This is a genomic window from Rhizobium sp. 05L419 (genome assembly GCF_056397845.1).
Map to the genome: position 1 here is coordinate 1 of NZ_JBFTOF010000003.1, position 407,554 is coordinate 407,554.

The window sequence follows — 407,554 nt, forward strand, 5'->3', positions numbered from 1 at the left end:
CGCCAGGTATATGACGCTTGAGACCATGGCCCAAATGAGCGATGATCCGCAAATCAGTTTGCCCGCTGTGGCACGCTGATATCCCTCCGGCCCTATGTCGGAAAGCACGGCCACCAGCCGCGACCTACACCACTTCCAGGGACACGATCCCGAACTCAATTCGGTCTACAATCAGATCGCGCAGCGTCTGAGGGACGACGCGGAAACGACGAAAGTGCTGGTCGCCGCGCAGCGGAGCTGGGTTGCCTTCCGCGATGCCGAGTGCACTTTATCAAACTCGCGCGCGGCGGACGGCGGCGTCTACCCGATGAACTACTCGATGTGCCTGGACGGGTTGACGCAACTGCGCACCAAGGGTCTATCTGAATTGTGAGGAAGGCGACATGCGTTGCCCGGTTCCGGCCGCGACTGACACCTGCCAGCCGATCCGGCTTTCGTTGTCCAGACTGGGTATCGCGCCTGGACGCAAGGGTGAATGCTCCGTGGCGAATTTCGAAAGCGGCCAGTCGCCGTCTACGCCATTTCGCTTGGTTGACGATCTGCTAATGGATATGGTTAATTTTTAACTATTCTTCGGTACACGGAACTGAGGCGGCATTTCTGCCGTTATCAGGCTCACGAGGAGGAATAGTGCAATGCTCCTGAAAATTTTCACTGCAAAACGCGACATCGGCGATGCTGGAGATACCGGTACCTACGCGGATGGCTATCACATACCCGAGATGGAGATCGCCTCCTACAAACGCGATGACAGCCGGTCCTCCTACGAGCGCGACTATGGCCGCGGCCGCAAAATCGAGGAAGTTCCTCGGGGATTTGCTTAAGCAACGGTTTGACAAGCAAAATCGGATTGGCATATGCCGATATGAAAATGGGCGGCCTTGGGCCGCCCATTTCGTTGTTGTGATTGGCCCGCCGTCGGATCAGAACTCCGTCCAGTCTGCCTCCTGGTTTGCATTGGAAGACGCGCTGCCTCCGCTGCCGAAGGCGCTTGCGAGTTTCTGTCCAAGTGCACGGGCAGGTGACGTCGTGGCGCGCGACACGCCGGGGGTCGCGACCCGAACGGGGGCCTTGCGCGTGACGATAGGCTGTCCGGCCGGCCGCGACGAGACGGCCTGTGTGGAGCCGGTATGCATGGATGTTGCCGTGAACGCTGTGGCCATGCCGCCGGTCCCGGTTAGCTTGAACTGACTGAGCAGGTTGTTGAGGGCGGCGGCTTCTGTCGCGAGCGTGTGGCTGGCGGCGGTGCTTTCTTCGACCATGGCAGCATTCTTCTGCGTTCCCTGGTCCATCGTGTTGACGGCTGTGTTGATCTCCTGCAGGCCTGTGGATTGTTCGCGCGCAGCCTCCGCGATTGCATGGACGTGCTGGTTGATCTCCTGAACCTCCTGGACGATCGCATCGAGCGATTTTCCGGTTTCGCCGACAAGCGAGACACCGGCCTGCACGTGCCCGCCGGAGGTGGTGATCAGCGATTTGATCTCCTTGGCGGCATTGGCCGAGCGCTGTGCGAGTTCGCGCACTTCTTGGGCGACGACGGCAAAACCCTTGCCGGCGTCGCCGGCTCGTGCGGCTTCGACCCCGGCATTGAGAGCAAGAAGGTTGGTCTGGAACGCGATGTCGTCGATCACCCCGATGATGTTGCCGATCTCGACGGAAGACTGCTCGATCTGGTGCATCGCGCTCACGGCCTTGCGCACGACCTCGCCTGATTTCTCGGCGCCGGCACGGGTTCTCGCGACGAGCGATCTTGCTTCCTCGGCACGCTTGGCGGCGTCCTTGACCGTTGTGGTGATCTGTTCCAGAGCGGCAGCCGTTTCCTCGACGGAGGCAGCCTGCTGTTCGGTGCGCTTCGACAATTCGTCCGCCGAAGAGCGGATTTCGCTTGCGCCGGCGGTAATGGCCTGAGCGTTAGCGCCAACCGTCTGCATCGTCTCGTTGAGTTTGAAGACGGAGTTGTTGAAGTCCTGGCGCAAAGCGTCGAGATCGCCAACAAATGGCGCATTGATCTGCGAGGCAAGATCGCCCGCCGCCAGTTTGCGGAGGCCGTCGCCGAGTGCGCTGACCGCGCGCGAAAGGTCGGCAGCTTCCGTCGCGCGCTGCGCTTCGCGCTCGCGCCGTTCGCTGTCGCTGAGGTTGCGGTTTTTCTCCGCGTCGCTTTCAAGTCKGACGCGGTCGATGGCGTTGTCGCGGAAGGTTGCGACCGCACCCGCCATCTGGCCGATTTCGTCGCGGCGGTCCAGGCCGTCGATCGCACTTGCGGTCTCGCCCTGGGCAAGATGCAACATGCGCTCGCGCAGTCGTGCCATCGGCGCCGCGATGCCTGCCTGCGCTATCCAGATGCTGAGACCGATCGTGCCGAACAAGGCAATGCCGATCAGGGCGAATGAGAGATCGATCCGTGCGTTGACATTGGCAGAAAGGGCGTCGCCGCCATCGTTGAGCAGGTCCATCAACGTGTCGTTGTTGGCGATCATCTTCGCCGTGACGACGGTGAGCTTGGCGTTCAGCTCGTCGACTGCGAGGTGCATGCCGGCAGTGTCCTTGGCTTTGGCAAGGTCCATCACTTTCTTGGAGAGCACGTCCATTTCGTCGATGCCGGCGATGATCTCGCTGATCGCAGCGCTTCGGCTCGGCGCAAGTTCGGCGGCCTTTTCCAGCCGCTCGCGTGCTTGCGGCATCTTGCTCGGTTGAGACAGGGCCGCTGCGAAGGCAGGTGTATCGGGTGTCAGCTCGGCGATCACGGTTGCCTGCAGAACTGCGGCAGTGGCAGAGGCGCTGGCCCGGGACGAGAGCATCGCGGCGAGAGCTTCATGGTCGATGAAGTCGCTATAGGCGCTGTCGGCGCCACGGAATTCGTCAACGATGTAGATGAGGCCACCGATGGCGATCACCCCGAGAAGTGCCACGACGGATATGATCTTGGTCCGGATTTTTAAGTTTTTCAACATGGCTGTTTCCATCTGCGGCCTGGCATGTTGCCTGCCGGCTGCTCCTGCTTTTGAGAGACGGGCATGACGCGGTGTACGGCATGGGGAAGATGCCTGGACAGGCTCGACAGGCGCATCATGCATTCGGCGAAGGGGACCGACGTCGTCGAGCCCGAATAGAATCGATATTGCTTAATGCGGACCTAATGCCGACCCAGTACGGCCTGAATACCTGCCACTTATCACTGGAAAAATTCAACCTTTCATCCTGGGGACGAATGTCTCGTGGCGGGTGCAACTTCCCGGCGGAAGCGATGGGAAGATGAGGGGGCTTGTCCCAGAAAAACGGCTTGAACGGCAGTTGGAAGACGGCGCGCCAGCCTGCGATCGAAAAGCGGAATGGCGATCCAGCGCCAACCGATACTTCGTCTCTCATCACGGAGCATCGCCTCTTTGCCAAGCAGCAGAAAGAGGCCGTTCGCCGTTGACAATGAGTTCGCACTTGATAGTCGTTCCGTTGCGGCGGGCGACAAGGGCGGCGCCGGCGACGGTCGGCTTGGCTATGCCAAGCGCAAGCAGCACGGTGACATCGGCTTTCTAAGAGTCATTGGTCTTGCGCGCGGTCGCCGCCGCGGCACCGGACGATAGAGAATGTTCGGCAGACTGTTCCCGTGGCGCCCGGTCGCGGCCTTCGATCCCGCGCGGCGCATATTCCCCGATACGCATGACTCTGATACACCGTCGCTATAATGGCAGCGCATCGTAACCCCGAGGCAGATCATACTGATGCAATTCAAACTGGCATCCTTCAATCCGACGGCGTTTTGTAGCTTTTGGCTGTCTCTGGCTGTGTTGATATGCCCGCTCCCGCTGATGGCGCAGCAGTCCGCGCCGTCTTTGCCGTTGCTGTTCGATGCCAGAGAGCGGCTGGCCAAGCCGGACCTGTCGACGCTGGTGCGTCTTCGCTTCCTGACATCTGTCGATTTTCCGCCGTTCAATTTCATGGATCAGAACGGAAAACTCTCGGGCTTCAACGTCGATCTTGCCCGCGAAATCTGTGCCGAGCTGGAAATAGCCGACAAGTGCCAGATCCAGGCGCTGCCTTTCGTTGATCTCAAGGATGCGCTCGCAGCCTCGCAGGGAGACGCCGTGATCGCCGGCGTTGCCGTCGGGGAGGAGTTGCGCAGGCAGTTTGCCTTTTCGCGTCCCTATCTGATGCTTCCGGCACGCTTCGCCCGCAATCTCAAGACGCCGCGGCTTCAGGGAGACAGCGCCGCGAGCCTTGCGGACCGACCGGTTGGCGTCGTCAAGGCGACGGCGCACGAGGCAATGCTTGCCGCCTATTTTCCTAAGATCAAGGCCGTGCCATTCGACAGCAAGGAGGCGCTGCTTGCGGCGCTGAAGGAAGGCCAGGTCGATGCGGCCTTTGCGGACGCGCTGCAGCTTTCCTTCTGGGTGTCGTCGCAGGCATCTGAGAAATGCTGTGCGCTTCTCGATGGTCCCTATATGTCGGAGCGCTTCCTGGGCGAAGGCATGACGATCATGTTGCGTCAGAAGGACGACGTTCTCAGGTCTGCCTTCGATCACGCACTCGCCGCGCTGTCGCGAAGCGGTCGCCTGCAGGAAATCTACCTGCGCTATTTCCCATATGGCCTTTACTAGAAACAGGCTGTCCGAACGGGCGGCCAGCGTGCCCTAACCCTTGCGGAAACGGGCGATCGCGCTGCGCTCGATCGCAGCACAGGTAAGCTTGTCGAGGCTGAGGCGGTCACGCAGCAGGCTGAGCAGGCGCAGTTCCTCTGCCTTCACCGAAAGGTCGGCGGAAGCAACCTCCACCGCAAGTGCGTAAGCGGTGTCGTAGAGGCGCGGGGGCAAGGTATCCTTGACTGTCTCCAGGACGACGTCCAGCCCCTCGGGACCGGAAAGGAGCGCGGCGCAATCGCGCGCAACCGAGATCAGCTTGTCGTCGTCGAAGTCGCGGAAGACCGGTAGAAAGCTGATCAATTGACCGATGCGCTCCAATTCGCGGTCATTCATGGTGCTATCGACGGCGGATGCCATGACCATCACGTAAATCAGTGCGTCGTGGGCGGAAAGCGGCTTGTTCATATCGCGACGGTTCCTCTCAAATAAGCCCAGAGTTTAAGAATTGGGCGGGTGCATTACAAGGGATCGAGAGGGCCATCCTGCTGCGGTTCGTCGTCAATCACGAGCGGTGCGCCCTTGCGGGGGTCGCCGCCGTGCAGCCCTTTCTTCTCCTGCGTTGCCTTTGCGCCGGTATCCGTAAGGACCGACCCGTCCGCTGCTTCGGCCCAACCGTTTTCGACCAGCCATTGCGACACATCTTGCGTGCCGATCTTGCAGGAAGCCAAAATAGTGCCTTTCCAATCCGCGCTGTCGAGATCGCAGTTGACGGTCCGGAGCCGCAGAAAAAGCCGGAAGTTGGTCTTGGCCAGCATCCCGCACGGCCATTCCGTCGCATCCGCGTCAGTGCAGATCCTGTCCGCCGGCGTTGGGATGATGCCGGCAAGCTGCAGGCGTCTGTCACCGAAGGCCAGAACGCCTGCGCTCTCGGCGATGGGACGGGGAAGGTCGATCCCCTTCTTATCCTCTGCTTTCAGTTTCTCGGGCTCCGGCGCCGCAACCCGCTCCAGCGGCTTGCCATCCACGGCCGCTGGATAGAACTGGCTGGCGTCATCGACCGGCCGGGCATTCATGCTGGCCTCCGGATCTGCCGCCGGCAGTGCAGCCACGGCGGTCTCCGCAGTTCCCGTCTCCGGCATTGCAGCAGGCTCGGTTGCGTCCGTCGCGCCGCCGAGTCGCTGCCCGCCGGCCGCAATGAGACCGAAAAGGATCGCGATTCCTGCAAAAGCCGTGACAAGTGCCGCAGGACGCATGGAAGATTTTCCTATTGGCTGGCCCAGATGATACGGGCGACCCAGTCGACGTCGGACAGCTCGATGGTTCGGTTCGGGTGTTCCGGGTTCAGCGACATCAGCTCGATTGTGCGCGGGCTCTGGCGTAAAAGCACCTTGGCCATGACCTCGCCTTCGCGAGTCTTGACGACGACCCGGTCGTTGCGGCGGACCTGAGCGCCGGGCTCGACAATGAGAACATCGCCATCGCGATAAAGTGGCATCATGCTTTCGCCCTGCACTTCGAGCGCATAGACGCCAGCCTTCTGGGAGGGTGCCGCCGGGAATTCCACAACGTCCCAGCCTTGCCCGGCCGGAAACCCGCCGTCATCGAAGAAGCCACCGGCGCCGGCCTGCGCAAAGCCCAACAGCGGTATGGAACTGCCCTGTGGCGGAAAGGCGCCTTCGGGGAGGGCGGGGAAGCTGCTCGCTGGCGGCCTCATGAAGGCCAAGAATTCTTCCATACTGGACGTCGTCGCGTCCAGCACCTTGGCGATTGACTCTGTCGAGGGCCAGCGCAGCCGCCCGTCGGCCGACAGCCGCTTGGACTTGTTGAATGAAGTCGGGTCGAGGCCCGCACGCCGGGCAAGACCTGATGGCGTCAGCTCATGCCGCTGGGCAAGCCTGTCGATTGCTCCCCAGATCTGCTCGTGTGAAAGCATGTTGCCTGATTCCGTCCGCCCGCATGCGGGTTCTTCCAGTCGCCTAAAATATTAACGGCAAGCGACGCAGGAGTAAAGAGCGGAAAGGAATAAAATCCTTTCCGGCGGTGGCGGCCTCATGCAACCAGTGCCATGTTGATCTTTCCGAGCTGGATCACCGCCTGCGTCCGGCTGTCGACATCGAGCTTCAGCAGGATGGCGGAAACATGTGCCTTGATGGTTGCTTCCGATACGCTGAGTTCGTAGGCGATCTGTTTGTTGAGCAGCCCCTCTGCGAGCATCGTAAGGACCCGGCTTTGCTGCGGGGTCAGCGTATGCAACCGTTGGATCAGCCTGGCGACGTCGGGATCCTGCTCCTGGCCGTCGCGATAGTTCTCGGGCGTAGCGATATCGCCGGCAAGCACGGTCTGAATGCCGCGGCGGATGTCGTCAATGCCGGATGATTTCGAGATGAACCCGGAGGCGCCAAGCTCCAAGGCACGGCGGATCGTGGTTGCGTCATCGCTGGCGGACACGATGACGATCGGCAGGCCGACGAACTCGGATCGCAAGGCCATCAGTCCCGAAAAGCCGCTGACCCCCGGCATGGCGAGATCAAGCAGCATCAGGTCCGCTTCCGGGTGGTCGCCCACGGCCTTTCGCGCGGCGGCGAAGTCGCCTGCCTCGACGATTTCCGGGTGTCCGTCCATGCAGATCACGGCCTGGCGAAGCGCATCGCGAAACAGCGGATGATCGTCGGCAATGATGATTGTCTGTTCATGCATCGACAACTCCCTCCCAAGAGCTCGATCACCTCTTCACGCACCGCGATCGTCCGCAATACATGCTCCTCCAGCAGCGACTATATCAAATCACGTCTTTTGAGGAAGGGCGTTGCGCTGGTCCTCGCCCTGGAATTCCTTCACTATCCCCATGAAGCTCCGCATCCAGCGCTCCATGATCCCGATTGAGCGGTCGATTTCGGCGTCGGACGGCAGCGCCTTGTTGACGATGCTCTTGTTTTCAAGTGCCGTTACCCGGTCCGAGAGCCGGTCGAGTTCGTCTTCATAGGCGGCGCGTTCGTCCGCTGCCATCCGACAGACGAGGGCCCCCTCCTTCTCCTCGCAGAGCGACATAGCGCCGGTCTGTCTGTCGAGCCGCACGAAATGATCGCCGCTGCGCTCGAGCTGGAAGCGGGAGGCATCCAGTTCCGCGGCATGCGCGGCAAGCGGCAGGAGAATGGCGAGAACGCCGATTGCGATCGTTTTCATCTGTTCCTCCGGAAATAGCGATGGCCAGCACAATTTTCGCGTCAGGGCGTGGACATCGTCCTCTCTTTGCGGCAAAGCCCGGGAAAAGACCCGAATTCATGAGGCCATCATGACCCTGACACCCACGCTTTACAAGATCGTGACGGAAACGCTCTGGCAGGATGCCAGGCTGGCCGGCATCTTTCGAGGCGCTCCTATCGATCTGAAGGACGGCTTCATTCACTTCTCGACTGCGGCCCAGGCCCAGCAGACCGCCTTTCTTCACTTTGCAGGCCAGGCAGGCCTGCTCCTTGTCGCGGTCGATGCAGCAAAGCTCGGTGACAAGCTCGTCTTCGAACCGTCGCGCGGCGGCGATCTCTTTCCGCACCTCTATGCGGACATGGAGCTATCAGCCGTGCTTTGGGAAAAGCCGCTGCCGCTGGATGGCGCAGGCCAGCATATCTTTCCGGAACTTCAGCCATGATCGATCTCTTCAAGAATGCCGCCCGCAAGGGCCTTTTCCTCTTCGATCCCGAGACCGCTCACGGCATGTCGATCGCGGCGCTGAAGTCCGGCCTCGTACCCGCCTGCGGCGTTCAATCCGATCCGCGCTTGCGTCAGAGCATTGCCGGTCTCGACTTCGTCAATCCGCTCGGCATGGCGGCCGGCTACGACAAGAACGCCGAGGTGCCGGAGGCGCTGTTGAAGATCGGTTTCGGCTTTACCGAAATCGGCACGGTGACGCCGAAGCCGCAGTCGGGCAATCCGCGACCGCGCATCTTTCGCCTCGTCGAGGACGAAGGCGTCATCAATCGCCTAGGCTTCAACAACCACGGCCATGACGCGGCTTTTGCGCGCCTCTCCGGTATTCGTGGCAACGGCATCGTTGGCGTCAACATCGGCGCCAACAAGGACAGCGAAAACCGCATCGACGACTATGTGAAGGGCATTCGCCGCTTCTATTCCGTGGCGCGCTATTTCACGGCCAACATCTCGTCGCCGAACACGCCCGGTTTGCGCGATCTCCAGGCACGTGAAAGCCTATCGGCTCTTCTGTCCTCGGTTCTCGAGGCTCGCGACGAGGAAGCCGCCAGGGCGGGCAGGAAAATTCCGGTATTCCTGAAGATCGCCCCCGATCTCACCGAGGAGGGCATGGACGATATCGCCGCCGAGGCGCTTTCCCATGCGCTGGACGGCTTGATCGTCTCCAACACCACACTCTCCCGCGAGGGGCTGAAAGACCAGCGACAGGCGAAGGAAGCGGGCGGTCTCTCCGGCAAGCCGCTCTTCGAAAAGTCGACAGCGGTGCTGGCGAAAATCCGCAAACGCGTCGGCCCGGCATTGCCGATCATCGGCGTCGGCGGCGTGTCCTCGGCGGAAACGGCATTGGAGAAGATCAAGGCGGGCGCCGACCTAGTCCAGCTCTATTCCTGCATGGTCTACGAAGGTCCGAGCCTGCCGGGCGCGGTCGTCCGCGGCCTGTCGAAGCTGCTCGACCGCGAGAAGGTCGCTTCCATCCGCGACTTGCGCGACAGCCGGGCGGATTACTGGGCAGCCCGGAACGTCTGATCGGCGCGGGGCTTTACCAGCACCACCAAGAAGAAGCCGCGGAAGAGCAGGAAGCCGTTCATCGCCAGCCACAGGCCATGATTGCCGAACAGGGGCACACAGACGGCAAGAGCCGCGAGATAACCGGCAAACGACATCAGCATGCGGTTGCGCATGTCGGTCGACCAGGTCGCGCCGATGAAGACGCCGTCCATCAGGAAGGCCAGCGCACCGGTCAGCCCGGTGATGGCCGCCCAGGGAAGGTAGGTCTCAGCCGCCTGCTGCACCTCAGGCGATATGGTCAGCACCGAAATCAGCCAGGGGCCGGCCAACAGGAAGAACACCGCGATGATGCCGGCGAGCGCGAACGACCAGAACGTCGTCAATTTAAGTCCCCGGTCGAAGGCCGGCCGATAGCGCGCACCGATCGCCCGTCCCGTAATCTGCTCGGCGGCATTGGCAAGCCCGTCGAGATAATAGCCCGACAGCAGGAAGAAATTCATCAGGACGGCGTTGGCTGCCAGGGTAACGGCGCCGAAGCTCGTGCCGATCCGCGTCATCAGTGTGAAGGCGCCCAGCAGCACGAAGGTGCGGATCAGGATATCGCGGTTGAGCGCGAAGAGTTCGGCCAGGCGGTGGCGCGACAGGATCTCGGCACGTTTCGGCCGGTAGGCCCGGTCGAAGCCGCCCAGGACGATGAACAACCCCACCAGCGCACCGGCAGTCTCGCCGACCATCGTACCCCACGCAACGCCCGAAACGCCCCAGTCCAGCCAGAGGCCGAGGAAGATGGCGAGCACGATGTTGATGCCATTGATGATCGTTTGCAGCAGCAGACCTGTTGTACCCTGTCCGCGGCCGAGCACGAAGCCGAGAATGGCGTAGTTGGCGAGCGCTGCCGGCCCAGCGAGCATGCGGATCGAGAAATAGGTGCTGGTCGCCTCGGCAACGGCGGCTTCCGGGCCCATCAGCTTGAGACCCGCCGCCAATAGCAGCGGCGAAAGACAGAGAAGTGCCAGGCCACAGCCGACCGACGATATCAGCGCCCGCCAGAACGCGCCCTGCTGGGCGCGGTGGTCGTGCCGTCCATAGGCCTGCGCGGTCAGCCCCGTCGTTGAGGCGCGCAGGAAATTGAAGCTTCCGAGGATGAGGTCGAAGAGCATGGCGCCGATCGCCAGCCCCGCTAGGGCATCGGGCTGGCCCATGTGCCCGACGACGCCGGTGCCAACGAGACCGAGCAATGGCGTCGTTATGAAGCCGAGTGTCATGGGAACAGCGATCGAGAGCACCAGGCGGTGCGTCACATCGAATGCAAGTCTGTTTTCGCTGCCCCGTACGTCCATGTCTGCCCCGGAAAAAAGAGAGGCAGAATCGCCTCAGCTGGAAAGCACCATCGCCCAGTACGGCACGTTTTTGGAAGCAGGATTATGCGCCACGGCGACGCCGAGGCCGGTATAGCGGCCCAGCATATTCTCAAGGTGGTGCGGCGAGTTGATCCAGGCCGTCACCACAGCTGGAACCGACTGCTGGCCGGCAGCGATGTTCTCGGCGGCCGGGAGCTGCACGCCGCTCGCCTTGACGCGTGGGCCGAAGCCGTCGGCGATCCCCATCACATGCTTCATCTTGCCCGCGGACGCCATGCGCTTGGCCTGGAAGAGGGCTGCAGCCGTTGCCGCCAGATCGACGGAAAGCGGCGGCAGGCCGTTCTTGGCGCGAAGCTGGTTGACGAGCGGCAGGGCCGATGCCGTCTGGTCGTCGCCGTTGGAGGGGACAGAGGACTGCTTGGGCGCGGTGGTGCAGCTGGCGGCGCCGGCGACCAGAGCAAGACCGGAGAGGCGCAGAATGCTGCGGCGGGAAAGATCGATTGAGGTCATGTTACCGCCGATAGCTGAAGAGACGGATGAGCAGGAAGATCGGAATGACGACGGTCGCGCCGAGCAGAAGATAGTCGCCGACGCGGCCGAGCGCGGAGAAGCCGCGATGCCAGACTTCCAGAACGAAATTGCGGACGCCATAGACGAAATCGAGGGGCGCCCAGCCGAAGATGGCCATGATGAAGCCGACGATCAGCGATACGACCAAAAGCTTGATCAATGTGCGGCCGAGCGAATCGCCCAGAAACTTGTTCACCTGTTCGGACATGCGCCATCTCCTGTTTATCCCTGAAATACGGGCGCGAATCGTTGCTCGCAAGCCTTTTTCAGAGCTGGCGCCTCTGCCTCTGAAATAGGACTTGAGTTTTTTTGTGGCCGCCGCCAAATGCAGGCCGTCCAAACAGGTCCCCACCATGCAGCCCAGCCAGCTCACTTCAGGCGATGTCATCGCCGACCGCCGCGCCGATTATGCGAAGATGCTCGACGACGGCGGCGAGGCGGACGCGGCGGCAGAGCTGATGGAGCAGGCGCTGGATCTTGCGCCGCACTGGGCCGCCGGCTGGTACCGTCTGGCCACCTATCGCGAGAAGGCCGGCGACAGGGCAGGGGCCATCGAGGCCTACCGCCGGACGCTCGATCTCGGGCCGGACGACATCTTTGGCGCCGGGCTCAAGCTTGCGCTTCTGGGCGATATCGCGATCCCCGACCAGCCGCCGAGCAGCTACGTCGAGCGCCTCTTCGACGACTATGCCGATCGCTTCGAAACCTCGCTGGTCGAAAAGCTCGACTACAGCGTGCCCCAGAAACTGGCGAGCCTTGTTGCCTCGACGGGCCGCCGCTACCGATTCGGCGTCGATCTCGGCTGCGGCACCGGGCTGCTCGGACCGGAAATACGCGATCGGGTGGACCGCCTCGAAGGCTTCGATCTGTCGCAGAACATGCTGGCGAAGGCAGCTGACAAACACGTCTATGATCACCTGGCACAGGCGGACCTGTCGCTCGCGCCAAAGGCAACCGGTCTCTTCGCGGATGGGCCGGAGCACCGCGCCGATCTGGTCACGGCCGCCGATGTGCTGATGTATCTCGGCAATCTCGAAAGCGTTTTCGACGCCATTGTCGCTTTGTCTGCTCCTAGTGCCGATTTTGCGTTTTCCGTAGAGGATGCCGGCGAGGGAGAGGGATTCCACCTCGCGCCATCCCTGCGTTACGCGCACTCCGAACCCTACGTCCGCGGGCTTTGTGCCCGCCATGGCATCCAGGTCATGGACATGACACGGACCGCCATTCGCAAAGATGGCGCCAATGTCATATTAGGCATTCTGTTCCTTGCCCGCAAAAGGGCATGAGCGAACACTTCTTGCGAAGTTATAATAGGTCATGATTGCTTACATATTTTGCTTGAAAGACCGCAAAAGCGCATGATAATCAATGGTATATGCCGATGAACACGCCGCGCTCGAGAGAGCGCAACCAACGACCAGCACCATCCATCATTCGCATGCCGTCCCGCCCGGCTCATCCGGGCGTTCCTGAACTCGCCTGCCGTTGGAGATTGGCGACATGACACAGCTCATCAATGCCCTTGGTTTCTGGAATACGAGCGCGACCCGCCACACCCCTATCGAGGATGTGCAGGGCCTCTTCTCTGGCAGCCTCGTCGCAGCACTCGGCCTTTATGTGCTGGCAAGTGCCGGCTTGCTCACCGGCAGTACGGCGGGCGTCGCCTTTCTCCTGCACTATGCGTTCGGCGTGAACTTCGGTCTGGCCTTCTTCCTGCTCAACCTGCCGTTCTTCTACCTTTCGTGGAAGCGCCTCGGCATCTCTTTCACCCTGAAGACCTTCATTGCCATCGGCCTGACGTCGCTGCTCACCAGCCTGCAGCCGAAGGTCATGAACATTGCCACCATTCACCCGGCTTGGGCGGCTCTTCTCGGCGGACTTCTGCTTGGCTTTGGGCTGCTTGCTCTTTACCGCCACCGCGCCAGCCTGGGCGGCGTCGGCATTCTCGGCATCTACATGCAGGAGCGCTTCGGCATTCGCGCCGGTCTCGTGCAGATGGCGATCGATCTCTGCGTTCTTGCCGCCGCCTTCTTCGTCACCACGCCGCCTGTGGTATTCTACTCGGTCCTCGGCGCGGTCGTGCTGAACCTTTTCCTTGCCATCAACCACAGGGCTGATCGCTACGTCGCCCTTTGAAAGAAGAGGAGCCCTAGCCAGCCAAATTCCCGAACCTGACGGAGTAGATCCGGTCGCGACCCAGGAGGTGCGCGATCAACGACGCGTGGTCGAAAAGCCCCTTCATTGCCTTGTGGCGAAGGTCGAGGCCGCCGCTCATGACGCCGAATGCGGGCATCAGCAGGCGGGCACCGTCGGTGGCGAAACACGGCCGGCGGACGGATTTTTCGCGGCGGCGGACGGTGGCGGAGGGATGCAGGTGACCAGCGATCTCGCCGACCTGAAGGCCGCCCCTGGGCTCGTGGCGGAAGGTCAGGCCGCCGTAATGAATTTCGTCGGCGGATGAGCCTGGCAGGTCGACCGTTCCGTCAGGATCGTGATTGCCGTTGATCCAGATCCACTCACGGCCATGCGCCATGTCGGAAATCAGCGTCCGGAAGGTTTCCGGCAAATGCGCCGAGCCGACGCGGTCGTGGAAATTGTCGCCCAGCGAGACCACCAGCTTGGGATTATAACGGGTGATGACCGCCGATAAAACGGTCAGTGTCGCGAGCGTGTCGTAAGGCGGCAGCATCATGCCGCGACGGGCGAAGGCGGCACCCTTCTCAAGGTGCAGGTCGGAAGCGACCAGAATGCCGGCGTCGGGCAGATAGAGCGCGCCAAGCGGATCACAGACGGCCGCCACCCCGTGCACGGACGTTTCGACGCCCGGCATCGCGGCCACTCCGTTCATTTCACGCGCAAGCGCCAGGCGGTTCATCAACTTCGTCTATCCCAATCCCTAACTGAGCGCTTCGGCGATCAGATCGTCCGCGGCTTCGGCCAGAACGGCGTCATGCGCCTCGCCGTAAACGGGCTCCTTGCCGATCTCCAGCATCACCGGCACGGCGAGCGGCGAGATATGTTCCAGCGCGCGGTGGGTGATGTGCCCCTTGATTCGTCTCAGCATATCCCCAAGCCGTCCGATATCCAAAAGACCGCTTGCCGCATCCTGTCGCGTCGCCTGCAATAGAATATGGTCAGGCTCGTGGGTTCTAAGCACGTCGTAGATCAGGTCTGCCGATGCCGTGACCTGCCGTCCGCTCTTTTCCTTCCCCGGATGACGCCGCTCGATCAAGCCCGCGATCACGGCACAATTGCGGAAGGTGCGCTTCAACAGGAAGGATTCGTCGAGCCACGCCTCGAGATCGTCGCCGAGCATGTCCTCATCGAAGAGGTCGGCAAGGCTCAGGCGGCCGTTGCGGATCATCACGCTCATATCTTCGAAGCCCCAGATACCGAGCGAATAGTCGGTGGCCACGAAGCCAAGCGGCTTGGCGCCCGCCCGCTCCATCCGGCGCGTGAGCAGCATGCCGAGCGTCTGGTGGGCCAGCCGCCCCTCGAAGGGATAGGCCACCATGTAGCAGCGGCTGCCGCGCGGGAAGGTCTCGATCAGCAGTTCGTCGCGCTTCGGCAGCATCGACTTTTCTTTCTGAATTGCCAGCCAGTCGCGAACCTGATCCGGCAGTCGGTGCCAGCGGTCGGGATCGGCCAGCATGGAACGCACCTGATCGGCGAGATAGGTGGAGAGCGGAAATTTGCCGCCGGCATAGGAAGGGATTTTCGGATCCAGCGAATAGGCCTGGCTGACGAGGCATTCGCTCTCACGGATGCCTTCGAAGCGCAGTACCTTGCCTGAGAAAATGAAGGTATCGCTGGGAGAAAGCTGCTCGAGGAAATACTCTTCGACCTTGCCGAGCGTTGCACCGCCGCGGCCGATCCTGCCGGCCTCGCCGCGCTTGACCATGCGAATGTTCAGCATCGGGCTTTCGACGATGGTGCCGAGGTTCAGGCGGTATTGCTGGGCGACCTGCGGATTGGAGACACGCCAGCGCCCCTCCTTGGTCTTGCGGATGCGCGCGTAGCGTTCGTATGTGCGCAGCGCATAGCCGCCGGTCGCGACGAAATCGACGATCCGCTCGAAGGTCTCCCAGTCGAGATCCGCATAGGGCGACGCGCTGATGACTTCGTCGTAGAGCTCGAGCATGTCGAAGGGCTCGGCGCAGGCCATGCCGAGCACATGCTGTGCAAGTACGTCGAGTGCCCCTCTGCCGACGGGCGGCGTATCCTGCGCGCCGATGTAGTTCGCATCGAGCGCGGCCTGGCATTCCATCACCTCGAAGCGATTGGCGGGAACAAGGATGGCCTTCGAAGGCTCGTCCATCCGGTGATTGGCACGGCCGATGCGCTGGGCAAGCCGCGATGCGCCTTTCGGCGCGCCGACATGGATGACGAGGTCGACGTCGCCCCAGTCGATGCCAAGGTCGAGCGTCGAGGTGGCGACGACGGCGCGCAGGCGATTGGCCGCCATGGCCGCCTCGACCTTGCGGCGCTGGGCGACATCGAGCGAGCCGTGATGGAGAGCGATCGGCAGGTTTTCCTCATTCACGGTCCAGAGTTCCTGGAATAGCATTTCCGCCTGGCTTCGCGTGTTGACGAAAAGCAGCGTCGTCTGATGCTCTGTCAGCTGCCTGTAGACATCGGGGATCGCATACTTGGCCGAATGCCCGGACCACGGGATGCGCTCCTCCGTCGACAGGATCGAGATGTCGGGCTTGGCACCGCCGTCGACGATGACGAGCCCGGCATGGGGCCCGTCCCCCTCTTTCTGCGCCACCAGCCATTTCTGCAGGTCCATCGGCTGGGCGACCGTCGCGGAAAGGCCGATGGTCTGGAGGTTGGGAGCAAGACGGCGCAGGCGCGCCAGCCCGAGCGACAGCATATGGCCGCGCTTGGAGGTGACCAGCGAATGCAGCTCGTCGAGGACGATGTATTTCAGGTCCTTGAAGAAGCGCTCCGCCTCGCGGTTGGCGAGCAGCAGCGCCACCTGCTCGGGCGTCGTCAACAGGATATCGGGCGGGTTCAGCTTTTGCCGCTGGCGCTTTGCGTTCGGCGTATCGCCGGTCCGGTTCTCCACGGTCACCGGCAGACCCATCTCCTTGACGGGCTTCATCAGGTTGCGCTCGATATCGACGGCGAGTGCCTTCAGCGGCGAGACGTAGAGAGTGTGAATACCTGTAAACGCCGAGCTCGACGGGATCTTGTCGCGGCGCGTGAGATCGGTCAGCGACGGCAGGAAGCCGGCGAGCGTCTTGCCGGCGCCGGTGGGCGCGATCAGGAGCGTGCTTTCGCCAGCCTCGGCGCGGGCAAGCAGCTCCAACTGATGCGCGCGTGGGCGCCAGCCCTTGTCCGCAAACCAGCGCAGGAAAGGCGGGGGGAGAAGAAACGGGGTTTCTGCGCGGGTAGCGGAATCGATCTGGTTCACGCGAGCGAATCTAGCGCAAATCCGAGGGATTTGAAGCCCGGGGCGGGGGGGCTGGCCAACAAGTCCATCTGTCGACCATGCGCCAACGCGTGGTGAGGCCCCTTCGGGGGGAGCCGCATCGAGCCATAGCCGCTTTGCCATACATCGACGGGGGCACGCGACACGGCATCGCAGACTAGGCACCGCTCACAGCTGGCGTGAGGTGGGTCAGCACGCACCGCCACCTGTTGCCCTCCCGGCGATAGACGTCGGTGATCCATTCGTCCGCCGATATCGGTTCGCCACGGAACATGCCGGTGTTCTGCCCGCGACCGGTAACCGTGGCGACATCGCCGAGCAGATGGACGTGGTGCGTTGTCTTGGTCATCGTGTCGTGGCTCAGGACACCCGATCCGATCGCCGCAAGCATAGCCTTTGCAGGGACCGGGCCACGCTCCGGCGTCACCAGCACCCAGTCCTCCGTGATGCAGGCGGCGATCCGCGCGGGATCGTTGGAAACCATCGCCGCGTTGAAGGCTCGTTCAGCTTCCTCGAGCGTTTCAAGGGCCGCGGCACTCATGCGGACATGTCCTCGTTCCAGCGCCGCTGCATCTCCTCAGGCGCGACCTGTTCGATGGTCTGCGACAGCATCCAGCGATGACCGAAGGGATCAAGCACCTGTGCCACCCGCTCGCCAAAACTCTGGTCGGTCGCCGGGCGCAACATCGTCGCCCCGGCCGACAGCGCCTGCGCCAGTGCCGCATCGGTCGACAGCGTGTCCATGTGGAAGGTCACCGGCGAGCCTCCGACGGTATCGGGCGACAGGGCGCCGAAGTCCGGATATTCGTCCGCCAGCATCATCAGCGTTTCTCCGAAACGCAGCTCGGCATGACCGATCCGCCCGTGCGAAGGATCTGTCATGCGGAAGATTTCCGTGGCGCCGAAAGCCTCCTTATAGAAGTCGATGGCCCGTGCGGCATCCTTGACGATGAAGTAGCTCGTCACTTTCCGGGCAAAACTCGGCATGGACGCTCCTCCTTGACTAGGTCTGTGATTAACGTTACGTATCGTAAAGATATGAGTCAAGAGAGTAGTGCAATACCGAAGAAACGAGGGCGGCCGCCAAGCGTTGCGGCGCAGAGGCGTGCCTTGGAGGCCGCCCATGACATCCTGATGGTCGAAGGTTTCGGCCGCATGACGATCGAAGCCGTGGCCGCACGCTCCGGTGTCGGCAAGCCGACGATCTACCGCTCGTGGGCCAACGCGCAGGAACTGGCGATGGCCGCCCTTCTGGTCAACCCGCTACCGGAAACTGAGGTCGGAGGGGTCACGGCGCAGGCAGCTCTCGGCGCGCAGATGAGCGGACTGGTGACTGCCTTTGCGAGCACGCGCGGGCGGCAGATCACCATGGCATTGGCAGCCGCCGATCCCGAAAGCGAATTCACCAAGGCCTTCCGCAATCAGGTAATCCTGTCGAGCCGCAACGCGGGTCGCGCCATCTTGGAACAGGCGCTGGCCCGAGGGGAGATCGTCCCACCGCTGGATATGGAGGCGCTGCTCGACATGATCTACGGACCGGTCTTCTTCCGGCTGTTGGTCGGGCACCGCCCGGTCTCGACGGAGTTCGGCGATGCGATCGTCAGGACCGCGTTGCGGGCCGTTTCGCCGCCGCGGGCGTGACACCCTCGCGTCGCGACCGACGAAGCCGGGCGTGCAGAGCCGATGAAATAGAATGGGCTCTACAGGAAGCGCTGCGGGTGGAACGGCTCCGGATCGGCAAAGGGCGCAACTCCGCACATCTGTTCGGCCAGCAGTCGGCCGCAGGCCGGGCCGAGCGTCAGGCCGTGATGGGCATGGCCGAAGTTGAACCACAGGCCGCGATGGCGCGGAGCCCGACCGATCACCGGGCGCATGTCGGGCAGGCACGGGCGCAAGCCGAGCCACGGCGTCTGCTCGACCGGCTCCCCGAGCGGGAACAGTCGGCGTGCATGATCCTCGTTGCGGCGGATCTGGATCATGTTGGCGGGGGCCCTGGGATCTGCGAATTCGATGCCTGTCGTCAGCCTGACGCCGCGCGCCATCGGAGCCAGCACGTAGCCGGCCTCTTCGTCCACGACGGAATGGGAGAGAGCCTGGCCGTCGTTCTGCGTGTAATGGCGGTGGTAGCCCCGTTTGATCGCCAGCGGCAGCGGGTAGCCGAGCTTGCGGAAGATCAAGCCGGACTGCGGACCGAGCGCGACAACGACCTCGAGGGCATGGATCGTTTCGCCTGCCTGCGTCTTGAGCGACCAGCCGTCGTTCTCTTGTCGCAGTCCGCTTGCATCGGCGTTGCGCATTGTGCCTCCGTCGCGGACGAAGAGCTCGGCATAGGCCTTCGTCAGCGCCTGCGGATCGGTGACGGTCTTCGGATCGAGCCAGTGGATGCCACCGGCGATCTTCACGCTGCCGGTAGCGAAGGCAGGCTCGAGAGCCACGAATTCCTGCCCGGAGAGAATGCACATCGAAAGGCCGAAGCCAGACAGGTCCTCGGCTTCGGCGCGCGCAGCGGCGAAGCGACGCTCATCCTTGTAGAACGAGACCCATCCGCGCGACCGAATGAGATCAGACGCGCCGGCGCGGCCTATCAGCTTGTCGTGTTCGGAAATGCTCGCCTCGACCAGCGGTAGCAGGGCGCGGGTCGCCTTCTGCAGATTGGCGGGCGAAGAGTGCCACCAGTACCTTGCAAGCCACGGGGCGATGCGCGGCAGATAGGCGGGGTTGTAGCGGACATCCGACGAGCGGTTCATCGCATATTTCAGCAATGCGCCGAGTTGACGGGGAAAGGAATAGGGAATGACGGATGAGCGTTCGATCAGCCCGGCATTGCCATAGCTGGTGCCGCCGCCCGGCTCGCCGCGATCGGCGAGCACCACCGAGCGGCCGCGATCCTGCAGATGAAGGGCGGCACTGACGCCGACGATACCGGCGCCGAGAACGAGAATGTCAGTTTTCATGGGAGAGCTTGTGGTTAAAAAGGTGCGGAGGCTTGTGCCTCCGCACGATAGGATTGATAGGACGATCAGTAGATATCGAAGGGGAAATACTTCTTGGTAATCTTCTGGTAGGTGCCGTTGGCCACCAGCGCGTCGATCGCCTTGTTGAAGCGCTCCTTGAGTTCAGGTTCGCCCTGGCGGAGACCAATGCCGGCCTGGGTTTCCGTGCCGGGAACGTCGCCGAGCAGCTTGCAGCAATCCTTGCCGGCCTTGTTCAACCAGTCGACGACCACGAACTTGTCGGAGATCAGTGCGTCCATTCTGCCGTTCTGCAGATCGGCGACCGCTTCGTCCTGCGTCGGGTACATCTTGGCTTCCGCGCCCCCCTTGGCGTAGACGTCGTTGAGGTAATCGGCCTGCGTGGTGGACGCCTGGGCGCCGACGACCTTTCCCTTCATGTCGTCTACGCTGACGCCCTTGAGCGCGCTATCCTTCGGGACGGCAACCGCGAGAGGGGTCGTGTAGTACTTGTTGGAGAAGTCGATCTGCTTCTTGCGCTCTTCGGTGATGCTCATCGAGGCGATGATCGCGTCGTACTTCTTGGCGAGCAGGCCTGGAATGATGCCGTCCCAATCCTGAGCGACGATCGTGCACTTCGCCTTCATCTCGTCGCATAGCGCGTTGGCCATATCGAGGTCGAGGCCTTTCAGGCTGCCGTCCGATTCAACGTAATTGAAGGGAGGATAGGCGCCCTCCGTGGCTATCCGGATCGTATCCTCGGCCGACGCCAGATGCGTCGTGGCAAGCAGCGTAGCCGCTGCGAGGAAAATAGTCTTTTTCATTGCTGTTCCCTTTTTGGAATTTGTTTTCGCATTGCGTCTCGACTTTAGCAAAGTCGTTCTGCTTCACAACCCCCGCAGGGATCGTTCGAACGGCTAATAAAAGATGATGAAATGGTCCGTTCGCCGCCCAAATCGGAAAACGCTTGACAAGACTGACTATCGTGGATAATTTTTATCCACGAATCAAGGAGACGCATCCATGAAATTTGGCGACGGTGTCGAACAGGCCATTCACAGCGTTGCGATGCTTTCTGGCCTCTCCGGGGGTGGCGTGCTGTCGGCCGCGGCACTGGCCGAGTTTCACGGCGTGTCCACGAGCTATCTGCTGAAGCACCTTCAGGCGCTTTCGGGTGCTGGCATTCTTGCCACTGTGCCAGGCCCGAAAGGGGGCTATAGGTTGGCCAGGACGCCGGAGGAGATCACGTTGCTCGACATCGTGCTCGCCGTCGAAGGGCGGGCGCCGGCTTTTCGCTGCAACGAAATCCGGCAACGGGGACCGAACCCGGCGCCGGAGCGCTTCTTCGCCAAGCCCTGCAACATCGCGTCCGCCATGCATAGGGCCGAGGGCGTCTATCGCGCCGAGCTTGCCAAGACCACCATTGCCGATGTCGGCGCCGAACTCGCCACAATCGACGACGGGACGATCGCAGCACGAAGTTGCGCCTTCCTGGAAATTCACGAACGCAGAACGGCTCGCTGAGCCACAAAAAAGAGGAGACTACCCATGCAGCCGCGTTTCAACTTTGCCAAGGCATCGCCCGCTTCCTACAAGGCCGTGGCCGCCCTGGAGGAATTCGTCCAGACCTCGGGTCTCGAGCGGCGCTTCATCCACCTTATCAAGCTGCGCGCATCCCAGATCAATGGCTGCGCCTACTGCGTGGACATGCACGTCAAGGAATCCCGCCACGACGGTCTCTCCGAGCAATGGATCAACCTGATGTGCGTCTGGCGTGAATCGCCCGTCTACGATGCCCGCGAGCGTGCTCTGCTCGGCTGGGTCGATGCGGTGACGAAGATTGCCGAAACCGGTGCGCCCGATGCCGACTTCGAGACGCTCAAGGCCCACTTCAGCGAAGAAGAGATCACCAAGATCACCGTCGCGATCGGCGCCATCAACATCTGGAACCGGCTGGCCGTCGGCTTCCGCTCGCAGCATCCGATCGACAAGCCTGCGCAGGCCGCCTGAGCGCCACAGGCCGTATCTCGTCAGGTCGATCAAGCACCGAGACGCGAGCTGGCGGAAAGAACCGCCAGCTGCCGTGATAGAACGGATGGGGTTCAGTTGCAGCTTTGCAATTGCTGCTGATAGGACGCCGCCATGTTGGCGAACTTTTGCGCCGTCTTCTGCAACTGCGCGTTCGAGCGCCAGTCGCCGCGCATATAGCCCTTCGGACCGGAGTAGTAGGCGAGATAGAGGCTGTAGGCGTCGTTCAGCTGAATGCCAGTGATCTGGCCGTTTTGGTAGTGATACCAGCCGATGAAATCGATCGCGTCCGAAAAGTTGGTGCGCCGCGCGGCCCAGTTGCCGGTTGCGGATTGATAGTGGTCCCAAGTGCCGTCGAGTGCCTGCGAATACCCATAGGCAGTCGATTGACGCGTCCAGGGAATGAACCCGAAGAGCTTGGTCCGCGGCGGCCGCGCGTTAGGCTGGAAGCCTGACTCGGTGTACATCGTCGCCATCAGGATCGGCACGGGAACGCCGTATTTCTTTTCGCTACGCTCCGCTGCGCGCTCCCAGTTGGTGAACAAGCCGTCGCGCTGCTCGAAGACGGCGCAGATGTTGCGGGTCTGACGGGGCGCCGTGGCGCAGCCGGCAACCAGCGCCAGAAGACCAAGGACGAGGAGAGTACGGATACGCATTACAAGAAACCTCTCGTTTCCGAGAGATGACTAAACCGTAAATCTTAATGGGCGGTTTTTAGACAAAGGCGAACTTGTGTCTATGCTGCGGCAAGAGTCCGGCGGACCGCACGAGGGGTGCTGTCCGCTCGCCTCGTTGCCCTTGCCAGACCGTCTCCTTGACCGGCTCGTAGCGCAGGATCACCGCGCCCTTCTGGGTCACGGTCGAGTCGAGCGGCTTGAGCGGTTGGGCCGCCTTTGCAGGTTTGAAATGCGGATTTTCGCCGCCGAGGATGACGGGGACGAGGCAGAGGCGGATTTCATCGATCAGCCCCTCCTTGAGCAAGGATCCACGAGTTCGGCACTGCCGAAGATGAAGATCGGCCTGCCGTTTTCGGCCTTCAGTGTGTTGAATTCCGAGATGGGGTCGTTGACGATGCGGGTGTTGCAGCTGCCGCCCGGCACCCCGTCAGTGCTCCTGCGCCTGACGGAGGCCCATCTCGATGTTGTCGCCAGCAAGAAGAAATCGGCCTGATCAATCCTTGCGGAAGACCACGCTGGCCCCCCAGCCGGTCACGAGCGCCAGGAGCACGGAAAACATGCCATAGGCGATCGGCTGCTCATGCGCCGCATCGGTGATGGTCTGCTCGATCCCCGTCTTGATGACGCGCAGCGGCACCGATTTCTCGGCAACGAAGGTGCCGCTCTTGAAGAGATAGGCCCGGACGATATGAACGCCGTTCGGAATATTCGCCGGCAGTCGCAGGCTCGCCTTGAAGAGGTTGGAGCTGACGAACCGCACGCCGGTCGGATCCCGGTCGTAGAGACCGCCCCTTTCCTGCAGTCTGCGGAAAGCCTCCCGGAACTCGCCGAGATTACTGGCATTGCCGACGAAGCCGACGGGCGTCAGTGGAATGTGGTCGATGCCGATCCCCTGATCCGTGAGGTCGAGAGGCGTGGTCAGATCGTCGAGCATCCGCGAACTCGACATCGAATAGGAATGCGGCACGGCCTCGAAGGTCATCGATCGCGTGTTGATCCAGATTCCGAAGACGCGTTCCTTCTTGCGCACGGTCGCGTCCTCACGGGGGCCTTCCAGCACCACGATGACATCATATTGCCCGATGGCGAGGAGTAGGCTGTCGGTATTGGTCACCGCGCCGAAGACCGTCAGATCCGCACCGTGGAAATCGGAGGTGATGGCGATCTCGCTGGTTGACGTGCCGATCTCCAGCCCTTCGGCGACGGTCTGCGACGTTGGGCCCGGGAGCATCATCTGTGCGCCGGCGCTATCCGGCGACAGGAGGAGGGGCAGGAACAGGGCGAGCAGGACGGTGCGCATCAGTTGCCTCCCATGACCACGGAATAGATATCCGCAGGCGTCAYAACCAGCGCTACGGCCAGGCGAAGGCCGACTGCCAGCACCAAAAGCCCGAGCAGCGCACGCAGCTGTTCGCCGCGCAGCTTCTGCCCGACGCGCACGCCGTACTGGGCGCCGATCACGCCGGCGATCATCAGGATGAAGGCAAGCACGATGTCGACCGAAAAGTTGGTGGCAGCCTGGACGACCGTCGTATAGGCCGTCACGAAGATGATCTGGAACAGCGACGTTCCGACAACGACGTTCGTCGGAATGCGCAGAAGGTAGATCATCGCCGGCACCATGATGAAGCCGCCGCCGACGCCCATGACCGATGTCAGGATGCCGATCCCGAAGCCAAGCGCCACGATCGGAATGACGCTGAGGAAGATCTTCGATTTCTTGAACCGCATCTTCAGCGGCAGGCGATGGACCCAGTGGTGATGGCCAGGCTTGCGGGCTGCCGGCGGGACGTTCTTTGACGCKCGGCGCATCGCGTTCACGCTTTCGAGCAGCATCAGGCCGCCGACGGTGCCGAGGAACACGACGTATAGCAGCGAAATGAACAGATCGAGCTGGCCGAGGCGTCGCAGCAGCGAAAAGATCCAGATCCCCACCGTAGCGCCCGAAAGGCCGCCTACAAGCAGCACCGACCCCAGTTTCACGTCGAGCGTGCCACGCCGGAAATGGGTGATGGCGCCTGATATGGAGGATGCAACCACCTGGTTTGCGCCCGTGGCGACGGCAACAACCGGCGGAATGTTGTAAAAGATCAGCAGCGGTGTGATCAGAAAGCCCCCGCCCACGCCGAACATGCCGGACAGGAAGCCGACGGCCGCACCCATGCCGAGAATGATGAAAATGTTCACCGACAATTCTGCGATAGGCAGATAGATTGTCACAGCCGACCCCGATTTGCGAGCTGCCCGGCGGGCAGGCGCGTTCCCACGTCCCGTTCGAATAGGGCACGATACGGCGAAATCATTGCCATAGGCTTTCGATCAGCGACATGTCACCCTCTAAACATCCATGGATTATGAATAATCGGGCTTTTTTCAGGCTCTGTGACAATCGGGCGACGTTGGGCGCTGTTGTTTCACGGTGAGACAGGTCATAGCAGAAGCAGACAGGAGTTGCGCGCGATTGAAAGCTAAGCATCTGACGCCTAGACTGGAAGGCGACGACGTGTTTTGCGGGGGTTATGTGAGGTCAGGCGTTCGGGTTTTTCTGCTGGGGTTCTCGCTCGCGTCAGCGCCCGCCATGGCGTTCGCGCAGTGGCAGGCGATCGAGGAGGTACGGACCTATCCAGTCGCGGGCAGCTCGGGTTCCGAGCTCTATCGTTCGATCGGCGAAAACGGGCCACTGGTAGGCGGAGCGCAGGCCCGCGTCATTGCCCATACCACCTTCAAGCTGACCTGGACCCGGAAGTACGAGCCGCAGAACAACGCCTGCGTCCTCGTCTCCGCCAAGCCGAAGCTCGTGATCTTCTACACGCTGCCCAAGCCGTCCGCTCCTCTGGTCGCGCCGGTAAAGGACAGCTGGGACGCGTTCCTCGATGGTGTCCGAAAGCACGAGAAGGTTCACGGCGAGACCATAGTCGACATGGTGCGGCAAATCGAGGCCATGAGCGTCGGACTGTCCGCGCCCGACGATCCCGATTGCCGCAAGATCAGGGTGGATCTGACGAAACACCTCGGCGAGCTGTCCGCAAGGCAGCGCCAGCTCGGCCGCGATTTCGACCGAACCGAAATGAGTGACGGCGGAAACATCCGGGCGCTCATTCTGAAGCTTGTGAACGGCCCCTGACGGCAAATGCCGCGGCGCCGTCGCTCTAGTTGTCAGCCCATTGCCGCGACGACTGGCGCTACGTGGGGCCACACTTCTACCGCGCCGCGATAGATCATGTGGAGGGCGACATAAAGGATGATCGCGAGACCGACATAGGCAATCCAGTGGTAGCGGTTCAGCAATCGGGCGATGAAGTTGGCGGCGATACCCATCATGGCGATCGAAAGAACGAGGCCGATGACAAGGATGGTCGGATGCTCGCGGGCAGCACCCGCAACGGCAAGCACGTTGTCGAGCGACATGGAGACGTCGGCCACGACAATCTGGGTGGCCGCCTGCAGGAAGGTCTTTTTTGGCGCCTGGGAGCCGTTCGCATTCGCGCCTTCGGCATCGGCGGCTTGGCCGGCTCGAAGCTCGCGCCACATCTTCCAGCAGACCCAGAGCAACAGAATGCCGCCCGCAAGCAGCAGGCCGATGATCTCCAAAAGCTGCACCGTGACGGTTGCGAGCGCGATGCGCAGAACGGTGGCCGCAATAATGCCGACCAGAATGGCTTTCTTCCGCTGTTCCGGCGCTAGGCCCGCTGCCGCAAGGCCGATAACCACAGCATTGTCGCCGGCCAGAACCAGGTCGATGAGAATGACCTGCAAAAGCGCCACCAATCCGGCAGACGTGAAAATTTCCATCATGCGATAATGTCCTTACCCTACGCGAAGCGCCTCCCCGGCGTCACCAACGCTTAAAGGATGGTTCGCCAATGGATCAAGTGCCGGTGAGCAGCTTCCGACAAAGATCGGTGTCTGGTGCTTAGATTTCGGCCGGGCCGGAGTGTTCCGCATGAACATTGCATTTGTGTCCGGGCAGGCGACGGTCGAAATCCACGGCGATCTCGGCCACGGTCACCGAACGGAAGCGTTCGAGCAACAGCGCCTCCGCTGCGCGCAACGCGTCATCGAGTTTTGCATCGACGGCCTGTTCCACAAGACAGTCGGGCTGATCGGCCGACGGCCCGATGGCAAAGAGCGGCGGCTCGCCGATTGCCTGATAGATGTCGTACAGAGTGATTTCATCGAGGCCGCGGGCCAGCTCCCAGCCGCCGCCGTGGCCCTGCTCGGAGCGAACGTAGCCCTGCTGCCTAAGGCCAGCCATGGTTCGCCGAACGACGACCGCATTCGTGCCGAGCATCTTCGAAATCGTCTCCGAGGTTGCGCGCTTGTAGTGGCGATCCATGTGGATCAGCACATGCAGCATGCGTGATAGGCGACTGTCCCGTCTCATCGGCCTTGCTCCTTGTCTCTCGTCAATCTAGTCGCAGACGCGATCTGTAACAAGATAGGTTACGTGTATTGACGATTTCCTGATCTGTAACATATGAAGATGCGGAAACAGGAGCATGTCATGTCTTACGATGTTATTGTCATAGGCGGCAGTTTTGCCGGCCAATCTGCGGCCATGCAGTTGGCGCGCGCGCGTCGCAGGGTTCTGGTTGTCGACGGCGGCAAGCCGCGCAATCGCTTTGCGGAGACCTCGCACGGCTTTCTCTGCCAGGATGGAAAGGCGCCGGCGACGATCATCGACGAAGCGTCGCGCCAGCTTGCGGCCTATCCCACTGTCACCCAGATGCAGGGAGAGGCTGTTCAGGCACGCCGGGTCAAGAACCAATTCAGCATCAGCCTTGCCGACGGTCGGCAGACGCTTGCCGCCCGCGTTGTGCTTGCAATAGGCGTTCGCGACGAATTGCCTGACATCGCTGGAATTGAAAAGCGCTGGGGCAAGAGCGTCCTGCATTGCCCCTATTGCCATGGCTATGAAGTCGCCGATCGTCCGCTCGGCGTGCTGGCGCGCGGCCAGACGTCGGTCCACCAGGCGCAGATGATTCCGGACTGGGGGCCGACCTCCTATTTCACCCAGGGACGTTTCGAGCCCGATGCGGAGCAAGCGACGCAGCTGACGGCACGTGGGGTGACCATTGTCCGCAGCGCCATCGTCGAACTCCGCGGCAATACCCCCGACCTGGAAGCGGTTCTTCTGAAGGATGGGACGATCGTGCCGCTCGGTGCGCTATTTGTCGCGCCGAAGACACATATCGCGAGCCCGCTGGCCGAACAGCTCGGTTGCGCCCTTGATGATGGCCCGACCGGCCCGATCATTCGGGTCGATGCCCTACAGCAGACGACGGTCGCGGGCGTATTCGCCGCCGGTGATGCAGCCATGCCGATGGCAAATGCCACGCTCGCATCGGCAGCGGGTGTCATGGCAGGTGTGGCGGCGCACAGATCGCTGTTCATGCCGATTTAACGCCCGTGTTCGAAGCCAGGAGCGCCAAAGCCCCCGGCAGATGCGTGTCTGCCGGGGGTGCATCGTTCTCGTCAATCAGGCTTTCGTCGCCGGTACCTTGTTGCGCTCGAGGAGCGCCTTTACGGTGTCGTCGTTGATCTTGCCGCTGGGATCCTGGCCGATGGACTTCTGGAAGCTCTTGATGGCGGCAACCGTCTTTGCGCCCAACTCGCCGTCCGGCTGACCCGCGTCGAAGCCGTTGTTGTTCAGGATCGCCTGTATGTTGCGGATCGCCCGCTTCATGTCGACAGTCGATGTCTTCGTGGCGACGCCGGCCCATTCGTCGGGCACGTCGATCGCATTTGCCTTATTGTCCATCGGCGCGACCTTCCAGAGGTCGGCCTTGGCGCGTGCCTTTTCGAGCAGATCGGGTTTCATGGCGTTCGCAACTTCGTCACGCTTCTGGGAGGCATCCTTGTCACCACCCTTGGCCGCGATCGCGAACCACTTGTAGGATTCCGTCAGATCCTTCGCCACGCCGTTGCCGCGGGCGTAGAGGATCGCCAGGTTGAACTGGCTGTCGGTGATACCGAGGTTGGCCGCCTTGGTAAACCAGTTAGCAGCCGACGTGTAGTCCTGTTGGCCGAGCGCGCCGGAGGCGTAGAGGACCGCGAGGTTGTGCATGGCGCTGGCGTTGCCCTGATTGGCAGCCTGCTCGTAGTACTGCTTGGCCTTGTCGATGTCGCGCGGGACGCCGATGCCCTTCTCATAGATGCTGCCGACACGGTATTCGGCCGGCGCAAAGCCCTTGTCGGCTGAGAGTTGGTACCAGGTCGCAGCCTCCTTCGGGTCTGCGGACAGGCCGGCACGGCCATCACTGTAGCGCGCGCCAATTTCAAACAGCGCCACCGGATCGCCGCTCCTTGCCGCATCGGCAAGCGACTTCGGCTGAACTGCATCCGGAACCGCGATCGCAGGTGCAGCCGTCGGCGCTGCCATTGCGGCTGCTGTCGGGGCGCTGTCTTTCGAGACGAAACCGGAGGCATCCTGCGAAGCGCCGGCGGGGGCGAGCGACGTGGCATCTTCGCCGCCCAGCGGGGCTGGTTCGGTCAGGTGCTCGGCTGCGGCAGGTGGAGACGGCTGCGTCGAGGCGGCAGCCGGCGGTGGCGGCATGTCGGCAGCCGGAGCTTCGGGGGCAGTGGCGGCCGGAACCGGCGCCATGCTCGGCTCAGGCGCGGTCTCGCTGTCTGCAGGAAGCTGCTGGTTGCCCGTGTCGGTCAACGTCGCGACTTCCAGGGAAGGAGCCGGTGCGCCGCTCGTAAGGGTGCGAGCCAACGGGAAGGCCATGATCGCGAGAAGCACGGCGCCGACCGCGAGCAGGATCGGGCGGCGGAAGCGGGAGAACGCGCTGCCTTTCGCCGAATCCTTGATCTTCGCTTTCTTCTCGCCTTTTTGGGCGCCGGATTTTGCGCCCATGTCCACTTCCATGGCCGCGGCCTGTGCGGCGCGACGTGCGGCGGCGATGTAGTCGGCGCGGTCCGTATCGGTTGCGGGCTTCGGATTGGTCCGGGCGGCATTCTGGCTTGCACGGACGCGCTCAAGGATCTTCTTGACGTCGGGCGCGCCGGAACCGGGCTCCAGCGGTTCGTTTGCAGCTTCCGGCGGCATCACATCGATCGGGTCGATTGACGGCGCAGGATGGATGATCGTGCGTTCGCTCGCCTTGGCTCTCTTGCTCGGCAGCAGGCGCTTGCCGAGGCTGACGAGAAGGCTTCCCTTTGCCTGCGCCATGGCTGGTGCAGGCTTGGTCGCCGCCTCGATGGCCAGCGCGCTCGTCTCGGTCGCGGTCAATGCGGGCGCATCGTGGCCGACGTCGTGGTGGAGCATCGTCGGTGCCCCACGCGTGCCGAATACGGCGGGTTTGTCCGCCTCCTCGGTGCCTGCCGGGATCAGCGAATAGGGATCGACATTGAAATCGACATGAGCTGCGGGCATTCGTGGGGCCGGCCCGGCGCTACGATGTTCCATGTCGTCGAGCCTGTCGGCAATCTGGACAAGGGTTTCGTGCAGCGCCTGGAAGGTCTTGTGCGTGCGCTCCTCGCTGCTGCGGCTGAGATCTTCGAGGTGACGCAGATCGCCGGCGAGCGCATTGAGGGCAGAGATGTCGGCGGATGGGGCGCCGCCCCGCATGCTGCCGTGGCGCACATAGGCTTCCACGACAGCCTCGGCTGCCTGACGGGCCGCTTCGACGATATAGTCGTCGCTTGTCGCCAGATGGTCTTCGATCGCGCCCATGCGGCGGTCGAAATCGGCCGGAATTTCGGCACCCGGCCGCGGTTCGCTCATCAGCGCCGAAAGATGGGAGATCTGATCTTCGAGATTGCGCAGAGCCGCAGAATCCGTTGCCGGTGCGGCAGCGCTCTCGTCGAGGCGCGCGGCGATGTCGCTGAGCCGACCTTCTATCCGTCGAAAGGCCCCATCATCGATCGGCGCAGAAAGTGGCTGAAGTGGCTGGAACTCCATTTCGTCGATGCGGCGGGCAAGATAGTCCAGGCGCTGTGCGAGCACATCGTTGACCGCGCCGCTTTCGAGCGCATCGATCTTGCGGGAGATATCGGCAAGCGCGCCGGTCAGCTCAGGCTGCGGTGCCGCTCGCTGGCTCTTCTCGAGCATGAATGAGAGGTGTTCCAGTCGCTCGTCCAGCCGGGAGGTTGCCTCGACATTGGCGAGTTCCTCGACGCGTGCCGTGAGTGCTTCCAGACGATCGGCTAGATCGTCGGCGGGGGCGCTGCGGCTGGCCACGCTGTGACCCATCAGTTCTATCTGTTCCGCAAGGCCGTTCAACCGGCCTTCGAGACGGTGCATCAAGGCCGGGTCGCTGCCGGTGGCTGCGCGGCCGGTGGCGGCAATCGCCCGGCTGATCTCGTCCAGACGGCTGTCCACGGCGGCGAACTGCTCGGACATCGCCCGGTCATGCGGCTGGATCATGCTGCCGAACTGCTCCATCGCCGTCGCAATGGAGATCAGCTTGTCTTCGAGCGCACGCACGGCGGGGCTCTCGCCCATGCCGCCGATGTGGCGCTTGATATCGTCGAGACGGTAGGCAAGAGCCACCAGTTCTTCCTGCAGGCCAGCCGTGTCCAGCGCATGCAGCTGCGTTTCAAAGCCGTCCCAACGGTCTTCCATGTGACGCAGCGAATCCTCGCGCGCCAGCCCGTCCATCAGGGAACGCAGTTCCTCAAACTCGCCCCGCAGGCCGTGGGCGTCCACAGTATCCGAACGACCTGCGAGCTGATTGATGCTTTCAGCAAGCCGACCCATGTCGGCGTGGATGTCATTGGCGAAATGCCCGCCCGCAGCGCTTGTGGTAATCTCGCGCAACTCGCTGCGCAGCGCGTTCATTTCACGGGTGACGCCTTCGGAGATGTCGCGCTTCAGATCCTGCCGCAGGTTGACGAGCGCCTGCGCGATTTCGGTCATCGTATCTTCGGACGCGCGGTGGGCGGCGGCCGGCGCTGCCGGCTGCGGCATCGGGGCGCGGGGCGCGGGGAGATGGCGCTCGAGAGCGGGAGCCGGGGCGTGAACAGGTGTTGATTGCCGCTGAAACTCACTCCGCTCGCGGGTCGGATAAGGTGCTTGCTCACGTACTGGCGGATGTTCGCGGCCTGCATCGATCATGCGCTGGCGTTGACGAATTTCCGCCAGCGGATCGGGTCGTGGCTCGGCGGCGGCGTAAGGCGCGCGCAGGGCGTAAGGATCGGACAAAGCCTCGCGGTCGGGCGTTGCCGCGCGGGGCCGCTGGTCGCGGGCGCTATTGCCGATCAGGCCCTCGATTCGAGCCTCGAGCCCTTCGATCGTGCGGTTCAGCGCATCGAGCGAGGCTCTGTCGGAATGCCGTGGGGAATGTGATCGCGATCCGTTCATCTTCTTGCTCGCTTCGACTGTCCGAACCCTCGTCAGGGTCGATCATTGGGCTTTTCCGTCAGCGCCCGCACCGGAGTGCGAACCAGAGAGTGCCGTTCATGAGGAGGTATTCAATTAGACTTTCCTCAAACTGTACGACTTAGCGGCATCCATAAGACGCGAGACTTGAAACACAGAATGCAAGCCGCCATTGCTCAACAAGCACCTTTCACGAAACGTGGTAAACAACCCGTTAATTCGCGTGAGATTTTTCTAATTTTTGATGAATTTCGGCCGGTTTCTGCACCGAAATCGGCCGCAGAGAATCCGCGCGCGATCACAGCGCGCGCCGATGTCACGCGGGCAGGAATGTTGAGCAGCGATCAGAAGGATTCCGTCCACGACCGCAACTCTATCTCCTGCGACCAGGCGCTTCGGTGCTGCTGCAGAACGTCGATGTAGCTCTGCGCGATCGCCTCTGGATCGAGCATGCCGTCAGGCTTGTCCGGACTTTCCGGTCGTATCGAGGATCGGATTGCGCCGTCGATGACGAAGTGTGCGACGTGAATGCCTTTCGGTCCGAGCTCGCGGGCCGCGCTTTGGGCAAGGCCGCGAAGTGCGAATTTGCCCATCGCAAAGGCTGCGGATTGCGAAAATCCCTTGATGCTCGCCGTGGCGCCGGTAAACAGGATCGCACCCCGGCCGCGCCGGAGCATACGTCTCGCCGCCTGCTGGCCTACCAGGAACCCACCGAACGCGCTGACCGCGATTGCCCGTTGGACCTCCTCAGGATCGAGCTCGGTCAAGGGGCCGCGTACCCGACCGCTGGCGTTGTAGATGACGACTTCGGGATCGCCGATAACGTCGGCGACATTATCGAAGAGCGCGGCGATGGATGCCGGCTGTGCCGCGTCGGCGGCAAAGACCTTCGCGCCCGTCTCGTTCGCCACCCCCTTCAGCTTGTCGATGCTGCGTGCCGCCAGCGCGACCTTGACGCCACGCGCCGAGAGTTGCCGGGCGAGTGAAGTGCTGATGCCGGGGCCGGCCCCGACGATGAGTGCTGTGCCATAGGGAAAATCGGTCATGAACATCTCCTCCGGATCGATACATCTCAAAACTAGGGATTGGGAGGACGCGGAACCACCAGAGGCGCAAAAGAATTCGGAGGCGGAATCGATGGAGACGGCGGCCGAGCCCGCTGCGTTGCCCGCCGGACAAAGGACCGCAGGCTGAGCCGCGGTGGCTAGACCCGTCGCGCCTTGATCGAGTTCATCACGAAGCTGGTCTCGATCGTATCGACGCATTTGAGGCGGGCGATCTTCTCCTTGATGAAGCGCTCGTATTGCTCGAGACCGGCGCTCATGACCTTCAGCACGTAGTCGCGCGACCCGGTGACGAGATGGCACTCCAGAACCTCGTCCCATTCGCGCACCGCATTTTCGAACATCTGGATCTCGTCCTCATGCTGGCGGCTGAGACGGATGGAGGCGAGCGCTGTCATCGTCCAGCCTTCGATCGCCGGATCGATGACGGCGGTGTATCCCTGAATGATATCAGCCTCTTCCAGTCGCCGAAGCCGGCGGAGACAGGCCGAAGCCGACAATCCCACACGCTCGGCGAGCTCGTTGTTCGCGACGCGGGCGTCGCTCATCAGCACTTTCAGGATCTTTCTATCCATATCGTCTGCAATCTTCTGCGTCATAAACCTTCATTCTCCGCAATAAGTTGCTTCATAGGGCTTGGCCGCGTGGCAAATAGCAAGAACTGTTGTCGGATTTTGATATAATTTGCGGGCCTCATCCGTATCCATCCAGGCAGGAGACGACAATGACCGCGCCACATCCCTCCAAAACCCATATCGGCAACCACGCCTTGCATCCCGAAACGCTGATGCTGAACTACGGCTACGATCCCGAATTGTCGGAAGGCGCTGTCAAGCCGCCGGTGTTCCTGACCTCGACCTTCGTGTTCAAATCCGCCGAGGACGGGCGCGATTTCTTCGACTATGTCTCGGGGCGCAAGGAGCCGCCCGAAGGCAAGGGCGCGGGTCTCGTCTATTCCCGTTTCAATCATCCGAACAGTGAGATCGTCGAGGATCGCCTCGCCGTCTACGAGCGGACCGAAAGCTGCGTGCTCTTCTCCTCCGGCATGTCGGCAATTGCCACGACCCTGCTTGCCTTCGTCCGCCCCGGCGACGCCGTTCTGCACTCGCAGCCGCTTTACGGCGGCACCGAGACGCTGCTTGCGAAGACCTTTCTCAATCTCGGCGTCAAGGCTGTCGGCTTTGCCGATGGCGTGAGCGAGACATCGGTGCAGGCGGCTGCGGAAGAGGCCATGGCAAAGGGGCGCGTGTCGGTGATCCTCATCGAAACACCCGCCAACCCGACAAACAGCCTCGTCGATGTCGCGATGATCCGCCGGGTCGCCGATGCGATCGGCAGGAAGCAGGGACATACGCCGATCATTGCTTGCGACAACACGCTGCTTGGCCCGGTCTTCCAGCGGCCGATCGAGCACGGTGCCGACATTTCGCTGTATTCCTTGACAAAGTACGTGGGCGGTCATTCGGATCTGATTGCCGGCGCCGCAATGGGTCCCAAGGCTGTGATGAAGCAGGTAAAGGCGCTGCGCGGGGCGATCGGCACGCAGCTCGATCCGCATTCGTGCTGGATGCTCGGCCGCTCGTTGGAAACGCTGCAGATCCGCATGGAACGGGCAAACAGCAATGCGCTCGCCGTCGCGGATTTCCTGCGGGCTCATCCGAAAGTCGAGGCGATCCACTATCTGCCATACCATGATGCCGCTTCGCCGCTCGGGCGAACGTTCGCGACACAGTGCACGGGTGCCGGGTCGACCTTTTCCTTCGACATCAAGGGCGGGCAGCCGGCATCATTCAAATTCCTGAACGCGCTTCAGATCTTCAAGCTCGCAGTCAGCCTCGGCGGCACCGAATCGCTTGCGAGCCATCCCGCGACGATGACGCATTCCGGCGTGCCTTCGGACGTCCGCCAGCGCATCGGCGTGCTGGAATCGACCATCCGCCTGTCGATCGGCATCGAGCATCCGGATGATCTCATTGCCGATCTGACGCAGGCGCTCGACGCGGCGTGAAGTTTGCGGCGGCGGTTTAGGCCGCCGCCGTCTCCTGGACGTCGTCGAGCAGGAAATGCACCGTCACGTACTTCGTCGTGTAGTGACGCCCGCTGTCGGCGACATTGTCGACGCTGCCGCCATCGGCTGGATGCCAGCGGTGATAATGCGGGTTTGTGGTGATCAGGGTTATGGCCTTGCCCGCGAGCTTGCCGCCGAGCCGGTAACGCATCTCCGCGAGCGGCCAGATGCGTTCATAGTCCTCCATCGGCATGCTGACCTTCAGGGCCTTGCGGCTGACCGCTTCGGTGCGCGATCCGTCCTCATGCTCGATCGCCGGCAGGTCGAATGTGACCTCTTCTGCGCCGTTCAGGATGGAGTTGAACTCTTCAGGCCACGTCCGTCTCATGAAATCGCTCCTCCCAAGCTTTTTCGTCGGTTAGCCAGCAAAATCTAGCGTGTCTTGGTGCAGATGCAAACGGTCGTTGCGGAATTTTACGGTGAGAAATCGGTACAGCATTGGAATTGTTCGCCTTATCCACGCCTGCGCGGCGATACGTCATTGACCCGGGCGGTTGGTTGGATCAGCGCCGAGCCGATTGCGGCCGGCAAGGAAGGCACTTTGACGAGCCACCCCGATGTCATCTGGTGGACAACAGCTCATAGGCACTTTTCGTGCCCTCGGCGCGCCGCATCATCTTATGCCCGGAAGGCATCTGGGCCCGCCAGAACAGCGGCGCCTATTGCTGCCGGCGCACAGCGATGCTGCGCCTGAAGGTGTACCTTCGCGGCCGTAGGTTATCTCCGCCCCGAGGGTAGTTGCCATTGCGTCGATCAGGCGCGTTCCGAGGCCGGTTCCCCTCGGGCCGCCGGCGCGGTGGTATCCAATTCCGTCGTCCTTGATGGAGAGACTTGCGCTGCCCTCGGCCGTCGATTGCAGGACGATCTGCACCTCGCCGGTGCCTGCCGGATAGGCGTATTTCATCGCGATGGTGACAGCTCGATCAGTATGAGACCGAGTGCTACGGCACGGTCGGCCGAGGTTGCAATCCGACAAAGATCAGGCTTCAAAGATATGCCTTGGGCAGCCGCACTGGTGCTCTCGAGCTCGGCCAGCAACCGTCCGAGGTAGACGTTGAGCTGCACCTCGCCGACATTCTCCGACGTGTCGAGGCTTCGATGAACGCCTGCGATTGCGGCGATGCGGTTCAGGGTTTCATCGAGTGCCATCCTGGTCTCTTCGCTGCCCGCAATCTGCATCTGCATGCGGATCATGGCGGAAACCAGCGAAAGACTGTTGGCGATGCGATGGTTCATCTCCGAAAGCAGCAGTTCCGCCCGCACCTTGGCAACAACGAGCTGCCGATCCGCTTCGTCCTTCTCGCTGCGCAGGCGCATATTTTCCAACGCCTGGTTCAGCGCGCTGACGAGCAGGGGGAAGAAGTCGTCGGCCGCCGTTTTCACGACGTCGTCGGCAGCGCCGCCCTTGAGCGCCCTGATCGCAACGTCGGCATCGCTCGATCCGTGGCCGCCGAAAGCTGTCGTTCGACAAGCACGCGCAGGCGATCGTCGGTATGCTGCAAGAAATCGCCGAGGATCGTTCGGACCTTATCCATGAATTCCCGGCCCGGCATCGTCGCGGACAACAGCGAGTGTCTCCGGATACCTGCCGTCATTGGCCAGCCCAACGGTCGTCGACAGCTCTTTCATCTTGCCGTCGATCGCTGTCTTCAGCGCATCGAGATGCAATGCGTAGCTCGGACGCTCCGACACGGTGTCGATCAGAGCCTACCTGCGCGCCGGGAGGTTTTCCAGTGTTTTGGTATAGGGGGCGAGATAAGCCGGGTCGTTCACCAACGGGAGGCCACGCTGGCCCGTTTCGGCATCCTGGACCCTCATCAGGAGATTGACGATCGAACTGCGCACGCGGCGAAGCGCGGCGGTCTCATCGGACGCGGAACGCTTCGTCCGCACCAGCCAGAGCGAAGAGCCGACAATACCGCACAATATCAGGACGCCAACGACATAGTGTGCTATCTTAAGCTTTCCTTGCTGACGCGGGATCATGGCAAGAAGGCCTATACCGCTGCGGGCGACTTTCCCGTCTCAACCATAAGCTTCCCGGAGCTTGGCGATGTCGAGCTTGATCATGCCCAGCATGGCTTCGGTGACCCGCTTGGCGCGCTCGCGATCCGGATCGGAGATCATGTCGATGAGCACGCGCGGCACGATCTGCCAGCTAAGACCCCATCGATCCGTGAGCCAGCCGCACTGTTCCTCGATACCGCCGTTTTCCAGGAAAGCCTTCCAGATCCGGTCGATCTCCTCCTGCGTCTCGCATTGGACAGAGATCGAGAAGGAGTGGTTGAAGGCATCCAGAGGCCCCGCCTCCATAGCCGTGAATTCCTGGTCTGCAAGCTTGAATTCGATGATCTTGACGCTGCCCGCAGGGCCGCTAGGCGTCTCGGCTGGCAGTACCGTCAATCGCCCCATGGTCGAATTCGGAACGACGGAAACATAGAATTCGATGGCCTGGCGTGCTTCTTTCTCGAACCAGAGATTTGAACTGATCTTGGACATCGGGGTGCCTCCTCCTTAGTGTCCTGAAGACATGTGTGGCAGCCCCAGGACGTTCCCAGTCGATCGCTTCCGACAATCGGGTCGGAAAATCCGCTCACAAAACTGCGGCGACATAAAATTTGACGTTTACGCAAACGTCAATATTTTGTAAGAAACTTTCAAATGCCGGTGTCGTCCGGCGTGCCGAATTGGAGGAATTCGAACGATGCCAGTCTACAAGGCCCCGGTTAACGACACGCTCTTCGTCCTGAACGACGTGTTGGGTCTGGAACGTTACAACAATCTGCCCGGCTTTGCCGACGCAACGCCTGACATGATCGAGGCCATTCTCGGCGAGGCAGGCAAGGTAGCCGAGGAAGTGCTTTTCCCACTCAACTATTCCGGCGACCAGGAAGGTTGCGTTCGTCACGAGGACGGTTCGGTCTCGGCGCCGAAGGGCTTCAAGGAAGCCTATGACGGCTATTGCCAAGGTGGCTGGACCGGTCTTGCGGTTCCCGAGGAATTCGGCGGCCAGGGCCTTCCCTATACGCTGCATGCCGCTGTCGGCGAATATACCTCGGCCGCCAACATGTCGCTGATGATGTATCCGGGCCTGACGCAGGGCGCGATTGCCGCGATCATCGTGCATGGCTCTGCCGAGCAGAAGAAGACCTATCTGCCGAAGATGGTCTCAGGCGAATGGTCAGGCACCATGAACCTGACGGAGCCGCATTGCGGCACCGATCTCGGCCTCCTGCGCACCAAGGCGGTGCCGCAGGCCGATGGCAGCTATAAGATCTCGGGTCAGAAGATATTCATCTCCGCCGGCGAGCACGACATGACCGGCAATATCGTCCATCTGGTTCTCGCCCGCATCGAGGGTGCGCCCGAGGGGACCAAGGGCATTTCGCTCTTCATCGTGCCGAAATTCATGGTTGGCAAAGATGGAACGTCCTGCGCGCGCAACGCTGTTTCCTGCGGCGCGCTCGAGGGCAAGATGGGCATCCACGGCAACGCCACCTGCGTCATGAACTACGACGAGGCGACCGGCTTTCTCATCGGCGCGGAGAACCGGGGGCTCAACGCCATGTTCGTGATGATGAACGAGGCACGTCTCAGCGTCGGTCTGCAGGGCCTGGCAATCTCCGAAATCGCCTACCAGAATGCGGCGAACTATGCGCGCGAACGCATCCAGGGCCGTTCGCTCTCCGGCCCGAAGGCGCCGGACATGAAGGCCGATCCGATAATCGTCCATCCCGATATTCGCCGCGCGTTGATGACCATCCGCGCCTTCAACGAGGCCAGCCGCGCCTTCCTGCTGTGGACCGCGCTGAAATCCGACATCGCCCACCGCTCGGCGGACGAGAAGGAAAGGCAGACTGCCGACGATATCCTTGGCCTCGTCACGCCGATCCTCAAGGGCGTACTGACGGACAAGGGCTTTGACCATGCGGTTATGGCCCAACAGGTCTATGGCGGCCACGGCTATATCGAAGAGCACGGCATGAGCCAATATGTCCGCGATGCCCGCATCGCGATGATCTACGAAGGTGCCAACGGCATCCAGGCGCTCGATCTCGTCGGCCGCAAGCTCGGCCAGAACGGGGGCCGCGCCGTCATGGCGCTGTTCAAGGAGATCGGCGATTTCTGCGAGGAAAATCGCAACGACGAGCAGATGAGCTTCTTCACCAAGAACCTCAAGAAGGGCTTGAACGACGTGCAGGCGGCGACCATGTGGTTCATGCAGCATGCGATGGCCAAGCCTGACAATGCCGGCGCCGGCTCGACGGACTACATGCATCTCTTCGGTCTCGTCATTCTCGGCTACATGTGGGCGAAGATGGCGAAGGCTGCCGAGGATGGCCTGGCGAGCGGCGACGTGGAGCGGGAGAGCTATCTCCGCAACAAGTTGATAACCGCGCGGTTCTTCATGGAACGCATCATGCCGGAGACGACGTTGCGCAAGGTCCGCATCGAGACCGGCGCGGAAACGATGATGACGCTGGCCGCCGACGCGTTCTGATCAGAACTCTCTTCTCCCCGGCGGGGAGAAGAGAAGAGGCACAGAATTCACCGGCGTCACTGCCGATAGGGAGACGAGACAATGACCGAGGTTTTCATTTACGATCACGTCCGCACGCCGCGCGGCCGGGGAAAGAAGGACGGCTCGCTGCACGAGGTGCCGTCGGTGCGCCTCGCCGCCAAGACCCTCGAGGCGATCCGCGACCGCAATGGCCTCGACACGTCCACCGTCGATGACATCATCATGGGCTGCGTCGATCCCGTTATGGATGCCGGCGCCGTTATTCCGAAAGCCGCTGCGTTCGAAGCAGGCTATTCCACCAGGGCCCCCGGCATGCAGATCTCGCGCTTCTGCGCGTCCGGCCTCGACGCTGTGAATTTCGCGGCCGGCAAGATTGCCCAGGGGGCAGATGACATCGTGATCGCCGGCGGCGTCGAAAGCATGTCCCGTGTCGGTCTCGGCATGTCCGGCGGCGCCTGGTTCATGGACCCCTCGGTCAACTTCCCGGCCTATTTCATGCCGCAGGGCGTTTCAGCCGACCTCATCGCCACCAAGTATGGTTTCTCCCGCGACGACGTCGATGCCTATGCCGTCGAAAGCCAGAAGCGTGCTGCCAATGCCTGGGAAAAGGGTTACTTCAAGAACTCGGTTGTCCCGGTAAAGGACCAGAACGGCCTGACGATCCTTGCTCATGACGAGCACATGCGCCCCGGCACCGACATGCAGGCGCTGGCATCGCTCAACGCCTCCTTTCAGATGCCCGGCGAGATGGGCGGCTTCGAAGCCGTTGGCATCCAGGCCCATCCGGAGATCGAGCGCATCAACTATGTGCATCACGCCGGCAACTCCTCCGGCATCGTAGATGGCGCGGCGGCTGTCCTGCTCGGCTCCCGGGCTGGCGGTGAAAGCATGGGCCTGAAGCCCCGCGGCCGCATCAAGGCCTTCGCCAACATCGGCTCCGATCCGGCGCTGATGCTGACCGGACCGGTCGACGTCACCGAGAAGCTTTTGAAGCGCACGGGCATGACGCTTGACGACATCGACCTCTTCGAGCTCAACGAAGCCTTCGCGGCCGTGGTGTTGCGCTACATGCAGGCCTTCGGAATCCCGCACGACCAGATCAACGTCAACGGCGGCGCGATCGCCATGGGCCACCCGCTCGGCGCCACCGGCGCGATGATCCTCGGAACGGTGCTGGACGAACTGGAACGCCGGGACCTCAACACCGCGCTGGTCACCCTGTGCATCGGCGCCGGTATGGGCACGGCAACCGTTATCGAGAGAGCCTAGGCCGGAGTTCGCTTGCGGCGACGGTTCGCCCACCTTCGTCATACTCGGGCTTGACCCGAGGATCTACAGCCTAGGCAGTGGATGGTCGGGTCAGGCCCGACCATGACGTAGCAAGGGAATTGCCCGGCCACTAAGGTAAGTTAAAGAATTCAGGGAAGAGGAATCCCCTATGAGCACCTACACCAATTTTACCGTCAAAACCGACGCTGACGGCATCGCCCTCGTCACCTGGGACATGCCCGGCAAGTCCATGAACGTCTTCACGTCGGAAGTGATGGACGAGCTGAACGCGATCATCGATCAGATGGTTGCCGACAGCGCCGTCAAGGGCGTGGTCGTCACCTCGGGCAAGTCCACCTTCTCCGGTGGAGCCGATCTTTCGATGATCAAATCGATGTTCACCTTCTACAATGAAGAGAAGCTCAGGGATCCGGCCAACGCCGCCCAGAAGCTGTTCGATCTCGTCGGCCGCATGACCGGCCTTTTCCGCAAGCTGGAAACATCGGCCAAGCCGTGGGTTTCTGCCATTAACGGCACCTGCATGGGCGGCGCGCTGGAGATGTCGCTCGCCTGCCATGGCCGCGTCGCCTCGAATGCGAAGAGCGTCAAGATCGCGCTTCCCGAGGTCAAGGTCGGCATCTTCCCTGGTGCCGGCGGGACGCAGCGTGTCTCGCGCCTTGCAGACGCCCAGTCGGCCCTGCAGATGATGACGACCGGCCAGTCCCTGACGGCTGCACGCGCCAAGGCGATGAACCTCGTGCATCAGGTGGTCGAGCCGGATCAGTTGATCCCGGCCGCCAAGCAGATGATCAAGGATGGCCTGAAGCCCGTCGCCCCCTGGGACGAAAGAGGGTTCAAGGCGCCCGGCGGCGGCATCTGGACGCCGGCGTCGGCCCAACTCTGGCCGGCCGCCCCAGCCATCCTGCGCCGCGAGACGGCGGGCAATTATCCCGGCGCCCTGGCGATCCTGAAATGCGTCTACGAGGGCCTGCAGGTGCCCTTCGATACCGCCCTCAAGATCGAACAGCGCTATTTCACTGAGGTGCTGCAGACCACCGAAGCCTTTTCGATGATCCGATCGCTGTTCATCTCCCTGCAGGAGCTAGGTAAGGGCGCTCGCCGCCCGCCCGGCATTCCCAAGACGGAGTTCAAGAAAGTGGGGGTCGTCGGCGCCGGTTTCATGGGCGCTTCGATCGCCTATGTCACCGCTGCCGCCGGCATTCCCGTCACCCTCGTTGACCGCGACATCGAAGCGGCAACCAAGGGCAAATCCGTCTCCGAAGGTCTGGTGAAGGATTCTATCAGTAAGGGACGCCTTACGCAGGAGGAAGGCACCGCACTCCTGTCCCGCATCACCCCGTCGGCCGAGTACAAGGATCTCAAGGACGTCGGCCTGGTCATCGAAGCGGTGTTCGAGGATCGCGAAGTGAAGAAGGCCGTCATCGAAGCTGTCGAAGCGGTTCTGCCGGAGGGCGCGGTCTTTGCCTCCAATACCTCGACGCTGCCGATCTCCGGCCTTGCGAAGAATTCCAGGCGTCCGGTCGATTTCATCGGCGTGCACTTCTTCTCCCCGGTCGAAAAGATGATGCTGACGGAGGTTATCCTCGGCAAGGAGACCGGCGACAAGGCACTCGCTGTCGCGCTCGACTACGTCGCGGCCATCAAGAAGACGCCGATCGTCGTCAATGACACCCGCGGCTTCTTCGTCAACCGCTGCGTCTTCCGCTACATCCACGAAGCCTACGACATGCTGATCGAAGGCGTGCCAGCCGCGATGATAGAAAATGCCGCCAAGATGGCCGGGATGCCGGTCGGCCCGCTGTCGCTGAACGATGAGGTGGCGATCGATCTTAGCCAGAAGATCCTCAAGGCAACCGTCGCCGATCTCGGCGAAGCCGCCGTCGATCTAAAGCACCTTGCGCTGATCAACAGGATGGTCGATGACCTCGACCGTCGCGGCCGCAAGAACGGCAAGGGGTTCTACGACTACCCGGCGAAACCGGCGAAGAAGTCCCTTTGGCCCGAGCTCAAGACCTTCTATCCGCAGAAGAAGGCCGATGACATCGACGTCGCTGTCCTCAAACAGCGCTTCCTCGTCACGATCGCGCTGGAAGCCGCCCGTACCATCGAGGAAGGCATCGTCACCGACCCCCGAGAGGCCGACGTCGGCTCCATCCTCGGCTTCGGGTTCGCGCCCTACACCGGCGGCGTGCTCTCCTACATCGACGGCATGGGCGTAAATACCTTCGTCGCGCTTTGCGGAAAGCTGGCGGCCTCGTACGGGCAGCACTTCGAGGCGACGGCGCTCTTGAAGGATATGGCCGCGAAGGGTGAAACCTTCTACGGGCGGTTTGATCCGTATGCGGGGGCGAAGGAGGCAGCGTAGGCTGCCTTCGGGCCTTCGCGGGCGCAATTGACCTACAACAGCCCGCGCGGCCCCGGCGGTTGTTCCAAGCCGCGCCAGCAGAGCCGGCCGGCGACGCATGCGATGGGGGCCGTTCCGGGCTTTGCACGTCCTTTTTGGGATGAAGAAACGCAAGCGGCACGACTTGCCAAAAGCGCCTTGCGTTGGACACAATTTCCGAGTAAAAGCTCGCCATCGATCTTGCTAGATGGACTTTGTTTCGGCCACTCGTGCCGTTCCTGGCGAACTTCCTCCAAAATCGGTCTTCATCGCACTTCGGTTTTGGCCGGCGTGTATATTCTATGTACGATTTGAAAAGGATATCGTCATGAGCACAGGTACAGTTAAGTGGTTCAACGCAACCAAGGGCTTCGGCTTCATTCAGCCTGACGACGGCGCTGCCGACGTTTTTGTTCACATCTCTGCAGTTGAACGCGCTGGCATGCGCGACCTCACGGACGGCCAGAAGCTGTCCTACGAGCTCGTGGCTGACAAGCGTTCCGGCAAGATGTCGGCAGATCGCCTGCAGGCTATCTAAGCCCCAGAGGCTAGAGAATATCATCTCCGACCTGTGACCACGGATGTACTGGCACAGTTCGTTGAGATGGAAGGGAAGGTCGGGTTTGCCCGGCCTTTTTTCGTTTTTGTCGTGCGCGCTCCATCGCCGCCGTCATGAGACGCGCGTCATTCCGGCCGGATTGTGAGCCTCAGGCTGCCACGCGCGTTGCCTTCGCCCGCTCGGCCAGAAGGCCGAGCAAGCCGGCGCCCGTGACCAGAATGATCGCCGTTGCGTAGATGTCGGCGGTCAGCTGGTAGCCGAGCGATTTCGCCAGGAAGCCTGCAAGGATCGCTGGCAGGCTGAACGCGAGATAGCTCTGGATGTAGAAGGCGGAGAGCAGCTCGGCTCTTTCGTCGGCCTTGGCGAGCGGCATGATCGTTCCGATGGATCCGAGGAAATTGGTGCCGAAGCCGACGCCGGTCAGAACCGTTCCGGCTAGCAGCAGCGGCATGCTGGCGAGATGGACACCGGCAACGACCGTCAGGATGCCGAGCGTGGTCGCGAGCGTTCCAAAGCCAAGGTTTGCCGTCGCGGACTTGCTGCGCCTGAGATAGACGGCGGTGGCGCCTGCCACCATGAGCGCGGTGACCACGGATCCGCCCGTGAGTGGTGCATGGTTCCGCGTGGTGCTCACCACCAGGGAGGGCACCAGCGATAGATAGAAGCCGCCGAGCGTCCAGTTGGCAATGTTGATCGGCGTTACCAGCAGGAGTGAACGCCTGACCTGAGGCGGTATCGCAATGCGCGGCTTCAGCGATCCCCATACGCCGGGCCGCGTTCCGCCGGTCTCGCCGGTCGCCCAGATCGCTGCCGCCTGGATGATGAATGCAACCAGCAGGATTGCATAGACGAGATGCAGCGGAAATGGGCCGTACTGGATCAGCGCACTGGTGCCGAACGCGCCGATCGCCATGCCCGAAAGCGGTGCTATGGAGTTGACGAGCTGTCCCTTCGCACGGTCGACATCGACAAGCGCCGCCCCGATGGAAGCGCCGGCAATGCCGGTCGCCAACCCCTGCACGATCCGCGCCGCGATCAGCCAGCCCGGTCCGCTTGCAACCACGAATAGCGCCATGGCGATGATCTCCAGGACCAGCGCAGAGAAGATCACCGGCTTGCGTCCGAGATGGTCGGAGATCGAGCCTGCAACCAGCAGCGCACAGAGAAGCGCGAAGGCATAGACCGCGAAGATGACCGTGATCAGGACGGGAGAAACGGCAAAGTTCTCCTGATAGATCCGATAGAGCGGAGTCGGCGCGGCAGACGCGCCGAAGAATGTCGCGAGCGTCACTGCGTGGAAGTGTATGGGATTTGGCTTTGTCTCTATGGATTCGCGGGCACCGAACATATATAAGCCTCTTAAAGCTAAATCATTGCGTTAGCCTCATGTAGGCGGGATGCGGCATAAAAGCAAATAATTTGCGTTAACAGATGGGTCAATGATTTTGAACCATGACGCACCGGGAAGAAAAGGTCAGGTGTTTGCAATGGCGGCAAAAGAAAATCTTCGCCCCGGCGGGCGCAGCGCCAGGGTCCAGGCATCGGTGCATAAGGCCGTTCGGGCGTTGCTGAAGTCGACGGATCGCGCCGAGGTGACGATCCCGCTGATCGCGGCCGAAGCCGGCGTGACCCCGTCCACGATCTATCGCCGATGGGGCGATCTTCAGGAACTGCTTGCCGACGTCGCCGTCGAACGTCTGCGCCCCGACATGCAGCCGGTGGATACCGGCACCGGCAAGGACGACCTTGAAGCATGGGCCGAGCAGTATGCCGAGGAGATGTCGTCGGACATCGGCCGCGAGATGATCCGCGACGTGCTTGCCGCACAGGGCAATGCGAATGCCTGCAAATGCTATGCATTCACCCGACAGCAGATGGAACTGATCGGCGAGCGGGCGCAAAGCCGGGGTGAGGCCTTCCCGCCTGTCGACGCTGTGATCGATGGCGTGGTGGCGCCGATTCTATACCGCATCCTTTTCGGCGACGAGCCGACTGCAGACTACGTGCGCGATCTCGTGGCTGGTGTCATGCACGGAGAAAGCGTCGCTACTCCGCCGCAGCGCGCTTCTGCGCGGAAATCTGGATGATGTAGGCCCGAAGCGCGGCAGGCCGCACGGGTTTGTGTTGGATGCCGATCGCGTGACGCTCCGCCTCGGCGCGAACCTCCGGCGTGCGGTCCGCGGTGACGATCAGCCCGGGTACATATGATGCAAAATGCGCGCGTGCGGCAAGGATGGCGGCAACACCTGTGCCGTCGCCAAGATGGTAGTCGGCGATGATGAGATCGGGCGCTCGCTGGCGGCTGTCGAGCCGGGCTACTGCGGCAAGCGAATCCGCCAATTGAACATCGCAGCCCCARCCGCCGATCAGCAATTGCATCCCGTCGAGTATATGTGGTTCATTGTCGATGCAGAGGATTTTCAACCCCTTGAGATTTTGGCCAGACCGGTCGGCCGGTGCTGCGGGCGTTGCCACATCGGCCTGCCGCGAAGCGTCGCGCGGCATCACGATCCGGAAATCCGTGCCCTTGCCATGGGTCGAGTTGAGCTCGACGGGATGACTGAGCACGCGCGCTATGCGGTCGACGATCGAGAGCCCGAGCCCCAGGCCGGAAGCTGTTCTGGCGCCTTCGTCGAGCCGCGCGAACTCCTTGAACACGGTCTTGAACTTGGATGTTGGTATGCCGATGCCGGAATCCATGACCTGGATTACCACCTGATTGCCGCGACGGCGTGCGCCGATCAGCACCTTGCCGTTGATCGTATACTTGATGGCATTGGATACGAGGTTCTGGACGAGACGGCGCAGGAGGTTGGGGTCGGAGCGGACCCTGAGCGACGTCGGCATGACGACGAGCTTCAGGTTCTTTTCGCGAGCGATCGGCGCAAAATCCGTCTGGATGCGCTCCAAAAGATCGGCAAGCGGGACGGAGGCGAGGCGAGGGCGCATGGCGCCCGTGTCCAGTCGCGAGAGGTCGAGCACCGCGCCGAGAATGCTCTCGACAGACTCCAATGCGGAATCGATGTTGCGGACGATGGCACTGCTTTCCGACTGTCCCATCCGTTCAACCAGCGCTGAGGAATACAGCCGTGCCGCATTGAGCGGTTGCAGGATGTCGTGCCCGGCGGCGGCGAAGAAGCGCGTCTTGCCGACGTTGGCCTCATCGGCGACCGCGCGCGCCTCGCCGAGTTCATGGTTGACGCGGGTGAGCTCGGCCGTTCGCTCGGCCACGCGCTGTTCCAGTGTTTCGTTGGCTTGCTTCAGCGCCCGGTCGGCCGCGACGCGCTGGGTTATGTCGGTGAAAGTGGCGACGATCCCCTTGTCCGGCATCGCATTAGAGCGAACTTCGATGATGCGCTCGCCGCCACCGAGAACAAGTGCGAAGGGCTTGTCGAGAGTGAGAAAATGCCGGACGGTCTGACTGATGTCGCCGGCGGCAACATCGCCTCGCTGGCTGAGTATGGCAACGATCTCCGACAGCGGGAAGCCGACTTGGCCTGCGGTTTCGGGAAGATCGAGCAATTGCCGGAAGCGGCGGTTCCAGATCGTCAGGTGGTTCGAACTGTCGAAGACGGCGATCCCCTGATCCATCTGTGAAAGCGCGGTCTGCAGCATATCCTGGTTGTACTGGAGAGCCTCGCTCGCCTGGTCGAGCAGCCATGCGGTATCGGCGGAAGCATCCTCTACTTTCTGCAGGATCAGCGACAGAACGAGACGCGCCGATGACGAGCCGATGGCGCTGCCGAGCAACTGCTCGGTGAAATGGATAAGCGCCATATCTGCCGGCTGCTCGTCCTCCAGCTTTCGCCCGGAGGTCTGCTGGTAGGTCTGGAACGAGCGCTCCATCCGTTCCTCGCCGAGATAGCGCGAGATGGTCGCCTTCAAATCCCCGACGCTGATCCGGGTCTTCCAGCCTTTGGTCGCAAATTGCGATCTGGATTGCCGCTTGACGAAGATGCCCGCCTGGATGCGCTCGAGTGGCCGCGCGTTGCGGGTTACCGAGCCGATGATGAAGAAAGCGGTGTTGACGAGCATGCTCATCACCGTTGCATTGACAAGCGGGTCGGCATCGGGCGCGGTGAAAACGGTCGCGCCGGGAAAGACAAAGCCGAGCACGGCGCTCGCAACCGAGGAGTAGTCCGGGCCGCCGAGCGAGGGCAGGAACAGTAGGTAGATCCAGATCACGAAGCCCGAGGTAAGGCCGAGGATTGCGCCACGCGCATTCGCCTGCCGCCAGATCAGGCCGCCGAATAGCGATGGCGCCATCTGAGCGATGGCGGCGAAGGAGAGCAGACCGATCGAGGCGAGGCCGGTGGTGCTGTCGGTCGAGCGATAGTAGGCATAGCCGAGCAGCAGCACGGCGAAGATCGCACTGCGCCGGATATTGAGAAGTGTCTTTGCAAAGTCCTCCCGCTGTCCGGTCCGGCCCGCGAGCTTGCGGCGCAGGAAGATCGGCATGACGATATCGTTGGACACCATGATGGAGAGCGCCACAGAGGCGACGATCACCATAGCCGTCGCGGCGGAAAAGCCGCCGATGAACGTGATCAGCGAGACAACGGGCATCTGGCCAGCGATTGGAAGCGACAGCATGTAAAGGTCGGCATTGCCGTTGCCGCCGAAGGTGAGCAGTCCGGCGACCGCCATCGGCAGCACGAAGATATTGATGGCGATGAGGTAGAGCGGGAACAGGAAGCCGGCGAGCCGGAGTTCCTTTGAAGTCCTGTTTTCCACCACGGTGACATGGAATTGCCGCGGCAGCATGATGATCGCGAAGGCGGAGAGCAGTGTGAGGGTGATCCAGCGGCTGATCGGCGTCTGGTAGTTCAGTGCTGAAAGCACCGGCGCGTTGTTCGACGCCTTATGCCAAAGATCAGCGGGCCCGTCGAACAAAAACCAGACGACGCAGACGCCTGCCGTCAGAAATGCGATTAGCTTGACCACGGATTCCATGGCGACGGCGAGGATCAGGCCGTCCTGATGCTCGGTCGCATCCGTGTGCCGGGTGCCGAACATGATTGCGAAACAGGCAAGCACCAGTGTGACGAGGAGTGGAAGGTCGAGGAAGTAGAGATTGCCGCTGCCGATGCCGTAGTCCGATGGATTGAGCATCGCGGTCACCGTGCTCGACACGGATTTCAGCTGCAATGCGATGTAGGGAATGGCGCCGACAAGCGAAATCAGCGCAACGATCGTGCCGACCGCCGAATTCTTGCCGTAGCGCGCAGAGACGAAATCGGCGACGGAGGTGAGTTTCTCGGCCTTGGCAAGCTCGATGATCCGCCGAAGGACAGGCATGCCGAGCGTGAAGACAAGGATTGGGCCGATATAGATGCCGGTGAACTCGAGCCCGCGCTGTGAGGCGAGCCCGACGCCGCCAAAGTAGGTCCAGGATGTGCAATAGATGGCAAGGCTTAGCGCATAGACGGCCGGTCGGCCGTCTCTGGGCACGCCGCAGCGCCTGCGCCGCCTATCACCGTGGCTTGCCACGGCAAAAAGTAGCAGCAGGTAGCCGAACGCGGATGCGACTATGACCCAGCCTGGCAGCATTGACCCTCCTACGGTGCCTGCGCGGCGGCTATCCCGGACGGTTTGAAGACTACGGCAATTGCAGCGCTTTGGAAATTGGGCGGCATCTAGGCCTTAAGTCAAAGAGGCGCAGGATGGGCGAAATCTGTAATTTGTAATTGAATATTCGCATCGAAGATGTAGCTAATAAAAACAATGGCCTGTCAGCAAGATTGCACCAGAGGGAGACGGATCGGATGCTCAATGAGTTCAAAGCGTTTATTGCTCGCGGCAATGTCATGGACCTTGCCGTCGGTGTGATCATCGGCGGCGCCTTCGGCGGCATCGTCAGATCGCTGGTCGACGATATCATCATGCCGATTGTTGGTGCCATCTTCGGCGGCTTCGACTTTTCAAACTATTTCGTCGGTCTGTCGTCCAACGTCAACGCGCCGACCCTGGCTGCGGCCCGCCAACAGGGCGCTGTCCTCGCCTACGGTAGCTTCATCACCGTTCTGATCAATTTCATGATCCTCGCCTGGATCATCTTCTTGATGGTGAAGGGTGTAAACACGCTTCAGAAGCAGGTGGAGAGACAAAAGAAGGCTGCTTCGGAAGAGGTTGCGGCGCCCGCGGCAGATGTTGCCCTTCTCACGGAAATTCGTGATCTGCTGGCCAGGCGCCCGGCGGTCTGATCGAATTGATGAGCCCTGCCGGCCTGGCCGGGCTCATTCATCACGGAAATCGATATCGTATCACCGATTGTCATGGGATTTGGCCTCATATTTGATTTATGAAGGCGAAAACCGGAGTGATGCATGTCGATTGTGAATAGCCTCAGCCCGCGCGCCGTGTCTGCGCCTGAAAGCGGGATCGTCGAAGTCGTCAACTATGCCCGTGGCCGCGATGGCCTTGTGCCTCTTTGGGTCGGCGAGGGCGATCTGCCGAGCCCGGATTTCATCAACAGGGCAGCCATGGACGCACTGGCTGCAGGCGAAACCTTTTACACCTATCAGCGCGGCATTCCCGAGCTTCGCCAGGCGCTGTCGCACTACTACGCCCGACATTTCGGAGTAGGCCTGCCGGTCGAGCACTTCTTCGTCACCGGCTCAGGTATGCAGGCGATCCAGATCGCCGTGCAGGCGTTAACCTCGCCCGGCGACGAGCTTCTCTATCTGACGCCCGCATGGCCCAACATCGCCGCGGCACTCGAGATCGCAGGCGCCCGTTCGGTCGGCGTGCAGCTCGAATTCGAAGGCGGCAAGTGGGCGATCGATCTCGATCGTGTCGAAGCGGCGATCACGCCGAAGACCAAGGCTCTGTTCATCAACACGCCATCCAATCCCACGGGCTGGACCGCTACCAAACAGGACCTTGCCGCCATTCTCGCGCTGGCGAAGAAGCACGATCTCTGGATCATGGCGGACGAGATCTATGCCCGCTACTATTATCCCGGCGGCCGTGCGCCCTCGTTCCTCGATGTGATGGATGCCGACGACAAGGTGATGTTCGTCAATTCCTTCTCGAAGAACTGGTCGATGACCGGCTGGCGTGTGGGCTGGATCGTGGCGCCGCCCCAGACAGGCCAGGTGCTTGAAAACCTCATCCAGTATTCGACATCGGGTGTTGCTCAGTTCATGCAGAAGGGCGCGGTTGCGGCGCTGAACGAGGGCGACGCCTTCGTGCAGGCGAACATCGACAAGGCGCAGCGCTCCCGTGACATTCTCTGCGATGCGCTGATTGCAACCAACCGCGTCGAAACCCTCAAGCCGGATGGCGCGCTCTATGCGTTTCTCAAGATCGACGGCGTGACTGACAGCCGCAAGGCGGCGATCGACATCGTGGACAAGACAGGTGTCGGTCTTGCCCCCGGGACGGCATTCGGGCCCGGTGGCGAGCTGTTTCTGCGTGCCTGTTTCCTGCGCAATCCTGCGCAGATAGAGACCGCGGCAAACCGGCTCTGCGATTACATCCTCAAGCTCTAGAAGCTTGAGACGCCGCATGGGTCGGCGTTCGGGTGGAATTTTCTGCCCGAAATGACGCGTCGATAAAATTGTAGCGAAGTGCGAAAGCTGCATCTAACCACGTTTCCAAACATACAGGGCATGAAGCCTTCGGACGGGCCTCCAATAAGAAATTCAGAAAGGAAAACAGCTTCACATGTCCCCGTGAGATGACGCGGGGAATACGGGACATGGCAATTTTGGTCACCGGCGGAGCGGGCTATATCGGAAGCCACATGGTCTGGACGCTGCTCGACGCCGGCGAGGATGTCGTCGTTCTCGATCGCCTTTCCACTGGCTTTCGCTGGGCCGTCGCACCCGGCGCGCGGTTTTACCTTGGCGACGTCGCCGATGCGGATGTGCTGAAGACGATCTTCATCGAGAACGACATCGAGGCCATCATCCACTTCGCCGGCTCGGCCGTCGTGCCCGCCTCGGTCTCCGATCCGCTTTCTTACTACGACAACAATTCCGGAAAGACGCGCGCGCTGATGAGCGCGGCGATTGATGCCGGCGTTCGTCACTTCGTCTTCTCGTCGACGGCCGCCGTCTACGGCCCGCAGAAGACATCCGATCCGGTCAGGGAAGACGCCTCGCTCAATCCGGAAAACCCCTATGGCCAGTCGAAGCTGATGACCGAGTTCATGCTCCGCGATGCCGCTGCCGCCTATGACTTCAACTATGTGGCGCTTCGATACTTCAATGTGGCCGGGGCCGACCCAGAAGGCCGTGCCGGACAGTCGACCACGGGTGCCACGCATCTGATCAAGGTGGCCTGCGAGGCAGCGCTGGGCAGGCGCGACGGCGTCAATGTCTATGGCATAGACTATCCGACGCATGATGGTACGGGCGTGCGTGACTACATCCATGTCAGCGACCTTGCCGCGGCGCACCTGAAAGCCTTACAGCATCTGCGCCGGGGGCGCGGCTCGCTGGTTGCCAACTGCGGATATGGTGCCGGTTACTCCGTGCTCGATGTGCTCAACATGGTGACCCGCCTGCACGGGCATTCCTTCAAGATACACATGGCCCCGAGGCGCCCCGGCGACGCTGCGAGTGTCGTTGCCGATTCGACGCTGGCGCATCGCCTGCTCGATTGGGCACCGAAGCACGATTCACTTGAGACGATCGTTCGCAGCGCGCTCGATTGGGAGTTGTTCCTGATGGACCGGAATGTCGAGGATCTGCAGAGCATTCATCGAGTGTTGGCGGCCGCGTCGTTCTGAGCCCGTTGGCAATGCACGACGGTGCGAAAAGCCGGATTTGACCAACCTGAGGTATCTTCCGCCAGCGGTGGCCATCGGCTATACGGCCGAACGCGATAAGTTCCTGGGTAAGGAGTCGTCGCTGTCGACGGTGATCGCAACAAGGAGACGGGAATGCACGACAAAGTCGACGACGTGATACTGGAGCGTCGCGGCTCTGCCGGTATCATTCGCCTGAACCGACCACGGGCGTTGAACAGTCTGACGCTGGGAATGGTCCGGGCGATCGCCGAAGCGCTGGACCACTTTTCTGCAGATGCAGACGTAGCGACAGTCGTCATGGCAGGCGAGGGTGAGCGTGGCTTCTGCGCCGGCGGCGATATTCGTGCGCTGCATGAAAGCGGCCGCGACGGCACTCCGGCTGCGGAGAACTTCTGGCGCGAGGAATTCCGTCTCAACCACCGCATCGCCACCTATCCGAAACCTTATGTCGTGCTGATGGACGGCATCACGATGGGCGGCGGCGTCGGGCTGTCGTCCCACGGCCGCCATCGCGTCGTGACGGAACGCACCAGATTCGCCATGCCTGAAACCGGCATAGGCTATTTCCCGGACGTTGGCGCGACGTGGTTGTTACCGCGCGCCCCCGGCGAAATAGGTATCTGGATCGGACTGACCGGGCTGGAAGTGGGAGCCGCGGACGTCATTTACGCCGGCCTCGCCGATGTCCAGGTCTCGGCTTTTCAGCTGCCGGAGCTGGTGGATACGCTAGCCGGGCTTTCGCGCGCCGCCAGTCACCGTGATGTCGATGCCGTTATGAAAAACCTCTCTGATGATCCCGGCAAGGGGTCTCTCAGGGAAAACAGCGACATGATTCAGCGGACGTTCCGCTCCAGCAAAGTCAGCGAAATCCTGCTGGCTCTTCAAGGCGAAGCCTCGGATTTTGCAGTCGAGACGCAGCGTGCGCTGCAGACGCGCTCGCCAACCAGCCTGACGCTGGCATTGCGCCTTTTGCGCGAGGGAAAGCAGAGCAGAAACCTGGCGGAGTGCCTGCGCCGAGAGTTTGGCGTCTGCCTGCAGATACTGAGGGGTTCGGATTTTTACGAAGGCATTCGAGCCGCCGTCATCGACAAGGACCGCAATCCGAAATGGCTGCCTGCGACCCTCGACGCGGTCGAGCAGGGGTCGATTGATGCCTTTTTCCAACAGCCCGAGGTGCCGCTCGCCCTCTAGTGTCCCGTCACCGAGATTCTGACTCGTTGAGTACTGGTGTCGGATAAGACTTAGCCATCTTTTCGCGCGCTTGCTCGATTGAGAACATCCATCGGATTTGGGCACCGCTATCGGTTCGACGACGCGCCCATGCCTGAACCTCACTGGAACGTCTGATAAATAGCAGAGGCCGTGTGGGTCGAYAGGTTATCCATCACCACACGGACCCGGTCGGCGTCGGGATAATCGGCGTCGACGAGGTCGCGCATGCAGACGGCGAAGTCCTCGTTGGCGCGCCGATCTGTGACCTTGACCTTGCGCCACGACCTATTGGCATCGACCATAACGAAGAGGTTGGCCGTGCCATTGCGCTTGTATTCAGAATCGTAGCGGTATCGCTTTCCCGSTTTCTGGACGATAGGCACGCGCACTTCGCCGATGAGCTGGATCGGACTTTCATCGAAGCAGACGACGGGKCGCTTAGGATCATGCGGCTCAGCGTAGAGGTCGAGAAGATCCTCCATCCTGGCGATATATTCGCCATCGATTTTGGCGATGCACCACATTTTCCTCTGCCACGGCTTCAGGTCGTTGTCGTCCAGTCTGCGGCGGATGGTTTCGCGTGAGATACTTTCATGTTCGACCACTTCCAGCAGCGCGTTGGCCAGAAGCGTCAAAGTCCACCGGGTGCAGCCCTCGGGCGGATCCGAGCAAGCCAGAGCAACGAGTTGTACCTCGTCCTTGCCGCTCAGCTTTCGAGCAGCCCCGGGGCGTGGCTCTTCGCTGAGGGCCGCCTCCAGGCTGATTTCTACAAAGCGTTTTTTGGTGCGGTAGATGGTCGAGCCGCTGGTCTGCACCGATGCTTCGATCGCCTTGTCGCTGACGCCAGCGTCCGCTGCCAACAGGATCTGCATTCGCTTGAATGCCATTGGATCAAACTGATTGCTGCTGCTCATATCTATATCCCCTGCCAATCCTCTGCCCTTTCACTGCGCATGCTGTTCTTGGAATAGAATGATGATGGAGTGGGCTGCAATTCCAGAGAGGCGCCACCTCAGATTGGTTGCATATGACGGTTTTGCGACAGATTTTGCCCCTCTTGATGGAGGACTGCATGGCCAACAAAAAACTACGTCGAGTTTACAAGGCTCTTGTTGATGGCGCCTACGAAGGCAACACCGATGAAGCCCTTCATCGGTTTGTTCTGATGCGCGTACCAACCGCCAAGCGCAAGGCCATCGTTAGGGCATCGGTCCTAGCCATGGGCGATTCAGCGGTGAATGATCCACTGATACTGCAGACCATTTTTTCTCTGGCCATCAAGCAGCGCTTTATACGGTCAGATAGGAAGAAAAAGGCCACCGAAGAGCTTCTCAAAGAACCTCCCCTTCCAGCATCGGCGACGGAAGCGTCTCTCCATTAGCCGGCCATTGCCTCACTTGCGGCAGGCTACATCCGCACGACATTGCTTGTTGTTCGATGAGATAGCTGACCCCGCTAATGCATCCTGCGACGCCGCCCTCGCCGCCTCTGGAGTTTGGAAGCGGACAAATTGATATCCGCTCCCGTTAATCGCAGTTGCTGTGTGGCAGCCCGCTATCGCGCATGAAAACAAGGCAACGATCACGATCCGAAAGCTTGCGGAAATTCGCATTGTTCTTCTCCATGGTGTCGATACGTTCCAAGGCTACTTTGGCCGCCTCTGCCCGAACGGCTTCGCGTCCTTCGCTGCGACCAACGAGCTTGGCAGGATAGAAGGCGATGGCCGCGCCGAGGACGAGCCCGACGCCGCCCTTGATGAGATCGAGTAGACCGAGCCCGAACATCAGGCTTCCCGCCGCGTCTGGATGTAGTTCCAGAGGAGGACGCAGGCGGCCGCCACAAGGATGGTGCCGAGCGCATAGGCAATCGGGCCAGTGGTCGGCACGAACTGCAGGCTGCCGCCGGAGAGCGCTGCCGTGCCAACTGCAAGGGCATCCTTCGAGATCAGAGGAGCACCTTGCTTGAGGACTTGCGAGCCGCTGGACTGGATGAAGCCGCCCTTGGCCCAAAGTCCCGCCTCTGCCGCACGACGGTTGACGAGACCGTTGCTGACCACCTTCTTGCCGTCGATCGTGGTCTTGTTCCACTTCGGCAACTCGGCAGGAACTGCATTGTAGTTGCCATGGTTGAGCTTCTTGAGCAGCGTCGAGCCCTTGAAGGCTCCGATGCCGGCATTGAAGGCGAACATGACGAGAGCGCCGAACTGGTTGTCGGTGAGATCGACCTTCACCGAAGTTTCGACCGCACGCTCGCACGGATCGAGGTCACGACGAAGCCAGACGACGGCTTGCTCTTCGGTGATGTCCGGTGCCCCGGGGTAGACGTCCGGTCCAGTATGGCCGTAGCCTGCGTTGCCGTGCCGCGCACTTTCATGCCAGGGCGCAGCCGCGTCTTCTTCAGGCCCGGCTTGCCGTCTGCATCGTCGTAGACGAACGGGATGAACGATTCCCACTGCTTGAGCGCAGCTTCGCTAGTGGCATTGATGTTTCGCGCCATTGATACACTTCAGATTTTCAATGAATGGTTGACCCGCTTACGCCTATCGGACGACGTGCGAGAAATGGCCGGTTGTGCTTTTCTTGGACAAGGCCGAAAGCGGCCGTTTTCCTGTAGCGCTGGAAGCCCGCCATCACCCCGCGGCGGGCTTCCCTTTCGCCGGTCTCCCGCTCGACTCATGATTTACGATGTGCTGATATACGCCAGATTTGGGGTGGGGGAGATCATGACCTACGATTGGGATGGGCAGCGCACTAAGCGCCTGCGAGCGGCAAAGCTGTGTGTAGCCGTCACTTTTGCTTCAGCGATGATTTTCACGATGTCGCACGCGCTTCTCAGATCGGCAGGCTTTTGAAGCTGACTGCCCGCCATCGGTTCGATGATGACAGATTGGCTTGGACTTCAGCAGATGCCGGCCGGCATAGGGCCATGTGGTTCCAGTCTTGCCGCGGAGGCCCAAGAACCTTCTGCAGGCGAACTCCGCTAGGCATGAACGTTTCAGCCAAGGCCGACGCCCTGGAACTTGAAAGTCTGCGACTGCTCTCAATCAAGCGCGCCGCAGCCCGTCGGATAACGGGACTCAAAAGGCGGATCTCGCAATCACCGGATGATGCCGAACGTCTGCATTTGCTTTACAGGGGACTGGATGCTCTATCCGACATCGTCGGCGAGTTGGTCGAGTGCAGCGCAGACATCGCAAACACGTCCCTCCGGATTACGGGTCCGTCAGTAGCCCAGCGGTCGCAGGACGATATTGAAGCCGCCATCTACAAGAGCGGCTGGACGCCCAGCGATACGGAGACGGAAAGTGATGCGGAGTTAAGAGCGAGGCTCACGGCGGTACAGGCGTTGGTCGATCGCAGCAAAGAGCTCGCTCGCCCCGCCAACTACGTCGAAAACTGGAAAAAGCCCGCGCACTAGGCAAGCAGCTTGCGCAGGTATTGGAGGACGTTGGAGACAGCGAATTCGCCTATATCCGACCCCTCAGCACCCAGTTTGCGGTGATGTTTGGCGGAAGCCCCTACGAAGGCCCTGACCCGCTTCTGCTGGCAATTGTCGTGCGAGCATTGGAAGCCGAGATTGTTGCCTTCGTTCCCGCATCGCTTCAGGAAGCAGCGCGGAAGGCTGCGTGGATCGCATGGGCTCACGACGACGATTACTGCTACCTGGATGATACCGAGGAGGGGAACCGAGTTTTGGTCGAGGCTCTACAAGCCATCGGGCGGGCGACGGCATACCCCCTGACCAACTCGCATATCAACCCCCGAGCCCGCTTCTGGATGGAGCGGGCTTTTTCGCTTCTTGTTACCCCAGGCGTTACCCCGACGGGAGTGAGATGAAATTCTAACTACTTAAGCATCTGAAATGATTGGCGACCCCTGCAGGAATCGAACCTGCGACAACCTGCTTAGAAGGCAGGTGCTCTATCCAGCTGAGCTAAGGGGCCGCATGCCGATGCAAATTTGCACATCGGATAAGCCATCATGCCTGAACGCGGATCAGTGCGTCCAAGGCTGCGTCCGCGTATAGCGGAAATTATCAGGATAGGCCACCGTCTGGCGTTGCGGATCCTTCGGTGCGATCACCCGGTATTCGATACCGTTGCGCTTGGCATAGGCCTCGGCGAGTTCCTGCGTTTCGAAGGCCAGCTTCACCTGCTGGCGCATGTCCGACGACGAGGTGTAGCCCATGATTGGGTCGATCGTGCGCGGTGTCTCCTGATCGAACTCGAGCACCCAAACATGGGTCTTTGCCTTGCCGGACTGCATGGCGGTCTTGGCTGGACGGTAGATCTTGGCAGACATTGCTGCAACGCCTCCGAATTAGGGCTTTCGCATTCAAATTCATCTAGCCCCGTTGCCGGAGCCGTCTCCGGCGCATAGTCGCAACAAGAGACGAATTTTGCTTAGCGGCGATTCCCTCTCTTTTCAAGAAAAAAGCCGCGGCCATCATGCCTCTCGCATCACCGCTTCACGGTCGCCTGAGCGAGTGTGTCGCCTGTCCTCCGGCACCGCGAAAAGAGATCGAGTTTCGGATCGTAGACCGATGTCGCGATGTCCATGAGCCCGAGAACGCTATGGAAGAAGTTGTCGTGGGAGGCGGGCTCCGCCGAATTGGCAGCAAGGCAGGCCGTGTCGATGCCGGCGGCCGCGCTGAAATCGGGAGAAAGCCAGGCGATAATTGGAACGCGCGTCTGTTCGGCAGGGGCGATGATATAGGGCGCCCCGTGAAGATAGAGGCCGTTCTCGCCAAGCGATTCGCCATGATCCGATATGTAGAGCATGTTTGCCGAAATCGAAGTTTCGTGCTGCTTCAGCGCGTCGATAACCTTCGCGACGACGTGGTCGGTGAAGAGGATCGTATTGTCATAGGCATTGACGATCTCCTCCGGCTTGCAGGCGCCGAATTCCGCTGTCCGGCAATCCGGCGTGAAGCGACGGAAATCATCGGGATAGCGCCGATAGTATGCCGGTCCATGACTCCCTAGCTGATGCAGAACGAGCACGCTGTCGCTCTTCACGTTCGAAAGCCAGCCATCAAGCTTGTCGAGCAGCACCGTATCCAGGCACTCGCCGTCGGTGCAGAAGCGCGGATCGGCGGCATCGGGCAGGAAGCGATAGGCAATGCGGTTGGCAACACCGTAGCTCCCGGTATCGTTGTCCCACCACTCGACCTGCACCTTGGCGTGACCCAGAATATCGGTGAGATTATCCGTCTCCAGACCCTTGCGGTGGGTGTATTCACGCCTGGGATAGACGGAATACATGCACGGCAGCGATACGGCGGTCGCAGTGCCGCAACTCGTCGCATTCGAAAAATAGACGACGCCCCTCGCCTTCATTTCCGGATTGGTCTCGCGCGGATAGCCGCCGAGCGAAAAGTTCTGCGCCCGGCCCGTCTCGCCGGCAACGATGATCGTCACCCGCGGCTTTCCGCTGGCGCTTGCAGAGCGCTGGTGTGCATCGGTGCCAAGCGGCCGGCGCACGATGTCGCGATCCTCTTCGGACGCAAAGACAAAGCGGGCTACGCTGCCGATCGGAAGAAACGGATTGAGCGTCAGCATAATGTCCCTGTGCAATCGGCCAACCGACGCAAAGGTCTGCGAAAAGCCGAGCCCCGCGGCAACAAAAACGGCAAGACACGGGACGACGACAGCGGTGTTGTAGACGAACTTCCTGACCAGAGGCTTGTGAGCCACCCGCACCCATAGAACGAAAAGCGAAGGCAATATGCCCGCGAATAAGATATGAAGCAGGAACGTCGGCGTCAGGAGATGCGCCGACTCGGCCTGTGTCGTCACCGCCGCATTGCGGATCATCTCCTTGTCGATGATCACACCGAACTGATCGGTGAACCACGACGACACGACCGCAACCATGATAAACAAGATCAAGGCAGGCTTGATCACGTATTTTGCCGAGAATGTTACCATTGCAGCGATGGTGATTGCGGCGATGCCAACGACAAACGCAACAAAAGCGGCAGGCGTCGACGAGAGATATCCGTACGCCCGTGTCCAGAAGGTTTGGTTCGCAACAATCAGGATGTAAGCCGCGGTCAGTACCGACAGGGTAACACTACCTATGCGCGGCCGCAGGCTCCGACGAGGAGCCGGCACGACGATATCTTCCAATATGCTCTCCACTGTGAAAGCTGAGCGAGTCCACAGAGGACAACGACATTGATCCCGACGGCAATGTCATCCTTTCCTGACAGGAACCTGAAAGCGCCAGGCGGACGCCAATCGTGGAAAGACGATTTTTGTTATTGCGGCTCAGGAACGAACCGTGTATTGCCCTCATCCATCGGCCACGGAGTGTAGCGCAGTCTGGTAGCGCATCTGGTTTGGGACCAGAGGGTCGGGAGTTCGAATCTCTCCACTCCGACCACCGACAACTAGCTGACAACGTTCAGCATTTTCCCACAACAAACATACTGGACATACGCGCGTACGTGCGCGCTGTGGGAGTGGCTTGTACTTCCGCTCTCTGCGGGAGCAGCTTTCGCCGCGACGGAAAGATATCAGCGTCAATACGATCCATTGCTCGCCATGTTGGGCGCGCGGCACTCCGACGAAAGGAGAGCCTCAGGGTTGTGAGTATCCAGCATTCTCTATTTGTATTAGAATCCATGGATTAACTGTGCCCCGAAGATTTCGGATGCAGAAAATATCTTTCATATAGAAAACCCGCATATCGCGCCGTATGCCGGGGAATACCAAATGTTGACAAAGACAGATACTTCAGCGATTCGGAGCACTCATGCTGCCTTGTATCGTCCGGAAGTTGACGGTCTGCGGGCAATCGCTGTCCTTCCCGTTATCCTCTTTCATGCAGGCGTGCCGTTTTTCAGCGGTGGCTATATTGGCGTGGACATATTCTTCGTGATCAGCGGCTTTCTGATCACCTCCATCATTGCCCGTGATATCGACAATGACAGGTTCTCGATTGTCGACTTTTACGAGCGGCGGGCCCGGCGCATTCTTCCGGCGCTATTCGTGGTTATCCTTGCATGCCTGCCATTTGCGTGGCTTTGGATGCTGCCGAACGCCTACAAGGATTTTCGCAGAGCCTGATGGCGACAGTCGGGTATGCTTCAAATATTCTCTTCTATATCGAGACGGGATACTTCGATGTCATGTCGGCGCAAAAGCCGCTGCTGCACACCTGGAGCCTCTCGGTCGAGGAACAATTCTACGTCGTCTTTCCGCTGCTTCTGCTGTGCATCCTGAAATTTGGCCGACAACTGACGATCCCGCTGCTGACGGCGTTTGCGCTTGCAAGCATCGCTTGTTCGGAATGGCTGCAATCCATGGATCCCGAGGCAGGATTTTACATGCTCTTCTCGCGTGCCTGGGAGCTTCTTTTGGGCGCGATCGGGGCGCATCTGTTGCTGAGCCGCCGGACCGATTCTCTCCGCGGGCATGGCGACTGGCTGTCGCTGGCGGGCCTGGTGCTGATCGTCGGATCCCTGGCAGTCTTCCCCACCGGCGCGACAACCCCAAGCCTGCTCGTGCTGCCATGCGTCGTGGGGACCGTGCTCGTGCTGATGTTCGCCCGGTCCGGCTCGCTTTCGGGCCGTCTGTTGAGCCTCAAGCCGCTGGTCTCAATCGGGTTGATCAGCTACAGCCCCTACCTCTGGCACCAGCCTCTGCTCGCATTTCTGCGCATCAGGACGTTGGACGAGGTGTCAGTCTGGACAAGCGTTCCAGTGGCACTGATGTCCTTGCCGATCGCCTGGATCAGCTGGCGCTACGTCGAGCGTCCGTTCCGTGATCGAAGCCGGACGAACCGCAGGACGATCTTTGCAGGTGCGGTCGGCGCGGCAGGTCAGGTCAAGCACGGCTTCCCTGAACGGCTTTCGGATGAGGCCCTGGACATGGCGTCGGAATTCAACAAAGTGGTTGCGATCTCTGCGCCATGCCTGAGTACGGAAAGGCACTATATCGCGCCACAAGACACGTGCTTGCACAACAAGCCGCTCCCCGAAACCGTGATGATATATGGTGACAGCCATGGCGCTGCGATTTCGGCCGCTGCCTGTTGCAGAAGGATGGCCGCGTGCTCTATATCGATGATGATCACGTGAGCCAGCTCGGCGCCAGCATCATTGCCGATCAGCTCTCCAGGAAGCGTGAGGACGAGCTATCATCCGACCAATCGGAGCCGCAATCGACGGCGCCAGCAAAGACAGCATCGTGAGGACGGCCGGCCGCCAGGCTTCTGGCGTTTGATAAGCCACTCGCCTTCGCACAACGAGGAAACAATGACCGACGGTACCATCGTAAAAGACAGCAACGGTGCGCAGCTCAGCGACGGCGATTCCGTCACCCTGATCAAGGATCTGAAGGTCAAGGGCACCTCGGAAACGATCAAGCGGGGCACCATGGTGAAAAATATCCGGCTCACCGGAAATCCCGGCGAGATCGAATGCAACACCAAGCAGGTCAAGGGCCTCGTGCTGAAGACCGAGTTTCTGAAGAAGGCTTAGACGCGACACCACAAACTATTCAGCTCGGCGGACTTTGTCAGCTCGTCCAGCGCCGGACGGGCCATTTTTCCTTTCACGGATTTGGACGAGGCGCCGACCTCGTCGAAATTCCCGCGGGATTGGCTGCCCCGCGCCGCTTTTCTGCTGGACAGGCGTCTATGGTGGCTTGAGGGGCGGCATTGGCTTTGCCAATACCGACTTCAAAGTCCAGGGACTATATCGCCTCTGCGAGCTACGATGGCGGCCAAAATGGGAGCTTCCTGGGCGCCAACTACCAGATGGATGACATCGTCGTCGGTATAGAAGGTGACCTGTCCTACGATTGCAACGAGAAGGATTCCGATTTCCTCGGCGCCGGCGTCAAGGCCGGGACGGACGGGTCGGGATCAGTCCGCGGCCGCGTTGGTTGTGCATTGGACCGCGCGTTGCGCTTTGCGACCTCAGGCTGGACCGAAACGCGTGCATATACAGAAATCGCAGGCGGTGACAAGGATAGCGATACGATCAATGGGTGGACGGTCGGTCGGCGCGGGATTGGAATATGCGTTCACCGACACCGTCTTTGGTCGCGTTGAATACCGCTACAACGACTACGGTAGCAAAACCATCCGGGGAACGGACGTCGATCTCGACCAGCACGTCGTTTCTGCCGGCATCGGCGTCAAGTTCTGACACCCACGGCAGCAGACGACACCGCCTGGCTTTCGGATGGTATCTGACCGGAAGCTATCTCTTTTTCGTGGTCGTCGCGCTGATGACCCTGTCGCCGGGCTTGATGCCGAGTTTCGCAGTCGCGCCGGCATTGAGCTCAATGACGTATTTCACCTCGATCACCGAATCGATGATGTCCTCGGAAAAGGGCACGGCGTTCTCTTTGATACCGCGAATTGTCCCCGTCGAATCGACGAAAAGCATGTCGAGCGGCAGAATGGTGTTTTCCATCCACATCTGCACGCGTCGCGGAGGACCGAAATCGAAGATCATTCCGGCGTCTTGCGCCATCTCCTTGCGATACATCAGACCGCGCTGGCGCAGCTCGTTGGTATCGGCAATCTCGACCGTGAAATTCAGCCGCTTGCCGGACGCCGTCTGAATGATCAGCGGCTCCTTGTCGAACGTCATCGGCTGTTGCGCAAAAGCCGGAAGCGCAAGGATGAAAAAAAGCGCCGCGAGGGCGCTTATGATCTTGTGAAAAAACAACCCGCTCATCAGTGTGCACGACTGACCGGGCTAGGAACGTCCGGATGGATCTCCGCAGCCATCAGGCCCTTGTCGCCATCGCCGTACCGCACCAGAACCACTTGTCCCGGGCGCAGCTCGGTCAGGCCGAAGCGACGTAGCGTTTCCATGTGAACGAATATATCCTCGGTCCCCTCGCCGCGCGTCAGGAAACCGAAGCCCTTCGTGCGGTTAAACCACTTGACCAGCGCACGCTCCAGCCCGCTGGTCGCTGTGACCTGCACATGAGTGCGAACCGGCGGCAACTGCGAAGGATGTACCGCTGTTGACTGATCCATCGAAAGTATCTTGAACGCCTGGTAGCCACGGTCGCGCCGCTGGATGAGGGCCACGATGCGCGTCCCCTCCAAGATCGTCTGGTAACCGTCGCGACGGAGGCATGTCACATGGAGAAGAACATCCTGCATCCCGTTGTCGGGCACGATGAAGCCGAAGCCCTTGGCGACGTCGAACCACTTGACGACACCAGTGATTTCAATGAGTTCGACCGCTTCTCCCGCGAGTTGATCGAGGTCGGTGAATTCCTTTGATGAAATTCTGTCAGCCATGTCGTCAGCCCCTCAATACGCGTCACACTGTTACGGTTAACTGATTCTTGAGATCAAGATTAACATGTTGGTAACGGATTAGCGCAAGTCCTACTTTTCGATTATTTCCAAGTGCCAATCTTACCCCGGTGTCTTGCCCGAAGCTGACGTTCTGCCACATATCAACCGCCGCTGCATTTAGAGAGGAAACAGAATGCGTTATCTCCACACAATGGTCCGCGTGAAGGATCTGGATGCCTCCCTTCACTTTTACACAACGCTCTTCGGCCTGGAGGAAATCCGCCGCTCGGAGAACGAAAAAGGCCGCTTCACACTCGTCTTTCTCGCCGCCCCGGGCGACAAGGACGACGCCAGCGCCAAGGGTGCACCGTGCCTGGAGCTCACCTACAACTGGGACACTGAAGACTACACGGGCGGCCGCAACTTCGGCCACCTCGCCTATGAGGTCGACGATATCTACGCGATCTGCCGAAAACTGATGGACAACGGCGTCACAATCAATCGTCCGCCCCGCGACGGCCGCATGGCATTTGTCCGCTCGCCGGACGGAATCTCGATCGAGATTCTGCAGAAGGGCGCCGGCCTGGCGGCAGCCGAACCCTGGGCATCGATGGGCAACACCGGCGCCTGGTAGGCCGAGGCTTTTGCGAGGCTTGCGGCTTTTGCGATTTCGGGCACCTGCGCCCGGATCGGGCTTGCCGCATGCCGGAGCTGCGGGCAATCTCCACCCGACTCTAGACGAGTGGCGCTCACATCACGTCATTCGTCTTCACTTTTGGAGAATGCTCGCTTGCTCGCTGTTGAAAAGCGTACGCCTATCGGGGTCGCACTTCTGCTCGCCACATCGGCCCTGATGCTGAGCGGCTGCGTGTCGGATAGGAAGGCAGCAGATGCAGCTGCATTGGCAGGCGCGGTCGATCCGGCCCTGGGACAGCAAGCTGCGGCCCCCAATGCGACCGCAAAGCCCGGCTATCAGGATCCCATGGTCTCCAACGTCTCCGGCGCGCAGACTGCCGGAACGACCCAACCGTCGAGCGCACAACCGACGACCGCCGGTTCGGCAGCCTCGGGGCCGGCCAATATCGGCGGCCTGGCGATGCAATCGACGGGAATCAATGCGCAGGCGATGAGCATCTTCTCGGTCCGCACGATGCCGCAGAACAACTCGACATCGACCGTGCTCGGTTCCGGCGGCAATGCCTACGCGCCGGTCGGCGTGAGTCCTGCCCGATCCAGCGTCTATAGCAGCCAACTGCCGCCCGAACAGCCCCCGCAGGGCCAGGTCATTCTCCCGCAGCAATCCTCGCAGAATACCAGCACTCAGACAGCCCCCGTCCAGACGGCATCGCTGGCAACGGGTACGCTTCCCGGACAGACGATGAACGCGCTTTACAGCGCGCCGAAGCAAAACCTTCTCGGCAGCCTGTCCGGCCTGCTTCAGAAAGCATCGATGCCCGGCATGACGCGCGTCGCGCCGAACGGCTTGCACGTGCAGAACGACAAGGTCGAGGTCGGCTGCTTCAAGCCCAACCTGATGAACGTCATCAAGGCCGTCGAGGGGCACTTCGACAAGCCGGTCATCGTCACGTCGGGCTACCGCGATCCGGAGCACAATCGCATGGTCGGCGGCGCCGAAGAATCGATGCACAAGACCTGCGATGCAGCCGACATTCAGGTCGATGGCGTCTCCAAGTGGGACATCGCCAGCTATATCCGATCGCTGCCCGACCGAGGTGGCGTCGGCACCTACTGCCACACCGACAGCGTTCACCTCGACACAGGAAAGAACCGGGATTGGAACTGGGGATGCGGCGGCAGGGCATCCCCTGCCGCGACCGCGCGGGCGCTCTGACGTCCTCCGCTGCACCCAAGCAACGCAACGTCACCAACACCCACGATGTGCGAGCACTCACGCGTAGCCAATTGATTCATTGGCGATAATCGCGATCTCGCACGCAAGGAAAATTCCTGTCATTATTTTGCGAAAAATCGAAATTGCCGCTTGCGGGATAGGGCATGCCTGACTATAAGGGCGCCACCACGAAGGAAGCGCCCTTCGTCTATCGGTTAGGACACCAGATTTTCATTCTGGGAAGAGGGGTTCGACTCCCCTAGGGCGTGCCACTTCTTTTCTCCCGAAATTCCGGAAACACCATGGAACCTCGTGGCTTGCTTAACTGCAGGATCCTTCGCTGGATAGGTCGTGGCGATCTGTCCCAGGGGGATCAAGCAATCAGCGACACTTGAGGGCAAATCATATCAAGTGACGATTCGCTTGATAACCTCGTCGAACATGCGGCCAGCTTCAGACTTGGCGCAAAGGAAACGCAAAAACATCGACCGGCTCGCCAAGCCCTCGCAACGGAAACGATCCAAGGCTGTCCATCCCCGTTTTGCATTCCGCCATCTCCACGAAGGCCTTCGAGAAAAGCACCGGGCGTTTGATCTCCTTGGTCAGGCTCTCGAGACGCGATGCGACGTTGACGGCCGGTCCGATAACCGTGAAATCGAGCCGCCTGCGTGACCCGATATTGCCGTACATGACATCGCCGACATGCACGCCGATGCCGTAGCGAAGCACCTCGCGACCGTCCCGCTCATTCTGTTCATTCAGCACCTCCATCGCAACCGCGGCCTCCTGAATTGCCGCCAGCAGATTGCTGCAGGCCTTTGGATTGCTCAGCGGGAAGATCGCCAGCATTCCGTCGCCCATGAACTTCAGGATCTCGCCGCCATGCTTCTCGATCGGCTCCGACATCGCGTCGAAATAGTCGTTCAGAAGTTCGATCACGTTGTCACGCGGCCAGTGGTCCGATATTGTCGTGAAGTCCCTGAGATCGCAGATGAGGATAGCTGCGCCCACCGTCGCGCCGCTGCCGCGCGTCGTGGCTCCGGCAAGAATCTGTTCGCTGGCATGCGGGCCGACGTAGGTCTGAAGCAGCGTGCGCGCCAGAATGTTCTTCAGGCGAATCTCGGTAACGAGCGTCAGCGCCGGCAACAGGTCCTGGAGAAACGAGATGTGGTCCTCGGAAAAGCCACCCGGCCGGTCGCTGGAAAAGGTCACGATGTGACGCTTGCCGAGCGTGTGCTCCATCGGCCAGGCAACATACTCTGTCAGGCCCTCGTGCCGCAGCTCGTCGTAAAACTCGTAGTGGCCATCGCCCTCCCGCATCGTCTCCAGGTTCTGGCGAACTTCAGTCGCACCGCTGAAGATCTCGTTCACGGGGCTCTTGAGAAACTGCGGCGTACTTTCGATACCGTAGCCGAAGGTCGCGATCTTTGCCTCCGCCATCCCTGTGCTCCAGAGAATGCGTGCGCCCAGCCATTGGGGATGGTGCGTCCGGAAATGCATCGTCGCCCGCGCAACGGGAACACCGTCCTTCCGCAGCTTCGCGCACATCTGCACCAGAATGTTGTCTATGAAGCGCTCATTGCGCGTTTCATTTACGAGCCAGTCGAGGATGCTTCTCCTCTGTGTCGGCCAGACCCCCGCGCTTTGATCTGGTACGCTCAAGGCCGGCTTCGATAACGATTGCATGGGCATCACTCCACAAAGGTCATCGCGACCTTTAAACCAAAATGGAAAAGCATTCCTACTACAGCTAGATGGGGAGCCTTTGCGTGGAATGAAATGCCTGAGGCCGTTAGATTGCGACGATCGGCGAAATCAGCCAAGCAGCAGCCGGGTGGTCGCGATTGTTTCAGCGCTCCCTACGATGGGCCGATATTCCAACCCGACCGCCCCCGCATAACCGTTCGCAACGAGCCAATCGACGCGCTTCTTCAGGTCGATCGCACCGCTTCCCGGCTCGTTGCGGCCCGGGTGGTCCGCGATGTGAATATGGAACACCCGGTCGATATCCCTGCCGATCGCCGCCGCGGTGTCCTCGCCCATCACGGCCKAATGGTAGACATCGTAGATGATACCGATCTCGGCACGACCCGTCGCCCTGGCGATCTCGATACCCTCGGTAGTCGAAGGCAGGAAATAGCCGATGTGGTCTATCAGCGTATTCAACGGTTCGACGCCGAGACGAACGCCGCTGCCGTCCAGCACCTCGCCGGCCTTGGTCAGCGTCTCGATCAGCGCTGCCTTTTGTTCTTCGCGCGACTGGCCCGCAAGGTCGTCGCCGGCTTGCGCAATCAACGTGTGCGCTCCGAGGCGCCGCGCCACCTCGACCGAGCGTTTCAGCCCCTCGATGAAGGCCGTCCTGTTGGCAACATCGGTCAGGGCGATCATCGGTTCGGCGACAAAGCTCGTCAGCTCGACACCTGTCTCGTTCAGCGCCCACTCGATGCTCCCGATATCCTTGTCCGTCCATCTCCAGAATTCCACGGCTTCGACGCCGTGTCTGTGGGCCAGTCGGATACGATCGGCGAAATTCTCGGCTTCGGCTGCAAACAGCCATTCGATGCAGGCAGACAGTCTCATGGCACTCTCGTTTTGGACTTCACATGTGGCTCACGGCAATCGATCAGCAATCGCCACCAGATTGCAAGCGTTATCCTGAAGCCGCGCGCGGTATCTGCTGCTGAACGCACAAGTTCCTGGCGGAGGGATAGTGCCAGCACCGCAACCCCATACAAACCAGCGCGATAGCCCGCGCTGCCGCGAGATCAATTGTGTCGATTCAGGGTTGTGTGGGCACTATCGCGAACCTAGAACCTTATTTGCGCTCTCCTGCGCATCCATCCCCGGGGACCTTTCATGCAGCTTGCGCCGCAGCACCGAATCTACATCTGCTTTTTCCTGTTCGCCGTGTCGATGGGTGCGTTGCTGGCGCGCATGCCGGACCTGCAGATGGCGCTTGGGGTCGATCGATCCGAACTTGGACTGACGCTGATCGGTGCTGCGATCGGTGCCCTTACGTCGCTGACCTTCGCCTCCCCGATCATTGCCCACCTCGGTGCCCGCACGACGGCTTTCGTCACCGTACTTGGAACCTCTGCCCTTCTCGCGACCGTGCCATGGATGGCAAGCGCGCCGCTTGTATTCCTCATCCTGATCGGCGAAGGCCTCCTCGCAGGCGCGCTGGAAATCAATCTCAATGTCGAGATCGATCGGATCGAGGCGCAGCTGGGTCGCGGCGTGATGAACCGCGCCCACGGCTTCTGGAGCCTCGGTTTCTTCCTGACTGCCCTTGTCGCCTCGGCGATCCGGCAGGCGGGCATCTCCATGGAACTCCATCTTGCCATGACGTTCACCTTTGTCGCCGTCGTCGGCACCTGGGCAATTTCAGGCATGCGAAATGCGCCAAAGCGGACCGTGCAGGAAGAAGCAAAGGTGCCGCTGATCGCACTGCCGACCTGGGGCCTGTTGCCCCTCTGCGTGATCGGCATAGCCGCCTTCCTCGTCGAAGGCGCTGGCATTGATTGGTCGGCGATCTACATGCGCGACGTCTTTTCCTCCGAGCCCTTCGTTGGCGGCTTAGGCCTGACGCTCTTCACCTTCTGCATGGCGGGCGCACGTCTCTTCGTCGATCCGCAGGTAGATCGCTATGGAGCGCGCGTCGTCGCGACAGTGCTCCTCATTCTTGCCGCCGCCGGTGTCTGCGCCGTCTGGGCGGCCCCCTACCCCTATCTGGCGCTGTTCGGCTTTGCGCTGATGGGTGCGGGATGCAGTGCCGTATACCCGCTCGCGGTCTCCGCCGCCGCCCAGCGCACCGACAGGCCGGCGCATGTCAACGTCGCGGCGCTGGGTCAGATGTCGTTCGTCGTCTTCTTCCTTGCCCCGCCATTGCTCGGCTTCATCGCCGAACACGCCGGCATCAGAACGGCTTACCTCGTCTGTCTACCGCTGATCGTCTATGCGCTTTTCTCCATCAGGTCGCTTGCCGGCCGCAGGGAGACAGACGGATATCGGGTGGCGAACACGCAGGACGAAGCGGACGTGCCGCAACAGCAAATCTGACAAGGCGGGCGGTGCCCGGGACGCAAAAAGCCAGCGGCAGGCCCACAGGCGGGAAATCTAGCTCGCAACGCTCGCTACGCATTGTCAGTTCGAGCCTGTTGTCGGCCTCCGCCGAGAGCCGTCTTGTATCTCTGCGTACCCGGGATGTTTGGCCGCGCAACAGAGCGGAACCGTGCAGAAATGCACCGAAAATCGACTGCATCGCATGACGACGAAGGCGACAAAACGATCGCAAAGCGTGGAGGCGCTGTACAAGGCGCCATCCGCTTAATGTATTCATATCATTGAGAAAATGGTGGGTGATGTAGGGCTCGAACCTACGACCCGCTGATTAAGAGTCAGCTGCTCTACCAACTGAGCTAATCACCCGTAACCGCTTCGTCTCGCGGTGTGAGAGGGCGTATAAACAGGATCGCTGGGCTTGTCTAGCGCCCTTCCGAAAATTCTTCGATCAATCTCGATTTTTTTGTGCATGGCTGAAATGCAATGAAATCAAAGGTCCAGCATGCCGCTTGCGAGACGCACCGCCTGGCCGCCGATACGGGCGTTCGAGATCGCGCCTCCTTCGACGTCCATATGCAGATGGATGAAGGAAGGTCGCCCCATCTCCACGCCCTGTTCGATCATCATGCCGTGGTGGCCGTCCGTCAGGCGGTCGAAATGATGGATCGCGCCGGATAGTGCTGCCGCGGCCGAACCCGTTGCCGGGTCTTCCAGAATGCCCATGCCACTGCCGAACATGCGCGCATGGAACTTCGCCACATGGTTCACTCCGCCGCGGCAGTAGATGTACGCAGAGGCGAGCGCGCCGTCGACGAAGGGGACCATCGCTTCCCATAGCTGCGGATCGAAATCCAGACTCCGCGCTGCGCCGACATCGTGCACGGGCACCATGAGGAACGGCACCCCAGCGGTCCAGAGCGACGGCACATGGTTCTCAAATCCGATCTCCATCGTCTTCAGCGAAAGAGCCTTTGCGATGCCGGCTCTGTCGAGCGGCATATTGATCTGCTGGGATTTGCGCGGCAGGTCGAACTCGGCGAAGCTCGCCTCGCCAACGCTCAGCCGCACGGCACAGCGCACCGGCCCGACGTTCTCCTCGAGGACACACACGAGATCCATCGTGGTGTCGCCATGCTGCTTTTCGGCAAGAGCGATCGCGCCGCCGACGGTCGGATGCCCCGCGAACGGCAGTTCCCGGCCGGGCGTAAAGATGCGGATCCTGGCAGTATAGGCGGGATTGTCGGAGGCCTGAACAAAGACCGTTTCGGAAAGGTTCAATTCCTTGGCGATCGCCTGCATCGCCTCGTCGCTCAGACCGTCTCCATCGAATATCACAGCAAGCGGATTGCCCGCCAGCCTGCGGTCGGTGAACACGTCATAGACGCTGTAGCTGCGCGCCACATCGGCCTCCTTGTCTCGGGTCCTCGTGTCGCCAAACTGCCCGACCGCCGAACCGAGCGCAAGGCGTTACGTGAGCCCGTTCTGATGGAAGTACCAATCGATGACGGGAAGCATGGCGACGTTGTAGGGATAGGCTGCGGGATCCGACGAACGGATTGCCACGGCACCTGCAATCTCCTTGTCTTCGGCGACCAGCATGTGTGCATGGATCTTCGCGATCATATCGTCGGCGCTAAGATCGAAGCGGAAAAGCCGCAGCACGGTGACAGTGCGTCTGTTGTGGCTCGCGAAATACCGGTCACCCCCGCGCGCCTCCAAAAGGTCGAGCCCGGTCTCCTCCAACACTTCGCGGCGCATATTGCTCGCGATGTCGCAACACCCATCCGAGACGTCCTCGGGTTCCAGCGAACCGGCCGCGAAATAGACTTGCCCGGGGTTGGCGGTGTGTGGCCCCATGCGGATCGCCACGAGCGCGCCGTCGGATGTTTCCAGGACCGGATAGGCAAAAAGGTGAATGCCGCCCAGCCGCTTGGGCTGCCTGCGCCACCACATGAAGGTTGAGAACGGAATGACATGGCTCTCGCCAGCGATGCCGTCATCGCTGAGCGATAGCCGCTTCTGGAAGATCATGCGGCCATCGAAGAGCGCAGGGTTCGCAGCCGTTTCCCTCGCCCAGTTTTCCGCGACCGCGTCCCGTTCGGCGATAGCGAAGGGATGATCGCCGGGCAGCACCCTGAGGTCAAGGCCCGCGATCGGAAACACGGTCTGCTCCGGCGGCCAGCCGATGAAGTCTTCCGAGAAACACACGTTCATATCAGATCCAATGTCATGACGACGGGGCAATGATCCGAGGCCTTCGGCCGATCCCAGCCCGTTCGGGGATAGCGTTCGACCTCCTGCCCCGGTGGAAATACCGTGCGGTAGGGCTGGCCATACCGGATGATCTCCGGAAGCCGCCCCGCGTTCGTCTTCGCAAGCGCCGGAGACAGCCAGAGGTAATCGAGCTGGCACAGCCACTGCTCATCCGGGCCGCGCGCATGGTAGAGCGTCCAGCGGTCTAGGGGATCGCGGCGGCGAACCACGTTTTCGGCAAAGTCGTCCTGACTGAAAACGTCAAGCGCGCTCTCGCTTTCAATTTGATGCTGGAACGAGTAGCCGGTGCGGCGGCGGCCGATCACGTCGACGCGCTCCTGGTAGTCGTTCATGTCTCCGCAGATGACGAAGCGCTTGCTGGACGTCTGGTCGGCTCCGAAGCGATCTTCGATGATGCGGCGCACCGCCCTCGCCTCGGCGCGCCGGATGGGCATGGTGTAACGGCGACCGTCGAGCCCCTCGCGGGGACCTCCCATCGACTTGAAATGCACGACATACAGCGTCATCGGCACACCGCCGATCAAAAGGTCGAGCTCCAGGCAGTCACGCTTGAATATCTTGTCGTCGATATGATTCGTCGCGGCCAGCGCGTCGTCGAAGAGGCCGAGGCTGCGATAGGTCGTCATCGCGTGGCTCTTGATCTCCTTGAGTTCGATCTTCTGGCCGTCCCTCGTCTCCTCGCGCATCAAGACGGCGACATCGATGCCCCGGCTGTCGTTTCCCTCGACCAGATACTTCTGCCGATAGCCGGTTCCCACCATGCGGAACAGGTAGCCGTATTCGAAGGCCTGCAGCGCCTCCATGTTGTCGATTTCCTGCAGGCAGAGGATATCCGCATCCGCATCGGCGATCGCCAGTGCCGTCATCTGCCGGGTATCGTCCGTCGAGGCGATCACACGGGCCTGCTCGAGCTGCTGGTAGACACCTTCGCTGCGAACTTCGAAAAGCTTGATGACGCGGTCCTGGCGCAGCTGGTTGCGGAACCCGGTAAAGTCGAAACGCGTCATGAGGTTTTCGACGTTGAACGTAGCAATGCGTAGCGACATCAGGCATTTCCGGTTGGCATTGCGACATTAGTAGAGACGAACGCCCGGTTCGGAAAGACCCGGTCGACCATCACAATCGCCAGGCGCTGCGAATGACCACCCGCACCTCGTCGCCGATCCGCAGCGGCAAGCGGCTGAAGGCACGCAGTGTCTGGCCATCGAAGAGGCGCAGCCTGGCAGCGTAGCGCTCGCCCTCATAAAGGACGGACGCCACGGTCGCCGTTACGCCTTCTGCGTCGAGCACGACGTCCTCCTGCCGGACGAGAATATCCGCCTTGCGAGCATTGCACTCATCCGCGGCCATCAGCGGCGCAATCGTGTCCCAGCCGAGACGCCTGATATCACCGGCCGGAGACGGAAGCGAAAGGATCGCCCCGCGCCCGATCAAACCACCGACAATGCGGCCTTCCGGGCAGGCGTAGATCTCGGCCGGCGGCGCCACCTGCAGCAACTGCCCTTCCGACATCACGGCCACATCGGTGGCAAGCGCCATGGCCTCGCTCTGGTCATGCGTGACATAGATCATCGTCGCGCCGGACCGCTGGTGGAATTCGCGAAACGTCTCCTCCATCTCCTGCTTCAGATGCCGGTCGAGATTGGCGAGCGGCTCGTCGAGCAGCACAACGTCGGGCGATGTCACCAGGCAGCGCGCCAGAGCCACCCGCTGCCGCTGCCCGCCCGAAAGATTGGCGGGGCGCCGCTGCGCGCAGTCTGCTAGCCTGACCGTGGAAAGCGCCTCGCGCACCTTCTGCCGATACGCTTCGCCGGAGATGCCCCTCACCTTAAGGGGGTAGCCGACATTGTCGGCGACGCTCATGTGCGGCCACAGCGCGTAGGACTGGAACACCATTGCCATGTTGCGCCGTTCCGGCGGCAGCGATTGCGCGGCATCGGCAAGCAGGCGCTCGCCGAAATGGATCGATCCATCCGTCGGCGTCTCGAACCCGGCGATCATGCGCAGCACTGTCGTCTTGCCGCAGCCGGAAGGACCGAGCAGCGCCAGAAAGCCGCCTTCGCGCACATCGAGCGAAAGATCGCTGACGGCCGCGCGTCCGGTGCCGAAATCCTTGGTTAGCCGGTTGAGGATCAGCTTCGCCACGGCACCACTCCCCTCGGCAGACGCTTTGCCATGAGCTCAAGGAGCAGCATCATGAAAACGACCATGAGGACGACGAGCACCGAGAGGGCGGATGCCAGATCGGAGCTGCCGCTGTCATCGAGGTTGTAGATCGCGACACCGAGCGTCTGCGTCCCCGCCGACCAGAGAAGCGCCGAGATGGTGAGTTCGTTGCAGGCGATCAGGAAGACGAGGATGACCGACGCACCGGCCGCCGGCGCGATCAGCGGCACGATAACGTCCTTCAAGCGGCGGAAAAAGCCGGCGCCGGACAGCCGCGCCGCCTCCTCAAGCGCCGGATCGAGCTGATGGAAGGCGCTGACGACCGGCTTCAGGCTGACGGCGAAGAAGCTCGACAGGTAGGCAACGAGGATGATCCAGATCGTGCCGTAGAGCGTCACATGGAAGACGGGTATCGGCGCTGCAAAAACAAGGATGAACGACACCGCGACGACGATGCCGGGCAGCGAATACGGTATCTCGATCGCGCTGGAAACGACGCGGCTCAGCGCATCCCTCCGTCGGCTCAGGGCGTAGGCTGTCAGCACGGTCACCACCAGGAGACAAATGGCCGTGCCTGCGGCAAGCGAGATCGAATTGGCAAACGCCGTCCGCGTCACCGACTGTCGGAAGAGGATTTCATAAAAGGCATTGAACGACATCGTCTTGAACGTCAGCGGCACGCCGTAGGCGGGCACCAGGGCGCCGGCAAGCAGTGCGAAGAAAGGTGCCGCAAACATCAAGAACACCGTCAACCAGAGAAGCGGCGCAGCGAGAAACCTCCAAAGGCCGAGCTCGAAGGTCGCCGTCGCGCCGGATAGGCCAAGCGTACGATGGTCGCGGCCGCGCAGCGCCCGATCCTGAACGGCAAGCCCTGCGACGGAGATCATCGCAATGATCGCCGATAGCAGCGCCACCTCGCCAAAAGTCCGGCTTGTGAAGGCCGAAAACTTCGTAAAGATCAGCGTCGGCAGGGTGTAGATCGACGCCGGAATGCCGAGAATGGCAGGAATACCGAAATTTCCGGTGCAAGAAACGAAGGAGATCGCCGCGCCCGCTATGATCCCGGGCAGCGACAGCGGCATGATGATGTCGCGAAAGACACGCAGGCTCGAAGCGCCCGCAAGGCGCGCCGCCTCGACCCCGTCGCGCGGCAGAGCCATCAAGCCTGCGCGCAACGCCAGATAGACGAGCGGCGCGTGCTGGACGCCATAAAGCAGCGCAATTCCACCGACCGAGTAAAGCGGTTGCGGCGAGCCGAGCGGCGCAGCGATATGCAGAGCCTTCAGCAGAGGGCTCGATGGCCCCGACATCTGCACCCAGGCAAGAGCGGTGACTTGCGGCGGAATCATCATCGGCAACACGAAGAGGAAGCTGAGCACGCCCTTTCCGCCTATGTTCGTGAGGGTCAGAACGAAGGCGAAGGCGCAGCCGATGACGAGTGATATGATGGTGCCGAGAACGGCGGTGACAACCGTGTAGTACGTCGCCGACCAGAGTGCCGGATCCGTCAGCACGGCGATTGCACCGCCTCTGGCAAGTGCTGCAATGCCGGTCGCCGCCAGCCGCGCGAGCGGAAGCACGCTGAGGATCAGGACGACGATGACGACAAATGGAAACAGCCAGCCGGGCTGGCTGCTTCCGGGACGGTCATATCCGTACATCTCGTTTGCGGCAATCAGTTCGAGCTGTAGATGCCGGAGAAGGTCTTGAGGTCCTGATCGGTGCTCTTCAATGCTTCGGCAGCCTTGATCGGCAGCACCTTGATCGTCTCGCGCGCGGGGAAACCAGCCGGCACCGTCATGCCGTTGCGTGCCGGGATGTAGCCGAGCTTCAGGAAGCCTTCCTGGCCCTTTTCCGACAACACGTAATCCACGAACTTCTTCGCCGCATCCGCATCCTTCGTGCTCGAAAGGATGCCGACCGGCTCGGTCACGGCAGAAACGCCTTCGGCCGGGAAGACGAACTCGACTGGCGCCCCTTTCGCCTTTTCGCGGATAGGCATGTAGTCGACGATCATGCCGTAGGCCTTCTCGCCGGACGCGACAGCCTTCAAGATCGCGCCGTTGCCGCCGGCAGCCGTCGCGCCGTTGGCAGCGAGGTCCTTGTAGAAGTCCCAACCGAGGCCGTCGACGCCAGCAAGTGTCTGCGCATGGATGAGAGCGGCGCCGGAGGTAAGCGGGCTCGGCATGGTGACGAGGCCCTTCGCTTCCGGCTTCGTCAGGTCCTTCCAGCTCGTCGGCTTCAGTGAAGCTGCCGTGTTGTAGATGATGCCGGTGGTAATGAGCTTCGTGGAGTAGTAGTAGCCATCAACGTCATAAAGCGCAGCGTCGTAGTTCGCGGCTTCCGGAGACTTGTAGGCGAGCAGCTTGCCGGCATCTTTCAGGCGCTCGAGCGTCACCGTATCGGCGATCAGCAGCACGTCGGCAACCGGATTGCCGGCTTCGATCTCGGCCTGCAGCTTCGCCATGATCTTCGGCGTACCGTCGCGGACCCAGTCGACCTTGATATCGGGGTTCGCGGCCATGAAGCCATCGACGGTCGCCTGTGCGTCCTCGTTCGGCTGGCTGGTGTAGAGCACGAGGCTGGCGGCCGAAGCCGGAACGGCAAAGAGGCTTGCGGCGAGAAGTGCGGCAGCGGAAACGATGGTCTTCATGATATTGCCCTCGGGTGACGGAAGAGCGTTCCTTAGCCACGGCTGACAACATGATCGTGACAGTCGGCTTCGGCTGCGGCGGAATAGATCGGACACCCTTGACCGAACGGTGGCGCGCCTATCTTCTAGCGCGCGTTTCACGCTTTCATTTTGGAAATGGAGGAAGGTACATGGAATACCGCTTGCTCGGCCGTTCCGGCCTTAAGATTTCGACGCTGACCATGGGTACGATGACCTTTGGCGGAAAGGGCTGGGCCAAGACCGTAGGCGATCTGGATGTCGCCGAAGCACGAAGGCTGGTCGACATGTGCGTTGACGCAGGCGTCAATCTGCTGGACACGGCGGATGTCTATTCGCAAGGCGTTTCGGAGGAGATCCTTGGCGAGATCATCGGAGGGCCGCGCAAGAACGGCGTCCTCATTGCAACCAAAGCCCGTTTTCCCATAGGCAGCGGTCCGAACGACGCCGGATCGTCGCGGTATCATCTGGTTAGCGCCTGCGAAGCCAGCTTGAAGCGGCTAAAGACAGACGTTATCGACCTTTTTCAGCTGCATGAATGGGATGGCCAGACGCCACTCGAAGAGACCCTGGAGGCCCTCGACACCCTCGTCCGTCAGGGCAAGGTGCGCTACATCGGATGCTCGAACTTTTCCGGCTGGCATATCATGAAGGCACTTGGCGTCAGCGAAAGGGAGAAGCGCGAACGCTTCATCAGTCAGCAGATTCACTATACGCTCGAAGCACGCGACGCCGAATACGAGCTGCTGCCGATCAGCATCGACCAGGGGCTGGGCGTGCTCGTCTGGAGCCCGCTCGCCGGCGGCCTGCTTTCCGGCAAGCACCGCCGCAACCAGGCAGCCCCCGAAGGCACGCGCCAGTTCGCCGGCTGGACGGAACCCCCGATCCGCGACGAGAACCGCCTCTGGAACATCGTTGAGACGCTGTTATCGATCGCCGAGGAACGCAATGTTTCGGCAGCCCAGGTCGCACTCGCCTGGCTGCTCGGTCGCAGGGCCGTGACGTCGGTGATCATCGGCGGGCGCAACGAGGCCCAGTTCAGGGACAACCTTGCCGCCGGCGACATCAAGCTATCGCAGGAGGAACGCAAGCGGCTGGACGACATCAGCCTGCCGCCGCTGCTCTATCCCTACTGGCACCAGCGCAATACGGCAGCCGACAGGCTTGGTGAGGCCGACCTCGAATTGCTCGGCCCCCACTTGGCACAATAGAGCATTTCCGCTTTTCCCCGAATCGCGAAAACGCTCTAAGCTTTTGTTTTCACGCAATTGCGAACGCAAAACCGCTATGCACTTTTGCTGGAATTGCTCCTAGTGCTGCGAAATCGGCGGCCTACTTGCCGCCGATTTCGCCTGCGATCAATGCGCCGAGACGGGCGATGCCTTCTTCGATCTTGGCTTCATTGCTGGACGAGAAGCTGATGCGGAAAGTATTCTCACCCGAACCGTCTGCGAAGAACGCGCGACCGGGGACGAAGGCCACCTTCGCGGTCTCTATCGATTTCGCCAGGAGCCTTGCGCCGTCCATGCCCTTGGGAAGCGTCACCCAGATGAACATGCCGCCTTCCGGCTTGGTCCAGCTTATGCCTTCCGGCATGTATTTATCGAGCGCCGCCAGCATGCAGTCACGGCGCTTGCTGTAGGCAGCCTTGATCTTCCCAACCTGCGCGTCGAAGCCTTTCCGTGCCACCTCGGCGATCGCCATCTGGTTGATGGTCGAGGAATGCAGATCGGCAGCCTGCTTCATCAGCACGAGTTTGCGAATAACGGGTGCGTTGGCGACGACGAAGCCGACGCGTAGGCCTGGCGCCAGCGTCTTCGAGAAGCTTCCGCAATAGATCGTGCGGGTATCGTCGATATGGCCCTTCTGGGCGATCTCCAACGCCAGGATCGGCGGGACCGGCTCGCCGTCATAGCGCAGCGACTGGTATGCCGCGTCTTCGATGATCGCGATATCCATCTCGTTGGCGAGATCGATCAGCTTTTCGCGCCCGGCGAGATCGACGGTTTCGCCCGTCGGATTGGAGAAATCAGCGGACAGGTAGGCGAACTTCACCTTGCCGCCGGCTGCAGTTGCCTGCGCACGGTAGGAATCGGGCGTCCGATTGCCGTTCGGGGTCAGTTGGTCGTAGGCCGGCTCATAGGCATTGAAAGCCTGCAGCGCACCGAGATAGGTCGGCCACGTCACCAAGGCCGTATCGTTCGGCGACAGGAAAAGCTTGCCGAGATAGTCGAGACCCTGTTGCGACCCCGAGACGATGAAGACGTTGTCGAGTTCGCAGGGGATGCCGAGCGCGCCGAGCTGCGTGATCAGCCACTCCCGCAACGGCTTGTAACCCTCGCTCACCGAATACTGCAGCGCCGAGTTGACGGCAGCACTGTCGAAGATATCCGCGTAGGCCTGCTTGAACTCCCTGTCCGGAAACAGCGCCGGATCCGGAATGCCGCCCGCGAACGAAATAATGTCGGGGCGGTCGAGAAGCTTGAGAAGCTCGCGAATCTCGGAAGCGCGCATGCGCAACGAGCGGGTTGCAAAGATATTATCCCAATTCAACATGGGGCTTCCTCGTAATTTTTTGTCTTCAGGCGACAGAACCACGCAACAAATGATAAGTCAACATTACTGACCTATTTGTTTGCTACCGTGACAATTCTCAGGCCTTTTAATCCAAAAAACAGAGGACTGCGACCGGAAAAAATAGCGAGAAAAACCCTGCCGCCGAACGGAGGCAGGGCACTCTCCTCGATCGATGACAATAGGTCGAAGACCGCGTCAGGACCGAAACAAGGCAGCAATCTGATCCCGGCTCGGAAGCTGTCCCTGCGGCGTCAGTTTGTCCACCACGCCAGGCAGAACGGTCGAAAGCTGGTTTAGCAGTTCCTGCTCGCTGATCCCTGCCTGACGAGCCAGGTCGCTGATGGTCTGCGAGCCGAGTGCGCTTTCCAGGTTGCCGGGCGCGATGGGCTTGTTCTGGCCGGGCTTGACCCAGGAATCGACAGTGTCGCCTTGACCTGCCTCTGCCAGCTTGCCGAGCAGGCCGCCAAGCCCTCCCGCCAAGCCCCCAAGCCCGCCAAGTCCTCCCGCCAGACCCCCAAGACCGCCAGGCAGACCGCTGTCGCCGGCCTGCGGATTTGCCTGTTGCGCAGCCGGATCTTCCTGGGCTTTGCCACCGCCCAGAAGCTTGCCGACAAGCAAGGCGCCGAGCGCGATCATGATCGGTTTTGATATGCTGCCGCCGGGGACGGCGTCGTCAAAGATACCCACGCTATTCTCCTTTTCGGTTTTCTTGGCAAGAGGAGTGAAACAACAGCATAGGCTCCGGCTGAGCCTTGAATTTCTGATCCATCCATTTAGCTTAAATGTGGAGATGGTCGGAATATTCGACCAATCAAGGAGGGGAATGAGAGATGTCTGTTATCGGGTGGATTATTCTTGGCCTCATCGCCGGCTTTATTGGCAGCAAGATCGTCAACAAGAGCGGTTCCGGAATGCTCATGGACATCGCTCTCGGCATCGTCGGAGCGATAGTCGGCGGCGTCATCTTCACGTTTTTCGGGGCTGCCGGCGTAACGGGCTTCAATATCTATAGCCTCGTCGTCGCGGTCATCGGCGCTGTCGTTGTCCTCTGGCTCTATCACGCATTCAGCGGGCGGCGCTCCATATAAAGTCATCTTGCACCGCGTTGCGATAGACGAGCATCCTTGCCTCGTGCGTCAACGACGACAACGTCGTATCGTGGCAACAGCCATGACCGACGAAATAGAACAGCTATGCCAGAAGAGACGACGTCTTCCTTCTATAGAGATAACGCGGCAACCTATGCCACGCGGGAACGCACCTTGCCGGTCAGCCGCCTCGACGCTTTCCTGTCGATGCTGCCTCCAGGCGCGGCCGTGCTCGAACTCGGCTGCGGCGGTGGTCAGGACAGCGCCTACATGCTGTCCAGGGGTTTCGACGTCACGCCGACGGATGGTTCCGCGGAACTTGCAACTCAGGCGGAGGCGCTTCTTGGACGCCCTGTAAAGATCATGGCGTTCGAAGAACTCGACGCGGAAGACGCTTTCGACGGCGTGTGGGCCGAAGCAAGCCTGCTACATGTACCGCGCGCAACCTTGCCTGACGTCATCGAGCGCATCAGAAGAGCCCTGAGGCAGGGGGGCGCCTTACACGCCACCTTCAAGGCCGGTCACATCGAGGGGTACGATGGCTTTGGGCGCTACTACAATTACCCATCCGCCGACTTGCTCTCCGGCATGCTGAACCGCGGCGGTTGGCGCGACGTCATCGTCAGCGCGAGTGACGGCAGCGGCTACGACGGCAAGCCGACGTGCTGGCTCGCATTGCGGGCTCAAAAGTAAAAGGCCGGAGCTTTCGCCCCGGCCTCCATTCCTGCCAAAGCAGAAAAGTTCAGTTGACTGACTTGTCGACCAGCTTGTTCTTGCCGATCCAGGGCATCATGCCGCGCAGCTTGGCGCCGACTTCTTCGATCTGGTGGCTGTCGTTCATGCGGCGGATGCCCTTGAAGCGCGATCCGCCGGCCTTGTATTCCTGCATCCAATCGGAGGTGAACTTGCCGGTCTGGATGTCCTTGAGGACGCGCTTCATTTCAGCCTTGGTTTCAGCGGTGATGATGCGTGGGCCGGAGACGTATTCGCCCCATTCAGCCGTGTTCGAGATCGAGTAGTTCATGTTGGCGATACCGCCTTCATAGATCAGGTCGACGATGAGCTTCACTTCGTGCAGGCACTCGAAGTAGGCCATTTCAGGCGCGTAGCCCGCTTCAACCAGCGTCTCGAAGCCGGCGCGGATCAGCTCGACGAGACCGCCGCAGAGAACGACCTGTTCGCCGAAGAGATCGGTTTCGCACTCTTCGCGGAAGTTGGTTTCGATGATGCCCGAACGGCCGCCACCAACGCCACAAGCGTAGGAGAGAGCAAGTTCAAGCGCGTTGCCCGATGCGTTCTGGTGAACGGCAACGAGGCAGGGAACGCCGCCGCCCTTCTGGTATTCGCCGCGGACCGTGTGGCCCGGACCCTTCGGCGCAATCATGACGACGTCGAGCGAAGCCTTCGGCTCGATGAGGCCGAAGTGAACGTTGAGGCCGTGTGCGAAAGCGATCGCAGCGCCGTCGCGGATGTTGCCGGCGATATCTGCCTTGTAGATGTCTGCCTGAAGTTCGTCAGGCGTCGCCATCATCAGGAGGTCGCCCCACTTGGCAGCGTCGGCAACCGTCATGACCTTGAAGCCGTCGGCCTCTGCCTTCTTGATGGTCGGCGAGCCGGCCTTGAGAGCGATGACAACGTTCGCATGGCCGCTGTCCTTGAGGTTCAGCGCGTGCGCACGGCCCTGGGAGCCGTAGCCGACGATGACGACGTTCTTGGACTTGATGAGGTTGAGGTCAGCATCACGATCGTAATAGACGCGCATTTGAATTGTCCTTCCCTTTGCTTGTCTTGTTGACTGTCAGTAAAAAGCGAAATCAGCCGATAGCGGGCATGTCTGCCAATGCTTTTTCGGTGCCGTAGAGCCGGAGAAACGAGGTCACCGCCCTCTCCGCCTGACGAGCGGTATCCTTGACGCCGGAATCGCCAAGGAGCATACGCACGTGCAGATCGGAAACGATCAGGCCATAGAGCGTATGATACGCCTCGTCGGCGTCGGAAAAACGCAGTAGTCCGGCGCGCTTGCCGGAATCGATCAAACCCATCGCACGACGGTCGATCTGGCGTCGTCCGCGCTCAAGTAGAAGCTTGCCGAGCTTGGAGCCATCGCGCGGCGACTGGCCGATGGCGAGCCTGTTCAGCGCCAGCGAAACGTCGCCCGCCAGAACATCGAGCAGATCGCGCGAGAAAATGACGAGATGGTCATGCAGGCTGGTCGTCGTCAGCCGCTCACCATTGCGCTCGAAGGTCCTGACCTTGCTCGCCTGATAGGCGATCATCGCCGACAGCAGCCCGTCGCGGTCGCCGAACCATTTGTAGAGGCTTTCCTTGGAGCAGTTTGCAGCGCGCGCAACACCCGATGTCGTCAGCGCCTTTTCGCCGCCGTCGACGAGCAGCCGCAGCGCCTGCTCCAGAACGGCGTTCTGGCGCGGCGAAAATTCGCTGGGCTCCAAGTTTTCGACGGACACGACGCAAGCTCCCAATAAGTACCGTACGGTACGGTTCGTGCGCTTTATGCTGCAAAGTCCCTGTCCCGTCAAGCACGACCTGAAGAAATTTATCGCAATGGACCGCCGTCGAGATCGACGGCGAACGCATGGCAATCCGGCCGATCACGGCAATCGATCTCTTGCCATACGATGCGGCTCACGCGGCCGACCGCGCTACTCCGCAGCGATGGATTCCCGCAGCGTATCAAGGTCACGCAGCGGCGACAGGCCGTAGAGACGGCCGTATTCGCGACTGAATTGCGATGGGCTCTGGTAGCCCACGCGAAATCCCGCAGTCCCGACATCAAGTCGCTCTACAAACATCAGGCGCCGCGCCTCGTGCAGCCGAAGCTGCTTCTGGTATTGCACGGGCGTCATCGCGGTCACCGATTTGAAGTGATGGTGGAAGGACGAGACGCTCATGTTGACGCGTTCGGCGAGTTCCTCGATGCGAAGCGGCCGCGAGAAATTCTCGCGCAGCCAGCCGACGGCACGGGCGATCTTGTTTCCCTGGCTTTCCGCCATCGCGATGTTGAGAAGTCGCGGGCCGTCGGGACCTGTCAGGATGCGATAGAGAATTTCCTCCTCGATCAGCGGCGCCATCGCGGCAATGTCGTCGGGACGATCAAGCAGCCGCAGCAGCCTGACGGCAGCGTCAAGCAGCTCGGGCGGCGCGATATTGACGGCCATGCCGCGAAGCCCCGTCTTGTCGGTCGCCTGCCGCGGAACCTCGACGCGCCTGAGCAATGCCGACAGCTTTTCCGCATCGATCGCGAGCGCAAGGCAGAGATGCGGTAATTGCTCGCTCGCTTCCGTGACCCTTGACGCCACCGGCAGGTCAAGGGAAGTCAGCAGATAGTCGCCCGTCCCGTAGCTCAGCGTTTCCGTGCCAAGACGCAGGCTCTTTGCGCCCTGCAGCACCAGCGCAAAACACGGACGGTAGGCTGTATGCAGCGGCTCCGTCGGCCGCGTCCGGCGGCTCACGAAGAGATTGTCGACGGCCGTCGCAAACTCGCCGTCACCAGGGGCAAACCGCGCAGCAATGGAGGCTATTTCCCCATAGGAACCGAAAGGCAAAGTCATGCGAGAAAATCCGTGTTTTGAAGCAATCGGAGACGCTTTTATCTAAGGTAAATTTGCGCGCCTGCAAGCAGGCAGCAGGCTGACATTTGCAGGATTGTGCAAAAAGCTAGGAGGATCACTCTAACGCATCTGGCCGCGTTTGGCCCATAAGTCTCAGCATCCGAACCACCCCACCCAGATATATGGAGTTTTCCAATGGCTATCGCAAAAGGCTATGCCGCCACTGATGCCTCGAAGCCGCTGACGCCGTTCACGTTCGAGCGTCGCGAGCCCAATCCGGACGATGTCGTCATCGACATCAAGTTTGCTGGCATATGCCATTCCGACATCCATACCGTTCGCAACGAATGGAAGAATGCGGTCTACCCGATCGTTCCCGGCCACGAGATCGCCGGCATCGTTTCCGCCGTCGGCTCGGCCGTCACGAAGTTCAAGGTCGGCGACCGCGTCGGCGTCGGCTGCTTCGTCGATTCCTGCGTCGGTTGCGCTAACCGCGACCTCGACAACGAGCACTACATGCCGGGTCTGGTGCAGACCTATAATAGCGTCGAAGCCGATGGCAAGACGGCGACCCAGGGCGGCTACTCCGACTCGATCGTCGTCAAGGAAGGCTATGTCCTGTCGATCCCGGAGAACCTGCCGCTCGACGCGTCAGCGCCGCTGCTGTGCGCCGGCATCACGCTATATTCTCCGCTGCGCCACTGGAATGCCGGCCCCGGCAAGAAGGTCGCCATCGTCGGCATGGGCGGACTTGGCCATATGGGCGTGAAGCTTGGTGCGGCCATGGGCGCAGAGATCACCGTCCTCTCGCAGACTCTTTCGAAGAAGGAAGACGGTCTGAAGCTCGGCGCCAAGGAATACTACGCAACAAGCGACGCATCGACCTTCGAAAAACTTGCGGGCACCTTCGACCTGATCATCTGCACCGCCGGCGTTGCGATCGACTGGAACGCCTACCTCGGCCTTCTCAAGGTCAACGGCTCGATGGTCATCGTCGGCGCGCCGGAACATGCCATCCCGGTCCACGCCTTCTCGCTGATCCCGGGTCGCAAGAGCCTGTCCGGCTCGATGATCGGCTCGATCAAGGAAACGCAGGAAATGCTCGACTTCTGCGGCAAGCACAACATCGTGTCGGAGATCGAGAAGATCAACATCCAGCAGGTCAACGAGGCCTACGAGCGCGTGCTGAAGAGCGACGTGCGCTACCGCTTCGTCATCGACATCGCCTCRCTGGCGTAAGACATATGGCGGCTCTCCGGAGCCGCCTAACTCTCGTCCCGCATGGTTTCCTTCTGCGTGATCAGCCGAGCGCTATGCTGGCCGCTGAGGTAGATCCACAGCCAGCTCCAGGCGACGGCAAAGCGCGAGCGTGTGCCAATGAGGAAGTAGATGTGGGCGATGCCCCATATCCACCAGGCAATTCCCCCCTTCAGCTTGATCCTGCCGAAGTCGACGATCGCCGCACTCTGGCCGATCGTGGCCAGACTGCCTTGATGCCGATAGCGGAACGGCGCCGGTGCGGCCTTGCCCTCAACCCGCGCCCGGATGACCTTGGCCGCATAGGAGCCCTGCTGCTTCGCCGCCGGTGCGATGCCGGGCACCGGCGTTCCGTTGTCCTGCAGGACAGACGCCGTATCGCCGATGACGAAAACCTCGGGCAACCCGGGTGCCGTCAGATCTTTTCCGACAACGACGCGCCCTGCCCGGTCGGCACCGACTGCCAGCCACTTCGCCGCCGGCGACGCCTGTACGCCGGCCGCCCAGACGATCGTCCGGCTCGCAATGAACTGCTCGCCGATCTGCACGCCCTCGGCCGAGCAATTCGTCACCGGCTGCCCGAGACGGACCTCGACGCCCAGATCCTCGAGTACCTTCTGCGCATAGGCCGAGAGCTCCGGAGCGAAACTCGCAAGCACGCGTGGGCCGGCCTCTACCAGGACCACCTTCGTCTTGCGGGTATCGATGTTGCGGAACTCCCGCGGCAGCGTCTTGTGCGCCAGGTCGGCGATGATGCCCGCGAGCTCGACGCCGGTCGGACCTGCGCCGACGATGGTGAAGGTCAAGAGGGCATCGCGCATAGCCGGATCGGTCGCGGTCTCCGCACGCTCGAAAGCAAGCAGCAGGCGCCTGCGGATCGTCGTCGCATCTTCAAGGGTCTTCAGTCCGGGTGCAACAGGCTCCCACTCGTCACGCCCGAAATAGGCATGCGTCGCACCGGTGGCGAGAACAAGCGTATCGTACGGCAAGATCGTTCCGTCGCGCAACGTGACCTCTCGTGCGGCAGTGTCGACGCTGGAAACCTCGCCGAGTAGCGTCGTGACATCCGGTCGATCGCTATAAAGACGGCGGATGGGCCAGGCGATCTCCGACGTCGAAAGAATGGTCGTCGCGACCTGGTAGAGCAACGGCTGGAAGAGATGATGATTGCGCCGATCGACCAGCGTGATGCCTACACCTGCGCCTTTTAGATCATTCACCAATTGAAGGCCGCCGAAGCCGCCGCCAACGACGACGACGTGATGGTCGCTCATGATCTGCCCTTTCGCTCTATGGCATTCGCCGCGACCATGTCATTGATGGAGCACCGCTTTCAACAGTCGTTTGGGCATAGCTCGCCTGCACTGGCCGCTTGCGCATCGATCGCGCCGGTCTCTGCCGAAGGCGATCTGCCGCGCGGCCTCAGACAGCGTAACCGACCGGGATCGAGCTGCCGCCTTTCAGCAGTTCCATGGAGATCGACGCCGAAACGTCGAAGAGCTCGATCTTGCGGACGATCTGCTTGTAGATGACGTCATAATGCTCGACACGGGGCAGCACGATCTTGAGCACGTAGTCCTGATTGCCCGTCAGGCGATGGGCCTCCACGATCTCGGGAATATCGGCAATGACCCTGCGGAACTTGTCGATCCACTCGTCCGAATGATGCGCGGTCTTGATCAAAGCGAAGACGGTCGTCGGAACGCCCATTTTCTCGCGGTCGAGAACGACGATCCGCCGCGCGATGTGACCGCTCTCCTCAAGCCGCTGAATGCGGCGAGAGCAGGCGGAAACGGAAAGTGCCACGTGTGCGGCGAGATCCGTCACCGAAATGCCGGCATCCGCCTGCAGAAACTCCAGGATTCGTCTGTCGCGTTCATCCAGCATCGCATCTCCTGTCGAGCACGCTTGTTTTTTGCACAATATTCCAAAACGACGCGAATATCTACCGCCGTCCCGGCAATAGCGACAAACAACGCGAACCGTTTGCGTCAAATTCCATGCATCATTGCCAAACAAGATCACCACTACGGGAGGAATAGGGAAATGCGGACAATCGGCTTGATCGGCGGTATGAGCTTCGAGAGCTCCGCGGTCTACTATCGCTTGATCAACGAGATGGTGCGCGAACGCCTCGGCGGCCTCGCCTCTGCCGAACTGGTGATGCATTCCGTCAACTTCGAAGAAATCGTCGCCTTGCAGAAGGCCGGCAATTGGGATGGTGCGGCCGCGCGCCTCGGCGACGTCGCGCTGCGTCTGCAGATAGCTGGCGCACGCAGCGTTCTCATCTGCACCAACACGATGCACCTGATTGCCGATCAGGTCGCAGCGCGGATCTCCGTGCCGCTCATCCATATCATCGACGAAACGGCAACCTCGCTGATGGCCGCCGGCCGCAAGCGTCCGCTGCTTCTCGCGACGCGCTACACCATGGAGCACGGCTTTTATGCCGAACGCATGAAGGGCCTCGGCGTCGATATCATGGTGCCAGACGCAGCAGACCGCACGACCGTCCACGACATCATCTTCAACGAGCTCTGCGCCGGCAAGGTTGTCGACAGCTCGCGCCGGAAGCTGCTGGAGATAATCGAGCGCGAACGGGCAAAGGGTGCCGACAGCATCATTCTCGGCTGCACGGAAATCTGCCTGATCCTTGATCCGAACCGCCTCCCCCTGCCTGGCTTCGACACGACCGAGATTCACGCAAAGGCCGCAGTCGATTTCGCGCTCGCTCAGGGAGCGATGGCGGAAACCGTCGCGGCATAGCCAGAAGAATTTAGTTGACTCAGTCAACTATTTACAGGACAAAATCTCCCACAAGGAGATTTTGTCCATGTCCGATTCCGCGCTCGTCGAGGCCGCTCGCGATTTCAATCGCTTCTACACCAATTTCCTCGGCGTCTTGAACAAGGCCTATCTCGATACGCCCTACACGCTGACCGACGCGCGCGTTCTGTTCGAGATCGGCTCGCACGACGGCATCAGCGCGGTAACGCTTGCGCGCGATCTTCAGCTCGACCCTGCCTATCTCAGCCGCATCCTCAAGCGCTTCCGCGCTGAGATTCTGATCGAGACGAAGCCCGATCCCGCCGACCTGCGCAGCCAGATCATTTCTGTCACAGACAAGGGACGCACGCAGTTTCAGGAACTTGGCAGGCGCTCCAGCGCCCAGATTGCCGAACGATTTGACGGCCTCGCGCCTGGCGAGCCCCAGAGTATCGTCGCCGCCATGACGACGATCCGCACACTGCTGGCTCCGAAGGCGGCGCCGGCTCTCGCCACCATCCGCGCCCATCGCCCCGGTGACTTCGGCTGGATCATACAAAGCCAGGCAAAGGCTTACACCGAGGAGTATGGCTGGAATATGCGCTTCGAAGGCCTTGTTGCAGAGGTCGCGGGCAAATTCCTCAACAATTTCGATCCTGAGTTGGAATACTGCTGGATCGCCGAGCGCGGCGGCATAAACGTCGGCTCGATCGTGATCGCCAATGGCGGCGACGGCGTTGCCAAGCTGCGGCTTCTCTACGTCGACAAGGCAGCACGCGGGCTTGGGCTGGGCAGGACGCTGGTGGATGAGTGCATCCTCTTTGCCAAGGCCAAGAGGTATCGCCAGATATCGCTTTGGACCAACGACATCCTGCATGCGGCCCGAAGCATCTACGTCAAGACCGGCTTCCGCCTCGTCTCCGAGGAGAAACACCGCATGTTTGGCCCGCAGGAGAACGGCCAGACCTGGGTTCTGGATTTGTGAGCTTGCTGCATCGCAAAAGTTTCACTTGATTTGGAAACGATCATTTCCTAATTAGGTCGTTATGACCTCAGCGACGGCAGATGAAAAGTCAAAGACCCGCGGACGACCACGGGCGTTCGATATGGACGCGGCGCTCGACAAGGCTCTGCGCGTGTTCTCCGAACGCGGCTATCACGCCGCCTCCATCAGCGAACTGACCGACGCCATGGAGCTTGCATCCGGAAGCGTCTACAAGGCCTTCAAGGACAAGCGGGGCATCTTCCTGGCGGCCTTCGATCGCTACCGCTCGGTCCGTCGCAATCTGCTTGATGCACGAATGGCAAAGGCCGCGACAGGCCGTGAAAAGATCCGGGCAGTCCTGACGTCCTATGCCATTTCGTCTCACGGCGAATCCGGCAGGCGCGGCTGTCTGGTCGTCGGCAGCGCCAATGAACTGGCAATACTCGACGCGGAAGCCGCCGACCGCGTGGCAGCGGCGTTCCACGCCAACGAGAAGCTCATTCTCGATCTTCTTCGCCTCGGTCAAAGCGATGGCTCGATCTCCAAGAACATCGACATCGCGACGACCGCCCGGGCGCTGCTTTGCCTGACAAAAGGCATGCGCATCGTCGGAAAAACCGGACGCACAGGGGAGGAGATGGCCGCCGTCGCTGCGGCAGCCATGAAGCTTCTCGACTGACCTCATCCATCGGGAAGCGGCTGGCCGCTCCCGCAGACCGCAACGATCATCCGATCGCCCCACCGGAGCCCAGCATGAGCCTGTCTGCCGCAACGCGAGAAACCGTCGCCGCCCCGTCGATCTCGCCCCTGATGACCTTCTTTTTCGCCGCTGCCTGCGGGCTTGTGGCTGCCAATCTCTATTACGGCCAGCCGCTTGCCGGGCCGATCAGTGCATCACTGGGATTCAGCCCGGCGGCCACCGGCCTCATCGTGACACTGACCCAGATCGGCTATGGCCTTGGCCTGCTGCTGATCGTCCCGCTCGGCGATCTGCTCGAAAACCGCAAGCTCGTGCTGACGTTGATCGCCACCTCCGCCATCGCCCTTGTCGGCGCGGCCCTGTCGTCGACGCCGATGATGTTCCTGATCGCCTCGCTCTGCATCGGCCTGTCATCCGTCGCGGTGCAGGTGCTCGTTCCCTTTGCCGCGAACATGGCACCGGATGCCACACGCGGACGCGTCGTCGGCAATGTCATGAGCGGTCTGCTCTGCGGCATCATGCTCGCGCGTCCCTTCGCCAGCTTCCTGGCCGAAGCCACCTCCTGGCACATGGTCTACTTCGTGACTGCGGCGGTCATGATCCTGCTGGTCGTCATCCTGCGCGCAAACCTGCCGGTTCGTGTCCCGCACACGAAATTGAGCTATGGCCAACTGCTGGCGTCGATGGCGCATCTCGCCCTGCATTCGCGCGTGCTGCAGCGCCGGGCACTTTATCAGGCCGGCATGTTCGGCGCATTCAGCCTGTTCTGGACGACGACGCCGCTATTGCTTGCGGGACCGGAATTCGGCCTGACGCAGAACGGCATCGCACTCTTTGCGCTGGCGGGCGCAGCGGGCGCAATCGCTTCCCCGATCGCAGGGCGCCTGGCCGACCGCGGCCTGACGAAAATCGCTTCTGCGCTGGCAATGCTGTTTGGAATGGCGGCATTCCTCGTCGGCCACTTTGCAGCGGACGGCTCGACAACGGCCCTGCTGCTGCTGACTGCCGCTGCAATTCTTCTCGATTTCGGCGTGACGACCAATCTTGTCGTGGGCCAGCGCGCGATCTACGCGATCAGCGCGGAACACCGCAGCCGCCTCAACGGCCTCTACATGGCGACGTTCTTTGCCGGCGGCGCATTCGGCTCCGCCATTGGCGGCTGGGCCTTTGCAACGGGCGGTTGGGCGATGACGGCCTGGATCGGCCTCTGCTTCCCCGCCTTCGCTTTCCTGCTGTTCCTGACGGAAGGTCGGCGCCGCTGATCCTCAGATCGAGGTTTGATCGAAACGAACACGGGCGGCGCGAACAGCACCATGGTTCGCCTCCGCCCAGTTCAGCAGCAGAGCCAGCGTCGTGTAAAGCGAGCGCCCGAGTTCTGTCATCCGGTATTCGACACTCGGCGGCTTTGTCGGAAACACCTCGCGCTCGACATAGCCGTCACGCTGCAGATCCCGCAGCGTTTGCGTCAGCATGCGCTGCGAGATATCCGGAATCATCCGCCTCAGTTCACCGAAGCGATAGGGCCGCTGCGACAGCGCTTCGAGCATCAGCGTCGACCATTTGCCGCCGATCTGCTGCATCATGTCCCGAACAGGGCAATTGTTGAAATCGAGACTGCTGAGATCGACCTCACGCCGGATTGCGGCTGCAGCCTTGCTCTTCAGGTTGACGACGGCGCCGCTCATGCGTTGGTTCCCTTTTGGTAACGTACAGCCTAAAAACTGCCTCCTTTACAGCGCCTCGTCAATTCCTATTTTAGTGCTAGTCTCTTTTTGAGACCCGCAATCGAACCTAAAGGTAAAGACATGAGCGACACGATTCTCATCACCGGCGCGGCAGGCCAGCTCGGCCAGCGCGTCATTCATCACCTGCTAGAAACTTACAAGGTTCCGGCGGCCAACCTCATCGCCGCCACACGCGACCCCGTCAAGCTCGCCGGCCTCGCCGCCAAGGGCGTCACAATCCGCAAAGCCGACTTTGATGACGCGTCGTCGCTCACGGCCGCATTCGATGGCGTCGATCGCCTGCTCATCATCAGCACCGACGCGCTCGCCGTTGCCGGCCAGCGCCTCAAGCAGCACACGGCCGCCGTCCAAGCCGCGGTCAAGGCCGGCGTCAAGCACATCGCCTACACATCCATGCCCTCTCCCGACAAGTCGCTCGTCACCTTCGCGCCGGATCATCTCGGCACCGAAAACGCGGTTAAGGCAAGCGGCCTGCCATACACGATCCTGCGCAACGCCTGGTACATGGACAATTACCTCCACGGCATGCCGCACAATTTGCAGGCCGGCAGCTGGTATACGGCATCAGGCGACGGCAAGGTGGCCAATATCTCCCGCGAAGATTGCGCCTCGGCGATCGCCGCCGCCCTCGCGTCGGGCACGAGCGACAGTGCGACATACACGCTGACCGGAAGTGAATCGCTGACCGCGGATCAGATCGCCGCTGTTGTCGCGGACGCTGTCGGCAAGCCACTCGCCGCCGTGAAGGTGACCGATGAACAGCTGGGCAAGGGCCTGCGCGGCGCCGGCCTGCCAGACTTCGTCGCCGATATGCTGGTATCTGCCGACGCCAACATCCGCGCCGGCAATTTCGACCTGGTCACCGGCGACTTCACGAAGCTCACCGGCAAACAGCAGGAAAAGCTCAAGGACTTCTTCGTGGCGCACAGGGCGGCACTCACCGTCTGATGTCGTACAGGCTCGCCCTGCACTCTGCGGGGCGGGCTTTCTCGATGGAAGATTGCCTAGATCTTCTGTCCGCAAGCACGGCAGAACCGGCGAACGGTTTCGGCCATGCCGTATTCCAGAGCGTCCGCAGTCAGCCCGTGTCCGATGGAGACTTCCGCGAGCTTCGGGATGCGCTTCACCAGCAGCGGCAGGTTGGCGACCGTCAGATCATGGCCTGCATTGACACCAAGCCCGAGCGCCAGAGCAGCATCGGCCGTCTTGCCCAGCGCTTCGAGAATAGGCGCTGCCTTCTCCGGCGCATCATAGCAGCCGCCATAGGGACCTGTGTAAAGCTCGATCCGGTCGGAGCCCACCGCCTTAGCGATCGCCAAAGCTTCGGCATCGCCGTCGCCATCGGCAAACAGCGAGACGCGGGTGCCCGTTGCCTTCAGACGCGCAATAACGCCAGTCAGGAAATCCCGGTTCTTGCGAAAATCCCACCCGTGGTCCGACGTTGCCTGCGACGGATCGTCGGGCACCAGCGTGACCTGCTCCGGAGCAGCGCTCGCGCAGATGTCCAGAAACTCGTCCGTCGGATACCCCTCGATGTTGAACTCTGCATGCGGGAACTCGTCATCGATCAGATTGCGGATGACTGGAAGATCGGAAAAGCGAATGTGGCGCTGGTCCGGCCTCGGGTGAACGGTCAGTCCGCTCGCCCCCGCCTTAAGCGCTATTCGTCCCAGTTCTTCGACGCTCGGCCAGGGCAAATCACGGCGATTGCGTAGCATGGCGATGGCGTTGAGATTTACGGAAAGCTTGGTCGGCATGGCGAGATTCCATTGAAACGAAGGCTGCAACGCTTTTAAGCCAAGCACGCGATCAGGGCCAACGAGATTCGTGCATGAATGCATGTGAATTTCTGATGATCGGCACAACTTTCGCACGCAGAACGGAACAAAGTAAATTCCGTTCCGTTTCACCTGATGAAACGATTAGATCGCAAAATTCCAGCTATTTCTAACCAAAGAGACCGCCAGTAGGGCAATCTGTCGGCGACATTGCTCTATTATTTAAAAGTGATTATTTTTAACACTAACAAATCAGCTACTCCACGCATAACCTAACCACAATGCATCGCCACGGCGCACCGGCCGTTGCTACAAAAACCAAAGGACCGTCTAGAGGAAACCCCGTTCGACCGCGCCCACATCTCCGCACTGCGCAAGCTGCACGATGTGCACAACAGGAGGGTTCATGGCCGATAGATACAAGCACACGCTTTCTGCAGGCGTTTCCGCGCTGGCGCCGCCGGCACACAGATTCCTGCCGTCAGCCGCGTTGCCGCCGGATCTGCCACACGGAAAAGTGCCGATCGCCGACATGGCCAACGCGTTTGGGGTAACGCATAGGACATTGCATTTTTACGAGGAAAAAGGACTGATCGCATCGAGCAGGATCGGGCTCATGCGCGTGTATCATCCGACCGATGTCATGCGAATGGCAGTGATCAACGTCTGCCGCGAAGCGGGCATGGCAGTGGCCGTCATCCAGGAACTGATGAATGATCTTTGCCAATCGACGTCGCAGGAAGACGCCGATGCCGTGTTTCACTCCGCATTGACATCCCGCAAGCGTGAGCTCTGCGCCGAGATGTCCACTCTCCACCGTCAGCTCCAGCAGGTCAGCGAGCTCCTGGAAGACGGCAATGACAAGGACGATATGCCGCTCAACGACAACCTGTCGGAACACGCCTTGACCGACCAGGAGCGGCGGTGTCTGGTCCTGATGGCCGAGGGCCTGTCGACCCACCGTCTTGCACGTGCGCTTGGCCTGAAGGAGGACGAAGCAAAGTCCATCGAGACAGCAATCATCGGCAAACTCCGGGCCCACAACCGCTTTCAGGCGATCGCCAAGGCCGTGTTGCTCGGCGTCGTCCAGGTCTGAATCGACCAGCCCCTATACTGCCGCCACCGTATTGCAGGCCGCTCAGCGAACGATCGTCAGCGTTTCCGCAGCGCGCGTGATTGCCGTGTAGAGCCAGCGCTCTCGGGTATCGCGAAACGCCCAGCTTTCATCGAACAGCACCACGTTATTCCACTGCGAACCCTGCGCCTTGTGCACGGTCAGCGCATAGCCGAAATCGAATTCGTCGTAGCGCTTGCGCGTGTTCCATGGAATTTCACCCTCGACATCCTCGAAGGCTTGCTTGAGCAGCTTGATCTTGGCCGCACCACGGTCCATGTCGTCGTCCTCAGGACGGATCAACAGGTTGATCCCCGGCTTGGTCGTCTCTTTCGAAGACGTCATCACCTGCCAGAGCGAACCGTTGAGCAGCCCCTTGGCCGGATCGTTGCGCAGGCACACGAGCTTGTCGCCCGTCTGCGGATAATCGGTCGTGAATCCCTTCAGTTCCCGCAGTCGCTGATTGTAGCGCCGGCGCGTGCGATTGGTGCCGACAAGCACTTGGTCGGCATCCAGCACCAGCGATTGGTTCACCTCGCTCTTCGAGATCACCCGCGCGGTGCCATAGTCGCCATGCATGATTTCGTTGCCTTCGCGCACCTGCATCGCAAGCTTGATGATGGGATTGTCGCGCGCCTGGCGATGGATGTCGGTCAGCAGGTAGTCCGGCTCCTGATTGGTAAAGTAGCCGCCGCCCGAAACGGGAGGCAACTGGCCGGGATCGCCAAGGACGAGAATCGGCGTACCGAAGCTCATCAGATCCTTGCCCAGCGCCTCGTCCACCATCGAGCATTCATCGACGACGATGAGCGCGGCTTTAGCCACCGGGCTCTGCCGGTTGATGGAGAACATCGGCGCGATCGACGTCTTGCCCGTCTCCTCGTCCTCGACTGCCTCCTCGCCGCGCGGGCGATAGATCAACGAGTGAAGCGTCCTCGCATTGCTCGCACCACGCGAACGCAGAACCTGCGCCGCCTTGCCGGTGAAGGCTGCAAACAGCACGTCCCCATCGACATGCTCCGCGAAATGCCGCGCAAGCGTTGTCTTGCCCGTGCCGGCATAGCCGAACAGGCGAAAAATCGGGGTCCGTCCCTCCTTCAGCCATTTTGAAACGGCCTTCAGGGCTTCATCTTGTTGCGGAGCAAATTGCATGGTCGATCGACTTGGCAGGATTCGCATGGGATAGGCAACTGCAAAAAAATCTTCCGCTGCATCGGGAATAAAACCGCCGCCTGCCGTGTCTCATGTCAGCCAACGCAAAAAGCGTGCGCCCAACCCGAGGAGAGAACTGATGAAATCCGTGAAGTTCATGATCGCAATGGCCGTCGCATCGGTCGCAGCAACAGCCGCCTTCGCAGCACCGCCCGTCAAGACTGTCGAATCCGCCAAGGGCAAGGTGCTCGCGGGCGAAAACGGCATGTCCCTCTACACCTTCAAGAAAGACAAGACGGGCGTATCCAATTGCTATGACGATTGCGCCAAGGCCTGGCCGCCGCTGGTGGCGGATGGCAATGCCAAGGCTGAGGGAGCATACTCGGTCGTAGACCGCAAGGATGGCACGAAACAGTGGGCGAAGGACGGCATGCCACTGTATTTCTGGGTCAAGGACAAGAAGATGGGCGATATTTCAGGTGATGGCTTCAAGGATGTCTGGGATGTTGCAAAGCCGTAGGCGGCAGACGGGACAGCAGGCATGAAGCCGCCCGCACCCGAAACCTTCGAGGGCCAGATCCTGGCCCTTCTCCCCTCCCTGAGACGTTATTCGCGGAGCCTGACGCGCTCCGATGCCGACGGCGAGGACCTGCTTCAGGATTGCGTGGAAAAGGTACTGGCCCGCCGCACGCAATGGCGCGGCCTGAACCTGCGCGGCTGGATGCTGACCGTCATGACGAACCTCTATCGCAACCAAAGGCGCAGCGCCGTCCGCGGCGGCCTCGTCGACCTCGACGGCGCCGTCGACTTAGCCGCACCCGAGGCGCCGACCGACCCGCTGGAACGGTCTCGGCTTGAGACTGCGCTGAACAGCCTGTCCGAGGACCATCGCGCCGTTCTGATGCTTGTTGTCATCGAGGGCTATACCTACCAGGAGGTCGCGACTGCCCTCGACATCCCGATCGGCACCGTCATGTCGCGCTTGTCGCGCGCGCGCCAGCTGATCGGAGAACGCATGAAAGCCGACAACATCATTACGCTTCGGAGACCGAAATGAACGAGATTGACCCCACCGTGACCGAAGCGGACCTTCATGCCTATGCCGACGGGCATCTGCCGGAGGCGGATCTGGCGAGAATCGAGGCGTGGCTGAACGAGCACGCAGACGATGCCGCGCGGGTGGCCGAATGGCAGGCCCAGAACGCCGAAATCCGGACGCTTTTCGCCGGCCACGAGAAGAGCAGGGACACGGATAGCAACCTCTTCGGGCGGTCGCCTGCCGCCTCCGCATGGCCAAGGCGCTCCGTTGCTGCCGCAGCACTCGCCGCCGTTTTTGCCCTTGGTGCTTTGGCCGGGCACTATGGACCCCAGTTTTTCGCGAGACCCGAGCTGCAGTTGGCTGCGTCCGGGACGTTTCCCAAGGAAGCGCAGAACGCCTTCCTTGTCTACGCGGGCGAGGTTCGTCATCCGGTCGAGGTTTTCGCAAACGAGGAGGCTCACCTTGCCACGTGGCTCGGCAAGCGACTGGCCATCGCGAACCTCAAGGTTCCCGATCTACAGAACCTCGGCTTCCAGCTGGTAGGCGGCCGCCTCCTTCCGGTCGACGGCAAGCCGGGTGCTATGTTCATGTACGAGAACCAGGGCGGCGAACGCCTGACGGTACTGGTCGGCCGCAACGCCGACAATCGGACAACGAGCTTCCGCTTCGCCGCCGCCGACAAGGTTGAAACCTTCTACTGGATCGACGGAGAACTCGGCTACGCCGTCACCGGCGAGATATCACGCGACATGCTGAGAAAGGTCGCCGAGGAATGCTACCGCCAGTTCCCGTCATGACCATCAACGCTGGGGATCGTTCGCCAGGTCGATCGGCTTGCCATGCGGTGTCGCTTCCGCCGCTCGCTGCCAGCTTTCCTGCAAAGCCAAGATCGTGTCCGCATCCGCAACGCCGCGATTGACGAGTATTGCCCCAAGCGCCGCGACCCAGCAATCGAAGTAGTCGCTGCCGTCTTCAGCTCGGTCAGGCTTGTGCAGCTCGGCGGAGAGAATTTCAGCCCATTCGCCCCAGGTGAATAACCCTCGCTCGTGCAGATGCACGGTCATGGCAAAGGCCTCGGCTGCCCAGGGCTCCGGAAATACCGGATCGCCCTCGACAGACTTTGGCAATTGTGGCGACTGCGCCAGCGGCGATGTGGTCTCACACCGGCTCAAGATAACTCTCCCAGGTATCGATCGACACGGTCAACGACGGGTCAGCACCCTCGCCCCATATCTCGCCGCCCTCAAAGACGACGGTATAGACCCATTGCGGGTTCTCGCCCTTGCCATGCGCATTGTCGTCGGGGAAGACGAAGGAACCCTGCAGCGCCTCGACGACGCCGACCTTGGCGCGCGCATAGCGCGGCAGCCGTGTGTGGGTCGCCGGGTTGAAATTCTTCGTCCGCACCACGTCGCCGGCGCCAAAGCGCGCCAGCGCGTCGACCGGGCGGTCGCAAGGACTACCCTTTGCCAGCACGCCCGCCACCATGTCGGCCTTGAGGATGCGCTTGGGCGCGGCTCCGGCGGTCTGCTTTTGCCCCGCATCGATCTCGCCAGCGCTGACGAAACCATGTCGCTCAAGCAGCACCTCGAGCGCCCGTGTCCATATTTCGTAATAGCTCGCTGAAAGGTAGGCAGCGGGCGGAATGCTCTCGCGCGCATGCCGGCTTTCATCGATGTTCCACGCGCCGAATGCACCACTCGACAAGGTAAGCCCGAGCGCTCGTTTCTCCCATTCCGAATGGAAGTAAGGCTCATCCTTCTCCGGCGCGACCGGTCCAAATCCCATCTGCCCGCCGAGATCGTGCGGGCCGTTCATGCCGACGCTCCCGGCTCTGCCGCGACGCCCGTGCCGATCATCGCATCCCGGCTGACCAGTTCCGCAAGCCGTTCCTCGCTCCAACCATCGGTCCCTGCCGGCCGCTCCGGAATAACCAGATACCGCAACTCCGCCGTCGAATCCCAGACGCGGATTTTCTTGCCCTCCGGCAAGGACACACCGAACTCGGCAAGCACGCCGCGCGGATCGATGACCGCTCGCGAACGATAGGCCGGTGCCTTGTACCAGACAGGCGGCAGCCCGAGAACGGACCAGGGATAACAGGAGCAGAGGGTGCAGACGACGAGATTGTGGGTGTCGGCCGTGTTGAAGACGGCGCGCATGTGCTCGCCCTGCCTACCGGTATAGCCGACACCTGCAATCGCCCCCGTAGCGTCCCGTTTCAGCCACGTTGCGAATTCCGGATCGCTCCAGGCTTTGGCGACGACGCGCGCACCGTTTCGCGGACCGATCTTCGTTTCGTAGGTTTCGACAATGGCGTCGATCGCCGAAGGATCGATCAACCCCTTCTCCGTCAACACGGTTTCAAGCGCCTTCACCCGCGCCTGCATGTCGGAATAGCGGTTGTCGTGGTAGTGGTCGTGGTCGTCGTGATGGTGGTCGTGATCGTTGTGCAAGAGAGTCCCCTCCGCGGATACGATCCCACTTTTAAGCCCTGGAATGTACCTCGCCAAGCCCTTCTATGCGCATGCAACTTTTCGGCTAAGCTCAGAAACATGAACATCCTGATTCTCGGCGCCACAGGCTTCATCGGCTCAGCGATCGCGACCCGCATGCTGGCCGATGGCCATGCGGTCACCGGCCTTGGACGCAACCCCAGCCGTGCCCGGCTGCAGCAGCCGGGCATACGCTGGATCGGGGCCGACCTCTCGCGCATGACTTCGGCGGCGGACTGGATCGAAATCATCCAGGGCCAGGACGTGGTCATCAACTGCGCGGGCGCATTGCAGGACGGCCTGTCCGACGATCTCGCCGCGACCCAGACAAACGCGATGCTCGCCCTCTACGACGCGGCAAGACAGACGTCGCAACAACGCATTGTCCAGATATCGGCGCGCACCGCCGGTGCGGCGAGCAACCTGCCGTTTCTCGCCACCAAGCGCAGGGCGGACGAGGCCCTTGCCGCCAGCGGCCTGCCCCATGTCATCCTGCGTCCGGCCCTCGTGCTCGGCCGCAATGCGTATGGCGGCTCGGCGTTGCTGCGGGCGCTCGCCTCCTTCCCGTTCTGCCTGCCGCTGATCCATGTCGAAAGCCCTGCCGAGACCGTCGCACTCGACGATGTGGCGACAGCCGTCAGCGACGCGGCCTGCGGGCGGCTGCCCTCCGGCACCGACGTCGATCTGGCAAGTGGCCAGAGGTTGACGCTTGGAGATCTGGTTCTGCTGCACCGGCGATGGCTTGGTCTGCCGCCAGCGCCCGTCCTTGCCCTCCCCGCCAGTGTGGCAAGGCCGATCACATGGCTTGCCGATATCGCCGGCCGCCTTGGGTGGCGATCGCCGCTGCGCTCCACGGCGATTGCGGTCATGTCCGAAGGCGTGCACACCGTTGCCCCGAGCCGCCCGTCGCCAACCGCCCAATTGGCATCCGCAGCCGTGTTCTCCAGCCCCGCGGGCATCCAGGATCTGTGGTTCGCCCGGCTCTATTTCCTAAAACCCTTGATGATCGGCGGCCTGTCGCTCTTCTGGCTGCTCTCGGGTATCATCCCGCTCTTTGGGCTTGAGCGCGCCAGCGATCACTTCCTGCCCTTCATGCCACCCGGCGCGGCCGTCGCGCTGACCCTCATGACATGCCTCATCGACATGCTGCTGGGCGCAACTGTTCTCGTCAGGCCGTTTTCCCGTCAGGCCCTCGTCGGCATGCTGGCCGTCTCGCTCGTATACCTCTCGGGCGCCTGCCTTCTTGAACCCTCGCTCTGGCTCGATCCGTTGGGACCGCTCGTCAAGGTGCTGCCATCGGTCCTGCTGACTCTCGCCTGCCTCGCCATTCTGGACGAACGCTGATGCTCCAAGAGTTGCTCCTGCTCGCACACGTGGTCGGCGCGACGGTCCTGTTTGGAACCGGCGCCGGCATCGCTTTCTTTATGGTGATGGCACACAGGACGCGGGATCCGCAGCTGATTGCGCATGTCGCCGGAACCGTCGTCATCGCCGACACGATTTTCACCGCGACCGCGGCAATTCTCCAGCCGGTGACAGGCTTTCTCTTGGCGTGGCTCATCGGCTGGCCGCTCAGCGAAGGCTGGATCGCCCTGTCGCTGCTGCTCTACGTCTTCGTTGGGCTTTTCTGGCTACCGGTTGTGTGGATCCAGATCCGCCTTCGCGATCTCGCAAGCAGCGCGGCCATAGCGCAAGCCTCGCTTCCGACGGCCTATTTCCGCCTCTACCGAGTCTGGTTCGCCTTCGGAATCCCCGCCTTTTTCGCCGTTATCGCCCTTCTCTGGCTGATGCTGACAAAGCCCTCGATCGCACTACTTTAGCATCGGCCAGAGGCTGAGGACCAGCAGGACTGCCATCGTGATGTTGAACCATTTCAGCCGCACGGGGTCCGACAGCCACTCGCGCAGCGCCGAGCCGAAGCCGGCCCAGGTGGAAACGCTCGGCACGTTGACGGCGGCAAAGGCCAGCCCGACGATGAGCACGCTGACGAAATAGATGTCCTGGATCGTGTAGGTCGCCATCGCCGTCACCGCCATCACCCATGCCTTGGGATTGACCCACTGGAAGGCCGCCGCCGACAGGAACGACATCGGATTCACTGCGCCGTTGCCTTCGCTGAGCGAGCGCGACGTGGCGATCTTCCAGGCAATCCAGACGAGATAGGCGCCACCGGCGAACTTCAAGACGGTATAGACAATCGGCACCGTGTGCAGCAGCGCGCCAAGCCCAAGCCCGACGCCGAGCAACAGCGAGAAGAAACCCGCACCGATGCCGAGCATATGCGGGATCGTTCGCCGGAAGCCGAAATTTACGCCTGACGCAAACAGCATCATGTTGTTCGGACCCGGCGTGATCGATGTCGTGAAGGCAAACAGAACGAGTGCCAGAAATGTATCCAGCGGCATGAGACCTCCCGAACCCGCCATTGATGAACGCGGATCTTGCTAGTTTAGGTCAGCGTAGTTGACCTAAACTTGCGATTCCATGCCTTGATTGTCATGGTGACAGGATTACGGAATGGCGACCTCGAGCCCGAGTAGCCTGCCCACATAGCTGCGGACAAGTGTTGCAAACTCCAATGGAAGAGTCTCGATGTGCCGCAAAACCCGCATCTCGTGATCTAAGGTTCGTACGTGATCAGTCAGAACCATGCCACGGGTCTTGAAACCTGCAGGTATCAAGACTTTCGTGGGCCACGGCATCAGATTTCGCGTAATGGGGCAAACAACGATCCGCTTGGAGACCTCGTGCATCACGGCGCGCGAAATAACGATAGCTGGGCGCACTGCCGATTGCTGCGTACCGCGGGCGGGATCCAGATTGACGAGGACGATATCACCAGCCTCCAGCAACCGCTCAGTCATAGTCGTAAAAGCGCTCCGAGCCGACGTCTGGTCCCCAGTCGACGGTCTCCGGTTCATTCTCCGGACCGAGCCGCTTTATCTCGGCAACCATCTCCTCCAAGCTCGGCGCTTGTCTCTGCTTCGGCTTTTCGATCGTCGCCTTGCCATTGCTGACGTCGAGGTTGACGACATCGCCTGCACTGAGACGCAGCTCCTCCGTCACCGCCTTCGGCAGGCGTATGGCGATGCTGTTGCCCCACTTGGAAATCGTGACTTTTGTCATATCTCACCTTTGATATCCAATGTATATCACTTAGCCGAAAAGCCGACAACACGGGAGGAATCGATGCAGGACGACCCTATCCCCACCATCCGGTTCCCTGATGGCACCGAGGTGCCGGCACTCGGCCAGGGCACCTGGAACATGGGCGAAAATCCCTCCGAAGCGAAACGCGAAGCCGAGAGCCTCCGGGCCGGCCTCGACCTTGGCATGACGCTCATCGACACCGCGGAGATGTATGCCGAGGGCGGTGCCGAAAAGATCGTCGCAGAAGCGATCCGCGGCAGGCGCGACGACGTCTTCCTCGTCAGCAAGGTCTATCCGTGGAATGCCAGCCGCAAGCGCACGATCGAAGCCTGCGAACGTAGCCTCTCTCGCATGCGAACCGACCGCATCGATCTCTATCTCCTCCATTGGCGCGGCGATCATCCCCTCGCAGAGACCATCGCCGCATTCGAGGCCCTGAAAGCTGCCGGCAAGATCGGCACCTGGGGCGTCTCCAATTTCGACACCGAAGACATGGAGGAACTGCTGACAGTTCCCTCGGGCGAAAACGTCGCCGCCAATCAGGTGCTCTACAATCTTTCGCGCCGCGGCATCGAGTTCGATTTGCTGCCCTGGTGTCAGCACCGCAACATCCCCGTCATGGCCTATTCGCCGATTGAGCAGGGCCGCATCCTGCATCACCCCGAACTGATACGCATCGCCAAAGCCAATCAGGCGACGCCGGCCCAGATAGCCCTTGCATTCCTTTTGGAACGCGACGGCCTGATTGTCATCCCGAAGACCGCGAACGCTGCGCGCGCCGCCGAAAACCGCGATGCCGTCGCGCTCGACATCACCGACGAGGATTGGGCGGCGCTCGACGCCGCCTTCCCGCCGCCGGCACGAAAAAAGCCGCTGGAGATGCTCTGATCCCCAACGGCTTCGCAGCACCAGAAAAATGGAAGGCCTTTACATACCCTGCGAACCGCGGTTCATCGCCGCGATCCCCGTGCGGCAGACTTCGATCAGGCCGAGCGGCTTCATGATCGCCACGAACTGATCGATCTTGGAGGACTTGCCCGTCAGCTCGAGAATGAAGTGTCCGACGGCAGCATCGACCACCTTGGCATGAAAGGCATCGGCCAGACGCAACGTCTCGGCCCGGGTCTCGCCCTCGCCCACCACCTTGATCAGTGCCACTTCGCGTTCGATCGGCCGCTCCTGCCCAAGCTCGCGAGCGCGAACCGTCAGATCGACGACCCGGTGCACCGGTATGATGCGGTCGAGCTGCGCCTTGATCTGCTCCAGCACATGCGGCGTACCGCGCGTTACGACGGTGATGCGCGAGAGATGCGCCTGATGCTCGGTTTCCGAAACCGTCAGGCTCTCGATATTGTAGCCACGGCCTGAAAACAGGCCGATGACGCGGGCAAGGACGCCCGGCTCGTTGTCCACGAGAACCGAAAGCGTGTGGCTCTCGACGGTCGCAGTTTCAGGCGAAATGAAATAGGCAGAGCCCGTCGGCTGTAGGTGTGCATTCATGGTGTGGGTTCCTCTACCTTGTGATCAAACGAGCGCGCGGCCCTTGGCATCGATCGCGTTGGCGACCGCCTCATCCGTCGCTTCGTCGGGCAGCAGCATCTCGTTGTGTGCCTTGCCCGACGGGATCATCGGGAAGCAGTTGGCGAGATTGGCAACGCGGCAATCGAAGATGACGGGCTTCTTGACATCGATCATTTCCTGAATGGTCGCATCGAGATCGCCGGGCTTTTCGCAACGCAGACCGACGGCACCATAGGCTTCGGCCAGCTTGACGAAGTCGGGCATCGCCTCCGTATAGGAGTTCGACAGGCGGTTGCCGTGCAACAGCTGCTGCCACTGGCGCACCATACCCATGTACTGGTTGTTCATGATGAAGATCTTGATCGGCGCATCGTGCTGGATCGCTGCTGACATTTCCTGGATGCACATCTGGATAGATGCATCGCCGGCAATGTCGATGACGAGGCTTTCCGGATGGGCGATCTGGACGCCGAGCGCCGCCGGCAGGCCGTAACCCATGGTGCCAAGGCCGCCCGAGGTCATCCAGCGGTTCGGCTGCTCGAAGCCGAAGAACTGCGCAGCCCACATCTGATGCTGGCCGACCTCAGTCGTGATGTAGGTGTCGCGGTCCTTGGTCAGGGCGAACAGGCGCTCCAGAGCATATTGCGGCATGATGACGTCGTTGCTCTTGGTGTAGGCGAAGGAGTTGCGCGCACGCCAGCGGGCGATATCCGCCCACCACTCGTCGGTCTGGCTCTTCTCCTGCTTCTTCGGCAGGGCCCGCCACAGACGAACCATGTCTTCGAGAACATTGCCGACATCGCCACGGATCGGGATATCGACGCGAACGTTCTTGTTGATCGAGGACGGATCGATGTCGATATGGATCTTCTTGGAGTTGGGCGAAAACGCGTTGAGACGACCGGTAATGCGGTCGTCGAAACGCGCGCCGATGCAGACCATGACGTCGCAATCATGCATCGCCATGTTTGCTTCGTAGGACCCGTGCATGCCGAGCATCTTCAGCCAGTTCTTGCCGGACGCCGGATAGGCCCCGAGACCCATCAATGTCGAGGTGATCGGGAAGTTCGTCAGTTCGACCAGTTCGCGCAGCAGCTTGGAAGCCTCGGGACCGGAGTTGATGACGCCACCGCCGGAGTAGATGACCGGACGGCGCGCATTCGCCATCAGCTCGATTGCAGCGTGGATCTGGTTCAGGTCACCCTGAACCTTGGGCTGGTAGCTCTTCTGGATCGCATGTGCTGCGGGCGGCGTGTAGGTGCCGGTGGCAAACTGGATGTCCTTCGGAATGTCGACGACGACAGGTCCCGGACGACCCGACTGCGCAATGCGGAACGCTTCGTGAATGGTCGCGGCCAGCTCGTTGACGTCCTTGACCAGCCAATTGTGCTTGGTGCAGGGACGCGTGATGCCGACCGTATCGCATTCCTGGAATGCGTCGGAGCCGATCAGCGAGGTCGGGACCTGGCCGGTCAGGCAGACGAGCGGGATCGAATCCATCAACGCGTCCTGCAGCGGTGTGACGGCATTGGTCGCGCCCGGACCTGACGTGACGAGCATAACGCCGACCTTGCCGGTGGAACGGGCATAGCCTTCGGCCGCGTGGCCGGCACCCTGCTCGTGACGAACGAGGATGTGCTTGATGTCGTCCTGCTGGAAGATCTCGTCGTAGATCGGCAGCACCGCACCACCCGGATAGCCGAAGAGGTGCTCGACACCATTGTCCTTCAGCGCACGGAGAACGATCTCCGCCCCCGTCATACGATTATCGTCCGTCTGCTTGTCCGTGCCCGTCATGTTTTTGTTCCGTTTTGACTGCTGGATTTGAATTCTGTGTCCGGGAGCCCGAATTTCGGGCATAAAAAAAGGCCCCTTCGGGAGCCTGTTGTGTAGCGCATGGGTGGCTATCGCCGGATGGTTACACCATCCTGCCCATGCGCTGTCCCACCACGATAAGAGCTGCTGCTATCTTCATGGCCGGAAGTGATAGACAGAAACTTTCGCATCGTCAACGCTGACAGCAATAAAAATCCAGCGCTCGCCATAGCCGACCGAATGGAGCCGGCGACGGGTTGAAGGTTTTATTAAAGGTTCGCTCTTATCCTCTTTTGCTACCGCAGGGAGTAGCCCTTTGCTGAACAGCGACTCACAGACGTCAGGTGAAGCAGGCGAGAATGACCGCCGCGACAGCCAAGTACCGGGGAACAGGCTTCTCGGTCGCGTCGTCGCGTGCAGCGGTTCCAAGGCTACGATCGGCGCCACCGCCGAAGCAGGAGGTACCGATCTCACCGAACTCTGGTCCGTCGGCAGGCTGATTTCGATCAGCGTCGGCCGCAACCGCGTGGTGGCGCTGGTCTATTCCATGAATACCGGTAGCCATGCCTGGGGTGAAGGCGAAGACAACTATTTCAAGGTCGAGACGGAACTGCTGGGCGAAGTCCGGGTCGACGAGGACGGCACCGAAGAATTCTCGACCGGCATTTCGTGCTATCCCTATCTGGGCGCCGTCGCCCACCGTATCCGCACCACCGATCTGATGCGCATCTATGATGCGGGCAGCGGCACCACTGCAGTGATCGGCAAGCTGACGCAAGACGAAAGCATCGATGCGGCGATCCACGTTCCCTCGATGCTGTCCAAGCACTTTGCCATTGTCGGATCGACCGGCGTCGGCAAATCAACCGCCGTCTCGCTGTTGCTGCACAAGGCGATCGAGGCCGACCCCAAGCTGCGCGTCCTGATCCTCGATCCGCACAACGAATTCGCTGCCGCTTTCCCGAAACACTCGGTCGTCGTCGACACCGATACGCTCGATCTGCCTTTCTGGCTGATGCGGCTGGAGGAGTTTGCCGAAGTCGTCTTCCGCGGCAGACCGCCGGTGCCGGAAGAGCTGGACATGCTCCGCGATATCCTGCCGGAAGCAAAACGTGCGTTTCGCGGCAGTGACAATTCGTTGGTTCGGCGCGCCACGGAAAAAAGCTCGATCACCGCCGATACGCCGGTTCCCTACCGCATGGCGGACCTGCTTGCCCTGATCGACGAACGCATCGGGCGCCTGGAAGGCCGCAGCGAAAAGCCGTTGCTGCGTTCGCTGAAGATGCGCATCATCGCCGCGATCAACGACCCGCGCTACCATTTCATGTTCTCCAACAATACGATCAGCGACACGATCATGGAGACAGTGGCCGAAATCTTCCGCGTACCCGGCGACAACAGGCCGATCTGCACCTTCCAGCTCTCCGGCATCCCGTCCGAAGTCGTCAATTCGGTTGCATCGGTACTTTGCCGCATGGCTTTCGAAATCGCACTCTGGAGCGAGGGCGCCATTCATATGTTGGTCGTCTGCGAAGAAGCACACCGCTACATTCCGTCAGATCCGAACCTCGGCTTCTTCCCGACAAGGCAGGCAATTGCCCGCATTGCCAAGGAAGGCCGCAAATACGGCGTTTCGCTCGGTATCATCACGCAGCGTCCGGGAGAGCTGGACCAGACGATCCTGTCGCAATGCTCGACGCTTTTTGCCATGCGCCTTTCCAACGACCGCGACCAGGAGATCATCCGGTCGGCCATCCCGAACTCGTCCATCTCGACGACGAGCTTCATTTCCTCCATCGGCAACGGCGAGGCAATTGCATTCGGCGAGGCCATCAGCGTGCCGATGCGCATGCGCTTCTCGCGTGTCTCCGAAGAACTGATTCCAAAGGCGAACAGCGCCAGTGCCAGCGCCAAGGTCGTCGAGGAAGATCCGGACAACGTCGATCTGCGCAAGATCGTGACGCGCATGCGTGCTGTCAGCGGACCCGATATCTCCGCCTTCCAGCAGAGTTACAAGGCCGCCTCCGCTGGCATGCACGAGGAGAGCGACGCAGAGTACCCCCTGGATTTTGCTGACCGCAGTTACCCTCCGATCATCCCGGTCCAGACGACGACCCCTCCGCCGCTTGCGCCGATCGAACCGTACCGCCAGGACATGCTGCCGCGCGCGCCTGCACCGCGCGAACCGCTCGCCCCGCAACCCTCGCGCGACGGTTTCGGCGCAGCCGCCGACATGTCCATCGACAGTCGACTTGAGGCGCTCCGTCGCGAGATGCGGGCGGACCTGAGGCAACCGCAACGGCCACCCGAGCCACCGACAGCGCCGGTGAGCATTCGCCGCGAGCCCGGCGTCTCCTTGCGCGAAAGCATCCTGAAGAAGCCGCTCAGCAGTCTCTACGACAAGGATTGACGGCGGATCGTCACCGACGTTCCCAGCTCTCATCCATCTGGTTGCGAAACCATGTCATCTGCCGCTTGGCATATTGGCGGGTCGCCGCAGCGCCTTTTTCAAGAACCTCGCTGCGAGACATCGTACCGTCGAGCATGTCTGCGATCTGGGAAACGCCGATAGCCTTCATGGCAGGCATGTCAGGAGAGAGCGAAAGGGAGAGAAGCGCCTTGACCTCATCCTCGGCCCCCTCCTCCAGCATCTTTTCGAACCGGCCGTTGATCCGCGCATGCAGGATGGCCCGCTCCGGCAGCACGACGATCTTCTGTGCAGCCCCCGGATCCACGATCACCGGACCTGCCCGGCCTCGGAAGTCGGCAATCGACCGGCCGGTCGCCTCCAGCACCTCCAGCGCCCGGACGATCCGCTGCCCGTCCTGCGGGCTGAGCCCTGCGGCAACGGACGGATCGCCATCGGTCAGCTGCGAATGAAGACGCTCGGCGCCCTCCTCCTGCAGGCGGGCACGCAGGCGGGCGCGGACCTCATCGGGAATCGCCGGCATGTCCGACAGGCCGCCTGTCAGCGCCTTGAAATAAAGGCCGGTGCCGCCGACGAATATCGGTAGGCGACCTTCGGCCCGAAGACGGGGCAGTAGCTCCTCCACGTCGCGCAGCCAGGCGCCGGTCGAATAGGCGTTGCCGGCCGACACATGGCCGTAGAGACAATGTGGCACGCCCTGCATATCGTCGTCGGAGGGACGCGCGGTCAGCACTCGCAGCGTATCGTAAACCTGCATGCTGTCGGCGTTGACGACGACGCCGTTTCGGCGTTTCGCCAATTCAACCGCTAGCGCGGACTTGCCGCTGGCGGTCGGCCCGGTTATCAGGATCGCGTCCATTGCGCTCAGAAGGTTTTCCATCATGGCCCTCGTTGCCACGCTTGTTGCCAATCCGTCAAATCCCGTTCTTACGCCTGCTATCGCCGAGAAGGCTGCCGAGGCAGTGAAAGCGTCCGGTCTCTATTGGCTCGCCGACGGAATTGCCTGCGACATCGCCCTTCGCGACGGCACGGAGGCGAAGGCCGCACGAGCCGGCATTCTGGCAGCGATCGCCGGCGCGGCGATCGATCTCGTCATCCAAGAGACGGAAACGCGCCGCAAGCAGTTGTTGATCGCCGATATGGATTCGACCATGATCGGGCAGGAATGCATCGACGAGCTGGCGGCCGAGGTCGGACTCAAGGACAAGGTCGCGGCGATCACCGCCCGCGCGATGAATGGCGAAATCGCCTTCGAACCGGCCCTTCGCGAGCGCGTCGCCTTGCTGAAGGGTCTGCCGATCTCCGTGGTCGACGACGTCATTGCCAAGCGCATCACGCTCACGCCAGGTGGCCCGGAGCTGATCGCTACGATGAAATCGAAGGGGCACTATACGGCCCTCGTTTCCGGCGGCTTCACCGTCTTCACGAGACGGATCGCTGAGACGCTCGGCTTCGACGAAAACCGCGCCAACATCCTGCTCGAAGAAAGCGGCATCCTGACCGGCTTCGTCGCCGAGCCGATCCTCGGCAGGCAGGCCAAGGTCGACGCACTCAACGACATCTCGGAACAGCTTGGCATCTCGACGGAAGACGCGATCGCCGTCGGCGACGGTGCGAACGATCTCGGCATGCTGCATCTGGCCGGATCGGGCGTCGCGCTCCACGCCAAGCCGGCCGTGGCAGCTGAAGCGAAGATCGAGATCAACCACGGTGACCTCAGCGCCCTGCTTTACATCCAGGGCTACAGGAAGTCGGATTTCGTCAAGGCGTGATGGAGCGGGCCCGAAGGCCCGGTCCCGACACTCATTCCATCGGCACTGCGACGAAGCGCAGATCACCATTCGCCGATGCGATCATCATCTGGGCGTTGCGCCGGCCTTCCTGCTTCAGCGATTGCACCTTGGCAGCGACGGCCTCCGGAGAGCGCATGAACTCCTGCGCCACCTCGACGATCACGTCGCCTGCCTTCAATCCCTTTTCGGCGGCAAGCGATCCAGGCGCCACCTCGGCAACGAGAACGCCATCAACGCTTTCGGCAATACCGAAGGTCTTGCGGGTTTCGGCGCTCAACGCCGAGAGCGAGAGACCGAGAACATTCTTGGCCAACGACGCATCCGGCGCCGGCTGTGAGGGCTTGCCCTTTCCATCGGGAACCGGCTGGGTCTGGTCGCCGTCCGGCTCATCCATATCCTGGTTCTCATCCGGATCCGGATTGATGATGCCGCCCTGCGAGTTATCCGAACCGGCATCGTTGGAAGCTGCCTGATCGCTGTCTTCCAGGCGGCCGAGCTTCACCTTGACGGTCTGCTCCTTTCCATCGCGCAGCACCAGCACATCGACTTCCTTGCCAACCGGGCTTTCCGCCACCACGCGCGGAAGGTCGCGCATTTCGTTGACGGCCTTGCCGTCGAATTTCAAGATGACATCGCCGGCCTTGATCGAACCGTCGTCGACCGGCCCACCCTTGATGACGCCTGCGACAAGCGCACCCTTGGCGCTCGATAGCCCGAGACTGTCGGCGATGTCGTCGGTCACCGGCTGAATGCGCACACCAAGCCAGCCGCGCCGCGTCTCGCCGAATTCGCGCAGCTGCTCAACGACGCCTGCTGCAAGCTCCGAAGGAACGGAGAAGCCGATGCCGATCGAACCGCCGCTCGGCGAAATGATCGCCGTATTGATGCCGATCACCTCGCCCTTCATATTGAAGAGAGGTCCGCCGGAGTTGCCCTTGTTGATTGCCGCATCGGTCTGGATGAAGTTGTCGTAGGGGCCGGCATTGATATTGCGGCCACGGCCGGAAATGATGCCCACGGTCACCGATCCGCCGAATCCGAACGGATTGCCGATGGCCATCACCCAGTCGCCGATGCGCATACCGCTGGAATCGCCGAACTTGACGAACTTCAGCGGCGTCTTCGGCTCTACCTTCAGCACGGAGAGGTCCGTCTTCGTGTCGGTGCCGATCAGCTTGGCCTTGAGCTTGCTGCCGTCGGCGAAATTCACCTCGATGTCGTCAGCACCCTCGATCACGTGGTTGTTGGTGACGATGTAGCCCTGGGGATCGATGACGAAGCCCGAACCGAGCGAATTGACGTTGTGGTTGCCGCCCGGCTTGCCCTTCTGCTTGTTGAAGAAGTCGTTGAAGAACTCCTGGAAAGGCGAGCCGTCGGGCGCGCGCGGCGCTGGACCCGCCCCTTCGTCGTCCTTCACATTCTGTGACGTGGAGATGTTCACGACCGCATCGAGAAGCCCTTCGGCAAGGTCGGCGACGGACGCCGGACCGTTCGTCGGCGGTGTGCCCTGCGCATGGACCACCCCGGTGAAACCGACATTAGCCAGAAGTGCAGCGCCGGCCAGGAGAGCGAGCGATCGTCTGTAGGTCGGGCGTATCGTGGGGGCCATCAAGCATCCTCGTATGGGTCAAAAGCGCACTCTGACCATGAGCATAAGGCGGAATGATGGAGGGTGAAATCACCTTTTCGAGAAATCCCGGGCAATCTGCATGCGACACACCAGAAGCGTCGAGGCGAGCACGGCGCACTGCTAAAATGCGAGGGGCCGGCAAGATGCCGGCCCCTCGTTTACAAAGCGCGATCGAGCGCGATCAGTTCGCAGGCGCAGCCGGCGGCGTCGGAGCGGCTGGCGTCGTCACAGGCACCGGCGGAACGCCCCCCGGGAAGCCCGAAGCGCTGTTGAAGTAGCGGAAGAACTCCGAGTTCGGCGACAGCACCAGGGTCGTATCCTGCGAAGACATCGCCGTGGTGTAGGCCGCCATCGAACGGTAGAACTCGAAGAAGTTCGGGTTCTTGTTGAAGGCGTCGGCAAACAGACGGTTGCGTTCGGCATCACCCTGACCTCGCAGGATTTCGGAGTCGCGCTGCGCTTCGGCCGTGATCTCCACCACCTGCCTGTCGGCGATCGCGCGACGGCGCTGCCCTTCTTCGCCGCCCTGCGCGCGCAGCAGTTCGGCTTCCGCCAAACGTTCGGCGCGCATCCGGTCGTAGGTCTTCGGCGCAACTTCGCGCGTCAGGTCGGTACGACGGATACGGACGTCCTGGATATTGAGACCAAGTGCCTCGGCATCCCGGTGCAGGTCGTCACGAACTTCGAGCATCATCGCGACACGCTCTTCGGAAAGGGCGGCGTCGAAATCACGCAGACCGTAAACGCGGCGCAGGGATGAATCGAGCTGCGTGCGAAGACGTGCCTCGGCAGACTCGCGGTCGCCCGAAACCGTCTCGCGGAAGCGGCGAACGTCCTTGATATCGTAGATGACGAAGGCATCGACGTCGAAGGTCGCACCGCCGCGCACCTGGACGCGGATGTTGTCGAGATCAAAGCGCAGTGCCTGCTTTTCGACAATCTGGACGCGGTCCGCATCCATGAAGGTGAACGGCAGCTTGAAGTAGATGCCTGGCTCTGTCTTGACGGACTGGATCTGACCGAACCGGACCACGATCGCCTGCTCGCGCGCGTTGACCACGAAGACCGACGAATAGACGCCGAGCAGCAGCACCGCGAGAACGATGAGAATGACGGGAAGCTTGTTCGAAGTCATGTCTCAACCTCCCTGCTGTGCGGGTTTGCCAATCTCGTTGAGCGGCAGATAGGGTACGACCCCCTGCTTCTCGTCGATCACGACCTTCTTGGAATTCTTCAGCACCTGTTCCATCGTTTCGAGGAACAGCCGCTTGCGCGTCACTTCGGGAGCCTTGGTATATTCGTCGTTGATGGAGTTGAAGCGCTGCGCCTCGCCTTCCGCTTCCTTGACGACGCGATCCTTGTACGCGGCAGCCGCTTCCCGGATCTGCGCCGCGTCACCGCGGGCTTGGCCGAGCTTCTGGTTGGCGTACTGGTTCGCCTCTTCGACGAGACGCTGCTTGTCCTGGTCGGCGCGCTGCACTTCTTCGAAGGCATCGGCGACCTCACGGGGCGGCGCCACGTCCTGAATGGTGATCGCGTTGATCGAAATGCCGCTCTGATAGCGATCCATCGTACCCTGCACGATGGCGGCCACTTCGGCTTCGATCGGCTGGCGGTTATCGCGGAACGTATCCTGCGCAGGACGGCGGCCGACGACTTCGCGCATGGCGCTTTCGGCGACCTGCTGCAGCGTTTCCGCCGGGTTCTCGACGTTGAAGAGATAGGCCTTCGGATCGGTCACGGTGAAGAACACCGAGAACTGGACGTTGAGGATGTTCTGGTCGCCCGACAGCATCAGTCCGGTCGCCGACGAAGACGTCGTCCCGCCGATGTTCTGCTGCTGAACCGTCACCTTGACGATCTCGACCGTTTCCATCGGCCACAGGTGGAAGTGCAGGCCGGGCATCGAAATTTCCGGCTTCGGATTGCCGAAGCGCAATTCCACGCCACGCTCATCAGGCTGCACGATATAGACGCATTGGAAAAGCCAGAATGCTGCGACGACAGCCGCAACGATAAGCAGGACGCCGGTGTTGAACCCGCCGGGCACGATGCCGCGAAGCTGGTCCTGACCGCGTCGAATGATATCCTCAAGATCGGGCGGACCGCCCTTCCCGCCACCGCCGCGTGGGCGGTTCGGCCCCTGCCCCCATGGTCCCTGATTGTTACCGCCGCCGCCGCCCCAAGGGCCGCCGCCGCCATTCTGATTGCTCCAGGGCATCAAAACCTCGTTGTTCGTTAAAACTTGCGATCGCCGAACCCACGGGGGCGGCGGATATCTGCGATCGTGACCGTTATAGGTATCGCCGCATCGGCTTTCAACGCGACATGAGGAACTTGGCGATATTTATTGGAAAATAGTTGGTTTTCGGCGTTCAACGCCTGTCGTAGACGACGAAACGGGTGGGGTAGCTGTCTTTTTCACCGGCCGGCACATCGCCAGTTTCCCCAACACTCCAAACCGCCGGATCGATAGCCGGGAAAGATGTGTCGCCCTCCACGCCGGTCCACACATGAGTGACGCAGAGACGATCGGCAAGGCCGATGGCTTGCGAATAGATCTGTCCGCCGCCGATGATGCAGATTTCGCTGACGCCTTCGCGCCGCGCCAACTCCTCGGCAAGAGCGATTGCATCAGATAAAGAGGCGACCGTCCTCACTCCGGGATGATCGATGGCCGCATGCCGGGAAATCACCACGTTCGGACGTCCAGACAGCGGCTTGCCGATCGAATCATAGGTCTTGCGGCCCATGATGACGGGCTTGCCCAGGGTCAGTGCCTTGAAGCGCTTCAGATCGGTCGACAGCTTCCAGGGCATGTCGCCGTCGCGGCCGATGACGCCGTTCTCAGCGACGGCAACCACGATGGTCTTGCGAATATCGGACATGAATTTCCCCGGTCAGACGGCAATCGGCGCCTTGATGCTGGCGTCTGCCTCGTAGCCGATTAACTCGAAATCTTCGAACTTAAATCCGAAGATATCCTTCACATCGGGATTGATGCGCATGAAAGGCAGAGGCTTCGGATTGCGCGTCAGCTGCAGCTTCGCCTGCTCGAAATGATTGTGATAGAGATGCGCATCACCGAGCGTATGAACGAAATCGCCGAGCTTCAGCCCGGTCACCTGAGCCACCATCATCGTCAGCAAAGCGTAGGAAGCGATATTGAACGGCACGCCGAGGAATATGTCGGCGGACCGCTGGTAAAGCTGGCAGGAAAGCTTGCCGTCGGCGACATAGAACTGGAACAGGCAGTGGCATGGCGGCAGCGCCATGCTGTCCACCTCCGCCGGGTTCCAGGCCGACACGATATGGCGGCGCGAATTCGGGTTCTTGACGATACCCGCAACGAGATTTGCGATCTGGTCGATATGGCCGCCGTCCGGCGCCGGCCACGAGCGCCACTGCGCACCGTAGACAGGGCCGAGATCGCCGTCCTCGTCAGCCCATTCGTCCCAGATGGAGACACCGTTCTCCTTGAGGTAGCCGATATTGGTCTCGCCCTTCAGGAACCACAAAAGCTCGTGAATGATGGAGCGCAGATGCAGCTTCTTGGTCGTCAGAACCGGAAAGCCCTCTGCCAAGTCGAAGCGCATCTGATAACCGAACACCGAACGCGTGCCCGTACCCGTCCGATCGCCGCGATCGGTTCCGCTTTGCGTCACATGGTTCAAGAGATCGAGATACTGCTTCATCGCCCGCCGCCGATTCCATTTTCCATATATTTAGGCTGCTCGGCGGCCGAAACCAATCGTCAAGTCGGGCCTGTCCCAACAATTGTTGCCGCACACAATGCTTTTGTGACGATGGCTCTTCCCATCCGAAACGGAAAACACTATATCAACCTTGCCGGTCCTCGGGCCGGCTATGGTGATAAATGAGCGGTGTAATAAGCCTATTGGACCCGGGGGCGGTACCCGGCGCCTCCACCAAAAACCGGCGGCCTTGAAACGAGATGGCCGGCTTTTGATGGGGGCGAAACAGGATCGACAAGGGTGTAAAGATCGTCTTTTTGCTCGGCATTGTACCGCCGTTATCGGGCTAAAATTGTAGTTGCAAATGACAACTATGCGGAAGCTCGTCTCGCTGCTTAATCGCAGTGTGACACTTCAAATCAAGTCCTGAAGGTTCGCACCTTAAGGCGGGGTTCGGAGGCACCTGGCAACAGAAGCCTTCACCTTCTCCCTGACGCGCAAATCATGTATGGTTTGAGAAAGTATGACTCGGCTCCGGCCTTTTCCAAGGCACCCGAGCATGGCATATAGCCTTGGGAAAAGACGTACGGACCAACGAAAGACAGGAAAGCATGGGGCAGGATCACATCCGCTACGACATTCTGGCGCAGGACGCGCTGCGCGGCGTCATCCGCAAGGTTTTGTCCGAAGTCGCAGCAACCGGCCGCCTGCCGGGCGAACATCATTTCTTCATTACCTTTCTCACGGGCGCCCCCGGTGTGCGCATCTCGCAGCTTTTGAAGTCGAAGTATCCGGAGCAGATGACCATCGTCATCCAGCATCAGTTCTGGGAGATGAAGGTCACCGATTCGAGCTTCGAGATCGGCCTGTCGTTCTCGGATATTCCTGAAAAGCTGTTCATCCCGTTCAACGCCATTCGCGGATTTTACGATCCTTCGGTCAATTTCGAGCTGGAATTCGATGTGCCGCTCGCCGACGGCGAGGAACTGCCGGACGCCGAGATCACCGCCTATCCCGTCGCGTCGGAAAAGACCGAGGAGACGCCCGCGGCCAAGCCCGCCGACGGAGACGAGAAGAAACCGGGATCGGTCGTTTCGCTCGACGCCTTCCGCAAGAAACAATAGGGATCAAAGGGAAGCAGCCGCTTCCCTTTTTTACGTCGGAGATCATCCGTGAGCGCCGAAATCGTCAACCTCCGCCAGTTCAGGAAAAAGCAGGCCCGTTCCGACCAGGAAAAGCAGGCCGAGCAGAACCGTATCTCCTTCGGCCGGACGAAGGTCGAAAAGAAACTGACAAAGGCGCTGAACGAGAAGGCCGACCATGCTCACGAACAAGGCCATATCGACAGGAACGACGACGGCTGACGAAACCGGCCGACCGCCGGAACGAATCGCCGATCAATCACTTTGGCCGCATTTTCTCAATCACTGTCTCAACGCCTAGAATCAAAATCTGAACCGGCACGATGATCCGAAAGCACTCGACCACCCTGCACGGACATCGCACCAGCTTTTCGCTGGAAGACGAGTTCTGGAGCGAGTTGAATGCCATCGCCGCGGCCCGCGCCGTACCCCTCGCGGCACTCATTTCCGAAATCGACGATCAGCGAGACCCCGACAGCAACCTGTCTTCGGCACTGCGGGTATACGTTCTTTTCTCGCTGAAGTCCGGGCCGGCCCGTCTGGAGGGCACCGAGCTTTCGAACGATCGGAGTGGAGAGCCTGGTGATGGCAGAGCGGGTTGGGATCGTGGGTTACGATGAAGCATTCGATCGGCAACAGCCTGCACCGGCGTGCAGGACCGAGTGCGCCGGTGTCCTTACTGCGGCACCTGCACGCCCGGCAGCCCCGGCATCGTCTTGAAATTGAGGGAGTTCTGGGGCGGTAGCGAAAGCTCGTCCTGCGCACGGCGTGCGGCATCTGCCGCAGCCTTTGCGTCCGCATCCGCTTTCTCCCTGGCGCGCACCTCCGCCTCGGCCTTGGCGCGCGCCTCGGCTTCCGCCTTCTCGCGTTCGGCCTGCTGTGCGGCAAGGGTTCTCAGCCGTTCCTCCTCGGCGCGCCGCTGCGTCTCGATGGCGGCCGCCCTCTCGCGCTCGGCATCGTTGAACTTGTAGAGCGACACTTCGCGCCGCAGGCGCTGCTTCTCGAGGACATTCGACTGCAACCGCTCGACACGCCGCCGTTCGCGCTCGAAGGCGCGCAGCGAAAGGTAGCCCGTGATATCGGTCACATCCATCACGCGACCCGGCGAGCCGAGCACACCGGAAAAATCGAGACGCACGGCGGGTTCCGCACCGGCAAGCGCCTCGCCGCCTGGATTGAGGTTGATGTCGAGCGACGCTGTGATGCGCTCCTGCGGCAGGTCGATCTGTGCATTGCCCGTCACCTTGGCCTGGTCGGTCGCGACGGTGACGTTCTGAACGCGCAGGACGCCGTCAGTGACATTGAAGGGTATCGCCGTGGGCGGCAGCTTTGCCTCGCCGTTGTTGAGCAGCGTTTCAACGATCGGGTGCACCTTGCCGGCATTCAACTGGTCCTGCATCGGATCGGTTGCCGCAAGCAGCGGAGCCAGCATTCCCAGGTTGAGGCCGCGGACATTGGTATCGCCGAGGCGCAGTTCGCCCGAGCCATTGAGGGAGCTCGCAATCTCCTTCATCGACTTGCCGGAAGCCTCTATCGACAGCGACATCCCGAACCTGCCATTGGCAACAGGAGCCCCGTCACGCGGCCAAACGACGCCGCCGAGATCGGCATCGGCAAGCGCGAGCTTGGTCTGGAAGAAACCGGTACCGCCGGCATTGGTAAACTGTGCATTGCCATCCAGCGTGCCGCCGTCCCAGCCGCCCTTGATGGCATTCAGTTGCAATTCGTCGCCTTTGTAAATGACGTCAGACGTGAGGTCCGTGATCGGGCTCGACCAGCCAGGCCAGAACTGCTTGGCAAAGAGCTTCACGTTGACGTCCATATCCTTGAAAACAGGCAGGCCAAGAGGTGCAGGCGACAGGTTGCCGGTCGCCGCCTCCGTCATCGGCCCGTACACTGCCTCGCCGAGCCAGACGGCATCAGCCTTGGAAAGCGCAAGCTCGCCCGTTGCCGTCGTCTTTTCTGCCTTGCGGTCGAGCGTCATTGCCCCGCTGAATTCATTGTCCGCGGCATGTCCGGCGATGTTGGAGAACGCGATCTTGTCGCCGTCGACCGTCGCCGTCGTCGTCAGCTTGAACGGCAGGCCGGTCCCCATCTGCGGCACTCCGACACCGTTCATCACCAGGTAGGGATCGAGATCGGCACTCTCCAGCGAAACCGCCACTTGCCCGTTCATGAAGGTCTGCGGACGAACATCGACTTTCCCGCTCGCGGTAAACGAGGTGCGATCGGTCGCGAAAGTCAGCGCAGCGTCGGCCGGATCCGTCCCCTCGGCCTGAACCTTCAGCGTCAGGCGGCCGTTCGCATCGGCGTCCACCGGCAGCGGGTCCAGCCCGGCCTGACCGAACAGAATGGAGGTCACAGTGTTTTCCAGCGTCGCTTCCAGGCTCGTGGTCCCCTTGCCCGTCAACGCCAGCAGATCGGACATGCGGTAGTCGAGGTTCACGCGGCTTCCATTGGCGACGCCCGCCAGCGTAACGGCAAGACCGTCACCCTGGTCGCCGCCCAGGGTGACCGCGCCGCGCAGCGCCGTGTTGGTATACCAGGCCGCGTTGCGCACAAGCCGATCCATGACCGGATGCTGCGGCAGATGCTGCTTGAGCATCGTGAAGAAGGAGCCCGGATCGGCGGATTTGAAGGTGATCTCACCCGATCCCTTGTAGTCGAGCAGCGAGCCTTCCGCCCGGCCCGTCGCGGTCAGTTCCGCGCCTGCCAGGTTCTTCACCGAGAGCTTGTCGACGGCAAGCGCGCCATCGGCAATGGTGAAGCTCGTTTCGACGTCGCCTGCCTCGACACCGAAGGCGGTGAACGTGTCGGCCTTCAATACAGCCCTGATCTTGTGGTCGAGCACGTTGTCGCCGGCGTCCTGCCCGGTGAAGAGCCCGGTCAACGCCCTCAGCGCATCAAGATCGAGCGCATCGCCGGCAAGCGCTACATCCAGGGTCGGCGCCTGATTGGCGACGGCCTGTCTGTCCAGCTTGCCCTTCAGGGTCGCCGGCCCGATGGCGATTTCCAGATTATCGAACAGCTGCCGTTCGTGGGTGAGGCTGACATTTGCGGAGAAGCCCGCCTGCCGCAACTGACGGATAGCGGGATCAACGGAACCAGCAAGCCACGAAGCGAGCCCGCTCGGCTGGTTCGATGCCACCGTGATCTCGCCGTCGAAAGACGGTTGTCCCTGCAGATTGAGCCGTCCGCGGCCTTCCACCTGCGTGCGTCCGGGCAGCGTACCGACCGCGTTGTCGATCGTCCAGCCGGTGCCGGCCGGTTCGAGATCGAGCTGCACGTCCCTGATCGTCGTGTCGCCGGCGACGATCGCGGGCAACCGGACGCTCGCCTTGCCGGGCACCTGAGGCACCGGCACCTGCGAGACGATCTGGATCAGGGTGTTCAACCGCTGGCGGGCCGAAAGACCCGGATCCCGCGCGGTCTTCCCGCCTGCTCCCTGGTTTCCGATGCGGTTGACGTCGATTTGCTGGCCATCGGCCGTCAGCAGAAACTGCGGGTTGCCGCCGGTATCGAGCGTTGCCTCGCCGGTAATGACGTAAGGATCCTCCTGCGAGCCGATTTCCAGCCGGTATTCGGGTATGTGGATGCTCTCGTTGGTAAGCTCGAACTTCCCCTTCAGGCGTGGCGGAAGATACGTCTTGTCTGCGGCCTTTGCCGTACGCGGGCTCTCGATGGCCGCCGAAATCGTCCCCTGATAGTTTGGCCTGCTGTCGACCAGCTTCAGTTCCCCATCCAGATCGACGGTCACGGGATGCCTGTCGGGCTGCAGGCGAGTGCGCATGCGCAACACGCCATTATCGTCCGGCTGGTTGCTGGAGACGGAAAAACTGCCATGCTCGCCGTCGAGCGCCGCATCGCCGTCGATGCGCCAGGGACCGGCCAGCGACTTTGCAGACATCTCGGCGTTCAGCCCGGTCACATGGCGCGTCCGGCCAGACTGGTCGTCGATAAACCGGACGTCGCCGCCGCTGACATGGACATTCTCCAGAACGACGGTCCTGGCCGGAATCTCAGGCTGGCTGCCGCGCGTCCAATCAAGCGTGCCGTCCTTGAGAAGCCTCAGCTTCACCCTCGGATTGACGATCCGCATGTCGAAAATAAGCGCCTCGCCCGACAGGAAGGGAGCCAACTCTGCATCCATCGAGAACTGCTCGACCTGTACGATCGGCGAACCGTCCGTCTCCTGGCCGACGCGCACGTCATGCAATGTCACGGACGGGAAAGGCAGCAACCGCGCATCGACAGAACCATGCACCACGACCTTCTTGCCAATGATGCGGCTTGCCTGATCTTCAAAATTTTTCCTGAAGTCGGTCCAGTCGATGAATAGCGGCGCGAGCAGCGCCACGAATAGCGCTACGACAATCAGCCCACCCAGTACGACGAGGAACCGGCCCACCAAGTCAGTCATTCTCCATTCGGGAAACCATCGCGGACACTAGAACATGAAACCGAAAGGTGTGAAGCGGCTTTCAGGCAACATCATGCTCAATTTCCCTTGGTTCGGAAGGCGTGGTCTGGACGATTCGACATACGATCCCTCGTCTCTAGTGGCATTCATGCCGCAAGCAAGCCAAGACGAATAGAATGTTGATTTTCAGGCATAATGGAAAATCTTGCCGGGATTGAAGATATTATCCGGATCGAGCGCATGCTTGACCTGTCGCATCAGATCGACGGCGCCGCCGAGCTCCTGTTCGAGGAAGGCCATCTTGCCCTGCCCGATCCCGTGCTCGCCGGTGCAGGTTCCGTCCATCGCCAGCGCCCGCGCATTGAGCCTGCCCACGAAGTCTTCGGCAACGGCAGTCCCCTCTTCCGTCTTGTCGTCAAACAGCAGCAGGACGTGGAAATTGCCGTCGCCCGCATGCCCGACGATCATCGCCAGCAGTCCGTGCTCCTCGATGTCGGCCTGCGTTTCGCCGATGCAATCGGCAAGCCTTGAGATCGGAACGCACACGTCTGTCGAGAGCGCCGCCATCTCGGGCGCGAGCGCACGCGACGCCCAATAGGCATCGTGCCGCGCCTTCCACAGCTTCGTCCGCTCCTCGGCATTGACGGTCCAGTGAAATTCGCCTCCGCCGCACTCTGCGGCGATTTCCGCGAATTGCTCCGATTGCAGCACAACGGTTTCGTCCGTGCCGTGAAATTCCAAAAACAGCGTCGGCTTCTCGTCGTAGTTCAATTTCGAGTAGGCATTGCAGGCCTTGATCTGCAATGCGTCAAGAATTTCGATGCGGGCCACCGGAACGCCCATCTGGATCGTCATGATCACAGCATCGCAAGCGGCGCGCACGCTCGGAAACGCGCACACGCCGCCACCGATCTTCTGTGGGATGCCCTGCAGCCTGAGCGTTACCGAGGTCAGGATGCCAAGAGTGCCTTCGGCGCCGACGAAGAGCCGTGTGAGGTCGTAGCCGGCGGAGGATTTGCGGGCCCGGCGTGCAGTCCTGATTTCCTCGCCGTTCGCCGTCACGACCGTCACGGCCAGTACGTTGTCCTTCATCGTGCCGTAGCGAACGGCATTCGTTCCCGAGGCCCGCGTCGACGTCATGCCGCCGATCGAGGCGTTGGCACCCGGATCGATCGGAAAGAACAGACCGGTATCGCGCAGGTATGTATTGAGCTGCTCGCGGGTGACGCCTGGCTCGACGGTGCAGTCCAGGTCTTCAGTGTTCACCTCAAGAATGCGATTCATGCGGCTGAAATCGATGGAAATACCGCCGTTCGGCGCGTTCACCTGCCCCTCGAGCGACGAGCCGGTCCCGAAACCGATCACCGGCACCTTGTGCTCGGCGCAGATCTTGACGGCTGCGGTCACATCGTCGGTGCTCTCTGCAAAAAGCACGCCGTCCGGCAACTGCGGAGGAATATAAGTCGTCGTATGGGCGTGCTGGGCGCGAAAGGCCTCGCCGGTCTGAAAGCGCTCGCCGAAGCCCTGCTTCAGGATGCCGAGAGCAGCCGCGATGCCCGCCTCGTTTCGTTTGCCGGCCTTTGCGTCTTTGAGCGCCATCTCGTTGATCTCCCTTACCCAATCTGCCCGGAGGCAGGTTGGTATGAGACATGAGACGGCGCCTGTCTAGTGCAAGAATAGATGTTAAAGCCCTGCTGCGCAGCGCCTCAGACGAGAGGTGGATTGAGCCGGGCAAAGCCCTCCTGTCGCTGGTACGGAAAGTAGGGATAGGGCGCGGTGACAGCACTCGCCTTGTCAAGCGTTTCGACCTGCGCCTTCGACAACGACCAGCCGAGCGCGCCGAGGTTCTGCCGCAGCTGTTCCTCGTTGCGTGCACCGATGATCACGCTTGCGACTGTCGGGCGGCCGATCAGCCAGTTGAGCGCGATCTGCGGAACGGTCTTGCCGGTCTCCACCGCAACCTGGTCGAGCGCATCGACGATGTCATAGAGCTTGTCATCGTCGACCGGCGGCCCGTACTCGGCAGTCTGGTGCAGGCGGCTTCCTTCAGGCAGCGGCTGGCCGCGGCGAATCTTGCCGGTGAGGCGTCCCCAGGCAAGAGGGCTCCAGACCAGCGCGCCGACACCCTGATCGGCAGCAAGCGGCATCAGTTCCCACTCGTAGTCACGTCCGGCCAGCGAATAGTAGACCTGATGCGCGACGTAGCGCGGATAGCCGTAGCGTTCGGAAACGCCGAGCGACTTCATCAGTTGCCATCCCGCAAAATTCGATACGCCGACATAGCGGATCTTTCCGGCGGCAATCAGTCCATCCAACGTTGCAAGCACCTCTTCGACCGGCGTCGATGCATCGAAGGCATGAAGCTGCAGCAGATCGATGTAGTCCGTTCCGAGCCGCCTCAGCGCCTCGTCGGTCGAGCGGATCAGGCGCGCCCGCGACGTGCCCCAGTCCGCCGGGCCATCGCCCATCGGCAACGCCATCTTGGTCGAGATCAGCACCGCATCGCGCCGCCCCTTGATCGCCTGCCCGAGAACGGTCTCGGAGGCGCCGGCGGAGTACACATCCGCCGTGTCGAAGAGGTTTGCGCCGGCTTCAAGCGCGATATCGACCAGACGCCGCGCCTCTGCGGCATCGGTATTGCCCCAGGCGCCGAATAGCGGCCCGCAGCCGCCGAAGGTGCCTGCACCGAAACTCAAGACGGGCACTCTGAGGCCTGATGCACCGAGATTTCTGTAGTCCATGATCTGTCTCCTGTTGTCCAGGGATAGATAGACACTGCACCGACAGTGATATAGATTGCCAGAAAGAACACCATTGATGAATTGAATTCAACATGAGTCGTCAGGACGTCAACCGCTCGGGAGAGATGGAAGTCTTCGTGCGCGCCGTCGAGCTCGGTGGTTTCACGGCCGCCGCCCGTGCCTGCCGCATGACGCCATCCGCAGTCAGCAAGCTCGTAGGCAGGCTTGAATCGCGTCTCGGCGCCCGCCTCGTCCAACGCTCGACCCGCAAGCTTCAGCTGACTGCGGAAGGCTGCGCCTTCTACGAGCGCAGTCTATCGATCCTTGCCGATATTGCCGAGGCCGAGCGCTACGCCTCGGCGGGCGAGCGCGTGGCCGGCCCCGTCCGCATCAATACCAGCGGATCGTTCGGCAATCACGTTCTGGCGCCCCTCGTCCCGAATTTCCTGGCGCTCCATCCAGCCGTCACGCTCGATGTCTCGCACACCGACAGGGTCATCGACCTGCTGGAAGATCGGGCCGATGTCGCCATCCGCTCCGGGCCGTTGAAGAGTTCCACCCTGATTGCCCGCAAGCTGGGCGCCGCCCGCAGGATCATCGTTGCCTCGCCCGGCTATCTGCGGCAGCACGGCACGCCAAGGTCTGCCTCCGACCTGCATGGCCACTGCCGCATCGGCTTTTCCTATGCGCGGAGCGTTGTGGGTTGGCCCGTCAGGCAGAACGGCGAGACCGTGACACTACCGGTCACGCCGGGCGTTCAGGTCGGGGACGGCGAGGCCATGCGATATATGGCGCTTGCAGGCGCCGGTCTCGCACGGCTTACCGCTTTCGCCGTCCGCGCAGACATCGAAGCCGGGCGGCTGGTCCCGGTTCTCGAGGAGATCAACCCCGGCGAAACCGAGGAGTTTCACGCCGTCTACATCGGCCAGGGCGGTCCGCTGCCTGCACGCGTCCGCGCCTTGCTTGACTTTCTGGCAGAGCAGGTTCGTCTCTGAAGACGCTCGCCGGCAGATTTCGCAATCGACCCTCGGCATCGCCCAAGCCTATATCGCCTCAATCCACGCGGCCTTTCCAGCCGGTTCTTCGCTCAGCCAGTTGTGTTTCCCCTGCTCTCCGTCGCATCGACCGAGGCCCCGGCTGGCAAGACATTGACGGGATGATGTAGTTGAAAGACGCCAACCGCCTGCTTCGAAAGACCAGCCTGCCGCGCTGGGCGCTGCTGTTGTCCATTTCGACGGTGCTCGTCGTCTGCCTCGAAATGCTCGGCCTGCCTGCCTCTCTGCTCATCGGCCCGATGGTGGCCGCGATCATCCTTGCGCTGTCCGTCGGGCAGGGCTCGCTTCGCGTGCCACGCTGGCCGTTGCTGTTCGGGCAGGCGCTTGTCGGCATGCTCATGGCGCGCGCCATCACCGTCGATATCGTGCAGACAATGGCGACCGACGCGCCGCTTTTCCTGGCGATGATTTTCTCCGTCATCGTCGTTGCCGCCCTGCTCGGCTGGGTGCTGACCCTCTGGCAGGTTCTGCCGGGAACAACGGCCGTTTGGGGATCGTCACCCGGCGCGGCATCGGCGATGGTCATCATGTCCGAGGCCTATGGAGCCGATGCGCGGCTTGTCGCCTTCATGCAGTATCTGCGCGTCGTCTTCGTTGCGGTCGCGGCCTCCGTCGTCTCCCGCCTCTGGGTCGCTGCCGATGGCGGCGAACCGCCGGCGCTGATCCTCTTTCCCCCGATCAACTGGCAGGCCCTTGCCGCAACTGTCGCGCTGACCTGCCTAGCCGCCTACGCCGCCGTTCGCTTTCGCATTCAGGGCGGCACCATCATCGTCCCGCTGGCCCTGGGTTCGCTCCTGCAGGGCTTCGGCCTCCTGAAGATCGAACTGCCGATGTGGCTGCTGGCGATCAGCTACGCCCTGATCGGCTGGAACATCGGCCTACGCTTCACCCGGGGCATCATCATGCACGCGGCCCGTGCGCTGCCGCGCGTCGCCGGCTCCATCCTGCTTCTGATGTCGCTCTGTGGCTGCATGGCCTTTGCCCTGCACAGGTTCGCAGGCGTCGATCCGCTGACGGCCTACCTCGCCACCAGCCCCGGCGGCGCCGATTCCGTCGCGATCATCGCCGCCTCCAGCGATGTCGACGTGCCTTTCGTCATGGCCATGCAGACGGGCCGCTTTCTGGTGATCCTGTTTACCGGGCCAATGCTCGCCCGTTTCATCGCCCGGCGCTCAGGCCTGGCGGAAAATCCCGCCTGAGGCCCGCCCATTGGCCGGGCGTCACGCCGTAGGCCTTCTTGAAGTGGCGGTTGAGATGGCTCTGGTCAGCAAATCCGGTCGCCGCCGCAACGTCTGCCAGTCCTTCGCCCGTGCCGATCAGCGCCCGCGCCCGCTGCAGGCGACGCATCAGGAGATAGCGGTGCGGGCTGGTGGCAAAGGCGGCTCGGAAGTGTCGTGCCAGCGCAAAGCGGTCGAGACCCGTTACCGCCTCGAGTTCGCCGGAACGAACCGTCCTGGTAGCGTGCGCTTCAAGATAGTCCCGCGCCAGCCGCGCCCTGCGCCACGCGATATTGCCGAGCGGCTGCTCCGGCGTGTGGGCATGCCGCGCAAGGCCGCCGGCCACCCTCGATATGAAATCATCGACGAAGAGTTCATCGAGTTCACGATCCAGTTCGCCGAGCGCTGCCATTAGAGTGCCGGCCAAGTGCGAATCCCTGATGACCGGCTCATCGACGAAGGGCAGTCCGATCCGCTGTGCTTTGAGACACTCGACCACGAGCGAGGGCTCCAGATAGAGCATCCTATACTGCAGGCCGTCATCGGTTCCGGCACCGCCGTCGTGCTCCTCGTCGGGATGCAGCACGATAACCTGCCCCGGCATGCTGAATCGCCGTTCGCCGCGATAGGAAAAGGCCTGCACGCCCTTGATCGTCAAGCCGAGCGCGTAGGTGTCGTGCCGGTGCGGCTCGAATGCGTTGCCCGCGAATTGCGCTTCGATGCGCTCGATGCCGGGAAAGGCAGGCGCAGTCGTGATTCCGTCCGCGCCGCGCTCCGTGCACAAACGTTCAAGACCCTTAAGGGCATGGCTGTTTAGATCCTGGCTCAACGCGACTTTCGAACCCGCATGAAAGAGACTGGCATGTTTGATAACAAAATTGCGATCGTCCTGCGAAACAATCTTCAGTCCTGGCAGAAGCTGAATGTCACCGCCTTCCTGATGAGCGGCATCGTCGGGCAGAACCCGGAGATGATGGGAGAAGTCTACAGGGATCGCACCGGCAACCTCTACAATCCGCTCTCCGTCCAGCCGATCATCATCCTCTCCGCCGAAGACGAGACGATATCGACGATCCACCGCCGTTCGCTGGCGCGTGGCATCACCTCGTCCTTGTTTATCGAAGAGATGTTCGCGACCGGCCACGACGCCGCCAATCGGGCGGTTTTTGCCGAGTATGCGCCAGAAGACGCCAAGGTCGTCGGCATCGCCATCAGGGCGGATAGGAAGGTCGTCGACAAGATCACCAAGGGTGCGACCATGCACCGGTAACGGAAAACGGCCGGGAATGGCCCGGCCGTTTTCCTGTCGATGCGCGTGGGATCAGCTCTGCGTCACCGGAGCGATCTGGATTTCGACGCGGCGGTTCTGCGCGCGGCCGGCTTCCGTGGCGTTGGATGCAACGGGCTGCGAGGGGCCGAAGCCGACGGCAGAAACGCGACGCGGATCGACGCCCTGCGTGCCGAGATAATCGGCCACCGAGATGGCGCGGCGCTGCGACAGATCCTGATTGTGCTGCAGGCTGCCCGTGGAATCGGTGTGGCCGTTGACGTCGATCAGCGTGCGGTTGAACTTGCGCAGAACGATCGCGACCGAGTTCAGCGTCGGATAGAAACCTGACTTCACCGCATCCTGGTCGACGTCGAAGGTGATGTTCGACGGCATGTTGAGGATGATGTTGTCGCCATTTCGGGTAACGGAGATACCCGTGCCCTGAAGCTGCGCGCGCAGTTCGGATTCCTGCTGGTCCATGTAATTGCCGATCGCGCCGCCTGCAAGCGCGCCGACGCCGGCACCGATCAACGCCGCGTTGCGTCGTCCGACCGGCGAGCCGCCGACAGCAAGGCCGGCCAATGCGCCAACGCCGGCACCTAGCAGGGCGCCACCGGAGGTGTTCGACATCTTCTGCTGGCCCGTATAGGGGTCGGTGGTCGTGCAGGCGCTGAGGAATGTTGCGGCAACAGCCAAAAGTATGAATTTCTTGATCATGGACAGGCGTATCTCCAGTTCGAATGGTGATGCGAGCAGTATTAAGGAATGCGGCAACAAAATGAAGCGGTTGCCTTCGATACTGGAAATTAGACGAATTGCACAGCCGCCGAGGCTGGCGATCGCAAATATGTTACACACATCACAAGGCAACGGCGCCCGCGGCAATGGCGGGCGCGTTCGCAAGCGAACGAACGTCACTCAAAGATTCTGGAAAAGCTGCCGGACGGTATCGTAGGTGGCGTTGGCGATGTTCAGTGACTGGAGCGCAAGCTGCTGCTGGGTCTGCAGCGCCGTCAGGCGGCTCGACCTTTCCTCCATGTCGGCATCGATCAGCCGGCTGATGCCGCGCGAATACGAATCGTCGAGAGACTGCGCGAAATCGTTCTGGAGAGTGATCCGCTTCTCGAGCGCCCCGAAGGACGCCCCGACCGTAGTCATCTGGCCGAGCATCTTGTCGACCACGGCAATCATTTCGTTGACCTGGCTTGACGTCGTGCTTGCGGACACGCCGATCTCGACTTGCCCGGTGGTATTGCCCGCGCCCTTCAACATGACGTAATTCTGCGAGACACCTGCTTCCGTCGAGAAATACTGCGACGTGAGGACACCATATTCGCCCGATCCGGCCGTACGATCGTCGATCAGATATCGCGCGTCCTTCGACGACGTCGATCCCACAGGTGCCAGATCGACCTCGTAGCTCAGCGTTCCGACCGAGACGGTTCCGTCGGCATACCGGGTGAACGAGGCCGGGATCTGCCTGGGTTTTGACGGATCGTCGGCATCGTCGATCGCGACCCAATTGTCCGAATTGAATGTCGCCGATTGGGAAACCGAACGCAGCTGCGCCTTCAGCTGGGTGATATCGTCGTTGACCTTGTCCTTGTCGACGCCGGATTCGGTGGCGGCAACAAGCTTGGCCTTGATCTGGCTGACGATATCGATGGAGCTGTCGATCGCGGCGTTGGCGGTATCCATGGTCGCCGCAGCCAGGCCGAGCGCATCGCGGATCGCCGATTGAGCTGCCTTGTCGGACTTCAGCATGGAACTGATCGCCCAATAGGCGCCGTTGTCGGACGCCTTCTCGACCCTGAGACCGGTCGAAACCTGCCTTTGGGTCTGCGTCATACTACGACCGATGTCACGCAATACATAAAGCGCGGCATCCACTGAGGTGCGCCGATAAATACTCACGGATACTGAACTCCGAACACAACTATACGCAACTGATACAAATGAACCGGTACCGCGGACATTCATGTCCGGGAGCGCCAAACAACGGCGCCGACTGCCCTCCTACACGCTGGAGGTTCCTTTCGGTTTCTACAGCTTATGATTACCGCGCATGCTTAAAAAACAGCTAAGGTTCAGAGATTATTTATCGCATTTGCCGACCGGTCGGAAACCATGCGAATGGTGCCCGCACCCTCTTCCAACTTACTCGGCGGCCTCCAGGCGGCCCGACTTTGTGACGGCGCGCGGCCGGGATGCATGGGCCATCTCCTCGTGCAGGCGCGCCTCTTCGTGTGCATGAGGCTTGGCGAAGCGGGCAACCAGCAGATAGGCCACCGGCGTGATGAAGAGCGTAACCAGCGTCGCGAAACCGAGTCCGCCGACGATCACCCAGCCAAGTGCCACGCGGGCCTCGGCGCCGGCGCCGTGAGCGAAAACCAGCGGAACGCCCCCAAGAATGGTCGCGATCATGGTCATCATGACGGGGCGCAGGCGCAACTCGCAGGCTCTCTCGATCGAGGCGCGGACGTCCACGCCGCGATCGCGCAGCTGATTGGCGAACTCGACGATGAGGATGCCGTTCTTCGCCATGACGCCGACGAGGAGCACGAGCCCGATCTGGCTGTAGATGTTGAGACTGGATCCCGTGATGATCAGCGCGAAAATGGCGCAGGCAAGACCGAGCGGCACCGTCGACATGATGATCACCGAGGAGAGCACGCTTTCGAACTGCGCCGCCAGAACCAGGAAGATGATGACGATCGCGAAGCCGAAGGTGAGCGCCATGCCGCTCGAATTCTCTTCCAGCGTTGCGGCTTCAGCGAGCGGCAGCAGACGTGCTCCGGGGGGCATGAGTGGCTGCGCGAGCTGCGTCACCTCTTTCACGGCATTGCCCAGCGACATGCCGTTTCTGAGACCTGCGGTAATCGCCACCGATGCGAGCTGCTGTTCTCGATTGAGTTCCGGCGCGACCGAGCTCTCGACCAGCGAAGCGATCACCGACATCGGCACGATCTTGCCGTCGCCCGTCTTCAGGAAGACGTTCTCGAGATCGGTCGGATCGTCCAGCGGTCGGGTGCTTGACGTCAGGAGAACGGGATAGGCTTCGCCCTTCACGAACACATCGACGACCGAGCGGCCTTCGAGCAACGACTGCATGGCCATGGAAAGACCGGTTATGTCGATGCCGAGATCGGAGGCGCGTTCGCGATCGATCGTCACCGACACCTGCGCCTGCGAGGGTTCATTCGTCAGCCGCGGCGTATCGAAGTGCCCGGTGGCATCGAGTGCCTGCACCAGCTGCAATGCGGATGCGGTGAGGGCTTCGTGATTGTTGCCGATCATCGCCATCTGCACGCCGTTGCCCGCGCCGCGGATGCGCAGGCTGTTGGATTGGATCGCATTGCCGCGAAGCGCCGGCACCTTGCCGGCAGCCCGATTGATGTCCGCAACGATCTCGGATTGCGTGCGATGACGATCGCCCCACGGGGCGAGCGTCAGGACCATGAAACCGCTGTTGGCCTGTCCGCCCTGACCCGAGATCGAAAAGATGTTCCGGATATCTCCGCTGTCCATCAGAGGCTGCAGGTATTCCTCGACCAACTGCAGCTTGTCGCGGGTATATTCGAGGCTTGATCCCTGCGGCGTTGTCAGTCGCATCATCACCATCGCCCGGTCTTCCGCCGGGGTCAGCTCGCTCTTTACGGATGAGAACGCCAGGACGGCGGCTGCCGCAAAGATCAACGAGAACACGACCACGACGAGCGGCGCGTTCAGGCAGGCACGTAAACCCGACTTGTAGGCCCGGGCGAAGACATCCCCGAACCGCCCGAGGAGACCGTGGTCCTCGAGCATCTCCCGCGTCAGCATGCGCGACGCCAGCATGGGACAAAGCGTCAAAGCGACGATCGAAGACAGCCCGACGGAGAAGGCGAGAACGAAGCCGAACTCGCGGAACAATCCGCCCACCTGGCCCGGCAGGAATGAGAGCGGAATGAACACGGCGGCGAGCGTCGCGGTGGTGGCAACGACCGCAAAGAAGACTTCGCGCGTACCGAGAACTGCAGCCGCACGCGGCCCCATGCCCTCGCTGCGGCGGCGAACGATGTTTTCGAGAACGACAATTGCATCGTCGACGACCAGACCCGTCGCCAGCACAATGGCCAGCAGCGTCAGGATGTTGATCGAAAAACCGACCATGTAGATCGCCGCGAGTGTGCCGATCAGCGCCACCGGCATGCTGACCGCCGGAATGATCGTGGCGCGCCAGTCCCGCAGGAACAGATAGATGACCGCAGTGACGATGACGGCGGCGAGGATGAGCGCCAGCACGACCTCGTGGATCGCCCCCTGGATGAAAACGGCATCATCGCTGGTGATGGCAATCCGTGTGCCTTCCGGCAGCGTCTTGGAAAGCTGAGCAACGGCATCCTTGATGCCGTTGGAGATGTTGAGCGTGTTCGACTGCGCCTGTCGGATGATGCCAAGACCGATACCCGGAACGCCGTTGGAGCGCAGTGCGGTCTGCCCGTCGCGCGGTCCGAGCGTGACGTTGGCCACGTCACCAAGCCGTACCCGGTTCTGCAGGATGACATTGGCGAAATCCTCGGGCGTTTGAAGGCTCGCCATGGCGCGGACGACGATCGTCTGTGTCGGGCTCTTCAGCGATCCGGCCGGCACATCGAGTGCGGCACTTGATAGCGCCTTGGTGAGATCGCCGACCGTCAGGCCGCGGCTCGCGAGCTCGCTCTGATTGACGTCGACGCGGAAAACCTTTTCCTGGTCGCCATAGGTTTCGACGTCAGCAACGCCTTCGACGGACGCCAGCCGGTCGATCACTTCGTTCTCCACCAGGAGGGTAAGGTCGTCCATGTTGAGCTTGGTGGAGGTGACAGCGAGACGCATGATCGGTTGGGAATCAGAATCCGCCTTGACGATCTGCGGCGCGTCGGCGTCTTCCGGCAACCTGTCGGCTATGCGGCCGATCGCATCGCGCACGTCGTTTGCGGCAACGGCAAGATCAATCGAATCCGAGAACTCCAGCGTAACCCTGCTCTGGCCGAACTGTGAGCTCGAAGAGATCGACTTCAGGCCGCTCACGCGAGCGACGGCGCCCTCGATGACCTTCGTCAGCTCCTGGTCGATCGTCTGCGGCGACGCCCCGTCGAAGGTCGTCCGGACGGTGACGACGGGTCGATCGACATCCGGCAGCTCGCGAACCTCGATACCGACATAAGCGGCAAGTCCGGCCACGATCATCAACGTGTTGAAGACCAGGGCCAGAATTGGCCGGCGCACGAAGAGGGCGGTGAAGCTTTGTTTGCCCGAGGTCGGCTTCTCCACGTCGCCCACATTCATTGGGTCAGCTCCCCGCTTGACGCGACCTGATCGGCGACGCGCACCGCTCCGCCCGCGCGAACGCGCTGCAGCCCTTCGGTGACGACCGCATCGCCGTCCTTGAGATCGGCCGTGACGAGAATGAAGTCCGGATTGCGCTGGACAATACTGACGCGCACCTTGTTCGACCGTCCGTCATCGACGCGCCAGACAAAGGCGCCTTCCGAATCCCACTGCACCGAAAGCGGATAGACAGCCGGATACTGGTCACCGGCAAATTTCATCCCGACGTTGAAGGACATGCCCGCGCGCAATTCGTCCGATGCGTTGTCGATGCGCGCACGCACGCGCAGCGTCCGGCTTGCCGCATCGATGCGATTGTCGATCGCCTCGACCGCGCCGGAAAATACCCGGCCGGGCAGCGCCACAGAGGTTGCCTCGACCGGCTGCCCAACCGAAATCGTGTTGGCAAACCGCTCGGGCACCCAATAATCGACGAGGATTTCCGTCCGGTCGTCCAGCGTTGCGATGGGCGTGGTGATTGCAACATTGTCTCCTATATTCACCGGGATGATCCCGACGATGCCGTCGATCGCGGCCACGATGTTGCGGCGTTCGAGATTGAGTTCGGCAGCCTGCAACTGCAGCCTCGCCCCTTGCTCGGCGATCTCCGCGTCGAATACGTCCATGCGCGAAACGCTGGACTTGATGTTGTGATAGAGACTGGATTTCTCGACGGCACTCTTCAGCGTCACTTCCGCCTGCCCCTTTGCGATCACCTGCTCTTCGCTGTCGAGCTTCGCAAGGACCTGCCCCTTGGTGATTTTGTCGCCGGACTTGATCAGGATTTCCCGCACCGTTCCGCTCGCCTGCGGCGTCACGGCGACCGACCGAATGGCGTCGCCGGTGCCGATGGCACTCAGCTGGTCGTTGACGGTGCCTCGGACGACGGCTTGCGTTGCGATCAAGACAGCCCCATTGCCTCCCGCTCCGCGACGTTGCCCGGTCGCCTGCCCGGTTGAACCGGACGCCTTTTCGGATGGCGCGACGCTTGGGAGCAGACGGCTTGGAACGCCGGCGCTACGTAGCGTATCGCCGGCGCCAGGCACAAGGAAAACCCATCCGGCGAAACCGGCCACGACAACGGCGAGGCAAAGAGCAAACTGCTTCCAAAAAGGCATTGACGTCTCCAGAGGGACACGAGGTTGTCCAGGGTCGATCGAAAGAGGCGTATGCGAGGCAAATTGCCGCGCGACTGCGACAATATTGTCGCTTTGCGTCCCCCCGGCAAGCGAATTGGCCCCGTATTACAGAATCGCAATATCAATACTGAGTGACCAACCCGACCGTGGCGAAACGCACCAGCCCCGCCGTTTGGAAAATCTCGCGACCTACGTCAAATAACGCTTTTGTTTCCTGTTATTGCGATGTTCTCTGCCTCGGCTGCAACCGCGTCGAGCACAGCCAAACGGCTGCCATTCGTCAACACCGAAGAGGATGATACCCATGCCGAAGATAACGACCAAGGACGGAACCAAGATTTTCTACACGGATTGGGGCACCGGCCAACCGATCCTCTTCTCTCACGGCTGGCCGCTTTCGGGCGACGCCTGGGAAGCACAGATGCTGTTCTTCGGCCAAAACGGCTATCGCGTCATCGCCCATGACCGCCGCAGCCACGGCAAGTCCTCCCGGACCTGGGAAGGCAACCATATGGATCAGTACGCCGACGATCTGGCGGAGCTGATCGAAAAGCTTGACCTCAAGAACCTGATCTTGATCGGGCACTCCACCGGTGGCGGCGAAGTGGCTCACTATCTCGGCCGCCACGGCACCAAGCGCGTCGCCAAGGTCGTGTTGGTCGGCGCCGTCCCGCCGCTGATGCTGAAAACCGCCGCAAATCCCGAGGGCCTGCCGCTCGACGTCTTCGACGGCATCCGCAAGGGCACTGCACTCGACCGCTCGCAGTTCTTCCGCGACCTGACGATGCCCTTCTACGGCTTCAACCGAGACGGAGCCAAGATCAACGAAGGTTTGCGCGAGAGCTTCTGGCTGATGGGCATGGCCGGCGGCATCAAGGGCGAATACGACTGCATCCGCGAATTCTCCGAGGTCGACTACACCGAAGACCTGAAGAAGATCGACAAGCCGACCCTCTTCATCCACGGCTCCGACGACCAGATCGTGCCGATCGTCGCTGCAGCACACAAGAGTTCGAAGATCGTCAAGGGCGCCATCCTGAAGGTCTACGAGGGCAGCAGCCACGGCCTCGCCCAGGTAGAGCCGGAACGCTTCAACGCCGATGTCCTGGCCTTCATCAAAGGCTGATAGCGAGCTGGAGGCCTGGCCGAATGGCCGGGCCTTCGCCACCGCCTGCTCCGGAAAGTCAGACAACGATACCCTCGCCGGCGTCTGGTGCTTTGCGCTGCCGCCGCTACTTGCGCTCGCCTCTCTCAGCCTGACGCTTTCGGCGCCCGCATCGAAACCTGCCTGAGGACAGTGGCCTTCGTGGAATGAAAGCAGAACATCTTTTCTGGCCTTTCCATCCCGAATCACTACATTACGCGCCATGAGCAATAGTTTCGACGATATCCCCTTCTTCGACGAAGAGCCGGGCGAAGCGCCGCGCAAGCCGCAGGCCCCCGCAGCTCCTGCCACCGGAGGGCTCGCCGCCCGCGCCATGGCCGCCCGCAGCGGCGGCAACCGTCCGGATTATCTCTCCGGCCTCAACCCCGAGCAGACCGAGGCCGTCGAAACACTGGAAGGCCCCGTCCTCGTGCTCGCGGGTGCGGGCACCGGCAAGACGCGCGTGCTGACCACCCGCATCGCCCATATCCTCAACACCAGCCGCGCTTATCCCTCGCAGATCCTTGCCGTGACCTTCACCAACAAGGCCGCCCGCGAGATGAAGGAGCGCATCGCCGTGCTCGTCGGCGGCGCGGTCGAAGGCATGCCCTGGCTCGGCACCTTCCATTCGATCGGCGTCAAGCTGCTGCGTCGCCACGCCGAACTCGTCAACCTGCGCTCCGATTTCACCATCCTCGACACCGACGACGTCGTACGCCTCGTCAAGCAACTGATCCAGGCCGAGGGCCTCGACGACAAGCGCTGGCCGGCCAAGCAGTTCGCCGGCATGATCGACACCTGGAAGAACAAGGGCCTCGGTCCCGCCGATATCCCGGAAGGCGACGCCCGCGCATTCGCCAACGGCAAGGGCCGCGAACTCTACTTCGCCTACCAGCAACGCCTTTCGACGCTGAACGCCTGCGATTTCGGCGATCTCCTGATGCATCCGATCGCGATCTTTAGGAAGTACCCCGATCTCCTCAAGGAATATCACGGCCGCTTCCGCTACATCCTCGTCGACGAATACCAGGACACCAACACCGCCCAGTACATGTGGCTGAGGCTGCTCGCCCAGCGCCCCAAGGGCGAGCCGCAGAACGTTTGTTGCGTCGGCGACGACGACCAGTCGATCTACGGCTGGCGCGGCGCCGAGGTGGACAACATCCTGCGCTTCGAAAAGGATTTCCCCGGCGCCAAGGTGATCAAGCTCGAGCGCAACTACCGCTCCACCGAACATATCCTCGGTGCTGCTGCCCATCTCATCGCCCACAACGAGGGCCGCCTCGGCAAAACGCTGTTCACCGACCGCAGCAACCCCGAAGACGCCAAGGTGCAGGTCCACGCCTCCTGGGACAGCGAAGAGGAAGCCCGCGCCATCGGCGAGGAGATCGAACAGCTGCAGCGCGGCGGCGCCTCCGGCGAGCCCCATGCCCTGAACGACATGGCGATCCTGGTGCGCGCTTCATTCCAGATGCGCGAGTTCGAGGACCGCTTCGTCACGCTCGGCCTCAACTACCGCGTCATCGGCGGACCGCGCTTCTACGAACGCCTCGAGATCCGCGACGCCATGGCATATTTCCGCCTCGTGGCTCAGCCCGCCGACGACCTTGCCTTCGAACGCATCGTCAACACCCCCAAGCGCGGCCTCGGCGACACCACCGTCCGCGCGCTGCACGACTACGCCCGCGCCCGCGACATCCCCATGCTTTCGGCAGCCGCCGACATCATCGAGACCGACGAGCTGAAGCCGAAGGCGCGCAAAGCGCTGTTCGATGTGATTCAATCTTTCCGGCGATGGCAGGAAAGACTTGAAAACACTCCACATACCGAGCTCGCCGAGCAGATCCTCGAAGAGTCGGGCTACACCGACATGTGGAAGAACGACAAGTCGGCCGACGCCCCGACCCGCCTCGACAACCTGAAGGAACTGATCCGCTCGATGGAGAGCTTCGAGTCGATGCGCGGCTTTCTGGAGCATGTCTCGCTGGTCATGGATGCCGAGCAGAACGAGAACCTCGACGCAGTCTCCATTATGACGCTGCACTCCGCCAAGGGCTTGGAATTCGAAACCGTCTTCCTGCCCGGCTGGGAAGAAGGCCTCTTCCCGCACCAGCGCTCGCTGGATGAAACCGGCCGCGCAGGGCTGGAGGAAGAACGCCGCCTCGCCTATGTCGGCCTCACCMGCGCCAAGCGCCGCTGTCACATCTGGTTCGTCTCCAACCGCCGCATCCACGGCCTCTGGCAATCGACCATCCCCTCGCGCTTCCTCGACGAACTGCCGGAAACCCATGTCGAGGTCGCCGAAGTCGAGCAGAGCTACGGCGGCTACGGCCGCGGCGGCTACGGCCAGTCGCGCTTCGACAAGGCGGAGCCTTTCGCCAACTCCTATTCCACCCCCGGCTGGAAGCGCGCCCAGCAGAACAGGAACGACGCCACCCGCGACAACTGGGGCTCACGCTCCGGCCACTCGGTCGAGCGCATCGGCTACGGCGAAAGCGGCCCAAAGACCCGCACCATCGACGGCGAGCTGGTGGCCAAGTCCACAACGTCGGAACCGTCGAAATTCAAGACGGGAGACCGCGTGTTCCACCTCAAGTTCGGCAACGGCAACATCACTGGCATCGAAGGCAACAAGCTGACGATCGAATTCGACCGGGCCGGACAGAAGCGCGTGCTGGACGGGTTTGTGGAGCGGGTTTCCTGACGGAGCTCCCGCTTCCGGCCGCCGCCAATGCCGGCGACGCGCCTCACCCATTCGTGACTTCGCATCCCCTGCCGCCTCCCGCATACTGGCCTTCCCGCGCATGGCTGTCGCGGTGGGATAGGAGGATGCAGATGAAACGCTACTCACTATCGCTGATCGGCATGTCGCTGATGATTGCCATTCTGAGCAACCCGGGCATCGCCCTCGCCTGCAACAAGATTATCGGGACTTGATCTGTTCGATGAGGCAAGTGAGCGGGCACGATGCCCGCTCACTTCATCAAGACGTTTGAGTTTTTCATGGATTGGGTGGCATGGATCCGGGTTTTGCATGAATGTATTGAGCGAGGGGCGTTCTCGCTTGAATAAGCCCTCTCACCCCAAGATCGGCATCGACCCCAGCCCCAGGATGTCGTTAACCAACGCCAGCCCGATGCCAGCCGCAACGATCCCCAGCCCGATCAAAAACAGCCGCCGTGACCGGTCGTACTTCGCGGCAATCAGCGAGTCCCGCGCCAGAAGGTCGGCAAACACCTTCACCTGAATGGCGATGCCGATGGTGAGCAGCAGCATCGGCAGGATGTCGATGCGGCTCCAGTCGTTCGGGTTGGAGACCCAGCGGCTGATGAAACTCAGCGAAAAACCGAGGATGATGCCCGCCGCTGTCAGCGAGCCGTTGCGAAAGGTCGCGTCGATCTTCTCGTCTGGGTCCGGCTCCGGCATGGCTTCGATTTCCGGCTGATTTCCTCTTCGCGAGAAAGGCAGAAATCGCCGGCATGGGCAAGAGCGCCTGCGCGGCTAGATACAGGCCTCGGCCCTGAACTGCGCGCCTCTGTCGGAAAGCAGGCGGCGCAGGATGCTTCGGTGGCAGCGGCTCTCATCGTCGCAATAACAGCCGATCGAAAAGGCGCTGGCGTGCGAAAGGCTCGCCAGCAGGTCCAGCACATGGCTTGCGTCCGGCGCCTTCATTTCCTTCGAATAGGCGCCGGCAAAGCGGTTCCAGTCGGCGTCCGTGACGGCGGCTTTCGCCTCGGAGACAAGGCCGTGGCTCGGCGCCAGGATCGGCAGCCAGACATCGTAGTAGTTGCGGATGGTGAACTCTGCCTTGGGCACGCCGCGCGGCGGCCGGCGAACTGTGCCGATCCTGATACCTTCGTCCTCCAGTCGCGGCGACCCCAGCTGTACGACGCTGATTGACATCATGGCCTCCTTGCATTGCCGGGCGAGATCCAGGTGTCCGGCGGCTTCTCCACCAGCATTTCTGCAGAAACCCAGGCAAGCAGACAAGCATTACAAAACCTTCACTTAAAAATCATGTTTTATCCTTGCCAAGCCGACGGGGAGCCGTTAGTCACGAGCCATCTGCCGCGTCTTCTGCGCTGCACGTAGGCGTTAACGTCAATCAACGCGCTGATCGAACCTGGACACCGGGGTGCGAGCGGCGCGGCGTGCCTGCGTTACGCGTATCCCAGGTTCCGAACGAAGGACCTTTTGATGACGGCACACACCACCCCGAACACCGCTGAAAACCGCCACCTGATCGAACGCGTCCGCCACGAGCTCAAGCGACGCCTGCTGACGGTCAGCCGCGTCACGCAGCTGACGCCGCAGGTGCTGCGGGTAACGCTGACGGGATCCGACCTTCAGGGCTTCACCAGCCTCGGCCATGACGATCACGTCAAGATCCTCATTCCCCGCCCCGGCGAGGATCTCGCCTTTCCTGAGATCGGCCCCGACGGCAAGCCGATGATCGATCCGGCCAACCGGCCGGCGCTGCGCGACTATACGCCCCGGCGCTTCGATCCGGTCGCCGGCGAACTCGATCTCGACTTCGCTCTGCATGACGCCGGCCCCGCGACCGAATGGGCACTGCGCGCGCAACCGGGCGACAAGCTCGGGGTCGGCGGCCCGCGCGGCTCCTTCCTGGTCGCCACCGACTTCGACTGGTATCTGCTCGCCGGCGATGAAACCGCCCTGCCCGCGATCGCACGCCGCCTCGAGGAACTGCCGGCCGGCGCCCGCGCGCTGGTCGTCGCGGAAGTCGCAGGCCCCGAAGAGGAACAGGCGCTTGCCAGCAAGGCCGAGCTTTCCACCCTATGGCTGCACCGCGGCGCCGCCCCGGCCGGCACCACGGATCAGCTCGACCGGGCGCTGCGCGACATACCGCTGCCGACGGGCGACGGCTATGTCTGGATTGCCTGCGAAACCATGGTCGCCAAGCGCCTGCGCGCCGTGATGGTCGACGAGCGCTGGCATCCGAAAGCCTGGATCAAGGCCGCCGGCTACTGGAAGCGCGGCCAGGCCGATTTCCACGAAACGCACGGCGATTGAGCTGATCTCCGCTGAAGTCCCGCGCCAGCGCTGCACTCAAGACGAGAAATTAGGGCAGAATCCACCGCCGGCGCGATCCGACGGCACTTCGCCCCTGCCACATTGATTTTCTCCATGCTAGGTTGGCTACCTTCTCAATAGTCCGGGGTTATCATCGTATGTCAGGCCAGAATGGCAGTATTCTCGATTACGTAGGGATTCTCGCTGTCTTTCTTCTCGTCGCCGCAAATGGCTTTTTCGTCGCCGCCGAGTTCGCCTTGGTTTCAGTCAGACGCAGCCGCGTCACCGAACTGGTTGCCGCAGGGCGTATGAACGCCACGGCGCTTCAACGGGCGGTGGATAATCTCGACGCGAATCTTGCCGCCACGCAGCTCGGCATCACGATATCCTCGCTTGCGCTCGGCTGGGTCGGCGAGCCTGCCCTCGCCCACCTGATCGAGCCGCTACTGGCCTGGCTTCCCGGCCAATGGGCGACGGCCGGCTCTCACACCATCGCGGTCGTGATTGCATTCGTCATCATCACCTCGCTGCATATCGTCCTTGGGGAGCTCGCCCCCAAGAGCCTTGCGCTTCAGCGCAGCGAAGGAACCTCGCTGGCCGTCGTTCGACCGCTGGGCTTGTTCCTCATCCTCTTCAAGCCCGCGATTTCCGCACTCAACGGCATGGGCAACATGGTGCTTCGCGCCTTCGGCTTGCATGCCGGCACCGGCGAATCCTCGTTTCACTCCCCGCAGGAACTGAAGCTTCTGGTGGCGGAAAGCCAGGAGGCCGGCCTTCTCAATCAGGTGCAGCAGCAGCTCGTCGAACGCGTGTTCAATATCGGCGAAAGGCCGATTTCGGACATCATGACGCCCAGGCTCGATGTCGAATGGATCGATGCGGATGACAGCGAGGCCGATATTCTGAAGACGATCCGCGAGTGCAGCCACGAGCAGCTTCTCGTCGCCCACGGCTCGATCGACGAGCCCATCGGCATGGTGCTGAAAAAGGACCTGCTCGACCAGGTGCTGGACGGCGGCAAGGTCAAGCCGATGGAGGTGATCAGGCAACCGCTCGTGTTGCACGAGGGGACGTCGGTCGTCCGCGTGCTCGACAGCTTCAAGGCCTCGCCTGTCAGGCTCGCCATCGTTATCGACGAATATGGCAGCCTCGAAGGCATCGTCACCCAGACCGACCTGCTCGAGGCCATCGCCGGCGATCTGCCGGGATCCGGCGAAGACCCGGAAATCGTGATCAGGGAAGACGGCTCGCTGCTGATCGATGCCATGATGCCGGCGTTCGACGCATTCGAGAGGCTCGGCCTGCGCGACAGGCCGGATGCGGATTTTCACACGCTGGCGGGGTTCGCGCTGCACGTGCTTCAGCACATCCCGCAGGCCGGCGAGACGTTCGAGTTCGACGGCTGGAAGTTCGAAGTGCTGGACATGGACGGCATGCGGATCGACAAGATCCTGGCGACGCGCAATTCGTCCGATGCGATCGATATCTAAGGTCTGAATCGCCGAGTCTGAACAGGCGGCGACTCGCGCTGCCTGTCAATCTGGCGCGTGCGACCCGTACATCGGGCGCGTCGATGCAGTCGATATGTCGCAGGGCCGGTCAACGCCTCGAACGGCGTTCTACGCGGGCGAACGCCAAAAAAGAACCTGAAGCGCACGCGAAGCGTTGGGCCGACCGAATCGGCCGTGTAAAACCCCAAAGATTTCAATGGAATAAAAAGCGTAAACCAAAGGTTAATCCACCTCGGCCGTTTCAGTCAATCGGCTGAAATTCATCACGACTTTCCCCTTTTGACCACACCACCGAATTGTCCTAGCTCGTTTTGCGTCCGCCCATGAAAGGCGGATCTCACGATGAACTCGCAAAGGAGCTTCAAGTGACCAGTGTTTCCTCCCTCGGCAGCGCGTCCAGCCAGTACCAGACCTCGCTTTCCAGCCTCGACAAGAACGGCGACGGCATCATATCCGCCGACGAGCTCGCGGCCGCAAACACCACCTCGCCGAAGTCCTCGACATCAAGCAGCAGCGACGACRGCACCAAGATCGCCCAGAAGATCGCTGCCGACATTCTCTCGATCATGCTGCAGATGCAGCAGCAGTCGGGTGCCGGCGACGACAGCAGCGGCAGCGATGACGGCGACAGCGGTTCCAAGGGCATCCTCGCCTCGCTGGACGCAAACGGCGATGGCAAGCTGACCTCCGACGAAATCCTCTCCGCCGATCCGTCTGGTATCGCCGGCAGCGCATCCAGCGCCGACGATCCTGTCCTGACGCAGGTTCTGAACGACATGCAGACCGCGATCCGCGCCTACCAGACCACCTACGGCGCATCGCCCGTAGCCGCCACAGCAGACGACGTCCAGACCGCTTGATCGGCGATTGACAAGGCTCCGCCGGGGGAGCCGAAACAGCCGCCGAAGCCCGTGTTCCGGGACAGCGGGGGCATCGTCGCCAGAGCGCCAGCGAGCCTCATTCGGCGTCGCGCAGGGAGCTGTCCGCAAGCCACTTCGCCGTGAAGGCGATGCATCGCGGTTGCACCGACCGCCGAAAAGACGCAAAACCGAACCATCGACCAGAAGACGAAGGATCGGCAATTCATGGAAAGCATCAGCGTTTCGTTGCTCCTGCTCTTTGCGGTGGTCGTCAGCGGAACACTCACAAGGCTCTCCCCGATACCGGTGCCGCAGCCCATCGTGCAGATCGCGCTCGGCGCCGCGATCACCGCCGTCGCGGATCTCGGCGTCACGCTCGATCCGGACCTGTTCTTCCTCCTTTTCCTGCCGCCGCTGCTGTTTCTCGATGGCTGGCGCATCCCCAAGGAAGGGCTCTTCCGCGACAAGGGGGTCATCCTCGAGCTGGCGCTCGGCCTCGTGGTCTTCACCGTTCTCGGCGTCGGCCTGCTGGTTCACTGGTTGATACCGTCCATGCCGCTGGCCGTCGCCTTCGCCCTTGCCGCCATCGTGTCGCCGACGGATCCGATCGCGGTCTCGGCGATCGCCGCCCGCGTTCCCATTCCAAACCGGCTCATGCACATCCTCGAAGGCGAATCCCTCCTCAACGATGCGTCGGGGCTGGTCTGTATGCGCTTTGCCGTCGCCGCCGTGCTCACCGGCACCTTCTCGCTCGTCGAGGCGGTCGGAACCTTCGTCTGGGTCGCCGCCGGCGGCATCGTGATCGGCATCGTGCTCACATGGCTCATCATGCGGATAAAGGGATTTTTCACCCGCCGCCTCGGCGAGGAAACCGGCGCGCAGATCCTCATCAGCCTCCTCATGCCTTTCGCCGCCTATCTCGCCGCCGAGCATCTGGAATGCTCCGGCATCCTGGCGGCAGTCGCGGCCGGCATCACCATGAGCTACGGCGAGCAAAGCGGCCAGGCGCTGGCCGTCACCCGCGTGCGCCGCACCGCAGTGTGGGATACGGTGCAGTTCGCCATGAACGGCATCATCTTCGTCCTGCTCGGAGAGCAGCTGCCGCAGATCGCCTCCGGCGCTGCGCGCATCGTCCGCGAGACTGGCCATCACGACCCGATCTGGCTGATCGCCTACGTCGTCGCGATCAATCTGGCGCTCGGCATCCTCCGGTTCGCCTGGGTCTGGATCTCGCTGCGTTTCACTCTCTATCGTGCCGCGAAAAGCGGCAGGACCATGAGCAAGCCGAGCTGGCGCCTGGTTGCGGCCACCTCTGTTGCAGGCGCGCGCGGCGCCATCACGCTGGCAGGTGTCTTGACCCTGCCTCTGACCATGACGGACGGTTCGGCCTTCCCGGCACGCGACCTTGCGATTTTCCTTGCCGCCGGCGTCATCATCGTCTCGCTGGTCGTCGCAAGCGTCGGCCTGCCCATCCTGCTCAAGGGTCTTCATCTGCCGCCGGAGCCGTCGCACCAGCGCGAGGAAGACGAGGCACGCGTCAAGGGGGCGCAAGCAGCGATCCGCGCGATCGAAGCGCTGCAGCATGACATGGGCGAAGGCCGCCCAGATGCGGACATTTACGTGGACGCAAGCGCGCGGCTGATGGACGTTTACCGCCAGCGCATCGACGGCCGCTCGATGACCGGCGACGACGCAAAGCTCGCTCGTCGCATCGACGACATCGAGCGCAAGCTGCGGCTTGCCGGCGTCAAGGCGGAACGCGCGGAGTTCTTCCGTCTCGGCAAGTCGCGCAAGCTGTCCGACGACGTTCTGCGCAAGCTCGTGCGGGAAGCAGATCTCGCCGAAGCCAGGCTCGGAGCGCACTGACGACGCTTTCACTACCTCCACCTCCACCTCCACCACCTCCCTATTCCTGTGCTTGTCACAGGAATAAGGTGGGGATGTTGATGGCAACGTCAGCGACGCAGGGGAATGACGATGTTGGCGCAGATGAGCAAAGTCAGTGACTTAGCGGAAATCTGCGATTAAATTTCCCCCGCTCCCCAAACCCGCATCTACAACCTCCTCGTCCCGGCGTCGGCTACACCGCAAGGCGTTGCGGCGAGGCGGGATCGGCGCTGGGTGTGGGAGGACGACGCAGGCTCTCCCAGGTGGGGTCCGCAGAAAATGGGGCTCCCTCCGGAGACGGCGGCGTGCTTTGCCGAGTTGAGCTTCGGACGTGCCTGTGCGGCACACAAGGCCCCCAGGGGAAGCGCAAGATTCTCCCCGGGGGAAGCGCAAGATTCTCCCCAGTGGAAGTTGAGAGGGGATAAGGAGAGACCGGAGTGCGGACAAAACCGTCGAACGGGGCGCGCTGGAAAGCGCCATATATTTCTACTCAATCGCAGCAATTTCCAGCGCCCCGTCCGAGTATGCAGGCATGTCAAACCACGGGTCGTATCGGTCGCGTGAACGCGCTCCGATACCCGCCCGGCACCCTTGGCGGAAGACCACCACGCCTCCACAAACCGACAATCCTTCGCCGTCGCGAGATTTTTACCGCAATGCACAATAAAAATCGTTTGAATACTATCGAAATTCCCGGCGGCGGCTTATATCAGCCCTGTGGCTTGCTGCACGCTTCCTCCCAGCGCGCCCCGCCGAGCCGCCGCCGGCCCGTCCCCGAAGACGGCTTTCAACGGAAAATACCCGGCGCCAACAAGAAAAAGAGGTACAAAAAAGTGGCTGGTATCATCACCAACAACGCCGCGACGACACGCCCGGCTTCATCAGCATCTTCCCCCGCCGCGAACCATGGATTTGCCCTTGTAGCCCTGACGTCGCTGTTCTTCATGTGGGGCTTCATCACCTGCCTTAACGACATCCTTGTGCCGCACCTGAAGAATGTCTTCCAGTTGAACTACACGCAGTCGATGCTGATCCAGTTCTGCTTCTTCGGCGCTTATTTCATCGCCTCGCTTCCCGCCGGCGCGCTGGTCAAGCGCATCGGCTACAAGTGGGGCATCGTGCTCGGCCTCGTGATCGCCGCGATCGGTTGCGCGCTCTTCATTCCCGCGGCAGGCTACAGGGTCTACGCCCTCTTCCTCGCAGCGCTGTTCGTTCTCGCTTGCGGCATCACCCTCCTGCAGGTCGCGGCCAATCCCTATGTGACCGTGCTTGGCCCGCCGGATACGGCTGCCAGCCGCCTGACGCTGACCCAGGCCTTCAACTCGCTCGGCACGACGCTCGCTCCGATGTTCGGCGCCCTGCTGATCCTCTCCGCCACGACAGCTGCCGTTGTCGGCGCAACGCCTGAACAGCTCGATGCGATCCGGCTGGCAGAAGCGAACGCGGTCAAGTTTCCCTACATGCTGCTGGCGATCGCGTTCCTGTTGCTCGCTGCCCTCTTCGCGGCATTGAAGCTGCCGCAGGTCGAAGACGCCGGCGATATCCAGCCCATCACCGACGGCGGCTCCGCCTGGCAGTATCGCCATCTGGTGCTTGGCGCGGTCGGCATCTTCCTTTATGTCGGCGCGGAAGTCAGCATCGGCAGCTTCCTCGTGAACTTCATGAGCCAGCCCGACATCGCGGGCTTCTCGGAGGCGGAGGCAGCCCACCACGTCGCTTATTTCTGGGGCGGCGCAATGATCGGCCGCTTCATCGGCGCCGTCGTGATGCGCTACGTCGATGACGGCAAGGCGCTTGCCTTCAACGCCGTCGTCGTGATTGCGCTGCTGCTGCTCACCGTCTTCTCGGGCGGCCATGTCGCCATGTGGTCGGTGCTGTCGATCGGGCTCTTCAACTCGATCATGTTCCCGACGATCTTCAGCCTCGCGCTGTATGGCCTTGGGAAATACACCAGTCAGGGCTCGGGTATCCTTTGCCTGGCAATCGTCGGCGGCGCACTGCTCCCGCTGGTTCAGGGCGGCCTGGCCGACACGGTCGGCATTCATCTCGGCTTCCTGATGCCGATCGTCTGCTATGTCTACATCGCCTTCTACGGGTTGAAGGGCCATCGGCCCCGTTGATTTCGGCCCCGTTGATTTTGGAATGACGCTTCGCCGCTTCGCGGCGAGGCATTTTCACCCCTTGCGCCTTGCATTTCGCCTTGGCATCTTGCAGCGCAACAATAGGTGGAGACGTGCACCATGAAAGCGCTGCTGTTGGTCGATATTCAGAATGGCTTCTGCCCTGGCGGGAACCTGGCAGTGCCCGACGGCGACAAGGTGGTTCCAATCGCAAACCAGCTGATCGAAAGTGCCAGATACGATCTGGTCGTCGCTTCACAGGACTGGCACCCCGCAGGCCATGGCAGCTTTGCCTCCTCGCACCCCGGCCGCGACCCCTTTGAGCTCGGCATTCTAGCCGGCAAGCCGCAAATGATGTGGCCGGACCACTGCGTCCAGGGCACTGCCGACGCCGAACTGCATCCGGCACTCAAAGTGGACGACATCGACCTGATCATACAAAAAGGCGAAAACCGTGAGGTCGACAGCTATTCGGCCTTCCGCGACAACGAGCAGGACGCCGTAACGGGCCTTGCCGATTTCCTCGCGGGACAGGAGGTTACCGAACTCGACGTCTGCGGCCTGGCCACCGACTACTGCGTCAAATTCTCGGCGTTGGATGCGCTCGAAATGATGCCCGGCATCAGGGTTCGGTTCATCGAGGATGCCAGCCGCGGCATAACCCCGGAGGGAGTCGCCGCAGCGATCGAGGAAATGCGCGGGCACGGCATCGACATCGTCACCAGCAAACAGGCGCTTGCCGGCTGATCAGTCGGTGGCGTCTCGCTGCAGCTGGTAGACGTCCTCGGAAAAGTCATCGATGCGCCTGGCGAGCGCGATCTGTGCATCCTCGAGCCCTTGCTTGTAGTAGGCCGCTCCGACTTCCTTCGCGAAGAAGTCCAGGACGAGCTCGGCTTTCAGAAAGCCGATCGACTGATCGAGCTCCTGGTCGAAATAATGCTGGATGCGTGAAACCAGCGCCGCCTTCTCGTCCTTGGAAAATTCAATAGGCTTCATCGTCTCCCTCACAGGTAGCTCGGTTAGAATGGCACCGTTCAGCGAAATCGATCGATCGATCAAGGAAAATCGTTTGCAGCCAACAGACCGCCACCTTAGAGGGAACTCAAAATTCCAGAAGGATTGTCGCCGATGAGTCGCGCGTATTTTATCGAGGGCTTGCGTGGCGGTTTTCCCGTTGCGCTCGCCTCCGCGCCGTTCGGTGCACTGTTCGGCGCGCTTGCAGCCGACAACGGCATGTCGCTGGCCGAACTGACCTTTATGAGCGGCACCGTCTATGCCGGCGCCAGCCAGATGGTGGGCATCGCTATTCGGCCACAACGTCCAGGCATGGCTGATCGTGGCATCCATCCTCGCGGTGAACTTCCGCCACGTCCTGTACTCGGCGGCCATCGCGCCTTACATCAGGCACTTCTCCGCCATCCAGAAGTTCTTCACCTTTTTCCTGCTCGTCGATCCGCAGTTTGCCGAAACGGTCAAGCGCGGCGAAGCAGGCAAGCCCGTGACCTTCGCCTGGTATCTCGGCTTCGGCATCATCATCTACGTGCCGTGGGTGATCATCAGCCTGATCGGCGGACTTCTCGGCAGCTTCATCGGCGATCCGAAATCCATCGGCCTGGATATCCTGCTGCCCGCCTATTTTCTCGGGATTGTGCTGGACTTTCGCCACCGCAACAACTTCCTGCCGGTCGCCTCCGTCAGTGCCGTCGCCTCGATCATCGCCTATCGCTATGTCGGCTCGCCCTGGCACGTTAGCCTGGGGGCTGCAGCCGGCATCGTTCTCGCCGCCCTGCTACCGCCGCCGCCGCAGGAGCAGGAACTCGAAACCGATCTGCACGAGGTCTGAGCATGTCTTTCGATCTGCACATGGCACTGGTCATTCTGGCAGCAGCAGTCGCGACCTACGCCACACGCATCGGCGGCTATATCCTCATCACCACGATGAAACGCATCCCGCCGCGCATGGAAGCCGCACTCGCGGCCGTGCCCGCCGCCGTTCTGACGACGCTGGTAGCTCCCGCCTTCTACAACGGCGGCTGGGATATGAAGCTTGCGCTTGTCGCGGCCCTGCTGGTTGCGTTGCGGATTTCGCATCTATGGATGCTGGTGGCGGCCTGGTTGGTCGTGATGGTGTGGCGTCACACCATCGGGATGTGACGCCACACCATCAGCCGAGACGGTCGGCCGATACGGCCCCCGGATTTTCCGGTTCGATGCTTCTCAATATTCCAGCGGCAACGTTGCATTCTCCAGCCATGCCTTGACGTCGCGGTCGTGAATCAGCGGCATCAGCGCCTCGCGCGTCCGCTCATGGTAGTCGTTGAACCAGCGTAACTCGTCGTGCGTGAGAAGTACGGGCATGACAAGGCTGCGGTCGATCGGGCAGAACGTCAGCGTCTCGAAGCCAAGCATCGGCAAATCGCCGCCTTCGATCGCTTCCGGCTCGCTGACATAGATCAGGTTCTCGATGCGGATGCCGAAGGCGCCGGGCCGGTAGTAACCGGGCTCGTTGGAGAGGATCATGCCGGACAACAGCTCCTGCGTCGAGAGCCTCGAGATGCGCTGCGGCCCTTCATGCACCGACAGGTAGGAGCCGACGCCATGGCCGGTGCCATGCCCGAAGTCGACGCCGGCGCGCCAGAGCGCGATGCGCGCCAGCGGGTCGAGATCGCAACCGCGCGTCCCCTTCGGAAAGCGCGCCATGCTGATCTGGATCATGCCCTTGAGAACCAGCGTGAAGAACCGCTTCTGCTCTTCGGACACGGCTCCGATCCCGACTGTGCGGGTAATGTCGGTGGTGCCGTTGATGTACTGTGCGCCTGAATCGATCAGGAAGAGTTCGCCGGCTTCGAGCTTGCGGTTGCTTTCCGTCGTCACGCGATAGTGCATGATCGCCGCATGTTCGCCGGCGCCGGAGATCGTGTCGAAGGAAATGTCCTTGAGCGGATTCTGCATGCTCTGGCCAACCCGCGCACGGGCCGCCTCGAGCTTCTCCGCCACCTCGATTTCGGTGACGGTGCCGGGCTTCGTCTGCGCCAGCCAGCACAGAAATTCCACCATCGCCGCGCCGTCCTGCAGGTGTGCCGCAGCCGAACCGTTGATTTCCACGCTGTTCTTGACGGCGCGCGGAAGCTTCGCCGGATCGTTGCCTTCGACCACCTCGCCACCCGCCGTGCGAATGATCTCGGCAAGCCCGTAGGAGGTCAGATCGGGATCGACCAGCACCCGACCGCCGTCCTTCGACACGGCCGAAAGCCTTTCCTCCAACGCCGACGGCGCCAGCTGCATGCACATCTGCGCCAGATAGGCCTCGGCCTCGATACCCGTCTTCCGCTTGTCGAGGAACAGGTCCGCCTTACCGTCCGCATAGACGATGGCGCGCGCCAGCGGATGCGGCGTGTGCGGCACGTCGGCACCGCGGATGTTGAACGTCCACGCGACCGAGGAAGGGTCGGCGATCAGCACCCCCTTGAGGTTCTTGCCGGCGAGATCGGACGCAATGGTGGCAATTTTGTCGGTCGCCAACACGCCGGCCTGCCCGATGTTCTGGATTGCCACCGCCCCGAGCGGTTCTTTCGGACGGTCTGCCCAGAGCCTGTCGAGCGGATTGTGCGGCAGGATGACAAGCGAGCCGCCGATCCCGGCGAGCGCCATTTCAAGACGCCGTACCTCGGCGCCCGAGTGCAGCCACGGATCGATGCCGAGCCGAAAGCCTTTGCTTCCGTTCGTGCCGATCCAGACATGCGGTGGCTCGTTGACGAGATCGCCGCCGGTAAAAACGGAGCCGTCCACCTGCTCGGCAAGCTGTGTGACATATCGCCCGTCCACGAAAACGATGGCTTGCGAACGCGTTATCAGAGCCATCCCAGCAGATCCGGTGAAGCCAGTCAGCCAAGCCAGTCGCTCTGCGCATGCCGGCACATACTCGCCGTTGAACTCGTCGGCGCGCGGCACGAGGAAGGCGTCGATACCGAGTGCATCGAAACTTGTGCGCAAAGCCGAAACGCGATCGCGGCCGAATTGCGGCGTGGAGGTGACTTCAAAGGACTGGAACATGCTCAAAAACCTAGTGTTGGGTACGAAGCCGGCAGGCAGGATGGCGCTATATTATCGGAATTCCAGGTCGAAGGGAGAAAAACAGGCACCTAGCGCATGCCAGTAGGCCGCCCAATATTTTGGCGAAAATGAGGCGACCTTTCGCAAACTGGCACGCTTTATGCATTCCCTGCATGGCTCCCATGAGCGAAACCCTCTGCCTGAAGTTTCCGGAGTGACTATATAGGCCTCATCAAACGGTTCGAGACGAACCTCAAACGAAAAGGAATTTAGAAATGACTGCCTCTCTGTCGCGCTCCGCTTACAGCAGCCCGGTGCAGGCTGGCGAGCGCCAGACCGTGCGTCACGTTCTCGGCTCGCTCCGCCCGCTGAATGGGGACACCCTCACGATGCGTGGTGCCGGCCACAAGGTTACGCGCCACCAGGGCGCAACCAGCTACGCGTTCTGAGCAACTCGCCGCTTCGCTCTCCTCCTCCCTCACCGGACCGGCGATCAGAACAAGTAGAAGCCCGCTCGAGCATCCCTCCTCCTTCGAGCTCGCGGGTACAGACCGGGAAACCGGTCTCAAGGCGGTGCCATCGGCACCGCCTTTTCTTTTGGCTATCGCCTCAGGGGCGGTCCAGATGAATGGTCACCCAGCCGTTGCGCCAGATGGTGCGGACATGGCGCAGATGCGCACCGTTGTAGGCGGCCAGCACCTTCCAGCGCTGCGAAGCGAGAATGCCCGACAGGATCACCGACCCACCTGGCGCCAAGTGATTGACGAGTTGCGGCGCCATCTTGATCAGCGGTCGCGCCAGAATGTTGGCGATGATCAGATCGAATGGACCGTGCGCCGAGAATGCCGTCGAATGAAACCCGGGTGCCGTCTCGGTGGAAATGCCCGATGCAATGCCGTTGCGGCGAACATTTTCGGCGGCAACTCGTGTCGCGATCGGATCGATATCCGTCGCCAGCACCGGGATGTTCTTCAATTTGCGAACGGCAATCGCCAGGACGCCGCTTCCTGTACCGAGATCAAGCGCATTGCGCACACGCCGTGAACGGACCACCCGGTCGATCGTCTCCAGGCAACCCGCCGTCGTCCCGTGATGGCCGGTTCCGAACGCCTGGCCTGCATCGATCTCGATGGCGATATCGCCGGTACGAACCTTGTCGCGGTCGTGCGAGCCGTGCACGAGAAAGCGCCCTGCCCGAACGGGCTTCAGGCCCTCCAGCGACTTGGCGACCCAATCGATCACGGGAATGACTTCGCGCTCGACCTTTGCCTCGGGAAAGGAGTGCGTCAGCGCCTCTTCGACACGGGTGCGGACCTCTGCCTCGTCCGCGCGCATCATGTAGACCGACGCCTCCCAGATGTCCTTCTTCTCGTCGATCTCGTTGGTCGCGATCGCGAAATCTTCTTCGCCAAGCACTTCGGACAACAGATCGAGGATCTGCCCGGCCAGCACTTCGGTCGTCGTCACATAGAGGCGTATTTCACTCAAGGTCGGTCTTTCCAGTTATAGCGCGCCATCGATCCACGGCGGTGACGGCGTATCATATCCGGCAATGCCGCGAAGCAATTTTCGTGAAAACGCAGGTATTCTGAAAAGCACGGGCACCGCAAGATTGCGAATCGAGATTGCCATGGGATTGCTCATGGTGATCAGCGAGGTGAGCTGGCGCGTCTGCTTCAGCACTGTCTCCACCGCCGGCCTGCGAAGTCTTGCATATTCGCGTTCCCGTCCCTCCGAAACCAACCAGGCGAGCCAGCAGGCGTCCTCTATCCCAAGGTTCATGCCCCGGGCGCCCGCCGGCGAATGGATGTGGGCGGCATCGCCGGCGAGAAAGACATTTCCCTTTGCCATCGTATCGGCATGGCGGAAATGCACTCGAAAGTTGGATGCCCACACCCGTTCCGCAATCGGGGCAGGATGCTCGATGCTGCTTTCGAAATCCGGAAGTGTCGAAATGTAGCGCAGCACGTCGCGCTCAAGCGGCAACCTGCCGATCATGCCGGGATCAAACAGCCTGATCTCGGCGCAATGCGGATCGACCGGCTGCGCATAACGGAAGTCGGCCAGATAAAAGCTAGTCTCCAGCGCCTGCCCGGGAAAGCCGATCCCGACTGCCTTGCGCACGATGGAATGCGCGCCGTCAGCGCCGATCACCATGTCGAAGTCCGCGGTCTCCACCGACCCATCTGGCCTACGAAGCATCACTCGCGGCTTGCCCGGATCTGCGGAGACACCCTCGACAGCAGTCTGCCATTCCGGAACGACCTCGTAGTCGGAGAGCTTGCCAAGAAGCAGGCGCTCCGTGTGGCCCTGCGCCAGTGCGTGGAGGGCACTGTAAGGCCCCTCCACCGTGGTCGTATCGAGTTCTGCGAGCCGGCGCCCTTTCGAAACGATGCGGAAATGTGCGATTTGCAGCGCCTCCTGCAAGATCGCGTCGGTGACACGCGACGGTGAAAGCAGCGTCAGCGTTCGTGCATTGACGCCGAGCGCGCGGCTTTCGACGAGCGGAACTGGGCCGGAATCACTGTCGACGATCCGTGGCCGGAAGCCGCGTCGGGAAAGCTCAAGCGCAGCTGTCAACCCGGTCGCGCCGGCTCCGGCAATGAGAATGCTGCGGTGCCCCGGCGCCATGACGTCATCCCTTGTTGACGAGGTTCTCCAGCTTTTTTACCGCCGTATCGGGATTTTCGCCATAGGCAATGGTGCCGGAGAACCGCCCGGCCGAATCGAGCAGGAAAACGGAGGCCGTATGATCCATCGTGTAGTCGCCGTTCGGGTTGCTCTCGTCGACGGGCACCTTCTTGGCATACACGCGGTAGCCCTTGATCACGTCGGCAACCTTGTCGGGATCTCCGGAAATTCCGACGATTCGCTTGGAGACATTGGATACGTATTGGTTCATCACATCGGGCGTATCGCGCTCCGGATCGACGGTGACGAAGTAGGCTTGCAGCTTGTCGCCCTTCGGATCGATTTTCTCCAGCCACCCATTCAGCTCGAACAGCGTCGTCGGGCAGACTTCCGGGCAATGGGTAAATCCGAAAAACAGCGCCGTGGGCTTGCCACGGAACGCCTGCTCGGTAATCGGCTGTCCATTCTGCGCGACCAGCGTAAATGGCACCCCAAACGGCCCCTCGGACAGGGTCTGCTTGGTCTGGGTGACATTGAGCGTCAGCCAACCAAGGATACCTGCCATCACGAGCACCGCAACCCACACCGCTATGCGGACAGTCTTCATCGATCAAATTCCTTGCAGACGGGGATTGCCCCTCCCTCGCCTGATATCTCTTCGCACCCCGACGCGCAATTCAACAACGCGTTTTCTCGCCTGTGCTCAATTGCCCCGCCACGAATTTGAGACAAACACGCACGAGAGGGAAATATCGTTTGTTTCCAGTGAGATGATCCGCGTGACCAGAGTTTTTTAGGCAACATCAACATCATTAGGAAAGACTTAAAAAATCATATGTATATTTAGCTATGGATGGAACGCTCAACGTTCAATGACATGACGTCTCCTGGTGCCTGATATGGCCGGATGTCCGCATGCGCGCAAAAAACATGTCCGCGCCTATCGCGGAGGGGGACAGTCTTCACATGACACATACGACGGTGCGCAAGAGCCTTTCTGTCAGTCAGAGGCTGGGGACGCTGGGGGCGGCAGCATTCATCGGCTTTGGCTCGATGCTCGCATTTGCCTGGTACGAGAACAAGGTCGTCGGCGGCGCCTTGCGGCAGGCGAACGAAATTCAGGCAAGCGTTGATCATATCAACGAAATGCGCACGGCAAATCTGACGCTCATCCTTGCTGCCATGGATACCATCGTGGATCGGGGCGACAAGGCGGTCGCGCCGGAACGCCTGAAGCTCATGAACGATTCGGTCGACCAGCTTTCGAGTGGTTCGAAATACATGCACCTCCTGGCAGAAGAATTGAATGCCACAGCATTGCTATCCAGCTACGACGCAGATGTCGCCTCCCTGAAGCGGAGCATCGTCGGGGACCTCAAGGCTGCCGTTGAATCCGGCGCACCCGATAGCGAATTTGACAAGCTCGACGACGCCATCGACGAAGGCGGCGACAAGCTGACGTCTACGCTCGTCAAACTGGCCACGGATGGCGGTGCTGTCGCCAAGCAGAGGATCGACCACGCAAACGAAATTTCCCAGCACGCGGTCTACATCCAGGTCGCTCTCGCCCTCGTCGCCATCCTGTGCCTGGCCGCACTCCAGTATATCCACGGCGGATCGATCCGTCGCGGCGTCCAGTCCGTCCGCAACAGCATGCAGCGGATCGGGAACGGCGACCTAGACAGCGATGTCCCCGCAACGGATCGCGGCGACGAGATCGGAGACATGGCACGCGCCGCCGAGGGTTTCCGCCTCGCCGCGATCGAGAAGCTTTCGCTGGAGACCCGAGGCGAGAGCGAGCGCCAGCAGCGCGATGCCGAACGCCGCAGCCTCGAAGCCGCCAAGCTTGCCGATACAAAGGCGTTAAACAGCGTTGTCAACGCGCTTGGCCAGGGCTTGACCCGGCTCGCCGGCGGCGACGTCACCGCGACGATCGACGAGCCCTTCACGCCGGAGCTTGAACGCCTGCGCAGCGACTTCAACCTGGCGACGTCGACGCTCCGCAGGACAATGGTCGACATCGCCCGGAACGGCACCTCGATCCAGGCAAACAGCCAGCAGATGCGTTCAGCCGCCGACGACCTTGCCAAGCGCACTGAGCAGCAGGCCGCCTCGCTGGAAGAAACCTCCGCCGCGCTCGACCAGATCACCGCGACGGTCCGCAGCGCGACAAACCGCGCCGAGGAAGTCGGCAAGATGGTTGCACATACGCGCGAGAACACGACGAAGTCCGACATCGTCGTCACCGATGCCATGGCAGCCATGCAGCGAATTGAGGGCGCTTCCCGCGAGATCGGTACGATCCTGAGCGTCATTGACGAGATTGCCTTCCAGACCAACCTGTTGGCGCTAAACGCCGGCGTCGAGGCGGCGCGCGCAGGCGAAGCCGGCAAGGGCTTTGCGGTCGTCGCTCAGGAAGTGCGCGAACTTGCCGGTCGCGCCGCAGGCGCCGCCAAGGACATCAAGGCCCTGATCGGAAAATCGGGCGCCGAAGTGAAGATCGGCGGCGAACTCGTGACAGCAGCCGGCGAGGCGCTCCGCCAGATCGGCGAAGATGTTTCGCGCATCGACGAGCATGTTAAATCAATCGTAACCTCTGCACGCGAACAATCGGTCGGACTGAACGAAATCAACACGGCCATCAGTCAGATGGATCAGGTCACGCAAAAGAACGCGGCCATGGTGGAAGAGACGAACGCGGCAAGCCATACGCTCGCCACCGACGCCGACAACCTCATCCAGGTGATCCAGACGTTCAAGATCGGCGAGGGCATGAATGCCCGTTCAACGCCGCGGGAAGCAACCGCAGTCTCGCATCCGAAACCATCTCCCGCCCGGAGCCTCATCGGCAAGGTCGCGGGCGCATTCAGCGGCGGCGCTGCCGCCAGAGCCATGGCCGCTCCGGCCGGAGACACTTGGGAAGAATTCTGATCATGAACAACACCGTTTTCAACCAGACTGGCGCGCACCTCGAAATCGTCTCCTTCCACCTCGGTGAGCAGGAGTTCTGTATCGACATCATGGCGATCCGGGAAATTCGCGGTTGGGCACCGGTGACCCCGATGCCGCACACGCCGCCATATGTTCTCGGCCTGATCAACCTGCGGGGCGCGGTGATTCCGGTCATCGATATGGCCTGCCGCCTCGGGATGAAAATGACGGAGCCTTCCGAACGCTCCGCCATCATCGTCACAGACATCGCCGGCAAGCTGGTCGGCCTGCTGGTCGAGCAGGTGTCCGACATGATGACCATCAAGAGTGAAGACCTGCAGCCGGCCCCGGAAATCATCCCTGAAGCCCAGCGTGCCTTCTGCCGCGGCATCGTAGCGCTTGAGAAGACTATGGTTTGCTTCCTGAACCTCGACACGGTCATTGCCGACGAGCTGGCGCAGGCCGCCTGAGATCAACAAGCGACGGAACGCAAAACGCTCGCAGCGGATCGCTGCGAGCGTTTTTTATGCCTGAAATAGCGCGGCTGACCTGTTGCTGCGTGCCAGCTACTCGATGACCTCGACTGTAAATGCAAAACGGGCGGACGCTCCGGGCGCAAGGACCTGGCTGAACGGCCGCTTTGCAAGGTCGTTGGAGCCATTCTTCTCCGCCGCCGTCCCATGCCAGGGTTCGATACAGATAAAGGGAGCACCCGGCTTCTGCCACAGCGCCAGATTGGGCAGATTGTCGAAGGTGAATTGCATCGCCGGGCCGCCCTCTGCGCCGTAGCGCAGTCCGTTACCCGCGCCTTCCGGAAAGATCATCGCGTCGGCTTCGAACATGGCATGGTCAAGCACCAGTCGTCCGGCGCTGAACGGCGACGCAAGTCTCGCGGGGGAGATCAACCCTCCCTCCACGCGCACCAGGTCCGGCTCGCCCTGATTGTCGAGCGTGACGACATGGTCGCGTCCAGCCGCACCGGGCAGAGGCCAGACGAAGGCCGGATGAAAGCCGATGCCGAAGGGCATTGCCCGCTGGTCGAGATTGGTGACCTCGGCCGCGACGGTCAACGCCCGCCCCTCGACCCAATGCTCGACGGCAAGCAGGAAATCGAACGGATAGACCGGCCTCGTTGCCTCCGAGGCCGCAAGCTCATACCGGCACATCGTGGCGGTCGAGGCCGTGAGGGCAAACTCGGCCCGGCGCGCAAAACCGTGCTGGCTCATCGGATAGCTCTGTCCGTCGATTGCGATCGTATCGTCCGGCGCCCTGCCAACCATCGGAAACAGCACGGGCGACCTCCCTCCCCAGTAGGCCTGGTCGCCGTTCCAGAGCCACGACCGCCCGTCACTGGTCGTCAGCGCCTGCATCTCGGCACCGAGAGAGGAAATATCGACCGTCAGATATCGGTTAGCGATCCGGGCGGGGCTTGGCATCGAGCGTCCTTTTCGATTTGATCCGGCCTTTGACCATATCCGCACAGACTGTCGATTTCTATCCGACAGACGGCGGCCGACCCGTTGGTCACCAAGAGTTGCTTGATCTCACAAGCTCTATTGCGGTTTGCCGTTCTTCCACGTGACGGTCTGCCCGTAGAGCGACACCGTCGAGATCGCCATCTTCGCAGACCCATCGGTCAGCTCGCGGGAATGCGCGAGATAGATCAGCGTGTCATTCTGCTTGTCATAGATCCTGGTGACCACCAGTTTCTTCCAGATCAGCGAAATGCCCGACTTGAAAACCTCGTCCCCGCTCTTCGACAGGTCGATGTCGCCGATCTCGATCGGCCCCGTCTGGTGGCAGGAAATCGCGCTGTTCGATGGATCTTCGAACCAGTTGCCGTTCTTGACGCGGTCAATGACGCTGCGGTCGAAATAGGTGACGTGGCAGGTCACGCCCTTCACCGCCGGGTCTGCCACCGCGTCGACGATGATATCGTTGCCGATCCAATCGACGCCCACCTTCCCGACGACGTCGGCAGATGCCGAGCCGGCGCAGAGGCCGATGAGCGACGCTGCGGCAAGCGCGATGCTGCGTGTTCTGGACATGTTGGCTCCCTGTATGTTGCGCAATACTAGATAAGCGCGCGGGGCGCCTTTGCAAGAAAGGTTCAAGCTTTCCGGCAGGTACAGGGCTCGTAGCCGCTCGCCATCAGGCGCCCGGGCTTCATGCCGATCAAGGCCGGAACGGCATGAATGGCCGCCGCACCGATCGCCCTCGCCATCTCGATGGCCGCCTGCGCGCAGACGGCCGCATCCTCGGCCGCATTGTGGTGTACGAAGCGGAGACCGAGATGATCGGCAAGCATGTTCAGGCGATGCGAGAGGAAATGCGGCCATATGCGCTGCGACATCTTCAGGCTGCAGAGGTAGGTGAGCTCCGGATAGGATTGCCGGTAGAGATCGAGGCTCGAGCGCCAGACGCTGAAATCGAAGGCGGCGTTGTGCGCGATCATCGTCGCACCGCGAAAATCCTCAAGGAACTCGTCCATCACCTCGGGGAACTCCGGCGCATCCTCGACATGCTCCGGCCGGATGCCATGAATGGCGATGTTCATACCCGAGAAGCGCATGTCCTTCGGGCGGATCAGCCGTTCCTCGACGCGCGTGACCTTTCCCTCCTCGATCCAGGCAAGGCCGACCGAACAAGCGCTGCCGCGCTGCTCGTTGGCCGTTTCGAAGTCAATGGCAATGGTCTTCAAGGCGACGTCCGATTCGGTTTGCTCCATCAGGCATAGCGACACGCCGCCGCCGAGGCAAACTGCACGTTTCGGTTGACATCTCCAGACGAATATCGAAAATTGCGGTCATGATCGGTTCTATCGCCATGACGATGCTTCATATCACCACGACCCCTGAAGGGTGCGCGGGAGCGATGGTGCGTTAACAGCAATACCGATCATCCCGAGAACCCTGCCGAGGCGAGCAGGGTTTCGAAACCGGCTCTCCCGCATCAAATGGAGAGCAAGAAATGTCACCAGAGAAGCCAAAGCCTCAGAATATCCAATTGCCAAAAGGCCTCCACATCCGCGCAATACGTCCATCTGATGCCGACGCCTTGACGGCACTTGTCAATCTTCCGGGATTTCGGGCCGGAACGTTGCGTCCCCCCTATCAGAGCATCGAGGAAACGCGACGCCACATTGAGGGCGACAATCCCGACGCAATGCGCCTCGTCGCACTGATCGACGACGCTATCGTCGGAGATATCGGCATGACGCGCTATCGAGGCCGACGCAATCACGCGGCAAGCATCGGCATGGGCGTGCATGACGACTTCACGGGCAGAGGCATTGGTAGCGCGCTGCTGGCGGCCGTCATCGAGGCCGCCGACAACTGGCTCGACATCAGGCGGCTGGAACTGACCGTCTACACCGACAACGACATCGCCATCGGCCTCTACAAGAAATTCGGCTTCGAACAGGAGGGCATCCTCAAGGCCTTCGGCTTCCGGGCAGGGAGCTATGTCGATGCCTACGCAATGGGCCGGGTCAGAGGTTGAATGCGAGGGGATGATTGCCTGAAGACCGGCGGCCATCCCATCCGCACCTCAAGCGACGGCGAGTGCATAGAGCCCTGCACGATGCTTTGACGGCACGCCCCAGGCTTCCCTGCCGTAATCGGCATGCGTTCCGACGAGCTTCACGAGCAGTCGCCTGTAGGGATATGAGACGTGAACGATCAGGAGGTGCTTATTGCCGTCAATATCGAAAATCACCCTGCTGTCGCCGACGAAATCGACATTCGCGCCGAACATGGTCTTGATCTCCCTGGCCCCGACCAGTCGGCTTTGCTCAGGGCAGCGTGCCATACACCCAACGGCACTTTTGCCTATGGAGAGCGCTCCCAGACGACACGAAGCATCGACTTCGCATTGATTTGCATTGGTGCGCCGCATTCCCAAAACGGGAACACGTCAATGCCCGTGCATTACCCCCCGATCAGCGCCAGCCACTCGTCCTCGTCCATGGTCTGAACGCCGAGCTCTCGGGCCTTGTCGAGCTTCGAGCCGGCACCCGGGCCAGCGACCAGGATGTCGGTCTTCTTCGAAACGGAACCTGCCACCTTGGCGCCAAGGCTTTCCGCCCTCGCCTTTGCCTCGTCTCGCGTGAACTTTTCGAGCGAGCCTGTGAAGACGACTGTCTTGCCGGCGACGGGGCTGCCCGATGTTGTCGGTTGCTCAGCCACCCCAGGTGTCACCTCGGCGAGCAGGCGCGTGATGACCTCGACGTTGCGCGGCTCCTTGTAGAATTCGACGATGGCACGGGCGACAATCTCTCCTATGCCCTCGATTGCGTTGAGATCGTTCCACGCATCGCCAGACAGCGGCGCGGCTTCCCGCATGGCTGTTTCGAAAGCCTCGTAGGTGCCATATGAGCGTGCCAGAAGCTTGGCGGTCGTCTCGCCCACGTGGCGGATGCCGAGCGCGTAGATGAAGCGGTGGAGCGCGATGCTGCGACGCTCGTTGATCGCCGCATAGAGCTTGCCGACGCTGACCCTGCCGAAGCCATCGATGTTCTCCAACTTGGTAAGCGAACCGTCCTGACGCTTCTCCAGCGTGAAGATGTCGGGCGCGGTGCGAATCTGCAGCGACGGGTCCTCACTTTCGAAGAAGAAATCGACCTGCTTGGAGCCAAGCCCCTCGATATMGTAGGCGTTGCGTGAGACAAAGTGCTTCAGATGCTCCGTCGCCTGCGCGCGGCAGATGAAACCGCCGGTGCAGCGCGTGACCGCATCCACCTTGCCCGTCTTTTCGTTGACTTCGCGCACCGCATGCGAACCGCAAACCGGGCAGCTCTTCGGGAAGACATAAGGTTTTGCCCCCGCCTCGCGCTTTTCCATGACGACGTCGACGATCTGCGGGATCACATCCCCTGCCCGCTGCACGATCACCATGTCGCCGATGCGGATGTCGCGCCCTTCGCGCAATGCCTCTCCGTTGTTGCCGATACCCTTGATGTAGTCTTCGTTGTGCAGCGTCGCATTGGTGACGACGACCCCACCCACCGTGATCGGCTCGAGCCGCGCCACCGGCGTCAGCGCCCCGGTGCGTCCGACCTGGATGTCGATCGCCAGCAGCCGGGTGAAGGCCTGTTCCGCCGGGAACTTGTGCGCTGTCGCCCAGCGCGGGCTGCGCGAACGGAAGCCGAGACGAGCTTGCAGCTCGAGGCTGTCGACCTTGTAGACGACGCCGTCGATATCGTAATCCAGATCCGGCCGCTTCAGGCCGATGTCATCGTAATGGGCCAGGATATCGGCGACCGAGTTGAGACGCTTCATCATCGGATTGACGGGGAATCCCCAGCCGCCGAAGGTTTCGACCATGCCGAATTGCGTGTCGGATGGCATCTCCGACATCTCGCCCCAGGCATAGGCGAAGAACCTCAGCTTGCGGCTCGCCGTGATCTTCGCATCGAGCTGACGCAGCGAGCCGGATGCCGTATTGCGCGGGTTGACGTAGGTCTGCTTGCCCTCGGCTTCCATCTGCTTGTTGAGTGCCAGGAAGTCGCTCTTGGCCATATAGACCTCGCCACGCACCTCGACGACGGCGGGGGCGCCCTTCGGCAGCTCGTTCGGGATTTCCCTGATCGTGCGGATGTTGGCCGTGACGTTCTCGCCCGTCGTTCCGTCGCCGCGGGTCGCGGCGCTGACCATCTTGCCGTTCTCGTAGCGGATCGACATCGAAAGCCCGTCGATCTTCGGCTCTGCGGTAAATGCGATCGACTGGTCCGGCAGGCGCCCGAGGAAGCGGTAGACGCTGGCGACGAAGTCCTGCACGTCCTCCTGTGAAAACGTGTTGTCGAGCGACAGCATCGGCCGCGCATGGACGACGGGGGCAAATGTCACGGATGGGGCGGCGCCGACACGCCGCGAGGGACTATCCTCGCGGATCAACTCCGGAAAGCGTGCCTCTACCGCATCGTTGCGCCGCTTCAGCGCGTCATAATCCGCATCCGAAATCGCCGGCTGATCGCTACCGTGATAGAGCTCGTCGTTGCGGGCGATCTCCCGTGCCAGCCGCTCAAGCTCGGCAGCGGCATCTTCAATCGTCATATTTTCTACAGTTGTCGGCGCTACGGACATTGAGATCACTCCGGGGAATCTTCAGAGGTTTTAGCCGAAATGACGAAAACGCAAAACTGGAAAGGAGCAAGCGCGCGGTACTCAACGCCGCGGCATCACGCGACCGGAGAAAATTAGGGCGCCGTCAGCCTGAAACCATTGCAAACGCAACGTCGTCGGCCGAAAAGAACAACACTACCTCCGCGAATTCGGCGCCAATAAAGGAATGCCATGCCGGACATCACCTCTACGCTCAGAATCCTTGAACCATATCCGGGCATATTTGCCTACTACGACGGACGCATCGAAGGCAGGCGCCTGTATTCAAACGCTCCGAACTGGCTCGATGATGGTGCCTACTCGCTCGGAATCGCCTCATACGCCATCGTCGATGGGGTGCATGCGCTGGTTTATGACACCCACATGTCGCTGCAGCACGCAAGTGCGATCCGCGCCCACATCGAGAGCCTCGGCGTCACCTCGATCCAGGTCGTGCTCAGTCACTGGCATACGGACCATATTGCCGGCAATGAAGTCTTTGCCGATTGCGAGATCATAGCCCTCGGGCTGACCGCCGAAGCCCTCGTCCGGAATCGCAAGGAGCTCGAAACGGGGGATCCGCAGATCCTCCCCGTCGTGATGCCCAACCGGCTTTTTGAAGGGCGGCTGGATCTCATGGTCGGCAGTCGCCAGGTGGAGCTCCACCATTTCGACATTCACAGCGCGGATGGAAACGTCATCTGGTTTCCTAAGGAAAGGCTGCTTCTGGCCGGTGATACGCTCGAAGATACGGTGACCTACGTTTCTGAGCCGGCGCACCTGACGACGCATATCCGCGAGCTCGTCCGAATGCGGGAATGGCCGATCCACCGGATCCTGCCCAACCACGGCGATCCGGAGCGGATCGCTGCCGGCGGTTATGCCGCCACGCTCATCGACGCAAACCGAGACTACCTGCAGCGGCTGGTCGCTCCGAAAGAGCGAGAAAAAGCGGAGGCAATGTCGTTGAAGGATTTTATTGCCGACGATCTGGCCTCGGGCGCGGTTGTCTATTTCGAGCCTTACGAAGCCGTTCACCAGAAGAACACAAGCGAAATCAAATCCACGCAGACGGAGTAGCTCAGCCGTTGCCGGCGAGCAATCGGACCGCTGCCGCCCTCGCCTCTTCGGTCACAGATGCGCCGGCCAGCATACGGGCGATCTCTTCCGTCCGGTCCTTGGGTTCCATGGTGGCGACACGCGTCGCGATCTTCTCGGAGCCCACGGACGCCGGTCCTTTTGAGATCAGCAGATGCGTTGCCGCGCGGGCGGCAACCTGCGGCGCATGCGTCACCGACAACACCTGCACGCGGTCGGACAGCCGCTTCAACCGCTGGCCGATCGCATCCGCCACGGCCCCACCGACGCCGGTATCGATTTCATCAAAGACAAGCGTCGGCGCAGAACCGCGATCGGCAAGCGCGACCTTCAGCGCCAGCAGAAAGCGCGAAAGCTCGCCGCCGGACGCAACCTTCATGATAGGACCCGGCCGCGTGCCGGGATTGGTCTGGACGTGGAATTCGACCACGTCGAACCCTTCCGCCGTCGCCTCTTCAGCATTGGTGGTGATCTCCACCATGAAACGCGCGCGCTCCAGCTTCAGCGCCGGCAATTCGGACATGACGGCAGCCGCGAGCGCGTCACCTGCATGATGCCGCTTCTCCGATAGCGAACGCGCCGCCGCCTCATAATTTGCTCTGGTTACGCCGACCTCGCCCTCGAGCTTTGTCAGCTTCTCCTCGCCGGCATCAAGATCGGCAAGATCGCTGATCATGCGAACGGCAAGTGCGGGCAGTTCGGTTACCGGAACGGAATACTTCCGCGAGGCGGCACGCAGCGCAAACAGCCGCTCCTCGACGCGCTCCAGTTCCTTCGGATCGTATTCCGTCTTTCGCAGCGCCGCTTCCACTTCCATCTGTGCATTGGAAAGCTGGTCGAGAGCGGCATCAAGAAGCGCCACAGTGTCTTCGAGCAATCCCGGCGCCTCATGGCTCTTGCGCTCAAGGCGGCGCACCAGGGAAGCGATATGAGGCACTGGCGAGGCATTGCCATTCAGGAACTCGGACGCTTCGGCGATATCGCCCGCGATCCGCTCGGCCTTCATCATCTTCTGACGGCGGTCGGCAAGATCGTCCTCTTCGCCGTCCTGCGGCGACAGCTTCTCGAGTTCCTCGACGGAAGACCGAATATAGTCCGCTTCGCGCGCCGCATTCTCCACCTTTTCGCGATGCTTCTTCAGCGTACGTTCGGTATCGCGCCAGACGCGGTAGAGCTGGGAGGCGCCAGCGACATCATCGCCTATGCCGGCGAAAGCATCGAGCAGGATCCGGTGCGCATGGGTGTCGACAAGCGCTCGGTCGTCGTGCTGGCCGTGGATTTCGACAAGCATCTGACCGGCCTGACGCATCAATTGCACGCTGAGGGGCTGGTCGTTGACATAGGCTTTGGTGCGGCCGTCGGATGTCTGGACGCGCCGGAAGATGAGATCGCCGTCATCGTCTATGCCGTTTTCGCGAAGCAGCCTTCGGGCGCCGTGATCCATCCCCACGTCGAAGACGGCAGTCACCTGTCCCTTGTCTTCGCCATGGCGGACAAGATCGCCGTCGCCACGCCCGCCGAGCGCCAGCGACAGACTGTCGAGCAGGATGGACTTGCCTGCGCCCGTCTCGCCCGTCAACACTGAGAGGCCGGTCTCGAAGGCAAGATCCAGCCGCTCGATCAGGACGATATCGCGGATCGAAAGCTGGATCAGCATTGGCCTCAGGAACCGAGCAGGAGTTTCTTGCCGGCGGCCGAAATCCACGAGCCTTGATTTTCACGCGGCTCGGCGCCGTTGCTTTTCAGAAGCTTGTAGGAATCCGCATACCACTGACTATCAGGATAGTTGTGGCCGAGAACAGCAGCAGCCGTCTGCGCCTCTTCGACGATGCCCATCGCATAATAGGCTTCGACGAGGCGAGCGAGCGCTTCTTCGATCTGGTTCGTGCTTGGGTATTTCTCGACGACGGTGCGGAAGCGCGAGATGGCAGCAAGGTATTCCTTGCGCTCCATATAGTATCGACCGATCTGCATTTCCTTGCCGGCAAGCTGGTCGCGCGCAAAGCGGATCTTCGCCTGCGCGTCATCAACGTATTCGGAGTCCGGATAGTTGTCGATCACCGCCTGCATGGCCTCGACGGTCCTTACAGCAGCGCGCTGATCCTGCGTCACATCGACGATCTGCTTGGAATAGCTGAGACCGATCAGATACTGAACGTAGGCCGCGTCCTTGGACTTCGGATATTGCGCCATGTAGCGGTTGCCGGATGCGAGCGCATCATCGAGACGGCCCTGTCGATACTTGACGAAGGTGCTCATCACAAGCGCCTTCCGCGCCCATTCGGAGAACGGGTTCTCGCGGTCGATCGCGTCAAACTTGCGGGCGGCTTCCGCCATGTTGCCCGCCTTCATATTGGCGAGGCCCTGATTGTAGAGAACGTCCGGCGGATCGTTTTCGAGACCGAGCTTGGTGATGTCGATATCTGGGTCGGACTGGCATCCGGAAATTAAGGCGCCTGCACTCAACACCAAGAGCGATGCGAACATAGCGCGCGCTGTCTTCATCATACTTTCAGACCCTGCATAACCCATCGGAACATCCCAACGACCGCCATCCCTCAACAGCAGTCACGCCTCGCTGGCGTTTCTAGCCACAAATGCATGGCCAGAGCAACGCAATGATGATGCATTAACGCATTTTTGTGGCGGCTCAGGTCATAATCTCCTGTTTCGCCCTGATAAAGGCGCATCTGTTGCCGCTAAACGTCTGCTGCAAAAGATCTATCGGGAATCGCGGCGGAGTGCGCCACATAAAGAAACCGCCTCCCGAAGGAGGCGGCCCTGGCCTAAAGAAAGCGATGGAGGTCAAGCCGACCAGGGAGCAAATTCCGGAGCGTTCACACGAATGAAATCACGCGGCGCAACACGCGGACGCGGCGCTGATGTCTCGACGACTTCATAGGCCGTCGGATCGCTGAGCAAAGCTTTGAGTGCATTGGCATTCATCTTGTGACCGCCGCGGTAGGATCGGTAGCAGCCGATAAAGGGAACGCCGGCAAGTGCCAGGTCGCCGACGGCATCGAGCGTCTTGTGACGGACGAACTCATCCTTGGCGTAACGCAGGCCTTCGATATTGATAACGGTATTGTCGTCAGAGATGACAACGGAGTTCTCAAGCGAAGATCCGAGCGCATGACCCGAAGCCCAAAGGCGCTCCACGTCGCGCATGAAGCCGAAGGTCCGGGCACGCGACAATTCCGCTTTGAAGGTCGCAGCCGTCATGTCGCCTTCCCACTTCTGGCGGCCGATCAGCGGGCAATCGAAATCGATCTCCACTTCAAAACGCATGCCGTCATGGGGACGGAACTCGCTCCAGGAGCCGCCATGTTCGATGCGCACCGGCTTGGTAATGCGGATATAGCGACGCTTGACGCCGAGGGACACCAGGCCGACCTGTTCTATCGCCTCTATGAAGGGCATGGAACTGCCGTCCATGATCGGCATTTCGGCGCCGTGAACCTCAATCAGGACGTTGTCAAGGCCAAGCGCATAGACGGCCGCCATGACATGTTCGATCGTCGCGACGGAGCGCGCTGGAGAAAAACCGAGAACCGTGCAGAGATCGGTATTGCCGACCTGGGAAGAAACAGCGCGAAGTTCGGTAACCTCGCCGTTTTCGTGCATGCGATTGAATACAACACCAGTGTCGGCTTCAGCCGGGTTGAAGGTGATCGAAACATCGGCACCCGAATGAACGCCGGTCCCCGAAAGACCGACCGGACGTGATACCGTCGTCTGAAAACCCAACATGCCAATAACCATAAATCTTGCCTTTATTATCCTCGGCGATCGCAGCGACCTATATGTCGAAACCACCAGCCGAGGCATATTTCACTCCGTCCAAGTCCTGCCATGAAGCGCACCAAGACGGTTCCTTGAGCCAATACATACGTGCGCCCACGCTCCAATCCAAATCACTGTTTCTTTCGCTTTGTTACGAAATCATGACTTTGAAATCGCTGCGCAAATTGGCTCGAATTTGATGGCCTGAAACAACAATGCCCGGGAGCGAACTCCCGGGCTTCAACGTGGCGATTCTGTGCTTATCTCAGTTCGACTGGCGGCGAAGGAACGCCGGGATCTCGAGCTGGTCGTCTTCCTGCATCATCCGCGCTTGCGGCACGCTGCGGCCCTGATCGTCGAGGTTTCCGCGGCGTGGCGCATAGAGGCTTGCTTCCGGGGAAAGCGGACGGCGCTGCTGAGAGGCGGCAGCGGGAGCCGACGTCATCTCTGGAACGACCTCCTCTTCACGGCGACCGAGCGAATTGGTGATTCGCTTCAGGAGGCCCATCGGACCACGCTCTTCGTGGGCGTGCGATGTGGCTGTCGGCTGCGACCGATGGTCGATCTCAGCCTGGACAACCGGCGGGAAGTCTTCAACCTTCGGCATCCGAACCGGCTGCTGCGGCATGACCGGCGCAGTCTGCTGCATGACGGGTGCAGGAGCAGGCTGGCTGATGACAGGCGACTGCACGGGAGCATGCTGGACAGGAGCTTGACGAATGATCGGCGCTGCTTCCGGCGCTGCAAAGATCTTGCTCTGCGGGCGGAAGGTTTCCTGCTGGACCGGCTGCTGAACCGGTGCCGGCGCGCGAGGAGCGTGGATTTCGAGTTCGCGTTCCATCTCGGCCTCAGCCATGCGGATGGTCTGTGCGATCGCATCGACGGTCTTCGGTGCCTGCTGCATCATGGGTGCAGGCTGGACTGCGGCCGGCGCCGGAGCAACGGCCGCGGAAGGACGGATAATTGGCTTCTGAACCTGCTGGAAGTTCTTGCCGGCAGCTTCGTTCATCGCACGGTCGATACCGGTTGCGACGACAGAGACGCGGATGATGCCTTCCAGCGATTCGTCGAACGTCGCGCCGAGGATGATGTTCGCATCCGGATCGACTTCTTCGCGAATGCGGGTCGCCGCCTCGTCGACTTCGAACAGGGTGAGGTCGCGACCGCCGGTGATGGAGATCAGGAGGCCCTGTGCACCCTTCATCGAGGTTTCGTCGAGCAGCGGGTTGGCGATTGCAGCTTCTGCAGCCTGCATCGCGCGGCCCTGGCCGGATGCCTCGCCGGTGCCCATCATTGCGCGGCCCATTTCACGCATGACCGAGCGGACGTCGGCGAAGTCGAGGTTGATCAGACCTTCCTTCACCATCAGGTCAGTGATGCAAGCGACGCCCGAGTAGAGAACCTGGTCAGCCATCGCGAAAGCGTCGGCGAAGGTGGTCTTGTCGTTGGCAATGCGGAAAAGGTTCTGGTTCGGAATGACGATCAGTGTGTCGACCGACTTCTGCAGTTCCTGGATACCGGATTCGGCCAGGCGCATGCGGCGACCGCCTTCGAAGTGGAACGGCTTGGTCACGACGCCGACCGTCAGGATGCCCTTGTTGCGGGCAGCCTGGGCAACCACCGGCGCCGCACCCGTACCCGTGCCGCCGCCCATGCCGGCGGTGACGAAGCACATGTGGGTACCGTTCAGGTGATCGACGATCTCGTCGATGCATTCTTCGGCGGCTGCACGGCCGACTTCCGGCTGCGAACCCGCGCCCAGACCCTCAGTCACGCTTGCGCCGAGCTGGATGATGCGCTCCGCCTTCGTCATCGTCAGGGCCTGCGCATCCGTATTGGCGACAACGAAGTCGACGCCCTGGAGGCCAGCGGAGATCATGTTGTTGACAGCATTGCCACCGCCGCCGCCGACACCGAACACGGTGATCCGCGGCTTCAGCTCTGTGATGTCAGGCTTATGCAGCTTGATAGTCATTGTACCCGTTCCTTCTCTCTATGGCCGCATCGCCACGCCGGCCAATTCACTCAATTTCAGAAACTTTCCTTCAGCCACTGCCCCATGCGGGCGATGCGGCTGGTATTTCCCCCAAGCGACAGGAGCAGACCGCTCTGTGACGCATGTGTTTCCATGTCCGCAACCTGCGGATAAATCATCAGGCCGACAGCTGTCGAAAAGGCCGGGCCCTTTGCCGCCGTCGGCAGCCCCGAGACGCCCATCGGACGACCGATTCGAACGTTGCGGGCAAGAATGCGGCGCGCCACGTCGGCAAGACCGGTCAACTGGCTGGCGCCACCCGTCAGCACGACGCGCTTGCCAACGATCGGGCTGAAGCCCGAGCGTTGGATTCGGTCGCGAATCAATTCCATCGTCTCCTCGATGCGAGCACTCACGATGCGCGAAACCAGCGCACGCGGCACCTGCGTCGGCAGATCGCGGTCGTCTTCGCCGATCGGCGGGATCGAGATCAGCTCGCGCTCATCGGAAGAATTCGGCATTGCCGAAGCGTGAACGACCTTCAGCCGCTCTGCATCTTCGATGCGGGTCGAAAGGCCGCGCGCCAGATCGGTGGTGACATGATGACCGCCAAGGCTGACGGCATCCGTATGCACGAGCTTGCCTTCGGCAAACACGGAGATCGTCGTGGTGCCGCCGCCCATGTCGATCGCGGCGCAGCCAAGCTCGACTTCGTCGTCGACCAGAGCTGCAAGGCCGGACGCGTAAGGTGTCGCAACGATGCCTTCGACCGAAAGATGCGCACGGTTGACGCTGAGCTCTAGATTCTTTAGCGCGGTACGTTCGGCAGTAACGACATGCATGTCCACGCCAAGGACGTCGCCGTACATCGACAGCGGATCGCGGATGCCGCGCTCGCCGTCGAGCGAGAAGCCGGTCGCCAGCGAATGCAGCACTGCACGATCCTGGCGCAGGGACTGCTGGCAAGCGGCGGACAGAACCTTCTTGAGGTCGTTCAGCTCGACTTCCTGGCCGCCGAGATCGATCGTCGCGGTGTAGATGTCGCTGGCGAGACGTCCGGCCGTCAGGTTGACAATCAGGCTTTCGACCGTCAGCCCGGCCATGCGCTCGGCCGCATCGACGGCAAGACGGATGACGCTTTCCAGCGCATCAAGGTCCGAGATCGCACCGGTCTTGATGCCGCGTGAACGCTGATGGCCGATACCAATGATTTCGATGTTGTGCGTGCGGCCAGGCAAAACCTGACTTTCCTCGCGCGGGGTCAACCGGCCGATCATGCAGACCACCTTCGTCGATCCGATATCGAGCACGGAAACGACATGCGACCGCTTCGACGAAAGCGGCTTAAGGCGCGGCAATCCAAAATGGGACGAACCGAACAAGCTCATATATTCTGCCCCGCCTTCTTCAAATCCTTGGTACGCTGGTCAAGCGCGAGCTGGCGCCGCGCCATGGCTTCCGGCGTCAGCTGAATGGCCATGCGGTCGGAAAGCCTGAGATCGACGGCCGCGATATCGCGATCGAGAAGATCCTGCTCCTGGTTGAATTTCGAAAGCCGCGCCAGCGCCAGATCGACATCGTCTTCCGGCAGCTTGATAACGACGCCGTTATCCATATGCAGATCCCAGCGACGTCCGGAGATCCAGACGTAGGCCTTCACGCGCGCCTTGATCTCGGGCCACTTCGCAAACTCGCCTTCCAGCGAAGCCGCCGCCACCTCGGCACCACGGCCGACGACCAGCGGCAACTCCGAAAATTTGTTGTCACGAAGCGGCGCGATCACCGCCCCACCCTTCTCGACGAGCGAGAGCTCCTGTCCGTGCTGCCAGATCGCGTAGGCCTGACGCTCCTGTAGCTTAACTTCGATCGCCTTCGGGTAGACCTTGCGGACTTCGACGCTCTCGACCCATGGCAACTTCGCAATCTTTTGGCGCGCAGCATCCACATCGAGAGCAACAAGCGACGTCGTACCGTCCAGACCGATAAGCTGCAGAATATCAATTTCGGAAGTCTCGGAATTGCCCGAAACCTTCACGTCCTCGATCGCAAAACCGGCAGCCGCCGTCGTCGCCTGGGCAACGACTTCCGTATGACCGCCAAGCGACATGCCATAGAAACCGGTCGCAGCAAAAAATGCCAAAGCGGAAACCGTGCCGGTATGGGCCGGAATGTGAATTCGACCACTACCGAGACTGACAAGGAAGCGAACGAGGCGGCGCAGCGGGCGCGGCAACACCATCCGTCCGTCGCCTTCCGCATACGGAGGCTCGACACGATGGCTTGGGCGCCCCATCCTTTTGACCGTCACCGAGAACAAGAAGCGTCCTCCACCATCCAACGGAGAAATTCACCGAACGAGTAACCAGCATGGCCGGCCATTTCAGGCACAAGAGAGGTTGGTGTCATGCCCGGCTGTGTGTTGATTTCCAGCCAGATGATTTCACCATCTTCGGAGAAGCGATCGTCGTAGCGAAAGTCTGAGCGACTGACCCCACGGCAACCAATTGCTTGATGCGCCCTTAGCGACAATGATTGTATTTTTTGGTAAATATTCGGTGAAATTTTCGCCGGGATGACGTGTTTTGACCCGCCGGCGACATACTTGGAATCATAATCGTAGAAACTGTGGCCCAGCGGCACGATCTCGGTAACGCCAAGCACCCGATCGCCCATGACGCCGCACGTCAGCTCGCGACCATGAACATAGCGCTCGACGATAACCTCTTCGCCGTAGCGCCATTCCGGCGAACCGATGATCTGCGGCGGATGTGTCTGGTCGTCCTGAACGATGACCACGCCGAAGCTGGAACCCTCGCGCACAGGCTTCACGACATAGGGCGGCTTCATCGGATGATCAGCAGGGAATGCGAATCGATTGATCACCTGCGACTGCGCAACCGGAATGTCGGCAGCGGCGGCAACGCCCTTCGCCTTGCCTTTGTCCATGGCAAGCGCAGAGGCAAGAACGCCGGAATGCGTATAGGGGATTTCGAGATACTCGAGGATACCCTGAATGGTGCCATCCTCGCCAAACGGGCCATGCAAGGCATTGAAAGCCACATCGGGACGCAGAGCAGAAAGCTTTGCCGAGACGTCGCGATCGACATCGATTCGCGTTACCTGAAAGCCTTCAGCCTCAAGAGCATCCGCACATGCCGTCCCGGAGGAAAGGCTGACAGGCCTCTCTGAGGAAAACCCGCCCATAAGGACAGCGACATGCTTGCGACTCATAGATACCCCCAAAATAACTGGCAGCGTGAATTCCGATGCTTGCCTCAAGCTTGCTTCACACCGAATCCGGAGCCCTTGGCACAGGTGTATTAGAGCAGCATTATAGTTAACGAAGCGTTTACTTTCGTTAACTTCCAGCTCAGGAAGTCACAAAACCGAACACCGATGGGCGGCTACAAACGCAAAAACCCGCACCGTGGGCGGTACGGGGTTTTCCTCAAAACGCCGAAGCGAACCTCAGGATTCTTCGCCGACCGCCTTCCAGACAATGCCGCCAAGAACACCCCCGATCAGCGGCGCGACCCAGAACAGCCACAACTGCTGCAGAGCCCATCCGCCCACGAAAAGCGCCTGGCCCGTCGACCGGGCAGGATTGACGGACGTGTTGGTCACCGGGATCGAGATCAGATGGATCAGCGTCAGCGCCAACCCGATGGCAATCGGCGCAAATCCCGCCGGTACCCTGCTGCTCGTGGAACCGAGAATGATGAAGATGAAGAACAGCGTCAGCACGATTTCGATGACAAGCGCGGAGACGAGCGAATAGCCGCCAGGCGAATGCTCGCCATAACCATTGGAGGCAAACCCACCGAGTTCGAAGCCCGCCTTGCCGCTGGCGACGACATAGAGAACGCCCGCGGCGACGATCGCGCCGACGACCTGCGCAACGATGTATGGAACCACACGGCCCGCCGGAAACTTTCCGGCGACGGCAAGACCGACCGAAACTGCCGGGTTGAAGTGGCCGCCGGAAATGCCGCCGACAGCAAAAGCCATGGTAAGCACGGTAAGACCGAAAGCAAACGCGACGCCCATAAAGCCGATCCCCAGCTCAGGAAATGCCGCGGCAAGTACGGCGCTGCCGCATCCGCCGAACACGAGCCAGAAAGTACCAAGAAATTCTGCAATAAGACTTTTCTGCATAGTTCCCTCCTGCGCTCAACCAGAGCGTTACCGAAGATTCCGCTCATATTGATTCTGGTCAAGTAAGTAAGGTTGCCGACGCCGGATCGGAGCAAAAGGAAGCACCCTGATTTTTGTCTGTTTATTGCGCGTTTTGCATTTGCGCCGAATTAAGATTGCGTTAAGAGCCGAGTGCCTCCCAGGCACCCAATGAAATCCCGATTGGAATGAATATGTCAGACGCGATATCCAAAGTATCGCCGACCTCCGCTTCATCGAACAGTGCGCACGTGAATTCGCCGGCGCGTGTTCTGATCGCGAGCCTCGTCGGCACCACGATCGAATTCTTCGATTTCTATGTCTATGCAACCGCCGCCGTGCTGGTCTTCCCGACGCTGTTCTTCCCGAACAGTGATCCGACCACAGCACTGCTTGCCTCCTTCGCGACCTTCTCGATCGCCTTCTTCGCCCGCCCGCTCGGCGCCGTTGTTTTTGGCCATTTCGGCGACAGGATCGGCCGCAAGACGACACTGGTGGCAGCCCTTCTGACGATGGGCATCTCGACGGTCGTCATCGGCCTGCTACCCTCGTACAATTCCATCGGCGTCCTCGCTCCGCTGCTGCTCGCGCTATGCCGTTTCGGCCAGGGTTTCGGCCTCGGTGGCGAATGGGGCGGCGCGGTGCTGCTCGCAACCGAGAACGCGCCGGAAGGCAAGCGCAGCTGGTACGGCATGTTCCCGCAGCTCGGCGCCCCAGTCGGCCTCTTCCTGTCATCGGGCATCTTCTGGCTGCTGCTGCAGGTTATGTCTCAGGACGCGCTTTTGAGCTGGGGTTGGCGGGTCCCGTTTATTGCGTCGATCATCCTGATCGTCATTGGTCTGTGGGTTCGTCTGTCGATCACCGAAACGCCGGCCTTCCAGAAGGCAATCGACAAGCAGGAGCGCGTCGCAGTGCCGGTCGCGGAAATCTTCCGCAAGCACAAGCGCAGCCTCTTCCTCGGCACTTTCGTGGCACTCGCGACCTTCGTGCTGTTCTACATCGGCTCGGCCTATCTGCTGTCTTACAACGTCAAAGTCCTGAAGATCCCGTTCCTCGACGCGCTCGAAATCCAGATCGTCGGCTCGGTGGCCTTCGGCGTCTTCATCCCGATCGCAGGCAAGCTTGCAGAACGGTTCGGCCGCCGCGAGGTGCTGATCCTCACGACGGTCCTGATCGGTGTTTTCTCCTTCTTCCTGCCCGGCCTGATGACCGGCGGTGAAGGCAGCATCCTCGTCTTCGCAATGCTGGCGATGGCGCTGATGGGCATGACGTACGGCCTGATCGGCACCGCGCTGGCGGCACCCTTCCCGACCGCGGTCCGCTACACCGGTTCGTCGATCACCTTTAACCTGGCCGGCATCTTCGGCGCCTCGCTGGCGCCCTATATCGCCACCTGGCTGCAGGCAAATTACGGCATGACCTTCGTCGGTTACTATCTCGGCATCGCCGCCGTGATCACACTGGTGTGCATCCTGGCATCCGGTCGCGACGAAGTCTGAGCACAACAAGCAACCCAACCAAAGGGCCGCGACGAACAACCGTCGCGGCCCTTTTCGTTGTTGCCTGTTAGCGCACTGGCTCTATTTTTCCGCCACGAGGAATTGGAGGTCGGGATGCTCACCAGACGAACGTTGCTGGCACGTGGATTGGGGGCCGGTTTTTCCCTGGCATTGCCTTCGCTTGCCCGGGCAGCAAGCATTCCCGCCGTCGATGTAACCTTCCTTGTCGTCAACGACATACATGCGTGCCGCGTTGGCGACGGGCTCAGCCCCGGCTGCCAGGCAGAGGGAAAGACCGACGCGAACCTGTTGCGCCACATCCGTGCACTGAACAGCATCCATCACCGGATGTGGCCGGAGGAGGTCGGCGGCAAGCCGAGCGGTCTAAGCGTCGCCGGTCAGCCTGTCGCCAAACCGCAGGGCATCGTCGTATGCGGCGACGTGACCGACGATGGCGGCGGCCAGAGGGCGGAATTGGCAGAAGGCTCGCAATTGCTGCAGTTCTCACACCGCTACCAGCAGGGTCCGGGACCTGATCGCGTCCACTTCCCGGTCTATGTCGGTCTCGGCAATCACGATCTCGACCAGGACGGACGACCGCCGCAGGTGGACTGGTACCGCGACGAACTGCGCGACTATGTGCAGATGAATCATAAGCCCAGCGTCTTCTTCAAGCCGGTCGTCCCCGTCGACAACTACGACGAAGGGTCGGACAACTACTCCTGGAACTGGGGCGGGCTCCATCTCATCCAGGCCCAGCGCTATGGCGGCGATGACACCAAGGGAGCGGCGAGCGGCCTTGAATGGATGAAACGCGATCTTGCCAACTATGCCGCCGATGGCCGGCCGGTGGTTATCTTCCAGCACTACGGATGGGATAAATTTTCGCTGGAGCGTTGGGATCCGCAGACGAAAACCTTTACCGACGAAGGCAGCGGCGCGCCCCACTGGTGGGGTGATTCACAACGTCAGGAACTGCTCGCAACCTTCAGCGGCTACAACGTAATCGGCATCTTTCACGGCCACGAGCACGATACGCCTATGGCCTACAGCGTGGGCAACATCGACCTGTTCAAGGCGAGAGCCGCCTACATGGGGGGCTTCTGCCTTGTGCGCGTCACAAACGACCGGATGGACGTGGCGATCGGCGACGCGACCGACGACGGCGGCGTCATCTTCACGACCGCCTTCACCAAACAACTGCGCTAGAACGCTACTCCGTCGTCGCGCCTTGGAACGGGCGCACCTCGCGCCCCGGCATGAAGATGCCAAGTCGCTTGATCTCCCATTCGAGCTTGATACCGGAATTCTCGAAGACGAGGCCGCGAACCTGTTCGCCGAGATATTCCAGATCGTAGCCGGTCGCCTGTCCGGTATTGATCATGAAGTTGCAGTGCAGCGAGGACATCTGCGCGCCGCCGATCACCAGGCCACGGCCGCCTGCCTCGTCGATGAGCTTCCAGGCCGAATGTCCCTCGGGATTCTTGAAGGTCGAGCCCCCGGTCTTCTCACGGATCGGCTGCACAGTCTCGCGATGATTGCGCACGGCATCCATATCGGCGCGGATCTTCGCACGGTCTTCCGCATACCCCTCGAAAAGTACGGAGGTGAAGATCAGGTCGCTCGGAGCGGACGAATGGCGATAGGCATAACCCATATCGGCTTTCGAAAGCACATGCCTGTTGCCCTTGCGGTCGACCGCATTGACCTCGATGAGGCGCTCGCGCGTCTCGCCACCATTGGCGCCGGCATTCATCCGCGCCGCACCGCCGATGCTGCCGGGAATACCGTAGTAGAAATGAAAGCCGCCGATGCCGTGATCCATCGCCATCGCGGCGAGGTGTTTGTCCGGGCAGATCGCGCCGGCCCGAATGCGGTTTTCACCGGCAAGCTCGACCGAACCGAAGCCTTTCGCCGAAAGGCGCAGAACGACGCCCGGAATCCCCCCATCGCGGACCAGGATGTTCGAGCCCACACCAACGATGGTGAGGGGCACATCGTCCGGAAGCAACTTCAGGAAAGCTATGAGGTCATCTTCGTCGTGCGGCTGGAACATCAGCTCCGCAAGGCCGCCGGCATGGAACCACGTGACGCGATCCATCGGCGCATCCGGCGCGATCCTCCCGCGAATGTCCTTTACACCGTCGCCAAGCGACGCAAGAAGCTTTTCCCCATTCACCTGTTTCATGCAGATATTCCCGAAAGGCTTTCCAGTTGCTTGGGCAGTGCTGCCGCCCAGTATGTGATACTCCCAGCCCCCAACAGAACCACAAAATCGCCCGGCTTTGCAATCTCGGCGACCATTTCAGGCAAAAGGTCGGGAGACGGCAGGAAGCGCGCGTCACGGTGACCGCCCGATTTGATGCGGGAAACCAGCACCTCGGAGTCGATGCCCTCGATCGGATCCTCACCCGCGGCATAGACCGGCGCCAGGAAGATGCTGTCGGCATCGTTGAAGCAGGATGCGAATTCCTCGAACAAACTGGCAAGGCGCGAGTAGCGGTGCGGCTGGTGGACAGCTATAACACGGCCCTTGCAAGCCTCGCGCGCTGCACCCAGCACCGCCTTGATCTCGACGGGGTGATGCCCGTAGTCGTCGAAGATCTGCACGCCGTTCCATTCGCCGGTCAGCGTGAAGCGGCGCTTGACACCGCCGAACGAAGCCAACCCCTTGGCGATGTCCTCGCTCGACATGCCGAGACGATTGGCAACGGCGATCGCCGCGGTCGCGTTGGAAATATTGTGGCGACCGGGCATCGGGAGCACGAGGTTGTCGAGTTTGATGACCTGCCCGGTCCGGCGGCGGCGGATCTCGACGTCGAAGATCGAACGCGGACCGTCGATGCGGACATTCATGAAGCGGACGTCGGCCTGCGGGTTTTCACCGTAGGTAACGATCTTGCGGTCCTCGATGCGGCCGACCAGCGCCTGCACTTCCGGATGGTCGAGGCACAGGACGCCGAAACCATAAAACGGCACGTTCTCGACGAACTGGCGGAATGCGGCGCGGACGGCATCGAAGTTGCCATAGTGATCGAGGTGCTCGGGATCGATGTTCGTAATGACGGCGACATCGGCCGGAAGCTTGAGGAAGGTGCCGTCCGACTCGTCGGCTTCGACAACCATCCACTCACCCTCGCCCATCCGGGCATTGGTGCCGTAGGCATTGATGATGCCACCGTTGATGACGGTCGGATCCAGGCCACCGGCTTCCAGCAGCGTCGCGACGAGCGACGTGGTCGTCGTCTTGCCATGCGTGCCGCCGATTGCGATTGCGTTGCGGAAGCGCATCAACTCGGCCAGCATCTCCGCGCGACGCACAACCGGCAGCAGCTTTTCGCGCGCGGCGGCCAGTTCCGGATTGCTCTTCTTGATCGCTGTCGACACGACGACGACTTCGGCGTCACCGAGGTTTTCCGCCTTGTGCCCGACGAAGACTTCTATGCCCTTGTCGCGAAGCCGCTGAACGTTGGCGCTGTCGGCCTGATCCGATCCCTGGACTCGATGGCCGAGGTTGTGCAGCACCTCGGCAATGCCGCTCATGCCGATGCCGCCGATGCCGATGAAATGGACGAGGCCGATGGCCTTCGGCATTTTCATGCGCGTTTCCCCTTGAACTCTGCAATTGTACGTCGAGCCGCAATAGCCTCTACCATGTCGGCAAGCAAGTTCGCAGCGTCAGGTTTTCCCGCCTGCTTGGCGGCGGCAGCCATCCGGGCAAGCTTTTCCGGGTCGTTCATCACCTTGGTCAAAATGGCAGCGATCTTCTCGGAGGAGAGTTCGGCCTGGGCAATAACCTTGGCGCCACCGGTCGCCGCCAGGGCCTCGGCGTTCGCAGCCTGGTCGTGGTCCAGAGCATGCGGATAGGGCACGAGGATCGCCGGGCGCCCGATCACCGAGATTTCCGAAACGGTGGATGCGCCGGAGCGGCATATGACGAGATGCGCCTTGGCAAGCCGTTCTGCCATGTCGGTGAAGAATGGCGCGATATCGGCGCCCATGTCGAGCTTGGCGACACAATCGCCAACCAGCTCCATATCCTCCGGGCGCACCTGCTGCGTGATGCGCAGCCGGGAGCGCAGGGCATCGTCGAGCAGGCTGATCGCCGTCGGCATTGCCTTGGAGAAGTATTGCGCGCCCTGGCTGCCGCCGAAGACGACCAGATTGAACGGTTCACCGGGAAGCGAAGGCGCATAGGGCGTGTTCGCAGCCGCGATAATGGCAGGGCGAACCGGGTTGCCTGTGGTCACGGTCTTGTCGGGAAATGCACCGCCATTCTCCGGCAGGAAGCCGCCGGCGATCGCCTGCACGCGGCTCGCCAGCGCCTTGTTGGCACGCCCCATCACCGCGTTCTGTTCGTGGATCATCGCAGGTACGCCAAGTCGCGTTGCAGCAAGCAATGGCGGCACGGTCGGATAGCCGCCAAAGCCCACAACCACGACTGGATTGAGCCGCACAATCAGCTTCTTCGCAGCCCGCATCCCGCTCCAGAGCGTCCACATCGAGCGTGTCACCGCGACGGGGTTCTTCGAGGCGATTGTCGCGGAAGGCACGACATGGATCTCGTCGGCCGGAAATTTACCCGCATAGCGCTCCGCCCGGCTGTCGGTGACGAGGTGTACCGAATAGCCGCGCTCCTTCAGCTTGTAGGCCAGGGCTTCCGCCGGAAACACATGGCCGCCGGTTCCGCCGGCGGCAAGCAGGACGATGCCTTTGCTCATAAACTCTTACTCCGCCGGCATGCCGTGCGCGACGCGGAAGAGGCTCCGGTCCTGCGCACGCTTCTCCGGCCTGTGACGCGTCAAGGCGAGAATGAACCCGGCCGTGACGCAGATGGCAACCATCGACGAACCGCCGTAGGAAATCAGCGGCAGGGTCATTCCCTTGGCCGGCAGCAGTTCGAGGTTGACGCCCACGTTGATGATGGACTGTATGCCGATCTGCAGCACGAGGCCAGCAACGGCAAAGCGGTTGAAGTCGTTCCGCTCCTTGTAGGCATGCGAAAGCCCACGCAGCACGAGAACGGAGAAGAGCGCAACCAGCGCCATGCAGAAGACGATGCCGAACTCCTCGGCCGCGACAGAGAAGATGAAATCGGTATGTGCGTCCGGAATGATGCGCTTGACGATACCCTCGCCCGGCCCCTGGCCGAACCAGTCACCGCGAATGATCGCTTCACGCGCGGTATCGATCTGGAAGGTGTCGCCTTCCCCGGTCATGAACTTGTCGATGCGCAATGCGACGTGCGGGAAGACGTAGTAGGCGCTGACAAGGCCGCCCGCGCCGAGCGCGCCGAGAACGATGATCCACAGCCACGGCATCCCGGCCATGAAGAACATGCCGCCCCACACGGCCGTCGTCAGGATCGTCTGACCAAGGTCGGGCTGCGCCACGAGAAGCGCCGCGACAATGCCAAAGAGAATGATGGCGAAAAGATTGCCCGGGATTTCCGGTTGCCGCGCATGCTCGGCAAACAGCCAGGCGCAAACGACGACGAAGGCAGGCTTCATGAACTCCGACGGCTGGATTGAAATGCCGGCGAGCGTGACCCAGCGCCGCGATCCCTTGACCTCGATGCCGAAGAACAGCGCCAACAGCATCATCGCCAGGGCAACGATCAGCAGAAGGATCGCCGTTCGGCGCACCTGCCGCGGCGTTAGGAACGAAAGCCCGATCATGACGGAGATGGAAGGGATCATGAACGCCGCATGACGCTTGACGAAGTGGAACGGCTCCAGCCCGATACGCTCTGCAACCGCGGGCGACGCGGCGAACGAAAGCATGAAACCGATACCCATCAGGAAGATGAACATCGCCAGAAAAAAGCGGTCGATGGTCCAAAACCAATCGGCCAAAGGCCCACGTTCCGCGCGGCTTACCATGTCATTTATCTCCTGTTGCCGAACCGATCAGCATGGTGATCCCGTCGAGCGCTGCCACATGGCTGACAAATGCATCGCCCCTGACTTCAAAGTTCTTATACTGGTCGAAGCTTGCGCAAGCGGGGGACAGCAAAACGGCAGAAGGTACGCCTTCATCATTTTGCGCGTCCGCAGCCGCATGCGCGACGGCTCGTTCCAATGTCTCGGAAATCTCGTAGGTTACCGATTCGCCAAGCGTAGCAGCAAATTCGGCTGCCGCCTCGCCGATCAGATAGGCTTTTGCGACACGCGGGAAGAAAGGCGTCAGCGTCGAGATGCCGCCCGCCTTTGGCAAGCCGCCCGCAATCCAGTAGATCCGGTCATAACTCGACAGCGCAGGCGCTGCCGCGTCGGCATTGGTCGCCTTCGAATCGTTGACGAAGACCACGTTGCCGCGCCGGCCGACCGGCTGCATGCGGTGCTTGAGACCGGGGAAAGATGCAAGACCGGCGCGGATCTCGTCAACCGAGACGCCAACAGCAAGGCAGGCTGCGACGGCGGCAGCCGCGTTCTGCGCATTGTGGCTGCCGCGCAGCGTCTGGATGCCGTCGAGATCCGCGATCGGCAAGGCCGCTCCTGCGGATGCCTGAACGAGTTTCGTCCCTTCCGCATAGATGCCGCTGGCAAGCGGATGGCGTCTGGAAATGCGCGTGACTTTGCCGCCGGCCCGCTCGACGCGGTCGGCGATCATCTCGCAATGGCTGTCGTCGACGCCAATCACGGCGACGTCGCTGCCTGCAACCAGCCGCTCCTTGACGTCTGCATAATGCTGCATCGTCCCGTGCCGATCGAGATGATCCGGCGTCAGATTGAGGAGGATGCCCGCGGACGGGTTGAGCGTCGGCGCAAGATCGATCTGATAGGACGAACATTCGACGACATAAAATCGCCCTGCCTTCGGAGGCTCGAGCGTCAGCACCGCGGTGCCGATATTGCCGCCCAGCTGTGTGTCGCGCCCACTCGACTTCAGGATATGGGCAATCAACGCCGTCGTCGTCGATTTGCCGTTGGTGCCGGTGATTGCGATGAAGGCGCAATCAGGCGCATGCGCCCGGCGCTCGCGAACGAAGAGCTCGACATCGCCTACGATGTCGACGCCCGCGGCACGCGCCAGATCGACGGTCCAATGCGGCTTGGGATGCGTCAGCGGCACGCCCGGCGAAAGCACGAGGAGGGACTGGACACTCCAATCGATGGTCCTCAGATCGGCAGTGTGCACTCCCTCGGCCGCCGCCTTCATGACGCTATCAGGATTATCGTCCCAGGCCGTGACATCGGCGCCACCAAGGATCAGCGCGCGCGCTGTCGCAAAGCCGGAACCGCCGAGCCCGAAGAGCGCTACCTTCTTTCCTGCAAGCGTCGTGACCGCAATCATGACAGTCTCACCGCAGTTTCAGGGTCGAAAGGCCGAGCAGAGCCAGGCCGACGGCAATGATCCAGAACCGGATCACCACCTGGCTTTCCGTCCAACCTTTCTTTTCGAAATGGTGATGGATCGGCGCCATGAGGAAGACGCGGCGACCGGTCAGTTTGAAAAACCCGACCTGGATGATCACCGACAAGGTTTCCATGACGAACAGACCGCCGATGATGGCCATGACGATCTCATGCTTGGTGGCAACGGCAACCGTACCGATCGTACCGCCCAGCGCCAGCGAACCTGTGTCGCCCATGAAGATGGCGGCGGGCGGCGCATTGAACCACAAGAAGCCGAGACCCGCGCCGATGACGGCGCCAAGCACGACCGAGAGTTCGCCCGTACCCGGCACGAAGTTAATCTGCAGATAGTTTGCAAAAACCACATTGCCCGCGAGATAGGCGATCACACCGAACGAGGCGGCCGCGATCATCACAGGCACGATCGCCAGACCATCGAGGCCGTCCGTCAGGTTGACCGCATTGCCGGCGCTGACGATGACGAAGCCACCGAATACGACAAACATGACGCCGAGATTGAGCATGAAGTCCTTGACGAAGGGAAAGGCAACCGACGAACCGAACGTCGAACCGGCAGCTCCGGAGGCAAGTGCCGCGCGCATCATGAAAAAGACCGCGATGCCGGCGATCACGAACTCGATGCCGAGGCGGGCCTTGCCGGAGAAACCCTTGTGGCTCTGCTTGCTGACCTTCAGGTAGTCGTCATAAAAGCCGATCGCCCCGAAACCGAGGGTCACGAGCAGCGTCGCGACGACATAAACGTTGGAAAGATCGGCCCAGAGCAGCGACGAGCCAACGATGCCGGCCAGGATCATCAGCCCGCCCATGGTCGGCGTACCGGCCTTCTTGAAGTGCGTCTGCGGTCCATCGGCGCGGATCGGCTGCCCCCTTCCCTGACGAATGCGCAGCGAGTTGATGATCATCGGCCCGAACAGGAAAACGATCAGCGCGGAGGTGAACAGGGAGGCGCCCGTACGGAAAGTAATGTACCTGAACAGATTCAGGAACTTCAGGTGTTCCGACAGTTCGACTAGCCAAATCAGCATTCAGGGCCCCTTGTTTACCCGGTCAAAATTCGCGTTGCGTGTCGGCAAATAGTGGGAATTTGTCAAGAAGCGCAGCGACAATCTTGCCAAAACCGATGCCCAATGACGATTTTACCATCAGCACGTCGCCAACGGCCACCGAGTTCGATACGTATTCGATAAGGTCTTCCGTCTTTTCGCAGTGCACGACCTGCACGCTTTCGGGAAGCGATTCCTTGAGTGCAACCATTTCGGGGCCGGCAAGCCAGACGTGTTCGATGCCAGCCGCCAGAAGCGCCCCGGCGAGATCCGAATGGACCTTCTTCGAATAATCGCCCATCTCCAGCATGTCGCCGAGAACCGCGATACGGCGGCCGGATCCGGCAGGTACCGCGCTCGCCAAAACAGCGATCGCCGCCCGCATGGATGACGGATTGGCGTTGTAGCTCTCGTCGATGACCGTAAAAGTCCCGCGATCGATCGCCAGCCTGTGACGGCGGCCCCTGCCCTTTTCCGGCTGCAGTGTCGAAAGCGCTGCGATCGCCTGCTGCATGTCGGCGCCCACGATCTTCACGACGCCGAGCGCGGCAAGCGCATTCTCGGCGATGTGACGGCCGGGCGCACCGATGGCGACTTCCTTCGTCTCGCCGTCGATGGTGATCCACAGCGTCGAGCTTTGGTCCGATCCGTTGAACTCCGCGAGACGGTACTCCGCCTTCGCATGCTGGCCGAACGAGTGGATATGCTGGATTCCGAACGATTGCGCGGTGCGGTCCAGGAAATTGAACTGGTCGTTATCGCGGTTGAGTACGACATGCCCGCCGGGCACCACGCCTTCGAAAATCTCGGCCTTCGCCGTGGCGATTTCCTTGATGCTCTTGAAATTTCCAAGGTGTGCCGGCGCGACGGTGGTGATGACGGCGACATGCGGCTCGATCATCTTCACCAGCGGGCGAATTTCATCCGGATGGTTCATGCCCACTTCGAAGACACCGAAATACGTGTCGAGCGGCATGCGCGCGAGCGTCAGCGGCACACCCCAGTGATTGTTGAAGGACGCGACAGAGGCATGCACCTTGCCCGACGGCGACAGCATGCGCCTCAGCATTTCCTTGGTGGTGGTCTTTCCGACCGAACCTGTCACGGCAATGATCTGCGCGCGCGAACGTGCCCGCGCGGCCAAGCCAAGCCTGCCGAGCGCGGCCAGCACGTCGTCCACAACAATCATCGGAACCGTCAGTCGTCCCATAGCAGGAAGACGAGATTCGCTGACGATGAGAAGAGCTGCACCGTTGGCCATTGCCATCGACGCAAAGTCGTGGCCGTCGACACGGTCACCCTTGATTGCGAAGAAGGCTTCGCCCGGCCCGATGGAGCGGCTGTCGATGGAAATACCGGTGATGCCGTCAGGCAGCGTGCCGAACGGCCGGCCCGCCATGGCGGCGATCATGTCTTCCGTCGTCCAAAGCCAGCTCACGATTTCAGCTCCTCCAAAGCCTTGCGCAGTTCGGCGTGATCCGAAAACGGCAAGGTAACACTTCCGATCGTCTGCCCTTCCTCGTGCCCCTTGCCGGCAACGATCAGCGTATCGCCTGATGTCAGCATCCCGACCGCCTCGCGGATCGCCTTGGCGCGATCGCCGATTTCAGACGCGCAGCCCGCTGCCGCCATGATCTCGGCGCGGATCGATGCGGGCACTTCGGAGCGCGGATTGTCGTCCGTGACGATCACTACGTCCGCTAGCCGGCAGGCGATCTCGCCCATGATGGGACGCTTGCCGCGGTCGCGGTCGCCACCGCAACCGAATACCACGATTACCCGGCCGGTGGTGAAGGGTCGCACGGATTCAAGCACATTTGCGAGCGCATCCGGCTTGTGTGCATAGTCGACATAGGCCAGCGCGCCATCCTTGGTATGGCCGACGAGTTCGAGGCGACCGGACGCACCCTGCAGCTTCTCCAGCGCCGCCATGGCAACTTTTGCCGCAACGCCGGTCGACATCGCAAGCCCGGCGGCCACCAGCGCGTTGGCAACCTGGAAGTCGCCCGCAAGCGGGATATCGACCTCGAAGATTTCGCCCACGGCGTGGATTTCGGCAACCTGCTTGTGCCGGAAGTGCTCCACACGTTTCAAAGTCAGATAGTCACCCTTGCGCCCGACTGTTCGGACGTCATGGCCCGCAGCGCGCGCAGCCTTGATCGCCTGATCCGACCACGGATCATCTGCAAAGATCACGGCAGGCGAGCCCGTCGGCAGCAGCGTATCGAAAAGCCGCATCTTCGCAGCCATGTAGCTTTCGATGGTCGGATGATAGTCCATGTGGTCGCGGCCGAGATTGGTGAAGGCCGCCGCCGCGAGCTTGACGCCATCGAGCCGGCACTGGTCGAGGCCATGGCTGGAGGCCTCCATCGATGCGCGCGTGACGCCCTCGTCCGCAAGCTCCGCCAGAAGCGCATGCAGCGAAACGGGATCCGGCGTCGTCAGGGACCCATATTCGTTGCGCGTCGGCGAGACGACGCCGGTCGTGCCGATCATTGCCGCCGGATGACCGGCATGCGCCCAGATCTGCCGTGTAAAAGAGGCAACAGATGTCTTGCCGGCCGTACCGGTGACGGCCACCATCGTTTCCGGTTGCTTGCCGTAGAGCCGCGAAGCGCCGATCGACAGGAAACGGCGCGGCTCGCTCACCACAAGGACAGGAATGGAAGCATCCACGGCATGGGAGGCGACGGCAACGGCCGCACCCTTTGCCGCAGCGTCAGACACGAAACCGGCACCATCGACCTTGGTGCCGGCAACAGCCACAAACGCCATGCCCGGCGCAATCTTCCTGCTGTCGGAAGAAAGTCCGGAAATCTCCAGCCCGCCTACCGGCCCATCCATCTGTTCCTTGAGTTCCGGAAACGCATTTCCGGCGATGTCCCGCAATTTCATCGAACGCACATTTCTCTCTCGAGCCGCCGCGCCCCCATGGCGAATCGGCTTCGACATTCATTCAGACTCAATACGACACCAACATGGCCGATCCGTCGTCACCGAATTTAGGTTCCACACCGAGGATTGGCGCCGCGCGGGCGATGATGTTCTTGACCATCGGCGCTGCCGTGTAGGCTGCGATATTCTGGCCCTTCTCACCGTTGTGCGGCTCGTCGCAGAAAGTCAGCACGACATATTTCGGATCGTCAATCGGAAATGCAGCCAGGAAGGCGTTGAAGTTCAGGTTCGTTGCATAGCGTCCGTTGACGACCTTGTCGGCGGTGCCGGTCTTGCCTCCGACGTTGAACCCGGGCACATCGGCGTTGCGGCCGGAACCCTTGATACCGTTCAGCTTGAACAAATAGCGCACGTCATCGCTGGTGCTCTTCTTGACGACAAGCTCGGCGACATCGTCGGCTTGCTCGCGCGAACGCGGCAGGAAAGTCGGCTCGATGAGCTTGCCGCCGTTGACGAGTGCAGCACCCGCGACCGCCGTCTGCAGCGGCGTGGTGGAGACACCGTGGCCGAACGAGATCGTCACCGAGTTGATCTTCTTCCAGACTTTCGGCTGGCTTGGCATCTTCACTTCCGGAAGCTCTGTCCGCATCTTCGTCAGCAGGCCGAGCTTGGTCAGGTAGTCCTTCTGTGCCTCCATGCCAACGATATCGATGATGCGGGCCGTGCCGACATTCGAAGAATACTGGAACACTTCTGGCAGCGTCAGCCAGCGGCGCTGGCCGTGGAAATCGTGAATGGTGAAGCCGCCAATGCGGATCGGCTGGGTCGCGTCGAAGCTGTCGGTGAGCTTCACTTTGCCGGTATCGAGCGCCATCGCCAGCGAGAACGTCTTGAAGGTAGAACCCATCTCGAACGTACCGTTCGACATGCGATTCAGCCAGCCTTCCTTGGCGCCTTCCAGGGGATTGTTGGGGTCGAAATCAGGCGCCGATGCCATCGCCAGCACCTCGCCGGTATGGATATCCAGCACGACTGCGCCGGCACCCTTGGCTTCATAATTCGTCACCGCATTGGCCACGACGTCGCGAACGATGTTCTGGACGCGGATATCGACCGAAAGCCGCACCGGCTCCAGCGGCTGGTCGCTGGTCATTCCGACGGAGGCAAGATCGGCGAGCCCCTGGTCGTCGATATACTTCTCCATGCCGGCAACGCCGCGGTTGTCGATATTGACGTAGCCCAGGATGTGCGCGGCGGTCGCGCCGCCGGGATAGAAACGGCGCTTCTCGGGCCGGAAGCCGATGCCGGGTATGCCGAGCGCCAGGATCTGGCTCTGCTGCTTCGGCGTCAACTGGCGGCGCAGCCACGCAAAGTGGGAGGTCCGGTTCGCAAGCTTCTTGTAGGTGCCCTTCATGTCGAGATCGGGCAGAACCGTGGTCAGTTTTTCCACAGCCTCATCGGCATCGACAACCTTGTTCGGCTCGGCGAAGAGAGAAACGGTGCGGATGTCGGTTGCCAGCACTTCGCCGTTCCGATCAAGAATGTCGGGACGCGATGCCATCAGACGGTCAGGCGGCAAAATGCTCGAAACGACATCGGGATCGCGGACCGCATATTCCACGAGACGGCCGCCGATCACGCCATAAACGCAGACGAAGCCAACGATCAGAAGGCCAACGCGGCTCTTGGCCTGCCCCGCCCGCTTCTTTCGCGAGCCTTGTATGGTCGCATTGCCGGACGCTCCGCCGAAGCGATTGTACACGCCGGCAGAAAAATGCGCCTGGCTCTTCGACACCATGATGCGTGAAAGAAAGGACATCTCTACTCCACAGATCCGGTTGCCATATCGTCTTCGTCAGCGGCAGGCGCAGGCGGCGCGGCTTTCGGCTTGGCTTTCGCACCGTTCCCCGCTTTCGCCTCGGTAATATCGGGCACGGGAACCTGTGACCTCAGCATCGGCAATTCCTTGGCATGAACAAGAGAGGTCGACGGAGTCGGCTGCAATTGAAGCTCGCTGTTGTAGTTGGTGACGAGCCGCTCGAGCCGGTTCGGCTGCGACTGCAATGCCCAGTCCGCCTTCAGCAGGTCGATCGTATCTTTTTCCAACTTGATCTCGGCCTCAAGGCGATGAACCTCTTCCAGCTTAAGCTCGGCACGATGCTTGATCGTGTAGGTGACAGCCGCAGCGGCAGTCATGACACCTACAAGAACGAGGTCGAAGGTTCTCAGCATATCAGGCTCCGAGCTTTCCGAGACTTGCAAGATTGGGCAGCCCGAAGATCGATAGATCCGCAGGCTCGGCGGGAGCGTGAGTCCTCAGGCCGGCGCGCAGTTTCGCCGAACGTGCCCGCGGGTTTGCTTCGGCTTCAGCTTCGCTCGCGGAAACCATCGGCTTGCCGAGCCGTTCGAAGGTCGCGGCGCGTTCATGCGCAACCGGAAGGTGGCGCGAACCGACGGCCTTGCCCGCGCGGTCGGAAAAGAACGTCTTGACGATCCGGTCTTCCAACGAATGAAAGGTCACGACGACAAGCCGGCCGCCGGGCTTCAACGCGCGCTCGGCGGCAAACAACGCCTGCGCCAGCTCGCCGAGTTCGTCGTTGACGAAAATGCGCAACGCCTGGAACACCCGCGTTGCAGGATGGATCTTGTCCTTCATCTTGCGTGGCGTCACGATCTCGATCAGCCCGGCAAGGTCACGCGTTGTCTCGAACAGTTTTTCGGCGCGGCGCTTTTCGATCGCATGCGCGATGCGCGGCGCCTGGTTTTCTTCACCCAGATAATGAAAGATACGGATAAGCTCGGCGACCTTGGCGCGATTGACCACATCGGCGGCGGAAACGCCTGCGGCAGACATGCGCATGTCAAGCGGACCGTTCTTCTGAAAGGAAAACCCGCGATCGGCCTCATCGATCTGCATCGACGACACGCCGATATCGAGCACGACGCCATCAAGACCCCCGGCCGGTGCATGATCCGCCAGATTGGAAAACTGGGAATGCACAAGCGCAAGACGCCCCCCGTGGGCCGCAACCAGATCCTGGCCGGCTTCGATCGCCGTCGGATCGCGGTCGAGCGCAATCACGTCGGCACCGGCCGCAAGGATGGCAGAAGTGTAGCCGCCGGCGCCGAATGTACCATCAAGGACGATTTTGCCCGCAGACGGCTCAAGCGCCGCAAGAACCTCATTGAGAAGAACCGGAATGTGGCGAACCGGTCCGCCACCGGCATCAGTTGAACCTCCGCCAGGATTCACCACCATTCCGTTCCCTCGTTCTATTCGGAACGCCCGCCCGCCAGCCTGCGTTCCCCTCGTGCCTGCATCTGGGCAGCCTGAAATGCCTTCGGCTGCCACAGCTGAAAATGATCCGCCCGACCGACGAAGGTCACTTCGTCCGAGATTCCGGTGAAGTCGCGAATGAAATCCGTGACCATCAGCCGCCCCTCGGCGTCGAGCTTCATGAAGACCCCGCCCCCGTGAATGAGGAGCGACATCTCGTTCGCATCCGGCGAAAACGGATCTGCCGCAGCAATCTGCCGTTCGAACCTTTCGAGAAGATCCAAGCCGCCGATGCTGATCGCCGGAAACACAAAGTCCTGGAAGCAATAAAGCTCCTGGACATTGCGCTGCGCCAGCACGGAGCGAAATGCCGCCGGCACAGAAACCCGGCCCTTGGAATCGATCCTGTTGGTCGCATTTGAAAGGAAGCGGCTCATGACACGAAACATCCGTTCCCGAAAGAGCCCCGGCGAAAATCAAAAGCCCGGAACCCCGAAATTCAGACACAGCTTCGCAAGCCGAATGAAGCAAATTCCATTCGACGCTCCCGAGAAGGAGGGCGTTTTTACTTTGCGATGAGTGGGCACCTGATTGCCCTTGCGCAGTGCATGAATGGGATAACATGGGACCATATGGGCGTCAATGGGAAACGCCCGTCTCACGATGAGCGCAGTATCGAAAATTTATAAGCTGTTAAGTTTAACAAAGAGTTAGGATCGCCACGCCCGCCACGGGACATGTCCGCTACCGCCAGGATCGAAGATCCTCCCGCGTCCGGGATAAAACGACGTAAAAACATGAGATTAATACCAGTTTTCCACCAGATTTGCGACCCGCCCGCCCATCGAGAAACCTGATCCGAAACATTGGACCGGAATGAGAACGGGGTCATCCACGCTTGCCGAGCGTGGAAGCCTCATTTGCGCAATCCCGGAAAGCTCGTTTCCGTCGCGAAAATCGTCTGGAAAAACATTCTCCGTTTGGATGAGCCACGACGAACCCATTCGGATAGGGCGCACCGTCAAACAGTGTATTTTAGACAATTGAAATATAAAGAATCGAAACCATATCCCGCTCGAACACCAACGGGATATGGGGTCCACGATGTCGAATTTCACATTGAAGGGAATTCTATACGGCAGAAAAACTCAGGACAGCCGATTTCCAGTCGCTCCAGCAGGTCAAAAAGGGATGACCGCGGAAATACGGTGCCTCACCTGCGGAACGGTCTTCAAACGCTGGTCCGTTCTGTCGTCCAGCACCACGGTTTGCGACKAGTGCATGGCCGAACAACGCACCTCGCATTGAGACACAGGGCGTGCAGTGCAGCCTTGGCTGCACCGCTCGCATAGAAATAATCGCCAGTTGGCCTGTAAGCCGGGTTCTGTATGGCTCCGGCCGAAACCGGAACGTGGCAGCCATTCCTCTGGGACAGCGCTCGCGCGCTGCCTCACGCAACCCACCCGGATGACTGACCTGGAAACCGGCCGGACGACTTGCGCCATCCACGTCATCCCTATTCGGTCTTGCTCCCGGTGGGGTTTACCTTGCCATCGCCGTTGCCGGAGATGCGGTGGGCTCTTACCCCACCCTTTCACCCTTACCTGCCGAGGCAGGCGGTTTGCTTTCTGTGGCACTTTCCCTGAGGTCGCCCTCGCCGGACGTTATCCGGCACCGTGTTTCCGTGGAGCCCGGACTTTCCTCACCCTACCGCCTTTCGGCATTGGTAAAGCGCGGCTGCCCAGCCAACTGGCATGGCTCCCTTAACCGAGAGCGCTGACGAATACCACTGAAATATCCGACCGCTGCTAACGGAAATAAGGTTTGAAATCCGTCGCGTAGTCCTGCCCGTTGATTCGACCTGCGAGCATCGCCTCGGCACCAAGCCGCCCGATCTCGTCGGAACTTTTGGCAGCGGTACCGCAGCCGCCGGTGAGCACGGCAATGCGAGGAGAAGAGGTATAGCCGATCATAGGATAACCGCTCGGTGTGAACGAGACGACGCATGAGCCGCTCGACGTCGAAAGCGGCTGCAGCTCCGGGACCAGGCGCGAAATCAATCGTGTCAGGTGCTCTTGAGCCGACTGCCGTCCGTCGGTCCTGAACCAGGACCGCAATTCCGGCTCGCTGGCGAGCCTCACATCGTCTGGATCGCCACCGATCTTCATGTACAGCTTGCCGTCGGGATAGCGGATCGGAGGCAGCATGTAGATACCGTCGGCCCCGTTTGCTCCCTGGGCGATCAATGACGGCATCCCGGCAAAAGCCTCGGCCGTCTCTTCTGCGACCTCGTAGAAGGCGACCGTCCGGGCGTAAACCGCCATATCAACAGGCTGCGGCAACAGATTCTCCGCAATGGAAAAACCGCCCGCGGCAAGCAGCACCTTCTCGCCGCGATAGGTCCTGCCGCTCGCGGTCTCGACGGCAACGATGCCGCTTTCCTCCTTTATGGACACAGCCACATCGCCGATGATCGCGGCTCCGGCTTTCTCTGCTGCCGCTGACTGCGCCCGCACGAGATTGCGCGGACTGATGTAGCCGGCACCAGTCGCCTCGTGGACGCCTTCACTGCCCGCCGGAAAAGAAAAGTAAGGGAACCGGCGCTTCAAGTCCGCATCGTCGACAAGCGTCGTATCGGCTCCGAGTGACGCCGCGGCGTCGACGGTCCGCGCGATATAATCGTCCGCGCCTCCGCGCGCCGGCCCGACGACAAGGCACCCCGCTGACGTGTAGAATGAAATGCCGCTCTCTCGCTCGATCTCGCGATAGCGGGCAATCGATCGATTGGCAAGCAGCGCCCAGTCGCGATCGGGGTCGATCGTTCGCGTGATGCGACCCTCGTCGTAATGGCTGGCGAAAACGCCCGTATGGGTCTTCTTATCGAACGGCTCGTCGGGCCCGATCACCGCAACGCCGTCCGTCTCGCGCGCCAGATGCCTTGCAGCCGCAGCGCCCATAAGGCCTCGGCCGACGACGATATATTTGAAATCCTTGTTCACTGCTTGCCCCTCATCGGAAGACCGGCGTAAGTTCCCTGCCGAAATCCTCTTCGCCAAGCCAGCCCTGCGTCATTATGACGGCACCGAGACGGCCGAGTTCGTCGGAAGACTTCGCTGCGACGAAGTTGCCGCCGGTCAAGAGCGCGATGCGCGGCGAATCGGTAAAGCCCGCATAGGGATAGGCAGTCGGCGTGAAGGTCGCCACGCACGGCGCTGCGGTAACCGGACAACCCGAAAGAGCCGGCATCAGTCTGGAGGCAATGGCGACAAGCTGATCGCGCTCGGCCGGATCGCCATCCGACCTGAACCAGGCGCCGGCTTCTTCCAGCCTGTCGAAAACCTTGGCCTCGGTATCGCCACCAAGCTTCAGGTAAGCCTTTCCATCGGGATAGCGCACGGGCGGCAGGATGTAGATGTGATCCTCGTCCCGGTCGCCGAAGATGATGCTCGACGGCATGTCGCCGAAGAGCGCCATTTCGCGTTCACCGACCTCATAGAAAACCACCGTGCGGGCCGCCACGCGAATATCGGCAGGAGACGGAAGAAGCCGATTGAAGTTCGTGAAACCGCCTGCGGCGACCAGGACGCGCTCCGCGGTATAGACCCTGTCGGCGACGCTTACCTCGACATGATCACCCGCATCCCTCACCCCGGTCACGGTTGCATCGATCACCCGGGCGCCGCTGGTCTCGGCAAGCGCCACCTGGGCTCGCACCAAGGCGCGGGGGTTGACGTGGCCGGCACGGCGCTTCTCGAAAAAGCCCTTGAAGGACCCATTCAGGGAAAACTGCGGAAACCGTTCGCTCAACGCGGATGGCTCGAGCGTTTCAATTTCGAAATGGAGTGTGGCGGCTACATCGAGTGCGCGGCCGAGATAGCCTTGTCCGCGTTGCGGAGGCGGTCCGGCGAACAGGCATCCTGCCTCCGTGAAGAAGGAGATGCCGCTCTTCGCCTCGATCTCTGCGTATCGATCCAGCGAGCGGGCAGCCAGCGTAGCCCAGACCACGTTGTCGTCGAACGTTCGCGCAATGCGAGCCTCGTCATAGTGGCTCGCGAATACGCCGCCATGGTGGCTCTTGCGCTCGGCCGGCTCACGCGGACCGATAAGAGCCACACCTTCGATCATTGCGGAAAGGTGGCGGGCCGCAGCCGCGCCCATCATTCCGCGCCCGATCACGATCACCTTGAAATCGACTGCCATATCTCACCTCGCTTCGAAGCCAGATAGCATGGTCGCCAAGTTGAATCATATTGTTAAGTGCGCATCCCAAGACATTCGGGAACAAGCACTGAGTGGCAATCAGTCGAGCATCGCCAGCACCTTGCCGCAATAGGCCTTGGAGACCGGATTCATCCGGGTTGCCCCATGCCCTGCGTTGTATTTAAGGATGGTCCCGCAGGTTTCGCCACCGCCAAGTTCATGCGCCGCGGCAAGGTATTTCATGCCGTATTTGATGTTCGTCTCAGGATCGAACAGCCCCTTGCTGTTACCGGAATAGCCCATCATCCGGGCAGTTGCAGGCTTGATCTGCATAAGGCCGACTTCACCGGCGCTGCCACGCGCGTTGGGATTGAAGTTGCTTTCGACGCGAACGACCGCTTGAGCGAGCTCGATGGGAACATTGTATTCGTTGGCGTATTTTATGATGATGGCGGAGTACTTGGTGGTCGTGATCCCCGGCATTGCAAAGCCGCTAGTGCGATCAACCGTCTTCAGAGGAACGGTCTTTTGTGCCTGGTTGCCCCATTCGCCCGCAAAGGCGCAATTGAATCCCATCAGCAGCGTGCCCACGCACACCACAGCAGAAATAATCTTTCTCATGCAGTCTAATCACTCCGACCAAAAGAATTACTGGGTACCAATTTAAGAAAAACCCCAGCAAAAATCAGCGTGAATACACAAGTTCACGACAGATATTCTTTTTGTTTCAATTGACGCCGGTCCGTAACCCCAAACAAAGCAACTGGCGCCGTTCAGCGACCGGGGTTAGACCATCGCAATGAGGAGATAATAGGGAAATGATGTGGCAGCGCAGTAAAGTCCCAAAATCTGGGATACCCAGCGCACCGGAAGACCTGCCCTAAGAGGCGTATCGCGGAAGCGTCGCCAGCAGGCGATGAAGGGTATCGATCGTCGAAAAATCGGCGATCCCATCGACCCTTCCAGGACGGAAATGGCGCTGGAACGCCTCAAGCTCGCCTGCCATCTTATCGGAGAATTCTCCAGTAATTTCCGTTCCGTAACCATACAGCGAGAGCATCGACTGCAGCGCTTCGACCGGCTGGCCCTGATCGCCGCGTTGGAAAAATCTTCCACCCGTGATCGGCGTGGGCTCGACCCAATGCCCGATACCCCCCTGATAGAGGTCATTCCAGGGAAATTTTTCGCCCGGATCGAGCTTGCGGCGCGGCGCAACATCGGAGTGACCGAGCACGCGTTCCGGCGTGATTGACCAACGTTGGCCGCAATCGCGACACAATTCGATCACCGCTTCGATCTGTGCCTTCGGGTATTCCGGCAGCCCGCCGGGGTGGCCGGCATTGGCAATCTCGATACCGATCGAAAGCGAATTGATGTCGCTCTCGCCATGCCAGACGCTTTTGCCAGCGTGCCAGGCCCGACGCTGCTCGGCAACGAGCTGCACGATGTCGCCGTTCTCGTGCACGAAGTAGTGGCTTGAAACCTGGCTCTCGTCACAACAGAGCCATTCCAGGGCACCCTCGGGCGTCGGCATCCCCGTATAGTGAAGGAGGATCATATCGGGCTTGCGCCCGCCCGCGCGTTCGCCGTAGTTCGGCGACGATCGCACGATCGCTTTCCGGTAGTCGGCCTCAAACGAGGTCATGCCGCGCGGCGTTCCTTCTCGATCTCTTCGTAGGCGGCGTTGAGCGCCGCCATCCGCTCGTTGGCGATCGCATGGAATTCCGCAGGCACGCCGCGCGAGACCAGTCGATCGGGATGATGCTCGCTGACAAGACCGTGATAGCGGCGACGTATGGTCGTGAAGTCGTCCGAGGGCGAAACGCCGAGCACCTTATAGGGATCGCGGCCGACGGACACGTGGCGCGCTGCAATCCGCTCGAAGCGTTGCTCGCTCATGTGGAAGATCTCCGCCACGTGCGTCAGGAAGCCCATTTCCTTCTCGTGAATAAGCCCATCCGCCTTGGCAATATGGAAGAGCCCGTCCAGCACCTCTTCGAGCACCGGGCAATTGGCCGCGCATGTCACGCACAGCGTCGATAGCTTCTCCGCATAGGCTTCGTACCCAGCCACGTCCTGACGCGCAAGATTATAAAGGCGCGCAACGTTCCGCGCCTGATCCGGCGGAAACTCGAAGATTTCACGGAAGGCTTCGACTTCCTTCTCGCTGACGATGCCGTCTGCCTTCGCCATCTTGGCTGAAAGCGCGATGATCGCGACAGAAAAAGCCACCTTGCGGCGGGTCTCCGGATCGCCTTCGAAAACCGTGCGGATTGCCTCGACCACAGCGGAGAGAGCATTTCCCGCGGCGTTTCCAATGGCATTCAGCAGTTTTTCCCAGAAGGACATCAAGGTCTCTCGCGCGTCAAATGAAAAACACCTTGAACAAATAAAGTTTGCCTTTGCAAGATAACGATTGGTCGTAGCGTTGAAAACACCTTTCACATTTCGGTAATTGTCGCACCGGAATCGACGCATCCATCGCCTTTGCTTGGCATCGCATCAGGCGAATGAATTGGACAGCGCGACGCGGCGATGTCAGCGCTTCCGCCATTCATTTTGCGAGAGATTCCATGCCATTCGCCGACAGACCGCAGATCCTCGGGCTCGCTTTGGGCTTCATCGGGGTCCTCATATTCGGCGCGACACTGCCGATGACGCATATCGCGCTCCAGGGATTCTCGCCCTACTTCGTGACGCTATGTCGCGCCGCCATCGCCTCCGTCGTGGCAATGATTGCGCTGGCGGTGTTCCGTCGTCCGTTTCCGAAGAAGCATTTCCCTGCCCTCTTCGGAGCCGGCATCGGCGTGGTCTTCGGCTTTCCGGCCTTTTCGTCGATCGCCATGCAGACCATACCGGCCAGCCACGGCGGCGTCGTTCTCGGTGTGCTGCCGCTGCTGACGTCGATCTTCGCCGCGCTCATCGATGGCGATAGGCCGGGTCCGCTCTTCTGGGCATGCGGCGTTGCGGGCGCATTGCTCGTCATCACCTTCTCCGTTCGCGGTAGCGGCTTCCAGCTTGCAGCCGGCGACCTCTGGCTTCTTGCGGCAGCCGTGTCGGCGGCGCTGGGCTATGTCCTTCTTGCGCGCCTCTCCCGCCATCTGTCGGGGTGGGAATCGATATCCTGGGCTCTTGTCGTTACGTTCCCCTTGTCGCTCATCGGCACGATCATCGTCGCGCCATCGGGCATCCATGCGCCCGGCGCCGGGGAATATGGAGCGCTTGCCTACCTCAGCCTGATGTCGATGTTCGGCGGCTTCGTCTTCTGGAACGCTGGCCTCGCGATCGGCGGAATTGCACGCGTGGCGCAGGTTCAGTTGCTGCAGACGTTTGTCACGCTCGCGATTTCCACAACCCTCCTCAAGGAGCAACTCGGGCTTGAAACGATTATATTCGCGCTTCTCGTCGCCTTCGTGGTTTGGCTGGGACGAAAGGCGCGATTTTCATAGAAACAACACTTTACAGGCCTCCTTCTCTGCCGCATCCATGCGCTAGCTGGCATCACGCAAACAGCGCAGACACCATAGCGGAGGGGATCATGGCCAAACTGAAAGTCGCAATGCTCACGGCCGGGGGCCTGGCGCCCTGTCTCTCTTCGGCGGTCGGCGGCCTCATCGAGCGCTATAGCGACGTCGCGCCGGACATCGAGCTCATCGCCTACCGTTCGGGCTATCAGGGCGTCCTGCTCGGCGACAGCGTCAAGATCACGGCAGAGATGCGGGAAAAGGCTTCGCTGCTGCATCGTTACGGCGGCTCACCGATCGGCAACAGCCGCGTCAAGCTCACCAATGCTGCCGATTGCGTGAAGCGCGGCCTGGTCAAGGAAGGCGAGAACCCGCTGCGTGTTGCAGCCGAGCGCCTTGCCAGCGACGGCGTCACCATTCTGCACACGATCGGCGGCGACGACACCAATACGACGGCAGCAGACCTTGCGGCCTATCTCGCCGCGAACGGCTACAATCTCACCGTCGTCGGCCTGCCGAAGACGGTCGATAACGACGTCGTTCCGATCCGCCAGTCACTCGGCGCGTGGACGGCGGCCGAAGTCGGCGCGCACTTCTTCGACAATGTCAGCAACGAGCAGACGGCGGCTCCCCGTACACTCATCATTCATGAAGTGATGGGGCGCCATTGCGGCTGGCTGACGGCGGCAACCGCGCGCGCCTATTTGCAGCGCACGAAGAACAACGAATATGTCGACGGACTGATGACCAATGCGCAGATGAAGAGCATCGACGCCGTCTATCTGCCGGAAATCGCCTTCGACCTGGAGGCCGAGGCCGGACGTCTGAAGGAAGTCATGGATCGCACCGGGCACGCCACGGTCTTCGTCTCGGAAGGCGCATGCCTGGACGCAATCGTCGCCGAGCGTGAAGCAGCCGGCGAGACGGTCAAGCGCGATGCTTTCGGTCACGTCAAGATCGACACCATCAATGTCGGCGGCTGGTTCCAGAAACAGTTCGCCAACCTCCTCAACGCAGAACGCTCGCTCGTCCAGAAATCCGGCTACTTTGCCCGGTCCGCCGCCGCCAATGTTGACGACCTGCGGCTGATCCAAAGCATGACCGACCTTGCCGTCGAAAGCGCGCTCAACAAGGTTTCCGGCGTCACCGGGCACGACGAAGCCCAGAATGGCAAGCTGCGCACGATCGAATTCCCGCGGATCAAGGGCGGCAAGCCTTTCGACACCTCGGTGAAGTGGTTCGGCGAAGTGATGAATACGATTGGGCAGAAATACAAGGAAGCATGATTGACGCAAGGCCGATATGGTGTCTTTGCTTGCTTTCTAATAAGAGGAGGAGATCTCATGTCGCTCGAAGCTTGGCTCGCTTTCGCTGCTGCATCGGCCATTATGCTGGCCATTCCAGGGCCGACGATTCTCCTCGTTGTTTCCTATGCGCTCGGTCACGGACGCAAGACCGCCTTCGCGACAGTGACAGGCGTGGCACTCGGCGATTTCACGGCAATGACGGCTTCGCTGTTCGGGCTCGGTGCCGTTCTCGCGGCATCGGCGGCACTCTTCACCGTTCTCAAGTGGATCGGCGGCGCCTACCTCATCTGGCTTGGGATAAAGCTCTGGCGTGCGCCGATCGTTGCCGGACCTATGGCCGATAACGACAACCTGCCGGAAGAGAAGTCGCTGAAGATCTTCCTGCATGCTTATGTCGTGACCGCGCTCAATCCGAAGAGCATCATCTTCTTCGTGGCTTTCGTGCCGCAATTCCTCAATCCCGCCCTGCCCTTCTTCGGCCAGATGCTGGTCATGGAGGCGACGTTCCTCGTCCTGGCGACCATCAATGCCTCCACCTATGCGCTTGCGGCACATGCCGCGCGTGGTCTGATTCGCAAGGCGAGCGTACAGCGCGCAGTCAATCGCACGGGAGGCACCTTGTTGATCGCTGCAGGCGCCGTGACGGCCGGCTACCGCCGGATTGCCGCGTAAATATTCTCAGTGGGTTGCCGCAAAGCAACGAATAGGTTAATTGGCAAAACCGGGCTTAAGGTTCTTGTTAATATCTAACGCTGCCGGGGCGGCGCGTTTCACGAAAGTGAGAGTATGGTAGCGATTGGATTTTCCGGCCTTAAACGCAGTCTCATCGTGTCTACGATGCTGTGCGGCGTGGCCGCTGGATGCTCCAGCGTCGAGTACACCTCCCAGGCGGAACTGACTGCCGAACAGCGCGTCGTTCCGACACCGAGGCCTGGTGAAGACGCCGTGTTCGCAGCAATTCCGGCAGGCGAAGGCACGCCCGCGGCGGCCATGATTGCCGGCGCCGATCAGATGGCACCATCGGTGGCGACAGCAGCCATGCCGGCAACCGATGCATCGCAACCGACCGCCCGAATCCAGCCGACCGCCATGGGTCAGATCCCGCTGACGCCCGAAATGACGGCTATCCAATCCGTCGTTCCAACACCGCGCCCGGGAACTCCTTCTACGCAGCTCGCCTTTGCCGCCACCCCCCAGACCGGTGCTGTTGCCGCGCTCTCCGCGATCGACACAGCCCCTCGCCCGATGATGGACTACGGCTTCGATACGTCGGGGCCGATGGATCCCCCCGCCGCACCGCCAATGTTCGGCGACAATGACGACGACGGCGCACCGACGGTTGAGAAGAGCGCCATCACCAAGATCATCGACAAATATTCCGCGATCTACAAGGTTCCCGCGTCGCTGCTTCACCGCGTCGTGCATCGCGAAAGCCGCTACAATCCGAAGGCCTACAACAAGCGCGGCTACTTCGGGCTCATGCAGATCAAGTACAACACCGCGAAATCCATGGGCTACGACGGCCAGCCTGAGGGCCTATTCGACGCCGAAACCAATATCAAGTACGCCGCAAAGTACCTGCGCGGCGCCTGGCTGGTGTCTGACAACAGTGAAGACGACGCAGTGCGTCTCTATGCCCGTGGCTACTACTATGACGCCAAGCGCAAGGGCATGACCAACATCGCGCACGGCAATTACTGATCACGGCTGTTGATTGCCGGACGGCAGCGCCGCCAGAACGTCCCTCACGAGTGGCTGCGGCCTGTATTTGAGCCAGCTGGGCGTCAGCCCCAGCCTGACGACAACCAGCTTGGCTGACGGTACGATCGCCATGCTCTGACCGTCATGGCCCTCCAACCAGAAGGTATCTGCCGGAAGTGCGGCATCGCCGCTCGTGCTGCCTGGAGGTCTCACCCAGGCCTGCAAGCGCGTATAGGCTCCGTTCGATGTCAGTGTCGGCGTCCGCATCATGCCGACGAACCCTTCCGGCAACAGTCGCTGTCCGTTCCAGACGCCGTCCTGAAGCAGGAATTGCCCAAAGCGCGCCCAATCCCGGGCAGTCGCGTAAAGATAGGAACTGCCGGAAAAGGTACCGCGCGCGTCAACTTCCAGCACCGCGCTCGACATGCCGAGGGGGCCGAACAGAGCCCTTTGCGGATAGGCCAGCGCCGTCTGTTCGTCCCCGAGCCGGTCCATCCAGATCCTGGAGATCAGCACCGCGGTACCGCTGGAATAGTTGAAGTTTTTTCCGGGATCGGTCAGCATCGGCAAACTTGCCGGAAGCGCCGTCTGGTCTGGATCGAGATACAGCATGCGGGTGACGTCGGCGACGGTTCCATAGTCTTCGTTGAACGCCAGCCCGCTTTCCATCCCCAAGAGATCACTGAGTTTGATCTGCGCGCGCCTGTCGTTCCTCCACTGCGGCAAGAGGCCGGCATCGTCGAGTCCGATCTTGCCCTCCATCATCAGTCGCCCCAGGATCGCGGCGTTTACCGTTTTCGTCATCGACCAGCCGATCAACGGCGTTCCGGGACCGAATCCCTTCCCGTAGGCTTCTGCAATGATGTGGCCGTCGTGCACGACAACGGCCGCCCGCATGTTCTTGCCAATCAGATCCCTCCTCGCCAGGAGGGACGCAATCCGCTCGTCCTTCGCGTTCCCGACACCGTCCGCTGCCACCCCGATTGCGTTGTCTGGGGCAGCGGCTGCCGGCTCGTCCGGCACGGCCCGTCGCGCCGCTTCGAAATTGCCGTCGGGAACCGTCGTGCAACCGAGGCGGCCGCGATAGATCGCATGGTTGGCTGCAAACAGTCCCATGATCCGAGCCGTGACCCGTTTTTCCCCTCGATCGACATCGATCCGCACGAGCCGCAACAGCGGATTGCCCGGGGCCTGCACATCCTTGGAAAGCACCATGTCCGGATCGCGTCCCGCCAGGAAGACGTTGGAGCAGACGATCTTGGCTGCATAGCCATCGCCGACGAGCAGAAGTTCCGGCGGTTCGACATACAACCACCCTCCGCCAACGACGACAGCGACGCCAAGCAGAGCAGCCAGTGTCTTCAGGATACGTCGAACACGTCGCATATGCTCCTCCATCGAGGTGAAGAAAACAGGTTGCGGCACCAAAGTCTGCAACGCTCTGCAGCGGTCATCAAGGCGAATTCCGCAGAATGTGTTCCACAGGGGACGTCATCAAACTGTAGTGCCGTCGCGTTAAACGCGCTGAACGCTAAAAGGTTGAGAGACTCACTTATGACGGAATTTGCACCGGACGCCGGCTTCCGCAAGAACCGGAAACTTAAGGCGGCTCTTCTGCGCCACAAAGCCTTTTCGAAAGAAGGTTTCTCCGAGCGGCTGTTCGGGCTCCTTTTCTCCGGCCTCGTCTACCCGCAGATCTGGGAGGATCCCGATCTCGACATGCAGGCGATGGAGCTTGAACCTCACCACCGCATGGTGGCGATAGGCTCGGGCGGCTGCAACATGCTTGCATATCTGTCGCAGAGCCCCGCCTCCATCGACGTTGTTGATCTCAACCCGCACCACATCGCGCTCAACCACCTGAAGCTTGCCGCGTTCCGGCATCTGCCGGGTCGCGCCGACCTCCTTCGCTTCCTCGCAACGCCCGGCGAGCCATCCAACAGCAAGGCATTCGACCAGTTCTTGTCGGCCAATGTCGACGAGACGACACGCACCTACTGGAATGCGCGCAAGTTCGGTCGCCGGCGCGTCACGGTGTTTGACCGCAACATATACAAGACTGGACTTCTCGGACGCTTCATCGGCGCAGCGCATCTGCTGGCGCGCTTGCACGGCGTCGACCTCACGGAGATGACGCGGTCGCGCTCGCTGCGCGAGCAGCGGCAGTTCTTCGACGAAAAAATTGCCCCGTTGTTCGAAAAACCGATCGTGCGGTGGATCACCGGCCGCAAGAGTTCCCTCTTCGGCCTTGGCATTCCGCCCCAGCAGTATGACGAACTGGCAAGCCTTGCCGCCGATCACTCGATCGCCCCCGTACTCCGGCACCGCCTCGAAAAGCTCGCCTGTCACTTCCCGATGCGCGACAACTATTTCGCCTGGCAGGCCTTCGGCCGACGCTATGCACCCGAGGGCGAAGGTCCGCTTCCGACATACCTGAGGCCCGAGCACTACGAGACGATTCGCGCAAACGTCGATCGCGTCAGCGTCCACCACGCAAGCTTCACCGAACTGCTGGCACGCGAACCGGCCGCTTCGCGCGATCGCTACATCCTGCTCGACGCGCAGGACTGGATGACGGATCAGCAACTGAACGACCTCTGGTCGGAAATTACCCGGACGGCGCGCGACGGCGCCAGGGTGATTTTCCGCACGGCCGCCGAAAAGAGCATCGTCGAGGGCCGGCTGTCGCCCGCCATTCGCGATCAGTGGGTCTATCTGGCGGAACGCTCGCGCGCGCTGACGGCGCTCGATCGCTCCGCAATTTATGGCGGGTTCCACATCTACGGAAAGACAGCGTGAGCAAGATCGACGCAACCACCGACGCATCGGTCGAAAACCATGCCGACCTGATGGACGGCATGTATCGCTATCAGCGCCATATCTACGACCTCACCCGCAAATACTACCTCCTCGGTCGCGACCAAACGATAGGCAACCTCGATGTTCCGGCCGGCGGAACGCTCCTGGAAGTGGGCTGCGGAACAGGCCGCAATCTGGCGCTTGCCCACAAGAGCTATCCCTCGACACGGCTCTACGGCCTTGATATCTCGCAGGAAATGCTGATCTCGGCGCGAAAGACCTTCGCCACCAAAGGCACGAGCGCCGATTTTCGGGTTGCCGATGCAACCGCCTTCACGCCCCAAGAATTCGGCGTCGAAGGCTTCGACCGCATCCTGGTCTCCTACGCTCTCTCGATGATCCCAAATTGGGAACGCGCGATCGATGCTGCCATCGCCGCACTCAACCCCGGCGGGCAACTTCACATCGTCGATTTCGGCCAGCAGGAGGGACTCCCGGCCTGGTTTCGCGCCTTCCTGCGGTCGTGGCTGGCAAGGTTTCATGTGAACCCGCKGGCCAGCTTGCACGACGTCCTGGAGGCCCAGGCGAAACGGCAGAACGCGCGGCTGATGTTCCAGACGATTGGCGCTGGCTATGCCTGGCGCGCAACAATTATTACGGCACGCTAATATTTAGCTTGAAACTAACAGTTTTTTTACGTTGATATGTTGAATAGAGGGGCATCTCTCTGCTGGACGCGTCTATCACGAAGGTCAAGCTGTGGGGCAAAAAGATCATTCGGTTTACGACGGAACACCTATGCGCCGGCTTCTGCTTTGCGTCTTGCCGTTGGCCATCATCCTGGCCGGTTGCACGTCATCGGGTTATGACTTTCTCGAAACAGCGTCCATAAAACCCAAGACAAGGTTCAAGGACACCGATCCGCAGGACTTCGGGCCAAGGCACCCGCAGCAGAACGCCATTCACGGCATCGACATCTCCAAGTGGCAGGGCGATATCGATTGGCAGACGGTCCGCAATTCCGGCGTTGCATTTGCCTTCATCAAGGCGACCGAAGGCAAGGACCGCGTCGATCCACGCTTCAACGAATACTGGCAGCGCGCCCGCGCCGTCGGCATCCCGCACGCGCCCTACCATTTCTACTATTTCTGTTCGTCGGCTGACGAACAGGCCGATTGGTTCATCAGCAACGTGCCGAAGGACTCCATGCGTCTGCCGCCGGTCCTCGACGTCGAGTGGAACGGCGAATCAAAGACCTGCCGCACCCGCCCCGACCCGGAGACGGTACGTGCGCAGATCCAGCGCTTCATGGACCGCCTTGAGGCCTACTACGGCAAGCGCCCGATCATCTACACGTCGGTCGACTTCCATCGCGACAATCTCGCTGGCTATTTCCAGGACTATCATTTCTGGGTCCGGTCCGTCGCGAAGCACCCGCAGGTGACCTATGCCGACCGCCGTTGGGCGTTCTGGCAGTACACGTCGACCGGCGTCATTCCAGGCATCAAGGGGCCTACCGACATTAACGTGTTCGCCGGCTCGGCAAAGAACTGGACCAACTGGGTTGCGGCCGTATCAAAAGACACGAATTCTTAGTAACGTCCCGCCTTCTTTCTTGCTTCTGTCACAATCATTTGGGACATCGACAGCAATTTCAGCAATGACGAGGATAAAGACTATGCACCGCACGCCTGCAAGCCGTTCTGCGCTCGCTTTTCTGTTGGCCGCCGGCCTGGCAACTAGCGCCGCCGCGCAGACGGCTGCGCCAGCCGCGCCGGTCAGCGAGGCACCCGCGGCAGCGACACCGGCGCCTGCATGCGACGGCGACCTTGCAACATTCCTCGCAGGCGTAAAGGCCGAGGCGATTGCAGCGGGCGCATCCGCCGAAGCCGCCGACAGGGCGCTCGCCGGCGCTGAGATCGACCCGAAGGTACTGAGCCGCGACCGCGCCCAGGGCGTATTCAAGCAGACCTTCCTCGAATTCTCCCAGCGCACCGTCAGCCAGGCACGGCTCGACATCGGCCGCCAGAAGATGAAACAGTTTGCGGATGTCTTTGCCCGCGCCGAACAGGAATTTGGTGTTCCGCCGGGCGTCATCACCGCCTTCTGGGCTATGGAAACGGACTTCGGCGCTGTGCAGGGCGATTTCAACACTCGCAACGCGCTGGTCACCCTGGCCCACGATTGCCGCCGCCCCGAACTCTTCCGTCCGCAGCTGATCGCCCTCATCGAGATGGTCGAGCACGGCGACCTCGATCCGGCCACCAACACGGGCGCCTGGGCCGGCGAAATCGGCCAGGTTCAGATGCTGCCGCGCGATATCATCGCCTACGGCATGGATGGCGACGGCGACGGACACGTGCGCCTGAAGCAGAGCGGGGCGGATGCGATCCTGACGGCCGCAAAATTCATCCAGCACCTTGGCTTCCAGAAGGGACAGCCCTGGCTTCAGGAAGTCACCGTTCCTGACACGCTGCCGTTTGACAAATCGGGCCTCGGAGGTTCCATGACTGCCGGTGAATGGTTCGCGCTCGGTGTGAAGCCACGCGACGGCAACACCGGTTTCGGCAGCCTGCGCGGCGACCTCGTGCTTCCCCAGGGCCGCCTTGGACCCGCCTTCATCGCCTACCCGAATTTCCAGATTTATCTCGAGTGGAACAAATCGTTCATCTACACCACCTCGGCTGCCTATTTCGGCACGCGTCTTTCAGGCGCCGAGCCCTATCTGAAAGGCACTCCGGAACAGGGCCTTTCCAACGACCAGATGAAGCAACTGCAGACGAAGCTCGACACGCGCGGCCACGATGTGGGTGCGATCGACGGGATTCTCGGCTCCGGTACGCGCGTCGCAATCCAGAGGGAGCAACAGCGACTGGGGATGCCCGCAGACGGCTGGGCGACACCGGCGCTGCTGGGCGCGCTCTAAGACATCGTTGAACCGCTTTTTTCGAGCCGGGCCATTGGCCCGGCTTTTAGATTCGGGATTTCCCGGCACTGCAATGCGGTCGACGGACCTTGAACCCGCCACATCTGTAAACGCGGGGTCCCCCAATTTTACAGTTCGTTAAAAAGTGTGAGTAACTTTGCGGCGCAATTTGCATTTCTATTTCAGTGCTTTAGTGCGTCAAAACCCGCAAAAGCGTGACATTTCTGCCGCACCGCAGCATAAAATTCACTTTCAAGCGTCGTATTCCCGACATATTATCCAGCCGTTAACGCAAGGAGACAGACATGGGACTGACACGATCCTTGAATGTCCTTTTGATCGGTGCGGCGTTTCTATTTGTTTTGTCGATGCTTTTCATTTGACTTTTCTGCCGCCCGAAACGGACAATGCCGAAACTCCTGAATAGCGAACAGCTCAAAGAATTAAAAAAGCGCATGTCACGAGGACATGCGCTTTTTTACTGTTGGGTCGTCAGCGGCTTTTCGGTCGCTAGGCAGCAGCGCCAGCGCTCTTCGTTTCCCTGCGCTTCAAACCGAGATTGGCCAGCACGGCAGAGACCAGCGGAGCGCGGTTCATCGTGTAGAGATGAAAGTCGCTGATGCCACGGCGACCAAGATCTTCGATCTGCTCGGCCGCAACCTCGGCCGCGACCTTGGCGCGTTCCTCCGGCTTGTCGTCGAAGCCCGCAAAGCGTTCATCGAGGAAGCCAGGGATAATGGTTCCGCAGGCACCTGCGAAGCGCTTCAGCTGCGTCAGGTTCAGGATCGGCATGATCCCCGGCACGACAGGAATGTTGACACCAGCCGCGCGAACCTTTTCCAGGTAGCGCTCGAAATTATCGTTATCGAAGAAGAATTGCGTCAGCGCGCGATCGGCGCCGTTGTCCGCCTTGCGCTTTAGCATTTCGATGTCGGCGGCCGTATCGAGGCTTTCCGGATGCTTCTCGGGATAGGCCGAAACCGAAATCTCGAACTCGCCCATCTCGCGCAGTCCCGCAACGAGCTCCGCCGCGTTGGCATAACCACCAGGATGCGGCTGATAAGGCGCGCCAACGCCACCGGGGGCATCGCCCCGCAGCGCGACGAAATGCTTGACGCCGACATTGCGGAATGTGTCGATGACGCTGTGAGTTTCTTCCTTCGTCGCTCCGACGCAGGTCAGATGCGACGCGGTGGCAAGCGGCGTTCCTGCCAGGAACCGCGACACGGTCGCCAGCGTCGGCGCCTTCGTGGTGCCGCCGGCCCCATAGGTCACAGACACGAAGTCCGGATCCCAGTCCTGCAGCTCGCTGACCGTGTTCCACAGCTGGCCTTCCATCTCTTCCGACTTCGGCGGAAAGAACTCGAAGGAAATGCCGATCCTGCGGCGCGCGTCGCTGTTTGAAGCCATGTCACTCTCTCCCGGCAAATGTAGGTACGGCGCTTTCGCTCTCGACAGAGGCCATCAGACGCCTTGGGTCCCGTGCGAGCCAGATGGTGACCGTAAGTCCCTGCCCGCCCTGGTGACCCGGATGAAGATCGACGACCTGCTCGACATCGAGCCCGGCCTTGCGCAGCCAATCGGACATCGACTGGTGAGAAAAGCCGAGGCGCACGTGTGCGTGCTCGTCACGAAGGTATTCCAGCGCGTGTGGCGCCAGATCGATGATGACCAGCCGCCCGCCGGGGCGCAGCATGCGCGCCGCCTCGCCGATCGCGATATCAGGCTGATCGAAGAAATGCAGGACCTGGTGGATCGTCACCAGATCGAAATCCTGTGCCTCGAAAGGCAGGTTCAGGATGTCGGCGTGGCGGACTGAGGCCTTGGTAATGGCCGACTTGTCCAGATTGGCCCGTGCCACACTCAGCATGTCACGGCTGGCGTCAACGCCGATTGCACGGCGGTAGAGGCCGGAAAGCAGCTCAAGGATACGACCCGTCCCCGTGCCTAGGTCCAGAAGCGAATCGATCGGCTGGCTGCCGAGCAGCCGAATGACGGCCGCGTCGACTTCCTCGTCTGCAGCATGCAGGCGGCGAAGCTCGTCCCACTCAGCCGCATTGCGACTGAAATAGTCCTGCGCCCGCTCGGCGCGTTGGCGCTTGACCGCAGCGAGACGCTCGCCGTCACGCAGGATCACAGGATCGCTCTCGGAGGCATGCGTCAAAAGACTTCTGACAAAGGCCACCGCCTTGCCGTCCTGTCTTAACCGGAAGTAGGCCCAAGCCCCTTCCTGATAGCGATCGATCAGCTCCGCTTCTCCGAGCAGCTTGAGATGGCGGGAAATGCGAGGCTGGGATTGCCCAAGAATTTCTGTAAGATCGGTGACCGTCACGTCGCCGGCGGCAAGCAACGCGAGCAGACGCAGGCGCGTCGGCTCACCGGCTGCCCGCAGCACGTCCACCAACGCATCCAAACCAAGCCTGACGGGCTCACCCATATCCGATCCAATCAACATATAAAGATATCTTTATGTGAATTAGCCAGCTCTTGCAAGCAACAATTCCATCCAATCACGAACTTCGCTGCGCAATTAGCGACATGGCGCCGCGATAAAAAAAGCCGCCGGGTGACCCAGCGGCTTTACCAATTGCATGCGAAACGCCAGAAATCAGCGAGTTAGGCGCTTGTAGGCCTGGCTGCCTGGGTTGAGGGCGTCCGCACCGAGGCGGCGGACCTTGTCCTGCTCGTAGTCCTCGAAATTGCCCTCGAACCATTCCACATGGCCATCGCCTTCGAAGGCGAGGATGTGTGTCGCCAGACGGTCGAGGAACATGCGATCGTGGCTGATGATGATCGCGCAGCCCGCAAAGTTTTCGAGTGCCGTCTCCAGCGCGCCGAGCGTTTCCGTATCAAGGTCGTTGGTCGGTTCGTCAAGCAGCAGCACGTTGCCACCGGCTTTCAGCATCTTCGCCAGATGCACGCGGTTACGCTGACCACCGGAGAGATTGCCGACCTTCTGCTGCTGATCGCCACCCTTGAAGTTGAAGGCGCCGCAATAGGCACGAGAGTTCATATCGAACTTGCCGAGCTTGATGACTTCGGCGCCACCTGAGATTTCCTCCCAGACCGTCTTGCTGCCATCGAGCGCGTCGCGGCTCTGGTCGACATAACCGAGATGCACGGTGTCGCCGATGCGCACCGAACCGCTGTCCGGTTTTTCCTGGCCGGTGATCATCTTGAACAGCGTCGTCTTGCCGGCGCCGTTCGGCCCGATGATGCCGACGATACCGCCCGGCGGCAGCTTGATCGACAGGTCGTTGATCAGCGTGCGGCCCTCAAAACCCTTGGAGATAGCTTCCATCTCGATGACCACCTGGCCGAGACGCTCGCTGACCGGGATGATGATCTGCGCGTCGCCGGGACGCTGCTTCTCGGCGGCATCCACAAGCTGCTCGTAGGACTTGATACGCGCCTTCGACTTGGCCTGACGGGCCTTCGGGCTGGACGCGATCCATTCCTGTTCGCGCGAGATTGCCTTCTGACGGCCGGCTTCTTCGCGGTTTTCCTGCAGCATGCGCTTGGCCTTCGCCTGCAGATATGCGGAGTAGTTGCCTTCGTAAGGAATGCCGCGGCCGCGGTCGAGCTCGAGGATCCAGCCGGTCACGTTGTCGAGGAAGTAGCGATCGTGGGTGATCATCATCACGGCGCCGGGATAGGCACGCAGATGCTTTTCGAGCCACAAGATGGTCTCGGCGTCCAGGTGGTTGGTCGGTTCGTCGAGCAGCAGCAGATCTGGCTGCGACAGCAGCAGGCGGCAGAGCGCGATACGACGGCGCTCACCACCCGACAGCGTCGTGACGTCGGCCTCGCGCGGCGGGCAACGCAGCGCTTCCATCGCCATTTCGACCTGCTGCTCAAGGTCCCAGAGATTCTGGCTGTCGATGATGTCCTGAAGCTTGGCGCCCTCTTCCGCGGTTTCATCGGAATAGTTCATCATCAGCTCGTTGTAACGCTCGAGCACTGCCGTCTTGTCGGCAACGCCGACCATGACGTTTTCGAAAGCTGTCTTTTCAGGATCGAGATGCGGCTCCTGCTCCAGGTAGCCGACCGTCGCACCTTCAGCGAGCCAGGCTTCGCCGGTGAATTCCTTGTCCTGGCCGGCAATGATGCGCAGCACGGTCGACTTACCGGCGCCGTTCGGTCCGAGGATGCCGATCTTGGCATCCGGATAGAAAGACAGGTTGACGTTTTCCAGGATTTTCTTGGCGCCGTAGGACTTGTTGAGCCCCGACATATGGTAGATGAACTGACGTGCCATTGATGAAGTGCTCCGCGGGGGGGATTTTAAGTTTGCCGCTATGTAGGCGAATTGGCGCCCGGGAGCAACGCGCAGCGCCAAAAAACAAGACGCTTTCTGATACCTTCAATGGAATTCCACTCGGAAGGCGCTGGCGATTTCAGCTTTGAATGGTCGATCCGGAAAAGCGGGAGGGCAGTCGTCCTGGCGATCGTATGCTCTGAAGACCGGCCGTCGTCGTCGCCTGCAAGGGGCCATGGAGCGAGCCTTCTCTCGATCGGATCGAGGAGAACAGCCATCGTGCCTCGGCATCAAAATCCGGCCGCGTCAACGATCCCTTCATTGCAGCCGAACGATGTCCGACCGGCGCCTTGTATGAGGTCGCCAAGGCTGGCCCCATCGTCGGTTGTCGCCTCCTCCGAAAGCCCGATCGTCAATTCGCTGATGACGCGGTTTTGACCGGCGCGGCGGCAGCTCATCTTTATGCGGTCTCCGGCCCCCGCGCCAAAGCTCGTGTCGAAAGCCGTCTTGATCTCCTGCGACGTCACCGTCTTGCCGATCCTGGACGCGAAGAGATCGCGAACCGCAGAATCGTTCAATTCGCCCACCAGCCGAATCGCCGTGGAGAAATAATCATCGGCACTCATAGTGGTGCAGGTACCATGCTTGAGCCATTCGTGCCGCTCAAGTCCCGATTGCGTGCCTGGCATTGCCTTGTCGAGTGCGACCTTGGAGGCATCCGAGAGCGTCACGGCGGGCAGTTCGTTCCAGCTTCCGCCCTTGTCGGCCGCGCGCAGGTCGTCAGACACGCCGCAATAGTTCTCTCGCAGCGGCCAGAGACCGTGCAGTGAAAAATTGGTCGCGTCGAACCGCTCCTCCGTCTGGCTCGCGCACTCCGCCTTGCGATGATTGGTTTGGCAAAATGCCGGCTGCCAGCTCGCCGCAAGGATGAAACGCGTCCGTCCACCACCTGCCTCAGCACCGGCAGAACCGGCGGTGGCAACGACGATGATAACCACGGCCAAACGCAAGAACAGACTTCTCATCCTCACTCCACCTCACGGCTGCCAAAGAACAATGCATGAACAAATAAACACGCCAGACGTGTTTTCGCAAGCCGCAAGAACAGGGTGCTGAAATTCCCTCGGCACAAACATAAGGGCCTGTTGCATTTGGCAGCTGTTCTGGTCTTCTCGCGCGACGGAGGAAACAATGTTTGCAGAAACACAGCGCCTCGCGACGCCGGGGGCCAGGCTTGCCTTTCACCATCAGCCGGCCATCGGGCAAGCAAACGGGATCATTCTCGTCTGCCACGGGTTGGCCGAGCATTCGAAGCGCTATGCAGCCTTCGCGCAAAGCATGGCAGCCCGTGGCTATCACGTCTACGCCCACGACCATCGCGGCCACGGCGAGACAACGGCGCCAGACGCGCCGATCGGTCGCTTTGCGCGCCGCGAAGGTGCCCGGCGCGTGATTGATGACGTAGCAGCGTTTCGGGATCACGTCGCAGGACGGCATCGGGGGCTGCCGGTCGTGCTCTTCGGTCATTCGATGGGCGGCCTGATCGCGCTCAATGCGGCGGTCGCCTATCCCGACAAATTCGACGCGATCGCAGTCTGGAACTCCAACTTCAACCCTGGCATCGCCGGCCGCGTCGCGCAGGCGATCCTGCTTGCCGAGCGCGCCTTGAAAGGCTCGGACGTACCAAGCGGCATACTGCCGAAGCTGACCTTCGGCACGTGGGGCCAGTCGATCAGCGGCAGGCGCACGGACTTCGACTGGTTGTCTCATGATCCCGCTGAAGTGGACAAGTACATCTCCGACCCGCTGTGCGGCTTTGACGCTTCCGTGTCCCTGTGGCTCGACCTGTTCGAATTGACCTACCGCGCGCCGCAGAAGCATCATTTGGCACGGCTTTCCGTGCAAACACCCATCCATCTGGTCGGCGGTGGCGAGGATCCGGCAACGGAGGGAGGAAAAGCGATCGTCTGGCTTTCAAACCATTTGAAAGCCGCCGGTTTCTCTCGTATCACCACGCAGATATATCGGGACATGCGCCACGAGACTCTAAATGAAGTCGGCGCCGAGGCCGCCATTTCGGCATTCGCCGATTGGTGTGATGAAGCGCTCGCGACGTCCTGAAAGAAGGACGCACAATGAACAACGGCAGCTCCACCCTCCCCGCATCCGCCTCCTCGGAGGTCATGATGGGGCTCATGCTGATGTCCATCTCGGTTCTCGTGTCACCGATCATCGACATCTTCTCGAAGCTCGCCATCGCCACCATCCCGTCGGCAGAGATTACCGCCGCACGATTTGCGGTGCAGGCGCTCTGCATGCTGCCTATCGTGCTGTGGCGGAAGAACCTGGTCGATACGACGTGGAGGCAGAGCTTCTTTCACGCGATCCGCGGCGCCATCATCACCATCTCGATGATCTCCTTCGTCACCACCTTGAAGTACATGGCGGTTGCCGATGCCATTGCGATCTTCTTCGTCGAACCGATCATCCTCACCATCCTCAGCAGCATCTTCCTCAAGGAGGCGATCGGCTGGCGACGCTATACCGCCTGCGGTGTTGGCTTCTTCGGCGCGATCCTCATCATTCAGCCAAGCTTCGAAGAAGTGGGTTACATCGCCCTTCTGCCGGTCGTCAGCGCGGTCTGCATAGCAATCTCGGCGATGATGAACCGCGCGCTCGCCCAGCGCGAAGACCCGTGGGTGATGCAGTTTCACATGGGCTTGTGGGGTCTCCTCATCTGCATCGTCCTTCTGTATTTCGGCCACGGGACCGGCTCTGAGATCTTCGATCCTGTCATGCCGGATGGCCGCGCCTTTCTCTATCTGATCGGCGTCGGCATCACCGCGGCGATCGCCGGGATCCTTGGTGTCTATGCCTACCGATCGGCCCCTGCCTCGACGCTGGCTCCGCTGCAATATTTCGAGATCGTCTCGGCGACCATCTTCGCCTGGCTGGTGTTCGGAGACTTTCCGGATGCGCTCAAGTGGATCGGCATCCTCATCATCATGGGATCCGGCTTTTACATTATCTGGCGCGAGCGCCGCTTTGCATCGAAACCGGTATCCGATACATCTCAATCGACACGCGCACCCTGATCTGATCGCGGGAGGAACATGACGGACACCCAGCTTAGGAAGCCGCCGCTTCACGGCATCCGCGTCATCGAACTCGCCCGCGTGCTCGCCGGCCCGTGGGCCGGCCAGATGCTGGCCGATCTCGGCGCTGATGTTATCAAGGTCGAAAATCCCGACGGCGGCGACGATACCCGCCAGTGGGGACCGCCATTCGTTGAAAGCACAGACGGCGAAAACCTATCTGCTGCCTACTATCACTCGGCCAATCGTGGCAAGCGATCCATCACGGCAGACCTGAAGAGCGAGGAAGGCCAGACGCTGGTACGCCGCCTCGCTGCGAGCGCCGATGTCCTCATCGAGAACTTCAAGCTGGGCGGGCTGGCAAAATACGGCCTCGACTACGCGAGCCTGAAGAAGATCAATCCGAAACTCGTCTATTGCTCGATCACCGGCTTTGGCCAGACGGGGCCCTATGCCAGCCTCGCCGGCTATGACTACATTGTCCAGGGCATGTCGGGTTTCATGTCGATCACCGGCGAGCCGGAAGGGCAGCCGATGAAGGCAGGCGTTGCCATCGCCGACATCTTCACCGGTATCTACGCGGTTTCGGCGATAGAGGCCGCCCTCATCCACGCATTGAAAACCGGCGAAGGGCAATTGGTCGATATGGCGTTGCTCGACGTGCAATCTGCCGTTCTCGCCAACCAGAACATGAACTACCTGATCTCCGGCAGTCCGCCGACGAGGCTCGGAAACGCCCATCCGAATATCTCGCCTTACGAGGTCGTGCCGACGGCCGACGGCTATCTCATTCTGGCGATCGGCAACGACGGTCAGTTCGGTCGGCTGTGCTCCATCCTCGGCCTTGGCGCCACGCCCGACGACGAGCGCTTCTCGACCAACCGGGCCCGCGTCGCCAATCGCCATGAAGTACGCCGGCTGGTCTCGACCGAAACGCTGAAATGGCAAAAGGCCGACCTGCTGCGAGCCTGCGAGGAAACCGCGGTTCCGGCAGGCGCGATCAACACCATCGAGGAGATGTTCGCCGACCCGCAAATCGAGGCGCGCGGCCTGCGTATCGACCTCAAGGATGCGGCCGGCACCGTCATTCCCGGCGTGAGGACGCCGGTCGTGCTTTCGCAGACGCCCTTGCGCTACGAAAGGCCGAGCCCGAGACTGGGAGAGCATCAGGAGGAAGTTCTGGCGGAACTCGCCGAACTGGAGGGGAGGAGATCACCATGAAGAGAACTGGCGGGGAACTGATCGTCGAGGCATTGAAGGCGAACGGGGTAAAGCGCCTCTCCTGCGTGCCCGGCGAGAGTTTCCTCGCCGTTCTCGATGCGCTCTATGATAGTGACATCGACGTGGTCGTCTGCCGCCAGGAAGGCGGTGCGGCGATGATAGCCGACGCCTGGGGACGGCTCACGGGGGAGCCCGGAATCTGCATGGTCACCCGCGGCCCGGGCGCTACGAACGCCTCAGCCGGCCTTCACATCGCCCGACAGGATTCCATCCCGATGATCCTCTTCATCGGCCAGGTGCAGCGAGACGCCCGCGAGCGTGAGGCCTTTCAGGAGGTGGAATTTCGTCGCGCCTTCACCGAGTTCGCCAAGTGGGTCGGCGAGATCGACGACGCCGCACGCATCCCGGAGTTCGTGACCCGCGCCTTTGCGATCGCAACCTCGGGCCGGCCAGGCCCAGTCGTATTGTCACTGCCCGAAGACATGCTGCGCGATGAAGTCGAAGCGCCCCGCGCCAGGCGCTATGCGCGGGTCGACGCACATCCCGGAAGCGGCCAGATCGATGATTTCTACCTCCGCCTGCTGAAGGCTGAACGGCCGATGGTGATCCTCGGCGGCACCCGCTGGGATGCGGACGCGGTCGCCGATTTCCAGGCGTTCGCCGAACGTTTCAAGCTGCCGGTCGGCTGCTCTTTCCGCCGTCAGATGCTGTTCGATCATCTGCACCCGAGCTACGCCGGCGACGTTGGCATCGGCATCAATCCGTCGCTCGCCAAGGAGATCAAGGAGAGCGACCTCTTGATCCTGCTTGGCAGCCGCATGTCTGAAATGCCGTCCTCCGGCTATACGCTGATCGATATTCCATACCCGCAGCAGTCTCTCGTCCATATCTATCCGGATCCATCCGAGCTTGGCCGGATATACCGGCCGGATCTCGCGATCTCAGCGAGCCCGGAGGATTTCGTCGCCGCACTGGCCGATCTCGAAGCGCCGGCCGAACCGCACTGGGCGCAACGCACCGAGCGTATGCATCAGGCCTATCTCTCATGGTCGAAACCGCCGCAGACGGGCCCCGGCGACGTTCACATGGGGCCGATCATGGAATGGATCGAGGCCAATACGCGCGCCGACACGATCTTCACCAACGGTGCCGGCAACTATGCGACCTGGCTGCATCGCTTCCACCGGTTCCGGCAGTTCAACACGCAGGCTGCACCAACGTCCGGTTCCATGGGTTACGGCCTGCCCGCCGCGGTCGCAGCCAAGCGGCTGTTTCCAGACCGCGAAGTGATCTGCTTTGCCGGCGACGGCTGTTTCCTCATGCACGGCCAGGAATTCGCCACCGCCGTCCGCTACCGCCTGCCGATCATCGCCATCGTCATCAACAACGGCATCTACGGCACGATCCGCATGCATCAGGAGCGCGAGTATCCCGGCCGCGTCAGCGGCACCGATCTGACAAACCCGGATTTCGCGGCACTGGCCCGCGCCTTTGGCGGCCACGGAGAAACGGTGGAGAAAACCGAGGATTTCGCCTCCGCCTTCGAACGGGCCCGCGCCACCGGCAAGCCTTCGATCATCGAGGTGAAGCTCGATCCCGAAGCGATCACGCCGACCCGCACGCTGTCGGAGATCGCCCAAACAAAAAGCCAGTGAGCGAACCCACCGGCTTTCCACAATCGAGATGCGACGAGCTTAGATCGCAGCCGTAACGATGAACTCGACCTTGTACTTGGGCGCAGCAAGCTTTGCTTCGCTGGTCGCGCGAGCCGGCGTGTTTGCCGGATCGACCCAGGCTTCCCAGGCTGCATTCATTTCAGCGAAGTAAGCGATGTCGGAGAGGTAGATGATCGTCTGCAGAACCTTCGACTTGCTCGAGCCGGCAGCAGCGAGCAGGCGATCGACTTCACCGAGCGCCGACTTGCACTGCTCGGTTACACTTTCGCCTTCCCCGACCTGGCCTGCGAGGTAAACGGTGTTGCCGTGGATGACCGCGCCGCTCATGCGGGCGCCGACCTCGATGCGCTTGATGCTCATGATGTTCTCCTGGTTATGAAATGAAAGACGCCGCACAACGGGCGGCGCCTGCGATGCTCCGCGGCAAGAGACTAGGCGCGGATATGCTGCGTTTTTTGATAGATCGCCGTCGAGCGTGCGCCGGAACGGCAATAGCCGAGCATCGGGCGCGGGAATTCGTCGAGCGCATCGACCATGCCGACGACCGCCTCTTCCGTCACGCCCATCGGGCCGACCGGAACATGGGCGATATCGAGACCGAGCTCTTTTGCGCGCGCTTCGATAGCGGCAAACGGCGTCTGGTCCATGCTTTCCTGGTCCGGACGATGGCAGACGATGGACTTGAAGCCCATGGCCTTGACCTCGTCGAGGTCCTCGACCGTGATCTGGCCGGAAACCGAATATTCGTCATCGATCTGGCGAATGTCCATCGCTAATCCTCCTGAAATCATGGGCTGAATGACTACGCCGCCGGATGACCAGCGTCAACCGCGGATCATTCAAACAAAGGCGAAGCTGAGACCGTAGTTGCGGCTCTCGCCGGGCTTCAGCAAGACGAACTCCCCCGCGGCCTCCAGCTCGGATCGCGAGACCCACCGATGTGATACCGGCTCGATCCCAAGGACGTCGGCAGGCGCCTTCTGGTTTCGCCAGACCTGCAGATGCGGCAAGGTTTCAGCCTGTACACGCACTCTCAGCGTCTTGCCGCCGATCGCGGCGATCGGCCCCAAACGGACTTCGGCAAGGCCATCCACCGTTGCCGGCGCCTCGACGCAGAAGAGATCCCCGAGTTCGTCGCCGAACCGCCAGGGGAAGCCGCCGCCTTCCAGCATCGTCCCCTCAAGCCGCGTCGCGGCGTCGAACCATCTGCCGCCAACGTTCATATGGTACATCAGGAACGTCGGCACCGTCCGGTCGCTGGTATTTATGACCCGGTCGTTGAGATGCGTCTCACCGGTCTTGCCGTCAATGAACCAACGCCGTTCGATACGAGCCGGCAATCCCTCCACCGTGGTCAGGTCAATATCGGCCCGGCACTCCGCATTGCCGTTTTCGAATTTGGTCCAGAGGACGTTTGCGGCATGCCCGGCAGCAGACCCGTGCAAGGGGAAGACCTTGCCGTCGGTGCGGCCGGGTATGGGGTCACGGTGGCGGATGTGATCGGGCCCGCAGGTGAAGAGAAACCCCTGGACCGAATGCGATATGCGAGCGTCGCCATCATCCGGAACCGCGGTCTTCGGCGCGATATCGACATCTCCGAGGAGGCATCCGCCAATGTCCATCAGTGAGGTTTCGTCCAGCATCAGACGCGGCCCCGTGGCTGCGACAAACTCCATCATGATCTCATCTCCCCGGTTCTTCAGTCGGCGTAGGGTTAGGTTCTGCGCCATGTTTCGTCAATCGCGCAGGTGTTCTGGGCCAACCGACAATTTCAGTGGAACTGCCTGGCGGTCTCAAATGTTTATGAGTAAAGGGAAAATCACGAGTTTTTTATCTTTTGTTCAGTACGATTTCATAAATTCCACACTAGCGTCAAAATTCGCAGGTGTGTGTCGGCGCAGTCACTGAAGGATACGAAGACGTGAATCGCTTTCTTAAATCGGCTTTGTCTGGAATTGCAGTTGTGCTGGCCGTTGGGGCCTTGGCCCCGAACGCCGATGCGCAGTTCTATAGCAATCGCCAGAGCAGCGTCGTTTTCGTAGCACCGAACGGCGACATTCTCGACTATGTCCCTGCCGGTGCCGGCTATACCCGTGACCGTCGCGGCAATCGGGTCCTTGTCGATCGCTACGGCAACGTCATCGCCACGGAAGCGCGCGCGCGCGGCTATTATCCGCCGCCGCCCAGCCGCGAGGTCTACAACAACGATCCCTACTATGGAGACGACCAGTACGGCGATACACGCTATTCGGAACGCGGTGCCGTGACAGGGTCTATCCCGCGGGACGCCGCCATCGATCGCCAGCCGCTGGACAACCAGCCGTACCCACAGAACGACGGTGACTATGCCTCGATCGAGCCGGATCAACAGCAGCCTGACATGATGCAGCCGAAGCCGCCTTCGGAGCCTGTTATCACCCTCAAGAACAAGTCGAAGTCGGAGATCGTCGCACTTCAGGTCTTCCTCGACCGTGCAGGCATCTCTCCGGGTGCCATAGACGGCCACATGGGCACAAATGTCACCAAGGCGATTTACGCCTATCAGGAAATGACAGGCGAGACGCTGGATCCGAACAACACGGATGCCATTCTCGAGCAGCTCCGCATGTCCGGCGGCTTGCCGCTCGTGAGCTACACCATCACGCCCGCTGACGCAGCCGGTCCGTATGTCGCCGAAATCCCCGAGGATTACGCGCACAAGGCTGCGCTGTCGTCGCTTGGCTACACCTCCACGACGGAGATGCTGGCCGAGCGCTTTCACATGGATGAAGGCTTCCTGAAGGAAATCAATCCGGCTGCGGATTTCACGCTGCCCGGCACGATCGTCAAGGTGGTCAATCCGGGAGAGGTAAAGAGCGGCAGTGTCGCGCGTATCATCGCCGACAAGGGGAAGAAGCAGATTTTCGCCTACGATGCATCCGGAAGTCTGGTTGCCGCATACCCCGCCTCCATCGGCTCCACCGACACCCCCTCACCGTCAGGAACGGTGACAGTTGAGCGCGTCGCGTTCAATCCGGGTTACACCTACAATCCGAAGATCAACTTCCAGCAGGGCGCCAACGACAAGATCCTGAACATTCCGCCGGGCCCGAACGGCCCTGTCGGCACGGTCTGGATGGCTCTTTCGAAGCCGACCTACGGCATCCACGGAACCCCGGAGCCATCGAAGATTGGCCGAACGCAAAGCCACGGCTGCATTCGTCTCACAAACTGGGACGCGACCGAGCTGGCAAAGATGGTCAAACCCGGCGTTACCGTCGAATTCGTGGATTGACCGGACAGCATCACATTTTCACGGGTGGAAATTCGCTGAGATTGCCAAGCTGTCGCGATCAAATACGCAAGCAGGTGCAGCAACAAGAAATGCGCCCCCAGCGGATGGAGCGGGGCGGCGCATTATCTCAAAAACGTCGTTGGCTTTTACGCCGCGGAACGGACAAGCGGCCCCGTCATGCGAGCGGCAGCGGGAAGCCTGACCGGCAGCTTGCGCATCATCTCCTCGGCGAAACAGAGGGCATTCTCGCGGGCCTTGTCGAGGTTGCTGACGCGCGCCGGATCCATCGAATGCAGGGTCCCGCCGCAATCGAAGATGTCGCGGAAGGCGGAGCGCTCGATGATGGCCGTATCGAGGAGCGGTACCTGACGCTCGCTTAGCAGCGACTTGACGAGCGCCAGCGCTCGCGTGGTGACCATTGAGCTGACGCGGGTCAGCACAACCGAATGGCTGATCTTGATGCCCGCCTTTTCGTCGAGATATTGCAGCAGTTCCAGCACCTGCGCTCCACCACGCGCATCCATCGCGCAGCCCTGGATCGGGATAAGCACATGGTCGGAAAGGCCGATGGCGGTGGCAAGCAGCGGATTGCGCGCGCCCGGCAGATCGATAATGAAGTAGTCGGTGTTCTGCTTGTTCTCGGAAATATGTTGCGGCAGCGATGCCGAGGTCACGAAGTCGATCACGGCAACGTTGTGCACATGGCCGGAGACGTCATGCCAGCGTGAAATCCAATGCTGCGGATCGGCGTCGAGGATTGTCACCCGATAGCCCTTTTGGGCAAGCTCGGTCGCGAGAAGAAGGACGGCCGTCGTCTTGCCGGCCCCGCCCTTGGTGTTTGCAAATGTAATGACTGGCATGTCTAGTCCTCGAGGGGAAATTCACGAGCCCGATATCGCTCTGTTGCGCACTGTCGGAAGCATCGTGCGATCAACGCATCCTTTCCAATCATGGTTAACAATATCTAAAGATTGCAGCCGAAATTTCTGCGTGGATTTCTCGCATCCCTGATGCAGTTGCCCTAGGCGGCTTCTTCCGAAAAGCGAAAAAAGCCCGGAAAGCCAGTGCTTCCCGGGCCAAATATCAGGTCCGCTTTTTGCCTCAGAAGCAATCCTTGAACAGCGCCTTGGTGTTTTCCAGCGTCAATGCCACCGGGTTGCCGCCGGCGCTCGGATCCTCGATCGCCATAGCCGACAGCTCATCGATCCGATCCGGCGCAATTCCCATCGCTGACAAAGTCTGCGGGACGCCGAGTTCCGAGCGAAGCTTGAGGACGTAGTCGTAGAAGCCGTCGAAACCTCCCGAAATGCCGAGATAGGAGGCAGCGCGGGCGATCTTGTCCTCAATTGCCGAGCGATTGAAGCGAAGCACCGCTGGCATCACGACAGCGTTCGTCATGCCGTGGTGGGTGTTGTAGACGGCGCCGATCGGGTGCGACAGCGCGTGGATCGCCCCAAGCCCCTTCTGGAATGCGACAGCACCCATGGCGGCGGCCGACATCATGTTGGCGCGGGCTTCGAGATCTGTGCCTTCCTTGTAGGCACGCGGTAGGAACTCCTTGACCAGGCGCATGCCCTCCAGTGCAATGCCGGCAGACATCGGATGGTAGAAGGGCGAAGAATACGCTTCCAGGCAATGCGCGAAGGCGTCCATGCCTGTGCCGGCCGTAATGATCTTCGGCATTCCAACCGTCAGTTCCGGATCGGCGATGACGACGCCTGGCAGGAACTTCGGATGGAAGATGATCTTCTTCACATGCGTTTCGGAGTTTGTGATGACGCTGGCGCGGCCGACCTCGGAGCCGGTACCGGCCGTCGTCGGCACCGCCACGATCGGCGCAATGCCCTCGACACTCGCGCGCGTCCACCAGTCGCCGATGTCCTCGAAGTCCCATACGGGGCGCGTCTGGCCGGCCATGAAGGCTACGCACTTGCCGAGATCGAGGCCTGAGCCGCCGCCGAAGGCGACGACGCCGTCATGACCGCCATCCTTGAACGCCCTGACGCCGGCAGCAAGGTTCTTCTCGTTCGGGTTCGGATCGACGTCGGCGAAGATCGCGCGACCGAGACCGGCGTCGTCCAGGATGTCCAGCGCGTTTTTGGTGATCGCCATCGAAGCGAGGCCGCGATCGGTGATCAGCAACGGTTTCTTGATGCCGAGGCTCTTGCAGGCATCCGCCAGTTCCTTGATGCGGCCGCGGCCGAGCTTGAAGGCTGTCGGATAGCTCCAATTGGCTGTGATGTGCGCACTCATGCTGTAACTTTCTTCAGATGATAGGATTTCGGACGCGTCAAATTCTGGAAGCCGATGATGGAGAGCGAGCCACCACGGCCGGTTTCCTTGACGCCGGTCCAGCACAGGGCTGGATCGAGATAATCGGCTCGGTTCATGAAGACTGTGCCGGTTTCGATTTCGCGACCAAGCCGCCCCGCCCGTTCTGCATCCTTGGTCCAGAGCGAAGCCGTCAGCCCGTACTGGCTGTCGTTCATCAGTGCGATCGCTTCGTTGTCGCTCTTTACCTTCATGATGCCAACGGCCGGGCCGAAGGTCTCTTCGCGCATGAAGGCCATGGAGTGGTCGACGTCGACGAGCACCTGAGGTGCCAGATAGGCGCCGCCGTCATCGGCAGGAAAAAGCTTCGGATCGACCAGCGCCTTGGCACCCTTCGCAACGGCATCGGCGATCTGCTCGCGCACGACCTTTGCGAACCGCTTGTTGGCCATCGGGCCAAGCGATGTTTCCGGGTCGAGCGGGTTGCCGAGCTTGTAGTTCGACACCCAGGCGACTGACTTCTCGACGAAGCTGTCATAGAGCGACTCATGCACATAGACGCGCTCGATACCGCAGCAGCATTGCCCCGAATTGTAGGTCGCGCCATCCATCAGCGTATCGACGGCGGCATCGAGATCGGCGTCTTCCATCACGTAGCCCGGATCCTTGCCACCGAGCTCGAGGCCGAGACCGGTGAAAGTACCGGCAGCAGCCCGCTCCATCGACCGGCCGCCTTCGACCGAACCGGTGAAATTGACGAAATTGAAGCTGCCCGCTGCGATCAGCGCCGAGGTCGTCTCATGGTCCAGGAAGACATTCTGGAACACGTCCTCCGGAACGCCTGCTTCCACGAAAGCCTGTACCAGCCGCTCGCCGACGAGCAGCGTCTGCGACGCGTGCTTCAGCACGACCGTGTTGCCCGCCATCAGCGCCGGAGCAATCGTGTTGATCGCCGTCATGTAGGGGTAGTTCCAAGGGGCAACGACTAACACGACGCCATGCGCCTCGCGCTCGATGCGCCGCTCGAACTTGTCGCTCTCTTCCACGACGAGCGGCGCCAGCGCATCGGCCGCAATCGAGGCGACGTAGTTGGAACGCTCGTTGAAGCCCTTGTATTCGCCGCCGTAGCGGATCGGCCGGCCCATCTGCCAGGCAAGCTCCGGCACGACGACGTCCGACATCTCATTCAGCCGTGCAGCCCCCTTCAGCACGAGCTGAACACGCTCCTCGAGCGGTCGCTTTGCCCAGGATTTCTGCGCCTTGCGGGCACGCGCCACCACCTCTTTCGCCGCTTCCAGCGACAGCGCCGGACGCTCGGCGTAGACCGATCCATCGATCGGTGAAATGCATTGGATCATTGGCATGATCGTCTTCCTATGTTTTCGCGAGCCGAAGCGGGCCGACATCCCGCACAACCCACCAGTATCTGGAGATCGTATCGCGGGACGCCTTCCTGCTTTGCTATGCCTATTATGCTCTTTCGAAACCGCGCGCCACTTCCCAGTCGGTGATGCGGCGATCGTACTCTTCCTGCTCCCATTCGGCAGCGCGGGTGTAGTGGTCGATGACCTCGTCGCCGAAGGCTTTGCGCAGCATCTTGGACTTGGTCATCGTTGCCGTCGCGGCCCGCAACGTCCGCGGAATCTCCCGAACACGGCGAGCGCCATAGGCATCACCGACGAATGGATCCTCAAGCGTCAGCTTGTTCTCGATGCCGTCGATACCGGCGGCAAGCAGCGCCGCAAAGGCAAGATACGGATTGAGGTCGGAACCGCCGACGCGGCATTCGATACGGATTGCCTTGGTGTCGTCTCCGCACAGACGATAGCCGGCAGTACGGTTGTCCTTGCTCCAGACGGCCTTCGTCGGTGCGAAGGTGCCAGCCATGAAACGCTTGTAGGAATTGATGTAGGGCGCGAGGAAATAGGTGATTTCGCTTGCATGGCTGAGCAGGCCGGCCACGTAGTTCTCCATGAGCGGCGACATGCCGTACTTGCCCTTTTCGTCGAAGAACAACGGCGTCTTGCCGTCGGCGCTCCAAAGGGACTGGTGGATATGCGAAGAGCTGCCGGCCGCGTTGTAGTGCCACTTGGCGAGGAAAGTGATTGCCTTGCCCTTCGACCAGGCGATTTCCTTGCAGCCGTTTTTGATGATCGCATGACGATCCGCCATCGTCAGAGCGTCGGCATAACGAACGTTGATTTCTTCCTGGCCGGCGGAGGCCTCCCCCTTCGAATTTTCGACCGGAATTCCAGCTCCCTGCAGGCCTGTGCGGATCGCCCGCATCACCTCTTCCTCCTTGGTCGTCTGGAAGATGTGGTAGTCCTCGTTGTAGGCGCTCGCGAGCTTGAGGTTGCGGTAACCGGACGTGTGTGCGGACTCGTAGGTCTGGTCGAAAAGGAAAAATTCGAGCTCGGAGGCCATGAATGCCTTCATACCCATGTCCTCAAGCCGCTTGATCTGCTTCTTCAGGATGGCGCGTGGCGAATGCGGCACGTCTTCATGCGTGTGATGGTCGAGCAGGTCGCACAACACAAGCGCCGTTCCTTCGAGCCACGGGATGCGGCGCAGCGTCGAAAGGTCGGGCTTCATCGTATAGTCGCCGTACCCCTTTTCCCAGCTGGTTGCCTTGTAGCCGGAGACGGTTTCCATCTCCATGTCGGTCGCGACGAGATAGTTGCAGCTGTGTGTCTCCTTCCAGGCGCTTTCCAGGAAGAACTCCGCCTGAAAACGTTTGCCCATCAGGCGGCCCTGCATGTCTATCTGGCATGCCAGGACCGTATCGATGCGCCCGTCGGCAACATCCTGCTTGAGATCGTCGAGAGTGTAGATGCTCATGTCTAATCCGCCTGAACTTGGAATAGGGAAATCGGGGCAACGAAAAGGCATGCCGTGGCGCAAGCCTGGCCCGTCTGATGCATTTTCGTTGAGCCGGGAAACGGGGCCGCCAGAAGCAGCCCCGTCGTCGAAGAGGGAAGCCTCAGGCTCAGCTTTCGCCAACCGCCTTCTCGGCAGCGGCAATTTCGGCCTGGCGGCGAGCGACTTCCGCGCCGATCGGCGGCCCCTTGAAGCGGCGGCGTTCGAAGCCGAACCAGACGATGGCAGTCAGGACTAGGAAGCCGACCGTCACGTACAACGCCGGACCGTTCGGAGGCTGAACGCCGAGAACGAAGATCAGGATCATTGCAAGGATCGTCAGAACGGAGAACAGCTTGTACATGCCCTCGCCGATGTTCCACGGACCCATCTTGTCCCACTTGGACGTACCCCAGGCGAAGAGGCCGAGCGTGATCGGGATCGCGAAGGAGAAGAACAGGAAGATGACCGTGCAAGAGACGACGATCGTATAAACCGGCGTGTCGCCGATCGAGACGAGCGACGAGCCCCAGACGAACAGAACTGACAGGATCGAACCGGTCCAGATTGCGGCAACCGGCGTGCGGTGTTTCGGGCTGACCTTGGCAAGAGCCTTGGATGCCGGCAGGCCGCCGTCACGTGAGAACGCGAAGATCATGCGCGACACCGAGGTAACGGTCGCAAGGCCGCACAGCCACTGGCTGACGAGGATGGCGAAGTAAAGCACATCCTTGACGACAGGATTGACCTGGCTGTCCATGGCCCAGAAAAACACGTTCCAGCCCTGCTTGGCGGCATCGTCCATGCTCGGCAGCATCAGAACGAACGAGCAAAGCATGATGTAGCCGAAAAGCGCCGACCAAAGCACGGAGGCAACCATGCCGCGCGGAACGGAATGGGCTGCCTTGACCGTTTCTTCGGACGTATGCGCCGAGGCGTCATAACCGGTGATCGTGTAGATCGGCAGCAGCAGACCGAGCAGGAAGACCCAGGCCCCCGAAGTCGCCGGCCAGACGTTGCCGCCCGCTTCGCCGGAATAGTTGGCGAAGGTGAAGAGGCGCGCCACGTCGTAGGACGGTGCAGAAAGCAGGCACACCGCTGACAGAACGATTGCCGTTGCGAAGATCAGGTAGCCCGAGAAATCGGTGAGCTTCGCGGTTAACCCGATCCCCATGTGGTTCACGAGCGCCTGTGCACCAGTGATGATCACCAGGAAGACGATGCGGACCACCGTGGTATCCGTCAGGCCAAAGTAGCTCGTTCCGAAGGAGCCCATGAAGAAATAATAGGTCCCGACGTTGATGGCGCCAAGAACAGTGACAAGACCGAGCAGATTGAACCAAGCGGTCAGCCAGCCGGTAAAGCGATTGCCGAGGATCGAACCCCAGTGATAGAGGCCGCCGGCGGTTGGATAGGCCGAGCTGATCTGCGCCATCGCAACGGCAAAAACCAGCGAGACGAAGCAACCGACCGGCCAACCGATGCCGATCGCGGCGCCACCCGCACCGGCGGTCGCCTGCGCGAGTGAGTTGATACCGCCCGAAAGAATGCAAATGATGGAAAACGAGACGGCAAAATTCGAGAACGAGCTCATGCGTCGTTCAAGCTCCTGGGCATAGCCCATGGAGTGCAGGATGTGCACATCCTGCTTTTTGTCCAGTTCCGAGTAATCGGACATGACTTCCCCCTGTATAGCGATCAGCCGCGGGATTGCGGCCAATTATCCAGTGCCAAAGTGCCCGTGACGTTTTCGCCTACGGGCGGATCGCAGTTAGACTGCTCCCTGGGGTCTTGTTTTTTGTTGTCAGGCGTCCAGACTGTGCTGGAGCAGCCCCGTCAGATATCCGGCCATGACCCCTTGACCGGCTTCGTCTGAGATGAGGTCGTTGCGGACCTCGATCATTACATTGCGGAACCCGTTCGAAAGCCCGTGCAGGATCAGCGTGTGAGTCACGCCGTCCACGGGGCCATAGGGTTCGTTGCGTTCTACTTTGTAAAGCGGCTCACCGGCCGCGGCGATAGCAAGCATGTTGTCAGCAAGGCGGCTATCTTCGTCGTGCAAGATCCCGATTTCCACGGCGCGCGTCTTGCCGTGGTATACGGGAGTGAAGCTATGGACTGTTGCAATCACGGTCTCCTGCCCCCTCGCCTTGCGGTCGCGAATCAGCGCCCGGATGGCATCATGGAAAGGAATATACAACGCTTCGGTGCGCGCGTGGCGTTCTTCCGTGCTGAGACCAGAATTGCCGGGAATATCGTAGACCTCGCTCTTTTCCGGCATGGCGCCCGGAGAGTCTGGCGGCCTGTTGCAGTCGTAGATCAGCCGCGAAAAACGCTGGTACACAAGCGTTGCGTCAAGCGCTTCCGAAATGCCGCGCGCAACTGCCAGCGCGCCCGGGTCCCATGCAATATGACTGCTGAGCGCATCAGCTGAAAGGCCGAGCGCGCCATAGCGCTGGGGAAGCAGGCGGGAGGCGTGTTCGCAGACGACAAGCAATGGACTTCTGCCGTTCGGCCGTTCGACCGCTACGCTCTCGCCATCCGATTTGCTTAGGACCTCGAACTCAGGCACCACAGGCACACCATCCCAATCATTAATAAAATATTTATAAGAAAAGAATTCTTCAGGTTTGAGGCGCTGTCAAGCGCATACTGAAGAAATCTTTTCACAACAACAGTTGACATGGATTGTGACAGCGTTGTTAACTTTCAGTGGGAAAGTGGCTCAAGACCAATCCCGGGGAGCATGATCGCGTGACCGTTGCGTCGAAAACAGTTTCGGACGTAATCCACTCGCATTTTGGCATGCTCACGCGTGCCGAGAAGCAGTTGGCTGAAAGTCTGCTGGATAACTATCCTGTCTCCGGACTGGGCAGCATCACAACGATTGCCGAAAATGCCGGCGTATCGACGCCGACGGTCGTGCGCATGGTTCAGAAACTGGGTTTCAAGGGCTATCCCGACTTTCAGGCGCACMTGCATCTGGAAGTCGAAGCAACCATTTCCAATCCGATCGCAAAGCACGACCGCTGGGCTTCCAACGCCCCCGGCATGCACATCCTGAACCGCTTTGCCGACGCGATCATGGGCAATATGCGACAGACGCTGAACGGCCTCGACACGGCAACCTTCGACAGTGTCGCCTCGCTTCTGTCCGACCGCAAGCGTGGACTGTATTTCGTCGGCGGCCGCATCACCGGGGCGCTGGCCGAATATTTCTTTACGCATATGCAGGTCATTCGCCCCAGCACCACGCTGCTTTCGTCAAATTCCAGCAGCTGGCCGCAATATGTTCTGAACATGAGGCCGGGCGACCTGCTGATTATCTTCGATATTCGCCGCTACGAGCAGGAGATGGTGAGCCTCGCCACGGCAGCACGCAAGTGCGGCGCGGAGATCGTCGTTTTTACCGATCAATGGAGTTCTCCAGTCGCCAAACTGGCACGCCATACGTTTCGCGTGCAGATCGAGGCGCCATCGGCCTGGGATTCCTCCGTCGTCACCCTTTTCATCGTCGAGGCGCTGATCGAAGCGGTTCAGAACTCGACGTGGGATGAAACGAAGGAGCGTATGAAAACACTGGAGGGGCTGTTCGAGCAGACCAAGCTCTTCCGTAAACTTGGTTAGGAGGGAAAAGTAAGGCAGAAACATGACAGCGGGGCACAAGCGAAGAACGGTGTCGTAAATGAAACATCACCGCCAAATGCCTGCGATACAAAGAAAAATTAACGTCATTGAACTGTCATGAAAGCTTCACGTAACGTCAGTAACAGCATCGTCGGACACTGAAACCTGAAGGAGAACAACAGTGATCTCTAATATTTCTAGACTGCTCTCGCTTTCGACTGCAATTGTTGTGGCTTCTACTGCAATTGCCGCTGCAGAGCCAAGCGCCGAACTTATCGCTGCCGCCAAAAAGGAAGGCAGCCTAACGACGATCGCTCTCCCGCACGACTGGTGCGGCTACGGCGACGTCATCGCCGGTTTCAAGGCCAAGTACGGCCTGGAAGTCAACGAACTGAACCCGGACGCAGGTTCGGGCGATGAAATCGAAGCGGTCAAGGCCAACAAGGGCAACACCGGCCCGCAGGCTCCCGACGTGATCGACGTCGGTCTCTCCTTCGGCCCGTCCGCAAAGGCCGATGGCCTGATCCAGCCCTACAAGGTCTCGACGTGGGACTCCATTCCCGACAGCGCCAAGGATGCCGACGGCTTCTGGTACGGAGATTACTACGGCGTCCTCTCCTTCCTGGTGAACAAGGACCTCGTCAAGGAATCCCCGGCAGATTGGGCTGACCTGAAGAAGAGCGACTATGCCAACTCCGTAGCTCTTGCCGGTGACCCGCGCACTGCAAACCAGGCGGTTCAGGGCGTCTTTGCGTCCGGGCTCTCCGCCGCAGGCGGCGACATTGCCAAGGCTGGCGACGAGGGTCTGAAGTTCTTCGCCGAGCTCAACAAGAGCGGCAACTTTGTTCCCGTCGTCGGCAAGGCGGCACCTTTTGCTCAGGGCTCGACCCCGATCATCGTTGCCTGGGACTACAACGCGCTTTCATGGGGCGAAGGCCTGAAGGGCAACCCCCCGTTTGAAGTCGTCGTTCCGAAGACGGGCGTCGTCGCCGGCGTTTACGTTCAGGCGATCTCCGCTTTCGCTCCGCATCCAAATGCCGCAAAGCTCTGGATGGAATACCTTTATTCGGACGAAGGTCAGCTCGGCTGGCTGAAGGGCTATTGCCACCCGATCCGCTTCAACGATCTTGCCAAGAACAACAAGATCCCGAAGGACCTGCTCGACAAGCTTCCGCCGGCGGCTGCCTATGAAAAGGCAATCTTCCCGACGCTTGCGCAGCAGGCGGCAGCCAAGGAAACGATCACCAAGAACTGGGATTCCGTGGTCGGCGCCAACGTCAAGTAACTGAAATAATTGCCTCTCCGCTGCCTTTGTGGCGGAGAGGTCTCCCTATCTATTGCCCGATGAGGCTGTCGTATATGAGCAGTGTTACAACACCCGTGGCCAGCACCACGTCCCTGATAAATCGCGACAGGGTCATCGACTGGCTCGGCATTGCGCCATTCATGATTTTTGCGCTGATGTTTCTCATCGTTCCGACGGTCTATCTCGTAGCGGGCGCATTCCTGACGCCGGACGGTGATCTTACTCTCAAGAATATCGCCGACCTGTTCACGCCGTCGATCATGAGCGCCTACTGGATCAGCATCAAGGTGTCGGTTGCATCCGCTCTCGGCGGCGCGCTGATCGGCTTCCTGCTCGCTTGGGCAGTCGTGCTCGGCGGCCTTCCCCACTGGGTTCGTTCCGGCCTTCTGACCTTTTCCGGTGTTGCCTCGAACTTCGCTGGCGTACCGCTCGCCTTCGCTTTCCTGGCCACACTCGGACGAACCGGTCTTGTCACCGTTCTGATGCGCGATTGGTTTGGTTTCAATCTCTACTCGACCGGCTTCAACCTTCTAAGCTTCCTCGGCCTGACCCTCACCTACATGTACTTCCAGATACCGCTGATGGTGCTGATCCTGACGCCGGCGCTCGACGGCATGAAGAAGGAGTGGAAGGAAGCCGCGTCGATCCTCGGCGCTTCGAACGGCCAGTATTGGCGCATGATCGCCTTTCCAATCCTCTGGCCGAGCCTGATGGGCACCACCCTGCTCCTCTTCGCCAACGCCTTCGGCGCCATCGCGACGGCCTATGCCCTGACAGGAAGTGCGCTCAACATAGTGCCAATCCTGCTCTACGCACAGATCCGCGGCGATGTGCTGCACAACGCCAATCTTGGTTACGCGCTGGCGCTTGGCATGATTGTCATCACCGGCCTGTCAAACCTGTTCTATATCCTGTTGCGCATGCGCGCTGAACGGTGGCAAAAATGAAGACATCCCGCCTTGGCGCATGGATCGCCACAGCACTCGGCGCCATCTATTTCCTGTTGCCGCTGATCGCCACGATCGAGTTCTCGCTACGCATGCGGCGCGGCACGTATAGTTTCGACGCTTACGCCTCCGTCTTTTCCGATGCGCAGTTCCGGCAAACCTTCGGCTTTTCGATGCTGATGGCGCTGCTGACGATCGTTTTCGGCATGCTTCTCGTCGTGCCGACCGCCTACTGGGTTCGCCTGCGCCTGCCGCAGATCCGTCCCGTGGTCGAATTCATCACGCTGCTGCCCTTGGTCATCCCGGCCATCGTCATCGTCTTCGGCTATCTCAGGATGTACAACTCTTCATCGATGCTGCCGCTGACCGGCTCGACGACGGGCACGAACATCCTGCTCGTCTTCTCCTACGTGACGCTGTCCCTGCCCTACATGTATCGGGCGGTCGATACTGCAATGCGCGCGATCGACGTCCGCACGCTGACGGAGGCCGCCGAAAGCCTCGGCGCGAAGTGGACGACGATCATGTTCAAGTGCATTTTCCCGAATGTCATGAGCGGCGTGCTCTCCGGCGCCTTCATCACGCTCGCAATCGTCATGGGCGAATTCACCATGGCGGCCCTACTTAATCGTCCGGCTTTTGGCCCCTATTTGCAGCTGGTCGGCGCCAACCGCGCTTACGAGCCATCCGCATTGGCGGTCATCGCCTTCTCGATCACCTGGCTCAGCATGGGCCTGCTCCAACTCGTCTCCCGCTTCCACAGAGCCGCCCCGGCTAAGTCGTAAGGTATTTGGTTTTCATGGCTTTTCTCGAACTCGCAAACCTCAAGAAATCCTTCGGCAATGTACAGGTCGTGCATGACTTCAACATGCAGATCGAGAAGGGCGAATTCATCTCTTTCCTGGGCCCGTCCGGCTGCGGCAAGACAACGGTCTTGCGCATGATCGCTGGATTTGAAACGCCGACGGCCGGCCAGATCGCCATCGGCGGCAAGGAACAAGGCAATCTCAAGCCGAACAAGCGCAACATCGGCATGGTCTTCCAAGCCTACGCGCTGTTTCCGAACATGAGCGTCCACGACAACGTCGCCTTCGGCCTGAAGGTCGCAGGCGCTCCGCAGGCCGAGATCGACAGCCGGGTCAAGGAGATGCTGGGCCTCATCAAGCTCGACCATCTTGCCGATCGCTATCCCTATCAGCTGTCGGGCGGCCAGCAACAGCGTGTCGCGCTCGCACGCGCGCTTGCCGTGAAGCCTCAGGTCCTCCTGCTCGACGAACCGCTCTCTGCTCTCGACGCCAAGATCCGCGTGTCGCTGCGCGAGGAAATCCGCGCCATCCAGCAGAAGCTTGGAATCACCACGGTCTTCGTCACCCACGACCAGGAGGAGGCGCTGTCGATCTCCGATCGCATCGTCGTCATGAACGGCGGTCGCGCCGATCAGATCGGCACGCCGTTCGAGATCTACAACACACCGGCCACCCGCTTCGTCGCATCGTTCGTCGGTACGCTGAACATCATCGACGCCAAGGTGATCGATCCTGCGGTAAACCGCATCCAGATCGGGGATCAGGGCGTGACGCTGAAACAATCCATCGCCGCCTTCAAGGCGGGCGACACGGTATCGCTCGCCCTGCGTCCGGAGGCCGGCTCGCTGTCCGATACGATTGCCAGCGATACGGCACTAAGAGGTGAAGTCGTATCCGCACATTTTCTGGGGTCCGTCATTCGTACCCGCATGAACGTCGGCGGCAATGTCATTTCCTTCGACATGTTCAACAGCCCTGGCGTCAATCCGCCGGCAACAGGCGAAACCGTGACGCTGCGCTTCATGGCCGCCGACCTCCTCGTCATTCGGGATTGACAGGCTGAAGAGATACCACGAAGGGGCGCCGTCATTCACGGCGCCCCTTCGTGTTTGCGGCTTTGTCCAATGGCATACGCCGATCATCAACTGCCGCCTTGACATGCCTGCGCGGCTGGTCGTCACGTCATCAATGTCGACGTCGGCACCGAAGAATTGACCGGCCGGCTTGCGGCGCAGTCGCAAGCCATTCAATATCCGTCGACCGGGCGGGCGTTTCGCCCGCAAACCTCCCGCAAGAGATATTTCAATGATTACCTGCCATCTGCGCTACGTGCTCGACCCCTACAAGATTCCGGAATTTGAAGAATATGCCCGGCTCTGGATCCCGATCGTCAATCGGATGGGCGGCAACCACCACGGCTATTTTCTTCCATCGGAAGGCGCCAACAATATCGCCGTCGCGCTCTTCTCCTTCCCGAGCCTCGCCGCTTACGAGGACTATCGCATCCGCATGGCAGCCGACCCGGAATGCCAGGCAGCCTTCGAGCTCGACCGCCGCAACCGCAGCATCGTCAGCTATGAGCGCAGTTTCATGCGCCCCGTCCTCGGGTAAGCCGAGCCAACCGTCAGCCAAGGTGATTGAATCATGACGCCTGAACCTCGGATAAAAATCCTCGATGCCATCACCAACCCCGGCAATCCGGAAAAACCGAACGACGACCGTTTCGGCCACAACAATGCCTCCGCCTTCGTCATCGACGGCGCAACGGGTCTCGGCGACCGGCGATATATCGAGGAAGCAGCCAGCGACGCAGCATGGATCGTCGAGCGGTTTGCGCACGGATTTCAGGAGAATATCACCCGCGACAGCGAGATCCCGGACGTTGCGCGTGCTCTCTCCGTGGATGCGCTAGCAGCCTTTCAGGGCCGCAATGGCGACGTGCCGCGCTATGCCTGGCCGCTTGCGGCCTTCGCCATGGTGCACGCGACCCGCCGCGGTCTTTCGTTTATCGGCCTCGGAGACTCTTGCCTGTTCCTGCTGCAGGATAACGGCTCTGCGAGCCTGCATATGGCGATCCCCGATGCCTATGTGAACGAACAGATGCACGCCCAAAGCCACATCGCTCGCACCGGCGGCATCACCAAGGGCGGCGGCGCGCTCGGCAATCCGGAAACGCTTGCGGCACTGCGCCGACACCGGGAGAGCCAGAACACGGCCGATAGCGGTGTTTKGACGCTGGGTCTGGTGCCTGATGCAGCCGACCACCTCGTCTCGCAAGAGCTGCGGATCGAAGGCACGAGCCACGCCATTGTCTGTAGCGACGGTTTCTCTGATCTCGTCGTCCTCTATTCGGCCTATACGTCGGCAAGCCTGGTGCGGACCGCGCTCGACAAGGGGTTGGCGCCCATGGTCGACGAACTGAGGCGCTTCGAACGCGAGATCGATCCGGAAGGGCTTCGCTTTCCGCGCTTCAAGCAGAGCGACGACACCACAGCGCTGCTTGTCGAACTGACGGCCTGAACGACGCGATTTTCGATTCAGGATCAGCGAGTTAGCCGCCAGCCCTGAATCATTTTCTTCACGCCTTGAATCAAGGCATGAAGGCGCATCCGCTTAGGCAGCGTCCTCGATCTCCTCCTGCCGCTTGCGCGGCACATAGTTGAGCACCGGTCCGAGCCAGCGCTCGACTTCGGCGACATCCATGCCCTTGCGGCCGGCATAGTCCTCGACCTGATCGCGCTCGACCTTCGCCACCCCGAAATAGTAGGACTCGGGATGGCCGATGTAGATGCCCGAAACCGAGGAGCCGGGCCACATCGCATAGCTTTCCGTCAGCTTCACGCCAGCAGCGTTCTCGGCATCGAGGAGGCGGAACAGTGTTTCCTTCTCCGTATGGTCGGGCTGTGCCGGGTAGCCCGGCGCCGGGCGGATACCGGCGTATTCCTCGGTGATGAGCTGCTCGTTGCTGAGCGTCTCGTCTTTGGCATAGCCCCAATAGTCGCGCCGGACCCGCTCATGCATGCGCTCGGCGAAAGCCTCGGCAAAGCGGTCGGCAAGCGCCTTGACCAGGATCGACGAGTAGTCGTCGTTGGCGCGCTCGAAACGCTCCGCAATCGCGATTTCCTCGATACCGGCAGTGACGACGAAACCGCCGACATAGTCCTGCACACCGCTCGAAACCGGCGCCACGAAATCGGACAGCGCCACATTCGGGCGGCCGTCGCGCTTCGAAAGCTGCTGGCGGAGCGTGTAGAACGTCGCCAGTTCCTGGCTGCGCGCCTCGTCTTTGAACAGGTGAATGTCGTCGCCGACAGTCCCCGCCGGCCAGAAGCCGATGACGGCCCGCGGACGGAACCACTTCTCGTCGATGATCTTCTTCAGCATCGCCTGCGCATCGGCCCACAGCGCGCGCGCCGCCTCGCCCTGTTTCTCGTCTTCGAGAATGGCGGGGTAGCGGCCACGCAGTTCCCAGGTCTGGAAGAACGGCGTCCAGTCGATGTATTTCGCAAGCGTCTCCAGATCGTAATCCTCGAAGACCTTGGTGCCGAGGAAGCTCGGCTTCGTCGGCTTGTAGACGGTCCAATCGACTTTCTGCGCATTCTCGCGGGCGCGCGCGAGCGGCAGGCGAACCTTTTCGGCCTCGCTGCGTGCATGGGCAGCGGCGACCTTCGCGTACTCGGCGCGAATGTCTGTGATGTAGCCATCGCGCGCTTCGGGCGACAGCAGTGCCGAGACGACGCCCACGGCGCGGCTGGCGTCGGTCACGTAGACCGTCTGCCCCTTGTTGTAGCCCGGATGGATCTTGACGGCCGTATGGACACGACTGGTGGTGGCGCCGCCGATCAGCAACGGCAGATCAAGTCCCTGGCGTTCCATCTCGGCGGCAACATGCACCATCTCGTCGAGCGAAGGCGTGATCAGCCCCGAGAGGCCGATGATGTCGACACCCTCCGTCACAGCCGTTTCCAAGATCTTCGTCGCCGGCACCATGACGCCGAGGTCGATGATCTCGTAGTTGTTACAGGCAAGCACGACACCGACGATGTTCTTGCCGATATCGTGCACGTCGCCCTTGACGGTCGCCATGAGGATCTTGCCGGCCGATTTCCGCTGATCGCCGCCGGTGAGGCGTTTTTCCTCTTCCATGTAAGGCAGCAGCACCGCGACCGCCTGTTTCATCACGCGGGCCGACTTGACCACCTGCGGCAGGAACATCTTGCCTGAGCCGAAGAGATCGCCGACCACGTTCATGCCGGCCATCAGGGGACCCTCGATGACATGCAGCGGACGCGCCGCCTTCTGGCGTGCTTCCTCCGTATCTGCGTCGATGTATTCGGTAATGCCGTTGACCAGTGCATGCTCGAGCCGCTTCTCGACCGACCATTCGCGCCACGACAGGTCCTGAACGCGCGCTTCTCGCGTTCCCGCACCACGGAAACGCTCGGCAACCTCAAGCAACCGCTCGGTGCCGTCGGGCCGCCGGTTCAGCACCACGTCCTCGCAGGCTTCGCGCAGTTCCGGATCGATGTTGTCGTAGACGGCAAGCTGGCCGGCATTGACGATGCCCATATCCATGCCCGCCTGAATGGCGTGATAGAGGAACACCGCATGCATCGCCTCACGCACCGGCTCGTTGCCGCGGAAGGAGAAGGACAGGTTCGAAACGCCGCCGGAAATATGCACCAGTGGCATGCGCTGGCGGATTGTCCGCGTCGCCTCGATGAAATCGACCCCGTAATTGTTGTGTTCCTCGATACCCGTCGCCACCGCGAAGATGTTCGGATCGAAGATGATATCCTCAGGCGGGAAACCCGCCTTCTCGGTCAGGAGTTTGTAAGCGCGCGTGCAGATCTCGACCTTGCGGTCGTAGCTGTCCGCCTGCCCCGTCTCGTCGAAAGCCATCACGACCACAGCCGCGCCGTAAGCGTGCAGCAGGCGCGCCTGTGCGAGGAAATTCTCCTCGCCTTCCTTCAGCGAGATCGAATTGACGATCGGCTTGCCCTGAACGCGCTTCAGGCCGGACTCGATGATCGAGAACTTGGAGCTGTCGATCATCACGGGCACGCGAGCGATATCCGGCTCGGCGGCGATCAGGTTCAGGAACTCGATCATCGCCTTTTCGGAATCGATCAGGCCTTCGTCCATGTTGATGTCGATGACCTGCGCGCCGCTCTCGACCTGGTCGCGCGCGACGTCGAGCGCCGCCGTGTAGTCGGCGTTGGTGATCAGCTTGCGGAACTTCGCCGAACCGGTGACGTTGGTGCGCTCGCCGACGTTGACGAACGGAATGTCCTTGGTCAGCTCGAAGGGCTCCAGCCCCGACAGCGACATGAAGGGACGATGTTCCGGGATCTCGCGCGGCTTGTATTTGGCGACAACCTCGGCAATCGCGCGGATGTGCTCCGGCGTCGAGCCGCAGCAACCGCCGACGATGTTGACGAGACCCTCGCTCGCAAAGCTTTCGATCTGGGCGGCCATCAGCTCTGGCGTCTCGTCGTACTGGCCGAACTCATTCGGCAGGCCGGCATTCGGATAGGCGCAGACGAAGGTATCGGCAACGCCCGAAAGCTCCTGCAAATGCGGGCGCATGGCGTTGGCGCCGAGCGCGCAGTTGAGCCCGATCGTGAATGGATTGGCATGGCGCACCGAGTTCCAGAAGGCCGACGGCGTCTGGCCGGAAAGCGTGCGTCCGGAGAGATCGGTAATGGTGCCGGAGATCATGACAGGCAGACGGATGCCCTTGGCCGCAAAGCGTTCCTCGCAGGCGAAGATTGCCGCCTTGGCGTTCAGCGTGTCGAAGATCGTCTCGATCAGGATGATATCGGCGCCGCCGTCGATCAGGCCGTCAATCTGCTCGCCATAGGCAATGCGCAGATCGTCGAAGCTGACGGCACGGAAGCCCGGATTGTTGACGTCGGGCGAGATCGAAGCCGTTCGGTTCGTCGGGCCGATGGCGCCGGCAACGAACCGGCGCCGTCCGTCCTCGCGCTCGGCGCGAAGCGCAGCACGGCGAACGATTTCGGCACCTTCCTTGTTGAGGGCGTAAACCTCGCCCTCCATGGCGTAATCTGCCTGGGCGATGCGCGTCGAGGAGAAGGTGTTGGTCTCCAGAATGTCAGCGCCGGCCTTGGCGTACTTGTAGTGGATTTCCTCGATCGCATGCGGCTGCGACAGGATCAGGAGGTCGTTGTTACCCTTCTGATGGCAGGCGCAGCCGATGAACCGATCACCGCGAAAATGATCTTCGTCGAAGCCGAGCCCCTGGATCTGCGTGCCCATCGCGCCGTCAAGAACGAGGATGCGTTCGCTTGCCGCTTTCTTCAGGGCTGCGAACACGTCACCGCCGTCACGCGTTGCCCCCTGGGGACCAAAAAGATTGTCAAACACGGGCAGGCTCCTTGACGTCGTTAAAGACCAGCGCTTCAAATCACATAAAGATATCTTTATGTCAATATACGCTTGTCGAAACCGCACCGAACAAGGTTGCCGGGTGACAGACTCGAACCGCCCCTATATAGGCGCTTTAAAAGGCATTGTGCACGCAATCGGAGGAGTACCATGGCACCTGCAATCGGCGACGCCACGCTTGGAAACTGGACCACTCGCAGCTACCACCGCAACTGGCTGCTAGGACAGGCAAATGCCCTGTTCGATTTCTTCCAGCACGATTCCATCAATCCCAAGGGCGGGTTCTACGACCTGGACGATACCGGCAAGCCGCTCGACGCCGAGGGTCAGGTGCGCGGCGTCCATATCGCCGCACGTGCCGTCCATTGTTTCTCGATCGGCGCCTTGCTCGGCCGTCCCGGCGCTGCCGAAGTGGTGGACCACGGCATGCAGTATATCTGGAACCACCATCGCGACAAGAAGAACGGCGGTTACTTCTGGTCGCTCAACAATGATGGCCCGGTCGATTCCACGAAGCAGGGCTACGGCCACGCCTTCGTGCTGCTCGCCGGCTCGTCGGCCAAGACAATCGGCCACCCGCTGGCAGATGCCATGATCGCCGATGTCACCGAAGTGCTGAACAACAGATTCTGGGAACCGCGCCACGGCGCGATCGCCGAAGAGTTCAATGCTGATTGGTCGCTCATCGACGGCGGCAGCTATCGCGGCCAGAATTCCAACATGCACCTGACCGAAGCGCTGATGGCGGCCTTCGAAGCCACCGGCGACACGGCCTATCTCGACAAGGCGCAAAGCATTGCCGATCTGGTCATCCGCCGTGCCGCGGGCTCCGTTGACTGGCGCGTCGCCGAGCACTTCTCATCCGAATGGGTCCTCGACAAGACCTATCGTGGCAACGAGATGTTCCGCCCCTCGGGCACCACACCCGGCCACTGGCTGGAATGGGCCCGCCTGCTGCTGCAACTCTGGTCGCTCGGCGGCAAAAAGCATGAGTGGATGCCGGATGCCGCCAAGGCTCTCTTCGCGCAATCGATGCTGCTCGGCTGGGACGTCGACAAGGGCGGCTTCTTCTACACGCTCGATTGGCAAGACGCGCCCGCCAAGCGCAACAAGCTGTGGTGGCCGGCCTCGGAAGGCGCGGCTGCGGCCCACTACCTCAACGAGCACCTGCCGAGCGATTACCACGAGGAAAGCTATCGCAAGATCTGGAGCGTGATCGAGCGCTGCTTCATCGACCACAACAACGGCGGCTGGCACGAGGAACTGACGGAAGATCTCGTCCCCGCCCACACCATCTTCCCGGGCAAGGGCGACATCTATCACGCGCTGCAAGCCTGCCTGATCCCGCTATTGCCGGCTACCGGCAGCCTGACGAGGGTGATCGCCGAGGCAGGCGGCAAGATCTAGTTCGATACAGCAGGCGGCGCCGTTTTATTCCGGCGCCGTTTCCATTCAGGCCAGGCGCAGCGCGTCCAGATCTTTTGCCAGTATCAGCGCCAGCGCTTCGACCGCCAGGTTGTGGTCGTCGCGCTGCGGCAAGCCCGACACCGTTACCGCGCCGATGCAGCCCGATCCCTTGACGTTGATCGGAAAACTGCCGCCATGCGGCGCATAGTCCGCGTCCGACAGGCCGTTGTCGGCGACCGTCTTTCCCTTTTCCTTGAGTTCGAGGCCGATCGCGTAGCTGCTCCTGAAATAGCGCAGCACCAGATTGCGCTTGCGACGTACCCATTGAACATTGTCGGGCGTCACGCCCGGAAGCGCCGCGTAGAATACCGGCATCGAATGCAGCGTGATGTCGATGGCGATGCCAAGGCCGCGTTCGCTGCCGAGTTCCTGCAGCAGCTTGCCGAGTTGCCAGGCCGTGCCCAGATCGAAGGCGTCGAAGCTCAACGCATTTTCCTGTTCCGCGATCCGCTTGAGGTCCTCGTCGGCCGTCATCATGTCTGTTTCTCTCCGCTATGCTTTTGGCTGAACATTCGTAACCCAAGCGGAAAAGTAAAGCAAAATCGTGGTGATATGGCTCGCGTCAGATCTTCGGCGTGAGCATCTCGAAGCGGTCGCGGATCGTGCAGCAGGTGTCGCCTCCAAGGCGCGCAATGGCATCAAGCGCTGCCGGATCGACACGCAGACGTGCCGGATCGACGACACCGTCGCGATAGTGGGCATAGGCGATCTTGCCCATGATGATCTGCCGCGACTTGCCGAGCTCCAGCGTCACATGCCGCTTGCACTCGAAAGCCGCCGGCGCCTGCGCGATCCACGGCGACACGACCTTGGTTCCGGGCATGGCCGTCAATCCCGCTTCCTTCAGTTCATCGACGCCGCGCGTGCTCAGCCTGCAGCGCGCATCGGCGAAAAGCCGCTCATCGCCCCGATGAAGGGCTTGACCAGCGGCGAGGCATAGGAGCCGCGCTTGCTGGTCGTCAATCCAAGCGACACCAGCGTCTCGGCTTGCTTGACGGCGGCGGCAACGCCGTCCACCACGGGCACGCCATAGGTCGCCTGCAGTTCGCGCGCCAGATCGGTCATGCCGGCGCAGCCGAGCACGATCGCCTCTGCCCCGTCTTCGCGGAGTGCCCGCTCGATCTCCGCGCGCAACTTCCCGATCGCACCGGACGCTGCATTCTCCAGTTCGAGCACCGGAATATCGGACGCCCGAACCTTCGCACGCTCCCCCATGCCGTAGCGCCGGACAAGATTCTCGATCAGCACCCGCGACCGCTCCAGCGTCGTCACGACGGTGAACCGCTGGGCAAGAAAGCCCGCAGTCGCGACAGCGGATTCGCAAAGCCCGAGAACGGGCACGTCGGCAAAGCTGCGCGCCGCATCAAGCCCGGTGTCGTCGAAGCAGGCGATAACGGCTGCGTCGTAGCCGCCAGCCTGCTGCTCCTTTAGTTCGCTGAGAAGCCCCGGAATGGCGAATGCGCCATCATAGTGCCCCTCGATCGAGACCGGGCCCATGCGTGACGTAGCCGAGATGATGTCCGTCCCCGCAGCAGCAACCGCCTGGGCCGCAAGCGCGGCCTTCTCGGTCATCGAGGCTGTCGTGTTCGGATTGACGAGGAGAATGCGCATAATGTCAGCTTATCTTTGCCTGGCGTCGGCCCAGCATGAGCATGATGCCGAGCGCGACGAGAATGATGGTGAAGGAGAAGAGCGTCGTGACGGTACCGAGCGCGTAGAGCACAGGCGTCGTGACGTTTGTCGTCATGCCATAGATTTCGAGCGGCAGCGTGTTGTAGCTGCCCGATGTCATCAGCGTGCGCGCGAATTCGTCATAGGAGAGCGTGAAGCCGAATAGGCCGACGCCGATCAGGCTGGGCGCAATCATCGGCAGCACGACGTGGCGGAAGGTCTGCCAGGAATTCGCGCCGAGATCGCGCGCCGCTTCCTCATAGGCCGGGGAGAAACGGTTGAAGACGGCGAACATGATCAACACGCCGAAGGGCAACGTCCAGGTCAGATGCGCGCCGAATGCCGAGGAGTACCAGGCAGGCCGCAAACCGCCCTGCTGGAACACCACGCCAATGCCGAGCGAGATGATGATCGACGGAACGACGAGGCTCGCGACCGTCGCGTAAAAAAGCACGGTGGAGCCGCGAAACCGCCGGCGGAAAGCCAACCCGGCGAGCAGTGACACCGCGACCGTCACAACCATGACCATGAAGCCGAGCGTGAACGACCGGCGGAACGATGCACCGAAATCCCCGACCGCCTGCTTTTCGAAAAGGTTGAAGAACCAGTGAACGGAAACGCCGTTCAGCGGGAACGTCAAACCACCCTCCGGCCCCTGGAAGGACAGGATCAGGATCGCCGACAGCGGCCCGTAGAGGAACAGCACGAAGACGACAAAGAAAGCCGCCAGCACATAGAATTCGAAGGTGCGCGTTTCGTGGCTCATCTCAAAGCTCCTTGCGGATGTCGACGACGCGCAGGATCGCCGCGACCATCATCAGGACGACGATCAGGAGCACCACGGCGTTGGCGGCCGCTGCCGGATATTGCAGCAGCGACATTTGGTTCTTCATCATGAGCGCCACCGATGCGCTCTGGCCGCCGGACATGACCTGCACCGTCGAGAAGTCGGCCATGACAAGCGTCACGACGAAGATCGAGCCGATCGCAATGCCGGGCTTTGCAAGCGGCACCACGACATTCCAGAGGATCTGCCAGCCGCTGGCGCCGGCATCGCGCGCCGCCTCGAACAGCGAGCGATCGATGCGCATCAGCGTATTGAAGATCGGCGTCACCATGAACAGTGTGTAGAGGTGCACCATGGCAAGCACGACCGCGAAATCGGAATAGAGCAGCCACTCGATCGGCTGCGGCACAATCCCCATGTTGACCAGCGCCGTATTGACCAGGCCGTTACGGCCAAGCACCGGGATCCACGAGATCATGCGGATGATGTTCGACGTCATGAACGGCACGGTGCAGACGAGGAAAAGGATCATCTGCGTCGTCGTGCGGCGGATGTGGAATGCGAGGAAATAGGCGACCCAGAAACCGATGAAAAGGGTCAGCACCCAGACGATTGCCGTGAATTTCAGCGTATTGAGATAGGTCTTCCACGTGACCCACGAGCCGAGCGTATCGGTGTAGTTCATCGTCAGAAAGGCCGGATAGAGGCCCGCGAAGTCGTAGTCCCAGAAGCTGACGACTGCGATCGTCAGGATCGGCAGGACGAAGAAGAAACCGAGGATGACAACAAGCGGCGTTGCCTGGATATAGGAGGCGGCCCATGGCGCAAGCCGAAAGCCGCCCATGCGAACCCGCACGGCCTTCTCATTTGTGTGCTCTGAAGCGATCGTCGCCATCCCCAATCCTTTCGGAACTCAAGCCTTCGTCCTTGCCGATATAAAGGGAGGCGCCGATGAAACCCCTCCCCAACCCTCCCCACAAGGGGAGGGAGTTTTGGCCGCGACGCCTCCGGGCGCCCTCCCCTTGTGGGGAGGACTGTGTGGGAAGCGGCAATCGCCCTAGGCAGCGATGAACTCGTTCCAGCGGCGGACCATGTAGCGGTCTTCATCCATGACGGAGTTCCAGCACGCAACATGTCCCATGCGCTCTTCGAACGAACCACCGTCACGAACGGCGCCGGCCTTCTCCATGATCTTGCCTTCCGGAGACAGGATATCGCCCTGCGCCGGCTTGCCTTCGATCCAGTAGCCCCATTCGTCGGCAGACATGAATTCCTTGGCGGTATCCATGGCAGCAGAATAGTAGCCTTGACGGTTGAGATAGCCGCCGACCCAGCCGGACGTGTACCAGTTGATGTATTCATAGGCTGCGTCGAGCTCGGCACCCTTGAGGTGTGCCGCCAGGCCGAGACCGCCGCCCCATGCGCGGTAGCCTTCCTTGAGCGGCTGATACTTGCAGGCGATCCCCTTGGAGCGGACCGCGGCAACAGCCGGCGACCACATGGACTGGATGACGACTTCGCCGGAAGCCATCAGGTTGACCGACTCGTCGAACGACTTCCAGAAGGCGCGGAACTGGCCGTCGCCCTTTGCCTTGATCAGGAATTCGATCGTCTTGTCGATCTCCTCCTTGGTCATGTTGCCCTTGTCGGCATACTTGATGTTGCCCATGGCTTCCATGATCATCGCGGCGTCCATGATGCCGATCGACGGAATGTTCAAAATGGAGGCCTTGCCCTTGAACTTCGGGTCCATGATATCGGCCCAGGTGGTGATTTCGCGGCCGACGAGATCAGGACGGATGCCGAGCGTGTCGGCGTTGTAGATGGTCGGAACCATTGTCATCCACTGAGTCGGCTCCTTGGCGAACGTCTTTGACCCCTGGCCTTCGACGAAGCCGACCGTGTGTGGCGCCGTACCCTGGGCGATGACGCTGTCGGCCTTCAGCTTGCCATTGATGAACAGCGGCACGATCTTGTCGTAGTATTTGAGCTTCTTGACGTCCATCGGCTGCAGCACGCCGGTCGGGTAGACCTTCTTGGCGATCCAGTATTCGATGTCGGCGATATCGTAGCTGTCGGGCTGCGTGACGGCGCGCTGTGCGGCGGCGTCGGAATCGGTCGCCGTCATCTCGAGCGTGATGCCAAGGTCGGCCTTGCACTTCTCGGCGATCGCATTGATGTTCGAAACACCGGTGCCGAACTGGCGCAGCGTGATGTTGGTCTTGGCCCAGATGGTGGGGAAGCCGGTGATGAGGCCAGAGCCGGCAATCGCGCCGGCCGCAGCAGCACCCGTCTTCAAGAGCGTGCGGCGGGACAGCCCATTGCCCGTCTTGGTGGATTTCGTTTCATCAGTCATGTCAAGTTCCCTCTTTTTGTGATGATGATGTTTCATGCAGAAACGCGACCGAGGAGGACGGCGTCCTCCAGGGCCCAACTCAGAGACACCGCATCGCCGACCGATACGGGTTTGGCGAAATAATCGCCGTCGCTCGCGATGACCGTGAAGTCGTCACTGCCCGCGCCGATGACGGTGATCTTCACCGAAGCGCCGCGATATTCGATGTTGGATACGACGCCGTTGAAACCGAGCGTACTGTCGGAGGCGCTATCGAGACGCACGCGGTCGGTGCGGATGCCGATATCGACGGCCTCATTGATCCGCCTGCCCTCGCCGCGCACGGAAAACGTCTGGCCTTCCGGCACCTCCAGCGTCACGACACCGTCCGTCGCCGATATGACGCGGCCCGAGAGAACGTTGTGATCGCCCATGAAGCGGGCGACGAAGGCAGTCGCCGGGCGCTCGAACACGTCGCGGGGGGCAGCGGCCTGCTCGATCTTGCCATCGTTCATGATCACGATGACGTCTGCCAGCGCCATCGCCTCTTCCTGGCTATGCGTCACATGCACAAAAGTGATTCCGAGCGTCTTCTGCAGCTTCTTCAGTTCGGCGCGCATGCGGATCTTCAAGAACGGATCCAGCGCCGACAGCGGCTCGTCGAGCAGCAGCGCTTCAGGATCGGTGATCAGCGCGCGGGCAAGTGCCACGCGCTGCTGCTGGCCGCCTGAAAGCTGCGCCGGGCGGCGCGGCGCATAGGCTTCCATCTGCATCAGCTTCAGCATGTCCATCGCCTTGGCGCGGCGCTCGTCCTTTTCGACGCCCTTCATCTTCAGGCTGAAGGCGACGTTGTCGACGAGATCGAGGTGCGGAAACAACGCATAGGACTGGAACATCATCGCCGTGCCGCGCTTGGCCGGGGGAAAGTCGGTCACGACAGTGTTGCCGAGACGGATGTCGCCCGACGAAATGCTCTCGTGCCCGGCAATCATCCGCAGCGTCGATGTCTTGCCGCAGCCGGACGGCCCCAGGAAGCAGCAATAGGAGCCCGCCGGGATCTTCAGGCTGATCGCGTGCACGGCCGTGGTGGTGCCATACACCTTCGAAACGGATGCTATATCGATCTCTGCCGCTTTCGACATCGTGTCTTCCCCTGTTCGAGAAGAACAATGCATCTGCCGTGCCAATCTCTATTGCACTGCATCAAACACTTGGGAAAGCTGGCATTTCCTGCAGCAACGAGCTTTGCTTCAATATTCAGCGCCCCTGCGCGCCTGCACATGAAATAGGCTATCGTCTGCAATTCATGCAAAAAATCGTATACAATTTAGTCGCCTCTTTGATCGCAAATTCCGGTTACCTTTTGCCCCAAAGACAGATATCATTTGCGCATAGAGAAGGTATTCCATTTCATGAAGTCCGCCGCAAACGCGCTCCAGACAACGGATGATTCCGCCGAAACCGGCGCCCAGCAGATCCGCGACGCCATCCGCGACGCGATCGTGGAGCGTCGGCTCTCGCCAGGAACCAAGCTGTCGGAAAATGACGTCGGCAATCTGTTCAATGTCAGCCGGACGCTGGCCAGGGCGGCTCTCCAGGCGCTTTCCTACGAAGGCCTTGTCAATGTCGAGAAGAACCGCGGCGCGTTTGTCGCATACCCCTCACCCGACGAGGCCCGCCAGATTTTTGCCGCCCGGCGCCTGATCGAACCCGGCATCCTGCGCGAAGCGGCAGCCAGGATAACGCCGTCCGAAATCCAGCACCTGAAGCAGCTTTTGCTGGAAGAAACCCGGTTGATGGGTGAACGCGGACAGACGGCCCGGCGTGCCGAAATCAAGGCCTCGGGCGACTTTCACCTGACGCTTGCCGCCATCTCGGGTAATGCGATCATGCAGCGCTTCATGGACGAACTTGTCGCGCGCTCATCCCTGGTGATCGCGCTTTACGGCCAGTCGACCGTCTCGAGCTGCGGCCACTCCGAACATGGCGACATCGTCACAGCGATTGAAGGCAAGGATCTCGACCGCGCCTGCCGTCTCATGCTGCACCACATCGCCCATATCGAGGCCGACCTCGATCTGCGAGAACGCAAGACACAGGGATTGAAGGAGGCCTTCGAGCCCTGAGGGTCATAGGACGCGCAGGCCAAATTGGAAACCCGCGGCCACCGATCGGCGGCCGCGAGAATTGAGCTCAACCGCGCGAGCGGCGCTCGGCCGGGACCGATGCAACGGCCACGATGTCAGGCGTACCAGTTGTATGAAGGCGTTTGCGCACAAGCACACCCATGACACGAGCGGCCGTCGAGAAAGTCATCTGATCGAGCGGCCCCTCGCCTTCCCATGGCTTCGTCAGCCGTTCGGTGACGGCGCCGACGATATTCATGGGAACGATGTCGTTGCACTGGCGCATGGCTTCGAAGACGCAACTGATGGGAACAACCCGGCCCTCGAAGGTCACGATCGGCTCCGTAAGTTCCGTGTCCCACTCTTCAAAGGCATAGAGCGCTTCGCGGAAGAGTTCCTGAAGGGTGAACGGGGCGTGTCCGTTGTGAAGTGGCGGCAAGGCATTCGTCATGTCTGTCTCCTCTTGTGGGGATAGTGCCAATTCCTCCTCATCGGCCGGCATGAAAGCGGGAACAGAACTCATGTTCCCGACCGGACCGAATAACACGATCAATGTTATAGTGTAATATACGTGTGATAAAGGCTTTTATCGACTCCGGGTCTCGCATCGCCGAGTCCAAAAGCATAAGCCGTTGATATCAAATATGATATCAACGGCCCAAGTTGAATCAACTTACGTTACCGAACGCCGAAACGACCTATTGGGCGATGGCAAAAGTCACGCTGACGGTGATGTTGTAGCTTGTTTCACCACCCTGGATCGGCACCGACGAGTCGGCTGCCTCCTTCATCATCGCCGCCCGGTAGACCGGCACGGGCTGCGGGCGCGGGCCGCTTTCGTTGATCTCGATAACGTTGCCGAGCTTGACGCCGGCCGCCCCTGCAAGCGTCTTCGCCCGGCTGATCGCATCCGCGACGGCATCCTTGCGCGCCGCCTCTATCGCGCTCTCTGGCTTGTCGTTGGTGAACTGGATATCGCCGCCTTGATTGACGCCGAGCGTCACCGACTGGTCTATGATGGCGCCGAGCTCAGACAGATCGCGGACGCGCACGGTCAGCGAATTCGACACCTGATAGCCGATCAGTTCCGGTGGCTGCTGCTGACCGTCGTTGTTTTGCGGAAACCGATATTGCGGCTGAACGGAGAAACCCGATGTCTGCAGATCTCGCTCTGCAATTCCCGCCTTCTTCAGCGCGGCGAGAACATCGCTCATCGCCTTGTTGTTCCCGTCAAGCGCCTCGCGGGCGGTCTTTTCCTGCCTGACGACGGACAGGTTGAGCACCGCCATGTCGGGCGCCATCGTGGATCGACCTTCGCCGATCACCGAAATCACTGACTGACGCGGCTGCGAATCAGCAGCCACGGCCGGCAGACTGGCCGCGGCCACCGCTGGCAGGCCGATCAGCAGACTAAAGACGAACCCCTTGGTGTTGCGCAATGGCATGTTTCACTCCCCGATTGTGATCTACGGCTATTCTCTTGCCGCTGGATTGTGAAGCTATTGCGGCAATGGCTTGTGACCGCTCAAGAATTGCGTTAGAGCGAAACCGCCCCGGCGAACCATTGCGCCGGACGCACGGCAGCCACTGCGGCCGCCCGGGCCTGTAGCTCAATGGTTAGAGCCGGCGGCTCATAACCGCTTGGTTGGGGGTTCGAGTCCCTCCGGGCCCACCATCTATTCCAGAGACTGCCGCCGCCTAGCCCGTTGTACCGGCACTCCCTGGGCAGCGGCCAGAGGTAATCTGTCCGCCACATTGCTCGTGCAGAATAGCACATTATTCCGTAAAAACAAAAAGTTGGTCGACACTTGATGGGCAGCGGCGCGTGTAGATCAGGCTGATAAGTCTGGCCACCGGTTCGGTAGCGTAGATGGGCGGGTTCGAGTCCTAGACTGATCGTCAGAACTAGAACGGGATATTGACCTACCAATTTTCAGCAATCGAATTTTGGGCAGCGCTCTGGGCAGCAATCAGGTGCGGTGAGTCGTAAAGCGAGTACAAGGCGGGCTGATTTGGGAGTTCGAGCTTTCAGACAAGCAGCAATGACTGTAGCCTCCAACTTTGGCAAAATCATAACTTTAATCAATGCCGCGCTGCGCAAAAGTTGCGGTAGCCGATCCCCGCGAACGCCGATCCCGTTTTCTCGTTCGACGAATATATCTCCTGTTCCACCGCTCCATGCTGCCGCAACCCAAGGGGGGTATATTCGGCCAATACCCGCACCCAAGGATCGCGCAACGGAACTGCGATCAGCGCCACCTTCCACGGCTGATCCCGACGGTCTGACAAGCGCGAGTAACTCGGTTGGTCCGCTTCGACCCCAAAGCAGCTTCAACTGTCCGTTTTGAAGCCGCGACGAAGCCGCACACCCGCCCCTAATTCGGTTTCTTCGTGGAGAAAAATGACCCCTCTTTCATAAAGGACCTCTCGTAATCGACTAGCCGACTGCTCATTGATCCTTCTAAGTTGGGCGCTCTCCAGACGAGCGATGACGTACCTGCCGACCCCAGAAGCCTCTGAAAGCTCATCCAGAGTGTAGTCCAGCATCGCCCGGGCTGGTCGCAGGCAGTCCACCCAGCCCTTTCCACTTGGCGTAGCCCATCTGACCCCCTCGCCTTCAGTCGCGGTAACATCAACCAACACTAAGCCGTACCGGAGAAGGGCGACCCGTACTTGAATAAGCGCAAATCGATCTGGGAGCTTTCGTCCGGGTTGCTCAAGGCCAAGTAAGACGCTCCGGGTGATCATAGCTTCGCGAGCAAGGTCGCTCTGTGTGAGCCCCAGCATCGAGCGTGCCGCTCTGATTTGACTGTGAGTTGGAAGCTCCGCCATGCCCCGGAAAAAATGCGAAAGCACAAAAATGTCAACATATCTGCACTGATCGCTCTTTCGCGACTTTATATGTATTTTTCCTACATTTGTTGCGCGAATCGGTTTGCATGTTGATGCAAGGAAATCAAAAATCGAATCGAACGAGGTTTCGCATGCACGACAGATGGCTTGGCGGTCCGCCTACCGTGATAATCCCGCGACTGCAGTCGCTTCTTGCTGACATACAGAGTCTTGCCTCACCCGGCGGCTTCGATGGGCCTGTTGATCCGGTCGTCATCCGCAACTGCATGCTCATCCAGCGTTCAGTGCCGTGCCTGGTTGGGGAGATGTCAGGTCACCCGCATATCAAAGAAGGTAGCCCAGGCATCACGAGCGAGCTTTTCTACCTCGATCAACAACGCAAAATCGGCAGAACCCTCAGCAGGTGGTATTATTTTGACCACGGGCTGATTGGTTAGCGACAATGTGGAGCGAACCAATGGACAAAGCCCTGACCGACAGCTTAGACCGATATATAGGCAAACTCCAGGAAGTCGCTGACCAGCTAAAAGGCGTGCGAACAAATGAGTTTCTGTTCACCAAGCGGTATCTTCCGCCAATTGCCCTCAAGTCAGCAACTGACTTTTTGGCCTACTGCGCTCTGGTAGCACTCTTCCGCAGAAACGTGGGCCGCCTGTCAGAACCGTCTTGCGTAGCCGTCATTGCCGTCCCATCGCATTGGCAACTGAACGACGTTTATGACGCAGCTAAGATTATCCTAAAGGATCGCAAGGGCGTCAAAATTTGCCTGCATCCCACATTTAAGAACCGACGCGCATGGGAAACTGACGCCGTTGAATTCCTTGAGTCGGGGGAGAAGTTGATCATCTTCAACCAGGAGGGCACCGTCCTTCATGAGGACTTCGAGCTTGCAGCCACCTTCTTCGACAGGCTTGTCTTATGTGATGTCCGGCACTTGCGAGCCCTCAGCATACTTCGCAGATGTGGCAAACTCACTGACGAGCAAGCAGCGGTGATTGCAGAACAACCATCGGAGCGAATGGAAGCGATCTTCCGCCGAGATCAACCGGCGAGCCGGGCCGCGATGAAGCTGTTAAAGACCGTACCAGTGGTTTCAGGAGCTGAACGTCTTCTCGATGTCAGTAAGGGGTTCGGCGAAGCCAGTCTGTGGGCTGAAACACTTAAGAGGGACCTTGAAGAATGGCGAAAAGGCAAACTTCCGTGGGCCGAAGTAAACAAAGGTTGCCTCTTATATGGGCCACCGGGAACCGGGAAAACGCGGTTTGCAGCCGCTCTTGCGGCCTATTGCGACCTGCATTTGGAGGCGACCTCAATACCCAAGTGGCAGGCTTTCAAAGACGGCGACCTGGGTGACATGTTGAAAGCCATGTATCAGGCGTTCACTGCTGCCAAGGAAAATGCACCGTGCCTTTTATTCCTTGATGAATTCGACGCCATTGGCGACCGGGCCAAATTTCCTAGCCGCCATGAAACTTATTCAACCACCGTCGTAAACGCTCTCCTGGAGTGCTTGGACGGAACGCACGGTCGTGAGGGCGTCATCGTCCTTGGCGCGTGCAACTATCCGGAGAGGATAGACCCGGCTCTTTTGCGAAGCGGTAGACTGGAAAAACACGTCAAGTTTCCTTTGCCTGATGCCGCAGCGCGAGGAGAAATCCTTGAGTTTCATCTGCCCACTTTGGCTGGCAACGCGGCACTCAAGGAAATTGGCGCACGACTGCCGGGCAAAAGCGGCGCTGATCTGGAACGATTAGCCCGCGAAGCGCGAAGGATTGCTCGCAAAGAAGCCAGGGATGTCAACATTTCGGACGTTAGGTCCCAAGTCCAAGTTCCACCGCCACTCGACGCCAAGACCTTATATCGCGTGGCAATCCACGAAGCAGGTCACGCGCTTGTAACCCGCGCCTTGCTATTGGGTAAAATCGTGCGCGTCGAAATCTACGACAACTTCGAGAACTTCGCGACCACATTCGACGCCAATGGTAGCATCCTGATAGAAACTCCTCACCGCGAGTTTCTGACCCGCTGGGACGCCATGAAAATGATCACGTCGGACCTAGCAGGAGCAGCAGCCGAGGACCTGATTTTCGGACATCGGTCCAACTGGTCGACAGGCAATGATGGCAGCGACTTCGCGAAGGCGACCACGCTGGCGATCCGGATGGTGACGGAATACGCTTTCGGAAATTCGTTGTATTATCTTCCTGGATCAGTCGACATGACTTCGCCTCCCAAATTATGGGAGGACCTCGCGCTGCGTGATGACGTCACGGAAATCCTTCAAGAGCAGTACCAACGAGCGAGAGATATGCTCGATGGCCTCAAGCCTACGCTGCTCAAGCTGGCCGACGCGCTCGTCAAGCACAAGCGCCTCGACGCTTCACAGTTGGAACCATACTGGCCAGGAGCGCGGAAAGTCCCTCCATCGACACCCCAAAGCCGAAGCCGCTGCCAACATTAGCATCCGATTACGCAAAGTCGAACTTATCGACCAACACGCGCCGTATCTCAATACGGCCGATGGAGGCCCCGTGAAAGCTTGGATCATCAGCGACATCCATGAAAGCCGCCTCAGCAGGCTGATTCGCGACCCGCCACAGGTTCCGAACGCAGACATCTGCGTGTGCGCGGGCGACGTCACGAACTTCGTCGATGACAGCATCGCTTATATCCGCCGGGTCGTCGAGCCAAAGATGCCGGTAGTCCTCGTGCTTGGAAACCACGATTACTATGGCAGCAGCATCAGTAGGGCACTGGAGCGTGCCAGGCGGCTCGTTGAAGGAAGCCGCATTCATCTCCTCGAAAACGAGACCATCACAGTCGGTGACTGCCGGTTCATCGGCGCGACCTTATGGACTGATTTCGCGGTGTCCGTTGGCGACGATGATCACATCCCGCCGGAAGAGCGGCGCGTCAAAGCTTTTAAGCTGGTCCTATCGCGCATGATGGATTTCCAATGCATTTTTCGCTCGGACCCTAGAAAAAATGGCGAAAACGGCATGGTGACGGCCTGGGAAATCCTCGAACGCCACAGAGAAAGTCGCAAATTTATCGACACGGCGTTGTCGGTCGATTTCCAAGGACGAACCGTTGTTGTTTCCCATCACGCGCCTTCAATGCGAAGCTTCGATCCCGCTTTCTTTGGAAACGTCACGAACGCTGCCTTCGCCTCTGATTTATCTGACCTCATCTGGCGGAGAAACCCGAGCCTATGGATTCACGGACATATCCATAAGTTTCGCGACTATATGGCCGACAAAACCCGGATTATCTGCAATCCGTTTGGCTACAGGGGCGAGCTATACACCTCTGGATTCCGCCCGAACTTCATAGTTGACCTGTAGACTGTGCGCTGTTGGTGGTAGGGAGTCCTCACGCATCGCCGTCTGAGTTCTGCGGTCACGGTACTCGATGAGGTAATGCGCAATCTCAACGATAGCTTCGGGGTCCATATCATCAAAATTCGAAGGCAAACTTTGAAGATGAGATGTCAGACGAGCCGCGACCTAATGAGCGTCCGGGCCGACGGCCTGCGGTGAGTCGACGCGAGGCTTCGCATCGTTTTCACAAGTGACCGAATGAACCGTCTCCTAATCTCCCGAAGCGACAAGGAAATCGTCTGAGAAAAGTGCCCGTCAAAGCAATCCCAGATAATTTCCTAAGACGCCCCCTCAGAAGGATAGGCAAGACGATGAATGACGATCTCTTCACCGCTTCTTTGGTCGTCGTGTTGGCCTTTGCCGCCTACCCTCTCTTCCTGTGCATCTGGAACATAATGGGAGCCTACACTTACCACTTTGCCCGTAGCGAATGGAAGCTTGACCCTGGCAAACCATTAAGCCTTGGCAGCTTTAAAACCCCAGTGCTGTCGGTCCTCATGCTCTTTGGCTTCGTTGCGTTCGCAGTGGTCCTCGCAAAGACACTTGTCATGCTTGGGCTTCGCCCCCCGTCCGCCTGAATTTTATCCGGCTTTCAACCCCGGTCGGAGGGCTCGAAAAGAAATTTAGGAGCTACTATTGCGGCTGTTAGCCCCACTATTCTTTCGTCAGCGTACCGTAGGCGGCCAGAAATCGCTGCTTCCAATCGTCTCCCCACACATCAATTCGTGCCTCATGTTGATCGGCACCTGCTAGGGCCGCGTGCCAACTCGACGATGCTGCAACGAACACCGGCGTATCAAAGTCCGCGAACTGGTCCGCCGTAATATCAATGATGACCTCTCCATCGGTCAACCAGACATGCGACGCATCGCCGTGTCGGCCACAGACATATCTATATGGCCCATAGCCATGGCGCGACAGGTGATGAGCGAGAAGTATCGATGCGTCTCCGCAGGCACCATTCGGGAACGATTGAAGCGTAAGACCGTGATCTTGATCATATTGCTCTAAACGAGCGCGGAAATCCCTGACTAGGCCGACGAGTTTTTTCACCTCGCTATCCTTCTATTTCTATCCTTGCCTGTGCGGGACTCACGGACAAGCGACGCGCAAGCAATAAAACTTCTAAAGCCCCCATCAAATCTCAATAGCAACCATCGTTGTCAGCCAACCGAACTTTCTCCTTCAATTATATAAAACCACTGGATGAGCATATATTTGATTGCGCCCCACTGCCATTTTGCGTTGCATCGCCTATCACTTAGAAAAGGAAATCCCAGAGGCTTAGGATGAGCACGCTTCCCACACCTTCCGAAATGATGCGCCTCAAGCGTCCAAACCTGTATTCCGACAGCCAGTTCGTTGACGCCTACAAGCTCTCTGAGTCTGAGTTCGGCCACCACTTGGAGACATTGACCGAACGGAATCAACACAAGGATTTCGAAATCTTCTGCCGCAAGCTCTGTGAGCGGGAGATATCGCCGAATCTGCGTCCTGCCACTGGTCCGGAGGGTGGCGGTGACGGAAAGATTGATAGCGACACCTACGCCGTTTCAGAAGCCGTTTCAGAGCGATGGTATATCGGTGATGGAGCGAGCGGAGACGAGCACTGGGCGTTTGCTTTTAGCACAAAGGCGGATTGGCTGCCGAAAATACGGTCTGATGTCAAAGCGATCATCGAGACTGGGAGGGGCTATGATCGTATCATTTGCATGACGGCCCGCGCCGCCAGACAGCGTGATCGTCTGAATTTGGAAGAGGACCTGAAAAAGACATACGGAGTACCGGTAACGATTTTTGATCGAGAATGGATCATTGATCGTGTTTTTTCACATTCTCATAAAGACTTGGCTTTCACCGAACTGCACGCAGGCTCTCATGAGCCGAGAGAGTTGCAGATCGGTCCAGAAGATTTTCGACGCCAGCAGGCTTTGGATGTTCTCGAAAACCGCATAGCAAAAATCGGAAGCAAGCCCCAAGACCAAACACAGATTGTCACGGATAGTTTTGAGGCAGCTCAATTATCCCGAGAATTGGAAAGACCGCGCTACGAAACCGAAGGCCGTTTCCGGCGAGCGATAAAGCTGGCAAAAAAATACGGAAGCACCAGCCAATTGCTGCGGGCCACCTACGAGGACGCCTGGACGCAGTTTTGGTGGTTCGACGACGCTGATGAGATGCAGCAACGGTACGAAGATGTGGAAGATATCGCATTTCCGACTGACCTTGCGGAACACGTTAGCAAGGTTTGCAATCTCCATCAGTTGCTTGTCGGTAGGGTACTCAATGGCTTCGAAACCGCCGAAGAGCTGTCACTGGTCGAGAGAACCACTCGACTCCGGTCGAAATTGTCCGAACTCACCGAGATTGCCCTGCGGCCGAGCAATGCTCTCCATGCGAAAACGCTGCTTATTTTTCTTGGGCTAAGCGAGCGCATGGCTCGCCGGGAAGCCGACTTCGACGACGTCTGGATTGACCTTGCTGTAATCATCGAAAGCGCCGCAGGCCTTGGAGAGTATCCGGTCGAAATGCTGGATATGATGATCGCGGCCATCTCAGATTTTGCGCCGGAAAGCGGCGCTTTCGACGCCCTGGTTGAAAAACTTGCGGAATTCATGTCTGAGCGACAAAAGGAGCTAACGGCTGGCGATCTCTACGTTCAGCAGGGCGAGCGTAAGCTAAAGGCCGAAAAGCCAATCGACGGGATTAAGTGGCTCGGTCGAGCAGCAGTCAATTATGCCAAGGACGAGAGCCGCGAAAAGCAGGCGGAAGCCCTTTATCTTCTGGCAATTGCCTATCAAGGTGCCAGCTTATTTTGGGCTGCTAGATCGACAGCGTTCGCTGCGCTAATGCAATATTTTGCACTTTCCGAAAGAGAGGGCGAGTTGCGGGTTGAGGCTATTCCGACCCTCGCGCTCATTGCAAGTGTTTCACTCCGAATAGGGCAAGTTGCGGATTTTCTAGACACTATCCAGTTTCTGAGATCACTGAAAGACGTACTGCCGCTTGATGAAGCAAGCACGCAACATCTTGAAGAGCAGCTAAGAGAGTTTGACGAGTTACTGGCTTGTTCTTTTGTTTCCAAATCTGATGATGAGATAGCCCGCCTATCGGGGCTTCCTGATATTCTCGAAAACCTTCTGCTCTTTAGTTCGCGGCTCGTGCTGCTCTATCGCCTTGGACAATCTCAAATCTTGTACAAGGACGGTTCCATTCCTGCCGACACTTCCGCGAAGGAAGTCGCAGAGATCATGACAGCGATAGCTGCCCAACCTGCGACGCACAGTCTTCAGCGTAATGTGATCATCGTAGACGACGGTTTCACTGGTATTTCGACCCGAGTGCTTGGCGTTCACATCGACATTCTGTCGGGTAGTGATCAGAATGGTTTCCTGGCCGCCGAGACGTACGCTGCGGCTCTAGAGGCATTCGCGGCGACCTTACTGAATGCTCGGATTTATCCTCATATCGAAAAGCTGACGATTAATTTAGCTTCGGAAGTCAGTGCTACCCTGCCGACGATCAAAGTCCCCAATGATCGGCCAGTCGTGGAGATTACGATCCCTGAAGCGTGGAACCTGACAGAGGTCGCGTCGACTCCTGACTTTAACGAACATCTGGTCGAAGCGATTGTCACGATTGTGGCGAGGATCGCGGTCATGCCAGACCCGGGACCGATCATGGAAATTTTCGGCACCGAACGCGTCTTTGATCGAGCCACCGTCCTCTCCCGCACCAGCCTATACAGACAGCGAGCATTCGGTGGTCCGGTCGGACTAATTGCCAACCTTCGACATCTTCAAAGGCGATCCTACTTCCCGACGGATGATCGGCCCCCTGTGCCATCTGCAGAGCAGCTTCCGTTTGACGATGAAAGCGAGGGGAATGAGGCTAACGCCTTCCGGGATTTGGATCGACACGATGAACTCGTAATCCGGTCAGTGATCGACAGCAATCTTTGGGATAAGGCCAAGTGGAAAGGACTAATGTTCGGGCAATCCCCAGGCATGCCCCCGATCCTAGCGCTAATGTTCTCCGATGCCGCGTATGGAGAGGCCATATTCCGCCAGTGGCATGAGCGATTTGGAAAAGACGATAGCGAGGACACCCTCAGGATTACCATCATTCGTGGAATTGATCGGAAACACCCGCACCATTACCGCGCACACATCAGCCACGAGCTTGACACGGCGTTGGCGGGCCTTGGTAAGCCAATAATGAACGTGGCCCGGATGACAACGATGATGCCGTCAGATTCGCGTAACCTTGAGCGATTTTTGGACCTCTATCGGCTGATGGGCATATATTTCTTAACCGCAGCCATTATCGGAAACGATGGCGCACCGGAGTTTCGTCTCGATCTCGCAATCACAAAACGCAAACTCTCCGTTAAAGATGCCTGGACGATTGGCGAGCACGATTTCGACGTCTCGGGAATTAGGTCTGAGGACGATCCAATCATACCAGATGGCGAAATCGACCCTCCAATTAGAAAGGTGATGGAACTGCGCTCAAAGTTCAAAGCGTCTTAAGCCCGGCCACGGCGCTGCGTCACCTTGCCGAGGCTCCCATCGCTCGTCCGTTGTTACGGTCACAGACTAGGGCGGCGAGCACAACGTGCGTGTGGAACACGGGTTGCGCACTAAGGGTAACGGACTGGGTGACCTTGCAGTTGGCGTCGGAATGGCGTGCAATACCTACGACGGATGGCATGAAAGGCATCTCGCCAAAAGTTACCGACTATTAAAGCCAAAAGACGAAATGAACCGAAAACTGAACGAGGAGGTGACGTTTGTTTGGCGCGTCCTAACCTTTCAGTTTCTGCAAGAACTTACCGTCTCAGCATATTACGGTGAAACAGTAGCTGTGAGGGCTCATGAAGCTCTCCAGATTGCCGTACTTGCATCGACAATAGGCTGCCCTCCGAGTTTTCCTAGCGCCTCGGTATATGATCGAAATGCCATTTTGCTGAAATTAAACGCATCTCTATAGTTGTCGAAATTGAGGGGTCTGCTGCATAGCTCAACGGTGAGAAAGAAAACTTGATCGAAGTATTCATGGGCACTAATGATCAAGTTCTCCGTGAGTTGATCTTTTTGTGCGCTATGAACAATAGAGTTTCTGGCTCGATAAATTCGATGAAGCTGCTGTTCGGCTTTCACCAAGTGGTTCTTGATCTGAAGCTCCGCGTTCTTTCCGTCTTTAAACCTGCGGTTCAGATCGAAGATGCGGTACCGCAGCAGTGGAAAGTCGTCCATCGACTTCAACAGCGATGAACAAAGGTCGCCATGCTCGGGACTGGTAATCAGTAAGAATGTCTTCTCAACGATCTCGTTCCCATCGTCGACCGATGCCAGGGCATCTTTAAATCGCTTATTATTCCAACGCTTGATGTCTTTCGCAGCATTTAGGAAAAGCCGCTCGATGTACTGCAGCCCAAGAAACGGAAGCACCCCGTCACAAACGCTGCCGATGATACTTTTTCCCTTCACAGCTGGAGCGATTGTCTCCAAGGAAGTCCATAGGTTTATGAGTTGATTTTCGGGGATAGTGGAACTCAAGCTCATGCCATGGAAGTCGACGACCCGGAAGAATTTTTCGCGGTCGGCTCCTTGAGGAAGTCTCAACGACTTTATCATCGTTTCAAGCTTGCGAGCAGCGAGGGTCTTGTGGTTATCCGAAATCAGTTGCATCAGATTTCTATCTGCTTTTACAACCATCGAATTGCTAGGCTCTGACACCTGTATAATTAAGATGTTCTGTCCTAGCTCATTGGAGCCTTTATGGTAAAAGAGCCCAAGTAGATCATGAAGTCTAACAATACCACGTTTGACATTTTTCGCTGCAGTTAGGTGATCTGGAGCTTTGATATCCCTCATCAGAAGGAATGCGCTTCCCGCGTTATCGGCCGCAAATTCCTCGGGTATTATGAAATCTTCGGGAAGGCGCTTAACGTATTCGCTTCCAAAAATCTTGAGAATTTCAGAATTAATGACACCAAGACTGGTTCCGACCGGAACGACCGCTGAGAATGTTGGAGCCCCCCCCGACTTCAACCGCACTGCGCTGAAGAAATGATTCAGCATGTCGTCGCATGACGCATTTCGGTCATCAGGAAAGAAAATGCCGCAAATCTTCTGGTATATATATTCTTGGCTGACACCTACATTCACGAGGCAGCAAACGAGTTCGGTAGCTAAGAAATCAATTTTCGACTTCTCATTTGGAGCGCAACTTTGAAGTTGGGTGATTGCTTGGTCGATATATCGCAAAGGCCTGACCTCCATCTTGAATACTCGCATCGAGTCTTCCAGTTTGTGCAGATCATCCACGCCGCTCTCAAAGTAGGATTCCAACGGTACGCCGATTAACTCCTTGACGATGGAGTTATGAAAGCTCCTTCTTTTCAGCTCTTCCAGAACACGTTCGATACCGGCTGGGTTGAGGCCAAACTTATTGTGGTCTTCGATTACCGTTAGGAGTTCTCTTGCTAGGAAAGGTACAGTAGTTGTTGAAACTCGATAGCTTTCTTTGGTGTACTGAAACGTTAGTTCCGCGACCCGTTGGGCAAAAAACAGCTGCCCTTGCTTCGAGGAATCCAACAGGCTATCCGGGACAGGCAGTTTAAGCACGCGACATCTCTCCCCAAAAACTATCGAGGGAATATCAACAACCTGCGGTGTTAACAATGCATTTAATTAGTTGAGTGCGTCAACTTTTCATCGGCATTCCGCCGCCGGTACAAAGCAGGGGCCGGCAGTCTCCAAACTCGTCGATTTCGTTGCCTCAGCGAAGTACCCGCCAGTCTACGTTTCGATCTCTGGAATGCCGAAGGGCAGCACCAGCTTCCTGCGTGCTGACGTACCTTCGAGGTGCTGGATGCGCTCTCGAAGCTCTGAGATCACAAGACTTGCCGCGCCATGCGCCAATGGACCATGCAAGCGTCAAGTTTCGAACGCACCAAGCTGTCCAGGCTCATCGGGCGCGACAAGATATACCATTTGCTTCTCCTGCATCCTGGTGCCGGATCGTGAGCTGGCAGTTACAAGGTCCTGAAGGTGTTTCTTCGATGACTCAAAGAACTCTTCGATTTTACTCAAATGTGGCAGCTTCACCCTGACAATGCTGTGCGCGAGGTCAGATTTTTTCCTGTCGCGCTCATGAGGTTTCAAGCCGTCCCAAGTGGCCAAGAACGCGCAATCGATATCTATTGGCGCGGGATCAAAGGAGATTTCCCACGACGAAAGGCAGCTGTGGGCGAACACAAAATCGCTTGGATGCTTCAGAAAACCGGCCCATCGACGGATCACTCGATCAGCTTCGGTCTCCATGTAGATTGCGCCCTCTTGCCTTCTGATCGCAGCAACCATGTACTCACGCAATACATCTAAACGGAGCAGCAGAACCTCGGTCATTTCCTCGCAGGCTACATTCGACCGTGGCAGGCAAAGAATACGCTCAATTGATTTGATCACGCTTGCGATATTGCACGCCTCTGCGACATGTAGAGGCAGGTGTTCTCCGTCCGGCATGACGAGCGTCAGCAAACCATGAGAATTGTCCGCCTCATGCAGCCTGCATGATATCGGCTCCCCGTTTGCCACAAGGCTATCTCGAAACACCTCGCGAAGTCGCAGAAAGTCAGCTTTGTTGTAGGCCATCGATCATCCCGTGTGCAGACAGTTTCGGCGTAGGTAAGAGCCTCATTTTCATCAGAGCACTTACAGACCGAGCCAATCTGTCAAGCGCTTCCAAATCTTGGCAAAGAACCCAAGTTCTGCGGCCTGACGCCGAGCATGTACCTCGGCTGAAACGCGCAGATCGTGTTCCCGATTGGACTGAATCTGAGCCACCGAAAATGCTCGCTCCCATCTGACCTGATTTCGCGAGATGATATAGTGCGACTGACAGGCCGAACTCCAGTTTCCGATTGACGGATGAAGAGAGACGAATCCGCTGTCGTTTCTCATCGTCCATTTCCCAGGTTTCAGAGGCGTGATGATCTTGGTACCGCAGCCGCAGCAGCAGTTATGTGCCGCAGTGCCGAACTCCTCCGAAATGTAGAGGACACCCTCATCCATCGTCTTCGGGATTCGTTTGACGAACTCGGGCCTAATCGACACGATCTTTGTCATAGATGTCATCTTTGCTGAGAAGGCTGTTTCCAATGGTGTAGGAGATGAACCGCTCGTGACCAAGGTCGAAGTAAAAACCCTTTGACTTCTTCCAGGCAATTACGGCCAGGCAGGCATTTAGCGCGTTTAGGTCCGCAACCTGGATGTTCCGGTCGTACTCGTTATGAGCGTCATCGGACGCGAAGGATATTCGCGAGCGAGCTTCGGACCGCCGATCAGTGAGGCTGAGGACTGAGCGCAATATCCCACCAATGCTGTTGCGCTTCGAATAGAGACCCATGCCCACGTCGACAAATGGGATTTCAAGCGCCTCAAGCTTCTCGATAATAGCCCGCTTCTCCGGTCCGCTTTCCATGCAGAGAAAGACAAACGACATACCCTGCAACTGATCGACGTTATCGCTCGTCAGCCTCTCTGGATGCGACACTATTCCGCGATGCATCCTGGAATAGATTCCAGCAAGGTATTCGACCTTCTTATATCGACTGCGAAGGTCTTCGAGTGAAGCCGCACCTGGCGCTCGAAAAGCGTTGTGCGTCAGAAAATCATCGGCGTCAAAAAGGTGGATTTTCTTTGCGATTGTCTTGGCAACGAGATCAAGGACGTAAGACCCGGTTCCACCCAAACCTACTATCGCGATTGCCTCTTCAGCAAGCTTCGCGGCCGCCTCGTTTATCTCCGCCCTGGAGGACGCGGTGTCGAGGTAATTATGGGGCGACACATCTGGGTCGCCTTCAACGATACGATAGGTTCGCGCTGTTGCGTGCGGGTCGATGAGAGCGACCTCTTTTGCCAACAACGCAATGTATGTCGTCATCTTCTCGTAATAGTCCTCGTAATACCCGCACGGCGGCTTACGCGAAAACGAATGGTCGGCCTTCAACCGGCTTCCGAGAGCGAATTCCTGTGTCTGGTGCTGCAGGATCAGCAGCGGACTGCCGTTCCTGTCGCAAGGGTAGTCGCCAGCGAACTTGGCCGTGTGATCCTGCGGGCGCACTGTCTGATCACCTGCAAGGTCCAGGTTCGAGGCGAAAGCCCCGATCCCTATTGTGCGGTCGCTCCTGACGTAAGGAACATCTTTCACGACGAGGAAATTAGCGTCCGTAATCTGGATATTGTATCCCTCGTCACGGAGGCGCTGCAGGTCGGGGCTACGAGCGATTAGTGTGTGCGACATCGAAAATCGTCCCATGCTTCTTAACGGTTACGGTACCACCTTCCGGGAGATCGCCGTGGTGCGGCTTGCTCTTCGCGTGCTCGAAGCTGACGGTGAAGGCGGGGTCCAGGCCGGTCGGCGGCTCGGGATAAGCAAGCTTGACAAGCTCGTCGAAGGTCAGCTCGTCGTGATCGACCACGAAAGGGTCGGTGTTGACGATGATGACGAAGTGCTTCTGCGGGGCTTCCGCACTGTGGAAGTGCTCGTCCTCCTTGAGATGGATCGTCGGTCGGTCAATACGGATCAGCTTGTCCTCGCTGTCACCTGTGACCTCTCGGTAGAGCACGAAACCTTCGCGCACCCGCCCAAGTTCATAAAGGTCAACCCCGCTGGTGGGGTTAGGCGATTGATAGGGCTTCTGATCGATATGAACACGAATCTTACCCTTGCTTTCTTCGCTCATTTTTCTTCCCTGTAAGCACATGCCCCGGTTTCCAAGGCGTTCTTACCCTTGAACGGCAAGGGCACCGTCGCCAATTGCGACTCTGGAAAAAAATTGCTAGAGTGCAATTACTCGCTATATTGTGAGAAAGGAATTAAATTGCAAGAGTGCAATCAGCCATGACCCCGAAAAAGTTCGATGGTGAAGGATTCTTCGCTGCGTTGGATGCTGAAAGGCTTGCCCGAACGGCCACATGGAAAAAAGTAGCGGAGGAAGCAGGCGTTCCCGCCTCAACTTTAACAAGGATGTCGCAAGGTCGTCGTCCCGACGTCGATACCTTAGCAGCACTGTGCCAATGGTCCGGTCTTGAGCCCGCAAAGTTCACTGGGCAGGCCGACACAATGCCCGGAGGAGCGTCAACACTTTCCGAGATCACGACTTTGCTTCGAGGAGACAAGCACCTTTCAAAGGAAGGCGTCCAAGCCCTGGAAGCAATTCTGAAGACTGCATATGCGCAATTCGCAAAAGATTAAGTAGTGGGTTAGAGGTCGATGGCCAAAACGCAGCTTCGTCGCGGTTTCAAGGCAGAAGCCAGCTGGTATTCCAAGTCGGTTCGCGCTGAACTCGGCTTGAGACCTCATGACCCGATTTGCCCCTGGACCCTCGCTGGGCATCTCGACCTGCCGGTGATCAAGGTGTCGGAGTTCGCCACCGTCGAACCAGAAGCCGTCGCCTATCTCCAATCCGCGTCCGGTCAGGAAGAGTTTTCCGCAATCACTGCTGACCTTGGCGGCGGTCGTGTCATCATTCACAACGATGCGCACGATCTAAAAAGACAGGCCGCAGACATCGCGCACGAGATCGCGCATGGCCTGCTGCTTCATGTGCTTGCGCCGCTCACCGGCGCAGGTGGGAAGAGAAACTATCACCGCGACATCGAGGACGAGGCAAGTTGGCTCGGCCCTACCCTCCTCGTTCCGGACGAAGCTGCTTTGGTTGTAGCTCGCCGCCTGCATCAAGGAGAGACGACCATCCGGGAAGCCACTGATGACTACGGCGTCAGCGAGGCTTTGCTGCGAATGAGGCTCAATGTCTCCGGGGCGTACATTCGCGTGGCTAGGCGCAGGGCAGCTTGATCCGACCGCGCCCCACACATTCGATAGCAAGGAAATGACTTTGTCGCCGAAAGGAAAAGGTCCGAGTTCGGTCTTATCGGAGGCCGAGCTTTTCAGTTCGCTCGTAAAAAGCGCGTTCGAATTCCTGTCGAAAGCGATTTCCGAGTTTGAACAATCCGCGAAGTTCTCGACAGTCCACTTCGCCATCGCAATCGAGCTTTTCCTCAAGGCACGGCTCATGAGCGAGCATTGGTCTCTATTGCTGGACAAGCCCGACCAGGGTGACAAAGCAGGGTTCTTTCGCGGGGAAGCCAAAACGGTCACACCCGACCAAACAATCGAAAGGCTACGCAAGATCGCTGGCGTGGCGATCCCTCAGCATTCTCGTGACGTGTTCATCAAGATTGCCCAGCATCGGAACAAGATGGTGCATTTCGTCCATTCTGATGATCGCGCCGACACTCCCCAGGCCGCTGCACAGATAGTTGCGGAGCAGTGCGAAGGATGGCTCTCCCTTCGAGTATTGCTGGAAAGCTGGTCGGAGTTTGATGAGTTCCGGAACGAAATTTTCAACGTCGGCCGCCAGATGGAACGTCATCGCGCGTTTCTCCAGGCGAAGTTCAAGTCAAAGGCTGAAGCTCTCCAAAAGCACCTTGATGACGGTAAGCGTATAGTGATCTGCCCAAGCTGCGGCTTCGACGCTGTTCGGCTTGATGATGCCCATGGCCTCATCTCTCCAGGATCGTGCGTGGTTTGCCGGTATAACGGCTCTCACATCGTACTTACCTGCCCCAACGATGATTGCGGCGCAGAGATCGAGTGCAATTCGTATGAGGGACCGCCAGGTCAGTGCCCTACTTGCGAAACGTCGATTGATGAGGACTTCCTGACGGAAACTCTGAACACAGGCGATGCCGTCACCTATGACAATTACTACGACCACACGGACATCAACTGCCCGCAGTGCACCGGATATCAAAAGGGTGTGCAGCACACCGATCTCTTCGTCTGTGTGCAATGCTTAGATTCATCAGACGTCATGGAAATTTGCGAGTGGTGCAACGAGGGCCAGATCGGTGGGGTGCCGGAGAATAGCTACGTGGTCGGCTGCGAGTTCTGCGACGGCAGCGCTGGGCGATACCGCGACGATTGAAATTCTGCCCGTTGAAAAGATCATTAGAGCAATCGTCTCAACCGGCCGGTGTCAGTCGTCACCTCTGTCGGTTTGATCCCTTCCATCTGCCGACGGCAACTTCAATCCCATTTTCTTGGCAATCGCGATTACGTCTTTTACGTCGATGCCAAGGCTGAGGGCGACAGTGGCCATTGTAATCAGGCCAGCCGACCAGCTCTCTACAATCGCTCGTTCGTAAGGATTCCGTCGACATCAGCCCTCCTCGATCTCAACCCGTTTACGAGTTCACGCGCCTGTCGCAAAACGCCCTTTCTGGCCAACGGCTGCATTCGCGCATCGAGATCGACATATTTCGATGCCAAAAGCTTTTCAGACGGAGGGCTGACTCCCCTCTCCTTCGCGAGCGCGAAGACCTCCTCGTGGGTCATTTTCGTAATCCAGGCGGCCTGCCCGACGGCTAGGTCGGCGGCGCTCCAGAGGTACAGGATTTCTGTCCTGCCCGGCGCGGTGGGTGATGTCAATGTTGTATGGGTACTGAGCTGGCATCAAGGCCCTCAAAATATGGGATGATCGACGCGTTCGGGTACCGAACAATGTGCCAAAATTTGCGTCCCCTTGGCGCATTGTCATCTGGCTCGTTCACAGGCCCAGTGTGCACAAATTGTAGCGAAAGTGAAATAAAAGTCGCGCTATCGCACATCTGTTTCCGTTAGGTTGACCACGCTTTCAAACAGTATCCAATATCGCTTTTCGGTGCCGAGAAGCCAGAAGTCTCGGCTGGAGGGTCGTCGGACGGCGATTCAGTGCCACAGAGCGGGGGAAACGAAATGTCTTACGATGGGTTCTATACACTGCATCAAGTGATTGAAATGAGCACCATGTCGGAGTCGACTATACGGCGGATGACCGAGGAAAAGCGCTTTCCGCCACTGGTTCCTATTTCAAAAGGTAGGGTCGGCGTCCACAAACGCGATTTTCACCGGTGGGAGGCTGATCCCTCCGGTTACCGGCCGTCGGACGAACGGGAAAACGAAGATCACAAAGGCTAGGGCAAAGGCCGTAGCCGTTCCCGGACCCTACTCAAGAAAAATAACGTCCTTCCTTTCGCAACCTCGTCACGAGGTCCAGAGCGCCCAACCTCAGCGCGTTCACGATTTCTTCAAACCTGCTGTCGAGGAGGTCCTTAGTTGTTTCAGTCCAACTGCGGGACCAAGGAACCCCGTGGAATGGACTATAGCCGACGAGCCTCAATCGGCCGGACGGCAGGTCCTTTTTCGATGACCAGGTTGGTCCAACATGCTCCGATTTGCGGTACTCGCTTTTCCGTATAAAACGTCCATCACCGACATACTGCATTTCTACGCGTTCGCTTGTTTCAACAATCGACAGCCCTATCGGTACTCCATAGATGTACGCCACGGTAGAACGACGAGGTGAATATGTAAAAACGTGTTCCCTTCCTCCGACTTGACCCTCCAGCACATCAACGGGTAATCGGATCAGCTCTTCGGAGGCTGAAGCGATCATGACGCGATGCCCCGCCTGTTCCATTCTCAAAAACAACTCGTTGGCGAAGCGTAGGGATTTAAGAAGGGTCTTCCGGGATGACCCTATGTCGACAAAGAGCTTGCTGCGCAGCTTGAGATAGCCATCAACTCTAGTTTCCGCAGTTTCAAAATCTTTTTGGGCGTCGTCGATCAGCCGATGTGTGCCTGTCGGCCTTCTCTGTCGCTTCTTAGGGGGGCCGAAGTCCCCCTCCGGTCGCAGAGCTGGTGTAGCAATAATTGGTCGGTGAGGTTGCCTTCCCGCCTTTCCCTTCGACCACACTTGGTCGTTTCCGGGTTCCCATTGTGGGAGGGGCGGCGTAGGAGGCGCGGCACCGACCGCACGCTTCCGCCAGTAGCCGCGCGGCGGGCGGGGAACGCCTAGCTTCCGACAGACTCTAGCGATGTAAACATCCGAAACGCCGATCCGCTTCGCAAGTTGTGCCCCGGGTATTGACCAAACCAATTCGTACAACTCTTCTCGGGTGATCACCCAAGTCGTCCTCCTTCAATCGTCGATTTCCTCTTCGGCCGGATCATCGACCCAATCGAGTGCGAAACCATCAACAATTGCAAGCAACCTTTCCGAAAATAGCCTCAGCGCCAGCCGCGACTGTGGTAGAAAGTCGTCTACATTGTAGATCGCATCCATACCCTTTTGCTTATGCCCAATAATGTATTCCGCGACTGAATCTGTGACCCCCATCGCGGAAAGGGCGGAACGAACTACCCGGCGGGTGTCGTGCAGCACGAACGCTCTCATGTGATTTTGTGGTTCAAGTTTCTGTAGTTCTGCCTCGGCTTTCGCGCGGAAGTTATTCATCGCATGCCCAAAGTGCGCCGAAATCGGCATTTGTCCATTCGTCGTGCTGAAGATGTAGTCTCCATGCCCTTCGCACTGATTGTAACGCAACTCATCCAACAACCTTCGGGCTTGCAAGGTCAGCGGGATCGTAAGATCGCCCAGCGAATCGCCTAACTTCCTTCGGTCTGCAGGAATGGTCCACACGCGCCTAGTTAAGTCCATTTCGGACCAGCGTGCCCCGACCACCTCGGACTTACGCCTTCCTCCGAATAGGAGGACGGATTTGAAGTAGGGCCCGTAAGGATAAGGCATGGCGTCTGCAGCAAGCCAGTATGCCCTGACTTCAAGAGCGTTGAGCTTATGACGGCGCTTACCCTTTTGTAACCCGAGTCCCCTCGCTGTGACGTTGGACATCGGATTGCTCACCATTCCGTAATCTAGGCGCAAGTCTGGTGACGTTGCCCACGAGAAAAATGTACGAAGATGGCACAGAACTGCCATGGCCTTTGCCCGGGCGGGCCGGTCGCGGATCGCCTTTATGAACCTATGCAAATCGCCGTCGGTGACCTCGCCAATCGGCCTGTCAAGAAGCTCATCGTTGGAGGGGTCGAGGATGTCGTGGCGAATTGCAGCAGCGTCTGCGGCGGCATGTCGGTTCCTTATTCTAGATGGAAGATGGGCGAGGTAGTCATTAATCGCCGACCGGAAAGTCCGCCGCGTCTTGAGCCTTTCCAGCCTCTCTTCACTCTCTTTTTCTTTCTTTGGGTTTAGGCCGCGACCGACCTGACGGTTCCACTCCTCAGCGATCACTCGTGCAGCGTCGAGTGTCATTCCCGGAAAAATGCCGATACTCAGGCGTGTGGTATTCTTCGCTCCCCCAAACCGAGCCGACATTACGAAGACCTTCCTCCGCCTGCCTACCCGTACAAACAGGTTAGCTGTTAATCCGTCGGGGACGTCATATCGGTCGCAATCATTCGGGGCGGGAAGCGCCGCGATCCTCTCATCAGTCAGTTTATGCGGTCTCTTCGTTGTCATAGTCGCGCTCCAATTCGGGCGGCGATTTGGGCAGCATATCGCGGTAAAACGACGCTTGTTCTAATGCTAAAGAAACACCGGGGATGCACTAAATCAATGATTTCGCTGTGTTCGAGTGCTCCTGACTGTTCTTGACGGCCTGTCAAAGACACAACGCCTGCGGCTCATAACCGCTTGGTTGGGGGTTCAAGTCCCTCCGGGCCCACCATCTTGCTCTCGTTCGTCAGACTCATGGTTTTTTTCGTCCTATCGTTGGTTCGGAATGGCGGGCGGCTTGGTTACCGCTTGGAGGTCCTTCGGGCAGTTTCGGATGCCTCATCTTGTGATCGTCTGGTCCGCCTGATGACTGAAGTGACGTTAAGTGCGGAATCGATCAAAAATCAACTGACGTATAAAGGTTGAAGAAAAGCGTTATCTGCGGCGAAGCTTGTGGTTGACATCGAAAATATATCCATTATTCTGGATATATGGAATCTAAGAACGCTATAGCGGCGCTGGCCGCCCTCGCCCAAACGACAAGGCTCGAAACGTTCCGCCTGCTTGTGAGAGCGGAGCCGGATGGCATTCCGGCGGGCGAGCTCGCTCGTATCATGGACGTGCCCCAGAATACGATGTCGGCACATCTGGCAACCCTGTCGCGCGCTGGCATCGTGAAAAGCGAACGCCAAAGCCGCTCAATCATCTATCGGGCGGACCTCGAAGGCTTCCGGGCGCTCACGTTATTCCTGCTTATGGACTGCTGCGGTGGAAACGCCGAGCTTTGCGCTCCTCTCATCGCCGATCTGACTCCATGTTGCTCTCCGGAGTCCGGGCCATGTGTGAACTGACGCTCGCCCCCATATCGGCCGCCGAGGAGTTGAAGACGGCGCTTGCCGCCGCCGGGCTCCCGATAGACGATCTCGATGAACCTGACAGAACGTACTTCCGGCTCGTCGACGACGAAAACCGGGTCGTTGGCTATTCAGGTATCGAAGCGGCCTCGGATGACGCCGTCCTCCTGCGATCCATGGTGATCGTGCCGGCCTTCAGGTCACAGGGGTATGGGCGGCATCTCACGGAAATGACACTTGCCCGAATACCTGTGGCATCTGAGGTCTATCTCGCCACCACGAGCGCCTCGTCGTTCTTCGAGAGCGTCGGCTTCCAGGTTATTCAACGAAACCATGTGCCGCAGACAATTCTTTCCACCCGCCAGCTTTCGGGCATCTGTCCCGCGTCGGCGACGATCATGAAACTCAACAGGCCTCCGACCTAACCACGGAACACGACCATGACCGACAAGACCTATAACGTGCTCTTCCTGTGCACGGGCAATTCCGCACGCTCTATTCTCGCCGAGTCCATTCTGAACAAGGAGGGCGGCGGCCGGTTCAAGGCATACTCTGCCGGCAGCCAGCCCAAGGGCGAAGTCAATCCGCACGCGATCAAGGAACTGGAGGCCTTGGGCTATCCCTCGACTGGCTTCTCGTCCAAGAGCTGGGACGTGTTCGCCAAAGAAGGCGCACCGGAGATGGATTTCATCTTCACCGTCTGCGACAGCGCCGCCGGCGAAGCCTGCCCCGTATGGATCGGCCATCCGATGACCGTCCATTGGGGTGTCGAAGACCCCGCCGCCGTCGTCGGGACCGAGGTCGAAATCCAGCGCGCCTTCGCGCAGGCGGCGCGTTTCCTCAAGAACCGCATATCCGCCTTCATCAATCTTCCACTCGCGTCCATCGACCGCCTGGCGCTCCAGCAGCATGTTCGCCAGATCGGGTCGCTCGAAGGCGCTTCAGTCAAATCCGCAAAGGCCGAATGAGATGTCCACCTTCGAACGATATCTGACCGTCTGGGTCCTCCTCTGCATCGTTGTCGGTATCGCGCTCGGGCATGTAGTGCCCGGCGTCTTCCATGCCATCGGCTCGGCCGAAGTTGCCAAGGTGAACATTCCCGTGGCCGTGCTTATCTGGCTGATGGTCATCCCGATGCTGCTGAAGATCGACTTCGGCTCGCTGGCGAAGGTCGGCGGCTATTGGCGAGGGATCGGGGTCACCCTCTTCGTCAACTGGGCGGTCAAGCCGTTCTCGATGGCGCTGCTCGGCTGGCTGTTCGTCGGCTGGATTTTCCGTCCCCTTCTCCCGGCCGATCAAATCGATTCCTATATCGCTGGCCTGATCATCTTGGCGGCCGCCCCCTGCACTGCGATGGTGTTCGTGTGGTCGAACCTCACGAGAGGCGAGCCGCACTTCACCCTGTCTCAGGTGGCGCTCAACGACGCGATCATGATAGTGGCCTTCGCGCCGATCGTAGGGCTACTGCTGGGTCTGTCGGCGATTACCGTTCCGTGGGATACCCTGACGATATCCGTCATCCTCTATATCCTGATCCCGGTAGCGATATCGCAGGTCGTCCGCAAGCTGCTCACCGCCGCCGGCACAACTCGTTCGCTCGACGCCCTTTTGGCGAAGCTGCAGCCGCTCTCGCTCGTCGCGCTGCTCGCGACGCTGATCCTTCTCTTCGGCTTCCAAGGCGAACAGGTTATCGCACAGCCGACGATCATCGGCCTGCTGGCGGTACCGATCCTCATCCAGGTCTACTTCAATTCGGGGCTTGCCTACCTGTTGAACAGGATGTCAGGCGAACAACATTGCGTCGCCGGGCCATCGGCCCTCATTGGGGCCAGCAATTTCTTCGAACTCGCGGTGGCGGCCGCCATCAGCCTGTTTGGTTTCCAGTCGGGCGCGGCCCTCGCCACCGTCGTCGGCGTCCTGATCGAAGTCCCGGTCATGCTGTCGGTCGTCTGGATCGTGAACCGCAGTAAGGGCTGGTACGAGGCAGCACCAGCCGTCGCTCGAAACACCGTAATCGAAAGGACATGACCATGGACGTCACGATCTACCACAATCCCGAATGCGGGACCTCGCGAAACACTCTGGAGATGATCCGCAACGCCGGCATCGAGCCGACCGTGATCGAATACCTCAAGACGCCGCCCTCGCGAGATGAGTTGACGAAGATGATCCGCGATGCAGGCCTGACGGTTAGGCAGGCGATCCGCGAGAAGGGAACACCCTACGATGAGCTTGGTCTTGCAGACCCAGCACTCACCGACGACCAGTTGCTCGATGCAATACTGAAGGACCCTATCCTCATCAACCGGCCGTTCGTCGTTACGCCACTCGGCACCCGCTTGAGCCGGCCGTCCGAACTCGTGCTCGACATCCTGCCTGACACTCACAAGGGTGCCTTCACCAAGGAAGACGGAGAGAAGGTCCTCGACGAGGAAGGAAAGCGCATTGTCTGACACATTTCCCGCTCTCGAAGAGCGGCATCTACGCCAGCCTGACCTAGAAGCGCTCCGCCCGCAGTTCTCGAGCCACAAGCCGCGTATCCTGATCCTCTACGGATCGCTCCGCGAGGTTTCCTACAGCAGATTTCTCGCCCACGAGGCGCGTCGTCTTCTCGAGCGCATGGGCTGCGAAGTCAGGGTCTTCGATCCCAAGGGCCTTCCCCTGCCCGATGAATCTCCTGCTAGCCATCCCAAGGTTCAGGAATTGCGGGAGCTTTCCGAATGGTCTGAGGGTCAGGTGTGGGTTAGCCCCGAGCGCCATGGCGCGATGACCGGCGTCATGAAGTCTCAGATAGACTGGATTCCGCTCGCCGTCGGCTCGGTGCGGCCTACCCAGGGAAAGACGCTCGCCGTGATGCAGGTGTCGGGCGGCTCGCAGTCGTTCAATGCCATCGGCCAGCTCCGCATCCTCGGCCGCTGGATGCGTATGATCACCATCCCCAACCAGTCGTCGGTCGCCAAGGCCTATCAGGAGTTCGACGCCGATGGACGGATGAAGCCGTCCTCCTATTACGACAGGGTCGTGGACGTCTGCGAGGAGCTGGTGAAGTTCACCTTGCTGACCCGTGACGCCTCGCCCTACCTGACCGACCGCTACAGCGAGCGGAAGGAAGACGCGGACAAGCTCGAACAGCGAGTGCAGTTGAAGTCGATCTGATCAGCCAGCGGCGACGAGGCTCCGCCTTGTCGCCATCGCGACGCTGACGAATGCGGCCATGCCGACCGTCCCAAGCGCGGCCGTGGCGAACAGCGATAGACCGATGCCGAGCTGTTCCATCGCCATTGCGAAGACAAAGGGCGCGGCGGCTCCCAACGCAAGCCTCGCCGCCGCCATCTTGCCGGTTATCGCGCCGTAGCCATCGCTGCCGAACAGATACAGCGGCAGGCTGCCCTGCGCGATCGAATTGATCCCCGACCCCAGGCCAAGGCAGATCGCGAACGCGACGGCACCCGGCAGCCAGCTGCCGCTCAGGCCGAGGATCACGATGCCAACGACCATGAGCGCAGCCGAGATTACCGCAAGCATAGGCGGCGACAGGCGTGTCCCGAAGATCATGTTGATCAGGCGGCTCAAAACCTGGGCGGGTCCGAACAACGAACCGATGACCAACGCGGCGGTTCCGAGACCGAGACTGCCGAGCATCGGAACCATGTGCGCGAGGATCGATGCCAGTGTAAACCCGAGGATCGCAAAGGCGGCGGAGACGACAACCATGGCACCCCGGCGTGCTTCCGGCGGGATCGCGCCGAACACCCGCTCGCGTTCGCGGATGGCTCCGTTGGCGCTCGCCGCCCTTCCCTTCCGCATCATCCAGAAATGCAGGGGCATGCAGACGACCAGATTGAGGGCCGCGAACACCAGATAGATTTCCCGCCACGACAGGTATCCCATCAGAGCGGCCGAGATCGGCCAGAAGATCGTGGAGGCAAAGCCGCCGATAAGAGTGAGGTATGTGATGCTCCGGGAGGCCGTCTTGGGATCGCTTTCGACGAGGGCCGCGAAGGCTGCCTGGTACTGGACCATCCCGGAGGATATCTCGAGCAGGACGATAGCGAGCGCGAAGACGGCGACGGACGGTGACCAGGCGCAGAGGGCGAGCGTCAGCGCCGAGAAAAGCGAGCCGACGGTCAAGACGGTCGCCGCACCGATCCTGTCTATTTGCTTCCCAATGACCGGAGCGGAAAGCCCGCCAACGAACAACGAAGCCGAGAAGACCCCGAACACCTGCTCGAGCGTGATGCCGAGGTCCTTCGCCATGCCCGGCGCTAGGATCGAGAAGGAATAGTAGAGCGTCCCGTAGCCGATGATCTGGGTCAGGCCGAGGGCGGAGATCGTCGCGAGCGAAATCGCGTTCCAGGCGTCACGCATGCTGGTTCGCTTCCGGCGTTTCGGCGGAGCAGCAATCCCCGTCGGTTTGGGGAACTCCGAGAATCCGCGGATGGCCGGCGCAGCAGTCGTGCATCAGAAAAGTCACCAGACCCGAAAGCGCGTCGTAGTTGGCGCTATAGAGGATCGAGCGGGACTCCCGCCTCTGGGCGATCAACCCCGAGCGCTCGAGTTCCTTGAGATGGAAGGATATGTTCGACGGAGAGACGCCCATCTTCTCGGCAATAGCGCCAGCCGCCATTCCTTCCGGACCAGCGACGACCAAAGTGCGGACGACCGCGAGGCGCGTTTCCTGCGAAAGAGCCGTGAAGGACATGAGGGCTTGACGATCATCCATATTTCAATAATCCTTGAAGTATTGAAATAGAGGGATAGCGCAGATGAACATGATCGACAATAGCCTTCCCGCTCCGACCGACATCACGCTCGGACAGCTGCTAGGCCGGATCGCTTCCAAACCCGGTCTCGGTCTCGCATTCGAGTATGATGGCAACACCATCAAGCCTGGCTATCACGTGACCGAGGTGAAAGCGGGACACTTCTCGGCTCTTGACTGCGGTGCAAACCCGGAAGCCTGGTCGGAAATTTTCGTCCAGCTATGGGATGTCGATGAAGGTGGTCGCACCCATATGGCAGCTGGGAAATTCGCATCCATAATCCGAAAGGTTTCAGAACACGTCGGGCTGGACGGCTCGGCCAAGCTGACCTTCGAGGTGAGCGACGGAGTTCGCCCAATGCAACTGTTTTGCGCTGGCGATCCTGTCGAGACGGAAGGTGTCCTTCGCGTTGCCCTCGCGCCCCGGCCGGCAAGCTGTAAACCCCGAGATCGATGGTTGGCCGAGCAGAACGCCAGGGAATCGTCCTGCTGCGGTCCATCAGTCAATACAAAGTGCTGCAGCTAATTTAGCGAGAATCGCGCGAAGTCGTGAGCGGCGACTTTTGCGGGTATTGGATCGCGAATTGCGATAATGCCGATTTCCTCTGACGGCGTTGCCGCGGTGGGTTTTGTGTTGGTCCAATCGGGTGTCAACTGAACGATGCTGGACGTCGAGGATGGCAAAGCGTGCGACGAAGCCATCACGTTCCGCTCCTCTCCCACATGCGGACGAAGGCTCACTCTTCTTGACGCGCCAACGACGAGAGCCAGCGAATTCCCGGGCGCCGGACGACTGTGATCCTTGCACCAGATACTTCTGGTGGACAGCGGATCCGGCACATCCCGGGCTTCTGCCCCTAGCCCTTACTGCCTCTGGGAAAATGCCTCGCCTATTGGGTCGGATCTCGTCCGCCACGGCATCAATTGATAGCCTGCTCGCTCTCGCGCGCCCCCCTACGTTACAGTCGTGGACGTGGATCAATTTGTGCAGTAGGTTACAGTAGATACAACTAATAAAATCTGAGGTAGACGCATCCCTCGAGAGCGGGTGAGGAAGAAGCCATGCAAGATGCCTTGGAAACCGAGCGCGATGCTGCGCCAGCATTTTCGCGCCCTCCCCCCAGCCAGGACGACATTGCAGCTCAGCTTAAACGCATCCTGACCAGCCCGGAATTTCCTCATATCGGCCGGAGCGCTGCATTCCTGACCTACGTGACGGAGGAAGCGCTTGCAGGTCGCAGCGACCGGATAAAGGGCTATTCCATCGCCATCGAGGTGTTCAAGCGCGATGAAGGATTTACTCAGGACGACCCGGTCGTGCGCATCGAGGCGGGCCGCTTGCGGCGGACGCTTGAGCGCTATTACCTTGTTGCCGGGCAGAACGACGCGGTCCGAATAGACATCCCCAAAGGCGGCTACGTGCCGGCGTTTAGCTGGAACAAGCTGATTTCGGACGCGCCGCCCGACATGCCTGGTCCGCTCGCGCCTTCAGAGGCTTTGCGGCCGTCGAACCCTCTGCGCCGGCGCGGACTGTCGATGATCGCGGTCGGGCTGGTCGCCGTGGTCAGCGCTGTGGGATTGACCGTCCTTGCCGCTCGGCACTTTGCGGCGTCATCCAGACCCAGCGTCAACCTATCGGAGTCGGAGGGTCCTTCGCTTGTCATCGCCCCGTTCGCCAACCTTGGCGAGGGTCAGAATGCCGAACTCTACACGGACGGGCTGACGGAGGAGTTGTTGACCGCCCTTCCCCGCTTCAAGGAAATCAGGGTGTTCGGCCGCGAGACGTCGAAGTCGTTGCCGCCGGAGGTCGGAACCTCGCAAATTCGCGGCGAGCTCGGCGCACGCTTCCTTCTTGCCGGCGCTGTCCGCATCTCCGGTCCACGCGTGCGCGTGACGGCACGTCTCCTCGATACGGAGACAGACGAAATACTCTGGTCCCAAACCTATGATGACGACTTGCGCACCCGCGATCTCTTTGCCATCCAGTCAGACGTTGCCAATAAGGTCGCGACTGCCGTGGCACAACCCTACGGCATAATGGCGCAGGCGGATGCCGCCAATCCGCCGCCCGACGACCTGGGTATCTATGGCTGCACCTTGGGCTTCTATGCCTATCGCGCAGAGTTGAGCACAAAGCGCCATGCGGACGTGCGAGATTGCCTCGAGAGCGCCGTTGCCCGCTATCCGGCTTTTGCGACCGCCTGGGCGATGCTCTCAATCACCTACCTCGACGAGGATCGCTTCAAGTTCAATCCGAAGCCCAATTCGCCGGCACCGATAGAGCGCAGCCTTCAGGCTGCCCGTCGCGCCGTTCAGCTGGACCCCGGCAATACCCGCGCCCTTCAGGCGCTGATGACTGCCCTGTTCTTCAGCCAGCAGGTTCCAGAAGCACTCCATGTCGGCGAACAGGCCCTGGCCACCAACCCCAACGACACCGAGCTCCTGGGAGAGCTTGGAACCCGCCTGGCGATGAGTGGGGAGTGGCGGCGCGGCGCCGCGCTGCTGGACCGAGCGCTCGCCCTCAACCCTGGCGGCGCCGGCTACTATCACGGGACGCGTGCGCTCGCCGCCTACATGCTGGACGACGACAGGACGGCTGTCATCGAGATCAAGCAGGCAGACCTGCAGAAGTTCCCGCTTTTCCATGCGGTCGCGGCAGTCGTCTATGTCGACGCGGGATTGATCCAGGATGCCCGTCTGGAAGCGTCGCGTTTCAACGAGATGAGACCCGATTTCATTCCCAACATTGTAGCCGAGCTCAAGGCGCGCAATTTCCAGTCAGCGGATCGGGCACGCCTGATTGCCGATCTCCGAAAGGCGGGGTTGCCGGTACTCGATGAAGTGGAGTCGACGATGCTGCTGCCGATAGATCGCACACCGGGTCTTCAACCGCGTTAGCGCAAAGCCGCTAGACAGCAATTACAACGCGATGGGCACAGAGCATACCCGATGTTACGGGCGTTCGTCGCCCTCTGGATGTAAACGTCAATGGCTGGCAGATGCTCGTTCGCGCTCGCGACACCTGGAGCAAATCGTGCCGGTTCAATCGGATCAATCCAGGGAGGGCACGCCCGATGACCAAACGACCTCAACGAGCCTTCTGCCGTATTGCCGGCGCGCTCGCGTCCGTGGCGCTTGCCCTTGTCATTTCGGGTTCCCTATTGCCTGCGAATGCCGACGAAGCCGACGCCAAGAGGCTGGTGAAGGCGATGTCGGACTATCTCGCCGCCCAGAAGGCGATCTCATTTACCTATGACACCAATCTCGAGGTCGTCACCCCCGAACATCAGAAGWTYCTGCTRGCAAGTTCCGGCAAGATTGAAWTGGGCAGACCGGACAAGATCCGGGTGACCCGATCCGGTGGGTTCGCGAATGTCGAATTGACGTTCGACGGCAAAACGGTAACGCTGCTGGGCAAGGACGCCAATCTCTATGCACAAGCCGAAGTCCCCGGCACGATCGATCACCTGATCGACGAACTGAGGGATAAACTGCATAGACCTGTTCCGGGCGCAGATCTGCTGTTGCCGGATGCCGACAGCGAACTGATGCGCGACGTCGTCGATATCAAGGACCTTGGAAGCGGCGTGATCGGCGGCGTTGAATGCGACCACCTGGCGTTTCGCGCCAAGGAAGTGGACTGGCAGATATGGATCGCACAAGGCGACCAGCCCTATCCGTGCCGATACATGATCACCGCCAAAGAGGTCGATCAGGGACCGCAATACAGTATCCAGATCAGCGACTGGAAGACCGGCACCGGCGTTGTCGCAGAGGATTACGGCTTCAAGAACACCACCAACGCCAAGAAGGTCGATCTGACGAAGCTTAAAGACATCGACGAGCTTCCGGATAATCTCGCCAAGGGAGCGAAGAAATGACCATGTTCCGACGATGCAAAATTCTTCTGGTCGCCGCAGCGATCGGGCTTTCCGGCGTTGAGGTGGCAGAGCGACTTTCGATTCCGCTGACGGATGGGATCGTCACGCCAGCCGAAGCCAGGATCGGCCGGCCGCTCACGCCCTACAGCGTGGCGGGGGTCGCACGTCGCACAGTCCGACGTTGCGCGGTTGGCGTCTACTACTGCTAGTTCAGGCCTCTATGGAGGCGCTCAGGCACCGGCTGCACGCCGGTGTCGGCGGGCGCGTGGGAATGCAACCGAAGGAAAGAGCCATGAAGCTACCTAGCGTCAAATCCTTCTCCCTTGCCGTCGCGTTGGCAAGCAGCATGTTCGTGCCTGCCCAAGCCGCTGACAAACCAAATATCGTCGTCATCATGGGCGACGACATCGGCATCTGGAACATCGGCGCCTACAACAGGGGCATGATGGCGGGACGAACCCCCAATCTCGACAAGCTCGCCGCCGAGGGGATGCTCTTCACCGATTATTATGCCGAGGCTAGCTGCACGGCAGGACGGGCGAACTTTATAACCGGCGAGCTGCCGGTGCGCACGGGCATGACCACCGTCGGCCAGGCGGGCTCTCCCATCGGCATACCGGCAGCTGCGCCGACCATTGCCACGGCACTCAAAGCCGAGGGCTACGCCACCGGCCAGTTCGGCAAGAACCACCTTGGCGACCTCAACGAGTTCCTGCCGACAGTCCACGGCTTCGACGAGTTCTTCGGATATCTTTATCATCTCGATGCGATGGAAGACCCGGCTCATCCCGGCTATCCGCAAGACATGCTCAACGTGGTCGGCCCGCGCAACATGGTCCATTCCTGGGCCACCGACGTGGATGATGCCACGGTGATGCCGCGCTGGGGCAAGGTCGGCAAACAGAGGATCGAGGACGCCGGCACGCTCTTCCCGAAGCGGATGGAAACCGTCGACGACGAAATCCAGGCCCTTTCCTTCAAGTTCATCGACAAGGCCAAGGCCGAGGGCAAGCCCTTCTTCCTTTGGCTCAATCCGACGCGCATGCACATCGTGACCCATCTCTCGGAAAAATACGAGAAGATGCGCAACTCCGAGAATGGCTGGACCATTCATGAAGCAGGTATGGCGCAACTAGATGACATTGTCGGCGCAACCATGCAGAAGCTGAAGGACATGGGTGTCGACGACAACACCATCGTCATGTTCACCACCGACAACGGCACCGAGAACTTCACATGGCCCGATGGCGGACAGACGCCGTTCTACGGTGGCAAGGGCACGACGTTCGAAGGCGGCTTCCGTGCTCCGGCGATGATCCGCTGGCCCGGCCACGTGCCGGCAGGAGCGATTGGCAATGGCCTGATTTCCGGCCTCGACTGGTTTCCGACCTTCCTGGCCGCTGCCGGCGACCCGAATATCATCGTCGAACTGAAGGCCGGCAAGGAACTAAACGGTCAGAAGTACAAGGTGCATCTGGACGGTAGTGACCAGACAAGCATGATCACCGGAACCGGACCATCGAGCCGGCATGAGATATGGTACTTTGCCGAAAGCACACTCGGTGCGGCCCGTGTCGACGACTACAAATACACTTTCAAGGTTCAACCAGCCGGCTGGCTTGGCGACACCATCACTCTGGGTGCACCGACCGTAGTCAACCTGCGTCTCGACCCCTTCGAGCGAACCACGTTCCAGGACGGAAACAACGGCTCTCTCGAATATTTCGAATGGTACAAGTATGAATTCTGGCGGTTTGTCCTCGTTCAGCAGAAGGTCGAAGAACTGGCCAAGTCAGCGATCGATTTCCCACCGATGCAGGCGGGCGCAAGCTTTGGCCTGAGCGCGGTCAAGGCACAGATCGCCGAGTCCATGAGGAAACATGCCGGCGACTAAGGCTGGGCAAAGCGGAGGCGGCGCGGCTGATCCCGTGTCGCCTTCGTCTTTTGACCGTTCGTCATGGCTAACGTCCCGCGGCGTTTAAGGTCCTCGCGCTATGCGCAATGGACAGCCCCAACTGCCAATGAATCTTGGCGAGCTATTCAAGCCAGTTCGCGACCTCGTGCGGAACATCCGCGCCGCCGAAGGAGCAATGGCATTGCTTCACCCTTTGCAAGCCCAGCGCAAGCTCATTTTACAGCAGGCATTGATTATGCGCCGGATAGGGACACTTAACCCATAGAGGGAGCTTGGCCATGCATCCAGCCGCAGAGACAATACTCAAGAAGCCGTCGGCACTGTCGGTCACCGAAAGACGTGCGCTCATCGACCATCTCGCGACGACAATTGTAAAGCTGACGCACGGCTTGGCGGAGGCTGGCCAGCTGGAGCTCTTGCCCGCGATGCTGGAAACGAAAGAAACGCTCCGCAAATTGACCGACGACGTCGCAGTTGCGAATACGGATTATTCCGACAAGATCATCGCTGGCGCCGTCCAGCTTGTCGCGACAACAGAGGCGCTGCTCGAAGACAAATACGTCTCCTACACCATCCATTGAATGCCGAACGGACTGCCATATAGGCGATACTCAGCGACAGATGAACTCTGTTGTTGTTAAACGCCCAGCAAAGGCGCAGTAATATACCGGAGACGGAAAAGTCGCCTTAGATGTCGCGTTGGACCCAATGCCGAACCGACCGATCGATTGACGAACGCGCGCCGTTCGAGATCGCGATCCACTGAATGAGGATCGTTTCCACGCCTCAAATAATCGCGCACGGCATTGGCGCTTCGCCACCAAAGGATTGGACTGCAATGGCGCTTATCTTCCCCAATAGAAGCCGCAGTTTTGACGAAACGAGACAAGGTGTGCGCTTTCTCGGATACGACGGCATGTTCGAGGTGAGGTTTTTGGTCGAAGCGGAGGTGTTGAGAAGCGCCACCGAAGCGGCATGCCTGAATGCCTTCGATGCAACACGACCTTCAATCCAAGAGGCTGCGTCCAGGGCCTACGCGCGTCGGCGGGGAAACAATTTCACCCTTACGGCTCAGGATTTTCGCTGATCGGATCCGCAGCCCCTCGCTGCACGTGATCGCACTCCGACAAAAGCAAATAGCTGGCGGTCTCGGCCGTCAAGTGATGAACGCTGTCGGCGTTCGCAAGAAATGAGCGACCTTGTGGCGCCGGTGCCAACTCCCCATATTTATGGTGGTGGCAGCATGTGAACGGGCGCTGCTTTCAAGGGTGGCGAGACGTCCCCAGCCCCAACCAAAGGAGGACGTGATGTCTTCCGCAGCAAGCATCCATTCCTGGAAGAAGACGGCACTGTATATCGGCCAGTTCCGGTATGTTGAGTTCTTGATCAAATCGACGCCGGCGATCAGTCTGGCGTTCATCGTCTATATCACGCTCAAAGGCGTTCTTTGGTAGACCTTCGGCGATGGTCATTGGCAGCGAAACAGCATGAGCCCGGCGCAATCGATTTCGTCGCCCTGCCCTGACGAAATCGCGATACACGGCTGTGTGGTAGGTATAGGGTATCCGTCGGCAACCACCGAAACGGGCGTTGCCGCTTGAGAGCGAGGGTTCTCGCCCCAGTAAGGGGAGTTAGGCCATGTCCCTTCCATTTGATCACAAAGGAACGCTTTCGCCCTACGATCTGGGTGGTCTGCGAGCCGAGTTCGATGCATGGTGTGGAAGGGACCGAGGCGTCTGCACCGGGCCGGTTGCCCGGCCCATCGACGACGAAGTTCGCGTCAGAAATACACCGTCGACGCTTCAGTATATGCTTCGTTCGTTCAGAACAGACACGGTAGCCGACGCCGTGCGGCCTTGAGGTTCCCTCATTTCCTGCGATCACTCTCGGTCGAGATCCCAAAACGCGGCCAGTCTGCCGGCAGATGTCTGCCGAGCCACAAAGATCGGCCAAATGTCGCAAAGGAGTTCACTGTGTATAACGCTAAACGTGACGGTTTCGGAAACGGAGCGAGCCTCGCCATTCCGTCGATGGGTGAAATAGAGGGCCGCATAACTGTTCTGGAAGTCGTCGCGATGACCTCCTTGGGCCTTCTCGTAAAAGCCGGCGACAAACACGACGCCCGGCAGGCCCTTTCCGCCATTCGCCGCGCGATGCGGTCGAAATGCGAGGACATCAAGCTCTCGCCTTCGGATGCGAATTCGGCAATTGCTTACGCGCAGGAGCTCTTCGAGGCGACACTCGAAAACATCAACCGCAACCCAGGGGAGATAGTCGTTCCGCGCTTGGCCAAGCACCGAATACCGCGACGCTCCATCCCAGTGGACCACAGCGACGGGGATGGCACCCATGGGCGTTAGAGACATGACGGAACGCGAATGCAGGGAACTCCTGGCACGGGGAAACGTCGGACACCTTGCCTGCGTTCATGACCACCGACCTTACGTTGTGCCCATTCACTATGCCTTCGATGCGGAGAAGGTCTATGTCTTCTCGCTGCCGGGTCAGAAAATAGATTGGATGCGCACCAATCCAAACGCCTGCATTCAAGTGGAGGAAACCGGCGAACATCACCTATGGAAGAGCGTCGTCGTGGTGGGCACCTTCCAGGAACTGCCCGACACGCCGCATCAGCACAATGAGCGTATTTACGCCTGGCAGTTGTTGCAGAAACGTTCGCTGTGGTGGGAGCCTGGCTCCTCCAAGCCGGGCACGGGCTCCGCGGAGACGGAGATCCCAATCTTCTTCGCTATTTCGGTGGATCAGATATCGGGACGGGAGTTGTTGGCGCCGGCAGCAGACGTCTAAGACGCTCGACCGTCACAAGATCCTTTGTGAGATGGAACCAAACCGCCTCTCCCTTCGTTATGCGAAATCGCCGCATTGTGGCTTTGGGAGATGGCGCGAAGAGCGTCAGGGGACAAATGGCGCGTCAAACCTATTGGAAGGGCTATCTCAAGCTCTCGCTCGTCACCGCGTCAGTATCGTTGACGCCTGCGACCACGGATAGCAACCAGATTCGCTTCCACGTCCTGAACCGAAAGACAAAAAATCGGGTCGAAAGCCGCTATGTCGACAGCGTCACCCACAAGCCGATCGCGGACAAGGATCAGGTCAAGGGCTACCCGCGCGGCGAAGACGATTATGTCATTCTGGAAGACGAAGAGATCGACGAAGTCGGGCTGGAAAGCACCCGCACGATCGATATCGACACCTTCGTTCCGCGTGGCTCGATCKACTGGATCTGGTACGACAAACCGCATTTTCTCGCCCCGGAAGACAAGGTGGGCGTCGAGGCCTTCTGCGTCATACGCGAGGCGATGAAGGCGAACGACGTCGTTGGCATCGCGCGCCTTGTCCTCTATCGGCGCGAGCGGGCGGTTCTGCTCGAACCACAGGGAAAAGGCATCATCCTCTGGACGCTCCACTTCGGCGACGAAGTCCGTCAGCCTGCGGCAACGATCGACAGGCAAAGCGACGTGGATACGACGATCCTTGCGATGATGAACAAGCTCATCAAGGACAGAACCGGCGATTGGAAGCCGTCCATGGTTCAAGATCCCATTCAGAAGCGGATCAGGGCGATGATCCGGGCGAAACAGAAGAACCTCGTGAAATCCTCACCGGCCGCTGCCAAGCGATCCGCGGCCAAGCCGACGGGCAACGTCGTCAACATAAGGGAGGCACTTAAGAAAAGCCTCGCCAAGGATAGCGAAGGGCCGAAGTCTATCTGACTTTCCCAGCAATGCCGATCACTTCGGTTTCTGCAGCGGCACCGCTGCGGAAAAGAACTCCGCCCAGGGATCCTGAGACAGGGCCTCCATGCGCGCGGGTACATTGTCGACGGTGAAATACGCCGGACCGATCTCGTCTGTCAGTTCGTGCCAGTCGAGCGGCATCGAGACCGCAGCGCCCGGCCGAGCACGCGTCGAATACGCCGCAACCGCGGTGTTGCCGCGTCCGTTGCGCAAGTAGTCAATAAAGATCTTGCCGCTCCGTTTCGCCTTCGTGGCGGTCGCCAGATATTTGTCCGGCTGGTCTTTCGACATTGAGGCCGCCAGCGCCTTGGCGAAGGTCTTCACCTGAACCCAGCTTGCCCTTGGCTGCAGCGGCGTCACCACATGGAGACCCTTGCCGCCCGACGTTTTCACGAAGGCCGCCAGCCCGGCGCCTTCAAGGCGTTGCTTCAGCTCCAGCGCTGCGCCGATCACCTCGCCCCACGTCACATCCTCGGCCGGATCGAGATCCATCGTGATCATGTCCGGCTTTTCCCAGCTATCGGTGGTTGCGCCCCAGGGGTGGATTTCCAGCACTGCGGACTGGACGAGCGCGACCATGCCGTCGAAGTCGGCAATCCGCAGCAGCTTCTCGCCGCCCCGGTCCTTCGGATCGGCGATCTGCTCGATGTGCAGGTTCATGCCTTTCCACGCATGCTTCTGGAAGAACCGCTGATGCCCGCTGATACCGTCCGGGCACCTTAGCAACGCCAGTGGCCGTTTGACCACATAGGGCTCCATGAAGCGCCAGACCTGCGCATAGTAGCTCACCAGTCCCTGCTTGGTGACACCCTCGTCCGGCCAGTAGATCCGGTCCGGATGCGTGAGCGTGACGCTGGACTGCGGCAGCTCCCGAGCAGTCGTCTTCTCTGTTTCACGCATCACGTCCCCTGCCGCCTTGTCCTCGCGAAGCCCCCGAAAAGCCGCGTGCCGCAATTTCCCGTCGCTCGACCATGCCTGAAACTCCACCTCCGCGACAAGCCGCGGCTGAACGTAGACGAGACCGCGCCGTTCTTCCGTTGTCAACGCATCATCGAAAGTGCTCTTCTTCTGCTCGATCGCAGACAACCGATTGTAGAGCATCTGCGCCGTCGAGACCGAATAGCCGGTTCCGACCCTGCCTGCATGCTTCAGCTTGCCGTCCTTATAGTATCCCATCGCGAGCGAACCGATCGCGCCCCTCGTCGCAGTCGACGGCACATATCCTCCGATCACGAACTCCTGGCGCTCCGAGCATTTCGACTTGACCCAGTCGCCTGTACGCCCGGAGGTATAAGTGCTGCCACCACGTTTGGAAATAACTCCCTCAAGACCGAGCCGCCGGGCGTGATCGAGCACGCGTGCGCCGTTCTCGGTAAAATGGGTGCTGTAGCGCAGTGTCTCGCCATCTCCCGACAGCAGGTTTTCCAGCAGGTTCTTGCGATCCGTGAGCGCCGCCTCCCTGAGGTCATTGCCGTCGAGATAGAGAAGATCGAAGGCATAGAACACGAACCGGTCGCTGCGACCCTTGCTGAGCTCGTTCTGCAGCGCAGAAAAATCGGACACGCCGTTGTCGCGCTCCACGACCACCTCTCCATCGATGATCGCCGTGTCGACAGGCAGTGCCGAGAACGCATCGGCGAGGCCCTTGCCGAACCGATCGGTCCAATCGAGGCCGCTGCGGGTGAGCATGGTCACCTTGCCTTTGGCCAGCCTGATCTGCAGCCTGTACCCGTCGAATTTGATCTCGTGGATCCAGCCATCGCCCGCCGGAGGCTTCGGCTTGAGCTTGGCAAGCTCCGGCTCGATAAAATCGGGCAGCTTTGCCTTCAGGGCGCCATTTGGCGTGGCGTGTGACAGCGCCTTTGCACGGCTTGCCTTCGATTTGGCGGCAACGGCCTTTCCGTTGCCCTTCGGTTTCGACTGCCAGGTCGCGTCCGGCTTCTTCGCAACCTCCTCGATCTTCCGGCCGGTTTTTGCCGATTCCGGGCGCAGTTTCAGGATATCGCCCTTGTGGCGCGCCTCCTCGTCCTGTGCCTTGATCAGCAGCCAGTTCTCATGCTTCTCGTCCGGCTTGCCGTGGATCCGCACCAGGTGCCAGCGCCCCTTGAGCTTCTCGCCGTCGAGGTCGAACTCCATGTGACCTTTCTTGTAGCCCTTGTGCGGATCGCCATGCGGCGTCCACGTCCCGCGGTCCCAGACGATGACCGTACCGCCGCCGTACTGCCCCTTCGGGATGATCCCTTCGAAATCTCCATAGGCAAGAGGATGGTCTTCCACATGCACGGCGAGGCGCTTGTCCTCCGGATTGAGGCTTGGGCCGCGCGTCACTGCCCAGCTCTTCAGCACGCCGTCCAGCTCGAGCCTGAAATCGTAATGAAGTCTTGTCGCATCGTGCTTCTGGATAACGAAGCTGAGCGCATTGCCGCCGCGCGCTGTCTCGCCCTGCCCCCGGCCTCGGGGCTCGGACGTAACCTTGAAATCGCGCTTCGCCTGATAAGTCTCGAGAGCCATGGTCAGCCCGCTTTTTCCGACCGGCTAACAGTACGGGCCTTGCCGGCAGGCTTTGCGCTGGCCTTGGCGCTTTGGCGAAGCGCCTCCATGAGGTCGATGACCTTGCCTTGGGTCTGTGGCTTCCTCTTTGGTGGGGCCTTGCCCTCGATCTTCGCTTGCACCAGTTCGGCAAGCGCCGTCTCATAACGGTCCTCATACTCCTGCGGCTTGAAGGCGCCTTTCTTGGTGGTGATGATATGGCCGGCCAGCTCGAGCATTTCCTTGTCGAACTTCATCTCCGGAATATCCTTGAAGACGGTTTCCGCATTGCGCACTTCGTAGTCGTAGCTCAGCGTGGTCGCGATGACCGCATCATTCTGCGGCCGGATCAATACGGTCCGCTGCTTGCGAAAGAGCACGGCCTCGCCGATCGCTGCCACCTTCTGGTCGCGCATCGAGCGGGCAATCAGGGCAAGAGCTTCTTCGTCGTCGTCACTCACAGGTGCCAGATAGTAAGGGCGGTCGAAATAGAGCTTGTTGATTTCGTCGTCGGGAACGAAGCTCTGCACATTGAGAATCTTGTCGCTTTCCGGCACGAACTCCGCAAGCTCTTCGCCCTCGATCACGATATATTCGCCGTTGTCCAGCCGATACCCCTTGACCTGATCGTCACGCTCCACCGGCTTGCCGGTTTCACCGTCGATGAATTGGCGCTCGACACGATGGCCGGTCTTTCGATTGACGATGTTGAACGAGATCCGGTCGGACACCGAGACCGCCGTGTAAAGGCCGACGGCACACACCAGGTCCCCCACTTTCAGATGGCCTTTCCAGCTTGCCCGTGCTGCCATTGCACTCTCCCCTCTAGGTGTCGTCCCGCGCTCTGCGTCGCCGCCGCTCGTCCAAGGCAATGATCTTCTCGACGGATGCGATATCCTCGCCTGTCACCACCGGCACTGGATCAGCCGCGATCGCCCCCAGCACTTCCTTTGAAAGCGCGCCATTGCGGATGACCCATTCCAGCGTCTCACGCGTCTGCCGCTCGGCCTTGAGCTGCGCATAGAGCGAAACGATCAGCCGATCGCGTCCGTCCATCCGGCTGTTTTTTTGATCGAACCTGCGGATGTGCGGCATCGAGCCCGCCCTTCTGGTGATGAAAGGCCTTAACCGCTCAGATGGCGAAAAGTTCCCGAGCTTGCGAAGGCGTCATCTTAAAAGCGGGTACACCGCCGCGGCGATCGATAGCCATCGTGAGGTGTCGCAATCCTGAGACAGTTTCGGCACCGCAGCACCTATACATGACGGTGCCCTTCGGCAGGCGCGAGTTGCCAACAGCTGGGGTTTCCGCCACACTGAACGGACAGTTGGTGGGAGGAGCCAATGCACGAGCAATCGGCTCATGCGGAGCACGTCTACACGTGCACACAGAGAGATTCGGCCGCGGCAAGTTCTTCGGTCGTCGCTTCATGGCGCCGCTGCATCGCCATGCACCAGCTTGCTCCCGAAGACCGGCGCACGCCACTGCGCCTGACGGATCACGAATTCAGACGTGCCATAGAAGAATCCGAGCAGCTGATCGCCAGTGCTTCCGACGAACTCGACAGGCTGTTCACGACCACCGGCAAGGCCGGCTGCTGCCTTCTGCTGACCGATCGCAACGGCATCGCGCTCGAGCGGCGCGGCGCGGCAGGTGACGACAAGCAGTTTCACGATCTCGGTCTCTGGATCGGCTCGGTCTGGACCGAAGCCAGCATCGGGACGAACGGCATAGGAACGGCGATTGCCGACGAACGCGCGATCTCGATCTTTCGCGACCAGCACTTCTTCTGCTCGAACATCAACCTGAGCTGCACGACTGCGCCGATCCGCGATCACCGCGGGCAATTGGCGGCCGCGCTCGACATCTCAACCTGCCGCGAGGATGTCAACGAGATGACGCTCGCCATAATCGCCCAGATGGTGCGCGATGCCGCGATGCGCATCGAGATCAATCTCTTTCGCAGTGCCTTTGCCGGCGCCCGGTTCCTGATGGTGGCGGCGGGCACGAACCCGGCTGCGGCCCTGCTTGCCGTCGACCGGCACGACCTGGTGCTCGGTGCAACGCGGGCCGCCCGTCTTGCCCTCAAACTGGATGACAGGCGCATAGCAGCGGGCATCCCTGCAGCCGATGCCCTGCATGAAACCCGCCTTTCCGACGACGAGGACCTCCTCGATGCAGAACGCGCCGCCCTGCTGCGGGCGCTGTCGCGCTCGGGCGGCAACGTCTCGCAGGCCGCAATTGCGCTCGGCATCAGCCGCGCAACGCTGCACAGGAAGATAAAGAAGCTCAACCTTCACTGACCGGTTTGCAGCCGCCCGGCCTGTCGCAAGGCTGCGACACTGTGCGGTGCGGTATCAATTTGCAGACCTGTTTACCGACGCAAAAGGCGCGCAGGTTTCCTCCCATGGGTCCGCTTCCGGGCCCGGCTCATTCAAGGGAGGATGACATGCTGCATCAGAAAATCGTCGAATCGCCGTTCAAGCTGAAATACGGCAACTTCATCGGCGGCGAGTGGCGCGAGCCGATCGAAGGCAAGTATTTCGACAACATCACGCCCGTCACCGGCGGCAAGCTTTGCGAAATTCCGCGCTCCGGCGAAAAGGACATCAACGCCGCCCTCGACGCCGCGCACGCTGCCAAGGACAAGTGGGCGCGCACCTCGGCCGCCGACCGCTCCAACATCCTCATGAAGATCGCGAGCCGCATGGAGGACAAGCTGGAACTCCTGGCGCAGGCCGAGACCTGGGACAACGGCAAGCCGATCCGCGAAACCCTGGCCGCCGACATTCCGCTGGCGATCGACCACTTCCGCTACTTCGCCTCCTGCATTCGCGCCCAGGAGGGCTCGATCGGCGAGATTGATCACGACACCGTCGCCTATCACTTCCACGAGCCGCTCGGCGTCGTCGGCCAGATCATTCCCTGGAATTTCCCGATCCTCATGGCCGCCTGGAAGCTTGCGCCGGCCCTTGCCGCAGGCAACTGCGTCGTCATCAAGCCGGCTGAACAGACCCCTGCCTCGCTTCTTGTCTGGGCCGAACTGATCGGCGACCTTCTGCCGCCGGGCGTGCTCAACATCGTCAACGGCTTCGGTCTCGAGGCGGGCAAGCCGCTCGCCACCAGCCCCCGTATCGCCAAGATCGCCTTCACCGGCGAAACGACGACCGGTCGCCTCATCATGCAGTATGCCAGCCAGAACCTCATTCCGGTGACGCTGGAACTCGGAGGAAAATCCCCGAACATCTTCTTTGCCGACGTGATGGCAGAGGACGACGATTTCCTCGATAAGGCGCTCGAAGGTTTCGCGATGTTCGCGCTGAACCAGGGCGAGGTCTGCACCTGCCCAAGCCGTGCCCTCATCCAGGAATCGATCTACGACCGCTTCATGGAGCGCGCGGTAAAACGGGTTGAAGCCATCAAGCAGGGCAATCCCCTCGATAGCGCAACGATGATCGGCGCGCAGGCTTCGAACGAGCAACTGGAGAAGATCCTCGCCTATCTGGACATCGGCAGGCAGGAAGGGGCCGAGGTTCTCACCGGCGGCGCGCGCAACGATCTCGGCGGCGACCTCGCCAACGGCTACTACGTCAAGCCGACGGTCTTCAAGGGTCACAACAAGATGCGCATATTCCAGGAAGAGATCTTTGGCCCCGTGGTCTCCGTCACGACCTTCAAGGACGAGAAGGAAGCCCTGGAGATCGCCAATGACACCCTCTACGGCCTGGGTGCCGGCGTATGGAGTCGCGACGCAAACCGCTGCTATCGCTTCGGCCGCGAAATCCAGGCCGGCCGCGTCTGGACCAATTGCTACCATGCCTATCCCGCCCACGCGGCCTTCGGCGGCTACAAGCAGTCCGGCATCGGCCGCGAGACTCACAAGATGATGCTTGACCACTACCAGCAGACGAAGAACATGCTGGTGAGCTATAGCCCGAAGGCACTCGGTTTCTTCTGAGAAAAAGCGGTGACGCATAGGCCAACGACCCGCTCCTGAAGGGGAGCGGGTTCTCGCCCGGGGAGGAAAAGAATCATGGAAACCACCGTCAACGGACAACCCCGCGTCCTTGCCACGGATGACGCCATCGGGCTTATCGATGACATAAGGCTAGACCACCCGGACATCCTGTTTCACCAGTCGGGCGGATGCTGCGACGGCTCGTCGCCGATGTGCTATCCCGCCGATGAATTCCTCATCGGCAAAAGCGATGTGAAACTGGGGGAGATCGCAGGCGTGCCCGTGTACATCAGCGCGAGCCAGTTCGAAGCATGGAAGCACACGCAGTTGATCATCGACGTGGTTCCCGGCCGCGGCGGCATGTTCTCACTGGACAATGGACGCGAGAAACGGTTTCTCACCCGCTCCCGCCTTTTCGGAGGCGGCGAGGCCTGTGCCGTTCCAGACGGGAGGAGCCGCCGCTAGAGTGTTTCCGGACCTTGCCAGTCGGAATGGTCGACGCCGTGATCAATACCGGATCGCTTGCCGCAAACCAATCCCCAGCCCCGGTTGCTGATGGAGGAATGGGCACCTGCCCGCGAAGGCTCCGGCGCGCAGTTTCGCGACGGTCAAAAAAAAGCCACCGCGTGAACGGTGGCTCAAATCGTGAAGGTCAAAACCTCCAGAGGGGAACGGTTGTCTCGCCGACCGGGAGGAATGGCCGACATGCATGAAACAACTGTAACTAATATGGAGCGCCCTGCGCCCCCCTTCAATCAATCGTCGCCTGAAATAACATCCGCAATGAAATCTTCTTTCCAGAGTTTGTCGGAATGGCGCGATATTCTACCGGACGGCGTTCAGCGACCGCCCGGCGAGCTGCACGCGCTCAAAGTTGAAGCTGTCGGAATGGCTCTGTCGATTCGCGCAAAATGAGCTCGACTGGCCACAACTCGTGGATTTCAAGCGGCGATCGGCCCGACAGAAGCTGGAGGACGAGGTCGGCGCAGCGCGTCCCGGCCGCGCGCATCGACGAACGTGTGGCAGACAGGGACGGCACCATGTTGTCGGCGGTCAGATAGGGAAACACATCGTCGTGGGCGATCACCGACACGTCCCGTCCGATCTGCAACCCGAGCGATCGTGCCGCGCGGTAGACGCCCAGCGCCGTCATCATGGACCCTGCGACAATGGCCGTCGGCGGGTTTGACTGTTCGAGAAACGAACGGGCAAATCGAAAGCCGAGCTCGTCGGTGAAGTTGCCGCTCGCCATCAGCTGTGGATCGGGCTCGATCCCATGGCTTTGCAGGGCACTGCGGAACCCGCTGTCGCGATGAAGCGCGTAGGTCGCCCCAGGGCGGCCGTTGATCATCGCTATCCGCCGATGGCCGAGATCGATCAGATGCGACGTCGCCCGCCGGATCGCCCCTTCATTGTCGATGTCGAGCCAAGCATGCGGCACATCGATATCAGAGCGGCCGTGAACGAGAAACGGCATGCCGAGTTCGTGCAGTAGCGCAATGCGTTCGTCGCTGGGCCTCGGCGAATGCACGATGATTGCGTCCACGCGTCGGCTCTCGACGAGGCGCCGATAGTGCTGCATCTCGTCGCTCTGGTCTGGATCGGCCATCGGAATGACGAGGATATCGGTGTCCTCGGTCACCAGCCGCTCCGCCATGCCGGCCATGAATTCCGCGAAATGAAACTCGCCGGCACGGCCCATGACCACGCCGATCGCACCGGCGCGCCCGGTCTTCAGGCGTACTGCATTGACGTTCGGCCGGTACCCCAGCCTGATCGCCTCTTCGGCGACGCGGGCCCGGGTCGTTTCGCTGACTTCGGGATAGCCGCTGAGCGCCCGGCTGACGGTCGTCGGAGACAGCCCGACTTGTTTGGCGAACTCTTTAAGTTTCATGCTCCGACGCGTCTTTCGTGATCAGCACTTCAATCATTTGTACACCGTAAACCACTGATCCTCTTATGTCGGAACAGCGGAAAGCTGCAATCAACCAAATCGATTTCAATTTTATTTATTGCTCGTACTGAACCAACGGCAGGCCGTCCACAGGCAGAAACAAGACCATCTACATGTTTTTGTTTCGATTAACATGGGTTCTCGATGCATTCCATCGCTGTTTTCGTTGCCCACTTGACACCATATCGCCCTTCTGACAATTTTTTCCAGCCAAACCGATTTCAATTCTCAAGTCATTTGGTTCTTTTTGGGAGGAAGATATGAAGTTTCGTTTCACTGCGGTCGCCGTTGCGGCCGCTCTTTTCGGCATTGCGCAGCCATCCTTCGCAGCCGACATCAGCATTTCGGCAAGCTCGACCGGCAAGAACCTGGACCTCTTGCGCAAACAGCTTGACGCCTTCGAGAAGGAGACCGGCAACAAGGTCAGCATCGTGACCATGCCGTCGTCGTCCACCGAACAGTTCTCGCAATATCGCCTGTGGCTTGCAGCCGGAAACCAGGATGTCGACGTCTACCAGACCGACGTCATCTGGGCGCCGCAGCTGGCCGAACAGTTCCTCGATCTGAAGGATGCCGCCAAGGATGTCGTGGGCAATTTCTTCCCCTCGATCATCGCCTCGCAGACGGTCAACGACCGTCTGGTCGCATTGCCGCTCTACACCGACGCTCCGGCCTTCTTCTATCGTAAGGATCTGCTCGATAAATACGGCAAGCAGCCGCCCAAGACCTGGGACGAAATGGCGGTAACCGCCAAGGAGATTCAGGAGAAGGAACGCGCAGCCGGCCAGAAGGATCTCTGGGGTTACGTCTTCCAGGGCAATGCCTATGAAGGCCTCACCTGCGATGCGCTGGAATGGATCAAGTCCTCTGGCGGCGGCCAGATCGTTGAGACCGACGGCTCGATATCCATCAACAACGAAAAGGCCGCAGCCGCCATCGAGCGCGCCAAGAGCTGGGTCGGAACCATTTCTCCGTCCGGCGTACTCGCCTATCAGGAAGAAGAGTCCCGCGGCGTCTGGCAGACCGGGAACGCCATCTTCATGCGCAACTGGCCTTACGCCTATGCACTGGGCAATGGCGCCGACAGCGCCGTCAAGGGCAAGTTCGACGTGACCACGCTGCCGGTTGCCGCTGAAGGCGACCAGCCCTCCTCGACGCTCGGCGGCTGGAACCTCGCCGTCTCCAAATATTCCAAGAGCCCTGATGCCGCCGTTGCCCTGGTGAAATTCCTTACCTCCAAGGAAAGCCAGAAGCAGCGCGCCATCGAGCTTTCCAACCTGCCGACCCTGCAGGCTCTCTACGACGACAAGGACGTTGCTGCAGCCCAGCCGTTCATGCCGAACTGGAAGCCGATCTTCCAAAACGCCGTGCCGCGCCCCTCGGCGACGACCAAGGTCAAGTACAACGAGGTCTCCTCCAAGTTCTGGACTGCGGTACACAACACCCTCTCGGGCAGCGGAACGGCGAGCGAAAACCTCGAGCTTCTGGAAGCAGAACTGACAACGCTCAAGGGCGACAGCTGGTGACAGATCGAACCGGCAGCGGCGGCCTCCGCCGCTGCCGTCGCCGACATGCCACTACCCCACATCGCCTCCAGAAGCGGGTATCTCACTCATGACTGAAGCCGCAGTCTCTCAACCCCTCGGGTCGCAGGTCCGCGCCACCAGACGATTTTCGCAATTGCGCTCGGAGCGCGTCCGGTCGGCCTGGATATTCCTGGCGCCGACGCTGTTCATTCTGGCCGTCGTTGCCGGATGGCCGCTCTTCAGAACCATCTATTTCAGCTTCACCAATGCATCGCTGACCAGCCTCGGCGACGCTCAATTCGTAGGCTTCAAGAACTACCTTTCCTGGGTCACGCTGAAGAGCGGCCGCACCGTCTACAGCGGCCTTCTCGCCGACCCCGCATGGTGGGGCGCCGTCTCGAACACGCTCAAGTTCACCGTCTTCTCGGTCGCTATCGAAACCACCCTCGGCCTGATCGTGGCTCTGGTGCTGAACGCCCAGTTCCCGGGGCGCGGGATCGTCCGCGCCGCGATCCTCATTCCCTGGGCTATCCCGACCATCGTTTCCGCCAAGATGTGGGCGTGGATGCTCAACGACCAGTTCGGCATCCTGAACGACATCCTGCTGGGCCTTGGCCTGATCAGCCAGAAGATCGCCTGGACGGCCAATCCGGACACGGCCATGATTGCAGTGCTGATCGTCGACATTTGGAAGACGACGCCGTTCATGGCGCTGCTCATTCTCGCCGGCCTCCAGATGGTTCCGGCCGATATTTATGAGGCGGCCAAGATCGATGGCGTCAATCCCATCAAGGTCTTCTGGCGCCTGACCCTGCCGCTGGTCCGYCCGGCCATCATGGTCGCCGTCATTTTCCGCATGCTCGACGCCATGCGCATCTTCGACCTGATCTACGTGCTGACGCCCAACAATGCCAAGACCAAGACGATGTCTGTCATGGCGCGCGAAAACCTGTTTGATTTCGACAAGTTCGCCTATGGCGCAACCGCCTCAACTGTCCTCTTCCTGATCATCGCGACCGTGACCGTGCTCTATATCTGGCTTGGCCGTGTCAATCTTGGCGGAGGCGAACGCTGATGCTCCTCACTGCCACAAAGAACACGTTGTTCTACCTCCTCGTCGGCGCCATCGTGATCATCGCCATCTTCCCCTTCTACTACGCGATCCTGACGAGCTTCAAAGCCGGCACCGAGCTGTTTACCGTCAACTACTGGCCGACATCGATCTCGTTCACCAACTATGCGAGCGTGCTGACGACGGGCAGCTTTATCCGCAGCCTCGGCAATTCGCTGCTGATCGCCTGCGTCGTGGTCGCAGCGTCGCTGCTTCTTGCCGTCACCGCATCCTTTGCGCTGGCTCGCGTGCATTTCCGCGGCCGGGCTCTGCTGATGCTGACGATCCTCTCGGTGTCGATGTTCCCGCAAATCGCCGTGCTGGCAGGCCTCTTCGAGCTCATTCGCTGGATCGGCATCTTCAACACGCCGTTTGCGCTGATCTTCTCCTACATGATCTTCACCCTGCCTTTCACCGTCTGGGTGCTGACCACCTTCATGCGGGATCTGCCCATCGAAATCGAAGAAGCGGCGATCGTAGACGGCGCGTCCCCCTGGGTCATTATCACGCAGGTCTTCATGCCCTTGATGTGGCCCGCTTTGGTCACGACGGGCCTGCTGGCCTTCATTACGGCCTGGAATGAATTCCTTTTCGCCCTAACATTCACCTCTTCGGATGCGCAGCGAACGGTGCCGGTCGCGATCGCCCTGCTGTCGGGCGGGAGCCAGTTTGAAATCCCCTGGGGCAACATCATGGCGGCATCCGTCATCGTCACGGTGCCTGTCGTTGTCCTGGTCCTGATATTCCAGCGTCGCATCATTTCCGGGCTGACAGCCGGTGGCGTCAAAGGTTGAAGAAAGCAAGATATGGCACAGATTCGACTCGATAATATCCGCAAGAGCTTCGGCGCGTTCGAAGTGATCAAGGGCGTGACCATGGACATTCGCAAGGGAGAGTTCATGGTCTTCGTCGGCCCCTCCGGCTGCGGCAAGTCAACGCTCCTGCGCCTGATCTCAGGGTTGGAGGACATAAGCTCCGGCACGCTCTCCTTCGACGGCGAAGCGGTCAATCACACCGCTCCCTCCAAGCGCGGCATCGCTATGGTCTTCCAGTCCTATGCGCTCTACCCGCATATGAGCGTCTTCGAGAACATGGCCTTCGGCATGAAGCTCGCAGGGCAAACGAAAGACGAGCGCAAGATCCGTGTCGAGCAGGCAGCCAACATGTTGCAGCTCTCGCCCTATCTCGCGCGCCTGCCCCGCCAGCTCTCGGGCGGGCAGCGCCAACGCGTCGCCATCGGCCGCGCCATCGTGCGCGACCCCAAGGTCTTCCTGTTCGACGAACCGCTGTCGAACCTCGACGCAGCGCTGCGTGTCGCGACACGCCTGGAAATCGCCAAGCTCCATCGCAGCATGCACGGCACGACGATGATCTATGTCACCCACGATCAGGTCGAAGCGATGACGCTGGCCGACCGGATTTGCGTGTTGCGCGACGGTGTCGTCGAACAGATCGGCACGCCGCTCGAACTCTACGAGACGCCGAATTCGGTGTTCGTCGCTGGCTTCATCGGCTCGCCGAAGATGAATTTCCTCGCCGGCTCGTTCTCTGCTCCCTACGACGCGCACACGATCGGCGTGCGCGCCGAGCACATCGAGGTCGTCCAGCGCACGCCTGCATGGAGCGGAACGGTTATCCACTCCGAAATCCTCGGCTCGGACAGTTTCGTCTATATCGATATCGGCTCCGGCGAACCACTTGTCGTCCGGCAAATCGGGGTGTCCAGCCATCAACCCGGCCAGACGCTGGGGGTAGCACCCATCGACAGCCGCATTCACCGTTTCGATCAATCCGGCCGCGCGCTTGAAAGGACGCACCTTAAAGGCGCTGCCTGACACCCACCCAATCCACCGATCGGCCAGCTTCCCACCGGCTGATCAAACATCCGCATGAAGGAGTAACGACTTGTCCATTCGCACCATCGTCTGGGGTGAGAACATCCACGAAACCACCAATGCCATCGTTCGGGGCATCTATCCCGACGGCATGCACACAACCATCGCCAACGCGCTGAACACCGATCCGGCGATCAAGGCGACGACCGCGACGCTTCAGGAGCCCGAGCACGGCCTGACCGAGATCCGCCTGGCCGAGACCGACGTCCTGACCTGGTGGGGTCACAAGGACCACGGCGCCGTTTCCGACGACGTTGTCGAACGCGTCGCCAAGCGCGTCTGGGAAGGCATGGGGCTTCTCGTGCTGCATTCCGGCCATTTCTCGAAGGTCTTCAAGCGCCTGATGGGCACTCCGTGCGCGCTCAAGTGGCGCGAGGCCGGAGAGCGAGAGCGCCTGTGGACCATCAACCCGCGCCACCCGATTGCAGCAGGCATCGACGAGAACTTCGTGCTGGAAAACGAGGAAATGTACGGCGAGCAGTTCTCAGTACCGGAGCCGCTCGAAACGGTGTTCATCTCCTGGTTCCAGGGTGGCGAGGTCTTCCGTTCGGGGCTGACCTGGCGCCGTGGCGCCGGCAACATTTTCTACTTCCGGCCTGGCCATGAGACCTATCCGACCTATCATGATGCGAACGTCCAGAAGGTGCTCATCAACGCCGTGAAATGGGCCTATAACCCGCAAGGCGATCTGAAGAGCATCACCGATGCCCCGAACGTTCCGGTCGAGAAGGCACATGAGCCGATCGTCGAACGCGGCCCGAGACTGCATCAGGCCGGCGAAGCCGGTTACCGCTGAGGAGCATGAGCAAATGCGTCTACTCGTTCTTGGAACAGGCGTTATGGCCAACAACCAGGTTGCCAACTTCCTCGCCATCGATGGCGTGGAAGTGGTCGGCGCCGTCGACACGGATCAGGCTCGCCTCAATGAATTTGCCGATCACTTTCACATCGAAAAGCGTTTCCGCACGCTTGAGGAAGCGATCGCCTGGGGCGAATTCGATGCCGCGACCAACGTCACGCCCGACCGCATCCATCATGCGACCAGCCTGGCTCTGATCGCTGCCGGCAAGCATGTGTTCTGTGAAAAGCCGCTTGCGGAAAACTACGCGGAGGCACTGGAGATGACGGAAGCGGCGGAGACCGCCGGCGTCATCAACATGGTCAACCTCACCTACCGCAACGTCGCACCGCTGCAGCGTGCCCGTGAAATGGTACTGGCCGGCGAACTCGGCACGATCCGCCACGTCGAAGCGTCCTACCTGCAAAGCTGGCTGGTTTCGCGCGCCTGGGGCGACTGGCGTACGGAATCGCGCTGGCTGTGGCGCCTGTCGACCGGTCACGGCTCGAACGGCGTGCTCGGCGACGTCGGTATCCACATCCTCGACTTCGCAGCTTATGGCGCCGCGACCGATATCGACCATGTCTTTGCCCGGCTCAAGACATTCAACAAGGCACCGGGCGGCCAGATCGGCGAATATCTGCTCGACGCCAACGACAGCTTCACCATGTCGGTCGACTTCACCAACGGGGCACTCGGCGTCATCCACGCCACCCGTTGGGCGACCGGCCACCTCAACGAACTGAAGCTGCGCATCTATGGCGAAAAGGGCAGCCTGGAAGTCGTGCATCGCCCCGATGGCTCGGATCTGCGCGGCTGCTTCGGCGAGGACATCGAAACGGCCACCTGGCGCGACATCGACGTTCCCGCCGTGCTGACCAACTACCAGCGTTTCGCCGAGGCGGTCAGAACCGGAAAGCAGGACGACCCGACCTTCCGCCACGCCGCGAACCTGCAAAAGGTCATCGACCTCGCGATCGTATCGGAGAAGGAACGGCGGGAACTCAATCTGCTGGCTGCTCAGGAACAGGAAAGCCCACAGGACAAGCGCATACCGCCGCTGACGATCGTGGTTTAGAGCACGAGGGACTGCCAAGGCTTTTCAAAACCCTGCTACGGCGATGGTCTGCTTTGGCGCCCTCGTCTCTGTCCTCGCCACAGAGATACAGCGCGTTCAAGTCCTTGAACGCCAAAGACTCTTCCCACGGCGCAAACGCGCCGTGGCTGGATTCCTGTCACAAGGACTGCAACGAGGAAAGGCCCGGAGACCTCATTTGTCAGATCGGACATTGCATCACCGCAGGCCATGTCTTCTCCGGAGCGAATCTATCAAAACCAGCAGATCTTGAGACGGGTCACCCCAGCCGCTCGGCCAGCCGCCCGATCGAGGCCGCGTCGGCATTCGCGAATGCGAGCCGAAGATAGCGGTCTTGCCCTTCCCCGAAGTAGCTTCCGGGCAGGCAGACGACGCCGGCCTCCTTCGCAAGCCTTTCTGCCACAGCCGATGAACTCAGCGCTTCGAATGGATGGCGGATGAAGGCAAAATAGGCGCCAATGGCACCGATCTCCCAGCCAGCCAATCCAGCCATGACCGATGTCAGCGCATCCGCGCGCCGTGCGATCTCCAGCCGGTTGCTGGCGCGCCAGTCCGCCAGAATGGGCATCGCTTCGGCAACGGCAACCTGTGCCGCCCGCGGCGCGCAGATCTGCATATTGTCCATGACCTTGGTAATCTCGGCGATGACGTTTACGCCGGCCGTGATCGCGCCGAGCCGGTGGCCGGGAATGCAGAAGGACTTCGAGAAACTGTAAAGCAGGATGAGCGTGTCTGCCCAGCCTGGGATCGCCAGCAGCGCGTGCGGCGCGCCGTAGCCATCCGGCAGAAAGTCGCGATAGGTCTCGTCGACGATCAGCCAGGCGCCATGGTTCCGGCAAAGGACAAACAGCTCATGGAGCAGCGCCGGTGGATAGATCGCTCCGGTCGGATTGTTTGGCGTCACGATCGCAAGCGCCTTCGCGCCGCCTGCCAGGGCCCTTTCGGCGGAACGAACATCCGGCAGGAAGCCGTTCTCGGCGTCGCACTCGATCAGCACGCGCTTGATGCCAAGCATCGACAGCGTTGTTTCCTGGTTGAAATAGAAGGGATTTGTCAGCGCAACGGTATCGCCCGAACCCGCAAGCGCAATCGCCGCCGACATGAAGGCCTGATTGCAACCGGCCGTGATGTGGACATTTTCCGCCGACACCGGCGCGTCATAAAGCGCCGACATGTGCTGCGCATAAGCCCCGCGCAGCACGCCCTCACCCTCGATCGGTCCGTAGCCCGTGTTTTTTGGCGACGCCGCCGCGGCTCCGAGCAGTCGCAGCATCTCGGGATGCGCGGGATAACCGGGCACAGCCTGCGAAAGATCGACCAGCGGCCCCTTGCCTCCCCCGTATTCGCGCGCCCACGCGAGAACGGAAGGAATCGGCGGGGGAGACAGTCGGGAAACGAGCTGGTTGGCTTGCGCAGCGGGCATGAACGATCTCTTCTGGAGTAGTGGAAGCAAGATGGAAGCCAGCACTCCTGCACAAAATGGGTGGCCTCGGCAACACGCATTCGATCGGCGTCCCGCGCATCCCGTCAGGATCCGCAGCAAGCCCTGAGCTTTGAAAGCCGCGGCACCTCGATATGCCTGTTGGCAACAATTGAGACGATCCCGTCGGTCTTGAGCCTGGATAGCTGGCGCGACACCGTCTCAATCGTCAACCCCAGAAAGTCGGCAATATCGGCGCGCGATAGAGGCAAGTCGAAACGGCGGCTATCGCCTTGCGCCTCGGGGTCGAGGTGAGTTGCGATGAGCAACAGGAAGCTTGCGACTTTTTCGGCTGCCGTCTTTCGTCCGAGCGTGACCATCCACTCTCGCGCCTCGTCGAGCTCGCGCAACGTCTGCGCCATCAGCCGCTCAGCGAGAGCCGGATTGCTCTTCACCATCCGCTCGAGAGCTGCCTTCGGAACGCGACAGAGGTTCACATGTGACGCCGCCTCGGCCGAGACCGCATTTTCTTCGGCATTGAGCCGCCCGAGAAAGTCCGGAGCGAATTGCAGGCCGACGATCTGCTGGCGGCCGTCTTCGAGCGTCTTCGTCAGCTTCACCACGCCGCGAATGACTGTGGCGTAGGATTCGGCCGGCGTCTTCTCGCCCGCCAGTTCCTCGCCGGCATCGTGATTGACGAGCCGCGTGTGCGCCGACAGTGCCAAAAGCTCGTCTGCGTTGAGCGCGCCGCACATACCCTTGTGGCGAACCTCGCAGCTTACGCAACGTACTGGTATGTTTGAGTTATGTATGTCTTTGCGCATCAAATCAGCTCCTCGCAAAGCATAGACTACCGCTGCTGCCGGAGAACAGCGTTTTCTTGATCAAGATCAAAGTGCGTGCGTTCGCGCTTGGCTATTCCTCACCCAAAAGGCCCCCGCCATGAACGCCGAGATCATCGCCCACTACGCCGCTCCAGTGCCCCCGCTACCGCAACGCCACATTGCCGCAGCCAACACTTGCCGATTGTCCTCAGCACAGACGCAGCTATAGTAATTTCAGAAATTTCTGAAATTACAGACATAACGGAAAACACAATGAACCTCCCGCCGCTTGTTCAATCCTTTGTCCTGCATTTCGGCGAAATGGGTTCGCGGTGGGGCATCAACCGCACCGTCGGGCAGATCTACGCCCTGCTCTACGTCTCGCCGTCCCCGCTTTGCGCGGAAGAGATCGCCGATTCGCTGGGCATCTCGCGTTCCAACGTGTCGATGAGCCTGCGCGAACTGCAGACGTGGAACCTCGTGCTTCTGAAGCACAGGCCGGACGACCGTCGCGATTTCTTCACCACGCCTGACGACGTCTGGCTGATTCTGCGGACGCTGGCAGAGGAACGCAAGAAGCGGGAGGTCGATCCTACCCTTTCTGTTCTTCGCGAGATCCTCATGCAACGACCGGTAAGCGAGGCCGAACGCCATGCGCAGGAGCGCATGAGTGAGATGCATGCCCTGATTGAACAGCTAACGCACTGGTATGAAGACGTAAAACAGCTTGAAACTGAACGGCTTGCGACGTTACTCTCGCTGGGAGCGAAAGTGACGAAGCTGTTGGAGGCCAAGGACCGCGTCGTTTCGCTCGGCCGCAGCCGCCGGCCCAATCCTGCGAACAAGAGTTAGCGCCATGACGCGTGCTTACTTCGACGCAAATGGAAAGCAGGCTTCTGGCGAGCCGGGCAGATCCGTGCGCAAGCCTTCCGGCTTAAGAAAGGCCGCAGCTGTCCAGACGCTTGCCGCGCTATTATGGATTCCGCAGGCAGCATGTCTTTCCATTGCCGTCGGGCGCCTGGCAAACGGCGGCACGGTCGGTAGCGTTCTCTGGCCGGCCGCCTTCATTGCCCTCCTCGGCATCGCAAAAAGCTGTCTCGATGCGGCTGGCGGCCGCATCGCCTTTCGGGCGGCCCGCACCGAACTCACCATCCGCCGGGCAGCAGCCGTCGCAGCGTTGGCGCGGCGCTCGCCGGTGGACGCCACGCGCGCTGCCTCCGGGCAGGCGGCCAGCATACTGGGCGAGCAGGCCGAACTGATCGTCCCCTATCTGTCCCGCTTTCAGCCCGGCCGTCTCAAGGCGAGCGCGGTGCCGCTGGTGATCCTGGCCTGCATCCTCCCCTTTTCATGGGTCGCCGCATCGGTGCTCCTGATCGCGATGCCGCTCATTCCCGTCTTCATGGCACTCATCGGATGGAGCGCCCAGACCGCCAGCGAGAAGCAGCTCGCGGCAACCGGCAGCCTCAACGGCTTTCTGCTCGATCGCCTGCGCGGGCTCGCGACCATCCGCTCACTCGACGCCGTCGATGCCACGGCTATCAAACTGAGAGCCGATGCTCAGTTGCTCAAGACCCGGACGATGGCAGTCTTGAGGATCGCCTTCCTGTCGTCGGCCGTTCTCGAACTCTTTGCGGCGCTCGGCGTCGCGATGGTCGCGGTCTATGTCGGCTTTTCGCTGCTTGGCGAGATCCGCTTCGGCGCGTGGGCAACCGGCCTCGATCTGACGAGCGGCCTCTTCGTCCTGCTGCTTGCACCTGCCTTCTTCGAGCCGCTGCGCGAACTGTCCGCCATCTGGCACGACCGCGCCGCCGGCGAGGCCGCCCTCAACGCCCTCGACGCCCTGAGCGAGGAGGGCATGATGCTCGCCGCGATGCCCCATCCCCCGGTCACAGGAGCCGGCGCCAGCGACCTGAGGCTCGAAAACGTGAGCTTCCGCTATGGCGGGCAAGCCCCGCTCGCCATCGACGCTTTCGATCTTCATATCGGCGCCGGCGAACACGTTGCGCTTCTCGGCGCCAGCGGTTCCGGCAAGTCGACGTTGCTCGCCCTGATGGCCGGCCTTGCACCCTGCGAAAGCGGCAGTATCACGCTCGGCAGCGAGGCCGCCACGACAACCGCGCGACAGACGATTGCCTGGATCGGCCAAAAACCGCACATCTTCGCAGGGACGATCGCGCAGAACGTGGCGCTCGGCCGGCCGGAGGTTTCGCTGCGCAAGGCTGCTGAGGCCCTCGACTTTGCCAGACTTGGCACGGTCGCGTCCGCCTACGGCCACCGGCCCCTTGGGGAAAGCGGCATTGGACTGTCCGGCGGAGAAGCGCTGCGCCTCGCCATTGCCCGCGCGGCAGCCAACCCCGACATCGGCATCATCCTCGCCGACGAGCCGACAGCCCACCTCGACGCAAGGACGGCCAGCGAAATCACCGAACGCCTGCTTGCCCTTGCAAGCGGCCGGACACTTGTCGTGGCAACCCACGATCCGCGCCTTGCCGCGCGTATGAGCCGGACCGTAAACCTGGACGCGGAAACAGCGCGGGAGGCTGCGGAATGAGTATATCGCCTTCCCATCTGAAGCCCGTAATCAACCTGTTTTTCTCCAACCAGCGGCGCGGCCTTCTCATCGGCGCGGCCCTTGCGGCGACCACGGTTGCCTCGGGCATAGCGCTGCTCGGCCTCTCCGGCTGGTTCATCACCGCGAGCGCGATCGCCGGAATATCCACAACAACAGCCGTCACCTTCGATGTCTTCGCGCCCTCGGCCGGCATCCGTCTCCTCGCCCTCGGGCGCACAGCTGCACGATATGGCGAGCGTCTGACGACGCATGACGCGACGCTCGGCGTGCTTGCGAGCTTGCGCGAACGACTTTTCCGCGGCTGGGCTCAGGCCGGTGCGGCAACAGACCTGATGCGCCGTCCGGCGCGCCTGCTCTTCCGCCTCACCAGCGACATTGATGCGCTGGACTCTCTCTATCTCAGGGTCCTCGTGCCGGCTGGTGTCGCCGTTGTTGCGGCATTGGGGACGAGCATCGCCCTTGGCCTCATGCATCCCCTGTTCGGACTGCTGGCCGGTCTTTGGCTGCTGGCCGCCGGCCTCGGTATCCCGCTGTTGGCTGGCCGTCGGGCTGCCAAGCATGCCCGCCGCCGAACCCACGGCATCGAGGCGTTGCGCGCGCGGATGATCGATCTCGTCGCCGGCCAGACAGATCTGCTGATGGCCGGACGATTGCACGCCCAGCGTTGCGCCATCGCCGCGGCCGATCGATACGCAGCCGATGCAGACGATCACCTCAATCGCATCGAATCCGGCGTCACCATCGGTTTCGGCTTCGCCTCTACGGCGCTACTGACGGGTTCGTTGCTCGCCGTCGCAGCACTTTGCGGATCCGGCGCGATCACTCCGCCGGTTGCAGCACTCGGCGTCCTGATTGCATTTGCCGCCGTCGAGCCCTTCGGTGCGCTGCGCCGCGGCGCCATGGAGCTCGGCCGCACGCTTCTGGCGGCCAGCCGCATCGCGCCACGCCTCTCGATCGATGCGGCGACCTATCGAAACGCTATGCCGGGCTCTGGCTTTGCAGCGCAGCTTGCTAGCGTCAGCGCGCGGTATGAAGCCTCTGGCAGACTGGCCGCCGGAGAGGTCACGCTGGACCTCGCAGACGGTGAACGGCTGGCATTGGTTGGAGACAGCGGCGCCGGCAAATCAACGCTGCTTGCCCTTCTTGCGGCCGAAATGCAGCCGGTCGAGGGGACCGTTTCAAGCCTGCCGACCACGCTGCTGACGCAACGCACGGAACTCTTCCAGGATACGCTTCGCGGCAACCTCCAGCTGGCAAAGCCTGACGCCACCGATGACGAGCTTTACGCCGCGCTAGATGCAGCCGGTCTGGCCTGCGATGTAGCGCCCCTGCCGCTCGGCCTCGACACGCCGCTTGGCGAAGGCGGCATGGGCCTGTCCGGCGGCCAGGCGCGCCGCCTCGCGCTCGCCAGACTGTTCCTGCGCGACACGCCGCTATGGCTGCTGGATGAACCGACAGAAGGCCTCGATGGCGCCGTTGCGCGCGATGTGATGAACCGACTTGCAGGCAAGGCAGATGGCCGCTCGCTCGTGATCGCCACACATATCCGCCGGGAGGCAGCGATCGCCGACCTGATTGCCGTCCTCGAAGGCGGCCAGATCAAGGAAGTTTCACGCCGTGGAGAGGCGGCGTTCGAAAGGGCTCTGAACCGGCTGAGACCGGACTGAGCCACAACAGCACAACCGCCACGCAATCCGGCATGGCGGAAAACTCTTCGTACCCGTGGGGCCGTGGGAGAAAGACAATGGAACTAGACATAGTCGCGCTATCGCGCTTCCAATTCGCGTTGACTGCGCTTTATCACTTTTTGTTCGTGCCGCTGACGCTCGGCCTGTCCGTGCTGCTTGCGATCATGGAAACGGTCTACGTCATGACGGGTCGTCACATCTGGCGGCAGATGACGAAATTCTGGGGCATACTGTTCGGCATCAACTTTGCAATCGGGGTCGCCACCGGCATCGTCATGGAGTTCCAGTTCGGCATGAACTGGAGTTACTACAGCTATTATGTCGGCGATATCTTCGGTGCGCCGCTGGCGATAGAAGGGCTGATGGCCTTTTTCCTCGAGGCGACGTTCGTCGGCCTGTTCTTCTTCGGTTGGGACAAGCTGTCCAAGGTCGGCCATCTCGTTGCGACCTGGTGCGTAGCGATCGGCTCCAACTTCTCGGCGCTCTGGATCCTGATCGCCAACGGCTGGATGCAGAACCCCGTCGGTTCGGCGCTCAATCCGCAAACCATGCGCATGGAGATCACCAGCTTCTTCGACGTGGTCTTCAACCCCGTCGCCCAGGCGAAGTTCGTCCACACCGTGTCGGCGGGCTATGTCTGCGCATCGATCTTCGTTCTCGGCGTCTCGGCCTGGTACCTGTTGAAGGGACGGCATATCGAAATCGCCAAGCGGTCGATGACAGTTGCCGCATCCTTCGGCCTCGCCTCCGCACTCTCGGTCGTCGTGCTCGGGGATGAAAGCGGTTACCTCGCAACAGAGAACCAGAAGATGAAGCTCGCTGCGATCGAGGCGATGTGGAAGACGGAACCGGCGCCGGCAGCGTTCACGGCCTTCGGCTTCCCGGATCAGCAAGCGCGAGAAACGCATTTCGCAGTCCACATTCCGTGGGTCATGGGCTTGATTGGTACACGTTCGCTGACGACCGAAATTCCGGGCATCGACAAGCTTGAACAACAGGCCGAAGCGCGCATCCGCGACGGCATCAAAGCCTACGATGCGCTGATGCAGATCCGCTCCGCGCCTGCCCAGGATCAGGTCGCCCAGCAAGTCCGCAGCTCCTTCGAGGAACTCGGCCATGAGCTTGGCTATGCACTCCTTTTGAAGCGCTACGTCGATGACCCGCGCCAGGCGACGGACGAACAGATCGTCCAGGCGGCACGTGACACGATCCCGCATGTGCCGACCCTCTTCTGGTCGTTCCGCATCATGGTCGGCCTCGGCATGTTCTTCATATTGCTGACGGCGACTTTTTTCTGGCTTTCCGCGCGGCGGCATCTCGACAAGTATCCGCTGCTCCTGAAAATCGCCGTTCTCGCGATCCCGCTTCCATGGATTGCCATCGAGGCAGGCTGGATCGTTGCCGAGATCGGCCGCCAGCCCTGGGTCATCGAAGGGGTGCTGCCTACCGCATTGGCGGTCTCCAGCCTCGGCGCCAGCACGGTTCTGCTGACCATCGTCGGCTTTGCCGCCCTCTACACGGTGCTGATCGTGATCGAGATGACCCTGATGATCCGCGCCATCAAGAAGGGACCGGCACCAGACGACGAGCCGGAAGCCGAGCGCATTTCTGAAACCCTTGTTCCGGCTGCGGAGTAATCGCTATGATCCTGCACGAACTCATAGACTACGAAACACTGCGCGTGATCTGGTGGCTGCTTGTGGGCGTGCTGCTGATCGCCTTTGCCGCCACCGACGGTTTCGATCTCGGCGTCGGCACGCTGCTCCCCTTCGTCGCCAAGACGGACACGGAGCGGCGCGTCGCCATCAACACGATCGGCCCCGTCTGGGAAGGAAACCAGGTCTGGCTCATCCTCGGCGGCGGCGCCATCTTCGCCGCCTGGCCGCCGCTTTATGCCGTCTCGTTCTCCGGCTTCTACCTCGCAATGTTCGCGATCCTTTTCGCGCTCATCCTGCGGCCGGTCGGCTTCAAGTACCGCTCGAAGCGCGAGAGCCCCCGCTGGCGCAACAACTGGGACTGGGCGTTGTTCATCGGCGGCTTCGTGCCGTCGCTGATCTTCGGCGTCGCCGTCGGCAACGTCCTGCAGGGCGTGCCCTTCCGCTTCGATCCAGCCGACATGCGGATCTTCTACGAAGGGACGTTCTTCGGCCTGCTCAATCCCTATGCCCTGCTCTGCGGCCTGCTGTCGGTCGCCATGCTGATCATGCATGGCGCCTCGTGGCTGGTTCTCAAGGCAAGCGGCCCGGTTGCCGAGCGTGCAAGGAGCTACGGCAGCATCGCAGCGCTTGCCGTCATCGCACTGTTCGCTGTCGGCGGCATCTTCCTGGCGCTTGGTGTCCACGGCTATAGCATCACCAGCGACGTCAACCCGGCCGGACCCTCCAATCCGCTGCTGAAGACAGCGTCGCACGACGGCTCGTGGCTGGCGAACTACGCAACCTATCCCTGGATGATGATCGCACCGATCCTCGGTTTCCTCGGTGCAGCAGCAGCGTTCATATGCATGCGGGCCAAGCTGGAAGTCACGACAATGCTCTTCAGCAAGCTGTCGATCTTCGGGATCATCTCGACCGTGGGCCTTTCGATGTTCCCGTTCATCCTCCCCTCCTCGCTCGATCCCAACTCGAGCCTGACGGTGTGGGATGCATCTTCAAGCCACCTGACCCTGTTCATCATGCTGGTGGTATCGGCGATCTTCCTGCCGATCATCTTTGCCTACACCGCCTGGGTCTACAAGGTGCTCTGGGGCAAAGTCGACGAGCAGACCGTCAACGACAAAAGCGGCCACGCTTACTGAAGGAGAACGACGATGTGGTATTTCGCATGGATCCTCGGGCTGCCTCTGGCCGCCGCCTTCGCCGTCCTCAACGCCATGTGGTACGAGCTGATGGACGATGAAGCCAAGAAAAAGAAGCGATAGTCGCTGCTTCTCTTCTGTCGAGAATTGTTGGGATGCGCTCGATGCAGAGCGTATCCCTTTTTCTTAGGCGGACCGTGTCCGTCCCTGTGGCTCGGCGCAGCCGCCAATTTACGCGCCATCTGGAATGGCACGTGTGTTATAAGGATGACGCAACTCTCGGAGGGGGGCGCATATGTCCGGTTTATTGCTGAGGGAGCTTTCTGCAGCTGGATTCCACTGCCCGGTGATCACGTCAGGTCATCGAGATTATGATCGCAATCGCAGAGTGTGGAACGGGGTCGCCGATCGCAGGCCGGCTGCAATTGTCCGCCCTGGAAGTCTGGAGGATGTTCGAAGGGCTGTAACGGTTGCGGCTACGGCCAAGGCCTTGCTCGCGGTACGCGGCGGTGGTCACAGCCTGCCAGGCCTGTCGACATGCGATGACGGGCTCGTGCTCGACCTGTCGCAACTCAATGCCATTGCAATCGACCGCGACGCGCAAACAGTCGAGGTGGGAGGAGGAGCATTGCTTGGCGACCTCGATCGCGCAACGGTTCCCCATGGCTATGTCACGCCAGCAGGCGTGATTTCCCACACGGGTGTGGGCGGGTTGACACTTGGCGGCGGAATGGGTTGGGCCAGCAGGAAATACGGGCTGACCATCGACAGCCTGCTGGGTGCGGAGATCGTCACCGCCGATGGCAGCGTCCTCTGGGTGGATAAAGCGTCCGATCCCGAGCTCTTTTGGGGCATTCGTGGCGGAGGCGGAAACTTCGGCGTCGTAACCCGCTTCAAGTTCAGGATACATCGGCTCGGCCCCGTCACCGTCGGCCGGTGGGACTATCCTGTGTCAAAAGCGGGACAGGCCCTTCCGAAACTGCGTGATCTTGCGCGCGACCAACCGCGTGAATTTACGGTCTCCTTCACGGCGTCGGCGCCCTGTCTCAGCGTAACGGCCGTTTGGCTGGGCGACGACAGACTTGCCCAGTCGGCATTGGCTCCATTCGGAGAACTGGCGGGACCAGGCTCTGGCAGCATGGGACGCATGCCGTATCTCCAGCTGCAAAGCCGGCACGACGAGGATTTCGCCTGGTCGCGCCGCTACTACGCAAAAGGAGGCTTCTGGCGCGAAGTGAGCGACGATGCGATCGAGCATATCGGCAAAGCGATTGCCGACGCGCCCACGCGGGACTGCGAGATTTACGTGTTGCAGCTCGGCGGAGCCATCTCAGACATCGCAGATGCGACGACGGCTTACACCGGAAGAGGCGCCGGCTATTATTGGCTTTCCGAGCCGATCTGGGACAATGCCGCCGATGATGACGTCTGTATCGGCTGGGGCCGGACGGCCGCCAAGTGGCTGTCCGATCCGTCGATAGAAGGAAATTACGTCAACGAGCAGGCCGATGCGGGCGAGAGTGTAGCCCTTGACGCCTACGGATCGGTCAAATACCGGCGGCTGGCCAGCCTCAAATCGCGCCTCGACCCGCACAATCTGTTCCGCCTCAATCAGAATATCGGACCGTCGGCGTGACCTCCCGGTCCGTGCGGCGCGTCACGTCACAGCGGCCCCGTCCCGGCCGAGAAGCGGAATTTTGAGTGTAGTATTCCTTTAGTACCCGCGCATGCCGGCACCTTGCTAAGGTCACGGGGTTGTTCTGGGAGGAAAACATATGCCGGCTTCGAAAATTCTCATGATTACAGGTGATTTCACGGAAGACTACGAGACGATGGTGCCGTTCCAGACATTGCTTGCCTGCGGTCACACCGTGCATGCCGTCTGTCCGGGCAAAAACGCCGGCGAAACCATCGCAACTGCCATCCACGATTTCGAAGGCGACCAGACCTATTCGGAAAAGCGAGGCCATAACTTCGCGTTGAACGCCACCTTTTCGAGCATCCGCGCCGAAGACTACGATGCGCTGGTGATCCCGGGCGGTCGGGCGCCGGAATACCTCCGCCTCAATCCTGATGTCATCAAGGCCGTGCGCCATTTCTTCGAGACAGGAAAGCCGGTGGCGGCGATATGCCATGGGGCACAGCTGCTGGCTGCTGCTGGCGTTCTCAAGGGACGTACCTGCTCGGCCTATCCGGCATGCCGGCCCGAAGTCGAGCTTGCCGGCGGCATCTATGCCGACATCGCCATCAGCGACGCCGTCTCAGATGGCAACCTTGTCACGGCTCCGGCCTGGCCCGCCCATCCCTCGTGGCTGCGGCAGTTCATGACTGTGCTTGACGCAGCGTCCCTGCTAGAAACGAACGCCGCCTGAGGAGACGGGCAAAGGGAGGGAAGAGATGTGCGAGCTGTTCATCAAGGCGGACGCAAAGCTCTGGGAGAGCACGACGCGTTCGCTGCGCATCGACGGCATGGTCACGAGCGTTCGTCTGGAGAACTTCTTCTGGTCGAAGCTTGAGGAAATCGCCCGCCGCGACCGCATGAACGTGACGCAACTGATCACCCGGCTGCATCACGAATCGATCGACGCGGGCCACGATCTCGGAAACTTCACCTCGTTTTTGAGAGTGTGCTGCGCCCGCTATCTCGCCCTCCAGCTGTCCGGAGACATCCCATCTGATGTCACCCAGCCGATCGCCGGCCTAAACGCTCCGGCGATCCTCGTGCGGGAGCGGCAAAAGTATCACTGAACGCACACGAGCTTAGTAGCTGGCCTCGATGAAAATCCTGGCCAGCGCCTCGATCCCGGCCTGATCGTCTGTATCGAAACGCGAGACGATCGGGCTGTCGAGGTCGATCACTCCCAGGATCTTGTCGTCATGGCGGAGTGGCACGACCAGCTCGGAACGGGAGGCGGCATCGCAGGCGATATGCCCTGGAAACGCGTGAACATCGTCGACGAGAATGGAAATTCCCTTCTCGACGGCGGTCCCGCAGACGCCGCGACCGACGGCGATGCGCACACAGGCGGTTCGCCCCTGGAACGGCCCCAAGACGAGTTCGTCCTTCGACTTCAGAAAGTAAAAACCCGCCCAGTTCAAATCGGGCATCATCTCGAAAATCAGTGCCGAGGTGTTTGCAGCATTGGCGATCACATCGCTTTCGCCATGAAGCAGGCCCTTCAATTGCTGGCTCAGTTCCCGGTAGAATTCCACCTTGTCGGCCTGATCAATCTTCGCCGTTTGAAACATGTGGGGCGCTGCTCGTTTTCGTTTCTGAGTGGCTCTCATATAGTGAGGCCTGCATGTCTTGCCAATCGGGCCAGCATGCCGAAATCATCGCCGATTGCAGCTATCGCGATCTTGTCGGACTGCGATCGAACCATATTTACCCTAGCGGCAACTTTTCGATCGTAGGGCCTGTAAAGACGGTGGGCGGATACTCGCCGCACGTTTGCAGACAGTGGGCGGCAAGCGAAGCCAAGTCCGCTCGGCAGCGCCGGACGTGTCTGTCGATTGACGCGTCAATGGCGCCCGACCTCGTCTCAACGGTTAACCGACCACCGGCCGCTGCTTCCTGTGAGAGGCTAGAATAGAAACATTGATTTTCAGACCGAGGTAAGGACAATGACACCGGAAGATAGACAGGCGGTCTTCAGCCACCGTCAGATTGCAGCAATCATCAAGGGCATCACGCTGGAGGACGGCACAGACGCGCCGATCACGGGAAAATCGCTCGGCGAGGCGATCCTTTTTGTCTCCGAGGAAGCCGCGACCAATGCGGCGAGCGCCCATATCGTTTACGGCGCCAACGAGTCGTTGAGCTATACCGACTGCCTCAGCATATATCGCGACTACGGAGCAGCACTCCGCCGTGGCTCGAACTGAAGGTTCAGACGAGGATCGACATGGCGAAACGAAGTGCTGGTCTGCTGATCTACCGGCGCCGCGAAACCGACGATGAAGTACTGCTCGTGCACCCAGGCGGGCCTTACTGGGCGAAAAAGGACGACGGTTGCTGGTCGATCCCCAAGGGGCTTGTCAACGAGCACGAGCATGAGCTGGCTGCTGCCATACGCGAAACCAAAGAAGAGATCGGCGTCGACATCGATGGGGCCTTCGCCGCTCTTGGCTCGTACAGGCAACCCGGCGGCAAGACCGTTGTCGCCTGGGCAGTCGAGGCCGACGTCGACGTAAGTGCGATCACCAGCAACAGCTTTAGCATCGAATGGCCACCCCATTCGGGCATGATGCAGGTGTTTCCCGAGGTCGATCGTGCGAAATGGTTCGGGGTGATAGACGCCGAAGCCAAAATTCTGGCCGGTCAGCGTCCCATTCTGCTGGACTTCACAAGGCATATCGCCTCACAGACCGGGGCGGACCGGAGGTGACGCTGCTCAATTCTGGGCAGTGTGTCCGACGCCCGCGATTGTGCATGGCAGCTATTCGCATTGCGCGCTCGCTTTGCCGGGCTCGCTGAGCCACTTTGCCGAAGCGATCCTCCAAATGATTCTGGCCTCATGACAGTTATTAACTCGCCGGTACGCGGTGTTATCATTGCGTTTTCCGCCTACGCCGTGTTTGCGTTCAGCGACGCGTCGATCAAGGTTTTGCACGGCGGCGTGCCTGCCTACCAGATTGCCTTCATCGGCGCCCTGTTCGGTACCGCAGCCCTTCCCTTCATCAAGGCCAAGGATGATTCCTGGTTTGACGTTGTTCGCTCGTCGAACCGTTGGCTCTGGCTGCTACGCTTCGTTTGCGGCGCGGTGGGAGCGATCGCCTCGATCATCACCTTCACCCTGCTGCCGATGGCGGAAGCCTTCTGTCTGCTGTTTCTCCTGCCGTCCTTCGTCACGATTCTGTCGGTTATTTTCCTGAAGGAAGACGTCCGGTGGCAACGATGGGCCGCTGTTATCGTCGGCTTTGCGGGCGTTCTGGTCGTCCTGCGTCCCGGCTTCCGGGAATTGTCGGTCGGTCATCTCGCAGCCGCGATCGGCGGCCTGACTGCGGCAATTTCAATCGTCGTCCTCAGAAAGATGGGACCCGCAGAAAAGCGCCTGTCACTCTATGGAGCCGCACTTCTCGGCACATTGATCGTCAGCGGTCTTCTGATGCTTTCGCAGGTTGTCGTTCCAACGCCGCACCAATGGCTTTTCCTTGCCAGCTACGGCCTGCTCGGCGCCGCCGGAAACGTCCTGCTGATGACTGCGGCGCGCTTGGCACCTGCAAATCTCGTTGCGCCGCCGCAATATAGCCAGATGCTCTGGGCGATCGCCTTCGGCTATCTGATCTTCGACGACACGATCGATCTGCCAATGGCAGGCGGCATCATCCTGATCATCTGCTCGGGCCTGTTGACGCTGGCGCGCGAACGCAAGCGCGGCACCCCGCTGCCAAGAGCCGTCGTTTCCACCGACAACCAGGCACCACTCGCGACGTCGGTCGAACCTGACGGGGATTAGGTCGAACCGGCGCAGAGCCACTTTCCGTTCCGCCCCATACTCTCCGTCCAAACGAAATCACCCCGCCTGCGGACACGCAGGCGGGGTGATTCTATCTCAGCCGGTAGATCAGCACCTATCGGCGAAGGACCGGGCAGCCGCGAACGTTGCCGAAGCTGATTTCGTCGGCACCGCGACGCGACCAGCCCTGAACGATGACGCGGCGTGGCGTAACGTCAACCACGCGGGCACGGCGGAAGCCGTAGTCGCGGGCAATATCTTCCGCAAGACGCGGATCACAGCCGCGCGGACGGCCATAGCCCGGACCCGGCGGTGGTGGGCGCCCGTAGCCCGGAGGTGGCGGTGGCGGACGGCCGTACCAAGGAGGCGGTGGCGGGCGGCCATCGCCGATGTAGATATCCACCTGAGCGGATGCTGGTGCCACGGCACTGGCGAGCGTGCCGGCCGCAAGCACCAAGGCAAAACCCGCCTTGGCCAGAAATTGCATCATCGAAATCTCCATATGCGCGCGACAAGGGGGTCGCACTGCTTTCGATTCATTATCACCGGTCAGAGAGCCTTTCCGGAGCTGCACAGTCATATGCGATTCGCACAAAGCAGACCGAAAATGGCGTGGCTAAGGCGAACCGGTCTCACGCTCCACGCATGCTCAGTGACGTATCAGCGGGCATCCGCGAACGTTTGCGAACGTCATTTGTTGCCAGCCGCGATATCGCCGACCGGAAACAATCGCGCGGCGCGGTGTGATGCTGGTCAGCCGTGCGTTGCGCAAACCGGCCCAGCGCGCCTTCTGGACAGCCTGCACCGGCGAGCAGCCGCTGGTCGGCCGATACTGGACATCCACCACGGCTGGCCGATCAGACGTGGCCGCCGCCGCGATCGGGGCGGTTGTGGAAATGGAAGCCAGCGCGATAAGCGTGACACGCGAAGCCTTGGCGAGGAAATGATGCATGGCAAACTCTCGATTGTCGTTTCGTCGATCTCCCTTCCGGGATTATCGAGACGATAACCGCCTGAAAATGAACAATGTTCGAACCATCTATTCAGTTTTTGTTCAGCCGCCGAGATGCAGCACGACTTCGCGCCGGTGTGGCCGGTCGCGATGCTCGAACAGATAGATTCCCTGCCATGTGCCGAGCGCCAGCCGTCCGTTGCTGACGGGGATACCGATCGAAACCTGCGTCAGAGCCGCCTTGATGTGTGCCGGCATGTCGTCTGGTCCCTCCGTCGTATGCACGATCCATCGCATCGACGGATCCGACGATGGTGGCACGAGGCGGCGAAAGAAGGCGTCGAGGTCGGTGCGAACAGCGGGATCGGCATTCTCCTGGATGAGTAGCGAACAGGAGGTATGCCGAACGAAAACGGTCAAGAGCCCCTCGCCCGCGCCAGAGAACCGAGCGAAGGCCGAAGCCTCTTCCGTGAATTCGTAGAGGCCCTGCCCGCGCGTCGTCAGGCTGATGATCTTTTGCGGCATGACGGTTCTCCGGAAGCATTGTCTCCGGCAGACGTGGCGCGCCCTCGCCGTTGATGTCAATCCCGCTCGCCCCTTGCTTTAGAGCCGCAAAAACGGCTTGAACCCTCCGAAGATCATCCGCTTTCCGTCAAAAATCGCCTTCCAATCGTCACCCTGCAGGCGTGGATCCGACATCACTTTCGACATGATGTCGTCGCGCTGCTCGCGCGAATCGTAGACAATCCAGGAGAAGACGACAATTTCATCATCCGTCGCCTGAACCGCACGGGGAAATGATGTCATCTCCCCATAAGGCACGTCGTCGGCTATGCATTCGACATATTCCTTGGCGCCGTGCGCTTTCCATACGGCGCCTGCCATTGCCGAAAACAGCTTGTAAGCCTCGATGTTCTGCTTGGGCACCGCAACGACGAATCCGTCGACATAGGACATGTTCTTCTCTCCTTTGGCTTGTTGCACCGGTTCAAGGACGAACAGGATTGCTCCGAACCGACACCTCAGTAAGAATAGGCGCATTGCGGGAGGGGCAAGATCGCAGAGGGTCGAAAAAAACGAACGCGCATGTCGGAATATCTCCCCTTTGCGCGTCCTCGACACATGCAACTGTCAGGAGGAAAAGCCGATGCAGAAAATCACCCCGTGCCTTTGGTTCGACAACCAGCTCGACGAAGCGATCACCTTCTATTCAGGAATATTCAAGAACGCCGGGGAAGCGCAGATCAAGCGCGGGCCGGATGGAAAAGCCTTCGCTGCCACCTTCGAATTGGAGGGACAGCAGTTCATGGGCCTGAACGGCGGCCCGCAATTCAAGTTCACCGAAGCGATATCGTTCTTCGTGCACTGCAGGGACCAGCCGGAAGTTGATTACTACTGGGAGCGGCTGCTCGACGGCGGCAAACCGCAGCAATGCGGCTGGCTAAAGGATCGGTTCGGGGTTGCCTGGCAGATCATCCCGGATGCGCTGATGCGCTATCTCAACGATTCCGACGCGCAAAAAGCGATACGCGTACAGGCTGCCATGATGCAGATGGTCAAGATTGACGTTGCAGCCCTTGACGACGCCTATGCGGGCTGACGTCGGCGACCGGCCATACGCAATGCCGGGCGGCGTCTATGCTTCGGTTGCCGGGGTCGTCGCCCGAAAATTCCGGAACTGCTCGACAAGGAAATCGACCAGTGCCCGCACCGCGGTGGGCAAGCCCCGTGACGCCGTGAACACCAAATAGATGGTGGCCTGGGACATCTGATAGTCGGGAAGCAGATGTACCAGGCTCCCCGCCCGTAGGCCCTCGGCGCAAACGTGGTCGGGAAGCAGACCCACGCCGACCCCCGCATGGACCGCCTCGAGAATAGCCGGAACGCTGCGGCAGCTCATGCGAGGTCTGTGCTCGTGTCTGTAAGGCGTTCCGTCGGGCCCTTTGAACTCCCAGACATCCGTCTCCCTCCACTCGGCCATGGCACCGGTGAAGGACACCGTCGGCACGTCGGCAAGGCACTCGATGCCACAGCGGCGCGGCAACGTCTTTGCGAGATCCCTGTTCGCGACCAGGATCAGATCCACTTTGCTCAGAACCCGCATCGTCAGCTCGGAATCGGTCTCTTCCGCCAACTGCGCACGCACAGCAAGGTCGAGTCGATCATTGATGATGTCGACGCGCTGATCGGTTGCCAGGATCTGAAGCTGGACCTTGGGATATCGTATCAGAAATTCCGGAAGCATGCCTCCCAACGCCCCTTCAAGAAGCCCGGTCGGCACGCTTATTCTGATCGCACCCTGCGGTTCTCCGTTGGCCTCACTCACGGCCTTGGCAGCACGGTCAACTTCGCGCAGCATGTTTTCGCAGTATACATACAATGACTGGCCGATCTCCGTCACCCGAAAGCGGTGTACCGTCCGCTCGATCAGCCTCACCCCCAGCCGCTCCTCGAGCGTCGATATATGACGGCTGAGCTTCGATTTCGGCAACCCCAGCACGCGCCCGGCAGCAGAAAACCCGCCATGGCGCACCACGGCAGCGAAATAGGCGAAATCGTTCATATCAGGAAATGCAACGTCTGCGGAAGCCACCGAACACCTCGTCTTTGCAAATGCGTATTCATGCTCCCCCTGCACGTCGCTTACGCCTCTTGATCGGCGATGCCAACGACAGGAACGAAACTTTCGTTCCGAATTTGGAACATTGCGTTCCAAACAACGACCTTCAAATGCCGGTCGCGCGCTATTATCTCCCGCCTGCAATTCCTCTCGATGTCGTTTCGACGACCCCGCCGCAGCGCTCCCATGAGCCTTCGTAACAGACTTGCTTCTTGGTGCGCCGCCACACCGCGGCGCAGCGATGAACTTTGCCTAAGTATTTGATAACGTTGCATAAAAACAACAGATAAAACCAATTCATGCCGCAGAATACGATTTCGATCACGGGAGAATTGATAGATTTACTTAAGGATGAAAGAGAAGAGTCAGCGGTTCGCTGATCCGCGCGCCGAAAGGCAATTACCGGAACAGCCGCCATTCGCCTTTTACAGCCGTGGCGGCAGTCCCTTCGAAAAGGAAATGGATTTCAAATGAACATACGGATGGTTTTGTTGACCTCGGCCGCAGCGCTTGCGGCTGCGTCTTCCCCGGTATTCGCTGCTGACGCGATCGTTGCAGCCGAGCCGGAAGCGGTAGAATACGTCCGCGTCTGCGACGCGTACGGCACGGGGTATTTTTACATTCCCGGTACAGAAACCTGCCTGAAGATAAACGGTTACATCCGTTTCCAGGTCGACGGGGCTCCGGACGCAAAGGGCACCAGCGACTGGAACGCAAAAACACGTGCACAGGTTCAGCTGACTGCCAAGAGCGACACCGAATATGGTCCGCTCACCGGCGTGATTGTTTTCCGCGACAACGGCGACAACTCTTCGACCGGGACCATTCTGGATTCGGCATACATCGACGTCGCCGGTTTCCGCGCTGGTCTGTTCTACAGCTGGTGGGATGACGACCTGAGCGGCGAAACGGACGTCCTGTCCAGCCACGCGACGCTGCACAACTCGATCCGCTATCAGTACGAAAGCGGCGACTTCTATGCTGGCGTCAGCGTCGACGAGCTGGAAGACGGTTACTACAAGCCCGGCGAAGGCCCGAACAACGTCGGCGTCGCTGTCGCCGTTGGCGGCAAGTCTGGTATCTTCTCCTACCAGGTCATCGGTGCTTACGACACCGACAACGAAGAAGGCGCGATCCGCGGTATCGGCTACGTTGACGTTGGACCTGGTACGATCGGCCTCGCAGGCGCCTGGGCGAGCGGCCGCAACAGCTACTACGATCAGTCCGAATGGACGGTTGCTGCGGAATACGCCATCAAGGCAACCGACAAGCTGACGATCACACCTGCGGCGCAGTACTTCGGCAAGTACGTGACGGATACCGACTCGGCCACCCCTGACTCCTTCGATGGTCTGGGCGACGCTTGGGCTGTTGGCGTGACGGTCGACTACCAGATCGTCGATAACTTCTACGCCAAGGCAACCGTCAACTACACGGATCCGGATGACGCCGACGACGTGACGACTGGTTTCTTCCGTCTGCAGCGCGCATTCTAATCTGAAATCCCGGTGCCCCGGCTTTGCCCGGGGCCCCATCGGTATCGCGTTTTCTGATCCGATTGACCTCCGATCAGTTACGGGGATGGGCCGGTTTCCCTGCCGGACCATCCTTGTATGCCTTCAAGTCGACCCGGCCCCCCGGTCCTCTCGCTCGCCGAAGTGCTTCCTCCGCAAAATCAGAACGTTTTCGGCCGCGACTTTTTAGGCGGGCAGGTCTTCGATCGAGTCAACGCGATCCGGATAGAAGGCGAAATACGCTTTGATCTCGCTGACGGCAGCATGGGGGTTTTCGTAGGTCCAGATCGCGTTTCCGGAACGCTCCCCGCCCGCCGGAATGCTGTAGTACGACGCCTCGCCTTTGTAGGGACAATAACTGTGATCGTGGGTCCGCTCGACAAGCGCCAGGTCCACGTCTGCCCGCGGTATGTAGTAGACCGGCGGATATGTGGCTTCCTTCAACGCCAGCGCATTGTGACTGTCGGCAACCACGTGTCCGCCGACTTTGACGACGATGCGCGACGAGCTGTGCGTGATCGTGATCGGATGGTCGGGTCCGGGTATCTTCATCGGCTGGAGTGACATCGGGGTCTCCTTTTGATCCTATCAGATATAGGAGCCCGCTGGCCGGATTGCAGGAGCAGGTGGCAGCTCCTGCAAATTTATCGGTCACCAGCGGTCAAGACCGAGCAGTTTGCACCCCAGCGGCGAGAGTTCTGCGGTGGTGGCGTTGTGCTTTTCCCATTCACGCGGATCCCCCGGAAACGCATCGCGCGCTCCTCGCGTTCGGCAGCGTTGTCGTCTTCGGCCGGATGCATCGAGACGTATTGCGCCATTTGCACTCGGTTGTCGGAGTGATTGGGACGGGCGCCGTGAGCCAGCAACGAGTATCAGGTCACCTGCCTCCATGTCGATGTTGACGATGGACAGGCCTGTGATATCGGGGTGCATCGGATCGCGATCCTCAGGCTGTGTGCTAACCCACTCTATGCCCGTCCGGTTCCCCTGCCCGCATTGGCGGAAATCGCAGCACTTAGTCCCTCCGGTCTGCACCGGCTGTTCATCCGCCACGCGCCGTGAAGGGCATGACGCCGCGCGACTATCGCAATCTCTTCAACGCTCGATAGATGCCGCCCGCAGGCGACGCTTGCTCGGGGGCAATCGGCGTCCTTCGGCGTGCCAGCCCGAGCCCCAGAACTGCCGCAAGCACGCATCCGACGCCGGCGAGCTGATTGAGCGAGAGCGGCTCCCCGAGCAGTACAAAGGCCATCAACACGGCGGATGCGGGCGCGATCGCCGTAAACAGTGATGCTTCGACGCCAGAGACGCGCGCTGCACCTGCATACCAGAGGATAAAGCCCGCGACAGTCGGCACCAGCGCGTAGTAAGCCACCGCCGCGATCGCATCATGGGAAAGGCCGACGGGAGACGCACCCTCGCACAAGGCCGGAATGGTCGCGACGACCAAACCGATGCCGGTCATCAGGGCGGACTGGGTCAGTGGCGGGATTGGCGTATCGAGTGTCTTGTTCAACAGAATGAAGAGGCTCTCACACATCACCGCGCCAAAAACCAGCCCGTTCCCGAGCATCGATCCGCTCCCGGCCTCCGGCGAGAATGCAATAGACAATAAACCGACCGCCGACATTGCGATCACCAGCACCATCGAACGATGCGGTCTCTCGCCCAGAACCACGATGGAAAGAGCGGCAGAAACGATTGGCAGCGTGCCGATGATCACGCCCGCGTCGGCCGCCGTCGTCAGCTTCAAGCCCGATATCAACAACGTCGTATAGCCGACGCTGCCTGCCCCCGCCTGGACGGTGAGGATGACCCATTGCCGCGGCCCCAACCTCGGGAGCCGCGCTCCGCGCCACCACATCAAGAGCGCGAACACGGGAAACGCTATTGCAAAACGCAGAGCGGTTGCTGTGAACGGCGGCATGCCCGCCGCGATGACCCTGCTGGCAGTGACCGTGCTCCCAACCGTCAGCATCGCAAGTGTCAGATAGAGGTAGCCTTGAAAAGGTCCGCGCATCGTCGTTCTCCTGTTGGCTTGCAGGAGACCCGAAGGCTATCGCGAGATCTTGAACGAAATTGCAGATGGCTCAAGCCATCGCGTTGGCATAGCTCCCTGGCGATACCCCATATTTGCTGACGAACACGCGCGTCATATGGCTCTGGTCGGCGAAACCGGCGGCAAGGGCCGCTTCGGCAAGGGGGGTACCCGCCGCCATCAGCCGTCGGGCAAGATCGATGCGGCGCTGAACCAGATAGGCATGTGGCGTCATGCCGGTTGCCTTGAAAAATGCCCGTAGCACCTGAAACCGGCTGAGCGCGCTCGCCCTTGCCAGATCTGAAAGCGACATCGCTGCGGCTGGATCGTCGTCCATCATCTCCCGCGCGATCCGGATCGAGCTCGGTATGACGGGGCGGACGGTTGCCGGACGCGCGCGCATGATCCCCGCGACGAGCGTCAGCAAGCCTTCCTCGCATGACAAATGATCTGCATTGGAGCCACCTGCGGTCCGGCCATCTGCATTCGCAAAGGTTGCTGCGGCAAACAGCGCCCGGAATTGTCCGGCGATCCGTGGATCGCGAAAGACCGGATGCGGAAGCTCCGCCGTCGCCAACTCCCCGTCCGTTATGTCGGAAAGGCAATTGCCGATCACGTCAGGCGAAAAATAGAGAATGCTCCATGAACGCCCCTCACCGATCGGCGTCCCGTCATGCACCTCATTCGGGTTTACCGAAATGAGATCGCCCGCACCGGCTTCCACCATGCCGCGCCCGCTGAGCGATTTCTGTGCGCCGGAAGATATGAGACCGATACCGAACTGCTCGTGCGTGTGCTTGGCAAAGCTATGGCTCGTTTCCGCCACGACGGCTTCGACACCGGGGATTGCGGATTTCAGCATTCTAAACTGGTTCTTCGCCATCTCGCCTCGCACTCCGTCCAGTGGGCAATGTGGCCGCGGGGCCGATCGACTGCAGCCGCCTGCTCGCGCTCAGTCGCTGGTTTCGACAGTCATGCCGTATTGGCACGTTTCGTTGCGCCGCGCGGCGTCCCTGGAACGGTGATCAATGAACCCTCGTCATTCATCGACGCGGGACTTGAGCAAAGCGAGCCGAAACCGCGTTCCTACGGCTCAGTGCACTGTCTCCGGCTGTATTTCCCCAGCGAGAATCGACAATGTCTCTTCGAGAGCGGTGACCAGAATGTCGGTCAGTTCATCTCCGCGATTCTCGATAAAAGCCACCTTGGTGGCCTCGTCCTGCATTTCGAAAAAGCGCTCGATCTCGATCGACATGTCATTGTCCTTTCATGCGCCGCAACCATCCGGCGATGGGACAAGGCTAGGCGGTCTGACTTGTGCCGAACTGGAGCGATCATGGATCGCAGCCTGTCGCCCGACGACACAACCAACCTAGCGCACCCGTCGGCGGGTTCCAGTGCCCCAATTGCGGTATTCGATACGACTTCCGAATTGCCCCAGGCAAAACGCCGCCTCAGATGCCCTCGCAGCACGGCCGGATTGTCTGCAACCTGTGTCCCTCTATTGCGGGAATCCGCGGCTTTTCCATTGGCTTCTAGGGACCTGATCGCCCACGTCGAAAGCAAAGGACAGGACCTTTGTGGCGTCTGCATCCACCTCGCACCGGAAGCTCATGTCGTACCAGCGGGCGCTGGCGCGGAAGGCGCCACGTCTCACTTCGAGCACTGTGCCATTCGACAGCCGGTAGGACGGCAGCAATTCGGGGCGATAGCCCGAAGGCGAGTGCCTTAGCTGCTCGCGCAATTCGGTGGTGCAGAGCTGAGCGACCCGCAAGCCTCGCGGCAGATTGTCCATGGCGGTCTTGGCGACAGGATCATCCGTCGCGTTGCGTGAGAACAGCGTCTTGGCCTCGGTGAGCGCAACCGGTGCAGGCTTGGCGGGCTCTTTCGCCTCGGCCTTTGCCATTTCAGACGGCTCTGCCTGCTCGAAGTCAGTCTTCGCCTCGCCGATGGCCCCCGCGGGCGGCCCGTTCTTTTCCTGATGGGTGTCACCCGCCTCGACTTGCGGCAGCTCGATATCGTCCGGCACCGGGTTTGCCGGCGGCTTGTCATCGGCCGGCGGCTTCGTCGCCGACGCTGTTTCGACCGGTTCGGGCTTGCCGTTCGGCGGCGTCACGTCAGGCTCGGCACCGGCAGCGGACGCATCTCCGGCCTCGGATTTTTGCGGCCCGGTGTTCTTGTCGCCGAATTCGAAGACCGGCCTTAGCGGTTGAATAGGCTGCGGCTTGCCCTGCTGGTCGGAAGCTTGCGCGCTCTGCTCCTCCGCCTTCGGTTGTTCTGCTTTCGGCTGCTCCTCCTCAGGCGGCTTCTCCTCAGGCGGCTTCGCTTCAGGTGGCTTTTCCTCGGGCGCCTTCGGTTGCTCCAGCGGCGGGGGCGGAGGGGGTGGTGGTGGCGCGGGTTCTTCCGCCTTTGCTTCCGCTTTCGGCGGCTCCGCCGGCTTTTCGGCAGGCTTCTCCTCCGCCTTCTTTTCTTCAGGTTTCGGCTCTTCCGGCACCTTCAATTCGGGCTTCTTCTCCTCCGGGTTTTTCTCCTCCGGTTTCTTCTCTTCCGGCGGCGGCACGAGGTCGACGTTGACGGTCTCTTCCTCGGGCGGCTGCGGCGGCTGCTCCGGCAGTTTCACGAAAAAGAAGGCAGCGACCGTCAGATGCAGCAACACCGAGGCAAACACGCCCCAGCCAAATACCCCCCAGCGATTTTCCAGAATCTTCGGCATGCCCACGCACGGTGCCCTACAATAAGCTGTCGATGTGGCCTTTTAAGAAGGCAGCATCAAGCCTCAAAAGCAAAAAAGACGGTATTCGCCAGTGCGTCAATCCGCGACGGACTGCAAACGATTGACGCGGGCTCCTTCCCCATAGCCATGCCAAGGCGGGGTCTTTTGCGGGCTACGGCCATATTGCCGCGGTGAACACCCCATGATCCTCTTGAACGCCGTGCTGAAGGCGGCTTCCGACTCATACCCCAGCGATGGAGCGATGATCGAAATGGGATCTCTGGAGTTCTCCAGCCTGTCGCCTGCCAGAGCCATGCGCCAATGCGCCAGGTATTCCATAGGTGTCGTGCCAACGGTCTCCTTGAACTTCAGCGCGAAGGTCGATCTCGACATGCCTGCACGCGCCGCCAGTTCCTGCAATGTCCAGCGCCGCGCCGGATCGCCGTGCATCGCGTTCATTGCCGTGCTCATCTGTTTGTCCGCGAGCGCGAAGAGCCACCCGACGCCGGTTTTCGCGCCTTCCGCCAGATGCATCCGCAGTGCCTGAACCAGCATCATGTGGGCAAGATGCTGCACGATCAGGAAGCCGCCCGGCTGCGGTTCGCGCAATTCCTGCATCATCCGCTCCACAGACCAGCGCAGCGTCGCCTGGTCGGTCTCATCCCGGATATGGACGATGGGCGGCAGCACCCGCAACAGGATACCGGCATGACTGCCCGCAATCGCGAAGCGGCTGCTGACAAGTAGAAAGTCTCCGCCACCATTGTATGAAGCGATACTCCCCTCTCTCGGCGCCGCAAAAATTGGGCCGGCATCGACCGGCGTCAAAGCCATGTCGCTTGCGAGGCGAAAAGGCCGTCCGCTCGGCAGCAGGAAGCAATCTCCCGTCCGCAGGTACACCGCATCGGTAACGCCCTCTACCGACAGCCAGCACTGACCCGAAACCACGGCGCCGGTTTTAATGCCTGCTTGCTGGTCAGGGAACTGGATTGACCAATCGCCACCCGCCTCCAAGCCAGCGGACAGATAATTCAGCGGTTTCAGCAACGAAAGCACGTTGGAGAGCGGATCCATCATTCACTCCGGACGATCGCAAAGATATTGCGGACGTCACAGCATAGACCGTATGTCGTCAGTTTCCTAACTGATAACGACATGGCCGCGGACGCGGCCAGGCAAGAACACAAACAAGGAGAAATGATAATGCGGGTCTTTGTAACCGGTGCTACGGGCTTTATCGGTTCTGCCGTCGTCAAGGAACTCATCGAGGCGGGCCATCAGGTCCTCGGGCTCGCCCGCTCGGATGCGGCTGCCGCATCTCTTGCCGCTGCAGGCGCCGAGGTGCATCGCGGCGATCTTGAGGACACGGAGAGCCTGCGGAGCGGAGGAGCGGCCGCCGACGGCGTTGTTCACACGGGCTTCAACCACGACTTCTCCCGGTTCAAGGAGAACTGCGAGACGGATCGGCGCGCCATCGAGGCGCTCGGTTCCGCGCTCCTCGGCACCGACCGCCCGCTGATCGTTACATCAGGAACCGGCCTGCTGACCCCGGGCCGCGTCGCGACCGAACACGATGTGCCCGCCTCAACCTCATCAAATCCTCGCGTTGCATCGGAAGAGGCGGCAGCGGCGCTGGCGGCCCGCGGGGTTCGGGTGTCGCTGTTGCGCCTTCCTCCGTCTGTCCACGGCGATGGCGATCACGGGTTCGTTCCGATCATCATCGGAATCGCGCGTCAGAAGGGCGTCTCTGCCTGCATCGGCGAAGGTCTCAACCACTGGCCCGCGGTGCACCGTCTCGATGCCGCACATCTCTACAGGCTCGCGCTCGAGAAAGGCGCAGCGGGCGCCCGATACCATGGCGTAGCCGAAGAGGGCGTGCCGTTCCGCGAGATCGCCAGAGTGGTCGGATCCCGGCTCAACGTGCCAATCGTCAGCAGGTCTCCCGAGGAGGCGGCCGAGCACTTCGGCTGGTTCGCCCATTTCGCAGCACTCGACTGCCCGACATCAAGCGAGCAGACCCGTCGGCTCCTGGGGTGGGCGCCGAAGCAGCCTGCGCTCATTCCCGATCTCGACCGACCACGCTACTTCGAAACCTGAATAGATCGCGCGGGCGGCACGGCATATGCAAGCCATCGGCGCGTCTGCCGCCCGACCGTCGCAACTAACCGAGCGACCCTATGATCTCGCGATAGGCAGCTTCCGGAAACGCCTTCAGCGTCCGCGTGCGCACGTTGCCGCCCATCCCAAGGGACAGGCCAAAGCGGGCCATCACCGCATCATCGGGCGCCTCGCAGACAGCCACCAGATCATGCTCTCCGAGAGTCAGATAGAATTGCTGGAAAGAGCCGCCCATATCACCGAGCAGCTTCTTTGCCGCATCCAGCCGTTTTGTCGAATCGCGCACGTTGCGAATGCCCTGATCCGTCCAATTGATAAGCACGATGTAAGTGGTCATATCACACCTCCCGACGGAGGGTCTTGGTCCACGCAGGCGTATTGGCGACCTTTGCACAAGCGCTGCGGTCGGTCCCTTCCCCCGTGGCAAGGATTGTACTCCACTCCCCATGCAGCGACAAGAAAAGCGCTCATTGTGAAAGCGGGCTAGATCCAGAAAAAAGCCGGGCGCGAGGCCCGGCTTTCAGTGCAATGTCCGTGATCGGCTGATTGCCGAAAATGACCGCCTTAGCTGTCGAGGAAGCTGCGGAGCTTTCTCGAACGGCTCGGGTGCTTCAGCTTGCGCAGCGCCTTTGCTTCGATCTGACGGATACGTTCGCGGGTAACCGAGAACTGCTGGCCGACTTCCTCAAGCGTGTGGTCGGTGTTCATGCCGATGCCGAAGCGCATGCGCAGGACGCGTTCTTCGCGTGGCGTCAGCGACGCCAGAACGCGGGTCGTCGTTTCGCGCAAGTTCGCCTGGATGGCGGCGTCGATCGGCAGCAGCGCGTTCTTGTCCTCGATGAAATCGCCGAGGTGGCTGTCTTCTTCGTCACCCACGGGGGTTTCGAGCGAGATCGGCTCCTTGGCGATCTTCAGGACCTTGCGGACCTTTTCGAGCGGCATGGCTAGCTTTTCAGCCAGTTCTTCCGGCGTCGGCTCGCGACCGATCTCGTGCAGCATCTGGCGCGATGTGCGGACGATCTTGTTGATCGTCTCGATCATGTGCACCGGAATACGGATGGTACGGGCCTGGTCGGCGATCGAGCGGGTAATCGCCTGGCGGATCCACCAAGTAGCATAGGTCGAGAACTTGTAGCCCCGACGGTATTCGAACTTGTCGACGGCCTTCATCAGGCCGATGTTGCCTTCCTGAATGAGGTCGAGGAACTGCAGGCCGCGGTTGGTGTACTTCTTGGCGATGGAGATGACCAGGCGAAGGTTCGCTTCGACCATTTCCTTCTTGGCGATACGCGCTTCCCGCTCGCCCTTTTGGACCATCGACACGATACGGCGGAATTCAGCGATCGAGATGCCGGTTTCCGTCGCCAGATTCTGAATCTCCTGGCGGATGTCGCGGATCGTCGTGTTTTCCGACTTCGCGAATTCCTTCCAGCCGCGTGCGGCCAGATTGCCAATCGACTTCATCCAGTTCGGATCGAGCTCGGCGCCCTGATACTGCTCGAGGAACGAGTCGCGCTTGACGCCGTAGGATTCCGCCAGACGCAGCAGACGGCCCTCGTTCTGCATCAGCCGCTTGGAAATGTCATAGAGCTGCTCCACGAGGGCGTCGACGCGGTTCTGGTTCAGCGACAGAGACTTGACGGCCTTGATGAGCTCATCTTTGAGTTCCTTGTAGCGACGCTCCTGGGCGGACGACAGCGTGCCGGTTGCCGCAAGGCGCTGCTCGACCTGCTGGTCCTGCAGCTTGCGCAACTTCTTGTAGGTCTCGGCGATGACGTCGAGCGTTTCCATGACCTGCGGACGAAGCTCGGCTTCCATCGCGGCGAGCGAGAGGTTGGACTCGTCTTCGTCTTCTTCCTCTTCTTCACCGGGAAGTCCCTCGCCGCCGACATTGGTGATGTCGTCGTCGCCGGTACGGACGCGGCGCGTCTTTTCCTTTTCCTCGGCAGCCTTGCGGTCTGCCTCGATCTTTTCAGGGCTCTGGAACTGCGGAGCAGCCTTCGCCTCGGGACCGGAGTAGGTCGTTTCAAGGTCGATGATCTCGCGAAGCAGCGTCGTGCCTTCGTTCAGCTCGTCGCGCCAGATGATGATCGCCTGGAACGTCAGCGGGCTCTCGCACAGACCGCCGATCATCGTTTCGCGGCCGGCCTCGATGCGCTTGGCAATCGCGATTTCGCCTTCGCGCGACAGAAGCTCCACCGAACCCATTTCGCGCAGGTACATGCGAACCGGGTCGTCGGTGCGGTCCGTAGGCTCTTTCTTCTTGGCGGTCGCAAGGGCGGTGCCGCCGGAAGGAGCAAGTTCGCCGCCTTCGCTTTCCTCGTCGGAACTGGAATCGTCGTCGTCGCCGCCGCTGGCGCCGGCCTCTTCGGCTTCCTCGTCCTCGATGACGTTGATGCCCATATCGGACAGCATCGACATCGTGTCTTCGATCTGTTCGGACGTCACTTCCTCTGACGGCAGGACGGCATTCAGCTCATCCATCGTCACATAGCCGCGCTTCTTCGCGGCCTTGATCATTTTCTTGACCGCGTCATCGGAAAGATCGAGAAGAGGGCCGTCGGTGCCGCCGTCGCGTTCGACTTCCGCTTCTTCGTTCTCTTTGACTTTGGTTGCCATTTATATCGTCGCCTTCCTGACGCTATTCAAACTCGCTGCGGTGACGGCCAAACCAAGCCTGCACGCCGCAAACGGTCGTCTCGAATCACCTGATCCCCACCTAACGGGATGAGATTTAATGCCTGATTAACCACGATTGCCGGCGCCAGACGACAGAGCTTTATTGTCATCAAATGTCCGGCCATGGTTGTGCGATCCGCCCTTGACCTAGTTCACCGCTTTCCAAGTCGAACGGTGATTCCCACAATTTTTGTTCTCGTCAAGCTTTTCCAGAAAAAAAGCCGCAGAAAACCCGGAAAAAGCCTTATCCACAGGCTTGGAACCGCTCAAGCGATTGCCAACCATAAATAGGATGTCACCGCCGGAAGACAAGAGCACCAGAGATTCTTGGCGCAACCGCAAGACACCTCGTGGTATCATGTTGCCGCCAACGGCACATATCACATGAGCGGCAGGATAGAAACCTATCGCGACTGACCGTCGTACGGCACGATATCAAGCGCGCCAAGATCGATCGCCGGAATGCAGCGCAGATTGATCGACGCCATGGCATCGCCGTTCGGCAAAACACCTTCGCCGAAGGGCGCTACACCACAGGTGCCGCAAAAGCGATGCGTGATGATATGGCTGTTGAAAGTATAGGTCGACAGGCTTTCCTGTGGCGTCGTCAGCTTGAACTTGTCGCGGGCAACGAAAGCCAGCAAGCCGCCACGCCGACGGCAGAGCGAGCAATTGCAATCGACGCCCTGCCTGAAATCCCCCTCCACCTCAAAAGCGATGTTGCCGCAATGGCAGCTTCCCTCGTAGATCATGTGTCCCTCCCTCACGACCAGTCCATCACCACCTTACCCGAATTGCCCGAGCGCATTGCCTCAAAGCCTTCGCGGAAATCGTCGATGCTGATGCGATGGGTAATAACCGGCGCCAGATCGAGGCCGCCCTGAACGAAGGCGATCATCTTGTACCAGGTCTCGAACATCTCGCGGCCGTAGATGCCCTTCAGATTGAGCATCTTGAAGATCACCTTGTTCCAGTCGATCTCGAAACCGGCTGGCGCGATGCCGAGAATTGCGATCTTGCCGCCATTGTTCATCTTGTCGATCATGTCGCGGAAGGCAGGCGCAGCACCGGACATTTCGAGCCCGACATCGAAGCCCTCGGTCATGCCGATCGACTTCATCACATCGGCGAGGTTCTCCTTTGCCGCGTCGACGACATAGTCTATGCTGAGCTTGCGGGCGAGCGCGAGCCGGTGCGGGTTGATGTCGGTGATCACGACCTTGCGGGCACCGGAGCGTTTGGCAACCAGAGCAGCCATGATGCCGATCGGCCCGGCGCCCGTCACCAGCACGTCCTCGCCGACGAGATCGAACGAAAGCGCCGTATGAACGGCATTGCCGAACGGATCGAAGATGGCAGCGATCTCGTCCGGAATGTCATCGGGGATCGGCACGACGTTCGCCTCGGGAATGCACACGAACTCGCCGAAGGAGCCCGGGCGATTGACGCCGACGCCGAGCGTGTTGCGGCAGAGATGCCCCCTGCCCGCGCGGCAGTTTCGGCACTTGCCGCAGACGATATGACCTTCGCCGGATACACGCTCTCCCACATGATACTTGGTCACGGCCGAGCCGACCTCGGCAATGACGCCGCAGAACTCGTGACCGACCACCATCGGCACCGGAATCGTCTTCTGCGCCCACTGGTCCCAATTCCAGATATGGACATCGGTGCCGCAGATGGCCGACTTCTTAACCTTGATCAGGACATCGTTCGGGCCGACCTCCGGCACGGGCACCTGCTCCATCCAGAGCCCGACCTCGGACTTTGCCTTGACCAGCGCCTTCATCATGTTCGACATCGTTTCTTCCTCTGGCTTGCGCCGGAGCCGCCTCCCCTTCTCCCCTCGGGGAGAAGGTGCCCGTCAGGGCGGATGAGGGGCTGCACGGCACGCGATCAATTGCTCTTCATTTCATTCCGACATCTTCTCCCCGCCGGGGAGAAGAGGGAGATTGACTTCAAATCACCCCCAGCTCGCGGCCAGCCTCGGCAAAGGCCGCAATCGTCCGCTCGACGTCGGAGCGCGAATGCGCCGCCGACATCTGCGTACGGATACGGGCCTGTCCCTTGGGCACGACGGGAAAGGAGAAACCGACGACGTAGACACCCTTCTTCAGCATCAGTGCCGCCATGTCCTGCGCGAGTTTCGCATCGCCCAGCATGACAGGAATGATCGGATGTCCCTCGCCCGCCAGCGTGAAACCGAGCTTGGTCATCTCGGCGCGGAAAAGCTCCGCATTGGCCGAAAGCCGCTCACGCAGCGCGTCGCCGTTCTCGATCAGGTCGAAGACCTTCAGAGACGCGGCGGCGATTACCGGCGCCAGCGTGTTGGAAAAAAGATAGGGACGCGAACGCTGGCGCAGCCAGTCGACGACCTCTGCCTTGCCCGACGTATAGCCCCCGGAAGCGCCGCCCAGCGCCTTGCCCAGCGTGCCGGTAATGATGTCGATCCGCCCCTCGACGCCGCAATATTCCGGTGATCCGCGTCCATTCTTGCCGACGAAGCCGACCGCGTGGCTGTCGTCCACCATCACCATCGCGCCGTATGCCTCGGCGAGGTCGCAGACGCCCTGCAGATTGGCGATGATGCCATCCATCGAGAACACGCCGTCCGTGGCGATCAGCTTGAAGCGGCTGCCTTCGGCTTTCTTCAACTCTTCCTCGAGAGCCTTCATGTCGTTGTTGGCATACCGGAAGCGCTTGGCCTTCGAGAGGCGCACGCCGTCGATGATCGAGGCGTGGTTGAGCGCGTCAGAGATGATCGCATCCTCCTCGCCCAGCAGCGTTTCGAACAGACCGCCATTGGCATCGAAGCAGGAGGAGTAGAGGATCGTATCCTCCATGCCGAGGAACGACGAAATGCGGGTCTCGAGCTGCTTGTGCTCCTCCTGCGTCCCGCAGATGAAACGCACGGACGCCATGCCGTAGCCGTAGCGGTCAAGCGCCTTCTTGCCGGCCTCGGCAAGCTCCTCGTTGTCGGCAAGGCCAAGATAGTTGTTGGCGCAGAAATTCAACACGCGCTCGCCGGAAGCAACGGCGATCTCACCGCCCTGCTTCGATGTAATGACGCGCTCGGACTTGTAGAGCCCAGCATCTTTCAGCCCGGCCAGTTCAGTGCGAAGATGAGAGAGGAATTGCGAGGTCATCGACGGCCCTTTTCTTGGTGCTTTCCTGTATCGCCGGCGTCGGACTAGCACATCGACGCACGCTTGTCTTGCGCAGGCTCAGCGCTGCGCCGCGATCAAAAGGAACATCGGCCGATCCATCTCTTCTGCCAATTCTGGATGATCGACAAGCTGTTCGGTACTCGGTCGCCACTCCTCGACATGGCGAATGGCCAAGCCCGCTCCGATCAGCGTGTTCAGCGTCGTGGCGAGCATCCGGTGATACTTGACCACGCCCTTGGCGAGCCAGTCCGTCGTTCGCTGCCCCTCGCAGGAATAGCCATCGAGTGGCCAGATCCGGCGACCTTCGCCATTCCTGGTCCACATCGGCACGCCAGGTGCGATGTAGATCGGATGCTCGATGGTGAAGACGAAATCAGCACCTGGGACCAGTGCGCTGTGGATCGTCGCGACAAGCCGCGCGAAGTCTTCGATGTAATGAAACGCGAGCGAACTGTAGGCGAGGTCAAACGATGAGCCAGGCAGCTCCAGATGCTCCAGATCGGCGATCTCGTAGCGGATCGCCGCATCCGCCGTTTCCTGTCGTGCGCGAGCAATCATTCTCTCGGAGAGATCGAGCCCGAGAACGCTCTTCGCACCCTGATCGGAAGCATAGCGCGCAAACCAGCCAAAACCGCAGCCGAGATCGACAATCCGCTTGCCCGAGAGGTCCGGCAGAACCGCGCGGATCGACGCCCATTCGGCAGCCCAGTCCAATCCGTGCACCGACCGGTTGAGCTGGCTGTATCCCTCGAAGAACTCGGGCTTGTCGTAAATATTCTGGGCCATGTCTGTTTCCTCTCGGTCGGCCTTTATAGACCGCCCACGATCTCAACAGCGTTTCGATCATCCTTCGATCAGGCCAAATTGCGCCTGGATGGACAGGATCTTCTCCGGCGTGTCGGCGCCGCTGCGCTCGAGCTCCAAGAAGAATAGCTCGAAACCACCCGGCGTCACCACGCCCATCATGTGCCCCGGGATGTCGCTGACATTTCGCCAATGGTGCGGGATATGCGGCGGCAGGACAACCGTCGTGCCCGGCGGTGCCTCGACGACATCGCCGCCGCACCAGAAGCGATAGGTCCCGACAATGACGCGGAACATTTCAGTCTCGCGCGTGTGCGTATGCCGGGTCGGCCCCGTGCCGGGCGCGGAAAAGGTTTCCCACGCGCCGAAGGCACCGGCCGTTTCCTCGCCGGTGGCATGAATGAAAATCCGCCCGCCATGTGGATGTCGAGCGACCCGCTCCCGCCCGGGCAGAGACACAACCGGCTTGTCGAATGTCGCCATGATAGATCCCCGAAAACGAGGGGCGATGATATCAGCATAACGAAACACGCGCCAGCCTGAGATTGCAAAAACAGACAGGCGCAACCGAACTCCTGGAAAACGCAAGGCATGCAGACTAGTCGTCGTACCCCAGGACCACGTCCAAGAACGCATCGCCGTAGCGCTCCAGCTTCGACTGACCGACACCCGATATACCCAGCAGCTCTTTGTGTGTACGCGGCCGCTCCGTGGCGAAGGCGATCAGCGTCGTATCCGGGAAAACGACATAGGGTGGCACTCCGAGCGATTTGGCGATTGCCGTGCGTTCGGCGCGCAGCGCCTCGAACAGCACCCCGTCGGCACCGGAGAGGACAGATCGACGCTCGGCTTGCGCCGTCTTCTTGGTCCGACGTTCGGAAGCCGGACGATCCTTGCGGAAAAACACCTCGCGTTCGCGCTTGAAGACCGCCCGGGCTTCCGGTTCTAGCTTCAGGGCACCGAATGCGCCGTGATCGACGCGGATAAGCCCCATGGCGAGCAGCTGGCGGAAGACCGATTGCCATGTCCGCGACGGAATGTCTTTTCCGGCGCCAAAGACCGGCATCGTTGCGTGACCAAACCGCTCGGTCTTTTCGTTGACGTTGCCGAGCAGGACGTCGACCACATGTCCCGTTCCGAAGCGCTCGCCTGTGCGATAGATGGCGGCAAGCGCCTTGATCGCCGTATCCGTGCCGTTCCAGGTCTCGACCGGCTTCAGGCAGGTATCGCAGCCGTTGCAATTGCCCGCAGAGGTCTCTCCGAAATGCGCAAGGATCGCCTGGCGGCGGCAGGAGGCGGTCTCGCAGATGGCCAGCAGCGCATTGAGCTTGGAGCGCTCCACGCGCTTGATCTCGTCGGCAGCGTTGCCTTCGTCGATCATGCGGCCCCGCTGGATCACGTCGGCCATGCCGTAGGCCATCCAGACCTCGGACGGCAACCCGTCGCGCCCGGCGCGGCCGGTTTCCTGATAGTAGGCCTCGACGGATCCCGGCAGATCGAGATGCGCGACATAGCGCACGTTCGGCTTGTCGATACCCATGCCGAAGGCAACGGTCGCAACAAGGCAAAGATCTTCCTCTTTCAGGAAGGCATCCTGATTGGCATCGCGAAGCGCGCGGTCCATCCCGGCATGATAGGCCAACGCCCGGATGCCCTGCGTGTTCAACCATTCCGCCGTGTCCTCGACCTTGGCGCGCGACAGGCAGTAGACGATGCCGCTGTTTCTCTTGTGTCCCGAGAGGAACCGCAGCAACTGCTGGCGCGGCTGATCGCGCTCGACGATTTCGTAGCTGATGTTCGGCCGGTCGAAGCTGGTGGTGAAAACTCTGGCACTATGCAGACCCAGGCGCTCCACGATGTCGTCGCGCGTGTGCGGATCGGCGGTTGCCGTCAGCGCGATGCGCGGCACGCCGGGATAGTGTTCCGCAAGTTTGCCGAGTTCGCGATATTCCGGCCGGAAATCGTGTCCCCACTGGGAAACGCAATGCGCCTCGTCGATGGCAAACAGCGCGATCTTCGAATTGCCGATCGTTTCACGGAAGCCATCCATCAGAATGCGCTCCGGCGTCACATAGAGAAGGTCGAGCTTGCCGGCTGAAATCGCCCGGCGAACGTCTATGAACTCCTCTCGCGACAGGGAAGAGTTCAGCGCCGCTGCGCGAACGCCAAGCTGCTTCATCGCCTCCACCTGATCGCGCATCAGCGCAATCAGCGGCGAGACGACAATGCCGAGACCCTCACGGCACAGTGCCGGAATCTGGAAGCAAACCGACTTGCCCGCTCCGGTTGGAAACAGCACCACGGCATCGCCGCCGGAAACGACATGCTCGACCACCTGCTGCTGCTTGCCGCGAAAGGCCGGGTAGCCATAGACGCGATTGAGGATGTCGATCGGCGAACGCTCCGCGCCGAACAGCGCATCCCCGGCTGAAAATGCCGTTTCCATTCCTTGCATCAGTGGTTCGCTGCCTTTTTGACCCGGCCGGAAAGCACGCCGAAGCCGTCGACGATGGCTTCCTGGTTCTCAAGCCTCAGTCCTTCGAAATGGACTTCTTGCAGCGCCCGCATCAACTGGTCGATTACCTCGCCGTTTCCAGCTTCCGTCGCCTCGGCGATCTCGCGCTCGAGTTCGATCTTGTGCCAGCGCAGCGCCTTGGCGCGCTTGTGGAAGGCAAGCGCCTGGCGATATCCCTCACGGGCATCCTCCATCGCCGCCTCCTCGGTGGCGATCCACAGGCGTGCATTGCGGATCTGTTGCTCCAGGCTCTGGATCAGCTCGGCAAAGCCAAGTTCCTCCAGGCGTTCGATCAGGTATTCCCGTGTCAGATGCGGCGCGGCAACGGCAGCAGCGGCGCCCAGCATGCCGGACCACAGCCTCTGGAGCTCCCGGCTATCATAGTCGATGGAGGCAATCTCGTCGTACTCGTCCTGCATCAGCGCCGGATGATTGACGACGGTGAGCGCGAGCACGCTCTCCCGCAACGCCGGTACGTCCTGATGGCCGCGGACAAGCCCGGAACGTGCCAGGCGCTCGGAGATGCCGCCGGTGACGCGCGCACCGCGCGGACCGTCGTTCCCCCGCCCTTTGTTCTGGCCGCCACCGCGCTCGAAATTGCGTCGTTCATTGCTGCGATTTTGGAATTGCGGCTGGAAGAAACCGTTCAACCGGTCGCGCATGTCCTGCTGGTAATGCCGGCGGACGTTTTCGTCGGCGATCACAGCCACCAGTTGCTTCAGCCGAGCCTCAAGCTCCGCCTTCGCCTCCGGCGTTTCGAATTTGCCGGTGTTGATCTCGCGGCCCCAGATCATCTCAGCCAGCGGCTTCGCCTGGCTCATCACCTTGTCGAATGGCGCACGCCCCTCGTTGCGCACGAGATCATCGGGATCCTTGCCGTCCGGCAGCAAGGCGAAGCGGACGGTGCGACCCGGCTTGATATGAGGCAATGCAAGGTCCGCCGCACGATTTGCCGCGCGAATGCCGGCGCCGTCGCCGTCGAAGCACAGCACCGGCTGCGGCGTCATTCTCCACAGCAGCTCGAGCTGGTTTTCGGTAAGCGCGGTGCCGAGCGGCGCAACGACGTTTTCAATGCCTGCCTGGTGCAGTGCGATCACGTCCATGTAGCCTTCGACGGCGATGATCGTGCCATCGCCGTTCGCGCCCTGCGCTGAACGCCGGGCACGCGTGAAATTATAAAGCACATTACCCTTGTGGAAGAGTTCGGTCTCGTTCGAATTCAGATACTTGGCGGGCGCATCCGGCGACATGGCGCGGCCGCCGAAGGCGATGACCTTCTCTCGAGACGACAGGATCGGGAACATGATGCGGTCGCGGAAACGGTCGTAGGACACCGGCACCTCGGGCCCGTGAACGACCAGCCCGCACGCCTCGATCTGCTCCTTGGGAACACCCTTGCCGGCCAGAAACTCCTTCAATGCGTTACGGCTGTCCTGGGCAAAGCCAAGTCGGAAGGTTTCGATCGTCCGCCCGGTCAGCCCGCGGTCGCGCAGATAGGCCCGCGCCCGCGCGCCATTCGCGGTCTGCAACTGATCCTGGAAGAACTGCGTTGCGAGCTCCATCACGTCGAGAAGCGAGGTGCGCTCCTTCTCGCGCTTTTCCATGACGGGATCGGCAATCGGCATCGCGACGCCCGCCATGTCGGCGATCTGTTGCACGGCCTCCGGGAAACTCAACCCCTCCAGCTCGGTCAAGAACCTGAAGTGATCGCCTGTCACCCCACAGCCGAAGCAGTGATATCGACCCTTGCGGTCCTCGCAATGGAAGCTCGGTGATTTCTCGCCGTGGAACGGACAGCATGCCCAGTAGTCGGCGCGCGATACGTTGGTCTTGCGCTTATCCCAGCTCACACGGCGGCCGATCACGTCCGAAATCGGCACGCGGTCGCGTATCTCGTCGAGAAAGGAATTTGAAAAGCGCATCTAAACCTCTTGGCTAATCTCCATATAGGCAAGTTCGCCGGCGCACGCCACGACCTTTGCCTCAAAGGCCCGCTATTCACAGGTTAGCCGGCATATCGCGGTTTCGCGTGCGCCAGTCACTCTTCAACAATGCGTGACCGGCAGCTGCGACATGGGTGCGACAACAACGTTTCCTGCGACGTCTTGGACCACAACTCAGCCATCGAGGCTACTCAGTCAGTATAGCCACAAAATGCTCAAACGGATTTATAAACAACACCTTGACCGTCGTCTTTGGAATGCGCCGCAGTCCCTGCAACAAACGGGAACCGCGAGCGCCGCCACACTTAAGGCAACCACTGCGGCCAATTATTATTTTTTTGTAATTTGAATCGCATGCCGCATCGCAATAACTTCCAATTCGACAAAGCGATCCCCGAGCGAGGCACCATCCCTACCCCCGGCGCCGCCTCGCGAGGGTGCCTTTGCGAATATCCCGTTGGCTTGGGTTTTAACCCTGCGTAGCCAATCGGAAGCAAAGAGCAAGAAGGCAGGAGCTCCCCCAGCTCCTGCCTTCTCTAATTTCAGCTTATGGTTTCACCTTTTGGCTGCCTGGCGGCCATTTGTGCAAATATCACTCATGTTTTGCCGAAGAAAGCAATTGACAGCCGCTATGGCCATGTCCGATGAAGGCGGCCCACTGGTATGGTTGCATGCCCCACAAAGTCGAAGATTTCCTGAAAAGTGACGCATTCTTTGCAGCAGTGCTTCACTGTGCGCAAGAAATGCTGGCGATCTATCGCGAAAGTCCGAGAATCGCCTCTATCTTCGCGGCGCAACAGCGCTGGCTGATGGCGCATAGCGGCTTTGCACTTCACTACGGCTATCCCGGTGAGCCCAGGGTTGCTCTCTATTCAGGCCGTTTCATCAGCTTTGTGGTCAGCCACAAGATTGCAAGTCGCAACACGGCCGCAGCGTTCATCCAGGAAATGCTCGCCTATCGCTTTCTGCGATCGATCGAAAGCGCTTTCGACAAGCGCACGCGACTGCTGGAGCCGACGGAAACCGCCGAGGAGCATTTTTTCAAGTGGCTCGCCACTCATCTTGCCATTCTCGACCATCTGGATGGCGGCAACCGCCTGGAGCAGACGATGGCGGACCCCCTGGCCTTTCCGCGGATCCAGCCGCTGATCGCCAAGGCCATCATCGACAGCGACGCGGTGCGCGACCCCGGTGCGACATACAATCTTTTCAATTGGGCCAGCTCCGGTGGTCTCGTGATGGACTATTTGATGAGCCGGATCTCATCGTTCGACCGCACGTCCGAGCGCGTCGAGATCGGCACGCTATCGCTAAAGGACATCCGCGACCAGTTCATGATCTCGAACACACATCTCAAGCGCCTGCTGACGCAGGCTGCCGAGATGGGGAGCATCGGGTGGGAGCTGCCGCACTATAAAGGCAAGGTCTGGCTGTCCCGCGCCTTCGTCATGGAATACTGGGGCTACCAGGCGGCGAAATTCGCCGTTGTCGATACCGCCGCCGAAGCGGTGCTCGGGCCCACGATCACGAGGGCCGCGAGACTAGGCTGATCAGTTCAGCAATTCCTTGACGGCACCCGAGGCCCTGGAGAAATCCATCTGGCCGGCATAGCGCTCTTTCAGAACCGCCATAACCTTGCCCATGTCCTTCGGACCGGCAGCACCCGTCTCGGCTATGATCGCCGCGATGTTGGCACGCATGTCGGCCTCGGAAAGCTGCTTCGGCATGAAGTCCTGGACGACGGTGATTTCGGCGCGTTCCTTGGCCGCCAGTTCCGGGCGCGCATTCTCTTCGTAGATCTTCGCCGATTCGTCGCGCTGCTTCACCATCTTGGCAAGGATCTGCAGGATTTCGTCGTCGCTTGCCTGTTCCTTGCCGGCGCCGCGATTGGCGATATCCCGGTCCTTGACGGCAGCCTGAATCAGGCGAACGGTCGAAAGCCGCTCGGCATTCTTGGACTTCATCGCATCCTTGAGGGCGGCGGCGAGTTGATCGCGCAACATCATAATCACTCCTGTTTGAATGCCGCTTCATAAACCAGACGAATGCGTGGGATCAAATAAATTGCAAGAATCCCGACAGAAAGCGGGAGAAAACAGGCTTTATCTGCGGTACTAAGATTGACCTCTGGAAATAGCGTGGCTATTTACCGCCACCTGCACCAAAATTCGTGATCAGGCCTGACAGCGCGTGCCTTGCCGCGCGCCTATGCTTGCAAACCAAATGGCCGGCCAGCGTTGCCCAAGGACGTGTGGCTGCCGGAAACGGATGAAGATGACCGCGACAGCACCCTGGACAACCGAAAAGCCCACCGCCCTGCTCGTTCTGGCCGACGGCACCGTCATCGAAGGTAAGGGCATCGGCGCGACCGGTAAGGTCCAGGCCGAAGTGGTCTTCAACACCGCGCTCACGGGCTATGAGGAGATCATGACCGATCCCTCCTACCTCGGTCAGATCGTCACCTTCACCTTCCCGCATATCGGCAACATCGGCACCAATGACGAAGACATCGAAGACCTGACGCCGGCAGCACGCCACGGCGCGGTCGGCGTCATCTTCAAGGCCGACATGACCGATCCGTCCAACTTCCGCGCCGTCAAGCATCTCGACACCTGGCTGAAGGCACGCGGTGTCATCGGGCTCTGCGGCGTCGACACCCGCGCGCTCACCGCCTGGATCCGCGAGAACGGCGCACCGAACGCGGTGATCGCCCACGACCCGAACGGCGTCTTCGACATCGAGACGCTGAAGGCCGAGGCCAAGGCATGGAGCGGCCTGGAAGGCCTCGACCTCGCCAAGATCGCTTCATCAGGTCAATCCTCGCAGTGGTCGCAGACCCCGTGGATCTGGAACGAAGGTTACGGCGAACTCAAGGCCGAAGATGCCAAATACCACGTCGTCTGCCTCGACTATGGCGTCAAGCGCAACATCCTGCGCCTCTTTGCCGGCCTCGACTGCAAGGTGACCGTGATGCCCGCGACGGCAAGCGCCGAAGATGTGCTCGCGATGCAGCCGGACGGCATCTTCCTGTCCAACGGCCCGGGCGACCCGGCCGCAACCGGCGAATATGCCGTGCCCGTCATCCAGAAGCTGATTAAGACCGACATCCCGGTCTTCGGCATCTGCCTCGGTCACCAGATGCTGGGTCTGGCGCTGGGCGCAAAGACGGAAAAGATGCATCAGGGCCACCACGGCGCCAACCATCCGGTGAAGGACCACACGACGGGCAAGGTCGAGATTGTTTCGATGAACCACGGCTTCGCTGTCGACACGAAGTCTCTGCCTGATGGCGTTGAAGAGACTCACGTTTCGCTGTTCGACGGCACCAATTGCGGCCTACGCGTCGCCGGCAAGTCGATCTTCTCCGTGCAGCACCACCCCGAAGCATCCCCCGGCCCGCAGGACAGCCACTATCTCTTCCGCCGCTTCGTCAACTTGGTCCGCGAGAAAAAGGGCGAAACGGCCCTGGCGGAGCGTTGAGCCTCCCCTCGCTGGATGCGGGCGCAGCTTTGAACTGAGAATACGGAAAAACCGCTTGCAGCAGATCGTTGCAAGCGGTTTTCTTTTTGACGGGTGCCTGCCTGACACCCTGGAAAGAGGTCGCATCGAGGAAAAAACGATGGAGCAGACCGCGAAGGTCCACAGAGGAGGCTGCCTGTGCGGCGAAATCCGCTACGCTATCGCCGGCACTCCCCTGCTGAGTAGCATCTGTCACTGCCGGACGTGCCGCAAGATTGCCTCGTCCCTGGCTCTTCCGTTCGTGGGTTTTCCGGCGCGAACGTTCGTGTTCGAAAGCGGCGAACCAAGGCGGTTCTCCTCGTCACCTGAGGTCATCAGGACTTTCTGCGGAACATGTGGCTCGCCGCTGACCTACGAGAACAACACGGATCCGGATACCATCGACGTCATGACGATAAGTCTCGACCAAGCGGAGTCCTACAGGCCCACGGATCACATCTGGGTGTCGGAAAGGATCGGTTGGGACATCATCAGCGACGACCTGCCGCGCCATTGGAAGAGCCGTACGGGCGACGGCGCGCCGCGATAAGGCCGCGCTGCACTCGCTCCGGATCTTGGATCGGCTCGATGGTTTCGAGCCGACGGTTTTCACGTCGCGGGGGCCAGCCTATGCATTTCGGCGCATAAGAAGATAAAAACGCCCGCACAGCATCACGGCCGCTGTGAATAGCCCGATCAAAAAGCCCATCCAAATGCCGATGCCGCCAAAACCAAGCGGAAAGGCGAGAGCCCAGGCGAGGAAGAAGCCGATCGGCCAATAGGCAACCAATGCCATGATCATCGGCACCCGTGCGTCCTTGAGCCCGCGCAACAGACCGTTGGCAATCGCCTGAAGGCCGTCGACCAACTGGAAAAGCCCTGCGATGACGATGAGAGGACCGGCATAGGCAAGCACCTGCGGTGCCTGCGCCGAATGCGTATCGAGGAACCAGCTGGCAAAAAACGTCGGCATGACCGCAAACAGCAGGCCGCCGACAGCCGAGATGGCGCCCGAGATGGCAAACACGGCAACGGCTGCCCGCACCAGGGCGACGTGATCGCCCTGACCGTGCGCGACGCCCACCCGAACCGTTGCAGCCTGCGACAGGCCAAGAGGAATCATGAAGGCGATGGACGCCCATTGCAGCGCAATCCCGTGCGCAGCGAGTTCGATCGTGCCGATCCGGCCCATCAGGAGCGACGCCATCGTGAACAGGCTCACCTCGGCAAGAATGGTGACGCTGATCGGCATACCGAGACGCACGACCTCCCAGAAGGCTTTCCAGTCCGGACGCCAGAACCGCACGAAAAGCTCGTAGCGTCGTGTTTCCGGCCTGCTTTGCACATAGGCAAGAATGAAGAAGAAACCCGCCGTTTGCACCACCACAGAAACGATCGCAGCGCCCCTGAGCCCCATTGCCGGCAGGCCGAAGTGGCCGAGCACGAGCATGTAGGCAAAGATGGCGTTCAGCACCAGCATCGCGATCGTCACGTTCAGGATCACCGCAGCTTTGCCAATGGCGCTGACGAGTGCCCGCATGACGTTGTAGAGAAGCCCCGGCAGCACGGCGAACTGCCCGATCACGATATAGCTGTGCGCAAGTGCCGCGACCTCGGGCTTCTGGCCGGCAGCAAGGAGGATTCTCTCGGAGTTGAAGAAGGCCGGCAACATCAGGACCCAGAAAGCCAGAACGACCCAAAGCCCCATGCGCAGCGACCGGCGCACGCTAACGACATCGCCGCGCCCGTAGGCCTGCGCCACCATCGGAATGACGGCAATCGAAAAGCCGGACCCGAAGACGAGAATGGTAAAGAGAAACTGCCCGGCAAGGACCATCGCCGCCAGATGCTCGGCGCCGAGCCGTCCGACGATCATCACATCCGTCGTGTTGATGCCGAGCTGGGCAAGTTGTGCACCGATCAGCGGAATCCCGAGCGCCAGCGTTGCGCGGATGTGCGCGCCCCAACGGTTGTCAGTTTTCGGCGCCCGCCTTCCCGCGTCGATCGGCGTGTCCATGTCCAAATTCCTGTGATTTCAATCGCTGACGGCCATGATGCAGCGTCAGGCATCGCGACGATGTAGACGAAAATGGCGCAAATAAATACTCAAAAACATGCAAATGATGAAAAATTCATCATCACATCATGAATTCTGATGGTTCACCGCGCCAGCTGGTCCAGCACTTGCGKACTTCACGGTACGCACCCTCAAAAGAAACAGGATGGCGGCGACGAGAATGAAGAGAGCGGCCATCAGATAAGGCGCACCGGCGAAGCTGACGGGCGCATCCGGACCGGTGAAATGGCCAAACATCTGCGTGAAGATAAGAGGTCCGATGATCGTCGTGATACTGCTGAGGCTCGTCAACGCCCCCTGCAGTTCACCCTGCGCCGAAGGCGGCACCTTGCCGGCGGCAATGCTGCGAAGCGGCGGATCGGCCACATTTTCCATGACGGTGAGCACGATCACCGCATAGACCATCCAGCCCTGCCAGGCAAAAGCATAGCCTGTCAGACCGACGACCGAGAAGCACAAGCCCATCACGGCGGTTTTCCGTTCACCGAGAACAGGCACGATCTTCGGCAGCACGACGCCCATGACGAACGCCGCGCCGATGCCATAGATGCCGAGCGAAAGCCCGATCTGGCCCTCGCTCCAGCCGTAGCGATAGGTCGAGACGAAAGACCAGACGGCGGGATAGACCGCATGCGCCAGCCAGAAAAGGAACATGACCGCGCCGACCCAACCGATGCCGGCATAATTGCGCATCTGCTTCAGCGCACCCAGCGGGTTGGCACGCTTCCACTCGAAGACACGCCGGTTCTTCTCGTCCAGCGTTTCCGGCAAGAGGAAGCAGGCGGCGACGAAATTGGCGAAGGAAACCGCAGCAGCCCCGTAGAACGGCACGCGCGGGCCGAATTCGCCGAGAAAGCCGCCGATCACCGGGCCGATCGTAAAACCGACGCCGAATGCGATACCGATCAAGCCAAAATTCTTGGCGCGATTCTCGTCATTGCTGATGTCGGCGATGTAGGCGGAGCAGGTCGCAAAGCTGCCACCGCTCAAACCGGCAAGCATGCGGCCGACGAACAGCATCCAGAAGCTGGTGGCGACCGCGCAGATGAGATTGTCGATCGCAAACGTCAGCACTGACAGAAGCAGAATGGGGCGCCGGCCGAAACGATCGCTGAGGTTGCCGAGAAAGGGTGCAAACAGAAACTGCATCCCGGCATAGACGACGAGCAACCAGCCGCCATCGAGCGCTGCATCGCTGACGGAGCCACCCGTCAACTGCTCTAGATAGACGGGCAGCACCGGCATGATGATCGCGATGCCGATCACATCCAGAAACAGAATCATGAAGACGAGGAAGAGGCCGCGACGAACGAATTTCGGATCGAGCATGAGATATCTCTACAGCGTGTTGTTTCTGGAAAGACGATCTCGTCGCCGGGAATGTTACATATCCCAAGCCATTAAACGAAACAATACGTGAACATTTCAAATCTTTTGATAGGGCTACGAGTTATGTTGATCGAATAACGGAACAAAAGGCGCACCTAACCGGTATTCCGGTGCTCGGCCTGGACGAAATCCACAAAGGCACGCAGCGAGGACGGCATGTGCCTGCGGCTTGTATAATACGGAAGCGGACCCGAAAACGCGTCAGCCAACCCTCGAGAATGGGTACGAGCACACCAGCTTGCGGCGCCGCAGCATATCGCTAAGCGACGCAGCGGAAACCCCGCGCTTGCGCGCTGCCGTTCGAAGGCTGCGCTTCCTTGCCACGGCGGTGAAAGCATCCAGATCATTCAGAGGCAGATCGTCCATTGTCCATTTTCCCGCACAGGCTGTTCGAAATATATCGGATTGTCGCACAACGCGGCACGCATCAAACCGAACTCGAGACGCAACGCAGCGTCCGTCAAGGAGAGCGAAATGCAGATCTATCGTTTGGGGCAGACCGGCCCTCAAGTCTCGGCCCTCGGTCTCGGTTGCATGGGTATGTCCGGCATGTACGGTCCGTCGGACCGCGCCGAGAGCATCGCGACGATCCATGCCGCCCTCGACGCCGGGATCAATCTGCTCGATACCGGCGATTTTTACGGCATGGGCCACAATGAGATGTTGATCGGCGAGGCCCTCAAGGGCCGCCGCCGCGACGACGCTGTCATCAGCGTCAAGTTCGGTGCCCTACGCGACCCGGAGGGCGGCTGGGGCGGCTACGATTCCCGCCCTGTGGCGATCAAGAACTTTCTCGCCTACACGCTGAAGCGCCTCGACGTCGACTACATCGATATCTACCGCCCTGCCCGGCTGGATCCTGACGTGCCGATCGAGGAAACCGTCGGCGCAATCGGCGACATGATCAAAGCCGGATATATCAGGCACGTCGGCCTGTCCGAAGTCGGCGCCGAGACGATCCGGCGGGCGGCTGCCGTCCATTCGATCTGCGATCTGCAGATCGAGTACTCGCTGATCTCCCGTGGCATCGAGGACAAGATCCTGCCGGCCTGTCGTGACCTCGGCATATCCGTTACCGCCTACGGCGTTTTGTCTCGCGGGTTGATCAGCGGTCATTGGCAGAAAGGCCAGGGCAACAGCGTTGGCGATTTCCGCGGCATCAGCCCTCGTTTCCAGGAGGGTAACGTCGACCAAAACCTCGCCCTCGTAGAGGAACTTCGCAAGATTGCCGATGCCAAACGCGTTTCCGTCGCCCAGGTTGCGATAGCCTGGGTCGCAGCCCAGGGAAAAGACATCGTGCCCCTCGTCGGCGCCCGCAGTCGCGATCGTCTGACCGAGGCATTGGGATCGCGCGCAGTCGAACTGTCAGCCAGCGACATGACAGCGATTGATCGTGCCGTACCCAGAGATTCGGCCGCAGGCAGCCGCTACCCCGCCGCGATACTCAAGCACATGGACAGTGAAAATTGAAATGCAGTCCGGCCTCGTCAGATCGAGGCCGGTTATCGCGGTCAAACTGGCCCGGAGAAGGTGTCGCATGCCGACAGCTGGCCGCTGTCGAAGCCCCGCTTGAACCATTTGGCACGCTGCGCCGATGTGCCGTGATTGAAGCTCTCAGGGACGACGTAGCCCTGACTTCGCTTCTGCAGCGTGTCGTCGCCGATCTTTTGGGCGGCATTCAGCGCCTCTTCCAGGTCACCGGCCTCGAGAATACCCTTCTGCTGGGTAAACTTGCCCCAGATACCGGCAAAGCAATCCGCTTGAAGCTCGACGCGAACGGACATCTTGTTGGCATCGGCCTCGCTCATCCGCTGACGGGCTTCGTTGAACTTCGGCAGGATGCCAAGCAGGTTCTGCACGTGATGGCCGACCTCGTGGGCAACGACGTAGGCTTCGGCGAAGTCGCCGGAAGCGCCGAACTGGCGGCTCAACTGTTGGAAGAAGGCCGTGTCGAGGTACACCTTGTGGTCACTGGGGCAATAGAACGGCCCGGTTGCCGCGGAGGCAAAGCCGCAGGCCGACTGCGTCTGTCCGGAGAACAGCACCATCCGCGGCTCTTCGTAGTCGCGCCCCATGGATTTGAATATGCCCTGCCACGTATCCTCCGTCTCGGCCAGGACCGTTCGCATGAACGCCGTCATCTCGTCGTTGGCAGGCGGCTGATCTCTGGACTGGCTTTGTTCGTAGCCTGGACCGCTGACAGATCCTCCATCCAGGACCTGCATCAGGTCTATGCCCATCGCCTTGAGAATAAAGTAGATGACCACCAGAAATATGATCGTGCCGATGCTAAGGCCGCCGCCGCGCCGTCCCATACCGCCGCCGGATGGAAAGTTGAAGCCTCCGCCTTGGCCCAATCCACCCATGGAAGGATCATTGCGACGATCCTCGACGTTGTCGGACTGACGCCGGCCTTTCCATTCCATGATGCTCTCCCCGGCGATGCCCACGCATGCTCTTCGCAGGGTTAATATATCCGTCGACGAGACGAATTCCAGCCGTTTCATGCAAGGCGTTTCCTGCGCATGGAGTGGAAGACGATCAAAGCGAGAACGAGCAGAATGAACAGCGCGACGGGAGCGCCCCGCCACACGCTGCCGCTGAAGGCGACAGCGTACATGATACGACCCGGCACGAACGTGAAGAGGCCGGCAACGACGATGCCGCCGAAATAGAGGCTTCTGACGATGCGTCGATGCGTGCGGATATCGCGCCGCCTGGCCGCAGCAATTGCCTGCCAGCTGCCGAAAAGCGTTGCGATGGAAAGAAGGTGAATGGGGCTGAAGCCGTAGAACAGATCAAGCTGATGGATGAAGAAGCTCGATAGCGCCGTCACCACCATAAGTGCCAACCACACCCTGCCGAGGAATCGATGAAACAGCGTGCCTTTCGGTCGCAGAAGAATATAGGCGCCGAGCAGCGCTGCCGGCGTCACGGCAGCAAGATGGATTTGAATGGCAAGCGGTGCATCGAAAAGCGGCTCGAGGGTCATGATTGGGTATTCCGGTTGAACTTGCTCGCTCTTTCCGCCATGAATTTTCCGCTCTCAATTCGAATGGCGCAAACGGCAGGAAAACTTCGTGGATCACACCTTCATGCAATCCACGCTTCGCCAATTGCAGGTCTTTATCCGCTCGCCGCGCTTCTGGGCGACCTTCGCGGCCGTTGTTCTGATTTTCACGGTTACCGGTGCGTATGGCACATCCACCCGCATGAATGCCGGGGAGCGGCTGAGCTATTGGCTGATCGTGCATACCGTCGCCTGGGCAATTGCGATCCTTTGCTCGGTCATCGCCGACGTGTTGTTGCGAGGCACGATCGAAAGCTTGCTCGGGCGCATGATGATCGGATCGATCGCTTCCGCCCTTCCGATCGGCTTTGCCCTCGGCGGCATCGATTTTGCCTTTGTCGGCGTATGGAGCGAGATGGACAACGGTCTTCACCGCGCGCTCTTCGCCATACCGCTTTGTGCGCTGTTCTGCCTGCTGACCTACATGGCGATGCATCAGCGGATTGCCGAAGCTGCCACCCCGGCATCCACTCCATCCGAATCGGCACCCGCGGCATCGATTGTCGATCGCCTCAAACCGCCGAACCGCGGCGCACTGCTGCGGCTTTCCGTTCAGGATCACTACACCGAGGTCGTGACCAGCCGCGGTCGCGAACTGGTGTTGCTCCGGTTTGCTGATGCCCTTCGGGAAGCAGCAGGAACGCCCGGATTGCGGGTGCACCGGTCTCACTGGATTGCCGATGCCCATGTCCAGAGCATCAGACGCGGCAACGGCAGGCTTGTCATCCTGACGCACGACGGCAGCGAAATCCCCGTCAGCCGAAGCTATGCCGAAGACGCGCGCCGCCGTTTCGGTTGAAGAAATTCAAGCAAGCGCTTGACGAGACTCCTCCTTTCGCTCTTCTTGAAAGCCGGGGAGACTGCGGAGGAGCAACGCCGATGAAAGCTGTGCGTCTGGAAGCGACGGGGCAGCTGTTCCTGCGTGATGTCGAAAAGCCGGTTCCAGGGCCGGACGAACTGCTGGTGCGGATCGAGGCTTGCGGCATATGCGGAACGGACCGCCATCTCTTTCTCGGCGAGTTTCCATCCAAACCTCCGGTGACGCTCGGCCACGAATTCGCAGGCCTCGTCGAGGCAGTCGGATCGGGCGTCACGGATTTCCGACCCGGGATGCGCATAACAGGCGACCCGAACATCGCCTGCGGCCGCTGCCCCGAATGCCAGTCCGGGCGCGTCAATCTTTGCCGGAATCTCCAGGCCATCGGCATCCATCGCAATGGCGGTTTTGCCGAATATGTGATCGTCCCACAGAAGCAGGCCTTCGAGCTGCCGGCAGACATTGATCCCTTGCATGGCGCCTTCTGCGAGCCCCTCGCCTGCTGCCTGCACGGCGTCGATCTTGCCGATATCAAACCCGGATCTTCGGTCATTATTCTTGGCGGCGGCGTCATCGGGCTGCTCGTCGTCCAGCTCGCTCGCCTTGCCGGGGCCACCCGCGTCATCCTCGTGACGCGCAACGCGGAGAAGCGTCGCCTCGCCGAGAGCCTGGGCGCGACGGCAACGGCCGACCCGACCTCCGGCGACATCATCGAACAGCTCACCGGCGCGAACGGCTGGCTGCCCGCAGGCGCCGATGCGGTGATCGAATGTGCCGGCGTCGCGGAAACGATCGAACAGGCGCCTTCCCTTGCGCGGCGCGGCGGCACAGTGGTCATCCTTGGCGTCATGCCGCAGGGCGTGAAAATCACAATCGAGCCCTTCGACCTGCTCTTTCGAGAGATCAAGCTCGTCAATTCGTTTCTCAACCCCTTCACCCACGGACGTGCAGCCGACCTGATCGCGTCCGGAACGATCAGAATCGCCCCCCTTATTTCCCGATGCATCGGCCTCGGCGAGGCCACCGAAGCCGTCGGCAACCCGGCGCCTCCGGGAGAGATTCGCGCACTTGTGGTGCCGCATCTCGCATAGGCCGGAAAGAACCCTGCGATTCCTGTCGATTCCGCAAATTATGGGGTTCCGTTTGCAAAAACATTTGCCTATAAGCCGCTTCTAGCCTGAAAAGACCATCATATGCGCGACCCGGCCGGTGCTTCCCACCCTGGCCGGCTTTCTGCGCAGCTAGAAAGTGGAAAACGCCCATGCCGAAGCGCCAAGACATCAAATCGATCCTCATCATCGGCGCAGGACCGATCGTCATTGGCCAGGCTTGCGAATTCGACTACTCCGGCACCCAGGCCTGCAAAGCGCTGAAGGAGGAAGGCTACCGCGTCATCCTCGTCAACTCCAACCCGGCAACGATCATGACCGATCCGGGCCTCGCCGACGCGACCTATGTCGAGCCGATCACGCCCGAAGTCGTCGCCAAGATCATTGCCAAGGAACGCCCGGATGCGCTTCTACCCACCATGGGTGGCCAGACCGCGCTGAACACGGCGCTGTCGCTGAAGCGCATGGGCGTGCTCGACCGCTACAATGTCGAGATGATCGGCGCCAAGCCCGCCGCCATCGACATGGCTGAGGACCGCGCCCTGTTCCGCGAAGCCATGTTCCGCATCGGCCTCGAAACGCCGCGCTCGATGCTGGCCAACGCCACCGATATCAAGGATCTGGACCGCAAGACGCACGAGGCCGAGCGCAACAAGCTGAAGGAAAGCCTCTCGGGCGCGGATCTGGACAAAGCGCTGGATGCGCTCGAGAACGAATGGAACCTCGGCGAAACCGACCGCAAGCAGCGCTATATCAGCCATGCCATGGCGATTGCCGCCCAGGCGATCGACGTCGTCGGCCTGCCGGCAATCATTCGCCCCTCCTTCACCATGGGCGGCACCGGCGGCGGGATTGCCTACAACCGCTCGGAATTCTTCGAAATCATCGGAGGCGGTCTCGACGCCTCCCCGACCACCGAAGTGCTGATCGAAGAATCGGTTCTCGGCTGGAAGGAATATGAAATGGAGGTCGTCCGCGACAAGGCGGACAACTGCATCATCATCTGCTCGATCGAAAATATCGATCCGATGGGTGTCCACACCGGCGACTCGATCACCGTGGCGCCGGCGCTGACCCTGACCGACAAAGAATACCAGATGATGCGCAATGCCTCGATCGCCGTCCTGCGCGAGATCGGCGTTGAAACAGGCGGCTCGAACGTGCAGTTCGCCGTCAACCCGAAGGACGGCCGCCTCGTCGTCATCGAAATGAACCCGCGCGTTTCGCGTTCGTCCGCTCTGGCATCCAAGGCGACCGGCTTCCCGATCGCCAAGGTCGCAGCCAAGCTCGCCATCGGCTACACGCTCGACGAACTCGACAACGACATCACCGGGGGCGCGACGCCCGCCTCCTTCGAGCCGTCGATCGACTACGTCGTCACCAAGATTCCGCGCTTTGCCTTCGAAAAGTTCCCGGGCGCCTCGCCTGTTCTCACGACCGCGATGAAGTCCGTCGGCGAAGTCATGGCGATCGGCCGCACCTTCGCCGAATCGCTGCAGAAGGCGCTACGCGGCCTCGAAACCGGCCTGACAGGCCTCGACGAGATCGAAATTCCCGGCGTCGAAGAAGGCGAAGGCAGCCAGAACGCCATCCGCGCCGCCATCGGAACGCCGACGCCGGATCGTCTGCGCATGGTCGCCCAGGCGCTGCGCATGGGCATGAGCCCGGAAGAAGTGCATGAAGGCTGCAAGATCGATCCGTGGTTCATCGCCCAGTTGAAGGCGATCGTCGACATGGAAGCGCGCATCCGCGAGCACGGGCTGCCGGCCGATGCAACCAACCTGCGCACCCTGAAGTCCATGGGCTTCTCCGACGCCCGCCTTGCGACACTGTCAGGCAAGCGCCCGAAGGAAGTGGCGGAACTGCGCAACAGCCTGAACGTCCGCCCGGTGTTCAAGCGCATCGACACCTGCGCCGCCGAATTCGCCTCGCCGACCGCCTACATGTATTCGACATACGAGACGCCATTCGTGGGCAGCGCGCGCTCGGAAGCCGACGTTTCCGACCGCAAGAAGGTCGTCATCCTCGGCGGCGGCCCGAACCGCATCGGCCAGGGCATCGAGTTCGACTATTGCTGCTGCCACGCCGCCTTCGCCTTGAGGGATGCGGGCTATGAAGCGATCATGATCAACTGCAACCCGGAAACGGTCTCGACCGATTACGATACCTCCGATCGCCTCTACTTCGAGCCTCTGACGGCCGAAGACGTGATCGAGATCCTGCGTGCTGAGCAGGAAAAGGGTGAAGTCGTCGGCGTCATCGTGCAGTTCGGCGGCCAGACGCCGCTGAAGCTTGCCGAAGCGCTCGAGAAGAACGGTATCCCGATCCTCGGCACAGCACCCGATATGATCGATCTCGCCGAAGACCGCGACCGCTTCCAGAAGCTTCTGATGAAGCTCGACCTGAATCAGCCGAATAACGGCATTGCCTATTCCGTCGAGCAGGCCCGCCTTGTCGCGACCGAAATCGGCTTCCCGCTGGTCGTTCGCCCGTCCTACGTGCTTGGCGGCCGCGCCATGCAGATCATCCATTCGGAGAGCATGCTGCAGACCTATCTGCTCGACACTGTTCCGGAACTCGTTCCCGAGGACATCAAGCAGCGCTACCCGAACGATAAGACCGGCCAGATTAACACCCTCCTCGGCAAGAACCCGCTGCTGTTCGACAGCTACCTCAGCAATGCCATCGAAGTCGACGTCGATTGCCTGTCCGACGGCACCGACGCCTATGTCGCGGGGATCATGGAGCACATCGAAGAGGCGGGCATCCACTCGGGCGACAGCGCCTGCTCGCTGCCCCCGCGCACGCTCTCTTCGGAGATGATCGACGAACTGGAGCGCCAGGCAAGGGCTATGGCCAAGGCGCTCAACGTCGTCGGCCTGATGAACGTGCAGTTCGCGATCAAGGATGGCATCGTCTACGTTCTCGAAGTGAACCCGCGCGCCTCGCGTACGGTACCGTTCGTTGCCAAAACCATCGGTGCACCGATTGCAAAGATCGCGGCTCGCGCGATGGCCGGCGAAAGGCTCGACGCGGCGTTTGCCGCCTATGGCGAAAAGCCGGATCCGCGCAACCTCAGGCACATAGCAGTCAAGGAAGCCGTCTTCCCGTTCGCCCGCTTCCCCGGCGTCGACATCCTGCTCGGCCCGGAAATGCGCTCGACCGGCGAAGTCATCGGCCTCGACACGGATTTCGCGCTAGCCTTCGCCAAGGCGCAGCTCGGCGCCGGCGTCGAACTGCCGCGTGACGGAACGGTCTTCGTGTCTGTGCGCGACGAGGACAAGCCACGCGTCCTGCCGGCGATCCGCCTCCTTGTCGAACAGGGTTTCAAGGTTCTTGCGACCGGCGGTACGGCACGTTTCCTCGCTGAAAACGGCATCAGCGCCACCAAGATCAACAAGGTGCTCGAAGGTCGCCCGCACATCGAGGACGCGATCCGCAACCGCCAGGTCCAGCTGGTCATCAACACCACCGACAGCAACAAGGCGATCTCCGACAGCAAGTCGCTTCGCCGCGCCACTCTGATGCAGAAGGTGCCCTACTACACGACGATGGCCGGCGCCGAAGCCGCCGCTCAGGCGATCAAGGCGCTCAAGGCCGGCAACCTGGAAGTGCGGCCGCTGCAAAGCTATTTTGCCTGAGGATAGATGAGCAAGCCGCTCCGCTACTCGCATCATGCAGAAACGGTGATGCGAGAGCGCCGCCTCTCCAGGCAGTGGGTCGAAACACCTGTCGTTCAGCCAGAATGGATCGAGAGCGATCCGAGCGGAAACGGTCCGGAACGCCGCTTCAGCAAGACTGCAGGGCGGGAAAATCGATAGCTTCGCGTGTTTGCGTGCAAACGGACGACGAAATTCGTATAATATCGGCATTTCTCTTCCGTGGTGCCCGGAGGTCATGAAACCTGCCGTAGAATATGACGCGAGAGGCCGGCGCGGCTTACATTCGGTTTTCGATCGAAGAGGTCTCTGACAGCGCCGGAGTATCCTCCGCAATCATCCTCGATTATGACGGCGATGGCCGAATCGTTGGCATGGAAGTGCTGGGCGCCCGCGCGCATCTGCCATCAACCCGATTAAGCGAGGCCGCCTGAACCAGCGGAATCGCTTTCTCCAAGCATGCTCATAAGCCGCTGAATCTCCATCATATCCTGCCTGAACCGAACCATCTCCTCCGCCTTCAGCCGCTCGTCAGGGATACGCAGCAGATAGGACGGATGTATCGTCACGAACAGCATCCGCCCTGCCGATGCGGGATTGCCTGGCCGCGGATATCGGAGAACCGATGCTTCGTATCCGTCAGCGACGCCAGCGCGGTCGCGCCCATGGCGACGACCAGTTTCGGTTCGATGAGGGCGATTTCAAGGTTCAGCCACCATCGACAATGCGCCACCTCGCCCATGTTGGGCCTCTGGTGGATGCGCCGCTTGCCGCGCGGCTCGTATTTGAAGTGCTTGATCGCATTGGTGACGTAGACCATCTGCCGGTCGATGCCAGCCTCCTTGACCGCCTGATCGAAAACCTTGCCGGCAGGCCCGACGAACGGGCGTCCGGCAAGATCCTCCTGGTCGCCGGGCTGCTCGCCGACGAACATTGTCTGTGCATCCCTCGGCCCCTCGCCGAACACCGTCTGCGTCGCCTTTGCGTGGAGAGGGCAGCGTTGATGCCCGAGGATAAAAACAGACCCTCGATATAGTTCCGGCGATAGAACTCGAGCGTCAGCCAAACCACCTCCTCGGCGGTGAAGCGCACCCTTTCCACATTGCTGGAAGAACGATTGATGCAATAGGCGCAGTCGTAGATGCAGAAATTCGTGAGCAGGATCTTGAGCAGAGAAATGCACCGGCCGTCCGGCGCATAGGCATGGCAGATGCCCGCCCCTTCCGTCGATCCCAGACCGCCGCTCTTCGACGAATCGCGTTTGGTCATGCCGCTGGAAGCGCAGAATGCGTCGTACTTGGCCGCATCCGAAAGGATAGCCAATCGCTCGTCGAGGGACTTCTTCATCCGTATGTTCACTATATGTTCCATCACTAAAGGTCAATCCTGTGCGCTGCCGGCGCACGTTTTTCAAGTTTGGCGCGAAAAGTCGCAGCAGGTTACGGACCCGCTCATTCGAATTTTCTGGAAATCAGCAGCACCGATCTGCTATAAGCTGAGCAGTTAGGTTTGTTGCACGGTTCCGAGGTTCCCCCTCGGGACCTGTTTTCTTTTGTGTCGTCGGCTAAGCGGACACAGGGAGTTAAGGACAGAGAAATGGTTGATAAGGTACCGATGACGCAGGGTGGTTTCGTCAAGCTGCACGAAGAATTGCGCTGGCGTCAGCAGGAAGAACGTCCTCGGATCATCGAGGCGATTTCCGAAGCACGTGCGCATGGTGACCTTTCGGAAAATGCCGAATACCATGCGGCCAAGGAAGCCCAGAGCCACAACGAAGGGCGCATCGGCGAGCTGGAAGACCTGACAGCGCGCGCCGAGGTCATCGACCTCTCCAAGATGTCCGGCGACAAGATCAAGTTCGGCGCCAAGGTGAAGCTCGTTGACGAGGACACCGACGAAGAAAAGACCTATCAGATCGTTGGCGACCAGGAAGCGGACGTGAAGGCTGGTCGCATCTCGATTTCCTCTCCCATCGCGCGCGCGCTGATCGGCAAGGAAGTCGGCGACTCGATCGAGGTCAACGCACCCGGCGGCGCCAAGGCCTATGGAGTGCTCGCCATCAGCTGGGGCTGATGGCGCGTGGCAGATCGCGGACAATCCGCTGTTGTCGATATCAGTGACGTCGAGATCATAGCGCCGAACTTCAAGAAGCGCCTCTCCGGCGTCACATCGACGATCATTCAGCTGATCCCGGTACAGCGGGCGCTCGGTCAACGCATTGCCGCGCTCGGACCGGGATTGCCGTCGGATCTTCCGCATATCCGCTTCCCCGATCTGCTGAAGCTGTGGAGCGCGCCTTCCGGAAGGCAATTCCGCATCTGGCATGCGCGCCGCAATATCGAAATGCTTCCTGCGATCGTCATGCGTGACATTCTACGGATGAAGCTCAAGATCGTCTTCACCTCCGCCTCGCAGCGAAAGCATTCCGGCTGGACGAAGCGTCTGGTCTCAAAGATGGACGCCGTCATTGCCACCAGCGGCAAGACGGCAGCCTACCTCGAAGTGCCGAACACGGTGATACTGCACGGTATCGATACGAACCGCTTTTCGCCGCCCGCCGACAAGGCGCAGGCCAAACGGGATAGAGGCTTTGATGCCGGCAGGAAGATCGTCGGCTGCTTCGGCCGCGTTCGCCATCAGAAGGGCACGGACGTCTTCGTCGACAGCATGATCAGCCTTCTTCCGGATCGCCCCGACTGGATTGCGATCATCGCCGGCAGAGCAACGGCTCAACATCTTGAGTTCGAAACCGGACTGAAGGCACGGGTGGCGGCTGCCGGCTTGTCGGACCGTATTCTGTTCGTCGGCGAACATACCAACATCAACGAATGGTATCGCGCACTCGACCTGTTTGTCGCCCCGCAGCGATGGGAGGGATTTGGCCTGACGCCGCTGGAGGCGATGGCGACCGGCGTACCGGTGGTTGCGACTGACGTCGGCGCATTTGCGGAACTCATCGCGGCCGGAGACGGTGCGACCGGAGTGCTGATCGGGCGCGACGACGTGAGTGCGATGACAGGCGCAGCCGCTTCACTCATGGATCAGGAATCGCGTCTGGCCCGCTACGCCGCCAACGCAAGACTGCACGCAACAGCGAATTTCAGCATAGAGGGTGAGGCAACGAAATTGCGGGACGTCTACGACAGGCTCACTTGAAAAGTCCGCGAGGCAACGGGCACGGGGCAATTCGGCATCTGGCGATACACTCCATGCCCGGTCCCCTCACACCTCGACCAGACCCAGCTTCTTCACTTGCCGGATCGTCAGCATGGTACGTACCGTATCGACATGCTCGTTCGCCGTAAGCACCTCGATCACGAAATCCTGAAAGCGCGTCAGGTTTTCCGCAACGCAATGCAGCAGGAAGTCGCTGTCGCCTGAGACCATCCAGGCCTGTCGCACCAGAGGCCACTGGCCGGTTGCCGCCGCAAAAGCCTTGAGATTCGCCTCCGACTGATGCTTGAGGCCGACCATGCAGAAGGCCACCAGGTCGAAGCCCAGCTTCGGGCTGTTCAACATCGCGTGATAGCCCTCGATGATGCCGGACTCTTCGAGCTTGCGGACGCGGCGCAGGCAAGGCGGCGCTGATATCCCTACCCTGTCGGCGAGCTCCACATTCGTCATGCGACCGTCTGCCTGCAGCTCACGCAGTATCTTTATATCGATGGCGTCAAGTTCGGCGCGGACCAAGCGGGTGCCTTTCTTTAAATTGCTCAAGCCAGCTTCTATATAATGCAGCGCAATTCGCAAGAATGTTTCGCCACAATGACGGAATCTTGCACACCCGGCTGGAATGCCTTGTTGGTAACGCAAGGCTGCCCTTGAATAAAAGCATTGGTCGTTCATAAATGGCGAATGGATCGCCAGACGGCCGCATTCGTCTCTTGGCCGCCGCGTCCTGATAGTTGAAAGGAAATACCATGTCCGCCCGCCACACAAAGGTGCTCATCGTCGGCTCCGGCCCCGCCGGCTACACGGCTGCAGTCTATGCGGCCCGTGCAATGCTGAAGCCGGTGCTCATTGCCGGGATGGAGCAAGGTGGACAGCTGATGATCACGACTGATGTCGAGAACTATCCGGGCTTTGCCGATCCGATCCAGGGTCCGTGGCTGATGGATCAGATGCTGCAGCAGGCCAAGCACGTTGGTGCCGAGATCGTCAACGACATCGTGACCGAGGTCGAAATGAACCAGCGGCCGTTCGTGGCGCGCACCGACAGCGGCCAGGTCTGGACGGCTGATACGCTAGTCATCGCGACCGGCGCCAAAGCCAAGTGGCTCGGCATCGAGAGCGAGCAGCATTTCCAGGGCTTCGGCGTATCCGCTTGCGCCACCTGCGACGGTTTCTTCTATCGCAACAAGGACGTGATCGTGGTCGGCGGCGGCAACAGCGCGGTCGAAGAAGCGCTTTACCTGTCGAACATAGCAAAGTCGGTAACAGTCGTGCATCGCCGCGATAGTTTCCGTTCCGAGAAGATCCTACAGGAACGCCTGTTCTCCAAGGAGAACATCAAGGTTCTGTGGAACACCGAAGTCGCCGAAATCACGGGTACGCCGGCAAAGCCGCCGATGCCGCCTTCCGTGACCGGCGCGCGCCTTCGCGATACCCGCACCGGTGCGGTCAGAGACCTGCCGGTCCACGGGGTCTTCGTGGCAATTGGCCATGCCCCGGCGACTGAGCTTTTCAAAGGCAAGCTGAAATTGAAAGACAATGGCTATATCTGGACGGCCCCCGATTCGACCGCGACCAGCGTCGAGGGCGTCTACGCCGCAGGCGACGTGACGGACGACACGTTCCGACAGGCGATCACAGCAGCTGGTCTGGGATGCATGGCAGCCCTTGAAGCCGAACGATATCTGACGGGCCACATGCCCGTCGCCGTGGCCGCGGAGTAAGATCGGCTATGAGGGGTGGGGGAATGCCATTGGATTGGGACAAGCTGCGTATTTTTCACGCAGCTGCCGAAGCGGGATCGTTCACGCATGCGGCGGACAAGCTGCATCTGTCCCAATCCGCGATCAGCCGGCAGGTCAGCGCGCTGGAGCAGGATGTCGGCACCAAGCTCTTCCACCGCCACGCGCGTGGCCTGATCCTCACCGAACAGGGCGAACTGCTGTATCGCACCGCCCATGACGTGCTGCTGAAGCTCGAAACGGTGAAGATGCAGCTCACCGAAACGACGGAAACGCCGACGGGCAAGCTGCGCGTCACGACGACCGTTGGCCTCGGCCAAGGCTGGCTCACCGACAAGATCCAGGAGTTCATGCAGCTCTACCCCGATGTTCAGATCCAGCTCATCCTCGACAACGAGGAAGTGGATGTGAACATGCGCTATGCCGACTGCGCCATCCGCCTGCGCCAGCCGGTGCAATCCGATCTCATCCAGCGCAAGCTGTTCACCGTGCACATGCACGTCTATGCGGCGCCCTCCTATATCAATCGCCACGGCGAGCCGCAGGCGGTCGAGGATCTGGACAATCACCGGATCATCACCTTCGGCGAACCTGCGCCGAACTACCTGCTTGACGTAAACTGGCTCGAGGTTGCGGGCCGCTCGTCAGACAACAAGCGCATTCCGCATCTGCAGATCAACAGCCAGACCTCGATCAAGCGCGCATGCCTGCTCGGGATGGGTGTCGCATGCCTGCCCGACTACATCGTGGGCCGAGATCCAGGCCTCATCCAGTTGCCTATCAATGCCGACGTGCCGTCGTTCGACACCTATTTCTGCTATCCCGATGAAATGAAGAACGCTGCGAAGCTCAAAGCTTTCCGGGATTTCATCGTAAGCAAGGCGAGAAACTGGAACTTCTAGTTGTTTTTCATCGAAAAATGCAAGCTGTGCAACTGACGCATGTCAGGCATGCACAAAAATTGGTTGCCGTTTGCCCATTTAAGCACCATATCAAACTCAGCTGATGCACATGGTGGCTTTTCCTCCCAGTTCCACCGCATTGGCTGTTCCCCTCTGGAGGTTTAGACCTTCACACCTATAAGGGCCCCGGCTTTCCGGTGGCCCTCTTTTTTTGCCTTGTTTTTTCGCACCGCAGAAAAAATTGCTGCAATGCATAGCAGGCATGCGCAAACAGCCATTGAAATACGCCTCTCAAAGCATCATATCGCACTCAGCTGATGCACATGGTGGTTCTCTCCCAGTGCCACCGCGTTAGCTGTTCCCCTCTGGAGGTTTATTGACCTTCACACCTTAAAGGGCCCCGACATTTCGGTGGCCCTCTTTTTTTGCTTAAAATTTAACCAGACAGAATGCGAGCGCATCACCATCTCGTGACTTGAATATCGAATACCATCAATCCATATATCGGCTATAAACGATTTATAGTTCGGCTGGTAACGATGGATAAAGACGAAATCCTCAAGGCGCTGTCCCATCCCACGCGGTTGGAGATCCTGAATTGGCTGAAGAATCCGGAGGCGCACTTCAGCTCTCAGGAGCATCCGCTTGAGATGGGCGTATGTGCCAGCCAGTTCGAGCGATGCGGCCTATCGCAATCAACCGTCTCCGCACATTTGGGGACATTGAGCCGCGCCGGTCTCGTCAACACCAGGCGCGTCGGCCAGTGGATTTTCTACAAGCGCAACGAAGAAACCATTGCTGCCTTTTTGAAACAGCTCGCTCAGGATCTGTAAAATGCCCTTAGCCCTTGTTGTCCTGGCCTTGAGCTCTTTTGCGATAGGTACCACGGAATTCGTCATCATGGGCCTCCTGCCCGAAGTCGCTTCCGACCTTTCCGTCACCATTCCGCAGGCAGGCTGGCTGGTTACAGGCTACGCGCTGGCCGTCGCCGTCGGCGCGCCGATCATGGCCGTCTCCACCGCCCATCTGAAACGCCGCACCGCATTGATTGCACTGATGGCGCTCTTTATCGCCGGCAACCTGCTATGCGCCCTGTCGCCCGACTACTGGGTTCTGATGGTCGCCCGCGTCGTCACCGCGCTCTGCCACGGCGCATTCTTCGGCATCGGCTCGGTCGTCGCTGCAAACCTCGTAGCGCCTGATCGCAGGGCACGGGCAGTCGCCCTGATGTTCACCGGCCTGACACTCGCCAATGTCCTGGGCGTGCCGCTCGGCACCGCGATCGGCCAGGCCTATGGCTGGCGCTCGACATTCGCCGTCGTCACCGGTATCGGCATCCTCACCATCATCGGCCTGATCGCCATCCTGCCGAAGGATAGCAATGAGGAGCAGGGCAACATCTTCCGCGAAATCGCTGCCCTGAAGAACGGCCACCTTTGGCTGGCGCTGTCGACAACCGTCTTCTTTTCGGCTTCGATGTTCGCGCTCTTCACCTACATCGCGCCGCTTCTGCGCGACGTCACCGGCCTGTCGCCAGAAGGCGTCACCTGGACGCTGTTCCTGATCGGCCTCGGCCTGACGATCGGCAACCTGCTCGGCGGGAAGTTTGCCGACTGGAAGCTTGGTGCAACGCTCGCCGGCATCTTCGCGCTGATCGCGATCACATCGGTCGCCTTCAGCTTCACCAGCCGTTTCCTCATTCCGGCTGAAATCACCCTCTTCCTCTGGGCGATGGCGAGCTTCGCGGCGGTTCCCGCCTTGCAGGTTGGCGTCGTTCGCTTCGGCAAGGATGCGCCCAATCTCGTTTCGACGATCAACATCGGCGCCTTCAACACCGGCAACGCGCTCGGCGCATGGGCAGGCGGCATGGTGATCCAGGCCGGCTTCGACATGACCCGCGTTCCACTTGCCGCCGCGCTGATGGCCTTGATCGGCCTCGGCGCCACCGCCCTCACCTATCTCTCCGCCAAGGGCCAGGCCGCGCCTGTCCCCGCCGAGTGATCTTTCCGCAGACCAAGAAAGGATTCCCATGACCAAGCTTTTCCAGCCAACCGAGGTCGGCGACATCGCCCTCAAGAACCACATCGTCATGGCGCCGTTGACGCGCAATCGCTCCCCAGGTGCGATCCCGAATGACCTCAACGTCGAATACTATCGCCAGCGGGCCACCGCGGGCCTCATCATCACCGAGGCAACGGCCATCACCCAGCAGGGCCAGGGCTATGCCGACGTGCCGGGCCTCTACAGCAAGGAAGCGCTGGATGGCTGGAAGCGGGTGACAGACGCCGTCCACGCAGAAGGCGGCAAGATCGTCGTTCAGATGTGGCATGTCGGCCGTATCTCGCACACCACCCTGCAGCCGAACGGCGGCAAGCCCGTTTCCTCGACAAACACCGTTGCCAAGTCGAAGACCTATCTCGTCAACGAGGACGGCACCGGCAGCTTCGCTCCGACGTCGGAACCCCGCGCACTAGAAGCTTCCGAAATCCCAGGCATCGTCGAGGACTACCGCAAGGCCGCACGCGCAGCGATCGACGCCGGCTTCGATGGCGTTGAGATCCATGCTGCCAACGGCTACCTGATCGACCAGTTCCTTCGCTCTGGCATCAATGACCGTACCGACCAGTATGGCGGCTCGATCGAAAACCGCGCCCGCTTCTTGTTCGAAGTGGTCGATGTGATCACCAAGGAAATCGGCGCGCGCCGCACAGGTATTCGCATCTCGCCGGTGACGCCTGCCAACGACGCGTCCGATCCGGACGCGCAGCCGATCTTCACCTACGTGGTAGAGGGACTGGCAAAGTACGATCTCTCGTTCATCCACATCATCGAGGGTGCGACAGGCGGCGACCGCAACTACCAGCAGGGCGACAAGCCCTTCGACTATGCAGTATTGCGCGCGGCCTATGAAAAGGCCGGTGGCAGGGCGAGCTGGATKGTCAACAACGGCTATGATCGCAAGCTGGCGATCGAAACCGTCGAGAGCGGCCGCGCCGATCTCGTCGCATTCGGAAAGCCGTTCATCTCCAATCCGGACCTGGTCGAACGCCTGAAGGACGACGCTCCTCTGAACGACCTGGATCAGGCCACGCTCTACGGCGGCGGCCCGAAGGGATACGTGGACTACCCGGCACTCGATACCGCCGCGTAACGCCTGCAACGCACATGCCGAAATCCCGCCCTCCGGCGGGATTTCTTTTTTGTCCCGCGCCGCTAGGATGCAGCCATGTTCGAATCTCATATCGACCGGTGGCGACTGACCCTAGACGGTGATGCAATCACCACCCACTCAAGCCACCTCCTGCCCGTCCTTTGGAACGGCAGGCCGGCGATGCTGAAGATCGCCAATGACGAGGCCGAAAGAGCTGGCGGCGCGGTGATGCAATGGTGGGACGGCACCGGCGCTGCCAAGGTCTATGCCTGCGACGCAGATGCTGTGTTGCTCGAACGAGCCGCGGGCAGCCGCTCTTTGCTCGCAATGGCGATGAACGGTGAAGACGAAGCGGCAAGTCGCATCATCTGCCACACGGTCGCCAAATTGCACGCTCCGCGCAACAAGCTTCTGCCGAACCTCATTCCGCTCAGCAGCTGGTTCCGCGAGCTCGCGCCGGCGGCGCGCGCCTATGGCGAAACGCTCGCCGTTTGCTCCGGCATAGCCGAGGCTCTCCTTGCCGATCCCCGCGATCCGGTCGTTCTGCACGGTGACATCCATCACAGCAACATCCTGGATTTTCAGGAGCACGGCTGGCTGGCGATCGATCCGAAAGGGCTCTACGGCGAGCGCGGCTTCGACTACGCCAACACCTTCGCAAACGAGGATCTCCCGACAATCACGGAACCCGGACGTCTGCAACGGCAGTTGCGGATCGTAACTGCGGAAGCCGGCATCGAGCCAAGGCGCCTTCTGCAGTGGATCGCCGCCTATTCCGGCCTGTCGGCTGCCTGGTTCCTCGGCGACGGATCGCTCAAGGCCGCGCAGAGCCCGCTCGCCGTCGCGCGCATCGCGCTCGCAGAACTCGAGCAGGCCTAGTTGGCTCGCTGCGTCGGGGGCGGAGGCGCCGTTTCGCGACGCGGCTGCGGCAGGCAACCGAATGCAACAAGCGTCGCCCGAACCGCTTCGTCGATCGGCGTGTGGGGCTCGCTGCCAAGCTCGGCGACCAGACGCCCATTCGTCATGCGCAGCGGCTTGCGCCAGAGATAGCGCATTTCCTTCAGCTCGCGCAGGAAAGTCACGAAGGGTGCGGCGAGCGGCACCATCCACCAGGCAAACGCCCGGACCCTGTTGTTGCCGCCGACGACCCGATTGATCGCCGCAGCCATCTGGCTGCCATCGGCATCCCAGAAGCCGTCCATGTGATAGACGGCAAAGGGCGGAAGCCGATCGCCGCGCTCGACAAGGCGAACCATGGTCTCCGCCACATCGGGCAGATAGGCCCATTGGTGTCCGACGCCGCGGCTTGCCGGGTTTCTGATTGTCTTGACAGGCTTGCCGGGGACGATCATGCCCTGCGAAAACCAGCTGTTGGCGGCAATCGGACCGAAAAAATCCCCGGCGCGGACGATGATGACCGATACGCCTGCGCGGGAAGCCTGCTCGAGGCGCCTTTCCATTTCGACACGGATCGCCCCCTTCTTCGTCACCGGGTTCTGCGGGCTGTCCTCGCGAAGCGTGGGAAACGAATCCGGCCCGAAATTGTAGAGGGTACCCGGCAGCACGATACGGGCGCCGACGGCGCCGGCAGCGGCGATCGTGTTGTCGAGCATCGGCAGCACCAGCTTTTCCCAGTCCCGATATCCCGGAGGATTGACCGCATGGACAATGATGCTGACGCCCTCGGCCGCCTTCATCACATCGCCGGCGCTCATGGCGTCGCCCTGCATCCATTCGAAGCGCGGCTCGCTCGCCCTCCCCTTGGCTGCATTGCGATTGAGCGCCCGTATCCGCCAGCCGCACGCCATCAGCTTGCGGGCGACTTCGCCGCCGATGCCGCCGGTTGCGCCGAGGATGAGTGCAAACTTCTGTATCTGCTCAGTCATGATGGCCTCCGTCAATTCGATGGCCAGACTATGCGCCGGTCCGCACATAAACAAAATTGACGAAATTCGTGCAACAGCTATACATATTTCCATGAGCGAAGAACCGAACTGGGATTTCTACCGAACCATGCTGGCCGTGCTCCAGCACGGGTCGCTTTCCGCTGCCGCGCGCGAGCTGGGGCTGACCCAGCCCACCATCGGCCGCCATGTCGGCGCCCTCGAAGAACGGATCGGTTCGAAGCTTTTCGTCCGCTCCTCGAACGGCCTGCTGCCGACCGATGCCGCGCTGGAACTTCGGCCCTACGCGGAGACGTTGGCGGCGACATCGGCCGCCCTCCTGCGCGTGGCATCCGGTCACCGGCAGCGAGTTGCAGGGACAGTCCGCATCAGCGCCAGCGAGATCATCGGCGTGGAGGTGCTGCCTCCAATCCTCTCACCGCTGATGGACACCTATCCGGAGCTGCGCATCGAACTGTCGGCATCCGACGCGATCGAGGACCTTTCCAACCGCGAGGCGGATGTCGCCGTGCGGATGGCCGAGCCGACACAAGATGCTCTGATCGCGCGCCGCATCGGCGACATTCCGCTCGGCATGCATGCACACCGTCGCTATCTCGAACGCAATGGCATACCGCAGACACTGGACGACCTTGCGAACCATCGGCTGATCGGCTTCGATCGCCAGACGGCTTATATCAGGACGATGATGAAGCGCTTTCCCATGCCAGAGGAAATCGACTTCGCGTTCAAGGCCGACAAGCCGCTTGCGCAACTTTCGGCAATTCGCGCCGGCCTCGGCATCGGCATCTGCCAGATAGGCATTGCAGCACGCGATCCGGATCTCGTGCATCTGCTGCCGGTGACCTTCGAAATACCGCTCGGTACCTGGGTCGTGATGCACGAGGGCATCAAGACGGCGTCGCGTTACCGCGTCGTCTTCGATGCGTTGGTTGCGGGCCTTATGAGCTATGTGAGGGAAAAACCGCGCAACCGCGCAGTCTGATCGATCGTCAACCGATAGATGGTACGATCAGGCGCGCGGCGAAGCGTCAGCGGAACGGATGATCCTGTGGCCATCGACCACTTCGGTCTCCGGCCGATCGCCGCCTTCGGCATATTCCTCATGCCATTTACCCCTGTCGTCCTGCCAGCTGATCTCGGCGGAATCGCCGCCGACCTGCTGTTCGGCCGCAACGATGCGGGCTGCCTCAAGCGCTTCGGAATGCGTCGGGAATGCTTCGGAATAGACAGCTCCCAGCCGGTAGGCCCAGCCCCCGTCATGCGGGACGACTTCGTAGACCACCTTGACCATGCATATCACTCCTCTTCTTCTTGTTCCGCACCCGAATGCCGACCGGATTGGATCCGGTTTCGCCGCGGGGCCGCTTGGCAAGAAACGAGAGGCGCCGCGATATGCTTCCGGCTGACCGAGACGTCAGTATTCCATTAAATGCCCAAGACTGCAAACATCGCCGGGTGGTCGCTCACTTGATATGTAAAATCATCGCCTTAGACTTCAGATATGAATCAAAGTGGGAGCCGCACCTTGGGGATCGCATCACGCCTGAGAGACGAAAAATACATGGCGGCGGCGCTCATCGTCGGCGTAATCGCCTTCGCGGCCGAGCATGATGTCATGCAAATGGGCCAGGGCGCGGCGCTCATTGCAGCCATAGCCCTCGTCGCCACCATCGTCCTGGCGTCGATGCGCGTCGCACATCATGCGGAAATCCTCGCCATCAAGGTTGGCGATCCCTACGGCACGATGATCCTGACGCTCTCGGCGGTCGCCGTCGAAGTCATCATCCTCGCGATCATGATAACCGGAGAAAGCTCGCCGACGCTGGTGCGCGACACGATCTACGCGGCACTGATGCTGGACATCAACGGGATCCTTGGTCTCGCCGCCCTGCTCGGCGGGCTCAGGCACGGAGAACAGCCCTATAACGACAATTCGGGAAAGACCTATGGCGTGATGATCCTGACGGCCATCGGCATTTCCATGATCGTTCCCGAGTTCGTGCCGGATGACAAGTGGCACTACTACTCGGCGTTCACGATCGTTGCGATGATTGCTCTTTATGCACTCTTCCTGCGCATGCAGGTCGGCCAGCACAGCTATTTCTTCAGCTACAGCTATCCGCGCCACGAGCACACAAAGGACGCGTCGGACGAGCATGATGTCGGAGACTCCACGATGGTATCCATCGTTGCCATCCTCGTCGGCGTCGTGATTATCGGCGCGCTGGCCGAGGTCATGTCCTCTTTGATGGCCGCGGGCCTGAAGGGCACCGGCGCGCCCGTGGCCGTGACCGCTATCGTGGTCGCCGCGATCTCGGCCGCGCCTGAAATCATGACCGCGCTGCGTGCCGCGCTGCGCAACCGGATGCAGGCAACAGTCAACATTGCCATGGGCGCGTCGCTTTCGACGGTCATCCTGACCGTTCCCGTCATGGAGGGGATAGCGCTTTACACCGGGCAACCCTTCATCATGGCGATGTCACCGGTTCAGACTGTGATGGTCGCCATCACCCTCATTGCAGCGGCAATCAACCTGAATGACGGCGAAACCAACGCCATCGAAGGGATGACGCATTTCATCCTCTTCGCGACGTTCATCATGCTGACGGCATTGGGCCTCTGACGCTCCGCAACTAGCAGAAACGGCATCGCCAAAACGTCAATGGGATTTCGCAATCAACAGCTTGGAGCGGAAGATTGGTTCACTTTCCGAGCGAGTTGCAGTGCGTCAGATGAGGCGGCCGACTCACGCATCTGCTCGGAAAGAACCGCCCGGTCGCGCCCGGCGTCCTTGGCGGCATAGAGCGCAGCATCCGCCATGTTCATCAGGCTGCTCCATGAGCTATATCTGCTGCGGCTTGTCGCCACGCCGATACTCACGGTCAACGGCACCCGCTTGCTACCACTCTCCACTACGAGTTCCCGGACCACATCCAGCAAACGCTCGGCAGTTGCCATCGCCTCGATTGCGCCGGTCTTGGGCAGGTAGATGCCGAACTCTTCGCCGCCCAGCCGGGCAAAGCTACAGCCAGCGCGCAGATTGCGGCCGATCGCTTCGGCAAACCTCACGAGAACCAGATCCCCCGTGTCATGGCCGAACCGATCATTGACCTGCTTGAAGAAGTCCAGGTCCATCAGCAGAAGGGCATTGCCTTCCAGCATCACCGTGGGCAACTGCGCCATGAACCAGCGCCTGTTGCCTATGCCGGTGAGCATGTCGGTGTCGGCGGCATGGCGCAACTCGGCCTCCGCTCGTTCCTTGACGAGAATGATGACGAACAGCGCAATTGCGAAATGGCAGATGATCCGAAGGAAGAACGCCCACCTTGGCGTCATTGGCGCAATATCCGGCATCAGCAGGCCGGCGACGACCAGAAGCGCCAACAGCGAGGCAAGGGTGATCGCGGCAGCGAGCACGATCCTGGCAGGAAGCGGCTCCCGCACGCGATCAACAACGATGCTGACGGCAGACGCTGCCAGAAGCATGCAAGCCAAGGCATTGGAAACGCTCCCACGCGCCTCATTGGCCATATGGAAACCGGTCGCGGACGCGATCAACATAAAGAGAGCCGGGACGGCAAGCGCCCACCAGTCCGTCCGTCGTTGTTTACAGCTGCTTAACCTGCGCACGCCGATCCAGAAGAGCGCATAGCCGACAAGGCCGCCGGTGAAGCTGGCGAACGTCCAGACAGAACGAGGCAAAAGCTCACGTTCGCCCAGGCCGGCCAGCGTCGACGCCAAGGCCAAAGAGAAGAAACCGGATGCGAGGATACCGAGCCCCTCGCCACCCCGCGATTGCCAGCGAGCATAGAGAAAGCACACTGCGCCCACCAGAAAGGAACATTGATGGAGCAGAAGAACCGTCGCAAGGTCGAGTTTGATGGCCATGATACCGGAAGCGGAAGAGGTGCAGGAAGGGAGATGGACTTATAATCGACGCTCATTGCGGATCATTTAAGCCGGAACGACATCACGCCCATCCGACGAAAAACCCGCCGTCTCCGGCGGGTTTTCTAGTACGATAGCAGGTAGAAGGTTACTTGCAGGCGCCGCAGAAGCGCTGGATGCGCTTGCAGGCTTCCTCAAGCAAGGTTTCCGACGTTGCGTAGGAAATTCGGAAATTCGGGCCGAGGCCGAATGCCGAGCCGTGGACGACGGCAACGCCTTCGCTTTCGAGCAGCTCCGAAACGAAGTCCTCGTCCGTCTCGATGACCTTGCCTGACGGCGCAGTCTTGCCGATCAGACCGGCGCAGGACGGATAGACGTAGAAGGCGCCTTCCGGCGACGGGCACGAGATACCCTTGGCCTGGTTCAGCATCGAGACCACCAGATCGCGGCGCCCTTCGAAGATCTTCTTGTTCTCCGGAATGAAATCCTGCGTGCCGTTCAGCGCCTCAACGGCAGCCCACTGGGCAATCGAGGTCGCACCTGACGTCTGCTGGCCCTGGATCATGTCCATCGCCTTGATGAGCGGCAAGGGCCCGGCTGCGTAGCCGATACGCCAGCCGGTCATCGCGTAGGCTTTTGACACGCCGTTCATCGTCAGCGTACGGTCATAGAGCTTCGGCTCGACTTCGACGGGTGTGACGAACTTGAAGTCGCCATAGGTCAGATGCTCGTACATGTCGTCCGTAAGGATCCAGACATGCGGATGCTTGAGCAGCACATCGGTCAGCGCCTTGAGCTCGGCATGCGTATAGGCAGCGCCCGACGGGTTTGACGGCGAGTTGAAGATGAACCACTTCGTCTTCGGCGTGATCGCCTTGTCGAGATCGGCGGGCTGGAGCTTGAAGTTGTTTTCCTGCGTTGCCGAAACGACGACGGGCGTGCCGCCGCAAAGGGCAACCATTTCCGGGTAGGAGACCCAGTACGGTGCCGGAATGACGACTTCATCGCCAGGATTCAACGTCGCCATGAACGCGTTGAAGAGAATCTGCTTTCCGCCGGTGCCGACGATCGTCTGTTCCCACGAATAGTCGAGACCGTTTTCGCGCTTGAACTTTGCGGCGATCGCCTTGCGCAGTTCAGGGATGCCGGAGACCGGCGTGTACTTCGTCTCACCGCGATTGATCGCGTCGATGGCGGCCTTCTTGATATTGTCAGGCGTATCGAAATCAGGCTCGCCGGCGCCAAGGCCGATTACATCGCGCCCTTTGGCTTTCAGCTCGCGCGCTTTCTGGGAAACGGCGATGGTGGCTGAAGGCTTCACACGGGAAAGAGCATCGGCAATAAAGGCCATGATATCGGTCCTATACGGTTGAACTGGGCAGAAAGCCGGGACCGGATCTCTGCGCTAAGCTCTATGTCCAATGTGAGCAGGCATTTCAAGCGCAAACGCGCGATGGAGCCAATGATTCTTCGTGATCGATTCGCCGCCGCTGTCGGCGATTGGCGCCACACTCGCTTCGACGCAACGGCTCGGTTTGCGAAGAGCGTGAATCAACGTCTGAACACAGGTCGATTTATGCCTTGAAATCAAAAACTTCGCCAATTTCCGCCTTTGCCACGAATTCGCCGCAACAAATACCGCGGCACGCCGCAATTCAGTCGTGAGCCCGCCGAGATCGAAGCCGCATCTTGGTGCATCCGAAATTGGTTATTGAGGGCATACCATGTTTCTGGAAGACGAATTTGCTGTAAGGCGCCTACGGGTCAATCGCCGTTGCCTGTCATTGCTGGTTGTGTTTGTAGCCTTTGCCGCCTCTGTTCTCATGACGTTCGGGCTGGTAACGGCTGCTTGCGCTGACGAAAGCCGGCCAAAGAGCGAACAGCTCGCCGGCCTCGTGCGACCAAACGACGTCAACAGCGGCTCGCTGCTTTTCCCCGCCAAGGAGCCCGGCTTCTTCGTCGAGGCACCGCGCCTGAAGACCGATGTCCAAATGGACGTGTCCGGTCCCGTTGCGCGCATCAAGGTTACACAGCGCTTCCAGAACCCCAGCAAGGGTTGGGTCGAAGGCACCTACGTCTTTCCGCTCCCGGAGAATTCCGCTGTCGACGTCCTGAAGATGCAGATCGGCGAACGCTTCATCGAGGGCCAAATCAAGCCCCGCCAGGAAGCCCGCGAGATCTACGAGCAGGCCAAGGCCGAAGGTAAAAAGGCCGCCCTCCTCGAGCAGCAGCGCCCGAATATCTTCACCAATCAGGTCGCCAACATCGGCCCCGGCGAAACCATCGTCGTCCAGATCGAGTATCAGCAGGCTGTTCACCAGTCAGGCGGCGAGTTTTCACTGCGGTTCCCGATGGTCGTCGCACCCCGCTACAATCCGGCACCGATCGTTCAGACGGTGGAATTCAACAACGGCGCCGGCTTCGCGGTGCCCGCCGATCCCGTCGAAAATCGCGAGAAGATCGAGGCGCCTGTCCTCGATCCCCGCGAGAACGCCAAGATCAATCCGGTCGCTCTCACCGTAAACCTCAAGGCCGGCTTCCCGCTCGGCGACGTCAAATCCTCCTTCCACGACATCGACGTCCGGCAGGATGGGGACCAGAACAGAACGATTGCGCTGAAGGCGGAAAGCGTTCCGGCCGACAAGGACTTCGAGCTGACATGGAGGGCCGCACCAGGCAAGACGCCGAGTGCCGGTCTCTTCCGGGAAGTCGTGAACGGCAAGACCTACCTGCTTGCCTTCATCAGCCCGCCGGCAACGCCGGACGCGTCGGCCGCCCCCGTCAAACGCGAGGTCGTCTTCGTCATCGACAACTCCGGCTCCATGTCCGGTCAGTCGATCGAGCAGGCTAAGGAGAGCCTGGCACTCGCCATCTCCAGGCTCAATCCCGACGACCGTTTCAACGTCATCCGGTTCGACGACACCATGACGGACTACTTCAGCGGCCTTGTCGCCGCCTCCCCCGACAATCGCGAAAAGGCAATCGCCTATGTTCGCAGCCTGACGGCGGACGGCGGTACCGAAATGCTGCCGGCCCTGCAGGACGCCCTGCGCAACCAGGGCCCGGTCGCAAACGGCGCGCTTCGCCAGGTGGTATTCCTGACCGATGGCGCGATCGGCAACGAACAGCAGCTGTTCATGGAGATCACCCAGAACCGCGGCGATGCCCGTGTGTTTACGGTCGGCATCGGCTCCGCGCCCAACTCCTACTTCATGACGAAGGCGGCAGAGATGGGCCGCGGCACCTTCACCCAGATCGGCTCGGCGGACCAGGTTGCGAGCCGCATGGCAGAGCTCTTCGGCAAGCTGCAAAACCCTGCAATGACCGATATCGCCGCAACCTTCAACGGCGTCAAGGCGGAAGACATCACGCCCAACCCGATGCCTGACCTCTATGCCGGCGAACCGGTCGTGCTGACGGCCGAACTGCCGGAGGCAAAGCCGGCCGGCAAGCTGCAAATCATCGGCAGGACGGGCGCCCAGCCCTGGCGCGTCGACATGGACATTGCCAATGCGGCCGATGGCCAGGGCATCTCGAAGCTCTGGGCGCGCCGCAAGATCGACGATCTCGAGGCCCGCGCCTACGAACGTCAGGATCCGGCCGCCCTCGACAAGGAGGTCGAGACCGTCGCGCTCGCCCATCACCTCGTTTCACGCGCGACCAGCCTCGTCGCCGTCGACGTCAGCCCCTCACGCCCCGCCGACGCACCGCTGGGCTCGGCCAAGATACCGCTCAACCTGCCGGAAGGTTGGGATTTCGAGAAGGTTCTTGGCGACGGCGCACCGTCTCGTGCCGCGCCGGGCGGCAACGCGCCCGATCATGCCATGGCCGCTCCGCAACAGGAGTTCGCCGAATTGGCCGCAACCCGGATGGCCGCCGCGCCGACACCGAAAGCTGCAAGCCTCATTGCGCAGAAATCGGCCTCCGTGAAGCTGCCGCAAACGGCAACCCGCGCCGACGAGCAGATCATGCGCGGATTGACCGCCCTGTTGTTGGCAATCGCAGCGGCGAGCGGATTGGCTGTCTGGCGACGCCGGGTGCGCGGCGTGTTTGCGGGGGCCCAGCGCAATGACCGCTAGACGGGGAAAGGCCATGGGGTTTGGCGAGGTGGACGACTTCGGCCCGCTGCCGACCTATCTCGAACTCGCCATGGCGACGGCTGCCGCGACGGCCTATGACCTCCCCGAGGCCAAGCAGGGCGGCTCCATCCTCCCCCGCTTCTCCGCAGTCGAAAAAGCGATCGCCATCAGCATCGCGATCCTGGCGCTTTACGGAGCCCTCCTGATCAGCGACGGGCTCTACATCAAGGCGAAGGCCGAGCTATCACAGCTCCTGCTCAAAAGAGCCTTCGCTGCTGAGTTGCGCGGCGAAGATGYCAAGCCGTGGCCCTGGGCCGACTTCACCACCGAGGCGGAGGTCAGCGCTCCCCGCCTCGGAAAGCATGCAATCGTCCTGTCCGGCGCCTCGGGCGAAGCACTCGCCTTCGGCCCGGCATGGCTCACCAATACCGCGCAGCCGGGCGACGAAGGCACATCCGTCATCGCCGCGCATCGCGACACGCACTTTCGCTGGTTGAAAGACGTGCGGGCTGGCGACGAGATCGAAGTCACGCGGCGTGACGGAAAGGTTTTGACCTTCAAGGCCGGCGAAGGCCGCGTGGTAGCGTGGGACCAGAGCGGCATCGATCCCGCAGCGCAGGGCCGCCACCTCGTTCTCGCGACCTGCTGGCCCTTCGGTGCAACGGAACGCGGACCGCTTCGCTATATCGTGGAGGCCGAACTGGTCGACGCCGCTCCGACCGGCGCGCTTCCTTCGACAAACACAAACCCGTTATCCAAGGCCGAATAGGGTTGAAGCCTATACCCCGCCGCGCCACCTTCTTCCAGACAAGAGACGGGATGGACGATGAAGAGACTTCGGGAAATTGAGTTCGCCGCAATGGTCGCAATGGCAGCAGCTGCCATCTCCGTTCAGGCCTTCGCCGCAGATGTTGTCCAGACCAAGAAAGTGGAAGTTCAGGTCGAGACGATTGCCGAGGGCCTTGAACATCCCTGGGCCCTCGCAATCCTCCCGGACGGCGCCTATCTCGTGACCGAGCGGCCCGGCCGGATGCGCATCATCCGTGACGGCAAGCTTTCCGCACCCATTTCCCGCGTTCCGGAGGTCAGGAACCGGGGTCAGGGCGGACTTCTGGATGTCGAGCTCGCTCCGGACTTCGCAACCAGCCGAACAATCTACTTCACCGCCGCGACAACCAACAAAAATGGCTCCGGCACGGAGGCTTTCCGCGCATCGCTTTCGGCGGACGAAAAGACGCTTGAGAACGTCAAGTCGATCTTTGCGATGAGGCGCTTCACCAGCGGCAACATTCAATACGGCTCGCGCATCGCCGTTGCCGCGGATGGCTCTGTCTTTATCAGCATCGGCGACCGCGGCGATCGCGACCGGTCCCAGGACTGGAAGGACGACGCCGGCGCAATCGTTCATATCAACGCCGATGGCAGTATACCGAATGACAATCCTTTCAAGGACGGCAGCAAGACGCTTCCGGAGATCTGGTCTAAAGGCCATCGAAATCCTCAAGGCATCGCATTCGATACCGCTGACGGCAAACTCTATACCGTCGAGCACGGCGCTCGGGGCGGTGACGAGATCAACCATGTAGAACCCGGCAAGAACTACGGCTGGCCCGTGATCACCTACGGCCGCGACTATTCCGGCGCGGAAATCGGTGAAGGCACTGCCAAGGAAGGGCTCGAACAGCCCCTCTACTATTGGGATCCCTCGATCGCCCCTGGCGCGCTCGCCATCTATCACGGCAAGATGTTTCCCGAGTGGGACGGCGATTTCCTGGTTGCCGCGTTGAAATTCCAGCTGCTCTCGCGCATGCAGCGCGACGGCACGGGTGCCTTCGTGGCAGAGGAACGCATGTTCGACGGTTCCTACGGCCGCATGCGCGATGTCGTGGTGGCCCCGGATGGAGCTCTGTTGATTGTGACCGATGAGGACAACGGGGCAATTCTGCGCGTCTCGCGCGCTCCGGGCGGCAACGGCTGAATGCCGGCCGCCGTACCTCTCTGGGGGTCGCGTCGGTGCATCGGTTCACCACATCGAATGAGGCGCGCAAATCGACCCGCGCGCCCTTTTTGCTTCCAGCGACGATCGAAACCGATGTCCGCGGCACTTCGCTCTGCGGTCGAAAACGCGACATTTTTCGCCCTTGCCCAACTGAAAGGCAACTGTTAACGCTCGCGGCACAATACCGCCCACTCCCCACATCGAGGACGAAATGACGCGCGTTCAGGCGAATCTCCTTCTGTTGCTTGCTGCTGCCATTTGGGGCGGTGGCTTCGTCGCCCAGTCGACGGCGATGAAGGCGATCGGGCCGTTCTGGTTCATTGGCCTGCGCTTCGCCGTCGCAACCGTTGCTGTGTTGCCCTTCATGCTGCTCGAAGCCCGCAAGGCAACCGCAAAGACGACGCCTCGCCACTTCAAACTCTACCTGTTGACGGGCCTTGCGCTGTTTGGCGGCGCCGCGACGCAGCAGCTCGGCCTGCAGACGACGACGGTCACGAACTCTAGCTTCATCACTGGGCTCTACGTCGTCTTCGTCCCGCTGATTGCCGTCGTGTTCCTGCGCCGGTCTCCGCACCGGATCATCTGGCCCGGAGCACTGATGGCGGTCTCGGGCATCTTTCTGCTGTCCGGAGGTCAACTGTCGGCCCTTTCGCAGGGCGATCTCCTGACGGTCGTCTGCGCCATCTTCTGGGCGGGACAGATCACGCTGGCAGGCATCGCCGTATCGGAAAACGGCCGGGCTCTTTCTCTCGCCACCGCGCAGTTCGCCGTCACCGCCGTCTGCGCGCTCGCCGTTGCCATCGTGACCGAACCGATCACCTGGACAGCCGTCCGGACGGCCGCGCCCGAGATCCTCTATGTGGGGCTCTTCTCCTCGGGCGTCGCCTTCTCGCTTCAGATCATCGGCCAGCGCTACACGACGCCGTCGCAGGCGGCGATCTTCCTGTCGTCGGAAGCGCTCTTTGGCGCTTCGCTTGGCGCCCTGCTTCTCAACGAGACGATTCCGCCAATCGGCTATGCCGGCTGCGCGCTGATGTTCCTAGCCATGCTTCTGGTTGAAATCGTACCCGAGATAACGCGGCGCCGCGCCTCGAACAGGCTGGAAACGAGCCAAAATCTGGGGTGACAGCGAAAAGATGAAAAATTCTTTAACGTTCAACTGGTCGCGCTAGCGTTGCACTTTTGGGAAAATCTGCCCCTAAACTATATTGCAGACGATGCAAAACGTTAATCAGCGCTTGCTTATGAGCGATTTTTTTCGCGAGAGGCAAATTGAGCCGCCGGTACGCGTTCGCCAGGGCCGCTCCACAAGAAAACTTTTGCTTGCCAAAATTTAATAATCGCAGCACTCTCATGGCGTTCGGGCATTTTGCGAGCATGGGAAGTCCTTAATAATATGCGCGCCGGAGACGCTAATATTCCGGTCTGCTGGTTCCGATAACTCGGGCAAAAGTCCCGTGGCGAACCGGCAGAGTAAGAGGGGACCTTTTTCTCACATTTCAATAATTGCCTGCTAGCGCCTCCGCGAGGGGGCATTATCAGTGATGCTGCCCGTGTGGATGGCGGGCAGAGACAAAAGGACCTGACGCATGGCCGAGACTGGCACTGTAAAATTCTTCAATACCGACAAAGGCTTCGGCTTCATCAAGCCGGACCGTGGCGGCGCGGATATCTTCGTTCACATTTCAGCCGTTCAGGCTTCGGGTCTTGCCGGACTGACGGAAAACCAGAAGGTAAGCTTCGACACGGAGCCGGATCGCCGCGGCAAGGGCCCGAAGGCCGTCAACCTTCAGATTTCGGGCTGACACCCTTAGCCCGTTGACACCTTAGCCAACGTTGTCAATTCGAGTTGAAGCCCGGCAGGAATGCCGGGTTTTGTCGTTCAGCCTGTATTCACGTGCCGGCCCTTACCCTGACATCATCAAGGTGCAAGACCGGTGATCAGTTGAACAGGACAGGACATGATGAATAGCCTCGCCAAAACCCTCTTTCTGACGGCAACCGCTGCTGCCATCACATTCTCGTCGATCGGTGTGGCATCGGCTGACGATTGGCGCTATCGCCATCATCACAACAACAACGATGCGCTCGTAGGCGGTGCAGTCGGTCTTGCGACCGGCCTGATCGTTGGCTCGGCTATCGCCAACGCTCCGCGTTACGACGAACCACGCTACATCGACCCACCTTATGAGTATGACGATGCGCCGGTCTATCGCGCTCCACCGCCCCGCTACTATCGCCCGGTGCCTGTCCGTGCTTCGGTCGAGCCATGGACCCCGCAGTGGGAACGTTATTGCTCCTATCGCTATCGCTCGTTCGACCCGCAGAGCGGAACCTTCATCGGCAACGACGGCCGCGACCACTTCTGCGTAGCGAACTGATCGCAACGTCCGCCGAGCAGACCAGGCGCCGCTTTCCAGCGGCGCTTTTGTTTTGAGCGGGTCAGATGCCCCGCAGGTAGGGATTGTTGCGTCGCTCGTCGCCAATTCGACTGCCGGGACCATGACCGCAAATGAAGCCGACGTCGTCGCCCAAAGGCAGCACTTTCTCTCGAATGGAATCCAGCAGTTGCTGGTGGTTGCCGCCGGGCAGATCGGTGCGGCCGATCGAGCCGTTGAAGAGCACGTCGCCCAGGTGCGCAAAGTTCTGCGCGCGGTTGAAGTAGATGACATGGCCGGGAGCATGCCCCGGCGTATGGTACACCTCGAATGTATGTTCGCCGAAGGATACCGTGTCGCCGTCCTTCAGCCAGCGATCGGGCACGACGTTCTGCATGCCCGCCGGCAAGCCGTATTTCTGCGACTGCGTCTCGATGCGCGCCAGCAGCGGAAGATCGTCCTCATGCGGCCCGACGATATCGATGCCCAATGCTTCCTTCAGCTCCTTGGCGCCGCCGGCATGATCGAGATGTCCGTGCGTCAGCCAGATCTCCTTGATCACCAGGTCGTTCTCGCTGACTGCCTGCAGAATGATCGGCACATCGCCGCCAGGATCCACCACGACACCTTCCTTGGTCTCGGGATCGAATAGGATCGTGCAGTTTTGCTGGAACGCCGTTACCGGAATAATCCCGGCCTGGAGCATGCTCATGAGGGCCTCGCTTCTCTTTCTGCGCGACAGGTATAGTCCGGAATCGGAGCCTGCACAGCCGCCATTTTTGTAAACACTGCGTCATTTCCCCGCGGCAAGAGGTTGGCGGATCACGAAAAATCACAACGGTGAAACCCATAGTGATACTGATTGGCAATGGAGATCTATTTTATATTTCAAACGCTTAGAACGGGACAAAACCGTTACCCTCCTCCCATGGCGGGAAATCTGGGAACCTCGCGTCAGGCCGGACGTTACCAACCCATTGGAAGAAGGAGAACCAAGATGACCTTGAAGCGAGAACTTTTCCTGGCTGGCGCAATCGTCGCGGCAAGCGCCGGATTGGCCCAGGCGGAAATGGCGGCGACGGCCATCGACGATCTTACGATCCATGCCGGCCCCGGCACGCAGTACCCGTCAGTTGGCGTGGCCACCCGCGGATCGGAAACCATCCTCGACGGATGTATTCAGGATAGTCGCTGGTGCCGTGTCGATGTCAATGGTGTTCGTGGCTGGGTCTACGCACAATATTTGCAGATGGACCAGGGTGGTGATACCGTGATCGTCCAGGGCCACCGCGACGACCTTGGCGTTCCCATCGTCACCTATGAGACGACGGCCAGCGTCGCTCCGGCCGAACCGGCCCCGGGTGACGAGTTGCTCGGCCCGGTCGGCTCGGTGGAGGCGATCGATCCTCCCGACACAGTCACGACCTATATCGAGACCAATCCCGGTCGAACAGTCGAGGTCGGCGGCGATGTCGTTGTCGGCGCCGAAGTTCCCGGAGACGTGACTTTCCAGGAGATTCCCGACTACCAGTATCGCTATGCGCGCATCAATGACCGACCGGTTCTGGTCGATCCAGCCAGCCGACGCATTGTCTATGTCTATCAATAGCAGCGATAATGAGCGGGCGGCCCCAGAGGGCCGCCTTTTGCATTGGAATGCAGGACAGAAAATTTTCACGTATGGGTTGCCATCCATTTCGCTTCCGTGATTCATATGCTAAAATACTGATATTCAGACGATATCCCTGTTCCCATCGGACGCCGGATCGACTGTATGACTGGTCATCACATTGGAGATGGCGCAGTCGGCGATGCGTTTGAGGAAACGCGAAGGAGGGAAATCATGGAAGCCTTACTACCACTCATCACACAAGTGATCGCGGGCGCGGTCGGCGGCAATGTCGCAAGCGGCGCCCTGAAGCAGGTTGCGATCAGCACAGTTGCCAGGACGATCGCCGGCGCGATCGGCGGGATCGGCGGCGGCATTCTTTTGACCATGTTCGGCGGCGAAGCCCAGTTGACCGGGTTGATCGCCGACGGCATCGGCGGCCTGATCGGCGGCGGCATCCTGTCGACGATCGTCGGTGCCGTTGTCGCCAAGGCAAGATAGGACGCACACAAGATAAACGGCCGGCTGCCTTCAATGGAAACCGGCCGCAGCTCTCAAGCCATGTTATCCGGCCGCAGCAGCCGGGTTAACTTCCCTGACGTAGTCGTTCATCAGCGTCTCGGAGATTGTCGAGGGCGTGAACCTGTAAGGTCCGATTTCAGAGACGGGGGTCACTTCAGCGGCAGATCCGGTCAGGAAGCACTCGCTGAAGCTTGAAAGCTCTTCAGGCATGATGACGCGTTCGACGACGTCAATCCCGCGACGCTTGGCAAGCTCGATGACGGTTTGCCGGGTGATGCCGTTGAGGAAGCAATCCGGCGTCGGCGTATGGATGACACCATCCTTGACGAAGAAGATGTTTGCGCCTGTCGCCTCTGCGACCTGGCCGCGGTAGTCGAGCATCATTGCATCGGCATAGCCCTTGGCTTCGGCAGCGTGCTTCGAAATGGTGCAAATCATGTAGAGCCCGGCTGCCTTGGATGAGCACGGCGCCGTTTTTGGGTCCGGGCGTCGATACTCGGCAATATCGAGACGGATTCCCTTGAGCTTTTCGGCCGGATTGAAGTAGCTGCCCCACTGCCAGATGGCGATCGCGACGTTGATACGGTTCGACTGCGCCGAAACGCCCATCATTTCGCTGCCGCGCCATGCGATCGGTCGGACATAGGCCTCGGAAAAGCCCTGGCGCTCCAACAGCTCGACCGTCGCCGCATCCAGTTCTGCAACGGAATACGGAACCTTGAAACCCAGGATTTCCGCCGACCTGTGCAGACGTTCGTTGTGCTGCGTGAGTTTGAAGACCTTGCCGCCATAGGCGCGTTCGCCTTCAAACACGGCACTTGCATAGTGGAGGCCATGCGTCAGCACATGGATCTTCGCATCCTTCCACGGAACGAACTCACCGTTGAACCAGATTTCGCCATCCAGCTGATCGAAAGGAACTGAAGCCATCCTGCCCTCCTCGGCGCGCCTACGCCATGCCTGTTGATTGTTGTCCCAAATACGTTCTATCCACTGAAGTAGGGGAAATTGCGCGTCGTAATGGGAGTTTTGCGAAGACGGGTCGGGTTTCCGGTGGAAACAGCGATCTCTTCGGCTTCGCAAAGCCCGGGGAAGCTAGCAATGACGTAAAATTATGTCAATAAAGCTGACATATTTTTTCAGATCGTTCCCGAAAGACGCCGGATAAGAAAGGAAACGCCAAATTGGCACGACAGACTAGCCCGAAAGCCGGCAAGCCAGAGCCGCTGAAGATGCCGATGGAAAACACCGATTCCATCGACTTCGACATCATCGAGCTGCTGTTTTTCTCCTATCGCGACTTCGTTTCCGACCCTGATGCCATTCTGTCGGAAAGCGGCTTCGGGCGGGCGCACCACCGCGTGGTGCATTTCGTTAACCGAAACCCCGGCATGACCGTTGCCGATCTTCTGGATACGTTGAAGATTACCAAGCAGAGTCTCGCACGGGTACTCAAACAACTCATCGATTCGGGGTATATCAGACAGCTTGCGGGGCCTGAGGACAGACGGCAGCGTAAACTCTACCCGACAAAGACAGGGCGCGAACTTGCCTTTGCACTGGCAGAGCCGCAATCGCGCCGTATTGAGAGAGCATTCGACGGAGCTTCTCCGGAAATACGGGAAGGCGTGAAGGCCTTTCTGAGGGGCATGCGGAACAGACAAAACTCGAAAGCGGACTGAATGGCGGCGAAGACAGTTATTTCGGACGATGCGGCGCATTTGCTTGTTGTGGACGATGACACGCGCATTCGCGCCCTGCTGAACCGTTACCTGACCGAGAACGGTTTCCGGGTAACGGCGGCGGCCGACGGCGCCGAGGCCCGACGCAAGCTTGCGGGCCTCGACTTCGATTTGATCATCATGGACGTGATGATGCCGGGCGAATCCGGGATCGACGTCACGAAGGGCCTGCGCACGATCAAGAGCGTGCCGATCATCATGCTCACAGCGCTCGCGGAATCGGGCAGCCGCATTGCCGGTCTGGAGGCTGGCGCCGACGATTACCTTCCCAAGCCTTTCGACCCGCGCGAACTCGTTCTGCGCATCAACAACATTCTGCGCCGCAATGCCTCGAACGACGCACCGAAGATCGAACAGGTGATGTTCGGCCCCTACACCTTTTCGCTGACCCGCAAGGAACTGAAAAAGGCTTCCGAAGTCGTACGTCTAACCGACCGGGAGCAGGAAATCATGCTTCTGTTCGCCAAACGCGCGGGCGATACCATTCCGCGTCACGAGCTGATCGGAAGCGACGTGGACGTCGGCGAGCGAACGATCGACGTGCAGATCAACCGCTTGCGCCGCAAAATCGAGGACGACCCCGCAAATCCGGTCTGGCTCCAGACGGTTCGTGGTATAGGATATCGGCTGAGCATCGATTGAGGACCCAACGTCAGGACCGGCGATCTAGATGGTGACATTCGATTCCCTGCGGCGCGAGGACCGCTCGCCTGTCCACGGATGGCGATGGCTCGGCCGCTGGCTGCGCCGCCAGCTGCCCAAGGGCCTCTATGTCCGCTCGCTTCTCATCATCATCATACCGATGGTGCTGCTGCAATCCGTCGTCGCCGCACTCTTCATGGAGCGGCACTGGCAGATGGTCACACAGCGGCTCTCGATGGCCGTGACCCGCGATATTGCAGCGATCATTCAAATGATCGAGACCTATCCCCAGGATACCGATTATAGCGAAGCAACGCGCATCGCCCGCGACCAGCTCGGCCTGCAGATATCGATCGAACAGGATGGCGAACTCCCTCCACCGCGCATCAAGCCGTTCTTCTCGATCCTGGACGGCATTTTGAGCGATGAGATCAGCGATCAGATCAAGCGCCCGTTCTGGATTGATACGGTAGGCGACTCCAACCTTGTGGAGATCCGGGTAAAGCTCAAGGACAAGATACTGCGCGTACTTGCCAGGCGCAGCCAGACCTACGCCTCCAATACCCATATTTTCATCGTGTGGATGGTTGGCGCGTCGCTCGTGCTGATCACCATCTCCATTCTCTTCCTCCGGGGCCAGATCCGCCCGATCCAGACGCTGGCTGCCGCCGCCGAAAGCTTCGGCAAGGGTCAGAAGGCCGAAAACTTCTATCCGCGCGGCGCAGACGAAGTCCGCCGCGCCGGACTGGCCTTCATTCTCATGCGCGAACGTATCGAGCGCCAGATGGAGCAGCGCACCGCCATGCTGACCGGTGTCAGTCACGACCTGCGCACTATCCTCACCCGCTTCAAGCTACAGCTTGCGCTCGCGGGCGATCATCCGGATTTGCATGGATTGAACGACGACATCAATGACATGCAATCGATGCTGGAAGCCTACATGGCCTTTGCCCGTAGCGAAGTCGAAGAGGATGTCGGCGAACTGAAGCTCAGCGAGCTCTTTGAAAAACTCGAACCTGACTTCGCCCTGCATGGCAAGACGCTCACCTATGCGATCGAAGGCGACGACAGCATTTCGGTCCGTCCGACCGCCTTCACCCGCCTGGTAACCAACCTCGCCTCCAACGCCCGTCGCTATGCCAACACGCTCAACATAGACGCCAAGCACAGTGCGAAATGGCTGACCATCACCTTCGACGACGACGGCCCGGGAATTCCGGAGAAGAATCGCGAAGACGTCTTCAAACCCTTCTTCCGGCTCGACGAAGCGCGAAACCTCGACGCATCKGGCACCGGTCTTGGCCTTGCTATCGCCCGTGATATCGCCCGCAGCCATGGCGGCAACGTCACGCTCGGCGACAGTCCGCTGGGTGGTTTGCGTGCAACCATCCGCCTGCCTGCGTGAGACATCAGTTGACCATCGCTGCAAATGAGATGAGGTGGCTCAATCCACCGCCTTTCGCCGAAGAGCGCGACGGCGCGCTGCATGTTCGCTCGGGCGAAAAGACCGATTTCTGGCAGGGGACCTACTACGGCTTTCATCGCGACGACGGGCATTTCCTGCATCAGCCCCGACGTGGCGATTTCACCGCTGAACTCTGCTTCTCGGGGCGCTACGAGGCATTGTACGATCAAGCCGGCATCATGCTGCGCGCCGACGCCAAGCATTGGATGAAATGCGGAATCGAATATACGGACGGAGCCAGATATTTCAGCGTCGTAGTGACCAACGGCAATTCCGATTGGTCGGCCTTCCGGATCGATCATGATTTTGAACGGATGTCCGTGCGGGTCACACGCAATCGCGATGCCCTCTTCATCCAGTACAAGACGGATCGCAAGGCAGAATGGCAAATGGCCCGCCTCGCCTGGTTCGACTCGGCCTTCGAGGAATTGGCGGTCGGCCCGGCTTTTTGCTCACCGCAGCGGGCGGGCTTCGAAGCCGTATTCCACGACTACATCCTCACAGACCCGCTTTCCCGAGATATCCATTGATCAAATCAGTCTTCGCTGATCCCATCAGTATCCACTGATCACATCAGCTTCCTGCCGTTCGGCACCGGCTTGTCGGTCGCGGCAAGCACGATAGCGCCCGCCTCGTCCTCGAAGCCGAGCGTCAACACTTCGGACCGGAACGGGCCGATCTGGCGCGGCGGAAAATTGACGACACCGAGAACCTGACGCCCGACAAGGCTCTCCAGCGTGTAGTGGACGGTAATTTGCGCCGACGATTTCTTGACGCCGATCTCGGGACCGAAGTCGATGAGCAGCTTGATCGCGGGCTTGCGTGCCTGCGGAAAGGGAGACGCTTCTATGATCGTGCCAACCCGAATGTCGACGCGCTCGAAATCCGCATATGTAATGTCTTCGGTCATGACGGCGCCTCAGCCGGCAAGTTCTTCGGCGCGCTTGCGCGCAGCCGCGAGCGCCTTGTCGAACAACGGCTGCATCGCGTCTTCGGCCATCAGCACAGAAAGGGCTGCCGCGGTCGTGCCGCCCGGAGACGTTACGTTCTGTCGAAGGCGCGAAGCGTCGTCGGGGGACTGATGCAAGAGTTCACCAGCCCCCGCGACTGTTTCCCGTGCGAGGCGCATGGCAAGGTCCGCCTGCAGGCCGAGTTTGCGGCCTGCTTCTGCCATGCACTCGACGAGATAAAACACATAGGCCGGACCGCTCCCGGACAGCGCCGTGACCGCATCGATATCGGCTTCATCAGGCACCCACTCGACAGGACCGGATACGCGCAAAAGCGCGTGGACGTGGTCGCGCTGCGCCTGCGTGACGCGGGCGTTGGCAAAGGCACCCGTTACGCCGCGCCCCACCATGGCAGGCGTGTTCGGCATGGCGCGGACCATCGCGGCCTCGCCGAGATGCTTTTCGAGAAAACCGAGCGTCTTTCCGGCCGCAACCGAGACGACCACCGTCGCGGCGCCGACCGCGTTCTTGACCAGGGGCAGAACCGCTTCCATCACCTGCGGCTTGACGGCAAGAAACAGCACGCCCGCGGTCATCCCGGAAGGGGCAGCCGTCACATGCGTCGCGCCAGCGGCCTTGATGATCTCCATCATCTGGGCCGAAGGACCCGGATCCACAACGACCACCGAAGCTCCCGGGACACCATTCTTCAGCCAGCCGGAAAGCATCGCGCCTCCCATGTTGCCGGCACCGACGAGAACGATTGCGCCCGAAGACGAAAGCTCTGACGACATTTTACGCTTCACCTACCGTTTCAAACAGAACAGCTTCCATCGCGCGGTTGGCTTCCATGCCCGACCAGATCACGAACTGGAAAGCCTGATAATAGGCTTCGCAGGTATCGAGCGCGCTGGCGAGCAGCACCTCGACCTGTCGGTTCGTCGGTTCGGCACCGCCGGCAAGCAGGAGAGACTGCCGGAAGATGATAACATCCTCCTGGCGCCAGACATCGAAGTGTCCCATCAGCACCTGGCCGTTGATCGCAGCCAGAAGCCGGGTGACCTCGTTCATCCGCTGCTCCGGCACCTTGATATCGAAGGCGCAGCCGAGATGCAGTGCTTCAAATTCTTCCATCCACGAAAAGGAGACGTGGTAGTCCGTCCACTTGCCTTCGACCGTCATTGCGATCTCATCATCGCCGGACCGCTCGAAAGCCCAGTCGTTGTTGGCGGCGACGTACTCGATCATATCGACCGGATTCGACTGACGCTCGACTTCCAATTCCATGAGGCTCATGCAGCACCTTCTTGACCGGAGTGAATGCGTAACGACTTTGTCCAACGACGCAGAAGAACACACACAGCTACCCGGAAACCACCAACCCAGATGATCGTTGAACCGCTTACCAGACTTACGCAGTGAACCTGCCCGGAGCTTACCAACCGCTTCGAATCATCATTTAAAATCAGTGTATAACGCACCCGGTGGCATGCCAGCCCCCAAAGGCCCGTTTTCGGAAACGCCACTGTGGAAAGGTGATTGGATTTGCTTTCAGAAGGGGGATTAAGCGACTCTGCGAATTGGCTTTTTTGGCAGTGTCCACAGGTGGATAACCGCACCGGCTTTTTTGGCCGTAGCCGCGGCGTGTCTCATAAAGGCCACACCGCAGCCTGTCTCAAAACGAGATTACTTGCCTTTCGCGGCCAGTTTTGCTTCCAGCGCTGCAATACGCGCCAAGAGGGCGTCGTTTTCGTCGCGCGCCTTGATCGCCATTTCGCGGACGGCCTCGAACTCCTCGCGCTTGACGATGTCCATGCCGTTCAGCCAGCGCTCGGCCTGCGCGCTGAACGCAGTCTCGATCTCCTTGCGCACGCCCTGGGCAGCGCCGGCGGCATCGGTCATCAGCTTGGCGAACTCGTCCATGATGCGGTTTGCTCCAGTCGTCATGGCGGTCTTCTCCCTTGTAAGTGAACGGGTTCGGCCTGTACGGCCCCTGACGATGAGGTAGGGCTTCGCCAATAAGGATGCAAGCGCTTTGCTCTGGATAAGCACCCTCGCGCAATACGGATCGCCAACAATCGACTTGACCGTCTGCGGGCGTAGCGCCATGTTCCGCCGACATTAACGGATGGGAACACCTTGCCGATAGCTGCCAACCTCCTGGCCATCATGCCTTTCCCGGATATCGATCCGATCGCCTTTTCGATCGGCCCCCTCGCCATTCACTGGTACGGTCTCGCCTATGTCACCGGCATCATGCTCGGCTGGTATTATGCGCGGTTGATCGCAGCCAACGACCAGCTCTGGCCCGGCAACATCTCGCCGATCTCAAGGACACAGCTCGACGACTTCATCGTCTGGGTGGCGCTGGGGATCGTGCTTGGCGGACGCATCGGCTACATCCTGTTCTACGACCTGCCCTCGGTGATCGACAGCCCGATCCGCGCGATCCAGATCTGGAACGGCGGCATGTCCTTTCACGGCGGACTGGCAGGCACGACGATCGCGATGATCGTCTTCGCGCGGCGCAACGCTATTGCGATGTGGAGCCTTTTCGACATCGTCTCGGCCGTCGTTCCTATCGGGCTGTTCTGCGGCCGCATTGCCAACTTCATCAACGGCGAGCTCTGGGGCCGGCTGACAGATGTGCCATGGTCGGTCGTGTTCCCGACGGGTGGCCCCTTTGCCCGCCACCCCAGCCAGCTCTACGAAGCCGGCCTAGAGGGCATTGTGCTGCTCCTTGTGCTCGCCCTGTTGATCTATGCGTTGCGTGCGCTGAAGACGCCCGGGTTTGTCACCGGCGTGTTTGTGTGCGGATACGCGCTTTCGCGTATTTTCGTTGAATTCTTCCGTGAACCGGATGCCCAGCTTGGCTATCTTCTCGGCACCGGCTGGCTGACGATGGGTATGGTCCTGTCGTCTCCCATGCTTCTACTTGGCGTCTGGGCCATGATCCGTGCCCGCCGGCAGGCTGCCCTGCAGCACTGATCTCGGCTGTTGGAGGAGGAGAACCATGACCACCGCACTCGGTGAGAAGATCAAGGCGATCATCCAGACGAATGGACCGATCAGCGTGACCGATTTCTTTTCGCTCTGCCTTGCTGATCCCGAATACGGCTACTACCGGACCCGCGAACCCTTTGGCAGTTCTGGCGATTTCGTGACCGCGCCAGAAGTCAGCCAGTTGTTCGGCGAAATGATCGGTGTCTTCATCGTTCACGCCTGGCAGCGCCACGGCACGCCGGCTGACGTCAGGCTCATCGAGATTGGACCCGGCCGCGGCACGATGATGGCCGACATGCTGCGCGTGATCTCTCGCCTCGCGCCGCCTCTCTTCGAAAATATGACGGCGCACCTCGTCGAGACCAGCGAGCGCCTGCGTGACATCCAGCAGCAAACCCTGGTGGACCACGCTGGCAAGATCGAGTGGCACACGGATTTCGACGACGTGCCACCGGGCTTCACGCTGATTGCTGCCAACGAGCTCTTCGACGCCATCCCCATCCGACAGTTCGTGAAGACCGCGACCGGTTTCCGGGAGCGCATGGTCGGCCTCGACGCCGATGACGAGCTGGCATTCGGCGCCGGGGTCGCAGGCATCGACCCTGCCCTGCTGCCGCAAGGGGCTCAGTCCATGCCTGCAGGTGCCCTGTTTGAGATTTCCCCTGCCCGGCAATCCGTGATGCTTGCAATCGCAGAGCGGCTCAAGCGTTTCGACGGAACGGCGCTGGCCATCGACTACGGTCATCTGGTCACCGGCTTCGGCGACACGCTGCAGGCCGTTCGCATGCATGAGTTCGATCCGGCGCTGGCCCATCCGGGCGAAGCCGATCTGACGAGCCACGTCGATTTTCAGGCGCTCGCCGAAACAGCCGCTGCGGCAGGGCTACATATCAACGGGGCGCTTCACCAGGGAGACTTCCTGGTCGGGTTGGGCATTCTGGAACGTGCGGCCGCGCTCGGCCGCGATCGTGAGCCGCGCATGCAGCAGATCATCCAGGCCGCCGTCGATCGGCTTGCCGGCGCTGGCGAAGGAAAAATGGGGGAACTCTTCAAGGTGATGGCGGTTTCTCATCCCGCAATCGGACTCATGCCCTTTCGCCCTGTGGATTGACAGAGCGCGCGCGGCTGGGCCAACATCCAGCGCAACGAAAACGCTGCGCCGAACAAGACGGCATAACAGTGCGAAAACCAATCTCGGAATTGCTGATGACACATGCGCCATCCCCGGCACCGATCCAAAGCGAGCTGCTGAACCAGGCGACATGCGGCGCAATCCTTCATGGCTATTTCACCCGGCAAGGAGGCGTGTCCGATGGCATCTATCGCGGCCTGAATGTTGGCCTCGGTTCGAATGACGACCGCGAGAGGGTAGAGGAAAACCGCCGACGCGTCGCAAGCTGGTTCGCGCTGCCGCTCGAACGCCTGGCGACCGTGCATCAGGTTCACTCGCCGGACGTGGTCGTCGTCGATGCCGCCTACAACGGTTCCCGTCCCGCAGCCGATGCGTTGGTAACCGCAACGCCGGGCATCGCGCTCGGTGTACTGGCCGCCGATTGCGGGCCGATCCTGTTCGCCGATCCGCAACAGCGCGTCATCGGTGCGGCCCATGCCGGCTGGAAGGGCACGTTGACCGGCGTCCTGGAGAACACAATCGATGCGATGGAGACGCTTGGCGCCAGGCGGGAGGCGATCGTCGCCTGCCTTGGACCGTCTATCAGCCGTCAGAGCTACGAGGTCGGCCCCGAATTCGTCGACCGCTTCGTCAGCCAGAGCAAGGCATACGAGCAGTACTTCACAGTATCGCCGAAAGCCGGGCATGCAATGTTCGACCTTCCCGCGCTCACCGTCGACCGGCTGCTCGCCGCAGGCGTCCGGGCCGAAAGCCTGGGGCTCTGCACCTACCCCGATAGCGAGCGTTTCTTTTCCTATCGGCGCACGACGCATAAACAAGAACCGGACTATGGCCGGCAGATTTCTGCGATTGCCATTAGGGAGATTTGAGCGCTATGGCCTTGCACTTCGAAAAGCCCGAATTCGCCAGCCGCCTCGCGCGCCTGACGGAAAAGATGCAGGAAGAAAAGCTCGACGCTGTCCTGCTCTTCGCCCAGGAGAGCATGTACTGGCTGACCGGCTACGATACCTTCGGCTACTGCTTCTTCCAGACCCTGGTGGTCAAATCCGACGGCACGATGGCCCTGATCACACGCTCTGCCGATCTGCGTCAGGCCAGGCAGACATCGATCCTGGAGAACATTCACATTTGGGTCGACCGAGTGAACGCCGATCCGACAGTCGACCTCAAGAACCTGCTGGTCGAAATGGACTTGCTGGGCGCCCGTATCGGCATCGAATACGACACGCACGGCATGACCGGCCGTGTCGCCCGCCTGCTCGACGCGCAGCTCGCGGCCTTCGGCCAGGTCGTCGATGCCTCCTACCTCGTCAGCCGCCTGCGCCTGATCAAGAGCCCGGCTGAAATGGAATATGTAGAACGCGCGGCAGCACTGGCCGATGATGCGCTCGATGCAGCGATCGCGCTCACGAAGCCCGGCGCGGACGAGGCCGATATTCTCGCCGCCATGCAAGGGGCGGTGTTTGCCGGTGGTGGCGACTATCCCGCCAACGAGTTCATCATCGGCTCGGCGCAGGATGCTCTCCTCTGCCGCTACAAGGCCGGACGGCGGAAGCTCGATTCCAACGACCAGCTGACGCTCGAATGGGCGGGTGCCTATGCGCACTACCACGCGGCGATGATGCGCACGATCGTCGTCGGCGAACCGGCCTATCGTCATCGCGAGCTCTACAATGCCTGCCTCGAAACCATCCAGGCGATCGAAACCGTCCTGAAGCCGGGCCATACGTTTGGTGACGTCTTCGACATGCATTCCAAGATCATGGACGAGCGAGGGCTTGCCCGCCATCGCCTCAATGCCTGTGGTTATTCGCTCGGCGCACGTTTCTCGCCGTCATGGATGGAGCACCAGATGTTCCACGTCGGGAACCCGCAGCCGATCGAGGCGGATATGTCGCTCTTCGTCCACATGATCATCATGGACTCCGATACGGGAACGGCAATGACGCTTGGTCAGACCTATCGGACGACCGAGGGAACGCCAAAAGCGCTTTCCCGTCATCCGTTGGACTTCCTCAATGCATGACGTAAAGCGTCCCGGCCAAGAATCCGCAATTGACACGGGCCAGCGCCGACCGTCATAAAGTTGGCAGGGGCTGGCACGCGCATGAGGGAAGGACGAACCGAGGGATGACGCGAGTTGCGACGGCGCCCACGCTCATGGCCTGCCTAACCCTGCTATCTGCCTGCAACACCACCGATGCCCTGACCCCGCTGGTCGACATCGGCGACACGTCAGGCAGCGTCCGCTCGTCTCCCGTGAGCCAGCGCGACGTCGAACGAATGGCGGGAACGGCGCCGCGCAGGCAGGCATTCGCAGCCGAGCCCCAGCAAGGCGGATACCATCCGGCCTATGTCCAGCAGACATACAGGCAGGGCACCGGCGCGCCTCCCACGACGATGGATGCGCAGGTACTGGCTCTCGATGGCGACGCCCGCTCGCCTGCAGCATCCGCCCCGATCCAGAGCAAGACGCTTTCGGAACCGGTCTCGAACGCCGAAGCAGAAGAACAGGACATGGTGGAGCAGCCGGCGCGGCAGCCGCCGGCACAGCAACACCAGACCGCGATGCTGAGTGCGGGCACAAGCCATGGCACGACCGTGCGTTTCCTGCCCATCATCGGCGCTCCGGTCCAGGCCGTAACCCCGTTGTCGCGGCAACTCGGCACCGAGGCGCGTTCGCACGGCCTTTCGATCAAGAGCTCCAATGACAACAGCAGCTCCTACATTCTGAAAGGCTATCTCTCAGCCTTCTCAGACAGCGGCAAGGTAACGGTCGTCTACGTCTGGGACGTGCTGGACAACGGCGGCGCCCGCCTGCACCGCATACAGGGACAGGAGAGCGTGCCGTCGGCGGCGCAGGATCCATGGGCCGCCGTCCCCGCCTCCGTCATGCAGCAGATTGCGTCGAAGACGATCACCGAGTTCTCCTCTTGGCGTGAAGCTCGCGGTGGCTAAGCCACAGGCTTTTTAGAAATAAGGACGCTTGTGGCGCCTTTGCGCTTGCATTCGGGAACAAGCTGGCTAAAAAGCGCGGCTATCAGCAGGTAACAGGCGGACCAAGATGAAGGTTTTCGCAGGCAATTCGAACCGGCATCTCGCCGAAGCGATCTGCAACTATCTCAATGTGCCTTTAGGCAAAGCCACCGTCAGAAGATTTGCCGATCAGGAAATCTTTGTGGAAATCCAGGAAAACGTGCGCGGCGAGGACGTCTTCCTTGTGCAGTCTACCTCGTTTCCTGCCAACGACCACCTGATGGAACTGCTGATTATGATCGACGCGATGCGCCGATCTTCGGCACGCCGCATCACGGCAGTTCTCCCCTACTTCGGCTACGCTCGTCAGGACCGCAAGCCCGGACCGCGCACGCCGATCTCTGCCAAGCTCGTYGCGAACCTGATCACCGAGGCCGGTGCCGATCGCGTCCTGACGCTCGACCTGCATGCCGGCCAGATCCAGGGCTTCTTCGACATTCCGACGGACAACCTCTATGCCGTGCCGATCCTGTCGCGCGACATAAAGGCAAACTACGACATCAGCAACGTCACGGTCGTATCGCCGGACGTTGGCGGCGTCGTCCGCGCCCGTTCGCTTGCCAAGCGGCTCGACTGTCTGCTGGCGATCGTGGACAAGCGCCGCGACCGCCCCGGTGAATCCGAAGTCATGAATGTCATCGGCGACGTCACCGGCAAGGATTGTATCCTGATCGACGATATCGTCGATTCCGGCGGCACCCTGGTCAACGCCGCAGAGGCGCTGCTGAAGAATGGCGCGACCAGCGTCACCGCCTATATCACGCACGGCGTGCTGTCGGGCGGTGCCGTGACCCGCGTCACCTCCTCCAAGCTTCGGGAGCTGGTGATCACCGACTCCATTCAGCCGACGACCGCAGTGCTGTCTGCCCACAACATCCGTGTGGTCAGCACCGGTAGCCTCATCGGTGAAGCGATCAACCGCACGAGCCAGGAAGAATCGGTTTCCAGCCTCTTTGACTGAGCCATCGCAGATCTACGAATAATTGCAGCGCTTTGCGCTTTCTCCTGATCAAACCTTCGGCTAGGAATGAGACGAAATCCAGCAGCAAGGGGGAAACGATAATGCTTGTCGGTTTCACAACGCCGAAAAAGCTCGCGCTGCTTTTTCTGATGCCCGTGCTCTCAGCATGCACCGCCGATATCGACCCCGGCTATTCGCGGCCGCCGCCGCGCCCTCGCCCGCCTCAGGCGCAAATGTGCACCATGGAGTATGCGCCGGTCTGCGGCCAGCGTGGCCCGCGCACACAGACGTTCGGCAATGCCTGTCAGGCCCGTAGCGAAGGGTTCCAGATCATCGGCCACGGCGAATGCCGCAGACAGCCGCCGATCACGCCGCCGCCCCGCCCAGAACCGCCTCGGCCCGACCGCCCCGCAGGCGTCTGCACCCGCGAATACAGGCCGGTCTGCGGCCAGCGCGGACGGCAGACGCGAACCTTCCCGAATGCCTGCGAAGCGGACAACAGCGGGTTCCGCATTGTCGGTCAGGGCCAATGCCGCCCGTGAGGCAGAACGGTCAGTGCTTCCGTTGAGACACACTCCGGTGGTGACGCTGGCGACCGTTTCCGTCATCGCGCCTGCATGAGACGAGCGGCTATGCGGCAATATGCGATGCCGCGGACATGACCTCTTGGGGAGCCGGAACGCCGAACAGGCGGCGCCCGTCGTCGACGACCTCCGTGAAACACCAACGGACGACACCGTCCCGGTCGAGCAGGAATTCGCCGATGAGCTGCCCCTCGCCGGTGGCGATCATGCTGCGGTCCTCATCCGTAAATTCGTAGCCGTCCGCCGTATCGAGATATTCGGTGGCTGCCATCACACCCATCGGCTCCGGCAGTTCGGGCATCTCGAGACGCATGGCACTGAGCGCATCGAGACTGACCTTGTAGGGCCAAGCCGTCTCGGACTCCGTAAATTCGATATTCGGAAGGCCGAAGGCGCGGTGCGATATCCGGTCGGGATCCGACGCCGCGAGCAGATTGGGAACAGGATGATAGCGGAAATAGAGGCGCGCGCGCTCAATCGGCGTGTTGACGATCGTCAGGCTTTCCACGCCCTTCTCGTGCAGGTCTCCCGCCAGACTTGCCATGGCGGCGATCTGCCGTCGGCAGAACGGGCAGTGCAAACCGCGAAACAGCCCGACCAGGACCGGCTTCTGCCCACGAAAATCGTCTATCGATATTTTGCCCTGGCGCGTGATCGCGTCGAGAATGACGTTGGGGGCGCGATCGCCCGGCTGCAAGGGTCTGTCGCTCTGGATCTCCGGCATGTTATCTTCCTTCGATGTTCGCCAGGCGCACTGTGCGTCGGTGGGGATAGGTTTCTAGGCGCCGCCCGCCGGCGCGCATCGAACTGCCAGCGGCGTTCGTTCAGTCAAGAAAGGGCAACACCACCAAAGCATCCGGATCCAGACCGTGTTTGGCGCAGACATCCTGAGCCAGCGTAAAGAACCGCTCGGCCTCGGCCATATCGTCGTTTTCCAGGTTCAGCGTCGCAAGCCCATCATAGCATGGAAACAGCAGTTGCGGCTCGCCAATTTCGGATGCTACCTTCAGCGCTTCCTCGTAATAGTCGCGCGCCAGTTTCGGCTGGCCATGACATTGATGGATCTGCCCAAGCACGATCAGCGGCACCGCCAGATGATCCCGCTGGTCGAGCGCCCGGTCGATCTCGATCGCCCTCTCGGCGGCCGGCACGCCCTCCTTGGCACAATTATCCGTGAACGTGCAGCAGGCGACCGCAAGGTTGGCATAGAGGCGCGCCTGGAAGGCGAGATCGGCGATATGCGTGGCTACTTCAAGGCCTTGCCGGCAGACCTTTATCGCACGCGCCGGATCGACGATCGTGTAGAGCACCCCGAGATTGGCGTAGGCACGACAGGCCGCACTCAGCAATTCCGCCTTCTCGGCAACCTCAAGACTTCGCTCGACCTCGCGCACGGCGTCGCGGTGATGTCCGAGGCGGGCGAGTGCTACCCCCTTGGTGTTCAGCGCCTCCGCGCGCACCTGCGCCGCCTCCGCGGTCGCGCAATCGGATGCATCGAGGCAGGCAAGCGCTTCATCGGCGCAGCGTGCGGCTGCGCGTTGATCGCCCATGCGAAAGGCAAGATGCCCACGCTCCTGCAAGAGATGCGCAAGCTCGATCGGCGCGTCGCACCGGCTCAGCAGCAAGGCGGCCTCGGCGAAATCGGCATCGGCGAGATCCCTCCTGCCCGCGTCCAGACGGAGGCGCCCAAGCTTGCGCAGGATTCTCGCAGCCGCGGGCAGGTTGGCGGCATCACGGAAGATCGCCAGCGCCAGCCCATAGTGATTGCGTGCATTGTCCCGGTCTCCGGCGGGACCGTAGAGGTCGGCAAGCCGCTCAAGCAGGTCAAGCCTCTGCGGCAGGATCGCGGCATTGTCGGCGATAGCCGCAAGCGCTTCGCGGTAGAGGCGAATGGCGTCATCGTTCGCATAGGTCTTGCGGGCCAGATCGCCCGCCGCCGTCAGGTAACGGGCGCCGCTGTCTATCTCACCGGCGAGACACAGGTGCCGGCCGAGCAACGCAATATCCTCGAGCCGCAACGGCGCCCCCTGATGCAGGGTCTCCATGGCGTGCCCTATGCGGGCATGCAACTCCCTGCGCCGTTGCAGCAGGAGGTTTCCGTAGATGACGTCATGCAACATCGCCTGGGTAAACCGATAGGAGCCGGCGGTTTTCGCAGGATCGCGACCGACGTCTTCCAGAATTTCCGCCTCGCACAAAAAATCGAGGCAGGGTTCGACGCGGGCGGGTTCGCACGTGACCGCCCGCAGCAGCGCGTCCTCGAAACGTGGTCCGATCACAGCGGCCTCCTGTGCAAGTCGCTTCACGTCCGAAGGTAGGCGGTCCACACGCGCCAGGAGCATCGCCTGCAGGCTCATGGGAATCTCCGTCCCCATTTCAGCACCCACAACGCTCCATCCCTCGCCGTCGAGCCTGACGATGCCGGTCTCGATCAAGCCCCGGACGATCTCTTCGATGAACAATGGATTGCCGCCTGCACGCATCAGGATGCGTGACCGCATGGTGGCGGGAACTGCACTCCCGGCGCCGAAGAATTGCGTGAGCAGCTTTTGACTGTCTTCCGGCGACAGTGGCCCGAGCCGCAAGACCGTGCGGCTGGTTCGGCTGGACGCCAGACCTTCGCTCTCTTCAGACGAACGGCCCGTTGTCAACATCATCAGACGTGCCCGCTCGAGCCTGTCGAGTACGAAGCGCAGCGTCTCGATGGAGGCGGCGTCGGCCCAGTGCAGGTCTTCCACGACGAGCAGAAGCGGGCTGAGTGACAGGCGCCGTTCGATGATCGTGCGCGTGGCATAGAGGATCTGACGCCGCAGCTTTTCCGGCTCCAAATGGCGAAGCGCCTCGCCCGGATCGCCGAAGCCGAAGACGCAGAAGAGCAGAGGCGTCAAACCGGCGACATCCTCATCGGGAAAATGTAGATCTCGCAGTCCCGATGTGAGCAGCTCCACCGTTCTCTGAGGGTTCTCGCGGTCGGCAATCCCATAGGCACTGCGCAGCACGGACGCCAACATGCCATAGGACTGCTCCCCGAGCGGCGAGCAGACGGCACGCCTGACAACGACATGCTGAAACCGAGTCTCGCCGGGAAGCCGCTCCAGGAAATCCTTGACCAGCCGCGATTTTCCGATCCCCGCCTCCCCGACGAGTTGGACAAGCTGCGCGCCCCCGCCGCAGGCAAGCTCCAGGCAATCGGTCATCCGCAGGAGTTCGGCATCTCGCCCGACGAGGTCGGCGTGCAGCCCGAGGCTTTCCAATCCGCGCACGGAGTACGGTGTCTCCAACGGTCCGACCAGCCGATGCACCTCGACATCGCCGCTCTTGCCGCGAAGCGCCTGCGCGCCAAGGCTCTCGAAGGCGAACGCATGTCGCGTCATCCGATGGGTCATCGGCCCCACCAGGATTGCCCCTGCATGCGCCATCGATTGGAGACGTTGGGCGGTATTCACGGTATCGCCGGTCACGGAATAGGAGCGCGACGACGACGCGCCGAAGCCGCCCGTGACGACCGGCCCGGTATTGATGCCGATATGCAATTGCAGGGGAACACCCTCCAGCGCCGGCCACCGGCGACCGACGCGCTCGGCGCCTGCCATCATTTCGAGCGCTGAGCGCAAGGCACGGTCGGGATCGTCCTCATGCGCCGTCGGCGCTCCAAAGAGCGCCAGCAAGGCGTCGCCCACGAACTTGTCGACGAAACCGCCATAGGCCTCGACTGCGTGCGTCAGTTCTTCGAAGACGTCGTTCTGCAGGGCCCGCATGACCTCTGGATCGGTCTTCTCGCTGAGTGTGGTAAAGCCGCACAGATCAGCGAAGAGCACGGTCAACGGCCGGCGATCGGCGCCTTCGTCGAGCGCCGGCGGAACCGGTTGACCTGGCGGGATGGCGTCTCCGCCGCGCGCGCGCACGGACGAACCGCCGATTGCGGTCCCGCATTTCGGGCAGAAGGCGAAATCAGGCTGGCAAGCTTCGCCGCACACGGCACATGTGGTCGCTTGCCGTGCGCCGCATTTCGGGCAGAACGCAAAGCCGCTCTCGATCGCAAAACCGCAGGCGGTACACTTCATGCAACCGACCTTGAGACGCCACGCGCCGTTCAGTCTCGACGTTCATGCTGGGCGGACGCCAGCGGTGTACAATGAACCTGCCGCGCCGCCCCCGCAAGGGACAAGGCTGCGCCCATTGCGAGCGCCGCACCTGCCCGTTTACTCAGCGCCTTTGACCACCTGTCCATTGATCGTAATGGCGCCGCTACGCGCGATGTCGATATCCCACCGCTGGCGCCCGTCAGCGTCCGCCTTGGCAAAGCCCTTGGCCATCATCAGCCCGAAGGAGACCTGGTTGAGATCTGGATTGGTCCTGGCCAACTCCTGGACGGCTGCGATGGTCTTGTCGAAGTCACGCGCCAGGATCGACGCCTTCATGGAGTATTCCTTCTGCGTCTTCGGATCGCCGCGAATCTCGCCTGAGATATCGGCATCGTAGACGCTCGAGACGACTGCAATCTTCGGAAACGCGACGACGAAATCGTGCCCTTCGATGAGCTTCTCGAACGCCTTCTCGCTGTCCCGGTCGGATGTGGGCTTGGAGAAATCGACCTTCAGAAGCTCGTCGCCGAAGGCCGCGAGGTCTATGTCAGGTAGAGCCAGCTGCACCTGAAGCGAATTGGGAACAAAGGCCGAATAGGCTGCCGGCACCAGCGAACTGTCGACGCTGATCTGCTGTGCCGCCATGCCGATATCGAAGCGCGTGGCATTGCTCGGCCCGCTCATTGCGACCGTATAGTCCAACGTCTTTGCGCCACCGTTCCCGGCAACGTTCGATACTGTCAGATTGTTGAGACTGATCGTTTCATTGAGGCTGGTCATCAATGGGAAAGCCTTTCGAAGCAGGCTCTTCAGCGCTTCACTATCGGCTCGGCGAAGCTTCTTTTCGTCAGCGTGATCAAGCACGAAGACGACGATATCGCGGATTTCCTTGGCAGCCACACCATTCACCGCAGCCGCAAAATCGACCGTGTCGGCGCGGATTTCGACTGGTGGAACGTTCCGGCCACTGACCGTCTCGACAAAAGCCTGGAATGTTCCGCTGCCTGCGAAGTTCGTTCGCCCGGCGGATGCGCTATCCGAGGAGGTAAGCTTGTAGTTCGAACTGTCAGCAGCGACGCTGACCTCCTCAGCATCCGTCGTCGACGAAAACCGCACCGCCTTGGACGAGAAATCGCCGGAGCGCAGATAACTGATCGCCGGATCGAACAGGCCGCTGAAGATCAGCGAATCCACCGTGTATGTGAAGTCGGTCTTTGGCTGGCCGGCTGCCGAAAAATGACCTGTGGCATTGAGGGAATTGTCGCCCTCGATCTTCCAGAGGCCGCCATCCTGCGGCGTTGCGAAGATCGACCACGGGGCGAGGCCGCTGATGGCAAAATCGGCGGGATTAATGTTCTTCAGCAGCTTTTCGAGATCGTAGATGATCTCGTAGCGGCTGCCGGCGGGATTGACGGTGACAAAACCATCCCTGCTCAATTGCTTCGGCAGCAGCTTCGTCAGATTTCTCTCGATGTCGCTTGCGCCCTGCTGATTGATCTCGGCCGCCTGCCCTGTCGACAGCAACCCGAGAACGATGGCACCCGTGACTGTTATGGCATTGAGCTTCATGCCGGATTCCCCCTTGGCGTTCATCGCACATGTGAAGTCGCTGAAGTTCGATGTCAACCCGTCAGCCCGGGCCCGATGCTCAGGCTGCGGCGTCCCGTGGCCCGTTGTCGGCTGCCACGGACCGCCCGTTCACAATCGCCTCGATGTCCTGACGCGGGGCCGGCTTGCCAAACAGGAAACCTTGTACCTGCAGGCAGCCCTCCCGGCGCAGGAACTCGATGTGCTCCTCCCTCTCCACACCCTCGGCGAGAACCGGAATGTCGAGGCTCTGTGCAAGAATGAGGGTGGAGCGCACGATGGCCGCCGACTGCTTGTTGGTAACGACACCATCGACGAAGGCGCGGTCGATCTTGATCTTGTCGAACGGGAAGCTTTGCAGGGTCGAGAGCGATGAATAGCCGGTACCGTAGTCGTCCATTGCCACTCTGACACCGAACGCCTTCAGGCGACGGATCGCGTTCAGCGCATGCGCATGGTCAGCAACGATGCCGGTTTCGGTGATCTCCAGTTCCAGGCGCGATGGCGCAAGTCCGGTTTCCATGAGTATCTGGTGAACGATCTGCGGCAGGCGGCTGTCGGCCAGCTGCTGCGCCGCGACGTTCACGGCAATGCGCAGCGGGTTCCTCCAGGTCGCGGCTTCAGCACAGGCCGTGCGCAGAACCCATTCGCCGAGCTCCATGATGAAACCCGTCTTTTCCGCGATCGGAATGAATTCGCTCGGAGAAACATATCCGCGCGTCGGATGGCGCCACCGCAACAGCACCTCCAGTCCCACCACCTCGCGGCTGACAGTGTCGTTCTGCTGCTGGTAAAACAGCAGGAACTCGTTGCGCTTCAGGCCCTCGCGCATCTCGATCGCCAAGGCGCTGCGCGCGCGCGCAGCTTCGTCCATTGAGGGATCATAGAAGCAGATGCTGCCGCCGACCGTCGTCTTTGCCCGGTACATGGCGACATCCGCCTGCGAAAGCAGATCGTCGATCGTCTGGGCCCGGTCCGGAAAGCTGGAGATGCCGATACTGGATCCGACGCAAAGAGACTGACCCTGCCACTCCACCGGCCGCTCGATTTCATCGAGCAAGCGCTGCGCCAACGCCGGAGCTTCGGACCGTGCAATGTGGTCGCGCATGACGACAACGAACTCGTCGCCGCCGACGCGAGCCGCAAATTGCCCCTTCCCGTTCACGGCGGTCAATCGCTCTCCTATCGCGCGCAGCACCGCATCGCCGGCTGCGTGGCCGTGCACATCGTTGATCTCCTTGAACCGATCGAGATCGAAGCAAAGGACTGCGATACTGTCCGCCAGGCCGCCAAGGCTTTTGGTCAGCGCCGGGAGATGTTCGTTCAATGCTGCCCGGTTCGCCAGATGGGTCAGCGGATCGTGAAGCGACAGATGCCGGTAGCGCGCAACCGCGGCCACGGTCGACTGCATGTCGATGATGTAGGTCGAGGCGCCGAGCAGAAGGATGATGATCATCACCGCCCCCACGAGGCTGGTCATGATCCCGACGGAGAGGATTTCAGCAGGAACGGAAACAGCCGCATCGGGCACGACCGTCATGCCGGCCATGCCGACGAAATGCGTGGACACGATGGCGAGGATCAGCGGAAGCGCTGCGCCGCATTTGCTGAAGCGTGTGGTGGGCCGGGCGACGCGGTTCGTCACCAGCGCGCCGAAAACGGCGGCGGTGATCAGGGAGCCAAGGACATAAGACCTGCTCCACTCGATATCCCCCGCAACCTTGAAACCGGCGATCCCGACATAATGCATCGCCGCGACGCCAAGGCCGACAATCACGCCGCCGGCCTCGATCAGTGCAGTTCTCTCGCGGCGCACGGAGGCAATACTGAACCCGATCATTGCAGAGCTGATCCCGATGAAGAGCGACAGCAGCGTCATTCCCGGCTCATAACCGGTCAGCGTTGGCGCATGATAGCCGAGCATGGCGATGAAATGCGTGGTCCAGATCGTCGCTCCACCGACAAACCCGGACAGAAACAGCCAGTTGACCCTCTGCAGGCCCTGGGTTCGTCTTACCTTGGAAAAGAGCCGGACCGTCAGCAGCGAACCGAGGACGCAAATGGCCGTTGCGAAAAGCAGATGCGGCAGGCTGTGTTCGACGGCGATACAGGAAATGATGCGGAGCATGCTGAAGGACCGTGTTGATGTCGGCTCTTCATAGCGTTGCGGACAGTAGCATTCCTTAACTGCGCATGAATTCCGTTCATATGGTTAAACGTTGACAACGCTATGCAACTCTGGATTCTCTGACACAACGACCGCTCGCCAACGGCTTGCCGGGATGTGGATACACTCGAAGGCCGGCCATCGCTTGCCTTTGCAGCACAACTATACTATAGCGCACGCGTCCGCGCAGACACCCTTGGAGGCAACGCGGATGAGGATGGGGAAACCCGCCTCCAGTTCCGCGACAGGCTTTTGCCGCCGCGGGGCTCTCCAAATAACCTCGGAAGGAAAAGTCATGAGCCACGAAAGCTACGAGCTCAAGGCCGAGGCGCGCGAACGGGTTGGTAAGGGGTCCGCCCGTGAACTTCGCCGCAACGGTTTAATTCCCGCTGTCATTTATGGTGACAAGCAGGCCCCCATTTCTATCGCTCTCAGCACCAATGAGGTGACGAAGCGCATCCACGCCGGCGGTTTCATGACCACCGTTGCAACGATCGAGGTCGACGGCAAGAAGTTCAAGGTTCTGCCGAAGGACTACCAGCTCGATCCGGTTCGCGACTTCACGATGCACGTAGACTTCCTGCGCGTTTCGGCAAACACCCAGGTCACCGTCGAGATCCCGGTTCACTTCATCAATGAAGAAAAGTCCCAGGGCCTCAAGATCGGTGGCGTTTTGAACATCGTTCGCCACGAGATCGAAGTTCATTGCCCGGCTGATGCGATTCCCGAATTCTTCAACATTGACCTCAGCGGCAAGAAGATCGGCGACAGCATCCACATTTCCGATGTCACCCTGCCAAAGGGCGTGACCACGGTTATCGACCGCGACTTCACGATTGCGACGATCATTGCTCCGGCAGCGGGCGTCGAAAGCACAGAAGAAGCTGGCGAAGCTGAAGCCTGATAGCTTCCAACAATTTGTAAAGCATAAGGCCCGCTTTCTCCTGAAGGCGGGCCTTTTCATTTGGGCAAAAGGGGCCGTTTCAGCAACATTTAATACATTTCGTGGAAGCATTTGGAACCGTTTGCGAGGAATGCTGTGGCGGCAGCGAGCGGCAAAGAATGCGGCAGGGAGAAAACGGAACACATGCACAATTCCGTTCAGAATAGATTTCTAGCAATCGTTTGCGGGGCACTGCTTCTCTTCGTCGCGCCTCTATTTGTTCTGTTTCTCTTTCTGTCCTCCGAACGCGCAGAGAAAGAGATCCGCGATCACATCTCCGTTCTTCTCGTTGCCAATGCTCAGGCACTGGCAAAGCCTCTCTGGGATCTCGATGAGGACAGCGTTGCGCAGATCAGCGCGACCGTCGTTTCGCAAGGCGCAATCGTCAAGGTCCAGGTCCGGGATCAGTCCGGCCAGCTCGACGTCACGCAATCGACCATACCGAAATCGTTCCGTGGCGAGCTGGTGCAGGTTTCGCGCGCCATCATCTACAACACGATCGACGGCCCGAAAAACCTCGGCAGCATCTCTGTTTTCTATCCCGCCCTCGGCCTCTTCTCAGGCCTGAAGAGTGAAGAGATCGTCTTCATGTCGATCTTCGTCTTCGCCGTTCTCACCGTTTTCAGTGCGGCACTCATCGGCAACCGCATTTTCATCATCAGGCCGCTGATGCGCCTGATCGCAGCCATCGAAGCGACGGGCCAACTGGGCTCGCGCCATCACGTCGACTGGCATTCCAACGACGAGATGGGCCGGCTCGCCAATAGCTTCAACGAAATGCAGTCCAAGCTGGAAAGCGAGGAGAGAGAACTGAAGCTCGCTCATCGCCGCGCAATCGATATCTACGGCCTCACCCCGGCCATGCTCTTCTCGCTGGATGAGGACGATCGCATCACCGCCGTGAGCGACTACTGGCTCGTTGCCACCGGCTACCAACGGTCGGACGTCATCGGCCGCAGGTTCATCGATCTGGTCACAGCCAGCACGCGTGAGAGCTTTCAAAATCGCAAGGATGAGATTGAAAACGCTGCGGCCTTCGACGTTACGGTCAAATTCCTCTGCGCCGACGGTCGTGTCATGGACGTGCTGATCCTGGAATCCAAGGCGGCCACGGGCGGTCACGACCTGCTGTCGCTTTCGGTGATGACCGACGTCACGGAACTCAAGGCATCCGAAGCAAGAAACCACAGTCAGGCCATCAGCGACCACCTGACCGGCCTCCTCAACCGGCAGGGCTTCGAGCATGCCCTCGATGGAAAGATCCGCGAAGCCGACACCGCCGGCCAGGAACTCGCCTGCCTCTTCGTCGACCTCGACCGGTTCAAGTGGATCAACGACAATCTCGGCCATGCCGAAGGCGACAAGGCACTGCGCGAATTCGTCGACCGGCTGAAAGCCCATCTCGCGCCGTCCGACGAGGCAGCTCGCCTGGGTGGCGACGAATTCGCCATCCTGCTGCCGGCAAAGGACGCCGCCCGGCGTGCAAATGCCATGGCCGAGCAGATCGCCTCGATATTCCGCGACCCCTTCGGCCCCGACCTGCACCTGAGCGCCAGCGTTGGTATCGCGATCTATCCGCGTCATGCCGCCAACGCCGCCGAACTGCTGCAGAAATCCGACATGGCCATGTATGCAAAGAAGCGTGATGGCAAGAATGGCGCGCAGCTGTTCGACAACAGCATGCTCGATCATGCCCGCGCTCGCGCGGAGATCGAAAACTGCATCGAGACCGGCCTAACTGAGGATTGGTTCGAGGCCTATCTGCAGCCGATCGTAAACCTCAACGGCCGTGGGATCGCAGGATTTGAAGCGCTGATGCGCCTCAACCATCCCCAGAAGGGACTGATGGCGCCGGCAGCGATCGTCAACGTCGCCGAGGAGACGTCGAAGATCGTCCGCGTCGGCAACGTCATCATGGAAAAGGCAATCGCCCACCTGGCCAGGATCTCGAAGCTGTCCGGCATGCAGGAGAGCTATCTCGCCATCAATTTCTCGCCACTGCAGTTTGAGCCCGCCCTGCCCGCGCGCCTCGCCTCCCTGCTGGGTCGCCATGGCATCCGCCCCGAGCGCATTGTCGTCGAAATCACGGAAGCCGTATTGATGCACAATAACCCGGCGATCCGCACGATCGTCGGCGAAATGCGCCGCTTCGGCTGCCGCATCGCGTTGGATGACTTCGGAACAGGCTATTCGTCGCTGAGCTATCTCAACCGCTTTCCAGTCGATATCATCAAGATCGACCAGTCGTTCACACGTTCGATCAACGATGCCAACGCGGAGGTGCGCCACAAGAGCCGCATGCTGGTGGAGAGCATCACAACCCTGTCCCACAAAATGGACTGCACGGTCATCGCCGAAGGCATCGAAAGCGAAGAGGAATGCCGGACGCTCTGCGAAATGGGCCTGGACTACGGCCAAGGGTATCTCTTCCACCGCCCTCAGAATGCCGAGCAGCTGATCGACCAGTTGACCGTCGTAAAACTTGCGGTCGCCCGCGCTTCGTAAACGCAACCAGGAAGGCAACATGATGAAACGCCTGCTGCTCCTTGCCCTTCTGTGCCTCCCTTCCTTTACCTCGGCCGGTGCTGCGACCGTCAGCCTGCTGACGGAAGAATACCCACCCTTCAGCTATCGCGACGGCAAGGCGATGAAGGGCGCATCGATCGACCAGATCGACACGATGATGGCCGCCGCCGGCATTGGTTACACGGTCGAGATGATGCCCTGGGCACGCGCCTACAGCCTCGCCCAGACCACGCCGATGACCTGCGTCTTCACCACAGCGCACAACGCCAAGCGCGATCCGATGTTCAAATGGGTCGAGCCGTTGCTGATCGACAACAACATCCTGATCACAAAGTCCGGCTCCGGCATATCCACCATGGATCTTGAGGAGGCCAAGAAATACACGATCGGAACCCAGCGTGAGGACTATACCGAGACGGTTCTGAAAGAGAAGGGCTTCGCCAAACTGGACGTCGCGACCGACTTCAACGCGACGCTTCGCAAGCTTCTCAACGGCCGTATCGACATGATGCCGATATCCGAGATCTATTTCGACAGGCTGAAGACGGAACAACCCCTGGAAAAGGTCGCGGTGCTGTCCTCCCAACTGATGGGAATTGCTTGCGAGAAGGGTTTTCCGGGCGATCTGCTTTCGAAGATGCAGGCGGCTCTCGACAAGCTGATTGCCGATGGCACCCAGAAGGCCATCTTCGCGAATTACGGTCTGCACCCTTCGGACTGATTTTCCTGCCGACCTGCCTGCTTCTTGTGCTTGACTTTGCCGTCGTTTCGCGGTGGTGAACGCCTAGAGCATTTTGCAAGGAACAAACGAGCCATGCTGATCATTGCGGGCCTCGGCAATCCCGGCGGAAAATACGCCGGCAACCGCCACAATATCGGCTTCATGGCCGTCGACGCCATCCATCGCCGGCACAGCTTTTCGCCGTGGTCGAAGAAGTTCAAGGCGGAAATCGCCGAGGGCGAGATCGCCGGGGAGAAAGTGCTTCTGATCAAGCCGCAGACCTACATGAACCTCTCGGGCGAATCCGTCGGCGAGGCTATGCGTTTCTACAAGCTGGAGGCCACCGATCTGGTCGCCGTCTACGACGAACTCGACCTGCTGCCGGGCAAGGCTCGCGTCAAGACCGGCGGCGGCCATGGCGGCCACAACGGCATCAAATCGCTCGACGCCCATTGCGGCAAGGAATACCGCCGCCTGCGGCTCGGCATCGGTCACCCCGGCGTCAAGGAAATGGTGCAGCATCACGTGCTTGGCGATTTCGCCAAGGGCGATCGGGAATGGCTCGAACCGCTCCTCGATGCCCTCGCAGACAATGCCGACATGCTGGTGCGAAAGGAAGATTCGCAGCTCATGAACAAGCTGGCGCTTGCAGTCGGCGGCAAGACCGAAGAAGAAAAGCCGAAGGCCGAGAAGAAGCCGGCCGGAAAGTCGCACATCCGCCAGGCGCGCAACAACGGCCAGCCGAAGCTGCCCGCGAGCGGCCCCATGGCCGACATGCTGAAGAGGATGTTCGGCAAGAAGGAAGAGTGACCGGTGGCCGAACCGACGTTTTCGATCCGCGCGGCCGTGGCGGATGACCTTAGAGACCTGCTCGAACTCTATCGGCATCTCAATCCCGACGATCCTGCGCTCGAACGCTCCAAGGCCAACGACCGCTTCGCCGCCATCCTGGCTCAGCCGGGCATGACCGTCTTCCTCGGCCATCTCGATGAGGCGCCGACAAGCACGGTGACGCTGATCGTCGTCCCGAACCTGACGCGAAACGGTGCGTCCTATGCCCTGATCGAAAACGTCGTCACGCATCGCGACCATCGAAAGCTCGGCCATGGTGGCGCGCTCATCCGGCACGCCGTCAATGCGGCCTGGGATGCCGGCTGTTACAAGGCCATGCTGCTGACGGGATCAGACGAGCCCGAAACGCTGCGCTTTTAGGAGAGTTGCGGCTTCGTCCAGGATAAGACTGGTTTCCAGATCCGCCGCTCCTGAGGAGCCTATTCCTCCGGCTCTGTGGTGAACATCAGCGGGAACCCGGCCTCCTTGCCGAAATCCACCGCCTCCTTCGCCTTGGTCTCGGCAATATCCCTGGCGCACACGACGACAACGGAGGTGCCCAGTTTGTGCGCCGTCAGCATCACCCGGTATCCCGTCTCCTCGCTCATGCGGAACACCACCTTCAGTACCGCGATGACGAATTCCCGCGGCGTAAAATCGTCATTGACGAGAATGACCTTGTAGAGCTTGGGGCGTTCCAGCTTCGGCTCGGCTTTGATTTTCGGCTTCAGGGCAACATCGTTGTCACTCATCGGAAGTCCACCCGTTGATGACATGGGAAAGGCGAGCGCACGCTCAGCCCGTCAACTATATTGTGCTGCAAGAGCAGCTTTCAAGCGAAACCCGCTTTGATCACGACAGATGTGCTCGAAAAGCTTGACCCGGAGGCGGCTTTTACCCCATACGCACGGCCAAGGAATTCAAGAACAGCAGGTTTCAGGCCATGGGCTTCAAATGCGGTATCGTCGGTCTGCCGAATGTCGGCAAGTCGACTCTCTTCAACGCGCTGACAAAGACAGCGCAGGCGCAGGCGGCGAATTATCCCTTCTGCACGATCGAACCGAACACGGGCGAAGTCGCCGTTCCCGATCCGCGAATGCAGAAGCTCGCCACCATCGCGGGCTCCAAGGAAATCATCCCGACCCGCATCTCCTTCGTCGACATCGCCGGTCTTGTGCGTGGTGCGTCGAAAGGTGAAGGCCTCGGCAATAAGTTTCTCGCCAACATCCGCGAAGTCGATGCGGTCGTACATGTGCTGCGCTGCTTCGAGGACGACGACATCACCCATGTCGAAGGCCGCATCAATCCGGTCGGCGATGCCGACACGATCGAGACGGAGCTGATGCTCGCCGACCTCGAGAGCCTCGAGCGCCGTGTCGAGCAGACCCGCAAGCGCGCTGCCAGCAAGGACAAGGAATCGCTGGCGCAGCTGCCGGTCATGGAAGCCGTCATCAAGCTGCTCAACGAGGGCAAGCCTGCACGCCTGCTCCTGAAGACGCTCGCACCCGAAGACATCGAGATCCTCAAGAGCCTCAACCTGCTGACCTCGCACCCGGTACTCTATGTCTGCAATGTCGCCGAAACCGATGCGTCCACGGGCAACGAGCACACCAAAGCCGTGGCCGTCATGGCCAAGGAACAGGGCGCTGAATGCGTGATCATCTCGGCCGCGATCGAATCCGAAGTGGCGCAGCTTCCCGAAGAGGAAGCAGTGGAGTTCCTGTCGGCCCTCGGCCTGGAAGAAGCCGGCCTAGACCGGTTGATCCGCGCCGGCTACCACCTCCTCGACTTGATCACCTATTTCACCGTCGGCCCCAAGGAAACACGCGCCTGGACGATCGTGCGTGGTACCAAGGCGCCGGCCGCCGCAGGCGTGATCCACACCGACTTCGAACGCGGCTTCATCCGCGCCTTCACCATCGCCTATGACGACTATATCAATTTCAAGGGTGAAGTCGGCGCCAAGGAAGCCGGCAAGGGTCGTGACGAAGGCAAGGAATACATTGTACAGGACGGCGACGTGATCCACTTCCGCTTTAACACCTGAAGCGGAAAAGAGGCGACTGCCGCCTGGAGCAAGCCCAACAAGAGACCGCGGTTTCGCGTCCCAGTTAGGCCGGCGGCAGTCTATCGCGTATCGCGGCCGGTAGCCGGCGCATGACAAAGCGCCGCAGCGGCATCCATCCGGTGCCGATGACGAGCACGATGACACCCACAGTCAGAAGCGTGACGAAGATATAGGTATCGACGCGCGCATTGCCCTGGCGGAAGATGCCGTAGAGCGCAAACCCGAGCGACACGAGCCCGGATGTCACGAAAGCGCGACGGTCGATGATCAGCCCCACGAGCATCAGTGCGGCCACGGTTGCAACCACCACCGGCGTGCGGGAGGACACCGTCTGCACCGTGTCAACCAGGCTGTCGTTCAGGCCCGTCAGCGAGACGATGCTGTAAAGCAAGGCCGGCGCCGCACCGAGATGCAGCCAGAAAGCAACGTCGGCGTTGACGGTAAGGCGAAGCGGATCGCGCAGGTCGAACCGCATGGCAAGCGAAAAAAGTCCGACTGCGCACACAACGGCTGTGATCGACAGCACGCCGGCATGATTGACGGCAAACAGCGGATCGCCGCTCAGCCAGCCGAGGGCACGCAAAACGAGCTGCAGCAAGACGACAACCACCCCCATGATCGACAGCGCGAGAGCAAGCGGAACCCGGTAAAGCAGATAGAAGAGGCCGAGGACAGCCGGGAATGTGAGCGTGAACGCCAGCGCCTCGTTGTCGCCTAACCCGACAATCGTAAGGGGGCCCTCCAGCCAGTTTGCCGACATCACGACGGTCCAGATTGCAAGCGCGATCGTCAGCGCAACGGCAGGCAAGGCCAGCCTCTGCCTGCGAACGAGAACCTCCGCCAACAAAATGATTGCCGGCAACACCGCGTAGACGGAAGCCAGGCCCCAAAGCCCCGAAAGCGCCACGACGATGCCGATGGTGATCAGTACATCGTGGAAGCCGCGCACGAAGCTCGGCGTCTCCGTGTCCGAAAACGCCGCGTCCTCTCCTGTAGTCACAACCGGCTCACCGTCAACCCGTACACCTCGCTCGAGCAGAAACGGCAAAAGCCGGTCGACGGTCTGCACGGGGATCAGCCCGTCCCGCTCGGCATCATCCAGGATCGACTTTAGTCCACTCATGCTTGAAATCTCGCCGGAATCATTGTGCCTCCCCGGAGGCTATTGTAATCCTTGTAAACTTCCTATGAAGCGGAGACGAATTTGTCCGATCAGAAGCTCACGTTCGAAGATTTCGAGCCGGGGCGCACATTCGCCCTCGGTCCGAAGACGGTTACTGCGGCCGAAATAATCGAATTTGCCCGTGAGTTCGATCCCCAGCCGATGCACCTGGACGAAGCCGCCGGGCGCGCCAGCATCCTCGGGGGATTGGCGGCTTCCGGCTGGCACACCTCGGCCATGTTCATGCGCATGATGACTGATAGCTTCATCCTCAATTCTCTGTCGCAGGGTGCGCCCGGCATCGATGTCATGGAATGGCGAAAGCCGGTGCTGGCTGGCGATACGCTGGCGGGCCATTCGACGGTCACGGAGGCGCGGGCCCTGAAATCGAGGCCAGGCGTCGGCATCGTCAAGTTCCGGCATGAACTTGCCAATCAGAGGGGCGACCTCGTCTGTGCGTCTGAGGGGTCTATCATGTTCGCGATGCGCAAGGTGCCGGAGGTCGGCACATGATCATGGCGGAACGCTATGTCTTCGGGGAGAAGACCGATATCGGGAGCTACGTCTTCACGGCGGAAAGAATCGTCGCCTTCGCCACGCGCTTCGACCCCCAGCCCTTCCATCTTGACAGCGATGCGGCGCGGGAGAGCCTGTTCGGCAGCCTCTGTGCCTCCGGCTGGCATACCTGCGCAGCCTGGATGCGGGTTTTCATGGCGTACTGGGAAGAAGAATGCACGCGGCTGATGCGCGAGGGATCGTCCCCGCCCAGGCTCGGGCCCTCCCCCGGCTTCCGCAACATGCAATGGCTGCGGCCGGTTTTCTCAGGCGAGGAGGTCCACTACTCCAACACATTGCTGAAGAGCCGCCCGCTGGCCTCGCGCCCCGGAATGCGGCTGAACACCATCCTTTCGCAGGGCGTCATCGCGGACGGGACGCCTGTCATCCGTTTCGAAGGCAGCGTCCTGGAATTCGAATGACCGGGCCTCAGTGGCCCGAGAATTCGACCAGCGTGCGAACCTCGACGCCAAGCGCCTCAAGCTTCGCGCGTCCGCCCAGATCGGGAAGATCGATGACGAAACACGCAGACACGACTTCCGCGCCGATCTGACGAAGAAGCTGCGTCGCACCGACCGCGGTACCGCCCGTGGCGATCAGATCGTCAACCAGGATCACCTTCTCTCCCGGCTGCACGGCATCGCGATGCATCTCCATTTCGTCGACGCCATATTCCAGGCTGTAGGCGATCCGCACGGTGTCATGCGGCAGCTTGCCCTTCTTGCGGATCGGCACAAAGCCGGCAGACAGCTGATGCGCAACCGCACCGCCGAGAATGAAGCCGCGCGCTTCCATGCCGGCTATCTTGTCGATCTTCAGGCCGGCATAAGGCTGAACGAGCTCATCGATCGCCCGCCGGAAAGCACGTGGATTGCCGAGAAGCGTCGTGATGTCGCGAAAGACGATGCCGGGCTTTGGATAGTCCGGAATGGAGCGGATGCTGGCAGCAAGCTCCGAAGTCGTATCGTTCATGGAAGTTCCATATCTGCAGAGGCTATGAGGTCGGCGCACCCTATCAATTGCGATCGAAGGAACCAACAAAAAAGGCGGCCCGAAGACCGCCTTTTCCTCACACGGGAGCAATGCTCTCAGTGTTCCTTGTTTGCATAAACCGACCGCTTCGTCAGGTAGATCAGGCCCGAAAAGATCAGCAGGAAGACCATGACCATGAAACCCGTATGCTTGCGCGCAACCAGATGCGGTTCGGCTGCCCACATGAGGAACGCGGAAACGTCCTTGGCATACTGAGCGACCGTCGCCGGCGAACCGTCGTCGTAGGTAACCTGACCGTCCGACAGCGGCTTCGGCATCGCCAGGACGGCAGCGGCATGGAAATACGGGTTGTAATGCCCGCCCTCGGGAACCTGGAAGCCAGCCGGAGGTTCTTCGTAGCCTGTCAGCAGCGAGTAGATGTAGTCCGGCCCGCCTTCCTGGTATTGCGTGAAGATATCGAAGACGAACTGCGGGAAACCACGCTCGACTTCGCGTGCCTTGGCGATCAGCGAAAAGTCGGGCGGAGCCGCGCCGTTGTTGGAAGCGGCGGCCGCTTCGGCGTTGGGGAACGGCGACGGGAAATAGTCGGATGGAACAGCCTTGCGGCTGTA

The 407,554-nt window shown here is 60.6% G+C and carries 385 protein-coding genes, 5 tRNA genes, 2 other RNA genes and 10 pseudogenes; 194 read left to right on the top strand and 208 right to left on the bottom strand.

Annotation, left to right across the window (positions count from 1 at the left end):
* The first annotated feature begins 94 nt into the window (after positions 1-94).
* Together AC1DMK_RS04020 and AC1DMK_RS04025 are read left to right on the top strand one after the other, a co-directional pair.
* The gene (locus AC1DMK_RS04020) at positions 95-373 is read left to right on the top strand and encodes a lysozyme inhibitor LprI family protein (protein WP_477857269.1); all 279 of its coding nucleotides are present in this window, start codon (positions 95-97) and stop codon (positions 371-373) included.
* A gap of 262 nt (positions 374-635) precedes the next feature.
* Entirely contained in the window at positions 636-824 is a 189-nt protein-coding gene (locus AC1DMK_RS04025) for a hypothetical protein (RefSeq protein ID WP_037060717.1), read from the top strand.
* 99 nt (positions 825-923) lie between these two features.
* Here AC1DMK_RS04025 and AC1DMK_RS04030 read toward each other — a convergent pair whose 3' ends face one another.
* A complete protein-coding gene (locus tag AC1DMK_RS04030) occupies positions 924-2,951 on the bottom strand; it encodes a methyl-accepting chemotaxis protein (RefSeq protein WP_037060718.1) in 2,028 nt (675 codons plus the stop codon).
* Between the two features lie 432 nt (positions 2,952-3,383).
* Between AC1DMK_RS04030 and AC1DMK_RS04035 the strand changes: the two genes are divergently transcribed.
* Both AC1DMK_RS04035 and AC1DMK_RS04040 read left to right on the top strand, forming a co-directional pair.
* Positions 3,384-3,578 carry a hypothetical protein gene (locus tag AC1DMK_RS04035; RefSeq protein ID WP_477857272.1) on the top strand — a complete coding sequence of 65 codons (195 nt, stop codon included), beginning with the start codon at positions 3,384-3,386 and terminating at the stop codon, positions 3,576-3,578.
* Positions 3,579-3,713: 135 nt separating this feature from the next.
* On the top strand, positions 3,714-4,592 hold the full coding sequence (locus AC1DMK_RS04040; RefSeq protein WP_477857696.1) for a transporter substrate-binding domain-containing protein: 879 nt from the start codon (positions 3,714-3,716) through the stop codon (positions 4,590-4,592).
* 33 nt (positions 4,593-4,625) lie between these two features.
* On the opposite strand, the gene AC1DMK_RS04045 is transcribed toward AC1DMK_RS04040, so the two are convergent.
* The 5 genes from AC1DMK_RS04045 to AC1DMK_RS04065 form a co-directional block, all read right to left on the bottom strand.
* Positions 4,626-5,039, bottom strand: coding sequence for a tellurite resistance TerB family protein (locus tag AC1DMK_RS04045; RefSeq protein ID WP_037060722.1), 414 nt, complete (start codon positions 5,037-5,039; stop codon positions 4,626-4,628).
* A gap of 53 nt (positions 5,040-5,092) precedes the next feature.
* On the bottom strand, positions 5,093-5,827 hold the full coding sequence (locus AC1DMK_RS04050; protein WP_477857274.1) for a thermonuclease family protein: 735 nt from the start codon (positions 5,825-5,827) through the stop codon (positions 5,093-5,095).
* Positions 5,828-5,838: 11 nt separating this feature from the next.
* Entirely contained in the window at positions 5,839-6,507 is a 669-nt protein-coding gene (locus AC1DMK_RS04055) for a S24 family peptidase (RefSeq protein ID WP_037060723.1), read from the bottom strand.
* Between the two features lie 116 nt (positions 6,508-6,623).
* Positions 6,624-7,271, bottom strand: a complete 648-nt coding sequence (locus tag AC1DMK_RS04060; RefSeq protein WP_477857277.1) for a response regulator — start codon at positions 7,269-7,271, stop codon at positions 6,624-6,626.
* 87 nt (positions 7,272-7,358) lie between these two features.
* Positions 7,359-7,757 (bottom strand): hypothetical protein, encoded by a 399-nt coding sequence (locus tag AC1DMK_RS04065; RefSeq protein WP_037060726.1) that lies wholly within the window; start codon positions 7,755-7,757, stop codon positions 7,359-7,361.
* 109 nt (positions 7,758-7,866) lie between these two features.
* Here AC1DMK_RS04065 and AC1DMK_RS04070 point away from each other — a divergent pair, with 109 nt between their 5' ends.
* A complete protein-coding gene (locus tag AC1DMK_RS04070) occupies positions 7,867-8,220 on the top strand; it encodes a DUF952 domain-containing protein (protein ID WP_477857279.1) in 354 nt (117 codons plus the stop codon).
* The gene (locus AC1DMK_RS04075) at positions 8,217-9,305 is read left to right on the top strand and encodes a quinone-dependent dihydroorotate dehydrogenase (protein ID WP_477857281.1); all 1,089 of its coding nucleotides are present in this window, start codon (positions 8,217-8,219) and stop codon (positions 9,303-9,305) included. Before AC1DMK_RS04070 ends, AC1DMK_RS04075 begins: the two co-directional genes overlap by 4 nt.
* Here the strand turns inward: AC1DMK_RS04075 and AC1DMK_RS04080 are convergent.
* Genes AC1DMK_RS04080 through AC1DMK_RS04090 form a run of 3 tightly spaced genes read right to left on the bottom strand, consistent with a single transcriptional unit; the run spans position 9,281 to position 11,426 of the window.
* A complete protein-coding gene (locus AC1DMK_RS04080; RefSeq protein ID WP_477857283.1) occupies positions 9,281-10,627 on the bottom strand; it encodes an MATE family efflux transporter in 1,347 nt (448 codons plus the stop codon). The genes AC1DMK_RS04075 and AC1DMK_RS04080 overlap by 25 nt on opposite strands.
* A 33-nt stretch (positions 10,628-10,660) precedes the next feature.
* Positions 10,661-11,158, bottom strand: coding sequence for a CAP domain-containing protein (locus tag AC1DMK_RS04085; RefSeq protein ID WP_037060733.1), 498 nt, complete (start codon positions 11,156-11,158; stop codon positions 10,661-10,663).
* Position 11,159: 1 nt separating this feature from the next.
* Positions 11,160-11,426 (bottom strand): DUF6460 domain-containing protein, encoded by a 267-nt coding sequence (locus AC1DMK_RS04090; protein WP_037060735.1) that lies wholly within the window; start codon positions 11,424-11,426, stop codon positions 11,160-11,162.
* 145 nt (positions 11,427-11,571) lie between these two features.
* On the opposite strand from AC1DMK_RS04090, the gene AC1DMK_RS04095 reads away from it, so the two are divergent.
* On the top strand, positions 11,572-12,504 hold the full coding sequence (locus AC1DMK_RS04095) for a class I SAM-dependent methyltransferase (protein ID WP_477857286.1): 933 nt from the start codon (positions 11,572-11,574) through the stop codon (positions 12,502-12,504).
* 214 nt (positions 12,505-12,718) lie between these two features.
* On the top strand, positions 12,719-13,354 hold the full coding sequence (locus AC1DMK_RS04100) for a YitT family protein (protein WP_037060737.1): 636 nt from the start codon (positions 12,719-12,721) through the stop codon (positions 13,352-13,354).
* 13 nt (positions 13,355-13,367) lie between these two features.
* Here the strand turns inward: AC1DMK_RS04100 and pdeM are convergent, their stop codons facing one another.
* The 4 genes from pdeM to AC1DMK_RS04120 all read right to left on the bottom strand — a co-directional run bounded on the left by pdeM (position 13,368) and on the right by AC1DMK_RS04120 (position 17,642).
* Positions 13,368-14,093: a ligase-associated DNA damage response endonuclease PdeM gene (gene pdeM, locus AC1DMK_RS04105; RefSeq protein WP_477857289.1), complete on the bottom strand. Its 726-nt coding sequence runs from the start codon at positions 14,091-14,093 to the stop codon at positions 13,368-13,370.
* 21 nt (positions 14,094-14,114) lie between these two features.
* Positions 14,115-16,637: a ligase-associated DNA damage response DEXH box helicase gene (locus AC1DMK_RS04110; protein WP_477857291.1), complete on the bottom strand. Its 2,523-nt coding sequence runs from the start codon at positions 16,635-16,637 to the stop codon at positions 14,115-14,117.
* 175 nt (positions 16,638-16,812) lie between these two features.
* Positions 16,813-17,196 carry a nuclear transport factor 2 family protein gene (locus AC1DMK_RS04115; RefSeq protein WP_477857293.1) on the bottom strand — a complete coding sequence of 128 codons (384 nt, stop codon included), beginning with the start codon at positions 17,194-17,196 and terminating at the stop codon, positions 16,813-16,815.
* Positions 17,193-17,642, bottom strand: a complete 450-nt coding sequence (locus AC1DMK_RS04120; RefSeq protein ID WP_477857295.1) for a VOC family protein — start codon at positions 17,640-17,642, stop codon at positions 17,193-17,195. The genes AC1DMK_RS04115 and AC1DMK_RS04120 overlap by 4 nt, the downstream gene beginning before the upstream one ends.
* Before the next feature lie 51 nt (positions 17,643-17,693).
* Here AC1DMK_RS04120 and AC1DMK_RS04125 point away from each other — a divergent pair, with 51 nt between their 5' ends.
* A complete protein-coding gene (locus tag AC1DMK_RS04125) occupies positions 17,694-18,296 on the top strand; it encodes a TetR/AcrR family transcriptional regulator (protein WP_477857296.1) in 603 nt (200 codons plus the stop codon).
* A gap of 59 nt (positions 18,297-18,355) precedes the next feature.
* Here the strand turns inward: AC1DMK_RS04125 and AC1DMK_RS04130 are convergent, their stop codons facing one another.
* Positions 18,356-19,609, bottom strand: coding sequence for an NAD(P)/FAD-dependent oxidoreductase (locus AC1DMK_RS04130; RefSeq protein ID WP_477857298.1), 1,254 nt, complete (start codon positions 19,607-19,609; stop codon positions 18,356-18,358).
* A gap of 65 nt (positions 19,610-19,674) precedes the next feature.
* On the bottom strand, positions 19,675-20,430 hold the full coding sequence (locus AC1DMK_RS04135; protein WP_477857300.1) for an ABC transporter substrate-binding protein: 756 nt from the start codon (positions 20,428-20,430) through the stop codon (positions 19,675-19,677).
* 199 nt (positions 20,431-20,629) lie between these two features.
* Between AC1DMK_RS04135 and AC1DMK_RS04140 the strand changes: the two genes are divergently transcribed.
* The gene (locus AC1DMK_RS04140; RefSeq protein WP_477857301.1) at positions 20,630-21,130 is read left to right on the top strand and encodes an RrF2 family transcriptional regulator; all 501 of its coding nucleotides are present in this window, start codon (positions 20,630-20,632) and stop codon (positions 21,128-21,130) included.
* Between the two features lie 24 nt (positions 21,131-21,154).
* Positions 21,155-21,616, top strand: a complete 462-nt coding sequence (locus tag AC1DMK_RS04145; RefSeq protein ID WP_477857303.1) for a carboxymuconolactone decarboxylase family protein — start codon at positions 21,155-21,157, stop codon at positions 21,614-21,616.
* A gap of 92 nt (positions 21,617-21,708) precedes the next feature.
* On the opposite strand, the gene AC1DMK_RS04150 is transcribed toward AC1DMK_RS04145, so the two are convergent.
* The 4 genes and pseudogenes from AC1DMK_RS04150 to AC1DMK_RS04165 form a co-directional block, all read right to left on the bottom strand.
* Entirely contained in the window at positions 21,709-22,290 is a 582-nt protein-coding gene (locus AC1DMK_RS04150; RefSeq protein WP_037060755.1) for a transglycosylase SLT domain-containing protein, read from the bottom strand.
* 58 nt (positions 22,291-22,348) lie between these two features.
* Positions 22,349-22,764 (bottom strand): annotated as a pseudogene (locus tag AC1DMK_RS04155) (dihydrofolate reductase family protein); the annotation flags it as partial.
* A gap of 40 nt (positions 22,765-22,804) precedes the next feature.
* Entirely contained in the window at positions 22,805-23,611 is an 807-nt protein-coding gene (locus tag AC1DMK_RS04160) for a TIGR02186 family protein (protein ID WP_037060756.1), read from the bottom strand.
* Positions 23,611-24,531, bottom strand: a complete 921-nt coding sequence (locus tag AC1DMK_RS04165; protein ID WP_477857305.1) for a sulfite exporter TauE/SafE family protein — start codon at positions 24,529-24,531, stop codon at positions 23,611-23,613. The genes AC1DMK_RS04160 and AC1DMK_RS04165 overlap by 1 nt, the downstream gene beginning before the upstream one ends.
* Before the next feature lie 358 nt (positions 24,532-24,889).
* Here AC1DMK_RS04165 and AC1DMK_RS04170 point away from each other — a divergent pair, with 358 nt between their 5' ends.
* A complete protein-coding gene (locus AC1DMK_RS04170) occupies positions 24,890-25,435 on the top strand; it encodes a DUF922 domain-containing Zn-dependent protease (RefSeq protein WP_477857698.1) in 546 nt (181 codons plus the stop codon).
* Between the two features lie 32 nt (positions 25,436-25,467).
* Here the strand turns inward: AC1DMK_RS04170 and AC1DMK_RS04175 are convergent, their stop codons facing one another.
* Positions 25,468-26,103: a TerC family protein gene (locus AC1DMK_RS04175; RefSeq protein ID WP_037060967.1), complete on the bottom strand. Its 636-nt coding sequence runs from the start codon at positions 26,101-26,103 to the stop codon at positions 25,468-25,470.
* A gap of 121 nt (positions 26,104-26,224) precedes the next feature.
* A complete protein-coding gene (locus AC1DMK_RS04180; protein ID WP_037060760.1) occupies positions 26,225-26,695 on the bottom strand; it encodes an Rrf2 family transcriptional regulator in 471 nt (156 codons plus the stop codon).
* A 120-nt stretch (positions 26,696-26,815) separates the two neighbouring features.
* Here AC1DMK_RS04180 and AC1DMK_RS04185 point away from each other — a divergent pair, with 120 nt between their 5' ends.
* Entirely contained in the window at positions 26,816-27,715 is a 900-nt protein-coding gene (locus AC1DMK_RS04185) for an NAD(P)/FAD-dependent oxidoreductase (protein ID WP_477857307.1), read from the top strand.
* A 75-nt stretch (positions 27,716-27,790) separates the two neighbouring features.
* Here the strand turns inward: AC1DMK_RS04185 and AC1DMK_RS04190 are convergent, their stop codons facing one another.
* The 3 genes from AC1DMK_RS04190 to AC1DMK_RS04200 all read right to left on the bottom strand — a co-directional run bounded on the left by AC1DMK_RS04190 (position 27,791) and on the right by AC1DMK_RS04200 (position 33,299).
* Entirely contained in the window at positions 27,791-31,618 is a 3,828-nt protein-coding gene (locus tag AC1DMK_RS04190) for a peptidoglycan-binding protein (protein ID WP_477857308.1), read from the bottom strand.
* A 362-nt stretch (positions 31,619-31,980) separates the two neighbouring features.
* Positions 31,981-32,682: an SDR family NAD(P)-dependent oxidoreductase gene (locus AC1DMK_RS04195; RefSeq protein ID WP_477857310.1), complete on the bottom strand. Its 702-nt coding sequence runs from the start codon at positions 32,680-32,682 to the stop codon at positions 31,981-31,983.
* Between the two features lie 158 nt (positions 32,683-32,840).
* A complete protein-coding gene (locus tag AC1DMK_RS04200) occupies positions 32,841-33,299 on the bottom strand; it encodes an Lrp/AsnC family transcriptional regulator (RefSeq protein ID WP_477857312.1) in 459 nt (152 codons plus the stop codon).
* 125 nt (positions 33,300-33,424) lie between these two features.
* On the opposite strand from AC1DMK_RS04200, the gene AC1DMK_RS04205 reads away from it, so the two are divergent.
* Complete coding sequence (locus AC1DMK_RS04205; protein ID WP_477857314.1) at positions 33,425-34,708, top strand: cystathionine gamma-synthase family protein; 1,284 nt, start codon at positions 33,425-33,427, stop codon at positions 34,706-34,708.
* 16 nt (positions 34,709-34,724) lie between these two features.
* Here the strand turns inward: AC1DMK_RS04205 and AC1DMK_RS04210 are convergent, their stop codons facing one another.
* The 6 genes from AC1DMK_RS04210 to AC1DMK_RS04235 form a co-directional block, all read right to left on the bottom strand.
* On the bottom strand, positions 34,725-35,096 hold the full coding sequence (locus AC1DMK_RS04210; protein WP_037060769.1) for a hypothetical protein: 372 nt from the start codon (positions 35,094-35,096) through the stop codon (positions 34,725-34,727).
* Positions 35,097-35,668: 572 nt separating this feature from the next.
* Positions 35,669-36,151: a histidine kinase dimerization/phosphoacceptor domain -containing protein gene (locus AC1DMK_RS04215; RefSeq protein ID WP_477857316.1), complete on the bottom strand. Its 483-nt coding sequence runs from the start codon at positions 36,149-36,151 to the stop codon at positions 35,669-35,671.
* Positions 36,148-36,303 (bottom strand): hypothetical protein, encoded by a 156-nt coding sequence (locus tag AC1DMK_RS04220; RefSeq protein ID WP_477857318.1) that lies wholly within the window; start codon positions 36,301-36,303, stop codon positions 36,148-36,150. The genes AC1DMK_RS04215 and AC1DMK_RS04220 overlap by 4 nt, the downstream gene beginning before the upstream one ends.
* On the bottom strand, positions 36,296-36,460 hold the full coding sequence (locus tag AC1DMK_RS04225; RefSeq protein WP_477857320.1) for a hypothetical protein: 165 nt from the start codon (positions 36,458-36,460) through the stop codon (positions 36,296-36,298). The genes AC1DMK_RS04220 and AC1DMK_RS04225 overlap by 8 nt, the downstream gene beginning before the upstream one ends.
* 15 nt (positions 36,461-36,475) lie before the next feature.
* A complete protein-coding gene (locus AC1DMK_RS04230) occupies positions 36,476-36,754 on the bottom strand; it encodes a CHASE3 domain-containing protein (RefSeq protein ID WP_477857321.1) in 279 nt (92 codons plus the stop codon).
* 39 nt (positions 36,755-36,793) lie between these two features.
* Positions 36,794-37,267: a VOC family protein gene (locus AC1DMK_RS04235; RefSeq protein ID WP_477857323.1), complete on the bottom strand. Its 474-nt coding sequence runs from the start codon at positions 37,265-37,267 to the stop codon at positions 36,794-36,796.
* A gap of 205 nt (positions 37,268-37,472) precedes the next feature.
* On the opposite strand from AC1DMK_RS04235, the gene AC1DMK_RS04240 reads away from it, so the two are divergent.
* The 4 genes from AC1DMK_RS04240 to AC1DMK_RS04255 all read left to right on the top strand — a co-directional run bounded on the left by AC1DMK_RS04240 (position 37,473) and on the right by AC1DMK_RS04255 (position 43,501).
* The gene (locus tag AC1DMK_RS04240; RefSeq protein ID WP_477857325.1) at positions 37,473-39,269 is read left to right on the top strand and encodes an acyl-CoA dehydrogenase C-terminal domain-containing protein; all 1,797 of its coding nucleotides are present in this window, start codon (positions 37,473-37,475) and stop codon (positions 39,267-39,269) included.
* A gap of 81 nt (positions 39,270-39,350) precedes the next feature.
* The gene (locus tag AC1DMK_RS04245) at positions 39,351-40,559 is read left to right on the top strand and encodes an acetyl-CoA C-acetyltransferase (RefSeq protein ID WP_037060778.1); all 1,209 of its coding nucleotides are present in this window, start codon (positions 39,351-39,353) and stop codon (positions 40,557-40,559) included.
* 169 nt (positions 40,560-40,728) lie between these two features.
* Positions 40,729-42,945 carry a 3-hydroxyacyl-CoA dehydrogenase NAD-binding domain-containing protein gene (locus tag AC1DMK_RS04250; RefSeq protein ID WP_477857327.1) on the top strand — a complete coding sequence of 739 codons (2,217 nt, stop codon included), beginning with the start codon at positions 40,729-40,731 and terminating at the stop codon, positions 42,943-42,945.
* Positions 42,946-43,291: 346 nt separating this feature from the next.
* Positions 43,292-43,501, top strand: coding sequence for a cold-shock protein (locus AC1DMK_RS04255; protein ID WP_037060969.1), 210 nt, complete (start codon positions 43,292-43,294; stop codon positions 43,499-43,501).
* Positions 43,502-43,670: 169 nt separating this feature from the next.
* Here the strand turns inward: AC1DMK_RS04255 and AC1DMK_RS04260 are convergent, their stop codons facing one another.
* Positions 43,671-44,870, bottom strand: a complete 1,200-nt coding sequence (locus AC1DMK_RS04260; protein ID WP_477857330.1) for an MFS transporter — start codon at positions 44,868-44,870, stop codon at positions 43,671-43,673.
* Between the two features lie 139 nt (positions 44,871-45,009).
* On the opposite strand from AC1DMK_RS04260, the gene AC1DMK_RS04265 reads away from it, so the two are divergent.
* Complete coding sequence (locus AC1DMK_RS04265) at positions 45,010-45,609, top strand: TetR/AcrR family transcriptional regulator (RefSeq protein WP_477857332.1); 600 nt, start codon at positions 45,010-45,012, stop codon at positions 45,607-45,609.
* On the opposite strand, the gene AC1DMK_RS04270 is transcribed toward AC1DMK_RS04265, so the two are convergent.
* The gene (locus AC1DMK_RS04270) at positions 45,569-49,072 is read right to left on the bottom strand and encodes a PAS domain-containing hybrid sensor histidine kinase/response regulator (RefSeq protein WP_477857334.1); all 3,504 of its coding nucleotides are present in this window, start codon (positions 49,070-49,072) and stop codon (positions 45,569-45,571) included. The two genes, AC1DMK_RS04265 and AC1DMK_RS04270, sit on opposite strands and share 41 nt — an antisense overlap.
* A gap of 215 nt (positions 49,073-49,287) precedes the next feature.
* On the opposite strand from AC1DMK_RS04270, the gene mscL reads away from it, so the two are divergent.
* The 4 genes from mscL to AC1DMK_RS04290 all read left to right on the top strand — a co-directional run bounded on the left by mscL (position 49,288) and on the right by AC1DMK_RS04290 (position 53,471).
* On the top strand, positions 49,288-49,725 hold the full coding sequence (mscL, locus tag AC1DMK_RS04275) for a large conductance mechanosensitive channel protein MscL (RefSeq protein WP_037060792.1): 438 nt from the start codon (positions 49,288-49,290) through the stop codon (positions 49,723-49,725).
* Between the two features lie 123 nt (positions 49,726-49,848).
* Entirely contained in the window at positions 49,849-51,015 is a 1,167-nt protein-coding gene (locus AC1DMK_RS04280) for a pyridoxal phosphate-dependent aminotransferase (protein WP_037060794.1), read from the top strand.
* A 209-nt stretch (positions 51,016-51,224) separates the two neighbouring features.
* Positions 51,225-52,259 (top strand): UDP-glucose 4-epimerase GalE, encoded by a 1,035-nt coding sequence (gene galE / locus AC1DMK_RS04285; protein WP_477857337.1) that lies wholly within the window; start codon positions 51,225-51,227, stop codon positions 52,257-52,259.
* A gap of 153 nt (positions 52,260-52,412) precedes the next feature.
* Positions 52,413-53,471 carry an enoyl-CoA hydratase/isomerase family protein gene (locus AC1DMK_RS04290; RefSeq protein ID WP_477857339.1) on the top strand — a complete coding sequence of 353 codons (1,059 nt, stop codon included), beginning with the start codon at positions 52,413-52,415 and terminating at the stop codon, positions 53,469-53,471.
* Positions 53,472-53,478: 7 nt separating this feature from the next.
* Here the strand turns inward: AC1DMK_RS04290 and AC1DMK_RS04295 are convergent.
* Positions 53,479-54,370, bottom strand: a pseudogene (locus tag AC1DMK_RS04295) (IS630 family transposase); the annotation flags it as partial.
* Positions 54,371-54,564: 194 nt separating this feature from the next.
* On the opposite strand from AC1DMK_RS04295, the gene AC1DMK_RS04300 reads away from it, so the two are divergent.
* Complete coding sequence (locus tag AC1DMK_RS04300; protein WP_477857341.1) at positions 54,565-54,873, top strand: hypothetical protein; 309 nt, start codon at positions 54,565-54,567, stop codon at positions 54,871-54,873.
* 145 nt (positions 54,874-55,018) lie between these two features.
* Here AC1DMK_RS04300 and AC1DMK_RS04305 read toward each other — a convergent pair whose 3' ends face one another.
* Positions 55,019-55,276 carry a hypothetical protein gene (locus AC1DMK_RS04305; RefSeq protein ID WP_477857343.1) on the bottom strand — a complete coding sequence of 86 codons (258 nt, stop codon included), beginning with the start codon at positions 55,274-55,276 and terminating at the stop codon, positions 55,019-55,021.
* Positions 55,276-55,944: a lysozyme gene (locus AC1DMK_RS04310; RefSeq protein ID WP_477857345.1), complete on the bottom strand. Its 669-nt coding sequence runs from the start codon at positions 55,942-55,944 to the stop codon at positions 55,276-55,278. Before AC1DMK_RS04310 ends, AC1DMK_RS04305 begins: the two co-directional genes overlap by 1 nt.
* A gap of 533 nt (positions 55,945-56,477) precedes the next feature.
* On the opposite strand from AC1DMK_RS04310, the gene AC1DMK_RS04315 reads away from it, so the two are divergent.
* A complete protein-coding gene (locus AC1DMK_RS04315) occupies positions 56,478-56,909 on the top strand; it encodes a hypothetical protein (protein WP_477857347.1) in 432 nt (143 codons plus the stop codon).
* Positions 56,910-57,358: 449 nt separating this feature from the next.
* Here AC1DMK_RS04315 and AC1DMK_RS04320 read toward each other — a convergent pair.
* The 3 genes from AC1DMK_RS04320 to AC1DMK_RS04330 form a co-directional block, all read right to left on the bottom strand.
* Positions 57,359-57,435, bottom strand: a tRNA-Arg gene (locus AC1DMK_RS04320).
* Positions 57,436-57,487: 52 nt separating this feature from the next.
* Positions 57,488-57,793 (bottom strand): ETC complex I subunit, encoded by a 306-nt coding sequence (locus AC1DMK_RS04325; RefSeq protein WP_037066152.1) that lies wholly within the window; start codon positions 57,791-57,793, stop codon positions 57,488-57,490.
* 158 nt (positions 57,794-57,951) lie between these two features.
* Complete coding sequence (locus AC1DMK_RS04330; protein WP_158447623.1) at positions 57,952-59,622, bottom strand: phosphoethanolamine transferase; 1,671 nt, start codon at positions 59,620-59,622, stop codon at positions 57,952-57,954.
* Between the two features lie 179 nt (positions 59,623-59,801).
* Between AC1DMK_RS04330 and AC1DMK_RS04335 the strand changes: the two genes are divergently transcribed.
* The 5 genes from AC1DMK_RS04335 (at position 59,802) to AC1DMK_RS04355 (ending at position 62,651) form a co-directional block, all read left to right on the top strand.
* Positions 59,802-59,878 (top strand) — tRNA-Pro (locus AC1DMK_RS04335).
* 332 nt (positions 59,879-60,210) lie between these two features.
* Positions 60,211-60,564: an acyltransferase family protein gene (locus AC1DMK_RS04340; protein WP_080725608.1), complete on the top strand. Its 354-nt coding sequence runs from the start codon at positions 60,211-60,213 to the stop codon at positions 60,562-60,564.
* Positions 60,564-61,577, top strand: coding sequence for an acyltransferase family protein (locus tag AC1DMK_RS04345; RefSeq protein ID WP_477857350.1), 1,014 nt, complete (start codon positions 60,564-60,566; stop codon positions 61,575-61,577). Before AC1DMK_RS04340 ends, AC1DMK_RS04345 begins: the two co-directional genes overlap by 1 nt.
* Positions 61,578-61,754: 177 nt before the next feature.
* Positions 61,755-61,979, top strand: coding sequence for an alkylphosphonate utilization protein (locus AC1DMK_RS04350; protein WP_037066155.1), 225 nt, complete (start codon positions 61,755-61,757; stop codon positions 61,977-61,979).
* A 507-nt stretch (positions 61,980-62,486) separates the two neighbouring features.
* On the top strand, positions 62,487-62,651 hold the full coding sequence (locus AC1DMK_RS04355; RefSeq protein ID WP_477857353.1) for an outer membrane protein: 165 nt from the start codon (positions 62,487-62,489) through the stop codon (positions 62,649-62,651).
* A 54-nt stretch (positions 62,652-62,705) separates the two neighbouring features.
* Here AC1DMK_RS04355 and AC1DMK_RS04360 read toward each other — a convergent pair whose 3' ends face one another.
* Together AC1DMK_RS04360 and AC1DMK_RS04365 are read right to left on the bottom strand one after the other, a co-directional pair.
* Positions 62,706-63,188: a DUF192 domain-containing protein gene (locus AC1DMK_RS04360; protein ID WP_037066157.1), complete on the bottom strand. Its 483-nt coding sequence runs from the start codon at positions 63,186-63,188 to the stop codon at positions 62,706-62,708.
* The gene (locus AC1DMK_RS04365) at positions 63,188-63,766 is read right to left on the bottom strand and encodes a cold-shock protein (protein WP_037066159.1); all 579 of its coding nucleotides are present in this window, start codon (positions 63,764-63,766) and stop codon (positions 63,188-63,190) included. Before AC1DMK_RS04365 ends, AC1DMK_RS04360 begins: the two co-directional genes overlap by 1 nt.
* A gap of 193 nt (positions 63,767-63,959) precedes the next feature.
* Here AC1DMK_RS04365 and gloA point away from each other — a divergent pair, with 193 nt between their 5' ends.
* The 3 genes from gloA to AC1DMK_RS04380 all read left to right on the top strand — a co-directional run bounded on the left by gloA (position 63,960) and on the right by AC1DMK_RS04380 (position 65,890).
* Positions 63,960-64,400 (top strand): lactoylglutathione lyase, encoded by a 441-nt coding sequence (gloA, locus tag AC1DMK_RS04370; RefSeq protein WP_477857355.1) that lies wholly within the window; start codon positions 63,960-63,962, stop codon positions 64,398-64,400.
* A gap of 156 nt (positions 64,401-64,556) precedes the next feature.
* A complete protein-coding gene (locus AC1DMK_RS04375; protein WP_477857356.1) occupies positions 64,557-65,618 on the top strand; it encodes a YcbK family protein in 1,062 nt (353 codons plus the stop codon).
* 197 nt (positions 65,619-65,815) lie between these two features.
* Positions 65,816-65,890: transfer RNA gene (locus AC1DMK_RS04380), tRNA-Glu, on the top strand.
* 181 nt (positions 65,891-66,071) lie between these two features.
* Here the strand turns inward: AC1DMK_RS04380 and AC1DMK_RS04385 are convergent.
* A complete protein-coding gene (locus tag AC1DMK_RS04385) occupies positions 66,072-67,304 on the bottom strand; it encodes an adenylate/guanylate cyclase domain-containing protein (protein ID WP_037066162.1) in 1,233 nt (410 codons plus the stop codon).
* A 129-nt stretch (positions 67,305-67,433) separates the two neighbouring features.
* A complete protein-coding gene (locus AC1DMK_RS04390) occupies positions 67,434-68,198 on the bottom strand; it encodes a TIM barrel protein (RefSeq protein WP_477857358.1) in 765 nt (254 codons plus the stop codon).
* A gap of 276 nt (positions 68,199-68,474) precedes the next feature.
* Between AC1DMK_RS04390 and AC1DMK_RS04395 the strand changes: the two genes are divergently transcribed.
* Positions 68,475-69,677: an MFS transporter gene (locus AC1DMK_RS04395; protein WP_477857360.1), complete on the top strand. Its 1,203-nt coding sequence runs from the start codon at positions 68,475-68,477 to the stop codon at positions 69,675-69,677.
* 293 nt (positions 69,678-69,970) lie between these two features.
* Here AC1DMK_RS04395 and AC1DMK_RS04400 read toward each other — a convergent pair.
* The 7 genes from AC1DMK_RS04400 to AC1DMK_RS04430 form a co-directional block, all read right to left on the bottom strand.
* Positions 69,971-70,046: transfer RNA gene (locus AC1DMK_RS04400), tRNA-Lys, on the bottom strand.
* 123 nt (positions 70,047-70,169) lie between these two features.
* On the bottom strand, positions 70,170-71,081 hold the full coding sequence (locus tag AC1DMK_RS04405; protein ID WP_037066164.1) for a PhzF family phenazine biosynthesis protein: 912 nt from the start codon (positions 71,079-71,081) through the stop codon (positions 70,170-70,172).
* A gap of 66 nt (positions 71,082-71,147) precedes the next feature.
* Entirely contained in the window at positions 71,148-71,894 is a 747-nt protein-coding gene (locus AC1DMK_RS04410) for an NUDIX hydrolase (RefSeq protein WP_037066165.1), read from the bottom strand.
* Complete coding sequence (locus AC1DMK_RS04415; protein WP_477857363.1) at positions 71,891-73,000, bottom strand: endonuclease/exonuclease/phosphatase family protein; 1,110 nt, start codon at positions 72,998-73,000, stop codon at positions 71,891-71,893. The genes AC1DMK_RS04410 and AC1DMK_RS04415 overlap by 4 nt, the downstream gene beginning before the upstream one ends.
* Positions 73,001-73,070: 70 nt before the next feature.
* Positions 73,071-74,099, bottom strand: coding sequence for an ABC transporter ATP-binding protein (locus AC1DMK_RS04420; protein WP_037066167.1), 1,029 nt, complete (start codon positions 74,097-74,099; stop codon positions 73,071-73,073).
* Positions 74,087-75,781 carry an ABC transporter permease gene (locus AC1DMK_RS04425; protein WP_477857365.1) on the bottom strand — a complete coding sequence of 565 codons (1,695 nt, stop codon included), beginning with the start codon at positions 75,779-75,781 and terminating at the stop codon, positions 74,087-74,089. The genes AC1DMK_RS04420 and AC1DMK_RS04425 overlap by 13 nt, the downstream gene beginning before the upstream one ends.
* Positions 75,782-75,795: 14 nt before the next feature.
* A complete protein-coding gene (locus AC1DMK_RS04430) occupies positions 75,796-76,773 on the bottom strand; it encodes an ABC transporter substrate-binding protein (RefSeq protein ID WP_477857367.1) in 978 nt (325 codons plus the stop codon).
* 170 nt (positions 76,774-76,943) lie between these two features.
* On the opposite strand from AC1DMK_RS04430, the gene AC1DMK_RS04435 reads away from it, so the two are divergent.
* On the top strand, positions 76,944-78,002 hold the full coding sequence (locus AC1DMK_RS04435) for an aldo/keto reductase (RefSeq protein ID WP_477857369.1): 1,059 nt from the start codon (positions 76,944-76,946) through the stop codon (positions 78,000-78,002).
* Positions 78,003-78,123: 121 nt separating this feature from the next.
* Here the strand turns inward: AC1DMK_RS04435 and AC1DMK_RS04440 are convergent, their stop codons facing one another.
* The gene (locus tag AC1DMK_RS04440) at positions 78,124-79,347 is read right to left on the bottom strand and encodes an aminotransferase-like domain-containing protein (RefSeq protein ID WP_037066171.1); all 1,224 of its coding nucleotides are present in this window, start codon (positions 79,345-79,347) and stop codon (positions 78,124-78,126) included.
* Between the two features lie 216 nt (positions 79,348-79,563).
* On the bottom strand, positions 79,564-80,055 hold the full coding sequence (locus AC1DMK_RS04445; protein ID WP_477857370.1) for a YidB family protein: 492 nt from the start codon (positions 80,053-80,055) through the stop codon (positions 79,564-79,566).
* A 143-nt stretch (positions 80,056-80,198) separates the two neighbouring features.
* On the opposite strand from AC1DMK_RS04445, the gene AC1DMK_RS04450 reads away from it, so the two are divergent.
* Complete coding sequence (locus AC1DMK_RS04450; protein WP_037066173.1) at positions 80,199-80,456, top strand: GlsB/YeaQ/YmgE family stress response membrane protein; 258 nt, start codon at positions 80,199-80,201, stop codon at positions 80,454-80,456.
* A gap of 105 nt (positions 80,457-80,561) precedes the next feature.
* Positions 80,562-81,149, top strand: a complete 588-nt coding sequence (locus AC1DMK_RS04455; protein ID WP_477857372.1) for a class I SAM-dependent methyltransferase — start codon at positions 80,562-80,564, stop codon at positions 81,147-81,149.
* A 49-nt stretch (positions 81,150-81,198) separates the two neighbouring features.
* Here the strand turns inward: AC1DMK_RS04455 and ilvC are convergent, their stop codons facing one another.
* The 3 genes from ilvC to AC1DMK_RS04470 form a co-directional block, all read right to left on the bottom strand.
* Entirely contained in the window at positions 81,199-82,218 is a 1,020-nt protein-coding gene (gene ilvC, locus AC1DMK_RS04460) for a ketol-acid reductoisomerase (protein WP_037066175.1), read from the bottom strand.
* Positions 82,219-82,270: 52 nt separating this feature from the next.
* Entirely contained in the window at positions 82,271-82,936 is a 666-nt protein-coding gene (locus AC1DMK_RS04465; protein WP_477857374.1) for a TetR/AcrR family transcriptional regulator C-terminal domain-containing protein, read from the bottom strand.
* 180 nt (positions 82,937-83,116) lie between these two features.
* On the bottom strand, positions 83,117-84,025 hold the full coding sequence (locus AC1DMK_RS04470) for an AraC family transcriptional regulator (RefSeq protein ID WP_037066177.1): 909 nt from the start codon (positions 84,023-84,025) through the stop codon (positions 83,117-83,119).
* A 195-nt stretch (positions 84,026-84,220) separates the two neighbouring features.
* Between AC1DMK_RS04470 and AC1DMK_RS04475 the strand changes: the two genes are divergently transcribed.
* Positions 84,221-85,264 (top strand): NAD(P)-dependent alcohol dehydrogenase, encoded by a 1,044-nt coding sequence (locus tag AC1DMK_RS04475; RefSeq protein ID WP_477857376.1) that lies wholly within the window; start codon positions 84,221-84,223, stop codon positions 85,262-85,264.
* A gap of 26 nt (positions 85,265-85,290) precedes the next feature.
* Here the strand turns inward: AC1DMK_RS04475 and AC1DMK_RS04480 are convergent, their stop codons facing one another.
* On the bottom strand, positions 85,291-86,556 hold the full coding sequence (locus AC1DMK_RS04480; protein ID WP_477857378.1) for an NAD(P)/FAD-dependent oxidoreductase: 1,266 nt from the start codon (positions 86,554-86,556) through the stop codon (positions 85,291-85,293).
* 148 nt (positions 86,557-86,704) lie between these two features.
* Positions 86,705-87,169, bottom strand: a complete 465-nt coding sequence (locus AC1DMK_RS04485) for an Lrp/AsnC family transcriptional regulator (RefSeq protein WP_037066180.1) — start codon at positions 87,167-87,169, stop codon at positions 86,705-86,707.
* A gap of 159 nt (positions 87,170-87,328) precedes the next feature.
* Between AC1DMK_RS04485 and AC1DMK_RS04490 the strand changes: the two genes are divergently transcribed.
* The 4 genes from AC1DMK_RS04490 to AC1DMK_RS04505 all read left to right on the top strand — a co-directional run bounded on the left by AC1DMK_RS04490 (position 87,329) and on the right by AC1DMK_RS04505 (position 90,995).
* The gene (locus AC1DMK_RS04490) at positions 87,329-88,048 is read left to right on the top strand and encodes an aspartate/glutamate racemase family protein (protein ID WP_477857380.1); all 720 of its coding nucleotides are present in this window, start codon (positions 87,329-87,331) and stop codon (positions 88,046-88,048) included.
* 67 nt (positions 88,049-88,115) lie between these two features.
* The gene (locus tag AC1DMK_RS04495) at positions 88,116-89,033 is read left to right on the top strand and encodes a bifunctional helix-turn-helix transcriptional regulator/GNAT family N-acetyltransferase (protein ID WP_477857382.1); all 918 of its coding nucleotides are present in this window, start codon (positions 88,116-88,118) and stop codon (positions 89,031-89,033) included.
* A 61-nt stretch (positions 89,034-89,094) separates the two neighbouring features.
* Positions 89,095-89,712 (top strand): TetR/AcrR family transcriptional regulator, encoded by a 618-nt coding sequence (locus AC1DMK_RS04500; protein ID WP_477857384.1) that lies wholly within the window; start codon positions 89,095-89,097, stop codon positions 89,710-89,712.
* A 74-nt stretch (positions 89,713-89,786) separates the two neighbouring features.
* Positions 89,787-90,995, top strand: coding sequence for an MFS transporter (locus AC1DMK_RS04505; RefSeq protein ID WP_477857386.1), 1,209 nt, complete (start codon positions 89,787-89,789; stop codon positions 90,993-90,995).
* A gap of 3 nt (positions 90,996-90,998) precedes the next feature.
* Here AC1DMK_RS04505 and AC1DMK_RS04510 read toward each other — a convergent pair whose 3' ends face one another.
* The gene (locus tag AC1DMK_RS04510) at positions 90,999-91,418 is read right to left on the bottom strand and encodes a winged helix-turn-helix transcriptional regulator (RefSeq protein WP_037066190.1); all 420 of its coding nucleotides are present in this window, start codon (positions 91,416-91,418) and stop codon (positions 90,999-91,001) included.
* A 120-nt stretch (positions 91,419-91,538) separates the two neighbouring features.
* Between AC1DMK_RS04510 and AC1DMK_RS04515 the strand changes: the two genes are divergently transcribed.
* Entirely contained in the window at positions 91,539-92,426 is an 888-nt protein-coding gene (locus AC1DMK_RS04515) for an SDR family oxidoreductase (RefSeq protein WP_477857388.1), read from the top strand.
* A gap of 56 nt (positions 92,427-92,482) precedes the next feature.
* Here AC1DMK_RS04515 and AC1DMK_RS04520 read toward each other — a convergent pair whose 3' ends face one another.
* Positions 92,483-93,235, bottom strand: coding sequence for a pyridoxine 5'-phosphate synthase (locus AC1DMK_RS04520; RefSeq protein WP_477857390.1), 753 nt, complete (start codon positions 93,233-93,235; stop codon positions 92,483-92,485).
* 427 nt (positions 93,236-93,662) lie between these two features.
* Here AC1DMK_RS04520 and AC1DMK_RS04525 point away from each other — a divergent pair, with 427 nt between their 5' ends.
* On the top strand, positions 93,663-94,352 hold the full coding sequence (locus AC1DMK_RS04525; protein WP_477857392.1) for a MerR family transcriptional regulator: 690 nt from the start codon (positions 93,663-93,665) through the stop codon (positions 94,350-94,352).
* Positions 94,353-94,394: 42 nt separating this feature from the next.
* On the opposite strand, the gene AC1DMK_RS04530 is transcribed toward AC1DMK_RS04525, so the two are convergent.
* Positions 94,395-95,522, bottom strand: coding sequence for an ATP-dependent DNA helicase (locus AC1DMK_RS04530; protein ID WP_037066268.1), 1,128 nt, complete (start codon positions 95,520-95,522; stop codon positions 94,395-94,397).
* A 139-nt stretch (positions 95,523-95,661) separates the two neighbouring features.
* Between AC1DMK_RS04530 and AC1DMK_RS04535 the strand changes: the two genes are divergently transcribed.
* The 3 genes from AC1DMK_RS04535 to AC1DMK_RS04545 are packed head-to-tail and all read left to right on the top strand — an operon-like array spanning position 95,662 to position 97,358.
* Entirely contained in the window at positions 95,662-96,042 is a 381-nt protein-coding gene (locus tag AC1DMK_RS04535) for a COG4315 family predicted lipoprotein (RefSeq protein WP_477857394.1), read from the top strand.
* A gap of 21 nt (positions 96,043-96,063) precedes the next feature.
* A complete protein-coding gene (locus AC1DMK_RS04540) occupies positions 96,064-96,579 on the top strand; it encodes an RNA polymerase sigma factor (protein WP_477857396.1) in 516 nt (171 codons plus the stop codon).
* Positions 96,576-97,358, top strand: coding sequence for an anti-sigma factor family protein (locus AC1DMK_RS04545; RefSeq protein WP_477857398.1), 783 nt, complete (start codon positions 96,576-96,578; stop codon positions 97,356-97,358). The genes AC1DMK_RS04540 and AC1DMK_RS04545 overlap by 4 nt, the downstream gene beginning before the upstream one ends.
* A 3-nt stretch (positions 97,359-97,361) precedes the next feature.
* Here AC1DMK_RS04545 and AC1DMK_RS04550 read toward each other — a convergent pair whose 3' ends face one another.
* The 3 genes from AC1DMK_RS04550 to nthA are packed head-to-tail and all read right to left on the bottom strand — an operon-like array spanning position 97,362 to position 99,017.
* Complete coding sequence (locus AC1DMK_RS04550; protein WP_477857400.1) at positions 97,362-97,733, bottom strand: nitrile hydratase accessory protein; 372 nt, start codon at positions 97,731-97,733, stop codon at positions 97,362-97,364.
* Positions 97,720-98,379, bottom strand: a complete 660-nt coding sequence (gene nthB / locus AC1DMK_RS04555) for a nitrile hydratase subunit beta (protein WP_477857402.1) — start codon at positions 98,377-98,379, stop codon at positions 97,720-97,722. The genes AC1DMK_RS04550 and nthB overlap by 14 nt, the downstream gene beginning before the upstream one ends.
* Entirely contained in the window at positions 98,376-99,017 is a 642-nt protein-coding gene (gene nthA, locus AC1DMK_RS04560) for a nitrile hydratase subunit alpha (protein ID WP_477857403.1), read from the bottom strand. Before nthA ends, nthB begins: the two co-directional genes overlap by 4 nt.
* A 99-nt stretch (positions 99,018-99,116) precedes the next feature.
* On the opposite strand from nthA, the gene AC1DMK_RS04565 reads away from it, so the two are divergent.
* Both AC1DMK_RS04565 and AC1DMK_RS04570 read left to right on the top strand, forming a co-directional pair.
* On the top strand, positions 99,117-100,400 hold the full coding sequence (locus tag AC1DMK_RS04565) for an SDR family oxidoreductase (RefSeq protein ID WP_477857405.1): 1,284 nt from the start codon (positions 99,117-99,119) through the stop codon (positions 100,398-100,400).
* Entirely contained in the window at positions 100,400-100,876 is a 477-nt protein-coding gene (locus AC1DMK_RS04570; RefSeq protein WP_477857407.1) for a DUF2269 family protein, read from the top strand. The genes AC1DMK_RS04565 and AC1DMK_RS04570 overlap by 1 nt, the downstream gene beginning before the upstream one ends.
* On the opposite strand, the gene AC1DMK_RS04575 is transcribed toward AC1DMK_RS04570, so the two are convergent.
* From AC1DMK_RS04575 to AC1DMK_RS04585, 3 genes are all read right to left on the bottom strand, one after another.
* Positions 100,868-101,461 carry a LysE family translocator gene (locus tag AC1DMK_RS04575; RefSeq protein ID WP_477857409.1) on the bottom strand — a complete coding sequence of 198 codons (594 nt, stop codon included), beginning with the start codon at positions 101,459-101,461 and terminating at the stop codon, positions 100,868-100,870. The two genes, AC1DMK_RS04570 and AC1DMK_RS04575, sit on opposite strands and share 9 nt — an antisense overlap.
* A 105-nt stretch (positions 101,462-101,566) precedes the next feature.
* Complete coding sequence (locus tag AC1DMK_RS04580; protein ID WP_477857410.1) at positions 101,567-101,920, bottom strand: type II toxin-antitoxin system PemK/MazF family toxin; 354 nt, start codon at positions 101,918-101,920, stop codon at positions 101,567-101,569.
* Positions 101,913-102,182 carry an AbrB/MazE/SpoVT family DNA-binding domain-containing protein gene (locus tag AC1DMK_RS04585; protein ID WP_037066221.1) on the bottom strand — a complete coding sequence of 90 codons (270 nt, stop codon included), beginning with the start codon at positions 102,180-102,182 and terminating at the stop codon, positions 101,913-101,915. Before AC1DMK_RS04585 ends, AC1DMK_RS04580 begins: the two co-directional genes overlap by 8 nt.
* A gap of 63 nt (positions 102,183-102,245) precedes the next feature.
* Here AC1DMK_RS04585 and AC1DMK_RS04590 point away from each other — a divergent pair, with 63 nt between their 5' ends.
* Positions 102,246-103,094 (top strand): aldo/keto reductase, encoded by an 849-nt coding sequence (locus AC1DMK_RS04590; protein WP_477857412.1) that lies wholly within the window; start codon positions 102,246-102,248, stop codon positions 103,092-103,094.
* A 39-nt stretch (positions 103,095-103,133) separates the two neighbouring features.
* Here AC1DMK_RS04590 and ilvN read toward each other — a convergent pair whose 3' ends face one another.
* Complete coding sequence (gene ilvN / locus AC1DMK_RS04595; RefSeq protein WP_037066226.1) at positions 103,134-103,706, bottom strand: acetolactate synthase small subunit; 573 nt, start codon at positions 103,704-103,706, stop codon at positions 103,134-103,136.
* Positions 103,707-103,730: 24 nt separating this feature from the next.
* Positions 103,731-105,524, bottom strand: coding sequence for an acetolactate synthase 3 large subunit (locus AC1DMK_RS04600; RefSeq protein ID WP_477857413.1), 1,794 nt, complete (start codon positions 105,522-105,524; stop codon positions 103,731-103,733).
* A gap of 334 nt (positions 105,525-105,858) precedes the next feature.
* Between AC1DMK_RS04600 and AC1DMK_RS04605 the strand changes: the two genes are divergently transcribed.
* The gene (locus tag AC1DMK_RS04605) at positions 105,859-107,952 is read left to right on the top strand and encodes a helicase HerA domain-containing protein (RefSeq protein WP_037066231.1); all 2,094 of its coding nucleotides are present in this window, start codon (positions 105,859-105,861) and stop codon (positions 107,950-107,952) included.
* Between the two features lie 10 nt (positions 107,953-107,962).
* On the opposite strand, the gene miaA is transcribed toward AC1DMK_RS04605, so the two are convergent.
* Positions 107,963-108,853, bottom strand: coding sequence for a tRNA (adenosine(37)-N6)-dimethylallyltransferase MiaA (gene miaA / locus AC1DMK_RS04610; RefSeq protein WP_080725610.1), 891 nt, complete (start codon positions 108,851-108,853; stop codon positions 107,963-107,965).
* Between miaA and serB the strand changes: the two genes are divergently transcribed.
* Positions 108,852-109,742, top strand: a complete 891-nt coding sequence (gene serB / locus AC1DMK_RS04615) for a phosphoserine phosphatase SerB (protein WP_477857415.1) — start codon at positions 108,852-108,854, stop codon at positions 109,740-109,742. The two genes, miaA and serB, sit on opposite strands and share 2 nt — an antisense overlap.
* Positions 109,743-109,773: 31 nt before the next feature.
* Here serB and AC1DMK_RS04620 read toward each other — a convergent pair whose 3' ends face one another.
* The 5 genes from AC1DMK_RS04620 to AC1DMK_RS04640 all read right to left on the bottom strand — a co-directional run bounded on the left by AC1DMK_RS04620 (position 109,774) and on the right by AC1DMK_RS04640 (position 115,088).
* A complete protein-coding gene (locus AC1DMK_RS04620; RefSeq protein ID WP_037066236.1) occupies positions 109,774-111,372 on the bottom strand; it encodes a DegQ family serine endoprotease in 1,599 nt (532 codons plus the stop codon).
* Positions 111,373-111,574: 202 nt separating this feature from the next.
* Positions 111,575-112,528 carry a protease modulator HflC gene (gene hflC / locus AC1DMK_RS04625; protein ID WP_037066239.1) on the bottom strand — a complete coding sequence of 318 codons (954 nt, stop codon included), beginning with the start codon at positions 112,526-112,528 and terminating at the stop codon, positions 111,575-111,577.
* Between the two features lie 3 nt (positions 112,529-112,531).
* Positions 112,532-113,614: an FtsH protease activity modulator HflK gene (hflK, locus tag AC1DMK_RS04630; RefSeq protein WP_037066241.1), complete on the bottom strand. Its 1,083-nt coding sequence runs from the start codon at positions 113,612-113,614 to the stop codon at positions 112,532-112,534.
* A gap of 154 nt (positions 113,615-113,768) precedes the next feature.
* Positions 113,769-114,281: a dihydrofolate reductase gene (locus AC1DMK_RS04635; RefSeq protein WP_477857418.1), complete on the bottom strand. Its 513-nt coding sequence runs from the start codon at positions 114,279-114,281 to the stop codon at positions 113,769-113,771.
* Positions 114,282-114,293: 12 nt separating this feature from the next.
* Entirely contained in the window at positions 114,294-115,088 is a 795-nt protein-coding gene (locus AC1DMK_RS04640) for a thymidylate synthase (RefSeq protein WP_477857420.1), read from the bottom strand.
* 114 nt (positions 115,089-115,202) lie between these two features.
* Here AC1DMK_RS04640 and ssrA point away from each other — a divergent pair.
* From ssrA to AC1DMK_RS04660, 4 genes and pseudogenes are all read left to right on the top strand, one after another.
* Positions 115,203-115,572: a transfer-messenger RNA gene (gene ssrA, locus AC1DMK_RS04645) on the top strand.
* Positions 115,573-115,699: 127 nt separating this feature from the next.
* A complete protein-coding gene (locus AC1DMK_RS04650; RefSeq protein WP_037066248.1) occupies positions 115,700-116,212 on the top strand; it encodes an SspB family protein in 513 nt (170 codons plus the stop codon).
* 48 nt (positions 116,213-116,260) lie between these two features.
* A complete protein-coding gene (locus tag AC1DMK_RS04655; RefSeq protein WP_037066251.1) occupies positions 116,261-116,452 on the top strand; it encodes a DUF4169 family protein in 192 nt (63 codons plus the stop codon).
* 101 nt (positions 116,453-116,553) lie between these two features.
* Positions 116,554-116,760, top strand: a pseudogene (locus AC1DMK_RS04660) (ribbon-helix-helix domain-containing protein); the annotation flags it as partial.
* A 146-nt stretch (positions 116,761-116,906) separates the two neighbouring features.
* Here the strand turns inward: AC1DMK_RS04660 and AC1DMK_RS04665 are convergent.
* The 3 genes from AC1DMK_RS04665 to AC1DMK_RS04675 form a co-directional block, all read right to left on the bottom strand.
* Positions 116,907-120,641 carry an AsmA family protein gene (locus AC1DMK_RS04665; protein WP_477857700.1) on the bottom strand — a complete coding sequence of 1,245 codons (3,735 nt, stop codon included), beginning with the start codon at positions 120,639-120,641 and terminating at the stop codon, positions 116,907-116,909.
* A 195-nt stretch (positions 120,642-120,836) separates the two neighbouring features.
* On the bottom strand, positions 120,837-122,249 hold the full coding sequence (locus tag AC1DMK_RS04670; protein WP_477857422.1) for an FAD-binding oxidoreductase: 1,413 nt from the start codon (positions 122,247-122,249) through the stop codon (positions 120,837-120,839).
* 107 nt (positions 122,250-122,356) lie between these two features.
* Positions 122,357-123,391 carry an aldo/keto reductase gene (locus AC1DMK_RS04675; RefSeq protein ID WP_477857423.1) on the bottom strand — a complete coding sequence of 345 codons (1,035 nt, stop codon included), beginning with the start codon at positions 123,389-123,391 and terminating at the stop codon, positions 122,357-122,359.
* Between the two features lie 92 nt (positions 123,392-123,483).
* Between AC1DMK_RS04675 and AC1DMK_RS04680 the strand changes: the two genes are divergently transcribed.
* Entirely contained in the window at positions 123,484-124,386 is a 903-nt protein-coding gene (locus AC1DMK_RS04680) for a LysR family transcriptional regulator (protein WP_477857425.1), read from the top strand.
* 170 nt (positions 124,387-124,556) lie between these two features.
* Positions 124,557-125,645 carry an AbrB family transcriptional regulator gene (locus AC1DMK_RS04685; protein ID WP_477857427.1) on the top strand — a complete coding sequence of 363 codons (1,089 nt, stop codon included), beginning with the start codon at positions 124,557-124,559 and terminating at the stop codon, positions 125,643-125,645.
* Here AC1DMK_RS04685 and AC1DMK_RS04690 read toward each other — a convergent pair.
* Complete coding sequence (locus AC1DMK_RS04690; RefSeq protein WP_477857429.1) at positions 125,605-126,492, bottom strand: AraC family transcriptional regulator; 888 nt, start codon at positions 126,490-126,492, stop codon at positions 125,605-125,607. The two genes, AC1DMK_RS04685 and AC1DMK_RS04690, sit on opposite strands and share 41 nt — an antisense overlap.
* A 33-nt stretch (positions 126,493-126,525) precedes the next feature.
* Between AC1DMK_RS04690 and AC1DMK_RS04695 the strand changes: the two genes are divergently transcribed.
* Positions 126,526-126,933: a DUF2000 family protein gene (locus tag AC1DMK_RS04695; RefSeq protein WP_037064225.1), complete on the top strand. Its 408-nt coding sequence runs from the start codon at positions 126,526-126,528 to the stop codon at positions 126,931-126,933.
* Positions 126,934-126,984: 51 nt separating this feature from the next.
* Here the strand turns inward: AC1DMK_RS04695 and AC1DMK_RS04700 are convergent, their stop codons facing one another.
* The 4 genes from AC1DMK_RS04700 to AC1DMK_RS04715 all read right to left on the bottom strand — a co-directional run bounded on the left by AC1DMK_RS04700 (position 126,985) and on the right by AC1DMK_RS04715 (position 133,403).
* The gene (locus tag AC1DMK_RS04700) at positions 126,985-127,650 is read right to left on the bottom strand and encodes a YiaD family glycine zipper/OmpA-like lipoprotein (protein WP_037064227.1); all 666 of its coding nucleotides are present in this window, start codon (positions 127,648-127,650) and stop codon (positions 126,985-126,987) included.
* 201 nt (positions 127,651-127,851) lie between these two features.
* On the bottom strand, positions 127,852-128,847 hold the full coding sequence (locus AC1DMK_RS04705) for a flagellin N-terminal helical domain-containing protein (RefSeq protein WP_477857431.1): 996 nt from the start codon (positions 128,845-128,847) through the stop codon (positions 127,852-127,854).
* Between the two features lie 243 nt (positions 128,848-129,090).
* On the bottom strand, positions 129,091-132,243 hold the full coding sequence (locus tag AC1DMK_RS04710) for an efflux RND transporter permease subunit (RefSeq protein WP_477857432.1): 3,153 nt from the start codon (positions 132,241-132,243) through the stop codon (positions 129,091-129,093).
* Positions 132,240-133,403, bottom strand: a complete 1,164-nt coding sequence (locus tag AC1DMK_RS04715) for an efflux RND transporter periplasmic adaptor subunit (protein ID WP_037064232.1) — start codon at positions 133,401-133,403, stop codon at positions 132,240-132,242. The genes AC1DMK_RS04710 and AC1DMK_RS04715 overlap by 4 nt, the downstream gene beginning before the upstream one ends.
* A gap of 325 nt (positions 133,404-133,728) precedes the next feature.
* Here AC1DMK_RS04715 and AC1DMK_RS04720 point away from each other — a divergent pair, with 325 nt between their 5' ends.
* Complete coding sequence (locus AC1DMK_RS04720) at positions 133,729-134,550, top strand: alpha/beta fold hydrolase (RefSeq protein ID WP_037064233.1); 822 nt, start codon at positions 133,729-133,731, stop codon at positions 134,548-134,550.
* A 241-nt stretch (positions 134,551-134,791) separates the two neighbouring features.
* On the top strand, positions 134,792-137,272 hold the full coding sequence (locus AC1DMK_RS04725; protein ID WP_477857434.1) for an ATP-dependent helicase: 2,481 nt from the start codon (positions 134,792-134,794) through the stop codon (positions 137,270-137,272).
* 374 nt (positions 137,273-137,646) lie between these two features.
* On the opposite strand, the gene AC1DMK_RS04730 is transcribed toward AC1DMK_RS04725, so the two are convergent.
* Together AC1DMK_RS04730 and AC1DMK_RS04735 are read right to left on the bottom strand one after the other, a co-directional pair.
* Entirely contained in the window at positions 137,647-137,994 is a 348-nt protein-coding gene (locus AC1DMK_RS04730; RefSeq protein WP_037064238.1) for a hypothetical protein, read from the bottom strand.
* A 75-nt stretch (positions 137,995-138,069) separates the two neighbouring features.
* Positions 138,070-138,471 (bottom strand): DUF488 family protein, N3 subclade, encoded by a 402-nt coding sequence (locus tag AC1DMK_RS04735; RefSeq protein ID WP_037064240.1) that lies wholly within the window; start codon positions 138,469-138,471, stop codon positions 138,070-138,072.
* A gap of 294 nt (positions 138,472-138,765) precedes the next feature.
* Between AC1DMK_RS04735 and AC1DMK_RS04740 the strand changes: the two genes are divergently transcribed.
* From AC1DMK_RS04740 to pncA, 6 genes are all read left to right on the top strand, one after another.
* Positions 138,766-139,602: a siderophore-interacting protein gene (locus AC1DMK_RS04740; protein ID WP_477857436.1), complete on the top strand. Its 837-nt coding sequence runs from the start codon at positions 138,766-138,768 to the stop codon at positions 139,600-139,602.
* A gap of 158 nt (positions 139,603-139,760) precedes the next feature.
* Positions 139,761-141,092 (top strand): hemolysin family protein, encoded by a 1,332-nt coding sequence (locus tag AC1DMK_RS04745; protein WP_037064243.1) that lies wholly within the window; start codon positions 139,761-139,763, stop codon positions 141,090-141,092.
* Between the two features lie 386 nt (positions 141,093-141,478).
* Positions 141,479-141,973 (top strand): hypothetical protein, encoded by a 495-nt coding sequence (locus tag AC1DMK_RS04750; RefSeq protein ID WP_477857438.1) that lies wholly within the window; start codon positions 141,479-141,481, stop codon positions 141,971-141,973.
* Positions 141,974-142,198: 225 nt separating this feature from the next.
* The gene (locus AC1DMK_RS04755; RefSeq protein ID WP_477857440.1) at positions 142,199-143,839 is read left to right on the top strand and encodes a Na+/H+ antiporter; all 1,641 of its coding nucleotides are present in this window, start codon (positions 142,199-142,201) and stop codon (positions 143,837-143,839) included.
* An 866-nt stretch (positions 143,840-144,705) separates the two neighbouring features.
* Positions 144,706-145,980, top strand: coding sequence for a sugar MFS transporter (locus tag AC1DMK_RS04760; protein WP_477857702.1), 1,275 nt, complete (start codon positions 144,706-144,708; stop codon positions 145,978-145,980).
* A gap of 120 nt (positions 145,981-146,100) precedes the next feature.
* Positions 146,101-146,727: a bifunctional nicotinamidase/pyrazinamidase gene (gene pncA, locus AC1DMK_RS04765; RefSeq protein ID WP_477857441.1), complete on the top strand. Its 627-nt coding sequence runs from the start codon at positions 146,101-146,103 to the stop codon at positions 146,725-146,727.
* Here the strand turns inward: pncA and AC1DMK_RS04770 are convergent, their stop codons facing one another.
* Entirely contained in the window at positions 146,728-146,976 is a 249-nt protein-coding gene (locus tag AC1DMK_RS04770) for a DUF2164 domain-containing protein (protein ID WP_037064248.1), read from the bottom strand.
* Positions 146,977-147,108: 132 nt separating this feature from the next.
* Here AC1DMK_RS04770 and AC1DMK_RS04775 point away from each other — a divergent pair.
* Both AC1DMK_RS04775 and AC1DMK_RS04780 read left to right on the top strand, forming a co-directional pair.
* Positions 147,109-147,823: pseudogene (locus tag AC1DMK_RS04775) on the top strand (AzlC family ABC transporter permease).
* A 2-nt stretch (positions 147,824-147,825) separates the two neighbouring features.
* Entirely contained in the window at positions 147,826-148,134 is a 309-nt protein-coding gene (locus tag AC1DMK_RS04780; protein WP_037064251.1) for an AzlD family protein, read from the top strand.
* Between the two features lie 63 nt (positions 148,135-148,197).
* On the opposite strand, the gene AC1DMK_RS04785 is transcribed toward AC1DMK_RS04780, so the two are convergent.
* Entirely contained in the window at positions 148,198-150,033 is a 1,836-nt protein-coding gene (locus AC1DMK_RS04785; RefSeq protein WP_477857443.1) for an aminopeptidase P family protein, read from the bottom strand.
* 275 nt (positions 150,034-150,308) lie between these two features.
* Here AC1DMK_RS04785 and AC1DMK_RS04790 point away from each other — a divergent pair, with 275 nt between their 5' ends.
* Positions 150,309-150,482: a hypothetical protein gene (locus tag AC1DMK_RS04790; RefSeq protein ID WP_196246779.1), complete on the top strand. Its 174-nt coding sequence runs from the start codon at positions 150,309-150,311 to the stop codon at positions 150,480-150,482.
* A 160-nt stretch (positions 150,483-150,642) separates the two neighbouring features.
* On the opposite strand, the gene AC1DMK_RS04795 is transcribed toward AC1DMK_RS04790, so the two are convergent.
* The 3 genes from AC1DMK_RS04795 to AC1DMK_RS04805 are packed head-to-tail and all read right to left on the bottom strand — an operon-like array spanning position 150,643 to position 153,271.
* Positions 150,643-151,521 (bottom strand): 50S ribosomal protein L11 methyltransferase, encoded by an 879-nt coding sequence (locus AC1DMK_RS04795; RefSeq protein WP_037064255.1) that lies wholly within the window; start codon positions 151,519-151,521, stop codon positions 150,643-150,645.
* 15 nt (positions 151,522-151,536) lie between these two features.
* Positions 151,537-152,664 (bottom strand): FAD-dependent oxidoreductase, encoded by a 1,128-nt coding sequence (locus AC1DMK_RS04800; protein WP_477857446.1) that lies wholly within the window; start codon positions 152,662-152,664, stop codon positions 151,537-151,539.
* A 4-nt stretch (positions 152,665-152,668) separates the two neighbouring features.
* Positions 152,669-153,271, bottom strand: coding sequence for an SCO family protein (locus AC1DMK_RS04805; RefSeq protein ID WP_037064258.1), 603 nt, complete (start codon positions 153,269-153,271; stop codon positions 152,669-152,671).
* A gap of 359 nt (positions 153,272-153,630) precedes the next feature.
* On the opposite strand from AC1DMK_RS04805, the gene AC1DMK_RS04810 reads away from it, so the two are divergent.
* Both AC1DMK_RS04810 and AC1DMK_RS04815 read left to right on the top strand, forming a co-directional pair.
* Positions 153,631-155,595, top strand: a complete 1,965-nt coding sequence (locus AC1DMK_RS04810; RefSeq protein ID WP_477857449.1) for a methyl-accepting chemotaxis protein — start codon at positions 153,631-153,633, stop codon at positions 155,593-155,595.
* A 2-nt stretch (positions 155,596-155,597) separates the two neighbouring features.
* Positions 155,598-156,065, top strand: coding sequence for a chemotaxis protein CheW (locus AC1DMK_RS04815; RefSeq protein ID WP_037064260.1), 468 nt, complete (start codon positions 155,598-155,600; stop codon positions 156,063-156,065).
* Positions 156,066-156,161: 96 nt separating this feature from the next.
* On the opposite strand, the gene AC1DMK_RS04820 is transcribed toward AC1DMK_RS04815, so the two are convergent.
* The 3 genes from AC1DMK_RS04820 to AC1DMK_RS04830 form a co-directional block, all read right to left on the bottom strand.
* The gene (locus tag AC1DMK_RS04820) at positions 156,162-157,031 is read right to left on the bottom strand and encodes an aldose 1-epimerase family protein (RefSeq protein ID WP_477857451.1); all 870 of its coding nucleotides are present in this window, start codon (positions 157,029-157,031) and stop codon (positions 156,162-156,164) included.
* A gap of 117 nt (positions 157,032-157,148) precedes the next feature.
* Positions 157,149-157,643, bottom strand: a complete 495-nt coding sequence (locus AC1DMK_RS04825; protein ID WP_477857453.1) for a CreA family protein — start codon at positions 157,641-157,643, stop codon at positions 157,149-157,151.
* A gap of 62 nt (positions 157,644-157,705) precedes the next feature.
* Positions 157,706-158,296 (bottom strand): 3'-5' exonuclease, encoded by a 591-nt coding sequence (locus tag AC1DMK_RS04830; protein ID WP_037064465.1) that lies wholly within the window; start codon positions 158,294-158,296, stop codon positions 157,706-157,708.
* 269 nt (positions 158,297-158,565) lie between these two features.
* Between AC1DMK_RS04830 and AC1DMK_RS04835 the strand changes: the two genes are divergently transcribed.
* A complete protein-coding gene (locus AC1DMK_RS04835) occupies positions 158,566-159,096 on the top strand; it encodes a GNAT family N-acetyltransferase (protein ID WP_037064266.1) in 531 nt (176 codons plus the stop codon).
* 48 nt (positions 159,097-159,144) lie between these two features.
* On the opposite strand, the pseudogene AC1DMK_RS04840 reads toward AC1DMK_RS04835, so the two are convergent.
* Together AC1DMK_RS04840 and ligA are read right to left on the bottom strand one after the other, a co-directional pair.
* A pseudogene (locus tag AC1DMK_RS04840) lies at positions 159,145-159,419 on the bottom strand (type II toxin-antitoxin system HigB family toxin).
* 105 nt (positions 159,420-159,524) lie between these two features.
* Positions 159,525-161,678 carry an NAD-dependent DNA ligase LigA gene (gene ligA / locus AC1DMK_RS04845; RefSeq protein ID WP_477857456.1) on the bottom strand — a complete coding sequence of 718 codons (2,154 nt, stop codon included), beginning with the start codon at positions 161,676-161,678 and terminating at the stop codon, positions 159,525-159,527.
* Between the two features lie 210 nt (positions 161,679-161,888).
* Between ligA and AC1DMK_RS04850 the strand changes: the two genes are divergently transcribed.
* A complete protein-coding gene (locus tag AC1DMK_RS04850; protein ID WP_477857458.1) occupies positions 161,889-162,776 on the top strand; it encodes an MBL fold metallo-hydrolase in 888 nt (295 codons plus the stop codon).
* 1 nt (position 162,777) lies between these two features.
* Here the strand turns inward: AC1DMK_RS04850 and recN are convergent, their stop codons facing one another.
* The 8 genes from recN to aqpZ form a co-directional block, all read right to left on the bottom strand.
* On the bottom strand, positions 162,778-164,451 hold the full coding sequence (gene recN, locus AC1DMK_RS04855; RefSeq protein ID WP_037064272.1) for a DNA repair protein RecN: 1,674 nt from the start codon (positions 164,449-164,451) through the stop codon (positions 162,778-162,780).
* A gap of 5 nt (positions 164,452-164,456) precedes the next feature.
* Positions 164,457-165,326: an outer membrane protein assembly factor BamD gene (locus AC1DMK_RS04860; protein ID WP_196246780.1), complete on the bottom strand. Its 870-nt coding sequence runs from the start codon at positions 165,324-165,326 to the stop codon at positions 164,457-164,459.
* 273 nt (positions 165,327-165,599) lie between these two features.
* Positions 165,600-166,556, bottom strand: coding sequence for a UDP-3-O-acyl-N-acetylglucosamine deacetylase (lpxC, locus tag AC1DMK_RS04865; protein ID WP_037064276.1), 957 nt, complete (start codon positions 166,554-166,556; stop codon positions 165,600-165,602).
* A gap of 286 nt (positions 166,557-166,842) precedes the next feature.
* Positions 166,843-168,552 carry a cell division protein FtsZ gene (ftsZ, locus tag AC1DMK_RS04870; protein ID WP_477857462.1) on the bottom strand — a complete coding sequence of 570 codons (1,710 nt, stop codon included), beginning with the start codon at positions 168,550-168,552 and terminating at the stop codon, positions 166,843-166,845.
* Positions 168,553-168,608: 56 nt separating this feature from the next.
* On the bottom strand, positions 168,609-169,940 hold the full coding sequence (gene ftsA, locus AC1DMK_RS04875; protein ID WP_037064280.1) for a cell division protein FtsA: 1,332 nt from the start codon (positions 169,938-169,940) through the stop codon (positions 168,609-168,611).
* Complete coding sequence (locus AC1DMK_RS04880) at positions 169,937-170,869, bottom strand: cell division protein FtsQ/DivIB (protein WP_037064282.1); 933 nt, start codon at positions 170,867-170,869, stop codon at positions 169,937-169,939. The genes ftsA and AC1DMK_RS04880 overlap by 4 nt, the downstream gene beginning before the upstream one ends.
* On the bottom strand, positions 170,857-171,783 hold the full coding sequence (locus tag AC1DMK_RS04885; protein ID WP_037064284.1) for a D-alanine--D-alanine ligase: 927 nt from the start codon (positions 171,781-171,783) through the stop codon (positions 170,857-170,859). The genes AC1DMK_RS04880 and AC1DMK_RS04885 overlap by 13 nt, the downstream gene beginning before the upstream one ends.
* A gap of 237 nt (positions 171,784-172,020) precedes the next feature.
* Positions 172,021-172,707 (bottom strand): aquaporin Z, encoded by a 687-nt coding sequence (aqpZ, locus tag AC1DMK_RS04890; RefSeq protein WP_037064285.1) that lies wholly within the window; start codon positions 172,705-172,707, stop codon positions 172,021-172,023.
* 212 nt (positions 172,708-172,919) lie between these two features.
* On the opposite strand from aqpZ, the gene AC1DMK_RS04895 reads away from it, so the two are divergent.
* Positions 172,920-174,224: an MFS transporter gene (locus tag AC1DMK_RS04895; protein WP_477857466.1), complete on the top strand. Its 1,305-nt coding sequence runs from the start codon at positions 172,920-172,922 to the stop codon at positions 174,222-174,224.
* Positions 174,225-174,338: 114 nt separating this feature from the next.
* Entirely contained in the window at positions 174,339-175,433 is a 1,095-nt protein-coding gene (locus tag AC1DMK_RS04900; protein ID WP_477857468.1) for a metallophosphoesterase, read from the top strand.
* A gap of 4 nt (positions 175,434-175,437) precedes the next feature.
* On the opposite strand, the gene murB is transcribed toward AC1DMK_RS04900, so the two are convergent.
* The 18 genes from murB to AC1DMK_RS04990 form a co-directional block, all read right to left on the bottom strand.
* Positions 175,438-176,412, bottom strand: a complete 975-nt coding sequence (gene murB, locus AC1DMK_RS04905; protein ID WP_037064288.1) for a UDP-N-acetylmuramate dehydrogenase — start codon at positions 176,410-176,412, stop codon at positions 175,438-175,440.
* A complete protein-coding gene (gene murC, locus AC1DMK_RS04910; protein ID WP_477857469.1) occupies positions 176,409-177,824 on the bottom strand; it encodes a UDP-N-acetylmuramate--L-alanine ligase in 1,416 nt (471 codons plus the stop codon). Before murC ends, murB begins: the two co-directional genes overlap by 4 nt.
* Entirely contained in the window at positions 177,821-178,945 is a 1,125-nt protein-coding gene (murG, locus tag AC1DMK_RS04915; protein ID WP_037064293.1) for an undecaprenyldiphospho-muramoylpentapeptide beta-N-acetylglucosaminyltransferase, read from the bottom strand. The genes murC and murG overlap by 4 nt, the downstream gene beginning before the upstream one ends.
* A 6-nt stretch (positions 178,946-178,951) precedes the next feature.
* A complete protein-coding gene (gene ftsW, locus AC1DMK_RS04920; RefSeq protein WP_037064294.1) occupies positions 178,952-180,106 on the bottom strand; it encodes a putative lipid II flippase FtsW in 1,155 nt (384 codons plus the stop codon).
* A gap of 1 nt (position 180,107) precedes the next feature.
* Complete coding sequence (gene murD, locus AC1DMK_RS04925; RefSeq protein WP_477857472.1) at positions 180,108-181,520, bottom strand: UDP-N-acetylmuramoyl-L-alanine--D-glutamate ligase; 1,413 nt, start codon at positions 181,518-181,520, stop codon at positions 180,108-180,110.
* A 7-nt stretch (positions 181,521-181,527) separates the two neighbouring features.
* Positions 181,528-182,628 carry a phospho-N-acetylmuramoyl-pentapeptide-transferase gene (gene mraY / locus AC1DMK_RS04930; RefSeq protein WP_037064298.1) on the bottom strand — a complete coding sequence of 367 codons (1,101 nt, stop codon included), beginning with the start codon at positions 182,626-182,628 and terminating at the stop codon, positions 181,528-181,530.
* Between the two features lie 22 nt (positions 182,629-182,650).
* Positions 182,651-184,084, bottom strand: a complete 1,434-nt coding sequence (locus AC1DMK_RS04935; protein ID WP_037064300.1) for a UDP-N-acetylmuramoylalanyl-D-glutamyl-2,6-diaminopimelate--D-alanyl-D-alanine ligase — start codon at positions 184,082-184,084, stop codon at positions 182,651-182,653.
* Positions 184,081-185,541, bottom strand: coding sequence for a UDP-N-acetylmuramoyl-L-alanyl-D-glutamate--2,6-diaminopimelate ligase (locus AC1DMK_RS04940; protein WP_477857475.1), 1,461 nt, complete (start codon positions 185,539-185,541; stop codon positions 184,081-184,083). The genes AC1DMK_RS04935 and AC1DMK_RS04940 overlap by 4 nt, the downstream gene beginning before the upstream one ends.
* A gap of 67 nt (positions 185,542-185,608) precedes the next feature.
* Positions 185,609-187,360 carry a peptidoglycan D,D-transpeptidase FtsI family protein gene (locus AC1DMK_RS04945; RefSeq protein WP_037064306.1) on the bottom strand — a complete coding sequence of 584 codons (1,752 nt, stop codon included), beginning with the start codon at positions 187,358-187,360 and terminating at the stop codon, positions 185,609-185,611.
* Between the two features lie 2 nt (positions 187,361-187,362).
* On the bottom strand, positions 187,363-187,773 hold the full coding sequence (gene ftsL / locus AC1DMK_RS04950; protein ID WP_037064308.1) for a cell division protein FtsL: 411 nt from the start codon (positions 187,771-187,773) through the stop codon (positions 187,363-187,365).
* Between the two features lies 1 nt (position 187,774).
* Positions 187,775-188,800: a 16S rRNA (cytosine(1402)-N(4))-methyltransferase RsmH gene (rsmH, locus tag AC1DMK_RS04955; RefSeq protein WP_477857477.1), complete on the bottom strand. Its 1,026-nt coding sequence runs from the start codon at positions 188,798-188,800 to the stop codon at positions 187,775-187,777.
* Between the two features lie 14 nt (positions 188,801-188,814).
* Complete coding sequence (mraZ, locus tag AC1DMK_RS04960; protein WP_477857479.1) at positions 188,815-189,255, bottom strand: division/cell wall cluster transcriptional repressor MraZ; 441 nt, start codon at positions 189,253-189,255, stop codon at positions 188,815-188,817.
* Between the two features lie 920 nt (positions 189,256-190,175).
* Positions 190,176-190,571, bottom strand: an RNA gene (rnpB, locus tag AC1DMK_RS04965) — RNase P RNA component class A.
* A 55-nt stretch (positions 190,572-190,626) separates the two neighbouring features.
* Positions 190,627-191,817, bottom strand: coding sequence for an NAD(P)/FAD-dependent oxidoreductase (locus AC1DMK_RS04970; RefSeq protein ID WP_477857481.1), 1,191 nt, complete (start codon positions 191,815-191,817; stop codon positions 190,627-190,629).
* Positions 191,818-191,827: 10 nt separating this feature from the next.
* The gene (locus tag AC1DMK_RS04975) at positions 191,828-193,018 is read right to left on the bottom strand and encodes an NAD(P)/FAD-dependent oxidoreductase (RefSeq protein ID WP_477857483.1); all 1,191 of its coding nucleotides are present in this window, start codon (positions 193,016-193,018) and stop codon (positions 191,828-191,830) included.
* A 99-nt stretch (positions 193,019-193,117) separates the two neighbouring features.
* Positions 193,118-193,639 (bottom strand): lytic transglycosylase domain-containing protein, encoded by a 522-nt coding sequence (locus tag AC1DMK_RS04980; protein WP_037064317.1) that lies wholly within the window; start codon positions 193,637-193,639, stop codon positions 193,118-193,120.
* Positions 193,640-193,898: 259 nt separating this feature from the next.
* The gene (locus tag AC1DMK_RS04985) at positions 193,899-194,663 is read right to left on the bottom strand and encodes an N-acetylmuramoyl-L-alanine amidase (protein WP_477857485.1); all 765 of its coding nucleotides are present in this window, start codon (positions 194,661-194,663) and stop codon (positions 193,899-193,901) included.
* Complete coding sequence (locus AC1DMK_RS04990; RefSeq protein ID WP_477857487.1) at positions 194,660-195,367, bottom strand: TerB family tellurite resistance protein; 708 nt, start codon at positions 195,365-195,367, stop codon at positions 194,660-194,662. The genes AC1DMK_RS04985 and AC1DMK_RS04990 overlap by 4 nt, the downstream gene beginning before the upstream one ends.
* Before the next feature lie 224 nt (positions 195,368-195,591).
* On the opposite strand from AC1DMK_RS04990, the gene AC1DMK_RS04995 reads away from it, so the two are divergent.
* The 4 genes from AC1DMK_RS04995 to AC1DMK_RS05010 all read left to right on the top strand — a co-directional run bounded on the left by AC1DMK_RS04995 (position 195,592) and on the right by AC1DMK_RS05010 (position 199,490).
* Entirely contained in the window at positions 195,592-196,467 is an 876-nt protein-coding gene (locus AC1DMK_RS04995; RefSeq protein WP_477857489.1) for a DMT family transporter, read from the top strand.
* Between the two features lie 89 nt (positions 196,468-196,556).
* Positions 196,557-197,768, top strand: coding sequence for a pyrophosphate--fructose-6-phosphate 1-phosphotransferase (locus AC1DMK_RS05000; protein WP_037064326.1), 1,212 nt, complete (start codon positions 196,557-196,559; stop codon positions 197,766-197,768).
* Positions 197,769-197,825: 57 nt separating this feature from the next.
* Complete coding sequence (locus AC1DMK_RS05005) at positions 197,826-198,461, top strand: LysE family translocator (protein ID WP_037064327.1); 636 nt, start codon at positions 197,826-197,828, stop codon at positions 198,459-198,461.
* A 114-nt stretch (positions 198,462-198,575) separates the two neighbouring features.
* Positions 198,576-199,490 (top strand): transglycosylase SLT domain-containing protein, encoded by a 915-nt coding sequence (locus AC1DMK_RS05010; RefSeq protein WP_037064329.1) that lies wholly within the window; start codon positions 198,576-198,578, stop codon positions 199,488-199,490.
* On the opposite strand, the gene AC1DMK_RS05015 is transcribed toward AC1DMK_RS05010, so the two are convergent.
* Positions 199,491-200,876: a serine hydrolase domain-containing protein gene (locus AC1DMK_RS05015; protein WP_037064331.1), complete on the bottom strand. Its 1,386-nt coding sequence runs from the start codon at positions 200,874-200,876 to the stop codon at positions 199,491-199,493.
* Positions 200,877-201,044: 168 nt separating this feature from the next.
* Here AC1DMK_RS05015 and AC1DMK_RS05020 point away from each other — a divergent pair, with 168 nt between their 5' ends.
* The 4 genes from AC1DMK_RS05020 to AC1DMK_RS05035 all read left to right on the top strand — a co-directional run bounded on the left by AC1DMK_RS05020 (position 201,045) and on the right by AC1DMK_RS05035 (position 205,215).
* On the top strand, positions 201,045-202,289 hold the full coding sequence (locus tag AC1DMK_RS05020) for a BtaA family protein (RefSeq protein WP_477857492.1): 1,245 nt from the start codon (positions 201,045-201,047) through the stop codon (positions 202,287-202,289).
* A gap of 50 nt (positions 202,290-202,339) precedes the next feature.
* Positions 202,340-202,957 (top strand): class I SAM-dependent methyltransferase, encoded by a 618-nt coding sequence (locus tag AC1DMK_RS05025; RefSeq protein WP_477857704.1) that lies wholly within the window; start codon positions 202,340-202,342, stop codon positions 202,955-202,957.
* Positions 202,958-203,087: 130 nt separating this feature from the next.
* Positions 203,088-203,885 (top strand): glycoside hydrolase family 25 protein, encoded by a 798-nt coding sequence (locus tag AC1DMK_RS05030; protein WP_037064335.1) that lies wholly within the window; start codon positions 203,088-203,090, stop codon positions 203,883-203,885.
* An 82-nt stretch (positions 203,886-203,967) separates the two neighbouring features.
* Positions 203,968-205,215, top strand: coding sequence for a lytic murein transglycosylase (locus AC1DMK_RS05035; RefSeq protein ID WP_477857494.1), 1,248 nt, complete (start codon positions 203,968-203,970; stop codon positions 205,213-205,215).
* 510 nt (positions 205,216-205,725) lie between these two features.
* On the opposite strand, the gene metF is transcribed toward AC1DMK_RS05035, so the two are convergent.
* The 4 genes from metF to AC1DMK_RS05055 form a co-directional block, all read right to left on the bottom strand.
* Positions 205,726-206,625 (bottom strand): methylenetetrahydrofolate reductase [NAD(P)H], encoded by a 900-nt coding sequence (gene metF / locus AC1DMK_RS05040; protein ID WP_477857495.1) that lies wholly within the window; start codon positions 206,623-206,625, stop codon positions 205,726-205,728.
* Position 206,626: 1 nt separating this feature from the next.
* Positions 206,627-207,652 (bottom strand): metalloregulator ArsR/SmtB family transcription factor, encoded by a 1,026-nt coding sequence (locus AC1DMK_RS05045; protein ID WP_037064471.1) that lies wholly within the window; start codon positions 207,650-207,652, stop codon positions 206,627-206,629.
* 171 nt (positions 207,653-207,823) lie between these two features.
* Positions 207,824-209,473, bottom strand: a complete 1,650-nt coding sequence (ettA, locus tag AC1DMK_RS05050; RefSeq protein WP_037064341.1) for an energy-dependent translational throttle protein EttA — start codon at positions 209,471-209,473, stop codon at positions 207,824-207,826.
* A 290-nt stretch (positions 209,474-209,763) separates the two neighbouring features.
* The gene (locus tag AC1DMK_RS05055; protein WP_477857497.1) at positions 209,764-210,498 is read right to left on the bottom strand and encodes a ribonuclease T2 family protein; all 735 of its coding nucleotides are present in this window, start codon (positions 210,496-210,498) and stop codon (positions 209,764-209,766) included.
* Positions 210,499-210,664: 166 nt separating this feature from the next.
* Here AC1DMK_RS05055 and AC1DMK_RS05060 point away from each other — a divergent pair, with 166 nt between their 5' ends.
* The 4 genes from AC1DMK_RS05060 to AC1DMK_RS05075 are packed head-to-tail and all read left to right on the top strand — an operon-like array spanning position 210,665 to position 215,444.
* Entirely contained in the window at positions 210,665-211,594 is a 930-nt protein-coding gene (locus AC1DMK_RS05060) for an alpha/beta hydrolase (protein ID WP_037064346.1), read from the top strand.
* 14 nt (positions 211,595-211,608) lie between these two features.
* Positions 211,609-212,568 carry a DMT family transporter gene (locus tag AC1DMK_RS05065; protein ID WP_037064348.1) on the top strand — a complete coding sequence of 320 codons (960 nt, stop codon included), beginning with the start codon at positions 211,609-211,611 and terminating at the stop codon, positions 212,566-212,568.
* Between the two features lie 18 nt (positions 212,569-212,586).
* A complete protein-coding gene (caiB, locus tag AC1DMK_RS05070) occupies positions 212,587-213,789 on the top strand; it encodes a succinate--glutarate CoA-transferase (protein ID WP_477857499.1) in 1,203 nt (400 codons plus the stop codon).
* Entirely contained in the window at positions 213,786-215,444 is a 1,659-nt protein-coding gene (locus tag AC1DMK_RS05075) for a thiamine pyrophosphate-binding protein (RefSeq protein ID WP_477857501.1), read from the top strand. The genes caiB and AC1DMK_RS05075 overlap by 4 nt, the downstream gene beginning before the upstream one ends.
* 39 nt (positions 215,445-215,483) lie before the next feature.
* Here the strand turns inward: AC1DMK_RS05075 and AC1DMK_RS05080 are convergent, their stop codons facing one another.
* From AC1DMK_RS05080 to AC1DMK_RS05090, 3 genes are all read right to left on the bottom strand, one after another.
* Complete coding sequence (locus AC1DMK_RS05080; RefSeq protein WP_037064354.1) at positions 215,484-215,825, bottom strand: RidA family protein; 342 nt, start codon at positions 215,823-215,825, stop codon at positions 215,484-215,486.
* 71 nt (positions 215,826-215,896) lie between these two features.
* Complete coding sequence (locus AC1DMK_RS05085; protein WP_037064356.1) at positions 215,897-216,235, bottom strand: TIGR01244 family sulfur transferase; 339 nt, start codon at positions 216,233-216,235, stop codon at positions 215,897-215,899.
* Positions 216,236-216,304: 69 nt separating this feature from the next.
* Complete coding sequence (locus AC1DMK_RS05090; RefSeq protein ID WP_037064358.1) at positions 216,305-217,144, bottom strand: DUF4432 family protein; 840 nt, start codon at positions 217,142-217,144, stop codon at positions 216,305-216,307.
* A 242-nt stretch (positions 217,145-217,386) separates the two neighbouring features.
* Between AC1DMK_RS05090 and AC1DMK_RS05095 the strand changes: the two genes are divergently transcribed.
* Positions 217,387-218,739 carry a L,D-transpeptidase family protein gene (locus AC1DMK_RS05095; protein WP_477857504.1) on the top strand — a complete coding sequence of 451 codons (1,353 nt, stop codon included), beginning with the start codon at positions 217,387-217,389 and terminating at the stop codon, positions 218,737-218,739.
* Between the two features lie 146 nt (positions 218,740-218,885).
* Here AC1DMK_RS05095 and AC1DMK_RS05100 read toward each other — a convergent pair whose 3' ends face one another.
* The 6 genes from AC1DMK_RS05100 to AC1DMK_RS05125 all read right to left on the bottom strand — a co-directional run bounded on the left by AC1DMK_RS05100 (position 218,886) and on the right by AC1DMK_RS05125 (position 226,441).
* A complete protein-coding gene (locus tag AC1DMK_RS05100; RefSeq protein ID WP_477857506.1) occupies positions 218,886-219,599 on the bottom strand; it encodes an AAA family ATPase in 714 nt (237 codons plus the stop codon).
* Positions 219,600-219,840: 241 nt separating this feature from the next.
* Positions 219,841-220,992 (bottom strand): iron-containing alcohol dehydrogenase, encoded by a 1,152-nt coding sequence (locus AC1DMK_RS05105; protein WP_037064362.1) that lies wholly within the window; start codon positions 220,990-220,992, stop codon positions 219,841-219,843.
* The gene (locus tag AC1DMK_RS05110; RefSeq protein ID WP_477857507.1) at positions 220,989-222,374 is read right to left on the bottom strand and encodes an aldehyde dehydrogenase family protein; all 1,386 of its coding nucleotides are present in this window, start codon (positions 222,372-222,374) and stop codon (positions 220,989-220,991) included. The genes AC1DMK_RS05105 and AC1DMK_RS05110 overlap by 4 nt, the downstream gene beginning before the upstream one ends.
* Positions 222,375-222,480: 106 nt before the next feature.
* Positions 222,481-223,848 carry a glutamine synthetase family protein gene (locus tag AC1DMK_RS05115; RefSeq protein WP_477857509.1) on the bottom strand — a complete coding sequence of 456 codons (1,368 nt, stop codon included), beginning with the start codon at positions 223,846-223,848 and terminating at the stop codon, positions 222,481-222,483.
* A gap of 148 nt (positions 223,849-223,996) precedes the next feature.
* Positions 223,997-225,544: an amino acid permease gene (locus tag AC1DMK_RS05120; RefSeq protein ID WP_037064369.1), complete on the bottom strand. Its 1,548-nt coding sequence runs from the start codon at positions 225,542-225,544 to the stop codon at positions 223,997-223,999.
* Positions 225,545-225,670: 126 nt separating this feature from the next.
* A complete protein-coding gene (locus tag AC1DMK_RS05125; protein ID WP_037064371.1) occupies positions 225,671-226,441 on the bottom strand; it encodes an N-formylglutamate amidohydrolase in 771 nt (256 codons plus the stop codon).
* Between the two features lie 179 nt (positions 226,442-226,620).
* Here AC1DMK_RS05125 and AC1DMK_RS05130 point away from each other — a divergent pair, with 179 nt between their 5' ends.
* From AC1DMK_RS05130 to AC1DMK_RS05160, 7 genes are all read left to right on the top strand, one after another.
* Positions 226,621-227,493, top strand: coding sequence for a MurR/RpiR family transcriptional regulator (locus AC1DMK_RS05130; protein WP_477857512.1), 873 nt, complete (start codon positions 226,621-226,623; stop codon positions 227,491-227,493).
* Between the two features lie 181 nt (positions 227,494-227,674).
* On the top strand, positions 227,675-228,778 hold the full coding sequence (locus tag AC1DMK_RS05135; protein ID WP_477857513.1) for an ABC transporter substrate-binding protein: 1,104 nt from the start codon (positions 227,675-227,677) through the stop codon (positions 228,776-228,778).
* A gap of 74 nt (positions 228,779-228,852) precedes the next feature.
* Complete coding sequence (locus AC1DMK_RS05140) at positions 228,853-229,746, top strand: ABC transporter permease (protein ID WP_037064477.1); 894 nt, start codon at positions 228,853-228,855, stop codon at positions 229,744-229,746.
* Positions 229,743-230,531, top strand: a complete 789-nt coding sequence (locus tag AC1DMK_RS05145; RefSeq protein ID WP_037064376.1) for an ABC transporter permease — start codon at positions 229,743-229,745, stop codon at positions 230,529-230,531. The genes AC1DMK_RS05140 and AC1DMK_RS05145 overlap by 4 nt, the downstream gene beginning before the upstream one ends.
* 14 nt (positions 230,532-230,545) lie before the next feature.
* Positions 230,546-231,607 carry an ABC transporter ATP-binding protein gene (locus AC1DMK_RS05150; protein ID WP_037064379.1) on the top strand — a complete coding sequence of 354 codons (1,062 nt, stop codon included), beginning with the start codon at positions 230,546-230,548 and terminating at the stop codon, positions 231,605-231,607.
* A gap of 250 nt (positions 231,608-231,857) precedes the next feature.
* Positions 231,858-232,163 carry an NIPSNAP family protein gene (locus AC1DMK_RS05155; RefSeq protein ID WP_477857517.1) on the top strand — a complete coding sequence of 102 codons (306 nt, stop codon included), beginning with the start codon at positions 231,858-231,860 and terminating at the stop codon, positions 232,161-232,163.
* Between the two features lie 33 nt (positions 232,164-232,196).
* Entirely contained in the window at positions 232,197-233,072 is an 876-nt protein-coding gene (locus AC1DMK_RS05160) for a hypothetical protein (RefSeq protein ID WP_477857519.1), read from the top strand.
* Positions 233,073-233,165: 93 nt separating this feature from the next.
* Here the strand turns inward: AC1DMK_RS05160 and metH are convergent, their stop codons facing one another.
* Positions 233,166-236,939, bottom strand: coding sequence for a methionine synthase (gene metH / locus AC1DMK_RS05165; RefSeq protein WP_477857520.1), 3,774 nt, complete (start codon positions 236,937-236,939; stop codon positions 233,166-233,168).
* A 171-nt stretch (positions 236,940-237,110) separates the two neighbouring features.
* Here metH and AC1DMK_RS05170 point away from each other — a divergent pair, with 171 nt between their 5' ends.
* The gene (locus AC1DMK_RS05170; protein ID WP_037064386.1) at positions 237,111-238,367 is read left to right on the top strand and encodes an AGE family epimerase/isomerase; all 1,257 of its coding nucleotides are present in this window, start codon (positions 237,111-237,113) and stop codon (positions 238,365-238,367) included.
* A gap of 45 nt (positions 238,368-238,412) precedes the next feature.
* Here the strand turns inward: AC1DMK_RS05170 and AC1DMK_RS05175 are convergent, their stop codons facing one another.
* The 7 genes and pseudogenes from AC1DMK_RS05175 to AC1DMK_RS05205 all read right to left on the bottom strand — a co-directional run bounded on the left by AC1DMK_RS05175 (position 238,413) and on the right by AC1DMK_RS05205 (position 244,362).
* Entirely contained in the window at positions 238,413-238,901 is a 489-nt protein-coding gene (locus AC1DMK_RS05175) for a heme-degrading domain-containing protein (protein WP_477857706.1), read from the bottom strand.
* Positions 238,902-238,989: 88 nt separating this feature from the next.
* Positions 238,990-239,289, bottom strand: a pseudogene (locus tag AC1DMK_RS05180) (flavin reductase family protein); the annotation flags it as partial.
* A 5-nt stretch (positions 239,290-239,294) separates the two neighbouring features.
* Positions 239,295-240,038: an aspartate/glutamate racemase family protein gene (locus AC1DMK_RS05185; protein WP_477857522.1), complete on the bottom strand. Its 744-nt coding sequence runs from the start codon at positions 240,036-240,038 to the stop codon at positions 239,295-239,297.
* A gap of 4 nt (positions 240,039-240,042) precedes the next feature.
* Positions 240,043-240,864 carry an ABC transporter permease gene (locus AC1DMK_RS05190; RefSeq protein ID WP_477857524.1) on the bottom strand — a complete coding sequence of 274 codons (822 nt, stop codon included), beginning with the start codon at positions 240,862-240,864 and terminating at the stop codon, positions 240,043-240,045.
* A gap of 1 nt (position 240,865) precedes the next feature.
* The gene (locus tag AC1DMK_RS05195) at positions 240,866-241,780 is read right to left on the bottom strand and encodes an ABC transporter permease (RefSeq protein WP_477857526.1); all 915 of its coding nucleotides are present in this window, start codon (positions 241,778-241,780) and stop codon (positions 240,866-240,868) included.
* A 162-nt stretch (positions 241,781-241,942) separates the two neighbouring features.
* Entirely contained in the window at positions 241,943-243,241 is a 1,299-nt protein-coding gene (locus tag AC1DMK_RS05200) for an ABC transporter substrate-binding protein (protein ID WP_037064397.1), read from the bottom strand.
* A gap of 32 nt (positions 243,242-243,273) precedes the next feature.
* Complete coding sequence (locus tag AC1DMK_RS05205) at positions 243,274-244,362, bottom strand: ABC transporter ATP-binding protein (RefSeq protein ID WP_477857528.1); 1,089 nt, start codon at positions 244,360-244,362, stop codon at positions 243,274-243,276.
* A 270-nt stretch (positions 244,363-244,632) separates the two neighbouring features.
* Between AC1DMK_RS05205 and AC1DMK_RS05210 the strand changes: the two genes are divergently transcribed.
* On the top strand, positions 244,633-245,346 hold the full coding sequence (locus AC1DMK_RS05210) for a GntR family transcriptional regulator (RefSeq protein ID WP_037064412.1): 714 nt from the start codon (positions 244,633-244,635) through the stop codon (positions 245,344-245,346).
* 67 nt (positions 245,347-245,413) lie between these two features.
* Here AC1DMK_RS05210 and AC1DMK_RS05215 read toward each other — a convergent pair whose 3' ends face one another.
* Together AC1DMK_RS05215 and AC1DMK_RS05220 are read right to left on the bottom strand one after the other, a co-directional pair.
* Positions 245,414-245,797 carry a BRA0787 family protein gene (locus tag AC1DMK_RS05215; RefSeq protein ID WP_477857529.1) on the bottom strand — a complete coding sequence of 128 codons (384 nt, stop codon included), beginning with the start codon at positions 245,795-245,797 and terminating at the stop codon, positions 245,414-245,416.
* A 247-nt stretch (positions 245,798-246,044) separates the two neighbouring features.
* Positions 246,045-246,791 carry an SIMPL domain-containing protein gene (locus AC1DMK_RS05220; RefSeq protein WP_477857531.1) on the bottom strand — a complete coding sequence of 249 codons (747 nt, stop codon included), beginning with the start codon at positions 246,789-246,791 and terminating at the stop codon, positions 246,045-246,047.
* A gap of 154 nt (positions 246,792-246,945) precedes the next feature.
* On the opposite strand from AC1DMK_RS05220, the gene AC1DMK_RS05225 reads away from it, so the two are divergent.
* From AC1DMK_RS05225 to AC1DMK_RS05240, 4 genes are all read left to right on the top strand, one after another.
* Positions 246,946-247,021, top strand: a tRNA-Ile gene (locus tag AC1DMK_RS05225).
* A 1,635-nt stretch (positions 247,022-248,656) separates the two neighbouring features.
* Positions 248,657-250,660: an AAA family ATPase gene (locus tag AC1DMK_RS05230; protein WP_477857533.1), complete on the top strand. Its 2,004-nt coding sequence runs from the start codon at positions 248,657-248,659 to the stop codon at positions 250,658-250,660.
* A 70-nt stretch (positions 250,661-250,730) separates the two neighbouring features.
* Positions 250,731-251,543: a metallophosphoesterase gene (locus AC1DMK_RS05235; protein ID WP_477857535.1), complete on the top strand. Its 813-nt coding sequence runs from the start codon at positions 250,731-250,733 to the stop codon at positions 251,541-251,543.
* A 347-nt stretch (positions 251,544-251,890) separates the two neighbouring features.
* The gene (locus AC1DMK_RS05240; protein WP_477857537.1) at positions 251,891-252,157 is read left to right on the top strand and encodes a hypothetical protein; all 267 of its coding nucleotides are present in this window, start codon (positions 251,891-251,893) and stop codon (positions 252,155-252,157) included.
* A gap of 76 nt (positions 252,158-252,233) precedes the next feature.
* Here the strand turns inward: AC1DMK_RS05240 and AC1DMK_RS05245 are convergent, their stop codons facing one another.
* Positions 252,234-252,632 (bottom strand): hypothetical protein, encoded by a 399-nt coding sequence (locus AC1DMK_RS05245; RefSeq protein WP_477857539.1) that lies wholly within the window; start codon positions 252,630-252,632, stop codon positions 252,234-252,236.
* Positions 252,633-252,868: 236 nt separating this feature from the next.
* On the opposite strand from AC1DMK_RS05245, the gene AC1DMK_RS05250 reads away from it, so the two are divergent.
* Positions 252,869-256,111, top strand: a complete 3,243-nt coding sequence (locus AC1DMK_RS05250) for a hypothetical protein (RefSeq protein WP_477857541.1) — start codon at positions 252,869-252,871, stop codon at positions 256,109-256,111.
* 342 nt (positions 256,112-256,453) lie between these two features.
* Here AC1DMK_RS05250 and AC1DMK_RS05255 read toward each other — a convergent pair whose 3' ends face one another.
* From AC1DMK_RS05255 to AC1DMK_RS05275, 5 genes are all read right to left on the bottom strand, one after another.
* Entirely contained in the window at positions 256,454-258,211 is a 1,758-nt protein-coding gene (locus AC1DMK_RS05255) for a hypothetical protein (RefSeq protein WP_477857542.1), read from the bottom strand.
* A 312-nt stretch (positions 258,212-258,523) separates the two neighbouring features.
* On the bottom strand, positions 258,524-259,240 hold the full coding sequence (locus AC1DMK_RS05260; protein ID WP_477857544.1) for a hypothetical protein: 717 nt from the start codon (positions 259,238-259,240) through the stop codon (positions 258,524-258,526).
* Positions 259,241-259,300: 60 nt separating this feature from the next.
* Entirely contained in the window at positions 259,301-259,714 is a 414-nt protein-coding gene (locus AC1DMK_RS05265) for a ubiquitination-like system serine protease family protein (RefSeq protein ID WP_477857546.1), read from the bottom strand.
* The gene (locus tag AC1DMK_RS05270; RefSeq protein ID WP_477857548.1) at positions 259,692-260,906 is read right to left on the bottom strand and encodes a ThiF family adenylyltransferase; all 1,215 of its coding nucleotides are present in this window, start codon (positions 260,904-260,906) and stop codon (positions 259,692-259,694) included. Before AC1DMK_RS05270 ends, AC1DMK_RS05265 begins: the two co-directional genes overlap by 23 nt.
* A complete protein-coding gene (locus AC1DMK_RS05275; protein WP_477857549.1) occupies positions 260,866-261,333 on the bottom strand; it encodes a multiubiquitin domain-containing protein in 468 nt (155 codons plus the stop codon). Before AC1DMK_RS05275 ends, AC1DMK_RS05270 begins: the two co-directional genes overlap by 41 nt.
* A gap of 158 nt (positions 261,334-261,491) precedes the next feature.
* Here AC1DMK_RS05275 and AC1DMK_RS05280 point away from each other — a divergent pair, with 158 nt between their 5' ends.
* From AC1DMK_RS05280 to AC1DMK_RS05295, 4 genes are all read left to right on the top strand, one after another.
* Positions 261,492-261,845: a helix-turn-helix domain-containing protein gene (locus tag AC1DMK_RS05280; protein WP_112943066.1), complete on the top strand. Its 354-nt coding sequence runs from the start codon at positions 261,492-261,494 to the stop codon at positions 261,843-261,845.
* 18 nt (positions 261,846-261,863) lie between these two features.
* Positions 261,864-262,448 carry an ImmA/IrrE family metallo-endopeptidase gene (locus tag AC1DMK_RS05285; RefSeq protein WP_477857550.1) on the top strand — a complete coding sequence of 195 codons (585 nt, stop codon included), beginning with the start codon at positions 261,864-261,866 and terminating at the stop codon, positions 262,446-262,448.
* Between the two features lie 40 nt (positions 262,449-262,488).
* Positions 262,489-263,580 carry a hypothetical protein gene (locus AC1DMK_RS05290; protein WP_477857552.1) on the top strand — a complete coding sequence of 364 codons (1,092 nt, stop codon included), beginning with the start codon at positions 262,489-262,491 and terminating at the stop codon, positions 263,578-263,580.
* Between the two features lie 809 nt (positions 263,581-264,389).
* Entirely contained in the window at positions 264,390-264,611 is a 222-nt protein-coding gene (locus AC1DMK_RS05295; protein ID WP_442079930.1) for a helix-turn-helix transcriptional regulator, read from the top strand.
* 31 nt (positions 264,612-264,642) lie between these two features.
* Here the strand turns inward: AC1DMK_RS05295 and AC1DMK_RS05300 are convergent, their stop codons facing one another.
* Together AC1DMK_RS05300 and AC1DMK_RS05305 are read right to left on the bottom strand one after the other, a co-directional pair.
* Positions 264,643-265,389 (bottom strand): hypothetical protein, encoded by a 747-nt coding sequence (locus AC1DMK_RS05300; protein ID WP_442079931.1) that lies wholly within the window; start codon positions 265,387-265,389, stop codon positions 264,643-264,645.
* Positions 265,390-265,614: 225 nt separating this feature from the next.
* Entirely contained in the window at positions 265,615-266,949 is a 1,335-nt protein-coding gene (locus AC1DMK_RS05305) for a tyrosine-type recombinase/integrase (RefSeq protein WP_477857555.1), read from the bottom strand.
* 467 nt (positions 266,950-267,416) lie between these two features.
* Between AC1DMK_RS05305 and AC1DMK_RS05310 the strand changes: the two genes are divergently transcribed.
* Genes AC1DMK_RS05310 through arsH form a run of 6 tightly spaced genes read left to right on the top strand, consistent with a single transcriptional unit; the run spans position 267,417 to position 270,935 of the window.
* The gene (locus tag AC1DMK_RS05310) at positions 267,417-267,776 is read left to right on the top strand and encodes an ArsR/SmtB family transcription factor (RefSeq protein WP_477857557.1); all 360 of its coding nucleotides are present in this window, start codon (positions 267,417-267,419) and stop codon (positions 267,774-267,776) included.
* Positions 267,764-268,204 (top strand): arsenic resistance N-acetyltransferase ArsN2, encoded by a 441-nt coding sequence (gene arsN2 / locus AC1DMK_RS05315; protein WP_037058455.1) that lies wholly within the window; start codon positions 267,764-267,766, stop codon positions 268,202-268,204. Before AC1DMK_RS05310 ends, arsN2 begins: the two co-directional genes overlap by 13 nt.
* A gap of 15 nt (positions 268,205-268,219) precedes the next feature.
* Positions 268,220-268,747: an arsenate reductase ArsC gene (locus AC1DMK_RS05320; protein WP_477857559.1), complete on the top strand. Its 528-nt coding sequence runs from the start codon at positions 268,220-268,222 to the stop codon at positions 268,745-268,747.
* A gap of 1 nt (position 268,748) precedes the next feature.
* Complete coding sequence (arsB, locus tag AC1DMK_RS05325) at positions 268,749-269,807, top strand: ACR3 family arsenite efflux transporter (RefSeq protein WP_477857561.1); 1,059 nt, start codon at positions 268,749-268,751, stop codon at positions 269,805-269,807.
* Positions 269,804-270,232 carry an arsenate reductase (glutaredoxin) gene (gene arsC, locus AC1DMK_RS05330; protein ID WP_037058457.1) on the top strand — a complete coding sequence of 143 codons (429 nt, stop codon included), beginning with the start codon at positions 269,804-269,806 and terminating at the stop codon, positions 270,230-270,232. The genes arsB and arsC overlap by 4 nt, the downstream gene beginning before the upstream one ends.
* Positions 270,225-270,935 (top strand): arsenical resistance protein ArsH, encoded by a 711-nt coding sequence (arsH, locus tag AC1DMK_RS05335; RefSeq protein ID WP_477857562.1) that lies wholly within the window; start codon positions 270,225-270,227, stop codon positions 270,933-270,935. The genes arsC and arsH overlap by 8 nt, the downstream gene beginning before the upstream one ends.
* On the opposite strand, the gene arsK is transcribed toward arsH, so the two are convergent.
* The gene (arsK, locus tag AC1DMK_RS05340) at positions 270,936-272,147 is read right to left on the bottom strand and encodes an arsenite efflux MFS transporter ArsK (RefSeq protein ID WP_477857564.1); all 1,212 of its coding nucleotides are present in this window, start codon (positions 272,145-272,147) and stop codon (positions 270,936-270,938) included.
* The gene (locus AC1DMK_RS05345; protein WP_477857566.1) at positions 272,140-272,502 is read right to left on the bottom strand and encodes an ArsR/SmtB family transcription factor; all 363 of its coding nucleotides are present in this window, start codon (positions 272,500-272,502) and stop codon (positions 272,140-272,142) included. The genes arsK and AC1DMK_RS05345 overlap by 8 nt, the downstream gene beginning before the upstream one ends.
* 43 nt (positions 272,503-272,545) lie before the next feature.
* Here AC1DMK_RS05345 and AC1DMK_RS05350 point away from each other — a divergent pair, with 43 nt between their 5' ends.
* The 11 genes from AC1DMK_RS05350 (at position 272,546) to ku (AC1DMK_RS05400) (ending at position 282,071) form a co-directional block, all read left to right on the top strand.
* A complete protein-coding gene (locus tag AC1DMK_RS05350) occupies positions 272,546-273,067 on the top strand; it encodes a DUF6428 family protein (RefSeq protein ID WP_477857568.1) in 522 nt (173 codons plus the stop codon).
* Between the two features lie 536 nt (positions 273,068-273,603).
* Positions 273,604-275,439: an adenylate cyclase gene (locus AC1DMK_RS05355; RefSeq protein WP_477857570.1), complete on the top strand. Its 1,836-nt coding sequence runs from the start codon at positions 273,604-273,606 to the stop codon at positions 275,437-275,439.
* A gap of 176 nt (positions 275,440-275,615) precedes the next feature.
* A complete protein-coding gene (locus AC1DMK_RS05360; protein ID WP_477857571.1) occupies positions 275,616-276,422 on the top strand; it encodes a DUF2092 domain-containing protein in 807 nt (268 codons plus the stop codon).
* Entirely contained in the window at positions 276,419-276,631 is a 213-nt protein-coding gene (locus AC1DMK_RS05365; RefSeq protein ID WP_037058467.1) for a hypothetical protein, read from the top strand. Before AC1DMK_RS05360 ends, AC1DMK_RS05365 begins: the two co-directional genes overlap by 4 nt.
* Positions 276,632-276,768: 137 nt before the next feature.
* Entirely contained in the window at positions 276,769-278,316 is a 1,548-nt protein-coding gene (locus AC1DMK_RS05370; RefSeq protein ID WP_477857708.1) for an arylsulfatase, read from the top strand.
* A gap of 299 nt (positions 278,317-278,615) precedes the next feature.
* Positions 278,616-278,918 carry a hypothetical protein gene (locus tag AC1DMK_RS05375; RefSeq protein WP_037058471.1) on the top strand — a complete coding sequence of 101 codons (303 nt, stop codon included), beginning with the start codon at positions 278,616-278,618 and terminating at the stop codon, positions 278,916-278,918.
* Positions 278,919-279,175: 257 nt separating this feature from the next.
* The gene (locus AC1DMK_RS05380) at positions 279,176-279,424 is read left to right on the top strand and encodes a DUF1488 family protein (protein ID WP_037058890.1); all 249 of its coding nucleotides are present in this window, start codon (positions 279,176-279,178) and stop codon (positions 279,422-279,424) included.
* A 220-nt stretch (positions 279,425-279,644) separates the two neighbouring features.
* Positions 279,645-279,791: a hypothetical protein gene (locus tag AC1DMK_RS05385; RefSeq protein ID WP_196246718.1), complete on the top strand. Its 147-nt coding sequence runs from the start codon at positions 279,645-279,647 to the stop codon at positions 279,789-279,791.
* A gap of 519 nt (positions 279,792-280,310) precedes the next feature.
* Entirely contained in the window at positions 280,311-280,697 is a 387-nt protein-coding gene (locus AC1DMK_RS05390) for a hypothetical protein (protein WP_477857573.1), read from the top strand.
* On the top strand, positions 280,687-281,145 hold the full coding sequence (locus AC1DMK_RS05395; protein WP_037058473.1) for a pyridoxamine 5'-phosphate oxidase family protein: 459 nt from the start codon (positions 280,687-280,689) through the stop codon (positions 281,143-281,145). The genes AC1DMK_RS05390 and AC1DMK_RS05395 overlap by 11 nt, the downstream gene beginning before the upstream one ends.
* 116 nt (positions 281,146-281,261) lie before the next feature.
* On the top strand, positions 281,262-282,071 hold the full coding sequence (gene ku / locus AC1DMK_RS05400; protein WP_477857575.1) for a non-homologous end joining protein Ku: 810 nt from the start codon (positions 281,262-281,264) through the stop codon (positions 282,069-282,071).
* 18 nt (positions 282,072-282,089) lie between these two features.
* Here the strand turns inward: ku (AC1DMK_RS05400) and ligD are convergent, their stop codons facing one another.
* Genes ligD through AC1DMK_RS05415 form a run of 3 tightly spaced genes read right to left on the bottom strand, consistent with a single transcriptional unit; the run spans position 282,090 to position 285,719 of the window.
* Positions 282,090-284,606, bottom strand: coding sequence for a DNA ligase D (gene ligD / locus AC1DMK_RS05405; protein WP_477857577.1), 2,517 nt, complete (start codon positions 284,604-284,606; stop codon positions 282,090-282,092).
* 2 nt (positions 284,607-284,608) lie between these two features.
* Positions 284,609-285,436, bottom strand: a complete 828-nt coding sequence (gene ku, locus AC1DMK_RS05410; protein WP_037058480.1) for a non-homologous end joining protein Ku — start codon at positions 285,434-285,436, stop codon at positions 284,609-284,611.
* Positions 285,437-285,449: 13 nt separating this feature from the next.
* Positions 285,450-285,719 carry a hypothetical protein gene (locus tag AC1DMK_RS05415; RefSeq protein WP_037058482.1) on the bottom strand — a complete coding sequence of 90 codons (270 nt, stop codon included), beginning with the start codon at positions 285,717-285,719 and terminating at the stop codon, positions 285,450-285,452.
* A 246-nt stretch (positions 285,720-285,965) separates the two neighbouring features.
* Between AC1DMK_RS05415 and AC1DMK_RS05420 the strand changes: the two genes are divergently transcribed.
* The 3 genes from AC1DMK_RS05420 to AC1DMK_RS05430 all read left to right on the top strand — a co-directional run bounded on the left by AC1DMK_RS05420 (position 285,966) and on the right by AC1DMK_RS05430 (position 289,045).
* Positions 285,966-286,925: a helix-turn-helix domain-containing protein gene (locus tag AC1DMK_RS05420; protein ID WP_037058484.1), complete on the top strand. Its 960-nt coding sequence runs from the start codon at positions 285,966-285,968 to the stop codon at positions 286,923-286,925.
* Between the two features lie 146 nt (positions 286,926-287,071).
* The gene (gene adh, locus AC1DMK_RS05425) at positions 287,072-288,580 is read left to right on the top strand and encodes an aldehyde dehydrogenase (RefSeq protein ID WP_037058486.1); all 1,509 of its coding nucleotides are present in this window, start codon (positions 287,072-287,074) and stop codon (positions 288,578-288,580) included.
* 75 nt (positions 288,581-288,655) lie between these two features.
* The gene (locus AC1DMK_RS05430) at positions 288,656-289,045 is read left to right on the top strand and encodes a DUF779 domain-containing protein (RefSeq protein WP_477857581.1); all 390 of its coding nucleotides are present in this window, start codon (positions 288,656-288,658) and stop codon (positions 289,043-289,045) included.
* A 403-nt stretch (positions 289,046-289,448) separates the two neighbouring features.
* Here the strand turns inward: AC1DMK_RS05430 and AC1DMK_RS05435 are convergent, their stop codons facing one another.
* A complete protein-coding gene (locus tag AC1DMK_RS05435; RefSeq protein WP_037058490.1) occupies positions 289,449-290,474 on the bottom strand; it encodes a substrate-binding domain-containing protein in 1,026 nt (341 codons plus the stop codon).
* Between the two features lie 320 nt (positions 290,475-290,794).
* Here AC1DMK_RS05435 and AC1DMK_RS05440 point away from each other — a divergent pair, with 320 nt between their 5' ends.
* From AC1DMK_RS05440 to AC1DMK_RS05465, 6 genes are all read left to right on the top strand, one after another.
* The gene (locus AC1DMK_RS05440; protein ID WP_477857583.1) at positions 290,795-292,060 is read left to right on the top strand and encodes an ABC transporter substrate-binding protein; all 1,266 of its coding nucleotides are present in this window, start codon (positions 290,795-290,797) and stop codon (positions 292,058-292,060) included.
* A gap of 88 nt (positions 292,061-292,148) precedes the next feature.
* Positions 292,149-293,135, top strand: coding sequence for a carbohydrate ABC transporter permease (locus AC1DMK_RS05445; RefSeq protein WP_477857585.1), 987 nt, complete (start codon positions 292,149-292,151; stop codon positions 293,133-293,135).
* Positions 293,135-293,965, top strand: coding sequence for a carbohydrate ABC transporter permease (locus tag AC1DMK_RS05450; RefSeq protein ID WP_037058493.1), 831 nt, complete (start codon positions 293,135-293,137; stop codon positions 293,963-293,965). The genes AC1DMK_RS05445 and AC1DMK_RS05450 overlap by 1 nt, the downstream gene beginning before the upstream one ends.
* Positions 293,966-293,977: 12 nt before the next feature.
* Positions 293,978-295,006 (top strand): ABC transporter ATP-binding protein, encoded by a 1,029-nt coding sequence (locus AC1DMK_RS05455; protein WP_477857587.1) that lies wholly within the window; start codon positions 293,978-293,980, stop codon positions 295,004-295,006.
* 70 nt (positions 295,007-295,076) lie between these two features.
* Positions 295,077-295,862 carry a ThuA domain-containing protein gene (locus AC1DMK_RS05460; protein WP_037058495.1) on the top strand — a complete coding sequence of 262 codons (786 nt, stop codon included), beginning with the start codon at positions 295,077-295,079 and terminating at the stop codon, positions 295,860-295,862.
* A 13-nt stretch (positions 295,863-295,875) separates the two neighbouring features.
* The gene (locus AC1DMK_RS05465; protein WP_477857589.1) at positions 295,876-296,982 is read left to right on the top strand and encodes a Gfo/Idh/MocA family protein; all 1,107 of its coding nucleotides are present in this window, start codon (positions 295,876-295,878) and stop codon (positions 296,980-296,982) included.
* A gap of 277 nt (positions 296,983-297,259) precedes the next feature.
* Here the strand turns inward: AC1DMK_RS05465 and AC1DMK_RS05470 are convergent, their stop codons facing one another.
* Complete coding sequence (locus AC1DMK_RS05470; protein ID WP_477857590.1) at positions 297,260-298,423, bottom strand: aminotransferase; 1,164 nt, start codon at positions 298,421-298,423, stop codon at positions 297,260-297,262.
* A gap of 104 nt (positions 298,424-298,527) precedes the next feature.
* Positions 298,528-299,175, bottom strand: coding sequence for a Crp/Fnr family transcriptional regulator (locus tag AC1DMK_RS05475; protein ID WP_477857710.1), 648 nt, complete (start codon positions 299,173-299,175; stop codon positions 298,528-298,530).
* 342 nt (positions 299,176-299,517) lie between these two features.
* On the opposite strand from AC1DMK_RS05475, the gene AC1DMK_RS05480 reads away from it, so the two are divergent.
* The 9 genes from AC1DMK_RS05480 (at position 299,518) to AC1DMK_RS05520 (ending at position 309,049) form a co-directional block, all read left to right on the top strand.
* On the top strand, positions 299,518-300,096 hold the full coding sequence (locus tag AC1DMK_RS05480; protein WP_037058499.1) for a GbsR/MarR family transcriptional regulator: 579 nt from the start codon (positions 299,518-299,520) through the stop codon (positions 300,094-300,096).
* A gap of 4 nt (positions 300,097-300,100) precedes the next feature.
* Complete coding sequence (gene cydD / locus AC1DMK_RS05485; RefSeq protein WP_477857592.1) at positions 300,101-301,795, top strand: thiol reductant ABC exporter subunit CydD; 1,695 nt, start codon at positions 300,101-300,103, stop codon at positions 301,793-301,795.
* Positions 301,792-303,483 carry a thiol reductant ABC exporter subunit CydC gene (cydC, locus tag AC1DMK_RS05490; protein ID WP_477857594.1) on the top strand — a complete coding sequence of 564 codons (1,692 nt, stop codon included), beginning with the start codon at positions 301,792-301,794 and terminating at the stop codon, positions 303,481-303,483. The genes cydD and cydC overlap by 4 nt, the downstream gene beginning before the upstream one ends.
* 77 nt (positions 303,484-303,560) lie before the next feature.
* Positions 303,561-305,141: a cytochrome ubiquinol oxidase subunit I gene (locus AC1DMK_RS05495; protein ID WP_037058502.1), complete on the top strand. Its 1,581-nt coding sequence runs from the start codon at positions 303,561-303,563 to the stop codon at positions 305,139-305,141.
* Positions 305,142-305,146: 5 nt separating this feature from the next.
* Positions 305,147-306,301: a cytochrome d ubiquinol oxidase subunit II gene (gene cydB, locus AC1DMK_RS05500; protein WP_477857596.1), complete on the top strand. Its 1,155-nt coding sequence runs from the start codon at positions 305,147-305,149 to the stop codon at positions 306,299-306,301.
* Between the two features lie 12 nt (positions 306,302-306,313).
* Complete coding sequence (gene cydX / locus AC1DMK_RS05505; protein ID WP_037058505.1) at positions 306,314-306,424, top strand: cytochrome bd-I oxidase subunit CydX; 111 nt, start codon at positions 306,314-306,316, stop codon at positions 306,422-306,424.
* Between the two features lie 172 nt (positions 306,425-306,596).
* Entirely contained in the window at positions 306,597-307,937 is a 1,341-nt protein-coding gene (locus tag AC1DMK_RS05510; protein ID WP_477857599.1) for an FAD-binding oxidoreductase, read from the top strand.
* Positions 307,938-308,076: 139 nt separating this feature from the next.
* The gene (locus tag AC1DMK_RS05515; protein WP_037058508.1) at positions 308,077-308,673 is read left to right on the top strand and encodes a DJ-1/PfpI family protein; all 597 of its coding nucleotides are present in this window, start codon (positions 308,077-308,079) and stop codon (positions 308,671-308,673) included.
* Between the two features lie 25 nt (positions 308,674-308,698).
* On the top strand, positions 308,699-309,049 hold the full coding sequence (locus tag AC1DMK_RS05520) for a ribbon-helix-helix domain-containing protein (RefSeq protein WP_037058510.1): 351 nt from the start codon (positions 308,699-308,701) through the stop codon (positions 309,047-309,049).
* A 12-nt stretch (positions 309,050-309,061) separates the two neighbouring features.
* On the opposite strand, the gene AC1DMK_RS05525 is transcribed toward AC1DMK_RS05520, so the two are convergent.
* Positions 309,062-309,550: a GAF domain-containing protein gene (locus AC1DMK_RS05525; protein ID WP_477857600.1), complete on the bottom strand. Its 489-nt coding sequence runs from the start codon at positions 309,548-309,550 to the stop codon at positions 309,062-309,064.
* Positions 309,551-309,925: 375 nt separating this feature from the next.
* Between AC1DMK_RS05525 and AC1DMK_RS05530 the strand changes: the two genes are divergently transcribed.
* From AC1DMK_RS05530 to AC1DMK_RS05540, 3 genes are all read left to right on the top strand, one after another.
* A complete protein-coding gene (locus tag AC1DMK_RS05530) occupies positions 309,926-310,186 on the top strand; it encodes an RNA-binding protein (protein WP_037058514.1) in 261 nt (86 codons plus the stop codon).
* A gap of 20 nt (positions 310,187-310,206) precedes the next feature.
* Positions 310,207-310,689 carry an NUDIX hydrolase gene (locus AC1DMK_RS05535; protein ID WP_477857602.1) on the top strand — a complete coding sequence of 161 codons (483 nt, stop codon included), beginning with the start codon at positions 310,207-310,209 and terminating at the stop codon, positions 310,687-310,689.
* Between the two features lie 129 nt (positions 310,690-310,818).
* Positions 310,819-311,760, top strand: a complete 942-nt coding sequence (locus AC1DMK_RS05540; protein WP_477857603.1) for a DMT family transporter — start codon at positions 310,819-310,821, stop codon at positions 311,758-311,760.
* Between the two features lie 115 nt (positions 311,761-311,875).
* Here the strand turns inward: AC1DMK_RS05540 and AC1DMK_RS05545 are convergent, their stop codons facing one another.
* From AC1DMK_RS05545 to AC1DMK_RS05560, 4 genes are all read right to left on the bottom strand, one after another.
* The gene (locus AC1DMK_RS05545; RefSeq protein ID WP_037058892.1) at positions 311,876-312,250 is read right to left on the bottom strand and encodes a hypothetical protein; all 375 of its coding nucleotides are present in this window, start codon (positions 312,248-312,250) and stop codon (positions 311,876-311,878) included.
* Positions 312,251-312,409: 159 nt separating this feature from the next.
* Positions 312,410-312,712 (bottom strand): hypothetical protein, encoded by a 303-nt coding sequence (locus AC1DMK_RS05550; RefSeq protein WP_037058520.1) that lies wholly within the window; start codon positions 312,710-312,712, stop codon positions 312,410-312,412.
* 102 nt (positions 312,713-312,814) lie between these two features.
* A complete protein-coding gene (locus AC1DMK_RS05555; protein WP_477857605.1) occupies positions 312,815-313,237 on the bottom strand; it encodes a secondary thiamine-phosphate synthase enzyme YjbQ in 423 nt (140 codons plus the stop codon).
* Positions 313,238-313,315: 78 nt separating this feature from the next.
* The gene (locus tag AC1DMK_RS05560; RefSeq protein WP_037058523.1) at positions 313,316-313,669 is read right to left on the bottom strand and encodes a DUF1428 family protein; all 354 of its coding nucleotides are present in this window, start codon (positions 313,667-313,669) and stop codon (positions 313,316-313,318) included.
* 190 nt (positions 313,670-313,859) lie between these two features.
* Here AC1DMK_RS05560 and AC1DMK_RS05565 point away from each other — a divergent pair, with 190 nt between their 5' ends.
* On the top strand, positions 313,860-314,312 hold the full coding sequence (locus tag AC1DMK_RS05565; RefSeq protein ID WP_477857606.1) for a VOC family protein: 453 nt from the start codon (positions 313,860-313,862) through the stop codon (positions 314,310-314,312).
* Between the two features lie 36 nt (positions 314,313-314,348).
* On the opposite strand, the gene AC1DMK_RS05570 is transcribed toward AC1DMK_RS05565, so the two are convergent.
* On the bottom strand, positions 314,349-315,275 hold the full coding sequence (locus AC1DMK_RS05570; RefSeq protein ID WP_037058893.1) for a LysR substrate-binding domain-containing protein: 927 nt from the start codon (positions 315,273-315,275) through the stop codon (positions 314,349-314,351).
* A 527-nt stretch (positions 315,276-315,802) separates the two neighbouring features.
* On the opposite strand from AC1DMK_RS05570, the gene AC1DMK_RS05575 reads away from it, so the two are divergent.
* Complete coding sequence (locus tag AC1DMK_RS05575; RefSeq protein ID WP_477857608.1) at positions 315,803-316,828, top strand: porin; 1,026 nt, start codon at positions 315,803-315,805, stop codon at positions 316,826-316,828.
* Positions 316,829-317,032: 204 nt separating this feature from the next.
* On the opposite strand, the gene AC1DMK_RS05580 is transcribed toward AC1DMK_RS05575, so the two are convergent.
* The 7 genes and pseudogenes from AC1DMK_RS05580 to AC1DMK_RS05610 form a co-directional block, all read right to left on the bottom strand.
* Complete coding sequence (locus AC1DMK_RS05580) at positions 317,033-317,413, bottom strand: DUF427 domain-containing protein (RefSeq protein ID WP_037058531.1); 381 nt, start codon at positions 317,411-317,413, stop codon at positions 317,033-317,035.
* An 84-nt stretch (positions 317,414-317,497) separates the two neighbouring features.
* Positions 317,498-317,815: pseudogene (locus tag AC1DMK_RS05585) on the bottom strand (phytanoyl-CoA dioxygenase family protein); the annotation flags it as partial.
* Positions 317,816-317,927: 112 nt separating this feature from the next.
* Positions 317,928-318,866, bottom strand: coding sequence for a DMT family transporter (locus tag AC1DMK_RS05590; protein ID WP_477857610.1), 939 nt, complete (start codon positions 318,864-318,866; stop codon positions 317,928-317,930).
* Between the two features lie 70 nt (positions 318,867-318,936).
* Complete coding sequence (locus AC1DMK_RS05595; protein ID WP_037058533.1) at positions 318,937-319,767, bottom strand: AraC family transcriptional regulator; 831 nt, start codon at positions 319,765-319,767, stop codon at positions 318,937-318,939.
* 210 nt (positions 319,768-319,977) lie between these two features.
* Complete coding sequence (locus AC1DMK_RS05600) at positions 319,978-320,139, bottom strand: hypothetical protein (protein ID WP_477857612.1); 162 nt, start codon at positions 320,137-320,139, stop codon at positions 319,978-319,980.
* A 246-nt stretch (positions 320,140-320,385) separates the two neighbouring features.
* Positions 320,386-321,597 (bottom strand): DUF930 domain-containing protein, encoded by a 1,212-nt coding sequence (locus AC1DMK_RS05605; RefSeq protein WP_477857614.1) that lies wholly within the window; start codon positions 321,595-321,597, stop codon positions 320,386-320,388.
* A 96-nt stretch (positions 321,598-321,693) separates the two neighbouring features.
* Positions 321,694-322,671, bottom strand: coding sequence for an AraC family transcriptional regulator (locus tag AC1DMK_RS05610; protein ID WP_477857616.1), 978 nt, complete (start codon positions 322,669-322,671; stop codon positions 321,694-321,696).
* A 129-nt stretch (positions 322,672-322,800) separates the two neighbouring features.
* Here AC1DMK_RS05610 and AC1DMK_RS05615 point away from each other — a divergent pair, with 129 nt between their 5' ends.
* Complete coding sequence (locus AC1DMK_RS05615; protein WP_477857618.1) at positions 322,801-323,694, top strand: SDR family oxidoreductase; 894 nt, start codon at positions 322,801-322,803, stop codon at positions 323,692-323,694.
* A gap of 64 nt (positions 323,695-323,758) precedes the next feature.
* On the opposite strand, the gene AC1DMK_RS05620 is transcribed toward AC1DMK_RS05615, so the two are convergent.
* The 9 genes from AC1DMK_RS05620 to dnaG all read right to left on the bottom strand — a co-directional run bounded on the left by AC1DMK_RS05620 (position 323,759) and on the right by dnaG (position 334,802).
* Positions 323,759-324,052 carry a GYD domain-containing protein gene (locus tag AC1DMK_RS05620; RefSeq protein WP_037058542.1) on the bottom strand — a complete coding sequence of 98 codons (294 nt, stop codon included), beginning with the start codon at positions 324,050-324,052 and terminating at the stop codon, positions 323,759-323,761.
* Between the two features lie 227 nt (positions 324,053-324,279).
* Positions 324,280-326,334, bottom strand: a complete 2,055-nt coding sequence (rpoD, locus tag AC1DMK_RS05625; protein WP_477857620.1) for an RNA polymerase sigma factor RpoD — start codon at positions 326,332-326,334, stop codon at positions 324,280-324,282.
* A gap of 464 nt (positions 326,335-326,798) precedes the next feature.
* Positions 326,799-327,146 (bottom strand): GFA family protein, encoded by a 348-nt coding sequence (locus AC1DMK_RS05630; RefSeq protein WP_037058546.1) that lies wholly within the window; start codon positions 327,144-327,146, stop codon positions 326,799-326,801.
* Positions 327,147-327,157: 11 nt separating this feature from the next.
* Entirely contained in the window at positions 327,158-328,195 is a 1,038-nt protein-coding gene (tdh, locus tag AC1DMK_RS05635; protein WP_477857622.1) for an L-threonine 3-dehydrogenase, read from the bottom strand.
* Between the two features lie 157 nt (positions 328,196-328,352).
* Positions 328,353-329,540, bottom strand: a complete 1,188-nt coding sequence (locus AC1DMK_RS05640) for a glycine C-acetyltransferase (RefSeq protein ID WP_477857624.1) — start codon at positions 329,538-329,540, stop codon at positions 328,353-328,355.
* Between the two features lie 78 nt (positions 329,541-329,618).
* Positions 329,619-330,347 carry a class I SAM-dependent methyltransferase gene (locus AC1DMK_RS05645; RefSeq protein ID WP_477857625.1) on the bottom strand — a complete coding sequence of 243 codons (729 nt, stop codon included), beginning with the start codon at positions 330,345-330,347 and terminating at the stop codon, positions 329,619-329,621.
* A 57-nt stretch (positions 330,348-330,404) separates the two neighbouring features.
* The gene (locus AC1DMK_RS05650) at positions 330,405-330,848 is read right to left on the bottom strand and encodes a cupin domain-containing protein (protein WP_477857627.1); all 444 of its coding nucleotides are present in this window, start codon (positions 330,846-330,848) and stop codon (positions 330,405-330,407) included.
* A gap of 115 nt (positions 330,849-330,963) precedes the next feature.
* Positions 330,964-332,820: a DNA helicase RecQ gene (recQ, locus tag AC1DMK_RS05655; protein ID WP_477857629.1), complete on the bottom strand. Its 1,857-nt coding sequence runs from the start codon at positions 332,818-332,820 to the stop codon at positions 330,964-330,966.
* Complete coding sequence (dnaG, locus tag AC1DMK_RS05660; RefSeq protein WP_037058551.1) at positions 332,820-334,802, bottom strand: DNA primase; 1,983 nt, start codon at positions 334,800-334,802, stop codon at positions 332,820-332,822. The genes recQ and dnaG overlap by 1 nt, the downstream gene beginning before the upstream one ends.
* Positions 334,803-335,494: 692 nt before the next feature.
* On the opposite strand from dnaG, the gene AC1DMK_RS05665 reads away from it, so the two are divergent.
* Positions 335,495-336,373 carry a hypothetical protein gene (locus AC1DMK_RS05665; protein WP_477857631.1) on the top strand — a complete coding sequence of 293 codons (879 nt, stop codon included), beginning with the start codon at positions 335,495-335,497 and terminating at the stop codon, positions 336,371-336,373.
* On the opposite strand, the gene AC1DMK_RS05670 is transcribed toward AC1DMK_RS05665, so the two are convergent.
* Entirely contained in the window at positions 336,374-336,826 is a 453-nt protein-coding gene (locus AC1DMK_RS05670) for a GatB/YqeY domain-containing protein (RefSeq protein ID WP_037058896.1), read from the bottom strand. It abuts the gene before it with no gap.
* Between the two features lie 271 nt (positions 336,827-337,097).
* Between AC1DMK_RS05670 and carA the strand changes: the two genes are divergently transcribed.
* Together carA and AC1DMK_RS05680 are read left to right on the top strand one after the other, a co-directional pair.
* Positions 337,098-338,303 carry a glutamine-hydrolyzing carbamoyl-phosphate synthase small subunit gene (carA, locus tag AC1DMK_RS05675; protein ID WP_037058897.1) on the top strand — a complete coding sequence of 402 codons (1,206 nt, stop codon included), beginning with the start codon at positions 337,098-337,100 and terminating at the stop codon, positions 338,301-338,303.
* Positions 338,304-338,442: 139 nt separating this feature from the next.
* A complete protein-coding gene (locus AC1DMK_RS05680; RefSeq protein WP_477857634.1) occupies positions 338,443-338,871 on the top strand; it encodes a GFA family protein in 429 nt (142 codons plus the stop codon).
* A 78-nt stretch (positions 338,872-338,949) separates the two neighbouring features.
* On the opposite strand, the gene AC1DMK_RS05685 is transcribed toward AC1DMK_RS05680, so the two are convergent.
* From AC1DMK_RS05685 to AC1DMK_RS05695, 3 genes and pseudogenes are all read right to left on the bottom strand, one after another.
* Complete coding sequence (locus AC1DMK_RS05685; RefSeq protein WP_037058553.1) at positions 338,950-340,338, bottom strand: MATE family efflux transporter; 1,389 nt, start codon at positions 340,336-340,338, stop codon at positions 338,950-338,952.
* A 126-nt stretch (positions 340,339-340,464) separates the two neighbouring features.
* Positions 340,465-341,727, bottom strand: coding sequence for a TCR/Tet family MFS transporter (locus tag AC1DMK_RS05690; RefSeq protein WP_477857636.1), 1,263 nt, complete (start codon positions 341,725-341,727; stop codon positions 340,465-340,467).
* Positions 341,728-342,030: 303 nt separating this feature from the next.
* A pseudogene (locus AC1DMK_RS05695) lies at positions 342,031-342,153 on the bottom strand (helix-turn-helix domain-containing protein); the annotation flags it as partial.
* Between the two features lie 108 nt (positions 342,154-342,261).
* Between AC1DMK_RS05695 and AC1DMK_RS05700 the strand changes: the two are divergent.
* On the top strand, positions 342,262-343,257 hold the full coding sequence (locus AC1DMK_RS05700) for an aldo/keto reductase (RefSeq protein WP_477857637.1): 996 nt from the start codon (positions 342,262-342,264) through the stop codon (positions 343,255-343,257).
* A gap of 41 nt (positions 343,258-343,298) precedes the next feature.
* On the opposite strand, the gene ypfJ is transcribed toward AC1DMK_RS05700, so the two are convergent.
* Both ypfJ and AC1DMK_RS05710 read right to left on the bottom strand, forming a co-directional pair.
* A complete protein-coding gene (gene ypfJ, locus AC1DMK_RS05705) occupies positions 343,299-344,213 on the bottom strand; it encodes a KPN_02809 family neutral zinc metallopeptidase (protein ID WP_037058558.1) in 915 nt (304 codons plus the stop codon).
* Positions 344,214-344,290: 77 nt separating this feature from the next.
* Complete coding sequence (locus AC1DMK_RS05710) at positions 344,291-344,779, bottom strand: DUF2306 domain-containing protein (RefSeq protein ID WP_477857639.1); 489 nt, start codon at positions 344,777-344,779, stop codon at positions 344,291-344,293.
* Between the two features lie 103 nt (positions 344,780-344,882).
* Between AC1DMK_RS05710 and AC1DMK_RS05715 the strand changes: the two genes are divergently transcribed.
* From AC1DMK_RS05715 to AC1DMK_RS05735, 5 genes are all read left to right on the top strand, one after another.
* Positions 344,883-345,656 carry a LytTR family DNA-binding domain-containing protein gene (locus AC1DMK_RS05715; RefSeq protein WP_477857713.1) on the top strand — a complete coding sequence of 258 codons (774 nt, stop codon included), beginning with the start codon at positions 344,883-344,885 and terminating at the stop codon, positions 345,654-345,656.
* 80 nt (positions 345,657-345,736) lie between these two features.
* Positions 345,737-346,765, top strand: a complete 1,029-nt coding sequence (locus tag AC1DMK_RS05720) for a zinc-dependent alcohol dehydrogenase family protein (RefSeq protein WP_037058564.1) — start codon at positions 345,737-345,739, stop codon at positions 346,763-346,765.
* 170 nt (positions 346,766-346,935) lie between these two features.
* Positions 346,936-350,424, top strand: a complete 3,489-nt coding sequence (gene carB / locus AC1DMK_RS05725) for a carbamoyl-phosphate synthase large subunit (protein WP_477857641.1) — start codon at positions 346,936-346,938, stop codon at positions 350,422-350,424.
* A gap of 6 nt (positions 350,425-350,430) precedes the next feature.
* Positions 350,431-350,604: a DUF4258 domain-containing protein gene (locus tag AC1DMK_RS05730; protein ID WP_477857642.1), complete on the top strand. Its 174-nt coding sequence runs from the start codon at positions 350,431-350,433 to the stop codon at positions 350,602-350,604.
* A gap of 95 nt (positions 350,605-350,699) precedes the next feature.
* Positions 350,700-350,876, top strand: coding sequence for a DUF2283 domain-containing protein (locus AC1DMK_RS05735; protein WP_477857644.1), 177 nt, complete (start codon positions 350,700-350,702; stop codon positions 350,874-350,876).
* Here AC1DMK_RS05735 and AC1DMK_RS05740 read toward each other — a convergent pair.
* Positions 350,859-351,442, bottom strand: a pseudogene (locus AC1DMK_RS05740) (UdgX family uracil-DNA binding protein); the annotation flags it as partial. The gene AC1DMK_RS05735 and the pseudogene AC1DMK_RS05740 sit on opposite strands and share 18 nt — an antisense overlap.
* 2 nt (positions 351,443-351,444) lie before the next feature.
* Positions 351,445-351,789, bottom strand: a pseudogene (locus tag AC1DMK_RS05745) (putative DNA modification/repair radical SAM protein); the annotation flags it as partial.
* A 249-nt stretch (positions 351,790-352,038) separates the two neighbouring features.
* Here AC1DMK_RS05745 and greA point away from each other — a divergent pair.
* Together greA and AC1DMK_RS05755 are read left to right on the top strand one after the other, a co-directional pair.
* On the top strand, positions 352,039-352,515 hold the full coding sequence (gene greA, locus AC1DMK_RS05750) for a transcription elongation factor GreA (RefSeq protein WP_037058569.1): 477 nt from the start codon (positions 352,039-352,041) through the stop codon (positions 352,513-352,515).
* Positions 352,516-352,521: 6 nt separating this feature from the next.
* Positions 352,522-353,598 (top strand): glycosyltransferase family 4 protein, encoded by a 1,077-nt coding sequence (locus AC1DMK_RS05755; protein ID WP_477857646.1) that lies wholly within the window; start codon positions 352,522-352,524, stop codon positions 353,596-353,598.
* 66 nt (positions 353,599-353,664) lie between these two features.
* On the opposite strand, the gene AC1DMK_RS05760 is transcribed toward AC1DMK_RS05755, so the two are convergent.
* Positions 353,665-354,132, bottom strand: coding sequence for an Lrp/AsnC family transcriptional regulator (locus AC1DMK_RS05760; protein ID WP_037058899.1), 468 nt, complete (start codon positions 354,130-354,132; stop codon positions 353,665-353,667).
* A 230-nt stretch (positions 354,133-354,362) separates the two neighbouring features.
* Here AC1DMK_RS05760 and trxB point away from each other — a divergent pair, with 230 nt between their 5' ends.
* From trxB to AC1DMK_RS05790, 6 genes are all read left to right on the top strand, one after another.
* The gene (trxB, locus tag AC1DMK_RS05765) at positions 354,363-355,337 is read left to right on the top strand and encodes a thioredoxin-disulfide reductase (RefSeq protein ID WP_037058571.1); all 975 of its coding nucleotides are present in this window, start codon (positions 354,363-354,365) and stop codon (positions 355,335-355,337) included.
* A gap of 23 nt (positions 355,338-355,360) precedes the next feature.
* Positions 355,361-356,257 carry a LysR family transcriptional regulator VtlR gene (locus AC1DMK_RS05770; RefSeq protein ID WP_037058572.1) on the top strand — a complete coding sequence of 299 codons (897 nt, stop codon included), beginning with the start codon at positions 355,361-355,363 and terminating at the stop codon, positions 356,255-356,257.
* A 539-nt stretch (positions 356,258-356,796) separates the two neighbouring features.
* Positions 356,797-357,090 carry a metalloregulator ArsR/SmtB family transcription factor gene (locus tag AC1DMK_RS05775; RefSeq protein WP_037058574.1) on the top strand — a complete coding sequence of 98 codons (294 nt, stop codon included), beginning with the start codon at positions 356,797-356,799 and terminating at the stop codon, positions 357,088-357,090.
* Position 357,091: 1 nt separating this feature from the next.
* Complete coding sequence (locus tag AC1DMK_RS05780; RefSeq protein ID WP_037058575.1) at positions 357,092-358,258, top strand: MFS transporter; 1,167 nt, start codon at positions 357,092-357,094, stop codon at positions 358,256-358,258.
* A 28-nt stretch (positions 358,259-358,286) separates the two neighbouring features.
* Positions 358,287-359,408 (top strand): alkene reductase, encoded by a 1,122-nt coding sequence (locus AC1DMK_RS05785; protein ID WP_477857650.1) that lies wholly within the window; start codon positions 358,287-358,289, stop codon positions 359,406-359,408.
* A gap of 75 nt (positions 359,409-359,483) precedes the next feature.
* On the top strand, positions 359,484-360,287 hold the full coding sequence (locus tag AC1DMK_RS05790) for an aminoglycoside phosphotransferase family protein (protein ID WP_477857652.1): 804 nt from the start codon (positions 359,484-359,486) through the stop codon (positions 360,285-360,287).
* On the opposite strand, the gene AC1DMK_RS05795 is transcribed toward AC1DMK_RS05790, so the two are convergent.
* Complete coding sequence (locus tag AC1DMK_RS05795) at positions 360,284-361,294, bottom strand: NAD(P)H-binding protein (protein ID WP_477857654.1); 1,011 nt, start codon at positions 361,292-361,294, stop codon at positions 360,284-360,286. The genes AC1DMK_RS05790 and AC1DMK_RS05795 overlap by 4 nt on opposite strands.
* A gap of 91 nt (positions 361,295-361,385) precedes the next feature.
* Here AC1DMK_RS05795 and AC1DMK_RS05800 point away from each other — a divergent pair, with 91 nt between their 5' ends.
* Entirely contained in the window at positions 361,386-362,297 is a 912-nt protein-coding gene (locus AC1DMK_RS05800; RefSeq protein ID WP_477857655.1) for a LysR family transcriptional regulator, read from the top strand.
* Positions 362,298-362,324: 27 nt separating this feature from the next.
* On the opposite strand, the gene AC1DMK_RS05805 is transcribed toward AC1DMK_RS05800, so the two are convergent.
* Positions 362,325-362,606: a DUF2188 domain-containing protein gene (locus AC1DMK_RS05805; protein ID WP_037058582.1), complete on the bottom strand. Its 282-nt coding sequence runs from the start codon at positions 362,604-362,606 to the stop codon at positions 362,325-362,327.
* A 234-nt stretch (positions 362,607-362,840) separates the two neighbouring features.
* Here AC1DMK_RS05805 and AC1DMK_RS05810 point away from each other — a divergent pair, with 234 nt between their 5' ends.
* Positions 362,841-363,938: a calcium:cation antiporter gene (locus tag AC1DMK_RS05810; protein WP_477857658.1), complete on the top strand. Its 1,098-nt coding sequence runs from the start codon at positions 362,841-362,843 to the stop codon at positions 363,936-363,938.
* A 53-nt stretch (positions 363,939-363,991) separates the two neighbouring features.
* Here the strand turns inward: AC1DMK_RS05810 and AC1DMK_RS05815 are convergent, their stop codons facing one another.
* Both AC1DMK_RS05815 and AC1DMK_RS05820 read right to left on the bottom strand, forming a co-directional pair.
* Positions 363,992-365,203 (bottom strand): GGDEF domain-containing protein, encoded by a 1,212-nt coding sequence (locus AC1DMK_RS05815; RefSeq protein ID WP_477857660.1) that lies wholly within the window; start codon positions 365,201-365,203, stop codon positions 363,992-363,994.
* A 148-nt stretch (positions 365,204-365,351) separates the two neighbouring features.
* Positions 365,352-366,554 carry a pyridoxal phosphate-dependent aminotransferase gene (locus AC1DMK_RS05820; protein ID WP_037058587.1) on the bottom strand — a complete coding sequence of 401 codons (1,203 nt, stop codon included), beginning with the start codon at positions 366,552-366,554 and terminating at the stop codon, positions 365,352-365,354.
* Positions 366,555-366,927: 373 nt separating this feature from the next.
* Here AC1DMK_RS05820 and AC1DMK_RS05825 point away from each other — a divergent pair, with 373 nt between their 5' ends.
* The 6 genes from AC1DMK_RS05825 (at position 366,928) to AC1DMK_RS05850 (ending at position 373,662) form a co-directional block, all read left to right on the top strand.
* Positions 366,928-369,282, top strand: coding sequence for a marine proteobacterial sortase target protein (locus tag AC1DMK_RS05825; protein WP_477857662.1), 2,355 nt, complete (start codon positions 366,928-366,930; stop codon positions 369,280-369,282).
* The gene (locus AC1DMK_RS05830) at positions 369,272-370,051 is read left to right on the top strand and encodes a class GN sortase (protein WP_477857664.1); all 780 of its coding nucleotides are present in this window, start codon (positions 369,272-369,274) and stop codon (positions 370,049-370,051) included. The genes AC1DMK_RS05825 and AC1DMK_RS05830 overlap by 11 nt, the downstream gene beginning before the upstream one ends.
* Positions 370,052-370,108: 57 nt before the next feature.
* The gene (locus AC1DMK_RS05835) at positions 370,109-371,260 is read left to right on the top strand and encodes a PQQ-dependent sugar dehydrogenase (protein WP_477857666.1); all 1,152 of its coding nucleotides are present in this window, start codon (positions 370,109-370,111) and stop codon (positions 371,258-371,260) included.
* 232 nt (positions 371,261-371,492) lie between these two features.
* Positions 371,493-372,407, top strand: a complete 915-nt coding sequence (locus tag AC1DMK_RS05840) for a DMT family transporter (protein ID WP_037058594.1) — start codon at positions 371,493-371,495, stop codon at positions 372,405-372,407.
* A gap of 463 nt (positions 372,408-372,870) precedes the next feature.
* Positions 372,871-373,086, top strand: coding sequence for a cold-shock protein (locus tag AC1DMK_RS05845; RefSeq protein WP_003581120.1), 216 nt, complete (start codon positions 372,871-372,873; stop codon positions 373,084-373,086).
* A 159-nt stretch (positions 373,087-373,245) separates the two neighbouring features.
* Positions 373,246-373,662, top strand: coding sequence for a BA14K family protein (locus AC1DMK_RS05850; RefSeq protein WP_477857715.1), 417 nt, complete (start codon positions 373,246-373,248; stop codon positions 373,660-373,662).
* A 61-nt stretch (positions 373,663-373,723) separates the two neighbouring features.
* Here AC1DMK_RS05850 and AC1DMK_RS05855 read toward each other — a convergent pair whose 3' ends face one another.
* Positions 373,724-374,371 carry an MBL fold metallo-hydrolase gene (locus AC1DMK_RS05855; protein WP_037058596.1) on the bottom strand — a complete coding sequence of 216 codons (648 nt, stop codon included), beginning with the start codon at positions 374,369-374,371 and terminating at the stop codon, positions 373,724-373,726.
* 285 nt (positions 374,372-374,656) lie between these two features.
* Between AC1DMK_RS05855 and AC1DMK_RS05860 the strand changes: the two genes are divergently transcribed.
* Together AC1DMK_RS05860 and AC1DMK_RS05865 are read left to right on the top strand one after the other, a co-directional pair.
* Complete coding sequence (locus AC1DMK_RS05860; RefSeq protein ID WP_477857668.1) at positions 374,657-375,268, top strand: DUF1236 domain-containing protein; 612 nt, start codon at positions 374,657-374,659, stop codon at positions 375,266-375,268.
* Positions 375,269-375,502: 234 nt separating this feature from the next.
* Positions 375,503-375,769 carry a hypothetical protein gene (locus tag AC1DMK_RS05865; protein ID WP_037058599.1) on the top strand — a complete coding sequence of 89 codons (267 nt, stop codon included), beginning with the start codon at positions 375,503-375,505 and terminating at the stop codon, positions 375,767-375,769.
* Positions 375,770-375,832: 63 nt separating this feature from the next.
* Here the strand turns inward: AC1DMK_RS05865 and AC1DMK_RS05870 are convergent, their stop codons facing one another.
* Positions 375,833-376,720 (bottom strand): branched-chain amino acid aminotransferase, encoded by an 888-nt coding sequence (locus tag AC1DMK_RS05870; protein ID WP_037058601.1) that lies wholly within the window; start codon positions 376,718-376,720, stop codon positions 375,833-375,835.
* Between the two features lie 254 nt (positions 376,721-376,974).
* Between AC1DMK_RS05870 and AC1DMK_RS05875 the strand changes: the two genes are divergently transcribed.
* From AC1DMK_RS05875 to AC1DMK_RS05890, 4 genes are read left to right on the top strand one after another with little or no spacing between them, the layout of a single operon-like run.
* Positions 376,975-377,472: a MarR family transcriptional regulator gene (locus tag AC1DMK_RS05875; RefSeq protein ID WP_037058603.1), complete on the top strand. Its 498-nt coding sequence runs from the start codon at positions 376,975-376,977 to the stop codon at positions 377,470-377,472.
* Positions 377,473-378,174 (top strand): response regulator, encoded by a 702-nt coding sequence (locus tag AC1DMK_RS05880; protein ID WP_037058606.1) that lies wholly within the window; start codon positions 377,473-377,475, stop codon positions 378,172-378,174.
* 28 nt (positions 378,175-378,202) lie between these two features.
* Positions 378,203-379,579: an ATP-binding protein gene (locus AC1DMK_RS05885; RefSeq protein ID WP_477857672.1), complete on the top strand. Its 1,377-nt coding sequence runs from the start codon at positions 378,203-378,205 to the stop codon at positions 379,577-379,579.
* 29 nt (positions 379,580-379,608) lie between these two features.
* Entirely contained in the window at positions 379,609-380,169 is a 561-nt protein-coding gene (locus AC1DMK_RS05890; protein ID WP_196246721.1) for a DUF1349 domain-containing protein, read from the top strand.
* 38 nt (positions 380,170-380,207) lie between these two features.
* On the opposite strand, the gene AC1DMK_RS05895 is transcribed toward AC1DMK_RS05890, so the two are convergent.
* From AC1DMK_RS05895 to AC1DMK_RS05910, 4 genes are all read right to left on the bottom strand, one after another.
* Complete coding sequence (locus AC1DMK_RS05895) at positions 380,208-380,549, bottom strand: tRNA-binding protein (protein ID WP_037058611.1); 342 nt, start codon at positions 380,547-380,549, stop codon at positions 380,208-380,210.
* Positions 380,550-380,558: 9 nt separating this feature from the next.
* On the bottom strand, positions 380,559-381,383 hold the full coding sequence (gene proC / locus AC1DMK_RS05900; RefSeq protein WP_477857674.1) for a pyrroline-5-carboxylate reductase: 825 nt from the start codon (positions 381,381-381,383) through the stop codon (positions 380,559-380,561).
* A 1-nt stretch (position 381,384) separates the two neighbouring features.
* Entirely contained in the window at positions 381,385-381,885 is a 501-nt protein-coding gene (locus AC1DMK_RS05905; protein WP_037058615.1) for a type III secretion system chaperone family protein, read from the bottom strand.
* 390 nt (positions 381,886-382,275) lie between these two features.
* Positions 382,276-382,536 carry an accessory factor UbiK family protein gene (locus AC1DMK_RS05910; protein ID WP_477857676.1) on the bottom strand — a complete coding sequence of 87 codons (261 nt, stop codon included), beginning with the start codon at positions 382,534-382,536 and terminating at the stop codon, positions 382,276-382,278.
* Between the two features lie 192 nt (positions 382,537-382,728).
* On the opposite strand from AC1DMK_RS05910, the gene lgt reads away from it, so the two are divergent.
* From lgt to AC1DMK_RS05945, 7 genes are all read left to right on the top strand, one after another.
* A complete protein-coding gene (gene lgt, locus AC1DMK_RS05915; RefSeq protein WP_037058619.1) occupies positions 382,729-383,577 on the top strand; it encodes a prolipoprotein diacylglyceryl transferase in 849 nt (282 codons plus the stop codon).
* A 25-nt stretch (positions 383,578-383,602) separates the two neighbouring features.
* The gene (locus tag AC1DMK_RS05920; RefSeq protein ID WP_477857678.1) at positions 383,603-384,703 is read left to right on the top strand and encodes a class I SAM-dependent methyltransferase; all 1,101 of its coding nucleotides are present in this window, start codon (positions 383,603-383,605) and stop codon (positions 384,701-384,703) included.
* Between the two features lie 95 nt (positions 384,704-384,798).
* The gene (gene pgeF, locus AC1DMK_RS05925) at positions 384,799-385,593 is read left to right on the top strand and encodes a peptidoglycan editing factor PgeF (RefSeq protein WP_477857680.1); all 795 of its coding nucleotides are present in this window, start codon (positions 384,799-384,801) and stop codon (positions 385,591-385,593) included.
* A 5-nt stretch (positions 385,594-385,598) separates the two neighbouring features.
* Positions 385,599-386,750: a M24 family metallopeptidase gene (locus AC1DMK_RS05930; RefSeq protein WP_037058624.1), complete on the top strand. Its 1,152-nt coding sequence runs from the start codon at positions 385,599-385,601 to the stop codon at positions 386,748-386,750.
* A 104-nt stretch (positions 386,751-386,854) separates the two neighbouring features.
* Positions 386,855-387,682, top strand: coding sequence for a hypothetical protein (locus AC1DMK_RS05935; protein WP_037058625.1), 828 nt, complete (start codon positions 386,855-386,857; stop codon positions 387,680-387,682).
* A 106-nt stretch (positions 387,683-387,788) separates the two neighbouring features.
* Complete coding sequence (locus AC1DMK_RS05940; RefSeq protein WP_037058627.1) at positions 387,789-388,721, top strand: ribose-phosphate pyrophosphokinase; 933 nt, start codon at positions 387,789-387,791, stop codon at positions 388,719-388,721.
* 101 nt (positions 388,722-388,822) lie between these two features.
* Positions 388,823-389,263, top strand: coding sequence for a Kazal-type serine protease inhibitor domain-containing protein (locus tag AC1DMK_RS05945; protein WP_037058628.1), 441 nt, complete (start codon positions 388,823-388,825; stop codon positions 389,261-389,263).
* A gap of 88 nt (positions 389,264-389,351) precedes the next feature.
* Here AC1DMK_RS05945 and AC1DMK_RS05950 read toward each other — a convergent pair whose 3' ends face one another.
* From AC1DMK_RS05950 to AC1DMK_RS05965, 4 genes are all read right to left on the bottom strand, one after another.
* Complete coding sequence (locus tag AC1DMK_RS05950) at positions 389,352-390,029, bottom strand: peroxiredoxin-like family protein (protein WP_037058629.1); 678 nt, start codon at positions 390,027-390,029, stop codon at positions 389,352-389,354.
* Between the two features lie 100 nt (positions 390,030-390,129).
* Positions 390,130-393,369: an adenylate/guanylate cyclase domain-containing protein gene (locus tag AC1DMK_RS05955; protein ID WP_037058631.1), complete on the bottom strand. Its 3,240-nt coding sequence runs from the start codon at positions 393,367-393,369 to the stop codon at positions 390,130-390,132.
* Between the two features lie 138 nt (positions 393,370-393,507).
* Complete coding sequence (locus AC1DMK_RS05960; protein WP_477857682.1) at positions 393,508-394,959, bottom strand: hypothetical protein; 1,452 nt, start codon at positions 394,957-394,959, stop codon at positions 393,508-393,510.
* A 79-nt stretch (positions 394,960-395,038) separates the two neighbouring features.
* Positions 395,039-397,105, bottom strand: coding sequence for a putative bifunctional diguanylate cyclase/phosphodiesterase (locus AC1DMK_RS05965; RefSeq protein ID WP_477857683.1), 2,067 nt, complete (start codon positions 397,103-397,105; stop codon positions 395,039-395,041).
* Positions 397,106-397,439: 334 nt separating this feature from the next.
* On the opposite strand from AC1DMK_RS05965, the gene AC1DMK_RS05970 reads away from it, so the two are divergent.
* The 5 genes from AC1DMK_RS05970 to AC1DMK_RS05990 all read left to right on the top strand — a co-directional run bounded on the left by AC1DMK_RS05970 (position 397,440) and on the right by AC1DMK_RS05990 (position 402,546).
* Positions 397,440-398,048 (top strand): 50S ribosomal protein L25/general stress protein Ctc, encoded by a 609-nt coding sequence (locus AC1DMK_RS05970; RefSeq protein ID WP_037058634.1) that lies wholly within the window; start codon positions 397,440-397,442, stop codon positions 398,046-398,048.
* 183 nt (positions 398,049-398,231) lie between these two features.
* On the top strand, positions 398,232-400,592 hold the full coding sequence (locus AC1DMK_RS05975; RefSeq protein WP_037058637.1) for an EAL domain-containing protein: 2,361 nt from the start codon (positions 398,232-398,234) through the stop codon (positions 400,590-400,592).
* Positions 400,593-400,614: 22 nt separating this feature from the next.
* Positions 400,615-401,334, top strand: a complete 720-nt coding sequence (locus AC1DMK_RS05980) for a substrate-binding periplasmic protein (RefSeq protein WP_477857716.1) — start codon at positions 400,615-400,617, stop codon at positions 401,332-401,334.
* 93 nt (positions 401,335-401,427) lie between these two features.
* Positions 401,428-402,144, top strand: a complete 717-nt coding sequence (pth, locus tag AC1DMK_RS05985; protein WP_477857685.1) for an aminoacyl-tRNA hydrolase — start codon at positions 401,428-401,430, stop codon at positions 402,142-402,144.
* A gap of 3 nt (positions 402,145-402,147) precedes the next feature.
* Complete coding sequence (locus AC1DMK_RS05990; protein ID WP_477857687.1) at positions 402,148-402,546, top strand: GNAT family N-acetyltransferase; 399 nt, start codon at positions 402,148-402,150, stop codon at positions 402,544-402,546.
* 59 nt (positions 402,547-402,605) lie between these two features.
* Here AC1DMK_RS05990 and clpS read toward each other — a convergent pair whose 3' ends face one another.
* Positions 402,606-402,917 (bottom strand): ATP-dependent Clp protease adapter ClpS, encoded by a 312-nt coding sequence (clpS, locus tag AC1DMK_RS05995; RefSeq protein WP_037058643.1) that lies wholly within the window; start codon positions 402,915-402,917, stop codon positions 402,606-402,608.
* A gap of 191 nt (positions 402,918-403,108) precedes the next feature.
* Between clpS and ychF the strand changes: the two genes are divergently transcribed.
* A complete protein-coding gene (gene ychF, locus AC1DMK_RS06000; protein ID WP_037058645.1) occupies positions 403,109-404,212 on the top strand; it encodes a redox-regulated ATPase YchF in 1,104 nt (367 codons plus the stop codon).
* 64 nt (positions 404,213-404,276) lie between these two features.
* Here the strand turns inward: ychF and AC1DMK_RS06005 are convergent, their stop codons facing one another.
* Positions 404,277-405,356, bottom strand: coding sequence for a hypothetical protein (locus AC1DMK_RS06005; protein ID WP_477857690.1), 1,080 nt, complete (start codon positions 405,354-405,356; stop codon positions 404,277-404,279).
* Between the two features lie 81 nt (positions 405,357-405,437).
* Here AC1DMK_RS06005 and AC1DMK_RS06010 point away from each other — a divergent pair, with 81 nt between their 5' ends.
* Together AC1DMK_RS06010 and AC1DMK_RS06015 are read left to right on the top strand one after the other, a co-directional pair.
* Entirely contained in the window at positions 405,438-405,908 is a 471-nt protein-coding gene (locus tag AC1DMK_RS06010) for a MaoC family dehydratase (protein ID WP_477857691.1), read from the top strand.
* Positions 405,905-406,372 (top strand): MaoC/PaaZ C-terminal domain-containing protein, encoded by a 468-nt coding sequence (locus AC1DMK_RS06015; protein WP_037058649.1) that lies wholly within the window; start codon positions 405,905-405,907, stop codon positions 406,370-406,372. The genes AC1DMK_RS06010 and AC1DMK_RS06015 overlap by 4 nt, the downstream gene beginning before the upstream one ends.
* Positions 406,373-406,379: 7 nt before the next feature.
* Here the strand turns inward: AC1DMK_RS06015 and AC1DMK_RS06020 are convergent, their stop codons facing one another.
* Positions 406,380-406,922 carry an adenine phosphoribosyltransferase gene (locus AC1DMK_RS06020; RefSeq protein WP_037058651.1) on the bottom strand — a complete coding sequence of 181 codons (543 nt, stop codon included), beginning with the start codon at positions 406,920-406,922 and terminating at the stop codon, positions 406,380-406,382.
* A 116-nt stretch (positions 406,923-407,038) separates the two neighbouring features.
* A partial coding sequence (locus AC1DMK_RS06025; protein WP_477857694.1) for a cytochrome c1 occupies positions 407,039-407,554 on the bottom strand: 516 nt, incomplete at its 5' end.

What these genes read in the sequence shown, in the direction of transcription:
- AC1DMK_RS04020 (WP_477857269.1), top strand. Translation starts at nt 95, where the DNA reads ATGTCGGAAAGCACGGCCACCAGCCGCGACCTACACCACTTCCAGGGA.
- AC1DMK_RS04025 (WP_037060717.1), top strand. Translation starts at nt 636, where the DNA reads ATGCTCCTGAAAATTTTCACTGCAAAACGCGACATCGGCGATGCTGGA.
- AC1DMK_RS04045 (WP_037060722.1), bottom strand. Translation starts at nt 5,039, where the DNA reads ATGAACAAGCCGCTTTCCGCCCACGACGCACTGATTTACGTGATGGTC.
- AC1DMK_RS04050 (WP_477857274.1), bottom strand. Translation starts at nt 5,827, where the DNA reads ATGCGTCCTGCGGCACTTGTCACGGCTTTTGCAGGAATCGCGATCCTT.
- AC1DMK_RS04055 (WP_037060723.1), bottom strand. Translation starts at nt 6,507, where the DNA reads ATGCTTTCACACGAGCAGATCTGGGGAGCAATCGACAGGCTTGCCCAG.
- AC1DMK_RS04060 (WP_477857277.1), bottom strand. Translation starts at nt 7,271, where the DNA reads ATGCATGAACAGACAATCATCATTGCCGACGATCATCCGCTGTTTCGC.
- AC1DMK_RS04065 (WP_037060726.1), bottom strand. Translation starts at nt 7,757, where the DNA reads ATGAAAACGATCGCAATCGGCGTTCTCGCCATTCTCCTGCCGCTTGCC.
- AC1DMK_RS04070 (WP_477857279.1), top strand. Translation starts at nt 7,867, where the DNA reads ATGACCCTGACACCCACGCTTTACAAGATCGTGACGGAAACGCTCTGG.
- AC1DMK_RS04075 (WP_477857281.1), top strand. Translation starts at nt 8,217, where the DNA reads ATGATCGATCTCTTCAAGAATGCCGCCCGCAAGGGCCTTTTCCTCTTC.
- AC1DMK_RS04080 (WP_477857283.1), bottom strand. Translation starts at nt 10,627, where the DNA reads ATGGACGTACGGGGCAGCGAAAACAGACTTGCATTCGATGTGACGCAC.
- AC1DMK_RS04085 (WP_037060733.1), bottom strand. Translation starts at nt 11,158, where the DNA reads ATGACCTCAATCGATCTTTCCCGCCGCAGCATTCTGCGCCTCTCCGGT.
- AC1DMK_RS04090 (WP_037060735.1), bottom strand. Translation starts at nt 11,426, where the DNA reads ATGTCCGAACAGGTGAACAAGTTTCTGGGCGATTCGCTCGGCCGCACA.
- AC1DMK_RS04095 (WP_477857286.1), top strand. Translation starts at nt 11,572, where the DNA reads ATGCAGCCCAGCCAGCTCACTTCAGGCGATGTCATCGCCGACCGCCGC.
- AC1DMK_RS04100 (WP_037060737.1), top strand. Translation starts at nt 12,719, where the DNA reads ATGACACAGCTCATCAATGCCCTTGGTTTCTGGAATACGAGCGCGACC.
- pdeM (WP_477857289.1), bottom strand. Translation starts at nt 14,093, where the DNA reads ATGAACCGCCTGGCGCTTGCGCGTGAAATGAACGGAGTGGCCGCGATG.
- AC1DMK_RS04115 (WP_477857293.1), bottom strand. Translation starts at nt 17,196, where the DNA reads ATGAGTGCCGCGGCCCTTGAAACGCTCGAGGAAGCTGAACGAGCCTTC.
- AC1DMK_RS04120 (WP_477857295.1), bottom strand. Translation starts at nt 17,642, where the DNA reads ATGCCGAGTTTTGCCCGGAAAGTGACGAGCTACTTCATCGTCAAGGAT.
- AC1DMK_RS04125 (WP_477857296.1), top strand. Translation starts at nt 17,694, where the DNA reads ATGAGTCAAGAGAGTAGTGCAATACCGAAGAAACGAGGGCGGCCGCCA.
- AC1DMK_RS04130 (WP_477857298.1), bottom strand. Translation starts at nt 19,609, where the DNA reads ATGAAAACTGACATTCTCGTTCTCGGCGCCGGTATCGTCGGCGTCAGT.
- AC1DMK_RS04135 (WP_477857300.1), bottom strand. Translation starts at nt 20,430, where the DNA reads ATGAAAAAGACTATTTTCCTCGCAGCGGCTACGCTGCTTGCCACGACG.
- AC1DMK_RS04140 (WP_477857301.1), top strand. Translation starts at nt 20,630, where the DNA reads ATGAAATTTGGCGACGGTGTCGAACAGGCCATTCACAGCGTTGCGATG.
- AC1DMK_RS04145 (WP_477857303.1), top strand. Translation starts at nt 21,155, where the DNA reads ATGCAGCCGCGTTTCAACTTTGCCAAGGCATCGCCCGCTTCCTACAAG.
- AC1DMK_RS04150 (WP_037060755.1), bottom strand. Translation starts at nt 22,290, where the DNA reads ATGCGTATCCGTACTCTCCTCGTCCTTGGTCTTCTGGCGCTGGTTGCC.
- AC1DMK_RS04160 (WP_037060756.1), bottom strand. Translation starts at nt 23,611, where the DNA reads ATGCGCACCGTCCTGCTCGCCCTGTTCCTGCCCCTCCTCCTGTCGCCG.
- AC1DMK_RS04170 (WP_477857698.1), top strand. Translation starts at nt 24,890, where the DNA reads ATGGCGTTCGCGCAGTGGCAGGCGATCGAGGAGGTACGGACCTATCCA.
- AC1DMK_RS04175 (WP_037060967.1), bottom strand. Translation starts at nt 26,103, where the DNA reads ATGGAAATTTTCACGTCTGCCGGATTGGTGGCGCTTTTGCAGGTCATT.
- AC1DMK_RS04180 (WP_037060760.1), bottom strand. Translation starts at nt 26,695, where the DNA reads ATGAGACGGGACAGTCGCCTATCACGCATGCTGCATGTGCTGATCCAC.
- AC1DMK_RS04185 (WP_477857307.1), top strand. Translation starts at nt 26,816, where the DNA reads ATGTCTTACGATGTTATTGTCATAGGCGGCAGTTTTGCCGGCCAATCT.
- AC1DMK_RS04190 (WP_477857308.1), bottom strand. Translation starts at nt 31,618, where the DNA reads ATGAACGGATCGCGATCACATTCCCCACGGCATTCCGACAGAGCCTCG.
- AC1DMK_RS04195 (WP_477857310.1), bottom strand. Translation starts at nt 32,682, where the DNA reads ATGACCGATTTTCCCTATGGCACAGCACTCATCGTCGGGGCCGGCCCC.
- AC1DMK_RS04200 (WP_477857312.1), bottom strand. Translation starts at nt 33,299, where the DNA reads ATGACGCAGAAGATTGCAGACGATATGGATAGAAAGATCCTGAAAGTG.
- AC1DMK_RS04205 (WP_477857314.1), top strand. Translation starts at nt 33,425, where the DNA reads ATGACCGCGCCACATCCCTCCAAAACCCATATCGGCAACCACGCCTTG.
- AC1DMK_RS04210 (WP_037060769.1), bottom strand. Translation starts at nt 35,096, where the DNA reads ATGAGACGGACGTGGCCTGAAGAGTTCAACTCCATCCTGAACGGCGCA.
- AC1DMK_RS04220 (WP_477857318.1), bottom strand. Translation starts at nt 36,303, where the DNA reads ATGGATAAGGTCCGAACGATCCTCGGCGATTTCTTGCAGCATACCGAC.
- AC1DMK_RS04230 (WP_477857321.1), bottom strand. Translation starts at nt 36,754, where the DNA reads ATGATCCCGCGTCAGCAAGGAAAGCTTAAGATAGCACACTATGTCGTT.
- AC1DMK_RS04235 (WP_477857323.1), bottom strand. Translation starts at nt 37,267, where the DNA reads ATGTCCAAGATCAGTTCAAATCTCTGGTTCGAGAAAGAAGCACGCCAG.
- AC1DMK_RS04240 (WP_477857325.1), top strand. Translation starts at nt 37,473, where the DNA reads ATGCCAGTCTACAAGGCCCCGGTTAACGACACGCTCTTCGTCCTGAAC.
- AC1DMK_RS04245 (WP_037060778.1), top strand. Translation starts at nt 39,351, where the DNA reads ATGACCGAGGTTTTCATTTACGATCACGTCCGCACGCCGCGCGGCCGG.
- AC1DMK_RS04250 (WP_477857327.1), top strand. Translation starts at nt 40,729, where the DNA reads ATGAGCACCTACACCAATTTTACCGTCAAAACCGACGCTGACGGCATC.
- AC1DMK_RS04255 (WP_037060969.1), top strand. Translation starts at nt 43,292, where the DNA reads ATGAGCACAGGTACAGTTAAGTGGTTCAACGCAACCAAGGGCTTCGGC.
- AC1DMK_RS04260 (WP_477857330.1), bottom strand. Translation starts at nt 44,870, where the DNA reads ATGTTCGGTGCCCGCGAATCCATAGAGACAAAGCCAAATCCCATACAC.
- AC1DMK_RS04265 (WP_477857332.1), top strand. Translation starts at nt 45,010, where the DNA reads ATGGCGGCAAAAGAAAATCTTCGCCCCGGCGGGCGCAGCGCCAGGGTC.
- mscL (WP_037060792.1), top strand. Translation starts at nt 49,288, where the DNA reads ATGCTCAATGAGTTCAAAGCGTTTATTGCTCGCGGCAATGTCATGGAC.
- AC1DMK_RS04280 (WP_037060794.1), top strand. Translation starts at nt 49,849, where the DNA reads ATGTCGATTGTGAATAGCCTCAGCCCGCGCGCCGTGTCTGCGCCTGAA.
- galE (WP_477857337.1), top strand. Translation starts at nt 51,225, where the DNA reads ATGGCAATTTTGGTCACCGGCGGAGCGGGCTATATCGGAAGCCACATG.
- AC1DMK_RS04290 (WP_477857339.1), top strand. Translation starts at nt 52,413, where the DNA reads ATGCACGACAAAGTCGACGACGTGATACTGGAGCGTCGCGGCTCTGCC.
- AC1DMK_RS04300 (WP_477857341.1), top strand. Translation starts at nt 54,565, where the DNA reads ATGGCCAACAAAAAACTACGTCGAGTTTACAAGGCTCTTGTTGATGGC.
- AC1DMK_RS04305 (WP_477857343.1), bottom strand. Translation starts at nt 55,276, where the DNA reads ATGTTCGGGCTCGGTCTACTCGATCTCATCAAGGGCGGCGTCGGGCTC.
- AC1DMK_RS04315 (WP_477857347.1), top strand. Translation starts at nt 56,478, where the DNA reads ATGAACGTTTCAGCCAAGGCCGACGCCCTGGAACTTGAAAGTCTGCGA.
- AC1DMK_RS04325 (WP_037066152.1), bottom strand. Translation starts at nt 57,793, where the DNA reads ATGTCTGCCAAGATCTACCGTCCAGCCAAGACCGCCATGCAGTCCGGC.
- AC1DMK_RS04340 (WP_080725608.1), top strand. Translation starts at nt 60,211, where the DNA reads ATGTTGACAAAGACAGATACTTCAGCGATTCGGAGCACTCATGCTGCC.
- AC1DMK_RS04345 (WP_477857350.1), top strand. Translation starts at nt 60,564, where the DNA reads ATGGCGACAGTCGGGTATGCTTCAAATATTCTCTTCTATATCGAGACG.
- AC1DMK_RS04350 (WP_037066155.1), top strand. Translation starts at nt 61,755, where the DNA reads ATGACCGACGGTACCATCGTAAAAGACAGCAACGGTGCGCAGCTCAGC.
- AC1DMK_RS04355 (WP_477857353.1), top strand. Translation starts at nt 62,487, where the DNA reads ATGGGTGGACGGTCGGTCGGCGCGGGATTGGAATATGCGTTCACCGAC.
- AC1DMK_RS04360 (WP_037066157.1), bottom strand. Translation starts at nt 63,188, where the DNA reads ATGAGCGGGTTGTTTTTTCACAAGATCATAAGCGCCCTCGCGGCGCTT.
- AC1DMK_RS04365 (WP_037066159.1), bottom strand. Translation starts at nt 63,766, where the DNA reads ATGGCTGACAGAATTTCATCAAAGGAATTCACCGACCTCGATCAACTC.
- gloA (WP_477857355.1), top strand. Translation starts at nt 63,960, where the DNA reads ATGCGTTATCTCCACACAATGGTCCGCGTGAAGGATCTGGATGCCTCC.
- AC1DMK_RS04385 (WP_037066162.1), bottom strand. Translation starts at nt 67,304, where the DNA reads ATGCAATCGTTATCGAAGCCGGCCTTGAGCGTACCAGATCAAAGCGCG.
- AC1DMK_RS04395 (WP_477857360.1), top strand. Translation starts at nt 68,475, where the DNA reads ATGCAGCTTGCGCCGCAGCACCGAATCTACATCTGCTTTTTCCTGTTC.
- AC1DMK_RS04410 (WP_037066165.1), bottom strand. Translation starts at nt 71,894, where the DNA reads ATGAACGTGTGTTTCTCGGAAGACTTCATCGGCTGGCCGCCGGAGCAG.
- AC1DMK_RS04415 (WP_477857363.1), bottom strand. Translation starts at nt 73,000, where the DNA reads ATGTCGCTACGCATTGCTACGTTCAACGTCGAAAACCTCATGACGCGT.
- AC1DMK_RS04425 (WP_477857365.1), bottom strand. Translation starts at nt 75,781, where the DNA reads ATGTACGGATATGACCGTCCCGGAAGCAGCCAGCCCGGCTGGCTGTTT.
- AC1DMK_RS04430 (WP_477857367.1), bottom strand. Translation starts at nt 76,773, where the DNA reads ATGAAGACCATCGTTTCCGCTGCCGCACTTCTCGCCGCAAGCCTCTTT.
- AC1DMK_RS04435 (WP_477857369.1), top strand. Translation starts at nt 76,944, where the DNA reads ATGGAATACCGCTTGCTCGGCCGTTCCGGCCTTAAGATTTCGACGCTG.
- AC1DMK_RS04440 (WP_037066171.1), bottom strand. Translation starts at nt 79,347, where the DNA reads ATGTTGAATTGGGATAATATCTTTGCAACCCGCTCGTTGCGCATGCGC.
- AC1DMK_RS04450 (WP_037066173.1), top strand. Translation starts at nt 80,199, where the DNA reads ATGTCTGTTATCGGGTGGATTATTCTTGGCCTCATCGCCGGCTTTATT.
- AC1DMK_RS04455 (WP_477857372.1), top strand. Translation starts at nt 80,562, where the DNA reads ATGCCAGAAGAGACGACGTCTTCCTTCTATAGAGATAACGCGGCAACC.
- ilvC (WP_037066175.1), bottom strand. Translation starts at nt 82,218, where the DNA reads ATGCGCGTCTATTACGATCGTGATGCTGACCTCAACCTCATCAAGTCC.
- AC1DMK_RS04470 (WP_037066177.1), bottom strand. Translation starts at nt 84,025, where the DNA reads ATGACTTTGCCTTTCGGTTCCTATGGGGAAATAGCCTCCATTGCTGCG.
- AC1DMK_RS04480 (WP_477857378.1), bottom strand. Translation starts at nt 86,556, where the DNA reads ATGAGCGACCATCACGTCGTCGTCGTTGGCGGCGGCTTCGGCGGCCTT.
- AC1DMK_RS04485 (WP_037066180.1), bottom strand. Translation starts at nt 87,169, where the DNA reads ATGCTGGATGAACGCGACAGACGAATCCTGGAGTTTCTGCAGGCGGAT.
- AC1DMK_RS04490 (WP_477857380.1), top strand. Translation starts at nt 87,329, where the DNA reads ATGCGGACAATCGGCTTGATCGGCGGTATGAGCTTCGAGAGCTCCGCG.
- AC1DMK_RS04495 (WP_477857382.1), top strand. Translation starts at nt 88,116, where the DNA reads ATGTCCGATTCCGCGCTCGTCGAGGCCGCTCGCGATTTCAATCGCTTC.
- AC1DMK_RS04500 (WP_477857384.1), top strand. Translation starts at nt 89,095, where the DNA reads ATGACCTCAGCGACGGCAGATGAAAAGTCAAAGACCCGCGGACGACCA.
- AC1DMK_RS04505 (WP_477857386.1), top strand. Translation starts at nt 89,787, where the DNA reads ATGAGCCTGTCTGCCGCAACGCGAGAAACCGTCGCCGCCCCGTCGATC.
- AC1DMK_RS04510 (WP_037066190.1), bottom strand. Translation starts at nt 91,418, where the DNA reads ATGAGCGGCGCCGTCGTCAACCTGAAGAGCAAGGCTGCAGCCGCAATC.
- AC1DMK_RS04515 (WP_477857388.1), top strand. Translation starts at nt 91,539, where the DNA reads ATGAGCGACACGATTCTCATCACCGGCGCGGCAGGCCAGCTCGGCCAG.
- AC1DMK_RS04520 (WP_477857390.1), bottom strand. Translation starts at nt 93,235, where the DNA reads ATGCCGACCAAGCTTTCCGTAAATCTCAACGCCATCGCCATGCTACGC.
- AC1DMK_RS04525 (WP_477857392.1), top strand. Translation starts at nt 93,663, where the DNA reads ATGGCCGATAGATACAAGCACACGCTTTCTGCAGGCGTTTCCGCGCTG.
- AC1DMK_RS04530 (WP_037066268.1), bottom strand. Translation starts at nt 95,522, where the DNA reads ATGCAATTTGCTCCGCAACAAGATGAAGCCCTGAAGGCCGTTTCAAAA.
- AC1DMK_RS04535 (WP_477857394.1), top strand. Translation starts at nt 95,662, where the DNA reads ATGAAATCCGTGAAGTTCATGATCGCAATGGCCGTCGCATCGGTCGCA.
- AC1DMK_RS04540 (WP_477857396.1), top strand. Translation starts at nt 96,064, where the DNA reads ATGAAGCCGCCCGCACCCGAAACCTTCGAGGGCCAGATCCTGGCCCTT.
- AC1DMK_RS04545 (WP_477857398.1), top strand. Translation starts at nt 96,576, where the DNA reads ATGAACGAGATTGACCCCACCGTGACCGAAGCGGACCTTCATGCCTAT.
- nthB (WP_477857402.1), bottom strand. Translation starts at nt 98,379, where the DNA reads ATGAACGGCCCGCACGATCTCGGCGGGCAGATGGGATTTGGACCGGTC.
- AC1DMK_RS04565 (WP_477857405.1), top strand. Translation starts at nt 99,117, where the DNA reads ATGAACATCCTGATTCTCGGCGCCACAGGCTTCATCGGCTCAGCGATC.
- AC1DMK_RS04570 (WP_477857407.1), top strand. Translation starts at nt 100,400, where the DNA reads ATGCTCCAAGAGTTGCTCCTGCTCGCACACGTGGTCGGCGCGACGGTC.
- AC1DMK_RS04575 (WP_477857409.1), bottom strand. Translation starts at nt 101,461, where the DNA reads ATGCCGCTGGATACATTTCTGGCACTCGTTCTGTTTGCCTTCACGACA.
- AC1DMK_RS04580 (WP_477857410.1), bottom strand. Translation starts at nt 101,920, where the DNA reads ATGACTGAGCGGTTGCTGGAGGCTGGTGATATCGTCCTCGTCAATCTG.
- AC1DMK_RS04585 (WP_037066221.1), bottom strand. Translation starts at nt 102,182, where the DNA reads ATGACAAAAGTCACGATTTCCAAGTGGGGCAACAGCATCGCCATACGC.
- AC1DMK_RS04590 (WP_477857412.1), top strand. Translation starts at nt 102,246, where the DNA reads ATGCAGGACGACCCTATCCCCACCATCCGGTTCCCTGATGGCACCGAG.
- ilvN (WP_037066226.1), bottom strand. Translation starts at nt 103,706, where the DNA reads ATGAATGCACACCTACAGCCGACGGGCTCTGCCTATTTCATTTCGCCT.
- AC1DMK_RS04600 (WP_477857413.1), bottom strand. Translation starts at nt 105,524, where the DNA reads ATGACGGGCACGGACAAGCAGACGGACGATAATCGTATGACGGGGGCG.
- serB (WP_477857415.1), top strand. Translation starts at nt 108,852, where the DNA reads ATGGCCCTCGTTGCCACGCTTGTTGCCAATCCGTCAAATCCCGTTCTT.
- miaA (WP_080725610.1), bottom strand. Translation starts at nt 108,853, where the DNA reads ATGATGGAAAACCTTCTGAGCGCAATGGACGCGATCCTGATAACCGGG.
- AC1DMK_RS04620 (WP_037066236.1), bottom strand. Translation starts at nt 111,372, where the DNA reads ATGGCCCCCACGATACGCCCGACCTACAGACGATCGCTCGCTCTCCTG.
- hflC (WP_037066239.1), bottom strand. Translation starts at nt 112,528, where the DNA reads ATGACTTCGAACAAGCTTCCCGTCATTCTCATCGTTCTCGCGGTGCTG.
- hflK (WP_037066241.1), bottom strand. Translation starts at nt 113,614, where the DNA reads ATGCCCTGGAGCAATCAGAATGGCGGCGGCGGCCCTTGGGGCGGCGGC.
- AC1DMK_RS04635 (WP_477857418.1), bottom strand. Translation starts at nt 114,281, where the DNA reads ATGTCCGATATTCGCAAGACCATCGTGGTTGCCGTCGCTGAGAACGGC.
- AC1DMK_RS04640 (WP_477857420.1), bottom strand. Translation starts at nt 115,088, where the DNA reads ATGAAGCAGTATCTCGATCTCTTGAACCATGTGACGCAAAGCGGAACC.
- AC1DMK_RS04650 (WP_037066248.1), top strand. Translation starts at nt 115,700, where the DNA reads ATGGGGCAGGATCACATCCGCTACGACATTCTGGCGCAGGACGCGCTG.
- AC1DMK_RS04670 (WP_477857422.1), bottom strand. Translation starts at nt 122,249, where the DNA reads ATGGCGCTCAAAGACGCAAAGGCCGGCAAACGAAACGAGGCGGGCATC.
- AC1DMK_RS04675 (WP_477857423.1), bottom strand. Translation starts at nt 123,391, where the DNA reads ATGGACTACAGAAATCTCGGTGCATCAGGCCTCAGAGTGCCCGTCTTG.
- AC1DMK_RS04680 (WP_477857425.1), top strand. Translation starts at nt 123,484, where the DNA reads ATGAGTCGTCAGGACGTCAACCGCTCGGGAGAGATGGAAGTCTTCGTG.
- AC1DMK_RS04695 (WP_037064225.1), top strand. Translation starts at nt 126,526, where the DNA reads ATGTTTGATAACAAAATTGCGATCGTCCTGCGAAACAATCTTCAGTCC.
- AC1DMK_RS04700 (WP_037064227.1), bottom strand. Translation starts at nt 127,650, where the DNA reads ATGATCAAGAAATTCATACTTTTGGCTGTTGCCGCAACATTCCTCAGC.
- AC1DMK_RS04710 (WP_477857432.1), bottom strand. Translation starts at nt 132,243, where the DNA reads ATGAATGTGGGCGACGTGGAGAAGCCGACCTCGGGCAAACAAAGCTTC.
- AC1DMK_RS04715 (WP_037064232.1), bottom strand. Translation starts at nt 133,403, where the DNA reads ATGCCTTTTTGGAAGCAGTTTGCTCTTTGCCTCGCCGTTGTCGTGGCC.
- AC1DMK_RS04720 (WP_037064233.1), top strand. Translation starts at nt 133,729, where the DNA reads ATGCCGAAGATAACGACCAAGGACGGAACCAAGATTTTCTACACGGAT.
- AC1DMK_RS04730 (WP_037064238.1), bottom strand. Translation starts at nt 137,994, where the DNA reads ATGCCGGAGCCGGACCCAGACGAGAAGATCGACGCGACCTTTCGCAAC.
- AC1DMK_RS04735 (WP_037064240.1), bottom strand. Translation starts at nt 138,471, where the DNA reads ATGTCAATCAGCGTCGTACAGCTGGGGTCGCCGCGACTGGAGGACGAA.
- AC1DMK_RS04740 (WP_477857436.1), top strand. Translation starts at nt 138,766, where the DNA reads ATGACGGCACACACCACCCCGAACACCGCTGAAAACCGCCACCTGATC.
- AC1DMK_RS04745 (WP_037064243.1), top strand. Translation starts at nt 139,761, where the DNA reads ATGTCAGGCCAGAATGGCAGTATTCTCGATTACGTAGGGATTCTCGCT.
- AC1DMK_RS04755 (WP_477857440.1), top strand. Translation starts at nt 142,199, where the DNA reads ATGGAAAGCATCAGCGTTTCGTTGCTCCTGCTCTTTGCGGTGGTCGTC.
- pncA (WP_477857441.1), top strand. Translation starts at nt 146,101, where the DNA reads ATGAAAGCGCTGCTGTTGGTCGATATTCAGAATGGCTTCTGCCCTGGC.
- AC1DMK_RS04770 (WP_037064248.1), bottom strand. Translation starts at nt 146,976, where the DNA reads ATGAAGCCTATTGAATTTTCCAAGGACGAGAAGGCGGCGCTGGTTTCA.
- AC1DMK_RS04780 (WP_037064251.1), top strand. Translation starts at nt 147,826, where the DNA reads ATGTCTTTCGATCTGCACATGGCACTGGTCATTCTGGCAGCAGCAGTC.
- AC1DMK_RS04785 (WP_477857443.1), bottom strand. Translation starts at nt 150,033, where the DNA reads ATGTTCCAGTCCTTTGAAGTCACCTCCACGCCGCAATTCGGCCGCGAT.
- AC1DMK_RS04790 (WP_196246779.1), top strand. Translation starts at nt 150,309, where the DNA reads ATGACTGCCTCTCTGTCGCGCTCCGCTTACAGCAGCCCGGTGCAGGCT.
- AC1DMK_RS04800 (WP_477857446.1), bottom strand. Translation starts at nt 152,664, where the DNA reads ATGGCGCCGGGGCACCGCAGCATTCTCATTGCCGGAGCCGGCGCGACC.
- AC1DMK_RS04805 (WP_037064258.1), bottom strand. Translation starts at nt 153,271, where the DNA reads ATGAAGACTGTCCGCATAGCGGTGTGGGTTGCGGTGCTCGTGATGGCA.
- AC1DMK_RS04810 (WP_477857449.1), top strand. Translation starts at nt 153,631, where the DNA reads ATGACACATACGACGGTGCGCAAGAGCCTTTCTGTCAGTCAGAGGCTG.
- AC1DMK_RS04815 (WP_037064260.1), top strand. Translation starts at nt 155,598, where the DNA reads ATGAACAACACCGTTTTCAACCAGACTGGCGCGCACCTCGAAATCGTC.
- AC1DMK_RS04820 (WP_477857451.1), bottom strand. Translation starts at nt 157,031, where the DNA reads ATGCCAAGCCCCGCCCGGATCGCTAACCGATATCTGACGGTCGATATT.
- AC1DMK_RS04825 (WP_477857453.1), bottom strand. Translation starts at nt 157,643, where the DNA reads ATGTCCAGAACACGCAGCATCGCGCTTGCCGCAGCGTCGCTCATCGGC.
- AC1DMK_RS04835 (WP_037064266.1), top strand. Translation starts at nt 158,566, where the DNA reads ATGTCACCAGAGAAGCCAAAGCCTCAGAATATCCAATTGCCAAAAGGC.
- AC1DMK_RS04850 (WP_477857458.1), top strand. Translation starts at nt 161,889, where the DNA reads ATGCCGGACATCACCTCTACGCTCAGAATCCTTGAACCATATCCGGGC.
- recN (WP_037064272.1), bottom strand. Translation starts at nt 164,451, where the DNA reads ATGCTGATCCAGCTTTCGATCCGCGATATCGTCCTGATCGAGCGGCTG.
- AC1DMK_RS04860 (WP_196246780.1), bottom strand. Translation starts at nt 165,326, where the DNA reads ATGGGTTATGCAGGGTCTGAAAGTATGATGAAGACAGCGCGCGCTATG.
- lpxC (WP_037064276.1), bottom strand. Translation starts at nt 166,556, where the DNA reads ATGGTTATTGGCATGTTGGGTTTTCAGACGACGGTATCACGTCCGGTC.
- ftsZ (WP_477857462.1), bottom strand. Translation starts at nt 168,552, where the DNA reads ATGACTATCAAGCTGCATAAGCCTGACATCACAGAGCTGAAGCCGCGG.
- ftsA (WP_037064280.1), bottom strand. Translation starts at nt 169,940, where the DNA reads ATGAGCTTGTTCGGTTCGTCCCATTTTGGATTGCCGCGCCTTAAGCCG.
- AC1DMK_RS04885 (WP_037064284.1), bottom strand. Translation starts at nt 171,783, where the DNA reads ATGAGTCGCAAGCATGTCGCTGTCCTTATGGGCGGGTTTTCCTCAGAG.
- aqpZ (WP_037064285.1), bottom strand. Translation starts at nt 172,707, where the DNA reads ATGCAGAAAAGTCTTATTGCAGAATTTCTTGGTACTTTCTGGCTCGTG.
- AC1DMK_RS04895 (WP_477857466.1), top strand. Translation starts at nt 172,920, where the DNA reads ATGTCAGACGCGATATCCAAAGTATCGCCGACCTCCGCTTCATCGAAC.
- AC1DMK_RS04900 (WP_477857468.1), top strand. Translation starts at nt 174,339, where the DNA reads ATGCTCACCAGACGAACGTTGCTGGCACGTGGATTGGGGGCCGGTTTT.
- murB (WP_037064288.1), bottom strand. Translation starts at nt 176,412, where the DNA reads ATGAAACAGGTGAATGGGGAAAAGCTTCTTGCGTCGCTTGGCGACGGT.
- murC (WP_477857469.1), bottom strand. Translation starts at nt 177,824, where the DNA reads ATGAAAATGCCGAAGGCCATCGGCCTCGTCCATTTCATCGGCATCGGC.
- murG (WP_037064293.1), bottom strand. Translation starts at nt 178,945, where the DNA reads ATGAGCAAAGGCATCGTCCTGCTTGCCGCCGGCGGAACCGGCGGCCAT.
- ftsW (WP_037064294.1), bottom strand. Translation starts at nt 180,106, where the DNA reads ATGGTAAGCCGCGCGGAACGTGGGCCTTTGGCCGATTGGTTTTGGACC.
- murD (WP_477857472.1), bottom strand. Translation starts at nt 181,520, where the DNA reads ATGATTGCGGTCACGACGCTTGCAGGAAAGAAGGTAGCGCTCTTCGGG.
- mraY (WP_037064298.1), bottom strand. Translation starts at nt 182,628, where the DNA reads ATGCTGATTTGGCTAGTCGAACTGTCGGAACACCTGAAGTTCCTGAAT.
- AC1DMK_RS04940 (WP_477857475.1), bottom strand. Translation starts at nt 185,541, where the DNA reads ATGAAATTGCGGGACATCGCCGGAAATGCGTTTCCGGAACTCAAGGAA.
- AC1DMK_RS04945 (WP_037064306.1), bottom strand. Translation starts at nt 187,360, where the DNA reads ATGTCCTTTCTTTCACGCATCATGGTGTCGAAGAGCCAGGCGCATTTT.
- ftsL (WP_037064308.1), bottom strand. Translation starts at nt 187,773, where the DNA reads ATGCTGAGAACCTTCGACCTCGTTCTTGTAGGTGTCATGACTGCCGCT.
- rsmH (WP_477857477.1), bottom strand. Translation starts at nt 188,800, where the DNA reads ATGGTGGTGAATCCTGGCGGAGGTTCAACTGATGCCGGTGGCGGACCG.
- mraZ (WP_477857479.1), bottom strand. Translation starts at nt 189,255, where the DNA reads ATGAGCCGCTTCCTTTCAAATGCGACCAACAGGATCGATTCCAAGGGC.
- AC1DMK_RS04975 (WP_477857483.1), bottom strand. Translation starts at nt 193,018, where the DNA reads ATGGCAGTCGATTTCAAGGTGATCGTGATCGGGCGCGGAATGATGGGC.
- AC1DMK_RS04980 (WP_037064317.1), bottom strand. Translation starts at nt 193,639, where the DNA reads ATGAGAAAGATTATTTCTGCTGTGGTGTGCGTGGGCACGCTGCTGATG.
- AC1DMK_RS04985 (WP_477857485.1), bottom strand. Translation starts at nt 194,663, where the DNA reads ATGACCTCGTTTGAGGCCGACTACCGGAAAGCGATCGTGCGATCGTCG.
- AC1DMK_RS04990 (WP_477857487.1), bottom strand. Translation starts at nt 195,367, where the DNA reads ATGTCCTTCTGGGAAAAACTGCTGAATGCCATTGGAAACGCCGCGGGA.
- AC1DMK_RS04995 (WP_477857489.1), top strand. Translation starts at nt 195,592, where the DNA reads ATGCCATTCGCCGACAGACCGCAGATCCTCGGGCTCGCTTTGGGCTTC.
- AC1DMK_RS05000 (WP_037064326.1), top strand. Translation starts at nt 196,557, where the DNA reads ATGGCCAAACTGAAAGTCGCAATGCTCACGGCCGGGGGCCTGGCGCCC.
- AC1DMK_RS05005 (WP_037064327.1), top strand. Translation starts at nt 197,826, where the DNA reads ATGTCGCTCGAAGCTTGGCTCGCTTTCGCTGCTGCATCGGCCATTATG.
- AC1DMK_RS05010 (WP_037064329.1), top strand. Translation starts at nt 198,576, where the DNA reads ATGGTAGCGATTGGATTTTCCGGCCTTAAACGCAGTCTCATCGTGTCT.
- AC1DMK_RS05015 (WP_037064331.1), bottom strand. Translation starts at nt 200,876, where the DNA reads ATGCGACGTGTTCGACGTATCCTGAAGACACTGGCTGCTCTGCTTGGC.
- AC1DMK_RS05020 (WP_477857492.1), top strand. Translation starts at nt 201,045, where the DNA reads ATGACGGAATTTGCACCGGACGCCGGCTTCCGCAAGAACCGGAAACTT.
- AC1DMK_RS05030 (WP_037064335.1), top strand. Translation starts at nt 203,088, where the DNA reads ATGCGCCGGCTTCTGCTTTGCGTCTTGCCGTTGGCCATCATCCTGGCC.
- AC1DMK_RS05035 (WP_477857494.1), top strand. Translation starts at nt 203,968, where the DNA reads ATGCACCGCACGCCTGCAAGCCGTTCTGCGCTCGCTTTTCTGTTGGCC.
- metF (WP_477857495.1), bottom strand. Translation starts at nt 206,625, where the DNA reads ATGGCTTCAAACAGCGACGCGCGCCGCAGGATCGGCATTTCCTTCGAG.
- AC1DMK_RS05045 (WP_037064471.1), bottom strand. Translation starts at nt 207,652, where the DNA reads ATGGGTGAGCCCGTCAGGCTTGGTTTGGATGCGTTGGTGGACGTGCTG.
- ettA (WP_037064341.1), bottom strand. Translation starts at nt 209,473, where the DNA reads ATGGCACGTCAGTTCATCTACCATATGTCGGGGCTCAACAAGTCCTAC.
- AC1DMK_RS05055 (WP_477857497.1), bottom strand. Translation starts at nt 210,498, where the DNA reads ATGAGAAGTCTGTTCTTGCGTTTGGCCGTGGTTATCATCGTCGTTGCC.
- AC1DMK_RS05060 (WP_037064346.1), top strand. Translation starts at nt 210,665, where the DNA reads ATGTTTGCAGAAACACAGCGCCTCGCGACGCCGGGGGCCAGGCTTGCC.
- AC1DMK_RS05065 (WP_037064348.1), top strand. Translation starts at nt 211,609, where the DNA reads ATGAACAACGGCAGCTCCACCCTCCCCGCATCCGCCTCCTCGGAGGTC.
- caiB (WP_477857499.1), top strand. Translation starts at nt 212,587, where the DNA reads ATGACGGACACCCAGCTTAGGAAGCCGCCGCTTCACGGCATCCGCGTC.
- AC1DMK_RS05075 (WP_477857501.1), top strand. Translation starts at nt 213,786, where the DNA reads ATGAAGAGAACTGGCGGGGAACTGATCGTCGAGGCATTGAAGGCGAAC.
- AC1DMK_RS05080 (WP_037064354.1), bottom strand. Translation starts at nt 215,825, where the DNA reads ATGAGCATCAAGCGCATCGAGGTCGGCGCCCGCATGAGCGGCGCGGTC.
- AC1DMK_RS05085 (WP_037064356.1), bottom strand. Translation starts at nt 216,235, where the DNA reads ATGGACATTCGCCAGATCGATGACGAATATTCGGTTTCCGGCCAGATC.
- AC1DMK_RS05090 (WP_037064358.1), bottom strand. Translation starts at nt 217,144, where the DNA reads ATGATGGAGTTTGTCGCAGCCACGGGGCCGCGTCTGATGCTGGACGAA.
- AC1DMK_RS05100 (WP_477857506.1), bottom strand. Translation starts at nt 219,599, where the DNA reads ATGCCAGTCATTACATTTGCAAACACCAAGGGCGGGGCCGGCAAGACG.
- AC1DMK_RS05105 (WP_037064362.1), bottom strand. Translation starts at nt 220,992, where the DNA reads ATGAGTGCGCACATCACAGCCAATTGGAGCTATCCGACAGCCTTCAAG.
- AC1DMK_RS05110 (WP_477857507.1), bottom strand. Translation starts at nt 222,374, where the DNA reads ATGCCAATGATCCAATGCATTTCACCGATCGATGGATCGGTCTACGCC.
- AC1DMK_RS05115 (WP_477857509.1), bottom strand. Translation starts at nt 223,848, where the DNA reads ATGAGCATCTACACTCTCGACGATCTCAAGCAGGATGTTGCCGACGGG.
- AC1DMK_RS05120 (WP_037064369.1), bottom strand. Translation starts at nt 225,544, where the DNA reads ATGTCCGATTACTCGGAACTGGACAAAAAGCAGGATGTGCACATCCTG.
- AC1DMK_RS05140 (WP_037064477.1), top strand. Translation starts at nt 228,853, where the DNA reads ATGAGCAGTGTTACAACACCCGTGGCCAGCACCACGTCCCTGATAAAT.
- AC1DMK_RS05145 (WP_037064376.1), top strand. Translation starts at nt 229,743, where the DNA reads ATGAAGACATCCCGCCTTGGCGCATGGATCGCCACAGCACTCGGCGCC.
- AC1DMK_RS05150 (WP_037064379.1), top strand. Translation starts at nt 230,546, where the DNA reads ATGGCTTTTCTCGAACTCGCAAACCTCAAGAAATCCTTCGGCAATGTA.
- AC1DMK_RS05155 (WP_477857517.1), top strand. Translation starts at nt 231,858, where the DNA reads ATGATTACCTGCCATCTGCGCTACGTGCTCGACCCCTACAAGATTCCG.
- AC1DMK_RS05170 (WP_037064386.1), top strand. Translation starts at nt 237,111, where the DNA reads ATGGCACCTGCAATCGGCGACGCCACGCTTGGAAACTGGACCACTCGC.
- AC1DMK_RS05175 (WP_477857706.1), bottom strand. Translation starts at nt 238,901, where the DNA reads ATGACGGCCGACGAGGACCTCAAGCGGATCGCGGAACAGGAAAATGCG.
- AC1DMK_RS05185 (WP_477857522.1), bottom strand. Translation starts at nt 240,038, where the DNA reads ATGCGCATTCTCCTCGTCAATCCGAACACGACAGCCTCGATGACCGAG.
- AC1DMK_RS05190 (WP_477857524.1), bottom strand. Translation starts at nt 240,864, where the DNA reads ATGAGCCACGAAACGCGCACCTTCGAATTCTATGTGCTGGCGGCTTTC.
- AC1DMK_RS05195 (WP_477857526.1), bottom strand. Translation starts at nt 241,780, where the DNA reads ATGGCGACGATCGCTTCAGAGCACACAAATGAGAAGGCCGTGCGGGTT.
- AC1DMK_RS05200 (WP_037064397.1), bottom strand. Translation starts at nt 243,241, where the DNA reads ATGACTGATGAAACGAAATCCACCAAGACGGGCAATGGGCTGTCCCGC.
- AC1DMK_RS05205 (WP_477857528.1), bottom strand. Translation starts at nt 244,362, where the DNA reads ATGTCGAAAGCGGCAGAGATCGATATAGCATCCGTTTCGAAGGTGTAT.
- AC1DMK_RS05210 (WP_037064412.1), top strand. Translation starts at nt 244,633, where the DNA reads ATGAAGTCCGCCGCAAACGCGCTCCAGACAACGGATGATTCCGCCGAA.
- AC1DMK_RS05215 (WP_477857529.1), bottom strand. Translation starts at nt 245,797, where the DNA reads ATGACGAATGCCTTGCCGCCACTTCACAACGGACACGCCCCGTTCACC.
- AC1DMK_RS05220 (WP_477857531.1), bottom strand. Translation starts at nt 246,791, where the DNA reads ATGCCATTGCGCAACACCAAGGGGTTCGTCTTTAGTCTGCTGATCGGC.
- AC1DMK_RS05230 (WP_477857533.1), top strand. Translation starts at nt 248,657, where the DNA reads ATGGACAAAGCCCTGACCGACAGCTTAGACCGATATATAGGCAAACTC.
- AC1DMK_RS05240 (WP_477857537.1), top strand. Translation starts at nt 251,891, where the DNA reads ATGAATGACGATCTCTTCACCGCTTCTTTGGTCGTCGTGTTGGCCTTT.
- AC1DMK_RS05250 (WP_477857541.1), top strand. Translation starts at nt 252,869, where the DNA reads ATGAGCACGCTTCCCACACCTTCCGAAATGATGCGCCTCAAGCGTCCA.
- AC1DMK_RS05260 (WP_477857544.1), bottom strand. Translation starts at nt 259,240, where the DNA reads ATGGCCTACAACAAAGCTGACTTTCTGCGACTTCGCGAGGTGTTTCGA.
- AC1DMK_RS05265 (WP_477857546.1), bottom strand. Translation starts at nt 259,714, where the DNA reads ATGACAAAGATCGTGTCGATTAGGCCCGAGTTCGTCAAACGAATCCCG.
- AC1DMK_RS05270 (WP_477857548.1), bottom strand. Translation starts at nt 260,906, where the DNA reads ATGGGACGATTTTCGATGTCGCACACACTAATCGCTCGTAGCCCCGAC.
- AC1DMK_RS05275 (WP_477857549.1), bottom strand. Translation starts at nt 261,333, where the DNA reads ATGAGCGAAGAAAGCAAGGGTAAGATTCGTGTTCATATCGATCAGAAG.
- AC1DMK_RS05280 (WP_112943066.1), top strand. Translation starts at nt 261,492, where the DNA reads ATGACCCCGAAAAAGTTCGATGGTGAAGGATTCTTCGCTGCGTTGGAT.
- AC1DMK_RS05285 (WP_477857550.1), top strand. Translation starts at nt 261,864, where the DNA reads ATGGCCAAAACGCAGCTTCGTCGCGGTTTCAAGGCAGAAGCCAGCTGG.
- AC1DMK_RS05295 (WP_442079930.1), top strand. Translation starts at nt 264,390, where the DNA reads ATGTCTTACGATGGGTTCTATACACTGCATCAAGTGATTGAAATGAGC.
- AC1DMK_RS05305 (WP_477857555.1), bottom strand. Translation starts at nt 266,949, where the DNA reads ATGACAACGAAGAGACCGCATAAACTGACTGATGAGAGGATCGCGGCG.
- AC1DMK_RS05310 (WP_477857557.1), top strand. Translation starts at nt 267,417, where the DNA reads ATGGAATCTAAGAACGCTATAGCGGCGCTGGCCGCCCTCGCCCAAACG.
- arsN2 (WP_037058455.1), top strand. Translation starts at nt 267,764, where the DNA reads ATGTGTGAACTGACGCTCGCCCCCATATCGGCCGCCGAGGAGTTGAAG.
- AC1DMK_RS05320 (WP_477857559.1), top strand. Translation starts at nt 268,220, where the DNA reads ATGACCGACAAGACCTATAACGTGCTCTTCCTGTGCACGGGCAATTCC.
- arsB (WP_477857561.1), top strand. Translation starts at nt 268,749, where the DNA reads ATGTCCACCTTCGAACGATATCTGACCGTCTGGGTCCTCCTCTGCATC.
- arsC (WP_037058457.1), top strand. Translation starts at nt 269,804, where the DNA reads ATGACCATGGACGTCACGATCTACCACAATCCCGAATGCGGGACCTCG.
- arsK (WP_477857564.1), bottom strand. Translation starts at nt 272,147, where the DNA reads ATGCGTGACGCCTGGAACGCGATTTCGCTCGCGACGATCTCCGCCCTC.
- AC1DMK_RS05345 (WP_477857566.1), bottom strand. Translation starts at nt 272,502, where the DNA reads ATGGATGATCGTCAAGCCCTCATGTCCTTCACGGCTCTTTCGCAGGAA.
- AC1DMK_RS05350 (WP_477857568.1), top strand. Translation starts at nt 272,546, where the DNA reads ATGAACATGATCGACAATAGCCTTCCCGCTCCGACCGACATCACGCTC.
- AC1DMK_RS05355 (WP_477857570.1), top strand. Translation starts at nt 273,604, where the DNA reads ATGCAAGATGCCTTGGAAACCGAGCGCGATGCTGCGCCAGCATTTTCG.
- AC1DMK_RS05365 (WP_037058467.1), top strand. Translation starts at nt 276,419, where the DNA reads ATGACCATGTTCCGACGATGCAAAATTCTTCTGGTCGCCGCAGCGATC.
- AC1DMK_RS05370 (WP_477857708.1), top strand. Translation starts at nt 276,769, where the DNA reads ATGTTCGTGCCTGCCCAAGCCGCTGACAAACCAAATATCGTCGTCATC.
- AC1DMK_RS05375 (WP_037058471.1), top strand. Translation starts at nt 278,616, where the DNA reads ATGCATCCAGCCGCAGAGACAATACTCAAGAAGCCGTCGGCACTGTCG.
- AC1DMK_RS05380 (WP_037058890.1), top strand. Translation starts at nt 279,176, where the DNA reads ATGGCGCTTATCTTCCCCAATAGAAGCCGCAGTTTTGACGAAACGAGA.
- AC1DMK_RS05385 (WP_196246718.1), top strand. Translation starts at nt 279,645, where the DNA reads ATGTCTTCCGCAGCAAGCATCCATTCCTGGAAGAAGACGGCACTGTAT.
- AC1DMK_RS05395 (WP_037058473.1), top strand. Translation starts at nt 280,687, where the DNA reads ATGGGCGTTAGAGACATGACGGAACGCGAATGCAGGGAACTCCTGGCA.
- ligD (WP_477857577.1), bottom strand. Translation starts at nt 284,606, where the DNA reads ATGGCTCTCGAGACTTATCAGGCGAAGCGCGATTTCAAGGTTACGTCC.
- ku (WP_037058480.1), bottom strand. Translation starts at nt 285,436, where the DNA reads ATGGCAGCACGGGCAAGCTGGAAAGGCCATCTGAAAGTGGGGGACCTG.
- AC1DMK_RS05415 (WP_037058482.1), bottom strand. Translation starts at nt 285,719, where the DNA reads ATGCCGCACATCCGCAGGTTCGATCAAAAAAACAGCCGGATGGACGGA.
- AC1DMK_RS05420 (WP_037058484.1), top strand. Translation starts at nt 285,966, where the DNA reads ATGCACGAGCAATCGGCTCATGCGGAGCACGTCTACACGTGCACACAG.
- adh (WP_037058486.1), top strand. Translation starts at nt 287,072, where the DNA reads ATGCTGCATCAGAAAATCGTCGAATCGCCGTTCAAGCTGAAATACGGC.
- AC1DMK_RS05430 (WP_477857581.1), top strand. Translation starts at nt 288,656, where the DNA reads ATGGAAACCACCGTCAACGGACAACCCCGCGTCCTTGCCACGGATGAC.
- AC1DMK_RS05435 (WP_037058490.1), bottom strand. Translation starts at nt 290,474, where the DNA reads ATGAAACTTAAAGAGTTCGCCAAACAAGTCGGGCTGTCTCCGACGACC.
- AC1DMK_RS05440 (WP_477857583.1), top strand. Translation starts at nt 290,795, where the DNA reads ATGAAGTTTCGTTTCACTGCGGTCGCCGTTGCGGCCGCTCTTTTCGGC.
- AC1DMK_RS05450 (WP_037058493.1), top strand. Translation starts at nt 293,135, where the DNA reads ATGCTCCTCACTGCCACAAAGAACACGTTGTTCTACCTCCTCGTCGGC.
- AC1DMK_RS05455 (WP_477857587.1), top strand. Translation starts at nt 293,978, where the DNA reads ATGGCACAGATTCGACTCGATAATATCCGCAAGAGCTTCGGCGCGTTC.
- AC1DMK_RS05465 (WP_477857589.1), top strand. Translation starts at nt 295,876, where the DNA reads ATGCGTCTACTCGTTCTTGGAACAGGCGTTATGGCCAACAACCAGGTT.
- AC1DMK_RS05470 (WP_477857590.1), bottom strand. Translation starts at nt 298,423, where the DNA reads ATGCCCGCTGCGCAAGCCAACCAGCTCGTTTCCCGACTGTCTCCCCCG.
- AC1DMK_RS05475 (WP_477857710.1), bottom strand. Translation starts at nt 299,175, where the DNA reads ATGTGCGGCGCGCTCAACGCAGACGAGCTTTTGGCACTGTCGGCGCAC.
- AC1DMK_RS05480 (WP_037058499.1), top strand. Translation starts at nt 299,518, where the DNA reads ATGAACCTCCCGCCGCTTGTTCAATCCTTTGTCCTGCATTTCGGCGAA.
- cydD (WP_477857592.1), top strand. Translation starts at nt 300,101, where the DNA reads ATGACGCGTGCTTACTTCGACGCAAATGGAAAGCAGGCTTCTGGCGAG.
- cydC (WP_477857594.1), top strand. Translation starts at nt 301,792, where the DNA reads ATGAGTATATCGCCTTCCCATCTGAAGCCCGTAATCAACCTGTTTTTC.
- AC1DMK_RS05495 (WP_037058502.1), top strand. Translation starts at nt 303,561, where the DNA reads ATGGAACTAGACATAGTCGCGCTATCGCGCTTCCAATTCGCGTTGACT.
- cydB (WP_477857596.1), top strand. Translation starts at nt 305,147, where the DNA reads ATGATCCTGCACGAACTCATAGACTACGAAACACTGCGCGTGATCTGG.
- cydX (WP_037058505.1), top strand. Translation starts at nt 306,314, where the DNA reads ATGTGGTATTTCGCATGGATCCTCGGGCTGCCTCTGGCCGCCGCCTTC.
- AC1DMK_RS05510 (WP_477857599.1), top strand. Translation starts at nt 306,597, where the DNA reads ATGTCCGGTTTATTGCTGAGGGAGCTTTCTGCAGCTGGATTCCACTGC.
- AC1DMK_RS05515 (WP_037058508.1), top strand. Translation starts at nt 308,077, where the DNA reads ATGCCGGCTTCGAAAATTCTCATGATTACAGGTGATTTCACGGAAGAC.
- AC1DMK_RS05520 (WP_037058510.1), top strand. Translation starts at nt 308,699, where the DNA reads ATGTGCGAGCTGTTCATCAAGGCGGACGCAAAGCTCTGGGAGAGCACG.
- AC1DMK_RS05525 (WP_477857600.1), bottom strand. Translation starts at nt 309,550, where the DNA reads ATGTTTCAAACGGCGAAGATTGATCAGGCCGACAAGGTGGAATTCTAC.
- AC1DMK_RS05530 (WP_037058514.1), top strand. Translation starts at nt 309,926, where the DNA reads ATGACACCGGAAGATAGACAGGCGGTCTTCAGCCACCGTCAGATTGCA.
- AC1DMK_RS05535 (WP_477857602.1), top strand. Translation starts at nt 310,207, where the DNA reads ATGGCGAAACGAAGTGCTGGTCTGCTGATCTACCGGCGCCGCGAAACC.
- AC1DMK_RS05540 (WP_477857603.1), top strand. Translation starts at nt 310,819, where the DNA reads ATGACAGTTATTAACTCGCCGGTACGCGGTGTTATCATTGCGTTTTCC.
- AC1DMK_RS05545 (WP_037058892.1), bottom strand. Translation starts at nt 312,250, where the DNA reads ATGATGCAATTTCTGGCCAAGGCGGGTTTTGCCTTGGTGCTTGCGGCC.
- AC1DMK_RS05550 (WP_037058520.1), bottom strand. Translation starts at nt 312,712, where the DNA reads ATGCATCATTTCCTCGCCAAGGCTTCGCGTGTCACGCTTATCGCGCTG.
- AC1DMK_RS05555 (WP_477857605.1), bottom strand. Translation starts at nt 313,237, where the DNA reads ATGCCGCAAAAGATCATCAGCCTGACGACGCGCGGGCAGGGCCTCTAC.
- AC1DMK_RS05560 (WP_037058523.1), bottom strand. Translation starts at nt 313,669, where the DNA reads ATGTCCTATGTCGACGGATTCGTCGTTGCGGTGCCCAAGCAGAACATC.
- AC1DMK_RS05565 (WP_477857606.1), top strand. Translation starts at nt 313,860, where the DNA reads ATGCAGAAAATCACCCCGTGCCTTTGGTTCGACAACCAGCTCGACGAA.
- AC1DMK_RS05570 (WP_037058893.1), bottom strand. Translation starts at nt 315,275, where the DNA reads ATGAACGATTTCGCCTATTTCGCTGCCGTGGTGCGCCATGGCGGGTTT.
- AC1DMK_RS05575 (WP_477857608.1), top strand. Translation starts at nt 315,803, where the DNA reads ATGAACATACGGATGGTTTTGTTGACCTCGGCCGCAGCGCTTGCGGCT.
- AC1DMK_RS05580 (WP_037058531.1), bottom strand. Translation starts at nt 317,413, where the DNA reads ATGTCACTCCAGCCGATGAAGATACCCGGACCCGACCATCCGATCACG.
- AC1DMK_RS05590 (WP_477857610.1), bottom strand. Translation starts at nt 318,866, where the DNA reads ATGCGCGGACCTTTTCAAGGCTACCTCTATCTGACACTTGCGATGCTG.
- AC1DMK_RS05595 (WP_037058533.1), bottom strand. Translation starts at nt 319,767, where the DNA reads ATGGCGAAGAACCAGTTTAGAATGCTGAAATCCGCAATCCCCGGTGTC.
- AC1DMK_RS05600 (WP_477857612.1), bottom strand. Translation starts at nt 320,139, where the DNA reads ATGTCGATCGAGATCGAGCGCTTTTTCGAAATGCAGGACGAGGCCACC.
- AC1DMK_RS05605 (WP_477857614.1), bottom strand. Translation starts at nt 321,597, where the DNA reads ATGCCGAAGATTCTGGAAAATCGCTGGGGGGTATTTGGCTGGGGCGTG.
- AC1DMK_RS05610 (WP_477857616.1), bottom strand. Translation starts at nt 322,671, where the DNA reads ATGGATCCGCTCTCCAACGTGCTTTCGTTGCTGAAACCGCTGAATTAT.
- AC1DMK_RS05615 (WP_477857618.1), top strand. Translation starts at nt 322,801, where the DNA reads ATGCGGGTCTTTGTAACCGGTGCTACGGGCTTTATCGGTTCTGCCGTC.
- AC1DMK_RS05620 (WP_037058542.1), bottom strand. Translation starts at nt 324,052, where the DNA reads ATGACCACTTACATCGTGCTTATCAATTGGACGGATCAGGGCATTCGC.
- rpoD (WP_477857620.1), bottom strand. Translation starts at nt 326,334, where the DNA reads ATGGCAACCAAAGTCAAAGAGAACGAAGAAGCGGAAGTCGAACGCGAC.
- AC1DMK_RS05630 (WP_037058546.1), bottom strand. Translation starts at nt 327,146, where the DNA reads ATGATCTACGAGGGAAGCTGCCATTGCGGCAACATCGCTTTTGAGGTG.
- tdh (WP_477857622.1), bottom strand. Translation starts at nt 328,195, where the DNA reads ATGTCGAACATGATGAAGGCGCTGGTCAAGGCAAAGTCCGAGGTCGGG.
- AC1DMK_RS05640 (WP_477857624.1), bottom strand. Translation starts at nt 329,540, where the DNA reads ATGACCTCGCAATTCCTCTCTCATCTTCGCACTGAACTGGCCGGGCTG.
- AC1DMK_RS05645 (WP_477857625.1), bottom strand. Translation starts at nt 330,347, where the DNA reads ATGGCCCAGAATATTTACGACAAGCCCGAGTTCTTCGAGGGATACAGC.
- AC1DMK_RS05650 (WP_477857627.1), bottom strand. Translation starts at nt 330,848, where the DNA reads ATGGCGACATTCGACAAGCCGGTTGTGTCTCTGCCCGGGCGGGAGCGG.
- recQ (WP_477857629.1), bottom strand. Translation starts at nt 332,820, where the DNA reads ATGCAAGGAATGGAAACGGCATTTTCAGCCGGGGATGCGCTGTTCGGC.
- dnaG (WP_037058551.1), bottom strand. Translation starts at nt 334,802, where the DNA reads ATGCGCTTTTCAAATTCCTTTCTCGACGAGATACGCGACCGCGTGCCG.
- AC1DMK_RS05665 (WP_477857631.1), top strand. Translation starts at nt 335,495, where the DNA reads ATGCCCCACAAAGTCGAAGATTTCCTGAAAAGTGACGCATTCTTTGCA.
- AC1DMK_RS05670 (WP_037058896.1), bottom strand. Translation starts at nt 336,826, where the DNA reads ATGTTGCGCGATCAACTCGCCGCCGCCCTCAAGGATGCGATGAAGTCC.
- carA (WP_037058897.1), top strand. Translation starts at nt 337,098, where the DNA reads ATGACCGCGACAGCACCCTGGACAACCGAAAAGCCCACCGCCCTGCTC.
- AC1DMK_RS05680 (WP_477857634.1), top strand. Translation starts at nt 338,443, where the DNA reads ATGGAGCAGACCGCGAAGGTCCACAGAGGAGGCTGCCTGTGCGGCGAA.
- AC1DMK_RS05685 (WP_037058553.1), bottom strand. Translation starts at nt 340,338, where the DNA reads ATGGACACGCCGATCGACGCGGGAAGGCGGGCGCCGAAAACTGACAAC.
- AC1DMK_RS05700 (WP_477857637.1), top strand. Translation starts at nt 342,262, where the DNA reads ATGCAGATCTATCGTTTGGGGCAGACCGGCCCTCAAGTCTCGGCCCTC.
- ypfJ (WP_037058558.1), bottom strand. Translation starts at nt 344,213, where the DNA reads ATGGAATGGAAAGGCCGGCGTCAGTCCGACAACGTCGAGGATCGTCGC.
- AC1DMK_RS05710 (WP_477857639.1), bottom strand. Translation starts at nt 344,779, where the DNA reads ATGACCCTCGAGCCGCTTTTCGATGCACCGCTTGCCATTCAAATCCAT.
- AC1DMK_RS05715 (WP_477857713.1), top strand. Translation starts at nt 344,883, where the DNA reads ATGCAATCCACGCTTCGCCAATTGCAGGTCTTTATCCGCTCGCCGCGC.
- AC1DMK_RS05720 (WP_037058564.1), top strand. Translation starts at nt 345,737, where the DNA reads ATGAAAGCTGTGCGTCTGGAAGCGACGGGGCAGCTGTTCCTGCGTGAT.
- carB (WP_477857641.1), top strand. Translation starts at nt 346,936, where the DNA reads ATGCCGAAGCGCCAAGACATCAAATCGATCCTCATCATCGGCGCAGGA.
- AC1DMK_RS05730 (WP_477857642.1), top strand. Translation starts at nt 350,431, where the DNA reads ATGAGCAAGCCGCTCCGCTACTCGCATCATGCAGAAACGGTGATGCGA.
- AC1DMK_RS05735 (WP_477857644.1), top strand. Translation starts at nt 350,700, where the DNA reads ATGACGCGAGAGGCCGGCGCGGCTTACATTCGGTTTTCGATCGAAGAG.
- greA (WP_037058569.1), top strand. Translation starts at nt 352,039, where the DNA reads ATGGTTGATAAGGTACCGATGACGCAGGGTGGTTTCGTCAAGCTGCAC.
- trxB (WP_037058571.1), top strand. Translation starts at nt 354,363, where the DNA reads ATGTCCGCCCGCCACACAAAGGTGCTCATCGTCGGCTCCGGCCCCGCC.
- AC1DMK_RS05770 (WP_037058572.1), top strand. Translation starts at nt 355,361, where the DNA reads ATGCCATTGGATTGGGACAAGCTGCGTATTTTTCACGCAGCTGCCGAA.
- AC1DMK_RS05775 (WP_037058574.1), top strand. Translation starts at nt 356,797, where the DNA reads ATGGATAAAGACGAAATCCTCAAGGCGCTGTCCCATCCCACGCGGTTG.
- AC1DMK_RS05780 (WP_037058575.1), top strand. Translation starts at nt 357,092, where the DNA reads ATGCCCTTAGCCCTTGTTGTCCTGGCCTTGAGCTCTTTTGCGATAGGT.
- AC1DMK_RS05790 (WP_477857652.1), top strand. Translation starts at nt 359,484, where the DNA reads ATGTTCGAATCTCATATCGACCGGTGGCGACTGACCCTAGACGGTGAT.
- AC1DMK_RS05795 (WP_477857654.1), bottom strand. Translation starts at nt 361,294, where the DNA reads ATGACTGAGCAGATACAGAAGTTTGCACTCATCCTCGGCGCAACCGGC.
- AC1DMK_RS05800 (WP_477857655.1), top strand. Translation starts at nt 361,386, where the DNA reads ATGAGCGAAGAACCGAACTGGGATTTCTACCGAACCATGCTGGCCGTG.
- AC1DMK_RS05805 (WP_037058582.1), bottom strand. Translation starts at nt 362,606, where the DNA reads ATGGTCAAGGTGGTCTACGAAGTCGTCCCGCATGACGGGGGCTGGGCC.
- AC1DMK_RS05815 (WP_477857660.1), bottom strand. Translation starts at nt 365,203, where the DNA reads ATGGCCATCAAACTCGACCTTGCGACGGTTCTTCTGCTCCATCAATGT.
- AC1DMK_RS05820 (WP_037058587.1), bottom strand. Translation starts at nt 366,554, where the DNA reads ATGGCCTTTATTGCCGATGCTCTTTCCCGTGTGAAGCCTTCAGCCACC.
- AC1DMK_RS05825 (WP_477857662.1), top strand. Translation starts at nt 366,928, where the DNA reads ATGTTTCTGGAAGACGAATTTGCTGTAAGGCGCCTACGGGTCAATCGC.
- AC1DMK_RS05835 (WP_477857666.1), top strand. Translation starts at nt 370,109, where the DNA reads ATGAAGAGACTTCGGGAAATTGAGTTCGCCGCAATGGTCGCAATGGCA.
- AC1DMK_RS05840 (WP_037058594.1), top strand. Translation starts at nt 371,493, where the DNA reads ATGACGCGCGTTCAGGCGAATCTCCTTCTGTTGCTTGCTGCTGCCATT.
- AC1DMK_RS05845 (WP_003581120.1), top strand. Translation starts at nt 372,871, where the DNA reads ATGGCCGAGACTGGCACTGTAAAATTCTTCAATACCGACAAAGGCTTC.
- AC1DMK_RS05850 (WP_477857715.1), top strand. Translation starts at nt 373,246, where the DNA reads ATGAATAGCCTCGCCAAAACCCTCTTTCTGACGGCAACCGCTGCTGCC.
- AC1DMK_RS05855 (WP_037058596.1), bottom strand. Translation starts at nt 374,371, where the DNA reads ATGAGCATGCTCCAGGCCGGGATTATTCCGGTAACGGCGTTCCAGCAA.
- AC1DMK_RS05860 (WP_477857668.1), top strand. Translation starts at nt 374,657, where the DNA reads ATGACCTTGAAGCGAGAACTTTTCCTGGCTGGCGCAATCGTCGCGGCA.
- AC1DMK_RS05865 (WP_037058599.1), top strand. Translation starts at nt 375,503, where the DNA reads ATGGAAGCCTTACTACCACTCATCACACAAGTGATCGCGGGCGCGGTC.
- AC1DMK_RS05870 (WP_037058601.1), bottom strand. Translation starts at nt 376,720, where the DNA reads ATGGCTTCAGTTCCTTTCGATCAGCTGGATGGCGAAATCTGGTTCAAC.
- AC1DMK_RS05880 (WP_037058606.1), top strand. Translation starts at nt 377,473, where the DNA reads ATGGCGGCGAAGACAGTTATTTCGGACGATGCGGCGCATTTGCTTGTT.
- AC1DMK_RS05890 (WP_196246721.1), top strand. Translation starts at nt 379,609, where the DNA reads ATGAGGTGGCTCAATCCACCGCCTTTCGCCGAAGAGCGCGACGGCGCG.
- AC1DMK_RS05895 (WP_037058611.1), bottom strand. Translation starts at nt 380,549, where the DNA reads ATGACCGAAGACATTACATATGCGGATTTCGAGCGCGTCGACATTCGG.
- proC (WP_477857674.1), bottom strand. Translation starts at nt 381,383, where the DNA reads ATGTCGTCAGAGCTTTCGTCTTCGGGCGCAATCGTTCTCGTCGGTGCC.
- AC1DMK_RS05905 (WP_037058615.1), bottom strand. Translation starts at nt 381,885, where the DNA reads ATGAGCCTCATGGAATTGGAAGTCGAGCGTCAGTCGAATCCGGTCGAT.
- AC1DMK_RS05910 (WP_477857676.1), bottom strand. Translation starts at nt 382,536, where the DNA reads ATGACGACTGGAGCAAACCGCATCATGGACGAGTTCGCCAAGCTGATG.
- AC1DMK_RS05920 (WP_477857678.1), top strand. Translation starts at nt 383,603, where the DNA reads ATGACCACCGCACTCGGTGAGAAGATCAAGGCGATCATCCAGACGAAT.
- pgeF (WP_477857680.1), top strand. Translation starts at nt 384,799, where the DNA reads ATGACACATGCGCCATCCCCGGCACCGATCCAAAGCGAGCTGCTGAAC.
- AC1DMK_RS05930 (WP_037058624.1), top strand. Translation starts at nt 385,599, where the DNA reads ATGGCCTTGCACTTCGAAAAGCCCGAATTCGCCAGCCGCCTCGCGCGC.
- AC1DMK_RS05935 (WP_037058625.1), top strand. Translation starts at nt 386,855, where the DNA reads ATGACGCGAGTTGCGACGGCGCCCACGCTCATGGCCTGCCTAACCCTG.
- AC1DMK_RS05945 (WP_037058628.1), top strand. Translation starts at nt 388,823, where the DNA reads ATGCTTGTCGGTTTCACAACGCCGAAAAAGCTCGCGCTGCTTTTTCTG.
- AC1DMK_RS05950 (WP_037058629.1), bottom strand. Translation starts at nt 390,029, where the DNA reads ATGCCGGAGATCCAGAGCGACAGACCCTTGCAGCCGGGCGATCGCGCC.
- AC1DMK_RS05955 (WP_037058631.1), bottom strand. Translation starts at nt 393,369, where the DNA reads ATGAAGTGTACCGCCTGCGGTTTTGCGATCGAGAGCGGCTTTGCGTTC.
- AC1DMK_RS05960 (WP_477857682.1), bottom strand. Translation starts at nt 394,959, where the DNA reads ATGAAGCTCAATGCCATAACAGTCACGGGTGCCATCGTTCTCGGGTTG.
- AC1DMK_RS05965 (WP_477857683.1), bottom strand. Translation starts at nt 397,105, where the DNA reads ATGCTCCGCATCATTTCCTGTATCGCCGTCGAACACAGCCTGCCGCAT.
- AC1DMK_RS05970 (WP_037058634.1), top strand. Translation starts at nt 397,440, where the DNA reads ATGAGCCACGAAAGCTACGAGCTCAAGGCCGAGGCGCGCGAACGGGTT.
- AC1DMK_RS05975 (WP_037058637.1), top strand. Translation starts at nt 398,232, where the DNA reads ATGCACAATTCCGTTCAGAATAGATTTCTAGCAATCGTTTGCGGGGCA.
- AC1DMK_RS05980 (WP_477857716.1), top strand. Translation starts at nt 400,615, where the DNA reads ATGAAACGCCTGCTGCTCCTTGCCCTTCTGTGCCTCCCTTCCTTTACC.
- pth (WP_477857685.1), top strand. Translation starts at nt 401,428, where the DNA reads ATGCTGATCATTGCGGGCCTCGGCAATCCCGGCGGAAAATACGCCGGC.
- clpS (WP_037058643.1), bottom strand. Translation starts at nt 402,917, where the DNA reads ATGAGTGACAACGATGTTGCCCTGAAGCCGAAAATCAAAGCCGAGCCG.
- ychF (WP_037058645.1), top strand. Translation starts at nt 403,109, where the DNA reads ATGGGCTTCAAATGCGGTATCGTCGGTCTGCCGAATGTCGGCAAGTCG.
- AC1DMK_RS06005 (WP_477857690.1), bottom strand. Translation starts at nt 405,356, where the DNA reads ATGAGTGGACTAAAGTCGATCCTGGATGATGCCGAGCGGGACGGGCTG.
- AC1DMK_RS06015 (WP_037058649.1), top strand. Translation starts at nt 405,905, where the DNA reads ATGATCATGGCGGAACGCTATGTCTTCGGGGAGAAGACCGATATCGGG.
- AC1DMK_RS06020 (WP_037058651.1), bottom strand. Translation starts at nt 406,922, where the DNA reads ATGAACGATACGACTTCGGAGCTTGCTGCCAGCATCCGCTCCATTCCG.